Genomic DNA, 452297 nt, shown 5'->3' on the forward strand with positions numbered 1-452297 from the left:
CCCCTCCGGCGCCAAGGGCGAGTTCGCCCTGCCGGTGACGCTCACCCCGGCCCTCCCGGCCGCCGAGACCTTCGGTGAGCTGGAGATGCCCGCACCGCTGAAGGCGGCGCTGACCGCCGAGGGCATGACCGTGCCCTTCCCGATCCAGGCGGCCACCCTGCCGAACTCGCTGGCGGGCCGGGACGTCCTGGGCCGCGGCCGCACCGGCTCCGGCAAGACCCTCGCCTTCGGCCTCGCGCTGCTGGCCCGCACGGCCGGCCGCCGCGCCGACGCCAAGCGCCCGCTCGCCCTGGTCCTCGTGCCCACCCGGGAGCTGGCCCAGCAGGTCACCGACGCGCTCACCCCGTACGCCCGGCCGCTGAAGCTGCGCCTCGCCACCGTGGTCGGCGGCATGTCCATCGGCCGCCAGGCGAGCGCGCTGCGCGGCGGCGCCGAGGTCGTCGTCGCCACGCCCGGCCGCCTCAAGGACCTGATCGAGCGCGGCGACTGCAAGCTGGACCGGGTCACCATCACCGTCCTCGACGAGGCCGACCAGATGGCCGACATGGGCTTCATGCCGCAGGTCACCGAGCTGCTCGACCAGGTGAACCCGGACGGGCAGCGGATGCTCTTCTCGGCCACCCTGGACCGCAACGTCGACCTGCTGGTGCGGACGTACCTGAAGGACCCGGTCGTGCACTCCGTCGACCCGGCCGCCGGCGCGGTCACGACGATGGAGCACCACGTGCTGTACGTCCAGGGCGCCGACAAGTACGCCACCACGACGGAGATCGCCGCCCGCGACGGCCGCGTGATCATGTTCCTGGACACCAAGCACGCCGTGGACAGGCTCACCGACCACCTGCTGCAGAGCGGGGTCCGGGCGGCGGCGCTGCACGGCGGCAAGTCCCAGCCGCAGCGCACCCGCACCCTGGAGCGGTTCAAGACCGGGCACGTCACGGTGCTGGTCGCCACCAACGTCGCGGCGCGCGGCATCCACGTCGACAACCTCGACCTGGTCGTCAACGTGGATCCGCCGACCGACCACAAGGACTACCTGCACCGCGGTGGCCGTACCGCCCGCGCCGGGGAGTCCGGCAGCGTCGTCACGCTGGTGCTGCCGAACCAGCGCCGCGAGATGACGCGGCTGATGGCGGACGCCGGGATCACCCCGCAGATCGCCCAGGTCCGTTCCGGCGAGGCCGAGCTGAGCCGGATCACCGGTGCGCAGGCGCCCTCCGGTGTCCCGGTCGTCGTCACCGCCCCGCCCAAGGAGCGCTCCGGCCGCGGTGGCGGCGGCGCGTTCATGGGCCGCGGCACCAAGCGCGGTGGCGGGGCCCCGGCCCGGCGCGGCCGTCCCGGAGTGCCGACGCCCGAGGAGCGGGCGGCCGCCGCGCAGCGCCGGAAGAACCGCGCGGCGTGACTCGTACGGTCCCGGCGCCCGCGGTCAGGTGACTGTCTGTAACAAGGCGCCGGGGCCGGGCGTCGCTCCCCGCCCCGGGGCCCGGCCGGCCCCAGGATCGGCGCCATGAAGAGGAAGCTGACCGCGTTAGGCGTGACGGTGGTGGCGTCCGTGCTGCCCGCCACCGCCGCCGCCCACGCCGACGAGACGCACACCGACTCCCACAACGGCCCGCAGGTGGCCCTGATCGCGACGGGCCAGATCGACGATCCGCTGGAGGACGTCCTGGAGCATGTCGCGGTGCTCGGCCGGACCGTCGTCGCGGATCACTGAATGCCCGACCCCGGCCCGGCCGTTCGGTGGCGTCTCAGGACGCCCGGGCGGCCGGTGGCTTCTGCCGGGCCCACGCCATGCGCGGCTCCAGCAGCGGGCGCAGCAGCCGCCGGACCGGGGGCGTGCAGAGCAGGGTGATGACGGCGATCGCGCCCAGGGTGACGGCGACCGTGCCCAGTGTGGTGTCGAAGAACGGGTCCTCGTAGAAGCCGCCGTACTTCAGGCTCCGGACCACGAAGCCGTGGAGCAGATACCCGTACAGCGTGCCGGTGCCGAGCACGGTCATCCAGCTCCTGCCCTTGGGCACCCAGGCGAGGAAGCAGGCGCCCAGCACGAGCGCGGCCAGGAAGAGCAGGAGCGTGGTCACGGGACCCGTCCACTCGGCGATGCTCATCTCCTGGGCGCTGTTCTTGCGGAAGAACAGGGAGGTCGAGGTCCGGGGGACCATCCAGTACGCCAGCAGCATCCCGGCCACGAACACCGGCACCGAGACGACCCGCACCCAGGTGGACCGGACGAACGCGAAGTGCTCCGGGCGCATCCGCAGGCCGAGCACGTAGAACGGCAGGAACTGGAGCATGCGCTGGATCTGGAGGCTTCCGTCGGCGGCCGGTGACACCGTCGCGAGGGCGGCCACGGCGAGGGAGACCAGCACGGGGAAGCGCACGGCCTGCCAGACCGGAGTGGACAGCCGCCAGAAGAACAGGGCGGGCAGGAACCACAGCAGCCAGTAGGGCTCCAGCATCGACAGGGGGAAGTCCGGCTTGTCGACGGCCCGCTCGAAGAGCGTGTAGATCATCTCGAACAGGATGTACGGCACCAGCAGGCTGGTGACCAGCTTCCACACCCGGTCCGGCCGCAGTTCGAAGTTCCGCGAGAAGTAGCCGGCGATCAGGATGAACACCGGCATGTGGAACGTGTAGATGAAGGTGTAGGCGGCCTCCACGAGGCGCCCGGGCGGCAGGGGTTCCCAGGCGTGCCCGACGGCCACCAGCACGATCGCCAGATATTTCACGTTGTCGAAGAAGGGGTCCCGGCCGTCGGCCGGCGGCTTTCCGGTCTCCGGGGCGCCGGCAGCGGCGGTGGGGCGCGGCTGCTCGGAGGTGAGGGGGGAAGGCATCCTGACACCCTAGAACGCGGAGGCGCTCCCTCCGACCGCTGTGTCCTTCATCACTTCTGGCATCACTTCCGGGCGGTCCGTGCGGGCGGCTCCGCGCTTCCCTCGGCGTCCAGGTGCGGCAGGATCCGGTCCAGCGGGCCGGGGATCCACCAGGCGGCCCGGCCCAGCAGGGTCATCACCGCCGGGACCAGCAGCAGCCGTACGACGGTGGCGTCGATGAGCACACTGGCGGCGAGCCCCAGGCCCAGCATCTTCACCACGATGTTGTCGCTGATGACGAACGCGGCGAAGACGCTCACCATGATCAGGGCCGCGCACGTGATGACCCGGGCGGTGATCTCCAGCGCGTGTGCCACGCTCGCGCGCGGGTCCCCGGTGCGGACCCACGCCTCGTGGATGCGGGAGAGCAGGAAGATCTCGTAGTCCATGCTCAGCCCGAAGACGATCGCGAACATCATCATCGGGACATAGCTCTCGATCGGGACGTCTCCCGACACCCCCAGCGCCGGGCCGCCCCAGCCCCACTGGAAGACCGCCACCACGACCCCGTACGAGGCGGCGATCGACAGCACGTTGAGCACGGCGGCCTTCACCGCGACGAGCAGGCCGCGGAAGACGGCCAGGATCACCAGGAACGCCAGGCCCACGACGACCGCGATGATCAGCGGCAGCCTGCTGGAGACGATGTCCAGGAAGTCGACCTGGGCGGCGGTCGTGCCGGTGACGTACGTGCTCGCGTCGTAACCGGAGACGGCCTGGGGCAGGACGTCGTCGGTGAGCCGGTTCGTCAGGGAGGTCGTCCGCTCGTCCTGCGGGGCGGCCACCGAGTACGCGGTGGCGGTCAGCACGTCGCCGTCGGACGTGGCGGTCAGCTGGGTGATCACCTCGGCGTCGGGCACCCCGGTCAGCGCCTTCTGCGCCTGGTCGGCGAGGGCGGACCGGTCGCCGGAGGACACCTTGCTCTGGTCGATGACCACGGTCAGCGGGCCGTTGGAGCCGGGGCCGAAGGCGCTCGACATCAGGTCGTAGGCGCGCCGGTCCGTGAACGACTTCGGGTCGGCGCCGTCGCCGATGTGCCCGAGCTGGATGAAGAAGACCGGGAAGGACAGGACGGCCAGCAGCACCACCCCGCCGGCCAGGAACCACCAGGGCCGCCGCTCCACCCGCTGCGCGTACCGGTGCCAGCCGCCGGGCTCCGCGCCCTCGGCGGCCGGTACGGTCTCGGCCACCGGTTTCCGTACCCGTACGCGGTCGATGCGGCGGCCGATCAGACCGAGCACCGCCGGTACGAGGGTGAGGGCGCCCGCCACCGCGGTGACCACGGTGACCGCGGCGGCCAGGCCGAGCTTGCCGATGAACCCGATCCCGGAGACCCACAGGCCGGACAGCGCGATGATCACCGTGCAGCCGGAGAGCAGCACGGCGTGCCCGCTGGTGGCGGCGGCGTTCCCGGCGGCGGTCACCGGGTCCTGGCCGTCGACGAGGTTCTGGCGGTGCCGGGTGACCAGGAAGAGGGCGTAGTCGATGCCGACGCCGATGCCGATCATCGTGGCGAGCGTCGGGGAGACGGTCGCGAAGGTCGCGGCGGCGGCGAAGAGGCCGAGCAGTGCCAGCCCGCACAGGGCGCAGATCAGCGCGGTGACCAGCGGCAGCACGGCGGCCAGCAGACTGCCGAAGCCGATCAGCAGGACCACGATCGCCGCTGCGAAGCCGATCGCCTCGCTGGTGCGGTCGCTCGGCTCGGGCCGGGCCAGTTCGCCGAGCGATCCGCCGTACTCCACCGTCACCCCGGCCGACCGCAGCGGCTGCACCGCGTCGTCGACCCCGTCCAGATAGGACGCGTCGAGCGTGGAGGGCTGCACGCTGAACCGGACGGTGATGTAGGCGGTCTTCCGGTCCGTGGAGAGCGGCCCGGTGTTCGGGTCGGGCGGCGGGGGCGGGGTGGAGCCGGACGACGGCAGCGGGCTCTGCGCGGAGAGCACGTCCGGGAGCTTCTGGAGGTCGCCGACGGCGGTCGCGACCTGGTCGGAGACGGAGGTGAGCGGCTTGTCCGGGTCGTGCAGGACGACTTGGGCGCTGTAGCCGCCCGCCTGCGGGGCGTGCGCCTTCAGGACGTCGAGGCCGTCCTGGGACTGGGTGCCGGGGAGCGAGAAGTCGTCGGAGTAGTCGCCGCCGTAGACGTGCTGGAGGACCTGGAGACCGGCGAGCGCGGCCACCCACAGGACGAGGACGGTCGCGAAGTGCCGGGCGCACCACTCGCCGGTGCGGCGCAGCGCACCCCGGCGGCGCGGGGCGGCTTCCGGGCCCGTGCGGGTCTGTGACGACGGCATGCGGTCTCTCCTGCCTCCCGCCCCGTTCGCGACGGTGCTCCCGGCGGTTCCGGCAGGGACGGCCTTCGGCGGTTCGCTGACTTCGCATTCAACGGCCCCCGCCGCCGCCCGGCACGCCGGTGCGGGAGAACGGGTGACGGGGGTGCCCCCCCACCTTCGCGGCGGGGTGTCCCCACCCTCCGCGCACCAGGCTCCCGGATGGGCAGCCGGTCCTCGCCCGGCCAGGCTGGGTCCATGACGAACCGGACCCGCAAAGCCTTACTTCTCGCCGTCTCCGCCGCCACCGCGGCAGGGACCCTGACCGCCGTCGGCGTACCCGTCGCGCACAGCCGCCCGGCGGGACCCGCCGCGTCTCCGCTCGCCTGGGGGCCCTGCGCCCCGATCCCGGGGACGCCCGTCCCGGCCGGGCAGCAGTGCGCGACCCTCCGCGTTCCCCCTGGACTACCGCGCCCCCGGCGGGCGCACCGTCGAGGTGGCGGTGACCCGGCTGCGCACCGACCGGCCCGAGGCCCGGCGGGGCACCCTGCTGGCGCTCGCCGGCGGCCCCGGCGGCTCGGGGGTGCAGCGCCTCGCGCAGAAGGGCGAGGCGCTACGGGCGGCGACCGAGGGGGCGTACGACCTGGTCAGCCTCGACCCGCGCGGGGCCGGCGGCTCCACCCGGGCCGGCTGCGGGATCCCCGAGGCGGACCGGCACATGGTGACCCTGCGGTCCGGGCCCGCCGCGGACGGCTCGATCACGGAGAACACCGAACGTTCCCGCCGCACCGCCCTGGCGTGCGCGCGCGACGGCGGCCCGGTGGTGCGGTCCTTCAGCTCCCGGAACCAGGTCCGTGACATCGACCGGCTGCGCGCCGCGCTGGGCGAGCGGAAGCTGTCGGTCTGGGGCCACTCGTACGGCAGTTACGTCGCGGCCGGGTACGCGCAGGAGCACCCGGACCGCGTCGACCGGCTGGTCCTGGACAGCACGGGCGACCCGGACCCGGCGCGCGTGGGGTACGGCTGGATGGCGAACGTGGGCCCGGCCGTCGCCCTCCGCTTCCCCGACTTCGCTGCCTGGGCGGCGGACCCCGCCCGGGAGGCCGAGGGGCTGCGGCTGGCCCGGCGCGCCGAGGACGTCCAGCCGCTGTTCCTCGCGCTGGCCCGGGAGCTGGACCGCGAGCCGAAGGAGTCGGGTGTTCCCGGTGTGCCGCTGACCGGGAACCGGCTGCGGCAGGCGCTCCACGGCAGCCTCAACAGCGATACGGGGTTCGCTCCGCTGGCCCGGCTGATCCGGTCGGCGGGGGATCCGCAGGGCCGCCCGGTGCTGCCGCCGGAGCTTGCGGGCGCGCTGCCGGACGAGGACGCGTCGCTGACCATGGCGGTGATCTGCAACGACGTGCGCTGGCCCGGACCGGACTCCCGGTACGCCCGCCGGGTCGCGGCCGACCGGGCGCGGTATCCGCTGACGGCCGGGCTTCCCTCGAACATCACCCCGTGCGCCTTCTGGAAGCACGACGAGGAGCCGCGGCCCGCCCGGATCACCGACGAGGGCCCCTCGAACGTCCTGATGATCCAGAGCCTGCGCGACCCCGCCACCCCGCTCGCCGGGGCCCTGAAGATGCGGGCGGCGCTCGGCGAGCGGGCCAGGATGGTGACCGTCGGGCAGGGCGGGCACGGGATGTATCTGGGCAGCGGCAACGCCTGCGGCGACCGGGCCGTCAGCGACTTCCTCGTCACCGGGAAGCGCCCCGGACGGGACACCCACTGCCCGAACCGAGCGGCCTCCCCGGGGGTGTCATAACGGCTGATTCCGGGACGCTCCTTGCTATACACGAGCGATGGAGTACCCGGGCACCCTCGTTCTGATCATGGCCCTGGCGGTTCTCGCCCCGCTGCTCGGTTACGCCACCGGGCGGTGGCTGCCGGTCCCCGTCGTCATCTTCGAGATCGTGCTCGGGATCCTGGTCGGGCCCGATGTGCTCGGCTGGGCCCGTCACGACCAGGTCATCGACACCCTGTCCGACCTCGGGCTCTCGATGCTGATCTTCCTGGCGGGGTACGAGATCCGGTTCGCCGAGGTCCGCGGCGACACGCTGCGCCGGGCCGGCGGGGCCTGGGTGCTGTCGTTCGCCGCCGGGCTCGGCGTCGCCCTGCTGCTGAGCGGGGCGGACCTGGCGAAGAGCCTGGTCATCGGCACCGCGCTGACCAGCACGGCGCTGGGCGCCGTGCTGCCGATCCTGCGGGACTCGGGGCGTCTTGAGGGGCGGTTCGGGTCGGTGGTGATGGCGTTCGGGTCGGTGGGGGAGTTCGGGCCGATCATCGCGATGGCCCTGCTGTTCAGCGGGCGCAGCCCGGGGGCGGCGAGCGCGGTGCTGGCCGTGTTCGCGGTCGTCACGGCGGGCGCGGTGTTCTGGGCGATGCGGCCGAGGCCGCCGTGGTTCGCCCACATCGTCGCCACGACCCTGCACTCCAGCGGCCAGTTCGCCGTCCGCTTCGTGATGCTGCTGCTGGCCGGGATGCTGGGGCTCGCCCATGTCTTCGGGCTGGACACGCTGCTCGGCGCGTTCGCGGCGGGGATGCTGACCCGGCTCGTCCTCCAGGGGTCCGTGCCCGAGCGCAGCGACGCGATCCTGGAGCGGGTCGAGGCCATCGGCTTCGGCTTCCTCGTGCCGTTCTTCTACATCGTCACGGGCATCGACTTCGACCTCGCGGCACTCCTGGACGGCGGCCGCCCGCTGGTGCTCCTACCGGTCTTCCTGCTGCTGTTCCTGCTGGTGCGCGGGGTTCCGGCGTATCTGCTGGCCCCGCGCGACCTGACCGGGCGGGCCCCGCGGGCCGCGCTCGGGCTCTTCTCGTCCACGTGTCTGCCGCTGGTGGTCGCGATCACCGCGATCGGCCTGGACGACAAGGTGATCGGGGCGGGGGAGGCCGCGGCCCTGGTCGCCGCCGCGATGGTGTCGGTGCTGGTGTTCCCGCTGCTGGCGTTCCGGCTGCTGCGCCGGGAGGAGGACGGCGGGGGCAGGGCCGTTCCGGGGCGGGCGGCGGAGAGCGGGGAGGCGTGGTGACCTGCTCGCCTGTGCCTGTGCCTGCGGCTGCGGCTGCTCCGGCCCGTACCGCTCGGTGAAGCGTGGCGGACCGGGCCCGTACGGCCGTCTACGCCTGCGGCTGCTCCGGGCCCTCCTCCGTCGGTACGCACAGCACCGGGACCGTCGACATGTGCAGCAGCTTGTGCGGGGTCGAGCCCAGCAGGGCCCCGCGCATCGGGCTCTCGCCCCAGGTGCCGACCACGATGACCCGGGCCCCGTGCCGTTCGGCGGCGTCCAGCAGGGCCTGTGCGGGCTTCTCGTCCAGCACCTCGACCGAGGCGGGTACGCCCGCCTCCTCGGCGGAGGTGAGTGCGTGCTCCAGGCCGGTGCGCCCGGCCTGCCGGATCGCGTCGTAGTGGCTGCGGTACTCCGCGCCGTCGCGCAGCCCGGGGGCGGCGGCCCCGTAGACCATCACCAGTTCCTCCCCGTACGCGGCCGCCACCTCGATGGCGATGCGCAGGGCGCGGGCGGCGCCGGGGGACTCGTCGTAACCGAGGACGACCGACATCTCACGGCCCCTTCCGGGTCGGGGCGTGCACCAGGTCCGGGTCCGCGACCCCCGGCCGCTCCTGCCAGAACACCGCGTCGCGCAGCCGCCACACCACCATGAGGACCACGCCGACCAGGGCGATCACGATGCCGATGACGAGCGGCGGGCCGAGCCCGAACCAGGAGGTGCCGCTGTAGGAGTTGGCCGGGTCGGACATGTCGATGACCGAGCGCACCAGCAGCCAGGTCAGCAGTCCGGCGCCGACCACCGGGCCGAGCCCGATGAGCAGGAAGTTCCGCACGCTTTCGGTGAGATGGCGCCGGTAGTAGACGGCGCAGGCCACCCCGGTGAGCGCGTAGTAGAAGGCGATCAGCAGGGACAGCGCGGTCAGCGAGTCGAAGAGGGCGTTGGCGGAGATCTGGTTGACGATCAGATACCAGGCGATCGCGATCCCGGCGACCCACCACGTACTCACGTCCGGGGTACGGAACCGGGGGCTGATGTGCCCGAAGTGCTGCGGCAGCGCCTGCCGGCGGGCCATGGACAGGGCGGTCCGGGACGCCGGGATGATCGTCGTCTGGGTGGAGGCGATCGCGGAGGTGGCCACCGCCAGCAGCAGGATCCAGTCCCAGCCGCCCAGGACGTCCCCGGCGAGCTGGGCGAAGATGAACTCCTCCTCGCCCGCGTTCTCCGCCAGGAACGCCGTCCCCGCGAAGGCGACGACCGCGATGGCGACCGACAGGTAGGTCACCAGGAGCACGACGGTGGACCACAGGCCCGCCCTGCCGGGCGCGCTGGCCGAGTCCTCGGTCTCCTCGGTGAGGTTGACCGCGGACTCCCAGCCCCAGTAGATGAACACCCCGAGCAGCAGCCCGCCGGTCAGCGCGGCACCGCCCGCGCCGAAGGGGTTGAGCCAGCCGCCGGAGGGCTCGATCGAGTCGAAGCCGGTCGTGCCCGCGTACACCCGGTAGAGCGCCACCCCGACGAAGACCAGCAGGAACGCGATCTGGAGGAGGATCAGGACGTTCTGCACCTTGGCGGACAGCTCGGTGCCGATGACGCAGAGCCCGGTCATCACGATGATCAGCAGCACGGTGAGGAACTGGCGCGCGAAGTCGTTCTCGACCCAGCCGTCCAGACCCACCGCCAGCAGCGTGAAGCTCACCGCCACATCGGCCAGCGAACCCACCACCAGGACACCGGTCATGGTGATCGCCCAGCCGCCCAGCCAGCCCGCCCACGGGCCCATCGCCCGGGTCACCCAGGAGAACGTCGTACCGCAGTCCTGGTCGACCTTGTTCAGGTAGTAGAACGCGGAGGCGATCAGCAGCATCGGCACGAACGAGGCGAACATGACGCCCGGGGCGTAGATCCCCACCAGGGCGACGATCGGGCCGATGACGGCGGCCAGCGAGTACGCAGGAGAGGTCGCGTTCAGACCGATGACAAGGGCGTCGACGAACCCGATCGCGTTCGGCTTGAGGCCGACATCCGGTTCGTCCCGCACACGGTCGTGGGCCATGGTTCCTCGCTCCGCCGGGCACCCCCGCCGGGAGCGGGCGATGATCCGGATCTCATCGTAAGAAGACCCGGCGAAACGCGCATTCCGGACGGCGTGCCCGGGCTGCGGGGAGGGCTCGCGGAGGCCCGGCGCCCTGTCACCCGAACGGCCCGCTCCTCTGCGAACCCGGAGGTCAGGGCGCAGGGTGGAGTCCATGTGGTCCCGCCGACTCGTCCTGGGCGTTCTGGTCCTGCCCCTGGCCCTCCTGGTGTTCGGGGACGGTCCGGCGTTGCGCGCGCCGGGGGCGGAGCTGGCCACCGGACCCCGCCCGCCGCGCGGTCTCCCGCAGCCGGCCATGGTCAGCCGCCGGGACTGGCACGCGGACGAGAAGCTGGTCCGGGAGGGTCCGCACTACACGGGCGCGGCGCGGGCGGTCTTCGTCCACCACACCGGCAACCCCAACGACTACGACTGCGCGGACGCCCCCGAGCTGATCCGGGCCGTCCAGCGCGACCACATCCGGCAGGACGGCTGGGACGACATCGGCTACAACTTCCTCGTCGACCGCTGCGGCACCATCTACGAGGGCCGGGCCGGCGGTGTCGGCCGCTCGGTGCTCGGCGCGCACACCAAGGGGTTCAACGCCGACACGGTCGGCATCGCGGCGATCGGGAACTTCGGCCCGGGGGCCGAGGTGCCGAAGCCGATGATGGACGCGCTGGTGCGGCTCGCCGCCTGGAAGCTGCGGCCCGGGGCGGACCCGCTGGGCAGCGTCGAGCTGGTCTCGACGAACGACGAGAGCCGCTTCGACGAGGGGCAGGTGGCCCGGCTGCACGTCATCTCCGGCCACCGCGACAGCTTCGAGACCCGCTGCCCCGGCGACGCGCTCTACGCGCTGCTGCCCGCACTGCGGGAGCGCGCCGCGAAGCTGCGGGCCACCGTCCCCGGTCACTCGGCGGCGGCCCGGCTGCGCCCGTCCCTCTGAGCCGCGTCCCCGGAAGTGGCTAGCGGGCGACGAACTGCGTGAGTATCGCCTGCACCTCGTAGATGTCGACGCCCTTGGTGAACGTCTTCTGGAGCGGCGTCGGGGTGCCCGAGATCCAGATCTTCAGCTCGGCGTCGAGGTCGAACGTCCCGGCCGTCTCGACGGCGAAGTGCGTGATGCTGCGGTACGGAACGGAGTGGTACTCGGTCTTCTTGCCGGTGATGCCTTGCTTGTCGACGAGGATGAGCCGCCGGTCCGTGAACAGGATGGTGTCGCGGATCAGCAGGAACGCGGCGTGCACCTGCTCGCCCTGCCCGAGCAGCTTCGCGTAGTCCTGCTGGGCGGTGGCCGGGTTGATCGTGTGGGCGTTGCCGAACAGTGCCATGGGTCCCCGTTTCTCCGAAGGTGCGTCAAGAGTCCTAAGAAGTACGTCCGCGGTGGTGTCTCTGGTTCCCGGGGCCGGCCTGCCGACACCTCCCGCAGTCCTCTCCGCTACAGCGGTACGACCGTCGCCTCCGTCGCCTTTACGCTGGTCCAGACGGCGCTCCCGTCGGCGATGCCCAGCTCGGCCGCGGCCCCCGGGGTGATCTCCGCGACCAGGTCCGGGGCCTCGTCCGAGGTGATGAGCAGCCGCAGTCGGCTGCCCCCGGAGGTGATCTCGCGGACCGTGCCCGGCCAGACGTTGCGCGGGGATCCGGTGGGCCGCTCCCGGTGTACGGAGACGGCTTCCGGCGCGATGACCGCCAGCGCGTCCGTGCCCGCCGGGAGCGGCTCGGCGACCACGAGATGGCCGCCGCCCTCCAGGGCCAGGCCGTCGGCGGTGGCGGTGCCGGGCCAGGCGTTGCGGCCCAGCATCCGGGCCACCCAGGGCGAGCGCGGGTGCCGGGTGACCTCGGCGGGCGGCTCGTCCTGGAGGGCCCGGCCGTCCTCCAGCACCAGGACCCGGTCGGCCAGCGAGACCGCCTCGACCGGGTCGTGGGTGACGATCAGACAGACCCCGCCGAACTCCGCGAGGTGCCCGCGCAGGGTGTGCCGGACCCGGGCCCGGGTGGTCTGGTCGAGGGCGGCGAGCGGTTCGTCCAGCAGCAGGAGGCGCGGGCGGGCCGCCAGGGCGCGGGCCAGGGCGACCCGCTGGGCCTGGCCGCCGGAGAGCTGGGCGGGCTTCCGGTGGGCGAGGTGGCCCACCCCGAGCCGGTCCAGCCAGCCCTGGGCCTCGCGGCGGGCCTCGGCGCGCGGCACGCCGTGGGCGCGGAGCCCGTACGCCGTGTTGGTCAGGGCGCTCAGGTGCGGGAAGAGGGCGCCGTCCTGGGGGACCCAGGCCACGCCCCGGCGGTGCGGGGGGAGGCCGGTGACGTCGTCGTCGCCGAGGCGGAGTGCGGCGTGGGCGCGGGGGGTGAGGCCGAGGAGGGCCCGCAGGAGCGTCGTCTTGCCCGCGCCGTTGGGGCCGACCACCGCGATGGTGGTGCCGGGCCCGGCGTCCAGGGTGAGGCGGGTGAAGCCGGTGACGTCGGCGTGCAGCGGCCAGGGCTCGGGCGCGGACTTCCGCGGGAGGCCCGGGGCCGGTTCGGGGAGCGGGGCCGGGGCGGCCGGGTCCTCGGGGCGGGCCGCCGCCGCACGGCTCGCGGGGTCCCGGTGGTCGCCCGGGGTGCCGGTCCAGCGGCCCCGCAGCGCGATGAGCACGATCATCGCGATGGCCAGGAGCAGCAGCGACACGGAGGTGGCGGCCTCCGGCGAGTCCTGGAGCAGCAGATAGACCTGGAGCGGCAGGGTCTGCGTGGTGCCGGGGAGGTTCCCGGCGAAGGTGATGGTCGCGCCGAACTCGCCGAGCGCCCGCGCCCAGGTCAGGGCGGCCCCGGCGATGAGCCCGGGGGCGACCATCGGCAGTGTCACGGTGAGGAACACCCGGATCGGGGAGGCCCCGAGCGAGGCGGCGGTCTCCTCGTACCGGGGGCGGAGCCCGCCGAGCGCGCCCTCCAGCGAGATGACCAGGAACGGCATCGCGACGAACGTCGCCGCGAGCACGGCCCCCGAGGTGTGGAAGGGGAGCGTGACGCCGAACGTGTCCTCCAGCCAGGGGCCGAGCAGCCCGCGCCGCCCGAACGCCAGCAGCAGCGCGACACCGCCCACCGTGGGCGGCAGCACCATCGGCAGCAGCACCAGCGAACGGACGAACGCCTTGCCGGGGAACGGCACCCGGGCCAGCAGCCAGGCCAGCGGCACCCCGAGCAGCAGGGAGAGCCCGAGGGCCCACATGGAGACCAGCAGCGAGAGCCGCAGCGCCTCGGTGGTGGCCTCGGCGGTGAGGTGGTCGCCCAGCTCGTCCCAGGAGGTGCGGACCAGGATCCCGACGAGCGGCAGCATCAGGAACGCCACGGCCAGCAGGGCGGGCACCGTCAGCAGCAGGGGCGCGCGGGCCCCGGGCGTACGGCGGAGTGCCGGTCGTTTCATGGTGACCTCGTCGGGCGGCGGGGGACGGGCGGTGCCCGGCGGGCTCGTAGGACGGTACGGGCCCGCCGGGACGTACGGGGGTGTCGGCCGCGTACGGGGTGTCGGACCGCGTACGGGGTGTCGGCCGAGCGCGGGGTGTCGGACCGCGTACGGGGTGTCGGCCGAGCGCGGGGCGGTCGGCGCTGACGGGGCGGTCGCGCGTACGGGGGTGCCGGCCGGGGCGGGGTGGTCGGCGTGTACGGGGCGGTCGGCCGGGGTGCGGTTACGGCTGCTGGAAGCCCGCGCCCTGGAGGATCTTCTGCGCCTCGGGCGTGGAGAGCCAGGCGACGAACGCGGCGGCCGCCTCGCTGTGCTTCGACGCCTTCAGCGTGGCGGCCGGGTAGGAGGCGATGGCGTTCTCCGCGTCCGGGATCTCGATCGCGTCGACCTTGTCGGTGGCGGTCGCGGCGTCGGTCTTGTAGACGAGCCCGGCGTCCGCCTCGCCCAGCTCGACCTTGCTGAGGACCGCGCGGACGTTGGGCTCCTGGGAGACCGGCTTCACCTCGATCTTCTGCGCGTCGAGGATCTGCTGGCTGTAGCGGCCCACCGGCACCTCGGGGGCGGCCAGGACGACCTTCAGCTTCGGGTCGGCGAGGTCCTTCAGGTTCTCGACCTTCTCCGGGTTGCCCTCGCCGGTGGCGATGACCAGGCGGTTCTTGGCGATGACGGTGGGCTTGCCGGTGTCGCCGGAGAGGCCGTCCATCGTCTTCGTGTCGGCGGTGACGAGGGCGTCGGCGGGGGCGCCCTGCTTGACCTGGGCGGCCAGCTCCTGGGAGCCCGCGAAGGAGAACGTCACCTTCGTGCCGGGGTTCGCCTTCTCGTACGCGGCCCCCGCCTCCTTGAAGACGTCCGTCAGGGAGGACGCGGCCAGCACGGTCAGATCGGCCTTCGGGGCGCCGGACGCGGACGAAGTGGCCTCGGAGCCGCTGTCCGCGTCCTTCTTGTCGTCGTTGCCGCAGGCGGCGAGCGGGACGAGGAGCGCGGCGGTCAGGACGGCGGCGGCCGCGCGGCGGCGGGTGAGCAGGAGAGACATGAGGGTGAGGCTCCTTGGATGCGTGGGCGTGAGGCGCGGGACGTGGGCGTACGCGCGGGTGCGGTACGGCAGTACGGGGCGGGCTCAGGTGCGGTCGATGTGCACGCTGGTCGACTTCACGCGGGCGGTCGCCTGCATGCCGACCTCCAGGCCCAGCTCCTCCACCGCCTCCCGGGTCAGGAGCGAGACGAGCCGGTGCGGCCCGGCCTGGATCTCGACCTGGGCCGCGACGTCGCCGAGTTTGACCGCGGTGACGATGCCCGGGAACGCGTTGCGGGCCGAGGTGTAGGGGTCCTCGTCCTCGCCGCCCGCACTCTGGCCGACCTCGATCGAGAAGGCGGCCAGCGCGCGGCCGTCGATGAGACGGCGGCCGGCCTCGTCGCGATGGGTCGCGACCCGGCCGGCGTCCGCCCAGCGGCGGGCGGTGTCGGGGCTGACCCCGAGAAGTCGTGCTGCCTGGCCGATTGTGTAGGACTGCATGTGCGACACGCTAGGCCAATAGGGGTGGCATCTGCCATTCTCTGGACGATGTTCCATCGCAGATGCGAGGGGCGTCGGAGGAATCTACGGACGCCGTGGAGCCCTCGGAGGGGTGCGCGGCGGGCAGGGAGACGGGCCGCGCCGGTCTCCCGGTCGCGGCCCGTCGGCGGCTGACGGCCCGGGTCAGGCCATCGGGCTCATGTCCGGCATCCCGCCCTGGGTGGTGGTCACGTCGATCACGGCGAACGCCGCGCCCTGCGGGTCGCCGAGCACCGCGAACCGGCCGAACGGGCTGTCCGCCGGTCCGAAGTGCAGCGCCCCGCCGCGTTCGGTCGTCCTCGCCACCGCCGCGTCGCAGTCGGGGACGGCGAAGTACACGTTGACGTAGGAGGGCACCTCGGGGACACGGCGGCGGCCGCCTTGCCGTTCGCGTACGCCTGTGTGTGGTAGCCGAACTCCGCCTGGATCTCGCCGAACGTCCAGCCGAGCACGTCCGTGTAGAAGCTCTTCGCGCCCTCGACGTCGGCGAACATGGCGTCCGCCCAGCACGGGGTGCCCTCGGGTTGTACAGCCATGGCGTGCCGGTCCTTCCCTCACGTCCCCGAGTCCTGCCTTCGGCCCCACCGTCATCGCCCACGCCAGTCAGCCGGGGGCCGGTCCGCGCGTCGGGCGGACCGGCCCCCGGCCGGGGAGTCTCAGTGGCGTGAGCGGTGCCGGGAGTTCTGCTCCGGGGCGGCGGCGTATTCCGCGCAGTCGGGGTTCTCGCAGGGGCCCGCGCGCCATACCGGGACGAAGATCCCGAGGGACTTGTGGCGGTGGATCTCGGAGGGGACGGACTGTTTGCAGGTGGGGCACATGAAAGCGGCCCGCTGGTGGAGGTCACGCTTTTTGCTGTCCATTTACTCACGATAGGCGCGGCGGAGGATTTGGGGAAGTCTTTCCCTTTGCTTTGCCTCTGACTTACTTGTCCGTATCGGTGCCGGAGGCGTCCGCACCGTCCTGGTTCTGCGGCGGACGGCGCATGCTCAGGGTCACCGACACCGCCAGAATCACGACGATCACCGCGAGACTCACCGGCGACGGGATCTCCGGGATCGAGGTGCTGATCATCTTGTGGGACGCCTGGAGGATGAGCTTGACCGCGATGAAGGCGAGGATGATCGCCAGGCCGTGGCTGAGGTAGTGGAACCGGTCCAGCAGCCCCGCCAGCAGGAAGTACAGGGCCCGCAGCCCCAGGATCGCGAACGCGTTGCTGGTGTAGACGATGAACAGGTCGTCGCTGACCGCGAGCACCGCGGGCACGCTGTCGACCGCGAAGATGAGGTCGGCCGCCTCGATCGCGGCGACCACCGCGAGCAGCGGCGTGGCGATGCGCCGCCCCTCCTTGTGGACGACGAAATGCGTGCCGGAATACTCGTCCTGGACCGGCATGACCTTCCGCAGCGCCCGCACCGCGAAGCTCTTGCCGGGGTCGAAATTCTCCTCCTGGCCGCTGAGGATTTTGTAGCTGCTGTAGAAAAGGATCGCGGCGAAGAGGAACAGGACGAACGTGAAGCGGTTCACCACCGCGACACCGGCGGTCAGGAAGAGCGCCCGGAACACCAGGGCGCCGATGACACCGTAGAAAAGCACCCGGTGCTGGTACTCCCGGGGCACCTTGAAATACGCGAAGATCAGCGCGAAGACGAAGAGGTTGTCGACCGAGAGGCTCTTCTCCAGCAGCCACGCGGTCGTGTACTCCGTTCCGGCGGTCGTCCCGAGCGTCAGGAAGACGACCCCGCCGAAGACCAGCGCGAGACCCACCCACAGGGCGCTCCACAGTCCGGCCTCCTTGAAGCCGATGACATGCGCCTTGCGGTGCGCCAGGAGGTCGACCGTCAGCGAGACGACGACGGTCACGGCGAACACGATCCACAGCCACACCGGTACGTCCACGCCGGAGACCTCCCACTCGGGTTTTTACGAGTGTGACCCGCCCGTCCCGTTGCCGCCCGCCGGGGAGCGCCGGGTGACGGCCGCGACCGAGGCCATCAGCTCCGCGTCGAGGAACGAGGGGTCGGCCAGTCGGGTGGCGGCGGCGTAGGAGTTCAGCAGCGCCTTGGTGACCCGCAGCGCGGCCTCCGGGCGGCGGACCACCGGCTTCGCCCAGGCGGCGACCGCGTCGTCCAGCTCCGCCTCGGGCACCACCCGCTGGAGCACGGACAGCTCGCGGGCCTCGGCGGCGCCGAAGGCCCGGCCGGTCAGGATCAGCTCGCGGACCCGGGCCGCGCCCACCTCGTGGATCAGCCGGGGCAGCAGCCCGCCCCAGGCGGTCGGCAGCCCGAGCGCCAGCTCCGGCAGCCGGAAGGAGGCGTTCTCCGCGCCGACCCGCAGATCGCAGGCGAGGGCCAGCGCGAACCCCGCGCCGACCGCCTTGCCCTGCACCCGGGCGATGGTCACCGCCCGGCCGCCGGAGAGCGCCTCGCAGACCCGGCGGGCCTTCTCCCCGGCGACCCGGATGCCCCGGCCCGCCGGGTCCTCCTCCAGCCACTGGCCGAACTCGGTACGGTCCCCGCCCAGGCAGAAGTCGTCCCCCGCCGCGCCGAGCACCAGCACCCGCACCTCCGGGTCCGGGACGGCGACGATGTCCAGCAGCTCGTCGAGCATCGCCTCGGTCACCGCGTTCCCGCTCGCGGGCGCGTTCAGCTCCACGTGCAGGACGGCGCCCTCGCGCCGGGTGCGTACCGTCGTCGAGCGGTCGTTCGAGGTCAGGAAGTCGGGCAGCGAGAGCTTCACAGCGCCACGCCCAGCGAGGTGATCCGGCGGAAGACCATCCGGGTGGCGTACTCCGGCGGCCCGGCCGTCCGCAGGGTGGGGAAACGGTCCAGCATCCGTGCGAGCAGGGTCCGCGCCTCCAGCTTGGCCAGCGCCGCGCCCAGGCAGTAGTGCACCCCGCCGCCGAAGGTGAGGTGGCTGCCGCCGCGCAGGATGTCGAAGCCGTCCGGATCCGGGTTCCGCCGCGGATCGTGGTTGGCCGCTCCGTACAGGACGTGGATCATGCTGTCCTTCTTGACGGGGACCCCGGCCAGGACGGTGTCCTCGGCGGCGATCCGGGTGTTGATGTGGATGGGCGGGTCGTAGCGCAGCACCTCGTCCACGGCCGCGTCGATGTGTTCCGGGTACTGCCGCAGCCACGCCCACCGGGTGGGCTCGGTCAGCAGGTGGGTCATCGAGGTGAGCAGCGTCGCGGTGGTCTCCAGCGAGGCGATGGTGACGAACATGGTGAGCCGGTAGAGGATCTCGTCCGCCTTCTCCCGGTCCGGCTCCATCGCGTCCCAGGTGTGGATCCAGCCGGTCAGCACGTCGTGGCGGGGCTCGGCCCGGCGGCGTGCGACCAGCTCGGTGAAGTAGGCGCGCAGCGCCAGGGTCGCCTCGGCGGAGACGGCGAGCTGAGACTTGGTGGGCAGCAGCTCCTGGGCGAACACCTGGTTGTGGGTGATCTCCAGGATGTGCGGGTGGTCCTCGGGCGGTATCCCCAGCCAGGAGCCGACGGTGCTGATCGGCAGCTGCTCGCTGACCGTGGAGACGAAGTCGGCCTCGCCCCAGCGGAGCTTCTCCGCCAGCTCGTCCAGCAGCCGGTCGGCGTCGCGCTCGACGTCGGGGGCGAGGCGTTCGATGGTGGAACGGTCGAAGAGGTTGCCGAGTGAGCGGCGCTGGCAGGTGTGCTCGGGGGCGTTGAGCCGGGCGAGGGTGGTGGTCATCTCCCGGGTCGCGATCGCGTCCCACTGCTTGGAGTCGTCCTGCCTCTCCTGCCAGGCGAGATCCGGGGCGAGCCAGTCACGGCCCCGGAGCACCTGGCTGCAGGTGTCGAACCCGGTGACGAAATAGCCGTTCCACGGAGCCCGGACGACGTCACCCATCGTCCGCAGCTCCGCGAGTATTCCGTACGGTTCGGCCTGGCCTTCGGGTGAATTGAGTCTGCGGAGCAGACCGATGACCGCGCGCCGGCCGTCCGGGTTCCTGCCTGTACCACCAGTGATGCTCACGCAGAGTTCCTTGACCTAGGCCCGGGGTTACCGACCTGAACCTACCCTTCCGGATATCTGCGCCAAGCATCGATCTCTGTTGCCCCCGTCACATGCAATCGTCGCAAATGCCCGTTCTCGCACGCGAATTGTCGGGCTGTGAGTCATACGCGGAACACGTCCAGGAACGAACTCCACCAGCCCTTCTGCTTCTTGGCCGGCCCTGCTGCGTGACGGGGTGTCACCGGCGCCGCGGAGGTGGCGCTCCGGTACGGGTCGGAAAGCTGGGCCGAGGTCTGCGCCGGCGGCTGCACCCCGGCCGCCGTACGCCGCGCGGCGGTCGGGGTGAACCGTACGGGCAGCGCGACCAGGGCCCGGTGGAACGGGCCCGGACGCCAGGCCACCCCCGAGGCGGGCACGGCCAGCGCGAGGTCCGGGACGGTGTTGAGGATCTTCTCGATCGCGGTCAGCGCGATCAGCGTCGCGGGCGACTTGGCCGGGCACACGTGCGGGCCCGCGCCCCAGGCCAGATGGGCGCCCTTGCTGAGGGTCTGGCGGGCGTCGGTGAGCCCCGGGTCGCTGTTCGCGGCGGCGAAGCTGATCAGCACGGGCGTCTCCGCCTTCAGCACCACCCCGTCCAGCTCGATGTCCCGCACCGGGTAGTGCGTGGCGTAGTTGGCGATCGGCGGGTTGTTCCACAGGACGTCGTCCAGCGCGTCCTCGACGAGCATCCCCGAGCCGCGCCGCTCGGGCGCGCCAGGCTGCTCGCCGGCGAGCATCAGCAGCAGCGCGTTGCCGATCAGATTGCGCTCCGGCTCCACGCCCGCGCCCATCAGCATCACCAGCTGGTCCTTCAGCTCCTCGTCCCGCAGCCCCGCCGGGTGCTGGATGAGCCAGGAGGTGATGTCGTCGCCGGGCTGGCGGCGCTTGATCGAGACCAGCTCCATCAGGCACTCGGTGAGCTCGGCGTTGGCGCGCAGCACGTCCTCGCCGTCGAAGATCGCGGACATCGAGCGGGTCAGCCGGTCGCCGATGTCACCGGGGCAGCCGAAGAGCTGGTTGAACAGGAGCAGCGGCAGGAGCTTGGCGTACTCGTTGAGCAGGTCGGCGGTGCCGCGCTCGATGAACTGGTCGATCAGGTAGTCGGCGATCCGCTCGACGTCCCGGCTCAGCCGGCTGCTGTTGAGCCGGGCCAGCGACTCGGTGACCGCCTTGCGCAGCCGCAGGTGCTCCGCGCCGTCGGTGAACAGGCAGTTGGGCCGGTAGATCATCATCGGCAGCACCGGGCTGTCCATGGGAACGGCGCCCTCGCGCAGCGCGGCCCAGCGCCGCGAGTCCCGGGCGAACAGCGCCGGGTTCTGGAGGACCCGCAGCGCCGCCTCGTGCTGCACGATCAGCGTGGCGTCCACCCCGGGGGCCAGCTCGATGGGCGCGGCGGGGCCGTGGGTGCGGGCCGCGTCGTAGAAGCGGTGCGGATCGGCGGCGAACTCCGGTCCGTACAGCGACGTCTGCTGCTGGTGCATGGGGCACCCGGCGGGGGCGCTGTACGGGGTGGCTCCCGGCTGCGGATCCATGGCGGCTTCCTCGGTGTGATCGCGGGGCCGTCGTGGCCCCGGCTTCGTATACGTCTACGTCGTGGTGTGCGCGTCGGGCCGCGTACGCGTCAGGTCGCGTGCGTCAGGAGGTGGCGGACCAGGGTGATCAGGGCGTGCGCGGAGGACTTCTGGTCCCGGGCGTCGCAGAAGACGACCGGGGTGTCGGGCAGCAGGTCGAGCGCCTCGCGCAGTTCGTTCTCGGCGTGCTGCGAGTACGGGTCGAAGCTGTTGACGGCGACCGCGTACTCCAGCCCGTACGTCTCGACGAGGTCGATGACGGGGAACGTGTCGGCGAGCCGCGCCGGGTCGACCAGGAGCAGCGCGCCCAGCGAACCGCGCGCCATGTCCTCCCACAGCTCCACGAACCGCTGCTGCCCCGGCGTACCGAACAGGTAGAGCACCAGCTCGTCGCTGAGGGTGAGCCGGCCGAAGTCCAGGGCGACCGTCGTCGTCGTCTTGTCGGGCGCCCCGCGCAGATCGTCGACCTGGGCGGCGGCCTGGGTCATCCGCTCCTCGGTGCGCAGCGGCGTGATCTCGGACAGGGTGCCGATCAGCGTCGTCTTGCCCACCGCGAAGTGCCCGACGACGAGGATCTTCGCCGCGCGCTGGACCGCGTCCGGCACATAGATGCTCTCAGCCGAACCGGACTTGGAGTCCATGCAACACCTCTTCGAGGATCTTCCTGTCAACGAGCTGGGCCGGCGGCGGCGCCTTCCGGCGCAGCAGGTGTCCCTGCTGGTGTAAATCCTGGAGCAGGAGACGGGCCACCCCGACCGGCAGGCCGAGGTGGCCGGCGACCTCGGCCACCGAGAGGTAGCCGCCGGAGCACAGCTCCCAGATCGCCCTGACCTCGGGGCCCGGGTTCGGCGGCGGCTGGCTCTCGGGGGCGAGGGTGACCAGCGTGACGAGGGAGAGATCCTCCGCGTCGGGCAGCCCCCGCCCGCCGGTGATGACATAGGACCGGACGAACCCGCTGCTGACCTGCTGCTCCTCGCCCGGCGCCGTCATATCTCGCTGTCCGCGGTGCGGCGGGGCGGCGTGGTCATCGCCTTGCCCAGTGCGGTGACCTGCTGCTGCATGCGGAAGGACATCGCCTCCATGTCCACATCGGCGGCGGCGGTGGCGGCGAGGTAGGCGCCGGTGCCGGCGGCGATCAGGAAGATCCAGCCGTCCTCGTACTCCAGGAGCGTCTGCCGCCATCTGCCCGGGTCACGGGTGCCGATGAAGGGGGCGACGGCCCGGCTGAGGGACTGCATGGAGCTCATGGCCGCGGCGACGGTCTCCGCGTCGTCCCGGCCGATCTCGCTGGAGTTGGCGAGCAGCAGGCCGTCCGCGGACACCAGGATCGCGTGCCGGGCGCCGGGTACCTGGAGCAGGTCGTTGAGTACCCAGGACAGATCGGGGTTCACTGGAACTCGGGTCCTTCCGTCGTCGTCGTGTCGCGTCCGGACCGGGTGCCGCGCTGGAACGCGCCGAGCCGCGACGCGGTCTCCTCGTTGCTGCGCGCGGGTCCCGCTTCGGCCGAGGGCACCGCGGAGACCGGGCTCTTGCGACGACGCTTCGGCAGACCGCCGGCGGTGGTGGTGATCTGGGCGAGCGGCTGGGTGGCGGTGTCCGGCTGGGGAACGGGCGGGAAGAGCGGGGTCGGCGCGGGGGCCGGGCTCGGGGCCTGCGCCTGGTGCTGGGGGTGGGGCTGGGCCTGGGAGTGTGCCCGGGCCTGCCACTGGTCCGGCTGCCGGACCTGCGGCGCCGGGGAGAGCGCCGCTTCGGGGGCCTCGGCCGGCGCTGCCGCGGGCGGCGCCTCGGTGGTGAGCAGTTCGTCGGGGATGAGGACCACCGCGCGTACGCCTCCATAGGGGGAAACGGAGTCCACCGAGACCCGGAAGCCGTAGCGGGCGGCGAGCATCCCGGAGACGGCGAACCCGAACTGCGGCGGAATACCGAGGCTGGAGACGCTGATCGCGGCCTGGGGGGAGAGGAGGGCCGCCGCGCGGTCCTTCTCCTCCTGGCCCATGCCGAGACCGGCGTCGTCGACGATGAGGCAGACACCCGTCGGCACGGCCTGGATGTTGATCTCGACCGGGGTGCCGGGGGCGGAGTAGTTCGTGGCGTTGGCGAGCAGCTCGGCGAGGACCACGGCGACCGGTTCGACCGCGCGGCTGACGACGGAGAAGTTCACCTGGCCGTTGACCCGGACCCGGTCGAAGTGCCGGATGCGGCCCTGGGCGCTGCGGGCCACGTCGAAGACGGAGGCCACGGTCTCGCGCCGGCCGAGCCAGCCGCCGCAGAGCACGGCGATGCCCTGGGCACGCCGGCCGAACTGGCTGTTGGCGTGGTCCATGGCCATCAGGTCGGCGAGGATCCCGGGGTCGTCGCCGTACTTGCGCTGGGCCTTCTCGATCACGACCTGCTGCTCGTCGGCGAGGCCCTGGAGGGTGCGGACGGCCGCCTTGAGGACGGCCTTGGTCTCCTCCTCGGCGTCCTTGCGGACCTCCGCGAGTTCGGCGGACTGACGCTGGAGCAGAGTGTTGTGGACGACGTGGAGTTCGTCCCGCTGGTGGAGGAGGGCGTCGCGCTCCTGGCGCAGCTCGGCGTGGTTCCTGCGGAGCTTGACGTTGGTCGCGCGAGCGCGCAGAACGGCACCCACGGCGACCAGGGCTACGACCACCAGCGCCCAGACGAGAGGGCCCTGTGCAAATGTCATGAGACTCACTTCAAGTGCCATGGCGGAAACGGCTTGACACCCCGTCAGGCGGCACGCGACCAGGGCTCGTTCGCCGCGACCGTGCGCCGCTTCGGGAGGTGCCCCTCCGAAGGTGGGGCCGAGGAATCCATTCCTCCCGGAATGCCCCCATACGCCATCAGCCCACTGGAAGTAAGATGATCTTATCACCGGCTGCGCGACGAGAAGTCAAGGCCGCCACGCCCGTCGCCACTTGACGCAGAATGTTCACGTTGCGGAGATGTGGAGGAGGGGGTTCCGGCCGGACTCCCTTCATGCGGTGGCGAGTTGGGCACACGGGAGCGCGATATCCGATCCGGCCCCGGTGTGCGGTGGGTCAGCCCGGCGAACCGGTGGACGTCCACGCCTCCCTGTACGGGAAGGCCCCGGCACCCGGCGGCGAGGACGACGGCCTCGGCTGCAACACCGCGATCCTGGTCGCCCCCGACGGCACCCTCGCCCAGCGCACCCGGAAGACCCACATCCGAACCGCATCCGCGCCGAGAACGGCCTCACCTTCTACGGCGGCTCGTTCATCGTGGACCCGTACGGCCGCGTCCTGGCCCAGGCCCCCCGCGACGAGCCCGCCGTCCTCGTCGCGGACCTCGACCTGCACGTCCGCCGCGACTGGCTGGAGCTGTTCCCGTTCCCGACCACCCGCCGCCCCGACGCGTACGGCCCGCTCACCGGGACCCGCTGACCCGCCGGGCCGGAAAACCCGCGTCGCGGGCGTACAGCACCACCGCGATCACCGGCAGCAGGAGCAGCAGGACGGTCCACGGGAGCGACGTGCTGCCGAGGGTGTCGAGGAGGAGGCCGCCGAAGAGTCCACCGGCGGCCATGGCGGCGTTCCAGAGCGTGACCAGCATCGCCTGGGCGGCGTCGGCGGATTCTCCGCCCGCGTCGCCCACGGCGGTCTGGAGCAGGGTGGGGATGCCGCCCCAGCCCAGGCTCCACAGCACGGCGGCCGCGTGGACGAGCGCTGTGGTGTCGGAGAGTACGGCCAGGATCGCCGCGGCGAGCGCGACCAGCGGGGCGCCCGTGACGGTGAGAGCGCGCAGCCGGTGGTGGATGACACGGTGCGCGAGGCCCGGGCGCTGCTGGGCCTACCGGCCCCGCCGTCCACGAGGCGAGCCGCGCCCTGATCGCCGTGATCCGGGCGGAGCTTCCGGCGGAGGCGAACAGGGCGCAGAAGCAGCCCAGCTGAAGGTCAGTGCAGCGTCTTCAGCATCTCCGCACCGAACGGCGTGATGTCGGCGGTGCGCCCGCGCAGGGTCTTCGACGCCCACTCGGGATCGGCGATCAGCGCCCGCCCGACGGCGACCATGTCGAACTCGTCGCGCTCCATCCGGTCCAGCAGCTGCTCGATGCCGGTGACGCTGGAGTCGTTGCCCTGGAAGGCGCTGAAGAAGTCGCCGTCCAGGCCGACCGAGCCGACGGTGAGGGTCGGCCGGCCGCTGATCTTCTTCACCCACCCGGCCAGGTTCAGGTCGGAGTCCTCGAACTCCGGGAGCCAGTAGCGGCGGGTGGACGCGTGGAAGACGTCGACACCGGCCTCGGCCAGCGGCGTCAGCAGGGCGTCCAGCTCCTGCGGGGTCTCGGCGAGCTTCGCCTCGTAGTTGTCCGACTTCCACTGGGACATCCGGAAGAAGAGCGGGAAGGCGTCGGACACGGCGGCGCGGCAGGCGGCCACGATCTCCGCCGCGAACCGGGTGCGGGCGACCAGGTCCCCGCCGTAACCGTCGGTACGCCGGTTGCTGCCGGACCACAGGAACTGGTCGATCAAGTAGCCGTGGGCGCCGTGCAGTTCGGCGCCGTCGAAGCCGAGGCGCTCGGCGGCGGCCGCCGCGTCGGCGAAGGCGCCGATGACGTCGTCGAGGTCCTTCTGCGTCATGGCGCGGCCCTTGGGCTCGCCGCTGAGGGAGATCCCCGAGGGCCCGACCGGCTCGGCGTCCGGGACGGGCCCGGCGCCCTCGGTGCGGGTGACGCCGACGTGCCACAGCTGCGGGATGATCGCGCCGCCCGCCCGGTGCACCGAGTCCGCGACGTCGGCCCAGCCCGCGAGCGCGGCCTCGCCGTGGAAGCGCGGGACCCGGTCGCTGGTGCCGGCGGACTCGTGGTCGACGTAGGTGCCCTCGGTGATGATCAGCCCGACGTCGGCGGCGGCGCGGCGGGTGTAGTAGTCCGCCACGTCCTGTCCCGGAATGCCGTCCGGGGAGAACTGCCGGGTCATGGGCGCCATCGCGATCCGGTTCCGGGCGGTGAGCCCGCGCACCGAGAACGGCCGGGAGAGGGCGTTCGCGGCACGGTCGGCGGCGCTCACGACGTCCGCCGCGCCCGTCGTGTTCGCCGTCGTCGCGTCTGCTGTCGTCGTGTCTGTCACGTCGGTGTCCTGTCCGTAGCCGGGGGTGTCCACCCGGGGCCAACACGTCCGGGCCGCGTGGACATCCCGGCTTCGGCCGCGATGACGGTAAAGAGTGGGCAAAGAACGGAGTCACCCTCCGGTGACCTGGCCGGATCGGGTCACCCGGGTTCGCCGGCGAAGGTCGGGGCCAGTGCCGCCCGCAGCCGCCCGGCGAACTCCTCCCCCCGGCCCTCGAAGGCCGGGTACTCCCCGGCGAAGTGATGCCACTCGACGTAGCCCAGCGCCTCGTCCAGGTCCTTCCGTCCCACCCGCGTCCGCCCGGTCTCCGGCCACTCCCCGCTCAGCCGGAACACCTCCTGGAGCAGGTCGAAGGGGAGCGGGTGCCGCTCCGCGAGCAGGGTCGCGTCGTAGAGGTCCTTGCCCTGGGCGTACCTGTCGTTGATCAGCCACATCACCTTCCAGGCCAGGGAGAGCGCGGGCGTGGCCCCGTACAGGACCGCGCCGGACGGCAGGACGATCCTCTCGGGCGGCTCGGGCAGCTGCTCGCCGAAGACGAAGTCCAGCTGCACCCAGCCGCCCGGGGTGCCGGGGGCCTCCCAGGGCAGCATCATGCGGCGGCCCGGCACCCGCTCGTACGTCCAGATGTCCTCGCACACGGCCTCGGCGGCGTGGAGCAGCACCCCGTGGGCGCCTCGCGCGGCCTGTGCCTCGGCGGCGGCCGCGACCCCGGCCAGCAGGTCCGCGGTCCGCCCCTCCTCCATCCGCCACGACGCGGGGGCGACCACGAAGTCCAGGTCACCCGGCTCGCGGGCCTCCTCGCCGAACCACAGAGCCATGAGCACGCTCCCGCGCACCACCAGCGCCTCGGCCCACGGGGAGCCGGCCACGCCGTCCCGTACGGCGGCGAGCACCGCGGCCCGGGCCCGCTGCCAGGCCCGGGTGGCCGCGGGGGAGGGGAAGACGGGGTCGGCGGTGCGGAAGGCGTTCGGGAACTGCTTGAGCGCGGGGTCGAAGACGATGCGCTGCACGGCGTCGTCGTCCATCACCCGCACCATCGTCCCCGGCACGGCGTCCAGGAAGCGGCGCCGTGCGTCGAGACCCGCGGAGGGGCGGACGGGTTCGGCCGCCGGCACCACCGTGGGAAAGGGCGGGCGCTGCTCGCTGCTCATGTCGCCTCCAGCCATCCTTCGTCCAGCTCCGGACCGCTGTCCAGGAGCACGTACTCCCGCTCCACGTCGACCACTTCGTATCCGTGCGCGGCCAGCTCCGCGAGCAGTACGTCCAGCGCCAGTGCCGCGCGCCGGTCGCCCGTCCGGTGGCAGCGCTGGGTGACGAAGCGCTCCTCCCGCCCGTCCGCGCGTACGCGGCGCGCGTTCCACGAGACGTGCGCCCCGTGCCGTACGGCCACCGCGACGAGGGCGGCCCGGCGACCGTCCGCCGCGTCTCCGTCCGCTCCGTCCGCCTTGTCGAGCAGAAGCTTCACGTGGTGCTCGAAGTGCCGTCGGCCGTGCGGATGTTCACTCCCCACGACATCGGCGTCGTCGCGCGGGACCTCCGCCGCCCGCGGCGCGCACTCGACCTTCACGCGCGCCACGGCGAACCCGTCCCCGGCCAGCGCCGCCCCGGTCGCGCGGACGGCGGCGAGCTCGTCCTCGTAGGACGGCCGGCTCCCGCGCAGCGTCAGCATCGGCTGGGAGGCCGTGCGGCCCCGCGCCAGCGCGATGTGCGTGAACTTCACATCGGGCCGGAGGGCGGCCCAGCGCTCCAGCCTGCGCAGTTCGTCGCCCGCGCACAGCACGGTCATATGGCTCTCGTACACCGGGACAGCATGCCGCAGCCGATGCGAACGGGCACGCGCATACCCGGGCGCCGGGCTGCACGCTCAGGGCCCCGGGTGCCGGGTGCGGGCCTGGCGGTGCCCATGACATCCGTCATGTGGATCCATGACAGTCGGCATCCCGCCGGGCGTCCGTACCCGGGCAGGTTGGAGTGACGACGTTACGCACACGATCACGGAGACCGCCGGAGCGATGGGGACCACCGCATCGCCCGGCGACGACAGGGGAGTTGATCTCGCACCATGACGGCAGTACACCCCTCCCGTACCGGGCCCGACGCGCAGGAGCCGGGCAGCACGCAGGGAAGGCACGGGAAGCGGCAGACCACGCTGGAGCAGCTGGGCGGACCGGCCGGCCTGGTGTACACCATGGTGCCGGTCACCGCCTTCGTCGTCGCCAACGCGGCGTTCGGCCTGACGGGCGCCATCGTCACCGCCCTCGGCGCCGGCCTCGCGATCACCGTGCTGCGCCTGGTCCGCAAGGAGCCCCTCCAGCCGGCCCTGTCCGGCCTGTTCGGCGTCGCGGTCGCCGCGTTCGTCGCCTGGAAGACGGGGTCGGCCAAGGGCTACTTCCTGCTGGGCATCTGGTCCAACCTCGCGCTGGCCGCGGTCTTCCTGCTCTCGGTGGCGGTACGCAGGCCACTGGCCGGAATCGTCTGGGGCGCGCTCAACGGGACCGGTACGGCCTGGCTGCGCGACAAGCCCTCGCGGCGCGCCTACGACATCGCCACGCTCACCCTGACCGCCGTCTTCGCCGCCCGGTTCGTCGTCCAGCAGTGGCTGTACGACGAGGACCGGACCGGCTGGCTTGCCTTCGCGAAGCTCGCCATGGGCTATCCGCTGCTGGCCGTGGGCCTGCTCGTCGTCCTGTGGGCGGGCCGGAGTTCGGCGAAGCGGCTCAAGAAGGCGGAAGGACCGGCGGCCCGCTGAAGAGGGGTCCCGCCACGGCTCCGGCCCGCTCACCCCACCCCACTCCGATATCGCCCCCACCCCGATCCGGGAGGAACACGTGAAGCCTCGCCGAACGACGTCCCGACCCACGAACCGGGCGGCCCAGCTCGCCGCCGGACTCGTCACCGCCCTCGCGCTGACCGTCACCCTCGTCGCCCCGGCGGCCCCCGCCGCCGCGGCTCCCCAGGAGCCCGGGAGCGGGGCGGCCATCGCGACCGCGACGGACGGCGTCACGCACGAGGAGAACGACCGTGTCCCCGAGGGTGCGGTCTGGACCCAGCACTACTTCCCCTCGTCCGACGGTTCGGACACCGAGCTGCACGCCGACGTGCTGCTGCCGGAGGGCCTGGCCGAGGGCGAGAAGGTGCCGGTGATCCTCTCGGCGGGCGCGTACTTCGGGCACGCCGGGGAGATCGTCCCCGAGGGCCACGAACGCTCCGGCCCCTCGGCGCGCTTCCAGGACTTCATGAAGGGCACCGACCTGTTCGAGAAGGGCTACGCGTTCGTCATGGTGGACACGCGCGGCTTCGGCGGCTCCACCGGCTGCCTGGACTTCGGCGGGCCCGGCGACCGGGCCGACGTCGAGGCCGCGATCGACTGGAGCGCGGACCGCCCGTGGTCCACGGGCGCGGTGGGGATGTACGGCAAGTCCTTCGACGCGCTCACGGGCCTCATCGGCAACAACGCGGACCGGGACGCCCTCAAGGCGGTCGTGGCCCAGGAGCCCGTGTGGGACGCCTACCGCCTCATCCACTCCAACGGCGTGCCGCGCCCGAACACCGTCGCCACCGCCACCACGTACAACGCCATCGCGGCGATGCCCGGGATGAAGGACGACGACGCCCGCTACCGGGTCAACGCCGACTACGAGAAGAAGCACCCGGAGTGCTTCGTGGAGAACTCCGACGGCTACCGCATCGCCGATCCGGCCGACCCGTACTGGACCGAACGCGACCAGGCGGAGAAGGCCGAGGGCACCGACACCCCGCTGTTCTTCACCCAGGGCTTCACCGAGTCCAACACGAAGCCGGAGGGCATGCGGGAGTTCCTGGCCAACCACCAGGGCCCGAAGCGCGGTTGGCTCGGCCCGTGGGACCACGTGCGGGGCAACGAGAAGGACGAGAAGGGTCGCCTGGAGATGGGCCGTGCGGGCTGGTTCGAGGAGACGATGTCGTTCTACGACCAGCACCTCAAGGGCGAGAAGCCGGCGGCCGCGCACCCGCCGTACGCGATCCAGGACTCCACCGGCGCCTGGCGTGCCCAGAAGACCTGGCCGGAGGCGGACCGTTCGGTGACCGTGCCGCTGGGCGACGGCGTCTACGCGGACACCGGCAAGGCTCCTTCGGCGAGCGGGAAGTCCGGAGAGGCCTCTGGCGAGTCGTCCGCGAGGAAGCGCGGAAAGACGCCCGGAGCGAGTTACGTCGTCCGCTCCCGGCCGCTGGACCGGCCCACCCGGATCACCGGCACCCCGCGGATCTCGATGACGGCCGAGGGTGAGGGGAACGTGATGGTCAAGCTGTACGACGTGGCCGAGGACGGCAAGGCCGTGATGTTCGACGAGCAGGTCTCCCGCCTGGACGCGGACCGGTTGGCTCTCGATCTCAAGTCGGCCGACTGGACCCTGGACGCGGGCCACACGCTGGCCGTGGAGATCGGCACGATCGGTACCGGCGACTGGCTCGACACCCCGTCGCAGCAGACCGTACGGATCACGAACGCACGGCTCGGCCTGGCGCTGGACGACCCGTTGGACGACACGCCCACGGCCGGTGAGCGCGCACCGTACCTGGACACGTACATCAGCGCGTACACGACCCGACTCCCCTCGGGGAAGCCGACGTTCACGCTCCCCGCCCCGAAGGGCGGGACGAAAAACGCCCCCTGATCCACCGATGATTTCGCCGCCCCCCCCGCCGGTCATACCTGCGACACCGACCGGACGGGGGGCGGCGCCCGTCTGCCCGCTCCCACCCAACAGACGGGACACGCCATGACCGACAACGCCGTGAAGGGCCCTGCGAGCTACTTCCCCTCGATCGAGAAGAAGTACGGCCGCCCGGTCGCCGAGTGGAAGGGCCTCATCCGCAGCTCCCCGCTGACGAAGCACATGGAGCTGGTCGGCTGGCTCGAGTCCGAACACGGCCTGGGCCACGGGCACGCCAACGCCCTGGTGGCGCACACGCTGGCGGAGGACAGCGCCCGCTGACCCCTGAGCCCCCGCCAACTGCCCCCCACGTCGCGGAACACCGCCGTTTGTCGCCGCTTGCCCGCAGATATGTCCGCGCTCGGTAACCGAGGGACCCCACCCGGGCGTGCGCAGGTCTGGATGGGTGCACGGCATCGGGTGGACACGGCAAAGGGGCGGGCGGACATGGCGAAGCACAAGGGACGGGCCCGGAACAGCAGGCTCCTCGCGGCGGCGCTCGGCGTGACGGCGCTGGCCGCCGCCGCCTCGGTGTGGACCGCCCAGGCCGGCACCACCGGGCAGTCGAAGGGCGCCGGCTCCCCGGCTGCCGCCGACGCACGGCCGGCCAAGAAGGTGGCGGCGGACATCGCGCACGCCTCGGAGGCCGGCCCGCGGGGCGTCAACATCACCATCGACGACGGACCGGACCCGGTCTGGACGCCGCAGGTGCTGCGCCTGCTGAAGGACGAAGGCGTGAAGGCCACCTTCTGCATGGTGGGCACCCAGGCCAAGGCCTACCCGGACCTGGTCAAGAAGGTCGTGGCGGACGGCCACCGCCTGTGCAACCACACCGTCTCGCACGACACCACCATGGACACCCAGCCCGAGGCCTACCAGTCCCAGCAGATCCTGGACGCCGAACGCATGATCATCAAGGCGTCCGGGGGCGTCCGCTCGCAGTACTACCGGGCCCCGGGCGGTGCCTTCACCCCGTACAGCCGGCAGCTCGCCGCGTCCCACGGGATGCGGCCGCTCGGCTGGAACGTCGACACCAAGGACTTCGAACACCCCGGTGCGGACACGATGGTCGCCACCGTCAAGCGCGAGATCTCGGGCGGCCCGACCGTCCTCTTCCACGACGCGGGCGGCGAACGCTCCGAGACCGTGACGGCTCTGCGCGAGGTCCTGCCCTGGCTGCGGGAACAGGGCTACACCTTCGGCTTCCCCGTGCGCTGAGCGAGTCTCCGCGCTTCAGCTGCCCCCGGCCGAACACAGAATCTGCACACGCCAGTAGAGTGCGGTGCTTGTTCGATTCGCCGGGGGCGGAGGGGGAGGAATCGTGGGGGCACAACTGCGCGACACCGCTGCGGAATTGGCGGGCGTGCTGTGGCGCGAGCACACCGTGTACCGGGAGCGGTCCGGGGGGATGGTCATCCGGGGCGAACACGTACGGCGCTGGATCAGCCTCGCCCCGGCGGGCGGCCGGGACGAGATCCTCGTACGCGCCGGCCGCATCCTGGACGGCGGCACCACCGCCCCGGCGCGCTCGGAGGCCGTGGTGCCCCTCTCCGCCGGTACGGACGTACTCGCCGCCGCCTGCCGCCGCCTGCTGGCCGAGGCGGCGTCCGATGCGGAGCGGGTCACCCAGGGCGGGGCGGCGCCCGGGTCCGGCCGGGCCCGCCGACCGGGAAGGGCCGCGCGCCGCAAGGGCAGGGGACGGCACACCGGCTTCGGCTCGTGGGTGATCGTCATCTGCGTCGTCGGGGTGATCGGCCTGTACGTCTACAGCAACGCGACGCTGCACGGCTGAGGGGGACGGTCCGGGCCCGGGCCGGCGGAACGGCTGCGCGCTGCTGTCACCACCACGCCCGGCAGTCCTCCGCGGAGATCTCGGCGACAGCCGCATCCCTCACCTGCTCCAGGCCCGGGATGCAGGGGCGAACGTCGGCAAGCGGGGTGCAGAAGGTGACGTTCGAGGTGAGGAGGCCCTCGTGCGTATCGGCGCATGACAACGAGACGTACGCCCTCACCCGGGAGTCGCCGAACTCCTCCTGCGCCTCCCGGAGGCAGGCGCACACGTATGCCAGACACCGGCGGACGAGGAGCGGCGTGCGTTCGTGCGGCGCGGCGGGGAGGTCGTAGTCGGTCATGCCTCTCCCGTTGACCGTGGTCTCCTCCGCGAGCCGGTCGACGTAGCGGCCGGGTGTCTCCGGCCGGAGATCGGTCAGCACACGCCCACCGGAGGCGGTGACGGACCACCCGCGTTCCGCGACCTCGCGGAACAGGGGCGGGATGTCCTGATGGCTCAGACCGAAGACGCCCGTCGCCCGGAGCAGTTCCCGCATGCGAGCGTTGCTTCGCACTTACGTCGCCTTCTGCACGAAGGGTTCGGCCACTCCACCCCAGGAGAAGACGAACCCACCCCGTGAAGCGTCGTACGTGACGGCGGCACCCGAGCTCTCCAGGGAGAACCGCTCATGGAGCCATCCGTCCATGGCCAACGCCGCCGCCTCGGGCCGATAGTCGCTCAGCGGACAGTCGAGCGAGGCCGTGCGGATCAGGACACCGTCGGGAGCGAGCTCACTCAGGGCACGGGCGTTGAGGGACACCCCGAACGCCAGCCAGGCGGCGTCCTTCCAGTGCAGGCCGGCTGCCGGGAGACCGAGCCAGATCTTCCGGTGGATCTGCATGCTGTGCGGCGGGACCCCGCCTTCGAGCGAGGCGGCTTCGGCCCGCAGATTCACCGCGAGCCCGCCCGCCGGACCTCGAAAGCGGAACGCGAACGCGTGGATCACGTGTCCTTCAGCCGCCGGCCGTGTCCGTCTGCCCGGCGCCCTCCGCCCGGCCCGCCTTCTCCCGCATCTTGCGCACCAGCTCCGCCTTCTGCTCGGCCGCGTTCTTGCGGTCGAGGTTGCGGTGCGGCCCGTTGTTCTGCCGTTCGGCGCGGGACTGCCGCTTGCGCTGGCCTCCGCCCATGCCCACGGGATTATTGATGTTCTTGCTGTCGGTCATGTTTTCTCCCGGAATGAGGTGATCTGAACCGTCGGTCCGTCGACGCGGACCGCGCCCGCCGTGAAAACGGCCCAGAGCAGATCCTGGCATCCGAAGAAGGACTCCCCCCAACTGTCCACCCCGACATGGACGCGGGACGGTCCGGCCACGGTGGCGTCCCACCACTCCCAGCCCCGGGAGTCCTCGTCCGGGTCGAAGCGGTACAGCCAGTCCTGGAGATCCCACGGCCGGCCGCCCCCGGTGTGCCCCGCGTACGCCTCGCGGCCCGCCCGGGCAAAATGAGGCACCCGCTCCTCGCCCCGGGACCCGGCCCCGGAACCCACCGCGGCGAACCAGCCCGGGACCTCGTCGACCGGCAGGCTCTCCTGCTCGAAGTCCGCCGTGCAGCCCAGCCGTACGGCGGGCACGAGCACCGAGCGCAGACGTTCCACGTACGCCGCGGCGTCCCCGGAGACATCGATGACGAAGAGGGAGAGAGCAGGAGGCGCGGCATCCACATCCGGGCGCTCCCGGACAGGCCGGTGCTCCCTGACACGCTGGAGCTCCGCAGCCAGGCGGTCGCGGGTGTGCATCATCCGAGGTGGGTCACCCTTCCTGGACCAGGCGCCCCCGTGCCAGGGGCTATGGCATGCCTCCGGCCCCGGGCGATAACACGGGACCTCAGCCGTCATCGGAATCCCGTAGCCGCTGGATGCCTCCCCTCCATGGAAGTTCATCCTCGAAGTCACAGGCTGCGACGGCCTGCGCCCGGGCGCCCCACAGGGATTCGAGAATACGTGAAACGGTCTCCACCGCAGCCGTTTCGCCGTGTGGCGTCACGGTCTCCGTCGCGATCTGGACAGGCCACCGGACAGAGTCGTCGGCCTCGACTCCGCCGGATGAGGCGCCGGGATTTCGACGCACCTCGATCTCCATCCCGCCGACCGTAAGCGTATTCCGCTCGAAGGCCCCGTCGAAAAGGCTGCCGAGCAGACGCCGCGTTTCCTCGACGGTGATGTTCGTGACCAGGATCCTGCAGGAGGAGTATCGGCTCACGGGGATCACGGGACCCTGATGCAGGGAGATTGCCAAATGAGCCTCCCCTGCGAATGAATGGACAGATCGACCTGGCTGTGGCTCGTCCAACCAACCGGCCCTCCTGCCGGTCTTGGTGGAGGGCGACCTGATCACCTTCCGCTCCCCGGGGATGGTGTCGTGATCGACTTGGGTGCCCCGAGATCAAGGCGCATGACGGTGCGGAGTTCGGCCACGGCAGCATCAAGTTCTTCCTCCGCCTCCGCATCGGCCGCATCGTCGACCGAGGCACCTGCCACGAGCAGGTCTCGGGTATCCCTCAGGACCACGAATGCTGATCGTGCGGCTTCCACGACCTCCGGTGGTGCGACGATGGCCAACTGGTGGCGGATCTCGTACGCACCAGGCACCAGGAAGACCTCACGGATCCTCCGCGGTCGCTCGGAGGCCTGGATGTCCTCCTGCACGCACTCATGGAGCGCTGTGCGGATCCGGGAGAGCGCAGCGGTGTAGTCGGCATACATCTGCCGTCGCACGTCGAGGTCCTGGCCGGCGCGGTCCCGACGCCACCTGACCCGATCGGCGAGCAAGGTGGAACCGACCCCAATGATCGCGCCAAGTGCCGTACTGACCAGCGATATCCACTCCATGACAGGAGAGGCTAGAACTTGCGTCCGTCGGCCGCACGGCGGTTGCGACTGAGCCGGCCGCGCCTGTTGGCGGGTCCACACCGCGAAACCGCGCAGGCAGCGGGCCCGCTCCGAACTCCGGGCAGGAACGGAAAGCCCGTGGCGGTGTATCAGTGGGTCCGGCATCATCCGCATGTGATGGTGATGCACCCCGTTCTGGAGATTTTCGCTGCCGATGACTTCGCGCTCTGGCCGGTCGGCGAGCACGAGTCATTCGGCTACCTCGCGCTGAACGGGAAGCTGACTCCGGCGGAGGTCCGCACAGCCGTCATGCGGATCGCCGCCTGCAACGACTTCGAGCCGGAGGAGGAGCACGGCCCGTGCCCCACCGACCCACTCGGCATCTTCCTGCACGGGTTGCTCACCATGCCTGACCTGTTCGCCGCCGGTGGGTTCCGGGTGACCGACACCACCACCGGCACCGTCTTCGTCGAGCCGGGCTGTTGCAACGGCCTGGAGACCTGGCGGGACTGGCTGGACGTGCTCGGCGGCTCCGGCTGCGCCCACTTCGGCCACGATCCCTCCTCGACGGCCGAACGCGTCGGTGACACCGTCCGAGCCTCCCAGGGATTCTCACTCCGATCCACGGTCCATCCGGTGAGAACTGCCGCCGCCTGCCGCACGTCGGTCTCGGTGTAGTTGCCGACGCCGAGGACGAACAACTCCATCAGCTCCCGGGCGAGGTTCTCGTTGGGCGCCTTCGCCGTACTGCCACCGGCGTCGAGCCAGACCATCAGCGCGGGGTCCACGACCATGGCACGGGCCAGTCCCCGGAAGTCACCGCCCCCGAGACGCCGCAGTGTCTCGTTCTGCTGGAGCATCGCCGCGCCGGACTTCACCTTCTGGATCGAGGTGGCCCAGTGGTTGTGCCAGAGCAGGGTGCGCTTCTCCTCCCACGGATGCTCGACGGCCACCATCCGGTCCAGCCACCACACGGTCAGCTCCTCCCGCTGCTCGCGCAGAGCCTGGCGGTACGCCTTCCGTACGGGATCGGCCGCGCCTTCGGCCTCCCCGGCGGCGTCGGCCGTTCCACCGGCCCCTGGCACCGGCGGGGCGGGATCGGAAGCACGGCCGGCGGGCCGGTCCTCCCCGCGTCCCTTCTGCTTCTCCCGCGCCTCCGCGTTGCGAGGGGGCAGCGGCCCCAGCCGGGGGGCGGGTGTGGCGTCGACACCGCCGTCGACCGCCTCTCCCAGCACCCGGTCGAGGGTCGCGTCGAACCCGGCCCGCGCGGCGGCGTCCACCGCATCCGCACCGGCATCGAACCCCGCGCGCTGAAGCAGGCGCGTGACCCGCGCCCTGGTATCGAGTGTGCGTCCCATGCCGCTGAGCTTGCCGGGCCACTGTCCCGACCAGGTCAGGGGAGCGTGGGAAATCCGTGTGAACCCTCACGCTTCGACGAAGTGCCTCACCAGCGACCGGTGATGCCGACGGGCACGGGCCCGGGCCCGGGCACGGGCACGGGTACGGGTACGGCGAAGGCCCGGGTGCCGCAGCGGACGCTCAGAGGTGAGCGTCCAGGAACCGCCGCACCTCATCGCTGGTCATGGGCCCGGTGCCGTGCGCCACCGCCGCTCCCTCCTTCAACAGGAGGCAGGACGGGGCTCCGGTGATCCCGTATCGCTCGGTTGCCGCCGGGCAGCGCGTGATGTCGGTGCGGACGACCGTCAGGCGGCCCGTGTAGGCGGCGGCGATGTCGCCCACGACGACATCCATCACCCGGCAGGGCTCGATGGCCTTGGGCCATGCCCCGGCGAAGTAGGCGAGAACCGGAACCTGGCTTCTCCCGAGGATGAAATCGAACTCCGCGTCCTCACGAGGCCGGTGAACCAGTTTCGGCATGGGAACTCCTCCTGACCTCACGCTTCGTACTCCACCCCATCATTCCTCGCGCGGTGTGCCAGGTGGGCCCTGGCCGGTCGTCCGACCGGCTGCCGGGAGGGAGGTACGGGCCGCCGCAGGACGGCGGTGTCCCCCGGGGCGAGCGGCCCGGCCCCTCGCCACGACGGACGGGTGACGCGTCAGTCGGCCCGGAGGCCGACCGCCAGCGTCAGTTCGAGGACCTGGTGCGGTGATGCGAGATCGGGAAACAGCTCCCGGAGTTGCGACATCCGGTAGCGGACCGTCTGGGGATGGACGAACAACTCGGCCGCGACCTTGTCCCGTCTGCCCTGGTGCAGCAGCCACGCCCGCAAGGTCTCCTCCAGCCGTCGTGCGGTTGCGGCAGGCAGGGTCTGCAACGGTGCGAGGGCTCGGGCGCGCAGGTCTGCGAAGGCGTCCGCGTCGGCGCTGAGCACCAGGTCGGGCAGGTGGTCCTCGGTGTCGCGAATATCGGAGGAGAGGGCGCGTGCGCGTACGGCTCGTGCGTACGAGGCGGACGCTTGGGTCCACGGCCGGGGCGGGCCGACCACGGCGGCGCGGTCGGTCAGCTGCCGCAGGAGACGTGACCGGTCGGCATCGGGAACGAGGAGCACACCGGTGGCATCCGGCAGATCGTCGAGGACGAGGGTGCTCGGGTCGAGTGTCCGGTAGACAGGCCGGGCCTGGGCGGCGGGCAGCAGCACCGCGGTCAGCGAAACCGGAGGCTGCCACCCGGCCCGTTGGCCGGAGGCCAGCAGCACGTCCGGGCCGGCGCCGGCGAGGATCTCGCGGGCCAGGTGTTCCAGGTGGCGCTCGTGGGCCCTGCCCCGGGCGGCCAGTTCGTCGGCGTGGCCCGCGGCGCTCGCGGCGGAGAGCTCGTCGATGTAGGCGAAGGTCAGCTCGGCGAACTTGGCGACTTCGGCGGCGGGCAGCCCAGCGGGTACGGCACCCGCTGCCAGGCATCGCCAGGCCACGCGGGCGCCGACGCGGTAGGCGCTGAGCAGGGCGTCCATCGAACGCCCGTCGCGCACCTCGCCGCGGCCCAGCTCATAGGCTGCGTCATCGCCGTCGCCGCCCGTGGCGTTCCCGCTCGCAAGGTCCAGGTAGTGCCCCAGGGCGGTGCGGACGGCCCGGCGGATGGTGCCGCCCATGCGGCCCGAAAGGGCGTTGGCGTAGGACGGGACCTCGTCGATGATCGCCTGGACGACCTCGTCGGCGGTGGTCTTCAACGCGGCCCGCAACGCGGTGACCGTCGTCTCATCCAGAGCCAGCTCGCTGACCCTCCGGACTGCATGACTCACTTTTTGTTCCTTGCGAACAATTCCGCCGACCAGATTCACGTCTTACGGTCAGGACTTTACACCTGGCGGCACAGCAAGCTGGAGCCATGACGAGTACAGCCCTCCGCAGCAGGGCGTGGAAACTTCTGGAGATGGTCACGACGCCGCTGCTGCCGTCGGACTACCTCGACCTGGTCAGCCCGCTGCGTGCGGGTGCCGACCTGCGTGGGCGCATCGAGGCCGTACACCCCGAGACGGATGACGCCGCGACGGTCGTGATCAGGCCGGGGCGGGGCTGGCGCGGCCACAGAGCCGGCCAGTACGTGCGGATCGGGGTCGACGTCGACGGAGTGCGCCTGTGGCGTGCCTACTCCGTCACCTCGCCGACAAACCGCCGGGACGGCCGTGTCACGATCACCGTCAAGGCGATCCCGGACGGCAAGGTCAGCAACCACCTGGTCCGCAGGGCGAAACCGGGCACGCTGATCCAGCTCGACCAGCCGACCGGAGACTTCGTCCTGCCGCAGGCCAAGCCCGCCAAGGTGCTCTACCTGACGGCCGGCAGCGGCATCACGCCGGTGATGGGCATGCTGCGCGACACCGCGTTCGACGACGTCGTCATGGTCCACTGCGCGCCACAGCCGCAGGACGTGATCTTCCGCAACGAACTGCACGGCCTGGTCGCGGACAAGAAGCTGCGGCTCACCGAGGTGCACACCGACACGGACGGCATGCTCGACATCGCCCGTCTCGGCGAACTCGTTCCCGACTGGGCCGAGCGCGAGACCTGGGCGTGCGGGCCCGCGGGTCTGCTCGACGCCGCCGAAGAACACTGGACCGCGCACGGCGTCCAGGCACGCCTGCACACCGAACGCTTCCGCCCCGGCATCGTCGTCGCCGGCGAGGGCGGCGAGGTCACGTTCAGCACCACCGGCAAGACCGTCGACGCGGACGGCGCCACGCCGCTGCTGGACATCGGCGAGGAAGCCGGCGTGCTCATGCCCTCCGGGTGCCGCATGGGCATCTGCTTCGGCTGCGTCACACCGCTCAAGGCGGGCGCCGTCCGCGACCTGCGCACCGGCGAGATCACCGAGGCCGAGCCGGGCGTCCTCATCCAGACCTGTGTGTCCGCCGCGGCGGGCCCCTGCGACATCGAACGGTAGGAGCACCTTGACCGCCATCGACCCCACCGCCCACCTGTCCGCGGAGCAGATCGAGGAACTGGGCCGCGAGCTGGACGCGATCCGCGACGAGGTGATCGCCGACCGAGGCGAGAAGGACGCCGCCTACATCCGTAAGGTCATCTCGGCGCAGCGCAAGCTGGAGCTGGTCAGCAGGGGCGTACTGCTGTTCTCGATCTTCCCGCCCGCGTGGCTGATCGGCACCGCCGGGCTGTCCGTCGCGAAGATCATGGACAACATGGAGATCGGCCACAACATCCTGCACGGCCAGTGGGACTGGATGCGCGACCCGAAGATCCACTCCACCGCCTGGGAGTGGGACCACGTCTCGCCGGCCGACCAGTGGAAGCACTCGCACAACGAGCTGCACCACACGTACACCAACGTGATCGGCAAGGACAACGACCTCGGCTACGGCATCATGCGCGTCGACGAGGACCAGAGGTGGCACCCCTTCCACCTCGGCCAGCCGCTGTGGAACTTCCTCAACGCCTGCTTCTTCGAGTACGGCATCGCCGCGTACGACCTGGAGCTCGGCAAGAACCTCCACAAGCGCCGCCGCAGGAACCCGGAGTTCCGCGCACGGGCCAAGGCCGTGGGCCGCAAGATCCGCAAGCAGGTGCTCAAGGACTACGTGATCCACCCGCTGCTGTCGGGCCCCTCGTTCCTCACCACACTCGCCGCCACGTTCACCGCGAACCTGGTCCGCAACCTCTGGACCCACTCGGTGATCATGTGCGGGCACTTCCCCGAGGGCGTACAGGTCTTCGAACGCCGGTCGATCAAGGGCGAGACACGCGGCCAGTGGTACCTGCGCCAGATGATGGGCTCGGCGAACATCAGCGGCAGCAAGGCCATGCACTTCATGACCGGCAACCTGTCGCACCAGATCGAGCACCACCTGTTCCCGGACCTGCCGAGCAACCGGTACGCCGAGGTCGCGGTGAAGGTGCGCGCGCTGTTCGAGAAGTACGAGCTGGAGTACGTCACCGGCCCGCTGCCCAAGCAGGTGTTCTCCGCGTGGCACAAGGTCTTCCGGCTCTCACTGCCGAACAAGCGGCCCAAGACCGGAACGCCGGGCCGCGAGCAGAACCTCATCGCCGCCTGACGTCCCGCCGCACCTCAGCCCATGGCGACGTCACCGCTGCGACACGACGGCCTGGTCGGCCGGCGGAGGTCCCTGCTGCCCGGGTTCTACGGCACCGAGCTGGGGGGTCAGCGGTGCTTGGGCTGCCGGAGGAGGGCTGAACTGGGCTTTCCTGCGTGGAAGCTGGGGTCGCCATGGTCCCTGGAGGCTGTACCTGACCGCTGTTGTCCGCTCTGCTGGGGGCACTGACGGGGCACGAGGGTTGGCAGTGCAGCGGACCCTGCCAGGGAGTGCGTCCGGCGTGGACCCGCGGAGCGTCACCTGGTGACCGTGGTGCCGATGGCGCACGGGCACCCGTGCAGCCCGGCGCCTTAGAAAAGCTCAGCCGTCGCCTTCGCCTCCTGCTCGGTGACCGGTTCCCCCGTGACTCGGGAGAAAGCCCGGTTCGAGCGAGGCAGGTCGGTGAGGGAGTGGCTGAATTCCACGGAAACTCTGGCGAGCCCTCTTGAGAGGTCTCTTTTGGCCACATCTTGCCACCGAGAAGTGGCAAGTTCTACGGTTTGTGCGCGGGCTGTCTCGTGTTGTGCACGGGCTCGGCTCGTGGCTGTCGAAAAATTGGCTGGAATCATGCTTCTGGCATGCCTGGGTGGCATCCGGGCGTGCATGGCCTTCTCGCCGCATATCCATCTGAGCGGGATGTGGCCCAACGGGCCGGGTGCGATCAGGAACTGTCGGGAAGAACGGTTCCTGGTCTTTTGTCAACCCGTTGACAGAGGTCGCCGCCCCTTGCGATGTTTTGCCTGCCGCGCCGTTCGAACGAGCAGTCGGCATGGGGGACGGGGAGAGTAAGTGTGCGCAGTGGTGGCGGTGGAAACATCGCAGGGGGGCAGTCCGCGGGGTGTGGGCGATGTGCCGGTCCTCGTGATCGTCGGTGCCAATCCGACGGTGGCCCGGGAGGCGGCGACGCTGCCCGGTGAAGTGATTCACGTGCAGTTGCCCGGTGCGCCGGCCCTCGGCCCTGACGATCGGGTTCTCACCACCGACTACCGGGACCTGCCGGCCTTTCTCGACTTCACCGACGAGGTCCTGCGGCCGCTGGCGCCCACCGCCGTGGTCTCCCTGACCGAATTCGGCCTGGAGCCGGCCGCGCAGGCTGCTAGACGGCTCGGTGTTACCGGCGTCGCGCCTGCTGTGGTGCGGGCCACCCGCGACAAGCTGGAGATGCGGCGGATCCTTGAGCGCCGGGCCCCGCACCTGAATCCGGCCTTCGCGGCGGGGAACGACCCGGAAGGCGTGGCGCGCCTGCTTTCCGTGCACCGGCGGGGGGTGGTCAAACCGGTCGACGGGGTCGGCAGCACCTCCATCGCCCTGGTGGAGGGCGTCGATGGATTTCCCGCCGAGCGCCGTACGGCAGCCCACCTGCTCGAACAGTTCGTCGAAGGAGCCGAGTTCAGCATCGAGGCTCTCTCGGTGCGAGGCGACCACACGGTCGTCGGCATCGCGGAGAAGGGCACCACGGACGGGTTCGTCGAAGTCAGCCATATGATGCCGCCGCCCTCGCTGGACCCGCGCCGCCAAGAGCTGGTCGTCCGGGCGATCGGCGAACTGCTCGACGCCATCGGCCTGACCGACGGACCGAGCCACACCGAGGTGATGGTCGACGGTGACAAGGTCGTCGTGATCGAGACCCACACCCGGCTCGGCGGCGACGGCCTGGCGGACCTCGTCCGCCTCACCACCGGGGTCATTTGGCGTCGTGCTGCGCTCGGCTGGGCCATCGGCGCGGAGGCGCCCCGGGGGCCCGCATCGGCGTCCGCTGCTGCCACCGTCTTTCTCACCGCGTCGCCCGGACGTGTGGCGGCTGTCGCGCCGCCGCCCGACCTCACGTACGGACACGTCCACGTTTGGGATGTCTCCGTTCTCCCCGGGGACGAGGTCCGTCCGTTGCGCTCATCCTCGGACCGACTCGGCATGGCCGTCCTGACCGCGACCGACACCGACGCCTGCGCGGCGGCCGTGGCGGAGCTGATCTCCCATCGGGTGGTCACCACCATCCCCGGTCCTCCGGTCTGACCGGAACACGGGCCGTACTGCCTGGCCCGCGCGGTCTCATTCCTTCACTCACTGCTTCATCGGGCACACCAACACACGGGGGGACACATGTCTGTCAAGAATGACCCTATTTCCTATGACTTCCACGGGGACGCTCCGTTCTCGATGCCTTTCAAGGACATCAAGCCCCAGGACATCCACATCTACCTCGACCTCGATACGAAGATCGGGAAGAACACCTGCGGTCAGAAGTGCAGCCACTGTTGGTTCGTCAACTACGAGAAGGTCTACGACAAGTCCTTCGCGCTGGAGGAAGGACCCCTCATTCTTCAGGGTCTCCAGTCGCACGGCTACCACGTCTACCCGCGTTACGTGGACAGCTTCGCCTACGACGGTGCCTTCATGCGGATCTACGGGCCGGCGAACAACCGCGAGTTCCGGCAGGAATCCGACCACAAGCCCACCGAGACCATGGAGAAGGGAGACGCCTGGACCAGCGGCCGCCCCCTGCTCGCCGACAACTGGACCGAGCTCCTCGACCTGGCCGTGGAGAACGGCTACGGCACCATCTCCATCACCTATCACGGCGTGATCGACGAGAATCTCGAGATCGTCGACCACAAGACGTATCCCATCAAGGGCGTCTTCTCCGGCGCGGACACCGAGGAGGTGCTGCGCCGCATCGCCGAGTACAACAAGGGCATCGACCCCGAGGACGCCTTCCGCGTCAACATCGGCGTCACCGTCGGCCGCCACAACCACGGCCGCACCTCCCTGGAGCGCTACGCCCGCTACTTCAACAGGCTGGGTGTCGCCACCGTCCGGTTCAACAACTTCACCGACCACGGCGGCCGGCACCCCGAACTCCGTCTCTCCCGTGAGGAGACGGAACAGGCGTACCGGGATTTCAAGTGGATTCACGAGACTGTTCCGCTCGGCTTCCAACTCGGCGTCAGCGAGGATTTCGGCACTTTCGGCATCAAGGTCATGGGCTTCCCCGGTCACGTCGGCTGGTGCCGGGCAGGCCGCCAGCTGTTCGCCGCCATCCCCGCGCAGGAGGAGACGCTCTCGGACGGGCCCGAGGGCCGTCGCGAGAAGATCGGCGACATCGTCGGCTGCGTCAACACCTTCGAGCCGCACCTGGGGCACCTGGTCCGCACGGTCACCCAGGGTGATGCGGGTGAGGAGACCACGTACGACGTGGAGTTCGATCACGAGGAGATCGAGACGTTCACCGCCAAGCGGCTCTCCGGCACGTACAAGGACGGCTGTTTCGCCACCGAACTGTCCGAGGAGCTCGGCCTGATCTCCCGGGTCCCGGCGCGGCGCCGACTGCCGCTCCTCACCGATTCCCGGCCCTGACCCGAGAGGTTCCCAGCACGATGCCCCACATCCTCGTCTTCGCCAAGACGCCCTACGCCAGGACCCCGTACGACCAGTGGCTGACGGGTTCGGGAATCGTCCCCGTCATCGTGACCGCTTCCGAGTACGCCGCGGGCTACTCCCACCTCCCGCACGTCCATGCCTTCGACGCGTACGACACCAACCAGCTGGTCGAGAAGACCGCGCTGCACCTGGCCCGCGAGTTCGCGGTCGAGGCGGTCTTCGCCCGCGCCGAGGCCGACATCGTGCGGGCCGCCCACCTGCGGGAGCTGCTCGGGCTGCCGGGTCAGGACGTATCCAGCGCGCTCGCCTTCCGCGACAAGGTGGTCATGAAGGACCACCTCGCGGGCGGTCCCGTCGACGTGCCCGCCTACCGACGGCTCGACTCGGCTTACACAGCCCTCGAATTCGTCGCCGAGTACGGATACCCCGTCGTGATCAAGCCCGTGTCCGAATCGGGCTCGCTGGGAGCGGTGATCGTACGCGAGGAGGCGGAGCTGGACGCGTACCTCGCCGACCCGTGGCGGGGAGAGAGCGAGATCGAGGAGTTCGTACCGGGGCAGATGTACCACGTGGACGGGCTGGTCGCCGGGGGAGAAGTGGTTTTCGTGCATCCCTTCCGGTACCTCAACGACTGCCTGTCCTTCCGGGACGACGACTGGGTGGCCAACCTTCCGCTCACCCGGCAGGACCCGTCGTACGACCGGCTGGTCAAGGCGGCACGGGCGGTCCTCGCCGAGTTGCCGACCCCCTCGCAGACAGCCTTCCACGCCGAGTTCTGGATCACGCCCGATGACCGACTGGTCTTCTGCGAGATCGCCAGCCGCACCGGTGGCGGCATGATCAGCGGGATGGTCCGACACGCGTTCGGGATCGACCTGGACAAGGAGTGGCTGTACGCGGAGTGCGGCCTGCCCCCGACGCCGGGCGCCCTTACCTACCGGCCTGCCGGAGCGCTGTGCATCCCGCCCCGGAAGGGAGTACTCGAATACCTGCCGGCGACCGGCCCCGGGGCCGGCCCGCCCGAGTGCGTCCGCGAAACGACCCTCACCGGGGCGGCCGGCCAGCAGTTCAACGGCGGAGTCAAGTCCGGTCTGTTCCTGGCCGGTTACGTGGTCGACGGGACCACGGAGGAGGATGTGGCAGCCAATCTCGAACATGTGGCGGGCTGGTTCTCCGACAACACCCGGTGGCGGCCCGCCGATTCCCTCGGAGGTACCGCATGAGTGCGATGACACGCCCCGGCAGCCCTGCCACCGACCTCCCCGGCCCGCTCGTCGGGGCCGACCGGCTGGCTGCCCTGCGCGAGGAGGGCGTGATCCTCTTCGACGCCTCGGTCGGCGCCCACCGGGGCGCGGCTGTGCGCATCCCCGGGGCCCGCCCCTTCGACCTCGACGGGGACCTGTCCGATCACACCTCCACCGTGCCGCACACCATGCCCGGTGCCCGGCAGTTCACCGAAGCCCTGCGCGCGCTCGGCGTGCACGACTCCGACATGGTGGTCGTCTACGACGCCCAAGGCATCTACTCCAGCGCCCGCGCCTGGTGGATGCTGCGTGCCATGGGTGCTGACAGGGTCGTTGTCCTCGACGGCGGACTGCCCGCCTGGGTCGCGGCCGGCCATCCGGTAGAGCAGTCGCCCGCCGCCTACGACGGCCCGCGCGGCACCTTCACCGCCCGGCCCCGGCCGGGGTTGATCGTGGACGCCGATGCCGTCGCCTCGGCCCTCGCCGACCCGGCAGCCGTCGTGCTCGACGCACGCACCGCGAAACGCTACGCCGGTACCGCGCCGGAGCCGCGCCCGGGCCTGCGCGGGGGCCACATGCCGGGTGCCGTCAGCCTCCCCTTCGGGGAGATCCAACGGGACGGCGGCGTGATGCGTCCGACGCACGAGCTGCGCACGGTGTTCGAGAGGGCGGCCGGGGGGCGTGAGCAGCTGTACTTCAGCTGCGGCTCCGGGGTCACCGCCTGCGTCCTCGCCCTGGGGGCCACCTTGGCCGGCTACGACGACCTCGCCGTGTACGACGGTTCATGGAGCGAGTGGGGCCTGCCCTCCGACCGGCCGGTGGTGACGGGCGACGGCCTCGACGGGAGCAGCCCGCGGTGACCGAAGGAACTCGCGGTGGCCGGCTCACCGGGAAATGGCGGACCTTCACCAGCCTGCCGGCCGGTCTCAAGGCCCTGATCGGTCTGTCCTTCGTCGTCGCTCTCGGCAGCTACATGGTCACGCCGTTCATCGGGGTGCTCATGGTCAAGGCGATCGGCCTGGACATCCGGGTGGCCGGAACCCTGGTGGCCGTGGCCACCTTCATCCAGTTCGGCGGCAGCATCCTCGGGGGTGCGGTCGTGGACCGGATCGGTCTCAAGCGGACCATGGTGCTCGCGCTCACCGTGCGCACGGCCGGCCTGGCTCTGCTCGGAGTGGCCGTCACGGTGCCCTGGGTCGCCTACCCGGCCGTCGTCCTCGTGGCAGCCGGTCCGGCGTTGTACCTGCCGGCGAACAAGGCGTACATCGTCACCAGCGTCTCCGACGAACTGCGTCCGCTCTTCCTCGGAGTGAGCAGTGCCGCACTCAACGCGGGCATGGGGATCGGGCCGCTGCTCGCCGCGCTGCTGATCGACGCCGATCCGCTGCTGCTGCTCGTCGGTCTCGCCGGGCTCTTCGCGCTGATCACCGCGGCCCACCAAACTGCCCTGAAACCGGTCGAGCGTCGGCCGGACGCGCCTCCGGCGACGCGCGGGAGCGAGAAGGTCCGTGGGAAGCGGGCGGCGCTGCGCGGCGCACTGCGCCCGGTCCTCTTCACCGCGCTCGCCTTCTACCTCTACTTCTTCTTCCAGAGCTTCATCGGCCTGTATGCGGCCGGAGTGTCCGACATCCAGCTTCTCGGATGGGTGATGCTACTCAACTGCGCCATGGTGGTGTTGCTCCAGCCTCCGCTTGCCGACCGCATCGCCTCCGCCGACTACCGCCTGCTGATGGCCGGTTCGTTCGGCCTGATGGCACTCGGCATGGCGAGCATGGCGCTCGGCGGCCTTCCTGCCCTGTTGGCCGGCACCGCATTCTTCACCCTCGGCGAGATCTTCCTCTTCCTCCGCTGCGATCTGGAACTCGTCGACCGTGTGCCCGGCAACCCTGCGTTCGCCTTCGGTGTCCAGCGGCTGGCCGCCGGAATCGGCGGTCTCCTCGCCGGTGTCGTCGGCGGGTTCGTCTTCGCCCACTTCGAGGCCGCCGGGCACCTGGGTACGTTCTGGCTGGTGGTGGCGGCCCAGTGCGCGGGCGCGGCTCTGCTCGCCCTGCTGCTGGGTGGTCGCACACGCCCGGCCGTTCCCGAAACGATCGCGGTCGAAACGGGGGTGGCCCGGTGAACGAGTCAGCCTTCTCGCAGGAGACGCGTTTCGTGCACGCGGGCTCCGGCCACCGGCAGCAGGGCGGCTACGTCAATCCGCCCGTACACCGCGCCTCCACCGTCCTTTACCGGGACATGGCCGAGATGGACGTCTCGCAGGCGGATCCGCTCAAACGCGAAGGCCCGGTCTACGGGCGTTTCGGTACCCCCACCAGCCGCGCTTTCGAGGAGGCGCTGACCGAACTGGAGGGCGGGCACGCGGCGGTGGCGACCTGCTCCGGTCTCTCGGCGATCACCACGGCGATCCTCGCGTACGTCCGGGCCGGCGACCACCTCCTCGTCAGCGACTCCGTCTATCTGCCGACCCGGAGGTTCTGCGACTCGCTCGCGGCCCTGGGAGTGGAGACCGAGTACTACGCTCCGCTCTCGGACGGCGCCGCGATCGAGGAACTGATGCGCCCCCGGACGCGGTTGGTCTACCTGGAGTCCCCGGGCTCCACCACCTTCGACGTGCAGGACATCCCGGCGATCACCGCCGTCTGCCGGGCCCGGGGCGTAGCCACTATCGCGGACAACACCTGGGCCACGCCTGCCTTCTGCCGACCGCTGACGCTGGGCGTGGACGCGGTGGTCCACTCCGCAACCAAATACCTGACAGGACACGCGGACAGCATCCTCGGAACGGTCGTCTGCACGCAGGAGAGCTACCCGGTGATCCGCGGCGCGGCCATCCGGCTCGGCCAGTGCGCCGGCGCTGACGACGCCTACCTGGGGTTGCGCGGGCTGCGTACCTTGAGCGTACGGATGAGCCGGCATCAGCAGCAGGGGCTGGAGCTGGCACGCTGGACCGCCGGTCAGCAAGGCGTGGCGGCCGTCCTGCACCCAGGGCTCCCCGAGGATCCCGGCCACCAGCTGTGGCGCCGCGACTTCACCGGAGCGGCGGGGCTGTTCGGTGTCGAACTGGAGCCGGGTTTCGGCAAGCCGGCCATCGACGCGATGCTGAACCGGCTTCGGATCTTCGGCATCGGTCACAGCTACGGCGGCTACGAGAGCCTGATCGTGCCGACCGACCCCGAGACCCACCGCTTGCCCGGGACCTGGGCCGGACGCGGGCCGCTGGTCCGGGTACACGTCGGCTTCGAGAGCCTGGACGACCTGAAGGGTGACCTGAGGGCAGGTTTCGGCGCCCTGGCGAACAGGGGATAGCCCCACCGCTGAGGCGACACCGCGGGCCCGGGAGCGGTGGCGCGACCGTTTGCCTTCTGGTGCCGCGCCCGCCCGGGCCATCAGCCTTACGGGCCGCACGGTCATCGGTCAGGCGCCGACGGGATCGGTGAGGATCAGGCGTGCGGAGAGCGGGTCCGTTTCCAGAGCGCTGACCTGCCACCCGTGCTGTTCCAGGCCGGCGCGCACGGCAGCAGCAATGTCCTCCATGCGATCGGGGTTCTCGGTCGCTACGTCGAGGTCCTGGCTGAGCCGGTCGACCAGGCCGTGTGCCTGAACTGCGTACCCGCCGGCCAGCGCCAGAGGGTAGGCACCGCCCACGGCGAGCACATCAGCCAGCAGGCGACGGTGCAGGTCGGTGAGGTTCACGCAGCAGCCTGGGCGCTGTGAGCGAGCTCGTCGAAGGAGTGTTCCCAGACTTCACGGACATCACGGCTGATCAGTGTGCGCAGCGTGGGCCACAAGCTGATGAGGAGGTCGCGGTCGAGGTACCGGACCAGGTCGTCGTGCTGGCCCTCGGCCAGCACGATGCGGTAATAGCTCATCCGCAGCCGGGGCTGATCGAGGTCGAACGTGGTCAGCCCCGACCATGCCAGGTGGAGCGGCAGACGCACTGTGCCGTGCTCGGGGCCGACAAGTTCGGAGAGTGCTGCAGGCGTTCGCCGAGCGAACTTGGCACGGCGGAGATCAGAATGACTGCGCTGTGTTGCCATACGTCGATTATCCAGGGAGAGGCCACCGAAGCTGACCGGACGCATCCAAGGTGACCCAAACGAAGAAGCCCCGGGCCGTTGGCTTGGGGCTTTACATGGAGCGGGCGACGAGAATCGAACTCGCGCTCTGAGCTTGGGAATCAGCGGTGCTTGGGTCGTATGGAAGGCTCTGAACTGCGCTTTCCTGCGAGGAAGCCGGGGTCGCCATGGTCTCTGGAGGCTGTTCCTGACCGTTGTTGTCCGCTCGGCTGGGTACGGATGGGGCACGAGGGCGGGCGGCGCGACGATCCAGGCCGAGAGCCCTTCCGAGTCCAGGCCGACGGTTTCGACGCGACTCGCTCACGCGGCGTCCGCGCCGGTGGAGCCGAAGATCTTCGCGCGCGCCTCGGCGATCTCCTCGCCGCTGAGGAAGCCGTGCTCTTCCTCATGCCGACGGAGGTCGTCCCCCAGGAGCTGGTGCCGGATCTGGCGGGCTACGGCTTCTGCCACGTAGCCGGAGACGTTGTCCGTGAGCTTGCGGAGCTCCGCCACCTGATCGCTGGGGAGGGTGACGGTGATACGAGTCGTGGAGGACATGAGTCCAGCATGCTGGAGCATGCGCGGGGTGGCTGACTTGCCCCCGAGGGAGCTCAACCCTCCACTGTGTGAGCTAGGTCACGCACTGGAGGGCGATCATCTTGCCGCTCGTCGTCGGTCATACGGGTGACACCGTCGCAACGAGGAAGGCACGCCATGACCGGCACGTTCACCACACCTGGCCCCATCCACTCGGTAACCACCAGTCGGCGATCCACGGCGCGAAGGCTCACGGTCGGTGGTGTGCTGGCAGGTCCACTGTTCCTGGCGGCCGGACTCGCCCAGGGCCTCACGCGCGACGGCTTCGACTTCACTCGAAACGCGATCAGCCAACTCGCTCTGGGTGGGGCCGGCTGGGTTCAGACGCTGAGTTTCGTGTTCACCGGAGCGCTGCTGGTCGCCGGCGCGGCCGGGCTGCGGCGGACTCTGCACAGAGACCGCGCCGAGAGATGGGCACCGGCCTTGGTCGGCGTGTTCGGTCTCTCCTTCTGGGCAGCAGCCGCCTTTCCGGCCGACGCCGGTGCGGGCTTCCCCGCAGGCTCCCCGGACGCGACGGTGATGAGCGGGCACGGTGCGGTCCACATGGCTGCCGGAATGATCGGCTACCTCGCTCTGTGTGCGGCACTCGTCCTTCTGGCCCGCCCGCTTGCCGCCCGGGGTCTTCGCGGCTGGGCCGTGGCGTCGCGGGTCGTACCCGCGGCTGTCCTCGCCGGGTTCATGGGTTCTGCCGCGTCGGTTCTTGCGTTCACCGCCGGTGCCGGCCTCGGGCTGTTGTGGCTGAGCGCGGTGATGGCACGGCTGGCCGACGCTCCGGGCGACCACTAGCCAAACGCCGTTCTCACCGATTCCACCAAGACGATCACGATCCGAAACGGAGCATCCATGACCGACAACGCCGTGAAGGGCCCTGCCAGCTACTTCCCGTCCATCGAGAAGAAGTACGGCCGCCCGATCGCCGAGTGGAAGGGGCTCGTTCGTTCCTCGCCGCTCACCAAGCACATGGAACTGGTCGGCTGGCTCAAGTCCGAGCACGGACTCGGCCACGGCCATGCGAATGCCCTCGTCGCCCACACACTCGCCGAGGACAGCGCCAAGTGATCAGGCCGGGACGCCGGGACATGCTTCACCGCTCAGGTGTCCCGGCAGGCCGAACAGAGGGAAGAGGAGCGCGGTGTCACGGAATGCCGTGATGCTCGCGATGCGGTCGCCGGAGAACTCGAGGACTTGGAGCGCCCAGGGCTCGTATCCGGTCCCGTCCGTACGGGGCCGGTACTGGCCGAATGCAGGGGAGCCGTTCGCCACGGTCGGGACGAGCCGTGAACCGCGGCAGCCGACGGCCGGCCCGGTCAGCCACGACGTGATATCGGCCATCCCACGCATCCACTTCGCGTACGGCGGCAGGGACAGAGTGGCATCGACGTGGAGCAGCAATCCCAGCTCCTCCATGTCGTACCGGGAGAACGCCGTCGCGTACCGCTCGGCCAGAACCTGCTGGGTGCCACCGGGCGCCGGGAGACCGAGCTCGCCGGTCCTGTCCCGGCGATCGGCCAGAGTGGCACGGGCCCGCTGCAAAGCGCTGTTGGCGGAGGCGAGGGTGCAGCCGTGCAGGTCGGCGACCTCGCGGGCCGAGAAGCCGAGGACATCCCGCAGGAGCAGTGTGGCTCGCTGCTTGGGCGGCAGGTGCTGGAGCGCGGCGACGAAAGCCAACCGCACCGACTCGCCGGTCACCGCGGAAGCCGCCGGATCGCCACCGGGCAGAGGGTCGATCCACAGCGCGCTGTCCGCCGGCGCGCCTGGAGGCGCGGCGCCGTCCGACGGCCCGGACAGGTCCATCGGCAGCGCCCGCCGCCTCCCGGCAGCCAGGGCGTCTAGGCACACGTTGGTGGCGATGCGGTACACCCATGAGCGCAGGGACGACCTGCCCTCGAACTGCCCGGCGTTCTGCCAAGCTCGGACGAGGGTCTGCTGAGCGGCGTCCTCGGCTTCTGCGTACGACCCCAGCATGCGATAGCAGTGGCGAACCAACTCGCGCCGGTACAGCTCAAGTTCCAGCACCATCGCCTTTGCCTTGTCATCCATGTCGTTCCCTCCGTTCCCGATGACGTGCCCCCTCGCCATGTGGCCAGGCGCTCCCATCCGACGCGCATGACGATAGAGCTGCGGGCATGTGCGGCGATCGCGCGGACGGACAAAGAGCGACCGCGAGTGCCGCGAAAAGGGATCAGGTGGTGCGGAGGTGGTGCAAGGCGCTTAGGAAGGTTTAGACAACGACGAACCCCCAGGCCGTTGACCTGGGGGTTCGTGGAAGAGCGGGTGACGAGAATCGAACTCGCGCTCTGAGCTTGGGAAGCTCATGTTCTACCATTAAACTACACCCGCGAAGCATGCCGATCACCGGCTCTGCATCGTTCCATACTGTACCCCATGCCAGGCCCCCGGCGGATGCGCCGCGGGGCCTTCGTGTCGTGCGCCGGGGGCGGGAGGAAAGGTGGACGGGGGTGTGATGGGCGGGAGTTGGGGGCGTAGCGTGGGTGGTCGGAGTGCCGCGTGGAGTGGCGTCCTGTTCATCCCCTAATGTGGCGTTCTCGTCCAGATGCGGTTGGGGAAGGGACTTGATGGAGTCGATGGAGCGCACCGTCGTCCGCTGTGCCGAAGGGCACGTTTTCACTACCTCGTCGTTCCCGATGCAGCAGCTCGGGGCCGACAGGATCGGGCCGGGGCGGTTGATCCGGTGTCCCCGGTGCGCCCGGTTGCGGCAGGCCGTTCCCGTGGCGTTCGAGAAGCGGTAGCGGGAGCGGTAACGGCAGCGGCCGTCGTGGTTGAGCGGTGGCCGGCGGTAGCGGAGTGGTAGCGAAGCAGTAGTCGCGGATACGTGGAGCAGGGGCGCGCGGGTGGTCCGGTTGGGGCGGGCTCGCGCGTTCTGCGTATCCTCGGGGCGTGCTTCTCTCAGACAAGGACATCCGGGCCGAGATCGACGCCGGGCGAGTCCGTATCGATCCGTACGACCCTTCGATGGTGCAGCCGTCGAGCATCGACGTGCGGCTGGACCGCTTCTTCCGGGTGTTCGAGAACCACCGGTACCCGCACATCGATCCGGCGGTGGAACAGCCCGATCTGACGCGGACCGTCGAGCCCGAGGGGGATGAGGCGTTCATCCTCCACCCCGGCGAGTTCGTGCTGGCCTCCACGTACGAGGTGATCTCGCTCCCCGACGATCTGGCCTCGCGGCTGGAGGGAAAGAGCTCGCTCGGGCGGCTCGGTCTGGTGACGCACTCGACGGCCGGGTTCATCGACCCCGGGTTCTCCGGGCACGTGACCCTGGAGCTGTCGAACCTCGCCACGCTGCCGATAAAGCTGTGGCCGGGGATGAAGATCGGGCAGCTGTGTCTGTTCCGGTTGACCTCGTCCGCCGAGTTTCCTTACGGGTCCGAGCGGTACGGGTCGCGGTACCAGGGGCAGCGCGGGCCTACGGCCTCGCGGTCCTTCCAGAACTTCCATCGGACCCAGGTGTGATCGACCATGACCAGTGACGTGCGGGAAAACCTCACCTACGAAGGTTTCGGGCGCGCCGTGCGCGAGCTCGCGCAGGCCGTTGCCGATGACGGCTATGAGCCGGATGTGGTGCTGAGCATCGCTCGCGGGGGCGTGTTCGTCGCCGGCGGGCTCGCCTACGCCCTCGACTGCAAGAACATCCACCTCGTCAACGTGGAGTTCTACACCGGGGTCGGGACCACCCTGGAAATGCCCGTCATGCTGGCGCCCGTCCCCAACGCGATCGACTTCTCCGACAAGAAGGTCCTGATCGCCGACGACGTCGCCGATACCGGTAAGACCCTCAAGCTCGTCCACGACTTCTGCGTCGACCACGTCGCCGAAGTGCGCAGCGCCGTCATCTACGAGAAGTCCCACTCCCTCGTGAAGTGCGAGTACGTGTGGAAGAAGACCGACCAGTGGATCAACTTCCCCTGGTCGGTCGAGAAGCCCGTCGTTCGGCGGGACGGGCAGGTTCTCGACGCGTAGGGATGACGAAGACCTATGCGGAAGGCCCCGGGACGCGCACGCGTTCCGGGGCCTTCCGCGTCACTCGCTCAGATCGTGCCCAGCTTGATGATCGACAGCAGCGCGATCAGCTGGATCGCCGACGCTCCCAGCGCCTTCGGCCACGGCAGGTCGTGCGACTTGCTCACCATCGACGTGAACAGCGCGCCCGCCGCCAGCCAGGTCAGCCAGCCCACGATCTGGACCAGGGAGTTCTCGCCGCCCAGGAAGAGGGCGAAGAGCAGGCGCGGGGCGTCCGTCATCGACATGATCAGCATCGACAGGCCCACCGTCGGCTGCCACGAGCCCGTGCCGCCGAGCTGGCGGGCCAGGGTGTGGGTCACCGCGCCGAGGACCAGGCCGCCGATGACGAAGCCGACGCCGGTGAACAGGACGTACGGGATGGCCGTCGAGATCGTCGCGTTGATCGCTTCTTCGCGCGCCTGGTCGAAGCCGAAGAGCGCGAGCAGGCCGTAGAGGAACGTGACGACCAGCGCCGGGCCCCAGACCGGGTAGTCCCGCATCTGCCAGAACGTCGGGCCGGGGCGCATCACGATGCCGCTCAGCAGCTCCTTCCAGCGCAGCCGCGGGCCCGCCGGCTGGGCGGGGGCGGAACCGGCGCGGTAGGTGTTGCCGTCGCCGTACGGGTCCTCGTCGACGCGGAACGCCTGCGTGTGGCCCGGATTGTTGGCGTACGGGTCGTGGGGTGCGGGGTCCGTGTACGGGTCGCCGAAGTACTCCGGTTCGCCGTGGCCCCCGTGGCCGCCGCCGTGGCCGTGGTGGCCTTGATGGCCGCCTTGCCCGTGGCCGCCGTGTCCGCCCTGTTGTCCCTGGCCTTGGTAGCCGCCCGCGCCGTACTGGGCTCCGTACGGCGGTGGCGCCGCGCCGTTGCCCGGGCCTCCTGCCGTCGGCCACGGCTGAGCTCCGTACGGCGGCTGTGGTGCCTGCCCTCCGTACGGCTGCTGCCGCTGCTGCTGCGGTTGTTGCGGGGTGCGGTTGTCCCGGCCGCGTCCGATCCTGAATCCAGCCACCCGTCGAACGTACCTGGTCCCCGGGGGCGGGGAGCGGGGGCCGGGGGAACCGGGGCGCCATTGCTGCCGAGCTGTGACATCCCCTAGGGGCCGCACCCCGGGGCCCCGGAAGGGGAGTTCAGGGGAGGAACAGCGCGGTGGAGAAGGTGACGAGGGGCTCGTCCGTGCTGCCCGCCGGGTAGAGCGCGATCAGGTCCTGCCGCTCGCCCCGGTACGTCCGCACCACCGTGTCCGGCTTCTTGTCGCCGTCGTAGTCGCCGTGGTTCAGGAGAGTGGTGCGGGTGGTGCCCGTCGCCTTCAGCGGTGCGGTGGGGACGTCCTCCGCGGCGAACGCGTACGCGCTGCCGGGACCCGCCGGGCCCTTCGCCGAGCCGAGGAGCAGGGTGCCCTTGCCCGCCTGGCCGGGGGCGTGCGGGCGGGCGGCGGCGACGAGGTCGTCGTAACCGTCGCCGTCGGTGTCGGTCCGGGGCTCGGGGGCGTAGAGGTACGGGCCGCCGTCGGGGAGCAGTTCCGCGCTGCGCGGGGCCCCGGTGCGGGTGAAGGGGCCGTGCAGGAAGGTGACCTGGCCGGCGCTGGCGGTGACCGCGAGGTCGGCCTTCCCGTCGCCGTCGAAGTCGCCGCAGACCGGCTGCTCGGGCCACTCGTTGCCGAACCGGGCCTGCTGCGGGATGCGTACGGTGACGGCCTTGCCCGTCAGGCCCTGCGGGGAGCCGAAGAGGATCTGGAGCGGTACGGGCGGGGCGCCGATGCCGTTGTACGGGGGGTCGGTGGAGACGATCAGGTCGGTGAAGCCGTCCCGGTCCAGGTCGCAGGCCGACTCGGCGTCGAACGCGGCGGGCAGGGTGTCGCCGGACTTCGCCGCGTTCGCGCGGGCGCTCAGCAGCTGCCGGGTGGCCGGGTCCAGGGGGCGGTCGCGGTCCTCGGTGCCGTACACGATGCCGATGCCCGCGTCGTCGCCGTGGCTGTCCTCGGGGGCCTTCACCAGGTCGTTGACGACCAGGTCACGGTGGCCGTCGCCGTTGAAGTCGTACGGGACGCGGCTGCCGGTGCCGCGGGGGACGGGGGCGCTCGCGGTCTCCGCCTGCGTCCGTGCCTGCGCCGGGGGCGGGGTGTCGCCGTTCTTGCCGTCGGACGCGGAGGACGGGCCCGTACAGGCCGTGAGCGCCAGCAGGAGGGCCGTACAGCCCACGGCGAGGGAGGCCGTCACCCTGCTGGTGACCGCCGCCTGCGGGTGCTCGGTGCGGGTGCTGGTGCGTGGACGCACGGGTGCCTCGTTGTTTGTCGTTCGTGATCCGGTGGTCCCGTCGGCCGCCGGGGCCCGGGATGTGTTCCGGGAGCCTTGGTGGGCTTCTCCGGGGCACATGATGCTCCAGTTACGTCGTCGCGTACATGTCCGAGTTCACAGTTCCTCTGCGGCGGTCGTCACGTTGCCCCCAGTCACTGAGGCCCCGGACGCGAAGAAGCGGCCGGTCCTGCCCCCGAGGCAGGTCCGGCCGCTTCTTCGCGCTGATGCGTTACGTCACTTTGCCGGTTCCGGCTCCGGTGCGTCCACCTGCTCCGGCTCGCCGGTCGGGTCGGCGGGCGTCTTCACGGACTCCAGGAGGAGCTGCGAGACGTCCACGACCTGGATCGACTCCTTGGCCTGGCCGTCGTTCTTCTTGCCGTTGACCGAGTCGGTCAGCATGACGAGGCAGAACGGGCAGGCGGTGGAGACGATGTCCGGGTTGAGGGCGAGGGCCTCGTCGACGCGCTCGGTGTTGATGCGCTTGCCGATCCGCTCCTCCATCCACATCCGGGCGCCGCCGGCGCCGCAGCAGAAGCCGCGCTCCTTGTGGCGGTGCATCTCCTCGTTCCGCAGGCCCGGGACCTTCGCGATGATCTCGCGGGGCGGGGTGTAGATCTTGTTGTGCCGGCCCAGGTAGCACGGGTCGTGGTAGGTGATCAGGCCCTCGACCGGGGTCACCGGGATCAGCTTGCCCTCGTCGATGAGGTGCTGGAGCAGCTGGGTGTGGTGGATGACCTCGTACTCGCCGCCGAGCTGCGGGTACTCGTTCGCGATGGTGTTGAAGCAGTGCGGGCAGGTCGCGACGATCTTCTTCGACGACTTGGGCTTCTTCGTCGTCTCGTCTTCGTCGTCCTCGCCGTACGCCATGTTCAGCATGGCCACGTTTTCCTGGCCGAGCTGCTGGAACAGCGGCTCGTTGCCCAGGCGGCGGGCGGAGTCACCGGTGCACTTCTCGTCGCCGCCCATGATCGCGAACTTGACGCCCGCCATGTGCAGCAGTTCGGCGAAGGCCTTGGTGGTCTTCTTGGCCCGGTCCTCCAGGGCGCCGGCGCAGCCGACCCAGTAGAGGTAGTCGACCTCGGTGAGGTCCTCGACGTCCTTGCCGACGATCGGGACCTCGAAGTCGACCTCCTTGGTCCACTCCACACGGGCCTTCTTGGCGAGGCCCCAGGGGTTGCCCTTCTTCTCCAGGTTCTTGAGCATCGTGCCCGCCTCGGACGGGAACGCGGACTCGATCATGACCTGGTAGCGGCGCATGTCGACGATGTGGTCGATGTGCTCGATGTCGACCGGGCACTGCTCGACGCAGGCGCCGCAGGTGGTGCAGGACCACAGGACGTCGGGGTCGATGACGCCGTTCTCCTCGGCGGTGCCGATCAGCGGGCGCTCGGCCTCGGCGAGGGCGGCGGCGGGGACGTCCTTGAGCTGCTCCTCGGTGGCCTTCTCCTCGCCCTCCATGGTCTTGCCGCCGCCGGCCAGGAGGTAGGGGGCCTTGGCGTGCGCGTGGTCGCGCAGCGACATGATCAGGAGCTTCGGGGAGAGGGGCTTGCCGGTGTTCCAGGCGGGGCACTGCGACTGGCAGCGGCCGCACTCGGTGCAGGTGGAGAAGTCGAGGATGCCCTTCCAGGAGAACTGCTCGACCTGGGAGACACCGAAGACCGCGTCCTCGGCCGGGTCCTCCCAGTCGATCTCCTTGCCGGCCGTCGTCATGGGCTGGAGCGCGCCGAGCGCGACCTCGCCGTCGGCGTTCCGCTTGAACCAGATGTTCGGGAAGCCGAGGAAACGGTGCCAGGCCACACCCATGTTCGTGTTCAGCCCGACGGTGATCGCCCAGATCATCGTCGTACCGAGCTTGATCATCGCGAACAGGTAGACCAGGTTCTGCAGCGTCTCGGTGCTCAGTCCCTCGAAGGCCAGGACCAGGGGGTACGAGGCGAAGTACGCGGGGCCGTAGCCGTCCACGTGGTGGAGCGCGCCCTCCAGACCGCGGAGCACCATGATCGCGGCGCCGATGATCAGGATGATCGCCTCGACGAAGTACGCCTGGCCCATCTTGGAGCCGGTGAACCGCGACTTGCGGCCCGCCCGCGAGGGCAGGTTCAGCTGGCGGATCGCGATCAGGACGAGGATGCCGAGGGTCGTGCCGAGCGCGATGAACTCGATGTACACCTCGTACGGCAGGAAGGTGCCGATGTACGGCAGCACCCAGTCGGCCTTGAACAGCTGGCCGTACGCCGTGACGATCGTCAGGCCCAGGGTCAGGAAGCCGACCGCGACGAACCAGTGGGCGACGCCCACGATTCCCCAGCGGTTCATGCGGGTATGGCCGACGAACTCCTTGATCAAGGTGATCGTCCGCTGCTTGGGGTCGTCGGTGCGGCTGCCAGCCGGTACCGCCTGTCCGAGGCGGACGAAGCGGTAGATCTGCGCGACGGCTCGGGCGACGAGCGCAACGCCGACGACCGTCAGCACCAGCGACACGATGATCGCGGCGAGTTGCATGAGTGGGGCTCCTCGGGCCTGCGAGAGCGGGATCCAGTTGGTTACGTGATACTGCCCGCTACTACTAAGCAGTAACTTAATTAGTCTGTGCTGACACTATCCGCTTGGTCCACCCTCCTGCAGGCGGACGGGCGGTGATCTGCGTCGCTCAGGTGTGCCTTGGTTCGGCGGGCCTTCCGGAGCTGTTCCCGCAGGGGATTGCGGGCGGCTTCGGCGAGGATCGCCAGGTCGAGCACCACTCCATGGTGCTCTGCGTAGTGCTGGTCCAGCAGAGCGGGGTCGTCCCACGGCATGCCCGAGCGGGCGCGCACCTGGGCCAGACCGGTCAGGCCCGGCCGCAGTTCCTGCCGCCACTGCCGGGCGCCTGGCCCGGTGGCCCGGGGGTCGCCGGGGGCCAGAGGGGCGGGGCCGACCAGGGCGAGGTCGCCGCGGACGACGTGCGGCAGCCGCGAGAACAGGTCCAGGCGGAGCCTTCGGGTCCGCAGGGTGCGCAGCTCGAAGACCCGGCCGCCCAGGCACGTCCGGGGCCGGCGGTCCCAGGCGCCGCCCGGGGTGCGCCGCGCGGTCAGGACGAGCGCGGCCGCGGCGACGGCGGGGTAGGTCAGGGCGAGCAGTGCGGTGCCGAGCACCAGGTCCAGGGCGCGTTCGGCCGACGTACGGGGGAGGGTGCGGTCGGCGAGCCGTCGCACCCGGTCGGTGAGGCCTGCCAGGTGTACGGCGGGGCGGGAGGGGAAGTCGCCCCGCGCGGTGCCGGACACGGTCGGGTGCGCGGGTGAGGGCGGCCGCTTTGTGCTTCCTGCCCGCCGGTCCTCCCGTCTCATCTGCCGTACGTGCCGCTTCCTCGCGTTCTGCATCGCGCCCGCCCGGGGTTCGAGGTTCGATGGGACACCATGGGTGACGATCCACGCTGAAACCTGCCGGTCGGTAACGGTTGTGGCCGTCTCGCGGCAATTTGTGACAGAACGATCCCACGATGGGACGGTGGGTCGGGTGGTGCGCGAGGGGCGTGGCGTGCGCCGGTGCGGTGGTGTGGCGGGCGGATCGGCGCAGATAAGGTCCACGTAAGCGTGCAGTAGCACCTAAGTTGAGCGTGCTCGACTCAGGTCTGTTGACTCATGGGCGGGTGTCATGCATTCTTGAGTCAGATCCACTCAAGTAATCCGTTGGAGGAATTGAAATGGCACGTGCGGTCGGCATCGACCTGGGCACGACTAACTCCGTCGTCAGCGTTCTCGAAGGCGGCGAGCCCACCGTCATCACCAACGCCGAAGGCGCCAGGACCACGCCGTCCGTCGTCGCCTTCGCCAAGAACGGCGAGGTGCTCGTCGGCGAGGTCGCCAAGCGCCAGGCGGTCACCAACGTCGACAGGACCATCCGCTCCGTCAAGCGCCACATGGGCACGGACTGGAAGATCGAGATCGACGGCAAGGGCTTCAACCCGCAGCAGATGAGCGCCTTCATCCTGCAGAAGCTGAAGCGCGACGCCGAGTCCTACCTGGGCGAGAAGGTGGCCGACGCGGTCATCACCGTCCCGGCGTACTTCAACGACTCCGAGCGTCAGGCGACGAAGGAGGCCGGCGAGATCGCGGGCCTGAACGTCCTGCGCATCGTCAACGAGCCGACCGCCGCCGCCCTGGCGTACGGCCTCGACAAGGACGACCAGACGATCCTCGTCTTCGACCTCGGTGGCGGCACCTTCGACGTGTCCCTCCTGGAGATCGGCGACGGCGTCGTCGAGGTGAAGGCCACCAACGGTGACAACCACCTCGGTGGTGACGACTGGGACCAGCGTGTCGTCGACTACCTGGTGAAGCAGTTCGCCAACGGGCACGGCGTGGACCTGTCCAAGGACAAGATGGCTCTCCAGCGTCTCCGCGAGGCCGCGGAGAAGGCGAAGATCGAGCTCTCGTCCTCGACCGAGACCACGATCAACCTGCCCTACATCACGGCGTCCGCCGAGGGCCCGCTGCACCTGGACGAGAAGCTCACGCGCTCGCAGTTCCAGCAGCTGACCTCGGACCTCCTGGACCGCTGCAAGACCCCGTTCCACAACGTCATCAAGGACGCGGGCATCCAGCTCTCCGAGATCGACCACGTCGTTCTCGTCGGTGGCTCCACCCGTATGCCCGCCGTCGCCGAGCTCGTCAAGGAGCTGACCGGCGGCCAGGAGGCCAACAAGGGTGTGAACCCGGACGAGGTCGTCGCCATCGGCGCCTCGCTCCAGGCCGGTGTCCTGAAGGGTGAGGTCAAGGACGTCCTGCTCCTCGACGTCACCCCGCTGTCCCTCGGTATCGAGACCAAGGGAGGGATCATGACCAAGCTCATCGAGCGCAACACCACGATCCCGACCAAGCGCTCCGAGATCTTCACGACGGCCGAGGACAACCAGCCGTCCGTGCAGATCCAGGTCTACCAGGGCGAGCGCGAGATCGCGGCGTACAACAAGAAGCTCGGGATGTTCGAGCTGACCGGTCTGCCGCCGGCCCCGCGCGGTGTCCCGCAGATCGAGGTCGCCTTCGACATCGACGCCAACGGCATCATGCACGTCGCCGCCAAGGACCTCGGCACCGGCAAGGAGCAGAAGATGACCGTCACCGGCGGCTCCTCGCTGCCGAAGGACGAGGTCAACCGGATGCGCGAAGAGGCCGAGAAGTACGCGGAGGAGGACCACGCCCGCCGCGAGGCCGCCGAGTCGCGCAACCAGGGCGAGCAGCTCGTCTACCAGACGGAGAAGTTCCTCAAGGACAACGAGGACAAGGTCCCCGGCGACGTCAAGACGGAGGTGGAGACCGCGGTCGAGGAGCTGAAGGAGAAGCTCAAGGGCGAGGACACCGCCGAGATCCGTACGGCCACCGAGAAGGTCGCCGCCGTCTCCCAGAAGCTGGGCCAGGCGATGTACGCCAACGCCCAGGCCGAGGGTGCGGCCCCGGGCGCCGAGGCCCCGGGCGACGGCCAGGCCAAGGCCGATGACGATGTCGTCGACGCCGAGATCGTGGACGACGAGAAGGACACCAAGGGCGGTGCGGCGTGACCGAGGAGACTCCGGGCTTCGAGGAGAAGCCCGACGTCCCCTCCGGCGCCACCCCTGATGACGCCGAGCCGAAGGCTGCCGACTCCTCCGAGGAGGAGGCGGCGGCCCCGGCCGGGGACACCGATGCGACCGTCGGTCTGACGGCGCAGCTGGACCAGGTCCGTACGGCGCTCAACGAGCGCACGGCAGACCTCCAGCGGCTCCAGGCCGAGTACCAGAACTACCGCCGCCGCGTCGAGCGGGACCGGGTCACGGTCAAGGAGATCGCCGTCGCGAACCTCCTGTCCGAGCTCCTGCCCGTCCTCGACGACGTCGGCCGCGCGCGGGAACACGGCGAGCTGGTCGGCGGCTTCAAGTCGGTGGCCGAATCGATGGAGACCGTCGTCGCGAAGCTGGGCCTCCAGCAGTTCGGCAAGGAGGGCGAGCCCTTCGACCCGACGATCCACGAGGCCCTGATGCACAGCTACGCGCCGGACGTCACCGAGACGACCTGCGTGGCGATCCTTCAGCCGGGGTATCGCATCGGCGAGCGCACCATCCGCCCCGCGCGGGTGGCCGTCGCCGAGCCGCAGCCGGGCGCCACGCCCACCGCGGCGAAGGAAGAGAAGAAGGCAGACGACGAGGAGAGCGGTGGCACCGAGGAGGTCTGACGGCAACACGTCCGATCACCTCGGTGCACACCGACCGGCCAGGCGGCCGGCCCACGGGCCGGCCGCTCGGCCGATCGTCCGGAAGGAGGGACGTCGATGAGCACGAAGGACTTCGTCGAGAAGGACTACTACAAGGTCCTCGGCGTCCCCAAGGACGCCACCGACGCCGAGGTCAAGAAGGCGTACCGGAAGCTCGCCCGCGAGTTCCACCCGGACGCCAACAAGAACGACGCCAAGGCGGAGGAGCGCTTCAAGGAGATCTCCGAGGCGAACGACGTCCTCGGTGACCCCAAGAAGCGCAAGGAGTACGACGAGGCGCGCGCCCTCTTCGGCAACGGCGGCTTCCGGCCCGGCCCCGGTGGTGCGGGCGGCAACTTCAACTTCGACCTGGGCGACCTCTTCGGCGGGGGCGCCCCGGGCGGCGGACAGGGCGGCGCGGGCGGCGGCTTCGGCGGCGGAGGCGGTCTCGGCGACGTCTTCGGCGGGCTGTTCAACCGCGGCGGCACCGGCACCCGGGTCCAGCCCAGGCGCGGCCAGGACATCGAGTCCGAGGTGACGCTCAGCTTCACCGAGGCGGTCGACGGGGCCACGGTCCCGCTGCGGATGTCCAGCCAGGCGCCCTGCAAGGCGTGTTCCGGTACCGGCGACAAGAACGGCACCCCCCGGGTCTGCCCGACCTGCGTCGGCACCGGCCAGGTCTCGCGCGGCAGCGGCGGCGGCTTCTCGCTCACCGACCCCTGTGTGGACTGCAAGGGCCGGGGCCTCATCGCCCAGGACCCCTGCGACGTCTGCAAGGGCAGCGGCCGGGCGAAGTCGGCGCGCACCATGCAGGTGCGGATCCCGGCGGGCGTCTCCGACGGCCAGCGGATCCGGCTGCGCGGCAAGGGCGGTGCGGGCGAGCGCGGCGGTCCGGCCGGCGATCTGTATGTCGTCGTCCACGTCGACGCCCACCCGGTCTTCGGCCGCAAGGGCGACAACCTCACGGTCACCGTGCCCGTCACCTACCCGGAGGCGACGCTCGGCGGCGAGATCAAGGTCCCCACGCTCGGCGGACCCCCGGTCACGCTGAAGCTTCCCGCCGGCACCCCCAACGGGCGTACGATGCGCGCCCGGGGCAAGGGCGCGGTGCGCAAGGACGGCACCCGCGGCGACCTGCTGGTCACCGTGGAGGTCGCGGTCCCCAGGGACCTGGGCCAGGAGGCCAGGGACGCCCTGGAGGCCTACCGGAAGGCGACCGCGGACGAGGACCCGCGGGCGGAACTGTTCCAGGCCGCGAAGGGAGCTTGAGATGGACGGCCGTCGACGCAATCCGTACCAGCTGACCGATGAGACACCGGTGTACGTGATCTCGATCGCGGCCCAGCTCTCGGGGCTCCACCCGCAGACGCTGCGCCAGTACGACCGTCTCGGCCTGGTCTCCCCGGACCGTACGGCCGGGCGCGGCCGGCGCTACTCGGCCCGTGACATCGAGCTGCTGCGCACCGTGCAGCAGCTGTCGCAGGACGAGGGCATCAACCTCGCGGGCATCAAGCGGATCATCGAGCTGGAGAACCAGGTGACCGCGCTCCAGCAGCGCGTCGCCGAGCTCTCGGCGGCGGTGGACGGCGCGGCGGTCGCCATGCAGCAGCGCGAGGCCCAGGTCCACGCCTCGTACCGCCGCGACCTGGTGCCGTACCAGGACGTGCAGCAGACGGGCGCGCTGGTGGTGTGGCGGCCCAAGCCGAAGCCGAAGCCTTAGCAGTAGCTTCGGGGCGGGCCTTTTCGTACGGACGACGGCCGGGGCGGAAGAACACAGGGTGTTCTTCCGCCCCGGCCGTCTTCGTGTGTCCCCGTGGTGGCCGGTGGCTGGCACCAAGTGGCCGGAATCGTGCAGCAAGTTGACAGTGATCGCCTCCCGGAGCGGATCGCTCCGCTGACAAGGTGGTGCATGTCGGCGGGAACGAGCCGACGAGACACGTGACGTACGGGGAGGAAGACATGGGCGTCTACGCGTTCACCGGAAAGACGGTCGCCACGGGGGGACTGCTCCTGGGACTGGTTCTCGGAGCGGCCGCCGCACCGGCCCACGCGACCGCCGCTCCGGGGGTCGGCACGGTGGCCGAGGAGGCCGCACCGCGGACGGCCGGGACGGGGGCCGGGATCGGGGGCCGGGGCGAGGAGATCGCGTCGGAGGTGAAGGAGGCGGTCAACCGGCTCATCTGCGGGGCACCGCTGCCGAAGCCGCTGGCGCCGTTCATGGGCAAGGTGAAGTGCGTCAACGGCTGGCAGTAGAAGACCCGGTGGAGATCGCGGTGGCGCGTGTCTCCGCCGACGCCACGCCCGCCGGCATCGCGGTGCTCCGGCTCATCGGGATGCTGCCCGCGCAGTGGGAGTGCGGCCAGCGCATCGACGAGGACCGGATCACCGTCCTGGTGCGCGGCTCGGGGCGGGACGCGGGGGACGTGACCGCCGTACGGGAACGGTGCGCGGAGGCGCTGCGGGACCGGACGCTGCACGGGTGGGTGCTGGAAGGGGCCGGCTAGGGCGGCCGGATCCCGTCGCCTCCGGGGAGGGATCCGTACGGACCCATCCCCTCCCGGGGCTCAGATCCAGCCACGCTCGCGGGCCAGCAGGGCCGCGTGCGGGCGGCTGGTCGCGCCCAGGATGCGGAGCACGTCGGCGACATGGCGGCGGTACGTCCGCACCGAGATGTCCAGGTTCCGCGCGCCCGTCTCGTCCTTGGCGACCCGGCACATCTCCTCCATGACGCGCTGCTCCATCTCGGACAGCACGTCGGAGGGCGAGGCGTGGGTGTCGATCAGGGTCGAGAGGTCCGTGGACTCGGCCCAGATCTTCTCGAACAGGGCCAGGATGTTGGAGACCAGACCGGCCTGCTGGGTGACCAGCGCGCCGCGCGAGGTGTCCGAGGGGTCGACGGGCACCAGGGCCGTACGGCGGTCGTACACGAGGATCCGCTCGGACAGCTTGTCCGCGGCCCGGATCGACGCCCCCTGCGCGGTGAGTTCGCGGAGGTAGGCGACGGTCGGCGGGTGGTCGAGCGCTTCCCGCAGCACCACGCTGCGGATCTGCACGCCCCGGCGCAGACACCGGGTGTCCAGGGGTCGTGCGTGCGCGATGTTCTCGGCGGTGAGGGCGGTGTACGGCTCGACGGAGAGGATCTCCTGGCGGGCGAAGAAGGCCAGGTCGTCGATCCGGTCGCGGATCTGCCGGAGGACTTCGAGCCGCTCGACGCCCTGGGTGGCGAGGGGGCGGGTCTGCTGTTCGGCTGTCAGCTCGGCGATCAGGTGCCGGGACCTGGTGACCTGGTGGAGCTCTTCGTGCAGCTCGCGCAGCCGGATCTCCGTGAGCCGCTCGACCGCGGTCTCCGGGGCGGCCGCCGCGACGCCGCCGTGCTCGTCGGTCCGCAGCAGGCCCAGCTCGTCGAGGCGGGCGAGGGCCTTCTCCACCTCCTCGCGAGGGCTGTGGAGCAGCACCCCGATGTCCTCGGTGCCGGTGCCCGGATTGCGGAGGAAGTGCCGGTAGGCACGCTCCTCCGTGATGTCCAGGCCGAGTATGGACAGGCTTCCGCCGTTCACCGCTGCCGCCCCCCGCGTGCCGCACGACTACCGACGGCGCACCGCGGCATCGGTCAAATGCCGTGCAACCGTCGAACCGATGAGGGAGAGGGTAATCCATAGGTAAAGCAGCAGGTAGTCCCGGTCGTCCGGGTGACGGGCGCGGGACGGGGGACGGTGACGATCAATGGAGGAGACTGCTGTGACGATGATGGCCGACGAACGGATGAGGACCGGCGGACGGGCGGGGGACGCCGTCGGCGGCCGGCCGGAGATGGACTTCGCCACGCTCACCGAACGTGAGCTGGAAGTGCTCGTGCTGCTGGCGAGCGGGGAGCAGAACCGCTGGCTGGCCCGGAGACTGGGCATCACGGAACGGACCGTCCGGGCGCACACGTCGAGCATCGTGCGCAAGCTGAACCTGAAGTCCCGGTTCGAGGCGGCGATCGTGTCGTATCTGCACGCGGAGGACATCAGAGGACATCAGGGGGCCGCGTCCGCGATCTGACGCCGGATCGCGCGCTGGAGACCGTTACGCCCGAGGTCCCCTGCCGGAAGTCTTGCTTCCGGCAGGGGACCTCGGGCGTTCCGCCTCGCCGCCCTACCGCCTACGGCAGGGCGGCGCTGACCGCGTCCATCAGCATCATCCACATCGGCTGACCGCCCGTTCCGAACGCCGCCGACAGCGCGTAGCCGATGGCCGCGTCGAGGGGTTCGGGGGTGCCGGCCTCCTCCTGCCACTCCGCTATCACCCGGCGGTCGCCGTCCGAGGAGAAGTCCCCGAGGTGCTTGCCGTCGCGGGTCAGCTTGCTGAACGGGATCGAGTTCGGGACGAGCCGGTAGTGCGTGCCCCCGTGGTGGACGTCGACCCGGTAGGTCTGCCGCCGGAGCTTGCCCTTGCCCGGCTTGATCGTCGCGTCCTCGCCGTCCACCGTGATCGTCAGATGCCGGGGGTCGCGGGTGCCGATGACGATGTGGTCGTCGACCTCCGCTTCCAGGGCGCGGACGATGGTGACGGTCGGGATCCGCTCGCCGCTGACGACGAGCTTCTCCCGGTGCTCACCGAGGAGTTCGACGGAGATCTCCCCGTAGTGGTCGTCCTCGGTGGAGGCGGGCAGCGGGAGCGAGGTGGTGTCGGTCATCTGGATCCTTGAACCCTTCGGTCGTGCTGGGGGGTGTTCGCGGAGCTTCACTGCCGTGCGGAGTCACGGGCGAGGAATTGAGGGCGCGCGCGGCTCACCGGCGTACGGAATTCTCCCAGGAGCGTGCCGTGCTCCGGTGCGTGCCGGTCAGGGGGCCCCGGCGGTCGCGACCGCCGGGGCGGCGGTCAACTGCGTTGCGGTGAGGTCCTGGTAGAGGGTGCTGCGTTCCAGCAGCTCCTCGTGCCGTCCGTGATCGCTGACCCGGCCGTTCTCGAACAGCACCAGCCGGTCCGCCGTGGTGACCGTCGACAGCCGGTGTGCGATGAGGAGCACCGTGCAGTCCCGCGCGGCCTCCTCCACCGTCCGGCGCAGCGCGGTCTCGCTGAGCCCGTCGAGGTGCGCGGTGACCTCGTCCAGGAGCAGGACCTGCGGGCGGCGCAGCAAGGCCCGGGCGATGGCGAGGCGTTGGCGTTCGCCGCCGGAGAGGGCCAGACCGCGGGCGCCGACAGCCGTGTCGAGGCCGTCCGGGAGGGAGGCCACGAAGCCGTCGAGGAGGGTGCGGCGGAGCACGTCGGCGACGGCCTCGTCGCTCGCGTCCGGCGCGGAGTAGAGGAGGTTTTCGCGGAGTGTGCCCGCGAGCATCGGGGAGTCCTGCTCGACGTAGGCGATCCGGCGGCGCAGTTCGGCCCGGCCCAGGGAGCGGATGTCGGTGCCATCCAGCAGGATGCGGCCGTCCTCGGTGTCGTAGAACCGCTGGATCAGCGAGAACACCGTGGTCTTGCCGGAGCCCGACGGGCCGACGATCGCGGTGACCTTCCCGGCCGGAGCGACGAAGCTCGTGCCGTCCAGGACGGGCGTGCGCCCCTCGTAGCCGAAGGTCAGCCCGTCGACCGTGACGGCGGGCGGCGGACCGGAGGGCGCCGGCGGCGTACCGTCCACGTCGTCCTCGGCCGCCATGGACCGCACCTCCTCGATCCGGGCCAGGGCGCCGAGCCCCTGCTGCAGGGCGGTGGTGCCGCCGACGAGGGAGAGGACCGGGCCGCCCAGGTTGAACAGGTACAGCAGGAAGCCGATCAGCGCGGCCAGTTCGAGGGTGCCCATGGCGACCAGTGCACCGCCGAAGCCGATGACGGCGAGGAACGAGGCCTGGACGATCAGCCCGGCCAGCACGGCGATCAGCGCGTGGTACCGGGCGCCCTTGAGGCCCGCCCGGTAGGCGCGTGTCGCGGCCTCGGTCGCCCGCTCGGTCTCCTTCGCCTCACCGCCGTTGGCCTTGACGGTGCGGGCCGCGCCGAGCGAGCGGTCGAGCGCCGCGCCGATCTCGCCGACGGAGGTCTGCGCCTCCGTGGTGACCCGCTTGATCCGGGGCATGACGACGCCCATCGCGATGCCGACGACCACCAGCACGGCGGAGGTGATGCCGAGCAGCGGCAGGCTGACGATGCCCATCAGCACGATCGTGGCCAGCAGGTGGATCGACCCGTCGACGAGCTGGATGAGACCGCCCGTCGCCGCGTGCTGCACCAGCGTGCTGTCGGAGGTGACGCGCGTGGTCAGCCCGCCCGGCTCGGTGCGGTCCAACTCGGCCGTACGAAGCCGGATGAGACGGGCGATCAGGCCGCGCCGGACCTGGAGCACGACACGTTCGGCGGTCCGCTCGCTGAGCCAGGACTGCAGCCAGGTCAGCCCGATGGAGGCGAGCAGCAGGCCGGTCAGCAGCAGGATGTCCTCCCGCAGCCCTTCACCCGTCATGAGCTTGGCCAGCACCGACTGGATGACCAGCGGCTGCGCGAGGCCTGCGGCGCTGCCCGCCAGGGTCAGGGCCAGCACCGTGAGGAGGATGCCGCGGTGCGGACGCGCGTACGAGAGCAGCGCCCGCAGCGCGGGCCGCTCCGCCGGAGTCTGTTCTGCGTCAGGTGTGTTCACACCCGTAGTTCTATCCTCTTCCCTCCGCGCGGGGAACTGTCGTTTGCGGCAATGCCGTAAGAGCCAATGGTGCGGACCTGGCGGCGTGGGTCACCATTCTTTCTGTCCGCAACGGACGCCGGTAAACCAGGCATCGACGAGATGTGCGAAGTGGCCGGTCGTCAATTCCCTTTCATCACGCGAAGGAAATCTCATGCAGAACGTCACCGAGAAGGACCTGTTCGACGGCTACACCGCCTACACCTCCGCCGAGGAGCTCGGCCTGCACGACGGCCAGGAGGCCGCGCCGGCGTTCAGCCCCACCATCCCGTGGGCCATCCGCGCCACGATCATCACCGCGCGTTCCTCGCAGCAGTGCGCCGCCGCTCTCGGCTCGCTCGCCGCGAAGACCGTCGAGAACAAGTGCTGACCAGCGACTCTTCGCTGTGAGCCGCGGGGGTCGGCCGGAGATGCGGTGCGCATGCTCCGGCCGGCCCCCGGCCCCAACGCGCAACAGGAGGCGTCGTGGAGGAACAGCAACGGGACTTCGAGCGCATCCTCGTCGTGGGGACGGGAGCCCTCGGCGTCGCCTTCCTGCCGTTCTGGATCAACTGGCTCGGGAATTCCTTTCCCGATATCGAGAAGCGGTTCGCGCTGACCCGTTCCGCATGCCGGTTCGTGTCGCCGGACGCGGTGGCCGTGCTCTCCGGAAAAGAAGTCTTCATCGACGACTGGAACACGTTCTCCGGTGTCGATGTGCCCCATGTGGACATCGCGGAATGGGCGGATCTGATTCTGGTCCATCCCGCCACCCTGAATTTCGTCGGCCGCTTCGCCCTCGGGGTCGCCGACACCCCGCTGATGGTCGCCCTGCAGACCACCCGCGCCCTGGTCGGCGTCGCCCCGTCGCTGCCGCCCGGAGCGCTCGGGAGCCCGGTCGTCCAGGGACACCTGGCGGCGCTGCGCGAGCGGCCCGGAGTGGTGCTCGCGCCCACGATCCCCGCGCGGAGCGCGCGTACGGGTGAGGTGGAGGACGGCGGCTCGGCACCGCTGAACGAGCTGTACGACCTGTGCGTCGCGTACCGGAAGGGCGGCATCGGTGGGGGCGGCGTCGGCACGGACGTGGCCGGAGACCGTGTCGGCGCGGGCGTGACCGGGGGATCCTCGTGAACGTCGCAACTCCGGCCCTGGATCTGGGTGTTCCGATCGCCGAGTACGGAACCGGCCTTCAGGTCACCCGGGTTCACCGGGCGCCCGACGCCGGCCTCGGCGGTACCGGTGACTTCCTCTGGTGGCACGGTCCGGGGCCCCGGCGCGTCGGCTCCCTCCGCGTGCCCGCCCGGGCTGCCGCCCTCGTACCGGATCTCGGACCCGTCGCGACGGCCGCACTGCTGGCCACCGGCACGCCCTACGGGGACGGCCTGCTCCACCGGGCCTCCGGGTCCGCGTCGGCCGCCGCCTGGCTGCGGGACCCCCGCCCGCAGGCCGGGCGGCTCGTCGCCCACTCCCTCGCCGCCGCCGCGCGTGCGCTCCGGGCCCTGCACGGGGTGTCCCCGCCCCCGGGCCCGCGGCCTCTCCCGCCCCCGGGGGTGCGGCGGCTGCGGGAGTGGGCGGCCGGGACCGCACCGCTCGCCCCGGCGGCCGCGCGGCTGCGCCGGCGGGCGCGGGAGGTGTGGGGCGGCGACCGCACGGAGCGGCTGCTGGGCTGGGCGGACGACGCCGTACGCCCCTCGGGACCCGGAGCTCCGGTCGTGCCGCTGCACGGCTGGGCGTCGACCGGTTCGCTCGTGCCGCCCCGGAGCCGGGGCCGGGTCGCGCTCCTCACCGGTGAGGACCTGGGCGCGGGCCGCCGGGAGCTGGACCTGGGCTGGATGCTGGGCGACCTCGTCGAGCTGGCCTGGTCCTCGCCGCTCCACCGGGCGGCGGAGAGCGCGGGGCTGCCGTCCGTCACGGATCTCCAGCGGGTGTTCCTCGGTGCGTACGAAGCCGACGGGAGCGACACGGACGGGCGCGAGGGCGGCGGTCACGGTGGTGGCGGTCGCGAGCGTGGCGACCACGGGCCGGCGGGGCCGGTGTACGACCCGGTGGCCGTCGGGCGCTGCGCCGTGCTCCGCGTCGTCACGCACATGCGGGACTTCGCCACCTACTGCGAGTGGAGCGATGAATTGCTCGACTACCTCGCCTTCACTGCCGAGTTGATCGATGAGGACGGCCGCCGGGCGGTCCCCCGAGGAGTGTCATGACGACCACGACGAGTACGACGGCCGCCCCGACGGAGGCGGTGGCCACGGCGAGCACGGCGGACGCGCCCGCGCTGATCAGGTTCCGGCCGACCGGACTCGACACGGTGCCGGAGGTGAACGCGCTGCTGGAGCGGCTGGGCCTCGGGCCCTTCGCGCCGGACGGGCTGACCGCCTTCGGCGGCCGCAACGACAACTGGGCCGGTACGACCACCCTCGGCCGCCAGGTCTTCGTCAAGACCGTCGCCCGGGCCCCCGACGGCAGCCGGCCGGAGATCGACCGCGCCCTCGCCTTCGAGGCGTCGGCCGCCCGGCTGCCGGCCGGTTCGCCGCTCCGCACCCCCGAACACCTGGGCACCGACCGGGAATCGGCCGTCAGCGCCTTCCGGCTGCTGCCCGGGTCCCGTTCGGGCTCGGAGGTCGCGTTGGACGGCGACTTCGACGAGGCGCTGTGCCGGGAGGCCGGGCGGGCCGTCGCCACGCTGCACACCCTGGGGACGGCGGACGGCGAGGACCCGGACGCGGCTTCGGGCCCCGCCATCGACACCGCCGAGGCCCCGCTGCCGCCGATGCGCTGGCTCCGGGCGTTCCCGTGGAGCGAGGTCCAGGACCGCAGCATGGCGCAGATCGCCGCCTGGAAGCTCGTCCAGGACGACACGGAGGTCGTTGCCGCGCTGCACCGGCTGCGGGAGCGGGAGCGTACGGCACCGCACACCCCCGCCCACTGCGATCTGCGCTTCGACCAGTTCCTCGTCCACGACGGGCGGCTCTACCTGTGCGACTGGGAGGAGTTCCGGCTCGCCGACCCGGCCCGCGACGTCGGCGCGTTCGTCGGCGAATGGCTCTTCCAGGCCACGTACTCCGTCTTCGCGCCGACCGGGGAGCCCACCACGGCGAAGGACGCCGTCGCGCCCGGCTTCGACCTGTCCCACGAGGAGATCGTGGAGCGGGGCGCGGCCGGACTGCGCCACCACATCCCCCGTATCGCGGCCTTCTGGCAGGGCTACACCGAGTGCCGCACCCCGGACCCCGAACTCGCCGAACGGGCGGTCGGGTTCGCGGGCTGGCATCTGTACGACCGGCTCATCGCCACGGCGCAGGCGCATGCCGTCCTCAACCCGGTGGCGCGCGCCGCCGCCGGGATCGGACGGACGCTGCTGCTGAACCCGGCGGGCGCGGTGGCCACGCTGCGCCTGGCCGACCCCGCTGTGCCGCACCCCGCTGTGCCGCCTGCCGCTGTGCCGCGCCCTGCCGTGCCGCCTGCCGCTGTGCCGCCTGCCGCTGTACGGCGCCCCGCTGTGCCGCGCCCCGCCGACGCCCCTTCAGGGAGCACCCGATGACCCTCACCTCCGCCCCGGTCCGGCCGGCCGGGCTCGCCCCGCGGCTCGTCGCCGCGTTCGACCTCGTGGACGTACGCGCCGACGGTCTCGAAGCGCGGTTCGCCGGGCGGACGTTGACCGCGGACAGCCCGCGCGATCTGCGCGGCCGCCTCACCAACGCGCTGTACGAGGAGTTCCACGCCGGGAACGGGGCGCACCGCCGGGACGTGGACGCCGCTCCCCGCCGCACGTTGCGCGACTCCGCGCTGGAACGCCGCCTCGCCGCGGCCGTGCCGCACCCCACGACCCCGGTCACCGGACGGCTGCTGGAGGTCGGGGAGGGCGGCGAACTGGTCGTACGGCTGCCGGAGATCACGGCACGGCTCACCGCCGACCGGCTCATCGGCCCCGCCGCGCCCGTACCGGGCGAGCTGGTCCAGGTCGCCCTGGAGGCGGCGCGGCCCGCCCTGTCGCCCGGCTTCTTCTACGTGATGGGCTCGCGGCCCCTGCCGGTCCCCTCCGGCCCGGTCCGCCGCCTGTTCCTGCACGCCCGCGACGCGGACGCGGCCGTCGGGCTGTGGGCCGCCGCGCTGGCCGCCCTGGAGGACGCCGGGGCGCGGTACCACGCCAAGGTCCTGTCCGACGAGGACGACTACCCGCGCCGCGACAGCGTCGTCGTCTATCTGCACGGCGACCACGCACCGGCCGAACGGGCGGTGGCCGCCGCCGTACGGGACCTGCCGGGGCTCGGCGGCGACACCTCGCTGTTCACCGCGCGCCTCGCCCCCGGCGTCGCCGCCGCCTGGGATCCGCGCGACCCGCGCCCCGGTCGCGACGGCATGAGCTTCGGGCAGCACCGCAGCTTCGCGCTGGCCACCGCGCTGGTCGACCACGCCCAGGGGGCCGGCGCCGGGGACCTCGCCGATCACGTCGTACGGGCCTTCCGCGCGGCGGGGATCGACCCGGAGCACCCCGAGAACAACCTTGCCGGAACCGCCGGAACCGCCGGAACCGCCGGAACCGCCGGAACCGCCGGAACCGCCGGAACCGCCGGAACCGCCGGAACCGCCGGAACCGCCGGAACCGCCGGAACCGCCGGAACCGCCGGAACCGCCGGAACCGCCGGAACCCCCTCGCCCGCGACCGCTGGAGTGTGAGCCCGATGACCACGACGACCAAGACGACGGAGAACCCCGAGACCATGGAGACGGTGGTGCTTCCCGGGACCGAGACCGAGACCGAGACCGAGACCGAGACCGAGACCGGGACCGAGGCTGCGGTCGATGGCGAACAGGTTTCGGCCGCAGGGGGGTTCGGCGCGGCGATCACCGTCGCCTACAGCGACGCGCTGGCCGGTGTCTACGACGACATCTACCCGAGCACCCCGGACCTGGACGACATCGCGACATACCTGCTCACCCTGGCCGCACCGGGTGCGAGCGTCCTCGAACTCGGCGTCGGCACCGGCCGGGTGGCGCTTCCGCTCGCCGAACGCGGCTTCGACGTCACCGGTGTCGAGTCCTCCGCAGGCATGCTGGCCCGCCTCGCGGAGAAGGACCCCGAGGGCCGGATCACCCCGGTGCACGGCGACTTCGCCGGGCTCGACCTCGGCCGCTCCTTCGACGTCGTCCTCGCCCCGTTCAACGTGCTGTGCTGCGCGATGGCGGTCGACGAGCAGATCGCGCTGATGCACGCCATGGCCCGGCACGTCACGGCGGAGGGGCACGTGGTCATCGAGACGTTCGACCCGAGCGACTACCACGTACAGAAGAAGAACGAGGTCAACACCTATCCGATCGGGGCGCGCGGGGCGCTCATCGAGTCGGTGGGGGTGCTGCCCGCCTCGCAGAACATGATGCTGCAGAGCACCCTGTTCCTGGACGGCGACGCCCCGAAGTCCGCGACGACCGTGATGCGTTACGTGTGGCCGGGCGAGCTGGACCTGCTCGGCGCGATCGCCGGCCTGGAGCTCGTCGGCCGGTACGCGGGCTGGCGCGAGCAGCCCTTCGACGGGGGCGACAGCCGCAAGATGTGCGTCTCCGTGTTCCGCCCGCTGAACCAGGCCGGTTGAGGTGAGCCCGAGCGTGTCCGTGCTCCCCGGCGGGCTGCGGGTGTGCGTCGAGTCGGTCCCGCACTACGGGCGGGGCCTCGTCGCCGTCGCGCTCACGGTCGCGGCGGGCGGCGACGACGACCCGGCCGGACGCCACGGTACGGCGCATCTCGTCGAGCACCTGATGTTCCCGCGCTCCGGCGGGGGTTCCGCCGACCCCGCCGGAGAGGGGTACGCGGCGCTGGTCGCGGGCGCGGGCGGGGTCTGCAACGCCGAGACCCACCGGGACCACACGGTCTTCCACACCACGGTCCCCGCCGAGTCGCTGCCCGACGCCCTGGCCTGGGAGGCCCGCCGCCTGCTCGGCTTCGCGCCCACGGAGGACGTGATCCGTACGGAGACCGACGTCATCGGCGAGGAGATCCGCGGAGCGGGGGACGCCGGCCGGTACTGGGAATCGGCGCTGGGTGCGCTGTACCCGGGCAGCAGGGACAGCTTCGGTACGGCGGCGGAGCTGGCGGGCATCACGGCCGGTGAGGTGGAGGCGTTCTTCCGGGCGCACTACACGGCACCGCGGATGGTGCTGTCGGTCGTGGGGGACGTGGACCCGGCGGGGGTCATGGGGGTCGTGGGGGAGGTGTTCCGGGGGGTGGGGATGCCCGGCGCTGCGGGGGAGGCCCGGACGGCCAAGGCGGCCCGCGCGGTGAGGGAGACCCGCGCTGCGGGGGAGGCCCGTACCGCGAGGGAGACCCGCGCCGCGAGGGAGATCCGCGCCGCCGAGGAGCCCCGCGCTGCGAGGGAGCCCCGCGCTGCGGGGGAGGCCCGTACCGCGACGGACACCGGTGCCGCGACGGAGATCCGCGCCGCCGAGGAGACCCGCGCGGTGAGGGAGACCCGCGCCGCCGAGGCGCCCCGCACCGCGACGGAGACCCGCACCGCGCCCCTCCCCGCCGCCCGCCCCGGCGTCGCCGTCGGGCATCCGTTGCCCGGCCCGGTCGCCGACCGCCCCGCCTACCTTGCCCAGGCCGTGCTCGCCCAGGTGCTGGGCCGGTCCCGGCTACCCGAGCTGGCCCGGTCCGCGCGGGACGGGCACCGCCTCACCTCCGCCACCGTCACCTGCGGCTACCACGGCCAGTGGCTCGCCTCCGCCGCGCCCGACCTGACCCTCGCGGTGCTCGGCCGGGCGCCCGGCACCGACGTCCGGGCGGCTGTCGACATCTGGCGGTCGGTCCTGCGGGCCGTGGCCGACGGACCGCTGCCCGAGGCCGAGCACCGGCGTGCGGTGAACTCCCTGCTCGTCGCCTGGCACCGGCAGGCCGACTCGCTCCCCACCCGGGCCGTCGCTCTCGGCCGCGACGCCCTGCTCGTGCCGGGCTCGGCGGGCCCCGACGCCCTCCCCGCAGAGCTGCGCCGCACCACACCCGCCGAGGTGGCGGCGGCGGCCCGCGCGCTGCTCGAAGGGCCGGTCACCGTGACCGAACTCGCCCCGCAGGCCGACATCGAACTCGCCCCGCAGAAAGGCACCGTGGGATGACCCGGGCCCGTACCGCCGTACTCCCGACCGGAGTTCCCCCCACCCTGCCCCCGCCCGCCCCGCCCTCCACCGCGCCCCGCACCACCCTGTCCGCCGTTCTCCCCACCGGGCTGCGCGTGCTCGCCGCGCACGCCCCCGCCGCCCCCCTCGCCGAACTGCGCCTCGTCATCCCCTACGCGCGCACCGAACCGGGCCTCGCCGCCGCCCAGGAACTGCTCGCCGCCTGTCTCGGAACGGGCAGCCGGGACCGTACCCGGCAGGGCATCGCCGACCGGGCCGCCGACCTCGGGGCGGAGCTCAGCAGCGTCGTCACCGCCGAGTCCCTGATCCTCTCCGTCAGCGTGCTGGCCCCGGGCCTGCCCGGTGCGCTGGACCTGCTGGCCGAACTGCTGCTGCGCCCGCGTTACGAGGAGGGCGAGGTGGCTCTCGCCCAGCGCCGGGCGGCCGCCGCCCCGCGCGCGCCGGCGCCCCGGGTACGGCTGCGCCGCGCGGCGCTCACGCACGGGTTCGGCCCGCACCCGTTGACCTCGGAGTCCGGGGGAGCGGCACCGCTCCTGGACGTGGTCTCCCTGGTTCCCGGCGACCTCCTGGCCCTCCACGCCCGCGCTGTCGTCCCCGGCGGTTCGTCGCTGGTCGTCCTCGCGGGCGAGGAGCCCGACGCCGTGCTGCGCCTGGCCGCCGAACGGCTCGCGCCCTGGTCGGGGGGCCCCTCGGGGCTCACACTCCCGTCGTTCGCCCGCGCCGTCCCGCGTCCGGGCGCGGTGGAGCTCACGGAGCCGGGTATGTCGGAGGCCGGGTGGGGCGACGCCGTCGGGGGGCAGTCCCTCGTCCTGACGGTCGGGCCCGGCGTCCCCACCGCCGATCCGCTGCACGCCCCCTTCCACCTGGCCCAGTTGCTGCTGGGCGGGTACGCCTCCGCGCGGCTCGCCCGGCAGGTGCGCGACCGGCACGGGCTCGCCTACGACGTCTCCGCCGGCCTCCGTGAGAACGGGGCGGGCAGCTGGCTGGAGATCGCGTGCGCGGGAGCGCCGGGCGGCGCGGGCCGGATCGCCGCCGAGATCACCCGGTGTCTCCGGGACCTCGCCGAGGACGGTCCGTCCCGGGCGGAGGTGGACCGCGCCCGCGCCTACGCGGCCGGCTTCACCCGCTTCGCCCTCGCGACCCGCGCGGAGGAGGCGAGCGCGCTGGCCGGGTTCGCCGCGGCGGGCCTGGAGCCGGACTGGCTGGACGGCTACCGGGACCGGCTCGCCGCCGTCACGCCCGAGCAGGTGGCGGAGGCGGCCGCCCGCCATCTGGCCCCGGACCGGGCCGTGGTGGCGACGTACGAGCCGGGGTCCACGGCGGCTGTGGTGCCCAGGGGCCCGTACGCCTCCGCTCCCACGGCGGCCCCGGCGCACACGAGCCCTCGCCTGCCCGCCCACACCCCCGCCCCCGCCGCAAAGCGTGCTCCCACCCCCGCCGTTCCCCGCGACCAGAAGGGTGCTCACCCGTGAACCCGGCCGTCCTCTACCCCCTCCAGCCCGACCACCCCGAACTCGTCGCCCCCTTCGCGGCGCTGGTCCGGCGCACCGGGGCCCGCCGGCTGTGGATGTGCCAGTCCTTCCAGGCCGAGACGCACCAGGTGCTGGCGTATCTGGCGGGCGCGGGGCACACGGTGCCGGTCGGGACGAGTGTGACCCTGCTTCCGCTGCGGCACCCGTACGAGGCGGCGCTCCAGGCCCGTTCGCTGGCGCTGCTCACCGACGAACCGGTCGTCGCGGGCTTCGGCATCGGCAACCCGGACTTCGTGGCGGGCCTGACCGGGCGCCCGTACGACAGTCCGCGTACGGCGGTCCGCGACTACCTGCGTTCCGTACGCGCCCTGCTGGGCGGGGAGCGGGTCGAGGCCGGCGGCCCGTACCACCACCTGGACGGCGCGCTGCCGGTGCTTCCGCACGCGCCGCGCGTCGAGGTGGGGGCGGGCGTGCTGCGGCCCGGGATGGCGCGGACGGCGGGGGAGGCCGCGGACGTCGCGATCACCTGGATGACGCCGCCGGGGTACGTGGCGGGAACGCTGCGGCCCGCGCTGGAGGAGGGGGCGGCAGCGGCCGGCCGGTCGCGGGCGCCCCGGATCGCCACCGCCGTCCACGTCGTCCTCGACCGGCCGGGACGTGACGTACGCGCCCTGGCGCTCGCGGCGACCGCCGGGCACCGCGAGGCGCCGCACTACGCGGCGATGCTGCGGGCGGCCGGTCTCGGTCTCGACCCGCACGATCCGGCGGGCAGCGCGGACGCCCTGCTGCGGCACCGGGTGGTCGTGGCGGGCAGCGCGCAGGAGATCGCGGGCGCGCTGGACGCGTACCGCCGCAGCGGGGTGGACGAGGTGCTGCTCAATCCCACGGGGGTGCTGCTCGGTGAGGGGGTGCACGCGGCCGTGGAGGACCTGGAGGAGATCCTCGCCGCCTGCCGCAGCTTCCTGCCCGGCGATCGGCAGGAAGCTGCGTCCGTGGAGCCGGGGGAGCGGCCTGGCCGGCTGGTTGGCTGAGGAACACCCGCCGACGCGTGACCGGCGTCGGTGCGGACCGCATTGACCGAACGGCAGGACAGGAAGAACACGTGCGATCAGAGCATCCGCCCCGGGCAGGGGGAAGCGTCGTCTTCGACGGCGTGAGCAAGAGGTTCGGCGACCATCAGGCCCTCGACGACGTGAGCTTCGCGCTGCGGCCGGGCAAGGTCACCGGCCTGCTCGGGCCCAACGGGGCGGGCAAGAGCACCCTGCTGAGAATTCTGCTCGGGCTGGCCCGCCCCGACGCGGGGAGCGCCGAGGTCCTGGGCGGGGAGCCGCTGTCCGCCCCGGAGCGGGCGCAGCGGGTCGGCGTGGTCATGGACGCGATCGGCTTCCACCCGCGGGTGACGGTCCGCCGTCAGCTGGAGATATCCGCCCGTTCGCTGGGTCTGCCGTCCTCGCGTATCGCCGAGGTGATCGGGCAGGTCGGCCTGGACGGTGCGGAACGCAAGCGGGTCAAGGCGTGCTCGACGGGCATGCGGCAGCGCCTGGCGCTGGCCGTCGCCCTGCTCCCGGACCCCGAACTCCTGATCCTGGACGAGCCGTTGAACGGTCTCGACCCGGACGGGATCCGCTGGATGCGTCGCCTGGTCGAGCGCTCCGCCGACGAGGGGCGGACGGTGCTGATCGCCAGCCACATGCTCTCCGAGGTCGAGCAGAGCGTGGACGACGTGGTCGTCCTGCGCCGCTCGGTGCTGTTCACGGGCTCGCTCCAGGAGCTGGTGCGGCGCGGCGGCGGCCGCTTGGAAGACGCCTACTTCGCACTCGTCGAGGGCGCGGCCGCCGCGCCGCGCCCGGAGGTCACCCGTGCCTGAGGTCCTGCGCAACCAGCTCTCCGCCGAACTCCTCAAACTCCGTACGGGGCTGGCTCTCCCGGCGCTGCTCCTGGTGGCCCTCGCCTTCTGCGCGCTGGGCCAACTGGGCCTGGTGTACGCGGAGTCGGACCCCGCGTCCGCCGGTGCGGAGCTGACGGAGAACATCGTCGGGCTCGGCGCGTCCGCCGCGCTCTTCGCGACGCTGCTCGGGGCGCTGCAGGTGACAGGCGAGTTCAGCTCCGGCTCGATCGGCCGCACCGTGCTGTACGCCCCCGGCCGCTCGGCGGTCGTGGGCGCCAAGCTGCTGGCCACGACGGTGTCGGGCCTGGTCTTCGGCGGCGCGGCGGTGGTCTGCTCCCTCGCCGTCGGTCACGCGGCGCTCGCGGCGAAGGATTCCGGGCTGACCGTCGACGGCTCCACCTGGACGACCGCCGCCGCCGTCCTGACGATCTGCACCCTGGCCGGCCCGTGGGGCGCGGCGATCGGCTTCGTCGTCCGCAATCGGCTCGCCGCGGTCCTCGGCCTGGTCGTCTGGGGCACGCTGGGCCAGGTACTGGTGCTGGGCCAGCTCCCCGAGCTGGGCCGCTTCCTCCCCGAGGGCGCCCAGTTCGCCCTGCTCGGCGACGCCTCCGGCTTCCCGGACGCGCTGGCGGCACCGTACGGTCTGCTGCTGCTCGTGGCCTGGACGGCAGCGATGTCCCTGGCGGGCACCCGCCTCTTCACCCACCGCGACGTCTGAGAACGACTCCCGCCGGGGCGTGGCCGCGCACTGCCCTGTGTGCGGTCACGCCCCGGCGCCGTGGGGTCACCGGTTCCTGCGTGTCAGTGCTCGCGCCGGTCGGATTCCACGATGCCGGACCGGACGAGGAGCGCCCCGAGGTGGGTGCGACTGGTGGCGCCGAGGGTCTGCATGAGTTTGGCGATGTGGGCGCGGCAGGTGCGGACGCTGATGCCCATCTTGCGGGCGACGACGTCGTCGACGTGGCCCTCGGTGAGGAGGCGGGCGATGCTGAGCTGTACGGCGGTGACCGGGACGTCCGGTGTCGCCGTGTGATGGGTTTCGGCCAGCGGGACGGCTTGCGATCTCCTCGGTGGCCGTGGCGGTGGCCTCGTCGATGGACGCCTGGATGGTGGCGATTCCTTCGAGCACCGTGATGGCCATGTTGGGGTCGCCGTGCGCGACAGCGGTCAGAGGAAGCAGTGACCGGCTCAGCGTCGCGGAGAGTTGCAGCCGCTCCTCGATCTCACGGGAGACGGGTTGCAGCAGGTGGGCCAGCGCGGCGGACGGTGGTGTCGGACGCAACCATGCGTCGTTCCACGGGTCGGGGTAGAGGAGGGACAGGTCGATGAGACAGGGAGCGGCCGATACGTCGGCACGTGCCAGCTGCCCTGTCTTCAAGGCCTCCTCGTACAGGCGGATCGCCGGATCGCACAACTCGGCTTTCCCGTGGGGAGCGTGTGCTGATCTGTCGTCTTCGGTAACCATTTGGGATCCCCCCGCTTCGTGCAGTGCAACAAGTGGACGGTGTTGCCGGCCCGGCTGTGGGGGGATCGTGGAGGCGTCGGGGGAGCGGGGATCTTTCCCGTCCACCTGGCCGTGGCTGCGCTCTTCCCCGTGTTGCGGTCACGCCCCGGTGCCGGGGGACATCGCATGGTCGTGGTCTGAATCCAGGATTCCTGATCGCGCGATGAGGTAGCCGAGTTGGGCCCGGCTGGTGCTGCCGAGCGTGGCGTTCATCTTGGCGATGTGGGCACGGCAGGTCCGGACGTTCATGCCGAGCCGGCGAGCGATGGAGTCGTCGACGTGACCTTCGACGAGGAGTTGGGCTATCGAACGCTGGACGCCGCTGATTCCTGCCGGGGTGGGGTTGTACAAGACCTCTTCGAGAAGCGGAGTGGCACGTTGCCAGAGCTGCTCGAAAACCCTGATGAGGTAGGAGACGAGCCCCGGATGCCGAAGTTCCAGAGCAACCGACCGGTCGTCCTGTGCGGGTATGAACGCGACGGTGCGGTCGAAGATGAGCATGCGCTCGACCAATTCCTCCAGGGTGCGGATTTCGACGCCTTCCGCGAGACGTTCCGCGTAGACGAACGTGCCCTGGTGGTGTCGCACGGTGTGCTGGTACAGGGTGCGGATCTGGACACCCCGGTCGACCACGGCCTTGCCGCGCTCCAGTCCCTTGCTGAGGATGTCCTCGCTGCGACCGCCCCCGGGTTGGACGGTGAGTACCTCGTGGCGGGCTTCGGCGGTGGCGACGTCGATGGCCGCATTGATGCGTGTGCTGCCTTCCAGCACGGTGATCGCGTGGGTCGTGGGGGGATCCTGAGCGCTGATGTCCATGAAAGGTTCGAAAGACTCGGTCAGTTTCAGGGAATGCCGTCGGCGCTCCTGGATCTCACGTTCTATGGGGTGCAGCCGCTGCGCCAGGGCGGCGGAGGGCGGCACCGGGCGGAGCCAGTTGACGTCGTCGGGATCCGGGTGGAGCAGGGCGAAGTCCATCAGGCACGGGGCCGGCTCGGCGTCGGCGCGAGGTATGCGGCCGGATCGCAGCGCGTTGGCGTAGAGGCGCTGTCCCGCATCACACAGATCGGTGATGCCGTGAGGATGTTCCGCTTTTGACTCGCTTGTGGCCATATGTCCACCCCCCATGTTCCTGTACCTACAGGAACATGATGCATCGACCCGGTGGTGTTCGAGTGGTCAGGTGGGACATCGTCTTGGTGCGGGGGAGATGAATCCATCAAGTGAGGACGAAGCCGAAATGTATAAGCGAATGCTTCGCTCGGTGCTTGCCACTGCGTTCGTAGGAGCTCTGGCCCTCGGGGCCCTGTCCGCACAGGGTGCCGGGGACATTACGTGGGACAGCCAGGAGGCCGCATCGGCACCGGCGGCGCAAGCGGCCGTGCCCGGCGACATCACCTGGGGCGCTGCTCCGGCCCGTACGGTCGCATGAGCACCCCGCCGGACGACCGCACCTTCCGGCGCGAGATGGCAACCGCCTATCGCTCAGGGTGGCATTTCATCGATCTGCTCACGGCCCTCCCCCGCCGTGGCGACTCGTTGATGGTCACCCTGTTCGGAGAGCCGATCGTCGTGGTGATGGAAGAGGACGAGGACGTCCGCGCCTATCGCTGCCTCCGTCGGCCCCGCGGCGCCCCGCAGCCGGTTCGCTGTGCCGTCAGGTACGGCATGATCTTCGTCAACCTCGATCAGCGCGACCACGAGCTGTTCGACGCAGAACCCCTTTCCGCCACCCCCCGCAGTGCCTGAGCGATTCCCCCGTCGTCACCTGTCGCTCCAGGCGCTTCCCCCACACAGCGGCGCCACCGTGACCTGAACACGGTGGCGCCGTTGTGCTGTCTCCGCGGCTCTGCGCGGGGTCAGGCCTTGCCGAGCGCCCGGTCGAGGGTGATCTCGATGACGACCCGGGTCGGGTTGATCCGCGGCGGACGGCCGTAGCGCTCCTCGTGGCGGGCCTCCGCGTCCTTGACGGTCTCCGGCTCGGTGCGGATGACCGCGCGGCCCTCCAGGGTCGCCCAGCGGGCCCGGTCGATCTGGCAGACGGCCACCCGTGCCCCGTCGGGGCCGGCCGCCCGGATGTGGGCGACCTTGCGGCTGCCTCCGTCGGTGATCACACGCGCCACCCCGGCCTCCGGGTCGTACGTCACACAGACCGGCACCACGTGCGGCGTGCCGTCCGGGCGGGGGGTCGTCAGCGTGGACAGGTGGCTCTCGCGCCAGAACGCGACGTATTCGGGGGAGGGATTGCGTACGTCTGCCATGGGGGCAGCGTACGAGAGCCCGCGAACGAACCCGTCTCCGCGGCCCGGGACGCGTGCGATCACTGCCTTGAGTGGAATAGACTCAACTTTGTGCACGTTGATTAAGTCAATGTGAGACGTAGGCACGCACGCCCCCAGCTGCGAGGAGGAGTAACCACACGTGGACGCCGAGCTGACCAACAAGAGCCGTGACGCCATCAACGCGGCCACCGACCGGGCCGTGAAGGACGGGCACCCCGACCTGACCCCGGGGCACCTGCTGCTCGCGCTGCTGGGGGGCCAGGACAACGAGAACATCATCGACCTCCTCGCCGCCGTCGAGGCCGACCAGGCGCTCGTGCGCGGCGAGACCGAGCGGCTGCTCGGGACCCTGCCCAGCGTCACCGGGTCCACCGTCGCCCCGCCGCAGCCCAACCGCGAGATGCTCGCCGTCATCCAGGATGCGGCCCAGCGGGCCAAGGAGCTGGGCGACGACTACATCTCCACCGAGCACCTGCTCATCGGCGTCGCCGCGAAGGGCGGGCGGGCCGGTGAGATCCTCGACGGACAGGGGGCCGGCGCCAAGAAGCTGCTGGCCGCGTTCGAGACGAGCAGGGGAGGGCGCCGGGTGACCACACCCGACCCGGAGGGCCAGTACAAGGCCCTGGAGAAGTTCGGCACCGACTTCACGGCCGCCGCGCGCGAGGGCAAGCTGGACCCGGTCATCGGCCGCGACCAGGAGATCCGCCGCGTCGTGCAGGTGCTGTCCCGCCGGACGAAGAACAACCCCGTCCTCATCGGTGAGCCCGGCGTCGGCAAGACCGCCGTCGTCGAAGGACTCGCCCAGCGCATCGTCAAGGGCGACGTCCCGGAGAGCCTCAAGGACAAGCGGCTCGTCTCGCTGGACCTCGGCGCGATGGTCGCGGGTGCCAAGTACCGCGGCGAGTTCGAGGAGCGGCTGAAGACCGTCCTCTCCGAGATCAAGGAGAGCGACGGCCGGATCATCACGTTCATCGACGAGCTGCACACCGTCGTCGGCGCGGGCGCCGGCGGCGACTCCGCCATGGACGCGGGCAACATGCTCAAGCCGATGCTGGCCCGCGGCGAGCTCCGCATGGTCGGCGCGACCACGCTCGACGAGTACCGCGAGCGCATCGAGAAGGACCCCGCCCTGGAGCGACGCTTCCAGCAGGTGCTGGTCGCCGAGCCCTCCGTCGAGGACACCATCGCGATCCTGCGCGGTCTCAAGGGCCGTTACGAGGCCCACCACAAGGTGCAGATCGCGGACTCGGCGCTGGTGGCCGCCGCGACCCTCTCCGACCGCTACATCACCTCCCGCTTCCTCCCCGACAAGGCCATCGACCTGGTCGACGAGGCCGCTTCCCGGCTGCGGATGGAGATCGACTCCTCGCCGCTGGAGATCGACGAACTCCAGCGCTCCGTCGACCGGTTGCGCATGGAGGAGCTGGCCCTCAAGAACGAGTCCGACCCCGCATCCAAGCAGCGCCTGGAGAAGCTGCGCCGCGACCTCGCCGACAAGGAGGAGGAGCTGCGCGGCCTCAACGCCCGCTGGGAGAAGGAGAAGCAGGGCCTCAACCGGGTCGGTGAGCTCAAGGAGCGCCTCGACGAGCTGCGCGGCCAGGCCGAACGCGCCCAGCGTGACGGTGACTTCGACGCCGCCTCCAAGCTGCTGTACGGGGAGATCCCGGGGCTGGAGCGGGAGTTGGAGGAGGCCGCGGAAGCGGAGCAGGAGGCGTCCAAGGACAAGGACACCATGGTCAAGGAGGAGGTCGGGCCGGACGACATCGCGGACGTCGTCGGCGCCTGGACCGGCATCCCGGCCGGGCGGCTGCTGGAAGGTGAGACGCAGAAGCTGCTGCGGATGGAGAGCGAACTCGGCAAGCGGCTGATCGGGCAGACCGAGGCCGTGCAGGCCGTCTCCGACGCCGTACGCCGCACCAGGGCCGGGATCGCCGACCCCGACCGGCCCACCGGGTCGTTCCTCTTCCTCGGACCCACCGGCGTCGGCAAGACCGAGCTGGCCAAGGCGCTGGCGGACTTCCTCTTCGACGACGAGCGGGCCATGATCCGCATCGACATGAGCGAGTACGGCGAGAAGCACAGCGTCGCCCGCCTGGTCGGCGCCCCGCCCGGTTACGTCGGGTACGAGGAGGGCGGCCAGCTCACCGAGGCCGTCCGCCGCCGCCCGTACAGCGTCGTGCTGCTGGACGAGGTCGAGAAGGCCCACCCCGAGGTCTTCGACATCCTGCTCCAGGTCCTCGACGACGGCCGGCTCACCGACGGCCAGGGCCGCACGGTCGACTTCCGCAACACCATCCTGATCCTCACCTCCAACCTCGGCTCCCAGTTCCTGATGGACCCGCTGGTCAAGCCCGAGGTCAAGAAGGAGCAGGTCCTGGAGGTGGTGCGGGCCTCCTTCAAGCCGGAGTTCATCAACCGGCTCGACGACCTCGTGGTCTTCTCCGCCCTGTCCGGCGACGAGCTGGCCCACATCGCGGGCCTCCAGATCGACCGGCTGGCGAAGCGCCTCGCGGACCGGCGGCTCACCCTCGACGTCACCCCCGAGGCGCTGGCCTGGCTCGCCCAGGAGGGCAACGACCCGGCCTACGGGGCGCGGCCGCTGCGCCGGCTCATCCAGACGGCGATCGGCGACCGGCTCGCCAAGGAGATCCTGTCCGGCGAGGTCCGCGACGGTGACACCGTACGGGTGGACCGGGCCGAGGACGGACTGGTCGTCGGCCCCGCCTCGTAACCGCCGGTCACGGCGCGTCGCACGCTGTGAGCGAACGCCCGGCGAGCCCCGTCTCCACCCGCTGTCTGTCAGCTTGTGGCTGATCGGGGCCGCCGGGGCTTGCCATGCCCCGCCCGCCATGGGAGAGGATGGCCGCCAACCGCACGAAGGGAAATAACGGTGAGCATCGATCCGTCCTCGATTCCTAATTTCGGGGGCCAGCCCGAACCGCAGGCGGCAGGACCGGAGGGCCCCGTCGTCCCTGACCAGGACCTCGTCAAGCAGCTCCTCGACCAGATGGAGCTGAAGTACGTCGTCGACGACGAGGGCGACCTCGCGGCGCCGTGGGAGGAGTTCCGGACGTACTTCATGTTCCGCGGCGAGGCGGAGCAGCAGGTCTTCTCGGTCCGTACGTTCTACGACCGCCCGCACGACGTGGACCAGCGTCCCGTCCTGCTGGACGCCATCGACGACTGGAACCGCCGCACCCTGTGGCCCAAGGTCTACACCCACGCCCACGAGGGCGAGGAGGGCGAGACGGGTTCCGTCCGGCTGATCGGTGAGGCGCAGATGCTCATCGGCACCGGCGTCAGCCTGGAGCACTTCGTCTCCTCGACGGTGAGCTGGGTGCGCGCCTCGATCGAGTTCGACAAGTGGCTTATCGAGCGCCTCGGCATCCAGCCCACCGAGGGCAAGACGGACGGCGAGGAGCCCGCGGGCGCCTAGTCCCCGAAGTACCGGGTCACGGCCCGGGCAGCGGTCATCGCGACCGCCGCCCGGGCCGTTCCCGTATCCCGGGGCCCGTATCCCGGGGCTCAGCCCAGCCGGGCCAGCCGCTCCACCGCCTCCTCCAGCACGTCGTCCCTCTTGCAGAACGTGAACCGGACCTGGCTGCGGCCCGCCTCCGGGTCGTCGTAGAAGACCGAGACCGGCACCGCCGCCACCCCGCAGCGCTCCGGCAGCGCGCGGCAGAACGCGTACGCGTCCTCGTCGCCGAACGGGGAGATGTCGGTGGTGATGAAGTACGTCCCCTCCGGCTCGTACACCTGGAAGCCCGCGGCGCGCAGACCCTTCGCCAGCAGGTCCCGCTTGCGGTGCATGTCCGCGCGGAAGCCGCTGAAGAACGTGTCCGGCAGGGCGAGCGCCTCGGCGATCGCGTACTGGAACGGGCCCCCGCTGACGAAGGTCAGATACTGCTTCGCCGCGCGCACCGCCGCCACCAGCGGCGCGTCGCCGGTCACCCAGCCGATCTTCCACCCGGTGTACGAGAACGTCTTGCCCGACGACGAGATGGACACCGTGCGCTCGCGCATCCCGGGGAGCGCGGCGATCGGGTGGTGCGCCCCGGTGAAGACGAGGTGCTCGTAGACCTCGTCGGTCACCACCAGGAGGTCGTGCTCCACCGCGAGGGCGGCGATCCCGGACAGTTCGTCGGGGGTGAGGACCGTGCCGGTCGGGTTGTGCGGGGTGTTCAGCAGCAGGAGGCGGGTGCGGGGGGTGATCAGGGTGCGCAGTTCGTCGAGGTCGGGGCGGAAGTCCGGGGCGCGCAGGGTGAGCGGTACGCGCTGGGCGCCCGCCATGGCGATGCAGGCGGCGTACGAGTCGTAGTACGGCTCGAACGCGATGACCTCGTCGTCCGGTTCGAGGAGGGCGAGCAAGGAGGCGGCGATCGCCTCGGTGGCCCCGGTCGTGACCAGGACCTCCGTCTCCGGGGACCAGGTCAGGCCGTAGAAGCGCTCCTGGTGGGCGGCGACGGCGTTGCGGAGGTCCGGGACGCCGGGGCCGGGCGGGTACTGGTTGCCGTGGCCGGCGCGCAGCGCCCGGACCGCCGCCTCCCGGATCTCCTCGGGTCCGTCGGTGTCGGGGAAGCCCTGGCCGAGGTTGATGGAGCCGGTCCGCACGGCCAGCGCGGACATCTCGGCGAAGATCGTCGTGCCGAACGCGGCGAGGCGGCGGTTGAGCAGCGGTCGTCCCTGTGTCATGGGCGCCATCCTGGGCCGAAGCTCTGGAGTTGCTCAAGTCCGCTTTGGCGCGCGGGGGCCTGGGGAATCCCCCTGTCACACAACAACGGGGAAGCGACGGGGGACCTCGCTTCGGGGGAGAGAAAGGCGGGTGGGGGCCATGGGCGTCTTCATCGCGATAGTGATCGCCGCGGTCGTCGTCGGGGGACTGCTGGCCGTTCTGCGGGCCACCGGCGGCAGCCGTCCGTCGAACAAGCGCAAGGGGAGCCGGCGCTCGTCGAGCGTGGCGTCGGGGGGCGGCGACAGCTTCGGCGGCGGCGACTCCGGCGGCGGCTGGTGGTCGTCGTGGGGCGACTCCGGGGCCGGCGGCGACTCCGGGTCCGGCGGGCACTCCGGGGGCCACTCCTGCGGCGGCGGCTCGTCGTGCGGGGGTGGCGGGGGCGGCTGCGGTGGGGGCAGCAGCTGACGGGGCCTCCTCGCGCGGTCACCGACAGTGACCTGGCGCCGGGCGTCCGGAGGGTGAACTCCCTCCGGGCGCCTTTTTGTTGAGCGACGCGGACGTTTTCGGTTGAACAGTTGAACCGTGGGGCCCCCGAGGGGATGGAAACCACGGCAAGTTGGGCGAAAGCGCTGTGAGTGCGGCGTACTTCGTGATTCCCTCGTCGAAGAGAACATTCAGCCCTCGGACCCCAGTTGGGCCAGATCGGGCGCCCTCACCTCCCACGCGCAGTCACGCAGGGGGCGTTCCGCTGTCCCGGTGTCCATGTGTGTTTGCGGAGCCCACCCATGCTCACCACCCTCCAGACGGCCTATTCCGATACCCGCGCCGCCGACCTGGCCTGGAGCCTGGGGCGGGAGCCGCTGCCCGCCCTGGCGGTCCTCGACCTCCGGTTCGACGGCGCCGAACTCCAGTTGAGGCTGCTCGGCGCCTCCCACCAGGTGCTCCTCCAGGAGGAGCACGGGGGCTGTTCCGAGACCGTGGCCTGTATGCCCGGCAGCAGCACCCCTCTGCCCCTCGGCGTCTCCAAGCGCCTGGGGGACCGGGATTACGAATTCGCGGCGCGGGTGGAGACCCTGACCCAGGGGCAGTTCGCCGGGCGCGCGCAGGAGCTGCTCGCCCTGGTGAGCGACCACCCGCACGGTCTGGTGGGCACCTTCCCCGGCAGCCCGTACGCCTTCACCGCGATGCTCGCCCAGCGCACCGAGGGGCAGGTGCGGTGGCGCACCTGGCACGCGTACCCGCAGGAGGGGCAGTTGGTGGTCACCCGGACCCGGGTGGGCGTGCGGATTCCCGCACCCGCGGCCTAGTTGGTGGGGGCACTTACACCCGTGTGGGTGACAAGGTGCGACCGTGTCGTGACGTAGCGTTCGCGTCATGATCGACCAGCAGATGTCGCTGCGAGGGGGCGCGGCGCGGCTCCCCGTACGGCCGAGGACCGGCCGGTTCCTCGTGCTGGCCGCGGTCTTCGTCTGCGCCGCGTGCGGTCTCGTCTACGAGCTCGAACTGCTCGCGCTCGCCTCGTATCTCATCGGCGATTCAGTCACCCAGGCGTCCGTCGTGCTCTCCGTGATGGTGTTCGCGATGGGCATCGGGTCCCTTCTCGCGAAACGTTTGCGCTGCCGTGCCGCCGTCGGTTTCGGGATGATCGAGGCGGCCCTCGCCCTGATCGGCGGCTCATCCGCGCTGGTCCTCTACGCCTCGTTCGCCTGGCTCGGTGATTCGCAGTACGCCCTGGTCGGGTTCTCGCTGGCCATCGGGGTGCTGATCGGTGCGGAGATCCCGCTGCTGATGACGCTGATCCAGCGCGTCGACCGGCAGGACGCGGGCGGGGCCGTCGCCGATCTCTTCGCCGCCGATTACGTGGGCGCGCTGGTCGGCGGGCTCGCGTTCCCCTTTCTGCTGCTGCCGATGCTGGGGCAGTTGACCGGTGCGCTGTTCACCGGCACGGTCAACGCGGCGGCGGGCGGGGCGCTCGTCCTGTGGGTCTTCCGGCGCGACCTGAGCGCACGCTCCCGCTGGCTCCTCGTCCTGGCCAACGTCTCGGTGATCGCGGTGCTGGCCACCGCCACGGTGCTGGTCGACGACTTCGAGCGGGCGGCGCGGCGGGCGGTGTACGGGGACCAGGTGCGGGTCGCCGTGCAGACCGGGGTGCAGGAGGTCGTGGTGACCGGCACCGACCGGGACTCCCTGGGCCTCTATCTGGACGGCCGGCTGCGGGTCAGCGCCCGCGACGAGTACCGCTACCACGAGGCGCTGGTGCACCCCGCGATGAACGGGCCCCGCGCCCGCGTGCTCATCCTGGGCGGCGGCGACGGGCTCGCCGCCCGTGAGGTGCTGCGCTACGGGGACGTCCGCGCGGTCACCGTCGTCGAGCTGGACCCCGCCGTCACCCGACTGGCCCGTACCGACCCCGCCCTCTCCGAGCTGAACGGCCACGCCTTCCGCGACCCCCGCCTCACCGTGGTCGGGGCGGACGCGTTCCCCTGGCTCCGGGCCGACCACGGCCGCTACGACGTGGTGATCTCCGACCTCCCGGACCCGGGCATCACCGCCAGTACGAAGCTGTATTCGGCCGAGTTCTACGGGCTGGTCGCGGAGGCACTGGCCCCGGACGGGCGGCTCGTGGTGCACGCCGGACCGCTGGGGGCCCGGCCGCAGACCTTCTGGACGGTGGAGGCCTCGGTGCGCGCGGGCGGCCTCGCGACCCGCCCCTACCGCGTCACCGGCCGGTACGCGGGCTTCGCCGCCGGCCCGGACCGGGGCGGCGGGGAGGACGGGGAGCGGGAGGACTGGGGGTTCCTCCTCGCCGCGGCGGGCGAGGCGCCGCAGGCCGCGCTGGCCGCCGGAGGGCCCGAACCGCGCTCGCTGCGGGGCCGGGAGCTGCGCGAGGGGGCGCGGGCCGCGGCCGAGGCCCGGCTGCCGGGGCTGCTCCCGTCGACGCTGGTCCACCCGAGGTACTGGGAGGACGCGTGAGCACGTGGTGTGCGCCCCTCGGCCTGTCGGCGGCCCTTCGGCGGCCCTTCGGCGGTCCCTTGGGGTTCCCTCGGCGGTCTTTCGGCGGTCCCTTGGGGGTCCTTCGACGGCCCTTCGGCGGGACGAAGCGCTCACGTTCCGGCCCGTGGCCGATTAGGCTCGGCTCCCATGGAGCATGAGGTGTTCGTTCCGGTTCCCGTCCCGGCCCTGCTGCGCACCCTGGGCGATCCCACCCGGGTCGCCCGCTGCGTCCCAGGTCTCCAGCAGGACGCCGACGCGGCGTCGCCCCTGGCGGGCCGGCTGAAGCTGCGGGCCGGCGGCCACACCATCACCTACCGGGGCGAGCTGCTGCTCACCGGCCCGGAGGGAGACCGCTTCTCCGTGACCGGCAAGGGCGTGGAGGCCCGGGGCACCGGTGCGGTCGAGCTGGCCCTGACCATCGGCCTCACGGCGACGGACGGTGGGACGACGATCGCCTACAGCGGTACGGCCGACGGGGACGGGCGGCTGGTCGAGCTGGAGGAGGGCGCGGCACTCGCGGCCGCCCACCGGCTCCTGGACCGCTTCACCCAGCAGCTGGTGACGGAGTCGCTGGCGGGGCGGGAGGACGGGGACGCCGACGGAGACGCGGAAGCCGACGCCGATGCGGACGACGCCGTGGCCGCGGAGGGACTTGCGGGCGACGAGGAGGGCGCGGGCGGCTCGGGCGACGAGATCCGCGTGGACGACGAGATCCGCGCGGGCGACGTGGACGACGCGGACGGCTCGGGCGGTGACGACCACGGGTCCGTCTACGACTCACCCGTGCCGCCGCCCTCGCTCGACCCCGTCGCCGGGGTGGAGTTCACCGTTCCGGACGAGCCGCCCGCCGAGGCCGCGCACGCTCGCCGCACCATGATCGGGCGCAGCGCCGAGGAGGTCGACCACGCGCCGCCGCGCGGCCGGTACGCCCCCGTGCCCTCCCCGGAGGCGGGCGGTGCGAGCACCACCCTGCGGTGGGTCGCCCCCGCCGCCCTCGCGCTCGCCTCCGCCGTGGTGCTGGGCCGGGCGTTGCGGCGCCGCAGGCCCTGAGCCGCCAGTAGGGTCGTCGGGTGAGCAGCAGCGAAGAGAACGTCAGGCTGACCGTCGGCGCGGCCGAGTTGACCGTCGACCCCGTGCACGGCTGCCGGATCAGCAGCCTGCGGATCGGGATCACCGAACTGCTCCGCCAGGGCGATCGGTACGGCTGCTTCCCGATGGTCCCCTGGTGCGGGCGTACGGGGTACGGGCAGTTCCGCAACGGCGACGAGCTCCACGAGCTGCCGCTGAACTCCCCGCCGCACGCCATCCACGGCACCGGCCGGGACACCTCCTGGCACCCCGCGCACACGGCCGCCGATCTGGCCGAGGGGCGGGCGGCCTTCTACTACGACCTGGCGAAGCCCTGGCCGTACGAGGGCCGGGTGACGCAGACCTTCGAGCTGACCGAGGACACGCTCACGCTGGGCCTGGCCGTCGAGACGTACGGCGACTCCTTCCCGGCCCAGGCCGGCTGGCACCCCTGGTTCCACCGCACCCTCGACGGCCGGGACGCCGAGCTGTCCTTCGACGCCGCCTGGCAGGAGGAGCGGGGCGGGGACCATCTGCCGACCGGGCGGCGCACCGACCCGCAGCCCGGCCCGTGGGACGACTGCTTCGGCATGCCCGACGGCGTGGACGTGAAGATCACCTGGCCGGAGCGGCTGGAGCTGACGGTGAAGAGCCGCAGCGAGTGGGTGGTGGTCTACGACGAGCAGGACGAGGCCGTCTGCGTGGAACCGCAGTCCGGTCCGCCGAACGGGCTGAACACCGCACCCCGCCTGGTGACCCCGATCGACCCGCTGGAGATGACCACGACCTGGAGCTGGACGCGGCTCTGAGCCGGTGCCCGGCGCGTGCCCGGGCGTAGGCCTGGACGTGGGCCCGTGCGGCACCGCTTACCCTCGTGGACATGACTGACGTACGCGCTGACCTGCTCCAGCAGATCAAGGACAAGGCCGTGGTGCACGGCAAGGTGACCCTCTCCTCGGGTCTGGAAGCCGACTGGTACATCGACCTGCGCCGGATCACGCTGGACGGCAAGGCCGCGCCGCTGGTCGGGCAGGTCATGCTCGACGCCACTGCCGAGCTGGACTACGACTGCGTCGGCGGTCTGACGCTCGGCGCCGACCCGGTCGCCACCTCGATGCTGCACGCCTCCGCCGCCCGGGGTAAGAGCCTGGACGCGTTCGTCGTCCGCAAGGCGCAGAAGGCGCACGGGATGCAGCGCCGGATCGAGGGCACGGACGTCAAGGGCCGCCGCTGCCTGGTCGTCGAGGACACCTCCACCACGGGCGGCTCGCCGCTGACCGCCGTCGAGGCGGTCCGTGAGGCCGGTGGCGAGGTCGTCGCCGTCGCCGTGATCGTCGAGCGCGGTGCCGCTCCGGCCATCGCCGAGGCCGGTCTGCCGTACGTCCACGTGTACTCGGTGGCCGATCTCGACCTGGGCTGAACCCTCCCCGGACTCGGTTTCACGTGAAACCGGGTCCGCCGGGTGGAGCCGGATGGCAAGTCTGGGAAGATGGGGGCGACGATGACGTCGCCCCCAGGTCAGGGACTCACAGCCTGCACACCCGCACATCCCAAGGAGCGGTCAGATGCCCATCGCAACCCCCGAGGCTTACGCCGAGATGCTCGACCGGGCAAAGGCGGGCAAGTTCGCCTACCCGGCCATCAACGTGACCTCGTCCCAGACCCTGCACGCCGCGCTGCGCGGCTTCGCGGAGGCCGAGAGCGACGGCATCGTCCAGATCTCCACCGGTGGTGCGGAGTTCCTGGGCGGCCAGTACAACAAGGACATGGTCACGGGCGCGGTCGCCCTGGCCGAGTTCGCGCACATCGTCGCGGCGAAGTACGACGTCACCATCGCGCTGCACACCGACCACTGCCCCAAGGACAAGCTGGACGGCTACGTACGTCCGCTGCTCGACGTCTCCGCCGAGCGCGTCGCCAAGGGCCTCAACCCGCTGTTCCAGTCCCACATGTGGGACGGTTCGGCCGAGACCCTCGCCGACAACCTGGCCATCGGCCAGGAGCTGCTGGCCAAGGCCGCCGCCGCCAAGATCATCCTTGAGGTCGAGATCACCCCGACCGGCGGTGAGGAGGACGGCGTCACGCACGAGATCAACGACGAGCTGTACACGACCGTCGACGACGCGCTGCGTACCGCCGAGGCGCTCGGCCTGGGCGAGAAGGGCCGCTACCTGCTGGCCGCCTCCTTCGGCAACGTCCACGGTGTCTACAAGCCGGGCAACGTCGTGCTCCGCCCCGAGCTGCTGAAGGACCTCCAGGCGGGCGTCTCCGAGAAGTACGGCAAGCCGGCCGGCAGCCAGCCGTTCGACTTCGTCTTCCACGGCGGTTCGGGCTCCACCGCCGAGGAGATCGTCACCGCGCTGGAGAACGGCGTCGTGAAGATGAACCTCGACACCGACACCCAGTACGCCTTCACCCGCCCGGTCGCGGACCACATGTTCCGCAACTACGACGGTGTCCTGAAGGTCGACGGCGAGGTCGGCAACAAGAAGACCTACGACCCCCGCACCTGGGGCAAGCTCGCCGAGGGCGGCATGGCCGCGCGCGTCACCGAGGCCTGCGCGAACCTGCGCTCCACGGGCACGAAGCTGAAGTAGTCACCCGTCCGCACGGACGTGTGGACGTACGGTGCCGGGCCCGGTCCTCCCTCGGGGGGCCGGGCCCGTCGCTGTGCCGGGAGAGAGAAGAGGATCTGCTGTGGGCGCGCCCTACGACTTCGATACCGCCATCGACCGCCGGGGCACCTGGTGCGTCCAGTGGGACGGGGTCGCCGACCGGTTCGGCGTCGACGGCCTGCTGCCGTTCACCATCTCCGACATGGACTTCGCCACCGCCCCCGAGGTCCTGGCCGCGCTCCGGGCCCGTCTGGACCACGGGGTGTTCGGCTACACCACCTGGTGGCAGGACGACTTCCGCTCGGCGATCGCCCACTGGTACGCCACGCGGTACGGAACCGAGATCGACACCGGACAGCTCGTCTACGGGCCGTCCGTGCTCAGCCAGCTCTCCCAGTTGCTCCAGATGTGGACGGCGGAGGGGGACGGCGTCGTCGTCCACACCCCTGTGTACGACGGTTTCCGCAAGGCCATCACGGGGCTCGGGCGGGAGCTGCGCGGGGTGCCGGTGGGGGGCGAGGAGGCGCTGGAGCGGGAGCTTTCGCGGCGCGACGCGAAGGTGCTGGTGCTGTGCTCGCCGCACAACCCGACCGGCCGGGTGTGGACGGCCGACGAGCTGGCCCGGACGGCGGCGCTCGCCGAGCGGCACGGGGTCGCGGTGATCAGCGACGAGATCCACGCGGACTTCGTGCACGACGACGGTGCGGGGCGCGTCCATGTGCCGTGGACGCGGGTGGCGGGGGACGGCCGGTGGGCGCTGATCACCTCCGGGTCGAAGGCGTTCAACTTCCCGGCGCTGACCGGTTCGTACGGGTTCATCGGGGACCCCGGTGACCGGGCGGAGTTCCTGCGCCGGATGGAGACGGCGGAGGGGCTGGCGTCACCGGCCGTCCTGTCGCTGACCGCGCACATCGCGGCGTACCGGGAGGGGGCGGCGTGGCTGGACGCGGTGCGGGCGTATGTGGCGGGGAACCTGGGGTACGTCGCGGAGCGGCTGGGGGCGGCCTTCCCCGAGCTGGGGTGGGAGCCGCCGCAGGCCGGATACCTGGCGTGGATCGACCTGCGGCCGCTGGGGGTGGAGGAGTCCGCGTTGCAGCGGGTGCTGGTGGAGCGGGAGCGCGTGGCGGTGATGGGGGGTTCCGTCTACGGGGCGCCGGGGTGCGTGCGGCTGAACGTGGGGTGCCCTCGGGAGAAGGCGGTGCGGGGGGTGGAGGCGTTGGTGCGGGCGGTGGAGAGCCTTCGTTCAAGCCCCTCCGGCGCTTGAGGAGCGGGGGTGCGGGGGCAGCGCCCCCCGTGACGGTGCTCAGGGGTGCGGGCGGTGGAGCCGTGCGGTAGCCGCTGGTTTCGGGGGCGCTGCCCCCGGCCCCCGCTCCTCAAGCGCCGGAGGGGCTGGAAGTGCGGGCTCCTGCCCCGTGCGGGCACTCCGGGGGCTCCTCAATCGCCGGAGAGGCTTGAAGTGCGGGCCCAGCCATCGGCGCGGTTCTCCTCAAGCGCCGGAGGGCTGGAAGTGCGGGCACTTGCTCTGTCGGGGCACGCTGGCTCCATGGCTGCTGCTGGCTCCGCCCCCGGGGAGATCCGGGTCGCCTCGCCCGTCGGGCGCTGGGTCGTGCTGACCACCGTGCTCGGGTCCGGCATGGCGATGCTCGACTCCACCGTCATCAACGTCGCCCTGCCCCGTATCGGCGAGGACCTCGGCACCGACATGGCCGCCCTCCAGTGGACCGTCAACGCCTACATGCTCACGCTCGCCGGGCTGATCCTTCTCGGCGGGGCGCTCGGGGACCGTTACGGGCGGCGGCGGGTGTTCGTCGTCGGGGTGGTGTGGTTCGCGGTGGCCTCCCTGCTCTGCGGGATCGCGCCGAACGCGGGCGTGCTCATCGCCGCCCGGGCGCTCCAGGGCGTCGGCGGGGCGCTCCTCACGCCGGGGTCGCTCGCGCTCATTCAGGCCAGTTTCCATCCGGACGACCGGGCGCGGGCCGTGGGGCTCTGGTCCGGGTTCGGCGGGGTCGGGGCGGCCGTGGGGCCGTTCGTGGGCGGGTGGCTCGTCGACGGGCCCGGATGGCGGTGGGTGTTCCTGCTGAATCTGCCGCTCGCCGCGATCTGCGTACCCGTCGCGCTCCGGCACGTACCGGAGTCGCGGGATCCGGCAGCGCACGGGCGGTTCGACGTGCTGGGGGCCGGCCTCGGGGCCCTGGCGCTCGCCGGGGTGACGTACGCGCTGATCGAGGCCCCGGAGCAGGGCGCCTCGCCGCTCGTGATCGGGGCGGCCGTCGGCGGGCTGCTGCTGGGGGCCGCGTTCGTGGCGGTCGAGCGGCGGCGGGCCGATCCCATGCTGCCGCCGTCGATCTTCCGCTCCCGGCTGTTCACCTCGGTCAACCTGGTGACCTTCTGCGTCTACGCGGCCCTCGGCGGCTTCTTCTTCCTCTCCGCGATCCAGCTCCAGGTCGTCGCCGGGTACTCGGCGCTGGGGGCGGGCACCGCGCTGCTGCCCACCACCGTGCTGATGCTGCTCTTCTCCGCCCGGGCCGGTGAGCTGGGGCGGCGCATCGGGCCCCGGATCCCGCTCACCGTGGGGCCGCTGCTGGCCGCCGCCGGGATGCTCCTGATGCTGCGGGTGGGATCGGGCAGCGCCTCCTTCGGCGGGTACGTCACCGAGGTGCTGCCCGCCGTCCTGGTGCTCGGCGCCGGACTCGTCGTGGTCGTCGCACCGCTCACCGCGACCGTCCTGGCCGCCGTGGACGCCGGGCGGGCCGGGCTGGCCAGCGGCATCAACAACGCCGCCGCCCGGGCCGCCGGGCTCATCGCGGTGGCGGCCCTGCCGCTGCTCGCCGGGATGGGGCCCGAGGCGTACCGGGACGCGGGTGAGTTCGCCACGACGTTCCGGCGGGCGATGCCGATGTGTGCGGGGCTGCTGGTCGCCGGTGCCGTCCTCGCCTGGTGGACGGTGCGCACCCCGGCCGCGACCGCCGCCGTCCGGAGCGAGCGGCCCGAGTGCGCGGTGCACTGCGGGGTCACCGCCCCGCCGCTGGAGCCGCAGCGGCGGGAGGGGTGAGACCCGCCGGGGCCGTGGTGCCACCGGGGCGGGCAACGGGCCCACGGTCCGCCCGGGTCGCGGTGCCGCCGGGGCGTGCGGTCCGCTCGGGCCGCGGTGCCACTGGGACGGCGGCGGCCCTCACGGTCCGCCCGGGCCGTGGTGCCGCTGGGACGGCGTCGGCCCTCACGGTCCGCCCGGGCCGCGGTGCCGCCGGGGCGGCGACGGCCCTCACGGTCCGCCCGGGCCGTGGTCCCGCCGGGACGTGACGGCAGGCACACTTGAACCATGTCCATCCACGAGAACCTGCTCGGGGGCCCCGCCCCGACCCACCTCCCCGACGACCCCGAGCCGCGCGAGCTGCTCGCCGCCGGCACCCCGCCCGCCGAGGTCGCCGCGAAGTACCCCACCTCCTCCCTCGCCTGGGCGCAGCTCGCCGACGAGGCGTACGAGGGCGGCCGGGTCGTCGAGTCGTACGCGTACGCCCGTACCGGCTACCACCGCGGCCTCGACTCCCTGCGCCGGGCCGGCTGGAAGGGCCACGGGCCCGTCCCGTTCGAGCACGAGCCGAACCGCGGCTTCCTGCGCGCCCTGCACGCCCTGGCCAGGGCCGCGGGCGCGATCGGCGAGACCGAGGAGCACGAGCGCTGCTCGACGTTCCTGCGGGACTCCTCGCCGACCGCCGCCGACATCCTGGGCTGACCCGGGCGCGTACCACTGAGCGGCTCCCCGCCCGAGCACATCGGGCGGGGAGCCGCTTAGTATGCGAGCAGGGGACCGGAGCTCCACCACCTCACGGAAGGGGCGGACCGCTACCCGGAAGCTCGTGTCGAGGAGACAGAAATGTCGACCAACCACCCCGACCCCGAAGCCACCGGTGCGGACACCCCGTACCTGGACTTCGCGGGAACGACTCCGTACGAGGACTACGTCCAGGCGGATGTCCTGACCCACCTCCAGCACCTGCGCTCGGACGATCCCGGCGAGATGGTCTTCCTGGTCACCACCCAGGTCATGGAGCTGTGGTTCACGGTCATCGTCCATGAGTGGGAGACCGCCACCCGCGCCCTGCGCGAGGACCGCATACCCGTCGCGCGCGACGCCCTCAAGCGTTCGCTGCGCGAGCTGGAGGCGCTCAACGAGTCCTGGCGGCCGCTCGCCGGGCTCACCCCCGCCCAGTTCAACTCCTACCGGGGCTCCCTCGGCGAGGGGTCCGGATTCCAGTCCGCGATGTACCGGCGGATGGAGTTCCTGCTCGGCGACAAGTCCGCCTCCATGCTGGTGCCGCACCGGGGCGCGCCCCGGGTCTACGCCGAGCTGGAGAAGGCGCTCGGGGAGCCCAGCCTGTACGACGAGACCCTCGCCCTGCTGGCCCGGCGCGGGTACGCGATTCCCGAGGCCGTCACCACCCGGGACCTGACCCAGCGGTACGAGCCGTCGCCCGAGGTCGAGGCCGTGTGGGCGGAGATCTACGCCTCCGACGACCAGAACGACGAGCTGGTCCGCCTCGGTGAGCTGCTCACCGACGTCGGGGAGCTGGTGTGGCGCTGGCGGAACGACCACCTCGTCGCCACCCGCCGCGCGATGGGCTCCAAGACCGGCACCGGCGGTTCCGCCGGGGTCGCGTGGCTGGAGAAGCGCGCCACGAAGAACGTGTTCCCCGAGCTGTGGACGGCGCGTAGCCATGTCTGAGACCACGACCACCGCCACGACCACGGCGGAGGACCTCCGCGCGCGGGCGCTGAAGCTCGACGCCGCCGATCCGCTCGCCGGCCGCCGCGAGCTCTTCGCGCTCGACGACGGCGTCTACCTCGACGGCAACTCGCTGGGCGCGCTGCCCGTCCACGTCCCCGCCCGGGTGCAGGACGTCCTCACCCGCCAGTGGGGCGAGCTGCGCATCCGGTCCTGGGACGAGAGCGGCTGGTGGACCGCGCCCGAGCGGATCGGCGACCGGATCGCGCCGCTCGTCGGGGCCGCCGCCGGGCAGATCGTCGTCGGGGACTCGACCAGCGTGAACGTCTTCAAGGCCGTCGTCGCCGCGGCCCGGATCGCGGGCGAGGGACGCGACGAGATCCTGGTTGACGCGACGACCTTTCCCACGGACGGGTACATCGCGGCGTCCGCCGCCCGGCTCACCGGCCACCGGCTGGTGCCCGTGGACCCGGCCGACGTACCGGCCGCGCTCGGTCCCCGTACCGCCGTGGCCCTGCTCAACCACGTCGACTACCGCTTCGGCCGGCTGCACGACCTGCCCGGGCTGACCGCCGCCGTCCACGCGGCGGGCGCGGTCGCGGTGTGGGACCTCTGCCACACCGCGGGCGCGCTGCCCGTCGGGCTCGACGAGCACGGGGTGGACCTGGCGGTCGGCTGTACGTACAAGTACCTCAACGGCGGCCCCGGTTCGCCCGCGTACCTGTACGTCGCCGAGCGCCACCAGGCCGCCTTCGACTCGCCGCTGCCGGGCTGGAACTCGCACGCCGACCCGTTCGGCATGACCCCCGGCTACGTCCCGGCGGACGGTTCCGTACGGGGCCGGGTCGGCACCCCCGACATCGTCTCCATGCTGACGCTGGATGCGGCGCTCGACGTGTGGGACGGGGTGTCGGTGGACACCGTACGGGCCAAGTCCCTGGCGCTGACGGACTTCTTCCTGGAGTGCGTCGAGGCGTACGTTCCGGCGGGCCGGGTCACCTCCGTCACTCCGTCCGCGCACGCCGAACGCGGCAGTCAGGTCGCTCTGCGCTGCGAGGACGCCGAGCCCGTGATGCGCCGCCTCATTGAGCGGGGCGTCGTCGGCGACCTGCGCCGGCCGGGCGTGCTGCGGTTCGGCTTCACCCCGCTGTACGTCGGATTCGCCGACGCGGAACGGGCGGCGCGGGTACTGGCCGAGGTGCTGGCGGAGATCCCGCCGTCCGGCCCGGCGGCCTGACGAGCCGTCAACATGTGTGCGACCGGGCGGGGGCGGTACCGAGTGCTGGTACCGTCCCCGCAGGTCAACCCAGTTGGGCAGCACACACGCACAGGCCACGGGCAGAGGACGGTTGAGCAGCATGTCGGATTCCCCGGGTTCCCCGGACTCTGCGGCGCGTGATCGGGACGAGGCGGAGAGCGCGTCGGCGTTCGCCCATCCTCCCGTCGCCCCCGACGCCACCGCCGCCTACGGGGACCACCCCGACCAGGTCGTCGACTTCTACGCCCCGCGCGACGGCAGCACCGCCGCCCCGCTCGTCGTCCTCCTGCACGGCGGCGCCTGGCGGGCCCCGTACGACCGGGCCCATGTCTCCCCGCTCGCGGACTTCCTGGCCCGCCGGGGCTTCGCCGTGGCCAACGTGGAGTACCGGCGCGGCGGCGACGACATCCCGCAGCAGCGCGGCGGCGAGGGGCAGCACGCTCCGGGTGCCGACCCGGTCGCGGGGCGCTGGCCGGAGACCTTCGACGACGTGGCCGCGGCCCTGGACGCGATGCCCGTGCTGGCCGCCCGCGAGCTGCCGGGCGCCGATGTGCGCCGGATCGTGGTCACCGGGCACTCGGCGGGCGGGCACCTCGCCCTGTGGGCGGCGGCGCGGCACGTCCTGCCCGAGGGGTCGCCGTGGCGGCTGCCCGCCCCGCCGCCACTGCGTGGGGTCGTCGCCCTGGCCCCGATCGCGGACTTCGCGGCGGCGGTCCGGCTGGGGGTGTGCGGCGGCGCGGTCACCCAGCTCCTGGGCGGGGAGGCCGACTTCGCGGACCGGGCGGCGCACGCTGACCCCGGGGTGCTGCTGCCCACCGGGATCGCCACCGCGATCGTCCAGGGGGCCGACGACATCGTCGTCCCGCAGGCCGTCTCCGAGGCGTACGTCGACGCGGCGGCCCAGGCCGGCGAGACGGTCGGGCTGACGCTGCTCGGCGGCGTCGGGCACTTCCCGCTGATCGACCCGGCCGCCGACGCCTGCGCCGTCGTCGCCGAGGAGATCACCCAGCTCGCCTGGTGAACCCCTCCCGAAGGGAGGACCGGGAAGAGACCTGGAATAGAGGACCGAAGCTGTCCTCGGCGGTCCCTACCTTGGTCGTGTTGCCGCTCAGACGGAGTCGGAACCGACGAAGGAGACCTGATGACGATCCTGGTGACCGGAGCCACGGGAACGGTCGGCCGCCGCGTGGTCGAGCAGCTGCTGGAACGCGGTGAGCACGTCCGGGCCCTGACCCGCGACCCGGAGCGGGCGGAGTTCCCGGCCGGGGTCGAGGTGGTCGGCGGCGACCTGGAGGACCCGGCGTCGCTGGTTCCCGCGCTGCGCGGGGCGACCGGGCTGCATCTCATCACCTTCGGCGGGGCCCTCTTCGCCCCGCTGGAGACCGCCGACGAGATCCTCGCCCTGGCCGAGGAGGCGGGCGTGCGCCGGGTGACCGTGCTGCACGGCGGCGGGGAGACCCCGATGGAGACGGCGGTGCGCGCGAGCGACTTCGCGTGGACGGTCGTGATGCCGGTGGAGTTCATGGCGAACGCCCTGGAGTGGGCGCCCGGCATCCGGAGCGAGGGCGTGGTGCGCGAGCCGTTCGTGGACCGGCTGAGCGCGATGGTCCACGAGTCGGACATCGGCGCGGTGGCGGCCGTCGCCCTCACCGAGGACGGTCACGGCGGCCAGGAGTACCTGGTCACCGGACCGCAGGCGCTGACCGTCCGCGACAGGACGACGGACATCGCCGCGGCGCGGGGCGCGGACGTGGAGCTGGTCGAGCTCACGGAGGAGCAGGCGCTGGAGACCTGGCGGGGCCAGGGCATGCCGGAGGACGTGATCGCGTTCCTGATCGACGTCTACCGGGACACGCCGCCGGAGGGCCGGACCGTGCTCGACACGGTGGAGAAGGTCACCGGGCGGCCGGCGCGGACCTTCGCCCAGTGGGCCGAGGAGCACGCGTACGCCTTCCGCGCGGAGGCCTCACCGGAGGCCTCACCGGAGGCCTCACCGGACCTCCGGGGCGGCACGGCGGAGGCGGGTAGTCCTTGAGAGGGACGCTCCGGGATCCGTAGCGATGGTGACGACCCGCCGTCCGCCGCCGCCTACCGTGGAAGCGTGACCGAGACCCAGACGAAGACCAGTAGCCCGGAGTTCCGGGCAGCCGCAGGGGCGATAGACGGCCTGCGGGACGACCTCCTGCGCAACGTGTTCGCCTACCGGCCGCTGCCGCCGCTCAACCCCGACGGACGGATCCTGCGGCGGCTGCCCGAGGGGCTGCGCCGGTTCGTCGTCTGGACTCCGCACGCCATCGTGCTGTTCGCCGCGTTCCTCGTGATGATGGCCGGGTTCGCCGAGTGGGAGTTCCGCCTCCTGATGGGGCTGGTCCCCGCGATCGCGGTGGCGATGACCCTCATCAGGCCGGTCGCCGCCTTCTGGGCGTCGATGGTGGCCGCCGTTCTCTGCGCCGTCCTCGGCAGCGAGGGGCTGTGGGGGCCGAGCGCCTTCGGGGCGCAGCTGGTGGTGATGGTGGTCGTGGCGGCCCGGACCCGGCCCCGCACGGCTGCCTGGATGTGGCTGCTGACCCTCCTGTTCGGGGTGCTGCTGGAGGGCGGTGACCCGTCGATCACCGCGCCCCTGGCGACGCTCTCCGCCTTCGCGCTGCTCGTCGTCGCCGTGGTCCAGATCCGGCGCGACGCCGAACGCGAGGTCACCGTGCAGCGCACCGTCACCGCCGTCGAGCGCGACCGGCGCACGCTGCTGGAGGAGCGCACCACCATCGCCCGGGAGCTGCACGACGTGGTGGCCCACCACATGTCGGTCGTCGCGATCCAGGCCGAGGCCGCCCCCTACCGGGTGGAGAACCCGCCCCCGGAGCTGGAGCAGGCCTTCGTCACCATCCGGGAGAACGCCGTGGCCGCCCTGACCGAGCTGCGCCGCGTCCTCGGGGTCGTCCGGGCGGAGGACTACGAGGCCCCGGACGCCCCGCAGCCCACGCTCGCCGCGCTCGACGGGCTCCTGGACAACGTCCGCGAGACGGGCCTGGAGACGGAGAAGGTGATCACCGGGGCCGTCCGCGAACTGCCGCAGGGCGTCGAGCTGTCTGCGTACCGGATCGTCCAGGAGGCCCTGAGCAACAGCCTGCGGCACGCACCGGGCTCCTCGGCCCGGGTCGAGCTCGGCTATGTCCTCGGCGGGCTCGGGCTGCGCGTGGTCAACGGGCCCGCGCGGGGCCTGGTCAAGCCCTCGCCCGGCGCCGGGCACGGGATCACCGGGATGCGGGAGCGGGTCGCGATGCTGAACGGCGAGATGACGGCCGGGGCGACGGCCGACGGCGGGTACGAGGTCGCGGTGTTCCTCCCCGTACCGCTGTCCGAGCAGCCGGAGCAGTCGGAGCCCCGCGAGGCGGCGACGAAGACGGACCGGGCGGGCAACGCCGACACCGTCGTCATCGACCGGGACGGCCGGGCATGAGCGACACCGACATCCGGGTCCTGATCGTCGACGACCAGATGATGGTCCGCGAGGGCTTCTCGGTGCTGCTCAACGCGATGCCCGGGATCACCGTCGTGGGCGAGGCGCTGGACGGCCGGCAGGCGCTCGACCAGGTCGCCGCCCTGCGCCCGGACGTCGTCCTGATGGACATCCGCATGCCGGAGATGAACGGCATCGAGGCGACCCGCGAGATCGTCGCCCGGGACGCCGACGCCAAGGTCCTGGTGCTGACGACCTTCGACCTCGACGAGTACGTCTACCAGGCGCTGCGGGCCGGGGCCTCGGGCTTCCTCCTCAAGGACGCCTCGGCCCGGCAGCTCGCGGACGGGGTACGGGTGGTGGCCTCGGGCGAGGCGCTGCTCGCCCCGACGGTCACCCGGCGCCTCATCACCGAGTTCTCCAAGCTCGCGGAGACCCCGCGGCCGCCCGCGCTGGCCCGGATCGGGGATCTCACCGAGCGCGAGACGGAGGTGCTCGTCCTCATCGCGCAGGGGCTCTCCAACGCGGAGATCGCCTCGCACCTGATCGTCGCCGAGTCCACGATCAAGACGCATGTGAGCCGCATCCTGGTGAAGCTGGGGCTGCGCGACCGGACCCAGGCGGCGGTGTTCGCGTACGAGGCGCGGCTGGTCACTCCGGGGTAGCCGGACCGGTGCCCGACCTGGGCCGGACCCCTTGCGGCGGGCGCGGGCGCGGGCGCGGGTAGCGTCGGGCCATGCACGTGTCCTTCGACCCCTGGTCGCCCGCGTTCGTCGCCGATCCCTACCCCGCCTACACCGCGCTGCGCGCCGCCGGCCGCGCGCACTGGTTCGAGCCGACGGGGCAGTGGCTGATCCCGCACCACTCCGACGTATCGGCCCTGCTGCGCGACCGGCGCCTCGGGCGTACGTATCTGCACCGCTTCAGCCACGAGGAGTTCGGGCGCACCCCGCCGCCGCCCGAGCACGAGCCGTTCACCACGCTCAACGGGCAGGGCATCCTCGATCTGGAGGCCCCCGACCACCCCCGGATCCGGCGGCTGATCTCCAAGGCGTTCACCCCGCGTACGGTCGAGAACCTGGCCCCGACCGTACGGCGGCTGGCGGCCGAGCTGGTCGACGCGTTCGTCGCCAAGGGCGGCGGGGACCTGCTGGCGGAGGTCGCGGAGCCGCTGCCGGTCGCCGTCATCGCGGAGATGCTGGGCGTCCCGGAGGCGGACCGGGGGCTGCTGCGGCCCTGGTCGGCGGCGATCTGCGGGATGTTCGAGCTGAACCCGTCGGCGGAGACGGCGGCCGCCGCCGTCGCCGCCTCCGTGGACTTCTCCACGTATCTGCGCGGCCTGATCACCGAGCGGCGGGCGGACCCCGGCGACGACCTGATCTCGGCGCTCATCGCCGCCCACGACGAGGGCGAGCGGCTGACCGAGCAGGAGATGATCTCCACCTGTGTGCTGCTGCTGAACGCGGGCCACGAGGCGACGGTGAACACCACCGTCAACGGCTGGCGGACCCTCTTCCACCACCCGGAGCAGCTGGCCGCCCTGCGCGCCGACCCCGCGCTGCTGCCCACCGCGATCGAGGAGCTGCTGCGCTACGACACCCCGTTGCAGATGTTCGAGCGCTGGGTGCTGGACGACATCGAGATCGACGGCCAGGTGATCGGGCGGGGCGCGGAGGTGGCGCTGCTGTTCGGCTCGGCCAACCGGGATCCGGAGCGGTTCGCGCGCCCGGACGTCCTGGATCTGTCCCGTACGGACAACCCGCACATCACCTTCGGCGCGGGCATCCACTTCTGCCTGGGCGCCCCGCTGGCGCGCCTGGAGCTGGCGGCATCCTTCGGGGAGCTGCTGCGGAAGGCGCCCGCGCTGCGGATGACGACGGAGCCGGAGTGGCAGCCGGGGTATGTGATCCGGGGGCTGAAGGAGCTGCGGGCGGAGGTGTAGGCAAGCCTCCGGCCCGGGTCAGCAGGGTGAGCCGCAGTCCTCCAGCGTCCGCGTCCCGGCCAGGACGTCGAAGCCGTACCCGAAGGCGGTGATCCCGGCGACGGCTGCCACCAGCCCGAGCGCGGGGCGCCACCGGCCGCGGACGAGCGCGAAGACGGCGAGGGCGGCGACGGCCCCGCCCACGGCCATGACGGGCAGACCCAGCCAGAGGACGGCGGGGTTGGTCTCTCCCTCGAAGCCGCCGAAGAGGCCCCTGCGGCCGTACGGGAACCAGACCGCGATGCCCGCGAGGGCGCCGAGGACGGCGGTCAGGCAGCCGATGGTTCCGGTGAGGGCGTCGCGTCGCGGGTTCTCGGTTCGCATGCTGCGGGGGACGCGAGGGGGCGCGGGCCCGGTTCCGGGGCGCAGTCAAGCCCCTCCGGGGGTTCCTTCTGGGCCCCTCCGGCGATTGAGGAGCGGGGGTACGGGGGCAGCGCCCCCGAAACAGCGCCCCGGAACTACGTCAGCGGGTACGAGTGCCGCCCCGACGCCTCGTCGATCTCGTCGTGCGCCTTGGTCAGCAGTTTCATCGCCAGTTCGTTGAGCGCCCTCGCCCCCGCGATCTCCTCGCCGACCCGCTGCTGGTCGGCGTCCGAGGGATGGCGGCTGGCGTAGCCGTGGGCGCGTACCTCTGTTCCGTCGGAGAGGCGGACGAGCGCCGCCGCGCGCGTGCGGTGCGTGTCCTCCTCGAATTCGAGGTCGATGTGCCATCCGACAGCGATCCTGGTCATGACGGTCACCTCCGGGACCGGGGGCGGGCAGGGAGGACGGCTCCGGGGCCGTCTCCTACCAGCGTGCGCCCGCCGCCGCGTCCGCGCTCGCCGGGCCCGGCAGCATCAGCCCCCAGGCGCCCGCCCGGACCGTCCACGTCCGGGTCCGCACCGGCCCCCCGGTCTGTATGTCGGCCCGGTAGCGGAAGTCCGCGCCGGAGACCGTGACGGCCTTGGCCTCCGCCGTGACGTCCTCGCCGGAACCGGTGCGGACGACGACGTCGGCGAGGCCCCCGCCGCCCTGGGAGGTGACCGAGAGGTCCCGGACGGGCGTGTCCAGGTCGCTCAGCAGCACCCCGTCCGCCTCGATGCGCAGGCGGTGCGTGCCCGGGTTCGTCGTGGCGGCGACCGGGGCCGGGCGGACGAGGGAGGTCACCAGCGAGCGGCAGGTGTCCCAGACGGCCGTGACGCCCGCGTGCGGGGTCCCGGAGCCGGGCGGCGGGGGAGGAGGGGCCGGGATGCGCAGGCGGCCCAGGACCACGCCGTCGCTGTCGTCGACCAGCAGGTCCAGGCGGCGCACCGCACCGTCCAGCGCGGTCCGGGCGGCTGCCACCGCGCCCCGGGGGACGCCGAGGGCGTGGGCCACCTCCAGCGCGTGGGCGGCGCCGACGGGGATCAGGGAGAGGACGCCGGCGGCCAGCTCCCGTTCGCGGTGCAGCTGGGCGACGGCGCGCAGCAGCGCATGGTCGTCACCGACGACGACGGGCCGGCGCGCACCCCGCCGGGACAGGGCCCGGGCGAACTCCTCGGGGGTGTCCGGAAGGCAGATCTTGGCGTGCGCACCGGCGCTCAGCACGTCCTTGGCGATACGGACGGACTCGCCGTCACTCCGGCGGGCGACCGGGTCGATGACCACCAGGAGCTGGTCGTCGCCGTCGCCAGGGGGCTCTGCAGCCGACACCTCGGTCCTTCCTCGGGTAGCATCTTGGTGCAAGAGCCCCTTGCGCTATTGCGCCAGGGGCTTCGTCTATTCCGGGGCACCCGGTTCGACGGCTCAGGCTGTGCAGTACATCGTCGTACGGCAGGTACGACCTTGACGTACGCCCCCTGACCTTGGACATGCCCCGCCCGGAAGGGGTGTACGCCTGTGCCCGCACTTGTGCTGCTCGGTGCTCAGTGGGGTGACGAGGGCAAGGGGAAGGCCACCGATCTCCTCGGTGGATCCGTGGACTATGTCGTGCGATACCAGGGCGGTAACAACGCCGGTCACACGGTCGTCGTGGGCGACCAGAAGTACGCACTTCATCTCCTCCCCTCCGGAATCCTGTCGCCGGGTTGTACCCCGGTCATCGGGAACGGTGTCGTGGTCGACCCGGCGGTCCTGCTCTCCGAGCTGAGCGGTCTGAACGAGCGAGGCGTCGACACGTCCAAGCTTCTGATCAGCGGCAACGCTCATTTGATCACTCCGTACAACGTCACGCTCGACAAGGTGACCGAGCGCTTCCTCGGGAAGCGCAAGATCGGCACGACGGGCCGGGGCATCGGCCCGACGTACGCCGACAAGATCAACCGGGTGGGGATCCGCGTCCAGGACCTCTACGACGAGTCGATCCTGGAGCAGAAGGTGGAGGCGGCCCTGGAGCAGAAGAACCAGCTCCTGGCCAAGGTCTTCAACCGCCGGGCGATCGAGGCCGGCAAGGTCGTCGAGGACATGCTCCAGTACGCGGAGCAGATCAAGCCGTTCGTCGCCGACACGACCCTGATCCTGAACGAAGCCATCGACGACGGCAAGGTCGTGCTCTTCGAGGGCGGCCAGGGCACCCTGCTCGACGTCGACCACGGCACGTACCCCTTCGTCACCTCGTCGAACCCGACGGCGGGCGGCGCCTGCACCGGCGCCGGTGTCGGCCCGACGAAGATCAGCCGCGTCATCGGCATCCTCAAGGCCTATACGACGCGGGTCGGCGCCGGTCCGTTCCCGACCGAGCTGTTCGACGAGGACGGCGAGGCGCTGCGGCGCATCGGCGGCGAGCGCGGTGTCACCACCGGCCGTGACCGCCGCTGCGGCTGGTTCGACGCCCCGATCGCGCGGTACGCGACCCGGGTGAACGGCCTGACCGACTTCTTCCTCACCAAGCTGGACGTCCTCACCGGCTGGGAGCGGATCCCGGTCTGCGTGGCGTACGAGATCGACGGCAAGCGCGTCGAGGAGCTCCCGTACAACCAGACCGACTTCCACCACGCGAAGCCGATCTACGAGACCCTGCCGGGCTGGTCCGAGGACATCACCAAGGCCAAGACCTTCTCCGACCTGCCGAAGAACGCGCAGGGTTACGTGAAGGCCCTGGAGGAGATGTCGGGCGCCCCGATCTCCGCGATCGGCGTCGGCCCCGGCCGGACCGAGACGATCGAGATCAACTCGTTCCTGTAGGCGGTGCTGCGGCCGTGGGGCCCGGGATCGGATCGTGAGGATCCGCATCCCGGGCCCCACGGTTTCCTGGCCGGTCGCTGCCTTGACAGGTCCAGACCAATGCGGTTTGGCTGTGGCTCCCCCCGTGTCGGCCCGCCGGGGCGCTCCGGCGCTCGGCGTGCCCCGCCGAAGGAGTGAGCAGCCCTGTCCCGCATCGACCGCTTCACGAAGCTCCTGACCGTGCCGGCCGCTCTGGCCGCCGTCCTCGTGCCGACCGCCCCCGCCGCCTCGGCCGCCGCGCCCGCCACCCAGCCCTGCGCGCCGCTCCACAGCCCGACGGCCGACTACCGCGCCGGGGACACCGTCTCCCACCACGGCCGCAACTGGAGCGCCAAGTGGTGGACGCGCGGGGAGAATCCGGGCGCCGGGTCCGCCTGGGCCGACCGGGGCGCCTGTACGGGAGGGGTCTCCGACTTCGTCATCGGCGAGGAGGAGTTCGACGCGATCTTCCCGGACCGCGACCCCTTCTACACGTACCAGGGCCTGATCGACGCGCTGCACGCCTACCCGCGCTTCGCCAACGTGGGTACGCCGCAGACGCGGGCCCGGGAGGCGGCGGCGTTCCTGACGCACGCTGACTTCGAGTCGGTGGGGCTGAAGTACGTCAAGGAGATCAACGAGGCCAACTACTGGCGCAAGTGCGACGACACCCAGCCCTTCGGCTGCCCGGCCGGGCGTGAGGCCTACTACGGGCGCGGCCCGATCATGTTCAGCTGGAACTTCAACTACAAGGCCGCCGGGGACGCCCTCGGGCTCGATCTGCTGAACGATCCCTGGCTGGTCGAGCGCGATCCGTCCGTCGCCTGGGCCACCGCCCTCTGGTACTGGAACACCCAGAACGGCCCCGGCACCATGACCTCGCACGACGCGATGGTCGGCGGCGCGGGCTTCGGTGAGACGATCCGCTCGCTCAACGGGGCCCTGGAGTGCGACGGCGGCAACCCGGCGTCGGTGGCCGCGCGGGTGGAGCGGTACGAGCGCATCACCGGCATCGTCGGGGTGGCCCCGGGGGCCGGGCTCACCTGCTGAGCCGGGCCCGAGGCTGTCCGGAGGGGGAGCGGGGCTGTCCGCATGCTGGGCGGGGCGGAAGATTTTACTTTCGCTTCCGCCCCCGTTCGCGGGGGATCCGGATGGACTCCTTCCGGAATAGCGGCTGTTGAGAGTGCTCTTGGCGCCCTGGCCGCAGGTGGCCGAGGTCCGTCACCGGCGCGGCCTATGCTCATTTCGAGGATGGTCTAGACCTTGACAGGTCCAGACCATCCTCGCTTGAGTGTCGGGCACCCCCACAGCGGCGCACGGCCGGACGTCGCGCCGCGTCCAAGGAGTGTGATCACGTGATCCGACGTGTCATGAGCCTGCTGGTCGCGCTCGGCGCGGTCGTCGCGGGCCTCGTCGTGCTTCCCGCCGCCACCGCGCAGGCCGCCACCTGTGCCACGGCCTGGAGCTCCTCCGCCGTCTACACGAACGGTGGCTCGGTCTCGTACAACGGCCGTAACTACACGGCCAAGTGGTGGACCCAGAACGAGCGTCCGGGTTCGTCGGACGTGTGGGCCGACAAGGGCGCCTGCGGTACCGGCGGGGGCGGTGAGGACCCGGGCCAGAGCAACGGATTCGTCGTCAGCGAGGCCCAGTTCAACCAGATGTTCCCGAACCGGAACCCCTTCTACACCTACCAGGGCCTGACCGACGCCCTCAGCGCCTACCCGGCCTTCGCCAACACCGGCAGCGACGAGATCAAGAAGCGCGAGGCGGCCGCCTTCCTCGCCAACGTCAGCCACGAGACCGGCGGGCTGGTGTACATCAAGGAAGTCAACGAGGCGAACTACCCGCACTACTGCGACGCGAGCCAGCCCTACGGCTGCCCGGCCGGCCAGTCCGCGTACTACGGCAAGGGCCCGATCCAGCTGAGCTGGAACTTCAACTACAAGGCCGCCGGTGACGCCCTCGGCATCGACCTGCTGAACAACCCCTACCTGGTCGAGCAGAACGCCGCCGTCGCCTGGAAGACCGGCCTCTGGTACTGGAACACCCAGTCCGGCCCCGGCACCATGACCGGCCACAACGCCATCGTGAACAACGCCGGCTTCGGCGAGACGATCCGCTCCATCAACGGCGCGATCGAGTGCAACGGCGGCAACCCTGCCCAGGTCCAGAGCCGGATCGACAAGTTCACGCAGTTCACCCAGGTTCTCGGCACCACCACCGGCTCGAACCTGAGCTGCTGACCTGCTGACCCGAAGGCCCTCGTGAGGGCCTGAGAACCCCACCCGAGCGGGGGGTGCGTCCGGCGAAAACCGGAACGCACCCCCCGTTTCGGCGTCCGGCCCCCGTCACACCAACTGCGGCCGCACCGACATCAGCAGATGCCGGTGCGTGCCCGTGCCCGCCCCGTCCGTGATCAGCGCGCGCTGTCCCGCTCCCAGCAGCTGGAGCCGCAGGGCAGGACCCGTGAAGGAGGCCAGGGCGTCCGCCAGATACGCCGGGTTGAAGGCCACCGTCAGCTCCTCGGCCCCCTCCAGCGTGGCCGGCAGCCGCTGGGAGGCCACGTCGTCCTCGTAGCCCGCCCGGAGCGTCACGGAGGCGTCGGCGCGGGAGAATGTCATCTGCACCGGGCTGTCCCCGTCGGCGACGACGGAGACCCGCTTGGCCGCCTCCGTCAGCCGGGCTCGGTCCACCACCGCCACGGCCGGGTCCTCCAGCGCGAACAGCTTGTCGTGGCGCGGCAGTCGGCCTTCCAGGAGCCGGACGGTGGTCCGCATGCCCGCATGCTCGAAGCCCGCCGAACCGGGGTCCAGGGCGAGGCTCACCAGACCGGAGCGGCCCAGCGAGCGGGCGATCTCGGTGAGCCGGCGGGCGGAGACGATGACGTCGGCGCTCTCGCCGGGCGCGGCCGCCTTCCACGGGAGGGTCCGCACGGCGAAGCGGTAGCGGTCGGTCGCGGCGAGCGTCATCGTGTCGCCGTCGAGCCCCAGCCGGATCCCGGTGAGCACGGGCAGCGTGTCGTCGCGCCCCGCCGCCACCGCCACATCGGCCACCGCCGCCGCGAACAGCTCCGCGTCCACCGCGCCCCGCACCTGCGGAAGCGGGGGAAGGGCCGGGTAGTCGTCCAACGGCAGTACGGAGAGGCCGAACCGGGCCCCGTCGCCCGACACCGTGAATCGTGACCCTTCCACCGCGCACTCCACGGGGCCGTCGGGCAGCACCTTGCAGATGTCCAGCAGCCGCCGCCCCATGACGAGCACCTTCCCGGGCCACAGGACCTCGGCCTCCACGTCGATGCGCGCGGACGCCTCGTAGTCCAGCCCGGAGATCCGCAGCCGTCCGTCCCTGGCCTCGGATCCGGCCGCGGCTTCCGTGTCCAGCAGCAGTCCGCCCAGCACGGGGACGGGGGAGCGCACGGGCAGGACGCGGGCCGCCCAGGACACGGCCTCGGCCAGGGCACTGCGTTCGATGCGGAACTCCATGGGGCGCCTTCCTCGGACGTCGAAGTCGTCGGCCGACTCCTGCGTACGACGGTACGAGGCACCACTGACAATCAGGCGCGCCCACAGCGCAGCCCGTGCGCGCGGGAGCGCGGCAACCGGCGACAGCGACCACCCCCGTGAGCCGCTGCCGCCGCATTGCCGCGGTCCCGTGTTCCGGCCTCCCCCTTCGTCCCCCGGCGTGCCGGAACACGTTCGGACGATAGATCGGAGGGTAGGGGCACCGGGAGATTCAATACGCCCAATGGGACGGCCGCCGAGGTATCGATCCGCACAGTCAGAAGGGCCCGGTCACCGGCGACACGGCTGTGTCCTGGGCGGAACGGGGGACTGATGCGATCAGGGGAGCGCGCGGACGATCTTCTGCGGATGCACCGGCTGGCCCGCACCGGCGGGACGGCCGAGCTGCTGCGCTGGCTGGCCGGGCGGACCGAGGGCTGGGCCGGGCTCGTCGGGCCGGACGGGACGGTGCTGCACGCCGCGGCCCGTACGGCGGGGGCGATGGTGCCCGATGTCGCGGGGCTGGTCGCCGAGGGCGCGAGCGCCCTCACCGAGCGGGGTGTCCAGGCGTACTCCGTGGACACCGGTGCGTACACCGCTCTCCTCTTCCCGCTCGGCGTCTCCCCTCCGGGGGCCGGGGACCCCTCCGCTCCCGTGCTCGCCGTTGTCACGCCCCGGCCGGTGGCCGCCGGGCTCGCCACGCGGCTGGCCGACGTGGTCCTGCCGCTGTCCCTGTGCCTCCAGGCCGAGACACTGGAGCGCAAGCGCCGCCGGGTGGACCTCGCCGAGTCCCGGGGCCGTGAGGCGGTGCTGCACCTGCTGATGACGGGTCAGCTCTCCATCGCCCAGCAGGTCGCCGGTGCGCTGCGCCCCCGGCTTCCCGATCCGGTACGGGTGTGTGTCGTGGAGTGTTCCGGCGGCGGGCGCGACGAGGTGGCCCGGGTCTGCGCGGACGTGGACGGCGGCCGTTCCTGGATCGTGCGGTGCCCCGTCTACGCCCGCCACCTCATCCTGGTCATGCCCGCGGAGGCGGAGGCGCTGGAGCCGGGGTCCGTCCCGCCCGACGAGACCGTCGCCGCCCGGGTGGGCGACTGCGTGGTGGGCGTCAGCGAGCCCGTGCCGCTGGCCGACACCGCGACCGGCTACCGCCAGGCCTTCCACGCCCTGGCCGTCGCCCGCGAACTGCCCAACCGGCACGCCCGGTTCGGGGTCTCGCCGGATTCCGCGCTCGTCGTCGGACCGGCCGGCCACCGGTGGGCGGACGAGCTGCTGAGGCCGCTCCTGACCCATGTTCCGCGCCGCGCGCAGGACCCCGGGAGCCAGGAGCTGCTGGCCACGGCCGCGTCCTGGCTGGCGTTCTCGTCCCACGCGACGGTGCATCTCAAGGTCCACCGCAACACCCTCGCCGCCCGGCTGCGGCTCATCGGCGAGCTGCTCGGCCTCGACCTGCACCGGCTGGCCGACCAGGCCGCCCTCGATCTGGCCCTGCGTGTCCGCTCTACGCCCGCCCCGGCGTGCACCCCCGAGCCCGCGCAGTCCGGATCGCCGGCTTCGGGTACGTCGGCCTCCGGTACGTCGGAGCCGGCGGGCGGTCTCGACGCGATCCTGGTCCGCCCCGCCGTACGCGACTGGGCGGACCAGCAACTGGCCCCCGTCCTCGGCGCCGAGGAGACCCTGCGCACCTGGGTACGGTGCGAGGGCCGCATCGGCCCGGCCGCAGCCGAGCTGGGCATCTCCGTGCCCGGCGCGCGCAAGCGCCTCACCCGCCTCGAAACGCTGCTCCAGCGCTCGCTGCTGAGGCCCCCGAGCGCCCGTTACGACCTGTGGCTGGCGCTGAGGTCCCGGGACCTGACGGCAGCGGCCTGAAGGCGTCGTGCGCGGGGGGCGTGCCGGTCACTGCCGGTGGTCGCCGCCCAGCAGCAGCCAGTCGTTCTTGGACAGCCCGAGAGAGCCCGGGCCGAAGGAGACCGACGACGTGTAGAGCGGCCCGGACGCGCCGCCGGGCAGAACCCACACCGCGCCCTGGCCGTTCTCCTGCGCCGCGCCCACCACGAGGTCGGGCCGCCCGTTCTTGTTCAGGTCCCCGGCGCTCACCGTCGCGCCGAACCGGTCCCCGGCCTCCACCCCGCCCGGCACCCCGGCGGTGTCCTGCGTGAACGCGTACGAGCCGGAGCCGAGTTGCCCCGTACGCCGACCGGGTACGACCACGACGCCCCCGGCGTCCGCCTTCTTGCCGACCGCCTCGCCGGGCACCCCGACGATGATCTCGGCCGCACCGTCCTTGTTCAGGTCCGCGACCGCGACCGACGCCCCGAACGCGTCGTCGCGCTCCCCGCCGCCGGGCACTCCCGCCGTGTCCTGGTGGATGGTCATCGGCGGCTTGTCGTACGCCACACCGGACTTCGACCCGAACCACACGTGCACCGCCCCGCCGAGGTGGCCGATGGGCCCCTCCACCGGGTGCGGGTCGTCGGGGTCACCGAGCACGACGTCCCCGTAACCGTCCCCGTTGACGTCCCCCACGGCCGCGACGAGCCCGTCGCCGCCGTGCAGCTGGTTGATCTTCTCCCAGGTCGAGTTGACGTAGACGGCTCCGCCGCTCCGGCCGCCCATGCGCCCGTTGACGAGGACACGGTCGGCGGCCTTGTCGCCGTTCAGGTCCCCGAAGGCGGCGGCGTTCATGAAGCCGGTCTCGTTGTGCAGGTAGGACGAGGCGACGACCTTGCCGGACCGCTTGAACGGCCCGGTCAGGCGCGTGGAGTTGTTGCGGTTCACGACGAGGACCTGAGCCCCGTCAGGGCCGGACCAGGCGGCGACGTCCTGTCCTGCCATCCCTTGCTTCTCCTCAAGTACCGGCAGCGCGACGCCGGACACCGGGCCCTTCTTCCCGCCCCACAGGACGGTGACCGCGCCGGCCGACTGCTTGGAGCCGATCTTCTCCTGCGGCGATCCGACGACGATGTCCGCGAATCCGTCCTTGTCGAGGTCCGCGAGGGCGATCGACGCACCGAAGGCGTCGCCCTCCTCGGCCGTCCCCGGAACGCCCGCCGAGTTCTGCGTGATCACGGCCCGCTGGGCGGCGGAGACGCCCTTGGCCGACCCGTAGAGCACGACGACGGCCCCGGCGTACGCCTGGCCCGCGACGGTGGCTCCGGGCGCCGGGAGGACGATGTCCCCGTACCCGTCCCCGTTGATGTCGTGCGGGACCGGCAGCGCCGTGGCCCCCGCTGTCACCCCGGACAGCGTGGTCGCGGCGACGGTCATCGCGGCGGTCGCGGCCAGTGCCGCGAAACGTCTGGTCCGAGCGGTGTGTCCGGTCATGTGCGTGGTGCCCCCACCCCTGAGTTGCTGACGTATGGAGGTATTGAGCCACGCGCCCTCGCGCCGCCGTCACGCGGGGCACCCTGATCACCGTGCGTTACTAGTACGGTGTGTTAGTTTGGATCGGGAGGTTGAAGTAGCACACCGTATTGGTCGCGATCAGGGAGGGCGTCACCATGGGGCTGAGCTGGAACGACCGACGACTGGAGCGCCGGGTGAAGCCGGGCGACGGGAAGCCGCTCAAGCCCTTCCGCTGGTGGCAGATGACCCGGCGCTCGCTCCTCTCCATCGCGCTGCCGGTGGGCGGCGGGCTCTCCGCGACGTACACGGTGGAGGTCAAGCACGGCGGCGACGCCGAGACGGGCGTGGTCCGGGCGCGGCTGTACCGGGACGGGGCCTGCGAGGCCGAGTCGAAGCTCCCGGCGCGCTTCCCCGTCCCCGGCGGGACCATCGAGGTCCGCAGGAGCGAAGTGGGCATGCGACGCTGCCACTTCGTCGCGGACGACGGGAGCGAGACCCGCCTCGTCCCCGACCCCCGCTCGGCGGAGGGGCGACGCATGAACTTCGCCCGCGAGCATCCGGGCGCCAGCGCTCTCATCGGGGTCGTGTCCGTGGTGTTCCTGGTCATCGGGGTCGGCCTCAACCTGCTCCAGGCCGCGCAGCCGATCTCCGAAATCCCGGCCATCGCCGAGTCGCTGGGCACATTCGAGTCGCCGTTGCGGCTGCCGATATGGCTGAACGTCGCGCTCGGCGTCGGCGCGGCGCTCGGCGCGACCGAACGGGCCATGCGGATGCGCTACCACTGGCTCCTGGACGGCGGAGCCGGTACCTGACGCAGTCTGAGGGCCGACTCGGACCGGGTTCCTGACGCACGCAGAGGGTCGGCTCAGACGCGGTTGTCCAGCACGAGGTCGACGCCGGTGCGGAGGACGTCCAGCTCGGTGGCGAGCCGTGCGTCCTCGCTCGGCAGCACCTGCTCGATCGATACGCCGTTGGCCAGGGTCAACAGGAACCGCGCACGCCGCGTCGTGTCCCCGGCGGCCAGCGCCCCCTCCTCGACCAGCACGTTCAGGCACTCCTCGACGCGGCGGGTCACCTCGCGCTGCATCGCCTGGTACTCCGCCCGCATCGCCTGGGTGGGCTCCTGGGCGATGTACCGCTCGTGCACCGTCAGCCACGCCTCGCGCGCGCCCCGGGCGCTGTCCGGCGGTACGAGGAGGCCCTGTACGCAGCCGAGCAGGCGGTCGCGCGGAGAAATGGACGTGTCCCGGAAGGCGGCCTCCGGCAGGACCAGGTCGAAGACGACCTTCAACATGGCGTCCATGAGCGCGCGTTGCGTGGGGAAGTGGTGCCGCAGGGACCCCGTGCTCACCCCCGCCCGCTCGGCCACCGCGCGCACGCTCAGCGCCGCGCCCGCACCCTCACCGAGCATGGTCGAGGCGGCCCACAGGATCCGGTCCCGGCTCTTGAGCCCCTCGGGCGGTGTCGGGTGCGCCGATGCGGGTTCGGGTTCCGGTTCCGCGTCACCAGCACGCTGTACTGCCATGAAGCCGACGCTAACACGCCCGCCACCTGCGGATACGTCAGGACGGAGCCGCGCTCGGCTCACTCCGCCCAGGTGACGAACGCCGACCAGGCGTCGGGCGCGACGGCGAAGACGGGCCCGCCGGAGACCTTGGAGTCACGGACGTGGACGGAGTGGGGGCAGGCGGCGACCTCGACGCACTCGCCGCCGCTGGAACTGCTGTAGGAGGACGTACGCCAGTCGAAGGCGACCTCGATGCAGTCGCCGCCGCTCTCGCTGCTGTAGCTCGACTTGAACCATCGGAGGGTGCTGCTCATTCCGTCACTCCTGCCAACCGCTTGATGAGGTCCAGCGATTCACGAGGACCCAGGGCCTGAGATCGGATCTTCGCATAGCGCTGAGCGTAGACGCTCACCTTTGCCGGGTCACTGATCAGCAGGCTCTCGTCCTGCGGCTCCAGATAGACGAGGTGTTCGTGCTCCGGGGTCTCCAGTAGGTTCATCGAGCCGCGACCACCGTCGTACTCTCCGTACTTCCCGGCGTCCAGGGGTAGCACCAGCAGCGTGACATTACGCCGCCGGGCGCACTCCACGAGATGCAGCAACTGCTCCCGCATGATCTCCTCACTGCCGATGACGCGCCGCAGAACGGACTCGTCGATGATGATCTCGATCATCGGCAGCGGATCGCGGTCGAAGAGGGCTGTGCGCGCCATCCGGAGCTGGACCAGCTCTTCCACGCGCGCCTCGGAGAGCGGCGGGTGTCCGCCCCCGATCAGCGCCCGCGCGTACGCCTCCGTCTGGAACAGCCCGTGAACGACGTTCGCGGCGAACAACTGGAGGCTGAGCGCGGCCTCCTCCAACAGCGCGTAATCCTTGAACTGCTCGGGCAGCCGCTCCATCCGCATGTACTGCCGTGCCGTCTCGAAGATGCGCGTGCCCTTGCCGTGCACCCGCTGCAGCTCGACCAGCATCGCGTCGCTGGCAGGCTGGGCGCAGGTCTCCATCGCGCTGATCGCCGCCGCCGAGTAGCCGATCTCCTTGCCTTGCTGCTCCTGCGTCCACCCGCGCTGGACGCGGAGCGTCCGGGCCATCTCGGCCACCATCCGGGCCATCGGGCTCGCCGTTTCCTTGTTCTCAGCACTCGCCATTACGCGATCTCTTTTCGACTCAACCGAACTCAACCGGTCATTACTCGATGCCGTCGAACTCAACGCGGCTCCAGCGAAGTTCGTGCAGGTCAACGGCTTTGCGACGCACCTCGGCAGACGTGGATAACGCTAGGTGATCAGGGTCACAATCGTCCCGTGAACGCAACTAATGGCGGTGTGACGGCGGACTGGATTCCGGAGTACGGATTCCATCTCCGCAAGGCGGGCGTGCAATTCGACGCGATCCGTGTGGACGGTGACGCGGGGCGGCGACTGGCCGACCTGATGGAGGAGTTGGTCGGCGGCGAACCGGGGCCCGTCGTCAGCGAGTCGAACGGCCGGCGCGGGGTGTACTTCCTCGTACCGCCGGGGTCGACGGCGGGTCGGCCGTGGCCGCGCGAGGTGACGACGTTCAACTCGGCGACCGGCCGGATCAGCTACGTACCCGTACCGGCGCTCGGGGGTGACACGTGGCCGCTGATGTGGCGGTACCCGCCCACGCGTGCCGGGCGGTTCGTGCACACGCTGATCCTGTTCAACGCGGCGTACGCGTTACTGAGTTGAACCTCGCGCGGGCGTAGGGAGCGTTGACAGTCCTTACTTGCACATGCAAGAGTCTGCGACGTGAGGGCGGCGCACTGGTGCGGATCGGTGGCGGCACTCAATTGCATGTACGAGCAAGCACTGTCACGCGCACTCCATGGAAGGACCTCCCATGCACTGGCTCTACCTCGCCGTAGCCGTCGCCTTCGAAATCCTGGTCGCCATCGCCGCCGGAAAGGCCGAGGGCTTCAAGAACCGCAAGTGGACGTCCATCACCCTGGCCAGCGGGGCGGCCGCGACCTTCTTCCTCAGCAAGGCGCTGCTGACCTTCGACGTCGGCGTCGGCTACGCGCTGTGGACGTCGGTCGCGGGTGTCGGCATCACCGTGCTCGGCGCGCTGTTCTTCGGCCAGCGCCTGAACCTGCACAAGGCGATCGGCATCGTCCTCGTCATCGGCGGGGTGGTGGGCCTGCAGCTGAGCGGTTCCGCCTGATCCGCACACGTACCCCTCCCGCACAGCACCTGACGACTTCTCCGAGAGAGGCTCACCTCCCATGTCCAACGCTGCCCAGAACACCGCCACCGCCGCCGCCACCAAGAACTCCTCCACCAACGCCTGGCTCTCGCTCCTGCTCGCCGGAGTCTTCGAGATCGGGTACGCCCTCGCCGTCGGCGGCAGCGAGGGCTTCACCGTCCTGACCTGGTCCCTGGTCGCCGTGGTCTTCTTCCTGCTGACGCTGTACGCGCTGAGCCTGGCCCTCCGCACGATCGACGTGAGCATCGGCTATGCCGTCTGGGCGGGGATCGGTGCGGTCGGCGCCGCCGTTCTCGGCCCGCTCTTCTTCGACGAGACCCTCACCGTGGCCAAGGGCGTCTGGCTGGCGGTCATCATCGTCGGGGTCATCTGGCTGAAGCTCGCCGACCGCACGAAGCCGGCCGGGGCGGCGGCTCCGGCGCAGGCGGCCGAGCGCCTGGCGGGCCCGGCGGACGCGGTCCGGGCCTGACGCGCCACGACCGCTCCTCCTCCGCACGGCCGCCCCCGGGGCGCTCACCTGATCGGCTCATCCCCGGCAGGCGAGCGGCCCGGGGGCGGCCGACGATGGCGTTACCGGCCACGCGATCGCCCGTCGGCGTGCCCGCGTCCCGACCAGGAGGCCCCGCCGTGACCACGACCGATGCCGACACGTCTCCCGACCCCTCTCCCGACGCCGCGCTCGACTTCGCCGACCGGGCCGACTTCGAGGACGCCGACCGGGGTCTGGTGGCCGGTCCCGCGAACGCGAAGATCATGGCGGCGGACGGGCGGGTGGTGTGGGACTTCGACGCCACGGCGTTCCTGCGGGGCGACTGCCCCGACACCGCGCACCCGAGCCTGTGGCGGCAGTCGCAGCTCTGCGCCCGCGCCGGTCTGTACGAGGTCACCGAGGGCGTGTACCAGATCCGGGGCTTTGATCTCTCGAACATGACCCTGATCGAGGGCGAGCGCGGTGTCGTGGTCGTCGACCCGCTCGTCTCCCAGGAGTGCGCGGCCGAAGGGCTCGCTCTCTACCGGGCCCACCGGGGCGACCGGCCGGTCACCGCGGTGGTGTTCACCCACTCCCACATCGACCACTTCGGCGGCGCGCTCGGCGTGATCGGCCCCGACGACGACGTACCGATCGTCGCCCCCGCCGGTTTCATGGAGAACTCGGTCGCCGAGAACGTGTACGCCGGGACCGCGATGCTCCGCCGGGGCGCGTACCACACCGGCTGGGAACTCGACCCGGACCCGCGCGGCCTGATCGGCGTCGGCCTCGGCTTCGCCGCCTCCACCGGGCTGCCCAGCCTGCTGCCGCCGACCCTGGAGGTCACGCGTACGGGACAGGAGGAACGCCTCGACGGCGTCCTGTTCCGCTTCCAGCTCACGCCGGGCACCGAGGCCCCCTCCGAGCTCAACTTCCATCTGCCCGAACGCCGCGCCCTGTGCATGGCGGAGAACGCCTCCCACAACCTGCACAACATCCAGACCCTGCGCGGCGCCCTGGTCCGCGACGCCCGGATCTGGTCCCGCTACCTCACCGAGTCCATCACCTTGTACGCCGCCGGCTCCGACGTCCTCTTCGCCTCCCACCACTGGCCGACCTGGGGGACCGAGCGCCTCACCGCCTTTCTGGCCGAGCAGCGCGACCTCTACGGCTATCTGCACGACCAGACGCTGCGGCTGCTCAACCAGGGGTACACCGGCATCGAGATCGCGGAGATGATCGAACTCCCGCCGCGCCTCGAACGGGCCTGGCACGCCCGTGGCTACTACGGCTCGGTCAGCCACAACGTCAAAGCGATCTACCACCGTTACATGGGCTGGTACGACGGCCACCCGGCCTCCCTCTGGGAGCACCCGCCCGCGGAATCCGCCCACCGCTACGTCGAGTGCATGGGCGGCCTCGGCGCCGTCCTGACCAAGGCCCGTGCCTATCTGGACGCCGGTGATCTGCGGTTCGCCGCCCAGCTCCTCAAGCACGCCACCTTCGCGGCTCCCGGCGACTCCCGGGCCAAGGACCTGCTCGCCGAGACCTTCGAACGCCTCGGCCACGGAGCCGAATGCGGCACCTGGCGCAACAACTACCTCATGGGTGCCATGGAGTTGCGCAACGGCGTGCAGCCCGTGCCGATCGCCGCCGACAGCATGTCCGCCGCGCTCTCCGTGGAGCAGGTCTTCGACTCCCTCGCCATCCGGGTCAACGGCCCCCGGGCCTGGGACCACTTCCTGGCGGTCCTGTGGCGGTTCACCGACCTCGACGAGACGTACCGGACGAGCCTGCGCAACGGCGTCCTGGTGCACCACCCGGTCGCCGGGGATGCCGCCGACGCGGATCTCACGCTCACCCTCACCAAGCCCCGACTCATGGACCTGCTGGACGGCCTGGGAGTCGACGACATCGAGCACACCGGCGACCCGGGCGTCCTGACCGTCCTCATGTCCGTCCTCGACGACTCGGACCCCGGCTTCGCGATCGTCACGCCCTGACTGCGCCCTGCCCGCCTCCTCAGGGCGCTTTGAGGAGGTCGCGGATGTTGGCCATGTGGGCTTTCACGGCGGCGATTTCGGCGGGGTCGGGTGAGGGTGGGCCCCCTGCGGAGTGGGCGGTGTGGCAGGGGCGGCAGAGGCCGTCGGGGAGGGCTTCGGGTCGACCGGGGCGGCGGCAGTCGGTGCACTCCATCAGGAGGCGAGGGGCTGGGGTGCCGCCGCTGGGGGAGGGGCTCGGGGCGGTGGGCAGTTGCGGCGGGATCTTGTCGGTGAGGCGGCGGCGGACGAAGCGGGGCGGGCAGTCGACCTGGCCGGGGAGTCCTGCGGTGAGGGCGGCGGTCAGGTAGTCGGTGGTCACGCCCCGGGCGAGCCATTCCGCGGCTTGTGGTTCGAGGGCGGCGCAGTCGTCGGCGGACAGCGCCAGCCGGATGTCCTTGCGGCCGAGTTCGGCCAGGGCGAGGTAGGCGGAGGAGAAGGCTGCTGGCCGGGCTGCCGGGGCCGTCGGAGTCGTCGCCGGAGCCGGTTCTTCCGGTGCGGGTACGGGTGCCGGTTCCGGGGTGGGCTCGGGCGCGGTGCGCTGCTGCGGTACGGCGACGGGGGCCGGGGCGGGCGGGGGCGAACCGGCGCTTCGGGAGGCGGTCTCGGTGGCGAGGTAGGTGGTCCACCACTCGTTGTCGCGGGCGGTGCGGGACCAGAAGGTGCGGAAGACCCAGCGGGTTTCGTCGCCCGCGCCGACAGCGCACCGGACGCGCCGGAGGTGCCCGGCGACGGACAAGGCCTTCAGAGCGGTGGAGATGGCCTGCTGCCCGTACAGCGGGAGCTGCTTGGCCAGTTGCTTCACGCTCATCGCGGCACCGTCGGGGAGGTGGTCGACGAATCCGGCGACGTACCGCTCGCGAGTGGGCAGCAAGGCGAAGTCGTCGCGCGTACGGGCTTGTTGGCCGGGCGTGGAACGTTTGCCGTAGCCGGGCTTGGCCATCGGGTACGCGGCGGGGACTGCGGGGGCGGATAGGGCAGAGCTATGGTGCTGGGTAACCATGGGATCGGCTTTCTGGGTATCGATCTTGTGGTGAGACCCCGGCCTGGTGCTGTAACACCGCGTCGGGGTCGCTTAGTTCTCTGGTGCTCGCACCGTAAGCGGCCGTCACGCTGCGCCGCAAGCTGTCACGATTAGTCATACTGGCTGGCCGTGACGGGGTAGGGAGGTGGGGGAGGTTTTCCCAACCCCCCTCTTTTCCCCGCCGGTTAAAGAAGGCGCTCGTGTCCCGGGGCTCGTATCCCGACGCCCGCATCCCGGCACCCGAGCTTCGGGCCAGGGACCCACGCGCGTACCCCCGCACGAGTGAACGCGGAGCTCCGCCGCTCGCGTCCCGGGTGCCGGGCTTCGGGCGTCGGGGGCGGGGCGACCGCGTCAGGCGGCGCCGCGCAGCGCCCGCACCGCACGGGCGAGCTGGTCGTCGGTGCTCGCGGTGTCGAGGGCCGCGCCGAGGACGTCGGCGTAGGTGGACCGGGCGTCCTGGTAGTGCTTGCGGCCCTCGTCGGTGATGACGGCGTAGACGCCGCGCCTGTCGTCGTCGCAGGTGTCCTTGTAGGCGTACCCGGCGCTCTCCAGCCGCCCCACGAGCCGCGTCACCGAGCTCTGGCCCAGCCCGATGCGGTCCGCCAGCTCCTGCATTCGGTGCTCACCCTTCTCCGCCCGGGTGAGGACCTCCAGGGCCCGGTACTCGGACAGGCCGACGCCGAAGCGGCGCTGCAGGGCGTGCGCCAACTGCCGCTCCACGAAGGTGTGCAGACCGAGGACGGAGTCCCACATGGCCTGATCGGCGGAGGCGGCGCGCGGCTGCTGCTTGACCGTCATGGAGGGCTCCCCTTGTCGACGACGATACTCGACAAGATACATGTCCATGCAAGCATCTGGGCTGCGCGGCCTCAGCTGTCTCAGCTGTCTCAGCGGACGTGCGGGGCCGCGTGGCGCTGGGCGCTGACGCGGGTGCGCGTGTCCAGGCCGCGTGGGTGCAGGGCGTGCTCGACGGTCGTCGACACGGCGCCGAGGCCGTCGAGGACGTCGTTCGCGGTGTACCCGGGCCGGGTCCAGACCCGCAGGGTCAGGCGGGCGGATGTGCGGCGCAGAGCGATACGGCAGCGGGCCCGTGCGACGCCCTCGATACGGCGCGCGTCGGCGCACACCGTGTCCTCCAAGGCAGTGATCCTGAGGTCGGCACGGGTGGTGGACAGCGGCCCGGTCGGGCGAAGGCCGCGTACGGGTGTCCGGGTCACCGCCCAGGCCAGGCACAGGAGGGTGAGGACCGTCCCGGCGGCCATCACGGCAGGGGCCCACCAGCCCGTCTCGCGCAGCGAGGCCAGCCCTTCCCGGTCGAGGAGAACGCCGTCGGCCGGGGGAGCGGGCCACCAGGCGGGCAGGTGGTCCGCGACTTCACGGGTCGCGCCGAGGAGCCAGAGCCCTGCGCCCAGGAGCGCGATTCCGGCCAGGGCGGTGAGCGTCCTGTTCACTCCGCCTACTCCGCTCCGGGACTTCACGGGCTCTCCTTACGCTCTGGACCTCCGGCAGCCACAAGTGGGGAGTCGGAGTCGGATGCGTCGGTGGACGCGGCATCGGGGGCGGGCGGTGACGGGTCCCAGGTGCTGGTGGTACGCAGTCGCAGCCCCACCCGCAGGGGCCGGTTCAGCCGGCAGTCGGCGAGGGCTGCCCGCGCGGCGGCACCCGCCTGCTCGCGGGCGGCGGCCCGGTCGCCGAAGGCGAGGTCGGCCCGGACGCGGACCCGCCGTCGGCCGACCCTGACGCGTACGGAGTCGACGCCGTCCGTGTCGAGGACACGGTCGCGGACCACGGAGGCGACCGCCGCCCGGTCGAGCGCGATGGACCGCCCGGCGCCGAAGCCCGCGACCACGTAGCGCTTGCGCAGACCCGGTGTGCAGGCCAGCAGGAGCAGCCAGAGACCGGCCACGGTCATGGCGGCCGCCGCGACCGTCACCGACCCGGCGGCCGGGCTCGTCCCGGCGAGCCGGTCGACGAGGCCGGTCCGCCACGCGGCCGGAGCGTTGCCGAAGAGGTGGACCGAGGCCATGTCGGCGGTCAGGAGCCCCGCGGCCGCCGCGCCCAGGAGGGCCGCCGCCACGACGGGCGTGGGACGTGCGGACCACCAGCGCCGGGGAACACGACGCCCTTCGGCGGCCCGAGCGGTGGTCTTTTCGAACACGACCGTGCCCCCTGCGGGGCGTTGCAGCCGGACGACCCGGAGCCGGGCCACCCGCACGGACAGCCCGGTCAGCTCGCCGGTACGGGAAGCCACGTGCCGCTGCACTTCTCCCGCCCGGCGGCCCAGGTCGGCCGGCCAGGGCAGGCCGAGGCGTACGGAGACCTCGGCACGTTGCCCCCGTACGGTCGCCGTGCCGCGTACCGTGCCGACCGCGTTCGGGGTCTCGGTCGCGGCCTGCTGGGCGATCCTGGCGACGGCCCGCGCGGAAACGGTGGTGGTGCCCCGCGCGGCGGCGGGGATCACCGCCGTTCCCGGTCGAACAGGTCACGCAGGTGCGCGGCCCCTTCCCGGTCCAGCCAGGCCCCCACTCCCCAGCCCACCGCTCCCAGTGAGCCGACGAGCAGGAACGCGGCGAACCCGCCGAAGTAGGCGGCGAAGCCGAGCGCGACTCCTACCAACAGACCCATGGACCGGCCGTTCACAGGCCCCCTCCTCTACGTCTCGGGGCGTACGTGCGCCCGCTCTCCAGCGTTCGACCGGGTGGTCGAGCCGTCCCCGGCCCGGAACCGTGCCACGGGCCGGGGACGGCGGTCAGGGGTTACGCGACCCTGGTCTGTTCGCCGCCGGACGCGGAGGAGTCCTCGTCGTCGGGGAGGCGGACGTCGTCGATGGCGATGTTGACCTCGACGACCTCCAGGCCGGTGATCCGTTCCACGGCCAGGATCACGTTCTCCCGGACCTCGGAGGCCAGTTCCTTGATGGACACCCCGTACTCCACGACGAGCTCCAGGTCGATAGCGGTCTGCCGCTCACCGACCTCGACCTTTACTCCCCGACCCACGTTGGGACGGCCGCCGGGCACCCGGTCGCGGACGGCGCCGAGGGTGCGCGAGAGGCCGCCGCCCATGTCGTGGACGCCGGGGATCTCCCGCGCCGCCATGCCGGCGATCTTGACGACCACGACGTCCGCGATGGAGGTGCGGCCGCGGTCGCCGGCCGGAGCCTCCGCCCCGGTCGCCCCGGCGGACAGGCTCGTCCCGGCCGACCGGACCGTTCCGCCGGGCTGCTCGAAGCGGGCCGCCTTGCCGCTGTTCGTCACGCTGTCGGTGGAGGGGGTCGTCTTCGTGTCGGTAGCCACCATGTGCTCCTTCGATGTCGTCAGCGCTGGGCGTGCGTCGCTGTGTGCTGCGTTCTGTGTGGTCCTTCATCACGTTCGACTCCGCTCTCGGGGTTCTGTGACGCACGAAGACGCACGAATTTTTCGGAACCCGGCGAGCCGCCTGCACCTACCCCCGAAAATCGTGGCCTTACCCCCGAAAGTCGGGCGCTCCCGGTCCATCTCGCGGGTAAGCGTCACAGCGCACCGGCTCCCGTGTCAGAACGGGTGAGACCACCACGACCGGACGACCAGCGGGCGCGTACCGCATGAGGAGGAGCGAGACTGTGACGGGGAATCCCCCGCCGGGCGAGCCGCCCGACGTCGAGGGCGGACGGTCCGACGACACCCTGATGACGGAGCGCGCGGCCGAGGGCGACGAGGACGCCTTCGCCGTACTGGTGCGTCGGCACGCCCCCGCCTTGCTGCGTCTGGCCACCCGTCTGCTCGGCGACCGGGCCGAGGCCGAGGACGCCGTCCAGGAGGCCTTCGTCGGCGCCTGGCGCAGCCTGCCGGAATTCCAGGGCAGGTCGTCCTTCGGCACCTGGATGTACCGCATCGTCACCAACCGGTGCCTCAACATCCTGCGCGCCCGGCGCCCGCAGGCACCGCTCAACGAACTGCCCGACCTGCCCGCCCCGGCGCACGCCACCGCGCCGGACCGCATCACCGAGGGGCGCGCGGCGCTCCACGACGTACAGGAGGCGCTGTCCACGCTCTCACCCGAACAACGCATCTGCTGGACGCTGCGCACGCTCGACGGCCGGTCCTACGCCTTCATCGCGAAGACCGTCGGGATCAGTGAACAAGCCGTACGCGCCCGTGTTTTCAGAGCTCGCCGCCAACTGACTCACTCCCTGGGGGCCTGGCAATGAACAACCTGCCACCCGAGACCAGCACCGACCCCGACGACGAGACGCTTCCCTGCGGCCGCCTCCTCTCCCAGGTCTGGGCCGACTGGGAGGAGGGCGTTCACGACGACCACACCGCGCAGTGCGCCCACTGCCGGCTCGCGGTCGCCGACCTGGAACGCCTGGAGTCCCAGGTGCGCGCCCTGGACTCCGACCCCGCACAGCAGCCCGTCGACGCGGCCTCCTTCATCGACCGGGTGATGGACGTGGTCCGCCTCGAACTGCGCCCCGGCCGGCCCCTGCCGCTGGGCGAGGCGGACGAGGACCTGCGGATCATGGAGAACGTGGCCGCCCGCACCCTGCGTCAGGCCGCCGAAGAGGTCCCCGGGGTCCGGGCGGGGTCCTGCCGCCTCACCCTCGCGGATGCTCCCGGTGGCACGCCGGTGAACGTCGACCTGTCCGTGCACGTGCCGCTCACGACACCCGACGTACAGGCCCTGGCACAGGAGATCCGCGATCGGGTCGGCGTAACCGCCCACGAACGCCTGGGACTTCACCTAGGCGAGATCGACGTCCGTATCACCGACCTGGTCTCCGAAGACGAAGCCGCACCTCGATCAGCGCAGGAAGGGAGCGCCCCCTGATGAGTGCCTCCGCCGACACCATGCACAGCGAAGTGGCCCACGTGGTCCGGGAGGTCCCTGGAGTGGCGTTCCTCGCGCCCGGCCTTCGCAGCCGCCTGCGCGCCCTGCGTGCCACCTCGCCCCTGGCCCGCCCGGGCGACGACACCCCCGGCATCACCGTCTCCGCACCCGGCGGGGAAGGCCGTACCTCCGTTACCACCGTGGAGATCCGCCTGATCTGCCGCTCCGACAGACGGACCCTCGACACCACCCGCGCCGTCCGTGAGGCGGTGGACCACCACCTCACCACCCGGTACCCCGGCGACGAGTTTCGGATCATCGTGACTGTGACGGGCGTGACGTGACGGGCGGGCGGCCGGACTGCGAGAGAACAGCCTCTACGGGCGCGGCGCGGTGATGCGGGCGATCGCCTCGGCCGTGAGGGCGCGTTCGTGGGGCTCGGTCTCCAGGGCGCGGTGGATCGACAGGCCCTCGATGAGCGCGTCGAGCTGGCGGGCGGTGGCCGGGTCGAAGTGCCATTCCAGGGCCCGGCGGCTGCGCCCCATCCAGGTGCGGGTGAGCTCGCGGTAGGCGGGCCGGCGGGCGGCGAGGGTGTAGAGCTCGTGGGTGAGGATCAGCTCGCGCTGGTTGCCGCCGGAGAGGTGGTGGACGAGATCGGCGACGGCCTCGCGGGCCTCGTCGGGGGTGGTCGCCGCGCCGAGGCGCTCCTCGAAGACGGCGACGATCGTCCCGGAGAACCGGGTGAACGCCTCGTGCAGCAGTTCGTCCATGCCGGAGAAGTGGTACGTCATCGAGCCCAGCGGCACGCCCGCGCGGGCGGCGACCTTGCGGTGCGAGACGCCCGCGACGCCCTCGTCGACGATGAGGTCGAGCGCCGCGTCGATGATGCGGTCCCGCCGCTCGGGGTCGGTGCGCCCGGTCGCCACGCGTGCCTCCTCGTTCGGCCTGGTCCCTCCTCGCAGCATAGAGCGCGGGGTGTGGTGCGCCGTCCAGGGCCGAGGTCGCCGGGCGTGACGTCGGTGCCGGGTCAGGCGAAGGTACGGCGGTAGGTGCGGGGGCTGACGCCGGTCGTTCTGCGGAAGCGGTCGCGGAAGGCGGTGGGGGAGCCGAATCCGACCTGGGCGCCGATCCGTTCGACGGAGTGGTCCGTGGTCTCCAGCAGGTGCTGGGCCTGGCGGATGCGGGCGCGGTGGAGCCACTGGAGCGGGGTGGTGCCCGTCTGTTCGCGGAAGCGGCGCATCAGGGTCCGCGTGCTCATCCCGGCGCGGGACGCGATGTCGGCCAGGGTGAGCTCGGCGGCCAGGTTCTCCTGGAGCCAGGCCAGGAGCGGTTCCAGGGCGTGGCCCTGCGGGGCGGGTGCGTAGTCGTGGACGATGAACTGTGCCTGGCCGCCCTCGCGTTCCAGCGGCATCACCGACAGCCGGGCCGCGTCGGCGGCGACGGCCGAGCCGTAGTCGCGGCGGATCATGTGCAGGCACAGGTCCAGTCCGGCGGCTGCCCCCGCGGAGGTGAGGATCCGGCCGTTGTCGACGTACAGGACGTCGGGGTCCACCTCGACGGCCGGGTGGCTTGCTGCCAGCAGGTCGGCTGCCAGCCAGTGGGTGGTGGCGCGGAGCCCGTCCAGGAGGCCGGTGGCGGCCAGCGGGAAGGTGCCCGTGCAGATGGAGGCGACGCGCGTGCCGTCCCGGGCGGCGGCCAGCAGCGCGTCCCGGGCGGCGGGGGAGAGCGGGGCGGTGGGAGTGGCGGTGCCGGGCACGATGACCGTGTCGGCGCCGGTGAGCCCGTCGAGTCCCCAGGGCGCCCGCAGGGTGAAGGCCCCCGCGTCGACCTCCGGCCGCTCGGCGCAGACGCGGATCTGGTAGCCGGGCCGGCCGTCCGGGAGACGGGTGCGGGTGAAGACCTCGATCGGCGTGGACAGGTCGAAGGGGATCACCCGGTCCAGCGCTAGGACGGCGACGGTGTGCATGGCGAGAAGATACCTCTTCGACAGGTATCGGTGATGGGTGCGGATGCCTTCCGGAGCTCGAAGATATGCCGCTGAACAGCCATGATGAGGCGGGATAAGCCACTGGCGATATCCCGTTGAAAGGTGGCATTCCTGCCACTGGGAGGCGGCCCGGCAGCCGATTAGCGTCGGGGCCGTGCCCGGCCGCGACCGGGACCACCGCTCTCGGAGGACCCCGCCATGCATGCCCAGATCGTCCTGTTCGACGGCTTCGACCCCCTCGATGTCGTCGCCCCCTTCGAGGTGCTGCACGCCGGAGGCACCGCCTCCGGCGGCTCGGTGACCGTGGAGCTGGTCTCCGCCGAGGGGGCCCGTGAGGTGGTCAGTGGGACCGGCGGCCTGACGCTGCGGGCCACGGCGGCCCTCGACCCGGAGCGGGCGGACCTCGTGCTGGTGCCGGGCGCCTCGGGGCGGGTGAGCGAGCCGGAGGGCGGGCCCGAGGAGATCTTCGGAGAGGTGCCCGTCGGCATACCCGGCACGCAGCCCGCACAGGGTGGTGCGGCGCCCGCGGAGGTGGCCGACCAGCCCATCCCCGTTCTCATCGGCCGCACCCTGACCACCCGGCTGCCCGCCCTCCTCCGGGCCGCGATGGCCGACCCCTCCGTGACGGTCGCGACGGTGTGCGGCGGCTCACTGGTCCTGGCCCTGGCCGGGCTGCTGGAGGGCCGCCACGCCACCACCCACCACCTGGGGCTCGACCTGCTCGACGCCACCGGGGCCCACGCGGTCCGCGCCCGGGTCGTCGACGACGGCGACCTCGTCAGCGGGGCGGGGGTCACCTCCGGACTCGACCTGGCCCTCCACCTCCTGGAGCGCGAGGCCGGTCCGCGGATCGCCCACGCCGTCGAGGAGCTGTTCGCCCACGAGCGGCGCGGCACGGTCTGGCGCGACCGGGGACCGGCACCGGCCGCGCTCTGATTCGCCGTGCTCCGAAACTCCCCGCCCCACCCCCGTAACGAAGGAAGAAGAACCCGCATGACCACCGCAGCAACCGTCGCAGGAATCTGGGACCTCTCCATCGCCACCCCCATCGGCAAGATCACCGCCGTCATCGAACTCCGCTACGACGACTGCACGTTGACCGGTACGGCCCGGGGCGCGGGCGAGGAAGTGGACCTCGACGGCCTCGCCCTCACCGGCGACCGGCTCACCTGGAAGCAGGCGATCACCCGGCCGATGCGCCTCAACCTGGCCTTCGACGTCACGGTCACCGGCGACAGCCTCGCGGGTACCTCCCGGGCCGGACGGCTCCCGGCCTCCCGGGTCAGCGGTCTACGGCGTACCGACCGGGCGGCGGAGACGGTTCCGGGGACCCGGTCGTGACGAAGCTCTTCCTCTCCCTGCACGTCATCGCCGCCGTCCTGGCCATCGGCCCGGTCACCGTCGTCGCCAGCATGTTCCCCAAGGCTCTGCGCCGCGCCCACGCGGCACCGGGGGACCGGGAAGCGTACGCCGCCCTGCGTCTGCTGCACCGGATCTGCCGGGTCTACGCGGGCGTCGGCATCGCCGTACCGGTCTTCGGGTTCGCCACGGCGAGCAGCCTCGGTGTGCTCGGCAGCGCCTGGCTGATCGTCTCGATCCTCCTGACCGCCGCGGCCGCCGCCGTACTGGTCCTGCTGATCCTTCCGGCCCAGGGCCGCGCGCTGGCCACCGTGAGCCCCCAGGGAGCAGGAGTTGGGGGCGAGCCCTCCGTGCACCGGGTCGCCGGGCGGCTGGCCATGCTCACGGGTGTGTTCAACCTGCTCTGGGCCACGGTTACCGTCCTGATGATCATCCGCCCGGGCTCCACCACGGGAGCGTGAACGTGAACGTCGGCCTCGGCCCGCTGCGGCGGCTCGAACGCGGGGGAGCCGCCAGGCGGCGGGTTGAGGTCGGGTGAGGTGTGTACGATCGTACGCTCCGCCCCCTCGCTCCCTCCCCGTCTGCCGAGGCACCGCTCTCATGAAGGTCACGCCGGTCCTGGACGCCCGCACCCGCCGCTGGCGCGCCGCGCTCTTCCTCTTCATGCTCGCCACCGGGGTGAGCATGGCGTCCTGGGTGGCCAGGACCCCGGCCGTCCGGGACGCGCTGGAGGTGTCCACGGGCGCGATGGGTCTGGTGCTGTTCGGGCTCTCGATCGGCTCGATGGCGGGGGTGCTGGCCTCCGGCGGGTTGGTGCGCAGGCACGGCGGGCGGCTGGTGATCGTCCTCGGGGCGGTGCTGCTGGTGGCCGGGCTGCTGGTGATCGCCGGGGGAGCGGCGCTGGAGGTGTCCGGCGGGGTGTTCGGCGGACTCGCGCTGTTCGGGGCCGGGATGGGCCTGGCGGAGGTGGCGTTCAACATCGAGGGCGCGGCCGTCGAACGGACCGTGGGCCGCCCGGTCCTGCCGGTGCTGCACGGCTGCTTCAGCCTGGGGACCGTGGTCGGCGCGCTGGTCGGGATGGGGCTGACGGCGGTCCGCTTCCCGGTGGGCTGGCACCTGGCGCTGGTCGCGCTCGCCGTCGCGGCGGCCGGGGTGTGGACCGTACGGGCGGTGCCGGCGGGGACGGGGCGCGAGGATGCGTACGGCCGGGGCGGGGGTGCCAGGGGCTCGGGCGCCGGGGGAGTGCGGGGGCACCTGGACGTCTGGCGGGACCGGCGGCTGGTGCTGATCGGCCTGATCGTCCTGGCCATGGCTTTCGCGGAGGGCTCCGCCAACGACTGGCTGCCGCTGCTGATGGTGGACGGCCACGGGACGGGGGCGACGGCCGGTTCGCTGACGTTCATGCTGTTCGCGGTGGCGATGACGACGGGCCGGTTCACGGGCGGGCCGCTGCTGGTGCGGTACGGCCCGGCGGCCGTGGTCCGGGCCAGCGCGGTGGTGGCGGCGGTCGGCGTGGCGCTGGTGGTCTTCTCCGACAGTGCGCTGCTCGCCGGAGCGGCGGTGGTGCTGTGGGGGCTCGGAGCCTCGCTCGGCTTTCCCGTCACGATCTCGGCGGCGGGGGAGGACGCTAGGCCGGGGGACGCCTCGGCCCGGGTCGCGGCGGTGTCGACGGCGGGCTATGCGGCGTTCCTGGTCGGACCGCCGTCACTGGGCTTTCTGGCCGACCATGTGGGGCTGCGGAACGCGATGGTGGTGGTGCTCGTGCTGCTGGGCGGGGCGGCGCTGATCACGGGGGCGCTGCGGCGGATCCCGGGTGCTCCGGTGGGCGAAGCGCCCTCCTCTCAGCCCGACTTGGTGTAGATCAGGCTCTCGCCCGTGCCGGTCGTGGTGCGGCGCAGGGTGCCGTCCGGGAGCAGGGTCAGCTCGGTGGGCTTGCCGGGGGAGCAGGAAGCGGCCGGGCTCCCGGAGGACACCGTGGAGGGGCCGATGCGGACCGGGCCGTCCCCGGCGGGGCTGTCGGCGAGCGGGGCGTTGAACTCGCAGTGGTACGTGGACCCGGAGGCGAGGGGCCCTTCGGCGGTGAGGGCGAGGACCTGGTCGCCGACGTCGCCCTGCCGGATGGTCAACGTCCGGGTGGAGGAACCCTGTTCGCCGGGTATGGAGCCGGACCAGGTGCCGAGGAACCCTTCGGGTACGGCCCCTTGGCCGCCGCCCTGCTGCCCCTTGCCGCCGCTGCCCGTGTCGGCGGAGCCCGATGGCCCGGGGGAGGCGGTCGTGCCCGGCCCGTCGCCCTTCATGAAGGCGTACACCGATCCGCCCGCCCCTATCGCCACGACGACGGCGACGGCTATGAGGGCGACGGTGGCACCGGCGGAGCGGCGCTCCCGGGTGGGCGGGGGAGGCGTGGGCGCGAAGTGGGCCGGGGGTATGGGGGCGGAGGGGTAGGCGGGCTGGGTGGGGTGGGTGGGTTGTGCGGGCGTTGGGGGCCATGGGGGGCTTGCGAGGGTGCGCGGGCCCGAGAGCGGCGCGGCTGGTCCGGCCGGCCCTTGGGGGCGCACCGGCGTGCGGGGCGTCTCCGGCGCCTGCGGGCTTTCCGGCCCCCGTGGGTTCTCCGGCCCCCGTGGGCTCTCCGGCCCCCGTGGGCCCCCGGACCTGCCCGGCGTCTCCGGCTCCTCCGGGTCCTCCGCGTCGAGCAACCCCACCGCCTGGCGGCCGAGTTGGGCGAGGAGGGTGGCGGGGAGCCAGGGCTCGTCCGCGTCGGCCTCGCCCAGGCGGGCCAGGATCTCGCCGGTACCGGGTCGGGCCGCCGGGTCCTTCGCCAGGCAGGCCCGGACGACGCCGGCCAGCTCCTCCGGGACGCCGGTCAGGTCCGGGTCCTCCTGGGCGATCCGGAACATCAGGGCATGGACCCCGCCGCTCTCCGCCGTACCGAACGGCAGGCGCCCGGAAGCGGCGTACGCGAGGACGGACCCGAGGCAGAACACGTCGCACGCGGTGGTCACGCGCTCGCCCCGCACCTGCTCCGGGGCCATGAACCCGGGCGAGCCGACGAGGACCCCGGTGCGGGTCAGATCGCCGTCGGCCACGGACTCCAGGGCGCGGGCGATGCCGAAGTCGATGACCCGGGGCCCGTCGATGGTCATCAGGACGTTGGAGGGCTTCAGGTCCCGGTGGATGAGCCCGGCCCCGTGGATGTGCCGGAGGGCGTGGGCGAGCCCGGACCCCAGGAACCGTACGGAGCGGGCCGGCAGGGGGCCGTACGCCCCCGAGGCCGTGACGGGGGCGCCGGGGCGGCCCGAGACGATGCGCTGGAGGGAGGGCCCGGCGACGTAACCGGTGGCGACCCAGGGCACGGGGGCCTCGGTGTCGGAGTCCAGCACCGGGGCGGTCCACGCGCCGCCGACCCGGTGCGCGGCGTGCACCTCCTGGCGGAAGCGGGCGCGGAACTCGGGGCGTTCGGCGAGCTCGCGGCGGACGAGCTTGAGGGCGACGGTGCGGCCGCGGTCGGAGCGGGCGAGGAAGACCTGGCCCATGCCGCCTTCGCCGAGGCGGCCGAGGAGCCGGTACGCGCCGATGCGGTGCGGGTCGTCGGGCCCGAGCTTGTCCATGGTGCGCTTCCTCCCCGTGCGGCCCGCACGAGAATAACGCCGAGGCCCGCACCCTCCCCAGCCCGCCTGCCTTGCCAGCCCGTGCGGCGTTTGCCTTCCTGCCGCGGACGGCGTTCACCCCCGGCCCGTCCGGCGTTTGCCTTCCCGCCGGGCAGGGCGCCCGCCTTTCCAGCCCGTGCGGCGTTTGCCTTCCTGCCGCGGACGGCGTTCACCCCCGGCCCGTCCGGCGTTTGCCTTCCCGCCGGGCACGGCGCCCGCCTTTCCAGCCCGTCCGGCGTTTGAGGACGGAACCGTCGGGGTGTCGGGCCTCGGCCTGAACGTCCCGGGTACTCCGGGGCGCCGCCCCGGCATGCGCACCGCCCTCGTGTGATCAAGGGTTCCGTCCTCAATCGCCGGACGGGCTTGAAGTGCCCCGGTCCGTGGCCTGAGCGCCGGACGGGCTTGAAGTGCCCCGGCCCGTGGCCTGAGCGCCGGACGGGCTTGAAGTGCCCCGGCCCGTGGCCTGAGCGCCGGACGGGCTTGAAGTGCCCCGGCCCGTGGCCTGAGCGCCGGACGGGCTTGAAGTGCCCCGGCCCGTGGCCTGAGCGCCGGACGGGCTTGAAGTGCCCCGGTCCGTGGCCTGAGCGCCGGACGGGCTTGAAGTGCCCCGGCCCGTGGCCTGAGCGCCGGACGGGCTTGAAGTGCCCCGGCCCGTGGCCTGAGCGCCGGACGGGCTTGAAGTGCCCCGGCCCGTGGCCTGAGCGCCGGACGGGCTTGAAGTGCCCCGGTCCGCGGCCTCAGCGCCGACGGGCTTGAAGTACCCCGGCCCGCGGCCTAAGCGCCGGACGGGCCGGAAGTACCCCGGTCCGCAGCGGACAAGGTGTCCAGCGCCTCCGACAGGCGGGCCAGCGCGGCCAGCGTCTCCGCCAGGTTCTCCACCCCCAGCTCACCCGCCAGCCGTGCCGCGAACTCCGCGTGGGGCGGGCCGATCCGGGCCACCGCTTCGCGCCCCGCCTCCGTCGTCCGCAACAGCTTCGCTCGGCGGTGGGCCGGGTTCTCCGTGTACTCCGCGAGCCCCCGCTCGACCAGCAGGTCCGCGATCCGCTGCACGCTCTGCCGGGTGATCCCCATCGTCCGGGCGATCCCCGCCACCGGCAGCGGCTCCACCAGCACCGCCCCCAGCACCTGCCACCGCGCCGCCGTGAGCCCGCCCGGCCGCGCCAACTCGTCGGCCACCGACAGGAACTGCCCGTTCAGCCGGAACACCGTCAGCGCGGCCCGGCTCAGGAACTCCTGCTCGGACGGGACGCGCCCCGCACCCTCGCTACTCACCCTGCAACACCTCGTACGCGCTCGCGTCCGAGTCGTGGAACAGCCGGTACCACGCGTCCAGCTTCTTCGCGTCGTACACCCCGAGCAGCGCGAACACCTCCCGCGCGAACGCCACCGGCTCCGTCGGCCCGGCCGTGATCAGGCGCCCGGTCCCGTCCGCCCCGGGGTCCGTGACCGCGTCCACCTCCACGTACCGCTCGCCGCCCGCGTACCCCGTCGCCGCGAGGTAGAAGGAGACCGCGCTCGTGTGCGCCCGGTCGTCCAGCAGCCCTTCTCGGGCCAGCCCGGCCGTCGCCCCGCAGATCGCCGCGACCGGCGCCCCCGCGTCCAGGAAGGTCCGGGCCGCCCGCGCGAACGGGGTCAGCGTCTCGCCCGTCTCCCAGCCGGCCGCGCCGGTCAGGATCAGCAACGCGCTGTCCTGCGGCCGCAGTTCGTCCAGTGCCAGGTCGGGCTGGACGCGCAGGCCGCCCATGGTCGTCACCGGCTCCCGGGAGAGCCCCACGGTCCGCACGGTGTAGCCGTTCTGGGTGAGATGCGCGGTCGCGTACCCCGTCTCCCAGTCGGCGAAGGTGTCGTAAACGGCGAGATGCACGGTTCCGGCGCTGCTGCTGGTCATGATGACCTCCTCGGCTCGATGACAGAAGGCTGTCATGTCGACAGCATGCTGTCAATGAGGAGGTGGGGGAAGGGCAGGCGGAGAGGCGACACCTTGCCGACACCATCCGCCCCAGGCCGTACAAGGTGGCCATGGAGGCCACCCCCCACCAGCGCTTACGCTCGGCCGCATGACCCCTCATGCCCCTCATGCCCCGTACGCCGACCCCGCGGCCGGTGCGGCCGTGAAGGCCGCGGACCGCGCGCACGTGTTCCACTCCTGGTCCGCCCAGGGCCTCATCGACCCGCTCGCCGTCGCCGGCGCCGAGGGGTCCTACTTCTGGGACTACGACGGCCACCGCTACCTCGACTTCACCAGCGGGCTCGTCTACACCAACATCGGCTACCAGCACCCCACCGTGATCGCCGCGATCCAGGAGCAGGCGGGCAAGCTCGCCACCTTCGCGCCCGCGTTCGCGATCGAGTCGCGCTCCGAGGCCGCACGCCTCATCGCCGAGCGCACTCCGGGCGACCTGGACAAGATCTTCTTCACCAACGGCGGTGCCGAGGCCGTCGAGAACGCCATCCGCATGGCCCGGCTGCACACCGGCCGTCCGAAGGTGCTCTCCGCCTACCGCTCGTACCACGGCGCCACCTCCACCGCGATCAACCTCACCGGGGACCCGCGCCGCTGGCCCTCCGACAACGGCTCCGCGGGTGTCGTCCGGTTCTGGGCGCCGTTCCTCTACCGTTCGCCGTTCTACGCCAAGACCGAGGCCGAGGAGTGCGCCCGCGCGCTCCAGCACCTGGAAGACACGATCGCCTTCGAGGGGCCGTCGAGCATCGCCGCGATCATCCTGGAGACCGTCCCGGGCACGGCGGGCATCATGACCCCGCCGCCGGGCTATCTGGCGGGCGTCCGCGAGATCTGCGACCGGTACGGGATCGTCTTCGTGCTCGACGAGGTCATGGCCGGATTCGGCCGTACCGGCGCCTGGTTCGCCGCCGATCACTTCGACGTCGTGCCGGACCTGCTGACCTTCGCCAAGGGCGTCAACTCCGGTTACGTACCGCTCGGCGGCGTCGCCATCAGCGCCGAGATCGCCGCAACCTTCGAGACCCGTCCCTACCCCGGCGGCCTCACCTACTCCGGGCACCCGCTGGCCTGCGCCGCCGCCGTCGCCACCATCGGCGTGATGGAGGACGAGAAGGTCGTCGAGCACGCGGCCCGGATCGGCGAGACCGTCCTCGGCCCCGGCCTGCGCGAACTCGCCGAACGCCACCCCTCGGTGGGCGAGGTGCGCGGCCTCGGCGCGTTCTGGGCGCTGGAGCTCGTACGCGACCGGGAGACCCGCGAGCCGCTCGTCCCGTACAACGCGTCGGGTGAGGCCGCCGCGCCGATGGCGGCCTTCGGGGCTGCGGCCAAGAAGCAGGGGCTGTGGCCGTTCATCAACATGAACCGGACCCACGCCGTCCCCGCCTGCAACGTCTCCGAGGCCGAGGCCAAGGAAGGGCTCGCGGCCCTGGACGTGGCGCTCTCCGTGGCCGACACGTACACCGTGCAGGGCGGGTAGCCGACCCGCGTCCGCTTCCGGTCCGGGGTGCGTGGTGCGGCCCGTGTCCGCTCCCGTCCCGTACACGGAGTAACCGGACGAGCCGATTCCGTACGTAATCGACCCCGTACGTCTCCCCGCCGTGCCCGGAATCGGGCACGGCGGCGGCCCTGGCTTAAGGTGACCCGAACCACGACGGGTGCGCCGGGTACGCACGGGGACGGACGGAAGGGGCCGGCATGAGTCCGAGCGCAGGTGTGACGCGCAATACCCTGCGCCAGCAGATCGCCGACGCGCTGCGTGACGAGGTGCTCGCGGGACGTCTGCCGCCGGGCCGGGAGTTCACCGTCAAGCAGATCGCCGAGCAGTACGGGGTCTCCGCGACGCCCGTCCGAGAGGCGCTCTTCGACCTCTCCGCGCAGGGGCTCCTCGCCTCCGACCAGCACCGGGGCTTCCAGGTGCGGGAGTTCACCGTCGCCGACTACCGGGCGATGGCCGAGGCCCGGGCCCTCGTCGTCGAGGGCCTCTTCCGCAACCCCGCCGAGGTCGCTGTCCGGCCCGAGGGGCTCGCCTCGATCCGGCGGCGGGCCGCGGAGGCGGTCCGCGCGGCGAAGGGCGGCGACCTCGACGTCCTGATCGGGTACGACCTGCGGTTCTGGCGGGAGCTGGGGCAGTTCGTCCTCAACCCGTACATCGCCGATTTCCTCACCCGGCTCCGCGTCCAGGCCTGGGTGTTCGCCGTGCACCGGCTGCGCCGCGACGGCATGGACGAGAACGTGCTGTGGTTCGGCCACGAGGAGCTGGTCGAGGCCATCGCCCGCGGCGACCACGAGCAGGTCCATGCCGAGATGCGCTCCTACTACGGACACGCGCTCGCCTGGGCGGACCGCCTGGAGGCGCGGGAGACGGAAGGGAACGCGGAAGGGAACGGGGAGGGGGACGGGGAGGTGCGCGCCGACGGGCCGTCGTCGGGACCCGGTTCCGCGATGCCTCCGCAGTCCCCGGAGTCGCCGGGACACTGTGCGTGAGGTTCGCCCCGCATTACGCTGTCCCGACGATCGCCCGAACCCGTTGGAAAGCGAGACTTCGTGGCCTGTGACCTGTGGCTGGTCCCCCTCGTCGACGTGCTGTGCCACAGCGCCGACAACCCCTTCGCCGAAGAGATCGCCGTCTACGACAAGGCGCTGAACGACGCCGGGCTGCCGCCCGTGCCGGTCTACGCCTACATGCCGGGCCTCACCGGGGACGTCGCCCCCGTGGCCGGCTTCGACTACGACGCCCTGCACTTCCTGCGCCGCGCCTATCTGCTCCAGCTGAGCGGGCTGGCTGTCACCCCGGTCGCCGGTCTCGACGGCGACTACGAGCAGCTCCTGGAGATGTTCGAGCAGGGCGCGCAGCAGTCGCACCTGGTCTGGCACTACGACCACGCCGGGGCGTACGTCCCGGTGGACTTCCCGGCCCCGCTCTCCGACGACGACCTCCTGGCGGGCGGCGGCCCCCTCGGCTCCGCGCACGGGCTGCTGCGGGAGCTGGAGTTCGTGGCCCCGTCCATCGGCATCGACCCGGCCAACCCGCCGGCCGCCCCACAACCCCCCGCGGGCCCCACCGCCCTGGAGGAGCCGGCGCACCCGATCCCCTACGACGACAGCCCCTTCGCCCGCGAACGCCACGTCTGGCTGGGCCTGCACGCGGCGGCGACCCGGAGCCTGGCCCAGGGCTCAATGATCATCTTCAGCTAGCCCCCGCACTTCCACGGACCGGGGCGCCGCACCCACCCCGCTCCCGCGCCTCACGGACCGGGGCGCCAGAACCAGCCCGTCCGGCGATTGAGGACCGGGGGTCCGGGGCAGCGCCCCCGAAGCGTCACCCTGGGCGGCCCGAAAAATCTCACCGCGGCGGCGACTCCGGCGGCCGCTGCCGCGGCATGTTCGGCCGCGCCGCGACCGACGGCATCGAGAACCGCCCCGGCGCCACCCCCGGCTCCCCCCGCCCCGCACTCCCCGCCGCCAGCGCCTGCATCCCCATCGGCGCGGGCCCCGCCCGGAACTCCACCATCCAGTCCGCCGTCTCCGACCGCACCAGCTCCGTGACGTCCTCGGAGAACCTCCGCAGCACCCCCAGGCACCGCTCGGTCGCCTCGCTGGCCGTGCCCTCGGTCGGCCCGAGCATCTCCCGTACGCACTCCGAGGCCCAGTCGAACTGGAGCACCTGGAGCCGCCGCTGCACGGCCTGGGCCGTGGCCAGGTTCCTTATCCACCCGGAGGTGAGGCCGAAATACCGGTCGCAGGCCATGCACGCGGCCCCCAGCAGCAGCGACAGATAGCCCCAGCCCGCCGATCCGCTCAGCGCACCGGTCAGATCGAGCAGCGGGAGGGCCGCCCCGGCGACCACCCCGGCGGCCGTGCCCATCCGCAGGGCCCGGGCCGCCCGGCGCTTCCAGACCCGGTCGTGCAGATACCAGTCCGCGGTGTCCAGGGCGCCGGTCTCGACCCAGCGGTAGAGCTCGTCGAGCCGCTCGGCCGGCTCGCCCCAGTCGCCGAGGGGGAACGGGCGCCCGGTCAGATCGCGCCCGCCGGTCGGCCACCCGGCACGGCCGCCGGAGCGCCCACCGGCACGCCCCTCGACCGGGACTCCCGTAGCGGAATGCTCAGCTCCGTTCTCACCGGATCCCGCATCGGACTCCTTGCGGGGCGGCCCCTCGGGCTGCATCTCCGGCTGACTCACCGGGGCACTCCTCTGCACTCTGACGGACGGGACGGACGCGTGGGGAAAGCTAGGAGGTAACTCTTCGTCACCGCACATGCACGCTCGTGTGCCGATGCGCGTGCCCTTCCTACCGCCGAATGGTGGGCCGCGGGGTCGAAATCGCGGGATTCCCGCCTGGGCAGGGCCCCTGGTCAGGTATAGGAGCACTCACGCCGATTCCGAGATCTCACTCGAAAGAGTTAGTCCCCGGTGGGTGGAGCGCGGTGACCGGGGAGCACGTAGGCTCGGCTTACCGAAACATCTGTCGTCGAAATGCCAGGAGTGACCGTGATTCCCGGTGGTGGCCAGCCCAACATGCAGCAGTTGCTCCAGCAGGCCCAGAAGATGCAGCAGGATCTCGCCGCGGCCCAGGAGGAACTGGCCAGGACCGAGGTCGAGGGACAGGCGGGCGGCGGTCTCGTGAGGGCCACCGTGACCGGTTCCGGCGAGCTGCGCGCCCTGGTGATCGACCCGAAGGCGGTGGACCCGGAGGACACCGAGACGCTGGCGGATCTCGTCGTCGCGGCCGTCCAGGCGGCCAACGAGAACGCGCAGACGCTCCAGCAGGAGAAGCTCGGCCCGCTGGCGCAGGGCCTGGGCGGCGGGGGCGGCATCCCGGGTCTGCCGTTCTGACCCGGCGGGCCACAGGGCCTTGAGGTTCCGCAGGGCCGTGAAGTCCGCAGGGCCTTGAGGCACCGCAGGCCCGCGGGGCCTACTGGTACCGACCCGTACCCACTACGGTACGGAGCAGGAAGCGAAGAGAGGCGTTCCGTTGTACGAAGGCGTTGTTCAGGACCTCATCGACGAACTGGGCAGGCTGCCCGGCGTCGGTCCCAAGAGCGCGCAGCGGATCGCCTTCCACATCCTGCAGGCCGAGCCCACCGACGTACGCCGGCTCGCCCACGCCCTCCTGGAGGTCAAGGACAAGGTCCGGTTCTGCGAGGTGTGCGGCAATGTCGCGCAGCAGGAGCAGTGCGGGATCTGCCGGGACGCGCGCCGCGATCCGAGCGTCATCTGCGTGGTCGAGGAGCCCAAGGACGTCGTGGCGATCGAGCGGACGCGTGAGTTCCGGGGCCGGTACCACGTGCTGGGCGGGGCGATCAGCCCCATCGAGGGCGTCGGCCCGGACGACCTGCGGATCCGCGAGCTGCTCGCGCGGCTCGCGGACGGCTCCATCACGGAGCTGATCCTCGCGACCGACCCCAACCTGGAGGGCGAGGCCACCGCGACGTACCTGGCGCGGATGGTCAAGCCGATGGGCCTGAAGGTGACCCGGCTGGCCAGCGGTCTGCCGGTCGGCGGCGACCTGGAGTACGCCGACGAGGTCACCCTGGGCCGTGCCTTCGAGGGAAGGCGGTTGCTGGATGTCTGACACCGGCTCCGACACCCCCGCCGTACGCCCCCGGTCCGGGCCCGCGCTCCTGCACGTACCGCCGTCCGCTCCGCCGTCTGTGACCGCGCCCACGGGAGGTCCCCTCGATGTCTGACGCCACGCTGAACTCCGTCACGCAGGACCCGGGCGACTTCGCCGTCCAGATCGCGGACCAGATCAAGACGTTCATCGTCGCGGTCGCCGAGGTCTCCAAGGTCGAGGAGCCGGAGGAGGCGGTCCCGGTCCTGCTCCTCCAGGTCTCGCAGCTCCTGCTGGCGGGCGGCCGCCTCGGCGCGTACGAGGACGTCCTGCCCGACGAGCGGTACGAGCCGGACCTCGGCGCGGAGCCGGACGCGGACGGTCTGCGCGAGCGGTTCGCGGCGCTGCTGGAGCCGATCGACGTCTACTCCGAGGTCTTCGACCCCTACGAGCCCCGCAAGGCCCCGGTCCCGCACCGCATCTCCGACGACCTGGCCGACCTGGTGACCGACCTCGGCCACGGTCTCGCGCACTACGAGGCGGGCCGCACCGCCGAGGCGCTGTGGTGGTGGCAGTTCTCGTACTTCTCCAACTGGGGCTCCACCGCCTCCGCCACCCTCCGCGCCCTCCAGTCCCTGGTCGCCCACATCCGCCTCGGCCAGCCCCTGGCGGAGCTGGACGGCCTGGACACCGACCAGGACCCGGGCGAGGAGAACCTCGCCGAGGAGGCGGGCCGCGTGATGCTCCAGGAGATCGCGGGGCCGCTGGGGCTGCGGCCGGTGAAGTAGGACCCGCGGAAGGCTCCTTGACCTCAACCGCGGTTGAGGGAAGAGGCTCCGGGATGAACGGCCGAACCCGACGGCCGCATCCCGCAAGGAGACTCCCATGAGCGCCGCGACCCCCGCCGTACCCGCGCCCACCGTCATCGGCGTCCCGGCCCCGCAGGAGGACGTCGACGCCATCGTCGCGTTCGTCGCCGGTGTGCCAGCGCCCGGTGAGCCGCGCCGGAGGTGCGTACCTGGACGAGATCTTCCTCGGCCAGGAGGACCCCGCCGCGCTCATGGCCGCCCACCCCGAGGCGGTCCCGGGCACGCCGACCTACGTGCTCGCCAAGGACGACGGGGTCTGGCGCGTCGCGGCCGCGCAGAACACCCAGGTCCTCGACGCGGCGACGCTGACGGCGGGCTGAACACGGGTCCGCGCGGGCGAGCGGTCCGACGGCCGGCGGGGTACGCCGACTGACCCTCCCGGCTGGCCGGTCCGTGTCCGATCGTGTGGGCTGGGACACAAACGGGAGTGCTCGACGGCCGGGCTGGGCAGCAGCCTCGTACGAGCAGTTCGGAGCGACACGCCGTACCGGGTGCTGAGCGGGACATCTCACCATCTGGTAATGGACGGGTCGATTCCGGACTGCTCGTTAAACTGAGCCGACCGCAGTAATGACTGAGCGAGGAGCGCACGTGGGCCTTGTCGTGCAGAAGTACGGAGGCTCCTCCGTAGCCGATGCCGAGGGCATCAAGCGGGTCGCCAAGCGAGTCGTCGACGCCAAGAGGAACGGCAACCAGGTGGTTGTCGTGGTGTCCGCGATGGGCGACACGACGGACGAGTTGATAGATCTCGCCGAGCAGGTGTCTCCGATGCCTACCGGCCGGGAGTTCGACATGCTGCTGACCGCGGGTGAGCGGATCTCCATGGCCCTGCTGGCCATGGCGATCAAGAACCTGGGCCACGAGGCCCAGTCGTTCACGGGCAGCCAGGCCGGTGTCATCACCGACTCGGTCCACAACAAAGCGCGCATCATCGACGTCACCCCGGGCCGCATCCGGACCTCGATCGACGAGGGCAACATCGCCATCGTCGCCGGGTTCCAGGGTGTGAGCCAGGAGGGCAAGAACATCACCACCCTCGGCCGCGGCGGGTCGGACACGACCGCCGTCGCGCTGGCCGCCGCGCTGGACGCCGAGGTCTGTGAGATCTACACCGACGTCGACGGCGTCTTCACCGCGGACCCCCGGGTCGTGAAGAAGGCGAAGAAGATCGACTGGATCTCCTTCGAGGACATGCTGGAGCTGGCCGCGTCCGGCTCCAAGGTGCTGCTGCACCGCTGCGTCGAGTACGCACGCCGTTACAACATCCCGATCCACGTCCGCTCGTCCTTCTCCGGACTGCGCGGCACCTGGGTCAGCAACGAGCCGCAAGGGGACCAGAAGGTGGAGCACGCGATCATCTCCGGAGTCGCCCACGACGTCTCGGAGGCCAAGGTCACCGTCGTCGGCGTTCCGGACAAGCCGGGCGAGGCGGCCGCGATCTTCCGTGCCATCGCGGACGCCGAGGTCAACATCGACATGGTGGTGCAGAACGTCTCCGCCGCGACGACCGGCCTGACGGACATCTCCTTCACCCTGCCCAAGGCCGAGGGCCGCAAGGCCATCGACGCCCTGGAGCGGACCCGGAGCGCCATCGGTTTCGACTCGCTGCGCTACGACGACCAGATCGCCAAGATCTCCCTGGTCGGCGCGGGTATGAAGACCAACCCGGGTGTCACCGCCGGATTCTTCGAGGCGCTGTCCGACGCGGGCGTCAACATCGAGCTGATCTCGACATCCGAGATCCGTATCTCGGTGGTCACCCGCGCCGACGACGTCAACGAGGCCGTGCGCGCCGTGCACACCGCCTTCGGGCTCGACAGCGACTCCGACGAGGCCGTGGTCTACGGAGGCACCGGCCGATGACGGAACACCGCCCTTCGCTCGCGGTCGTCGGTGCGACCGGGGCGATCGGCGGTGTCATGCTCCGGATCCTCTCGCAGCACGCGGACGTCTGGGGCGAGGTCAGACTCGTCGCCTCACCGCGCTCGGCCGGCCGCAAGCTGGTCGTGCGCGGTGAGGAGACCGAGGTCCTCGCGCTCGCCGAGGACGTGTTCGACGGCATCGACGTGGCCCTCTTCCTGGTGCCGGACGAGGTGTCCGCCCACTGGGCCCCCATCGCCGCGGCCAAGGGCGTCGTCGTCATCGACGAGTCCTCCGCCTTCCGGCTCGACGACGACGTTCCGCTCGTCGTCCCCGAGATCAACTCCCATGCCGCACGGCTCCGGCCGCGCGGCATCGTCGCGTCCCCGAACTGCACCACGCTGTCGCTGATCGTCGCGGTCGGCGCCCTGCACGCCGAATTCGGGCTGCGCGAGCTGATCGTCTCCTCCTACCAGGCCGTCAGCGATGCGGGCCGCGACGGCGTCGCCGCCCTCCGCGAACAGCTCGCCCTGGTCGCCGGTACGGAGCTGGGCACCCAGCCCGGAGACGTACGCCGGGCCCTGGGCGACGAGGCATCCACGGCGGCCGGCCCGTTCGCCGCGCCCATCGCCCTGAACGTCGTGCCCTGGGCCGGTACGGACGCCGGGGACGGCTGGTCCTCCGAGGAGATCCTCCTGCGCGAGGAGTGCCGCAAGGTGCTCGGCATGCCGGACCTGAAGACCACCGCGACCTGCGTGTACGTCCCCGTCGTCGCCACCCACTCGATGTCCGTCCACGCCCGCTTCGAGAACGAGGTCGCGGTCGGCAAGGCGCACGAGATCCTGGCGACCGCCCCCGGCGTGGTCCTGTTCGACAACCCGGCCGCCGGGGACTTCCCCACCCCGTCCGACGTGGTCGGCACGGACCCCACCTGGGTGGGCCGCGTCCGGCGGTCGATGGACGATCCGCATGCCCTGGAAATGTTCCTTTGCGGGGATAATCTCCGAAAAGGTGCGGCTTTGAACGTGGCGCAGATCGCCGAATCGGTCGCCGCCGAATTCCCTCGATGATGATCGAATCTGTTTTGTAGGATCTGTGAACGCCCTATGAGGAATTCGCTGGTCTGAACCTCTTGAGCTGGGACGTTGTCATGTCCGACGATGATCTCCCGGCCATCTGCAACCGCGCCTCGGTCGGGTTGCGTCTATGCCGTCACTTTGTGCGTGGCCGGACGCCGTAACGGGGCATTTGGGGAAGAGCAGGTACGTATGAGGGTATGTCGCACAGCGTCGAACGTGGCGCGGTCCGCGTACAACCCTGACGGGGGGCAGCGTGTCCAACAGGCGTGGCAGAGGTTCTCGACATCACAGTGGTGGGCCCGTTGCGAGGCGCTTCGGTGCGCCCGCTCCGGCGGCCCCGCGCGCCCGGCGGCATGCCGGTGATCGCGCCCATGCCCGCTGCGCGCCCGGCCTCGCTGCCCTCGCAGCGCGGGGGTGCTGAAGAGACGGTGGCAGCAGGAACCACGGTCGACCATCTCACCGAGACCTATCGCGCCCACTACCGCTCCCTGCTCGGCCTCGCGGCCCTGCTGCTGGACGACACCGCGTCCTGCGAGGACGTGGTGCAGGAGGCGTTCATCCGGGTGCACTCCGCGCGCAACCGCGTCCGTGAGCCCGAGAAGACCCTCGCCTACCTCCGGCAGACGGTCGTCAACCTCTCGCGCTCCGCGCTGCGCCGCCGCATTCTCGGGCTGAAGCTGCTCTCCAAGCCGATGCCGGACATGGCGAGCGCGGAGGAGGGCGCGTACGACCAGCTGGAGCGGGACGCGCTGATCAAGGCCATGAAGGGGCTCCAGCGACGCCAGCGCGAGGTGCTGGTCCTGCGCTACTTCGCGGACATGACGGAGGCCCAGGTCGCCGAGACGCTGGGCGTCTCGCTGGGCTCGGTGAAGGCGTACGGTTCGCGGGGCATCGCGGCGCTGCGTGTGGTGATGGAGGCCCAGGCATGAGCGGGTCCGACCAGCACCCCGAGATCCCTGAGCACAGGCACGAGAACGACCCGACGGGAAACGGAATTGTGAACCACGGGCCGGAGAAGACTCCGCACACCGATCCGGACCGACCGCGGAGCGAGAGCGCGGGCCCCGGAGAGAGCGGACCCCCGGAACCGGCGCCGCCCGCGAGCGTGGACGGCGAATCCGTCGAGGACCCCGACGAGCGGGACCCGGGCGCCGAGACCCCGGTGGGCCCGGCCGCGGAGGCCCCGGCGGACGGGGACGCGGACGCCCGTACCGGGACCGGCGCCGACGCCCGTGCGGAGGCCGCTGACGACGCGGGTACGGAGAGCGGCACGGACGCCCGTGCGGAGGCCGCCGAGGATGCGGTCACGGATTCCGGCGAGGACACCCGTACGGACACCGCCGAGGACGCGGTCACGGATTCCGGCGACGACACCCGTACGGAGACCGCCGCCGCCACCGCCCCCGGTGACGGCCCCGCCGACATCCCCGCAGCGTCCGACGACGACTTCCTCGCCACCCTGACCGATCTCTTCGCCGAAGGCCGACGCGGCCCCGCCGCCGACCGGCCCGGCGAGCTGGACGAGGTGGCCCTGCGCCGCATGCTGCACGGCGCGGTCCGCGACATCACCCCCTCCGAGGGGACCCTCGACCACCTCCACCGCGCCGTCCCCGCCCGCCGGGCCCGGCGGCGGCAGGCCGTCGTCGGGGCGGCCGCGGCGGCCCTGCTCATCGGCACCGCCGTCCCCGCCTTCGTCCACGTCGCGACCTCGGACGGCTCGTCCACCGCCAACCCCGCCATCGCCGGACACGGTGAGCAGGCCCAGGGCGGCAACGGCGAGGAGCCCGGACCCGAGGAGCCGGGCCGGCGGTCCGAGGTGCCGGCCGAGCGCGAGAGCGAGGGCGGCGAGGGCGAGGCGGCCCCGGACCCCAGCCCCTCCCGGGGCGAGGGAAGCGACCCGGACGGGGCGGTGGCGGGGGAGAAGCCCGACACCCCGAGCGTGGACTACGCGTCCCTGCCCGTCTGCGACCCCGGCCAGCTCGGCGTCGCGTCCGCGAGCACCGACGCGCCGGGGGCCGACGGCACGGTCTACGGCAGCTTCAGGATCGCCAACGTGTCCGGCACCGACTGCACGGTCAGCAGCAACGGCACCGTGGGCTTCACCGCCCTCGGCGCCGCCGACTCGCAGAAGATCGTCGTGGTCCAGCACGCGGCGGGCGACGCGGCCCCCGGCCTGCCCGACCCGTCCCAGGAGCCGGGCACGGTGCTGCTGAAGCCGGCCATGGCGTACGAGGTGCGGTTCGCCTGGGTGCCGACCGACACCTGTCCGACCACGGGCCCCTCGCCGACCCCGATCCCGTCGGCGGACGGCGCCGGAGGACCGGTCGGCGGAGGCTCCGAGAACCAGTCAGGCGTGGACCCCCAGTCGCTGTACGAGGACGGCGGGACCACGGCCGAGGGCAGCGTCGCCGTGACGCACACCCCGGAGTCGGGAGCGCCCACCGCGCAGACGGAGATCCCCAACGCCTGCTCGGGCACGATCTACCGGACGGGCGTGCTCGCCACGTCGTAGTCCGGCGACGACGGATCCTCGGGGGCGTCCTTCGGGGCGCCCTCCGCGGTTTCCGGGGCCTCGGCGGTCTCCGCGGCCGGACCGGCGCCCTCCGAGGCGTCAGCAGCCGCCGGAGCAGCGGGTTCCTCCGGTACGAGACCGAGCGCGATGTCCCGCTCGGCCTCGGCCTCGCGCCGCACCAGCCGGAACCACATGAAGAGCACGAACGCGGCGAAGACGAACCACTCGCCCGTGTAGCCGAGGTTCTGGAAGGCCTTCAGATCGAGGCCGCTGCCCTCCGGGGCCGCGGCCGGTACCGGCTTCATCGCGCCGCCCGTACCGCCCGCCTCGGCCTCGGGAAGCGTCACCCAGGCGTCGTACACGTCGTAGGGGACGAGGTTCACCAGGGTCGCCGCGCTGATCATGCCGACCTGGCCCGAGGGGAGGCCGCCGCGGACGTTCACGCCGTCGCTGTGGGTGTTCTCGGAGGCCTGGAGGTCGCCGGTCACCGTGACCTCGCCCTTCGGCGCGGCGGGGACCCGGGCGTCGGTCGCGGACCCGGGCAGCCAGCCCCGTACCACCGGCAGGGCCTTGCCGCTGTCGGTCCGGAGCATGTTCAGGACGTAGAAGCCCTGACGGTCGTCCAGCTTCCGGCCGGGCACCAGGAACTGGTCGGCGTACGTCCCGGTGGCGGTGGCGGGGCGGCCGGACGTCACCTTGTCGACGGGCAGCAGCGCGTCCAGGGGTTTGGCGGCCCGGGTGCTCGGATCGGGGGCCTTCTCCGCCTGTTCGTGCGACTGGACGCGGTCCTCGAAGCGGCCGAGCTGCCAGGTGCCCATGAACACGCAGAACGGGATGGCCAGCACGACGAAGAGGTTGATCCCCCACCACCGTGGGGTCAGCAGGAACCGGTACACCCCTCAAAGGTACGGTTCCCCGCCCCGGGCACCCGGGGCGGGGTCCGCAATTTATCCGGCCCTTACGCCCCCTGGACGGCACCGCCGCCCAGGTGCTTCAGGGCGAACTCCAGCTCCAGCCGCACCTGCTTGATCCGCTCCTCCACCACGAGCGAGCCATGCCCGGCGTCGTAGCGGTAGACCTCGTGGACCGCGCCGCGCGCAGCCAGCCGGTCCACGTAGTTCTCCACCTGACGGATGGGGCAGCGCGGATCGTTGACGCCCGCCGAGATGTAGACGGGGGCGCGCACCGCGTCGACGTACGTCAGCGGGGACGAGGCCTCGAAGCGCTCGGGCACCTCCTCCGGCGTGCCGCCCAGCAGCGTGCGGTCCATCGCCTTCAGGGCCTCCATCTCGTCGTGGTACGCCGTGACGTAGTCCGCGACGGGCACGGCGGCCAGGCCGAGCGCCCAGGCGTCGGGCTGCGTGCCGAGGCCGAGCAGAGTCAGATAGCCGCCCCAGGAACCGCCGGCCAGGACCAGGCGCTCCGGGTCCGCGAGCCCGGACTTCACGGACCACTCCCGTACGGCCGCGATGTCCTCCAGCTCGATCAGGCCGACCCGGTGCTTCAGCGCGTCCGTCCACGCACGGCCGTATCCGGTGGAGCCCCGGTAGTTGACCCGGACGACCGCGAAGCCGTGGTCGACCCAGGCGGCGGGGCCGGAGGCGAAGGCGTCGCTGTCGTGCCAGGTGGGCCCGCCGTGGATCTCGAAGACGGTGGGGAAGGGGCCCTCACCGGTGGCGGGCTTCTGCACGAGGGCGTGGATCCGGCCGCCGGGCCCCTCGACCCACGCGTCCTCGACGGCCACCGACGGCGGGGCCTTCGCCCCGGGAGGATCCAGGACCACGGCACCGCTCGTCGACCGCACCACGGGCGGCTGCGCGGCCGAGGACCAGAGGTACTCCACCGTCCCGTCCGGGCGGGCCGTGGCGCCCGAGACCGTGCCGGCGGGGGTCTCCACGCGCACGGGCGCGTCCGCCCCCGGCTCGTACCGCCACAGCTCGCTGCGGGCCTCGAATTCGTGCTCGACGAGCAGCGCGGAGCCGTCCGGATACCACTCGGCCCCCACATCGCCCGGCAGGTCGATCGGCAGCGGGGTCTCGGTGCCCGCGACCGGGTCCCAGATCATCGGCTCCCAGCGGCCCCGCCGCTGATGCCCGACGAGGAGCCGGGTGTCCCCGGCGACGGGCGCGAAACCCAGCACGCTGAGCCCCAGCTCCTTCGTGCCGCCCTCGGTGTCGTCCAGCTCGGCCACGGTCGAGCCGTCCGGGCGGACCACGCGCAGCGCGGAGTGCATCGCGTCGCCGTGCTCGGTGTGCTCCAGCGCGATCAGCGTCCCGTCGTGGGAGAGGTCCCCGACGCCCGCGGACTCCCGGTGCCGGTAGATCTCCACGGGCTCGGCGCCCGGCGCCCGCACCAGGTGGACCGTCGTGCCGTCCTCGTCGGTCGACCGGCCGATCACCGCCGAACCGTCCCGCCCGATGGCCAGACCCGCCGGGTAGGAGGGCGCGAGGCCCGGCGCGGCCGGCTCGTCATCGCCGCCGCCGAACGGCTGGCGCATCCACACCCCGAACTCGTCGCCGTCGGTGTCGCTGAACCACCAGACGGCTTCCCCGTCCGGCGTGAGCACGCCGTCGGTGGTCCCGTTGGGCCGGTCGGTCACCTGGCGCTGCCGCCCGCTCGCCCGGTCCCACGCGTACAGCTCGTAGGTGCCGGTGGCGTTGGAAACGAACAGGGAACGGTCGGGGGCGTCCTCGGCCCAGTCGGGCAGGGAGACGCGGGGTGCACGGAACCGCTTCTCCCAGTCGGGTGCGGCTGCAGCATCAGTCGTCGTCATGTTCCCATCCAACCCGATCGCCCGGCCTGCCCGGAACGGGATGCGGAACAGGCTCGCCGGGGCGCGCGTGCGGGGGTGGGACGGAATTCCCGGGCCGCAATTCCGGAGGGCGAATTCCGGAGCTCTGATCTGCCCTGTACGTGCGGTCATCGTGGTGGTCAACCTTCAGCGGCATGATGTAAGTCGCACAGGAAGTCGTACGGAAAGTCGGCGGAATGCGAGGGTCCGGTTCTTCTTGTTCTGCTGACGGCGTGATGGATCTGAGCAAGGCCGGACGAACCGGGCATGCGTTGCCCCCTGGCGCCTCTGAACCACGCTGACCAAGGAAGGGCTGCCCAGGGACAGCTACTACTTCGAACTCGGGAACATCGGTTCCGGCTGCGTTTCCTGCGCCATCGTTGTCAACAAGGTCAACGTGGACACCACCAAGGCCGACTGATTCCCGCCGGGCTTCCGCGCATCCCGCGCGGAAGCCCGGCTTTGCGCTCCACGATGAGGCCCCATGCGACTCTTCACCTCCCTCCGCACCCACCCGGCCGTGCTGGCCACGCCCTTCATCGGGGCCTTCTTCTTTTACGTCTTCCTGACCAGCACCCGGCGCATCGAGCAGCTCATCGACCTGCCCTGGGCCGCACAGGCCGCGTCCTACGCGGCGCACGCCCCCGTCCCGATGGCGGCGGCCGCCGCGGCCGGACTCACCGCTGTGGAGGCCACCCGGCTCAAGGCGCTGGGCGCCTGGCAGCTCGGCTCGGTCCGGCCCACCTGGCGCATCGCGCTGCAGCCCGTCCTCACCACCGTGGCCTGCCTCTCGACGCTGACGGCCGGAGTCATGGCGGGCGGGCTGTGGGTGGTCGGTGTCCTTCCCGACCTGTACGCACTCCAGCTCCTGGCCATCGTGGTGGTGCTGATCACCGCCCACGCGGTCATCGGTTTCGTCGTCGGCCGCCACCTCCACGCGCTGTACTCCGCGCCGCTGGTGGCGGTGGTGGTCTTCGTCGGCATCACTTTCCCGCTCGGCACGGCCAACTACTGGGCGCACCACGTCACCGGGGCGATCGACTGGGTGGGATTCGGTGAGGCGTACTCGCCCGCCATGACCGTGGCGGCGATCCTGCCCACGGTCGGTCTGGCACTCGCCTGTGTCGCGCTGGCGGCCCTGCGCCGCGACCCGGTCCGCTACATCGCGCTGTCCCTCGTCCTTGCCGTCGGCGGTCTGCTCGGCGCCTACGGCATCACCGCGGACTGGCGCTCGATGCCGCCGACCGCCAAGGGGCTGGCCCCGGTCGTCTGCGAAGGGACCGCACCCGAGGTCTGCCTGCCGGAGGCCGGAGCCGACCACATCGGTGAGGTCCAGGTCGAGCTCCGGCGGATGACCGACCGGCTGGAGGCCCAGGGCATCGTCGCGCGGAAGCCCGAGCGGATCACCGACATCTCCGTGGCGGACGTCCGGCGGATCGACACCGACGGAGCGGGCTGGACCCTCGCCCTGGCCCCGGGCACGAAGGACCAGGTCCTCCGGGAGAACATCGCCATCTCCGTGGTCGGCATGCCCTGCGCGGAACCGGACTGGAACGTCCTGCACTTCAACACCCTCTGGGCGGCCCGGACGATAGGGGTGGACAGCCACTACATGACGTGGCTCTCACGGGAGACCCAGAAGTTCAGCCAGGGCCAGACCAGGGAACAGCTCCTGTCCGAGACGGCCTCGGTGGCCGAGCTGCCCCTGCCGGAACAGAAGAAGTGGTACGACCGGAAGCTCACATCCGCCTGCCCGGCCGGTGGCCGGTCATGACCTGGTGGCTCCGCCAGCGGGGCGCTTTCGGACTGCTGCCCGGTGCGCTGCTCGCCTTCGTCCTGGGCATCGGCTCGACGAGCGGGGTGTCGATCGTCTTCCCCTCGTTCCTGGGGAACTTCGCGATGATGACGGAGCTCAGCACCTTCGTCGCCGTCATCCCCGGCATCGCGCTGATCGCCTGCCTGGAGCGGCGGATGCCCCCGCTGGAACGCTCGGCCGTCCGGCGCGTCGACGCACGGGACATCGTTCTGGTATCCGGCTTCGCGCTCCTGGTGTCCGTGGTGGCCGCGGTGACGTCCTTCGTGGGGTCGGATGCCCTGCTGGTGGCCGCGCGCAACAACCTTCTCTTCTGCGGACTGGCCCTGGCCGCCTGGCCCCTGCTGGGGCACCGCGCCCCGCTGATCCCCGTCTTCTGGCTGATCCAGTCCATGTTCCTCGGCGGCCGGAGCCGTGACGACCCCTACCCCTGGGTGATCGTCACCGAGGCGGCCGACGTCGCCCACGCCGCCGTGGGTGCCTTCGCCGTCTTCCTGGCCGGGATTCTCGTCTTCATCTGCCTCGCACCAAGGACCGACCGATGAGCCTGCAACTGGACCGCGTCACCTTCCGCTACCGCCGCTGGGAACGCCCGGTGCTCTCCGGCTTCAGTTACGAAGTCCCCGACGAGGGCCTGACGATCCTGCTCGGCCCCAACGGGGCGGGCAAGTCGACCACGATGTCCCTCCTTGCCGGCACGGTGGCACCCGGGGGAGGCAAGGTACGGCTCAAGGGCTCCGGCCTCACCTCCGCCTCACGTGAGTACCGCCGCAACGTGGCGTGGCTGCCGCAGAAGGTACCGACGTCACGGCAGCTGACCGCCCGTGAGTACGTGGCGTACGTCGCCTGGCTGAAGGGCGAGGACCGTACCGAGGCGTGGGAACGCGCGGGCACGGCTCTCGGACAGGTGGGCCTCGCCGAAGAGAGCGGCCGGAAGACCGCCAAGCTCTCCGGCGGCCAGCTCCGCCGGGTCGGCATCGCCTGCGCCCTGGCGCACGACGCGCAGGTCATCCTCCTCGACGAGCCCACCGCCGGCCTCGACCCGCACCAGCGGACCGTGTTCCGCGATGTCCTGCGGAAGGTCACCGAACGGGTCCCGGTGCTGATGTCCACCCACGACATCGCCGACCTGGCGGACGAGGCCAGCACCGTCTCCCTCATGAACGGCGGCCGCATACTCCACCACGGAGCGACCGGGACCTTCCTGGACCACGCACGGCCCGACGCCGCCCCGGGCCGGCAGGCCGAGTCCGCCTACTCCGTCCTCATGGGTCTTGAGAGCGCCGAGTAGCCCGCGAATAACCCCTCGCGCCCCCGCCCGGCCCGTCGGTAGCTTCGCGGACATGTACTCCCCGACTCCGGACGACTGGCACGAGACCAACCGCGCGCGCTGGGACGAACGCGTGCCGATCCATGTGGCGAGCGACTTCTACGAGCTGGACGCGTTCCGGGCGGGCAAGGACGCGCTGCGCGCCTTCGAGCTGGCCGAGGTCGGGGACGTCACCGGCAAGACCTTGCTGCACCTCCAGTGCCATTTCGGCATGGACACCCTGTCCTGGGCGCGGCACGGCGCCGCACAGGTCGTGGGCCTCGACTTCTCCGAGCCCGCCGTCGAGACCGCCCGGGGCCTGGCCCTGTCGCTGGGTCTCGGCCCGGACCGGGCGGCGTTCGTCGCGGCCGACGTGTACGACGCCCCGGCCGCCGTCCCCGATTCCGCGTACGACATCGTCTACACGGGCATCGGCGCGCTGGGCTGGCTGCCCGACATCGACCGCTGGGCCGAGACCGCCGCGTCGCTCGTCGCACCCGGCGGGTTCCTCTACCTGGCGGAGTTCCACCCGCTGACCGACTCGATGGACGAGACCGGTTCGGTGGTCACCGACGACTACTTCAGCCGCGACGCCTGGGTGGACGAGACGCCGGGCACGTACGCCGACCTCGACGCGCCGACCGTGCACAACCGCAGCGTCGAGTGGCAGCACCCGGTGGGCCGGGTGGTGACGGCACTCGCCTCGGCGGGGCTGCGGATCGAGTTCCTCCACGAGCACGACGTCTCGCTCGTCCCGCGGTTCGACACGCTGGAGCGCCACGCGGACGGCCACTACCGCTTCGCGGCGGGCCGCCCGAGGATCCCGCTGATGTACTCGATCAAGGCGTCGCGCCCGGCGACGCGGTAGGGACAACCCCAGGTCGGAGCTGCCCCGCGGGGCAACTCCGGCCGATTGTCAGTGGTGGGGCCCACACTCTTCTTCATGACCGAGATGACAGGAAGCGCTTCGGGGACGACGACGGCTGCGCTGCGCGGGGCGGTGGAGACGTACTGGTCGGCGGCCGAGGCGCGCGACTGGAGTGCGTTCGGGGCGACCCTCGCCGACGACGTGGTGTACGACCTGCCGCAGACGCGTGAGCGGATCCTCGGCAAGGAGCGGTATCTCCGGTTCAACCAGGAGTATCCGGGCGACTGGCACGTCCGGGTCGAGCGGATCGTCGCCGACGCGGAGGGACGGCAGGCCGCGGCCCGGACCGGGTTCACGGTGACGGGGGAACAGGAGGGCGAGCCGGAGCAGGAGTTGGACGCCATCCACTTCTTCACGTTCGACGAGCAGGGTCTGATCACCGGGGTGACGGACTTCTGGCCCGAGTCGTACGAGCCTCCGGCCGGCCGGGAGCACCTGGTCGAGCGCTACTGAGAACGACGCGGGACGGCGGCCCACCGGTCGTCGCCCGGTGAACCGCCGTGCCGCTCCGCGGTCCTACACCGCCGAGCGGAAGGCGGGCAGATAGCCGCCCGACTGCCCCGCGGCCTTGGGGTGGTAGGAGTTCTCGATCGGGACGGTGACGCTGTGGATCCAGGCGTCGCCCGAGCACAGCTCATGTCCGGTGAACTCGTCCACCACGCTGGAGAAGGTGAACCCGGCGTCGGCGGACCGCTTGGCGATGACGTCGTTCAGCACGTCCGACGCGTTGTTGATCGCGGCCCGTTCGGCTTCGCTGAGCCCGGCGATGCAACTGCCGGACAGCTGGTAGAAGCGGGGGTAGCCGAGGACCACGACCTGGGCCTGCGGGGCGCCGGCCCGGATGCCGTCGTACAGCGCGTCCAGGCTGCCGGGCAGGGTGCTGTTCATCTGCCCGACGGCCGCGTCCACACTGGCGAGGCAGGTGGCCTCGCTGCCGAGCACGCAGTCCTGCATGACGTCGGCGAACCCGACGTCATTGCCTCCGGCGGTGACGCTGACCAGCGAGGTGGACGCGTTGAGCACGCCGAGCTGGCTGCTCGCCACGGACGAGGTCGTCGCCCCCGAGCAGGCGACGAAGTCGAACGAGGCGGGGGAGTTCGCCGCCTGCCACAGGTAGGGGTAGGCGGCGGTGCTGCGCCGGCAGTCGCCGCTGTCGGAGAGGTAGCTTCCGGCGCCGACGCCCGAGGAGTAGGAGTCGCCGAGCGCGGCATAGCCGCCCGCGGCGGCCGAGTCGGCGGCGGAAGCCGGCCCGGCGACACCGATGGCCGCCACGGCGGCGATCGCGAGAGTGGAGAGAGAGGCCCAAATTCTTCGTACTGACATGGCTGCCAGCCCTTCGAAGCGTGGGGGGATGTGGGGAATGCCGTTTCTAGCAGCTCTCGGTACCCGCCGGTAATAGCCGTGCGAGAAGTCGTCTGATATGCCCGAAGGATCGTTCGGTGGGTCATGCTCCGCGCGTAGATAAACCTCAACTTGGTGACGGAATAAGCAAGTTCGGGGGAATTCTGTGCGCCCCGGCAAACCCCCGCGAGCCCGGCGCGTTCATCCGGACGGCTCAACGCCGGGCGCGTACGGGGGTGCTGAGGTTCAGCCTCCGGTGTACGGGGGGAGCTGGGCGGCCCCGACCCAGACCCGGGTGATGGAGCTGACGTAGCGGGCCCCGCAGCGGTCCCGGGGCATCACCAGCTGGCTGCCGTCCGGCTCCAGCGGCCGGCCGTCCATGCGAGTGGCGAGGAGGACGGGCGCATCCTCAGCCTGCAGGGCTTCAATGAGAGCCTGATGCACTTCGGCATATGGTCGCCCGCTGTGCGAGACGCGTGCGATCAACCGCCCGCTCGATCTTGGCGAGGTACGCCGCAACGGCCGGCATGGACTTGTCGTACTCGCTCGGATCGATGGGCATGTGCCCAGCCGATCGGTGTGGAGCAGTTGGGTCAAGGCCGGGACGTCTATGCGCTGGGGAATCAACGCTTCTTCGCTTCGCCGTCCGCTGACCTGCAGAGACGGGAGTCGAGGCGATCTCTGGAGTACGTGAAACAGGTGAGGCACCTACGGAAATCCGTAGGTGCCTCACCTGGCGAGTCAGCTGTCGGGGTGGCGGGATTTGAACCCACGACCTCTTCGTCCCGAAGCAACTTGGTTGGTCGTCCGGCCCTAGGCTGGTGTGCTGCTCACCTGCGCCGATCGTCCGCTGACGTCCGCGCTCGTCCGCGGTTGTTCGCTGGCGTTGTCACGCAGTTAGACACGCACTGTGCGGCTTCCAGGGTGCAGGCTCGGGCAGGTCAGCTGAGTTCTACGGGGCTTGGGCATAGTGCGTCCAGTGTCGGAACTCCAATCGGGTGACCTGCGGCCGTCGCCCGCTACGACTGTCGCTAGCAGTAGTCACCGGTCGTCATTGAGTGGCCTCGGACGGCTTAGGGATAGCCCAGAGACAGCGTGAGATAGCGCGCTATGCAGAGAGGAGGCTGGGTGGCGATCCCAGCGGGCCTTAAAGCTAGCTGGATCGGCCACTCAACATTTCACGTAGTGCTGCCCTCATCTCTCGTTCGCTTTCTTTCAGTCCGATTCCACGAAATATTCGAATGGATTCCTCGTAGTAGATCTGTGCTTGGTCGGTGTCTCCTGACATCCACTCTGCAGCCCCTAGCAAGCCGAGTGAATTAGCCTCGAAATGATGATGTGAGGTGCGGCGAAAGAAGCGGCGTGCTCGATTTAGGGAGTCTCGCGCATCCTCGATTTTTCCAGATTTCAGTTGCGTATGCCCCAAGTTCATGTAGTTGAGATGAATTCCCGCTTCGTCCTGCACTTCTCTGTAAGCAGTAAATGCCTTCTGGAAACACTCTTCGGACTTCTCTTGCTGGCCTAGCTGGCTAAGTGCTACCCCCAGCCCGGCATGTGCAGATGCTTCCTGTCTCCGGTTCCCCGAGGCGCGATGGTATGGAATGGATGCGCTGAGGGCTGCCGCTGCTTGGCGCAAGAGGCCGGATTCGCGGTATGCGGAGCCAAGGTTGGTTAGCGATGCTCCGATGTCGTTTGGGTCTCGATTCTCTCTCGAGAGTTTAACGGCGTCAATCAAGATCGGAATAGCTGCTCTGGGGCTGATATGTTGGCGAACTGCCGCACCCAGGCTGACTGTTGCGTCGCATTGCCCATGCAAGAAGCGGATCCGTTCCGCAATTGCGGCTGCTTTTCTGAGAGTTCGAATGGCATCTTCCAGCTTGCCTTGGGAGGTGAGGTTGATTCCAACATTATTGAGAGCCCTAACCTGCCGTTCGGCGTCACGCTCTTTCCGTGCCGACTCGTAGGCGATCTGCGCCGATTGAAGACCTTCGGTGATACGCCCCCTTAGGTCGAGATAGACGATAAGGTGCATCGAAATGGAATACGCGTGTTCGGTTAGATCGGCATCGCGAGCGAACCGTGCTGAAGCCTGCAGATTTGCGCACTCTAGGTCCAGCCAACTCAGGGCTTCGATAATTGACTGGAACTGGGGCGGGTTCCCCTCGGGGGTGCCGCGCAGTGTGAGGTCTGCATTTAGTGAAGCCTGGCAGTACATCTCGGCTAGGCGGCTGAAGGCCTGTTGGCGATCGCTGGCAGGCACCGTTGCTTCGCATTGCTCGGCAGCGAATAGATACACAAGGTCGTGCATCCGCCATCGTGAGACAACGGAGCTGCGGGAGATGAGGCTGGCCTGACTGAGTCGGCGCAGGAGCGAGCGAGCCTGCGGGACAGATACTCCGAGGACTGCCGAGGCAGCCTGTTCCGACATCTCGCTGCCCGGGTGGATAGAGAGTCGGCAGAAGGGGTCCCTCATGGCGCAGTCGAGGCGAGCGAGTGAGACCTGAAGGGCTGCCCGTACAGCGGTGTCCCCAAAGTGCAGGACATCAAGTCGGCCCTTCTCTTCCCTCAGTTCTACCAGTAGCTCGTCGATCGTGAGATCGACGTCGTCTCTTAGAATTGCTGCAGAGATGCTGAGCGCCAACGGAAGATGGCCACACAGTGTGCACAGATCATGGATCGGGTCGGGGGCGTGGAGGCGCTGGTCCTCAGATCCCAAGATCTGAGTGAGCAGGACGTTTGACTCCTCCGGGCTGAGACAGTCGAGGTTGATCGTCTCGATCCCTTCGAGCACTCCCAACCTGCTGCGAGAGGTCAATACCACGCCATGGGTTTGTGCCCTGGGGAGCAACTCGGCGACCTGAGAGAGTTCGGCTACGTTGTCGAATACCATCAACACCGGGTCGTCAGAGGCGTCGAGGGTGTCGAGCGTTCGATGGTAGAGCGCAGCCTGGCCTTCTGCGGTACGTGGGATCTCGTCACCCGGTACGCCGAGAACTGACAGGAGAGGTCCGTACGCGATCCCGGGACTAGCCATGCGCGTGCGGTGCGCCGAGAACCCGTGCATGTCTGCGACGATCACGCCGCCAGAGAACACTGCAGACACATCGTGGTGCCTGATCACTTGGTCCACCAAGGACGTCTTGCCGACGCCGGCCATCCCTGAGACCAGGACTCGCCGTCCCATGGTGATCAGCATGTCCCTGATCGCCTGTTGCTCCCGCTTCCGGCCTACGAAGCGGGGCGAGGCACCGGAGGTTCCTGACAGTCGAGTGACCTGCAGTGACGCCTCGTCGATGCGTCGTTGTGACCGAGCTTCAACGAACTTATGGGTCAAGGCCAGGAACGACTGGGTGGTGTCCTCGTTCAGTTCCTGTTCCCGCGGCACAGCGATCCAGCTGGGCGCTTCCTCAGAGGACTCCAGACGCTCTGTGAGGTTCGCCCAGAACAGCTGCTTTGTTGCTACGTCGAACACGACGCCCAGGACGGTCAACAGGCCGTTCTTCCAGTCGTTCGCATGACCCTCGACAGGGATAGCATAATTATGCGCACGCTTGTACCTATTGCCGCTCTTCACCTGGATGGTGATCGCGACACCGGTTCGCTCGCCGTCCTTGGTGAGCATGACGAACAGGTCTTCCCCGTAGTCGTTGCCGCCGTCGATCTCTTGGACGATCTGATCGTGGTCTTCGAGGAGCGCGCGTAGAGCATTTACCCCCGCCCGTTCGATCCTTCTGCTCTGGGTGACCCTTCCCGACACCGTTCCCCCAAGTCACTGGTCAGCCGGTAGCTCGATCTTCGGCAAGGCTATCGGTGGTCTTGCGCCCGAGGAGGGGCTTTCGGACGTGATCGCGCTTCACGCACCACTCACACGCGACCAGTGACAGACAGCGACGAAGGGTCGGACTCGGAGAGGCTGAGTCCGACCCTTCGTCTTCGGCACTTCAGCAGGTCAGCGGCTTGGTCACGCTGTCCGAGCTGGAGTGCCCCCGGCAGGATTCGAACCTGCGCACACGGCTCCGGAGGCCGCTTGCTGCCCAGGCAGCACAGCAGGTCAGCGATCTGCACGTGGCACATGAGGAGAGGCGAGTCCACAGATAGTCCACGACCATGCAGCGCCCACCGGCGTCGGCGATCGTGTCGGCCAGAGACGCCACCGCGTCCATGCGCCGCCGACGGTATAAGATTTTCGATCTCTGAGCCATGTGTCAGTACTCGGCTCTAACATCCGGTCTAAGCCAAGTAGTGGTCATATGCCCAGCCGGAGGGAGCCAGCCACAGTGACGGAGGGAAGCTCGTCAGTCAGACTTGGTCTGGCGGACGCCCCCGAACGAGCGGTCGAATGGGCTCCGTGGATCGGATCGTTCATCGTGCTTGGCTCAAGACTCCGCCGCTTCATACCGAAGCTCGATGGGCGGCAGCTGGTGCTTGCCGTCTCGGTTCCGCAGCGCGACTATGCGGCCGCCCTCATCGCCAGTGGCTGGATGCTGTCCAGCCCGGCGCCCGAGCTAGCGGACCCGATTGAGGTCTTCCAGGCGGCAACTCGGACGACGTACCTCCGGGCGGTGACGAGTAACCGCATTTACACCGGCGCGTTCGCGGGGCTTCGAGTCGGTCCCGAGGAGCTGCGGGTGATCGTCGCCGACAAGTTGCTGCCTGTCGCGCGATACGAGGCGGTAGCCGAGCTCGATACAGCGGTGGAATCGTCGCACTCCGTGCTGCCCGCACCGGGTTTCCTGGCGCAGTTCGTTGGCGCGTCTGAGTCGTGGGCGGCGCGGATGGCTGATCCGCCATCGGATCTTGTCCTTGTCGGCACCGCCAAATGGCTCCTGCAGGACCTGGCAGCGTGCATCGGTAACGCAGAGGATCCGGAGGATGTGCCGTGCCCGCTCTCGAACTACGTGCTGCCCGAGGTGAAGGGAGCGGCGACGTGGTCAACTCAGGTGGTGTCGGCGCCCAAAGTGGCGGATGATCCGCACCTTGTCGAGCGGTGCCAAGCCGCCATTCTCGATGGTTACGGTGCGATCAAGTACCTCAACGACATCCTTGCGCCGATCGTGGTCTGTGTGATTGACCGGTCGGTTGCGGATGAGTCCGCTGCGGAGACGATCATGGAAGCCCGGAGTTCCAACAGCCGCCCAGTTGGCCTGAAAGGTGAGCTGCAATGGCAGCCGCCCGGGGGTGTAGAGGCGCTTGCGTTCACGGTGGCCCTATGAACCGGGTGCACGACGTCATCAGGCGATATAAGGCGTCCGTCGAAGTCGTACGTCATGGCGTTGAGGTCTTCGTTGTCGGTGATCCGGCGGGTGCCCGGCTCAATGCAGCGGTTCGCAGCCTCGGTTACACCGTCAGCGAGAACAGCAGTGACGTTAGGGGCGACCTGTTACGTGCGGCGAACGCCCTGCGCTGGCGCCGTATGATGCAGCCGCAGCCCGACGGGTTTCATCTGGCCGTTACCGAGGCCGCCAGCGCGGTCGTCCGCGAGGCACGTACGCTTCGCGGCGCAGTGGCGGACGAGGTGCTCCTAGACGAGATCGCCGAGGCCGCCCAGGGTGTGTGTCAGACCGATTCGCCGGTTGGCGGCGAGCTCTGGCGCTCAATCGAAGAGGCAAACCCGTCGATCTGTGCCGTGGTGGCCGGCAGTAATAGGGCCCGGGCAGGATTGCAAGATTGGCTTACCTCGCTTTCCGTTCCCGTGCTGCTACCCGGCGAGCTCAGCGACGTAAGCGAGCGCGTTGAGCAGCTGTATGTCGTTGGGCCGCCGTCTTTCTTCCCGCCGTCGCTGGTGACGGCGCCGGCGACGAACGAGGTGACCTTCCTCATGCCGGCGTGGTTTCGCCAGCGAGCGATTCCGGTCTCGCGGTTTGCTGACCAGGCTGACGGTGCGATAAAAGTCAGTATTAGGGAGTGGACTTTCGGCGATCTCAGCGAGCCAGAGTCGCCTATCTCCGACGATGAGCCGATGGGGGACGCCTACTATCCCCAGCCGATATGGCGCGGGCGTATTTCTGGTGATAGCGAGCCGGGACCGGACGAAGCCGAGGCGTGGAAGGTCCTGCTCGCAGGCAATCTCGCTATATGGCTGGATGATGGCGACCGGATCCGGGCGCTTGACCCGAGTCAGCCTGAGGGCGAACGGGTGACATACGCCGCGGTCAAGGACGTCGTGCCGGGAACATACCTGGTGCTGCGCGACGGGGAGACGGAACGTGGCGCTATGTATGAGGCCGCGCTGCATCTCATGGGGCCGCGCGCCGGGGCAATCGAGGCGACGCAGCGCGGATGGAAGACGGCATTGGAGGAACGGCTCGCAAGCAGGGGCGTGAGAGCAAGCATCGCGGAGCTGCGAGCACGGGGTGTCAGGTCGGCGGCGCGCGTTCGGGCGTGGACTGAGACAACGCTCATCAGCCCGAAGCATGAGCATGATCTGGTTCTCTTGCTCGGGTGGTTGGGCCTGGCTGCGGAGCCTTCGCATCAAAATGCGATGGCGCTGCGCCGCGCGGTATATCAGGTGAGCGCTGATCTGCGCGAAGAACTGGAGAATGCGGTGAGCCGGGCTGACCTGGCGGCCCTTGAGCGTGACAGCCACATGAGTCTGGATATCCAGCGCGAGGGCTTCCGAAGCATCGTGGCCGCAAAGGTGCTGGCGCGTTCCCCGTACACAGAGATCGTGCCGCGGCTGCGCACGAGGGTTCCCTTCTTCGATCGGAGCGGCGAATGGCTCGAATGATTCCTTCGTATTTCCCGACAAGTGCGCCGCCGGGGGAGCAGGAGCTGTATAAGGCACTTGCCGAGAGCGACGGCACCAACGACTGGATCGTGCTGCACTCGCTTGCGATTGCCGACCATGTGAAGAAGCCCGAGGGGGAGGCCGACTTCATCGTCATTGTGCCAGAACACGGGATTCTGGTCATCGAAGTGAAGTCGCATCTGACGTTCGATTACCGGAATGGGGTGTGGAAACTTGGCAATGACGCTCCAACTGCGCGAGGTCCGTTCAAGCAGGCGAGTGACGCCATGCACAGCCTGCGTAAGTACCTGTTGAAGAAGAAGGTCAACCTCAACTCGATCCCGGTGCTTAGCGCCGCGTGGTTCACCGCCGTGCGCGCGCGGACGATGCTTCCCGAGTCGCCCGAGTGGCACGACTGGCAGGTGTTTGATTCTGAAGACCTCAAGAACGGCGTCGCGGCTGCGGTCATGCGCACGATCAAGAGGGGCACTGTGCACCTCGATAAGACCACGTATGTCGCGTATGGCGGGGTCGGCCCCGATAGAACGATGGCCCAACGGATTGCGTCCTTGTTGCGACCCCAGTTCGAGGTGGGGGTGGTCGCCGCCGATCTCAGACACGCCCGTCAGGACCAGCTCATCCACTTCGTCGAAGAGCAATACGATGCACTCGACTCTATGGCCGACAACCATGCGGTGCTCTTCACTGGGCCGGCCGGGTCTGGCAAGACTCTCCTGGCCATGGAAGCGGCGCGGCGTGAGCTTGCCCAGGGGCATCAGGGCCGCTTGCTCTGCTTTAACCGTCTGCTCGGTAGGCGCCTAATGGCAGACATGCCCGAGGATCGAAACCTGAAGGTCGGTACCCTGCATCGCCAGCTGCTGGCGGTTGCCGGGGTGAAGCCGCCCGCTGATCCACCAGCCGAGTTCTGGACCGAGGAGCTGCCGGAACGAGCTATGGAGAGCATCGTTGCTATGGGCGACGGCGCGGCGGTGGACTTCCTTGTGATCGACGAGGTGCAGGACATCCTCAGCGAGCCGTATCTTGATGTCCTTGACCTGATGGTCAAAGGGGGACTCGGGTCAGGGCGTGTGCTGCTGTTCGGTGATTTTGAGCGGCAGGTGATCTACGACGACGGCGCGGGCCGGGAACTGCTTCGCACGAGGATGCCGCGTTTGCCCAGCTGTCGGCTGACCATGAACTGCCGCAACCTGCCGCGCATCGGTCACAGCGTCAACATCTTCAGTGGCCTTGAGCCTGGCTACAGGAAGTTCCGCCGCGGCGACGACGGAGTAAACCCTGGATGGCTGAAATACGAGGCCGGGAGCGACCAGACGCCACTGCTGCTGGAGGCGATCCGGAGGCTCCGGGACGACCACTACAAGCTGGACGAAATCGTCGTGCTCAGCCCACTGGCGGAGGGGTCAGTCGCGGCGTCCACGACCGATCAGTGGCTCCGGCAGATCCTGCAGCCGACGACTGGCCAGGCGCGGAGAAAGGGCGAACTGCAGTACGCCACGATTCAGGCGTTCAAGGGCCTTGAGGCGCCGGCGGTTGTGGTCACAGATCTCGATCGGAAGCTCGTGCCCAACTTCGATTCGGTCATGTATGTCGGGCTCACCAGGGCCACCGACCGGCTGTACGGCGTTATCGAGGCTGACACACTACGCGCAGGTATGGAGGGGGAGCGGTGACCGGTGAGGAAGCCCGCTGCATCGTCGAGGCCGCGGTGCGCCGCGAGTTGTTCGGACCGGAACCGGGTGAGAAGCCCCTCGGCGCCCCGATTGACTGCTCGGGGCCAAAGTTCAGGTTCACGACCAAGGAGGAGGGCAACGGGCAGTTCCATGATCGTGACACCCTTGAGGAGGTGCTGACGCGTTCCGACCCGCTGCGACGGTACGGCGTGGGTGTCCTCTCCAGCGGCGGAAGCGCCGGGGGCACGGCCGTCGACCAGCACCCAGTCGTGATCGACGGCGCTCCCCAGAGTGAGGAAAACCCCGATCAGCCGCCGGTCGAAGTGAAGGGGCACGTCGCCCGGGATGAGGTTGACACGGACGACTTCGACCTCTCCGACGCCAACCGGCGGAAACCCTCGGCGATGGCGATCTCGTTCAAGGTCAGGGTGCCGTCGGACGGTTCGCTCGGCGTGCGCGTGACCGGCGCGTACTACGACCGGGTCGTCGTAACAATTCCCGGTGTCTCGGATCTCGACTGGTGGGTGCGCCGACCGTTCGAGCTCCACGCGACGGTGTCCGGCGCCACGCTCCTAAACGAGGTGCAAAGGATCAAGGTCGTGCCGACGGCGCCGTCGGTGAGTGAGCCGAAGATTGCTCCTGCCAAGGTGCCGACGCTCAGTGTCTTTAGCCGGATGGTGCCGGGCGAGCCAAATGCGGACCTTCGACTCGTCACCCTTGCCGTGACCAACGAGGTGCCCGGTACGGGACCGAGCAGCGCCTTCTTCCAGATGGGGTTCAAGGCAACCGTACAGGGAGGTCTCCGGATCGAGCCCTACCCGGCCGTCCAACAGCCAGATAGTGACGAGGAAGAGGAGTCGATCGCGCTGCTCTACCGCGAGCGTCTCACTTACGCGATCGGTCACGGCTGCGCCGCAGTTTGGGAGGAATCCGAGCCCGTGACCTGGGTCGAGGCGGACACCATGCCTGCGTACGAAGTCGCGAGTTTGACGCCTGACGTCTACGAGGTACATCAGGACGGAAGCCGGACCTCAGTCAGCGTCAGCATGGCCGAGCTTGCGGAGCAGACCCCTGAGGGCGATGCCCAGGTCGAGAAGGTGCTAAGGCTGTACCGCGAGTGGATCGAACAGCGCGAGGCCTCGATCCACGATCTCGACGAGCGCTTCCACCCGGCTGCATTGCGGCACATGCGGCTTTGCCGCGAAGCGCTCAAGCGGATGGAGGAGGGTTGGCAGCTCGTGCTGCATTACCCTCTGGCGGCGCGCGCCTTCCAGCTCGCCAACTTCGCGATGCTCTATCAGCAGGTCCGCTCTCGACTCGACACTCGCGAGGTCGTCAAAGACGCGCAGGACGTCTACCGTCCTGTCGGCGCGCATCCTGACGCCGTGCCTGGACCCCGTGACGGTCGGTGGCGTGCTTTCCAGGTCGCGTTCGTCCTAGCGAGCCTGCCAGAGCTCGTCGACCCGACGCACGCGAAGCGGTCCGTCGTCGACCTGATCTTCTTCCCGACCGGTGGCGGAAAGACTGAGGCCTACTTGGGTGCTTCGGCCATCTCGCTCATCGCCCGCCGTCTGCGCAACCGGGACGACGCCGGCACCGACACCCTGATGCGCTACACCCTGCGGCTCCTGACCGCCCAGCAGTTCCTTCGGGCATCATCCCTGATCTGCGTGCTTGAGGACATGCGCTCCAAGAACGAGGAAGAGCTCGGCAAGTCTCCGTTCGGTATCGGCGTCTGGCTCGGTGGCGACTCAACCCCGAACACGTGGAAGAGCGCCGATTCCAGCCTCAAAAAGCTGCGTTCGGATTCCACTGCGCCGAACCGGTTCCTGCTCCTCAAGTGCCCTTGGTGTGGCACAAAGATGGGACCAGTACGACGTGCCAAAAAGGGGCAGGACACGCCGGGGTACGTATGGTCAGGCAATCGCTTCGTGCTCAAGTGCATCGACGATCTCTGCCGCTTCAGCGGGCGCAAAACGCTGCCGGTGCATGTCGTCGACGACGACATCTACGAGTCCAGGCCGTCGATCGTGATCGGCACCGTCGACAAGTTCGCGACCATGGCGTGGCGCCCCAAGGCGCGCTACTTGTTCGGGCTCGATGAGCATGGCAAGCGTCTGTACTCGCCACCGGGTCTCATCATCCAGGACGAGCTGCACCTAATCTCCGGCCCGCTTGGGTCGATGGTCGGCCTTTACGAGCCGGTGATCGACGATCTGACTACCGATCGCCGTGGAGGACAGCGGATTCCTGCGAAGATCATCGCGTCGACCGCGACCGTCCGGCGTTACGAGGACCAGATCAAGGGACTGTTCGGGCGCACTGAAGTGGCGCTGTTCCCGCCGCACGGGTTGACCGAGGGGCATTCGTTCTTCGCCGAGCCGGCAACGCTGGAGGATGGAACGCCCGCCCCCGGCCGGAAGTACTTGGGAGTCATGAGCTCCTCGCTCGGCTCGACGCAGACCGTGCAGGTCCGCGTCGCCGCCGCGACACTTCAGGCGGGACCGCAGATCCCGGACGAGGCCGACCGCGACAGCTATTGGACGAACCTCAACTTCCTGAACAGCCTGCGAGAGCTGGGCAACACGGTCTCGCTACTGCAGTCCGACGTGCCTGACTACCTCGTCGGATTGCAGCGCCGCGACGGCATCGCGCCGCGCTGGCCCCGCAACGCGATGGAACTAACGTCGCGTCGGCGTAGCGACGAGATCCCTAAGGCGATCGAGCAGTTGCAGGAGAAGCTCCCCTCGCCGGACTGCATCGACATCTGCCTCGCGTCCAACATCATCGAGGTCGGTATCGATGTGTCCCGCCTCGGCCTCATGACGATCGTGGGTCAGCCGAAGACGACTGCCCAGTACATCCAAGTCAGTGGCCGTGTCGGCCGTGATCCGAGAGCCCCCGGCCTCGTCATCACGATCTACGGCGCCGCGAAGCCGCGCGACCGCAGCCACTACGAGCGTTTTCGGACGTACCACCAGCAGTTGTACGCCCAAGTCGAACCGACCTCCGTTACGCCGTTTGCCGAGCCTGTGCTGAAGCGTGCACTCCACGCTGCGGCGATCTCTCGCATGCGGCAGCTGGATCCCGACCTCGAGCCGTATCCCTTCCCGAAGGCTGCATACGACGCGGCGGTTGCGCTCTTGCGCCAGCGTGCCGAGCTTGCCGACCCCGAGGAGGTCCCCATGTTTGAACACTGGGCTGCAGAGCGGGCCCGTCAGTGGGGCCTGGGTGAGCGGACAGTGTGGGCCGCGAGCACATACTTCGACGGCGACCCAAAGCAGGGCCTGATGCGCCCGGCCGGTGAACTCGCAGATCCCGACAATAAGACGATCACCTGGGACACGCCCATGAGCATGCGCAGCGTCGACGCTGAGTGCCGACTGGAGATCACGCGGGCGTACGTCATGGATGACCTGGCAGCGGAGGACAGCGAGGCATGAGTAGCGGAAGCATTCGGCGGGCGCAGCTTGTGGCGCCGTTCGGCGTGGGTGCGATGAGCGTGCTCGTCGACGGTACTTCGGTGATTACGGCCGGTCTAGACCACTGGTACCCGAAGGATGATCCTAACCTCGCGTTGGAGGAGTTTGTCGTACACGACTGGCGCCTTGAAGCTCGTCTCAAGGTGGCCGGGTTCCGACTACCTCCGGACTTCCGGTCCGCTGGGAGCGGCAAGGATCAGCGCAACGTCAAGCTGACGGTTCCCGTCCTGCGGTTCCCTCGCTGGTGCTTTTGCATGTACTGCAAGCGGCTCAAGCTGACGACGCTGAGCTTCCAGGATGTCGTCCGCTGCGAGGACCGTGCGCACGAGGGGCGTCGTGGCAGCGGTCCGCGCATGGCACAAGTGCCATTCGTGGCCATCTGCGAGAGCGGACACGTTGACGACTTCCCATTCGATAAGTGGGTGCATCGGTCCAAGGACCCGAATTGCGCGGGCGTGCTGCGGCTGTTCTCGACCGGTGGCGGAGGGCTTGAAGGCCAGGTCGTCCGCTGTGGTTACGACGACAAGGGCAAGCGCGACGAGCGTCGCGGGTGTGGAGCGTCCCGCACTTTGCAGGGCATCACGATGGGCGGCCGTCGCGGTGACGACGGCCTGGAAAGCACCGTCCTCACCGAGGACCTGGCCGGACGCAGCGATCCCTACCGCTGCTCGGGGGCTCGTCCGTGGCTCCACGAGGCGGACGGTCCGTGCGACAAGCCCATCCGTGGCGCCCTTCGAGCTGCCGGCAACGTCTACTTCCCGCGGGTCGAATCATCGATCTTCCTGCCACAACAGGAGGGAGTCGTAACCGATGCCATGCGAGAGCTTCTGAAGAGGGCTGACGTCGGCGTGGTCATGGAGATCGTCCACTCGTTCGCGGGTGCTGACGCAACCCCTGCGATGCTTCGGAAGCAGTTGGCGCCCGAGCTCTTTGACTCGTACAGCGACGAGCAACTTCTCGCCATGTACCACGACCGACACGGCATTGGCGCCGATGGCGAGGGAGGGGAAGACGGCGCGGACGACCTGACGAGCGACGACATCTGGCGCTACCCCGAGTTCAAGAGGCTCCGCGAGACCCCCGATGACGACGCCCTGCGCGCGACCGACCCGGGCATCCACGCTGATCTGAGTTCTCACATCGGCCGAGTGAGAAGCGTGAGGGTCCTCCAGGAGACGCGTGCCCTGCGAGGCTTCACGCGGGGACGCGACAGTGAGCTAAAGCTGCCGGTAGGCAAAGCCATGCTCCGGCGCCGCGCATTGCCGCCGGACAGGGACTGGCTCCCCGCGTATGTGGTGAAGGGCGAGGGCATCTACCTCGAGCTTGACCCCGAGCGGCTCGCGCGGTGGGAGGCTCGGGGCGAAGTCCAGGCGCGTGCAGCCATGATTGCGCAGCGCCATTCGCAAGTGATCACCGATCGGGGCGGACGACTTCGAGATCTTAGCCCAGGGTTCGTAATGCTGCACACGCTCGGACACCTGCTGATCAACGAGCTTGTATTCACCAGTGGCTATAGCTCAGCATCGTTGCGGGAGCGTCTCTACGTATCGCAACAGAGTGGGCGTGACATGGCTGGTCTGCTGATCTATACCGCAGCTGGTGATTCTGAGGGCACCATGGGAGGTCTTGTCCGGATGGCCCGGAAGGAGCACCTGCGGTCCGTCTTCGCGTCCGCCTTGAGTGATGCGTCCTGGTGCTCGACGGATCCGGTCTGTATGGACGCGGGGGAGAAGGGTCAAGGCCCAGACTCATGCAATTTGGCCGCCTGCCATGGCTGCGCACTGCTGCCTGAGACGAGCTGCGAGGAGTTCAACCGTTTCCTCGACCGTGGCTTGGTGATCGGTACGTTCGATCAACCTACCCTGGGCTATTTCTCGGATTTCGCGCTGTAGCTGCGTCTTCTAAGTTGCTGGAGATATGAGCGAACAACGACAACCAGAAACACCGGCCGCGGAGTGGACACCGCCGGAGGGGTCGTGGGCGTCATCGGCCGCGAACAGGCGGAGCATGCTCGGCAACCGGCATCGCGATACCGCACCCGAGCGGCTCCTCCGCTCGTTTGTCCATGCCGCTGGACTGCGCTACCGGGTGGCCGCAAAGCCTCTCCCGAAGATGCGTCGCACGGCTGACATGGTCTTCCGCCCGGTGAAGGTGGCCGTCTTCATCGATGGCTGCTTTTGGCACGGCTGCCCGGACCACTTCGTGATGCCCAGGACGAACCGGCCGTACTGGAAAGACAAGATCAGCCGGAACATCCAGAGGGACAGAGACACGGACAACCGCCTTGCGGAGGCAGGCTGGCTGGTGCTCCGCTTCTGGGAGCACCTCGAACCGCAAGCGTGTGCCACTACTGTCATTGAGACAGTGGCCGCCCGGCGGGCGGAGGCCTCGAATCGTCCGAGAAGGGCGTCGTGACCGCCGCGTCGATGGCGGCCGAGGTCAGCCGTGACGAGCCGCCTGGTCAGCTCCCGTCATAGGCCACCTGCAGCCGCACGGTGCCCTTAGCCGTGTGCAGGAAGGCGTCGCCCTGCCCGGCCAGAGCTTCGGCGCCGGTCTCATCCAGGATGATGCGGCTGTCAGTCGCGGTCTTGACCCTCAGCGCGAGTTGTGCGGGGAAGTTGGACCGGATGGTCGTCGAGATAACATCCGCGCTCGGACGCTGCGTGGCAGCGATGACATGGATGCCGGCGGCGCGTGCCTTCTGCGTCAGGCGCTTGAGTAGTGCTTCGATTTTCTTCTTCTCTTCGGGATCGCTGGTGAGGTCGGCGTATTCGTCCAGGACAATGACGATCCAAGGCTTTCGGTCCGCTTTGTCGACCTTGGCGTTGTACTCGACGAGTTTGCGGGTGCGGATCGCCTTCATGTCCCTATAGCGCACGGTCATCTCTTCGACAGTCTCCTCAAGAATCTCGATGGCGTCGGCGGCATCCATACCGATCTCGCCATCAAGGTGAGGGTCGTCCTCGAAGTCCACAAGCTCGGTGCCCTTGGGGTCGACGAGGCGGAGTCGCAAGGTGCTCTCGTCATACCGGACCAAGCCCTTGAGGATTGTGTCCAGCGCGACAGACTTTCCTGATCCGGTAGTGCCCGCCACCAACAAGTGCGGCGAGTCCGCGGAGGACAGATCGATGGTGACCGGATTGCCTTCGATATCTGCGCCCAGGGGGGTGATGAGGCTCTCGGGAGTGGCCGGGCACTGCTGCCACAGCGCGGTTGCATCGACCCCGTATTTCTCGTCGTCGATCTTGGGGATCTCGAAGAGCACGGAGCCGCGGTCGCTGCGGGTACGAATGCTGAACCCGGAGGGGAGTGCCAGGGCCAGAAATATCTCGTCGCGTCGGTTGGTTAGCTTGTCTACGGTGACCCCAGGATCGGGGATGAACCGAAAGATGTAAAAGCCGGGACCCTCCTGCCACTTGCCGTTCTCTGGAGCGGTGACTCCAACCTTGTGGCGATGGAAGACGTCGAGAACTTTGTTGTATCGAAGTCTCAACTCCTCCTCGCCGAGCCCACCGCGGTGACTATTCAGGTTGTCAAGATCGTCCGCTGCTCCGATGCCACCGGCAACTGTTCTGCTTGGTATGGGCGTTCGGGCAGTCGCTACGGCAGCCTCGGCAGGTGCTGCCTGCTCTTCCTGGGCGAAGAGTTCGGAGGAAGTGCCTGAGGTGGGGTTGGCGACCACGTGGGGGATCTTCGCGGGTTCACTTAGGTTCCAGGAGGCAACGAGGTGGTCGGCATCTGTCGGGTCCTGATTGGCGCGCAGAGCGCCGATGAGATTCAACAGCTCGCGTTTGTTCAGTCTCACCAGGGTGTGCCTGCCGAAGGCGTTGACCGCCGGAGCCGGCTGGTCGTCCTCGGCTGAGATGGCCACGGCAACGCCGGAGACTTGACCGAGTTGAACATCCGCAGAGCGCAGGGCGTCTAGGACCTTCGCTTCGACCTGGCGATGGTCGTCCTTGCCGATCGTGGTGCGCGCTGGAAGGTCTGCGGCCCGTAGGGCGTTTCCGCTGGTCTGAGCGATTGCGGCGGCCAGCTCGTCCAGCCAGAAGGGGCGGTCGTGGCGAGCTTCGCCGCCCGAGCGGAAGGCATCCTTGCACAGGTCGGTGGTGCGGTTGAGCTGTTCTTCCGCTGAGCCGACGTCGAAGGTCTGGCGGAACTTGGACTCGGCGACCAGGACATCCAGGCGAACGACGCCGTCGTCCTGGACCGTCAGTATGAATCGCCCCAGATCGGCACGGGTTTTGTGTCCGCGACCGAACCACCGGTGGTGCTCGTCGAAGCTGATCCAGGTGATCAGGCTCGTGCCCTGCTGAGGGATGGGAAACTGCTGGTCTATGACAAACCGCGTGGCCACTAGGCCGACAACTTCGTTGACCGTGGTGCCGATGCCGAGGGAGCGCAGCACGGCGCCAGGAGCCACGTTGCGGCCAACCTCGTAGATTCGCCGAGCGGTGCTTTCAGAGTCCTGCGGAGTGACGACGCCGATTTGCTCCAGGCGGCGTCGTAGTCGTTGGACGACGAACTGCTTGCCAGTCTGTGAGCTGACGATGAGGGTGTACGACTCGTTCTTGCCGACACTCGGCTTGACGAGGATGACGTCTGGGCGGTTACGCAGGGCATCGATCTGCTCACGGCCAATGAAACTGTCAAGGGTGACGACCCAGTGGGCCACGCTGTGCAGTTCGGCGAACAAATCCTGATGCTGGTGGAATTGCACCTGCATCTCGAAGTAGTCGATGCCGTCGACACTCTCCCGGGAGACCGGGGAACTGCGGTCGTAGCGCACGCACAAGGTGGACCAGGACTCAAGAGTCTCGTCGGCGGTTTCGGGCAACAGCGCTTTCACAACGTTCTCGCTGGTCTGCGCCAGGTTGTGTGATGCCGGGTGCTTCCAGGGGTTGAAGGAGCCCGACAAGGATTCCTTCTTAGTGCTTTCCTTGATGCTGGTCTGGGTGCCGAACAGCGCCGGAGCCAGGGCGAGGTCAATGGTGCCTCGCAGCCCGGACAGGTCCGTTGTCTGGTCGGGCTCCCATGCCTGCAGGATGAGTTGAACGTCGGGCAGGAAGCTGTCCTCGGACATCTCCGCGCCAGAGAACTGCAGGTCGAATCCCTGGATGATCTCGTGATGGGTGGCCTGGGGAGCCAGGACCACCAGATCAACTTTCAGACGGGGATTCTTGGTCCGTACCTGCTTGGCTACGCGCACGGGCAGTACAGGGTCGCCGTTGCGGTCCAAAAGCAGTACGCGTAGGCCGTCAAGCTTGTGGGGGTAAGTCGTCAGGTAGTCGGTGATGACGCGGACCATCTCGTCGATCGCGGCCTCGTCGACACTGGAGAGCCATTCCTTGGACTCGTTGCCGCCGCGACGGACCGGTGCGTATTCCTCATGGCCGGCCGATTCCCGCATCGGGATGGCGATCGTGCCGCGCGGCCCGACGAGGACCGCCGGTGTTCCGTGTGGAGAGATGCGGTCAATAGCGTCGAAGAAGAGATCCTCGTTCTCTTGGTTGAGACTCAAGCCACCCTCTTTGTTGAGGGCAATCTCAATGCTGTTGGAGGTCTCTGCGTAGTTCCTTGCCAGCCATCGCAGTTTCAATGGGTGGGTGGCCAACATCATCATGCGGTGATCGGCCAGCTCAACGACGTCGGCAAGCACGACTGCCTCGAGGTCTGCATCCGGAGCGTTGTCGGGAACCAGGGTGGTGCGGGCTTCGCGGAGGATGTCTTCCCACTCGCGCACGTATTCGCCGATGTTCGTGGCGTCGAGCCCTTGGGAGAATCGCTCGAAGTGCTTGCGCTTGAGGCGGTCCAGCCGACCGGCGAAATGGGTATCAGGGGCAGGAGCCGGTTCGTCGGTCTGCCACTGTCTGGGGTCGTTGAAATTCTCAAGGAAGGTGTCGAAGGTCAGATTGCTGGCGTGGGCAGGGGGGTTTTGACAGTTGCTGATGAGAGCTGCCAGCGCTATCTGACCGGGGATGCCCATGGGGTCCCAGCGAAAGCGTCGCTGGGCGGCTTCGTCCATTTCGACCAGGAAGCGCAACGGCGCCCACTCGATATTTAGCTCGAATGGCTCTTGGGTTTCTTGATTATCCGGTAGGGACGGCTTGGTCACATCCAGCAGGCAGTCTTGGACCTCTAGAGTGAGACGGAGGCTGGTCGAGTCCTGGATGTCCTGCAGGGTGCGTGCGTACAGGAAGGCGAACAACCAGCGGCTCCACCTCCCGGCTTCCTGGTTTCCTTCAAGTCGGACGACGACGGAGCCTTCTTCTTCGTCGGAGAAGTAGGTCAGTTCGCGCAGCAGGGCACGCAGTGGGTCCTGGACGAACTGAGAGTCTGGGAAAGCGAGTTTCTCAACTTTGCGGCGTGAACGCTTGGACAGCAGGTCGGCTAGCGGTTCAGCGCCACCGGCGGGTGTCTCGTCAAGAAAGCGCTGGGCGGACTCCTGGTCTCCGCGGTCAAGCGCTTCTTCGATCATCATCGCGTCGAAGTCGTCGACCCGGTCCGCGGCAGCCCTCAAGATCTCCTGCTTAACCTGCTGGCCAAGGCCAATCTTCTTGGACTTCTGCTCGAAGACCTCAAGCCAAAGGGTCAGGTCCAGCCCACTGCGCAGTTGACGACGATCCTGGAGGGCAGGCCCACGGTGATTGAGTACGAGGTCGCGCATGCGCGTTTTGACAGCCTCTGAATCCGCACCGATGTGTTCCAGAGATTCCTCGCTGAACTCAGCCGAGTCAATGCGGTCTATCAGGTCGTCCGCGGTGATTTCCTTGCCGGTGGGCTGCTTGAAAGCACTGACGCATACGTTTTTCTTGATCCGGGCGGGCAGTGCGGCAGGCTTGGCAAAAAGGCTCCGGTCCGGGAAGAGGCCGAGAGCGGGCAAGGCTGCAGAAATCTCGGTACAGACGACGTCCGGTGTGTGGACTTGAGTTGCGACGACCTTCTGCGCCGTCTCGACGAGGAAAGCAGCCCAGCGGTGCAACGACAGGGGATCTTCATCGGTGACGGCACGCCAGATCTCGGGTAGGGAGCCGGCCATCACGGCCGGAACGGTTCCGCTGCCACCTGCCTCCCGCCATACATCCGCCATAAACCTGTCGAATCCACGCTCGCTGGAGGTGTCGTGGTGGTCGCCGAGGATTGGGGCGTCGTCAAGAGCGCTCATGGCTGCCAGGCCCTCTGCGTCCGGAGACTGCCCCCACTCGAACAGCAGCACCGCGCTGCCCTGCCCGGAATTTCGCCACTTGGTCAGCTGGTCCCCCCGATCCAGCAGGAAATCATCCGGTACGCCATCGATCTGTTCCGACGTGCCTACCTTGACTACAACCTGAAGTTCCGGCGACTCGGACAGCCTCTGGGCAGTGTGACGGAGGGCCTCGGTTACGGTCGGCGGATCGAACCCGCTGATACGCAGACCGACACGGGCGCCGCTGGTCTCAATGACCTTGCGTAGTGCTTCATCGGCGATGAACCGGCCAAGCGCTCGGGTGCTGCTGTCGGTCAACGGGGCTCTCCTCGTACCATGCTGGTTGCGTCTGAATACTGAGTGAGCAGACCGATAGCGGCCAGCTTGTCGCGGAAGGCCTTGCCGTTGTGTTCAAAGACCGATGGGTCGACCTCATGGACCAACGGGCTCACAGCTGCGACCGTTTTCTCCGTCACCAGACCGTAGTTCGTGTACATCAGCGCACAGAACTGGTCGAACTCCATCTCTGTGCCCTGCGGGATGGTGGCAGACACCAGGGCCTCAAGCATCGGTGGCTTCATGGTGAAGTGCCGGCGCCCGGCCGTCGCGTTCAGGGCTCCCACAGCGGCGAGGGTTTCACTGAAGAACGCTCGAGGCGATGCGAAGGCGTTGCCGGTCTCCTTGGTGAATCGCTCGTAGCGGCCCTTCTTAGCCTCGTCGCCTTCGGCTTCGTTGATCATTTCCCGGGCCTGGACGTTGATCGCGTTGGCGATGTCGTTGCGGAAGCTGGTGAGGTTCTTCTGCGACACGCTGCGCAGCGGGGTTGCCTCGTTGCCGAAGTCCAAGAGGATCGACTCGCCATCGGTGAGGCCCAACTTCGCGCGTGCGAGGCGTAGCTGGTGGCGAGCCAAGCAATAGGGGACCCAGTGCATGAGGCTCTCGGTGCGCTTGGCCCGGGGTGTCGTAGTCCGGGCGACGATGTTACGAGCCCCAATCCTCAGCAGGCCAGGCCACGGGCTGAGGTCCTCGTACAGGTCAATGTCTCTCTCTGAATCGTCTTCGTAGGGCTCTTCGTCGTAGTCGAAGTCATGGGCGCTGAGTGCCTTTGCGAGGCTGCCAAGAGGGGTGCCGCTGTCCCGAACGAGGTCATCAAGGCCCTGCCGGGTCGCTTCCTTGCGGTCAGGATCAGGGTCAGTACGCAGGACCTTGTAGGCCCAGCCCCCAGGGCCGCGGAAAAGATAACGCTCAATGCTCGGAGCCTTCGCCTTGACCTTGGCCGGTAGCTTCCTGGCCTGCTCCTTCTTCTTAGGGGTGGCGCCGCGTTGGACGATTGGTCGCTCGACTGCGTCGTAGTGGATGAGTTCACCCACGAACGGATAGATGTGCGCCCCGAACCAGTTGGGCTGACTGCGGCGTCCCGGAATTTCGACCAACAGAGAAGAGAACAGGGCGTGGAGCGTCTCCAACGTCTCGGGCGAGTCCAGCTCGACCGCCTTGCTGAGTTCTTCGTCTCCCTCAACAATGGGGGCCCTGGTAGCGATCCGCCGAGCCAGGTCGTGCGAGGTCCTTTTGTAGGCGATCCGGTCTCCGGCATCCAGGAGCCCCGCGTGCTTCTCGGGGTCTTCCTCATGTGCCAGGTAGACGCCGCGGGCGATCGCGAGCATCTCCAGCGGGACGTAGAAGCCTCGGCCCTGCTGCTCAAGATTCACCCCGAAGAGGCGGCGGACGACCTCTGACTTAGAACGGTCAGCCATTACGCCCGCACCGACCTGATCTTGTCACCGACGTCGATCATGAGCTTTCTCATGACGTTGCCCACGAGGACCTGGATCTCGTCGTCCTTGTTCAAGGAGTCAGCCAGATCTGCGAGAGACCCGGTCAGCCCGCGGATCTCGGCCTCGTGTTGCGTCTCGCTACGCAGCCCTGCGGCCCACCGTGTCAGCAACTCGAAGCGCAGAAGATCTACTTCGACCGAAACTGCCCCCTGGCCAGGAGTGACGGCCGGGATCCGGATGAAGATGGAGCGGTTGAGCCACTCGACTGCATTCCGCATGCCCGGAATGTCGCCCGTTTGGCCTTCCTTCTGCCACTGGGTGACCTGGTCGACCACCTCGACGTTCTTGCTGGACACCCGTCGGGAGATGACGGCCGCGCGGGCGCGTTGAGCAAAGAAGGCCGGGTCGAGCACGAGGAAGTCAGGGTTGCTTCCGGGGCGGTGGATACCCTGGACGGCTTCCAAGCCCTTGAGGAAACGGTCGCGCACCGAGGTGTCAGCCAGGTACCCTCTGTCGTTCTGGACAGTGACGAAGTCGTCGCCGGCCTGCAAGCCCATGCGGGCAAACCGGTCCTTGCTGTCGATGCTGTTGAAGAAGTCGGCACGGCGCAGGAACGTGTACAAGCCCCTCAGCTGTTCGGCCTGCTTCTGCGAGTCCCGGGTCGTACGGGCCTTCTGCAGGTAACTTTTGGGGTCCCCCGGAGGAAAACGGCCGGCTGTATCCGGATCGAGACGGTCGTCAACCTGGCGACGAGAGACCTTGCCCGGGTCCAGCTTGCGTAGCGTGAGGAATGCAGGAACACGATGACGCTGTTGCGGGGTCAACTGATCGCCGAAGAGCGCCTGGTGGTACAGGTGAGGTGCTTGCCACAACCTGTTGGAGTGCGACCGCTGGTACTTGGCGTGGACGTTCTCACAGGACAGCCCACCAGTGATCATGTAACTGGTAACCGAGAGCGCCTGACGAGTCGTAACAACAGCTCCGGCGCGCTCGGCGGCAGCGAACAGTTCCCGGACCGCGGCCCGGCGCTGAGGCCCGTGAGTGGCATCGTTCAACTCGTTACGATTGGCTAGAATCGGGCAGACCTCACGTGCATCACACGTCTCACAGGCCTTCCACCGCGACCATTGTGGGGTCGTCCACTGCCTCAGAACCCAGGGGACAAAACCACCAGTGCGACCGTCAGCCGCTACGGACTGGTAGTTGAGGTTGATGACAGTGACTGCGCCTTCGGGGTCGCTGACCTGCCCACGAGCAATGCCATCTGTAAGGGTCTTCACCAAGATCTTGGCGCGCCCCGTGCCGCTGCGGTTGAGGTCGTCTTCGGCAACGCACTTACGCAGCTGGCCCTCGTTTGCGCAGATGATCGCAACCCCATTGCCCGGGGGGTCAAGCAGCTCCACGAGCTTCTGGGCGCCCGCCTGAAGGCTTAGCTCGCTGAGATCCCTGAGTATGTAAAGCGGGCGCCCGCTACGGGTCAGGGCAACAGGGCGACCGGCGTCACCGTCCTTGAGCAACTCGCTGAAGACTGTCCTTCGGACATCTGATGGGACCGTTTCGCCACCCATCCTCAGCTCGGCCAGTAGGTTGGCGCACAGGCTCGTCTTGCCGTGCCCGGCGTCCCCGGTGAGGACGATGGTCTTCACGGTTGGTTGCTCGATGGCGCTCACCAAGTACTCCAGCGTCACCACGGGGTACGGCGACTGTGTCCGGTCCGCCTGGTCCGCCTGCTCGTAGATCATCTCCGAGGCGTCGACATCGAACGGCTGGTAGCGACGTATCCGTTGGACGTGCTTGTTGACCTCGAGCGGCATGCTGCTGTCCTTCGTCGACCGGGCAGTGAGCGCTGAAGAATTTTAGCTGGCAACGTTGCTGACGGTCGATCAAATGCGGTGCCGGAGGCTGAAGTACGTCTGACTCGCCAGCGGGGGAGTGGGTGGGGCCCTTGAGGGTCCCGGATTGCTGAGGCCGGCGCTGAGGCACTCGACGCTGACCGCGATTCGTGCAAGACCGGCCGGGGTTGCGGGACCTACTGACGCCGAGCCAGCAATAGTGCCGCAGGTGAGGGCCGATGCCGAGATGGTTCAGGGCGCTCGTGATGCTGGCATACAGGGCCTAGACGCGTCGTGATCGGCACGTCGGGCGCCACCGACCTACCGGTCTACCGCACGCCTTCATCCTTGATCGAGTACCATGACCGCTCGTTCCGCCGGTTCTACAAGCAAGGGCAGATGGGGGGCACGCGTGGGTAAGCAGTACCCCCTGCAGGCTAAGCGGCGGCCGAAGTTTGAGGAGGGCGTCGGCTCCCTGCGAGTCGTGGACCTCTTCGCGGGCTGCGGTGGCCTAACCCTGGGTGTTGCCCAGGCAGCTCACAAGCGCGACGTCTCGCTTGACGTTCGTCTCGCGGTTGACTTCGAGGCGGCTCCCACCAAGGTCTTCAAGGCCAACTTTCCTAAGGCCAACGTCCAAGAGGGAAGCGTTGAGTCCTACTTCGACGGCGACCTCGGCGCATCGTTGACTACTCAGGAGATTGCGACGCGGTCAACGGTGGGTGAGGTCGGACTCTTGATCGGCGGACCGCCGTGTCAGGGGCACAGTAACCTCAATAATCACACTCGCCGAGATGATCCCAAGAACCGGCTGTACCTGCGTATGGCTCGTGCCGCAGAGGTTCTGCGCCCTCGGGCGGTAGTCATTGAGAACGTGCTGGCCGTTGTCAATGACAAGCAGCAGGTGGTTTCCCGCGCCATCGTTCACCTTAGAAAGCTTGGATATGACGTTGCCACCAGTCGTATTGACCTGCTGAAGCTCGGGGTTGCTCAGACACGCAAACGCCACATACTGCTGGCTATCCGCGAAGACGCGCTACCTTTTGGCTTCTCGGCTGCCGACCTGCTGCAGGTCGAAGATCACAAAGCCGCAGCCCATGACTTGCGTTGGGCGATCGGTGACCTGCTCGACGTCCGACCGAAGTCATTCTTTGATGAGGCTGCCGTCCCCAACGCGGATAACCAGCGGCGTATGAAGTATCTCTTCGAGAACGACGAGCACAACCTGCCGAACGAAGAACGCCCTGAGTGTCATCAGGGCGAGCACAATTACACCTCGATGTATGGTCGCTTGTGGTGGGACCGTCCGGCTCAGACTATTACCAGCGGTTTCGCTACGATGGGTCGCGGACGCTTTGTCCACCCTGAAGTTCCGCGGTGTCTGACCGCCCACGAGGCCGCGCGTATCCAGGGTTTTCCGGACTATTTCAAGTTCGTCGATGAAAGGATGAAGCCTCGCTACGAGCTGACTCGCACCGAGGTTCAGGTAATCATCGGCAACGCTGTACCTCCGCCCCTCACTGAGGCGCTGACCTCCAAGCTCTTCGACGCTGAGGTACTGCTGGTGAAAGATGACGCTTCCCTGCAGCTTGAGGACGACTTCGCTGCCGCTGCCGCTGCCGCAGTCGACCTCGCCTGCTGAGCCTGCAACGGGTTGACTCCACCCGAGGGCATTCGCGATTGGCGAATCGCCGGCTGGTGGTTCATCAGATCCCTTGCCGTGGTTGGCTTGCAGCTCTCGTTGCGAGCCCGATGAGCTCCTCGGCTGCTCCTGCGCGGTCAGCGCGTAGTGCACGACGAAGTTTTAGTGAGCTCTTTCACTAGTCCACCAGAGCTGGAGCGATCCATTCGAGTAGCGCCACCTACGCAGGCAGCCCTTGGCGCTAAATTCACAAGCGAGGGCGGCGGAGCGGCTTTGGGGTGGCGCTGCTTTGGCGCGAGTGATCATGGCCCCGTAAGCTTCCGGCGCGTCGGGCAGTCTGTGGACCTGCCCGCTAAAGCACGACGTTGGGGCCATGATCTTCGAGGCTCGCGCCAAAGTGGCTCCGTAAAGCCGTGGAGCCGACGGCCCCAGCCACGGCGTACCCCTTCTCTGGTATCAGGTGGCTGCATGCTGTGAGCGCGGCACGGGCGCCGGCCGGGCTGGAGCGGGGCGGAGACAGGAGCGCAGGCCCGGCCGGGGGCCGGGCCGCGCGCGGGGAGCGGAGCGATCCGCCTTGAACCAGTAGAGAAAGTTTGAATCATGGCGGGCCTTTGAGGCCGCTGCTCTCGCCGGCCTGGGCGTCGTTTCCGCCCTGTGGTGTAGAACCCTGGGTATGGGGAGTGAGCGGCAGGAGCGGATGAAGGTGCTAGGTGCGCGTCTTCGGGCATTGCGTGCTGAGGCCGGCCTGTCTGGTGCAGCGTTGGCCCAGGAGGCCGGGGTCGGGCAGCCCACCGTGTCCAAGGTGGAGAACGGGCGCATGGTCCCCAGCTCCGATGTGCTGGAGCGCCTGGCCCGCGCCCTCCTTCTCGATGAGGCCACCTCGCGTGAGGTGCGGGATCTCTTGACCGCCGTTGAGAGCGCCTCGGACCGGGCGGCAGTGGCCACCCCGCCTCTCGGCCTGACCGTTGATGACGCCGTGCGCTCGGCTCAGCTGGTGCGTTCGTTCCAGTGCGTGGTTCTGCCGGCCATGTTGCAGAGCGCCGAGTACGCCCGGCACGTGTTCAGCAGCGCGCCGAACGCCACTCCGGAAGCCGTGGGAAGTGCGGTCGCTGCTCGGGTGGAGCGGCAGAGCGTGCTGTACGAGCCGCAGCGGGAGTCGGTCTTCGTGATCACCGAAGCCGTACTGCGGACCTGGCCGGGAACGCCGGACCTGATGCTCGCCCAGTTCGATCGGCTGTTGGCCGTTGAGAGCCTCACCACGGTCCGCCTCGGCATCGTCCCCTGGCGTCGGCCAATGCCGCTGATGCCTCGGCATGGGTTCACCCTGTGCGACCAAGAAGCCGTGGTGATTGAGACCTTCGACCGCGAGCGGGTGACCGTCGATTCGGGCGAACTAGTCACGTACGAGGAGGAGTTCGAGCGCTTCAAGGGCGCGGCGGTCTTCGGTGGTGAAGCGAGGGAACTCCTGTTGCGTGTGATGAAGGAGTTCCAGGGTTTGGGTCCGGCCGCCCACTCATAGAGGAATAATTCCTCAAAATGCCTGGCTTGAGCTTGCGCATGGGAATACTCTGCCTTCGGGATGTCTAGTCCCCTAGACGATGGCGAGGAGTGTTCATGCGTACCGAGTGGTGCCGTGCTTTCCCTGGTCTGGCCGGGGAGGTGGCCGAGGCCCGTCACTTCGTGGCTTCCCTGGTGGAAGGCCATGCCCCTGTCGATGACGCCGTTCTGGTCGTGAGCGAACTGGCGACGAACGCGGTCCGGCACTCCCTGAGCGGAGCGGACGGCGGATGGTTCCTGGTGGTCGTCGGTTTCGGGGACGATCTCGTGCGGATCGAGGTGATCGACCAGGGCGCTGAGTGCGAACCGCGTCTGTGTGAGGCGACTGATCAGGAGGAAGGCGGTCGCGGTCTCTCGCTGGTCGCGGGGTGCGCCAAGGACTGGGGAGTCGTGAACTCGGCTGACCGGCGCTCCGTGTGGGCGGACCTGGCGCGGGGGAGCGCGTGATTGCGTACTTCCCCCTCGGCGCGCTGAGCGGTCGGCGGTGAGCCCTCGGGGTGTGCCTCGGAGGCGTAGCGGGTTCTACGTGGTCAGCGTTCGTACGGGACGGCGCCTCCCGCCCGTTTTGTCTAGAGGGCTAGACTCCTGGCACGGGCTAGGAGGTGAGGTCATGTCGGACGAGTTGCGGCGCATCGTGGCCATTGATGATCCGTATCTGCTCCTGCGTGAGGTCACGACGCGGTTGGCCGACGCGCAGCAGGAGGTGACCGAGCTGGCCCGTCTCCGCCGTCGCGTGGTGCAGGACCTACACGCTCAGGGGCTGTCCTACGCGCAGATCGCCGCGAAGGCGGGACTCAGCCGCGGGCGTATCCACCAGATCCGGCATACGGGCCCCGCCCCCGAAGGCGCGTTCCTCGGCCGGGGCAGTGTCACCGTCGCGACGCCGCTGCGGCGGGACGACGAGCGCGGTCGTACGGTCGTCGCGGTGGACGATGTCAGCTCCGGCAAGCGGCTGGAAGAGCTGGCCCGGTCGTACGGGCTTGACGTGACCTCGGAGCACGTCCCGGTTACGGGAGCGATCGACCTCGACCGCGACGGCCTGGTCGTCGTCTGTGGCCCTCGCATGTCCCAGGAGATGTGGGACACGTACGCGCAGGACCCCGTCCTCGCATGGGAGCGAGCGGAAGACGGGCCGTGGACCGTGGTCGACCGGAAGACCGGCCTCGTGCACCGCTCGGGGCAGGACAGTGCGCCGGCCCGGCCGTACGACGTCGGATACCTCGGGAGGCTGCCACGGCCGGACGGACAAGGGACGCTCCTCGCCATCGCGGGTATCCACACGCAAGGCTCTCTGGGCGTCGTGCAACTGCTCACCAATGACCTGAACACCTTGTGGGGGCAGGTGGGCGATCAGCGGTTCTCGACGCTCGTGGGTGTCGAGTACGACCCGGACACCAGTGAGCCTTTGTCCGCCGAACTGCTCTGCCCGCTGTACCGGCACGACGAGGTGACGTCGGTGTGAGAGCGGCCCTCGCCACGCTGGCGGCCGATGCCGACCACGAGAACGAAGACTTCGCCGCCGCTGCACCCGGCGTCGCAGTCTTGCTCGACGGCGCCGGGGTCGCGGGAGCCGAGACAGGTTGTTCGCACGGCGTCGCCTGGTTCTCCGCGAGTCTCGGCGGCCTGCTGTTGAGCAGTGTCACCTCGCGCCCTACCCGGCCGCTGACGGACTGCCTTGCCGATGCGATCGACCGCGTCAGGCGCCTGCATGAGGACACTTGCGACCTGGTGCACCGGGCCAGTCCGACCAGCACGGTCGTCGCCGTCCGCGTCGGTGCGGAAGCTGTCGAGTACCTGGTTCTCGGGGACTCGTCCCTCCTCCTGGCGGACAAGGACGGAGCCGTGACGGCAGTCAGTGACCGGCGTCTGGATGAGGTCGGCCGGCAGCTGCGCGGGCCGCTCGACTCCTTGCCGACGGGTACGCCTGAACACGCTCGCGCACTGGCTGAGTACCGTGACGCTCTCACCGGCCGTCGCAATCGGCCCGATGGCTTCTGGATCGCTGGGCCCGACTCCTCGGCTGCCGAGCACGCCTTCGCCGGCACTCTTCCGCGGAGTGCCCTGGCTTCGGTGACGCTGCTCAGCGACGGCGCGACACGGCTCGTGGATCGCTTCGAACTTGCCTCCTGGCGTGAGGCGTTGGACGTCATCAACTCACCCGGGCCCGAGGAGCTGATTCGAAGCGTCCGGGCGGCTGAGGCAGATGACCCTGACGGGCGGCGCTGGCCTCGCGGTAAAGCGCATGATGACGCCACCGTTCTGCACTGGGTGCTGGCCTAGCTCGGAGCACCGGCGCCACGCCACCCTGAATACCCCCCTAGACAGTTGATGGCGCGTCGGTTTACTGTGAGCGTCAACCCCCCTAGACAGTTCGGGTGGGTCGCCCCTCGCTGTCTAGGGGGGTATGCAGCCGTCGAGTCGCTTGCGGCTCCATCAACCAGTGAGGTTCAGAAGATGCGTGTCATCCCCGTAGACGTCTCCGCCGCCACCCTCCTCGTCACCAAGTTGCCCGAGGTGAAGGTGAAGGACCGCCAGACCGGCGAAGTCGCCGTCGACCCGACGACGAACCAGCGACTCATGGTGCTGGAGCTGGTGTTCATCGCGCAGGGTGGTTCGGACATGATCAAGGTGACCGTCCCGGAGCCGGGCATCGGTGAGGGCCTGGTGATGGGCGCGCCCGTCATCCTGTCCGGGCTCGTCGCGCGGCCGTGGGAGAGCGAGTTCGGCGGTCGGATGCGCCACGGCATCGCCTACCGGGCCGACGCTGTCATGGTCAACGCCGCTGCTTCGGCGCGGGGTTGAGTGCCATGTCCGACGTCGTATGGGCATTAACGCTCTGCCTGGCGGCCGTCGCCGCGCTGCTGGTGCTGCGTCGTCGTACGCCGGTCGCCTTCTGGTGGCTCGTCGGCTTTCCCATCGTCGCTCTGCGCGTCCTGGCGACCTACCGGGCCACCATGGACGCCTGCGGGCTGACGGTTCCGGCCTCCGCCGTCCGCAGGGCCACAGCCCGCCTCGTTGGGCGGGAAGCCGCGCCCGTGCCCCCGCACCGCTCATTGCCACGGCCGACCGGGGCCGGCCTCGTGATGAAGCTCCGCATGGCGACCGGACAGGCGCCGGAGGACTTCTTCGCCTCTGCCGACCGCCTGCGGCACGCCTGGGCCGCGCACGCCGTCCACATCCGCCCGACCCGTCCGGGCTGGCTCGAACTGCGCCTGATCGGCTGGGACGTGCTCGCGGACGTGAGGCGTCCTCGGCGTAAGCCGGATGGCGGCGGCCTGCTGTCCCTGCCGCTGGCGCTGCGGGACGACGGTCGTTGGCACGTACGGGACTTCCGCACCGTGCCTCATGAACTCATCCTCGGCGCCACGCAGTCCGGGAAGTCCGTCTACCTTCGCAACCTGCTCTGTGGCCTCGCCCGGCAGCCGGTCGTTCTCGTCGGGATCGACTGCAAGTGGGGTGTAGAGCTGGCTCCGTTCGCGCCCCGGTTGTCGGCGCTGGCCGATACGCCGGACCGGGCGAACGCTCTGCTGGATGCCCTGTTGGACGAGATGGAGGCACGGTTCCGGCTGATCGGAATGACCTCCGTCCTCGGCGCGGACGCCGTACTCACCTCGGATGTGTGGGGGCTGCCGTACAGCGATCGTCCGGTGCCGGTCGTGGTCGTGGTGGACGAGGTGGCCGAACTCTTCCTCGCGGCGAACCGTGATGACGAGAAGCGCCGGGACGCCATGGTCACCAAGCTCATTCGCATAGCGCAGCTCGGCCGTGCCGCCGGCATGTATCTGGAGGTGTGCGGTCAGCGCTTCGGCTCGGAGCTGGGCAAGGGCGCCACCATGCTCCGGGCGCAGCTCACCGGCCGGGTCTGCCACCGGGTCAACGACGAGTCCTCCGCGAACATGGCACTGGCCGACATCTCAGCCGAAGCGGCTCTGGCCGCAACCGCCATCCCCGCTGACCTTCCTGGCGTCGCGATCGTCGGTGATGCCTCCGGCGGTTGGTCGCGCGCCCGCTCCCCGCACCTCACGTTGGACGACGCGGCGGCCGTATGCCGTGCCACCTCCGGCCTGGTACCGGAACTGCCGCGCCTCGACGCGTTCCGCCCGGCGGCCTCGACCGTCGCTGTGGAGGCCGTCCCCTCCACGAGGCCCGTCGCCCGACCGGTGACCGACTAGCTCATTCGCTCCCCACGGTCGGCGTGACCGCCTCACGCCGTGTCCCTACCCCACCCATGCCTCGCACCGGAAGGGAACAGCACCGATGCGCGCCCACCTCGCCCGCTTCGATCCCGTGCTCGTGCAAGCCGTCATCGCGGGAGCCCTCTCCTTCTCCCACCTGCACGACCTTGCCGAAGCCGCAGGGCAGGGCGGATGGAAGGCGTGGGCCTACCCGGTCAGCGTCGACCTGCTGCTTGTCGCGGCCTGGCGCCGGATGCGCGAACAGCAGCGCGCCGGACAACCTGCCGGAGGACCGCGTCTCTGGTTCCTCATCGCCCTGGCTGCTTCCCTCGGAGCCAACGTCGCGACGGCAGGACTCCTCGACCTGGAGCACGTCTCCGCCCCGCTCCGCGTGGTGGTGGCCGGCTGGCCCGCCGTCGCCTTCTTCGGCGGCACGCTCCTCGCTCACGCTCCCCGTCCAGCGGCGGTCCGTACGAACCCGATCCCGGAGCCGCCTACCCCGGATCCGCCCGCTGCCGTGGCGGTGGACGACGAGTCGGGGCCGGTCAGTTCGGCTCCTCAACTCTCCGCCGCTGAGGCCTCCGAGAAGTCGACGCCCGCTCCCGTCCCCGTATCGCCTCTGCCGCCCGCCCTCGTGGAGCGCGTCCAGTCGCTGGCGGCGGAGTACCGCGCCTCCACCGGCAGGGCGGCCGATGCCGACACCGTACGGACCCGGCTCGGCCTCCCCGCATCCATGACGCCGTCCGTCGCCGCCCACCTCTGAGAAGGAACCCCGTTCCATGACCCCGCGCTTCCGCAACGTCCGTCGCATCGGCCCCGTCCAGGTCGCCACGTTCCTCGCCCGTGGCCGCAACCAGCACCTCGCCGCCTGTACCGCGCCCCGCTGCGACTTCTCCGCCGAGTACGACAGTCGCCCCGCCGCCGAACTGGCCGCCCGTACCCACCGCTGCAAGGCCTGACAGGAGGTCGCCCCCATGCACGTACCGCTCTGGTTCGTCGTGCTCGTCGTCGCCGTCCTCGGCATCCAGCTCGCCCGCCCGCCGTGGTGGCTGGTCGTGCTGCTCCTGCTCGGCGGCTACCTCGTCGCCAACAGCTTCCTCGCCCCCGCCGTCGCCGGTCTCCTCGGCTGACCCGAAGAAGGGACCACGTATGTTCTCGCCGAAGTACCCGACCCCGGACACCCCGCCCGCCCACGTCCCGGCTCCGTACGTCCCGACCCCGCTCCAGGCGGCCCCGGCTCGACCGGCCGTGCGGCTCACTCCCGGAAGCGTCCTCACCCTGGTCGCCGGCGGCGGCGCCCTGGTCCTGGTCGTCGGCACGGTCCTGGTCTCCCTGCTGCTGGCGGTCGCGGTCACCGCCGCATCCGTCGCCGTCTGCGCCGTCGTCGTCCGCTCGATCCTCCAGAGCGACCGCCGCTGATCCCCGCTCTCTCGACGCCTTGGCCCGCCCTTGCTGTCTAGCCCCCTGGACGGCTTGGGCGGGCCTCAGCCCCCATCAAGGAGGAACCTCACGTGAACCCCCAGGCTCCCGATGCCGGGGCGCTCCGCCAACTGGCCACCCTCGCCCGGTACGGCGACCTCGGCGCTCACGCCCGGCAGATCCAGCGCCTCGGCGGCTGCGAGCGGCCCGTCCGACTGGAAGGCCATCGCCTCGACGTCCACGCCATGACCGGTGAAGTCGTACGGGAGATCACCAGCGCCACACTTCCCGCCGGTCAGCTCCTCGTCCGTTGCAACAACCGCCGTACCACCCGGTGCGCGGCCTGCGCCGAGACGTACCGCAAGGACACCTTCCACCTCATCACGGCCGGTCTCACCGGAGGAAAGGGCATCGCCCCGGCTGTCGCCCATCACCCTCTCGTCTTCGCCACTTTCACTGCTCCCTCCTTCGGGCCTGTCCACAACCGCCCCGGAACCGGCCGCTGCCGCTGCGGGCGGCTGCACAGGGAAGGGGACCCCGTCCTCGGTACGCCGCTCAACCCTGACCGCTACGACTACCGCACCGCCGTGCTCTGGAACGCCCACGCAGGTGCCCTCTGGGCTCGCTTCACCACCTACCTGCGCCAACAGCTCGCAGCCCGCGCGGGGATCACGCGTACCGCCCTGGGCCAGTGCCTCAAGGTCTCGTACGCCAAGGTCGCGGAGTACCAGCGGCGCGGAGCCGTCCACTTCCATGCCGTGATCCGCCTCGACGGCCCGGAGGGCGCCGAGGACGCCCCGCCCGGATGGGCCACGACCGCGCTGCTCACCGACGCCATCCGGTCCGCCGTCCGCCTGGCCGAGGCTCCGGGGCCGGTGCTGGAGGGGCGCGCCCATACCTTCCGGTTCGGTGAGCAGCTCGACATCCGTCCGATCCGGTCGGCCGACTTCACCGGTACCACGAACCTCACCAGCAGTGCCGTCGCGGCCTACATCGCCAAGTACGCCACCAAGGGCGCAGAGGCCGCGACCGGCACCCTGGACCGGCCCCTTCGCAACCCCGTCACCGATCTCATCGGCGCCGACGTCAGTGACCACGCGCGGCGCATGATCCTCACCTGCTGGCGCCTCGGTGGCCTGCCGGAACTGGAAGACCTCCGCTTGCGCGCTCGGCTTCCGCGGCCACTTCTCCACCAAATCCCGCGCCTACTCCGTCACGTTGGGCGCCCTCCGCCAGGAACGCGCCGACCACAACGAAGCCCTCACCCGCGAACGCGCCATCGCTGCCGGCCACCCGCTTCCGGAGCCGGACACGGTCCTCGTCCTCTCCCACTGGCGCTTCGCCGGAATGGGGCTGACCGATGCCGAGGCCCTGTTCAGCGCCTTACGACCGCAGTCACCCGACAAGACAGGAGAGCCCCACCATGCGTGATGACGAACTGCTCACCGTGGCCGAGGTGACGAAGCGTCTCCGGCTCGGCCGGTCCACCGTCTACGACCTGATCCGCACGCGGCGCCTGCCTTCGGTCACCATCGGGCGCTGCCGCCGGATTCCTGCCGTCGCCCTGCGCCAGTTCATCGCGGACGAGATGGGGCGGGCGGCCTGATGACGAAACGACGTAGTCGCGGTGACGGCGGCCTGCACTGGGACGAGAAGCGGCAACGGTGGATCGCCACGGCGAACCTCGGCTTCGACCCGAGCGGCAAGCGGATCGTGAAGCGGGGGAGTGGCAGGACCAAGACCGAGGCGAAGAACAAGCTCAAGGAGGTGTTGCGCGATCACGAAGATGGTCTGGCCATCGCGCCGACCAACTACACCGTGAAGGACGCCGTCACGGACTGGCTCGCCTACGGTCTGGCCGGCCTTGACCCGAGCACCGTCGCGACGACCACGCTTCTCAGCGAGAAGCACGTCATTCCGTCGCTCGGCGCCCGCAAGCTCCGCGATCTCAGTGCGGAGGACGTTGACCGCTGGCTGGCCAAGAAGTCCAGGACGCTCAGCACCCGCACTCTCCAGGGCCTTCACTCCTGCCTGAACCGGGCGGTCAAGCGGGCCATGGCCCGGGACAAGGTCAAGCGGAACGTCGTGGAGCTGTGCTCGGTACCCCAGGGGCAGTCCGGGCGACCATCGAAAGCCCTCACCTTCGCCCAGGCCGAGGCCGTTCTCCGAGGAGCTGAGGGAACCTCGATGTACGCCTACATCGTCGTCGCCCTCCTGACCGGCGCTCGCACCGAGGAACTGCGGGCCCTCACCTGGGACCACGTCTTCCTCAAGGGACGGCCCGACCTGGTCCCGCCGCAGCCTCCGCACATCGCCGTGTGGCGGTCGGTCCGGCGGAGTGGCGACACCAAGACCCGCAAGTCCCGGCGCACGCTCGCCCTGCCAGCACGCTGTATCGATGCGCTCTGGCGGCAGTACGAGGATCAGGGCTGGGACCGGCTCGCCGCCGACGACGAGTGGGAGGAACACGGGCTCGTCTTCTCCTCGGCCGTCGGCAAGCCGCTCGACGCTGCCAACGTCCGCCGTGCCTTCCGCCAGGCGCTCAAGGACGTCGACGGGGTCGACGCGGCCGAGTGGACGCCCCGGGAGCTCCGGCACAGCTTCGTGTCACTGCTCTCCGATCGTGGTGTTCCGCTGGAGGAGATCTCGCGGCTCGTCGGTCACTCGGGGACGGCCGTGACCGAGGAGGTCTACCGGAAGCAGATCAGGCCGGTGATCCAGACGGGCGCCGTCGTCATGGACGGCATCTTCGGCGCGGACCCACGGAAGCCGTAGGCACGCAGAAAGCGATAGTCACGCAGATAGACACACAGCAACGCCAGAGGGCCCTTACCGATTCGGTAAGGGCCCTCTGACCTGGTGCTTAGCTGTCGGGGTGGCGGGATTTGAACCCACGACCTCTTCGTCCCGAACGCGATGGTGGCTCAAATAAACTCGTGTACCTGTCGTTTGGATGTGCTGGCACGCAAGGCCTTGTCCGCGGTCGTCCATGGGCGTATGAGGAAGGCTGCAGTCTTTGGCCCCCCGTTTGGCCCCCGGGCCCGGCCAGAGTCAGGTGGGCCGACACCCGCTCTAGAGTTCCAGCCGAGCGCCAGCGCACTCCGCCACTCTCGCGCCACGACGACCGAGAAGGGGGGTCGGTGTACGACACGAGAGAGCCGTCGGGAGTCACGGCGTGCACCGGGGTCGTCGTGACGCCACAGGTGGCCCTGCGTCAGCGAAGCGGCCAACGGAGCAACAGCGGTGGACCGGCTGCACGTCGGGCACTCCACACGTGGCCGGTTTCATCACCACGCCAGTGCGTTCGTGACTACCGTTAGACGTCACTCCACATCACCGCTCCCTGCGTAACCGCCATTCAGTCTGGCGATCACGCCGAAATCCTCGATGCTCGACCGCAACGCATCGTGACGACGCCTGGCCCATTGGGGGCGGTGGATCGGGTTGAACTCCCCGTTGTCGAACTGGTTGACTTCCTCCACGCTCTCAAGAAGCCTCGCGAGGTTGCTAGCCGAGTCCCGAACGCTCTTTGCTGCCTCGTGGACAATGGAGGGTCCTTCAAGGCCGACCACTCGGACAGCGGCCAACACTTCTCCGAGGCTGCGCACTTCGCTGACCACGTTCCGGTGCGCTTGCAACCGGGCTTCTGAGAGCTCTGACGGGATGCCCTGCGACCGATCGCAGAGAGCCTCAATCAGCTCTGCCGCCGCATCGATCTGACCTTCCGTTGCCTCCTCGTATCTGTTGGCAGCGTTCAGCAGCAGCGTGTACGCCTGCTGTTGAGCAGTCCGTCGTGCAACGTCCAGGGCGCCCTGATAGGTCTTGGTGGCTGCCTCCATGGTGCGCTTCCCCGTGATGCTCGCTGAGGCCATCGCAGCAACACCACCGATGATGGCCCCACCGAACGCTCCCCCGACCCCCACCAACGCGACCGTCAACTCAGCGCTCATGGGCAGGATCCTGCCCGGGCCTACAGGAAGCATCAACCAGTTCGGCGCAATCTGCGAGCGAGCCCCCGCGAGGGAACTAGACGAAGACGAGTAGCCGCGAGCCTTGGGCGGTAGGCCAGTGGGCGTCGGACGGCGACCGTGGCGCCGGGTGGACGGCACTACCGCACCCGAGGGCGATCCATACGGGCCCTCAATCCGTTTGCCGTGCAGGCCGTGGCCCTCGCAGTGCCAGGCGAGCTCAGCCTTGCCATAGGCACCACATCGACTGTCAGAGGGTGCGACTACTACCCTTTCAACACCCATCGCGGGTTCACTTGAGACCACGCTGTGCACCCAACGGTTCACTTTGATGCGCGAGTTACTGACTTCAGCTACAGTGCTCCTCATGACAGAGCAGGAGCAGGTCGTCGCAGACCTGTCTAAATCTGACGTGTTCGCTGGGATCTGTTGGGCAGTCGCTTCCGCCTACGCAGACACGATGCGCGGCTACGATCCTCGTCGGGGCTACCAGCCGGGAACCATCGGCTACATAGCCCACGGGCTTATACGCGACCGCATGGACCGAGTCTTCTCGTGCGGGGACTACCGGCTGCCTCCTGGCCTGCCGGCAGAAGCCGGGTTGGACGCGATTCGGGAAGGCTTGCACCCCGACGACGCTGCCACCATGCCGCGCCTCGATCCCCAGTTGGTTTCGTCTTCCCCGCTGAACAACTCGCCCGGTTGGCAGTTCGGATCGATGCGCTGGCTCCTGCAGTCCTTCGAGTTCGGCTCGATCCGAAGAATCCCCTGGGCGAGAAAGAGCGCGACTAAGCGGAGCGTTGCGTCTCATCCGGACCCTGAGCCTGCCCAGATGGACCTGTTCTCGGCGTTGGAAGAGCCCGCGCGAGGCTTGGTGTTGCTCCCCGACGAGGAAGATGATGGCGTAGATACCTTTGTGCTGGCGCACAGCATCCATGAGGACCTGAGGGAACGCGAACTGTTCTTCGGGCGCCCCAACCTCGTCCTGCGCCAGTCATGGCACTGGAGGTACGACCTCATCGCGAACCCGCCGGCTCCAGGTGGGGGCATCCCCATCGGCCTCGGGCCTCAGCCGTACACTCCGAATCCGAACGAAGTTGTCTCCGATGCTCCCGTGCGCCTCCGCAAGACGCCGAAGGAGCGAAACAGTAGCGAAACGAGTGGTTGAGCATGAGTTCTCGTCACCGGTCCTCGGTCCAGGTCGGTGATGTGTCACAACTCTTCGACGGGAAACGCTTGAGGTTGGCCCGCCAGTTGGCGGGCCTCCGAAAGAATGCACTCGCCGACAGAGTCGACAAAACACCCACAGCGATCGCCTCGTACGAAAAGAACACGAAACGGCCAGCCCCGGCAACCGTGGCTCAGCTAAGTTTGGCCCTAGGCGTCGACCCATCCTTTTTCCTTCCAGGGCCAGTGGAGTTGGACTTTTCGGATGTAGTAGCGCACTTCCGATCCCTGCGGTCCACAACACAGTTGGCTCGGGACCAGGCGATTGCTTACGGGCTGGCCACGGTGGAGGTGGCAGCGACCCTCGAAAGGCACGTCGAATTCCCCGTCGCACACATTCCGAACCTGGAAGTGAGCGACGATAGCGATTCGCCGGAGGAGGCTGCTAATACTCTTCGAGCATCCTGGGAAATTCCGGCCGGTCCGATTCCTCACCTGGTGCGCACAGCCGAGAATGAAGGCGTTCTCGTCGTGTTCAGCGCGCCAGCAAGCGCCAGCGTGGATGCATACTCGTTCGAGGGGATGTCTCGACCGGTAGTCGTACTGAACCCGGCGAAGCGAGACTACTATCGCCAGAGGTTCGACCTGGCTCACGAATTGGGGCATCTTGTCATGCATAGTGACGCAGAGCCAGGTTCGGCCAAAATTGAAGCACAAGCCGATCGCTTCGCCGCAGAATTCCTCATGCCCGCCGACCAGATCTCGGATTCATTGCCGGGTAAGGCAAATTGGGGAAGGTTGCAGCAACTAAAAGAGTCTTGGGGAGTCAGCCTGCAGGCCCTCCTGTACCGGTCGCGGGCGCTTGGCGAGATGAGCGATGTCACGTACCGAAATGCAATGATGTTCCTTAGTTCGAAGGGTTGGCGCAGGCAGGAGCCAGGGGTAATGCCAATTCTTGAGCAGCCATCTTTGCTCCCTGGTTCGGTTTCCCTTTTGAGTAATTCGGGGATTTCATGTCAGGCGCTAGCCGAGGAATCCCGAGTCCCCATAAATCTATTTAAGCAGATCTGCTCCAGATCTCCCCTTCCTTCTATTGACAGCCGGGAGGAAAAAGTGCAGGAGCTCCCGTCTGGGGTCGTGTCGATTTTCTCAGAACGCCGTTAAGCGCCTATGGCAAGTGGTTGGGTGGCAGTTGCACGGGCTCGGGTCCGGGGTTTCCGCGGTGCGAGTTGGCCAACCGGTTCTAACCCCGTGCGGCTAAGAGGGGCGGCGCGGTGATGGTGGTCACCTGAAAGGCCGACTCGGGTCTGCATGCCACACTTCACGGGCGTTATCCAGAGCGCGAACGGGAGTGGTCAACTGGCGCGGATCGGATCCTGATCATTGGACCACTCGGCGAGAGCAGAATATCAGGGTGCAAGGGAATCAATTTCCTCATTTTCCCTTCGCTGGTTAGGTAATGCTCATACCAAGACAGTTCCGCGCTCCTGTTCTGCGGCGTCGCAATCAGCGGCACCACCTCCGAGAACGGATGATGGCGTCCCCGGAGTGCAGTTTTAACTGCTCACCAGAGGATGCGGACCTTCCGTCAAGTCTGTGAATCCGTGAATCGCTGGGCGCGTACGGCGCTGCGCGAGCCAGCCCGAAACACGCGGCCCCCCGTTCACTGCCGCTCCCTCGAGAACGGTGCGGACGTGGTCAAATCCGTGGCGCAGGTAGTAACGCTGAAGGGCTTCGTTTGTCGTCCAGGCATCTAGGCGGAGCCAAGCGGCGCCCGCTCTACCCGCCCGCTCTCCGGCCCAATCGAGCAGTCGGCCCCCGAGGTCATGTCCGGCGTGCGTGCGGGCCACGGTGAGCTTGTTGACGAACATCGACGGCTCTTCGAGCTCTCGGGGTGTCCAGAGACCGTCTTCGGCGTCGGAAGTGAGGGTGATAGTTGCGGCGGTCGCGTCCTCATCCACCACCATGAACACCGTTCCTGCGTCGATGGTCTTGAGCAGCCGGTCAGCCGGATATGGGCGCTGCCACTGGTCGGAGCCTTGCTCACTTAGCCAAGCTGCCGCCTCCTGCCGAAAGGCCAACAGCTTCTCGACATCGCTCGGCTCTGCGTTCTTGATGATCACTGAACTGCATCCTCACTGCGGGCGGACACGTCACCGATCTCGTAGTTCATCCGGTTCAGATCGCCCCGGAACGTGGTCACGGTGCACCGAATCGGCGCAGTTGCTGAGTACCCAGTGCGAGTCCAGAGCATGACCGGAACCCCGGCCCCCATCTCCAACAAGCGTGCTTCATCAGGGGTCGGCATCCGCGTCGCGATTTCGTCGAAATAGCCCACCTGTTCGACACCGAGGCCAGCCAGATACCGCGTCGTGCCCTCTGCGATGTCTCCCGGCTCCGTGAGGCGCGTTCCCTTCTCGAGCAACCACTCGGGATAGTGGGTCGCCTGCGTGGACCACGGGACGTCGTCAACGAACCGGTGGCAGAACCGAAGGACGGTGGTGGCCCCAGCCGGCACCTTTAGCCGTTCGGCCACGTACTCCGGCGCGGGCTGCATCTCAACGCGGAAGGTCTGCGACGGCTGTCGGCCGGCGTTCGTGACGTCGGTGCTGTACGCATCCCCGATTTGGGGAAAGCTCAGGTTCTCGAAGCGTGAGGCATTGAGCTGGAACACCTCGTGCTTGATCACCTCGTACCCAAGCCCCTGGCTCGACGCGACGAGTCCCTGGGTAACCAGCTCGCTCAAGCCCGATCGAACAGTGTTGCGCGAAGCATCGAAGCGGGCAGCCAACTCGCTCTCCGAAGGGAGCCTCGCGCCCGGCGGATAGGTGCCGTTGTCGATCTCGCGGCGCAGGGCATCGGCTAGCTGCCGGTACTTCGGTTGCTTCGTCATGCCTGCATGATGACGCACTCGCGCAACTTGTTGGTACATCTGCTCCTCAATCACTTGACTCCTCACCATCTGTGGGTGCAACATCACTGCATCAGCTTGTACCAACAAGTTGAGCAAGAGGTGCAACACCTTCAAGTGTGCCCACCTGTGCGCTATTCCTCGGCTCGTGAGCCGGAGGAACGCATCAGTGCTTGGTGAGTCCCGCTTCGGCGGGAGCCCCGTGTCTGGGGTTACCGCGCTCATCAGGGAGCTGCTGGTCTTTCTGAACTGAACAGTGTGTGAGTGATTCGACGGGGTGGAAGTCCCTGTCCCCGCGGACGGCCGGGTGATGCCGTCGGCGGCCCCTTTGAGGCGTGCTGGCTCTGGAGAACAGCCCTGGCGATCATCCCTCCATTCCTGGAGGTCAACGCCCTGGCTGCCACCTGGTACGTGCCGCTCTGCTGGCGTCAGAGCAGTGACGATGACGCACCGATTCGCAGGCTCGGGACCGGTCAGCCGTGACAGCGGCTGACCGGCGAAGCCTGCCGGTTGCCTCCTCCGCCCGTCCGGCCCTCTGGGGCTGTACGGGCGGGGTTGAGGGGAGCCGGATTGGTTCCAACGGCGAGAACCCCCGGAGTTGGCCCTCCGGGGGTTCGTGGTGAGCCGTTCCTGTCGGAGAGGAACAACTCATGAAGTCCATCGTTGCTGGTCGCGAGCCTGTTACCGCGACCGAGTTCGTTGAGCTGGCTCTGGGAATCGACCTGGAGCTGTTCACCGGTTCGCCCACCGAGTCCGTCATGGACCGGGCGGCCCGTCTGGACGTCGCCCGCGAGGTCCTCGCGGAGCTCCGGGAGAGCGACCCGGAGACCGCGGCCTACGCGGAGAGCCTCCTGCGGGGCCTCATGCTGAAGCAGCCCCGCACCTCCTGCCGGCGTAACCGCCGCGCTCCTGTCCGGCGACCGGTGCACGAGCGTACGGCGGTGGCCGCATGAGCGAGCACACCGCGCAACTGTCCATCCGCACCGGCCGGTGGACCCTGTACGTCGCCCTCATGGGTGTTCCGGTCTCGCAGTGGCCGGAGCACAACTTCGGCACCGAGGTGGTGCCGACCCCGGCTGAGCGTTCACGGGCGCTCACCGATCTCGGGTTCGTGTTCATGGACGGGGCCGAGTGGGCGTGGGAGGACTACCCGGAGAGGCCGGACGACGACACGTCGCCGGTCCGGCTGCTGGCCTCGATCCGGGTGTGTTCACGGGACGGGGGCTTGTCGTGAACAGTGTTCAGATCCGTTCAGCGGAACGCGCCCTGTCGGTCGGAACGTGGCTGATCGTGGGCGGGGCGATGCTGTTCTCCATCCTCACGGTCACCCCGCTGATGGAGCGCCACAGCCCCAAGGGCTGGGAATGGACAGCCCCGATCCTCCCGCTCGTCGTGGACGCCGCAGTCGTGATCGTGGTCCGTCTGGACTCGGTCCTGGCCGCCCTGGGCGGGGACGGGGGCCGGTGGCCCATCGCTCTGCGGTGGATGACCGGCGGCATGACCCTGGCCCTGAACATCGCCGACAGCGCGCTGAAGAAGGACCTGGTCGGCGTGGCCGTCCACTCGGTCGCACCGCTGTTGCTGATCGTCACTGCTGAGACCGGTCTCGCGTACCGGCGGGCCATCACCGCCGCCCGCACCGCCCGGGAAGCACAGCAGCTTGCGGAGCGCAGGGAGCGGGAGCAGGCGGCCGAGGAGCGCCGGGAAGCTGCTGAGCGTCGGAGGCGTGAGGAGCGCGAGCACGCGGCCCTGTTGGCGCGTGAACAGCGTGACCACGAAGCGCTGCTGGCGCGTGAGCAGTCGGCTCGGGAAGAGGCTGCGCGGCGTGAGGAGCGCGAGCGAACGGAGGCGCGGGAGAGGGCGGAGCGGGAGGCCCGTGAACGCCGTGAGCAGATGCGTGAACAGCAGCAGGCCGAGCGTGAACGCCTTGAACGCGAGGCCGCTCAGCGCCGCGAGCTGGAGGCCCGAGAGCGAGAGGCCCGGGAGCGCCGGGAGCGCGAGCGTGAACAGCAGCGTGCCGAGCGTGAACGCCAGGCTCTGCTGTCCGCTGGGCCCGCCGTGGAGAAGCAGGGCGAGGAGCAGGCGCGGGCTACGGTCCGGGCCGCGTGCGATGCCGGGCTGTCCATCCGGCAGGCCGCCGAGCTGTGTGGCTGGTCCACCGGGTGGGTGACCGCCCGCTACCAGGAGCACCGCGACACCACCCCCGCCCTGGACCTTGAGGGAGCCACCGCATGATCACCCTGATCCGCACCCGCACCCTGAAGACCCTGCGGACCGGCCTCGCCGCGGCCGAGACGGAAGCCGAGAATGCCCGCGCCGAGGCGGAGAAGTGCCTGGAGCAGAACGGTGACCTGGTCGACTACCTGACCCATGCGGACGACGTGGTTGGGGAACTGCGGTCCGAGCTGGCCCAGTCCCGGCTGGATGCGGCCCGGCTCGAAGGTGAGCTGGAGGCTCTGCGGGCCCAGTCGCTGCTGGATACCGAGGACCGCCAGGCCCTGCGCACGCTGCTGCGTGTCACCCGCAAGCAGAACCAGCGGGCTGAGCGGGTCTACGCGCTCTTCCACCAGGGCCGCCTGCACAGTGTCCACCCCACGGTGGAAGCCGCCGAGATCGCCGCCGAGGCCGAAGGCGCACCGCGCTCCGGCTGGACCACACACACCCCGGGGGCCGCGCTGCCCCCGGCCTGCGAGGTCACCTGGAGGGTTCAGCCCCTTCCCTTCGGCGCCCCGACCCCATGAGCACCCTGCCCACCTACCGGTGGCACCTCGCCCCCGATGGTCTGGCGACCCGCCGTCAGCTCCGCGCCCTGGGGCTGCGCCCGGGTGGTCAGGACGTGGTCGCGGAACTCCACCGGCCCCGACGCCGGCGGCCCCCGCTGGTCGCGTACCTCTATCGCATCGATCGGGCCAAGCCCGTCCGTCCCATGACGCCGGGCCGCGCGGTGGCACTGGCTGCGGCGATGACCGCGCGCCGCACCTGCCCCGCCTGCCGGACCGATGCCGGGTATTGCATCCCGCGGTCGCTCGGCATGTGCGTCCCCTGCCACGACACCCCCGCTCCCTCCGAAGGGAACCGCCGTGTCCTTCCGTGAACGTCTCACCCGCGCCCTGCACGCCGTAGGGCTCCGCATGGCCGGAGAGCCCGGCGGGCGCGCCGCGAACGTTCTGACCAGCCTGCTCGGGCTCGGCCGGATCGAGCGGTGCACCAGCCCGACGTGCACCGACTGCGCCCCGACTGCCTGACCCCGGAAGAACAGTGCGTCGCCTGCAAGTTCGCAGGGCCCGGCCCTCTCCTCCACAGATCCGGCCGGGCCCCTACTCCGACAAAGGAGTGCGCCAAGCATGACTGACACCACCATCACCCCGGAAGTGGCACCCCAGGCCACACCGGACACCCCGCCCCCTGCACCCGACCCCAAGCCCGCGCCCACCGCTCCGGCGGTGAAGCACACGCCGGGTGGGTGGCCGGTGGTCCCGCTCGCGGTGACCGGCACCAACACCACCGCGTCCCTCCTCGCCACCGCTGCGCTGGTCGCTGGCCCGGCCGGGCTCGCGGTCGCCGCGACCGGCGCGGCTGCCCTCGGAGTAGTAGCAGCCACCCGCAAGCACCGCGCCAACCACAAGACCAAGAGCTCCCGAAAGGCCAGGGCCCGCGCACCGCACTCCGCGGCCGGTCTCGGGTCAGTCGGCCAGAGCGCCCGCCCCAACCGCCGTGGTGGATCGGGCCGAGTGCCCGGCCAGAGCCGCGGCGGAGTCACCCACAGCACCGGGAAGGGCGCTGGTCGGGGGATCGCCAAGCCCAAGCGCACCGCCTCCGGTTCGGGTCTCGGTACGGGGAAGGCGGGCAGCCCGAAGAACAGCGCGGGCCTGCGCCACAAGTCGGCCCCGGCCAAGCACGCGTCGCCCGGCACGGCCGCGGGCAGGTCCGGCAGCCGTGCCGGGCAGGTCAAGGCGCTGCGAGATTCGGCCCGGACGTCGTCGCCGTCGCGGGCGGCCCGCCGGTCGGAGACGACCGGTGCCCGCCGGGGCCTGGCCGACGCCCGACGCGACGCCAAGACCGCGGCCCGTACGGCTTCCGCTGGTGGGAAGGGCGGGTTGGGCCGGTCGGTGGGTAAGGCCGCGGGCCGGATCAGCGCCGCCAAGAGCGCCGCTGTCCAGCGGAGCCGTAAGGCCCGTGACCAGCGCACCGCCGACACCGTCACCGCAGCGCGGGACGCGGTCCGCAAAGCCCCGCTCCGTAAAGCCGCCCGCAAGGCCCTGCGCCGCTCCACGGCCCGGTTCCAGGGGCGTCGCCTCCTGGCGGCCCTGCTGGCGGGGGTGTTGGGGCTGGTCGGGATGGTGACCACCCCGCTGGGCCGGAAGCTCGGGTGGGCGTGGCTGATGTATCCCGGGCGTCGCTTGTACGCCCGGCTGACCCGGACCGCCGAGGAACAGCGCGACCAGCGCGACGAAGCGATCGTCGCCGCGCTGGGTGAGGCCGAAGCGGCTTCGGATGCCGAAGCGGCCCAGCAGAACGACCAGATCAGCGACACCGCCGAGCGCCCGGTTGGGCCGACGCCGGCAGCACCCACCACCACCCCGGATGAGGGAGAGAACGTGTCTGGTTTCCGGTTCGAGGAGCACGCCGCCGAGATGGAAACGGCAGCTCAGCAGTACGACCCCGAGAACGCCATGGAGATCCTGGCCATGGTCGAGGGGCTGCCCGCAGCTTTGACGAGCGTGGCGAACGTGATGCAGGTCTTGGCTGAGCGGGCCGATTCGGAGTTCCCGTTGGAGAAGCCGGTTGCGGACGGCTTCAACGACATCTTCGGCGCGCTCATGGCGGCCGTCGCGGTCGCGGAGGACATGGGGCCTCTGTTCCGCCAGGCCCACGAGCAAGACATTGCCCGCCACGAGGACCCCCGCAACGGGGCCGAGGCCGAGAAGGGCTGGAACGTCTGAGATGACCACCACCACACAGGCCAGCTCCGGGCCGATGTGGGACTGGGCGGCCGGTCACGGACCTGTGACCGGCGCCCTGTCCGCCACCTCCGGCGCCCTTGCCGTCGCCACCACCGGGGCCGCCACCGGTATGCCCCCCGCCTGGGCCCTCGCCGTTGGCGCGGCCGGGGCGATCGGCCACACCATCAGCAGCCTCCGCGAGCGGCTCTCCGCCCGCACCATCGCGATGCGCTCCGCGTCCTGGCTGGTCGGGGCGGGGTGGACGACATGGGCCATGACTAGCGGCCCTCTCACCTGGGCCGCCCTGGGTTCCCTGGCCACGATCGGCGTCGGCATCGGAGCCGCCGCCCGCTCCACCCTCCTTCACGAGGAAGCTCGGGAACTGGAGACCATCGCGGCCGATGAACGCCATGTCGCTCGCGAACTGTCCGCCGAACGCCGGGCGATCGCTGCGGAGTGGGTGGACCGGGTGCAGCGGGTCTGCCACCTCACCCTGCGCGTCGTTGCGGTGGAGATGTGGCCCACGGGGACGGGGTTCACGATCGACGCCGAACTCCCCGCGGGGGGAACGACCTACGACCGGATCGCGCAGCACTCCGCCGCACTCTCCGCCGACGCCCGCCTGCCCCACGGCTGCACGGCGGTCGCCTCCCAGGGCATCCACCAGGGGCGCGTCCTGATCGACGTGACCACGGTCAACGTCCTCGCGGAAGAGCGCACCTACCCGTCCGACTACACGCCGCTGTCGCTCTACACGGGCATCCCGTGGGGGTACCGGACGAATGCGGAAGAGATCTGTGTGTTCCTGCGGGAGCAGTGCGCGCTGGTCGTCGGCCCCACCGGGTCGGGCAAGACGAACATGGTTCACGTCATCCTCGCCGGATTCGCCCGCACCACCGACGTCCTCACGTGGGTGATCGACCTGAACGCCGGATCCGCTGGTCTTCCATGGGTCCGCCCCGCGCTCGACGTCAACGGAGCCCCGATTGGCGGGGTGCGGCCGGGCATTGACTGGCTCGCCTCCACCTACGAGGAAGCCGTGCTGATGCTGGACGCGGCCCTGGCTGTGGGGCTGCGGAGGAAGGTCGCGTATCAGGATCTGATGGCGCGAGCGAATACGGACCTGTTGCCGATCAGTGCGCAGATTCCGCAGATCATGCTGGTCGTTGATGAGGGTGCGGAGATCCTGACCAGCACCGACCGGCGCATGAAAGACCTCGCCAAGAAGATCCTCGAAGTGATCCGCATGCTCCGCGCCATGGGCGTCCGAACCGTCCTCACCGCACTCGGAGCCACCGGCAGCGTGCTGGGGAACCTGATGATCCGCCGGGAGGCCAAGGCACGGGTCTGCCTGACCGGCGGGGAGACCGAGGGCATGGACCTGTCCAAGGTCTTCCCCGGCGCCCGCGGCCTGCGCCCCGACCAGGCCCCCTACAAGGGAGCGGGGTTCATGGGGACTCCGGAGTCCGCGGCGGCGCTGTTCAAGGTGTGGCGGATCCTCCCCAACCAGATCCGCGACATCGTCCACGCCACCACCAACATCCACCCGACCCTGGACGAGATCAGCAGCAAGGCGGCCGGGCCTGCCTACGCGACCCGGTGGGATGCGGACCGCACCGCGTGGATGCGCGACACCAACCCGGAGACCCCGGCCACCGACGCCCCCGCGGGCGAGCGGCCCGCGGCAAGCGGTGGCGGGTTGAATCTCTCCGCGTTGCGGGGGGAGTCGGCGGAGGAGGCGTTGGCCCGGAAGTTCCGGCAGCAGATCGACGACCAGTTCGCCACCTTCAACCCGACCACAGCATCGGGTGAGCCGGACGCCGGGCGGCCCGCGCCGACCGGACTGAACCTGTCCGCCCTCCAGCCCGAGGACAACGCCGCCCGGCAAGCAGCCCTCGCCCTGCTACACGCCGCCGGGCCGGACGGGACGGGAGCGTCCGCGATCGCCCGGGGCCTGGCGGAGGAGGAGTTCGGGACGACGCGGCAGACGGTCGTCGGGTGGCTCAAGACGTGGTCGGAGGACGGCACCGCGGTCCGCGTCGGGACCGGCACCAAAGCCCGCTACGTCCACCGTGACCACACCCCCGACAACCCCGCCGAGGAGTAGGCGGTTGTCGCTTGTCGGCCCCGGCCCGGGAAGGTGCCTGGGCGGGTCTGTGAGGGCCGGAAACGGCTTGTGACCTGCAAGGCGACAAGCGACAAGACAAGACAAGCGACAAGGCACACGACAAGCCGGACGACAAGCGACACGACAAGCCAGCACGGCCCGCACCGCCCCTCAGCGGGAGGTGCGGGCCGTGCTGCTGAAGGAGCCCCGTCGTGCATGAAACCGCGTACGAGATCACCACCCTCACCCCCCAACAGCCCACCCCGACCCTCGGCATGCTGCCGACCGAGATCCCCCCGGGCGTGCAGATGGTCACCCTCCCCGGAGGCATCCGGACCCTGGCCTACACACCGACCCAGGCCCCGCCCGCACCGCCCGTTCCGGCCCCTCAGCCGATCCCGACGTGGGCCAAGACGACCGCGCTTCTCACGCCGACGATCGGCGGGGGCATCGCCGCCGCCGGGGTCGGCCTCTCCTACGCAGCCCCGGGACTGATCGCCATGAGTGAAGCCCTCTGGGCCGCCGTCGCCCTTCTCGCCGCCGCAGCCATCGGCGTCCCCATGCTCCTGCGCATCGGCCGCACCGCGGGGGCAGGGAGGGGCTCGACGCGCATCACACAGAACATCACCGCGACCGGGATGTTCGGCAAGGCCAACGGCACCATCAACCACCGCTGAACGCCGAGAGCGGCCCCCATCTCACGCCAATGATCCCGGGGCCGCTCTCATCTGCCAGCACTCATCAGAACTGGAGACCTCAAGCATGACCCATGCCACCCACATCCGGCGAGATGTCGACCCCCGGCCGCGGTTACTCGACCTGTTCTGCTGCCAGGGCGGCGCGGCCAAGGGCTATGCCGATGCCGGGTTCGACGTGACCGGCGTCGACATCCACCCCCAGCCCCGCTACCCGTACTCGTTTGTCCAGGCCGAAGCGGTTGCCTTCGTGCTGGAGCACGGGGCGGAGTTCGACGTGATCCATGCGTCGCCGCCGTGCCAGCACGACAGCGACTGCCAGCGCCTCCAGGGCAACACCCACCCTGACCTCATCGCCCCCACCCGCACTGCCCTCCAGGCGACCGGCCGGCCGTGGGTGATGGAGAACGTGCGCGGGGCGGTGCCGAAGCTGGTTGGGCCGGTGATGCTGTGCGGGCCGATGTTCCGGGTGGCCACCTACCGGCACCGGTACTTCGAGACCGGCGGCGGCCTCACCCTCAACCAGCCCCACCACCCCCCGCACCTGGTGCCGCAGGCCAAGATGGGCCGCCCCATCCCGCCCGGCCACTACGGGCAGTTCGTCGGGAACTTCTCCGGCGTCGACCTGGCCCGCCGGGTGATGGGGGTGCCGTGGATGAACCGCGACGGCATCCGCGAATGCATCCCCCCGGCCTACACCCACCACATCGGCACCGCCGCGCTTGCCCTGCTGACCGCGACCGGTCTGGGGGTGGCCGCGTGACCACGCCTGTGCTGCCGCTGCGCAAGCCGAACGGGCTGCGGGTGCTGGACCTTTGCTGCGGGGCCGGGGGCCTGTCCATGGGCTACTACCTCGCCGGATACGACGTCACCGGCGTCGACATCAACCCGCAGCCGAACTACCCCTTCACCTTCCACCAGGCCGACGCCCTCACCTTCCCCCTTGACGGCTACGACCTCATCCACGCCTCCTGGCCGTGCGAGCACTTCGCCCGCGTCACCGCCTGGCGCGGCAGCCGCGACAACCACCCCGACCTCCTCACCCCCGGACGCAAACGGCTCCAGGCATCCGGGCTGCCCTGGGTCATCGAGAACGTCCCCGAAACCGCGTGGGCGGGCCTGCTGCGCCCGGACTACCTGCTGTGCGGGACGCAGTTCGGCCTCAACGTCCGCCGCCACCGCGCCTTCGAAACGTCATGGGGCGGCGGCGGTGACCTGGTCGCACCGTGCTGGCACCACAAGAAGCTCCTGGCCTTCGAGCACAAGGGCGAACGGGCCTACGCGGACGCCATGGGCTGCACCTGGATGACCAACAAGGAAGCCCGCAAAGCCGTACCCCCCGCCTACACCCAGTTCATCGGCCACCAGTTCCTCACCCACGAAAGGACGGCCGCAGCATGAACACCCCACTCCTCACCGCCGCCCTGGCCGCCGCCGAACGCGACTGGCACGTCTTCCCGCTCCGCCCCGCCGACAAGCGCCCCGCCCTCCACGGCGAGGCCGTCTGCCCGCTGACCGGGGACTGCGCAGGCGGTCACCGCAAGTGGGAGGACCGGGCCACCACCGACCCCGACCGCATCCGCCGCGCCTGGGCCGACCGCCCCTTCAACATCGGCATCGCCACCGGCCCTAGCGGGCTGCTGGTCGTGGACCTGGACATGCCCAAGCGGAACAGCAGCACGGACACGCCTTCCGGCGTGAACACCTTTGGGGCGCTCTGCGAGCGCGCCGGGCAACCCGTCCCCAGCACCTACCGCACCCGGACCGCGTCCGGCGGACACCACCTGTACTTCACCACCCCGCCCGGCATCCGGCTGGGCAACACCGCGGGCACCCTGGCACCCCTGGTGGACACCCGGGCATGGGGCGGATACGTCGTCGCCCCCGGCAGCACCACCACCAGCGGGCGCTACGAGGTCACCCACCCGAACCCCGTCGTGCCCCTGCCTGGCTGGCTTCTCACCCTTCTCCGGCCCGCGCCTCGCGGGCCGGTCGGACCGCTTGCCATGCCGGTAGTCAGCGGCAGCCGCGCCGGGCGGGCCGCTCTGGAGCGGGAGTGCCGGCGGGTTGTCGTGGCGCCCGAGCGAGAGGGCAACGACACGCTCAACCGCAGCGCGTTCAAGGTGGGGCGCTTCGTCGCGTGGGGCGACCTGGCCCGGCACGAGGTTGAGGAGGCCTTCCAAGGGGCGGGAGAGGCTCGAGGGCTCACCGTTGCCGAGTGCCGCGCCACGATCCGCAGCGCCCTGGACGCCTCCATCCACACCGCCCGGCCCAGGGAGACGGCATGAGCTCCCCGCTCCGCTCCCCCTTGGAAGGCCATCCGCCCACGTCCCGGCTCAGGCTCGCCGAACCGGCCCCCGCCGCCTCCGACCGTGGTGCGCCGAAGGTCGTCGCCGAAGGCGTCCCCGCTGCTGTTCGCCCTGACCAGCAGACCGGAGACGGCCGCTACCCCATCGCCTGGCTCACCATCACCGCGCCCCGCGGCGCGACCCCCACCGCCACCAGCATCTGCCAGTGCGGGCGCAACCTCTTCGCCGCAGGCCACCACAAAGCCCTGGCCCTGATCGCCGACCACACCGACCACAAGACCCGCTGCCCGCTCCGTGCCGACCAGGAAGGCGCTGCCGCATGAACGCCACACCGACCGCACCGCCCATCGACGGTGCCGCCCTCCTCGACGAGGTGGAAGCCTTCCACCGCCGGTTCAACATCTTTCCGCGTGAAGGGGCCTACGTCGCCGTCGCCCTGTGGGACGCGCACGCGCACTTGCTGGACGCTTTCGACTCGACGCCGCGCATCGCGTTCCTGTCCCCGGAGCCGGGATCGGGCAAGTCCCGGGCGCTGGAAGTGCTGGAGACGCTGGTGCCGAACAAGATGGCCGCTGTGGATGCCTCCCCTTCGGCGCTCTTCCGGTCCGTGGCCGGCATCGAGGGAGAACGGCCCACGATCGTCTACGACGAGATCGACACCGTCTTCGGCCCCAAGGCCGGAGAGAACGAACAGCTCCGTGGATTCCTCAACGCCGGACACCGCCGCGGCCGGTTGATGTACCGGTGCGTGGGCGACGGCGCCAACCAGACCGTCCAGGGCTTCCCGTCCTACTGCGCCGTCGCCATGGCCGGACTCGGCTCCCTGCCCGACACGATCCTGACCCGCTCCGTCATCATCCGCATGCGCCGCCGCGCCCCCAACGAGAAGGTCGAGCCCTACCGCCTGGGCACCCACGAAGCACAGGGGAACGCCATCCGCGACCGCCTCGCCGCCTGGGCCGACCAGGTCCGCGACCAGGTCAAGGGAGCCTGGCCCCAGATGCCGGACGGCATCACCGACCGCCCCGCCGACGTATGGGAACCCCTCCTCGCCGTCGCGGACGCCGCAGGCGGCAACTGGCCCGCACGGGCCCGCGCCGCATGCGTCGAACTGGTCAAAGCCTCCCAGTCCGACGACAAGGCATCCCTCGGCATCCGCCTGCTCACCGACCTCCGCGACCACGTCCTGATCGGCGTCGACAAGCTCCCCACCATCGCCGTCCTGGACAGGCTCAACGCACTGGAAGACGCCCCCTGGGCCGACACCGACGGCAAACCGCTCGACTCCCGACGACTGTCCAAGATGCTCAAGGAATACCGGACCGCCAACGACGAACCGATCGTCTCCCGCAACATCCGCACCGCCGGCGGCATCCTCAAGGGCTACTACGCCGAAGACCTCCACGACGCCTGGAACCGCTACTGCGCGGCCCCGCCACAGAACAGCGCTACATCCGCTACGCCGCTACAGCCCAGCTCACAACCCGTGCTCGCGTAGCGGCAACCACCGATGTAGCGGCTACATCCCACACCCACCGCGACGCCTCACGCCCCGCACGAGGAGCTGCACGGCCCGCCGCTGAACGGGTCGAAGCCGGATGTAGCCGCTACATCACAACCATCCGCTACGCCTCCACACCCGCTGACCTGCGGTGTAGCGGCGTAGCGGATGTAGCGGACCACCAGGAAGGGGGAAAGCCCCCGCATCGCCATGAGGAGAGATGTTCTGTTGAGCGCAGTCCCGCGAGTCATCGAGCCCCTTCTCTACACCCCCGAGGAAGCCGCCGAAGCCCTCCGGCTCGGCCGCTCCACCGTCTTCGAGGAGATCCGTCTCGGACGGCTTCGCACCGTCCAAATCGGTCGCTGCCGACGCATCCCGACGGACTACGTCGCGGAGTACATCGACCTCCTCAAGAGCGAATCCGCAGCCTGAGTCTCCGATGTCCCCGAGGCCGCGCCCTTCCGGCGCGGCCTCACCCATGGAAGGAACCGCCGGAGTGACGACGAATCCGAAGCCCACACGCAGGGCCGGGCACGGTGAAGACACCATCTATTGGGATGGAGCTAAAAAGCGATTCGTGGGTGCCGTCTCGTTGGGGTACGCGCCGGACGGCAGGCGCTTGCGGCCCAAGGTCTATGGCAAGACCAAGACCGAGGTGCGCGGGAAGATCCGGGAGCTGAAAAAGGAGGTCGAGGCCGGGGCGCGCACGCCCGCGAATTACACGGTCTCCAATGCCGTCAACGACTGGCTTGAACGTGGGTTGAAGGGGCGCGACGAGCAGACCGTAGGCAAGAACCGCACTCTGGCGACCAAGCACCTGGTCCCGTATATCGGCCGGGCGAAGCTGAAGGATCTCAGTGCCGATGACGTGGATGACTGGCTGACGGGGCGAGCCGAAGAGCTGGCCACGAGGACGCTTCGAGATGTTCTTGCGGTCCTGCGTCGGTCTATTGAGCATGCGCAGCGGCGGGACAAGGCGGTGCGCAACGTGGCCGCGCTGGTCACTGTGCCGGAAGGCCAGCCGGGGCGTCCGAGCAAGGCTTTGAACCTGGAGCAGGCCAAAGCGGTTTTGGCCGCTGCCCGGGGCTCGCGCCTGTACGCGTACCTCGTCCTGTCCTTGTTGAGTGGCGTGCGTACGGAGGAGGCGCGTCCTCTCACCTGGGATCATGTTTACCTGTCGCCTGACAACGACGTTCCGCCGCATGTCGCGGTATGGCGGTCGGTGCGCCGGCATGGGGAGACCAAGACCCGTAAGAGCCGGCGCACGATTGCTCTGCCGCGGCAGGTTGTTGAGGTACTCGAAGAGCACCTGCGCTGGCAGAAGCAGGAGCGAGCGTCGCACGGAGCCCAGTGGAGCGCCTCGGGCCGCGTCTTCACCACCAGGAGTGGCGAGCCGCTCGACGCTGCCAATGTCCGCCGCGACTTTCGGGCCATCGTGAAGAAGGCGGGCCTGGAGCCCGAGTGGACCCCGCGGGAGCTTCGGCACAGCTTCGTGTCGCTGCTCTCGGACCACGGCATCCCGTTGGAACGGATCGCTGTGCTCGTCGGACACAGCAGTCAGGCAACCACAGAGGCCGTCTACCGCAAGCAGCTTCGTCCCGTGATCACTCAGGGGGCGGAGGCGATGGACGAGATCTTCGCCTTCGAGGCCGGGCGCGGCGACAGCAAGGCTTGATCGAAAGCCTCTGGCCCCCCGTTTGGCCCCCGGACACCACAGAGGCCCGATCCTAAATCTAGGACCGGGCCTCTGACCTGGTGTTTCAGCTGTCGGGGTGGCGGGATTTGAACCCACGACCTCTTCGTCCCGAACGAAGCGCGCTGCCAAGCTGCGCTACACCCCGATGTCCACCGGACTCCCGGCGACATCGATTACTTTAGCCCACCGGCGGCCGGAGGCGAAATCCGGTTTCCTCGGTGCTGGATCCACCCCGCCACGTTCGGCCGGATGTGGTCCACGGCGGTGATCAGGCTGGCCAGGGCGGTGAAGAGGAGGCCGAGGGCGAGGGCCTGGGTGAGGGTGCCGGTGTAGCCGTACGTGTCGACGTCGAGGAACGGGTACGGGTAGCGGGTCGGGGAGCCGTGGGAGAGCAGGGCTCCGCGGGTCAGAACCAAGCCCAGGTAGGCCGCCGGGGCCGTCAGCCACAGCGGGATGTGGGCCAGGCGCAGGGTCCGCGGCGCGGTCAGCAGGAGCCAGTCCGCGGCGACCGCCAAGGGGGTCACCGTGTGGAGCAGGAGCGTCGCTGCGAGGGACCAGCCCGTTCCGGGGGCCGGGGTCTCCGGGTAGTTCACCAGCACCAGGTGGTGCACCAGGGCGGTGATCGCCGCGAGCAGGAGCACCCCGCCCGTCAGGTACGGCGGGAGCGGCGGAGCGCCCCGCCAGGAACGTACCGCCGACCAGCCGAAGGCCACCGCGACCAGCAGGTTCGCCAGGACGGTGAAGTGGATCAGGGGTGGTGGGGTGTAGCCGGTTGCCATGGTGATCGCCGGGCCCGCCACCGCCGCCCCGCATGCCAGGGTGCGCAGAACCGTGGCCCAGGGGCGGCGGGGGCCGGTGGGGTCCCGGAGCACCTCTGCAGCCCGGGGGCGGGGGAGCAGGGCGGTCCGGGGCGCGGTCATGATTCGTACCGTAAGGGGGTGGGAAGACCCCCGCGATTCGTCACCCGCGTCGGCCGTTCGCCGTCATCCGGTCCGGGCCGCCGCGCCCCCGCTCGTCGCCTACGACGTAGCCTCGGATGCCTGTCGGCCAGTCGCGCCTGCCAGCCCGTCCCCCGGCGCCCGCAGCTGCCGCGTACGTCGAGCCACACGCCTCCGGCGTCCGCCTACGCGCGCCGTCCAGGCAGGCAGCCCCGCCCGCCGCCCCCTCAGCCCTTCGCCACCAGCGTCAGCAGCGTCGCCTCAGGCGGGCAGGCGAAGCGGACCGGGGTGTAGCGGTTGGTGCCGCAGCCCGCGGAGACGTGGAGGTAGGCGCGCTGGTCTCCGACCGTGTGGCTCGACAGGCCCTTGACCCGGTCCGTGTCCAGGTCGCAGTTGGTGACCAGTGCCCCGTAGAACGGGATGCACAGCTGGCCGCCGTGCGTGTGGCCCGCCAGGATCAGGGGGTAGCCGTCGGCCGTGAAGGCGTCCAGGGAGCGCAGGTACGGGGCGTGGACCACGCCGATGGAGAGGTCGGCGCCGGTTTCCGGGCCGCCCTGGACCTCGGCGTAACGGTCCCGCTTGATGTGCGGGTCGTCCAGGCCGGTGAACGCCAGCTCCATGCCCTCCAGCTTGAGCCGGCCCCGGGTGTTCGACAGGTCCAGCCAGCCGGCCTCGTCGAAGGCGTCGCGCATCGGCTCCCACGGGTTGTGGACGACGCCGACCGCGGGGGCGTTGCCGTTGAGGCCGTGCTTGCCCTGGACCTTCTCCAGGAGGTAGCGGGCCGGGTTGCGGAGCTTGGGGCCGTAGTAGTCGTTGGAGCCGAAGACGTACACGCCCGGGAACTCCATCAGCGGGCCCAGCGCGTCCAGCAGCTCGGGCACCGCGTCCGGGTCGGAGAGGTTGTCGCCGGTGTTCACCACGAAGTCGGGGCGCAGGCCCGCCAGCGACTGGAGCCACGCGCGCTTCTTGCGCTGACCGCACACCATGTGGATGTCGGAGACCTGGAGCACGCGCAACGGACGTGCCCCGTGCGGGAGTACGGGAATGGTGACCCGTCGCAGGCGGAACGAGCGGGCCTCGAACCCGGCGGCGTAGGCCAGTCCGGCGGCGCCGACCGCCGCGCCGACTGCCGTGACTTTCAGGGGTACTCCGTAGCGTGCGCGCATGTGCCCATCGTCGCAGAAGCGGAACGCCCGGAGAAAAGGCGAGACGTAGGCGAGAGGTGGGCGAGAGGAAAGGTGAGGGGAGGGAGAGGGAAATCGGTGGGCGGTTCCGGCCCCCCACCTGTCACAATCACGGCATGACCACGCTCAAGTCCAAGCTCAAGGAAGACCTCCACACGGCCATGAAGGCGCGTGACGAGCTGACCTCGTCCACCCTTCGGCTCACCCTCACCGCGATCACCAAGGAAGAGGTCAGCGGCACGTCGGCGCGCGAGCTCTCCGACGACGAGGTGCAGAAGGTGATCGCCAAGGAGGCGAAGAAGCGCCGTGAGGCGGCCGAGGCCTTCGCCCAGGGCGGCCGGACCGAGCAGGCCGAGCGCGAGAAGGCGGAGGGCGAGCTGCTCGACGGCTACCTGCCCAAGCAGCTCTCCGACGACGAGCTGAACGTCATCGTGGCGTCCGCCGTCGAGGAGGCGAAGGCCGCCGGGGCCGAGGGGCCGCGCGCGATGGGCGCCGTCATGAAGATCGTCAACCCGAAGGTCGCCGGGCTCGCCGAGGGCGGCCGGGTCGCCGCCGCGGTGAAGAAGCTCCTCGCCGGCTGAGGCATCGCCGAGCGGAGAAGCCGAGCGGGGAAGCAGGACAAGACAATAGGGGTGGGCGCCCGGTCCTCGACCGGGCGCCCACCCCTATTCCGTGCGGAGTCCCACCGTCAGGGGCCCTCGTTGCCGCCGCCCCGGCCGCCGCCGCCCGGTCCGCCGATCACGCCTTCCGGGAGCTCGATCCCGGGGAACCGGTTGCCGTCGTCGCCGGGCTTGTCGTCGTCACCGCGGTCACGGTCACGGCCCCGCTCGCGGTCGCCCTTCTCCTCGTCCTTGTCGCCCTTCTCCTTGCCGCGAGGCACGGGGACGGTGTTGAACCCGGGGGTCTCGGACGCGTCCAGCGCTCCGGTCATCGCGATGCGCCAGATCGGGCCGGGCAGACAGCCACCGCAGACCTTGTCGTAGTACTGGCCGCCGATGGTGACGTTGAACATCGAGCTCTTCTCGCCGACGTCGTCACCGACCCACACCGCGGTGGAGAGGTTCGGCGTGTACCCGACGAACCAGGCGTCCTTGCGGTCGTTGGTCGTACCGGTCTTGCCCGCGTTGTCCCGGTCGCTGAGTCCGGCCTGCGTACCGGTGCCGTCCTCGACGACGCCCTTGAGCATCTGGTTGATCGTGTCCGCGGTCCGCTCGCTCATCGCGCGCGAGCAGGACGTCTTCGGCACGTCGAGCTTCTTGCCCTGCGGGTCCTTGATGGACTCGATGGCGACCGGCGTGCAGTACGTGCCGCGGTTGGCGAAGGCGGCGTAGGCGCCGGCCATGGAGAGCGGCGTGCTCACCTCACTGCCGAGGGTGATCGACGGGTTCTCGACGATCTTCTTGCCGTCACCGCGCTCGTAGCCGACCTTCTTGGCCATCTCGACGGTCTCGCAGAGGCCGGCCTTCTGCTCCAGCATCGCGAAGTAGGTGTTGATGGACTTGCCGAGCGCGCTCGTCATGTCCCAGGAGCCCTTCTCGGACTCCAGCTCGTTCTGGAGCTGCCAGGGCGCGTACCCGGCGGGGGAGCCGGAGCAGTTGCGGAAGTCCCGCTCCTGGAGCGTCAACTTCCAGTCCGAGGAGAACGACGTCGCCGGGCTGATGCCCTTCTCCAGCGCCGCCGCCGCGGTGAACGGCTTGAACGTGGAGCCGACCTGGAAGCCGTAGGTGCTCCCGCCCATCTTGTTGCTGACGGAGAGGTTCAGGACGGTCTCGTTCTGCTTCTGGTCCAGGCCGTACGGGCGGGACTGGCCCATCGAGAGGATCTTGCCGCTGCCCGGCTGGACCTGCACCACCGACGCCGCGAACTTGTCGTCCTTGTTGACCTTCGCGGTGGCGGCCTCGTTGGCGGCCTTCTGCGCGCGCGGGTCGAGCGTGGTCCGGATGGTCAGACCGCCGAGGTTCCAGAGCTTGGCCCGCTCCTCGTCGGTCTTGCCGAAGGCGGGGTCGGTGAGGATCGTCTTGCGTACGTAGTCGCAGAAGAAGCCGGAGCCGCTGACGGCGGTGATGCAGCCGTTCTTCGGCCGGGACACCTTCAGCTTGATGGGCGTCTCCATGGCCTTGTCGGCCTCGGCCTGCGTGATGCTCTTGACCGCGGCCATCCGCGCCAGCACGGTGTTGCGGCGCTTGGTCGCTTCCTCCGTGTCGTTGACCGGGTCGTACCGGCTCGGCGACTGGACGATGCCGGCGAGCAGCGCGGCCTCCTCCACCTTGAGGTCCTTGGCGTGCTTGGAGAAGTAGCGCTGGGACGCGGCCTCGATGCCGTACGCCTGCTGCCCGAAGAACGTGATGTTGAGGTAGTTCTCCAGGATCTTCTTCTTGCCGAGCTCCTCCTCGACCTGGATCGCGTACTTCAGCTCGCGGACCTTGCGGCCGAGCGTCTGCTGCGTGGCCTCGGCGACCTTCTCCGGGTCGTCGCCCGCCTCCTCGACGAAGACGTTCTTCACGTACTGCTGGGTGAGGGTCGACGCGCCCTGCGCCGCCCCGCCCGCCTGTACGTTGCGGTTCATCGCGCGCAGGATGCCCTTGAGGTCGACCGCGCCGTGCTCGTAGAAGCGGGAGTCCTCGATCGCGATGATCGCGGCCTGCATGTGCGGCGAGATGTCCTTGAGCGGGACGACCGTGCGGTCGCGGGAGTACACCGTGGCGATGGTGCCGCCGTCGCGGTCCTGGATCGTGGTCCGCTGACTGAGCGGCGGTGTCTTGAGGTTGGAGGGGATCTCGTCGAATCCTTCGACCGTCCCCTTGGCGGCGAGCCCCAGCGCTCCGGCCGCGGGCAGCGCGATGCCTGCCAGGACAGCTCCGGAGAGGGCGGCGACACCGACGAACTTGGCGGCCTGCTGAGTCGTGGTGAGACCGCCGCCCGAGCGCTTCTTTGGCATAGGGGGCAGCCTAATCCGTAGTGATGAACGTGTCGCAGGAGCAGCGGGCTCTCGGAGCGTTCCCGTACCAGACCGTGACATCCGGGCGGAGAATCGGGCCGGGCGGAGACACGGCACGCCGTCACGGTGCGGGCACGCGGACGCGGACGGCCTACGTTCCCATTCGCCGGACAGACGGGCAGGCGTTGGCCTAAGCTGCTCTCAACTGTCACAGCAGTCCGGTTCCGTATCAAGCCCCCTGCCGCCCCATGCGCATCTTCTGGTCATTCTTCGGCCGGTCGATGTGCCACCGCATCGCCCTTCACGCACCCAGCGAGGCGCTCCCGAATTCGCCCCGTCTGTCGCGAGAAGTCCCTTGCAACTTGAGTGCACTGTCCCTTTTTCGCGGCGATAGTCGCGTATGTCCTCGGCTCACTCCCCTGGGTGATCTGCCGCATACGCATAGTCCGTTCGGACCATTCAAGATTGGGCCCGAAGGGGGTGTTGTGCTGTCCCCACCTTCCGTAACGTCCTCAACTGGCAGCGGTGAATATGCCGCTACCGCCGTGGGGGAGCCTCGATTCGGGAGAGGACGGCGCCGACATGGGCTGGGTAACCGACTGGAGTGCGCAGGCAGCCTGCCGCACTACCGATCCGGATGAACTGTTCGTACAAGGGGCAGCGCAGAACAGAGCCAAGGCGGTGTGCACCGGATGCCCGGTGCGGACCGAGTGCCTGGCCGATGCGCTGGACAATCGCGTCGAATTCGGCGTGTGGGGAGGAATGACGGAGCGGGAGCGCCGCGCACTGCTGCGCCGCCGGCCGACCGTCACGTCCTGGCGCCGACTGCTGGAGACCGCACGCAGCGAGTACGAGCGGTCCACCGGCATCATGCCCGGAGTCATCGGGCTGGAGGACGAGGAACTGCACGAGACGTACGCCGCCGTCGGGTAGCGCGCCGACCACGCCGCTCGGCGCGTCGGCTCTACGCCGCTCCGGCAGGGGCCGGGGCGGAGCCGTCCGCCAGCCGGTCGCCGATGGCCCGGAGGCCGTCCAGGTCGTGTACGTCGCCGGGCAGCGCCTCCACGGCCGTCACCGGGACCTCCGGGTGGAGCGTGGTGAAGCGGTCGCGGGTGCGGTTCTCGCGGGCGACGACCTGCATGCGCTCGGCGTGCAGGCGCAGCAGACCCGCCGTCAGTTCCTCGATGCTGATGACGTCGGTCGCGTCGGTGTCCGACGCTCCGGTCTCGTCGGCCGTGTCCACCGCAGGGGTGGCGTCGGCGGTCTCGCCCTCGGGGGCGGTCGCGGCGTGCGCGATGTTCTCGTGGGGCGGCTCGTTCTCCGTCGTGTCCTGGTGCTCGGCTGAGGTCTGCGGACCGGACGCCTGCCCGGCCTCGGGGGAGAGGGGCGGCTCGGTCGTTCCGGAAGCGGTGACCGCCGGGTCGGGGGCTACCCGGTCACCAAGGCCAGCTTTCCCGGCCCTCTGATCCACAATGCGGGCGTCGTCAAGATTTTCTGCGGCAGTCAGCGCCTGCTCCGCGGAGAGCCGCGAAGCCTCGCTGCCGTGCACGCGGTTGAGGACCAGACCGGCCAGCGGCATGTCCTCGGCGGCCAGCCGCTCCACGAAGTAGGCGGCCTCGCGCAGTGCGTCCTGCTCCGGCGTCGCGACCACGAGGAAGGCCGTGCCGGGCGCCTGGAGCAGCTTGTACGTGGCGTCCGCGCGGCTGCGGAAGCCGCCGAACATGGTGTCCATCGCGGCGACGAACGTCTGGACGTCCCGCAGGAACTGGCCTCCGAGCAGCTTGCCCAGCGTGCCGCTCATCATCGACATGCCGACGTTGAGGAACTTCATCCCGGCCCGGCCCCCGACCTTCGCGGGCGCCATCAGCAGGCGGATGAACTTCCCGTCGAGGAACGACCCGAGCCGCTTCGGCGCGTCCAGGAAGTCCAGCGCGGAGCGCGAGGGCGGGGTGTCGACGATGATCAGATCCCACTCGTCGCGCGCCCGCAGCTGCCCGAGCTTCTCCATCGCCATGTACTCCTGCGTACCGGCGAACCCGGCCGACAGGGACTGGTAGAAGGGGTTCTCCAGGATCGCCCTGGCCCGCTCGGCGTCCGCGTGCGCCTCGACGGTCTCGTCGAAGGTCCGCTTCATGTCGAGCATCATGGCGTGCAGTTCGCCGTCGCCGTCGATGCCGTCGACCCGGCGGGGCACGTTGTCCAGCTGGTCGATGCCCATGGACTGGGCGAGCCGGCGGGCCGGGTCGATGGTCAGGACGACGACCTTCCGGCCGCGCTCGGCGGCCCGTACGCCGAGGGCCGCGGAGGTCGTGGTCTTGCCGACACCGCCGGAGCCGCAGCAGACGACGATCCGGATGCCCGGGTCGTCCAGCAGCGCGTCCGTGTCCAGCCCCGCTTCGGCCACCGTGGCCGAAGCCGTACCAGCTGTGTCCGCGCTCATACGTCCCCCTCTTCCCCCGCGCCCTGCTTACGGAGCTCCGTGGCCAGGTCGTGCAGCGCGGCGAGGTCCACCCCGTCGCCGATCAGCGGCAGCTCCGCCGTCGGCAGGCCGAGACCGGCCAGCACCGCGCGCTGCTCCCGCTCCAGGCCGACCCGCTCCGCGTGCTCGGCCGCCTGCGCCACCAGCGGACGTACGAGGGCGGCGGAACCGGTCACCCCGGCCCGGGTCAGCGTCTTGGCGATCTCCTTGCGGCGGCCGCCCGCGGCGGTGCGCAGGGCGTCCTCGTCCAGCAGATGCGGGCGGACCATGTTCACGAAGACGCTGCCCACGGGCAGTTCGGCGGCGCGCAGTTCGGAGATGCCGTCCGCGGTCTCCTGGACCGGCATCTCCTCCAGGAGGGTCACCAGGTGGACCGCGGTCTGCGGGGACTTCAGGACCCGCATCACGGCCTGGGCCTGGTTGTGTATCGGGCCGATCTTCGCCAGCCCGGCCACCTCGTCGTTGACGTTCAGGAAGCGGGTGACCCGGCCGGTCGGCGGGGCGTCCATGATCACGTGGTCGTAGACGAACCGGCCCTGCTTGTCCTTGCGGCGTACGGCTTCGCACGCCTTCCCGGTCAGCAGGACGTCCCGGACGCCGGGCGCGATGGTGGTGGCGAAGTCGATCGCGCCGAGCTTCTTCAGAGCGCGGCCGGCGCTGCCGAGCTTGTAGAACATCTGGAGGTAGTCGAGGAGGGCGCGTTCGGCGTCGATCGCCAGCGCGTACACCTCGCCGCCGCCCGGCGCGACGGCGATCTTGCGCTCCTCGTAGGGGAGCGCGTCGGAACCGAAGAGCTGGGCGATGCCCTGCCTGCCCTCGACCTCGACGAGGAGGGTGCGCCTGCCCTCCGTCGCGAGGGCGAGCGCGAGGGCGGCGGCCACCGTGGTCTTACCGGTACCGCCCTTGCCGCTGACGACCTGGAACCTGCTCACGTATTCGAGCCTAACCAGTCCTGCCCCGGCCTACGCACGGGACCGTACGTGCCAGGCGTTACAGTCGGGCCCATGACCAAGTGGGAATACGCGACCGTGCCCCTTCTCGTGCACGCGACCAAGCAGATTCTGGACACCTGGGGCGAGGACGGCTGGGAGCTGGTCCAGGTCGTTCCCGGCCCGAACAACCCCGAGCAGCTCGTGGCCTACCTGAAGCGGGAGAAGGCGTAGTGGCGGGCGCCGTCGAATCGCGCCTCGCCGAGCTGGGCCTGACCCTGCCCGCCGTCGTGCCGCCGCTGGCCTCGTACCAGCCGGCCGTGCAGTCCGGGGTGTACGTGTACACCTCGGGCCAGCTGCCGATGGTGGACGGCAAACTCGCCGTCACCGGCAAGGTCGGCGCCGAGGTCACGCCGGACGAGGCGAAGGAGCTCGCGAAGACCTGCGCGCTCAACGCGCTCGCCGCCGTGAAGTCGGTCGCCGGTGACCTGGACCGGATCAAGCGCGTCGTGAAGGTCGTGGGGTTCGTCGCCTCGGCCTCCGACTTCACCGGCCAGCCCGCCGTGATCAACGGCGCCAGCGAGCTGCTGGGCGCGGTCCTCGGCGACAAGGGCGTGCACGCGCGCAGCGCCGTGGGCGTCGCCGTGCTGCCGCTGGACGCACCGGTCGAGGTCGAGGTCCAGGTGGAGCTCGTCGAGGCCTGAGGCCTCCTTCCCGTACGTTGCTCGCCCTTCTTGTACGTCTCCGATCCCGCCCGGTCCCCGCGACCGGGCGGGATCGCGTGTGTACGGGTGCCGCGACGAGCGGATCGCGTGTGTACGGGCGCCGCGACGGGCGGATCCCGTGTGTACGGGGCATGGCGGGCGTGTACGGGACATGTCGGGTCGCCGTGATGATCAGGGAGCCTCTCGAACATCGGCGCGGTTCCGGATAGCCTCCGGCCATGTCCCAAGGTCAGTGGTACCCCCCGGAATGGCCCGACCGGATCCGGGCCCTCGCCGCCGGTGAGCTGACGGCCGTGACGCCCCGGCGGGCGGCCACGGTGATGCTGCTCCGCGACCGTGGGCCCCAGGCGCCGACGCCCGGACCCGTCGTGCACATGCTGCGCCGCCGTACGTCGATGGCGTTCGCCGGAGGCGCGTACGCCTATCCGGGTGGCGGAGTCGATCCGCGTGACGACGACCGGCTGGTCGGGTGGGCAGGGCCCCCGTTGGAGCAGTGGGCCGACCGGCTCGGCGTGGCGACGGTCACCGAGGCGCAGGCCGTCGTCTGCGCGGCGGTGCGCGAGACGTTCGAGGAGGCGGGCGTCCTGCTCGCCGGGCCGACCGCGACGACCGTGGTCGGCGACACGACCGGGGACGACTGGGAGGCCGACCGGGAGGCGCTGGTCGCCCGGGATCTGTCCTTCGCGGAGTTCCTGGACCGGCGCGGCCTGGTGCTGCGCTCGGACCTGCTGGGCGCCTGGGCGCGCTGGATCACCCCGGAGTTCGAACCGCGCCGCTACGACACCTGGTTCTTCGTCGCCGCGCTCCCCGAGGGGCAGCGCACCCGGGACGTTTCCACCGAGGCCGACCGTACGGTGTGGATCGCCCCGGCGGAGGCCGCCCGCCGCTACGACGCGGGCGAGCTGCTGATGATGCCGCCCACCGTGACCACACTGCGGGCCCTCGCGCCGTACAGGACGGCCGCCGAGGCCCTGGAGGCCGCCGACGTGCAGGACATGACCCCGGTCCTCGCGCAGGCCCGGCTGGAGGGCGACGAGCTGGTGCTGACCTGGCCGGGACACGACGAGTTCACCAAGCACGTGCCCGCGGCGGGCGGGGGAGGGGGTCGGGCATGACCGACGCAGCCGCCCTTCCCGGACAGCCGCGCGGAGCTGTCGTCTCCGGGCCCGCGACCGCCCGTACGGTCAACGTCCTCGCGCCCAACCCGTCCGCGATGACGCTCGACGGGACGAACACCTGGATCGTGGCCGAGCCGGAATCGGACCTCGCCGTCGTCATCGACCCCGGGCCGCTCGACGACGTACACCTGCGGGCCGTGATCGAGGCGGTGGAGCGGTCCGGGCGGCGCGTGGGCCTCACGCTGCTCACCCATGGGCACCCGGACCACGCGGAGGGCGCGGGCCGGTTCGCCGAGCTGACGGGGACGAAGGTGCGGGCCCTGGACGCGGCGCTGCGGCTGGGCGACGAGGGGCTCGGGGCGGGCGACGTGATCACCACCGGCGGCCTGGAGCTGCGGGTGGTGCCGACGCCGGGGCACACCGCGGACTCGCTCTCGTTCCATCTGCCCGCCGACCGGGCGGTGCTGACGGGCGACACGATCCTGGGCCGCGGTACGACGGTGGTCGCGCACCCGGACGGGCGGCTCGGCGACTACCTGGACTCGCTGCGGCGGCTGCGGTCGCTGACGGTCGATGACGGCGTCCGCACGGTGCTGCCGGGCCACGGTCCGGTGCTGGAGGACGCGCAGGGGGCGGTGGAGTTCTACCTGGCCCATCGCGCTCACCGGCTCGCCCAGGTGGAGACGGCGGTGGAGGCCGGGCACCGTACGCCGTCGGACGTGGTGGCGGCGGTCTACGCCGACGTGGACCGCTCCCTGTGGCCGGCCGCCGAGCTGTCGGTACGCGCGCAGTGGGAATACCTGACCGAGCACGGGCTGGTCCAGGGCTGAGGAGCCCTGGATCAGCGCCGGGGAGCCGGGCGGGGCGCCGCGTGGGCTCGTCTAGCGCGAGCGCTTCGCCAGCCGCTCGACGTCCAGCAGGATGACCGCGCGGGCCTCCAGGCGCAGCCAGCCGCGGCCCGCGAAGTCCGCGAGGGCCTTGTTGACCGTCTCGCGGGAGGCGCCGACCAGCTGGGCCAGCTCCTCCTGGGTGAGGTCGTGCACCACGTGGATGCCTTCCTCGGACTGGACGCCGAAGCGGCGCGACAGGTCCAGGAGGGCGCGGGCGACCCGGCCCGGCACATCGGAGAAGACCAGGTCGGACATCTGGTCGTTGGTCTTGCGCAGCCGTCGGGCGACCGCGCGCAGCAGCGCGGTGGCCACCTCGGGCCGGGCGTTCAGCCAGGGCTGCAGGTCGCCGTGGCCGAGGCCGAGGAGCTTGACCTCGGTCAGCGCGGAGGCGGTCGCCGTACGCGGGCCCGGGTCGAAGAGCGACAGCTCCCCGATCAGCTCGCCGGGGCCGAGCACGGCCAGCATGTTCTCGCGCCCGTCGGGCGAGGTGCGGTGGAGCTTCACCTTGCCCTCGGTGACCACGTACAGGCGGTCACCCTGGTCGCCCTCGTGGAACAGCGCGTCTCCGCGCGCGAGGGTCACCTCACTCATCGAGGCGCGGAGCTCCGCGGCCTGCTCGTCATCGAGCGCCGCGAAAAGCGGGGCGCGCCGCAGAACGTCGTCCACGAGTTCTCTCCTTGTCGGCCTGTCCAGGGAACCGTGGTCCCCATCATGCCGGACGGTAAAACAGTGCGATCAATCACAAACCAGTTTGACGCACGGGCGTGCCGGACCCTACGGCAGGGGGCCGATCGGGGGCGGATACGCCGTGGCAAGGGTGGTTGTCAGTGCCTGGCCCTAGGCTGGCCGGGTGTCCGGATCGCCGGGGAGAGCGCAGGCCAAGGGGGCCGACGGGGTGGCGAAGGGCGACGATTCCGCTGTGGGCGAACAACCCCGGCCGCGCCCGAAGAATGCCGCGAATGGCTCCCTCGGAGACGCGCACGGTTCCCCCGGAGGACCGGGGAAGACGTTCGGGAAGTCGAAGTCGAAGTCGAAGTCGGAGTCGGAAGTCGGCCAGGAGGTCCGCAGTGTCATCGTCAACGCCCGGCGCGGCCGGAAAGAACGCGAAGGCCGCCGCCGAGGCCAAGGCGGCCCCGCGCAAGGCGGCCACCAGGGCCAAGTCGGCGGCCCCGAACAAGGCGGCCACCGGAGCCAAGTCGGCGGCCTCGCGCAAGGCGCCGAAGGCCGAGTCCCATCTCGCGATGGTCCGCCGGGCGCGCCGGATCAACCGCGAGCTCGCCGAGCTCTATCCGTACGCCCATCCCGAGCTGGACTTCCGTAATCCCTTCGAGCTCCTCGTGGCCACGGTCCTCTCCGCCCAGACCACCGACCTGAGGGTCAACCAGACGACGCCCGCGCTCTTCGCCGCGTACCCCACGCCCGAGGACATGGCGGCGGCGGTGCCGGAGGAGATGGAGGAGATCATCCGGCCGACCGGGTTCTTCCGGGCGAAGACGAAGTCGCTGATGGGCCTCTCGGCGGCCCTCCGGGACGAATTCGGCGGCGAGGTCCCGGGGCGTCTGGAGGACCTCGTCAAGCTGCCCGGCGTCGGCCGCAAGACCGCCAATGTCGTTCTGGGCAATGCTTTCGGCGTCCCGGGAATCACGGTCGACACACACTTCGGGCGCCTGGTGCGGCGCTGGAAGTGGACGGACGAGGAGGACCCGGTGAAGGTCGAGGCGGTCGTCGCCGGGATCTTCCCCAAGAGCGAGTGGACGATGCTCTCGCACCGCGTCGTGTTCCACGGCCGCCGGATCTGCCACGCCCGTAAACCCGCCTGCGGGGCCTGCCCCATCGCCCCGCTCTGCCCGTCGTACGGGGAGGGCGAGACCGATCCGGAGAAGGCCAGGAAGCTCCTCAAGTACGAGATGGGCGGCTATCCGGGTCAGCGGCTCAGCCCGCCCGCCGACTACCCGGGCAAGCCCGCGCCCGCGCTGGGGGCTGAATGAACCCCCGGGCTGTTTGATCGCCCAGGTTCACCCTCAGGGCGGATTCCTTCCCCAGGACGGAGTGGCTCGGAACGAAATGGCCGACGACAGGCGTTGTGAATCGACGGGGGTGCCTATGACGCACACGCATACACACAGCACGGCGCAGGCCGGGAACGGCCCCGCCGGAAGCCCGCCGGGCCACGGCCCCGTCAGCCGTGTCCCCGGCATGGCCGTCGACGTCACCACCGACGGCCTGCCCGCCTGGCTCGACCCCGTCGCCGGCGCCGCGCGCAGCGTCCGGCCGCAGCAGCTCAGCCGCTTCCTGCCGCCCGAGAGCGGGGCGGGCCGGCAGTCCGCCGTCCTGATCCTGTTCGGCGAGGGGGAGCGCGGACCCGAGCTGCTGCTCATGGAGCGGGCCGGGACCCTGCGCTCCCACGCCGGGCAGCCGTCCTTTCCCGGGGGCGCGCTGGATCCCGAGGACGGCGACCAGGCCACCACCGGGCCCTTGCGCGCCGCGCTGCGCGAGGCCGAGGAGGAGACCGGGCTCGACCCCCGCGGCGTACAGCTCTTCGGTGTGCTCCCCCGGCTCTACATCCCGGTCAGCAGCTTCGTCGTGACGCCCGTGCTCGGCTGGTGGCGGGCGCCCAGTCCGGTCGGGGTGGTCGATCCGGCCGAGACGGCCCGGGTCTTCACCGTCCCCGTGGCGGATCTCACGGATCCCGAGAACCGGGCGACGGCCGTCCACCCGAGCGGGCACAGCGGCCCGGCATTCCTGGTCGAATCGGCCCTGGTCTGGGGTTTCACGGCAGGAGTGATCGACCGGATCGTGCACTACGCGGGATGGGAACGCCCCTGGGACAGGACCAGACAGGTGCCGCTCGACTGGCGCGCATGACACGCTGGCTGTTCTGCTGCGCTGTTCCGGGCCCGGCCCGGACCCCGTCACGACCGACGGGCCAGGTGACGAAACTGCGAGGCTACCGACGGTGAACGTGCTGGACATCCTGCTGCTGCTGGCTGCCGTGTGGTTCGCGGTCATCGGCTATCGCCAGGGTTTCGTCGTCGGCATCCTGTCGGTGATCGGCTTCCTCGGGGGCGGTCTCGTCGCCGTCTATCTGCTGCCGGTCATCTGGGGCCGGGTCACCGAGGACGCCGAGGTCTCCACGGCGGTCGCCATCGGCGCGGTCGTCGTCGTGATCATCTGCGCCTCGATCGGCCAGGCCTTCACCACCCACCTGGGCAACAAACTCCGCCGGTACATCACCTGGTCGCCCGCGCGCGCCCTGGACGCCACCGGCGGCGCTCTGGTCAATGTGGTGGCCATGCTGCTGGTGGCGTGGATGATCGGCCTGCTGCTCGCGGGCACCTCGCTGCCGACCCTCGGCAAGGAGGTCCGCACCTCCTCGGTGCTGCTCGGCGTCGACCGGGTGATGCCGAACCAGGCGCCCAGCTGGTTCCAGGACTTCTCCTCCGTCCTCGCGCAGAACGGCTTCCCGCAGGTCTTCAGCCCGTTCGCCAACGAGCCGATCACCGAGGTGAAGGCCCCGGACCCGGCCCTCGTGGGCAGCCCGGTGGCCGCCCGCGCCAAGAAGTCGATCGTCAAGGTCGTGGGTACGGCCCCGAGCTGCGGCAAGGTCCTCGAAGGGACCGGCTTCGTCTTCTCCGAGCGCCGGGTGATGACCAACGCCCACGTGGTCGGCGGTGTGGACGAGCCCACTGTCCAGATCGGCGGCGAGGGCCGGCTGTACGACGCTAAGGTCGTCCTCTACGACTGGCAGCGCGACATCGCCGTCCTGGACGTCCCCGACCTCCAGGCCAGGCCGCTGCAGTTCACCGGCCCCGAGGACGACGCGGAGACCGGCGACAGCGCGATCGTCGCGGGCTTCCCCGAGAACGGCGCGTACGACGTGCGTTCGGCCCGCGTCCGCGCCCGGATCAACGCCGACGGCCCGGACATCTACCACCGGGGCACGGTGCGCCGCGATGTGTACTCGCTCTTCGCGACCGTACGCCAGGGCAACTCGGGCGGCCCGCTGCTCACTCCGGACGGAAAGGTGTACGGAGTGGTGTTCGCCAAGTCGCTCGACGACCCGGACACCGGCTACGCGCTGACGGCGGACGAGATCCGCGAGGACATCGAGATCGGCCGCGCCGCCAACCAGCAGGTCGACAGCCAGGGCTGCGCCCTCTGAACGCCTGAGGGGCCCCGGACACGCCTGAGGGGCCCCGGACACGCCTGAGGGGCCCCAGGGAGCTTCACGAGCGCCCGGGGGCCTTTGGCGAGGGTCAGTTACGGGGGTGGCGGAGGCGTGCCGAGACCCAGCGGGCCCGACGGCGGAGGATGCGGGAAATCCCGAGACGGGAACGGTGAAGGTCTCGCACTTGGTGCACCCGGCCGCGAGGGCCGCCCCCCTCATGAGTGCTCACACCGGCTGAGACGGTGGAGCGGCGGTTGCGTGCTTCGTCAGTGAAGTCGTGCGTCCAGCCCATACCCCGACGTCTGCCCGTGACCCAAGGTCGGTAATCGTGCGCGAGTCAGCCAATTGGCCTATGCGGCAGGCAATTGGCTGTTCGTCGGACACCTGTGCCCAAGCGGGTCCGACGGCTACCGGTCCGGCTCGGGGTCCTTGAGCCAGTTGATGAGTTCGGTGGAGAAGCCGATCGGGTCCTCCTCGTGCGGGAAGTGCCCGACACCGTCGAAAAGTCGCCACCGGTAGGGCGCCTCGACGTACTGGCCGGACCCGGCCGAACTGCGGGTGCGGACCGCCGGATCGAGCGACCCGTGCAGGTGCAGCGTGGGCACCCGGACCGGGCGCTTCATCCGCCGGTTGAACTGGATCCCGTCGGGGCGCGCCATCGACCGCACCATCCAGCGGTACGGCTCGATCGAGCAGTGGGCGGTCGAGGGGATGCTCATGGCCCGCCGGTAGACGTCCAGGGTCTCCTCGTCGGGGAACTCCGGGGTGCGGGGGCCCGCCCAGTCCTGGATGAGGTTCCCCACCAGGGCGGCGTCGTCCGCGAGGAGTTGACGCTCCGGCAGCCACGGACGCTGGAAGCCCCAGACGTACGAACCGGCCCGCGACTGGGAGAAGTCCGACAGCATCGAGGAGCGCCAGCGGCGCGGGTGCGGCATCGAGGAGACGACGAGCCGGCGGACCAGCTTGGGCCGCATCACGGCGGCCGTCCAGGCGAGGTACCCGCCGAGGTCGTGCCCGACCAGGGCCGCGTCGGGCTCACCGAGGGAGCGGATCACGCCGGTGACGTCGAGGGCCAGGTTGGCGGGGTCGTAACCGCGCGGCGTACGGTCACTGCCGCCCACCCCGCGCAGGTCCATCGCGACCGCCCGGAATCCGGCGTCGGCGAGCGCGGTCATCTGGTGGCGCCAGGTCCACCAGAACTGCGGGAAGCCGTGCAGCAGGAGCACGAGCGGCCCCTCGCCCAGCTCGGCGATGTGGAAGCGCGCACCGTTGGCCGCCACGTCGCGGTGGGTCCAGGGGCCGTCGAGCCGCACCGGCCCTCCGGCCGCACCCCGGCCCGAGGGGCCGGTCGCCGGGTCGGACGGGGCGGCCGGACCCTCCGGGCCCGCGGGACCCGTCGGGCCGAATGCGCTGGAATCGGGAACGGTCATGTGGACGAGCGTGCCACAGACCCGGCCTTGTCCTGACCGGAGCCGCCCTCGACGCTCTTCTTCGCCAGCGAACTGCCGGAGACGGCGGAGCGCTCGATGATCGCGGCGGCCTCGATCGAGGGGCGCGGATGCGGCTTGGCCTTCTGCAGGACGGCGGCGGTCTGCTTGGCGGAGGCGATGGACTTCTCCGGCGGCTTGATCTTCTTGAACTTCCGCAGACCGATGAAGGCGATCAGCGCGGCCAGCAGGATGAAGGCGCCGGCCACGATCAGGAAGGACCACGCCAGGCCCAGGCCCAGGTTGTGGATCCCGTACGCGGCCGCGAAGCTCAGCATCGGCATCGTGAACAGCAGCAGCACACCCGCGGCGATGAACGCGGCGCTGCCGATCGCCCCGCGCTTGACGTCCTGCCGCACCTCCGCCTTGGCCAGGGCGATCTCGTCGTGCACCAGCGCGGACATCTCGGCCGTCGCCGAGGCGACCAGCTGCCCGATGCTGCGGTCCGTGCTGCCCGCGTAGTTGCCGGGGTCGCTCATCCCTGACTCCCTCTCCGTCTTCGACACATCCGATGTCAGATCATGCCGGACTGTTCGGCTTGTCGCTCGCTGCCCCCGCCCGCTCTTCGGCGAGACGGCGGTGTTCGGCCGCCTTGCGCTCGTGGATGGCGGCCATCCGCAGGTGATATTCCGGATCATCCTGCTCGTAGACATCCGGTACCCCGGATTCGTCCTCGTCCAGCTCCTCGGCCTCGTACAGCTCCTTGTACTTGCGGACGCGGAGCTTGAGCAGGACACAGGCGAGCACGGCTGCGATCAGCGAGCCGAGCAGGACGGCGGCCTTGATCTCGTTGACCATTTCCGGGTCGCCCTCGAAGGCGAGTTCGCCGATGAGCAGCGAGACGGTGAAGCCGATGCCGGCGAGCGAGGCGAGCGCGAGGACGTCGGCCCAGGCCAGGTCCTTGTTCAGCTCCGCCTTGGTGAAGCGGGCGGCGAGGTAGGTGCCGCCGAAGATGCCGATGGTCTTGCCGACGACGAGACCGAGGACGACGCCGAGCGTCTCGGGCCGGGTGAAGACGCCGGCCAGCGCCTCGCCGTTCACCGAGACCCCGGCCGAGAACAGGGCGAACAGCGGGACGGCGATCCCGGCCGACAGCGGGCGGACGAGGTGCTCGATGTGCTCACCGGGGGAGTGCTGCTCGCCCTCGCGCCGGGTGCAGCGCAGCATCAGGCCCATGGCGACACCGGCGATGGTGGCGTGGACGCCGCTGTTGTACATCAGGCCCCAGATGACCAGGGCGAGCGGGACGTAGACGTACCAGCCGCGCACGTCGAAACGGAGGAGGAGGTAGAAGACGACCAGGCCGAGGACGGCTCCGCCCAGGGCCAGGAAGTTCAGGTCCGAGGTGAAGAACACCGCGATGATCAGAATCGCGAAGAGGTCGTCGACGACGGCCAGGGTGAGCAGGAAGGCGCGCAGTGCGGACGGCAGCGAGGTGCCGATGACCGCGAGGACGGCGAGGGCGAAGGCGATGTCGGTCGCCGTCGGGACCGCCCAGCCGTCCGTCGAGCCGCCGCCGATGACGGTGGTGAGGAAGTAGACGAGGGCGGGCACGGCCATGCCGCACAGGGCCGCCACCACGGGGAGGGCCGCGGCCTTCGGATCGCGGAGTTCGCCCGCGACCAGTTCGCGCTTCAGCTCCACACCGGCGACGAAGAAGAAGACGGCGAGCAGCCCGTCCGCCGCCCAGTGCGCCACGGAGAGGTCCAGGCCGAGGGCGCCGAGGCCGAAGTGGAAGTCGCTGACCTGCTCGTATGAGCCGCCGAACGTGTTGGCCCAGACGAGTGCGGCGACCGCCGCCACCAGCAGCAGCACGCCACCGACCGTCTCGGTACGGAGGGCCTCCGCCACGTAGTTCCGCTCGGGGAGCGAGAGCCTGCCGAGCAGCGGGCGGCGCGGCGGCGCGGGCGTGGGCGGGGTGTCCTGGGTGGGCGGTGCCACGGGAGAAACCTCCAGGCGGGGACGGCGTACGGGCATGGTGGGTCGACATGCCGACCAGACTTCCCGGCGCCCCTGTGGAGATGTTCTCTGAAGTTGTCCGAATGTGTCGGTGGAGCGCCCACCCTACCTGGGGCGTGCGGGGACGTGATCGTACGAGGTGATCATCGGCCCGAAAGCCCGATGGGCACCCGGCGTGTCGCCGGGTGCCCATCGGAGCCGTACGCGTGCAGCGGTCTCGTGTCGTCAGTCCTCGTCGGACGAGGAGGCCGGGAGCTGGGTGGTGATCAGGTCCATCACCGAGGAGTCGGTCAGCGTCGTGACGTCGCCCAGCTCGCGGTTCTCGGCGACATCGCGCAGCAGGCGGCGCATGATCTTGCCGGACCGGGTCTTCGGCAGCTCGGCGACGGGCAGTACCCGCTTGGGCTTGGCGATCGGGCCGAGCGTCGCGCCGACGTGGTTGCGCAGGTCCGCGACCAGCTCGTCGGACGCGGTCGCCGTACCGCGCAGGATCACGAACGCCACGATGGCCTGACCGGTCGTCTCGTCGGCCGCGCCGACCACGGCGGCCTCGGCGACCGACGGGTGGGAGACGAGGGCCGACTCGACCTCGGTGGTCGAGATGTTGTGCCCCGAGACGAGCATGACGTCGTCGACCCGGCCGAGCAGCCAGACGTCGCCGTCCTCGTCCTTCTTCGCACCGTCGCCCGCGAAGTACTTACCCGCGAAACGCGACCAGTAGGTGTCGACGAAGCGCTGGTCGTCGCCCCAGATGGTGCGGAGCATGGAGGGCCACGGCTCGGTGAGGACGAGGTAGCCGCCCCCGCCGTTCGGCACCTCGTTGGCCTCGTCGTCCACGACGGTGGCGGAGATGCCCGGCAGCGCGCGCTGGGCGCTTCCCGGCTTCGTCTCCGTCACACCGGGCAGCGGCGAGATCATCATCGCGCCGGTCTCGGTCTGCCACCAGGTGTCCACGATGGGGCACTTGTCGGCGCCGATGTTCTTCCGGTACCACATCCACGCCTCGGGGTTGATCGGCTCACCGACCGAACCGAGGACGCGGAGCGAGGACAGGTCGAACTTGGCGGGGATGTCGTCGCCCCACTTCATGAACGTACGGATCGCCGTCGGGGCGGTGTAGAGGATCGTGACGCCGTACTTCTGCACGATCTCCCAGAACCGGCCCTGGTGCGGGGTGTCCGGGGTGCCCTCGTACATGACCTGGGTCGCACCGTTGGCCAGCGGCCCGTAGACGATGTACGAGTGGCCGGTCACCCACCCGATGTCGGCGGTGCACCAGTAGACGTCGGACTCCGGCTTGAGGTCGAAGACCGCGCTGTGCGTGTACGAGGCCTGTGTGAGGTAGCCGCCGGAGGTGTGCAGGATGCCCTTCGGCTTACCCGTGGTGCCCGAGGTGTAGAGGATGAAGAGCGGCTGCTCCGCGTCGAACGCCTCGGGGGTGTGCTCGGCGGACTGCCTGGCGGTGATCTCGTGCCACCAGACGTCGCGGCCCTCGGTCCAGACGGTGTCCTGGCCGGTGCGGCGGACGACGAGGACGTGCTCGACGGTGTCGAACCGCGATACGGCGTCGTCGACGGCGGGCTTCAGCGCGGAGGGCTTGCCGCGGCGGTAGCCGCCGTCGGCCGTGATGACGACCTTGGCGTCCGCGTCCTTGATGCGGGCGGCGATGGCGTCGGCAGAGAAGCCGCCGAAGACCACGGAGTGCGCGGCGCCGATGCGGGCGCAGGCCAGCATCGCGACGGCGGCCTCGGGGATCATCGGCAGATAGACGGCGACGCGGTCGCCCTTGCCGACACCCAGCTCGGTGAGGGCGTTGGCGGCCCGGGAGACCTCGTCCTTCAGCTCCGCGTAGGTGATGGCCCGGCTGTCGCCCGGTTCGCCCTCGAAGTGGATGGCGACCCGGTCGCCGTTGCCGGCTTCGACGTGGCGGTCCACGCAGTTGTACGCGACGTTCAGCTTGCCGTCCGCGAACCACTTGGCGAAGGGCGGGTTGCTCCAGTCGAGGGTCTCGGTCGGCTCGGTGGCCCACGTCAGGCGGCGGGCCTGCTCGGCCCAGAAGCCCAGCCGGTCCGCCTCGGCCTGCTCGTACGCCTCTGCGGTGACGTTGGCGTTGGCGGCCAGCTCGGCAGGCGGAGCGAACTCCCGCTCTTCCCGAAGCAGGTTGGCCAGGCTCTCGTTGCTCACGACTTCTCCCAGTCCCAGGGTGTCCGTTGTGTCCCGGGGCATAGCTCATCAGGCGCGAGGCCGGGTGACAAGAGCCTGCCGGGAATTGGTTTAGACCTGTGTTCTCGTGTATGGGGCCATGATCCCGCTCCGCGTTCGAGGGCCGCCGAACGACGTGTGGCGTGCGACATTTCCGGCCATCCGAACGGGGTCATCTGGGGTCATCTGATGGCACGGGCTTCGGGCCCGTCCGGTTCAGACCGGAGGCGTTCGGGCTATTTGATAACTCCTATTGGTGAATAAAAAGCTTTTCATTCGGTATGTCGCCCTTGCCTGTGCGGGACTGCGTGCGAATTTGGCCGCGCCGCCGTCGGTACTTCGCCGCACTTCGGCGCACTTCTATGCACTCCGGCGCAATCGACCTGCAAGGAAGAGGGTGGGCGGATGATGGCCGCCACGAAGAGGATCGCCATGGGCGTCATGTCCACGGCCCTGGTCGCCGTTCTCGCGGGCTGTTCCGGCTCTGTGTCCGGCAACGGAGCCGGAGGATCGGCGTCCGGAGGCGCGGAGACCGACGCGGAGAAGGGCGCCCACGGCGCCAAGGAGAACCCGCCGGCCAACGCCCCGAAGAACGCGGTCAAGCTCATCGGGGACGGGTCCACCGCCTTCACCGGCGTCCAGCCGAACATGCCGGCCGTCGAACGCCTCGCCCCTGGCGAGAAACCGCCCCAGTTCGTGGTGTTCTCCTGGGACGGCGCCGGGGAGGACAGCCAGAAGCTCTTCTCGCACTTCCGCGGTGTGGCCAAGAAGTACAACGCCAAGATGACGTACTTCCTGAGCGGCGTGTACCTGCTGCCGGAGGAGAAGAAGGACCTCTACAACCCGCCCCAGCACGCGCCGGGCCGCTCCGACATCGGCTTCAACGACACCGAGGGCATCCGCGACACCCTCGCCGAGGTCCGAGCCGCCTGGAAGGACGGCAACGAGATCGGCACCCACTTCAACGGTCACTTCTGCGGCGCGGACGGCGGCGTCGGGACCTGGTCGGTCGATGAGTGGGAGAGCGAAATCAGCCAGGCGAAAGCTTTCGTCAAGGGCTGGAAGACCAACACCCCGGAGCTGAAGGGCGAGGCGCCGCTCCCCTTCGACTACGAGAAGGAACTGATCGGCGCCCGCACCCCCTGCCTCGAAGGCAAGGACAACATGGTCGCCGCCGCCCGGACCATGGGCTTCCGCTACGACTCCAGCGGCGTCGGCAACCAGGTCTGGCCCAAGAAGAAGGGCGGGGTCTGGGACATCCCGCTCCAGCTCGTCCCGATGCCCGGCCGCGCCTTCGAGACCCTCTCGATGGACTACAACTTCATGGTCAACCAGTCCGGGACGACCACCCAGGGCGACCCCTCCCAGCACGAGTTCTGGGGGAACCAGATGCGGGACGGGCTGCTCCAGGCCTTCGACCGCTCGTACAAGGGCAACCGGGCGCCTCTGATCATCGGCAACCACTTCGAGTCCTGGAACGGTGGCACCTACATGCGCGCCGTCGAGGAGACCATCGCGAACGTGTGCACCAAGGAAGGTGTGCGCTGCGTGTCCTTCCGGCAGCTCGTCGACTGGCTGGACGCGCAGGACCCGAAGACGCTGGCCAAGCTCACGACGCTCGGCGTCGGCGAGGCCCCCAAGACGGGCTGGTCGTCCTACCTCGGCAACCAGCCGGGCGCCGCGCGGCCCGGGGAGAAGACGGCGGGGAAGCCCGCCGAGAAGCCCGCGGAGGCCGACGCGGGTGCGCCTCCCGCCGGGGCTACCGGCTGAATCCCGACTGACCGCACCGCGGTCGCCGCACCACCGCGTCGCAGCACCACCGCTTCACCGCTCCACCGCGGTCACTGCACCACTACTTCGCCGCCGTCGCTGCATCACCGTGTCGTTCGCCGGTCACCCTGGGGTGGCCGGCGAACGACGTTCGGGGGCCGGTGCTCGGGGGCCGGCGTTCGTGGGTCGGTGCTCGGGGGCCGGCGCTCCGCGACGGCTCCCGGGCGTACTGCTTCAGGCGGGTGCTGCGACGCCCGCCCTGGCGTACTGCTTCAGGCGGGTGCCGCGACGCCCGCCCCGGCGTGCTGTTCGTCGAGTACGAAGGCCGGGTCGACCTGGGCCGCCAGGTCGGCGCCGGTCTTCTCGTTGCCCCAGCTCTCGGCGTTCTTCAGGTGGAAGTGGACCATCTGGCGTGTGTAGCGCTCCCAGTCGCGCAGCTCGTACGAGTCCTCGGCGGTGTCCTGCAGCCTCTGCAGGGCCATCCGGTTGTCGGCCTCCAGCAGCTCGAACCTGGACGGCCGCCCCTTCTCCATCGACCGCACCCAGTCGGAGTGGCCGATCCCGATCAGCAGGTCGTCGCCGACCTCCGCGCGCAGGAACTCCAGATCGTCCGGGCCCTGGACCTTGTTCCCGACGACCTTCAGGGCGACGCCGAAGTCGCGTGCGTACTCCTTGTACTGGCGGTACACCGACACCCCCTTCCGGGTCGGTTCCGCGACCAGGAACGTCATGTCGAAGCGGGTGAACATGCCCGAGGCGAACGAGTCCGAGCCCGCCGTCATGTCGACCACGACGTACTCGTCGGGGCCGTCGACCAGGTGGTTGAGGCAGAGCTCCACGGCCCCGACCTTGGAGTGGTAGCAGGCGACTCCGAGGTCGGACTCCGTGAAGGGGCCCGTCGCCATCAGCCGGATGTCTCCGTCGTCGAGCCGCACCGTACGCGCACAGGCATCGAAGATCGGGTTGTCCTCGCGGACCCTCAGCAGCCGGGAGCCCTCGCCGGGCGGAGTGGTCTTGATCATCGTCTCGGCGGAAGCGATACGGGGGTTGGTGCCCCGCAGGTAGTCCTTGATGAGGGGGAGATGGGCGCCCATGGCGGGCAGCGCGGCGGCTTCCGCGTCGTCCAGCCCGAGGGCTGCCCCCAGGTGCTGGTTGATATCGGCGTCCACGGCGACGACGTGGGCTTCGTTGGCGGCGAGGTGGCGGATGAAGAGCGAGGACAGCGTGGTCTTTCCGCTGCCGCCCTTCCCGACGAAAGCGATCTTCATGTTCACCTAGGGTAGCGGGTCGATTGCTTTGTGCAGTCACCGTTCGTGAAGATGGCCACTCGAGGGTGGTCCGGGTGGGGCGGGCGCGTAGCCTCGCTCCTTATGAGTACGACTGCCTCAGACCCGCTTGCCGCGCTCGGTTCCCTGCCCGGCGTGCCCGATGCCGTGGACTCCGTGCGCAAGGCCGTCGACCGGGTCTACGGCCACCGCGTCATGCGGCGCCGCAGCAATGAGGTCACGGCCGAAGCCGCACTGCGGGGTTCTCGTGGTTCGGCCGCACTGGCCGGTGCCGACTGGAACCTCGAGGAGGTCCGTCGGCGTACCGACTTCAGCGGGGAGGACGAGGCTCGCACCGTCGGTGCGGCGCTGCGACTCACCGCGGAGGCGGGGCAACTCCTTTCCGTCTGGCGGCAGTCGCCGCTGCGGGTGCTGGCCCGGCTGCATCTGGTGGCGGCCGGCGGGGCGACCCCCGACGACGCGGTGGGGCGCCCTCGGTTGGCGGGCGAGGCCGTGGACGAGCCGCTGATCGAGGCGCCGCTTCCCAGCGCCGGGGAAGTCGCCGGACGGCTCGAGGGGCTCTCGCGCCTGATCATCGCGGGCGGCAGCGCCCCCGCCCTGATCACGGCCGCCGTGGTGCACGGTGAGCTGCTGGCGCTGCGCCCCTTCGGCTCGCACAACGGTCTGGTGGCCCGGACGGCCGAGCGCATCGTGCTGATCGGCAGCGGGCTGGACCCGAAGTCGATCTGCCCGGCCGAGGTGGGGCACGCGGAACAGGGCCGGGCGGCCTATGTCGCGGCGTTCGAGGGTTACACGGCCGGAACCCCCGAGGGTATGGCCGCCTGGATCGCCCATTGCGGGCGCTCGATCGAACTGGGTGTACGCGAGTCGACCGCGGTGTGCGAGGCGCTCCAGCGAGGCGCCGCCTGAGGGTCCGGCGATGGCCCGCGCCCTGGGGTGATGGCTCGGCCCACGACCACGGCTCGGTCCGGGGCGATGGCTCGGCCTGGGGCGGTGGCCCGGTGCGAGGGGCGGCCTGGGGTGGTGGCCGGTTGCAAGGTGGGCGGTCAGGCCCGAGGGGAATGGCTCGGGTGCGAGGGAGTAGCGGCCCGGGCCCGAAGATGACGGCGCAGGTGGGACGCGTGGGCGATGGCCCGGTGCAAGGGTTGCGGCGGTACCGGAGTGCGGTACCGCCGCTGGCACGTCGGCCCAGTTACCAAGCGTCCTCGTAAATTGCCCATCAGGTCGGGTGCATTGCCCGTCACCTGGTGCGGCTGGCCCGTATTCGACGGGTCGACGTCGCGTGGGTGCTCGGCTCTCGTGCGCGGTCCGTGGGGCCGTTCTGCGTACAACAGGTCATCCTCGCGGATGTCCTTGGTCTCGCGGGCCGTTATGTCCTTTGTACTCCAGGACCAGGGGAACGGAAACCCCTGGCCCCGCTTCTTTACTTTTAGGTTCAATCACGGGCGAATGGGGCGGCGAATCGGGCGAGGCACGCTGCCTTGCTTCCGCTTCACCCGGGCATGGCCGCCCCGGCGGTACGGCGACGACTGGCGTACCAGACAAGCCCGGCGGTGACGGCCGCCGCGCCGACTGCGGCCGCCGCCACGAGGGCGGGGCGTGGCGGCATCGAGAAGGCGGGCAGGCGCTGCTTGAGCCGGACCGGGCGGTTGAAGACGAGAATCGGCCACTCGCGAAGGGTCGCTTCGCGGCGCAGCGCGCGGTCGGGGTTGACCGCGTGCGGATGGCCGACCGACTCCAGCATCGGCACGTCGGTCACCGAGTCGCTGTAGGCGTAGCAGCGCGAAAGGTCGTACCCCTCCGAGACGGCTAGCGCCCTCACGGCCTCGGCCTTGGTGGGTCCGTAGGCGTAGTACTCGATCTCTCCCGTAAAGCAGCCGTCGTCGCCGACCACCATGCGCGTGGCGACGACCCGGTCGGCGCCGAGCAGTTCGCCGATGGGTTCGACGACTTCGGCGCCCGAGGTCGAGACGATGACCACGTCGCGCCCTGCCGTGTGGTGTTCCTCGATGAGGGTGGCGGCTTCGTCGTAGATGATCGGGTCGATCAGGTCGTGCAGGGTCTCGGCGACGATCTCCTTGACCTGCTGGACGTTCCACCCCTTGCAGAGGGCGGAGAGGTATTCACGCATCCGCTCCATCTGGTCGTGATCGGCGCCCCCGGCGAGGAACACGAACTGTGTGTACGCGGTGCGCAGTACAGCGCGGCGGTTGATCAGTCCGCCTTGGTAGAAGGACTTGCTGAAGGTCAGCGTCGAAGACTTCGCAATGACCGTCTTGTCCAGGTCAAAGAAGGCTGCTGTGCGCGGCGAGAAGCAGTTTTCCACAACGCTGAGCATAGGGGCCCACCATTCGGCGTAAACTCCGGCGCGTGGGTTTGCCTGAGAAGGGCCTCGGGTACACCATGGAAGTCACGGATCGTTCGCGACCGTGCTAACCCGGTCCGACTCCTCCCCCCCCCGAGTCGGCCGTGGGGACGACCCCCGCTCTCCCCCCCGGCGGGGGTCGTCGCATGTCCGGACGCGTTTTAGGGGCGGAAACCACCTTATGTCTCCCATCTGGCCGTCATCGGCCTGATCGTGTGAGCCGGCCTTCGTGCGACTCGTCTCGTCACATTGTGTAGCCAAGGGGCTGCACTCCGGAAGTCGCTGGTATGGGTGACGAAGTTATTCACAACCTCGGGGTTGTCCACAGTTTTTCATCAAGATCCACATGTTTTTCCGTCGTGCTGCACGTTGATTCCACCCGCGAAGTCCGCGGGGGCCGGAATCGCGCATCTCGGAAACGCTCCGAGAACACCGCGAACCGCACTGAAGGGGCAGTGAGAAGGGGGCGGAGATCGTGGCTGGATCCCTCGCAGGAGAAGAGGCGACGGCCGTCGGCGGGCGGCGCGGCGGCCCGCTGATCGTGACCGAGGACGTGGAGCTGCTCGACGACCTGCTGCGGCTGTGCGCGGCGGCCGGTGCCGAGCCGGAGGTCCATCACGGGCCGCCCGGGCGTCGTGGCAGCTGGGAGCGGGCTCCGATGGTGCTGGTGGGCGATGATGCCGCCGCGCGATGCCGGGGTGCCGGCCGGAGGAAGGGGGTGATGCTGGTCGGCCGGGACCAGGACGACCCGGACGTATGGCGGCGGGCGGTGGAGATCGGGGCCGAGTATGTGCTGCGGCTGCCCGATTCCGAGGGCTGGCTCGTCGATCAGATCGCCAACGCTGCCGAGGGCGTGGGACGGCCCGCGCTCACCGTCGGCGTGATGGGCGGCCGGGGCGGCTCCGGCGCCTCGACGCTGGCCTGCGCCCTTGCCGTGAGTGCGGCGAGGTCCGGTCGGCGGACGATGCTGATCGACGCCGATCCGCTGGGAGGCGGCATCGACGTCCTGCTCGGCGGCGAACGGACCGAGGGCATGCGGTGGCCGGATTTCGCGCAGTCGAAGGGGCGGCTCGGGGGCGGAGCCCTTGAGGACTCGCTGCCCGCGCTCCACGGGCTGCGGGTGCTGAGCTGGGGACGCGACGACGAGGTGGTGATCCCGCCGCAGGCGATGCGGGCGGTCCTCGCCGCCGCGCGCCGACTCGGCGGAGTGGTGGTCGTCGACCTCCCGCGCCGGGTCGACGAGGGAGTCGCCGAAGCCCTGGTCCAACTCGATCTCGGGCTGCTCGTGGTGCCGGGCGAACTGCGCGCGGTGGCAGCGGCCAAGCGTGTCGCGTCCACGGCCGGAATGGTGCTGGACGACCTGCGGGTGGTGCCCCGGGGCCCGTATGCCTCGGGGCTGGACGGACGGTGGGTCGCCCGGGCCACCGGTCTTCCGCTCGTCGGCGAACTCCCCTGGGAATCCGGCCTTCTGGACTCCCAGGACGACGGCATTCCGCCCGGTGGGAACGCCCGGGGCTCGCTGGCCCGGTTCTGCGCCGCCTTCTGGGACCAGGCGGCGGTGGCCGGCGACACGAGCCCAGTGACCGGCCCACCCGGGGGAGGGACAGCATGACGGACGAACTGCTCGACGCCGTACGTCAGCGGCTGGCACGCAGCGGTGCCGCTCCCACACCGGCCGGAGTGGCCGCCGCCCTGCGGGCCCAGGGACGGTTGCTGGGGGATGCCGAGGTGCTCGGAGCAGCAGAGGAGCTGCGCGGCGAACTCGTCGGCACGGGTGTGCTGGAGCCGTTGCTCGCGGATCCCGAGGTGACCGATGTGCTGGTGTCCGCACCGGACCGGGTGTGGGTGGACCGGGGCGGCGGGCTCCAACTGACGGGCGTCACCTTCTCGGACGCGGCGGCGGTCCGGAGACTGGCTCAGCGCCTCGCGGCGGTGGCCGGCAGGAGGCTGGACGACGCCCGGCCCTGGGTGGACGCACGACTGCCCGACGGCACACGGATGCACGCGGTACTGCCCCCGGTGGCTGTCGGCTCGACCTGTCTCTCCCTGCGCGTGGTGCGGCCGCGGGCCTTCTCGCTCGCGGAGTTGGTGGACGCGGGCACGGTGCCGCCGGGCGGCGACAGGATCCTGCGGGCCCTCGTGGAAGCCCGGATCTCCTATGTGATCAGCGGGGGCACCGGGGCAGGCAAGACGACGCTCCTCTCCAGCCTGCTGGGCGCGGTCGGCGTGAACGAGCGGATCGTGCTCGCCGAAGACTCCGCCGAACTGCGACCGGACCATCCGCACGTGGTCCGCCTGGAGTCCCGTCCGGCCAATCAGGAGGGCGCGGGCCGGGTGACGTTGCGCGATCTGGTTCGGCAGGCGCTGCGCATGAGACCCGACCGGATGGTGGTCGGCGAGGTGCGCGGCGCCGAGGTCACCGAACTGTTGGCCGCTTTGAACACCGGGCACGAGGGAGGGTGCGGCACCGTTCACGCGAACGCCGCCGAGCACGTCCCCGCCCGACTGGAGGCGCTGGGCACCGCGGCCGGCCTCGACCGGGTCGCCCTGCACAGCCAGTTGTCGGCCGCGCTCTCGGTGGTCGTCCATCTCGTACGGGATCGCGCGGGGCAACGACGGGTCGCCGAGGTGCACGTCCTGGAGCGGGATGCCGCGGGTCTCGTCTTCACGGTCCCGGCCCTGAGCTGGGGCGTCGGGGGCTTCGTTCCGGAGCCGGGATGGGAACGGCTGCGGTCGCTGATCGGTGGTGCGCTGTGACGGCGATGACGATGACCACGACGGCGGCAGCGGTGACATCGGCGTACGGGGCCCACGCGGTGGCTCTCTGTGCGGGATCCGCGGTGTGGCTCGCGATGATGCGGGACCCGGGCGTGCGGCGGGCGCGGGGGTTGTTCGTGGACGCTCCGCCCGCGCCCCGGCGGACGTGGGGCCGGTCGTCACGTCTGATCGAGGCCTGGGGGCGTCTGACGGAAACGGCCCGAAAGCGTCGGGAGTGGTGGTGCGTTCCGGGGGCGGTCGTGCTCGCGGTGCTGGGGAGTTCGGTGCTGCCGCTGGTCGCGGGAGCCATGGTGCTCCCGTTGGTACGCCGATGGCTGCAGAGGCGGGCCGGAACACGGGAGGCGGAGAGAGGCACGATCGCGGTCGCGACGTTGTGCGGAGCCGTGGTCGGGGAGCTTCGGGCCGGGCGCGAGCCGGGGCAGGCGTTGCTCGTCGCCCTGCGAGAAGGCCTCGCGGACGACGGACCTGGGGCGACGACCGCTTCCGGCAGCAGGCTGGGGGAGGCGGAGGCGGCGGTGCTGGCGGCGGCACGGTTCGGCGGCGATGTGCCGGCCGCGCTCCGGAAGGCGGCGGAGAGCCCGGGGATGGGCGGCCTGTCCGGGATGGCCGCGTGCTGGCGGGTGGCCGTGGACGGCGGGGCGGGCCTGGCGACCGGGCTGGAGCGCCTGGAGGCCGCGCTGCGGGAGGACCGGCGCAGACGGGAGGAGTTGCGCGCCCAGCTGGCGGGGGCGTGGTCGACGGTCGTGGTCCTGGCGTTGCTTCCCGTCGCCGGTCTGGGGCTGGGTGCGGCCCTCGGCGCCGAGCCCCTGCGCGTACTGCTGCACACCCCGGGTGGGCTGGCCTGTCTGGCGGTGGGCTCGTTCCTGGAGGCGGCCGGGCTGTATTGGGCCCGCCGAATCGTGCGCGGAGGGGAGGCGGCGTGAACACGGTGGGCGGAGAAGTTCTCCACAGCCTGGGGATGTCGGCGGTGGTGCTGGGGACGGTGGCGCAGGCGGCAGCCATGATCGCTGCCAGATGTCGGGAGCGAGCGATGCGTGGGCGGGGTGCGCAGTTGTTGGGGGTGAACGCGACCCCCAAGCCCGGCGGGCGGAGCCGATGGGTCGCGCGGCTCAGGTCGAGCGGTGGTCCGCGCCTTTCCGAGGGCGCTCGGCGGTGGGCGGCTCCGGGCGGGGCCTGGCTGACCGGATGGATTCTGGTCGGTGGTGTGCTGGGCTGCGCGGTGGGGGCGGCCGCGGCGTACGGGACGTGGCGGTGGCAGAGAACTCGCCCCCGCGGCGGCCCCGGTCACAGCCCTCCGGAGCGCGCCGTGATCGCCGGCCAGCTCCCCCTGGCCGCGGATCTGCTGGCCGCCTGTGTCGCGGTCGGGGCCGGCCCCCGGGAGGCGGCCGAGGAGGTGGGCCGATCCATCGGCGGCCCGGTCGGAGACCGGCTCGCCCGAACCGCCGTCGAGATCCGGCTCGGCGGCGAACCGGCCGAGGCGTGGGGCCGGTTCGGGGAGATACCGGGCGCCGGCCCACTGGCCCGCTGTCTGCACCGGGCAGGCGCGACGGGGGCCCCGGCGGCGGAGCCCATTGCCAGGCTGGCCTCGTCGATACGCGCCGAGCGGGCCGCCGCGGCAGTGGCGCGGGCGCAACGGGCCGGTGTGCTGATCACCGCGCCGGTCGGCCTCTGCTTCCTTCCCGCCTTCCTGGCGGTCGGGGTGGCGCCGGTGATCATCGGCCTGGCCGGCGACCTGCTGGCGACCGGCGGTCCCGGCCGGTAGACCGCGCACGGTTCGCGGCGGGCGGTTGCCTGTTGCTCGATCTGGCGGTCATTCATTTTCGCTGTCACTCACGGGTGTTCCGTTCGGGCGCCCGCTCGTCATCGATGCTCGTCGGGGGATGAAATGGAAACGAAGTTCTGGGACCGGGCCGTCGGGGCTCTGCGCGGGGGACGACTGTTCACGGGGTGGCCGGACCGCCGGGCGAAGTGGTCAGCGCGGTGGGCGGGTCGGCTCGGCCGGTCCGATCGGGGGATGACCACCTCCGAGTACGCGGTGGGAACGATCGCGGCGTGTGCCTTCGCGGCGGTGCTCTACAAGGTGGTGAACAGCGGGCCGGTGATGTCGGCGTTGCAGTCGCTGGTCGAGGACGCACTCGATGCGAAGTTCTGAGATTCGGTCGGGTCCGGGCCTGGGGGCCCGGTTCAGGGAATCGTGCAGGTGCCTCTCCCGGAGCCACTTCCGGCGTCACTTCCGCTGTCTCGGCCGGGAGCTCTCGCGGGGTGCCACTCGGGGGCGTGACCGGGGCCGGGCCCCGAGCGGCGACGGGGGCGGTGGCCGGGCCGGCGACCGGGGCGCGGTGACCGCGGAGGCGGCGGTGGTGATCCCGGTGCTGGTGGCGTTCGCCCTGGCCCTGCTCTGGGCGTTGATGGCCGCCGCGGACCAGATCCGGTGCGTGGATGCGGCGCGGGCGGGGGCTCGGGCCGCGGCCCGTTCGGAGCCGGAGACGGAGGTGCTGGACGCCGCGCGTGACGCGGCGCCCCAAGGGGCCCGGGTCGAGATGGGGCGGGCGGGAGACCTGTGGCGCGTCCGCGTGGAGGCGCCGACCCGGGGGCCGGGTGTGCTGGCCCTGAACTTGAGCGCCGAGGCAGCTGCCCTGGCTGAGGACACGGTGGGGGGTGCCGCGCCATGAGGGAGAGGGGGCTTGGAGACCCGGGGCTGGGTGCCCTTGGCCTGGGCATGGGGCGGGGAGCGTTGCGGCGGTGGGACCGGGGTTGGGGCCGGAGCCAGAGCCAGAGCCAGGGCCAGGGCCCAGGCCGGGGTCCGAGCCCGAGCCCGAGCCCGAGCCGGGGCCTGAGCTGGAGCTGGGGCCAGGGCCCGGACCGGGGACGGGGTACGGGCATGGGCCAGGGTGCGGACCGGGGTGTGGCGACCGTGTGGGTGGCTGTGACCGCGGCCGGTCTGTGCACCGTGTTCGCCGTGGTGCTCGCGCTGGGACAGGCCGTGGCTGCCCGTCACCGGGCGGGCGGGGCCGCGGATCTGGCGGCCCTCGCGGCGGCGGACCGGGCGTTGGAGGGGGCGGAGGCCGCGTGTGAGGCGGCCCGGAGAGTGGCTCTGGCGCAGGACGCCGTGATCGTTCGCTGCGCGGTGCAGGGGGAGGTCGCCGATGTGACCGCTCGCGCGGGATTCGGGCCCTACCTACCCACCGTCAGGTCCCGGGCCGGGCCTCCGGGGATTCCCTCGGCCGGGGCTCCGGCCGATCCTCCCGTCCGGGCTCCGGCAGATTCCTCTGGCGGGACTCCGGAAGGGCCCCGGGTCCGGCCTCCGGCAGGTCCCCCGGCCGGGGAATCTGTCGGGTCCTGACGTCCCGTCGGTGCGGCGGTCGGGTTGTCCGTCGGTTCCTCCTCGTCGGGTCAGTCCTCCGTGGTGGTCGGTCCGTCCGGTTCCACGGGGGCGGCCCTGAGGAGTTCGGTGAGGAGGCGTACGGCTCCGCGTTTGTGCAGGGGCTCGTTGCCGTTGCCGCACTTGGGGGACTGGATGCAGGAGGGGCAGCCCGCCTCGCACTCGCAGGACGCGATGGCCTCCCGGGTCGCCGTCAGCCAGGCACGGGCGGTGTGGAAGGCCCGCTCGGCGAATCCGGCTCCTCCGGGATGACCGTCGTACACGAAGACCGTCGGCAGGAGGGTGTCCGGGTGCAGGGGTACGGAGACGCCGCCGATGTCCCAGCGGTCGCAGGTGGCGAAGAGGGGGAGGAGTCCGATCGAGGCGTGTTCGGCGGCGTGGAGCGCGCCGCCGAGGATCTCCGGGTTGATGCGGGCGGCGTCGAGTTGGTCCTCGGTGACCGTCCACCAGACGGCACGGGTGCGCAGGGTGCGGGGAGGCAGGTCGAGCTTGGTCTCGCCCAGGACCTCCCCGGTGATCAGTTTGCGGCGGAGGAAGGAGACGACCTGATTGGTGACCTCGACGGAGCCGTAGCAGAGCCGGCCCTGACCCCAGGGGATCTCGGTGTCGGTCTCCAGGACGGTGATGGCCGTGGTGTCGCGGGCGACCGTCGAATACGGGGGTTCGGCCTGCTCGACGAGGGCCACCGAGTCCTCCAGGTCCAGTTTCCGGACCAGGTGGGTGCGGCCCTGATGGAGGTGGACGGCCCCCTCGTGGACGGCCGTGTGGGCGGCGGCCGCGTCGACGGTGCCCAGCAGTCGGCCGGTGCCCTCCTCGACGATCTGGACGGGGCGGCCGCCCCCGCCCCGGATGTCGGCTAGGTCGGCGGCCCGTTCGCGGCGGGTCCAGTGCCAGCCCGACGCCCGTCTGCGCAGCAGTTTCGCCGCCTCCAGTTGTGGCAGCAGTTCGGGCACGGCGGGGCCGAAGAGCGTGATGTCGGTTTCGGTGAGGGGGAGTTCGGCGGCTGCGGCGCAGAGGTGGGGGGCCAGGACGTAGGGGTTGTCCGGGTCCAGCACCGTCGACTCGACGGGCTGCCGGAACAGCGCCTCCGGGTGGTGCACCAGATAGGTGTCCAGCGGGTCGTCCCGGGCCACGAGGACGGCCAGGGCGCCCTGCCCCGAGCGGCCGGCGCGCCCCGCCTGCTGCCAGAGGGAGGCCCGCGTGCCCGGGTAGCCGCAGATGACCACCGAGTCGAGGCCGGAGACGTCGATGCCGAGTTCCAGGGCGGTGGTGGCCGCCAGTCCGAGCAGCTCGCCGGAGTGCAACGCCCGCTCCAGGGCCCGACGCTCCTCGGGGAGGTAACCCCCGCGATAGGCGGCGACCCGCTTCGGCAGCGAGCGGTCGACCTCCGCGAGGCGCTCTTTGGCGATCACCGAGATCAGCTCCGCGCCGCGCCGGGAGCGTACGAAGGCGACCGAGCGGACGCCCTGGAGGGTCAGGTCGGTGAGCAGGTCGGCGGTCTCGGCTGTCGCGGTACGGCGTACGGGGGCGCCCTTCTCGCCGTGCAGGTCGGTCAGCGGGGGCTCCCACAGGGCGAAGACCAGCTCGCCGCGCGGGGAGGCGTCGTCGGACACCTCGACGACCGGCCGGCCCGTCAGACGCCCGGCTGCGACCGCGGGGTCCGCCGCCGTGGCCGAGGCGAGCAGGAAGACCGGGTCGGCCCCGTAACGGGCACACAGGCGGCGCAGACGGCGCAGGACCTGGGCGACGTGGGAGCCGAAGACGCCCCGGTAGGTGTGGCACTCGTCGATCACGACGAACCGCAGGGCGCGCAGGAACGAGGACCAGCGGGGATGGGAGGGCAGGATGCCGCGGTGCAGCATGTCGGGGTTGGTCAGGACGTAGTTGGCGTACTGCCGTACCCATTCGCGTTCCTCGACCGGGGTGTCGCCGTCGTAGACCGCGGGCCTGACGGCGTTGCCGAGCGGGGCCGCCAGCGCTTTCACCGAGCGCCGCTGGTCGGCTGCCAGGGCCTTGGTGGGGGCGAGGTACAGGGCGGTGGCCCCGCGGCCGTTCGGGGCCTCCGAGCCGTCCAGGAGGGTGCTGAGGACCGGCGCCAGGTACGCGAGGGACTTTCCGGAGGCCGTGCCGGTGGCGATCACGACCGACTCGCCGTCCAGAGCGTGCTCGGCCGCGGCCGCCTGATGCGCCCACGGATGGTCGATCCCGGCTTTTTCGATCGCCGAGATCACTTCTGGCCGCACGCGATCCGGCCAGATGGCATGGGTTCCCGATCTCGGGGGCAGGTGCTCCGTATGAGTGATGCGCGCGGCCCGGCCCGCCCCTGTGGCGAGCCGGTCGAGGATCATGGCGGGAGAGGGGCGCGAGCCCCTGCTCTCGGCTGGTCGTCCGGGACGGTGATTCTTGGCCATCGGCACCGAGTGTGTCACTGGCGTGACGGACAATGGTCCCAAGGCGTCGTGCATGGCTGCTGGTAAGTGATTGAATGCCATCGCGGCTGGCGATCCGTCCCCTGGCCTCCGTCGGGGAGACCGAGGGGCGACCGCTCGATAGCAAGGTGCTGGAGGATCCGTGGACCTGTCCCTGTCGACTCGCAATGTGTCCGGCCCTGGTGGCGACCGTACGGTCGTCGAGGTCGGTGGCGAGATTGATGTGTATACCGCGCCCAAGCTGCGCGAGCAGTTGGTCGAGTTGGTGAATGACGGCAGCTACCACCTGGTTGTCGACATGGAAGGCGTCGACTTCCTCGACTCCACCGGTCTCGGCGTGCTCGTGGGCGGCTTGAAGCGTGTCCGGGCCCATGAGGGCTCGCTGCGCCTGGTCTGCAACCAGGAACGCATTCTCAAGATCTTCCGGATCACGGGTCTGACCAAGGTGTTCCCGATTCACACCACGGTCGACGAGGCTGTCGCCGCCACCGACTGAGGTCGGAGCGGACCGGCCTCCGGGCCGGTCGGCAGGCAGTGAACAGGCCGGCAGCGGCAGCGCATGGGCCGCGACGGGCAGGCGGTCGACCTTCGGGTCGGCTGTCGGCTTTGTCGGCTTCCGGAGGAGGAGAGCAGGGGTGCCGGGCGACACGCCCGGGGCCCCTGAGGCGTACGCCCGAACGTTCGAGGGGGATGGCATGGCCACCGTTGAACTCCGCTTCAGCGCCCAGCCTGAACATGTCAGGACGGCCCGCCTGGTGGCGGCCGCCGTGGCGCGCCGGGCCGGCGTGGACGAGGCGGTGCTCGACGAGGTCAGGCTCGCCGTCGGCGAGGCGTGCAGCCGCGCGGTCGGGCTGCACCGCAGTCACGGCATCACCGCGCCGGTCAGCGTCGCGCTGACCGAGGAGGAGAAGGCGTTCTCCATCGAGGTCGGGGACAGCGTTCCCGATCCCGGCGCCGATCCGGCCGAGTCCGGGGCGCCTGACGCCTCCGGATCCGGCCCGGCGCGGCCCGGCTCCGAGGCCGACGGTGAGGGCGAGGACGAGATGGGCCTCGCGGTCATCAGCGGACTCGTCGACGACGTGGAGGTCCGTTCCGGTGCGGGTGGCGGAGTGATCCGCATGAGCTGGCCGACGGCCGACGCCGCGGTTCGATCCTGAAGCTGCGACCGGGCCGGCAGAGCTGCGGTGTGGGCTCGGAGCCGCTGTGCGGGCTCTGAGGCTGCCGCGCAGCCCAGAGGTCTCGGTTCAGCTGTGCGGCCGCAGCCCCGGCCTCGGAGTCTCCGCGCGGTCCTGAGCCCGCGCTCGTACCTGCGGCCGCGTCCGTGCCCGTACCCCCGTGCTCGCGCGCGAGACGGCTGCGGCTGAGGCCAGTGGGTCTCCAGGCGTACGGGTGACGTGATGTTTCGTTTTTCCAGGCCCTGCTGAGCAGGGCCTTTTTCATTGAGGGCTGAGCGAGGGCTTGGCGTGGGCCTATCGCGGGTTCGTCGACGGTTTCCGGGTAATGCGTCTGCCTCATTACTGCATTCGAGCAGAATCGCTCCGCTGATCTTTCGGCGTTGGGGGGAGAGCGATCAATTCTCTTCCCGCCCACTGTTTTGATCAGGTTCCGCTCCCTACAATCCGTCCACGACTTGAGCGCTGAGCGTCAAGGAGGACGTATGGCGGAGTTCTTCACCACCCCAATGGCAGTACTGACGCAAGAATCCGCACTTTCCGACCGGCCCGCTTCCCTCGCGGCGGCGGCACTCACCGACGGCAACCGGCTGATCGTCATCGTCGTGGCGGTCGTCGCCGTCGCCGCGCTGATCGTCGCCCAGCTGCTCGTACGCCAGGTTCTGGCGGCCGGCGAGGGCACCGAACGGATGAAGGAGATCGCCGCAGCGGTCCAGGAGGGTGCGAACGCCTATCTGGCCCGACAACTGCGCACGGTCGGTGTCTTCTCCGTCGTCGTGTTCTTCCTGTTGTTCCTGTTGCCGGCCGACAACTGGTCGCAGCGCGCGGGGCGTTCCCTCTTCTTCCTGGTGGGTGCGCTTTTCTCGGCGGCGACCGGATACATCGGCATGCGGCTCGCCGTACGGAGCAATGTGCGGGTGGCGGCAGCAGCGAGGGAGGCGACTCCGGCGGAAGGCGAACCGGAAAAGGATCTCACCTCCGTCTCGCACAAAGCGATGAAGATCGCTTTCCGTACCGGTGGTGTGGTCGGAATGATCACGGTGGGGCTCGGTCTGCTCGGGGCCTCCTGTGTGGTGCTCGTCTATGCCGCCGACGCGCCCAAGGTGCTGGAGGGGTTCGGCCTCGGTGCGGCGCTCATCGCCATGTTCATGAGGGTCGGGGGCGGGATCTTCACCAAGGCCGCGGACGTGGGGGCCGACCTGGTGGGCAAGGTGGAGCAAGGCATCCCGGAGGACGATCCGCGTAACGCCGCGACCATCGCCGACAACGTGGGCGACAACGTCGGTGACTGCGCGGGCATGGCCGCCGACCTCTTCGAGTCCTACGCCGTGACGCTCGTCGCCGCGCTCATCCTCGGCACGGCAGCGTTCGGCGACTCCGGTCTCGCCTTCCCCCTGATGGTCCCGGCGATCGGTGTCGTCACCGCGATGATCGGGATCTTCGCGGTCGCCCCGCGCCGGGCCGACCGCAGCGGGATGACCGCGATCAACCGCGGCTTCTTCATCTCCGCGGTGATCTCGCTCGGCCTCGTGGCCGTGGCGGCCTTCACCTACCTGCCGTCCTCGTACGCCGAACTGGACGGGGTCGGCGACGAGGCGATCGCCACGCACGGCGGCGACCCGCGGATCTTCGCCCTGGTCGCGGTCGCCATCGGCATCGTCCTGGCCGCGCTCATCCAGCAGCTCACCGGCTACTTCACCGAGACCAACCGCCGCCCCGTCCGGGACATCGGGAAGTCCTCGCTCACCGGCCCGGCCACCGTGGTGCTCGCGGGCATCTCCATCGGTCTGGAGTCGGCCGTCTACACCGCGCTGCTGATCGGCCTCGGCGTCTACGGGGCGTTCCTGCTGGGCGGTACATCGATCATGCTGGCGCTCTTCGCGGTCGCGCTCGCCGGGACGGGGCTCCTCACCACCGTCGGCGTCATCGTCGCCATGGACACCTTCGGTCCGGTGTCCGACAACGCCCAGGGCATCGCCGAGATGTCCGGGGACGTCACGGGGGCCGGCGCCCAGGTGCTCACCGACCTGGACGCGGTCGGCAACACGACCAAGGCCATCACCAAGGGCATCGCCATCGCCACCGCCGTCCTGGCGGCGGCCGCGCTCTTCGGCTCCTACCGCGACGCCATCGCCACGGCGGTCGACGACGTCGGGGCCGGGGTGGGCGAGCTCGGGCTGAGCCTGGACATCTCGCAGCCCAACAACCTCGTCGGCCTGATCCTGGGCGCGGCGGTCGTCTTCCTCTTCTCCGGGCTCGCCATCAACGCGGTGTCCCGGTCCGCCGGTTCCGTGGTCTACGAGGTCAGGCGGCAGTTCCGCGAGCGCCCCGGGATCATGGACTACACGGAGAAGCCGGAGTACGGGCGCGTCGTCGACATCTGCACCCGCGACGCCCTGCGGGAACTGGCCACGCCCGGGCTCCTCGCGGTGCTGGCGCCGATCGCGGTCGGCTTCACCCTCGGCGTCGGGGCGCTCGGCTCCTACCTCGCCGGCGCGATCGGCACCGGAACGCTGATGGCGGTGTTCCTCGCCAACTCCGGCGGGGCCTGGGACAACGCCAAGAAGCTCGTCGAGGACGGTCACCACGGCGGCAAGGGCAGCGAGGCCCATGCCGCGACCGTGATCGGCGACACGGTCGGCGACCCGTTCAAGGACACGGCGGGCCCGGCGATCAACCCGCTCCTCAAGGTGATGAACCTGGTCGCCCTGCTCATCGCCCCGGCGATCGTGCAGTTCAGTTACGGCGCGGACGCGAACCCCTGGGTGCGGGTGCTGGTGGCCGTCGTCGCCATCGGGATCATCGTCGCCGCGGTGTACGTCTCCAAGCGGCGGGGCATCGCCGTGGGCGACGACGACGCCTCGGGGGACGGCGGTCCCTCGGTTCCCGCGCCGGATCCGGCAGCGGCTCCGTGACCCTTATGCGAGGGGTCGGGGAGGGCCCGGGGCCGGCCTCGTGGTGAGGTGAGGTGACGTGTGATCAAGAGGTGGGTGGGTGGCCCGTGCTGACGGGCCGTCCGTCCGCCTCTTTCTTCCTGCCGCCCTGTGTTCCTCCGGGGCTGCTCCCGTCCGTCCCCTTTCGGCGTGGGGATTCCGGCACGCCGTGGACGCCGCCCAGGCGGAATCCGTCATTCGGATGAGTTACCGCTCATGCGTACGGTTCTCTCTATGAGTGGCATCTCCCTCATTTCCCTTGGTGCAAATGGCTTCAAAAGGGTGCATAAAGGATGAGCGGCACCCGGCTGTCGTCCCCTCGCCGTGTAAGTTCCGGGCCGAGAGCCTTGGAAGGGACCGATCCGGTGAACAAGAAGCTTGCAGCCGCACTGTCCGGCGGTGCGGTACTCGTACTGACGCTGTCGGGCTGCAGCGACGACAGCGACAACAAGGTCAACGACTGGGCCAAGAAGGTCTGCGACCAGGTTCAGCCGCAACTCCAGAAGATCAACAACGCCAACGCCTCGATCCTCGAGAAGACCGGCGACAACAACAAGCCCGCCGACGTCCAGAAGGCCGACTCGGTCGCCTTCCAGGAGATGTCCGAGGCGTACAAGGCGCTGGGCACGGCTGTGGACTCGGCCGGCCCGCCGCCCGTCGACGGCGGCGAGGCCACGCAGAAGGCTGCGGTGAAGGAGCTCAACGCCTCCTCCAAGGCGTACGCCGACCTCAAGACCCAGGTCGACGCACTCGACACCAAGGAGCAGAGCAAGTTCGCCGACGGGCTGAAGACCATCGCCGACGAGCTGAACAAGATCAGCACCGGTGGTGACCAGGCGCTGAAGAAGCTCCAGTCCGGCGAGGTCGGTGTCGCGATGTCGAAGCAGGAGGGCTGCCAGAAGCAGACCGCTTCGACCGGTCCCTCCGGTTCCGGGGCGGCCGACGCCGACGCGTCCTCGGAGAGCTCGGCCCCCGACAAGAAGGAGTCGGAGGACAAGGGCTCCGCCGAGAAGGAGTCCTCGGAGAAGAAGTCCTGAGCGCTGTTCTCCTCGTAGCGGCCCGGACACCCGGTGGGTGTCCGGGCCGCTGCCGTTGTCGGTGCGACCGGACACAATGGGAGGGTGAGTAAGAGCAGCCTTCCCGCACCCGACCACGCCGCCGCCCTCCGTGAGGCCCTGCTCGCCGCGGACTTCACCGCGGACGGGCTCCTCGAACGCCTCGGCGCGCCTGCCTACGCCGCCCTCGCGCGCAGCGAGACCGTCCCCGCCCTGCGGGCCACCCGGGGCGACACTCCGCTCGACACGCTGGTGCGGCTGTTCCTTCTGCAGCGCCCCGTCGCCGAGGAGCGGGCCCGTGCCGCCCTGCCGCTGGACGAGTGCGTCGCGGACGGCTGGGTGACCCGCGAGGGCGGTGCGGACGGGGAGGTCCGCGCGTGCGTCGACGTACGGCCGTACGGGGGGCCGGACGGCGAGGACTGGTTCATCGTGTCCGACCTCGGATGCGCGGTCGGCGGCGCGGGCGGGATCGGCTCGCGCGAGGAGGGCGTCGTCCTCGGCGTCGGCGGAGCTTCCACCACCCTCGCCGGGATCACCGTGCGGACGCCGGTCGCCTCGGCGCTCGACCTCGGTACGGGCTCCGGCATCCAGGCGCTGCACGCCGCCCAGCACGCGACCCGGGTCACCGCCACCGACCTCAACCCCCGTGCCCTGGAGTTCACCCGGCTCACCCTCGCCCTGTCCGGCGCCGCCCCCGCCGACCTGCGCGAGGGGTCCCTCTTCGAGCCGGTGGGCTCCGACACGTTCGACCTGATCGTCTCCAACCCGCCCTTCGTCATCTCGCCCGGCGCCCGCCTCACCTACCGGGACGGCGGCATGGGCGGCGACGACCTGTGCCGCACGCTGGTGCAGCAGGCGGGCGACCATCTGAACGAAGGGGGTTACGCCCAGTTCCTCGCCAACTGGCAGCACGTGGAGGGCGAGGAGTGGCAGGACCGGCTGCGCTCCTGGGTGCCGTACGGCTGTGACGCCTGGATCGTCCAGCGCGAGGTCCAGGACATCACGCAGTACGCCGAGCTGTGGCTGCGGGACAGCGGTGACCACCGCAGCGACCCCGCCGAGTACGACGAGCGGTACGAGGCGTGGCTCGACGAGTTCGAGGCCCGGGGCACCACGTCCGTCGGGTTCGGCTGGATCACCCTGCGCAAGTCCTCCGCCGCGGCGGCCGGGAACGCGTCGATCGTCGTCGAGGAGTGGCCGCACGCGGTGCAGCAGCCGCTGGGCCGGGCGGTGGAGGAGCACTTCGCCCGCCAGGACTACCTCCGCGACCAGGACGACGCGGCGCTGCTCGCCGGGCACTTCTCCCTCGCGGCCGAGGTCGTGCAGGAGCAGGTCGGCCTGCCGGGCGCGGAGGATCCCGAGCATGTGGTGCTGCGTCAGCACCGGGGCATGATGCGGGCGACCAAGGTCGATGCGGTGGCCGCCGGGTTCGCCGGTGTGTGCGACGGGTCGCTGCCCGCCGGGCGGATCCTGGACGCGATCGCGCAGTTGATGGCGGAGGACCCGGTGCTCCTGCGCGACCGGACACCGCAGGCGATCCGGCTGCTGGTCGAGGAGGGCTTCCTGGAGCCGGTGTCCGGGGGCGTGGCGCGGGGGGAGTAGGCCGGCCGCGGCGGAGGGGCGGGAGTGGGGCGCCCCGGACACCCAGGTGCTCGCTGCTCTGAACACCCGGGTGCCGGTCGTCCCCGTTCTCCCGGTCGCCCGGGTCGCCCGGGTCGCCTGGGGCCCTTCGCCCCGGGCACCGGGATGCCGGGTGCTCGCTGCCCGGGCACCTCAAGGTCGGGTGCCCGGCCCCGAGGTGTCTGCCGCCCCCCGGCTGCCGCGAGCGCCTTCCGGTATCCGCGGCTTTCCGGTCCCGGTGTCTCCCGGTCCCGGGCGCCTTCCGGTACCGGCCGGTGGTCATCGTCGTTCGGGGCGCGCTGTCCTTATTAACCAGCGCGTTCGCGTCCACGTCCTCCCGCGGCGCGCCCGGCCCGCACATTCCGGTCACGGATGCCCCGGCCCCCGGCGCGTACCGCCGAAGGAGTTCCGCCCGTCGGCGGGGGAGTGCTGTTCACCCGGGGTTCGTGTGGGCGATGCCCCGGGGTGACAGCCTCCCCGTGCCGGGCCGCCGAGGTCCGGCTCCGACGGGCCGGGCCGGCCCGCCCCGGGCGGCTCCCCGACGAGTCGTGCGACGGGTCACACGACGGTCTAGGGGTACGACATGGAGAGCGCCACCGCAGTCTTCGCCGGTACGGCCCTGGCACTGTTCGGCGCCGCCCTCCTGGTCTGGACAGGGGCGCGAGCCCTGCACCGCGCGCCGGTGGCGCACGGTGTGAGCCCTGTCGCCTCCACCGCACTCACGACGCTCTTCGGCGTAGTCTTCCTCGGCCTCGGTGTGTGGGTCTTCACGCACGTCTGATCCCCGCTCCGACCCGGGCGGCGCCCGGGTCGACAGGTCCCCCGCCGGGACACCGCGGCCGTCTCCGAAAAGCCGCAGGCCGAGGCCCCGCGTGACGCGGACCCGGCGGTCCGGGCGGCAGGAATGGCGGAAGTCGGGTTACCGTTCGAGTGGCCGTTGCGGGCTTTTGCCGTTTGACACGGGGGCGGGTTGTACCGTCACACTCCGCAGCGACAGCACCGCGGGAGGCGTCATGACGCCTCCCGGATGCCCACCGAGTGTCGACCGGAGAGAAGAGCGAAGTTGTCCCCGACCAGCGAGACCGCACAGGGCGGCCGCCGACTCGTCATCGTCGAGTCGCCTGCCAAGGCGAAGACGATCAAGGGCTATCTCGGCCCCGGATACGTCGTCGAGGCGAGCGTCGGGCACATCCGCGACCTCCCGAACGGCGCGGCCGAGGTCCCGGACGAGTACACCGGCGAGGTGCGCCGCCTCGGCGTGGACGTCGAGCACGACTTCCAGCCCATCTACGTCGTCAACGCGGACAAGAAGGCCCAGGTCAGGAAGCTCAAGCAGCTGCTGGCCGAGTCCGACGAACTCTTCCTCGCCACCGATGAGGACCGCGAGGGCGAAGCCATCGCGTGGCACCTCCAGGAAGTCCTGCGGCCCAAGGTCCCGGTCCACCGGATGGTCTTCCACGAGATCACCAAGGACGCGATCCAAGCCGCCGTCGCCAACCCGCGCGAGCTCAACCAGCGCATGGTCGACGCCCAGGAGACCCGCCGCATCCTCGACCGCCTCTACGGCTACGAGGTCTCGCCGGTCCTGTGGAAGAAGGTCATGCCGAAGCTCTCGGCGGGCCGCGTCCAGTCCGTCGCCACCCGCCTCGTCGTCGAGCGGGAGCGCGAGCGCATCGCCTTCCGCTCCGCCGAGTACTGGGACCTCACCGGAAAGTTCGCCACCGGCCGCACCGGTGACGCCTCCGACCCCTCGAACCTCACCGCCCGCCTCAGCGCGGTCGACGGCCGCCGCATCGCCCAGGGCCGCGACTTCGGCCCCGACGGGCAGCTCAAGGCCGGCTCCGCCCAGACCCTGCATCTGGACGAGACGAACGCCCGCGCGCTCGCCGCCGCGCTCGCCGACTCCTCCTTCACGGTCCGGTCCGTCGAGTCGAAGCCGTACCGCCGTTCCCCGTACGCCCCCTTCCGGACCACAACCCTCCAGCAGGAGGCGAGCCGCAAGCTGGGCTTCGGTGCGAAGGCGACCATGCAGGTGGCGCAGAAGCTGTACGAGAACGGCTTCATCACCTATATGCGTACGGACTCCACGACCCTCTCGGACACTGCGGTGTCCGCGGCCCGGGCCCAGGTCACGCAGTTGTACGGGGCGAACTACCTCCCCGAGAAGCCGCGTACGTACGCGGGCAAGGTCAAGAACGCGCAGGAGGCGCACGAGGCGATCCGCCCCTCCGGCGACCGCTTCCGCACCCCCGCCGAGACCGGGCTCACCGGCGACCAGTTCCGGCTCTACGAGCTGATCTGGAAGCGGACCGTCGCCTCCCAGATGAAGGACGCGACCGGTAACTCGGTCACCGTCAAGATCGGCGGCCGGGCGAGCGACGGCCGGGACGCCGAGTTCTCCGCGTCCGGCAAGACGATCACCTTCCACGGCTTCATGAAGGCGTACGTCGAGGGCGCCGACGACCCGAACGCCGAGCTGGACGACCGCGAGCGCCGACTGCCGCAGGTCGCCGAGGGCGACGCGCTGACCGCCGACGAGATCACGGTCGACGGGCACGCCACCAAGCCCCCGGCCCGCTACACCGAGGCCTCGCTGGTCAAGGAGCTGGAAGAGCGCGAGATCGGCCGCCCCTCCACGTACGCCTCGATCATCGGGACGATCCTGGATCGCGGTTACGTCTTCAAGAAGGGCACCGCGCTCGTCCCGTCCTTCCTGTCCTTCGCCGTGGTCAACCTGCTGGAGAAGCACTTCGGCCGGCTCGTCGACTACGACTTCACCGCCCGGATGGAGGACGACCTCGACCGCATCGCGCGGGGCGAGGCCAAGTCCGTGCCGTGGCTGAAGCGCTTCTACTTCGGAACGACCGGTTCCGGTGACGACCCGGCCGCCGCGGGTTCCGCCTCCGACGCGGGCAACGGCGACGGCGACCACCTCGGCGGTCTGAAGGAGCTGGTCACCGACCTCGGCGCGATCGACGCCCGGGAGATCTCCTCCTTCCCCGTCGGCAACGACATCAAGCTCCGTGTCGGCCGCTACGGCCCGTACATCGAGCGGGGCGAGAAGGACGCCGAGGGCCACCAGCGCGCCGACGTGCCCGACGACCTGGCCCCCGACGAGCTGACCGTCGAGCTGGCCGAGGAGCTGCTGGCCAAGCCCAGCGGCGACTTCGAGCTGGGCGCCGACCCGGTGACCGGCAACCAGATCATCGCCAAGGACGGGCGCTACGGCCCGTACGTCACCGAGGTGCTGCCTGAGGGGACGCCGAAGACCGGCAAGAACGCGGTGAAGCCGCGGACCGCCTCGCTCTTCAAGACCATGTCCCTGGACACGGTCACCCTCGCCGACGCCCTCAAGCTGATGTCGCTGCCGCGCGTCGTCGGCGAGGACGCCGAGGGCGTCGAGATCACCGCGCAGAACGGCCGGTACGGCCCGTATCTGAAGAAGGGCACCGACTCCCGGTCGCTGACCTCCGAGGACCAGCTCTTCGACATCACCCTCGAAGAGGCCCTGGCGATCTACGCCCAGCCCAAGCAGCGCGGCCGGGCCGCCGCCAAGCCCCCGCTGAAGGAGCTGGGCACCGACCCGGTCAGCGAGCGGCCCGTGGTGGTCAAGGACGGCCGCTTCGGCGCGTACGTCACCGACGGCGAGACCAACGCCACCCTGCGGACCGGCGACAGCGTCGAGGAGATCACGCCGGAGCGCGGCTACGAACTGCTCGCCGAGAAGCGCGCCAAGGGGCCCGCCAAGAAGAAGACGGCCAAGAAGGCCCCCGCGAAGAAGGCGACGGCCAAGAAGACGGCCGCGAAGAAGACGACGGCCACCAAGACCACGGCTGCCAAGAAGACCGCGGCGAAGAAGACGACGACGGCCAAGAAGGCGACGTCCACGAAGACCGCCGCCACGAAGACGGCGGCCAAGAAGACGGCCACGTCCTCCGCCCCGTCGGACGACTGACACCTCTTCGTATCTTCGTACGGGCTGGTCCGCCGTAGGTTTCGCCACCGCCGCCCGGCGCCCTGGATCTCCGTGATCCCGGCGCCGGGCGGCGGTGCGTCAGGGGCCAGTGAGAGCCTGGCCGGAAACTGTCTGCGTCCATATGTTCGGACGGGCCGACAGTCACCGCACCGCTGCCGATAGGCTGGGCGGATGACGCGAGCCGAGCAGCCAACGGTCGTGAGCCCCACCTCCGACACACTTGCCGCAGACTCACGCGAGCGCGCCGTACGGGCCCTGTTGCGTATTCCTCCGCTGAAGCGGTTGTGGAGCGCCCAGCTCGTCGGCGGAATCGGCGATGCACTCGCCCTTCTCGTGCTGGTGCTGCTGTCGCTGCAAGCGGCGGTCCTTGAGGGCTCATTCGGCACCGGATACCGCGGGGCGGCCTTCGCCGTCGCCGCCGTCTTCGGTGCCCGGATCCTTTCCACCCTGTTCTTCGGAGCCGTACTCCTGGGACCCCTGACGTCCCTCACGGGGCCCGGCGGAAAGCTGGACCGGCGATGGCTGATGATCGGGGTGGACGGGCTGCGCCTGGCGCTGCTGGTCGTCGCCCCGCTGTGGATCGACTGGATGCCCGACAAGGCGCTCATGATGATCCTGATCACCGTCTTCGTGGCCGGTGCCGGTGAGCGCCTGTGGGCCGTGGCCAAGGACAGCGCCGCCCCGGCGCTGCTGCCCGGCCCGCCCCTCGAAGGCGCGGCCGTACGCCCCCTGCCCGACCACCTCGACGCCCTGCGCCGGCTGTCGCTGCGGACGAACTTCCTCGCTGTGCCCGCCGCCGCGGTGGTCCTGCTGGCCGCCACGCTGGTCGGCAACCTCCTCGGCTCGGGCCTGGAGTGGTTCTCCTTCCACCAGGCGGCCCTGGGGTCCTATGTCGCGGCGGGGCTCTTCTCCGCCTCCATCTCCACCCTGTACTTCCTTCAGTTCCCCGCCGACCGGACGCCCCGGCCGCGCTCCCCGCTGGAGGGCCTGCGCCGCCCCGCCACCGGCACCGGCCCCGACAAGGGCCGCACCGGCGCCGTCCCCCTGCTGGTCGCGGTCTGCGCCTCCGTCGCCGGAGCCGTCGCCGCCGCGGCGGCCGTCACCGTCCTGCACGCCTACGACCTCGGCGGCGGTCCTGCCACCTTCGCGCTGCTGATCCTCGGACTGACCGGCGGCACCGCCCTCGGTATCCGCACCGCACGCCACGTACTGCCGACCCTGTCGCGCCGCCGTCTGCTGGCGCTGGCCGTCATGGTCACCGGCCTCGCGCTCCTCGCGCTCGGCCTGGTGCCGGACACCGCGACCGGGATCGCCATCGCCCTGCTCGCCGGTTACGCCGCCGGGGTCGCCGCGAACACCGGGCACACCCTGATCGACCAGGAGACCGAGGCGTTCCGGCAGGCCCGGACCACCGAGCACCTCCAGGCCGTTGTCCGGGTGCTCGTCGCGCTCGGCGCGGTCGCAGGCCCGTTGCTCGCCGCCGCGATCGACCGGCACCGGCTGGTCGCCGGTGACTTCGTCTTCGCCCACGGCGGGGCCGCCTTCACCCTGATGCTGCTCGGCGCGCTGCTGCTGCCCGTCGCCGCCTTCGTCCTCGCCAAGACGGACGACCGGGCGGGCGTGCCGCTGCGCCGGGACCTGCGCGAGGCGCTGCGCGGCGACGAACCGACCGTCGCGCCCGCGGCCACCGGCTTCTTCCTCGCTCTGGAGGGCGGCGACGGAGCGGGCAAGTCCACCCAGGTCGAGGCGCTCGCCGACTGGATCCGGTCCAAGGGCCACGAGGTCGTCGTCACCCGCGAGCCCGGGGCCACCCCCATCGGCAAGCGGCTGCGCTCGATCCTGCTCGACGTGTCCTCCGCCGGTCTCTCCAACCGCGCCGAGGCCCTGCTGTACGCCGCCGACCGCGCCGAGCACGTCGACTCCGTCGTCCGCCCGGCGCTGGAGCGCGGCGCGATCGTCATCTCCGACCGCTACATCGACTCGTCCGTCGCTTACCAGGGCGCGGGCCGGGACCTGGCCCCGACCGAGATCGCCCGGATCTCGCGGTGGGCGACGAGCGGCCTCGTACCGCATCTGACGGTGCTGCTGGACGTCGACCCGGCGACCGCCCGGGAGCGGTTCACGGAGGCGCCGGACCGGCTGGAGTCGGAACCGGCGGAGTTCCACGAGCGGGTACGGTCCGGGTTCCTGACCCTCGCCGCGGCCGACCCGGCCCGCTATCTGGTGGTGGACGCCGGCCAGGAGCCGGAGTCGATCACCACGGTCGTACGCCACCGGCTCGACCAGCTCCTCCCGCTCTCCGAGGCCGAGATCGAGGCCATCGAGGAGGCCCGGCGCAAGGCCGAGGAGGAGGCGCGGCGCAAGGCGGAGGAAGAGGCCGCCCGCAAGGCCGAGGAGGAGCGCCTGGAGAAGGAGCGCCAGGAGCAGCTCGCCCGGCTGCGCGCCGAGGAGGAGGAGCGCAAGCAGCGCGAGCTGGAGGAGGCCCGCCGCCGCGAGGCCGAACGTCAGGCGGAGGAGGCCCGGCAGCGCGCCGAGGAGGCCCGCCGCCGCGCCGAGGAGGACCGGCTCCGGCTGGAGGCCGAGGAGCGGGTCCGCGAGGCCGAGCAGGAGCGGCTGCGGCTGAAGGCCGAGGAGGAGGCCCGGCAGCGCCAGGAGGCCGAGGCGCAGCGGCTGGAGAAGCAGCGCAAGGCCGAAGAGGCCCTGCTGCGCGCCGAGGAGGCCCGCCGCCGGGCGGAGGCCGAGGCGGCCGCCCGTGCGGAAGCGGCGCGGGCCGAGGCCGAGCGCGCGGAGGCGGAGCGGGCGTCCCGTTCCCGCACGGATTCCCGCACGGATTCCCGTACGGATTCCCGCACGGATTCCCGTACGGAGACGTCCTCGCGCTCCGAGGGCGCGTCGGGGCCGACGGTGCCGGAGAACGAGATCACGGTCCCCACGCCGATCGTGAACCCGAACGAGATCACGCAGCCGGTTCCGACGGCGCGACCGGAGGATGACGGTCCTTCGGATTCTGGTTCCGCGGGTTCCGGTTCCGGTCGCTCAGGGGCCGGTCCGTCGGGTTCCGGTTCGGCTTCCGGGGACGACGAGACGACGATGCTGCCGCGCTACTCGGACCAGCGGTCGGCGGGGACGGCGGGGCCCTCGGGTCCTCGGCAGGCCCGGGACGCCGACGAGACCGCTGTGCTGCCGCCGGTACGGGACGATCAGCCGTCCGACCGGGTGCCCCAGGGCTTCTTCCGGGACGAGAGCCCTGCGCTCTCGCCCGCCGAGAGCGAGAACGAGCGCACCCGGGAACTGCCGCAGGTCGAGGACCCGAACGACCCGGCCCCGGACCGGCAGCAGCGGGCCCGCAAGCGCCCCCGCCCGGACTGGGCCGAGGAGACCCCGCTGGACGATCTGCCGACCCTGGCGGACGAGCTGCTCGGCGGCCAGGACGATGAGGGCCGCGGCGGCCGGGGACGCCGCCCGCGCGGCTGACGCGCCCGCGGCGCTGCAGTGACGTACCGGCCCGTCCGCCCCTCCGGGGGCGGGCGGGCCGGACTGTCAGTGGCGTCCCCCACAATGGAGAGCGACCAATGGAGAGCGACGACGCCCCGCGGTGTGCGGGCCGTGCACGACACCACCAAAAGGGCGGTGACCGATGACCGTATGGGACGACCTGGTCGGACAGGACCGAGTGCAGGAACAGCTCGCCGCTGCCGCCCGGGACGCCGATGCGCTGGTCACCGCCGTGTCCGACGGCAAGCCGCTGGACCAGGGCTCGAAGATGACGCACGCCTGGCTGTTCACCGGACCGCCCGGTTCCGGCCGGTCGACCGCGGCGCGGGCGTTCGCCGCCGCCCTCCAGTGCACGAGCCCGGACCGGGCGCTGGGCGGAGCCCCCGGCTGCGGTTTCTGCGACGGCTGCCACACGAGCCTGGTCGGTACGCACGCCGACGTCGAGGTCATCCGCACGGACCTGCTCTCCATCGGTGTGAAGGAGACCCGGGACCTGGTCAGGCGCGCCCAGCTCTCCCCGGCGGTCGGGCGGTGGCAGGTCATCGTCATGGAGGACGCCGACCGCCTCACCGAGGGCGCGGGCAACGTCCTGCTGAAGGCCGTCGAGGAGCCCGCGCCGCGCACGGTCTGGATGCTGTGCGCCCCCTCGCTCGAAGACGTGCTGCCCACGATCCGTTCCCGCTGCCGGCACCTCACCCTGAGCACCCCGCCGGTGGAGGCCGTGGCCGATGTCCTGATCCGCCGCGACGGTATCGACCCCGAGCGGGCGCACAACGCGGCGCGCGCCACCCAGGGGCACATCGGGCGGGCCCGCCGTCTCGCCACGGACGAGCGGGCGCGGGCGCGGCGGGCGGCGGTGCTGAAGGTTCCGCTGCGGGTCGCCGACGTGGGCGGTTGCCTCAAGGCGGCCCAGGAGCTGATCGACACGGCGACGGACGACGCCAAGCAGCAGGCGGAGGAGGTCGACGCGAAGGAGACCGAGGATCTCAAGGCGGCGCTCGGCGGGGTGGCCGGCGGCCGGATGCCGCGCGGCACGGCGGGGGCGATGAAGGAGCTGGAGGACAAGCAGAAGCGCCGCAAGACGCGTACGCAGCGCGACAGCCTGGACCTGGCGCTGACTGAGCTCACCGGGTACTACCGCGATGTGCTGGCGCTCCAGCTGGGTTCGAAGCTGGCCATCGCCAATGTCGACGTGCAGGACTCCCTCGACCGGATCGCGGAGTCCTCGACGCCCGCGCAGACCTTGCGCAGGATCGAGTCGGTGATCGCCTGCCGGGAGGCGATGGACCGGAATGTGGCGCCGCTGCTCGCGCTGGAGGCGATGACGATGGCGCTGCGGGCGGGCTGAGGTCTCCCGGCACCTGTTCGGCTGCGGGGTCCGGTTCAGCTACGGTTCCGGGTCCCTGTTCACCCGAATGAGCAGGGAATCGTACGACTCGTCACCCGGCGGATACGCTCGCTGAATGGATACCAGGCGCCTGCTCCGCACCTTCGCCATCGGGATCGGCACTGCCGGCCTGCTCATCTCCGGCTGCAGCGCCAGCGGCTCGTCGCCGACTGCCTCGGCCACCGGCACCGCGGCCCCCGAGGGGCTGTCGTCGTACTACACGCAGAAGCTGAGCTGGCGCGACTGCGGTGTGGAGGGGTTCGAGTGCGCGACGATGAAGGCGCCGAAGGACTACGACAAGCCGGACGACGGGGACATCGAGCTCGCCGTCTCCCGTAAGAAGGCCACCGGCCCCGGCAAGCGGATCGGTTCCCTCCTGGTCAACCCGGGCGGCCCCGGCGGCTCGGCGATCGGCTATCTCCAGGGGTACGCGGCACTCGGCTACCCCGCCCCGGTGCGGGCCCGCTACGACATGGTGGCCATCGATCCGCGCGGCGTGGCCCGCAGCGAGCCCGTCGAGTGCCTCACGGGCAAGGAGATGGACACCTACACCCAGGTCGACCAGACACCGGACGACGACGCGGAGGTCCGGAAGCTCACCGCCGCCTTCGAGAAGTTCGCGGCAGGCTGCGAGAAGCGGTCCGGCGAGATCCTCCCGTACGTCTCCACCGTCGACACGGCCCGCGACATGGACGTCCTGCGCGCGCTGCTCGGCGACGAGAAGCTGCACTACGTCGGGGCGTCGTACGGCACCTTCCTGGGCGCCACGTACGCGGACCTCTTCCCGCAGCGGGCCGGGCGCCTCGTCCTGGACGGTGCGATGGACCCGTCCCTGAAGGCGATCGACATGAACCGGGACCAGACGGCGGGCTTCGAGGGGGCCTTCCAGTCCTTCGCCGCCGACTGCGTGAAGCAACCGGACTGCCCGCTCGGCACCACGAGCACCGCCGACGCGGCAACCGCCCTCAAGCAGCTCTTCAAGGACCTGGACGCGAACCCGATCCCGACCGGCGACGACCGTGAGCTGACGGAGTCCCTGGCGACCACCGGGGTGATCGCCGCGATGTACGACGAGGCGGCCTGGCCGCAGCTCCGCGAAGCGCTGGAGGGCGCGCAGCGCAGCGACGGCTCCGGCCTCCTCTCGCTGGCCGACAGCTATTACGAGCGCGAGCCGAACGGGAAGTACGCGAACCTGATGTTCGCCAACGCCGCCGTGAACTGCCTGGACCTGCCGCCCGCCTTCGACGGACCCGACGCGGTCGAGAAGGCCGTCCCGGACTTCGAGAAGGCCTCCCCGGTCTTCGGCCGCGGCTTCGCCTGGGCCTCCCTGAACTGCGCGTACTGGCCGACGAAGGCCACCGGCACCCCGCACCGCACCGAGGCGAAGGGCGCCGCCCCGATCGTCGTCGTCGGCACCACCCGCGACCCGGCCACCCCGTACAAGTGGTCCGAGGCCCTCGCGGAGCAGCTCGCCTCCGGCACCCTGCTCACGTACGACGGCGACGGCCACACCGCGTACGGCCGGGGCAGCGACTGCATCGACACGGCGATCAACACGTACCTCCTGGAGGGCACCGCGCCCACCGACGGCAAGAAGTGCAGCTGACCCACTCTGACCAGCGAAAACGCCTTTGGGGGTGCCGTGTACGGAGCACCCCCGGAAACTGTGTAGACTTGGCTCCGCTGCTGATCGCACCATAGTGCGACAGGGCGCGCCGCCTTAGCTCAGTTGGCCAGAGCAACGCACTCGTAATGCGTAGGTCTCGGGTTCGAATCCCGAAGGCGGCTCCATGGTGAACCCCAGGTCAAGCCTTTGACCTGGGGTTTCTTGGCATTATTGGTCTTGGAAGCTGGGTAAATCGGGTGGGTAAATCGGGCCCTGTCTGTCTGTGCATCGTAATGCGTAGGTCGAAGGTTCGTTTCTGTGACGAGACCGACGAACCAAGGCTCTGAACTGGCCTTTTGCCTGCTCATAGGGGAGAGGTCAGGCTGGCGTAGCGGGTCCCGGTGGACAGCCGGTGGACAGCTGTGCGTGAAACCCCGTCAGTGGCTTTCGTCACTCCTTGGCCAACGGGTGAAATTCACCGGTCTCCGAGAGGGCCGCGGGCGGCGCCGGGACTGTTTGGCTCTGACATGAATCGATGGCGAGGAGGTCAGATCAGATCACGGGCGTGCGCGTGCGCGTGGGTCGTCAGGATGCGTACCGGCGATGCATAGCCGGTCCTGCCCGTCCTCGTCTGCTCGGTCGACCAGTTGCGCAGTGCCGCGGCCGCAGTACGGGGACCCGCCCGGAATACCGGCCCCTGTGAGGCGATACCGCTGCCGGTCAGCAACTCGTACGCGCTGTGAATCAGCAAGGAGCGGTCGGACGGATCCTGCCGGGTGACTCTCGTGCCCTCCGCCCATGCAACCAAGCGGCCTACGCGTTGTTCCCCGCGAAGCTGGCGGACAGCCCCCAGAAATCACCTGAGTAGGGTCAGGTCCTCCGCGGGCCCTGCTCCGTGCCCTGTGGGGCTGCCCCGCGCGGAAGGCCTTCTCGGATTCGTAACCCGTTACGGCGGCTGTTTCCCGGAGTAGTAGGGCGGTCGGGGTTCTCCTAGTTGAAAGCCCTTCTACCAGGGGCTTCTTGGCGCGGTCAGCCCAACGAGTAAGCCAGTGCGGCAGGTTGGAACAGACCCACTGGCAGGTGATCGACGGGATTCTTCACCGGGTGTGGACCGGCGTTCACTGGCGTGACCTGCCTGAAGGGTTCGGCCTGTGGAGACGGTTTACTACGAAAGACTGATGACGGCCGTCGGCATGTGGTCGGGAGTGACATGCAGGGCTCGCCTTCAAGGTTCCTCAGATCCGAAACCGTGGAAGAAGCTTCGCGCCAGCTTGTCGATGTCGAGCTGCGCCGGGTCGCGCCCGCTCATGATCCAGAAGAAGGTGGGTCCGATCAGCAGGTCGATTGCGTAATCATCGGCCGGCCGGTGCGGTTCGATGCGATGCAGGACAGCCCTCGCGCTTTCCTTGAGAACGTCTTTGGTCGCGATCAATCGCTTCACCGCCGGATCGTGCTGCGCGGCCGCCAGCAGGGCGCGGTAGCTGGCTCCAGCCGGTGAGTAGGCGAGGAAGCGCATCAGTGCGTCGAGGTAGGACGTGACCTCGGCGAGCCGGGTGCCCGCCGGCTCGACGAGGAGTTCCTCCTCGGCGTCGTCCACACATGCCTCGAAGAGGATCTCCGCCTTCGTCGACCACCAGCGGTAGACCGTCTGCCGCCCTACGCCCGCCCGTACAGCGATGCCCTTCATGGTCATCGCCGCATACCCGACCTCCAACAGCAGATCGTCGACGGCGTGCAGGACGGCCTCGCGCGCCTGCTCGCTGCGGGGTCGGCCACCGCGGCGTTTCGTCTCGATCATCCGGCCATGGTACCGAGACCGCCCGACGCGATCAGCGTCTCACCGAATAACTGGACACCGTGTACCGATACCTCTAGGGTTTCGGTACACGGTGAACCGAAACCGGTGGCGAGGATCACCGCCGCCCTCGTCACAGAGGTCACAACACCCGCAAGCTTCCCGGCTGGAATCCGACCCTCCCGGCCCGGTCGAGGCTCATCGTGACCACCATCCAGCATCCTGCGAGGAGATTCCCCATGTCCGACTTCGAGCCCGCCGTAACAGCGTTCATCCTCCTCAAGACCAATCGAGCCTGGCTGGAGCTGTCCGTGCCGGAGCGCGTCGCCGCCTTCCAGGAGAGCGTCCTGCCCGCCGTCAAGGACAAGGCCAAGGGCGTACGTTGGCGCTACTTCGACACAGAGTTCTACACAGCCCGCGTCACCGACATCTGGGTCTGGGAGGCGCGCGATCACCAGTCCTTCCAGTTGGTCGTCGAGGCGTTGCGCGAAACGCCGTTCTGGGACCACTACTTCGAGATCGTGGAAATTCTCGTGGGTGTCGAGAACGGGTATGCCAAGAACTACGACCCCGGCATTCTGGCGACCGTCAACGCCTGAGTGCCCGCCCGTTGGAGCTGCACGGTAGGCGGCCGTCCGGCGAACCGCGGTTCGGCCTTGGGCGAACCACGTACTGGAAGTGCGCCTGCCGACTCCCGGCCGCCTCGGTCGGCACCTGTCCGGTCGGGCCGGCACTCGCCCACGATGCGGCGGCCTTACTCTCGCCGCTCCAGGCAAGCCTGGACTCCGGTCTGGGTATCGCGGCCTTGGATGCTCGCTCCGCAGTGCGTGCTGCGGTCCGCCACCATCATCCTGTCCACCCGCGCAGGCCTGACTTCCGCCCTACGCCGCCGGCCGTGTTCGCCGGTTACTGGGATGCCACATCAACGCGTCCTGTCGCGAACCCTGGCAAACGCGTAATACCGCGTGTTCCTTCCGCTGAGTACGACACCCCGCCCCGTTGAGGAGCCTTGATGCCCGCTGTCCTGAACCCCGTCCTCGATCTTCTGACCGTACGTGGCACCGTCACCGAGGCCGAGCAGCTCACCGCCCGGATACGTCGGCTGCGCATCGAGAGCGGACAACTGGCCGACCTGGAGGTCCAGCCGGGCCAGCAGGTACGTGTCCTGGTCGGCAGACTCACTCTCCGTACGTACTCGATCTGGCACTACGACCCGTCCGGCGTCGTCGAGCTGTGCGTACTGGACCACGCCGCGGGTGGTCCGGGCGCCCGGTGGGGCCACGCCGCCGCACCGGGCGAACAGGTGCGGCTGCGGCGCCCCGAGGGCACCTTCACGCTGCGCCCCGACGCCGCCCACCACCTCTTCGTAGGCGACGAGACGGCCTCGGTCGCGTTCGGTGCCATGCTCGCGGCACTGCCCGGGGACGCCGCGGTCTCCGGGTGCATCGAGACAGCAACAGCCACGGACCGGCTGCCCCTGCCATGCGGCGACCGACTGGACTGGATACTCCGGGGTGAGACGTCACTGCCGGACGCGGTACGACGACTCGCCCCCGCACCCGGCGGGATCGCCTATGTGGCCGGAGAAGCACGGGACGTGCAAGCAGTGCGGCAGGTGCTCCGGGAAGCGGGCTGGGACCGGCGTGAGGTCCTGACCAAGCCCTTCTGGACACCGGGCAAGAAGGGCATGGAATGACTGCTTGGGCGCACTCCTCCGTCCGCCACTCGACTTGGCACTGTTTCTCGGATCATGTGTGGAGTCAGATGATGAGTGCTGCGAGCGTGACGGTGCCGAGGTAGTAGGCCCGTTTCCTGGTAGCAAGTGGCGACGGCGCGGAAGCCTTTCAGGCGGTTGATGGCACGCTCGGCTTGGCGCGCGTACTCGGGTTCGGACCGGGCCGCGGGTGCTGATCTATGGCGCGTCGTCCAGAGCCATCGCGCTCGCGGCCCGGCAAGTAGACCGGGTGAGAGGTGGTGGCGGGCCGGGCCTGCTGTGTCATGCAGACCCGGCCCCGCGGGCGTCGCTGCGGGAGAGGTGAAGGAGGGCCGTGTTGCCAGGATCAACATCACCGAGGCGCCCGCGCCGCTCCTCGGTGCACGCCCCCGTCACCGAGCCGACCGGTTATCCGGCCTCGCGCCCTGCGGCGTCCTGGTCGGCGAGGTTGGCCGCGTCGCGCACGTTCTTCGCCCACTGCCCCACCTGGTAGTCGTTCCACACGGCGGTAGCCGGCGGCAGGGCGGAACGACCACGGGTCCCACGGGCTCGCACTCCTCACTCTCCTGGCCCCGGTCGTTCGCCGTTGCCTGCTGTGCCCCCGAAGCCTGATGCCTTCGGGGGGCGATGATTTCGTGGTGGAGGGCCTTGGCCCGCGTGGCACGGGTAAGCGGCTCGACCGTGACATCGAGACGTACAAGAGCGTGTGGCTCGGCGAGACGCCGGCGGGCTGCGACAATCCGCTGGTGCCCAAGGGTAGCCGTGAGGTGCCCTTGCTCTTCGGTGGCATGGTTCAGGCGTCGTTCAACCGCGTGGCGCGCTCCGGCCGCGGTTACATCGGTGCATCGGTACCGGCACACATGATCGCCGGAGCCTTCGACGGCGTACGCACCGCCTGGAAGGAAGCTGGACGCGAGGGCTCTCCGTACCTGGTCGCCATCGCCTACTTCGCCGTCGCGGACACCGAGGGTGGCCGGGCGAACGTCTACGACTACTACTCCACAGCGGGAGCAGACACCGCCGGCTTCATCGCCTCAGCGGTGAGCGGAGGAACCGAAGAGATCGAAAAGACCGTCAGCGAGTTCGAGGCGATCGGAGCGGACGAGCTGATCCTCAATCCGACCAGCGACGACGTCGACGAGATCCTGCGCGTCGCCGATGTTGTTCTCTGACACGCCGCCTGTCGTTCCCTGTAATCCGTGACGTGGCGAGGGCAGGACCACCTTGATGCGAACAGCGGATCCGCAGTGCCGACAGGGGGCAGTGCTGAGGACATCCACCGTAAGCGAGCTGTCACGGGGAGAGTGGGGGAGACGCGAACGGCAGTCCAAAGCGGAGACTGTACGGGCCCGGACTGCCGGGGGCGCGTGTGTCGTGCTGGGGAGCTACGCCATGGGAGAGCGGAGCACCCGCCGTTCAGTGTGGCGACAGGGGGCTGCTAGGAATTCTCCGCTGATCATGTGTCTGCCTGTCTGCCCGTCTGCCTGTCTGCCTGTTGGCTCGTTGTGTCAGGCATGGGGCGGGGTGACTCGCATCTACCCGGTCCTTGACGCGGGCTCGGAGAGCCTTGTCCCGGAGATTCCGGGATCTCTCCCCCCTGCCCGAGACCATTTCGAGCAGGATCACCTCGCGCAGGAGAGTGGGATCGGCACAGGGGGGGGCTCTGTGGTGTGCCGCAGGATTGCGGTACGTCACTTACGACCCGGCTGAGCGAGCCCGAGCGAGCGGCTGTCGTCCGCCGCGGACGCGCCGTTGCCGAGCCCAACTCGGCTGCGCTGTCGCCCGCGGTCACGTTGATCATCAGCAGCGGGCCGGCCGTGTCGCAGATCAGATGACGGTGTCTGCCATTGATTTTCCTGCCTCCGCCGTAGCCCCGGCTGCCGCGTCGGCGACCGCGTCGGGCTTCACGGACTGCGAGTCGATGACCGCGACCGTCGACTACCTCCCGCCCGGCCCGCTTGCGTACCTTCCCACGCAGCCGGGCGTGGAGCTCTGCGATCAGTCCGGGCTCGCGGCGTCGGCCGGAAGTACGCGGAGACCCGGTCTCAGGCGGGGAAGTCCACCGGCTTCGCCCGCCACTTGATCCCGTTTCGAGGACGTAGAAGACAGCATCGAGCATCTGGCGGTGGCAGTAGCCCTTCGGACGCGTCCGCCCCGGCCACCGTCATGCACGGACACGAACAGATTCACCGCCACGGCGGACGCTCTCGATCACACCGCCCTGCAGATCGACAGGACGACGGCTTCCTGATGGTCCTGTTTCCCCCAACGGGTGGTTTTAGTAGTCAATGACCGTTGTTTGCGCATGATGCCCCCTCCGGTCAGTGATGATCTTCATCAGCTAGACCACTGCAGCTCAAATTGATGGGAAGAGGACTGTGGAACTCAGGGGAGAATCACGTCTGGTAGCCGGTGTCGCAGTTGCGGCGGTTGTCGGTGCCGCCACGGCCAGCGGGGTGACCCTTGCCCAGGCGAACCCGCCGGCCAAGGCTCCGGTGTCCTCGGTGCAGGTCGTCGTCGGCCCGGAGAGCGAGCCGGGACAACCGTCTTCGGCCCGCTGTCCGGAGGGCATGGGAGCAATCAACGGAGGCTTCCAGGCCACCTCCTTCAGCCGATCAGGCGGCGGAGATCCCTATGACGGCGTCACCGTCAATGCACCGTTCAAGGACGGGAAGGGCTGGAGCGCGATGCTGATGACCGGCAGGGTCATTGCCCGCGCGGTGTGCGTCCCCGAGGCCCAGGCTCCGCAGGCTGTGGTCGGCCCCGTCAGCCAGGAAGCGGACGTGTCCGTAGCGCGCTGCCCGGGAGACACCAAGGCCATCGCCGGCGGCTACGTCAGGGAAACCTGGTACAAGAACGGCTACGGCGAATCCCTCGACGACATCATCGTGAACGCACCCAACGACAGCGGCAGCGGCTGGGCCGCCAAGCAGTTCCACGGCAAGACCGTGGCCCGCGCTCTCTGCAGCTGAACAGACTCAGACCAACTGAGCCCTTCCACCATGCCGCTCGCCTCTTCAGCACTCCGGGATTCTGTGCACCCGGCGCGCTTCCGGTAAGCCCGGGCGGAACGGGCCAGCCGATGCGCAGGTCATCGACGAAGGCCGCGACGGTTCGGCGGAATCGCTAGCTCGGGTGTGAGGCGGTTCAAGTCGCTGGTGTGCCGGTCCGGAAGCCTGATCGTTCCCCACGGCCGGACGGTCTACTCGGCCCCGGCAGGCCGAACCGATCTCGGGGGCGCGGGGGTTCGTCTGGCGGCGTCGGTTCCGCGTCGGCGGCGATTTCTATCTCCCGGGGCTCTTGAGGCTTTCGCGGTGGCTCCTCTCGCATGAGCGCATGATTGCCAGTGACGCTCATGAGTCCGGTGAAGGTCGGGAAGCCGTGACCCGCGATGCAGCTGGAGCTGGAGGTATCCACGTCGGCGCGGGGCGTGGAGAGCGCGAGGCAAAGCCGCTCGGCCCCGCGAAGCCCAGGGTGACGATAGAGCGAAGGGTGGCCATCCTGTCGCCGCGCTGGTGGAGCAGGCTGTCGACCTGGTGGAGCCGGTCAAGCCGAGGCTACGTGGCTGGCTGCATGCGGGGATGGTCACCGCCTCGTTGATCGCGGGCATCGCGCTCATCTGGCTGGCTCGCACGCCGCAGGCGGCCTGGGACTGCACCGTTTACGCGGTCACGCCGGAGGAGCGGCCATACTCACCCTGATCGTGGTCGGCGGTCTCCTCTGCAGCGCGGGCGCTATCGTCTACGCACTGCAGCGCCCCGACCCGTCACCTCGGTGGTTTCGGGTTCCATCAGGTGTTCCACGCGCTCACCGTGGCAGCGTTCACCGTGCACTACATCGCCATCTTCTTGGCCGCTTGCTGACCAGTCACCGCTCATCGTGCACCAGGCCACCCTGGTTTCCGGCGGACGTGCTGGAGCCTTGTGTGAACGGGGCCTGTGTCCTGTCCGGCCGCGCCCCGACCGGACGTGCCCAGCTGCGGGTAACGGCCCTGGTCGGGTGCAAGGGTCTTGGCTGGGCTGACCTATCTGCGCTCCGCCGGTGGCTCAGGCAGAGAGCCTTTCTCGCTGGCACGTGAAAATCTGTGCTGGCCGAGGTAGACATTGGGGTGCGGGGTGGTTATGGTTTCTCTCGTAAGCGAGAAGGACGGCAGGGCCTGGTAGAGATGAACTACCGGGCAGCAGTGCTCAGTAGTTGCAGTGTGCAGGTCGGTGCGGTGGTGGAGTTCCGAAGCCGGTGTTCTTGCAGGATGGCGACGGGGCTGACGACCGGACCGGGTGGCCCGCCGTTTTCAGGGGCTGCCGTGAGCAGGAAGAGCAAGTGCAGTCAGCAGTACCAGTAGTCCCTCGGTAAATGGCGTCAGGCTGCGGCGCGCGTACCGGGAAGTCCGGCAGTGGGGTTCTAAGCCAGAGCAGACGCAGGACGGGCGACGGGGCTGGCTGCCGGAGTGGCGCTGTGAGAGGCCACCAGGAGTACGGAAGTGGTTTGTCCAGAGGGAAAGAACGGAGGAGTTGAGCGCCATCAGGATCGCCCGGGCGGCAGTGTTGGGCCCGGGTACCGCAGGACATCGTGAGTGAGGTGGTCTCCGGTCAAGCAACCGCGATCCCCGCAACCCCCGGATCTCTTCCCGGCAGGTATGCGGAAACACAGAGCCGGCGTAGCCGATCAAGGCCGGCTGATGGTGTAGCAGTTCCTTCGGGGCCCGGGTGCCACATGGCACCCGGGCCCCTCCGACGCGTGTTCCACAGGAAGGTACAGATGACAGCAGACGACTCGTTCGGCCGCCTTGACGACGACGACTACCCCGCCTACACCATGGGCCGGGCAGCCGAGATGCTCAACACCACACAAGGGTTCCTCCGCGCCATCGGCGAAGCCCGCCTCATCACCCCACTGCGCTCCGCGGGCGGCCATCGCCGCTACTCCCGTTACCAGCTCCGCATCGCCGCCCGCGCCCGCGAGCTCGTCGACGGCGGTACCCCGATCGAGGCCGCCTGCCGCATCGTCATCCTCGAGGACCAACTCGAGGAAGCCCGGCGCATCAACGCCGAACACCAACGAGACACCGAGCCGCCCGGCATGCCGACCTCGGCCTGAAGCGCCGCGCATCCGGTGGAAGGCCGGCAGGTGTCGGACTCACCTGCCGGAAGTGCGCTCAAGGGGCGTTTCCCTTGCGGTTGCCATGCTCAAAAGGGTGCTCTCGTCTTCGGCGTGGGTGCTCTGTCGCGCCGCTGTTTCTTCGCGCAATACGTCCATCGGCTGGTCGGGTCGGCGTCTGTAGGCGGCTTCAACCCAGTGAAGGGCGGGTCGCGGCGTCAGAGGCAGCTCCCCCGAGGCGTACCGCCCTGTTCGTGCCCTTCGGGCTACCGCGCCCTCCGGTCTGTCGCCCGGCGAGCGGCCGGCATCTCCGCACTGTGAAGGGTGAGGAACCTTCCGGCAACGCTGTGCTCAGGGCGGGCCGATATCTATGGCCATGGCATGAGAGTTCAATACGCCGCACTGGGAGTGTTTTTACCGCAGCAAAGACGCTGGAATTTTTCACCGTACGCGGACCGCTACGGCATGCTACTGTCGATCTCGGTTGCAGTTGTGGTTCCCAAAACTTCAAGCTTCTGCGTGGGTATTTTCGACCGCTGGAAGCTTCATTGTATTTCCGGTTCTTTCCGGGCGGGGCATCATCGCGGCGACGCGGTATCCGTGCATCACGGATCCCGACGACCTGCCCCGAAGGAGACATGACATGGCGTCAGGCACTGTGAAGTGGTTCAACGCAGCCAAGGGTTTCGGCTTCATCGAGCAGGACGGTGGCGGCGCTGACGTGTTCGCCCACTTCTCGAACATCGCCGCCCCGGGCTTCCGCGAGTTGCTCGAAGGCCAGAAGGTCACCTTCGACATCGCACCGGGCCAGAAGGGCCCGACGGCCGAGAACATCGCTCCCGCCTGACGCTGACGCGCACTTCGTAGCTGTGGCCCGCATCCTTCGGGGTGCAGGCCCCAGCTCCGGGCATTCTCCCTGAGCGGTGCCACATGCGGTGAAATGCTCACCCGCAGAGTTTTTCCGCTGCTCACTCCTTGCGAGTCCCGCCTACCGGTGGAACTGGATTCTTCGCCCTCGCGGCGTCGCCCGTTCCACGACCTGCCTCCCCATTCGGGATCAACCGCAGGCCCCATTTGATTCCCCATTCTTCTCGGCCCGTTCTCGTGATTCCCCGCGCTGTTCTTCCGCTGCGGGAATTCCTTGATACGTGCCGTATCAAGGAAGGTTCTGAATGAACCCCACACGTACGAACAACCGCTCTTCACGTGCCCGCAGCCGTACCACCGACTCCGGCCGGGGCGGTAGCCGCTTCAACTCGACCGCCCCGACCCGTTCCGCTGCCCCGGCCCGTTCCGGCGGTCCGGGCCGCTCGGATGGGCAGGGGCGGAGGCCCGCCGCGGTCCAGGGCGAGTTCGCCCTGCCGGTCACGGTCACTCCCGCGCTTGCGGCCGTCGATGCGTTCGCCGACCTCGACATGCCGGCACAGCTGCTGGCGGCGCTGACCGCGCAGGGGGTGAGCGTTCCGTTCCCGATCCAGGGGGCGACCCTGCCCAACACCCTCGCGGGCCGCGACGCCCTGGGGCGGGGGCGCACCGGCTCCGGGAAGACCCTCGCCTTCGGACTGGCCATGCTGGCCCGCACCGCCGGTCAGCGTGCCGAGCCCCGTCAGCCTCTGGCCCTGGTCCTCGTGCCGACGCGTGAGCTGGCCCAGCAGGTGACCGACGCCCTGGCTCCCTACGCCCGCTCGGTGAGGCTGCGGCTGGCCACGGTCGTCGGCGGGATGTCGATCGGGAGGCAGGCCAGCGCGCTGCGCGGTGGTGCCGAGGTCGTCGTGGCGACGCCGGGCCGGCTCAAGGACCTCATCGACCGCGGTGACTGCCGACTTGACCAGGTAGCAATCACCGTGCTGGACGAGGCCGACCAGATGGCCGACATGGGCTTCATGCCCCAGGTCACCGAACTCTTGGACCAGGTCCGCCCCGAGGGCCAGCGCATGCTGTTCTCCGCCACCCTGGACCGTAACGTCGACCGCTTGGTCCGCCGCTACCTCAGCGACCCGGTCGTCCACTCCGTCGATCCCTCCGCCGGTGCGGTCACCACGATGGAGCACCACGTGCTCCACGTGCACGGCACGGACAAGAACCGTACGACCACCGAGATCGCGGCGCGCGACGGGCGGGTCATCATGTTCCTGGACACCAAGCGGGCCGTGGACAAGCTCACCGACCACCTGCTGGCCAGCGGTGTGAGGGCCGCGGCGCTGCACGGCGGGAAGGCCCAGTCCCAGCGCACCCGGACCCTGACCCAGTTCAAGACCGGGCACGTCACCGTACTCGTGGCCACGAACGTCGCCGCGCGCGGCATCCACGTCGACAACCTCGACCTCGTCGTCAACGTCGACCCGCCGACCGACCACAAGGACTACCTCCACCGCGGCGGCCGAACCGCCCGGGCGGGGGAGTCCGGCAGCGTCGTCACCCTGGTCACTCCCAACCAGCGCCGCGACATGACCCGCCTCATGACCGCCGCCGGCATCGTGCCCCAGACCACCCAGGTCCGCTCCGGCGAAGAGGCACTCGGCCGCATCACCGGCGCCCAGACCCCCTCCGGCATTCCCGTGACGATCACCGCGCCGGTAGTCGCGCGGCGTGAGCGCAGCCGCAGCGCGTCCTCTCGCGGCCGGCGCAGCCCCGCCTCCGCAGCCCGGCGCGTGAGCGCACATCAGTCCTCCTTCGACGCCGCAGCCTGAGAACTCCGTGATCCGGAAACTCACCCACCACTGCAGGAGGCACCTTTTGACGCTCGTCCAGATGCAGCCCAGCGGGACGCATGCCACTGCCGGAGGCAGGACGGTGGCCGACACCATGGACAGCGCCGGGCCGCAGGTCTGCGATGACATGACCGTCGAGGTCGCCCTGTCCGTCATGGCCAGCGCCCGCACCGGGCATCTGCTTGTCTGCGACGGCAGCGGCCGGTGCACCGGACTGGTCACCCACGCCCAGCTCGCAGCAGTTCGTGATGGCGCCGCGTACTCGGACAGGGTCCGGCTGCGGGACATCCTCGGCGACCGCGGACCGTTCACCTCACCGGTGACCACCGTGGCCGAAGCCGGCCACATGATGCGCTACAGCCAAGTCGATGCCCTGCCCGTGGTCGACGAACACGGCAGCGCCCTGGGCGTCTTCGCCCTCGCCCGCTGAGCCGTCCCCTCCGCGGCAGAACCACTCCCTCTTCGTTCCTCTCTCTGTGAGGCATCATGCGCTGTGTCATCGCCCGCTTCCCGTTCGACCTCACCAGGAGCGGCGTCCTGGAATCGATGAAGGGCATCAAGCCAGAGCACGCTCCCGGTGAGTCCGTGATCATCGGCCGACGGACCTACCCCGTCAAACAGGTCGGACAGGTCATCACACGCCAGGACCGCCGCGACTTCAGCGCAGGAGAAGTGCTGCGGGCCATGACCCAGCTCGGCTTCACCTGCCGCGACCTGGCCCCGGCCCCCGCACCCACTCGCGTTCTCAATCCTGTGCAGCAGGCATCCGCAATGCTCGGCGCCCCTGCGGCCGCTTGAGCGACGGGCAGGCGTGAGCCGCCGGCAAGCAGTGGTGAGGGGCCGTCCGGAGCATCCGGGCGGCCCCTCACCGTGTGCTGGAGCAGTCCGGCCCGGCAGTGTCTCAGTGGTCGGAGTAGCTGAAGTCGCCCATCGTCCAGGCGCTGACGTCCTCGATCGCGACCCGGTACATCCCGCCCGTCTCCGGGATCCCCACCGTGCCCTGCAGAATCCGCGCCACGTGGAAGTGCAGATGCGTGGGCGGCCCTTCCTCGGGTGCAGCGGTGGCGAACATGGCGGAGAAGTCGCTCAGGCGGGCCGAGTCCGCTAGGACCTCCGACACCCGCTGCCTCCAGACGGCCTCGGGTGCCAGCCGGCCCGTGATGACAGCTCCACCGGCGACCACGGTCAGTGCCATCTGATTGCTGCGCCCGGATTCCACCAGGGCGGCAACGTCAACAAGCAGCGCGTCAGGCTTCGACATAGGCCCGATTATATTCGTCGAACATCGGCAGGCTCTCCCGCGCTGCCGCTGCGAGCAGGACAGCACTGAGGCCCTGTTGCCCAAGGCGCCGAACCGCCTGTCAGTGGCACCGGAGCCAACGCTCCTCCTGCCCCGCGGACGCCTGCTCCGAGAAGGAGACGAGTCGGCTCACCTCTGTATCGAGTCGATCCTCGCGCTCGGCGCACGGTCCGATGCGGGCATGCAGACCGGGCACCTTCAGCTTCGACGTCCTGCGGCCGTCGAGGGAGAGGTGTGCTGTCCTGCCGCCGGGGAAGCCTCGGAGACGTCGGCGCCCTGGTCCGCGTCGCGGCGGGTGGGCTCGGTGCCGTACCAGTCCAGACACATCACGGTGGCGTCGTCGTCCAGGCGCCCGTGATGGGCTTGGACGACGTGCTCGATCAGGAATCGGGCGGCCTCCCGCGGGTGCAGGTCCTGGGTGCTCTCGATGAGGGCCGGCAGATCGAGAGCCGCAGCGCTGCGCTCCAGCATTCCGTCGGTGAGCATGACCATCCGGTCGCCGACCTGCAAGTCCAGCTCCTGGACCGTGTAGGTGTGGGGTGCTGTGAAGCCGAAGGGCATGTCGACGGCCGGTGTGATCTCCTCGACCTTTCCGCCGCGCAGACGCAGGGGCCAGGGGTGGCCGGCGTTGATGAACTCGGTTCGACCGTCACGCAGGCCGATCCGCAGCAGTTGTCCGGTGACGTAGCGGCCGCCGCTGTGCTCGGCCACGGCCTGGTCGGCGGCCCGCGCCTGCTCGGCGAGGTCGGCTCACTGCCTGCGGGCACGGCGCAGCGCGCCGACGAGGAGGGTGGCCAGGAGGGCGGCGTCCACGTCGTGCCCCCATGGCATCGGTGACGGACAGCTGGACGTAGTCGCGGTCTATGACGTAGTCGAAGGTGTCGCCGCCGACATGCTCGGCCGGCTCCAAGGCCCCGGCGACCGCGAACTGGGCCGCCTCGCAGGCCAGTGACGTGGGCAGCAGCCGGTGCTGGATCTCTGCGGCCAGGCCCAGCGGGGAAGTACGCCGGCCCCACTGATACAGGTCGGTGAAGGGCCGGTTCGCGATGATGATGTAGGCCAGTGCGTGGGCGCTCCGCCTGATTCTCAGGAGTGCGTCCGCCCCTGGGTACTGGGGCAGATGGAGCTCAAGCAGCCCGATCGCGTCCCCGCGATTGGTGACCGGTGCGATCACCCGCGTCCACTTACCGCCCTCCACGGCTTCCACATGCGGCCTCTGGGTCCGGATCACCTTGTCGTAGACGGTGCCGGAGACGGCGATCGGATCTGCGGAACGATCCAGGTCGATGCCGTCCGCGGTGCCCAGGCGGACGACGGAGGCACCCGTGAAGTCGGTGATCAGGAACGACACCGACCGGGCTCCGAGCTGTCTTCTCAAAGAAGCGGCTATGACGTCGACAGACTCCACCGGCGGCGCAGCCTCCGCCGCGGCCAGCGCCTCACCCAGGCCGTCCTTCTCAATGTCCCGCATGGAAGCGACCTCCCGCCGGCGTGCCCGCGTGTACGTGCCTGGCGACACGACTTTCCGGCCGAGCACGACAGGCAAGCTACCCCGCCGCAGGGGCACGGCATACCTTCTCGGTCGTGCGACGCGCCCCCGGCACAGCGGATCTGCTCTCGCCGCGGATGTCGTGTTGCGGGGATCCGTCGCGAGCCGACCTCAAGGATGCGCAGCCGCTGCGGTGCGTCTGCCGACACCTTGGGCGGGGGCACCAGCGGGTATCGGCCTTGATCCAATGGAGAGGGCGGAGCCCGGTCGTGACCGACTTTCCGGCCCGGCGGGAGTGGAGCTCACGGGACCGGAAGCGGAGGTGGTGAGGTGCCTGGCCAGTCCTGAGGCACCGGTACGGCGCGGACCACCTCGGGAGCCCTCATTCGAACCGATCCCGCTGGGCCTCCTAAGGGGCTTCTGCTTCCAGGTGGAGTCGGCGCAATGTGCCTTCCGTCTCACGCCTGAAGTGTTCGAAGGACATCAGACGCTGCCACAACGGGTCAGGACGGCAAGGGACGGCGGCTCCTTCGGATGACCATTCTTCGGCGAGTCGGCTGTACAGAGGTGTACTCCCGTTCATCGCTTCGTTAGAAGCCTGCTCTCGGGCGTGAGCCGGACTGCAGGAATGTCTGCCGCGCGCTTGCTCCGGAAGACGAGGGCCCGCTCTGCGCTTGCCGGTGTCGGCCGGTGCGCTTCGGTTCGATTCGGCCCCATGGTCATTCGTCACACATGCCGGAACGATTCCTCCACCTCTCCGGATACTGCTGCCGTACTCCGTCGGCTGTGCGGCGCGGTGGGATCAGATGATCTGAGCCGCATCGAGGCTCGGGTAGATGTCCAGGACTGCGTCGATGCCCCGGATGCTGAGCAGGCGTGTGAGCCTGGGAGAAGGGCTGACAATGCGCAGGTCGGTCTGCCGATGGGTGGTGAGGATCAGTACGAGGAACATCGAATCGGCGAACGTGATGCCGCTGGCGTCCAGAATCACTCCCCCGCTGGCCGCGACGGCGGACTCGATCTGCGCTTGCAGAGACGGCAGGGACTCGAAGTCGAATTCTCCGCGAGGGGCGATCACCGGCAGCGGCCCGGAACCAGTGTGCCGAGGGGCGGAAGACGTCATGAGGTGAGTATCGCTTCCCGTTGCCCTTCGGATCATCCATCAGAGTGCCAAGTTGCGTCACCGCTTCACGGCAGTTCATGCCTGCCGGTGCTGCTCGATCTCTTGGCTACGGACAGGGCACTAGCCCCAGCGGCACTCGCATGTCTCGGTAAACGGCGTCAGGCTGCGGCGCGCGTACCGGGAGGTTCGGCAGTGGGGTTCTAAGCCAGGTCAAACGCAGGACGGGCGACGGGGCTGACTGCCGAAGTGGCGCTGTGAGAGGTCACTAGCGGTTCGCAGTATCAGCAGTACGCCCTACCGGCGCAGTATCAGGGCCGGTGGGTGGTGCAGCACTGCATTCGGGCCCCGCTGCCAACGGCGCCGGGGTCCGCATGCGTTGTGCGGAGTGGGCCTGCGGTGGCTCTGGGCGGCCGCGCGTTGTAGAGGAGTGACAGCCGTCCACGTGTCCCCGCCCGAAGGGCTTGCTCCCGTGGGAAGTCACGTGGCCCGAGGGGGATGCGCGGCCGGGCGGCCTCACCGGTGGACGGGCGGTGGGCAGACGCCTTTGGACGGTGCAGTACGGGGTGGCACAGGCCAAGTGGCTGCGCATGCTCTGACCAGTACGAACGTCATGAGACAGCACAACAAGGCACCACCCGACATTATCGCTCGCGGTCTCGTAATGCGTAGGTCTCGGGTTCGAATCCCGAAGGCGGCTCAACAGTGAACCCCAGGTCAGGCTCCTGACCTGGGGTTTCTTGTTTTAAATTACCTTGAAATCCTGTCAAATCGGGCAACGCTCGTCTGTGCAGGTAATGCGCAGGTCTCCGGTTTGTTTTCGCTGGCGCCTGTGAGCTTCGGCAAGGTTCTGACCTGCTGTTCTGGTGCAGTTCAGCCCTTCGGTCGCCGCGTAGTCACTTGCTCCGGTGGACCGCCGGTGGTCAAGCATGCTTGACGCTGCGTCCGGGAAACGCTTTCCGAGGGCGCCTTCGGGCGTCACGTTGAAGCGTGCGCCTCGGACCGCAATGCCCTGAGGAACGCGCAAGCAGCTGCGGACCAGTAGAAAGAACGAGGGCGGACCACTATGAGAGAGAGGTCCGCCCTCGCCGAGGTGCCCGCGTGTACGTGCCTGGCGACACGACTTTCCGGGTGGGCACGACAGGCACGCTGTCCCAGCGCAGGGCACGGCTTATCCGCTTGTCGAGCGACGCGCCCCTTCCGACGCAACTGTTCTGCTCGCGGTGGCTGTCGTGCTCCGGCCGTGCGTCGCGCACATCCCTGGAAGGGTGTGCGGCCGCTGTGCGCGTGCCGGGGCCCAGGGCGGGGAGCCGGCAGGCCCCAGCGTTGATCAGCAGGAGGCAGGGATGAGGGGTCGCTGCCGTTGACCAGGTTGGCGATGTCCCCTTCGCCTCACACGCGCGGGGATCAGGCTTCGGCGGTGGATGCAGGGAGCGGTGTGGCGGAGAAGACCGAGTCCGGGTCGACCGCGGACTTCACGGCTAGCAGGCGTTCGGTGTTCGGCCCGTAGGAGTTCGCTACCTGGTCGGGGGTCTCCAGCCCCAGGAAGTTCACGTAGCCACCCGGCAGCGAAAACGGTTCCAGAGCTGCGTGAGTCTCTTCCAGCCAGCGCAGGTGCGAGGACCTGCCTGCGCCACCGCCTGTGTGATCCTTGTTCTCGCCGTTCTCCCACATGGAGATCAGCTCGACCATGAGGTGTGGTTCGCGTCGGCCGAAAGCCGTGGAACCGAGAGGTGGGCGGGTGGCTGCACCGTGGAACTGGTGCCACACGATCGCGGAGAACGGCGAGGTGAACTCCCGGGCGGCTCGGTCCAGGACGGTTGCGATGGAGCCCGTGACGCTCTGGACGGTCCGTGTGCGGATCGCGCCCATGCGACCCGGTGGGAACATGGCGTCCGTCGCTGCCAGCGTTGCGGAACGGGCGACCGGCCCGATCTCGGCGAGCACGGTTGCACCGAGTCTGGCCAGGGTGCGTACCGGCCCGTTCTGGGCGTTCCCCACCTCCGGATCCCCCGACCAGGTCGGCGCGACGTACACCGTCGGCTTGCCGTCCGGGCCGGGGAGGAACCCCACGTCTACCGTCAGCTCGTCTGGACTGTCCTGAAGGAGCCCGCCGAGGTCGGCCAGAATGCCGGCGCTCTGGTCGATCGGGTACAGGATGGTTCCCGAGATGACGGTCGGTACGGGGTGCAGGCGGATCCGTGCCGAGGTCACGACGCCGAAGTTGCCGCCGCCGCCGCGCAACGCCCAGAAGAGGTCCGGGTGGTGTTCGGCGTCGGTGTTCACTCGTGAGCTGTCGGCCAGGACGACCTCGGCGCTGAGCAGGTTGTCGGCTGCGAGCCCGAATTGCCCCAGGAGGGGGCCGTATCCGCCGCCGAGCGTGAGACCGACCATGCCGACGGAGCCCGCCGTTCCGGTGACTGCGGTCAGGCCCGCCCGCTCGGCGGCCGAGACGACGTCGGACGAGAGCGCCCCGCCGCCCACCGTCGCGCAACGTTGGTTGACGTCGATCTGCACGTCCCTCATGTCGGTCAGATCGAGAACCAGCCCACCAGGACGGAACGCCCGGCCCCAGAAGTCGTGGCCCCCGCCACGCACGGAGAGCGGCACTCCGTGGGTGCGAGAAGCGCGTACTCCCGCCTGCACGTCAGCGGTGCTCGCGCACCGCACGACGACCGAAGGGCGGACATCGACCGCTGCGTTGAACAACGCAACGGCTCGCGTGTACTCCGGTCCGCCGGTGAGCACACGGTCTGCAGGGATGTGGGACTTCAGCTCGGCCAGGAAGGCGGAGCTGACTGTTTCGTGGGCCTCGGCGTCGGTAGGGGACTGCATGGTCACTCCTGTGTGTCACTCATCGGGTGCGGCTGTCGAGGGAGCGGTGTGGATGCGGTGACCGGGTCGGGTTCGGTAGCGCTCTGCCGGTTCGGCAAGGGTGTTCCGGGTGTTTTGAACCGGCGGTGTGCCGGGGGCGTTGCTCGGTGTCCTGAACACGTCAGGAGGAGGGCGCGCCGGGTTCGGTGCACTGCTGGGCGAGGACGGTGGCCATGTCGGGCAGCAGAGCGGGCATGGGGTCGTGGGTCAGCTCCGTCATGCGTAGGCGCCCCCCGCAGGTGGCGACACCCAGGACGTGTTCGCCGGCCAGTTGGGTGGTCTGCGCCGGCCCCCACAGAGCGGTGAGGCGTGCGCGGCCGTGTGCAGGCGCCTCAACCACTCCGAGGTTGGTGATCTGGATGTCGGCGGCGGTGACCGCGGTCATCATCGCTTCGGCCTCCTCGGGCGTGGTCGGCGGCTGCTGGGACAGCGCCAGCGAACCGGCCTTGAGCACCCCAGGTGTCCGCTGATCTTCCAGAGCTTGGTGATGGTGCTGGGCCAGCTTCCAGAAGTCTTCGGCCTGGGATGCCTCGCTGAGTGTCCGCGCTCCCGCGAACCGATTGGCGACGGCGTCGGGCAGACCCGCGGCACGGCGCAGGTCGACCGGGCTCAGCACCCTCACCCGGGCGCGGCCCGCACGATGGAAGACCGTGCTGGCGGCAGCACACAGCGCGGCGTGCACGGACATGCCCTCCGCGCGGCAGCGGGCCACGAGGCGTGTGGTCAGACCGTGTTGCAGGGCCAAGGCGGAGACGTGCGGTGTCCGTCCCGAGAACAGGGTCAGCTCGCCAGGCGGGTTCATCAGCTCGTCCTGAGGCGGCCCTGCGGGAGGCATCGCCGCGTCGACAGCTTGCAGGAGGGCCTCCTGGGAGGGCGGCGCATCCTGCCCCGGAGTCCGCCTGTCGCTCTCCTCGTCGCCGTCGAGGGCGGCGACGAGGTCCGACACCACCCGCATGCCGCCGGTGCCGTCGGTGATCTGGTGAGCGAAGGTCAGCACGATGACGCTGCCGGTCTCCGCGGGAATAAGGATGGTCCGCATGAGCGGGCCGGGCTCCGGCGCGATGGGGCGCGTCTGCTCACCAGCGACGACCGCCTGCCAGGGCGTTCCCTCGGTGGCTGTTTCGATGCTGATCGGGCCCTCTGCCCAGCGGTACTGGGCCTGAGCGGACCGGCGGTCGACCGAGACACGGAGCAGCGGGTGCTGTCCCTGCACCTGCTTGAGCGCCCGTGCCAGCGTCTGCTCACAGACCTTGCGGTCGATCTCGGCGACCAGGGAGAACTGGACGGGGTTTCGGTGCATGTAGAGATCGATGGTCCGCTCGAAGGCTCCGAGTTCCCGCACCGTCTCTATTTGCGTGTGGCTGATCGACATGAGGTTCCTTCCTCGCTGAGGTGATGTGACTGCTCGTTACCTGGACGCACCTTGACGAGGGGGCAGCTCGACCTCTTGCTGAGCGATGGACGGGGCCGGTCGGCTGTCCACCAGGCGTTTGGACGTTGCCCGAAAGGCCCAGGCGACGACCAGCGCGGCAACCACGGTGAGGGGGGTGCCCATGGCGATCTTCGCGAAGGCGAGCCAGCCCGTGGCGTCATGCACGTAGAGCCACTGCTTCACGACGAACCGGGCGCCGAGGACGCTTGCCGCTGCGAGCGTGGCTATGTCGTGTGCCCGCAGAACCTGACGGTCTGCGCGCCACGCGTGCGTGCCCCCGTGCAGGAGGTTCCATGCCACGCCGGTCAGGGGGCGACGGAGGAGGACCGAACCGAATGTGGCGAGGAATCCCGCGAAGGCCACCCAGATGCCCAGCAGGAAGAAGTCCTTGGCGGAGCCGGTGAGCGCGACGATGCCTGCCGCGACCAGAACGCCGGTCAGGCTGCCCGAGGCGGCGAGAAGACGTTCCCCGCGCAGCAGCCGGGCCACGGTGAGTACCGCACCGGTCGCTACCGCCGCGATCACGGCTGCCTTCGTCGACAGCAAGGCGAGTGCGATCACGAACACCACGACCGGGACGGTCGAGTAGACGAAGCCCGCGGTGCCGCCCATGGACTCGAGCATGGGCGAACCCGGGGCGGGGGGCCGAGCGCTTGTGTTGTCGTGAGTTGGGGAGGGGGACTGCTCGCTTTCGCGTTGGGTCATCGATCACTCCTGGTCGCGTGCTGCGTTCGCAGCGTTTCTCGGGGGTTTCCCGTTGCGGTCGCGGTGCGGTTCAGGCGCTCCAGCCGCCCCCCACGGCCCGGCTCGCTAGATAGGAGTCGCGCAGTGCCTTGCGCAGTCCGGGGATGAACGCGTCGAACCGCGCCGCTTGCGCCTTCAGGGCGGACTTGTGGGTGCGGCGGTCCTCTTTGCTCCACACCGAGGTGAGCTCCAGCTCGACCGCCAGGACGGCCATGGCCAGCTCGTCCGTCAGGCCATCGGCGGGAGGATCGTCGAGCACTATCGCGCGCACCCGGTCCTGCAGGGCGTGCACCAGGTCCGGGTGCACCACGGTGACCCTCTTGGTGGATACGACCCCCAGCTTCTTCTGCCGTTCGAAGGCGACGTCCCCGGACGTGAGCAGCTGGTCGCGGACCGGTGTTTCGGCTGTGTGTGCCTTGTTGTGCAGGAACTTCAGCCAGCCCTTGGGCTTGTCCTCGGGCAGGTCGAACCAGACCGATGCCGTGAACGGATCCTCAGGCGGATTGCCGGGGAGCCGCCGAACCTTCCCCCCGGTCGCGTCCAGTAGACCGTTACGGGCCAGCTCGGTCATCGCCCCGGCCCGCAGCATCTGGCCGCGCCCCTGGATGTTGTCGAGCTGGAACTTTTCCTTCTTGACGGTGTAGCAGAGCAGGTACAGCTTCTGAGCGAGAGTCGTGGGCATCAGAACTCCCCTTTGTGCTGGCCGAAGTGAGCAAGAGTTTCTATCGTCGACAAGAGATTGACATGCACTCAGGGAGAAGGCTCATCGGTCGCACCCTCCCTTCCTTGAATCCTGCCAAGGATTGGACGGAGCGAATGCGGTGTTCGTGCATCTCTCAGGTGGTAACCGCAAAGACCTCGCCCCTGATTTGCTTTTCAGCGGTTCTCCTACCTCCGGTTCGAGCCGTGAAACTGGTGACGTTACGGCATAGTTCTGCACGGTCTGAAGAATGGACATTTCGGGATCTATTGCATGGTGCGCGCCGAGTCCATCGTCGTGACAGAGGCGTGGAGTCGCCGATGACGGGGTGGCCTCCCCTCTGAGCTGGCCAGGTGGTGTGCTGTGAGCGGGGTGGCGACGAGGGCAAGGCGCGGGTTTTCCCTTTGCCTTGTTTGACCTGCGCCGTCAGCGACCGAGATAACATCGCCGAGACTGCCTCGGTTGAGAGCGCAGGACCTGTTCTCTGTCCGCTTTTTCGGCGCGTCAGTTCATCAAGCCGGCGCAGAACCAAGCGCGGGCAGAGCCCTGAAGTGGGTTGCGTGAGGGCTGTCCCGCAATTCTCGGTGGACCAGGCGAGTGGCGCCCAGACATGATGCATCGCAAGGTGAAGGAGCGTCCGCATACTGGATGTATGGGGACGCTCCGACCATGTGGCGAGGTGCCGTAGTTGTCGCCGGGAACCCGGCGGGAAATGCGGGCCGGCTCTTATTTTGTGGCCTTGAACATCAGTCAGCCCCGTGTAAGTCCTTCCGCTGTTCTGAGGTCGTGCCGTGCGTATGCGTGGTCGGGCGACGGCCGTCTGTGACTCAACGCTTCGCAGGCACAAGGGGGCGGGTGGTCGCGGGCGTGTCCGTCTTGCACCCGGTGCCGTCGGCAGGGTGGGTGCCGTGGAGGAGTGCTGCGTCAACTGCCTTGTTGACACAGGAGTTGATGCCGTAGGAGCCGTGTCCGACTCCTTCGCGTGTGAGCAGGACCGCGGCGTCCAGAGTCCGGGTCATGTTCTCGGCCCAGTGATGGGGGGTGACGGGGTCCAGCCGGCCTGCGACCACCAGTGCCGGTGGCGCTCCGGCGCCTGTGAGCGGCTCGGTGATGCGGTCCTTGTTCGGCGCGGGCCACCGTGCGCAGTTGAGGGCGGAGTAGGCGGCCCGGGTCCCGATCCGCTTCGCCTCAGTAGTGGCCTTTGCGGCAGCGGCCTTGTGCGCGGCGATGCCGGACGGGGTCTTCCAGTCGGCGCAGCGTACCGCGGTGTGGGTTTCGAACATCGCGGTGGGGACGGGGAAGGGGGATACCGTGACGCTGTTCCACAGGGTGTAGAGGGGTGCGCCGTTGCCCTTCTGCGCGGCCAGCAGCGCCGAGGTCAGCAGGGGCCAGGTGTTCTGGTCGCCGGCCAGGGCTCGGGTGGTCTCCAGGGCCATGGCGCCGTCGAGCTCGCCGCCCGGGGTGGCGCCCCCCTGGGCGGGTGCGATCTTCAGCGGCTTCGCTTCCAACGTGTCGATGAGTGTGTCGAACGCCTCCTCCGGGTCACCTGCCCCGAACGGGCATACTGCGGCCCCTTCGGCGCGACAGGTCTTGAACCAGGCGTTGAGGGTTCGTTCGCTTGCCACGGCGACGTCGTTTTGGAAGGGGAGGGAGTTGCCGAACCACTGGTTGGTGTCGACGGGCGCGTCGAGCACCATCTGGCGGACTCGGTGAGGGAAGAGGGTGGCGTACATCGGACCGACCACGGTGCCGTAGGACAAGCCGTAGTACGAGATCTTTTTCTCGCCGAGCGCGGCGCGGACTCGGTCGATGTCGCGAGCCACGTTGTCGGTGGAAAGGCTGGCCAGGAACTTCTTGCTCTGGTGCTTGGCGCAGCCGTCGGTGAACGCGGCAGCATCGGCCAGCAGTCGCGGCAGAGGCTTGCCTCCGGGGATCGCCGGGTCGAAGGAGGTGCCGGCGGCGTCGGCTCGCTGCTGGTCGGTCAGGCAGCGAACGGCCTGCGATTGGCCGACGCCGCGCGGGTCCATCGCGATGACGTCGAATCTGGCGAGCACAGCGGGAGAGAAAGCGCCCGGAGTGCCGGCTGTCTTGGGCAGATTACGCAGTGTCTCGGTGGCGGCGACCCCGGGTCCGCCCGGGTTGAAGATGAGACTGCCGATGCGCTGGTCGGGATCAGTGGCCCGATGCCGCATGACCGCGAGGGATATCTGTGCGGCCCCGGGGTCGGTGTATTCCTGCGGCACCTTGATCGTGGCGCATTCCAAATTCTTCCCGCACGTGCTCCAAGTGAGCGGGGCAGGGGAGGGGGCCGGGGCCGACGCGCCCGTTGCGGACGTGCTGCGCAGCCCCGAGACGCCGGACGAGCACCCCGTCAGGGCCAGGAGGGCTGTGGCGAACGCAGCCCCGTACTTGGCGGTGGCCCGTGGCCTCAACTGGATCATGATTGTCTTCCTTTCGTCTCGTCCTGCGTGAGCCGTTCCCTGTGGCCCGGCCGTGCCAGTCGCGCGAGCGGCCGGCCGAAGAGGGCTGACGTGGCCGCGCCTTCTCGCTTCGATGAATCAGTGACCGGCCGCGTCGAGCAGGGAGGAGTACCGCAGGCGGAGTGCGCGCTCCATGCTCGCCAGAACCGCCCCGCCCCCCAGTGCGAGGTTCAGCCAGATCGGCAGGTGTATCGGGGAATCGAACGCTCCGCCCCGCTGCGCGACGGGCGGAATCTCAGAGACGGGTTCAGTGAGCCGCAACAGGTTCAGGCCCACACCGATGACCAGCAGCAGCACCGATCCGACGGTGATCGCCACGCTCAGTCCCGGGTGACGAGCACCGAAGCGCGCCCTCCGTCCCTCCGCGGAGGCAGGGTCGGGCGTGAGCTGAACGGCTGTCCGTCCGAGGGGCGATAGTGGCAGCGCTTGATGCCGTAGCTTCGCCACCTCGATGACGCCCCCGTCGACAGGAGGAGAGTGCGGGCAGTTTCGACTCGGCCGCCTGCCTGCTTTCCAGGAACAGGTGTGCGCGAATCCTGCTGTCGTCCAACCGCGCCCAGTGCCGTACGTCGACGGCCTGCAGGCGTTCCTCCCCGCCGTCACCGGGAAGCCGCAACCAGAACAGGTAGCGCACGGGGAGCTGCCACCAGCGGAACCGCTGCCGTTCCCTGCCGTCGCCCGGCTTGAGGCGCCTTGATGCCGCCCACTGCTTCAACGCCATGCTCCGCCCTTGCTGTGTGCAGCGGCCGCACCGCCACTAGTACGGCGTGCTAGAAGGACACTAACACGCTGTACTAGTACGGCGTGTTAGTACAGTGAAGGGTGCTGGGAGAAGTGAAGGAGAGCGGGACATGGAAACACGCGAGAAGATCCTCAAGGCCGCTGCGGAGATGATCGCCGAGGATGTAGCGGCGAAGCTGAGCGTGCGAGCGGTCGCCGCGCGTGCGGGGGTGAGTGTCGGCTCGCTGAGGTTCCACTTCCCCACCCAGCGCGCGCTGCAGGACAGCTTGCTCGAGCGGATCTACGAACACCTGCTGCCCGGCGACCCGATCCGGGACCAGACCCTGGCGCCCCGCGAACGGCTGCTGAACTGCCTGCGGCAGGTTCTCGCCCTGACCGGCACCAACGAAGACGCGCGAACCGCATGGGGCGCCACGTACCGGAACTTCATCGAGCCCGAGCCGACCGAACCGGTACGCGCCGCATACCTCCGCCTCGAGCGGGAGGCGGAGCGCCGGGTCGAACACTGGCTGACCGTGCTCGCCGAGGAAGGCGCACTGCCCCCGGGAGACCACACCCGCAACGTCAGGTTCCTTCTCACCATGCTCAACGGACTCTCGTTCGAACGCGCCCTGCCCGTCCGCGTATCCGTCCTGCTTGCCGAGACCGAGACACTCAACGCAGCTGTCGACCACGTCCTCTCCACCGGCCCCGCATCACCGCTCAGGCCGACTCGGCCGTGAACCGAACCAGGCACTCCTCTGCACCGGTTGCTCCCGAAGAGCAGGGGCGCGAGAGCAGATTGATGTATGCCCTTTGTCCCTTGTGCGGACCGGGCCGGTCGGGGGCAACCTGCTGGTGCTGTGACCGCATGGGTTCGCCGGTTCGTATGCCTTACAGGTTGTTCGCATAGAAGCTGACGAGTCGTTCGACTGCAGCGTCGACGTATTCGGGTTCGTCGTACATCTCGTAGTGGCCGGCGCCGTCGATCACCATGAGGTCGGCGGGGCTGGGGGCCAGCTTCCATAGCTGCATGCCGGTGTCGTAGGAGCCGGTGTTTCCGATGCGTCCGGCGAGGATGACCTGCAAGGGCTGAGTCATGAGCTGATCGGCCAGGTGGAAGGCGTCGTAGCCCAGCAGGTGGGAGTCGCCGCGCAGGAGGCGCCGGTTCGTGGAGTATGCGTTGCCGCCGCGCTCGGTGCGGTAGTAGGTGATGGCCTGAGTGGTGTCGATGTCGGTCAGGCCCGCTGCCTCGGCGTCCTCGAGGGTGTCGGGCAGCCAGTTCACGCGGGTCATCTCGCTGGAGCGGGCCTCTTCGGTCCGTGCGTCCGCGAGGGCGTCGAGTGCTGCGGCCGGACCGTCGGGGGAGAAGCTGCGGAACGCATTGCCGATGTTGACGGGGACGACCGTACCGACCGCCTTGATGCGGTGGTCCGTGCGGGCGGTGTGAACGGCGTAGCCGCCACCGGCGCAGATGCCGAGGACGCCGATGCGCTGCGGGTCGGTGCTGGGGATCGTGGTGAGCACGTCGATGGCGTACGAGATGTCCTCGCCTCGGCGGTAGGGGTCTTCGAGGTCGCGGGGCTCGCCCTCGCTCTGGCCCTGGTGGGCGGGGTCGAGGGCGAGGGCGGCGATGCCGTGGGCGGCGAGACGGGAGGCGTAGTTGGCACCGATCTGCTCCTTGACGCTGCTGCCGGGGGTGGAGAGCACCACAGCGGGCAGCTGCGCACTGCTGTCGGCGTTGTCGGGCAGGTGGAGGTCCGCGGCGAGGTTGATGGGACCGCGCGGGATCGTGAGGTGCTGGATCACGCCTGGCTTCCTTCGTGAGATTGTTGTTCCATAGGAGTCCAGTACAAAAACTATCGTGTACGAACTGAAACTAATACGAAACCGTATCATCTGGGTGGAGGGTCGATGTCAGTCGACGGGGCGCAGCTGTGGACGCTGAACCAGCGGCTGCTGGGTGTTGTGATGGATGCCTGCACGGGGGAGCTGGCCGAGCTCGGGTTGGAGACGAAGGAGTTTTTCGTCCTGGCCGAGGTCGAGGCGTCGCTGTACCCGGCCGAGATTGCGACTGCGCTGCTGCTGCCCAAGGCGAGCGTGACGGTCTACGTTCGCAACCTCGTCGCCAAGGGCTTTGTCCGCCGCGAGATCGACGAGGCGGACTTGCGGCGTCATCGGCTCGTACTGACGGCTGAGGGCACGCAAGCACGCGACCGAGCACGTGCAGCTCTCGCGGCGGAGTACGACCGCAGGTTGGCGAGGGTCACCCCCCAGGACCGCGTTGAGCTGCAACGCATCCTCAAAGCGATGCTCGCCTCGCCCGCCTCAGGCCGTATGCGCGAGTGATTCGTCTGTCCGGTGCTCTGCTGCACGTTCGCCGCGACCGTATGGGTTCGTCAGATCGTTCAGGTCGCGACGGCAAGGGACGTCCGCCCCAGCGGATGCCCTTCTCGCTCCGGACGCGGGCACGTTCGCGACGCTGCGCCGCGATGATGTCGGGGTGGCGGGTGTTGTTGTTCCGCCAGCGCAGGTAAGCGTGCAGGGCCCGGGTTTGCACGCGCCGTCCGGGCGCGCGGTCCGGATCGACATCAGTGCGGCCAGGGTGTTCACTGCGCCCTTCTTGCGGCGGTTGACGCCCCACAGCCGGTCGTCGCCGACGGAATAGCAGCCGTGGAAGTACCGCACCCCGTAGGTGCGGTGGTAGGTCGCGGGATGGCGCCCGGGGCGACCGGCGGGAGCCCAGTCGGCCTTGGCGGTGGGGCGGATGCCGAGCGGCCCGAACTCGTCGAACGCGAACACGCGGTCCGCGAAGCGTTCCCGCACCTCCTCGACGCGGTCCAGCTTGCCGTCAGGCTCGGGGTCGGGCGACACCTTCCAGGTTTTGGTGCGCTGGAAGATGATGCCGCGGCGGGCGAGCAGGCACCGTAATGCCTCGCGGCCGATCCGGATCACACGGCCGTGCTCCTTCCGCAGGTAGGCGGTGGTTTACGGATCGACCAGCGGGTGAAGGGCCGGCTGCGCGCACACGGGCAGGCTCAGCCACCACACCCCCCAACCGGTTGGGTCGGACGTGTCTGGACATCCAACCGCTGGAACCGCCGGCCCGGCGAACCTTCGCGGTCAGAGCACGAGACGAGCACGTCGACAGCCGCCGAGTCCTCGACTGGGGCAAAGACGAGCGGCGCAGCCATGGGTATGTCCGAGGGCCTCGGCGATGATGTTGCGCCGGCGGACCATGAACTCCCTGTCGGCGGAGGGCGAAGAACTCTCCGTCCGCCGTACGGTTCGTGCAGCCGGCCGTTGGTCCGCGGCAGGCCCCGGTGGTTGTCGTATACCCCTGCGGCATTCGCGGCCACTCTGAACCGCGATGGTCTCAAGGACATCACCAAGAGGGGGTGGACGGCACCCTCGTACGCTCTGGCCTGTCCCAGCCTGCCGTGGCGTCATGGTTTTCAATGGGGCCCACGACGTGACCGCGTCGGCAGCACCGGACGATGGGGAGTTTTCGATCATGGCGTGGAGCACCCGGGAGATGGCGGAGCTGGCCGGCGTCAGCCTCAGGGCCGTACGGCACTACCACGACATCGGCCTGATGGAGGAGCCGGAGCGCCGTTCCAACGGCTATAAACAGTACGGCGTCGGCCACCTTGTCCGGCTCCTCAGGATCAAGCGCCTCACGGCCCTGGGCTTCTCCCTCTCCCAGATCGCGGACATGGACGACGACCCGGATTCGGGTCCCGATCCGCGTGACCTGCGGGCTCTTGACGCTGAGCTGGCCGCCACCATCGAACGCCTGCAACACGCCCGTGCGGAGGTGGGCGCCCTGCTGCGCGGACGAGCCGCGAGCGATCTTCCCCTCCGCTTCGCCTCCGTGGACAAGACAGCCGAGCTTCCTGACCCGGACCGCTCATTCGTCACCGTCCTCGGTACGGTCCTCGGCCCCGGTGGAATGGAGGCGTATGCCGACTTGCTCGATCAGGATCCGCAGCCGGTGGCACTAGAGCTCAACGAACTTCCCGCCGATGCAGACGAACTGATCCGCCAGAGTCTCGCCGAGCGTCTCGTGCCCTACGTCCAAGGTCTACGGGCCCGCCATCCCGGGCTCAGCGACCTTGCTTCGGACGCCCCGCGCGGCCGACAGCACACCGCCCGCACCATCGGCAAGGCCATCAGCGATCTTTACAATCCGGCCCAGGTGGATGTCATGAAGCGGCTCGACGGGCTCCTCCTGTCCGATGTGGATACCCCACGGTGACCGCTCTCGGAACGCCGCTTCGTGACCTGGCGGGTGGAGCTCAGTGTGCGCAGACGCAGGACGGGCGGCGGGGCTGACTGCGAAGTGGCACTGTGAGAGGTCACCAGCAGTTCGCGGTATGGGCAGCACGCCTTTCCGGAGCAGTAGCAGGCCCGGTGGGTGGTGTGGCAGTGAGTTCGGGCCCCGCTGCCCATGGCGCCGGAGCTCGAATGCGTGTCGCGGAGCGGGCCTTGCGGCGGTTTGGGCGGTCGCGCGTTGGAGAAGAGTGACAGTCGTCCTCGTGCCACCCCCAACGTGCCCCGCCATCGTGGAGAGCCACGCGGCCTGACGGGGATGCGCGGCCGGGCGGCCTCGCCGGTGGACGGGCGGTGCACGGACGCCTTTGGACGGTGCAGCACGGGGTGGCAGAGGCCAAGCTGCTGCACATGCTCTGATCAGGAAAAACGTCATAGGGCAGCACAACGAGGCACCACCCGACATGATCGCCCTCGGTCTCGTAATGCGTAGGTCTCGGGTTCGAATCCCGAAGGCGGCTCAGAAGAACCCCAGGTCACGTCATGCGTGAGCTGGGGTTTTCTGTTGCTCGGTGCCGACCGCAGCTTTTGCATCACTATCACTGGGGTCAAGGCATCCACGACGTCGGGCCCGCCCACGGCAGCGGCTGTCGCTACCACCGCGCCTGAGCGGGCCCGTCACTCCGGAACCGGCCGGTCCGGAACCGGTCGGCGTCCGATGCCCGTCAGTCAGCCGCCTCGCCCGGGTACGCGTTCTCGAACGCCGCGTGGAACAGCGCCGTGACGTCCTGGCCCGTGAGGCCCTCGGCGCGGGCCTGGGTCAGCCAGTCGGTGAGGGCGGTGCGGAGCGGGGAGTCGGGGCCGGACTGGGGCTGGGCGAGGGTGCGGGTGATGAACGTGCCCGCCCCCTGGCGTACTTCGGCGAGGCCCATGCGCTCCAGTTCGCGGTAGGCCTTGAGGGTCGTGTTGGGGTTGACCTTCGTGGTCGCGGCGACCTGGGCCGCGGTGGGCAGCCGGTCGCCCTCCTCCAGCGCGCCCATGCGCAGCGCCTGCTCGACCTGCCGGACGATCTGGAGATAGGTCGCCACTCCACTGCGCCGGTCGATGCGGAACACGACCACGGACTTCACCTTCCGCTCGATTGCCGACACTTTACGTAGGGGAGGGACGGTGGGTCACAGTGGGCGGCGCGAGGTCCACCAGAGGGTGAACGCCGTGAGCAGGACCGTTCCGGCGAGCAGGATGCCTGCCGCGAGCCACTGCATCCCCGCCATCTGGTTGTAGCCGATGTACTGGATCACGTCGTTGACGATGCCGTGCTCCTTGATGCACGCGTTCGTCGCCTTCTCGGTCGCCTCGGCGCAGGTGCCCCAGCCGTACAGGGTGCCGTCGGCGCTGCCGACCCAGCGGTCCACCTCGTACGCGTCGTTGAAGCGCGCGGGAAGTTCGGTGTCCATCGGGTACGTGAACATCTTCGGGGAGCCGAGCCGTACGCGGACCTCGTCCCAGACGAACAGGGTGGTGACCGCGGTGAAGAGGAACGCGCCCACCATGGCCGGGAGCACCCGGCGGACCAGGGCGCCGATCGTGATGCCGGCGGCGGTGAGGAAGAGCAGGAAGGCGGGGAGGACGGGGCCGGTGTTGTCGAAGATGACGCCGTCGGTCCACACGCTGAGGAAGAGCGAGCGGTGCGGCTTCCACCACCAGGTGAACAGGGCCGAGACCACCAGGCCGGAGACCAGCGCGAGGGTGTAGGCCAGGCCCAGCTTGGCGATCAGCCACTGGCGGCGGGTCACCGACTGGGTGGTGACGAGCTGTGCGGTGCCGTTCTCCTGGTCGCCCGCGATCAGCGGGGCGCCGATGAAGACGGCGAGGATCAGCGGCAGGCCGTTGATGATGCTGGTGATGTAGTCGTAGCCGCGGTTGTTGTCCATCGGGCGGCCGGGGTCCTTCTCCGGCCAGCCCTTCGCGTCGAGCAGCTGCACCAGCTCGTGGCGCTCGTACAGGATCCAGAGCGCGGTGAGCGCCGTGAGGCCGAGGACGCAGGCGAGCGCGATCCGGTGCTGGCGGACGACGAGCCAGGGCAGGCCGCGCAGCAGGCGGCGGCCGGGGGTGAGTTCGGAGGGCCTCCCGGACCTTCCGGGCTTCTCGGTGAGGGTGGTGCTGCTCATGCTGCCTGGGTCCCTTCGGCGTCGACGCGGGCGCCCTGGGTGTAGAGCGGGGGTGCGTCCGGGGAGCGGAGATGGGCGAGGAGGACTTCTTCCAGGGAGGGTTCGGCCCGCTCCCAGTCGGCCGGGAGCGGGCCTCCGGGGCGGATCATCGCCTGGAACTGCCGTCCCTGGAGGCGGGATTCGACGATCGTGTGAGCGGCCAGCTCGGGCGGCAGCGAGCCGTCCCGGGACACCCCGGTGACCAGGGTGTGGGCCGGTACGAGCGCGTCGGCGTCACCGGCCATGCGGATCCGGCCCTCGGAGACGACCAGCAGGTAGTCGCACATGTCCTCCAGCTCGGTCAGCATGTGCGAGGACATCACCACCGTGGTGCCGCGCTCGACGGCCTCCGCCATCAGCAGGGTGCTCATCTCGTCCCGGGCCAGCGGGTCGAGGTCCGACATCGGCTCGTCCAGGAGCAGCAGGTCGGGCCGCTTGCCGAAGGCGAGCGCGAAGGCCACCCGGGTGCGCTGGCCGCCGGAGAGCGTGCCGACCTTCGCGTCCGCCGGGACGTTGCCCGCGCGGACGATCCGCTCCGCGGCGGCCGCGTCCCAGCCGGGGTTCAGCTCGGCGCCCATCCGCAGCGTCTCCGCCACGGTGAACCGCTTGAACAGCGGCTTGTCCTGGCCGAGGAACGCGACCTGGGGCAGTACGGCGGGGTCGTCGACCGGTACGCCGAAGACGCGCAGGTCGCCGGTGGTCGGCTGCACCTGCCGGGTCGCCAGCCCGAGCAGGGTGCTCTTGCCTGCTCCGTTCGGGCCGACCAGACCGCAGATGCGGCCGGCCGGGATCCGGAAGGAGCAGTCGCGCAGCGCCCAGCCGCGCCGGTAGCGCTTGCCCAGGCCGCGGGCCTCCAGGGCCCAGTTGCCGGACGTCGCGTTCGGGATGCTCGTGTCTGCCACGCGCCTCACCTCGGTTCCGTGATCCGTGATCCGTGGATCTGTCATCGTGATTCCATGAATCAATTAATGGAATAATGGAGTCGTGAGGGAATGACTGTCAAGCCCGGGGCACGTGGGCGCGGGCGGGCGGGGGAGCGCGGGGGTCAGCCGCGCAGGAAGGCCAGGACCGCCAGCACCCGTCGGTTGGTGGCGTCCGAGATGTCCAGGTCGAGCTTGGTGAGGATCGAGCCGAAGTGCTTGCTGACCGTGCCCTCGCCGACGTGCAGGGCCTCGGCGACGGACGCGTTGGACCGGCCCTCCGCCATCAGGGCGAGCACCTCCAGCTCACGGGCGGTGAGCCGGGCCAGCGGATCGCGGCGGTGCCGGATCAACTGCCGTACGACCTCGGGGTCCACCACCGTGCCGCCCTCGGCCACCCGGCGCAGCGCGTCGGCGAACTCCTCGACGTGGCCGATGCGCTCCTTCAGCAGATAGCCCACCCCCGTACCGTCCGAGGTGGCCAGCAGGTCCTCGGCGTAGGCGCGCTGGACGTACTGGCTCAGCACCAGGACCGGCAGCCCCGGCAGCTTCCCGCGCAGCGCGACAGCGGCCCGCAGGCCCTCGTCCGTGAAACCGGGCGGCATCCGGACATCGGTCACCACGATGTCCGGGCGGTGCTCCAGCGTGGCGGCGTCGAGCTCCTCGGCCGTGCCCACTGCGGCCAGGACCTGGTGCCCGAAGCGCTCCAGCAGGCCGACCAGGCCCTCGCGCAGGAGCACACTGTCCTCGGCCAGTACGACGCGCAGCATCAGGTCCTCGAATCCGCGGGCGGGCAGGGGACCTCCAGCCGGAACACCGTCGGCCCTCCGGGCGGACTGGACATGAGCAGGGCCCCGCCCAGCACCGAGAGGCGATCGGCCACGCCCTGGAGCCCGGTCCCGCCGCCGACGTCCGTATCCGTGCCGGGGGCCGTGACCGCCCCGCCGCGCCCGTCATCCTCGACCGCCACCGCCAGCCGCCCGTGCGCGGCCTCGCCCGTCACCGCCACCCGGGTCGCCCCGCTGTGCTTCGCCACGTTCGTCAGCGCCTCGCTCACCGCGAAGTAGACGGCGGTCTCGACGGCTTCGAGCAGCCGGTCCGGCACGGACAGACGCACCTCGACCGGTATCGGGGAGCGGTCCGCCAGGTCCTCGACCGCCGCCACCAGACCCCGGTCGGTGAGGACGTGGGGATGGATGCCGTGGATCAGCTCCCGGATCTCCACCAGCGCGGCCGAGGCTTCGTCGTGGGCCCGCTCCAGCAGGCCGCCCAGGGGCTCGGCCGGCTTCTCCAGCCGGGCGAGGCCCAGCGTCATGGAGAGCGCCACCAGCCGCTGCTGCGCGCCGTCGTGCAGATCGCGCTCGATACGGCGGCGTTCCGCCTCGAACGCGTCCACCAGCCGCATCCGCGACCGGTCCAGCTCCGCGATCCGGGAGTCGAGCGCGGCCTCCGGCGGGGAGAGCAGGGCCCGCGTCAGCACGCCGCGGCCCCGGGCGACGAACCTCAGCGGCCAGGTCAGCAGCGGCAGCAGCACCACCCCCGCCACCAGCACCGCGGACGCCTCCGGCCAGGAGTCGGCGAGCCAGAGCTTCAGGACCCGCGCCTCCCCGTCACCGCCCACCGCCATCATCACCGGCGTCCCGATCAGCCCGCCGCACACCAGGAGGACCGTGCCGACCGCCAGCGCCTCCAAGGGCCACAGCACGAACGAGAAGAGCAGCGCGTACGCCAACTCCCGCCAGGTGCACCGCTCCTGGAGCCGGGTCCGCAGCCAGGACGCCAGACCCGGCGCGGGCGGTTCGCGGTGCGGATCGGCGAGCGGCACCGGGTCGATCAGCCGGAGCCTGCGCCGCTCCAGCGCGGCCAGCGGGATGCCGGACAGGACGAGCGTCAGCAGCAGCGGCACCCCGATGACGAGCACGGCCAGCGCGCTGCCCGCACCGGCCAGCAGGAGCAGCGCGACCAGCGTCACGGCCCCGAGGGGCACGCTGGTCAGCAGGTAGAGCGCGGCCCGGAGGGGGGTGGGCGTGGATCCCGTTGCTGATGACGGGGGCGGGCTGGGGGTGAGCATGCCCGGCACGTTACGAGACGGGTTTCCCGGTCGGCCACCCTGCTTCCTGCCCCCTCATGGTGGAGCTGGCTCCACCATGAGGACTCCGTCCCGCTGCGATGTGCCGCGCCGGCGCCGCCGGTTGAGTTGAGGGCATGAATCCAGCAGCGACTACCGGCCCCGACGCGGCCGTCCGGCTCCGGTCCGTGACCCGTTCCTACGATGGCGGCGGCCGGGACGGCAGCGTCGTGAAGGCGCTCGACGATGTCAGCCTGACCATCCGCCGCGGTACGTTCACCGCCGTCATGGGCCCCTCCGGCTCCGGCAAGTCGACGTTCCTGCACTGTGCCGCGGGCCTGGACCGGCCGACCGCCGGCCGGGTGCTGCTCGGCGACACCGATCTGACCGGGCTGAGCGAGGCCCGGCTGACCCGGCTGCGCCGGGAGCGGATCGGCTTCGTCTTCCAGGCGTTCAACCTGCTGCCCTCCCTGACCGCCGCGCAGAACGTGGCCCTGCCGCTGAGGCTCGCCGGGCGCCGGCCGCGCAGGGCGGAGGTGCTCGACGCGCTGGACCGGGTCGGGCTGCGCGACCGGGCCCGCCACCGGCCCGGCGAGCTCTCCGGCGGCCAGCAGCAGCGGGTGGCCGTCGCCCGCGCCCTGGTCACCCGGCCCGACGTGCTCTTCGGTGACGAGCCGACCGGCGCCCTGGACTCCATCGCCGGGCGTGCGGTGCTCGGCCTCCTGCGGGCGATGACCGACGACGGGCGGACCGTGATCATGGTGACCCACGACCCGGTCGCCGCCTCCTTCGCCGACCGTGTCCTCTTTCTCGCCGACGGCCGGGTCAGGGACGAGCTGGACGCGCCCTCGGCGGAGCGGGTCGCCGCGCGGATGGCGACGCTCTCCGCTCCGGAGCTCCAGGCGGTGGTCCCGTGCTGATGCTCGCGCTGCGCGGGATCCGGCTGCGCTGGGTCACCTTCGTCGGGTCGTTCCTGGCCCTGGTCCTGGGCGTGGGGCTCATCGCCGCCACCGGGCTCGCCCTCGCCGCGACGTTCGACGCGCCGGAGCGGGGGCCGGAACGGTTCGCCGCCGCTCCCGTCGTCGTCCGGGCCGACGGGGTCCTGCGGGTCGGCACCCCGACCGGGACCCGGACCGCGCCCCTCGACCGGCCCGGCCCGGTACCGCCCGGCCTCGCCGCTCAACTGGCCCACCTCGGACGGACGGTGGAGGACCGCTCGTTCCCGGCGGACATCATGGATCCGCACCCAGGTCAGGACGCCGACGCCCGGGTCGGGCACCCGTGGTCCGTCGCCGCTGCCGCCCCGTACCGCCTGGCCACCGGCCGCGCCCCCGCCGCCCCCGGCGACGTCGTCGTCACCACCGGGTCCGGCGGCCCCCGGCTCCGTACCGGGGACCGCGTCCGGGTCCGTACCCCGGCCGGGAGCGAGGCCCGGACCGTCGTCGGCACCGTGGCCGGCCGGGGCTTCGAGGACGCCGTCTTCCTCACCGATGACGAGGCCGCCCGGATCTCCCCGGACATCGACGCCCTGGTCGTGCACGCCGACGCCACCGCCGTACGCGACGCGCTCGGACCGGACAGCGGCATGGACGTCCTCACCGGCCACGACCGCCGCCGCGCCGATCCCGACCCCGACCGCGACGCCCGGGCCCTGGTCTCCGTCAACGCGCTGCTCGGCACCGCCGCGGGCATCACCCTGTTCGTCTCCGCGGCCGTCGTGGCCTCGACGTTCTCGTACGCCGTGGCCGGGCGGCGGCGGGAGTTCGGGCTGTTGCGCACCGCCGGTGCGACGCCCGGTCAGATCCGCCGTACGGTGCTCGCCGAATCGGTCCTCGTCGGGGTGGCGGCCTCGGCGGCGGGCACCCTGCTCGGCGCCGGGGGAGCGCCCCTGCTGGTCCGCCGGATGACGGAGGCGGGCCTCGCCCCGTCCTGGTTCGCCCTCGGGGATCCGTCCTGGCCGCTGCACACCGCCTTCTGGACCGGGGTGTTTGTCGCCACGGCGGCGGCCTTCGTCTCCTGCCACCGGGCCGGGCGGACCGCCCCGACCGAGGCGCTGCGCGAGGCGGCCGTCGACAGCCGCGTGATGCCGGTGAGCCGCTGGGCGGCCGCCGTCCTCGTCCTGCTCCTCGGACTGGGCCTGCCCGCCCTGGCGTTGGCGACCGACCCCGGTGATCTGCTGGGCCGCAAGTCCTACGTCACCCGGCCCATGATCCTCATCGTCGGCTGCGCCCTCCTCGCGCCGGTCCTGGTGCGCCCGGTCGGCCGGCTGCTGACCTGGCTGCCCGCGCGGCTGCCCGGCGCCACCGGCGTACTCGTCCGGGAGAACACCGCCGCCGGGGTGCGCAGGACCGCCGCCGTCGCCGCGCCCGTCCTCATCACCGTCGCCCTCGCCGCGTCCCTGACGGGCACGGTCGGCACGCTGGAGGAGGCCAGGGCCACCGAGGCGCGCACCGCCACGACCGCCGACTTCGTGGTGACGTCGGGACAGGAGGGCAGGCCGCTCGCCCCCGCCTTCCTGGAGCGGGTGCGGGACATCGACGGGGCCGTGGTCAGCGCCTCGCGGTCCACGGCCGTCACGGTCCTCGAAGAGGAGACGGCCCTCGTCTCCTCCGAGGCCCGCGCGGTCGACCCCGCCCGGCTGGCAGCGGTGGCGAAGCTGCCCGTGACTGCCGGGCGGCTCGCCGATCTCGACGACGACGCGATCGTCGTCAACGAGGAGTGGCTGACCACCCGGGTCGGCGACCGGGTCACCGTCTGGCTCGGCGACGGCAGCGAGCGGTCGTTGCGGATCGCCGCCGTCCTGGCCACCGGCACCGGCGACAACGGCGTCTACGTCACCCCGCGCAACGCCGGGGGCGCGGACGTCGACCGGATCGACGTCGAGGTCGCCCCGGGCGGCGACCGGCACGCCGTCGCCGCCGCGCTGGACACCGCCGCTGCCGACACCGGTACGCGGGTGGCGACCCGCGCGGCGTGGCTCGCCCCGACCGCCCCCGGCCCCGACGACCACACCCGCACCGGGCTGCGCATGATCCTCGGCATCGCCCTGCTCTCAACCGCGACCGCCCTGGCCAACACCCTGGTCATGGCCACCTCCGGCCGGGGCCGCGATCTCGCCGTGCTCCGTCTCTCCGGGGCCACCGTCCCGCAGGTCCTGCGGCTCGTCGTCGCCGAGGCGGTGGCGGCCGTCGGGGTGGGCGCGGTGCTCGGAGGTGTGGTCGCCGCGGTGAACCTGCTGGTGGTGCGGGGCGCGCTGGCGCTGCTGGGCGTCACGTCCGCCGTCGTGGTGCCGTGGGCGATGCTCGGCCTCGTCGTCGCGGCGGCCGCCCTCCTGGCAGCGGGCTCCGCCGTCCTGCCGGCCCTGTCCGCCCTGCGGACCCGGCCGGTCGAACTCGCCGGATCCCGTGAGTAGCCGCCCCGGGGGAGGTCCGGCGCCGGGGCGAGCACGCTCGTGCTCGCCCCGCCCAGGGCTTAGGCTCGCCCCATGGGCAGTCACCCGGAACGTCTTCCGAACCCGACCACTCCGGCCGGCCGCGAGGGGCTCGACGCCGTGCTCGCCCGGCCCGACCGCGCGGTCGTCGCCCTCGACTTCGACGGCACGCTCGCCGACATCGTCCCGGACCCCGAACAGGCCCGCGCGCACCCCGGCACCGTCGAGGCGCTCGCCGCGCTCGCGCCGAAGGTCGCCGCGATCGCCGTGATCACCGGTCGCCCGGCGGGCGTCGCCGTGCGCTACGGCGGCTTCGCGGGCGTCCCCGGTCTGGAGCACCTCGTCGTGCTCGGACATTACGGGGCCGAGCGCTGGGACGCCGTGACCAGCACCGTCCACGCCCCCGCCCCGCATCCGGGCGTCACGGCGGTACGCGCCGAACTCCCCGGCGTGCTGCACGAGTTCGGGGCCCGGAACGGCACCTGGATCGAGGAGAAGGGGCAGGCCGTCGCCGTCCACACCCGGCGTGCCCAGGACCCGCAGGCGGCCTTCGAGTCGCTGCGCGGACCCCTCGGCGAGCTGGCGGCGAAGCACGGGCTGATCGTCGAACCGGGGCGCCTGGTGCTGGAGTTGCGCCCGCCCGGCATGGACAAGGGCGTCGCGCTCGCCGGGTTCGTCGCGGAGCTGGACGCGGAGTCCGTGATCTACGCGGGCGACGACCTCGGGGACCTCGCCGCGTTCGCCGCGGTGGAGAAGCTGCGCAGCGAGGGCCCGGACGGCATCCCCGGTCTGCTGGTGTGCAGCGGCAGCGCCGAGGTGCCCGAACTGGCCGAGCGCGCCGACCTGTCGGTGCCGGGCCCGGCCGCGGTGGTGGACTTCCTGGCGGCCCTGGCGGTCCGCCTCTAGGTCACCACCGGAGCGGCGGCCCCGGCGGACCGCCTCCAACGGCTGCTCACCCCTGCCGCAGCGCCTCCAGCTGGTCCAGGAACCACTGCTGCGGCGGCAGGGCGGTCGCCGCCTCCGCCAGTCGCTTCGTGCGCCCCGAGCGCTCGTCCCCACTCATCGTCAGTGCCTCGTGCAGGGCCTCCGCCGTGCCCGTCACGTCGTACGGGTTCACCACGATCGCGTCCTCGCCCAGCTCCTCGTACGCCCCCGCCTCCCGTGACAGCACCAGCGCGCAGCCGTGGTCCGAGACGACGGGCACCTCCTTGGCGACCAGGTTCATGCCGTCGCGGATCGGGTTGACCAGGGCCACGTCCGCCAGCCGGTAGGCGGCCAGCGAGCGGGCGAAGTCGTCCTTGACGTGGAGGACGACCGGGGTCCAACTCTCCGTTCCGTACTCCCCGTTGATCTCCGTGGCCAGCGACTGGACCGCCGCCGTGTAGTCCCGGTAGACGGCGAGGTCCTGGCGGGAGGGGTAGGCGAAGGCGATGTGGACGACGCGCTCGCGCCACTCGGGGCGGGTCTCCAGCAGTGTCCGGTACGCGTGCAGTCCGCGCACGATGTTCTTGGACAACTCGGTGCGGTCCACCCGCACGATCGTCTTCCGGTTCTCGCCCACCTGCTCGCGCAGCGTCGCCATCCGCTCGTCCACGTCCGCCTCGTGCGATCGGCGGCGCAGGAAGTCCGCGTCGGCCCCCAGGCCGTGCACCCCGATCCTGGTCCGGCCCGTGCCGCCGAGGATCTCCGTACAGCAGCCGATGAACGCGTCCGCCCAGCGCCGGGTCAGGAACGCGGCCCGGTCCGCGCCGAGGATGCCGCGCAGCAACTGCTCGGCGATGTCGTCGGGCAGCAGCCGGAAGTAGTCCACGGGCGCCCACGGGGTGTGCGAGAAGTGGCCGATCCTCAGGTCCGGGCGCAGTTCGCGGAGCATGCCGGGGACCAGGGCCAGGTGGTAGTCCTGGACGAGGACCGCCGCCTCCGGCCCCGCCTCCTGGGCCAGCGCCTCGGCGAAGGCCCGGTTGTACGTCTCGTACGCGGCCCACTGCCGCCGGAACTCCGTGTCGAAGACCGGCTCGACGGGGGTCTGGTAGAGCAGGTGGTGGACGAACCACAGCACGGAGTTCGCGATGCCGTTGTACGCGTCGGCGTGCACCTCGGCGTCGATGTCGAGCATCCGGACGCCCGGCTCACCGACTCCGCGCCGCACCGCCTCCCGGTCGCCGTCGCCGAGGGCCGCGCAGACCCACAGCTTGTCGTCGACGGCGCTCAGCCCGGAGACGAGACCGCCGCCGCCGCGCTTGGCGTCGAGCGTCCCGTCCTCGCCGAGCGTGTACGTGACCGGGCCGCGGTTGGACGCGACGAGGACCTGGGCGGTGGACGGGCCGGTGGCTTCGGCATGCTCGGTGACCATGTAGCGGAACCTAGCCCGTGGAGGAAGCCTCCAAACGCGCGTCCGGAGACCCCTCACGCCGCGTGGCGCTCCGCGTACTCCGCGATCTCCCGCATCGGCGGCCGCTCCTCCGTGTCCACCGCATGGGTGCGCGGCACGAAGCCGTCCTCGCCACGCTCGAACTGGGTCAGCGCCGGCCGCACCAGATGGCCCCGGGAGAGCCGCAGCTGTGCCGTGCGGTAGATCGCCGCCGCCATCCGGCCCAGCGCCTGGCCGTCCTGGTGGCGGTGTCGGCGGACGCCGACGTCGACCTGGCCCAGCGCGTCCAGGCCCACGGTGTGCAGGGCGTCCACGAGCAGCCCCAGCTCCACTCCGTAACCGACCGGGAACGGCAGCCGCTCCAGCAGGGACCGGCGCACCGCGTACTCACCGCCCAGCGGCTGTACGAAACCGGCCAGCTGCGGCCAGTGCAGATTGAGCAGCGGGCGTGCCACCAGTTCAGTGACCCGGCCCCCCTGACCTGCGCTGTCGCCGAGCGGGCGGTCGTACATCGCCTTGACGAACTGGACGGCGGGATCGGTGAGCAGCGGACCGACCGTCCCCGAGACGAAGTCCGCCGAGAAGTCCTTCAGGTCGGCGTCCACGAAGCACACGATCTCGCCGCTGGTCACCAGGAGTGAGCGCCACAGCACCTCGCCCTTGCCGGGCAGGGCCGGGATCCTGGGCAGGATCGCGTCCCGGTGGACCACGCGCGCGCCCGCCGCCCGGGCCACGGCCGCGGTGGCGTCGGTGGAGCCGGAGTCGATCACCACGAGTTCGTCGACGAGCCGGACCTTCTCCATCAGCTCGCGGCGGATCACCGCCACGATCGCGCCGACCGTGGCCTCCTCGTTCAGCGCGGGCAGCACCACGCTCACGGACGTACGGCGCGGGTCGGCGGCCCGGGCGTCGGTGAGCTGGTGCAGCGGGCGGTCGCCGGACGACCAGGAACGCCTGGTCAGCCAGCGTTCCACCTCTTCGAGCACGGTCGGCACTCCCTGTGTGTGATCCATCTCGCGGTTCGGACGACTATCTCAACGGTCCGGTGCTTCGGTTACAGTCTTGAACAACGCGGATGACCGTCGCATGTCGGGGTCGGACCGCACATAAACGCCTGGATCGAAGATCCAGCGCCATAGAGCTCATCCAGAGGGACTGAGGGAACGGCCCGTTGAAGTCCCGGCAACCCTCCTGCCGACCGCGAGGTCACGGTGGGGAAGGTGCCAATTCCGTCTTGCGGCGAAATGCGTCGCGAGGAAGATGAGGAGAAAGGGCCTCCGCCATCATGGCTGTTCAGACCGTCGCAGGTAATGCCACCACCGCTTCCCCGGACCTGGGTCCCGCCGCGGCGCTTTCCTGCCGCGAGTGCGGCGAGCGTTTCGAGCTCGGCCCCCTTTTCGCCTGTGCGTCCTGTTTCGGGCCGCTCGAAGTGGCCTACGACCTGCCCACCGGCTCGCCCGAGGAGCTGCGCAAGCGCATCGAGGCCGGTCCGGACAACATCTGGCGCTACGCCCCGCTGCTGCCCGTCCCCGCCGACGTCGCGGACAAGCCCAACCTGAACCCCGGCTTCACCAAGCTGGTCAAGGCCGACAACCTCGCCCGTGAGCTGGGCGTCACCGGCGGCCTGTACGTGAAGGATGACTCCGGCAACCCGACGCACTCCTTCAAGGACCGCGTCGTCGCAATCGCCGTCGAGGCCGCCCGCGCCTTCGGTTTCACCACCCTCTCCTGCTCCTCCACGGGCAACCTGGCCGGAGCCGTCGGCGCCGCCGCCGCCCGCGCCGGACTGCGCTCCTGCGTGTTCATCCCGCACGACCTGGAGCAGGGCAAGGTCGTCATGGCCGCGGTGTACGGCGGTGAACTGGTCGGCATCGAGGGCAATTACGACGACGTCAACCGCTTCTGCTCCGAGCTCATCGGCGACCCGCTCGGCGAGGGCTGGGGCTTCGTCAACGTCAACCTCCGGCCGTACTACGGCGAGGGCTCCAAGACGCTGGCGTACGAGATCTGCGAGCAGCTCGGCTGGCGGCTGCCCGACCAGATCGTCATCCCGATCGCGTCCGGCTCCCAGCTCACGAAGATCGACAAGGGGCTCCAGGAGCTGATCAAGCTCGGCCTGGTCGAGGACAAGCCGTACAAGATCTTCGGCGCCCAGGCCGAGGGCTGCTCCCCGGTCTCCGCCGCCTTCAAGGCCGGTCAGGACGTCGTCCGGCCGCAGAAGCCGAACACCATCGCCAAGTCGCTGGCCATCGGCAACCCGGCCGACGGCCCCTACGTCCTCGACATCGCCCGGCGCACCGGCGGCGCGGTGGAGGACGTCACCGACGAGCAGGTCGTCGACGCGATCAAGCTGCTGGCCCGCACCGAGGGGATCTTCGGCGAGACGGCGGGCGGGGTGACGCTCGGCGTGACGAAGAAGCTCATCGAGGCCGGTGTCATCGACCCGACGCTCACCACCGTCGTCGTCAACACCGGCGACGGCCTCAAGACGCTCGACGCGGTCTCCGCCACCTCGCAGGCCACGGCCACCATCAAGCCGAGCCTGGACGCGTTCCGCGCCGCGGGCCTCGGCACCGCCTGACGACCACCCCGTACCGAAGGAAGAAGGGCACCACCATGAGCGTCAAGGTCCGCATCCCCACCATCCTCCGTACGTACACGGGCGGCCAGGCCGAGGTACCGGCGGAGGGCACGAAGCTCTCCGAGGTCATCGAGTCCCTGGAGAAGGACCACCCGGGCATCGCCGCCCGCGTCCTGGACGACCAGGGCAAGCTGCGCCGCTTCGTGAACGTGTACGTCAACGACGACGACGTGCGCTTCGAGGGCGGCCTGGACGCGGCCACCCCGGACGGCGCCGGCGTCTCGATCATCCCCGCGGTGGCCGGCGGCTGCTGAACCGCCCAGGGCCGCTCGCCGGCGGCCCCACCGCACCTCTGTGTGACCACGGTTGCCCCCTCCGCGAGAGAAGCGGAGGGGGCAATTCTGCATGGTTGAGCGCGGTACAGTTGGGGAAGCCCCATCCGCTGCTCGTGCCGCCCGCATATGAGAATGCGCCCGGCCCCGATAAGAAGCAGCCAAAGTGCGTGAACCTCTTGCGGCATAAGTGCCCTTTGCCTGGCCCGACTTGCCCGTAAATCTCAGCAAACCCGCATTTTCGCCTGTTCCTCTGCGCCCAGAATTCTCGTCCGATTGACCTGTTGCAGAGGGCAGTTGGGCGGATACATTCGGCCGCGGTCGACGCGCTGCGGCGCCGCGCACCCTCTCCTGTCGGAGGGTGAGTCACGACCCGGGGCCGCGAAGTGCGGTCCTGCGCAAGGGCCAGTAATAGGGGAGTTGGGCATGGCTCAGGGCACCGTCAAGTGGTTCAACGCGGAGAAGGGGTACGGCTTCATCGCGGTCGACGGTGGTGCGGATGTTTTCGTCCACTACAGCGCGATCCAGATGGACGGGTACCGCACCCTCGAAGAGGGTCAGCGAGTTGAATTCGAGATCTCGCAGGGCCAGAAGGGGCCCCAGGCCGACATGGTCAAGCTCGCCGTCGGCTGAGCTCGGAGCGGTCGTCCGACGACACCACTCACGCACGTAGGGCCCGACCCCGGATCAGGGGATCGGGCCCTACGCGCGTGCAGGGGGCGGGCGGCGGTCACGGCCCGGTGCCGGCGGGGGCTTCGCGCGCCTCGGCCGCATGGCGGGCACTCGCCGAAGGCGCTTGCACTCTCGGGGGTCGAGTGCTAATCATTGGCGTTAGCACTCTCCAGGTGAGAGTGACAGAACTTGGACCGGGCCGGTGAGGCCCGCAGGTGTGCTGGGGCAAGGAACCAGCACACGCGCAGGCCGTCCGTCGCGGGCGCCTCCCGGTCCGGAGAAATCCACCCCTGTCCGGGAGGACCACTTCACATGGCCAAGATCATCGCGTTCGACGAGGAGGCACGGCGCGGTCTCGAGCGCGGGATGAACCAGCTCGCCGACGCCGTCAAGGTCACCCTCGGCCCCAAGGGCCGTAACGTCGTCCTCGAGAAGAAGTGGGGCGCGCCCACGATCACCAACGATGGTGTTTCCATCGCCAAGGAGATCGAGCTCGAGGACCCGTACGAGAAGATCGGTGCGGAGCTGGTCAAGGAGGTCGCCAAGAAGACGGACGACGTCGCCGGCGACGGTACGACCACCGCCACCGTTCTCGCCCAGGCTCTCGTCCGCGAGGGTCTGCGCAACGTTGCCGCCGGTGCCAACCCGATGGCGCTCAAGCGCGGTATCGAGAAGGCCGTCGAGGCCGTCTCCGCCGCTCTGCTGGAGCAGGCCAAGGACGTGGAGACCAAGGAGCAGATCGCTTCGACCGCCTCCATCTCCGCCGCCGACACCGAGATCGGCGCCAAGATCGCCGAGGCGATGGACAAGGTCGGCAAGGAAGGCGTCATCACCGTCGAGGAGTCCCAGACCTTCGGTCTGGAGCTGGAGCTCACCGAGGGTATGCGCTTCGACAAGGGCTACATCTCGGCGTACTTCGCCACCGACATGGAGCGTATGGAGGCGTCGCTCGACGACCCGTACATCCTGATCGTCAACTCGAAGATCGGCAGCGTCAAGGACCTGATCCCGCTGCTGGAGAAGGTCATGCAGTCGGGCAAGCCCCTGCTGATCATCGCCGAGGACGTCGAGGGCGAGGCGCTCTCCACCCTGGTCGTCAACAAGATCAAGGGCACGTTCAAGTCCGTCGCCGTCAAGGCCCCGGGCTTCGGCGACCGCCGCAAGGCCATGCTCGCGGACATCGCCATCCTCACCGGTGGCACCGTGATCTCCGAGGAGGTCGGTCTCAAGCTGGAGAACGCCGGCCTGGACCTGCTCGGCCGCGCCCGCAAGGTCGTCATCACCAAGGACGAGACGACGATCGTCGACGGCGCCGGTGACAGCGACCAGGTTCAGGGCCGCGTCAACCAGATCCGTGCCGAGATCGAGAACTCCGACTCGGACTACGACCGCGAGAAGCTCCAGGAGCGCCTCGCGAAGCTGGCCGGCGGCGTGGCCGTCATCAAGGCCGGCGCCGCCACCGAGGTGGAGCTCAAGGAGCGCAAGCACCGCATCGAGGACGCGGTGCGCAACGCCAAGGCCGCCGTCGAGGAGGGCATCGTCGCCGGTGGTGGCGTGGCTCTGCTCCAGGCCTCGGCCGTCTTCGAGAAGCTCGACCTCACGGGCGACGAGGCGACCGGCGCCAACGCCGTGAAGCTCGCGCTGGAGGCCCCGCTCAAGCAGATCGCCGTCAACGGTGGTCTCGAGGGTGGCGTCGTCGTGGAGAAGGTCCGCAACCTGCCGATCGGTCACGGCCTCAACGCCGCGACCGGCGAGTACGTCGACATGATCGCCGAGGGCATCCTCGACCCGGCGAAGGTCACGCGCTCCGCCCTGCAGAACGCCGCGTCCATCGCCGCGCTGTTCCTCACCACCGAGGCCGTCATCGCCGACAAGCCCGAGAAGGCCGGCGCGGCCGCTCCGGGCGGCATGCCGGGCGGTGACATGGACTTCTGATCAGCCACGGAGGCCCCGGCCTCCCCACCTGATCGAAGTTCGGCGTACGTCCCACAGGGGCGGTATCTCCTTCACGGAGGTGCCGCCCCTGTGGCGTGTCCGGGTTCCTTGGGACACTGGCGTGAGGGGACGGTCGTACGTACACGGGGGGCGGTACGGGCATGAGCGTGAGCGCTACGGGGAGAACGGGCGGGCGAGGGCGGCTCAAGGGGGTCTCGCTCGTCGTGGGCGGCGCCCTGCTGTTCGCGCTGGGGCTGGGCGTCGTGGTGACCGGGACGGGCCTCTCCGGCGCCCTCGGCATGCGGGTGGAGACCTTCGGCAGGATCGACTGCCACGACACCCGCACCGAGAAGGGGCAGACCGTCTGGCACTGCTTCGGCGAGAGCGCGGCCCAGCAGCGCGCCAACGAGGCCGAGCGCGACCTGGTGGCCCGCGAGATGCTGCGCGCCCATGTGGACGGCGTGCCCCGGTCCGAGGAGATCAGCCGCAGCAGGATCCTCTTCGTCGACCACGACGGCCAAACCGACCCCGCAACGGTCACCGCGACCCAGGTGTTCGACGGCGGACGCTGGTACGCCCACTCCTCGATGCTCGTCGGCTACGGCATGATCCCGCTGCTGCTGGGCGCGGGGACGGCGGCCTGGGGCGGCTACCGGCTGCGCACGAGGTAGGGGTGGGGCGGCTGCGGGCTGCGCACGAGGCGGGGCGGTGCGGCTACGGGCCGGGTGAGCGCCGGTGGCCGGGAGGTTGTGCGGGTCCGCGTGGCTGTCCGCGTGGCCGAATGACTACTTGCCGTGGCCACTCCCGTAGGGCAGCACGTTTCGGCGCGACTGTGCCGGGGGCGGTGGCGCGCCCGCGATCCCTGGGGTAGAGCGGCCGCAGAGGCCGGTCCGGAGCCCGCTCCGGCTGGTTCGCCGGATCCGCCGACGGTCGCTCAGCGTCGTGCCAGCTCACTGCCCGGTCCGGTGGCCGCATCCCGTCATTGGTCCAGTCCACCGACTGTCCCTGTCTGGGTCGTGTGCGACTGCACAGGGTGGGGGGAAGGCCGTCCCGACCCGAGGTGGAGGTGCCCGGTCATGGGCCCGCCCGGACCTCGACTCTCGCGCTATCCAGCCAACTTCGCACGGTAAGTCGGAATCATGCGTACCGGTTCAACGGCCGGACATGATGGCTCTGGTGTTCGCATGACGAACACCAGTCGCACGAATAACTCCAGTTATGCAGACGCCAGTTGCGCATAACGGTCGTCAACCGCACAGAAGGGAAGGTGTCATGAAGCAGCAGAAGCAGCAGAAGAAGGCTTACGTGAAGCCGTCGATGTTCCAGCAGGGCGACTTCTCGAAGAAGACCGCCGGCTACTTCGTCGGCTCGTACAAGGAGTACTGGACCCGGCGCATCATCTGATCCGCCGATCCGATTCCTGTGCACCGCGTGAGAACTTCCGAAAGGTGAAGATGCCCGGCCAGTTGCGTGACTACTTCGTCGTCCTGCCGGACAGCGCGGCGGGAGCGGCGGCGGCCGGGCAGCTTCCCGTACCGGAAGCGGCTGCCGGGCGGCCCTCCGCCCCGGACGCCACCGGGCCCGCCCGGGAGGTCGGCGACACCCTGACCGTCGCCCACCCCTCGGGCCGGCCCTGGGTCGTCGCCCGCCCACTGGTCCGCAAGGTCAGCCACCTCGCGCGCGGCGAGGATGCCCTCGTCCTCATCGGCCCGGACCGCGTCCCCGACGCCGTACTCGCCGACATCCTGCAAGGCGCCCGCGACCGGACCGGCCTGGAGCGCCGCCTCGCCCGGCTGCCCGGTCTCTACCACGTGGTCGCCCGGCTGTCGGGGAAGAGCTGGATCCGGGGCACCGCCACCGGGCTCCGCCGCATCTACCACGCCCGGCACCCGGCGGCCGGAACCATCGCCTCCGACCGCCCCGCCGTCCTGGCCCGCCTGATCGACGCGCCCCTGGACGAGAGCGCGCTGGCGCTCCGGCTGCTGGACTTCCTGCCGCACCCCCTGAGCCGCCGCGCCGTGTGGCGGGGCGTCCACGAGACCGGTGCCGGGTACGGCCTGGCCCTGCCCGTCGCAGCGCCGGGCACGACCGCCGTCCCCGGTCCCACGGAGCACCGCTGGTGGGAGCCGCCGCCCGGGGAACTGCCCCTGGCGGAGGGGGCCCGCAGGGTCAAAGAGGCCATCGAGGCCTCCGTACGGGCCCATGTCGGCGGCCTGGACCGGATCAGCTGCGAACTCTCCGGCGGCCTGGACTCCACCGTCCTCGCCTTCGCCGCCCGGGAGACCGGCCCCGCGTCGCTGTCCCTGCTGACGGTGGCCGCCCGGGACCGCTACAGCGAGGACGAGAGCTGGGCGCGCAGAGCGGTCGAGGCGGCACGGAACACGGCCGCGAGCAACGCCCCCGCCCTGGACCACCACGTCATCCCCGCCGACGACGCCCCCTACTTCTACGCCGATCTCGCCTCCACCGCCGCCGAGTTGAACGACGAGCCGCTCCCCGTCTCCCCCGGCCGGGCCCGTGCGGAACTGCTCCTCGGCCGCGCCCGGGCCACCGGCTCCCGCTACCACCTCACCGGCTACGGCGGCGACGAGATCTTCCTCGGCCTGCCCCACGCCTACCAGGACCTCTTCCACGGCAACCCGTTCACTGCCTGGAGCCGCCTCGGCGGACTGCGCCACCAGCTCGGCTGGCCGCTCCTGCCGACGCTGAAGGCCCTGCTCGACCGTTCGGCGTTCCCCCGCTGGCTCGCCGGGGCGGTCACCGCCGCACCCCAGCCCGTCGCCCGGACCCCGCTGTTCTCCTGGGGCGTACGGCAGTCCCCGCACCCCTGGCTCACCGAGCACGCCAAGACCCTGATCGCCGAGGAGTTCCGGGCCGCCGCCGAGCACGCCGAACCGATCGACCCGTGGCGCGGACGGCACGTCGACATCGACGGCGTACGGATGGGAGCCCGGCACTTCCAGGCGATGGAGGACATCGGCATGACGCTCGGGCTGCCGGTCGCCGCGCCCCTCTACGACGACCGGGTCCTGGAGGCGACCCTCGCCGTACGCCTCCCGGAGCGCATCAGCCCCTGGCGCTACAAGCCGCTGCTCGCCGAGGCGATGCGCGGGGTGGTGCCCGACGCGCTGCTGGCCCGGACGACGAAGGACCACATGTCCTCCGACGAACACCAGGGCCTGCGCGAACACGCCCCGCAGATCGCCGAGTTGTGGACCGGCTCCCGCCTCGCCGAACACGGCCTGGTGGATTCGCGCCACCTGCTCCGACTGGCGGCCGAACCCTTCTCGCCGGTCCTGGTCGAACACTCCATCAGCTCCACCGTGGCCGGGGAGACCTGGCTCCGCACGGCCGAGAACGCCTGGCCCACATCCGAGTTGCCCCCCACGACCACCCCCAGCGAGGCATCCCTGTGAAGCTCAGAAAAGGCATCGCCGTCACGACCACCGAGTACGGCGGCGTCCTCCTCGACGAGAAGAGCGGCAGCTACTGGCAGTTGAACGACACCAGCGTCATCGTCGTCGAGACCCTCGCGGCCGGCCGCGCCCCCGAGGCCGCCGTCGACCGGATCGTCGCCGAGTTCGACGTCGAGCGGGCCGAGGCCGAGTCGGACGTCGCGGAGCTGACCCGCCGGCTCGTCGAGGCGAAGATCCTGCGCCCATGACCACGGAGATGACGATGCCGCGCCGAGGCGCGGGAGCGGGCGGGGTGCGCCTGCGGGCCGCCATCGCCGCCGCGTTCGTCCTGGCCCGGCTCAAGCCCGGCCGGCTGCGCCGGGTGCTGGCCCGGTGCTCCCGGGGCGCGCGCCCGGCCTCGTACGCCGAGACGCTGGAGGTGCGGGAGGCGGTCGTCGCCACCAGCCGCCGCTGCGCGAGCCGTTACGGCTGCCTGCCCCGCTCCGTGGCCGTCGCCCTGGCCTGCCGGATGTCCGGTGTCTGGCCCGACTGGTGCGCGGGGGTGTGGGCGACCCCGCCGTTCTCCCCGCACGCCTGGGTGCTGGCGGAGGGACGTACGGTCGGGGAGCAGGCAGAGGCCGCCGATCTGCGTCCTTTGATGGTGGTGACGGTACGCGAGGGGGTTCAGGGTGAGCGCGGTGGCGGGGACGGCGGCGGAGCCGGGTCAGACGGGTCAGGGCCCGGGCAGACCGCCTGAGAACACGGAACCGCCCGGCCCGGCGACACCTTTGGACCCGCCCCTCTCCACCTCTCCGTCCCCTCTCCGCCTGCTCCTCGCCCGGGTCCGTCCGCACCGGGGCGTCCTGATCCGGGCGGGCCTGCTCTCGCTCGCCGGGTCCGGGGCGGGGCTGGCGATGCCGCTGATGGCGAAGCACGCGGTGGACACGTTCGCCGACGGCCGTTCGCCCGTGGCCCCGCTCGTCGCACTGACCGCGCTGGTGCTGGCGGGAGCCTGCCTCTCCGCGTACGGGAGCTTTCTCATGTCCCGGACGGGAGAGGGAGTGGTCCTGCGCGCCCGCGACCAACTGGTGGGCCGCATCATGCGGTTGAAGGTCCCGGCGGTGGACCGGCTGACGCCCGGCGACCTCCAGTCACGGGTCACGAGCGACACGACCCTGCTCCGTACGGTGCTGTCGAGCGGGCTCGTCGAGTCGTTCAACAGCGTGCTGATGCTGCTGGGCACGATCGCCCTCATGGCGTACATGGACCTGACGCTGCTCGGTGTGACGCTGGTGGTGGTCGTCGGTATCGGGGCCGTGACCTCGCTGCTGATGCCGCGCATCCAGCGGGCGCAGCTCAAGGCGCAGGAGTCCGTGGGCGCGATGGGCGCGGCGCTGGACCGGGTGCTCCAGGCGTTCCGCACGGTCAAGGCGAGCGGGGCGGAGGAGCGGGAGACGGCGGCGGTCGCGGCGGCGGCGCGGCATGCGCACGACCGGGGCGTGACGGTGGCGATGTGGTCCTCGGTCACCGAGGTCACGATGACGATGTCGATCCAGCTGGCGTTCCTGGCGGTGCTGGGCGTCGGCGGCGCGCGGGCCGCCTCCGGCTCGCTGGAGATCTCCTCCCTGATCGCGTTCCTGCTCTACCTCTTCTACCTGATGGGACCGATCGCCGGTCTGGTCGAAGGCTGGACGGGCCTGCAGAGCGGGCTGGCGGCGGTGCGCCGGATCGACGAGGTGGAGTCGATGCCGGGCGAACCGGCGGAGGAATCCGGCGGGTTGACGAAGGGGGACGGCGGCCCGCTCGGGGTGACCTTCCAGGACGTGACCTTCGGGTACGGGGACGAGCGCGCCCCCGCCCACCAGGGCGTGACGTTCGACGTGCCGACGGGCGGGATGGTGGCGCTGGTGGGCCCGTCGGGAGCGGGCAAGTCGACGGTGTTCAGCCTGCTGGAACGCTTCTACGACCACGAGGCCGGCACGATCACCGTGGGCGGCCGGGACATCCGGGACTGGCCGCTGGCCGAGCTGCGGGGCTCGCTGGCGTACGTCGAACAGGACGCGCCGGTGCTCGCCGGGACGCTGCGGGAGAACCTCCTCTTCGCGGCCCCGGACGCGGACGAGGAGGAGCTGGCGGCGGCGGTGACCCGTACCCGGCTGGACGCCCTGGTCGAGCGGCTGCCCGAGGGCCTGGACACGGCGGTCGGGCACCGGGGCGTCACCCTCTCCGGCGGCGAACGCCAGCGCATTGCCATCGCCCGTGCCCTGCTGCGCCACCCCCGGCTGCTCCTCCTCGACGAGGTGACCTCGCAACTGGACGCGGTCAACGAGCAGGCGCTGCGCGATGTGATCCTCGAACTGGCCGAGCGGACCACGGTGCTGGTGATCGCGCACCGCCTGTCCACCGTCCGGCACGCGGACCGCATCGTGGTCCTGGAGGAGGGCCGGGTCCGCACGGCGGGCACGCACGAGGAGCTGATCGACGGGGACGAGCTGTACCGCGAGCTGGCGACGACGCAGCTGGCTGCGGACGGCGAAGGGGCGTAGGCGTACGGCCGGGGCGGCGGTCCGAACCTGATGCGGGCCCCGGCAGGCCCAGCGCCGGGGCCTGGGAGCTGTGGTCGACTGAGTGCCGAGGGTCTGTGACGACCGTCACCCTCGAATCTTCGTGGGTGGTGTCGACCGGATGGTCCGCGGCGGGCGTATACCCGGTGAAGCGAAAGATCCGGGAGCAGCTTTTGACCGTCGAGGAGTTCGAAGAGTTCTACGCCCAGGCGGTCGCACGTCTCACCGGCCAGTTGTACGTGATGACCGGCGACCTCCAGGAGGCGCAGGACGTCGTGCAGGAAGCGTTCGTCAAGGCGTGGGTCCGGCGGGGGCGGCTGGAGCGGGACGGGCAGCCCGAGTCGTGGATCCGTACGGTCGCCTGGCGGCTCGCGGTGAGCCGCTGGCGCTTCCGGCGGCGTTCGGCGGACGCGTGGGACCGGGGGAGCGGTGGGGCGGAGCACGTCGCGCCGCCTGATCCGGACCATGTGGTGCTGGTCGACGCGCTGCGGGAACTGCCCGCGCAGCAGCGGCGGACGCTGACCCTGCACTACCTGTGCGATCTCACGGTCGAGCAGATCGCCGGGGAGACCGGGCTTTCCACCAGCACGATCAAGACGCATCTGGTCCGTGGACGGGCGGCGCTCGCCCACCGTCTGCGGGACCCCCGCATCGAGGAGGCTCCTGATGTCTGAACCGCAGGACCCGAGGGAGCCGCAGGATCCGTTGCGGTCACTGTTCCGGGAGGCCGGGGAGTTCGGGCAGGCTCTGACCGCCCCGGACACCGCTTCGGGCATCACCCGGCGCGGCATGCGCGCGCAGCGGCGCCGGATGGCCGTGGTCGCGGTGGGGGTGTGCCTGGTCGTCGGCGGGGGCGGCGCGGTCGCGGTGGGTCTGCTGCCGGTGCGGCCGGAGCCAGTGGCCCCGGCCACGAGCCCGTCGCCCAGCTACCCGTCGCCCGCACCGTCGGAGGGCCTGCCCACGGAGCCGCCCTCCCCGCCGCCGTCGCCGAGCACCACGGTGCCGGGGAGCGCGGGGTCGGAGGGGCCGTCGGGCCGGACCACCGAGCCGGGCGGACCGCCCGCACCCACCCGGACGAGTACGAGCACGACGCCACCGACGGCATCGGTGACGACTGACGGGGGCGCGCCGGCGCCCTGACGCGGCCGCCACCCATCTCCTCCTCCCCTTCCCCCTCCCCTTCCGTGACCCGGCGGCTTCCCGGGCGATCCGGCGCGCCCCGACGTACCCGCGAGGCGTGCCCGAAAGGTGCCTGCGTTGTCCACGCTCTCCCCCGGACTGCGGCCTCCGCCTGTCCGTCCTGCGACGACCGCCGCCGCGCCCGAGCCCCGGGCGGCGCGGTTCCGCCTGAGCCCCGCCGATCGCGATGTCCTGTGGCTCTACCTCCTGACCCGCATATCCCTGGGGATCACGGCCCACTTGGCCCGCTGGCTGTTTCCCGCCCGGTCCGGCGTACGGGAGGCGGCCCCGGTCCTGGCGCCCTTCCAGCACTGGGACGCGAACCACTACCTCCACATAGCGCGCGACGGCTACTTCCCGGCGGGCGCGGGGCCGTGGACGAGCGGCTGGGACAACCGTGAGGCGTTCTTCCCCGGCTACCCCTTCCTGCTCCGTGCCGTGCACACGGTCGTACCGGACTGGACGGCGGCCGGGCTGCTCATCTCGTTGGTCGCGGGGGCCGTTGCCGTACTGGCCCTCGCCCGTATCGCCCGGGCGTATCTGCCGGAGGAGGGGGCGGGTCACCGTACGGTCGTCCTCTTCCTGCTCTCGCCCTGCGCGGTGTTCCTGGCGGCGGGTTACACGGAGGCGCTGTTCCTCGCGTTGGCCCTGCCCGCCTGGCTCGCGGCGATGAAGCACCGGTGGGCGCTCGCCGCTGTCCTGACGACGCTGGGCACGGCGGTGCGCGTCAGCGGCCTGTTCCTCGCGGCGGCGATCGGGCTGCTGTTCCTGCTGTCCGTCCGCGCGGGCGGGGGCTCACGGACCTGGCGGTCGGCGGGCTGGACGCTGCTGCCCGCGCTGCCCCCGGCCGCGTACAGCTGGTATCTGCACGCGCACACCGGCGACTGGATGGCCTGGAAGCACGCGCAGGAACGCGGTTGGTACCGCACGTTCCACACCCCGTGGGAGGCGTGGGCGAACACCTGGACCGGGGCGTTCGGCGGCACGCAGTCGACCGGCTACGCGTTCATGTTCCAGGCGGAGTTGGCGGCGATGCTGGTGGGTCTCGCCCTGGTGGCGCTGCTGGTACGCCGACGCCGCTGGCCGGAAGCGGTGTACGTGGCCCTGAGCCTGTGGGCGTTGGGAACCTCGTACTGGTACACGTCCGTCCCGCGCGCGACGCTGCTGTGGTGGCCGCTGTGGATCGGCCTGGCGGCGCTGAGCCTGCGTCGGCCGTGGTTCCGGACGGTGTACCTGTGCGTGGCGGCCCCGGTGACGACGCTCGTCGCGCTGACGTTTCTGACGGGGAGATGGGCGGGGTGAGGAGGCGGGCCGGCCGCGCCGGTGGCTGCTGCCGGACTACGGGTCAGAGCACGGCGAGCCGTTCCACCAGGAGATCCAGTCGCTGCTCGGCGCCCTCCGGCAGGAGCCGCCCCGCCCGGGTGAGGGTGGCCAGCCCGTGCAGGGCGGACCAGAAGAGCTCGGTGAACAGGGCCGGGTGGACGCCTTCCCCGGCGACCTCGCCGAGCGTCTCCAGCAGCGCGGCGAACGCGTCCTTCAGCGGCTCCGGGGTGTCCTCCTGCGCGAAGGCCAGGCCGCCGTCGAGCTGGAACAGGGCGTCGTAGACCGCCGGATTCCGCTCGGCGAACTCCAGGTAGGCGTGGGCGAGGGCGGCGACCCGGGCGCGTCGGCCGTCCGCGTCGGAGGCGGCGGCCCGCAGCGCCGCGGCCATCTCGGCGGCGCCTTCCAGGGCGACGGCGCCGATGATCTCGCGCTTGCCGCGGAAGTGGCTGTAGAGGACGGGCTGGCTGTATTCGATGCGCTCCGCGAGCCGGCGCGTGGTGACCGCGTCCCAGCCCTGCTGCTCGGCGAGTTCGCGAGCCGTCGCCACGATGAGGCGCTCGCGGCTCGCCCGTTCCCGTTCCTTGCGTTCCTGTACCGACATGTATCGATCCTAGCACCGCTAGACAATCGAGCGGCAGTAGTACTAGCGTTGCCCCATCATCTAGCGCCGCTAGATTTCAGAAGGGGTCATCATGCTCGACGCACTGGAGATCGTCACGACCGTGATCGTCGGACTGCTGGTGGGGGTGGAGTTCTCCGTCGCCTTCGTCATCAACCGGATCCTCGACGGGCTCCCCGACGACAGCGCACAGCTCGGCCGTAGCCACGGGGGCCGGATGCTGGGGGCGCTGATGCCGTTCTGGTACATCGGCTCGCTCGTCCTGAGCGCGATCTGGGCCGTGGCCGGATGGGGGGAGGGGGGTGTCGGTCTGGTCGTCGCCGCGGGTGGGCTGCTGCTCCTCAGTGTGGTCATGTCGCTCCTGCTGCTCGTCCCGATCAACAACCGGGGCAAGACGTGGACCCCGGAGAACCGGCCCGAGGACTGGAAGGAGCAGATGAACCGCTGGGACCGCTACCACTACGCCCGTGTGGCCGTCCTCATCGCCGCCTTCGCCTCGCTGGTGACGGCTCTCGCCTGACTCAGGGGGTGAGTGGGGAGGTCCGCGGGCGGGATGCCCCTCGCCTGTGCGGGCCCGCACACTCCCACTCCTCTGCCTCCCCTCGCCCCGTGCCGCCCAGCCGGTCCAACTCCAGCCCCGCAGGCGGCGGGAGCGGGCCGGTGGCGGGGCCGGCCCGGAACGACTCCAGCAGGTAGTCCACCAGTCGCCGGGACGCCGCGGCGGCTTCCGGGCCCGCTCCGTTCGCCACGCCGTTGTTGGCCAGGAGGGCCAGCACCACGTCCGAGACGTCGAAGTCCGGGCGCAGCGCGCCCGCCTCCTTCGCCCGCCGGACCAGCAGGGCCAGTCCCTCCTCCGCCCGGTCGCGCTCCCCGGCGTACGCCGTGTCGCCCGGGAACCGGGCCAGGAACGCGTGCGTGAATCCCCGGTCGGCGGCCTGCATCGCGCACACCTTCCGCAACACCGTGCAGAAGCCGCGCCACGGGTCCGGGTCCTTGAGAGCCTCGTCCAGCGCACCCGCGCATTCGGTGAGCTGCTCGGTGAACGCCTCGGTGATCAGTGAGGTACGGGTGGGGAAGCGGCGGTAGAGGGTGGCGACGCCGACGCCGGCCCGCCGCGCGATGGTGCTGATGGGTACGTCGATGCCGTGCAGCGCGTACGCCTCGCGGGCGGCCCGCAGGATTCGCTCCCGGTTCTCCCGGGCGTCCGCCCGCAGCGCCTCGGGGCCGGGGTCCGGGGTGACCGGGGGCGGGTTGTGAGAGGTCTGAGCAGGCATGTCTCTCACTTTAGGCTAAATGGAGGGGGTCGTCCGTTTACCCGCCTACCGTGGATCCGGGAGCAGCACTCACCCCGTATCGACAGGCAGACAGGACTCGCCACCGTGAACACCGTGAACGACATGCGCGCCGCGCTCTACGACAGCTACGGGCCGCCCGAGGTCCTCTACGAGGGCCGCGTCCCGGTGCCGGTCCGCAAGCCGGGCGAGGTGCTCGTCCGGGTTCATGCGGCGAGCGTCAACGGCGGGGAGCTGTACGGCCGCGCCGGGAAGGTCCGCCTGGTCACCGGCCGGCGCTTCCCGCAGCGGACCGGGCTCGACTTCGCCGGTGAGGTCGCCGAGGTGGACCCCTCGGTCACCGGGCTGCGGGCCGGCGACCGGGTGTGGGGCATCCTGGGGCGCTCCTTCGGCAGCGCGGCGGAGTACGTCTCGGTCCGGCCCCGCCAGATCGCGTACGCTCCCGAGAACGTCACCCTGACCGAGGCCGCCTCGCTGCCCGCCGGGGGCACCACTTCCCTCACCGCCCTGCGGGACAAGGCCGGACTCCGGGCGGGCGAGCGCCTGCTCGTCCGCGGGGCGTCCGGCGGCGTCGGCAGCGTCGCCGTCCAGCTCGGCAAGGCTCTCGGGGCCCACGTCACCGGCCTCGCGAGCGCGAAGAACTCCGACTTCGTCCGTGAGTTGGGCGCGGACGAGGTGCTGGATCACCGGACCACGCCCCTGGCCGAACTGGACCGCTACGACGTCATCATGGACACCGTCGGGACCGGACACCGCGTGCTGCGAACGCGGTTGGCCCCCGGCGGACGGCTGGTCTCCATCGCCTTCGACATCGACCATCCGGTCCGGAGCATCGGCTATCTGCTGGGTTCGGCCGTGCATGGTCGTCAGCGGGTCCGGTTCTTCAGCGGCAACCCGAAGCACGACCTGTTCGCCGAACTGACCGCCTACGTGGCCCGCGGTGACCTGCGGCCCGTCGTCGACACGGTCCATCCGCTGGCGGGTATCGCGGCCGCCCACCGCGCGTTGGAGGGCGGCGGGGTGCGGGGCAAGCATGTGATCCGGTTGGTGTGACCGCCGTGAGGGTGCGATGGACGAGCCGGCAGCCCCGGCCGACGGAGCCGGCCGTCCTGACGACGACCGGCGCGAGAGAGTTCCGTTCAGCTTCGGCGGATCCGGTGGGCCTCGGCGACCAGTCCCGGAGGAAGCCGCGGCCCCGCGCACGCGTAGTCGATCAGCAGATTCCGGTAGGCGGTGTCGGCGAGCTCGGGTGCCAGGGTGGTCAGGTCCTTCAGGTCGTCGGCCGAGCCGGCCAGGCGGGTCCGGTAGGCGGCGCTCGCCGCGCGCAGGGTCACTTCGTGAGGTGCGTGGTCCAGGCCCTGCCGGACGAGGCTCGCGGCTGCGGCGAAGTCGCCCTGCTCGGCACGCACATCCGCCAGGTCCAGATAGAGGGACCAGTTGGCAGGCTCCAGCAGCAGGGCGCCTTCGAAGGCCGCGGCAGCCTGGTCCAGGTCGCCCATCACGCGCCAGGTGGCCGCTCGCGCGAGGGCCGTCCACATGACCCGGTCGACGGCGTCGGCGCGGTCGCACAGAGCGAAGGCCAGTTCGTACCGGCCGCAGGCCCGGGGCAGCCGGGCCATGGCGGCCAGCGATTCCGGCACCGGGTCCCGTTCGGACACCACGTCGAGGGCGTGGAACCAGGGCGCGAACCGCTCCCGCATCGCGTCGGTGTCCCGGTCGTGGCCGTAGTCCAACGTCCGCAGACACGCCTCGGCCAGCGCCGCAGCACTCACCGCGCCGAGAAACCGCGCATCGCCGAACCAGGGTGCGGCACCCCACGCGACGTCGGGCCGCACACCCGTGACCGAACCGAGGGCCATCACCGCGTCGTCCATGTCCCCTTCGAGGAACAGGAAGTACGCCTGCGCCAGCACAGCACTCAAGGAGCCGTCCTCTGCGAGGCTCTCCTTCAGACCGTCCGAACGTCGGTCCTGCCACAGCTCCGCGAGGGCCGCATAGGGCTCCGGAGCCGCCGGTGCGGAGGCTATCGCCCCCACCAGAAGCTCCACGGCGCCCACCGGGTTTCCGCCGCAGTGCGCCATCACACCGGCGAGACCGACTCCCGCCGCAACTGACTGATTCGACATCCTCGGACCCTACCTATGGCCAAAGTCCTGGAGACCTCCGCGTGGGTGGCGATGTCCCTACCAGGGTGAGCGGGAGTCGCGGAGTTTCTCCGGGGTCTGCTCCGGCAGAGCATCCCCTTGGTCGGTGCGCAGGAGCATGCCCGGGTCGGGGAGGAAGTCCTCATTGGGCGGGGCCGGCTGGTGGAAGCGCTCGGTGTGCGGAATGGCGAATTCCACCAGCCGGCCCTCCTGGAACATCCAGAGCCCGAAGCAGTCGTCGTCCTGGTCGCGCAGCAGAACCTGCACCGTGTGCGGATGCGGCCACGGCAGCGACTCCAGGTGCTTGAGCAGCCCCGTACGAGCATGCACTTTGTCGAGCTCCAGGGCCCACCCGAACTCCCAGCCCCAGTGCCCCGCGATCGGGACGAAGCGGCCTCGCCAGGTGCGTTCCGGGTCGTCCTCGGTCAGCGGTTTCATCACGTCGTCCGCCCAGCGGGCGAGCACGATGACCTCGGCGTCTCTACTCATACGGAAGTATCACCGCGTCCGCCTGATTCACCGCAATCACATTTCTCGGCCCGTCACTCGTCGGACCGCCCCTCAGACGGGTTTGAGGAGGTCGCGGAGGTTGGCCATGTGGGCTTTGACGGCGGTGATCTGGGTGGGGTCGGGTGAGGGCGGGCCGTCTGCGGAGTGGGCGGTGTGGCAGGGGCGGCAGAGGCCGTCGGGGAGGGCTTCGGGTGGGCCGGGGCGGCCGCAGTCGGTGCATTCGACGAGGAGGCGTCGGGTGGGGGGCTGGGGTGTTGGCTGGGGTGCTTGCGGCGGCCGGCAGGCGTGGGGGCAGTTTGTCGATGAGGCGGCGACGGATCAGGCCGGCGAGCTTTCGCGCTAGATGCGCGAGTTGCGCAGCGACTGCCACACCGCGCCGGTGAGCGCCCGGGTCGCCTGCGGGATCGACAGGTCCTCGTGATCGCGGTACAGGGACCAGTTGTACTTGACCAGGGACATTTTGTTGGAGGACAACGATCCCGCCTGACCGCTCCGGTACACCGCGAGCGGCTCAGCCAGGCCGCGGGCGTCCTTACCGTCCCGCATGATCGAGAGCCACAGCGCGTAGTCCTGACGCTTGCGCATTTCCGGCATGAGCCTGGTGCCCAGCACGTTTCGGTCGTACATGGCCGTCAAGGCGCCGATGTAGTCCCGGCGCAGCATCGCGCGGTAGTCCAGGTGCTCTCGCGCACGGATGACCCGCCCGTTGGGGACCCAGTCGGTGCTTTCGCCGTCGTGGTTGGCGTCCATCTTGAAGTAGCTGGTGAACGTCAGTGGCGCATCGCCCTCGGCGGCGAAGGCGAGCTGTTTCTCCATCTTCTCCGGCAGCCACATGTCATCGGAGTCGAGAAACGCCACGTAGTCACCGCGTGCTCGCGCGATCGCGAGATTGCGGGCCCGGCCGGCACCACCACGCTCAGGCGCCGACTCCGGCAGGACGCGCTCATCCTGGGCGGCGAACTCGCGGAGCAGGTCCATCGAGCCGTCGGTGGACTGATCGTCGGTGACCAATAACTCCACGTCGCCGTGCGTCTGCGTGAGCACCGATCGGACGGCCGTGCCGAGGGTGACGACCGAGTTGTAGACAGGCATCACGACGGACACCAAGGGCACAGCGCATCTCCTCGCCGGATCAGGAATGACGGTCCATTCAAGCACCGCAACCGAGTGGGCTGACATACAGGAAGTCGTCGCCGGTCAGGTATAGGCAGACCCCCGCCTCCTTCGCCGGTGGCGCATCGGGCGGCATCGGGCAGAATCAGGGCGATATGCCTGGCTCGGCAGGTGATGGCTCAGGCGCCGGGGCCTCAGACGATCCGCGGGATGACCTCGTCGCGCTTCGTCGACCAGTTCGTGACGATCGGCTTGTCCACCGTGGGGGCGTCGGGCAGCTCGACCTCGGCGGGGTTCGGGTCATCCTCGGAGGTGGCGATGATGACGTTCTCGAACTGCTTACCGCCGTCGCCCTCGGTGGTCTTGACGTTGATCCCGGCGTACGCGACCGAGGAACCCGAGAGCTTGATCGGGTCCTCGCCGCCCTGCCCGACGGGCGAGGCCACGCCGTCGGAGCCCGAACCGAAGGAGACGCTGGGGGTGTTGACGTCCAGGTAGCAGGTGATGCCGGACTTCGCCTTGGCGGTGACGAGGTAATGGCTGATCGGCTGGGCCTCCCACGTGACCGTGAAGTCCAGGTCGTTGGCGCCGCAGGACTGGCCGTACCCGCTCTTGTCGCCGCTCGCGGAGTCGCCCTTGTCGCCGGCCGGGGCCTCGGTTTTGCCCTTGCCGTCGCTGCTCTCCCTGCTCTCCGTTCCCTCGGTGGAGGCGGAGGCGGACGAGGAGGTCGAGGCCGAAGGGGCCGCAGCCCCCGTCTCCGACGGGTCCTCGGGGCCGCAGGCCGTGGTGGCGGCGATGGCTGTCACGACGGCGGCGGCCAGGACGAGACGAGCGGAACGGGTGGCGAGACGCGAGCGCATCATGAACTCCAACGGCGGTCGACTGCGTTGCTCTGTGCTGACATCGACGACGTTGGGGGCGGCTCCATCCTGAAATGATCCTGCGTATGTCCAGGTTCTGTTTCAGCGAATCCGTTCCATGAAAGAGGTGTTGAATTGCGGCGGATTCTCCGTGGGATGCGTGACCGGATCCCGCTGCGACCTGCGCGTCTCTGTTCCTCCTTCTCTTGGATGTGGAGCAGTTGAAGGGGAGTTGAGGCCTTCGGTGCGCCACCTGCGGCGGACGAGCTGAACCGCGGAACCCCGCACCAGGAAACGGGATGGCTTCGCTTCTGGGCCGGGTGCGAGGATCGCATGATGAGCAATCCTCGCTGCGAGCTGCTGCGCTGGCAGTTCGACATGACCTGGTCTCTGTTCGACTACCACCTGGAGCGGCTCGCGCCCGATGACTTCCTGTGGGAGCCCGCTGATCCGTCGTGGACCGTGCGTCCGGACTCCGCCGGGAACTGGCTGCCGGACTGGGGCGACACCGAGCCCGACCCCGTTCCCGTTCCCACCATCGGCTGGGTGAGCTGGCACATCGGCTGGTGGTGGGGTACTGCCATCGACCACGTACGAGGGCGGACGCCCGGGAGCGTACCGACGTCACGTGGCCGGGCAGCGGGCCGGCGGCTGTCACCTGGCTTCAGGAGCTACGGACCCAGTGGCTGGCTGTCCTCGACGAACTCACCGACGCCGATCTTGACGCCGTCTCCACGCTGCCGTGGCAGACCCCGCCGGACAACACCGTCGGGCACACGGTCGCCTGGCTGAACGCCGAGCTGATGAAGAACGCCGCCGAGATCGGGCAACTGCGCCTGATCCGGGCGGCATCGAAGCACTAGGGCATCCGTTCCGCCGGCTGTCCCGGTCACCGTCCTCGTGATCGGTGGCCGCTCCCGCGACTCCACTCGTGCGCCGCCACCACCAGGCACACCGCCACCAGGACCACGTTCTTGACGACGTACTGCCCCTCCATGGTCGGCGCGGGCGAGTGGGGCTGCCACATCGCGTCCGGGAGGAGGAAGAGCGTCGAGAACACGCCGCCCATGTGGAGGAAGAACGCGACGAGGGCGGGGCGCAGCAGGCGGCGGCCGGCGATCAGGCCGATGCCGATGGCTGTTTCGAGCGCCGCGAGGGAGAGCAGAAGGACGGTCTCCGGGACGAGGCCCAGCGTCATCTTCGTGGCCGCGTCCACGGCCAGCTGCTCGGCCGGGCTGGCCGACGGGAACAGCTTCAGGACGCCGAAACCGACGAAGACGATGCCGACCGTCGCCCTCAGCAGGGTGAGGGCGTGGACGTCCACCAGCTCGGCGAGGCGTCGAAGGAATCGGAAGCCGGGAGGGCGGTGGGTCCGGTCCAGCTCTCGTTTCCCCACGAGGGATTCAGGGTTTCCGCTGGTCGGGGGCAGGCTCGGCTCTACGGTGTGGCTGCTCATGTGCGATCTCCCGTGATGTCTGTGGGGGTGGGAAAACGTGCATGGGTGGACCCGCGCGGCTCGTCGGGCACCTGGGGCGAAGGGGGATTCGTGGATGGTGCGGGGCGGTGCGCGCCTGGAGGTGGGGGCGGGGAGCGAGAGCGGGGCCGTACGTGATCGACGTGGCCGGATTGCCTTCGCTGCTTGGTCTAGACCATACGGACGAGGGTCGGGAGGTCGTCAAGGGGCGCGTCCCGCAGCCCCCGCCGCAACGGGTGCATTCGCGCCATGTTGCATCCTTGGATGCAAGCGGTTGCTCGCACGGTCGCCGTGCGGGGGCGGGGTGCGACCTCCGCCAGGTCCGGCGTGGTCCACCCTCGGCTCACCGGGGCCGATGGGCTTCTCGGCCGCCCCGGCGCCCCACCGCTCACCGCGGCAGCCCCTCGTCCCACCCCCGCGCACCCCCGATCTTCCATCCGGCCGAAAGCCACCCGCCCGAATCCTGGAGGAATCAGGCGTCGGGCGCCCGGCTGAGTCCTCGTGAATCAGCCGCCGGGAACGCCGAAGGGCCCCGGAGCGAGCGCGCACGCCCCGGGGCCCTTCCGTGAGTTGGGGCTCAGGCCCGCTCCAGGCCTCCCCGCCCGATCACCTCCGCGTACCACCGCGCGCTGTCCTTCACCGTCCGCCGCTGCGACGCGAAGTCCACGTGCACGATGCCGAACCGCTTGCTGTACCCGTACGCCCACTCGAAGTTGTCCAGCAGCGACCAGAGGAAGTAGCCGCGTACGTCGACCCCGTCCTCGATCGCCCGGTGGACGGCCTCCAAGTGCCCGTCCAGGTACGCCACCCGCTCCGGGTCGTGGACCTCGCCCTCCGGGTCCGCGTAGTCGTCGTACGCCGCCCCGTTCTCCGTCACCAGCACCGGCACGGACGGTAGTTCGTCGCGCAGGCGGGTCAGCAGTTCGTACAGGCCGTCCGCGTCCACCGGCCAGTCCATCGCCGTGCGCGGGCCCGCCGCCGGGGTGAAGGCCACATGCTGCTCCGCGCCCGCCCAGGGGGACGGGGACTCCGAGGTGCCCGCCGAAACCACGCTCGGGGAGTAGTAGTTGATGCCCAGCGAGTCGATCGGTGCCGAGGTGACCTCCAGGTCGCCGTCCTTCACGAACGACCAGTCCGTCACCGCCGCCGTGTCCGCCACCAGGTCCTCCGGCAGCCTCCCGTGGAACACCGGGTCCAGGAAGATCCGGTTCGCCACCGCGTCGATCCGGCGCACCGCGTCCCGGTCGGCCTCGGTATCGCTCAGGGGGCGCAGGGCGTGGAGGTTCAGGGTGAGGGAGATCTCCGCCGTCTCCGGCAGGCGGTCACGCAGAACCCTCGCGCCCGCGCCGTGCGCCAGGTTCAGGTGGTGCGCCGCCCGCAGGGCCGCCAGGTCGCTGGTACGGCCCGGGGCGTGGACCCCGCTCCCGTACCCGAGAAACGCCGCGCACCAAGGCTCGTTGAGCGTCGTCCACGTCGACACCCGGTCGCCCAGCGCCCCCGCCACCAGGCCCGCGTACTCCGCGAACCGGTGCGCCGTGTCCCGCTCCGGCCAGCCGCCCGCGTCCTCCAGCTCCTGCGGCAGGTCCCAGTGGTAGAGCGTCGCCACCGGTCTGATCCCGGCCCCCAGCAGCTCGTCCACCAGGCGGCGGTAGAAGTCCAGGCCGCGCTCCACCGCCGGGCCCCGGCCCGTCGGCTGGACCCTGGGCCAGGAGACCGAGAACCGGTAGTCCGTGACGCCCAGGTCCTTCATCAGGCGTACGTCGTCCGGCATCCGGTGCAGATGGTCGGCGGCGATGTCACCGGTGTCGCCGTTGCGCACCTTGCCGGGCGTCCGGCTGAAGGTGTCCCAGATGGACGGCGTACGGCCGTCCTCGGCGGCCCCGCCCTCGATCTGGTACGCGGCGGTCGCCGTGCCCCACCGGAAACCGGTCGGGAAGCGGAGCACCGTACCGGTCTCGGGTCGGGCGGCCGGGGCGGTCGCCGGGCGGGCTTCATCGACAGCGGTCATGAGACGGACACTCCAGGGTGAGGGGGGACAAGAAAGAGAAGAGGGGCGGGCGGTCCGGTCAGCCCTTCACCGCGCCCTGCATGATGCCGCCGACGATCTGCCGGCCCAGCAGGCCGAACACCAGCAGCACCGGCAGCGTGCCGAGCAGCGTGCCGGCCATGATCACCGACTGGTCGTTGACGTAACCGCCGCCGAGCTGGCGCAGCGCGACCTGCACGGTCGGCTCCTGCGAGGACAGCGCGATGATCGGCCAGAAGAAGTCGTTCCACGCCGTCATGAACGTGAGCATCCCGAGCACCGCCATCCCCGGCCGCGCGATCGGGATCACGATCGACCAGAAGATGCGCGCGGTGGACGCGCCGTCGACCCGGGCCGCCTCGATCAGCTCGTCCGGCAGCGACTGCACCAGGTACTGGCGCATGAAGAAGACACCGAAGGCCGAGACCAGGCCCGGCAGGATGACCGCCTGGAGCTGGTTCACCCACTGGAGCTCGGCGATCAGCATGAAGAGCGGGATCACACCGAGCTGCGGCGGGATCATCATCGTGCCGATCGTCAGCGTCAGCAGGGCGCCCCGGCCCTTGAACTTCAGCTTGGCGAAGGCGAACCCGGCCAGCGTGCAGCACAGGACCGTGCCGATCGTGATCGAACCCGACACGATCAGCGAGTTCAGCAGCGCCTTGCCGATGTCCGCCTCTTCGAGGACCTGCTCGAAGTTCTTGATCAGGTTCGGGCCCGGCAGCAGGCTCGGCGGCACCTTCGCCATGTCCGCGTTGGACCGGCTGGCCGCGACGATCGTCCAGTAGAACGGGAACGCCGAGATGAGGAGGGCGAAGCCGAGGATCAGGTAGGAGAGCCAGCCGCCCTTCATCGTGCGGCCCGCGCCTCCCTTGCCGATGCGCCTGCCCGATGGCGGGGTCTGCGGCGGGTCGCCCTTCTCGGGCGCGGTCGGCGGTGCGGCGAGCGCGGTCATCGGCCGGCCTCCTTGCGTGCGCGGCGGCGCGCGATCAGGGCGTTGACCCCGACGAGCACCACGATGAGGACGAACATCACCCAGGCGATGGCCGCGGCCCGGCCCAGGTGGAAGAAGCCCCAGCCCTGCTCGTACATGTACAGGCCGAGCGTCTGGTACTGGTGCGAGATACCGCCCGAGATCGACCCCTCGAACAGCAGCGGCTCACCGAAGAGTTGGGTCGCACCGATGGTCGAGATGATGACGGTGAAGACGATCGTGGGGCGCAGACCGGGGAGCGTGACGTGGATGAACTGCCGCCAGCGCGACGCCCCGTCCATCTCCGCCGCCTCGTACAGCTCGTGCGGGATCGACTGCATGCCCGCCAGATAGATCAGGGCGTTGTAGCCGGTCCACCGCCAGACGACGATCGACGACACCGCGATCTGGGACGCCACCGTGCCGGTCTGCCAGTCCACCGGGTCGAAGCCGACCAGACCGATCACGTAGTTGATCAGCCCGAAGTCCTTGCCGAAGAGCTGCGCGAAGACGAGCGTCGCCGCGGCCACGGACGTCGCGTACGGGAGCAGGATCGCCGTCCGGATGAAGGTCCGTCCGCGCAGCTTGTAGTTGAGCAGGTGCGCGAGGCCCAGCGCCATAGCGAGCTGCGGGACCGTGGACAGCACGCCGATGGTGAACGTGTTGCGCAGCGACGTCCAGAAGTACTCGTCGGTGAACAGCGCCGTGTAGTTGGCGATGCCCCGCCACTCCATCTCGCCGCTCGTCTGGAGCTCGACCCGGTAGAGCGAGACGAACGCGGTGTAGAGGAGCGGGAAGAGGCCGAAGGCCAGGAAGAGCGTGAAGAACGGGGCGATGTAGGCGTACGGGGAGGCCTTGCGCCAGGTGCGCCGGAGCGCGGCGGCCCGGCCGTCGTCGGGGCCGGGCCCGGTTCCGGCGGGGCTGCGGGGCCCGGCCTTCGCGGTGGCGGTGAGGGACACGGTGCGGCCCTTCGGGATCGGGGGCGGAGATACGAGGTACGGGGAGGGGTACGGGGGCGGGGCCGGGCCACCGTGGTGCGTACCGGTGGACCGGCCCCAGGCAGGAAGGGGGGGAGGAGCGGGACCGTGCGGACCGGCGGGTCAGCCGGTTACGTGGTCCACGCCGGATCGTGCGGACCGGCGGGTCAGCCGATCACGTTGTCCACGCCCTTCTTCGCCGTCCCCCACGCCTTGTCCGACGACGTCCCCTTGCGCTCGACCTCGCTCAGCGCGTTCGTGATCTGCTGCATCACGTTCTGGTCGTGCACACCCAGCACCTGGACCGGGGACTCCTTCGCCGCGTCACCGAAGATCTGGCCGATCGGGGCTCCCGAGAAGTACTCGTCCTTCGCGCCCGCGATCGTCTCGATGGCGCCCGTCGAGGACGGGAAGTTGCCCTGCTTCTGGAAGACCTTCGCCTGCTGCTCGGGGGCGGTCAGCCACTCGATCAGCTTGTACGCCTCCTCCTTGTGCTTGGCCGCACGCGGGATGGAGAGGTACGAGCCGCCCCAGTTGCCCGCGCCGCCGGGCAGCTTGGCGATGTCCCACTTGCCCTGGCCGCCGTCACCGGCCTGGCCCTTGATGTAGCCGAGCATCCAGGCCGGGCAGGGGATGGTGGCGAAGGAACCGGCCGCGAACGCCTGGTTCCACTGCGGGGACCACTGGTCGAGCTTGGCGCTCAGGCCCGCCTCGGCCGCCTCCACGGAGGTGTCCCAGGCTTCCTTGACCGCCGGGTTCTTGTCGTAGATCAGCTCGCCGGAGGCGTCGTAGTAACGCTCCTTCTCCTGGCCGATCATGATCCCGTAGAGCGAGCCGACGCTGTCCAGCCAGGCGCTCTTGGCGGGGGCCTTCTTCTTGTACTCCTTGCCCAGCTCCAGGTAGCCGTCCCACGTGGCCCACTTCTTCGCGAGCTCCTCGCGGTCCGTGGGCAGCCCGGCCTCCTTGAAGAGGTCCGTGCGGTAGCACATCGCCTCGGGGCCGACGTCCGTGCCGAGGCCGAGGATCTTGCCGTCCTTGGTGGTCGCCGCCGACCACTTGGCCTCGGCGAACTCGCCCTTGAGCTTGTCGGCCCCGAACTCCTTCAGGTCCTGGAACTTGTCGGACTGCTGCTGGGTGACCGAAGCGATCCGGCCCACCTCCACGCCCTGCACGTCCGCCAGGCCGCCGCCGCCCGCGAGCCGGGTCTGGAGCGACTTCCAGTAGTCCGCCTCGTCCTGGGTGTCGCTCTGCTTGATCGTGATGTTCGGGTTGAGCTTCTGGTACTCCTCGTAGAGCCCGGCCTCCTTGAAGCCGAAGGACCCGAAGAGGTCCACGTTGAGCGTGACCTTCCCGCCCGCGCTGTCGGAGGAGTCCGACGAGTCGCTGGATCCACAGGCGGCGAGGAGGGCCCCGGCGAGGACGACCGCGCCGAGGCGGGCGGTGGCTCTCTTGGCGGCTCGGGCGATGGGCATGGGAAGCCTCCCTTGGCTTCGGGATGAACCGAGCGCCTTGAGAGCGCTCTCAAAACCTGCGTCTGGAGCGTCTCCCACCGTCCCCGCCCCGTCAAGACTCGAACGCATAACAGCTTGGGGTTACACCGGACCGCCTTCCAACTGCCGCCCGTGTGCATTCTCTTGACACTCACGTTTCAGGAGTTTTACGTTCCTTGGCACTTGAGAGCGCTCTCGAACGCGCTCTTCGCCCCCCATGATCGAGGTGCTGCTCGTGCTGACCTCCCTCTCCGGACTCGTTTCCCGAGTCACCCCCAGACCCGCGGCCGCGACGCTCCTCGCGATCGCCGTGGCCGCTGTGGGCCTGGGCCCCGCCGCTTCCCCCGCTGCCGCCGCCACCATCCCCGCCGGCGCCGGCAGCTACACCGACGCGCGCCCGGCCGGCACCCAGGGGCCGACCACCAACACCGGGGCGCCCGTCACCCCGAAGCTCACCACCGCCGCCCGGTCCAAGCCGGTCCCGACCAACGACTGGTGGTCCTCGCTGGCCTTCCAGCGCTACGGCGACAACCCGTACAGCACCCCCATGTACGGTCACCCGCTCACGTACCAGGCCAAGGCGTCCGGCCTGGAGGTCGGCTATCCGACCACGCCCGCCATCGTCGGCGACGGCCGCCAGTACGAGTACGCCCACAAGGCCGACCTCACCGTCGGGCTCTCCGGGCTGAACTCGCCCGACACCAAGGCCGACGCCTGGTCCGACTGGACGGTCACGCCCTACTGGGCCGACGGGTCCCGTACCTTCCGGGCCACCATCGGCCACGGCATGCCCTTCGTGTACGCCAAGGGCTCCGGCGGCGACGCCCGCATCACGACGGCCTCCGCGCCCACCGTCTTCTCCGACCAGGGCAACGTCCTCGGCATCACCGTCGCCGGGCACCACTACGCGCTCTTCGCGCCGACCGGCAGCGACTGGAACATCTCCGGTTCCACGATCACCGCGGGCCTCGGCTCCAAGGACTACTTCTCGCTCGCCGTGCTGCCGTCCACGGACGCGCTCGCCACCTACCGGAAGTACGCCTTCAGCTTCGTCACCGGCTCCCAGGTGGCCTGGCAGACCACCGGCGGCAACGTCCGGGCGACCTACAGCCTGACCACCGAGGCCAAGGAGGGCACCGAGCGCGGCACGCTCCAGGCCCTCTACCGCCACCAGTGGCTGCACACCTCCGACGCGCTGACCCCGTACACGTACGTATCGCCGCGCGGAACGATGAAGGTGCGCGAGTCCGCCACCTTCACCACCAGCCAGAAGAACAACGGCGTCGTGCCCGCGCTGCCCGCCTCCAGCGGCGTCGACAAGGCACGGCTGACCGGCTACCTCAACGAGGTCGCGAACGCCTCCGACCCGTTCTCCGGGGCCACCGACACCTACTGGACCGGCAAGGCACTCGGCCGCCTCGCCCAGCTGGTGCCCGTCGCCGACCAGATCGGCCAGACCGCCACCCGCGACAAGCTCCTCGGCCTGATGAAGGGCCGGCTCCAGGAGTGGTTCACGGCGGGCGGGGCCAGTGAGTTCAGCTACGACAAGGACTGGAAGACCCTCACCGGCTACCCGGCCTCGTACGGCAGCGACACCGAGCTCAACGACCACCACTTCCACTACAGCTACTACGTCTACGCGGCGGCGATCATCGCCCAGTACGACCAGGCCTGGGTCGCCGACTCGGCCTGGGGCACGATGATCAAGCACCTGATCCGGGACACCGCCAACGCCAGCCGCACCGACTCCGCCTACCCCTTCCTGCGCGGCTTCGACGTGTACGCGGGCCACAGCTGGGCCTCCGGCCACCAGGGCTTCGCGGCGGGCAACAACCAGGAGTCCTCCTCGGAGTCGATCAACCTGAGCGCCGCCCTGGTGCTCTTCGGCTCGGCCACCGGCGACAACGCGCTGCGCGACCTCGGCAGCTACCTGCTGACCACCGAGTCCGAGGCCATCACCCAGTACTGGTTCGACGCCTCGCAGCAGGTCTTCCCCGCCTCCTTCGGCCACGACACGGTCGGCATGGTCTGGGGCAGCGGCGGCGCGTACTCCACCTGGTGGACCGCCAACCCGGAGGAGATCCACGGCATCAACGTCCTCCCGGTGACCGGCGGTTCGCTCCACCTCGCCCGCGAGAAGGCCGCCATCAAGCGGAACATCGCCGAGATGGAGCGCGAGAACGGCGGGCCCGCCCAGGAGTGGCGCGACCTGCTCTGGGAGTTCGAGTCGCTCTCCGACCCGGCGTCCGCCAAGGCCAAGTGGGACGGGGTGAACGGCAACTACACCCCCGAGCAGGGTGAGTCCAAGGCGCACACCTACCACTGGATCAACACCCTCGCGTCGGTGGGCGCCCCCGACATGACGGTCAGCGGCGACATCCCGACCTCCGCCGTCTTCTCCAAGAACGGGACGCGCACCTACACCGCCCACAACCACGGCTCCACCGCCCGTACGGTGACCTTCTCCGACGGCAAGACCCTGTCCGTGCCCGCCCGTTCGACGGCCACGAGCACGGGCCCCGGCGGCAGCGACCCGGATCCCGACCCGGACCCGGGCAACCCGTCCACCGGGAACACCTTCCGCCTCAAGACCGGCGGCGTCCTCACCACCGCCACCACCGACCCGGCGGGTGCGGACACCATCGCCTCGGCCGACGGCGTCAACCGGGACGGCACCCCGTACCGCCCGACCGTCTACGAGGTGAAGAAGGTCAACGGCAAGGTCGCCGCCGGGGCCGCCACCGGCTTCCGCCTCCGGGTGGACGCGGGCACGAAGGTCGGGCTCGCCCCGCAGGTCCGGGTCAGCTACGACCTGACCGGCGACGGCACGTTCGACCGCACCGAGACCTTCCGCTACTTCGCGACCGACCCGGTCAACGGGTGGGAGGAATACACGCAGGCGGTCGGCGCGCAGGCGACCACCGGCAGCCTCGGCGAGCTGAAGAACGGCACGGTCCGGCTGGAGATCTGGAACGCGCTCGGCAACGGCACGTCCCAGGTGCAGACCGGCACGGACGCGGCGGTGCTGCGGATTCCGTACCAGTGACCGCTGCCGGTCGACGACCGGCAAGGGTGACGTAGAGCGCGGCGGGTCTCCGGTTCCTCAGGCGGAGGCCCGCCGTACGTTCGCGCGGGGCCGGGGCGGCTTCGGGCGGAGGCCTGCCGTACGCGTGCGCGGGGCCGGGGCGGCTTCAGGCGGAGGCCCACCGTACGCTCGTACGGGGCCGGACCTGCTTCAGGCGGAGGCCCGCCGTACCAGCGTGACCGGGGTGATCACCGACTCCGGGACGTCGCCGCTGCCCGTACGCTCCCGGTCCAGGGTGCGCAGCAGCAGCCGGGCCATCAGCCGCCCCTGCCCCTCGATCTCCTGGCCGACGGTCGTCAGCGGCGGATCGGTCTCCGAGGCCACCGAGTCCATGTCGTCGAACCCCACCAGCGCCACCTGCTCCGGCACCGGGATGCCCCGCTCGCGCAGGACCCGCAGCGCGCCCGAGGCCATCAGGTCGTTGGCGACGAACACCGCGTCCAGGTCGGGCCGCCTCTCCAGCAGCTCCGCCATCGCCCGGGCCCCGCTCTCCACGGTGAACGCCCCGTCGGCGACGAGCGTCGGGTCCACGTCCAGCAGCACGTCCCGGTAGCCGTCCAGCCGGTCCATCGCGGAGGTCTGGTCGGCGGGCCCGGCGATGTGCGCGATGCGCTCCCGCCCCAGGTCCCGCAGATACTGCACGGCCAGCCTGGCCCCGCCCCGGTTGTCCGCGTCGACGTACGGGACGGCCTGGTCACCGGGGTCGGCGGTCCAGCTGGGCCGCCCGCCGTACACCGCGGGAATGCCCGCCCGCCGCGTGATCGCGGGCACCGGGTCGTCGGTGTGCAGCGAGAAGGCGAGCGCCCCGTCGACATGCCCGCCGGCCAGATACCGGGCGATCCGGTCGAAGTCCCCGGGCCCCTCCACCAGCAGCAGGACGAGCTGGGTGTCGTGGGCGGTGAGCTCCTTGCTTATGCCCCGGATCTGCTGGGAGAAGAAGGGGTCGGAGAAGAACCGGGTCTCCGGCTCAGCGATGACCACGGCCACCGCTCCGGTGCGCCGCGTGACGAGGGTCCGCGCCGCGTGGTTCGGGATGTAGCCCAGCTCCTCGACGGCCTTGAGCACCTTGTCCACGAGCGGCTTGCGGACGCCGTCGCCCCCGTTGACGACCCGTGAGGCGGTGGCCCGCGACACCCCCGCGCGTGCCGCGACGGCTTCCAGGGTGGGCCGGGACCCGGGGGACTGCTCGGGCAAGGCGGTCGCTCCTTGTCGACGGGGCGGCGATACGCGGGCCGGTGCGTGCGTGCGCGTCTGCGCGTACGGGTGCGTGGTGCGTGCTCGGTGTCGTCGCCGGATCGTCTACAGCCTAGCGCCGGGCGCCGACATCGCTGAGAGCGCTCCCAGAAGCGGTGGTCGTTAGGCTGCTGCGATGACCGGTGACGAGGCGGTACGTGAGGGAGTGCGGGCGGGGGCACGGGCGGCACGCCGTCTGGCGCAGCTGGGCGTGTGCACGCTGGAACCCGGTCTGAGCGATGCGGAGTTCGACCGGATCGAGGCGGAGTACGGCATCGTGTTCGCCGCTGACCACCGGGGTTTCCTGGCGGCCGGGCTGCCGGTGGACCGGGCGGCGCCCCGGGAGCAGGGCGAGTCCCCGCGTAACCCGTGGCCGAACTGGCGGGACGGCGACCCGGAGCGGATCCGGGAGCGGCTGGGGCGGCCGGTGGACGAGCTGCTGTTCTCGGTGGAGCACGGCTGGTGGCTGCCCGGCGGCCGATGGGGGCCGCGCCCGGCGGACCCGGCGGAGGCCGTGGCGGCGGCACGGGCCGCGCTCTCCTCCGTACCGGCACTGATCCCGCTCTACTCGCACCGGTATCTGGCGGCGGGGACGGGCCTGGCTGCGGGGGCGGGCTCCGGTACGGAGGCGGGGGCGGCTCATGGGCGGCCGGTGCTCTCCGTCGTCGGTGCGGACACCATCCACTACGGGCGGGACCTGGCGGAGTGGGTGGAGCGGGAGTTCGGGGACCCGGACCTGGGGGAGAGGCGGCCGGAGCCCGCCGCCGGAGCCCGGGTGCCGTTCTGGTCGGAGCTGGCGGGCTGAGGGCCGCAAGATCCCGTTATCAAAGTCGCGTAGTTAAAGGACACCACACGTGAGACGGCGGGGCCGGCCCCTCCTCGGGGTCGGGCCCGCCGCCGTTCAGGGCCGTACGCGCGTCTCCGTCAGAGGATGCGATACGCGGTGTAGTACGCGGACAGCTGCTCGTGGTAGGCCGAGTCCTCGGTGTGCTGGTGGCGGTCGAACTCCGGGGAGTCCTTGACCTGTTCCTTGGTGAGGTCGACGTAGACCTTCCGGTCCTCCGTGTCGATGCGCTTCACCGTGCCCGCCGGCAGCAGGACGTCCTTGCCGAAGATCCAGACTCCGATGTCGACGAGCAGATAGGCCGAGCCCACCTCGTCGGAGTACTTGTCGACCTTTCCGATACTGCCGTCGGTCGCCTCGACCGCATAGCCGGTCAGGTCGGCGCCCGCGGTGTGACCGCTCGACGGCTGGTAGCCCCACAGGGAGTCGCTCATTGTGGCTCCTTTCGCGAAGGTCGCCTCGCCTATTCTTGCGGTGCTTCCTCGGTGTTTCCGCTGGCTTTCGAGTGCCCGGGGAGAGGGGGCCTACACCTGGTGCGACCACCAGGGGGTAGGAAGGAGGGGGCGCAGCCGAGGGACGGAGCAGAGACGGTGCCGGACGACGTACAAGGGTGGCTCACCCCCAGGGCGGTCGCGGCCGAGGCCGGGGTCAGCCAGGAATTCGACCTGTCGCAGTGTGTGCGCGAGCCGATCCATCTGCTCGGCGGTGTCCAGTCGTACGGGGCCCTGATCGCGGCACGGTGGGACGACGCCGTCGTGGACACCGTCAGCCGGAACGCGGCCGAGGTGCTGGGCCGGGCGGCCGGGGAGTTGCTGGGCCGGCCGGTCACGGAGCTGATCGGTGACGAGCAGTGGGCGCTGGCCCGGGAGAGCGCGGAGGCCGTGACGGACTCCGGCGCGGCCGCACCGCAGGAGGGGCCGGCGTCCTCCGGAGTCCTGCCGCTGACCCTGGACGGCGAGGACGGCGAGGGTGAGCGCGGGCCCCGGCTGTTCGACGTGACCGTGCACCGGAACGGGGATCTGCTGGTCCTGGAGTTCGAGCCCCGGGCCGAGGGCGGACCGTTCGTGTTCCAGAACTTCTACCCCCGGGTGCGGCGCGCCCTGCAGAAGCTCCAGGGCGCGACCGATGTCACCGAGTGCTGTGCGGCCGCCGTCCGGGAGATCCGGACGCTCACCGGCTACGACCGGGTGGTGGCGTACCGCTTCGACGGCCGGGACGGGCCAGGCCAGGTGATCGCGGAGGACCGCAGCGAGGGGCGCGAACCCTGGCTGGACCTGTGGTTCCCGGCCAGCGACATCCCGCCGCAGGCCCGCCGCCTCTACGCCCGTAACTGGATCCGGGTCATCGGCGATGTGGACGACCGCACGGCGGGGCTCGTGCCCGAGCTGCGGGCGGACACGGGTGAGCCGCTGGACCTCTCCGCGTCCGTGCTGCGGACGGTCTCCGGCTACCACCTGGAGTACCTGCGCAATATCGGGGTGGCCTCGTCGATGTCCGTATCGCTGCTGCACGACGGGGAGTTGTGGGGGCTGATCGCCTGCCACGGCGACGAGCCGAGGCGGCTGTCGCCCGAGGTGCGGGCGGCGTGCGAGTTCTTCGGGATCGCGCTGTCCCTGCAACTGGCGGCCGTCGCCGGGCGCGAGGAGGCGGACGAGCTGGCCCGGAACCGGCGGTCGCTCGCCGCCGTGCTGGCCCGGCTGACCTCCGGGGCACCGGACGACTTGGTGAGGCCCGGCTCCGGCCTGGTCGAACTGCTCGACGCGGACGGGGCGGTGCTGCTGCGGGGTACGGAGACGCTGACGGCGGGGGCGCCGCTGCCGGACGCGCTGTCCGGTCTGCTGGCCCGGCTCGCGCAGGACGGCTCCGTCGGCGAGGTCTGGAGCAGCGACCGGCTGCCCGAAGTGCTGGGCCTGGAGCCGGAGGAGGCCGAGGCCGAAGGGATCCCCGCAGGTCTGCTGCTCCTCCCGTTCAACCGGGACGGCGACCTGCTGGCCTGGTGGCGTCGTGAGCAGCCCGCGCCCCGGGAGTGGGCGGCCGATCCGTCCCGGCCGGTGCGTACGGGCCCCGGGGGTGAGCGGCTGACCCCGCGCGGTTCGGCGGCGGTCTACCGGGCGACCGTACGGGGGCGGAGCGCGCCGTGGAGTCCGGCCCAGCGGGTGGTCGCCGGTGAGCTGTGGCGGGAGGTGTCGGGGCTGCTGACCCGCCAGGTCGTGGCGCTGGAGGCGCGGAACACGGAGCTGGCCCGGACGAACGAGGACCTGGACTCGTTCGCGCACGCGGCGGCGCACGACCTCAAGGAGCCGTTGCGGGGGATCTCGAACGCCGCCGCGTTCATCGTCGAGGACGCCGGGACCGTCCTGGACACGACGTCCCTGCGCCGGCTGACCACCGTACGGCGGCTCGCGGAGCGCATGGACGGGCTGCTGGACTCGCTGCTGCACTTCTCGCGCCTGGGGCAGGTGGGCCTGGAGCGGGAGGCGTTGTCGGTGGACGAGGTGCTGGACGACGCGCTGGTGGTGGCCGGGGGCCGGCTGGCCGAGCAGGGGGTGACGCTGGTGCGCCCGGCGGCCCTGCCCCGGCTGCGGGCGGACCGGGAGCGGCTGCGGGAGGTGCTGGAGAACCTGCTCGTGAACGCGGCCAAGTACGCGGCGGACGAGGGTGCGGGGGAGCGGCGGGTGTGGGTGGAAGCGGTACGGGTCGCCGCGCCGGGCGAGGCTCGCGCCGAGGGCGGGGCGGACGGGGGCACGGTGACGGCTCTCGTCGTCCGGGACAACGGCATCGGGATCCCGGCCGGGCAGCAGGCGGACGTCCTTCAGCTGTTCCGCCGGCTGCACCGCCGCGACGAGCGGGGCGGCGGTTCGGGCGTCGGCCTCGCCGTGGTCAAGCGGATCGTGGAACGGCACGGGGGGCGGCTGTGGCTGGAGAGCCCGGCCGCCGCACCGGACGCCGACTGCGGCGGCGGTCCCGGCACGGCCGTCTGGTTCACGCTGGAGGAGCCGCCGGAGGCGCTGCCGTGACCGCGCCGTCGGCCGCGCGCGGCAGCCAGAAGTCGACCGCGCCCTGCAGCACGGTCTGGAACAGCTCGAAGTTGACGGGCTTGTAGATGTAGCTGTCCGCGCCCGCCGCGTAACAGGCGTCCTCCTCCGCGGAGGCCGTGGAGGAGGTGAAGACCACCACGGTCAGCGACGCGCACGTGGTGTGGGCGCGCAGGCTCGACAGCAGCGTCAGGCCGTCCATGCCCGGCATGTTGAGGTCGAGGAGCAGCAGGTCCGGGGTGCGCGCGGCCGGGTCCAGGAGCCGGGGGAGGACGTCCTCGCTGCGCGGGGCGAACTCCAGGTCCAGGAAGGGGTGCGAGCGGGACAGGGCGCGCTGGATGGCCTCGGTGTCCTCCTCCGAGTCCTCGACCACGAGGATCAGTCCGCCACCGGTCATCGCAACGCCGCCTGTCCGAGCAGGGTTTCCAGGGGGAGCAGGCCGTCGGAGGGCGTGATGCCGTTCCAGCGGGCCACGAGCAGGGCGATGTCGTCCTGCCCGGAGGCGCGGAAGGTCCTGGCCTGCCGGGCCAGGCTCTCCGCGACGTGGGCGGCGCCGCTGCCGCGCAGGGCGGAGAGACGCCCGGGCAGGACGCTCTCGAAGTACGTGCCGTCCGCCTCCCGGGACTCGGTGAGCCCGTCGGTGAACAGGACGAGGGTGTCGCCCGGGGCGAGGGAGTCCTCGTGGCTCTCGTACGAGACGTCGTCCAGGATGCCGAGGAGCAGCCCGCCGGAGACGACCTCGCCGATGGAGCCGTCCGCGCGGAGCACCAGGGGCCGCGGGTGGCCCGCGCTGCACGTGGTGAGCAGGACCGTGCCGTCGGCCCGGGGGGCCATCGTCACGACGACCGCGGTGAGGAAGCGGGTCGCCCCCTCCTGGCGCAGGGCCCGGTTGAGGCGGCTCAGCGCGGTGCCCGGGTCGGTGCCCTCCTCCAGGAGGGTGCGCAGGGTGTGCCGGGCCAGGCCGGTGAGGGCGGCGGCCTCCGCGCCGCGTCCGCAGACGTCGCCGATCAGCAGGGCGATGGAGCCGTCGGGGCGGGGCACGGCGTCGTAGAAGTCGCCGCCGACGTCGAGCATCGGGTCGCCGACCTCGTAACTCGCCGACAGTTCCCAGCCCTTGACGGCCGGGAGCCGCGAGGGGAGCAGGTGTTCCTGGAGGGAGAGGACGGCGTGCCGGCGCAGCTCGTACAGCAGGGCGTTGTCGATGGCGAGGGCGGCGCGGGTGGCGAGGCTGTCGAGGAAGGCGCTGTCGGGCAGCCGGTCCTCGGGGCGCTGGTAGACGAAGGTGATGCTGCCGACGACGCGGCCGCGGGCGTGCAGGGTGCTGACGCTGACCACCGTGGGGTGCCGGCCGCCCCCGGCGGGACCGGGACCGACGAACGGGGACCCGTCGAGGGCGGCGCCGCTCAGGAACAGCGCCTGGTCGCCGTCGTCCCGCTGGGCGAGCAGCGCGGCCAGCCACGGGTCGTCGCGGCCCGCCTCCTCCAGCGCGCGCTGCTGCTGGACGGCGACGTGGGTGGCGGCGACGAACTCGGGCCCGTCCTTGCGCAGCAGATGGACGAGGCAGCCGTCCGCGACGGCCGGGACGGCGATCCGGGCCACCCGTCTGAGGGTGTCCTCGACGTCGAGCGACGAGTCCATCTGGAGCGACGCCTCGGCGAGCAGGGCGTCGTCGGCGCCCCGGCGGGCCTCGCGGCCGCGCTGGAGTATGCCGGTGTGGCAGGCGACGATGACGTCGACGGCCTGCGCCACACGGCGGGCGACGACCTCCGTGTCGGCCGAGGCGTCCACGGCGACGCTGAGCCCCGCCCAGCCGCGCCGGTCGAGCCGGAAGGTGCAGGCCACGACGGACGCCCCCGGCGACTGCCGCAGGAACTCCGCCTCCGGCCACGTCGCGTCGTCGAGCTCGCCGACCGGGGACCGGGTCAGGACCGGTTCACCGTCCGGCTCACGCACGACGGCCCCCGGCATGGACCGGGCCGTCGCGACGATCACCGGGGCGCCGCCGTCCGCCCCGAGGGCCCGCATGTACCGCAGGGTCGCGTCCTCGTCCCACCGGGTACCCACGACGAGGTGGACGCCCGGGGTGGCGAGGAGCGGCGCGTAGACGTCGTCCGCCAGCGCGGCGACCTCCTCCGCCCGCGAAGCGGCCTGCCAGAGCCGGTGCAACGCGCCGGACCACGTGTCGTCGTCGACCATGCTCCCGCCCTCCGGTGCCGTTCGTGAGTTGCCCGATGCCTGTCGTCTGTCCTGGGCCAGTATGACCGGAGGGCCGGAATTCATTCCTGGGGCGGGGGTGGCGGTACCGGGCGGTAGGGGCGTGCTGCCTGTGCCCGACCACTCGATTGCGGGACGCCGTGAGGGAACGGCGGGCGGCCGTGAAACCCCGACCTGGCCTGCTCGGCAAGGGCACCTGCAAGCACACGGACGCGGTGCCGTTCGGCAAGCCGCTGACCGTGCCGTCCCCGTTCGACGTACAGCTGCCGACACAGGAGTTCCCGGGCCCCGCCTGTGGGCGGGCGCCCCGGACCGCGGCGGGCCGGGGCGCGAACCGCGCCAGGGCCTGAGGTCAGACCCCCGCCGGGGCCTTCGCCGGGTCGGGGCCGGGGTCCGGGGTGTCCCGGCCGCCCGCCGCAGGGGGCGTCGTGGAAGGGGCCGCGCCGCCCGTCGCGGCGATCGTGGACGCGGCCGGTTCCTGGGTGACGTTGAACTCGGTCAGCAGGTCCTTGCTGAAGCCGAAGAAGTACGTGGCCAGGAAGCCGGCGACGTAGCCCACCAGCAGGCCGCCCGCGTAGATCGCGATCGTCGAGCCCAGGCCGTGGTTGCCGTCCAGGAGCGGGAACAGGGCCCAGCCGGACGGGCCGATCGCCGTCGAGCCGACCGTGTCGCCGAGCTGGTTGAACAGGCCCACGAAGCCGCCGCCGAACGCCCCGCCCACGCACGCCGTGACGAACGGGCGACCCAGCGGGAGCGAGACGCCGTAGATCAGGGGCTCGCCGACGCCCAGCAGACCCGCCGGGAGCGCCGACTTGATCGTGCGGCGGATCGACTCGTTGCGGGGGAGGCGGAAGTAGACCGCCATCGCCGCGCCGACCTGGCCCGCCCCGGCCATCGCCAGGATCGGCAGCAGGACCGTGTAGCCCTGCTGCTCGATGAGGGTCGTGTGGATTGGGATCAGCGCCTGGTGCAGGCCCAGCATCACGAGGGGGAGGAACAGGCCGCCGAGGACGAAGCCCGCGCCCGCGCCGCCGTTGGAGAGCAGCCAGTCGGCGAACGTACCGATCGCGGAGGAGATCTCCCCGGCCACGAACATCAGGCCGAAGATCGTCACCAGGCCGGAGATCAGCACCGTCAGGGTCGGGGTGACCAGGACGTCCAGCGCCTCAGGCACCCAGCGGCGGCACCACTTCTCCACGTACACGGCGAGGACCGCCGCGCCCAGCGCGCCCAGCACACCGCCCTGGCCGGGCGAGAGCGTCTGGCCGAAGGCGTCGATGTTCGCGACGCCCGGGAAGACGATGATCGCCGCCACCGCACCGCCCAGAATCGGCGTACCGCCGAACTCCTTCGCCGTGTTGTAGCCCACGAACACCGCGATCAGCGCCATGAAGCCCGACGCCATCGCCGCCAGCGCGGGCGTCACGGCGGGCAGCCACTGAAGGTTCACCAGCAGGCCGTTGAGGCCCGCGATGATTCCGCAGCCGATCAGCGCCGGGATCAGCGGCACGAAGATGTTGGCGATCTTCCGCAGGAACAGCTTGAAGGGGGTGGCGTTCTTCGCCTTCTGCTGTGCCTTGATCGCCGCGCCCTGTGCCGCCAGATCGTCGGACGAGACGGCGGCCGGACCAGCGGGTCCGGGGGCCGGCGCTGCCTCGCGGCCCTCCTCGACCAGCTGCTCGAACTCCGGGGTGACCCGGGCGACCGTGCCCGGACCCAGCACGATCTGGTACGTGTCGTCCTCGACGACGCCCATCACGGCGGGCAGGGCCTTCAGCGCCTCGTCGTCGACGAGGGACCGGTCGTGCAGCCCGAGGCGGAGCCGGGTCATGCAGTGGGCGATGGAGGCGACGTTCGCGGCACCGCCGACGAGCGGCAGGATCGCGGCGGCGGTGGCGCGGTTCTTGTCTTCTGTGGCCATGGTGCTCGGTGCCTTGCTGTGCGGGGGGTGGGGTACCCGGGTGGGTCAGGTGGTGCGTACGGCCGCGAGCGCGGCGCGCAGGTGGCCGTCGGACTCGGTGAGGAGCCGGGCGGCGGTGGGGCCGTCGACCTGGCCGAGGATGACCAGGATCGCGTTCTTGACCTCGCCGTCGGTGGCGGCGAGGGCGGCCTCGATCGCGGTGTCGGGCGCGCCGGTGGCCAGGGAGACGATGTGCCGGGAGCGGGCCCGCAGCTTCTCGTTGGAAGCGCGGACGTCGACCATGAGATTCCCGTACGTCTTGCCGAGCCGGATCATCGTGACCGTCGAGATCATGTTGAGGACCAGCTTCTGCGCCGTGCCCGCCTTCAGCCGGGTCGAGCCGGTGAGCAGCTCGGGTCCCGTGACGACCTCCAGGCCGTGTTCGGCCGCCGCGGCGAGTGCCGAGTCCGCGTTGCAGGAGAGGCCGATCGTCAGGGCCCCCTGCGCGCGGGCGTGCTCGACCGCGCCGATCGCGTACGGGGTGCGGCCGGAGGCGGAGATGCCGACCACGGTGTCGTCGGCGGTCAGCTTCAGCGCGTCCAGGTCGGCGGCGGCCAGCTCCTTGCTGTCCTCCGCGCCCTCGACGGCCGTGACCATGGCGGAGGGCCCGCCCGCGATCAGGCCGACGACCTCGGCCGGGTCGGTGTTGAAGGTGGGCGGGCACTCGCTGGCGTCCAGCACCCCGAGCCGGCCCGCCGTGCCCGCGCCCGCGTAGATCAGCCGGCCGCCGCGCGCCATGCGCTCGGCGGTGGCGTCGATGGCGGCGGCGATCTGCGGCAGTCGCGCGGCGACGGCGGCCGGGACCGTGGCGTCCTCGCCGTTCATGATCCGCGCGATCTCCTCGGTGGACAGCCGGTCGATCTCGGCCAGCTCGGGGCGGAACGCCTCGGTGGTGAGGGTGGCCAGCTGGGCACGGAGCTCGCCGTACGTCCCGGGGGCGCCGGTGGCGCCGGCGGTGTCGGTGTTCGCGTCGGTGGTGGAGGTCATGAGGTGCGGCTCAGCTTTCTCGGGGGTGCTCGGTCTCGTACGCGTACGGGTCTGGCGGCGGACGGTCAGCGGGTGCGCGGGGTGTGGCGGTGGGCCAGCGCCTCGTAGGAGGCGGCCAGGGCGGGCGCGGCGGTCTCGTACGTCCGCTGCGCGACGCCTATGAACAGGCAGTCCACGACGAGCAGCTGGCTCGTCCGGCTCGACATGGCGGCGGGGCGCAGCTCGCTCTCGCGCGCGGTGGACGTGGTCAGCACATGGTCCGCGTACTGCGACACGGGACCGTCGGGCCGCCCGGTGATCGCGATCGTCGTCGCCCCGCGGTCGAAGGCGACCCGCAGCGGCTCGATCACGTCGCCGGTGGAGCCGGAGTGCGTGATCGCGATGGCCACGTCGCCGGAGCGCAGCTGCACGGCGTTGGTCACCGCGAGGTGCGGGTCCATGTGGGCGTGGGCGATCAGCCCGATCCGGAGCAGCTTCTGCGCAAGGTCCTGGCCGACCAGGGAGGACGCCCCGACACCGTAGATGTCGATGCGGCGGGCGGTCGAGGCGGCGGCGACGGCCGCCCCCAGCTGTACGGTGTCGAGCCCGGCGGCGGTGTCGGCGAGGGTCTGCTGCTCGTCGTAGGCGAGCTTGGCGACCACGTCGGCGATCGGGTCGTCCACCGCGATGTCGGCGGTGACGGCCGGGGCCCGGCCCGACTCCTGGTGTGCGGCGAGACCGGCCAGCGCGAGGCGCAGGTCCCGGTAGCCGGGGTAGCCGAGGAGGCGGGCGGTGCGGACGACGGTGGCTTCACTGGTGCCGGTGCGCTCGGCGAGACCGGTGACGGTGAGGGCGGCGCAGCCGGCCGGGTCGCCCGCCACGGCTTCGGCGACCAGTTGCATCGAGCGGGTCATGGAGGGGGCGAGGGTCCGGACCTTGGCGGCGAGGGCCGCCGGAGCCGGCGGCGAGTCGCTGCTGAAAATTTCCTTCACTTCACTGGTCACATCTGAAAGATATTTTCAACCTCCGGGTCCGTCAACCCCCTTTGGTCCCTACCTCTGGCGGGATCTTCCGCGGGGGTTGCGGCGCGATCTTCGGATGAGCCTTCTGCGCGCGGGCGCACAATGGGGGCATGGAGTTGAACGCCCTGGAGCAGTCCCTGCACACCGCCCGCGCCCTCGTCATGGCCGACCTGGCGGCGGCCGACGTCGCCGAGGCGGACATCGTCTCGCTGGTCGAGGACGCGGTGACGCACCGCCGGTGGTGGGTGGAGCAGTGGCCCGAGGGCGCGGAGTTCGTCGCGGGGCTGGTCGCCCAGGACGTCCAGGACGCGCTGCTGGAGCGGTACGGGCGGTGGCCGCTGTGCCCCGCGTGCTCGCCGGAGGAGGAGCCGCACGCCCTGGACGTCGAGCCGGAGCTCGGGCCCGACCCGCACTGGGTCTGCACCAAGGCGGCCGTGGCGGTGGCGCCCGTCGGGGCGCTCGGCGAGGTGCTGCGGCGGTGACGCTCTACATCGACCCGCCCACCTGGCCCGGACACGGCCGCCTCTGGTCGCACCTGGTGAGCGATGTCTCGTTCGAGGAGCTGCACGCTTTCGCCGCCGCGATCGGCTGCCCGCCGCGCGCCTTCGAGCGCGACCACTACGACGTACCGGAGGCGCACTACGCGGACGCGGTGCGGGCCGGGGCCCGGGAGGTCGGCTCGAAGGAGCTGGTCCGGCGGCTCACGGCCGCCGGACTGCGGAGGCCGAAGGGGCGGCCCGCGCCCGCGGGGCGCCCCTCCGGTCCCTGACGAGAGGCCCTAGGAGAGCGCGCCGTCGTAGTCCGGGAGCTTGAAGCCGCGTTCGGCGTGGCCGCCGACGAGGTCGGTGGTGTTGTTCCCGATATTGGCGATGATCTTGTAGCCCTTCGCCTCGATCTCCGCCCGCTGCTCGGTCTTGTAGGCGCTGACCTCCTCGAAGAGGTCGGGCAGGCTGCGCACGCGGAGGCCGTCGACCGGGTAGCCGGCCTGCTTCAGGTTCCAGTCCGTGAGGGAGTGGATGATGCCCGGCCGGGCGGTGACGAAGAAGACGGCCGCACCGCGCGCATCCGCGTAGCGGGCCAGTTCGCGGACGTCGCCCACGGCGGGGGTGGGCAGCTTCCAGAACGGGTGGAAGTGCGTCTCCAGCGCGGTGTTGTCGATGTCCAGGACGATCGCCTGCTTCTCGCTCCCGGCGCTCTCCGTCCGGGCCTCGATCCAGGGGCGCGCCTCGGCGACGACCGCCGCGACGTCCCGCCGCCAGGCGGCGTAGTCGACGTCCGCGGCGAGGGCGGCGGCGGGGACCGCGGAGGGGGTCACGGGTGCGGGGCGGGCCGGGGCCGTCATCTCCGTCGCTCCGGCCGAGGTGACGGGGATCGCGACGAGGGCGAGCGTCGCGGTCAGCGTCGCGGCGGTGCGCTGGACGGTGGCGCCTGCATGCATGAGGACTCCTGGGTGGGAAACCTGCGATGGCCCGTGCGTCGATCGGACGACGGTTTGTCATGCTCGCGCTCAATAATGAAGGGCAGGTGACCGTCTCACTACTGGTCGGTAGTGACTTTTTCGGCTGCTGTTCGGCGACCCGACGGCTATCGGCCGGGCGGCGGCCGAAAGCGGTCGGATGGGCCCGGGGTTACGGAGTCACGCGCCCGTCGACGGGAAGGAATCGGCTCGCGCCGGGCGCCCGGCGCGAGCCGCCGCGCTCTTCGCGATGAGCCGCGAACGCGACCGGCCGGTCCCGCCCGCGCCGCCACCGCGCTGGAGGCGCAGCGCCACGCCCACCGCCGCCAGGGCCAGGGCCGTCATCGCCGCGCCCGCCCAGGCCGTGGAGGCGAAACCGAAGTCCAGGTCGATCACCGTGCCGCCGAGCCACGGGCCGCTCGTGTTGCCCAGGTTGAAAGCCGCCGTCGTGGTGGCCCCGGCCAGCGTCGGGGCGGCCCCGGCCACGTTGAACATCCGGGCGTTCAGCGCGGGGGCGGTGAAGAAGGCGGACAGGCCCAGCAGGAACGCCAGCGCGATCACCGCCGCCTGGCTGGAGGCGAACAGGGCCAGCGCCACCAGGAACACCGTGGACGCCGTGATCCCGCTCAGCAGCACGCCGAAGAGGTGCGCGTCCGCGACCCGGCCGCCGATCATCGTGCCGATCAGCGCGCCCGCCCCGAACAGGCCGAGGACCCACGGCACCCAGCCCGAGTCCAGGCCCGCCACGTCCGTCAGCAGCGGCGCCAGATAGCTGAACGCGCAGAACACCCCGCCCGCCGCGAGCGCGGTGATCACGATGGCCAGCCAGACCTGCCGGTCCCGGTAGATCGTCAGCTCCCGCTTCAGCTCGGGCTTCTTCTCCGGCAGCGGGATGTCCGGGATGCGGGTGACCACGCCGACCAGGGCCACCGCCGAGGCCGCGCCCACCGCCCAGAACGCCGAGCGCCAGCCGAGGTGCTCACCGAGGAAGGCCCCCAGCGGCACACCCAGCACGTTGGCGACGGACAGGCCGCCGATCATCACGGCCATCGCCCGCGCCCGCTGGTTCACCGGGACCATCGCGATGGCCACGGCCGCGCCGACCGCCCAGAAACCCGCACAGGCCAGCGCGCTCACGACACGGGAGGCGAAGAGGACCTCGTACGTCGGAGCCAGCGCACCGGCGATCTGGCCCAGGCCGAACACCGAGATCAGCGCGATGAGCGTGGTGCGGCGCGGCAGCCGCAGCGTGGCGACGGCCAGCAGCGGGGCGCCGACCACCATGCCGATGGCGAACGCGGATATGAGGAGACCGGCCTGCGGGATCGACACGTTCATGTCGTCGGCGATCGGCGGGAGCAGGCCCGACAGCATGAACTCGCTGGTGCCGAGTGCGAAGACCGAGAGGCCGAGAATGTATACGGCCAGGGGCATGGGCGCGCGGCGGGAGGGAGAGTCGGGCATGACTCGTCCCAACGCCGGAGAACGCATCCGCATTCCCCGGCGCCGGGAGGAGGGACCGCCTGTTCACACCCCTGTCATGCAGGGCGCCTGCCGCGCGGGCCGGGCGCGCCCTCCGTCACGTGCTGCACGGGCCGGGCGCGCCCCGTCGCGTGCTCCTACACAGGCAGAGCGTGGAGCTTCTTGCCGTGCAGGGCGTAGACGCGCGTCCCGTCGGTGGCGACCAGCCAGGCGTGGTGGTCGCCGGACCTGTCGTTGAACGTCCAGCGCAGGGCGCCTGTCTTCGCGTCGAAGGCGTGGACGCCGCCCTGCGGGTCCAGGTCGGTGGCCGCGTAGAGGGTGCCGCCCGCCGTGACGAACTGCCGGGGCACCTGCGCGCTCGCGTCCTTCAGGGCGGTGGACTGCCAGACCTTCTTCCCCGTCCCCGGCTGGAGAGCCCACAGCGTGCGACCGCTGTCCGCGATGTACAGCACGCCCTCCACGAGGCTCGGCTCCCGGAACAGGGCGAACTCCTCGGCCTCCACGGACCACTTCTCGGCCCCGTCGGACAACGCGAAGGCCTGGAGCCGCTGCCCCTGCGGGACGATCACCAGATCCTGGTGGACGACGAACGGCCCGTAACTCGTCTTCGTCGTCTTCTGCGTCCACACCTGCCGGCCGGTGGCGGTGTCGCGGACCGTGAGGTTGTTCTTGAAGTCGGTGTAGACGAGATGGCGGCCCTGCACGGCGGCGTGGATGCCGTTCTGCTGGGTGCCGAGGTCGCGCTGCTCCTTCCAGGCGACCTTGCCCGTGGTGCTGTTCAGCGCGGCGATCACGTTGGTGCGGGACGAGCCGTCGGCCTCCAGGGTCTCGGCGATGACGTACACCTGATCGCCGTCCACCGCGATCGGCCTGGGCTGCCGGTACTCCTTGCCGAGGTGGCTGCGCCAGGTCTCCTTGCCGGACCCCGGTACGTAACCGATGACGTTGCCGTCGTACTGACCGCTGGCCAGGTACAGCGTGCCGTTGCCGAGCAGCAGCGGCGCACCGGGCACCGCGCCGCCGGGCAGCGACCACCGCTCCTTGCCACTCGCGCCGTCGAGCGCGGCCAGCGGATCGCCGCTCGCGATGACCACACCGTCCACGGTCACCAGCTCGTCGTTGTCCCCGTACGTCTGCGCCGGGACCGACTTCGTCCACAGCGGCGCGGGGGCCCCGCCGTCCTTGCCTCCCTGGTCGCCCTTGCCGTCTCCGGGGGACTTGCCGCGCGGCGGCGGGGTGCTGCCCTCGCCGCCGGTCGCGAGCTCGTCCTCGCAGCCGGTCAGGCCGGCTCCGAGGACCGCCATCGTGAGACCGCCCCCGGCCAGTCGCAGCATTCGCCGCCGGGAAGTTCTGCCGACCGTCGTGCCGAGTCCCTTGGACATTTCGCCGTACCCCCGTGGAGTTGTCTGAGCGGAAAGTTGAACGGGCTGACTTTGCAGAGTGTGTGCATCTGCGATGCGAGACGTTAGCGGTCGGCGCGCCTCACCGGTCGGGCGAGGGCGTGACCGGGACGACACCGTGAACGAACCGGAACATTTACGGGGCGGGACGCGTCGTCAGCCGGTACCGGTACCGGTACCGGACGAGGTCAGCAGCTCCAGCTCCGTCGCCAGGTTGTGCCGGGCCCGCGCCTCCCACTCCGCCGCGCCGTACGGCGTACGGAACAGCCGCGGCAGATCGAGGAGTTGCCGCAGGACCGCCGCCCGGCCTGCCCGGAACGCCTCGTCCGGCACGAAGCCGTACTCCTCCCGGACCCGGGCCGCGTACGTCCCGTACTCCTGCGGGCCGCCCGCCAGGACCGCCAGGTCGGCGTCGCACAGCACCTCGCCGTTGCGGTCGCCGTCGGCCGGGTCGTGCGTGACGGTGAGCCGGACCAGCCGGGCGACCTCCTCCGTCACCGCGTCCGGCACCCCCGCCTCGGACAGCGCGCGCTCGGCGAGGGCGGCGCTGCGCTCCTCGTTCTCGCTCCGGTCGGGCCGGTACACCGCGTCGTGGAACCAGGCGGCGAGCCGCACCGCGTGGACGTCGTCGGCGTGGTCGGCCAGCGTGTCGACCCGGTCCAGGACCGTGCTCAGGTGGGCGGTCGTGTGGTACCGGCGCTGCGGTTCGGCCCAGCGGGCGAGGAGGTTCTCGGCGTACGGCAGCGGATCGGGTCCTTCCGCCCCGGCGCGCGCGGCCACCAGCGTGTCGTGCCAGCGGTCCCGGAGACCGGCCTCGGCGTCGGAGCTGTCGGAGCCGTGGGGCGGGTGGGGGCTGTGGTGGTCCGTCATGGGGGCGACTCTAGGACGTACGGGCCCGGGCGGAGGGGCGTGAGGGGGCACGAGGGGTTCCGCCCACCGGACCGGCCCTTGTCGCCCGGCCGGGACCCGCCCTACGGTGCGCCCGTGATGATGGATCTCAACGCCGACCTCGGCGAGGGCTTCGGCACCTGGACCCTGACCGACGACGACGCGCTCCTCGCCTGTGTCACGAGCGCCAACGTGGCCTGCGGCTTCCACGCGGGCGACGCCTCCGTGATGCGGCGGGTCTGCGACGCCGCGGCGGCCGGCGGCGTACGGATCGGGGCGCAGGTCTCCTACCGGGACCTGGCCGGGTTCGGGCGGCGGTCGATGGACGTGCCGCCGGCCGAGCTGACCGCCGAGATCGCCTACCAGATAGGCGCGTTGCGGGTCTTCGCCGAGGCCGCCGGATCCACCGTCAGTTACGTCAAACCGCACGGCGCCCTCTACAACCGGGCCGTCTGGGACGACGACCAGGCCGCCGCCGTCGTCGCGGGCGTCCGGCTCGCGGGCGGCGGCCTGGCCGTGCTCGGGCTGCCCGGGTCCCGGCTGCTCGCCCACGCGGCCGAGGCCGGACTGCCCGCCGTGGAGGAGGCCTTCGCCGACCGCGCGTACACCCCGCAGGGCACCCTTGTACCGCGCGGCGAGCCGGGCGCGGTGGTGCACGACCCGGACGACGTCGTACGCCGGAGCGTCGGGATGGCCGTCGAGCGGGCGGTGACCGGGGCGGACGGCAGCCGGATACCGGTCCCGGCGCGCTCGCTCTGCGTCCACGGAGACACCCCGGGCGCGGCGGCCCTCGCCCGCCGGGTGCGGACGGCGCTGGAGGAAGCGGGCGTCACGGTACGGGCGTTCGCGTGAGCGGGGCGAGCGGGGCGAACTACTCGGGCAGCCCCGGCGATGCGGGCGGTGGCCCCAGCGGTGCGGGCAGTGCATGCGGTACGGGCGGCGGCCCCAACGACTCGGGCAGCCCCAACGACTCGGGCAGCCCCGGCGGTCCGGGCGGTGGCCCCAGCGGTGCGGGCAGTGCATGCGGTACGGGCGACCCGAGCGGTCTCAGCAGCCCCGGTGCCCCCGGCACACCGCGCGTCCTGCCCGCCGGGCCGTACGCACTGCTCGTCGAGCTGGCCGACGGCGAGCACGCCGAGGCCTTCCACGCCGAACTGCTCAGGCGTCGCGAGCGTGGCGAACTCCCCGCCGTACGCGACATCGTCCCGGCCGCCCGTACCGTCCTGCTCGACGGGATCGCGGAGCGCGTGCCCGGGGCCCGGGACCGGCTGGCCCGCGAACTCGCCTTGTGGCGGGTGGAGCCGCTGCGCCGGGAGGACCGGGAGCCGGTGGAGGTCCCGGTGATCTACGACGGCCCCGATCTCGGCGAGGTCGCCGCGCTCTGGGGCGTCGGGGCCGACGAGGTGGCCGCCCTGCACTCCCGTACCGCGTTCCGGGTGGCGTTCTGCGGGTTCGCCCCCGGGTTCGGCTATCTCACCGGGCTGCCCGAGCGGCTGCACGTGCCCCGGCGCACGACCCCGCGCACCCGGGTCCCGGCCGGGGCGGTGGCCCTCGCCGGGCCCTACACGGGGGTGTACCCGCGCCCCTCGCCCGGCGGCTGGCAGATCGTCGGGCGGATGCCGGACCCGGGGGCCCTGTGGGATCCGGGCCGGGAACCGGCGGCGCTGCTGGTGCCGGGGACACCGGTGAGATTCGTAGCGGTGGATGCGGGGAAGGCGGCCGCGCTGCCTGCTGCCCGTGCGGGCGACTGCCAGGCCGACAGCCGGGCGGACGCATGACTCCGGTCGCGGGACGCCCCCTCCTGTACGTCGTACGCCCCGGAGCCCTCACCACCGTGCAGGACGCGGGCCGCCCCGGCCATGCGCACCTCGGGGTCGGGCGGGCCGGGGCGCTGGACGCGCGCGCCGCCCGGCTGGCCAACCGGCTGGTGGGCAACCCTCCGGACGCCGCCGTCCTGGAGACCACCCTCACCGGGTGCGCGGTCCGCCCGGACCGGCCCGTCGTGGCCGTCGTCGGCGGGGCGGGCTGCCGGGTGACGGTCGACGGGCGGCCGGTGGCGTGGGGCGCGCCGGTCCGGGTGCCCGCGGGCGCGGTGCTGGACGCGGGCCCCGCCGGGACCGGACTCCGCAGCTACCTGGCGTTCGCGGGCGGGCTGGTTCCGGACCCGGTGCTGGGCAGCCGTTCGGCCGACCTGCTCTCGGGGCTCGGGCCCGCCCCGCTGAGCGCGGACGACGAACTCCCGCTGGGCGAACCGGCGTCGGGCGGCCCGCCGCCGCACACCGGCCCCGTCCCCTGGCCGGGAGCCCCCGCCGAACTGGTGCTCCCGGTCCATCCCGGGCCCCGCCACGACTGGTTCACCGGGGCGGCGCTCCGTACGCTCCTCACCGCCGCCTACCGGGTCTCGCCGCGCAGCAACCGCATCGGCCTGCGTACGGAGGGCCCGCCGCTGGAGCGGTCCCGTACGGAGGAACTCCCCAGCGAGGGCATGGTGCTGGGCGCGATCCAGGTCCCGCCGGACGGCCTGCCCGTCGTCTTCCTCAACGACCATCCGACGACCGGCGGTTACCCGGTCGTCGGCGTCGTCCCCGAACGGGCCCTCGCCGCGGCGGCGCAGGCGGTGCCGGGGACCCGGCTGCGTTTCGTCCGCGCCTGAGCCGGGCGCGTACCCGTACCGCACCCGTACCCGCACAGCAGCGCGGCGGGACCGGGAGGGTCCCGCCGCGCTCAGGCTCCGTGTCTCACGCCCCCGTGTCTCACGCCCCCTTGAAGGTGCGCAGCCGCAGGGAGTTGCCGACCACGAAGACCGACGAGAAGGCCATCGCGGCCCCGGCGATCATCGGGTTGAGCAGCCCGGCGGCGGCCAGCGGGAGGGCGGCGACGTTGTAGGCGAAGGCCCAGAACAGGTTGGTGCGGATGGTGGACAGCGTGCGGCGGGAGAGGCGGATCGCGTCGGCGGCGGCGTTGAGGTCACCCCGGACCAGGGTCAGGTCCCCGGCCTCGATGGCGGCGTCGGTGCCGGTGCCCATCGCGAGGCCCAGGTCGGCCTGGGCCAGGGCGGCGGCGTCGTTGACCCCGTCCCCGACCATCGCGACCGAACGGCCCTCGTCCTGAAGGCGCTTGACCACGTCGACCTTGTCCTGCGGCATGACCTCCGCGTACACCTCGTCGATGCCGACCTCGGCCGCGACCGACTCCGCCACGGCCCGGTTGTCACCGGTGAGGAGGATCGGGGTCAGACCGAGGGCGCGGAGCCGGCGGACGGCCTCGGCGCTCGTGTCCTTCACCGCGTCGGCGACCTCCAGCACCGCCCGCGCCTCGCCGTCCCAGGCGACGGCGATCGCCGTGCGCCCGGCGGCCTCCGCGGCCCGCTTCGCCTCGGCGAGGTGAGCGGGAAGACGGATCTCCCACTCGGCCAGGAGCTGCTCGCGCCCGACGAGGACGGCGTGGCCCTCGACGATGCCCTGGACGCCGAGGCCGGGGACGTTGGCGAAGTCCTCAGGGGTGGGCAGCGGCCCGGTGGTGTCGGTCGCGGCGGACGCGACCGCCTGGGCGATGGGGTGCTCGGAGGCGTTCTCCAGGGCGCCGGCCAGCCGGAGGACTTCGGTCTCGTTGGTGCCGTTGGCGGTGTGGGTGGTCTGGAGGGTCATGCGGCCGGTGGTGACGGTGCCGGTCTTGTCGAGGACGATGGTGTCGACGCGGCGGGTGGTCTCCAGGACTTCGGGGCCTTTGATGAGGATGCCGAGTTGGGCGCCGCGTCCGGTGCCGACCATGAGGGCGGTGGGGGTGGCGAGGCCGAGGGCGCAGGGGCAGGCGATGATGAGGACGGCGACGGCTGCGGTGAAGGCGGCGGTGAGTCCGGCGCCGTTGCCGAGCCAGTAGCCGAGGGTGGCGAGGGCGAGGGCGATGACGATGGGGACGAAGACGGCGGAGATGCGGTCGGCGAGGCGTTGTGCGGAGGCTTTGCCGTTCTGGGCGTCCTCGACGAGTTTGGCCATGCGGGCGAGTTGGGTGTCGTTGCCGACGCGGGTGGCTTCGACGACGAGGCGTCCGCCGGCGTTGAGGGTGGCGCCGGTGACGGTGTCGCCGACGGTGACCTCGACGGGCACGGACTCGCCGGTGAGCATCGAGGCGTCCACGGCGGAGGAGCCCTCGACCACCGTCCCGTCCGTCGCGATCTTCTCCCCGGGACGGACCAGGAAACGGTCCCCGACCTGCAACGCCGAGGTCGGGATCGTCGTCTCCACGCCGTCGCGCAGGACCGTGACCTCCTTCGCCCCCAGCTCCATCAGCGCCTTCAGCGCCGCCCCGGCCTTCCGCTTCGAGCGCGCCTCGAAGTAGCGCCCGGCGAGGATGAACGCCGTCACCCCGGCCGCGGCCTCCAGATAGATGTTCCCGGCGCCGTCGCTGCGCGCGATGGTGAACGCGAACGGGTGCGTCATGCCGACCATGCCCGCCGTCCCGAAGAACAGCGCCCACACCGACCACAGGAACGCGGCCGACGTACCGACGGAGATCAGCGTGTCCATCGTCGCCGCGCCGTGCTTCGCGTTCGTCCAGGCGGCCTGGTGGAACGGCCAGGCCGCGTAGGTCACGACCGGTGCGGCCAGCGTCAGGGAGAGCCACTGCCAGTAGTCGAACTGGAGCGCCGGGATCATCGCCATCGCGATCACCGGTACGGCGAGGAGGACGGCGGTGATCAGCCGCTGGCGCAGGGTGGTGAGCCCGTCGTCCTCGGCCGCGCGCTGTTCCGCATCGTCGCTCCCCGGTGGCGGGGCGGCGGTTTCGGCGGCGGGCGGTGCGGGCGGCCGGGCGGTGTAGCCGGTGGCCTCGACGGTGGCGATCAGATCCTCGACGGACACGTCGGCGCCCGCGTAGGTGACCTTGGCCTTCTCGGTGGCGTAGTTGACGGTGGCTTCGACGCCGTCCATCCGGTTGAGCTTCTTCTCGATACGGGCCGCGCACGAGGCGCAGGTCATCCCGCCGATCGCGAGCTCGACCGCGGTGGTACCGGCGCCGGAGCCGGCGGCGGTGGTTGCGGTGGTGGCGGAGTGCGCGGACACGGGGGTCCTCCCTGAAGCCGTCCCGGATACCCCTAGGGGGTATATCTGTCTCTCTTCATATATACCCCCCTCCCCTATGAAGTGCAAGGTGTGACGGGAGGGGTCCGTCACTCGTCTGCGGGGCCGGGTCGCGTCCCGTCGTGCCCGTGCGTTCAGATAGAGGGCTGCGCGGCCCGTCGGCCACCCGTAGGCTGGCCATTGGACTAGACCTATAGCCGTGTAGGTCAGCAGCCGTGTATCGGACCTGTCGCTGTGTATCGGAGGAATGGGGACCCATGAGCAACCGTGCAGTCCTGGAGGTGATCGCTCTCGACGCGGAGGACGCGGTCGCTGCCCAGGCCGGTGGTGCAGACCGCCTCGAACTGGTCACCGACATGGCCGCCGACGGTCTCACCCCGTCCCGGGAGACCTTCGCGGCGATCAGATCCGCCGTGGACATCCCGCTGCGCGTGATGCTCAGGACGGCGGACGGCTTCGCCGCCGGTGACATCGATGTGCTGGTCGCCCGGGCCCGCGAGCTGCGGGAGGCGGGGGCCGACGCGTTCGTGTTCGGCTTCCTCGACGCGGAGGGCCATGCCGACCTGATCGCCGTCGAGCGGCTCGTCGCCGAGCTGGAGGGCTGCCGGTGGACGTACCACCGGGCGATCGACCGGTGCGCCGACCGCGACGCCCTGCGCAAGCAGCTCGCGGACCTGCCGGGCCTCGACACGTTCCTCACGGCGGGCTCCCCGGACGGGGTGGACGCCGGTATCCCGACCCTCCTGGCCGAGGCGGCCCGGAGCGGCGAGCCGGGATACCAGGCGCAGGTCCTGGTCGGCGGCGGCCTCCACCTGCACCACCTGCCCCAGCTGCTGGCGGCGGGGATCGACGCGTTCCACATCGGCGGTGCGGCGCGGCCGGCGGGCTGGTCGGCCCCGGTGGACGCGGCGGCGGTACGGGAGTGGCGCAAGGCGCTGGACGCCTGAGGCATGACGGGTGCGGGACCCAGGGACCGGAGAGTCCCGCACCCGAGGGCCCTACGCCTGAACCAACACCTCCGGCAACGGCGCCGTGTGCAGCACGATCAGCCCCGACACCGCACGGGTCAGCGCCACGTACAGCCGCCGCAGCCCGGTCCGCTCGTCCGGCTCGCCGTCCACCACGGCCCCCGGCTCGTCCAGCACCACGTAGTCGTACTCCAGGCCTTTCGCCAGCGACGCGGGCACCAGCGTCAGCCGGGATTCGGCGGTGGTCTCCTCACCGGGAGACAGGTACGCGTGCCCCGCCGCCTCCAGGGCCGCACCCAGCACCGGGATGCGGGCGTCGGCGGCGATCAGCCCGATCGACCCCTCGTGACGCAGCGACTCCTCGCAGGCGGCGACCACGGCCGCGTCCAGCTCCGCCGCCCCGCCAGGCACCTCCCGTACGGCCAAGGACCCCGGCGACTCCCGCACCGACTCCACCGCGGCCAGCCCCGGTGAGATCGCGGGCAGCAGCCGGGAGGCGTAGGCGATGACCTCGCGCGGCACGCGGAAACCGGCCGTCAGCTCCTCCACCACCGCGTCCGCCTTGCCCAGGTGGAACAGCGCCTCGCCCCAGCTCTCCGTGGACCACGGGGTCGTCCCCTGCGCGAGGTCGCCGAGGACGGTGGCCGAACCGGTCGAGCAGCGCCGCCCCACCGCCCGGTACTGCATCGGCGACAGGTCCTGCGCCTCGTCGAGCACGACATGGCCGAGGGAGTGCGTACGGGCGACGAGGTCACCGGCCTCGTCGATCAGCACGGCGTCGGCCGCCGACCACTTCGCGGACTTCACACTGCGGGCGGGCTTCGCCCACAGCAGCCGCTTCTGCTCCTCCTCGCTCAGCACCCCTCCCGCGTGTGCGGCCAGGAACTCCGCGTCGGACAGCAGCCGCAGCACGACCTTCGCCGGGTCCACGGCGGGCCAGACAGCCTTGACCGCCGCCTTCACGGCGGGGTTCCGGGCCACGGCGTTCTGCACCCGGTCGTCGGGGGCCTCCCCGGCCTCCTCCATCCGTACGAGGACGGCGTGGGCGATCCGCTGCGGCAGCGCCTCGTGCGCGGCCCCGTACCGCATGTCGCGGGCCAGCAGCTCGTCGACCATCTCCTGGATCTCGTACGCGGGCACCCGCCAGCGCCGGGAGCCGCGCACCACGACGACGGGCTCGACGGGTGCGGTCACATGCGAGCGGACGGCCCGCCGCAGCACCTCGGCCATGCGGGCGTCGCCCTTGACGACGGCGGTGGCCGCCTCGTCCTCGCCCCGGACCTCGACGCCGGTGCGCACCAGGTCGTCGACGGTGGCCTGCTTCACCTCCAGCTCACCGAGCGCGGGCAGGACCTGCTCGATGTAGTGGAGGAAGGAGCGGTTGGGCCCGATGACGAGGGTGCCGGTACGGGCGAGCCGCTCGCGGTGCGCGTACAGCAGGTACGCCACCCGGTGCAGGCCGACGGCGGTCTTCCCGGTACCGGGCCCGCCCTGCACGCAGACGGTGCCGCCGAGGCCGCTGCGGACGATCTCGTCCTGCTCGGGCTGGATGGTGGCGACGATGTCGCGCATCGGGCCGACGCGGGGCCGCTCGATCTCCGCCTGGAGGAGCCGGCTGGTGTGTTCGGCCTCCGCCGGGTCGGTGAGGTGCTCGTCCTCGTACGCGGTCAGCTCGCCGCCGGTGTAGCCGAAGCGGCGGCGCAGCCCCACGTCCTGGGGGTTCGTGCGGGACGCCTGGTAGTACGGCTGGGAGACCGGCGCACGCCAGTCGATGACCATCGGGTCCCCGGCGGCGTCGTGGACGTGGCGGCGGCCGATGTAGAACCGCTCGCCGTCCGCGCCCTCGGCCAGCTCGCCGCCGACGGCGTGCAGATAGTCGAGGCGGCCGAAGAACAGCGGGGTGTGCGAGAGATCGGCGAGCGCCTTGATGCGGTCGTCGATCTGGGACTGGAGCACGGCGGCGTTGACCCAGTTCGCGGTGACATCGCGGATGTCGAGGGCCTGGACGTCCTCGCGCATCCCGCGCAGGGCGGCGCGGGACGCGGCGAGGTGGGCACGTTCGTGCGCCAGGGGATCGGTGGTGCCCGTGGTGCCGGTGGGGTCGGGGGTGGAATCGCTCTCTGCTACGTGCGCGGGCACGGTGTTGCCTCCGGCTCTTCAACGCAGGACGGCGGGCCGCGCGCTGCGACCGGCAGGGGCCGGAGCAGGGCGGTCCGCTCGGAAGGTTGGTTCGCGTGGGTGCCGTCCGGTTTCCGTCCGGCCGGCGGCGCTCCCCCGGCTGCCGGCAGCGAAGGCCGGTACCACGGTGCGGGAGGCGGGCAGACCGGCGATTGTAGCCACAGGGCGGCGTACGGTCGAAACGAATTACGGGGCTCCGCCGGCGCAGGGCGTCCGTCGGCACGCGCGCGGGCTCCACCGCAGGGAGCAGGTCCAGGGGATACCCGTAGGGGATGCGGGGCCCCGGCATGGCACCGCAGGCCTACGCGCCCGCTCACCCGCTTCCGTCTGCGGGCCGACGCGCCCGAACGGGTGACGGGAGCACCATGGATACATGAGCACAGCCACCCTGAACCCCCGCACGACCGGCCCCGCGCACGGCGCGACCGCGGCGACCGGTGACCACCGACCCCACCGCGTCGGCGACGCGCTGCGCGCCGTGAAGGTGTTCGTGACGACGGCGTTCGGCGTCGTCCTCCTGGGGGAGTACGCGGAAGAGGCGGTCGTACGGCGGGCCCGCTGAGGGCCCGCCGTACCCGTCCCGTTCCTCAGCTCTCCGCGAGCAGCTCGTCCGCGTCGACGATGCGGTACGCGTACCCCTGCTCGGCCAGGAAGCGCTGGCGGTGCGCCGCGAAGTCCTGGTCGATGGTGTCGCGGGCGACGACCGAGTAGAACCGGGCCTCGTGCCCGTCGGCCTTCGGCCGCAGGACGCGGCCGAGACGCTGGGCCTCCTCCTGGCGCGACCCGAAGGTGCCGGAGACCTGGATGGCGACGGTGGCCTCGGGCAGGTCGATGGAGAAGTTGGCGACCTTGGACACGACGAGCACGCTGATCTCGCCCTGCCGGAACGCGTCGAAGAGCTTCTCGCGCTGGGCGTTGCTGGTCTCGCCCTTGATGACGGGCGCGTCCAGGTGTTCGCCCAGCTCATCGAGCTGGTCGATGTACTGCCCGATGACCAGGGTCTGCTCGCCGCGGTGCTTGCGTACCAGCGCCTCGGTCACCTTCCGCTTGGTGGCGGTGGTGGCGCAGAACCGGTACTTCTCCTCCGTCTCGGCGGTCGCGTAGGCGAGCCGCTCGGAGTCGGTGAGGTTGACGCGGACCTCGACACAGTCGGCGGGCGCGATGTAGCCCTGCGCCTCGATCTCCTTCCACGGGGCGTCGAACCGCTTGGGCCCGATGAGCGAGAAGACATCGGACTCCCGCCCGTCCTCCCGCACGAGGGTCGCGGTGAGCCCGAGCCGCCGCCGGGCCTGGAGGTCGGCGGTGAACTTGAAGACGGGGGCGGGCAGCAGGTGCACCTCGTCGTAGACGACGAGCCCCCAGTCACGGGAGTCGAAGAGCTCCAGGTGCGGGTAGACGCCCTTCCGCCGGGTGGTCAGCACCTGATAGGTGGCGATGGTGACCGGCCGGATCTCCTTGCGGGTCCCGCTGTACTCCCCGATCTCGTCCTCGGTGAGCGAGGTCCGCTTCACCAGCTCGTGCTTCCACTGCCGGGCGGAGACGGTGTTGGTGACGAGGATCAGCGTGGTGGCCTTGGCCTCGGCCATGGCCCCGGCCCCGACGAGGGTCTTCCCGGCACCGCAGGGCAGCACCACGACCCCCGACCCACCGTGCCAGAACCCCTCCACGGCCTGCTTCTGGTACGGCCGCAGCGCCCAGCCGTCCTCGGCCAGCTCGATCGGGTGGGCCTCGCCGTCGACGTAACCGGCGAGGTCCTCGGCGGGCCAGCCGAGCTTGAGCAGCGTCTGCTTGACCTGTCCGCGCTCGGAGGGATGCACGGCCACGGTGTCCGGGTCGATCCGGGCCCCGACCAGCGGCTGGACCTTCTTCGACCGGAGGATCTCCTCCAGCACGGGCCGGTCGGTGGTGGTGAGCACGAGCCCGTGCACGGGGTGCTTGGACAGGGTGAGCCGCCCGTACCGCGCCATCGTCTCGGCGATGTCGACCAGGAGCGCGTGCGGCACGGGATACCGGGAGTACTCGACGAGCGCGTCGACGACCTGCTCGGCGTCGTGCCCGGCGGCGCGGGCGTTCCACAGCCCGAGCGGGGTGACCCGGTAGGTGTGGATGTGCTCGGGCGCACGCTCCAGCTCCGCGAACGGCGCGATGGCACGACGGCAGGCCTCGGCCAGCTCGTGGTCGACTTCGAGGAGCAGCGTCTTGTCGCTCTGGACGATGAGGGGTCCGGTCACGCGCTTCGGCCCTTTCTGCGGGGTACGGCCACGGCTGCGGCCAAACGTCCAGTGTGCATCATGCGCGGGGGATCACGCCCGGCTCCCGCCGGGACGGATTCGCCGCTGCGGCCCGAACCGCACCGGCACCCCCGGGGAGTACAGCACGCTCACCGGCTCCCCGGCCGGCGCGGGCAGCCCGCCCGCCGCCACCAGGTCCTCGTCGCACTCCAGCAGCTCCGCCCGGTGGAGCGGCCACCGGGGGTGGACGTTGGGCAGATAGGCGGTCCGCCCGAAGAGCGAGGTGTGCAGGGCCCAACGGGCGGTCAGGAAGTGCTCCAGCGGGGTGGGTTCGGCGATCGTGTCACCGGGCCGGAGCACGATCCTGCTCCTCGCCCCACGAGGACCGGGCCACCGGCGCCTGCTCGTGTACGTGACGGTGTCGCCGGACCGCTCGACCCCCATCCGGGACCACACGTACGGCAACCGGACCGCGGCCCGCGCCACGAGGACCGGGATGAGCCGGGAGGCGTCCAGGGACCGGAAGACGACCGCGCGCCGACCGTGCTCGTCAACGGAGTACAGCCGGACGTTGGTCTCGGGAAAGGTCCCCAGATACGGAATCCCCGGCAGCCCGAGCACCCCCACCCGGTACATCCGGAACGCCACGAGCCCCACGTACGTCGTCGCCCCGTCGAAGGTGTCGGGCACCGTCCCCGGCGGCAGCAGCGGCGCCACGTCCGCCGGGTCGGCCGCCCAGTGCAGGAACGCCAGATCCAGCCAGGACTGCGTGAGCAGCGGAGGCATCGGCGCGGCGGGCGGATAGGGCGACACGGGCTCGGGGGTCCGGTCAGGGAGGGACATGCCCGCAGCATCGCAGACGGGCACGCCCGCCGACGAGATGCGGCCGCCCCTACCCCTCCCCCTCCTCCGCCAGCTCCGCCACCCCCGTGATCCGGTGCAGCGGGTACGTGCGGACCTCGTCGGCCGTGTGGTCGTAGGCCGTGACGAAGCCGCCCTCCACGCGGACCGGGGCGATCACGCGCTGGCTGGCCGCGCCGTCCGCGTTGACGTAGCCGATCCAGACCGTGGAGCCCGTCATCGCGGCCGCCTGGACCGTGGCCAGGGTCTCGGCGGGGGTGGTGCGGGGCAGGGCGCCGGAGGGGGTGGTCGACGCCGGGCCTTCCGTCGGCTCCTTGCGGGCTACCGTGGCGGCCGTGTCGCCCGCGCGGATGGCCCGGACCGCCGCGCCGAGCAGGGTGTCGTCCGGGACCGGCGGGCCCTCGGGGACCGGGACCGGAGGGGTGCGGGGCGGGGTGCGGCGGGCGCCGGCGCGGGTGATCAGGACGTCGCCCTCGGCGGATTCGGCGGCCGGTGCGTAGCCCATGTCGCGCAGGGCTTCGAGGAGGGAGCCGGGGTCGGTCTGGGAGGCCAGGACCGTGGGGGCCAGGCGGCGCAGACGCAGGCCCGTGGAGCGGCGGTCGGCCAGGATCTCGTTGAGGACCGCCTCGTCGTCGCAGCGTACGTACGCGGACGCCGCCCCGATCCGCAGGTGCCCGTGGCGGCGGGCCACATCGTCGATGAGGTAGCTCAGCGGCTGCGGTACCGGTGTACGGCTGTGCGCGGCCAGGAACGCGTGCAGGTCCGATGCCGCCTGCCCGGCGTCCAAGGCGCGGCGCACCGAACCGGGCGTGAAGCGGTAGACCGTCGCGCCGCCCTTCGACTCCACATCGGCCAGGACGGAGAGCATGTCCGCCAGCGGGCGTTCCAGCGGGCCCGGCGCCACCGCCGTCAGGTCCGCCTGGAGCAGGACGTGGTCCAGCGGTTCGGGGAGGAGGGGTGACAGAAGGGCCGCCGCCGTCTCCTCGCCCTCGTCCAGGAGGGCCCGGGCCTGTGCGGACAGCGCGCCCCGGCCCGTGATGCCCAGCAGCTCCGCCTCGTTGAGGGTCCACAGGGCCAGCCGGGAGCGGAGGTCCGAGCCCTCCGCCGTCGGTGCCGAACCGCGCAACGGGCGTTCCCAGCGCAGCCGTCGCAGCAGCGTCTCGGCCTCCGGCGCGGTGCCCGGCGGGAGTTCGGCGAACAGGGCCAGCACCCGGCGGCGTACGTCGGGGGCGGCCGACCGGTCCAGCTCCGGGCCGAGCGCGGACAGGGCCCGCCCCTTGGCGTCCTGGCCGCCGACCAGGCCCGGGGTCCGGGTGGCGGCGAGCCAGGCGGTGGCCAGGTGCGTCCAGCGGTCCTCGGCGGCCAGGTCGAGCCACTCGTCGGACGCGGGCGTCGGGGCGTACCGCTCGTCGGTCTCCCCGTCGGAGGCCAGCAGCCCCGCCCCGTAGGCCAGTTCGATCCAGAACGCGGCGATCGGCTCGGACACGTCCAGCGCCGTCGCGGCGCGCTTCAGCTCCCGTACGCTCAGGCCGCCCGCGCGCAGGATCGTCGGGCCGCCCCCGTCCCAGAGCTTCAGCAGCTCCTCGACCGTGGACAGTGCCGTGAACGCCTGGCCGGCCGCCGCCCTGTCCACAGCCTGTGGATCGCGTTCGGCCGCCGCCGCGACGGCCGGGGGGACCGGTTCCGGCACGCGGTGCGCGCGCCCGGCCCGCAGGTGGAGCGCCGCCTCACGCGGCAGGACCACCGTCCGCGTCGACACCGGCAGCAACAGGCCCCGGTCGCGCAGCCACTTCACCGGCGGAGTGGGGTTGGGCGTGACCTCCCCGTACGGCGGGCCCCACACCAGCCGGTCCAGCACCGACAGCGCCTCCACCGGCGCCGTGTCCAGCAGCCCCGCCATCCGCGTCCGGTCCGTGAACAGGGCGGACAGCGCGGCCACCGCCGAGACCGGGTCGTGCGTGGCGGGCAGGCCCGTCGCCACCAGGATCTCCTGGAGGCGGCCCGGCGACATGCCCGCCGTCGCCTCCGCGACCGTGGGGCCCAGGCCCGTGGGAGAGGGGTGCTGCGGGGACGGGGCGAGCAGTTCGCGGGCGGTGCGCACCAGCCGCAGCCGGTCGTCCTCGCCCCAGACCAGGGCCTGTTCACGCAGCGTCGCCAGCGCGCCCGGCAGCGCGGCGGTGATCGCCGCGCCCACGTCGTCGCGCTGCTCGCCGTCGTCGAGACCGTCGCCGGTGAGCAGGGAGAGCAGCGTGTCGTACGGGGCCGGGTCCGGCGCCACCGCCAGTGCCTCGGCGGTCTGCAGCGCGAACCGGTCCAGGTGTTCCAGCGCGCGGACGACCGACGCCCGGGTACCGGCCCGCGTGGCGAGCTGCGTGATGTCGTTCGGCACCGGATTGAGGAGGTCGGGGCGGGCACGCAGCAGCCCGGCCAGCGATTCGTCGCCCCGGGCGCGCAGGGCTTCGGCGAGCGTGCGCGGTGGTGTGGTCGTCCCCATCCGTCCCACGGTAGCCGTTGGAACGCTACCGTCGGGGCAGGGCCGGATAGAGGGGATGCGCCGCGTGGGGATCGAGAGCGACCAGCTCGTGTACGACTACCTGAGCCGGGTCGGCGACCTGGCTCAGCAGCAACAGCTCTCGTCGGGCGCCCGGATGCGGCTCGTCTCGACGCTGCGGGGCGAGATCGACCGCCGCCGCACCACGGAGGGCGCGGACTCCCCGGCGGCCGTCCGGCGCATCATCGGCAGGCTCGGCAGCCCGGACGAACTGGTCGCCGCCGCGGCGCGGTCCGCCGACGGCACGGTCCCGCTGCCGTCCGCCGGGACCGGTGCGGGCAGCGGCGAGCCGCAGCGGCGGGGGCTGCCCCGGCCCCGGAGCGGGCTGCTGCGCAAGGAGCCCGGGGAGGCCGGTCCCGGCGCGGACGAGGGGCGGGAGGCCCCGGTTCCCCGGAAGCCGAAAGCCGGATTCGGGTGGGGCGCGTCGCGCCGTGACCGTGATGCCGGGGACGCGCCGGAGGAGCGAACCGGTGCCGCCGCCGTGCCGCGTCCCGGGCCCGCCCCCGACGACGCTCCCGCCCCCGACGATGCCCCCGTCCCCTCCTGGCCCGACCCCTCCGCCCCGCACATGCTCGGCCAGGACCAGCAGGGCGGCGCGGACGACGCGACCGACTGGTGGCGCCTGGAGCCGGGGCCCTTCGACGAGGGAACCGCCGTCCCCGGCTTCTTCGGCGGCATCGAGGCCCCGGAGCTCCTCGGCAGGCGGCCGAGGCCTGTTGACATGGAGAAGAAGGGCGCGAAGGGCGAGGAGGAGGGGAAGGACGGCCCGGAGGGTGCGGGCGACGCCAAGGCGGCGGCCACCGACGGCACCGCCGCCCGCCGCCGCGCCCTGCGCCTCGTGAAGCGCCGCCGCCGCAAGCCCGCCCCGGTCGTCGTCGAGCCTGCGGTCGTCGCCCCCGGTCCCCGCGGCGGCTTCGCCCACCCGCTGCTGCTCCTGGCCGCCGTCCTGCTCGTCGCCGGCGTGGTCACCGGTTCCTGGCTGCCGCTGGCGGGCGGCTGGCTGCTCGCGTACAGCTCGCGCACCCTCTCCCGTACGGAGGCGAAGTGGGCGGCGCTCGGCCTCCCGGGCGTGGTGGCGGCCGGGGCCCTGGTGTGGGTGTGGGGGCGGATGGAGGGGCGCTGGGGCGAGCCGATCCGCGAGGGCGCGATGCGGGACGTCCTGCTGGAGACCTGGCCGGTGGTCGTCCGGGTCGCCGCCGTCGCCTCCGCGCTCTACCTGGTGTGGCGGGCGCGGAGGCGTAAGGGGTGAGGGCCGGGCCCCACCGGCCGGATCCCGGGGCGGGGCCGGGCTCCACCGGCCTCAGGGCCGGGGAGGACGCCTACTTCGCCAGGCTCTTGTGGAGTTCGCCGAGGATCTTGTCGGCCGCCGTGTAGCCGATGCCCTGGATCCACAGCTGGTCGTCGACCGCGAAGACCTTGTCGTTCTTCACCGCGTCCATGTTCTTCCACAGGCCGCTGCCCGTGGTCTCCGTCTCCTTGGACTTCTTCGGGTCGCCGTACGTCGAGTGGAAGACCACGTCCGCGTCCGCGAGGTCGATCTTCTCGGGGCTGACGTCGTAGGAGAAGCCGTCCTTGGCCTGGTCGGTGATCGCGGGGCGGCCCCGCACGGGCGCTGACGCTGACATGGGAACCCATCGGCAGATCGGGACGGACGCGGAAGGCGGGCGAGCGGTACGGGCCGTGCCGGGCCGGGCCGGGCCGGTAAGGCTTGGCTAAGCGCGCGCTTCAGTCTAGGCGGCCCGATTTCGCCGCCGAAGGGGGCCGGTCGGCAGAATGGCGGGCATGGCTTCCACGGTTCAGCACCCCGTCCACCACCCCGTCCCCAAGCCTCTGACGGTCGGTTTCGACCTCGACATGACGCTCATCGACTCCCGCCCCGGCATCGCCGCCGCCTACCGGGTCCTGGTCGCGGAGACGGGGGTGCTCATCGACATCGACCTGGTGGTGAGCCGCCTCGGGCCGCCGCTGGAGGCGGAGCTGGCCCACTGGTTCCCGGCGGCCGAGGTACCCGCCGCCGCCGGCCTCTACCGGGCGGCCTACCCCGACCACGCGATAGCCCCGAGCGCGGCGCTCGCCGGGGCGCGGGAGTCGGTGGCCGCGGTGCGCGCGCTCGGCGGCCGGGCGATCGTCGTCACGGCGAAGAACGAGCAGCACGCGAAGCTGCACCTGTCGTACCTCGGGATCGAGCCGGACACGGTGATCGGCTCGCTGTGGGCGGAGGCGAAGGGCGAGGCCCTGCGCGAGCAGGGCGCGCAGGTGTACGTCGGCGACCACACCGGCGACGTGCGCGGGGCGCGGGTGGCCGGAGCGCTGTCGCTCGGGGTGACGACGGGCCCGTGCGACGAGCGGGAGCTGCGGGCGGCGGGCGCGGACGTGGTGCTGGCGGACCTGACGGAGTTCCCGGCCTGGCTGGCGGCCTTCGAGGCGGACCGGGCGGCCTAGGAGCCGGACCGGGCGGCCTGGGAGGAGGCCCGGGAACCTACGAGTTGGCGGCCCGTTTCGGCGAGTTCACCCACGCCGAGCGGACCACGCCCACCCCGGCGATCAGGAACCCGACGCCCATCAGCATGCAGACGCCGTACGCGATCGGCGGGAACGGGTCCGTACCGAGGAACAGGGGGGCGACGGTGACCAGTGTGGCCAGTGCGCCGACGAAAAAGACGATCGCGCCGACCTGAACGAGCCGGTCGCCTGCGCCTGAAGGAGTAGTACTCACGCGACCAGGGTAGTTCCCAGCCCGGAGGAACTCTCCGGCGACGTCTTGTCACCGGCCGTAGGGCCATTAGCCTGGGACCGGGCGGGTCACGGTGACCCGCTGTATTGCTATCCGGTGCTTTTCGGAGCCGTGTTTCCGGCTCTCCCGCACACCGACGAGTACGAGGACGAGGACAGACGTGCCCACCGGCAAGGTCAAGTGGTTCAACAGCGAGAAGGGCTTCGGCTTTCTCTCCCGCGACGACGGCGGCGACGTCTTCGTCCACTCGTCGGTACTCCCTGCCGGAGTCGACGCACTCAAGCCCGGCCAGCGCGTGGAATTCGGCGTGGTCGCGGGCCAGCGCGGCGACCAGGCCCTTTCCGTGGTGGTCCTCGACCCCACTCCGTCCGTCGCGGCCGCACAGCGCCGCAAGCCGGACGAGCTGGCGTCGATCGTGCAGGACCTGACGACGGTCCTGGAGAACATCACGCCGCAGCTGGAGCGGGGCCGCTACCCCGACAAGGCCGCCGGCGCGAAGATCGCGGGCCTGCTGAGGGCGGTCGCCGACCAGCTCGACGTGTAGGCACGCGAAGCACGGTCACGGGTCAGGCCTGGCTCTCCGCGAGGAGCCGGGCCGACCGGCCCAGGGCCGCGCGCACCGCGCCGCCCCGGGTCAGCGGCGCGCGGTCGACCCCGGCGAAGAGCGCGACGAGCGCGATGTCGGCGGCCACGGCCCGGCCCGTCGTCCGCACCACCAGCTTCCTGCCGCCGCCGAGCCCCGACTGCTTCGCCGTGAGCGCGACCCCGGGGTCCTCGTCGTCGGCCCGGCGGGTCAGGACGAACCGCTTCCGGCTCACCGCCCGCAGCCGGTAGTGGTCGCCGCCGTAGCGGAAGTGCAGCGCACGGGCCCGGAGCGTCAGGCCGAAGCGGTTGCGCCGCAGGTGGACCAGGGCGTCGCCGACGCGGAGCGTCGAACCGTTGAGCGTCGGCAGATCGGTGGCATCGGTGTGGATGCCGCGGGTCTCGAACACCGCTGTGGGTATCGAGGGGCCGCGCACCTCGGAGACCACGCTGCCCGGGGTGTGCTTGAGGGGCAGCGGGGCGGTCAGGACGACCTCGCCGAACTCCGGCACCGTGCCCCGGAGGCCGGAGCGCCGCTCGCGGGTGCGGCCTTCCTTCCAGAACTCCAGGGTGAACGGGCCGATCGCCGTGTGCACAGGGAAAGCCCTCCGGTTGTCCGCCGCTCGCCGCTCGCCGCTCGCCGCCCGGTCGCTCAGGGAAACGCCAGCGCGTCCGGCCCCAGCGGCGGGACCAGCCCCTCCGCCGCCGCGCGGGTGAGCAGGCCGCGGACCGCCGCGTAGCCGTCCTCGCCGAGGTCGGCGGTGAACTCGTTCACGTACAGCCCGATGTGCTGGTCCGCGACGGCCGGGTCCATCTCCTGGGCGTGCTCCAGGACGTACGGCCGGGAGACCTCCGGGTGGTCCCAGGCGAGGCGGACCGAGCTGCGGGCGGCGTCGGCCAGACGGCGCAGGGTCTCCTCGCCCAGGGAGCGCTTGGCGATGATCGCGCCGAGCGGGATCGGGAGGCCGGTGGTGTCCTCCCAGTGGCGCCCCATGTCGGCCAGGTTGTGGAGCCCGAAGTTCCGGTACGTGAAGCGGGCCTCGTGGATGACCAGCCCCGCGTCCACCTTGCCGTCCCGTACGGCGGGCATGATCTCGTCGAACGGCATCACGACGACCTCGCCGACACCGCCCGGGACCATCTCGGCCGCCCAGAGCCGGAACAGCAGGTACGCCGTCGAGCGCTCGCTCGGCACGGCGACGGTCCGGCCGGTCAGGTCGAGGCCCAGCTCCTTGCTGAGGACCAGCGGACCGCAACCCCGGCCCAGCGCCCCGCCGCACGGCAGCAGCGCGTACTCGTCCAGCACCCAGGGCAGGACCGCGTACGACACCTTCAGGACGTCCAGCTCACCGCGTTCGGCCATGCCGTTGGTGATGTCGATGTCGGCGAAGGTCACGTCCAGCGCGGGCGCGCCGGGGACCCGGCCGTGCGCCCAGGCGTCGAAGACGAAGGTGTCGTTGGGACAGGGCGAGTAGGCGATCCGGATCGCGTCCCCGGCCGGGCTGCCGCTGGCTGCGGTGTCGGTGTCGGTCGTCATGCCGGTTTCAACCTTCCAGGTCCTCGTGGCTGTTCCAGCCCTGTAGTACGGGTGCCGCCTTCCCGAACGCGTCCGTGAGCGCGGCCAGCGCGTCGCCGATGCGCCAGGCGTCCCGGTCACGGGGGCCGACGGCGTTCGAGACGGCCCGCACCTCCAGTACGGGCACGTCGGCCCGGGCGGCGGCCTCCGCGACCCCGAAGCCCTCCATCGCCTCGGCCAGCGCCCCCGGGTGCGCGGCGAGCAGGGCGCCGGCGCGTTCGGCGCTGCCGGTCACGGTGGAGACGGTGAGCACGGGGCCGGCGGCCGCGCCGGTGGCGGCCGCGACCTCCCGTACCAGCGCGGGCGGCGGGGTGAAGCGGTCCCGGCCGAAGCCGAGCGCGGTGACCGGCAGGAAGCCGTCGGCGGTCTCCGCGCCCAGGTCGGCGGCGACGATGCCGTCCGCCACGACCAGCGAGCCGAGCGGGGTCACGGGGGTGAACGCCCCGCCGATCCCGGCCGAGACGACGAGGCCGTACGGAGCGGACGCCGGTGCTCCGGACGCCGATGCTCCGGACGCCAGGGCGAACGCGGTGGCCGCCGCGGCTGCGGCCGGGCCCGCACCGCCCGCCAGCACGTCGAACGCACCGCGGCGGTGCAGCTCGCCCCCCGGCAGCGCCACGTGCTCCTCAGCGCCCCCGAACGCACGCGTGACCGCGTCCCGTTCCACCGGGACAGCGGTCACGACGAGCACACGCACGAATGTCACCCTCAAAGCCGAGGACGGGGAGCAGCGGGGGGAGCAGCAGGGCGGAACCGGGCGAAGGGGCGGCCCCGGTCCGGCAGGGTCAGTCCTTCTTCTCGAACTTGAACTGCCAGACGCCCGTGAGCTTCTTGCCCTTGGTCTCCACGATGGAGACGGTCGTCTCCTTGGAGGTCTCGCCCGTCTGGCTGGCCAGGAACGCGTTGCCGGGGATCGTCCGGTACGTGTTCTTGTACGGCTCCTGCTCGGCCTGCTGGCCGTTGATGAAGAGCGTCCAGCCGTTCTCGGCGATCTCCGGGTCGACGCCGAAGCGGACCTTGTCGTCCATGGAGATCTTGACGGTCTTGTCGGCCTTCTTGTTCAGACAGCCCTGGATCAGCGACTCCTTGATCGCCTTGCCGTCGTCGTAGCAGGCGGCCTCGGTGTTCACCGAGTCGCTGCCGACCGTCACGGTCGCGAGCGGCGTCGGCTTGTCGCAGGCGGACAGGACAAGGAGTCCCGCGGACACGGCACCAAGAGCGACGCCGATTCGACGGCCCTTACCGGAGAAGAACGCAACGGTCATGGGCCGAAGGCTATCGGTCGCCTCCGCTCACGCCACGCGGGGGTGCGGCGTGCCGCGCCGCGCGGCCCCCAGGAGGCCCCGTACGGAGGCGGCCGCTCCGAGCGCCAGGATGCCCGCGGCGACCGACATGCCGAGCACCGCGTTGAGCGGCAGGGCGATGCCGATACCGCCGCCGACCACCCAGGCCATCTGGAGCAACGTCTCGGACCGGGCGAACGCGGAGGTGCGGACCTCCTCGGGCACGTCCCGCTGGATCATCGCGTCGAGCGACAGCTTGGACAGGGCCTGGGTGAAGCCCGCGACCGCGCCGAGGGCCGCCACCAGCGCGGTCGAGAAGAACACCGCGGCGAGGATCGCCACGCTCAGCGCGAGCCCCAGCACCGTCGCGACGATCACCTCGGGTCCGCGTGCCCGGAGCCAGGAGCCCACCGCCGTACCGCAGGCGTTGCCGACCCCGGCCGCCACGCCGACGATGCCGAGCGAGACCGCCGCGCTCTGCCCCGCCAGCGGGTGCTCGCGCAGCAGGAACGCCAGGAAGAAGATGAGGAAGCCGGAGAGGGCCCGGTGCGCGGCGTTGGCCTGGAGCCCGTGCAGCACGGACCCGCCGACGGACCGCAGGCCCGGTGGCCGCTCCTTGGCCGGTTTCTCCGCGCTGCCCGCCTTGCCGCCGCCCCGGCGCAGCCCGGCCCGGGTGCTGCCGGTCCGCCCCGGCGCCTTGTCCGGGGCGGGCCGGGAGGGAGTGCCGTCCTCGTGCGGGACGATCAGCCGCGCCCGGCGCTCGCCCTTCGCGGAGTCGACCTTGTGCGGCAGGGTGAAGGCGAGGAAGGTCCCCGCGACGAAGATCGCGCACGCGCCGTAGAGCGGCCAGGCGGAGCCGATCATCTGGAGGCCGGCCCCGATCGGGGCCGCGATCCCGGTGGCCAGCAGCCCGGCCAGGGTGACCCGGGAATTGGCCTTCACCAGGGAGAAATTCGGTGGCAGGAGGCGTGGCACGACCGCGCTGCGCACCACGCCGTACGCCTTCGAGGAGACCAGGACGCCCAGTGCGGCCGGATACAGCTCAAGACCCCCGGTGGCGACCGCGCCCGACATGGTGATCGCCAGCAGCGCACGGGCCAGCATCGCGCTCGCCATCGCGGCGCGGCGGCCGTGCGGCAGGCGGTCCAGCAGCGGGCCGATCACCGGGGCGAGCAGGGTGAAGGGGGCCATGGTGATGGCGAGGTAGAGGGCGACGCGCCCGCGCGCCTCGTCGGTCGGCACGGAGAAGAAGACGGTGGAGGCGAGGGCGACGGTGATCATGACGTCACCCGCGCCGTTCACGGCGTGCAGCTCGATCAGTTTCCCGAGGCCGGATTCCCCCGCGCCGTGGGCGTGCGTCGCCTTGCGGATGGAGCGTGCCGTGCCGGTGAACGGGGCGCGCAGGGCACGGCCCGTCGCCCGTCCCGCCCTGCGGAGCGGGCCGGGGCCGTCGTGCGACCTGGCGGCTGTCACCTCGTCATAGTGCCCCACCACGGCCCGTATGAACGGTGATCGGCCACGGACTCGCGCGTGATGCGGGGGGTGACGCCCTGTCGGGCGAGCGGCGGCGGCGCCCTGCGCGGACGGGTGCCGGTCGCCGGGTGCCGGTGGAACGGATACGGCACGTTTGGGACGGGCAGGTGGGCGCAGCGCGGCGGAGAGGGTAGCGTGCGTAACGCGCCACCGGCGGTTGTTCTTGGCCGCGCGCCTCTCGGCGATCCCGCAGAATGGGTGGCAGAAGGCGCGCCCGAGGCAGGCACAACGGGTGTGGACGTCGACGCGGCCCCCAGGTCCGCTCCGCCCGCACTTGTCTGGCCGAAAACGGCAATCGTGCAGCAGCTGGCGCGCTCGTGAGACTGGCGTATGGAGAGAAGCGAAGACCTGTGAGTGCTGCGACGACCACGCGAAGCCGTACGACCCGTGCGACCCGTACCCCTGTTCCCGACCGCCTGTGCGCCGAAGCGGTCGACCTCGCTCGCTCGGCCGCCGAGGAGGCCGCCGCGCCCGGTGTGGTCGGCGAGCACGTCGGTGTGGTCTCCGAGGGGGACCGGGTCGTCACGCACTACTTCGAGGCCAAGGAGCCCGGCTACCGGGGCTGGCGCTGGGCGGTGACGGTGGCGCGGGCCTCCCGCGCGAAGAACGTCACTCTGGACGAAACGGTGCTGCTGCCCGGGGCGGACGCGCTCCTGGCACCGGAGTGGGTGCCGTGGAGCGAGCGGCTGCGCCCCGGTGACATGGGCCCCGGGGACCTGCTGCCCACCGAGGCGGAGGATCTGCGCCTGGAGCCCGGCTGGACCGGCGAGGACGAGCCGCCGCCGAACTCCGTGGTCTCCGAGGAGCTGGCGGAGCTGGCCGACTCGGAGGACGCCGAGCTGACGGACCGGCCGGTGGCCGCGACCAGCCGGGGGTCCATCGCCGCGGTGGCCGAGGAGCTGGGCACGCGCCGGGCGAGGGTGCTGTCGCGGTACGGGCTGTACGAGGCGGCCGACCGCTGGGACGAGGCGTTCGGCCCGAAGACGCCGATGGCCCAGGCGGCCCCGGCGACGTGTGTCAGCTGTGCGTTCCTCATCCCGATGGCGGGCTCGCTGAAGCAGGCCTTCGGGGTGTGCGCGAACGAGTTCGGTCCTGCGGACGGGCATGTGGTGTCGCTGGCGTACGGGTGCGGCGGGCACTCGGAGGCCGCCGTGATGCCGAAGCCGGTGCGGCCGGCGGACCATGCGCTGGACACGATGCGGGTCGACGCGTACGCGCTGCGGCCGGAGCGGGGCGAGGGCTCGGTCCCCGCCGAGCCGGACGGCGCGTCGGAGGACCTGGGTCACTCCTGAGAAGCCGCACCCCAGCCTGCCCGGCTACCCCCAGCCCGTCCGGCGTTTGAGGACGGAACCGCCGACGTGGTGCCGGGTGCCACCGCCGGGCCCTGCGCACCAGGTACCTGTTCGGTGGCCGCGACCCAGGCCAAGGGTTCCGTCCTCAATCGCCGGACGGGCTGGAATGCGGCACCCCGGACCGCAGCAGGGTTCCGTCCTCAATCGCCGGACGGGCTGGAGTGTGGTGGCACGCCGGACGGGCTTGAAGGCCAGCCGGACGGGCTTGAAAGCCCCGGGACGCCGGACGGGCTGGCAATGGCCCGGAACGCCGGTACGGCAGGGGCGGCGGGCGCGGTACCTTCGGGCGCACACTGGGCCGCACAGGCATACGCGGGCCACCCACAACGCGGACGGAGTCGAGAGCGTGAGCATGAGGGCGACCGAGGGGGCCGATCCGTTCGGGACGGCACGGCTGCGGCGCGGCGTGCTCGACGCGTGGGGCGCCGGGCCCGCCCGGTTCCGGGAGGACGCCAACGCCGAGGAGGACCTCGCGCTCGGCGGCTACCGCGACCGCCTCGTCGTCGAGCTGGCCCAGAACGCCGCCGACGCCGCCGCCCGCGCCAAGGTCCCCGGCCGGCTCCGCCTCACCCTGCACCCCGCCGCCCCCGGCGACCCGGACGCCCGCTGCGTGCTGGCCGCCGCCAACACCGGCGCACCGCTCGACGCGACCGGCGTCGAGTCCCTGAGCACCCTGCGGGCCTCCGCCAAGCGCGAGGGCCACGAGTCCTCGGTGGGCCGCTTCGGCGTCGGGTTCGCCGCCGTCCTCGCGGTCAGCGACGAACCGGCGGTGCTCGGCCGCCACGGCGGTGTCCGCTGGTCGCTGGCCGAGGCACGCGAGCTGGCCCGCCAGGCGGCCGTCGGCTCCCCCGGCCTCGGGGACGAGCTGCGCCGCCGCGACGGACACGTACCGCTGCTGCGCCTCCCGCTGCCCGCCGAGGGCTCCGCGCCCGAGGGGTACGACACCGTCGTCGTGCTGCCGCTGCGCGACGGCACCGCCGAGGACCTGGTGGCCCGGCTGCTGGCCGCCGTGGACGACGCGCTGCTGCTCACGCTGCCCGGCCTGGACGAGATCGTCATCGAGACCCCGGACGGCACACGCACCCTGAGCCGGTCCCAGCACGGCCCGTACACCCACATCGACGACTCCGCGCGCGGCCTGAACCGCTGGCGCACCGTCCTCCACCACGGGCCCATCGAGCCCGCCCTGCTCGCCGACCGCCCGGTCGAGGAGCGGCTGCGTCCGCACTGGTCGGTGACCTGGGCGGTCCCGGTCGACGAGTCGGGCGCCCCGCTCCACCCCCGTACGGCACCGGTCGTGCATGCCCCGACCCCCACCGACGAACCCCTCGGCATCCCCGCCCTGCTCATCGCCTCGCTGCCGCTGGACACCGCCCGCAGGCACCCCGCACCGGGGCCGCTGACGGACTTCCTGGTGGAGCGGGCGGCCGACGCGTACGCGGAGCTGCTGGGCGCCTGGCGGCCCGTGTCGACCGGGACGATCGACCTGGTGCCGGGCCAGCTCGGCAAGGGCGCGCTGGACGGGGCCCTGCGCGGGGCGATCCTGGCCCGGCTGCCGAGGGTCGCGTTCCTGGAGCCCGCCGCGCCCCGGGAGCCGGAGGCGGAGAACGGCTGGGCGGACGACTGGGACCGGGAGAGGGACCTGGACCGTACGGAGGACACCGCCTCCGGCACCTCCGCCCTGCGGCCCGTCGAGGCCGAGGTCGTCGAGGGCGTCGGGGCCGAGACCGTACGGGTCCTCGCCGAGGTGCTGCCCTGTCTGCTGCCCGCAGGGCTTGAGCGCCGCACCGAACTGCGCACCCTCGGCGTCGCCCGCGTACCCCTGACCGAGGCGATCGACCGCCTCGCCGGTCTGGAGCGCGACCCCGCCTGGTGGCACCGGCTCTACGACAGCCTCGCGGGCACCGACCCCGACCGGCTCACCGGCCTCCCCGTCCCGCTCGCGGGTGACCCGGAGGACGAGCGGGCCGGCCGCCCGCCGCGCACCACGATCGGCCCGCGCCAGATCCTGCTGCCCCTCCCGGACGCGCTGACCGGCCCGGTCCTCGGCCGCCTCTCCCGGCTCGGCCTGAAGGTCGCCCACCCGGACGCCGCCCACCCGCTGCTGGAGAAGCTGGGCGCGCTGCCCGCCACCCCCCGCGCTGTCCTGACGACCCCGCAAGTCCGCGCGGCCGTCGCCGGATCGCTGGACGCGGGAGAGATCTGGGACGAGGACGCGCTCGACGCCGACGAGCTGGCCGAGACCGTGCTCACGCTCGTACGCGACGCCGAACTCGCCCCCGGCGACGAGCCGTGGCTCGGTGCGCTCGCGCTCCCCGACGAGGAGGGTGAGCCGGCCCCCGCCGGTGAACTGGTCGTCCCCGGAAGCCCGTTCGCGCAGATCATGCGGGAGGGGGAACTCGCGCTCGTCGACCAGGAGCTGGCCGACCGCTGGGGCGAGGGCCCGCTGACCGCCTGCGGGGTCCTGGCGACCTTCGCCCTCGTCCGGGCCACCGATGTCGTCCTCGACCCGGACGAACTGGAGCCCCGCGACAGCGACTTCGCCGAACCCGACGACGCCGGGCTGCTGGACGCCGTCGACGTCTGGTGCGAGGACCTGCTCGACCAGCTGCCCGAGACGCCCGTACCGCCGGTCGCCACCGAGATCGTCGCCGTACGGGATCTGGACCTGGTCGACGACGACGCCTGGCCGCAGGCGCTCGCGATGCTGGCCCAGCCGCCGTTGCGCGACGCGCTGACGCAGCCGGTGCGGGTGCTGCTCCCGGACGGCACGACGCAGTCCGTGCGCGCGTACACCGCGTGGTGGCTGCGCGACCACCCCGTGCTGGACGGCCGCCGCCCGGCCGGACTGCGCTCGGCGGGCGGTGACCCGCTGCTGGCCGGGCTGTACGACGCGGTGGACGCGACCGGCTTCGACGACGCCCAGGTGCTGCGGGCCCTCGGGGTACGCACCTCGGTCGCCGCCCTCCTGGACGAGCCGGGCGGCGCGGCCGAACTGCTGGGCCGCCTCGCCGACGAGGACCGCCCCGTCACCCCCGTACAGCTGCACGCGCTCTACACGGCCCTCGCCGAACTGGACCCGGACCAGGTGACGTTGCCGGACGAGCTGCGCGCGGTGGTGGACGGGGAGGTCACGGTGGTCGACGCGGCGGACGCCGTGATCGCGGACGCCCCGGACGTGCTGCCCCTGACGGCGGGCCTGCCCCTGCTCCCGGTCACCCCGTCCCGGGCCGCCGAGCTGGCCGACCTGCTCCAGGTACGCCGCCTCGGTGAGACGGTCGAGGCGGACGTCACCAGCGACGGCGAGGAGCACCGCGTACCGGAGCCGGTCCGCGTCCTGCTCGGCCCCGCCACCCCCGAGACGTACGTCGAACACCCCGAACTCCGCGCGGGCGGCGTCGAACTGGACTGGCGCCGCACCCCGGACGGCGTCGTCCACGCCGCCACCCTGGAGGGTGTGGCGGCGGGTCTCGCCTGGGCGGCGGGCCAGTGGCCCCGCCGCTTCGAGGTCGCGGCCCTGCTGGAGGACCCGTCGCGTACGGAGGAGCTGGCGCGGGACCGCTGGTTCGACTGATCCGCCGTAAGGCGCGAGCTGCGGCTTCACAGAAAAGTCACAGATCTGCACAACCGTTCACCTGGTTCGCCTGTCTGTTCCTGTGAGCCAAGAGGCTCATGGACCAGATGGGTCCCGCCGGGCTGACGACACGCGCGCCCCGGGACCCCTTCTCCACTTGGGGACACATGCGTATTCGTGCCACTGTGGCCGCCGTTACCGGCGCCCTGGCCCTTTCCGCTCTTGCCGTTCCGGCCGTCCAGGCCGACGAGAAGCCGGACGCCGGCCTGAGCCTGCCCTCCGGTGCCGAGGTCTTCGCCGCCGAGTCCGGCGCGTCCACCGCCAAGGCCCGCGCCGCCCGCGCCGCGGAAGTGCCTGTCATCAAGAAGGTCGTCGTCAACGGCGGCAAGGACATCGTGGTGGGCACGCAGTCCAAGAAGAAGTTCACCATCGCCATCACGGCCTCGTCGCCGTCCGGCATCGACGACGCGTTCGCCTTCCTGTGGCACGGCCAGTTGGACGAGGTCGACGGTCTCCTCGCTCCCGCCCAGGATGTCGGCAACTGCAAGGTTTCGGCCGACCCGACCACATCCACGTGCACCGTCTCGATCACGGTCGACCCGCGGTCCGACGACCTCTACACAAGCGGCCTCGCCGGCACCTGGAACGTCGCCGCCGGAGCGCTCGCGGGTAGCCGCGGCGGGAACGACTTCGTCTGGAACGACCACCATGCCAAGTCCCGTGTCCAGCGGTTCTCCAAGCTGACCGTGAACGCGTCCCCCGAGCCGGTGAAGAAGGGCAAGACCCTCACCGTCACCGGCAAGCTCACGCGGGCCAACTGGGACACCAACACGTACAAGGGCTACACCAACCAGCCCGTGAAGCTCCAGTTTAAGAAGAAGGGGGCCAAGAGCTACACGACGGTGAAGACCATCAAGACCAGCTCCACCGGCACCCTGAAGACGACCGTCAAGGCCTCGGCCGACGGCTACTGGCGCTACAGCTTCGCCGGTACGTCCACCACCCCGGCCGTCTCGGCCGCCGGTGACTTCGTCGACGTGAAGTAGCCGCAGCCGCACGGCAGGACATACGGAAGCCCCCGGGAGGACCACCGTCCTCCCGGGGGCTTCCCCTGTCCGCGGCCTACGCCCCGAAGCGCCGCCCCACCCAGCGCCAGACGAACTCCAGCAGGGCGGCCGCCGCCACCGCGATGGCGACCGCCGTCCACGGCATCGTCGTGCCGACCAGCTTCAGCGCGAAGAAGTCCTGGAGCCACGGCACGACGAGCACGATCAGGAAGCCGAGCCCCATCGCCGCCACCAGGCCGATCCGCCACCAGGTGTACGGACGGGCGATGATCGCCAGGACCCACATCGAGACCAGGAACAGCGTCAGCGTCGCCGCGCTCGTCTCGGCGTCCAGCGCGCCCGGGCCGCTGTAGTGGTGCCGTGCCACCAGGTACGTGACGAAGGTCGCCGTCGCCGCGATGACGCCTGAGGGGATCGCGTACCGCATGACCCGGCGTACGAAGTGGGGCTGGGCCCGTTCCTTGTTGGGCGCGAGCGCCAGGAAGAACGCGGGGACGCCGATGGTCAGGGTGGACAGCAGGGTCAGGTGCCGCGGCAGGAACGGGTACTCCACCTGGGTGCAGACCACCAGGATCGCCAGCAGCACCGAGTAGACCGTCTTGGTCAGGAAGAGCGTCGCGACCCGGGTGATGTTGCCGATCACCCGGCGGCCCTCGGCCACCACCGACGGCAGCGTCGCGAAGCTGTTGTTCAGCAGCACGATCTGCGCCACCGCCCGCGTCGCCTCCGAGCCCGAGCCCATGGAGACGCCGATGTCCGCGTCCTTGAGGGCGAGGACGTCGTTGACCCCGTCGCCGGTCATCGCGACCGTGTGGCCGCGCGACTGGAGGGCGGCCACCATGTCCCGCTTCTGCTGCGGGGTGACCCGGCCGAACACCGCGTGTCGCTCCATGGCCGTGGCCATCTCGTCCGGGTCGGTCGGCAGCCGGCGGGCGTCCAGCGTGTTCTCCGCGCCCGCGAGGCCCAGCTTTCCGGCGACCGCGCCGACCGAGACCGCGTTGTCGCCGGAGATGACCTTGGTGGCCACGTTCTGGTCGGCGAAGTAGGCGAGTGTGTCGCCCGCGTCCGGCCGCAGCCGCTGCTCCAGCACGACCAGGGCGGTGGGGGCGGCTCCGGCGGCCGCGCCGGGCGCGTCCAGGTCGTCGCCCCGCACCCGGGCCAGCAGCAGCACCCGCAGCCCCTGCTGGTTGAGCTGCTCGATCTCGGCCAGGGTCGTGTCGCCCTCGGACAGCAGGACGTCGGGCGCGCCGAGCAGCCAGGCCGAGGCCGTCCCGTCGGCCTCGGCGAACGCCGCGCCGCTGTACTTGCGCGCCGAGGAGAACGGCATCGCGTCGGTGACCGTCCAGGCGGCCTCTTCCCTCTGCGGGTACGCGTCGATGATGGCCTGGAGGCTGGCGTTGGGCCGGGGGTCGGAGGCGCCGAACGTCCGCAGCACCTCCGTGACGTACGCCTCGTCGCTCCCGTTCAGCGGCCGGACCTCCGTGACGTCCATGCCGCCCTCGGTCAGCGTGCCCGTCTTGTCCAGGCAGACCACGTCGACCCGGGCCAGGCCCTCGATGGCGGGCAGCTCCTGCACCAGGCACTGCTTGCGGCCCAGCCGTACGACACCGATGGCGAAGGCGACGGAGGTGAGGAGCACCAGGCCCTCGGGGATCATCGGGACGATGCCGCCGACGGTCCGCGCGACGGAGTCCTTGAAGTTGTTGTCCTTCACGACCAGCTGGCTGATGATCAGCCCGATCGCCGTCGGCACCATCATCCACGTGACGTACTTCAGGATCGTGCTGATGCCGCTGCGCAGCTCCGAGTGGACGAGCGTGAAGCGCGACGCCTCCTCGGCGAGCTGAGCGGCGTACGCCTCGCGCCCGACCTTGGTCGCGGTGAACGCCCCGCCGCCCGCGACGACGAAGCTGCCCGACATCACCGGGTCGCCGGGCCGCTTCAGCACCGGGTCGGCCTCACCGGTCAGCAGCGACTCGTCGACCTCCAGGCTGTCGGCCTCCGCGACCACGCCGTCCACGACGACCTTGTCGCCGGAGCCCAGCTCGATCACGTCCCCGAGGACGATCTCGTGGGTGGAGATCTCGGCGGCGACCCCGTCGCGCCGCACGGTCGGCTTCGCCTCGCCGATCACCGCGAGGCTGTCCAGGGTCTTCTTGGCCCGCCACTCCTGGATGATGCCGATGCCGGTGTTGGCGACGATCACGAAGCCGAAGAGGCTGTCCTGGATCGGCGCGACGAACAGCATGATCACCCAGAGCACGCCGATGATCAGGTTGAACCGGGTGAGGACGTTGGCCCGGACGATCTCGGTGAGCGAGCGCGAGGACCGTACGGGTACGTCGTTGACCTCGCCGCGCGCGACCCGTTCGGCGACCTCGGTGGTGGTCAGACCGTCCGGCCGGTGGGGTGGCGGCGGTGGCTCCATGGGGTGCACGGGGTCGAGTTCCGCCCCCGCGTCGATCATGGCCGGCCGGGAGGGTCCGGGGGTCTGCTCCCCGGAGGAATCGAGTGCCCGCTGCGTCATGCGTCCGACGTTACGGGCGCGCGCGGTGAATCTCCCGCCGGGGGGTCGAAGATCCGACCAGGGGAGGACGAAGTCGGTCCCGTGGTCGTACGGAGACGCGAGCGGGTCAGGTGGTCAGGCGGGTCAGGTCGTCAGGCAGTCGGGTCGGCCAGGCCGGGCCAGGCCGTCAGGCGGTCCGGTCGGCGCGGTCCGGGCGGTCGCCGCTCAGCGCCCTGTCCGCCGCCTCGGCCCCTGCCGCGTCCTTCACCTCGGCCCGGGCCGCGTGGCGCTTGAGGGCGGCGTCGCGGCCGCGCACGTACCAGATCCCGATCAGGCCGAGTCCGGCACCGGCCAGCGGGGTCCACACCCACCAGGTGTGGCCGCGGTCGGCGAACCAGCCGTAGAAGGGGAGCTGGGCGAGGAAGAGGACGAACCAGAGGATCGTGCCGCCGACGACGGTGGCGACGACGGGGCCCTCCAGGGGTTCGGGCGCCTCGTGCTTCGGTGTCCACTTCTCCATGCGTTCAGTGTATGGGGACGCGTCCGGACCACCCGGTCGGCGGGTGACGGGGCGGTCGGCTCAAGGGTCTACGCGCGGAGATAGCGATCTTCGCTTGATGTATTCATACTGAATCTGCTTTGGGCTGGCTCGAATTGTTCGTCGGAACATCCAAATTCGATCACCTCTCGTCCTTTGCTCCGCCTCCCCTACGTACGACTGAGGTCACCCATGCCCCCCTCGGCCACCGCTCCGGTCGACTCCCCGCCGCCCGCGGCTCCGCAGCCCCAGGGCAGCGTGGACCGGTTCTTCAAGATCTCCGAGCGGGGGTCGACCGTCGCCCGCGAGTTCCGCGGCGGGTTCGCCACGTTCTTCGCGATGGCGTACATCATCGTGCTCAACCCGATCATCCTGGGCAGCGCGAAGGACATGTACGGCCACCAGCTCGACAACGGTCAGCTGGTCACCGCCACGGTGCTCTCCGCCGCCTTCTCCACGCTGCTCATGGGCGTCATCGGCAACGTGCCGATCGCGCTCGCGGCCGGCCTCGGCGTCAACACCGTCGTCGCGCTCCAGCTCGCCCCCCGGATGAGCTGGCCGGACGCGATGGGCATGGTCGTCCTCGCGGGCATCGTGGTGATGCTGCTGGTCGCCACCGGGCTGCGGGAACGCGTGATGAACGCCGTGCCGAGGTCGCTCCGCAAGGGCATCGCCATCGGTATCGGCCTGTTCATCCTGCTGATCGGCCTCGTCGACTCCGGCTTCGTCTCGCGCATCCCGGACGCCGCCATGACCACCGTGCCGCTCCAGCTCGGCGGCGACGGCCACCTCAACGGCTGGCCGGTTCTCGTCTTCGTCCTCGGCGCACTGCTCACGCTCGCGCTGATCGTGCGCAAGGTGCCCGGCGCGATCCTGATCTCGATCGTCGCCATGACGGTCGTCGCCGTGGTCATCGACGCGGTGGCGGGCCTGCCCGACGGGGCGTGGGGTCTGACGACGCCCGCGTGGCCGGGCAATCCGGTCTCCGCGCCGGACTTCGGGCTGCTCGGCGAGGTCAGCCTGTTCGGCGGCTTCGAGAAGGTCGGCTATCTGACGGGCGTGCTGTTCGTCTTCACCGTGCTGCTGTCCTGCTTCTTCGACGCGATGGGCACCATCCTCGGCGTCGGCGACGAGGCGAAGCTGATGGACGAGAACGGCAACTTCCCCGGCATCAACAAGGTGCTGCTGGTGGACGGCATCGCGGTCGCCTCGGGCGGGGCGACCTCCGCCTCCGCCACCACGTGCTTCGTGGAGTCCACCGCGGGCGTCGGCGAGGGCGCCCGCACCGGACTGGCGAGCGTGGTGACCGGTCTGCTCTTCTCGGTGGCGCTGTTCCTCACACCGCTGGCGACCATGGTCCCGTCGCAGGCGGCCACTCCCGCCCTGCTGGCGGTCGGCTTCCTGATCATCGCGGGCTCGGTCCGGGACATCGACTGGAGCGACTACACGCTCGCGATCCCGGCGTTCCTCGCGATGGTGATGATGCCGTTCACGTACTCGATCACCAACGGCATCGGGATCGGCTTCGTCGCCTTCTCCGTGCTGCGCCTGGCGGCGGGCCGGGGCCGTGAGGTGCCGGTCGCGATGTACGTGGTGTCGGCGGTCTTCGTCTTCTACTACGCGATGCCGGCGCTCGGCCTCACGTGATCGGGTCCCTGGTCACCGCGGGGCCCGTCGGCCCGCAGAGCTTCTCGGTCTCTCCGTAGAACTTCTCCGTCTCCTCGACGGCCACCTTGAAGCGTTCGTCGAAGTCGTCGCGGATGAGCGTCCGGACCACGTAGTCCTGGACGCTCATTCCGCGTTTGGCGGCGTGCTGCCGGAGCCGGTCGAGCAGCTCACCGTCTATCCGCAGGCTGAGCACTGTCGATCCCATGCCCAGCAGGGTCCACGCCCCGGAGCGCTCTTGGCGTCACTTTCCGCTTCCAACTCACTCGTTCGGGTGATCGGAATTTACGGAAGGTGTAACCGGGTGGTATTTAGGTTGGGTAATGAGTTACGCTAACAAACATGCCTGACCTGATCCACGACGGCGACAGTGCCGCCGCCGTGAGCTCCCTCCGCTCCGCCGTGATGCTGCTGGGCCGTCGCCTGAAGCACCAGCGTGTCGACGAGTCGCTGAGCCCCACCGAGATGTCGGTGCTCGGCACCCTGGCCCGCTGCGGCTCGGCCACCCCCGGTGAGCTGGCCCGCAAGGAGCACGTACAGCCGCCGTCGATGACCCGCATCGTCGCGCTGCTGGAGGCGAAGGGGCTGGTCAGGCTGGAACCGCACCCCGATGACCGTCGGCAGAAGAGGGTCAGCCAGACCGAGCAGGCCGAAGCCATGCTCGCGGAGAGCCGCACCAAGCGGAACGCCTGGCTGGCCCACCTCGCCGAGGGCCTGGACGAGGACGAGTGGGAGACGCTTCGGGCCGCCGCGCCCGTGTTGGAGAAGCTCGCCCACCTGTGACCCCACGGGCGCACCGACGGTGATCCACCCGCCGGGCCGTATCGCTGTATACGGCCGGACCGGACCGGATCACCGCCGGAGCGCCCGTCGTCACGTCCTCGTCGGACCGCACGCCGCAGACGTACGAGGAGATGAACCCTTTTGAGTACGGGACCCGGAGCAGACTCCGCCCCCGCACCGACTTCCACCCACGAGAGCACGACCGGCGGGACCTTCTCGTCGCTGAAGATCCGTAACTACCGCCTGTTCGCCACGGGCGCCGTGATCTCCAACACCGGTACCTGGATGTCCCGCATCACGCAGGACTGGCTCGTGCTGAGCCTGACGGGTTCCGCCACCGCCGTAGGCATCACCACCGCTCTGCAGTTCCTTCCGATGCTGCTCTTCGGCCTGTACGGCGGCGTCATCGCCGACCGCCTCCCGAAGCGGCAGATCCTGCTCGTCAGCCAGGCCATGCTCGGCCTGGGCGGTATCGCGCTGGCCGCCCTGACCCTGTCGGGGGTCGTCGAGGTCTGGCACGTCTACCTGGTGGCGTTCCTGCTCGGCATGGTGACCGTCGTCGACAACCCGGCGCGTCAGTCGTTCGTCTCCGAGATGGTCGGCCCCGCGCAGCTGCGCAACGCGGTCAGCCTGAACTCGGCGAACTTCCAGTCCGCCCGGCTCATCGGCCCCGCCGTCGCGGGTGTCCTGATCACCACGGTCGGCAGCGGCTGGGCGTTCCTGCTCAACGGCCTGTCCTTCCTGGCCCCGCTCATCGGCCTGCTGATGATGCGCACCAACGAACTGCACGCCTCGGTGACCGTGCCCCGCGCCAAGGGCCAGCTCCGCGAGGGCCTCGCTTACGTCCGGGGCCGCCCCGAGCTGATCTGGCCGATCGTCCTGGTCGGCTTCGTCGGCACGTTCGGCTTCAACTTCCCGATCTGGCTGACCGCCTTCGCCGACGAGATCTTCGACGGCGGCGCGGGCATGTACTCCTTCTTCAACATCCTGATGGCGGCCGGTTCGCTGGCCGGCGCACTGCTCTCGGCCCGCCGTCGCTCCTCGCGGCTGCGGATGCTGGTGGCGGCGGGGACGGCGTTCGGCCTGCTGGAGATCGCGGCTTCGCTCTCCCCGACCGTGTGGCTGTTCTCGATCCTGCTGGTCCCGATCGGCATGCTGGGCCTGACGACGAACATCACCGCGAACACGAGCGTCCAGATGGCCGCCGACCCGGAGATGCGGGGCCGGGTGATGAGCCTGTACATGATGGTCTTCGCCGGAGGTACGCCGGTGGGGGCCCCGATCGTCGGCTGGATCAGCGACACGTACGGCGCGCGCACCGGCTTCGCGGCCGGCGGCGCGATCTCGGTGATCGCCGCCCTGGCCGTCGGCTTCGCCCTCGCCCGCGTCGGCGGCCTCCGCCTGAAGGTGGACCTCCGCCCGGGCCGCCCGCACGTCCGCTTCGTCCCGCGCGAGCAGCTGGCGACGGCGGCGTGAGCCCTGCGAAAGGCGCCCTTCCCCGGAGCGGGGGGAGGGCGCCTTTCGTATGCCGGGGCGCGGGGTCAGTCGCGGGGGAAGGCGTCGGTCTTCAGGACCAGGTCCACCGAGGTGTCGGTGAGATCGACGTCGATGCCGAAGTCGACGACGAGCTTCTTGTGGTAGCCGGCGTCCTTCGGCTCCGAGTGGAGGAGGCAGCGACCCGTGTACGGGTCGACGATGAGGAAGACAGGGATCCCGGCGGCCGCGTAGGCGTCCTTCTTGGGCCCGTAGTCGGCCGCCGCCGTGCCCTTGGAGATGACCTCGGCCACGAACTCGACGTGCTCTGGGAGCCAGCGGCCACGGCTGTCCTTGGCCGACTTGTCGAAGATCTTCATCACGTCCGGGGCGAAACCGTTGCCCTCGCCGAAGTCGATGCGTACGTCCGAAAGGGCCTTCACGTCCATCCCGAACCGGTCCTCCAGAGCACGCACGATCCGACGGATGATCTCCCAGTGCGTGTCCCGCTGCGGCGACACGTGAACGGTCCCCTCGACGATCTCGACCTTGAATCCCTCGGGGGTGGGCTCAAGCCACTCGAACATCTCGTCCAAAGTGCGCTCGTCGCTGGTGTCGGCCATGTCGATCCTGTCGGTGTCCACGACGGTCATCGTGCCGCTCCTCCCCGCTGCCGCACGGGCGTGCGGGCAGCCGCGTAGGACAACGATAGGCCCGGCGTCCCGGACGCGCCCGGACCTGCCAGACTCGCGCGCATGAGCAGCAGCGATCCCGATCGTCCGGCCACCGAGCGCCTCTTCGCCGCCGTCCTGCCGCCCGAGGCGGCCGTGGCGGAGCTCCGTGCGGCTCTCGCGCCGCTGCACGCCCTGCCCGGGGCGCGGGACCTGCGCTGGACGGGCCCCGAGGGCTGGCACTTCACGCTGGCGTTCTACGGGGACGTGCCCGAGGACATGCGGCCGGAGCTGGAGGCACGTCTGGAGCGGGCCGCGCGCCGCACCGGGCCCTTCGCGCTCCGCGTGCACGGGGCCGGGCACTTCGGCGGGCGGGCGCTGTGGGCCGGGGCGGCGGGCGGGCTCGACACGCTGCGGCTGCTCGCCGAGCGCACGGAGGCCGCCGCCCGGCGGGCCGGGCTGCCGATGGAGGAACACCGCCGCTACTCCCCGCACCTCACACTGGCCCGCAGCCGGGGCGCGGCGGACCTGCGGCCCTTCGCCGCGGCGCTGGCCGGGTTCGAGGGGCAGCGCTGGGAGGCCGCCGAGCTCACGCTCGTACGCAGTCACCTGCCGGTGTCCGGGGTGCCCGGGGAGCGGCCGCGCTACACGGCGGTGCGGGCCTGGCCACTGGGCGGGTGAAGGGTCGCCATGACGTCCGGGGCGGCCCGGCGGCCGGGGCCGGTGAGCGGTGCCGTTACGCTCGAAGGGTGGACCCGAAGACCAGAAACCGCATCATGGCGGCCGTGCTCGTGCTGATATTCGTCGTCGTAGCCGTGGGGGCCGCCCTCGGCGGCTGAGACCGGCGGGCCGCCGGGTGGCATCGCGCCTCCCGGAAGCCCGGCGCGTCCGGGGTGCGTGCTTGCCTGGAGTGGACTCGAAGGAGTTGGCTTGGGCGCCATGAAGTACACACAGCTCGGACGTACGGGACTCAAGGTCAGCCGGCTCGTCCTCGGGACGATGAACTTCGGCCCGCAGACCAACGAGTCGGACAGTCACGCGATCATGGACTCCGCGCTCGGCGCGGGCCTGAACTTCTTCGACACGGCCAACGTCTACGGCTGGGGCGAGAACAAGGGGCGCACCGAGGAGATCCTCGGCACCTGGTTCGCCCAGGGCGGCGGCCGGCGCGACAAGGTGGTCCTGGCCACCAAGATGTACGGGAACATGGGCGCCGACGGCGAGGCCTGGCCCAACCACGACAAGCTCTCCGCCGTGAACATCCGGCGCGCGGTCGACGCCTCGCTCAAGCGTCTCCAGACCGACCACATCGATCTGTACCAGTTCCACCACGTCGACCGGGACACGCCCTTCGACGAGATCTGGCAGGCGATCGACGTCCTGGTCCAGCAGGGCAAGATCCTCTACGCCGGTTCGTCCAACTTCTCCGGCTACAAGATCGCCCAGGCCAACGAGCAGGCCACCCGGCGCGGTTCGCTCGGCCTGGTCAGCGAGCAGTGCATCTACAACCTCGTCGAGCGCCGCGCCGAGATGGAGGTCATCCCGGCCGCGCAGGAGTACGGCCTCGGGGTCATCCCCTGGTCCCCGCTGCACGGCGGCCTGCTGGGCGGCGTGATCAAGAAGACGACGGAGGGCGGCCGCCGCGCCTCGGGCCGCGCGGCCGACGCCCTGGCCGACCCCGCCACCCGCGCCCAGCTCCAGGCGTACGAGGACCTGCTCGACAAGCACGGCCTGGAGCCCGGCGAAGCGGCCCTGGCCTGGCTGCTGACCCGCCCCGGCATCACGGGCCCGATCGTCGGCCCGCGCACCGCCGAGCAGCTGGACAGCGCGCTGCGGGCACTGGAGCTGGACCTCCCGGAGGCGGTGCTCACGGGTCTGGACGAGATCTTCCCGGGCCCGGGTCCGTCGCCGGAGGCGTTCGCCTGGTAGGGCTGAAAGGACACGAAGAAGGGGCCTCCCGTCGCTGTGACGGGAGGCCCCTTCGACCGGTTCGCGGGCCGGGGCGCCACGGTCAGAACGGCATGTGGCCGCGGGCACGCCGACCGGCCGAGCCGCTCTTGCCGACCGCCTTGGAGCTGCTGCGGAACGGCTTGCTGAAGATGCGTCCCAGGACGCCGGGGGCCTTGCCGCCGGCGCGCGAGCCCAGGCCCAGCGTGCGCTGGGTGCCGCGCTCCGGGTGGCGCGAGAGGCGCGGGACGAGGAAGGCGAGTACGAGGAGAACGGCGCAGACGGCGACTATTCCGACGACCATCATGGTGAGTCCTTGTCCTGGTGCTGTGGTGAGCGGGTGGTGTCTGCCACGCGTGCCCGATCGTCGGCAGCTAAACCCTCCGGGTGGTGCTGTCGTCCGCGCGCGGCGGACGGATCCTGTCTGACCGGGAGATACCCGGGCAGGAGATGCTTCGCCGGGCCCGGGGGGTGACCGCCCGGCGAACGACGAGGAACGAAGAAGGGGAGGGACGCAACGATGTCTCCGGTGAGCGAGAAGTGGGGCGAGGTCCTGCGCACGCATCTGGCCCTCGGCGAGGAAGGATCGCCCGTGCGGGCCGCCGCCGCGTTCTCCGCCGATGCGGGGTTCTTCGCCGTCGCGGGGCGGGGTGACGAGGACGGGTGGCCGTACTTCCGCTCGATGACGCCCGCCGCGGAAGGTGCGGACGCGGACGACGTCGAGGCTCTGTGCACCGTGTGCGAGGAAGCCGTCCACCCTCGGGGTCTGCGGATCGCGGGCACGTTCTGGCAGCGGGAGAGCCGCGAGGTGATCTCCGACGTCGTCACCGGGAGCGAGTTGGAGCTCGCTCTGCTGCGGGACGGCGACCGCGCGATGTGGGTCGTCCGGGCGGCGCAGGGCGTCTGCACGTTCGTGCTGGTGGACGGGGACAGCGAGGCGAAGGTCTCCGAGGCCCGGTCCCTGGCGCTGGACTTCGATTCCTTCCTGGTCGGGCAGGGGTACTGAGCGGGGTCCGCTGTCCCGTGCCCGGCCGTGGCCGGGTGCCACCGGTCCGGGTTCCGCCCGGTCGGGTCCCCACCCTTCCCGCTCCCGGGCGGCCGGGCCGCCGCTCCCGGCCGCCCGGTCACCGGTCCCGCGAGCCGCTTTCCGTGCCGTACGCCCGAGGCTCCGGCTCCTCGTCCGTCAGCTCGGGCTCCAGCCCCTCCGACACGTCCGCACGCGGGCGGCCCGCATCGCTGCGCCAGGCCTCGAAGGCCCAGCCGGTCAGCACGACGACCGCCCCGCCCAGCAGCCATCCGCCGATGACGTCACTGAACCAGTGGACGCCGAGCGCGATCCGGGTGAACCCGACGCCCAGGACGGAGATCCCCGCCGCCGCCCAGCACAGCCCGCGCCACCGGCGTGGCACCAGCGGCAGCAGGACCAGGAGCAGGACCGCGCACGACGTGGTGGCCGTCATCGCGTGGCCCGAGGGGAACGAGTAGCCCGGCGCCCGGGCCACCGGGTCCTGGAGCGAGGGCCTGGCCCGCTCCACCACGACCTTCACCAGCACCCCGATCAGCGCGCCCCCGATCGCGGTGGTCGCCGCCCAGGCGGCCAGCCGCCACGCCCGCCGGTACAGCAGCCAGCCGGTGAGCAGGGCGACCGCGATCCGCAGCGTCGCCGGGTCCCACAGCCAGTCCGACAGGAAGCGCAGCGTCGCCGCCCACCCAGGGTGCTCCAGGGCCACCTCGTGCAGTCGGCGGGCGGCCCCCGCGTCCAGGCGCAGCAGGGGCGGCCACGCCCCCTCGACGAGGAGCAGGAGCAGACCGAACGGCACCGCCGCGGCCGCGCCGGCCCCGACGGCCAGCAGCAGCCGGACGCCCAGGCGGCGGTCGGCACGGCGGGCCCGGTCCTGAACGGCATTCCGGGTTGCGGGGTCCGGTTGCGGGGCGGGGGGTTCGGCGGGGGATCGTGGCACGTCATGCTCCGGGGTCGGCGGTGATCGGTCCGGGCCTGCGGGCGCGGGCCGCCTCCAGCTGGGCGGCGAAGGCCAGCCCGAGGAAGAGGGCGATGGAGGTGAGGTAGGCCCACAGGAGCAGCGACATGAACGCGCTCAGCGGGCCGTAGACGGTGTCGAAGGAGCCGCTGATCCGGAGGTAGAGGCTCAGGAGCCAGGTCAGCGCCGTCCACACGACGAGGTAGAGGGCCGCTCCGAAGGCCAGCCAGGTGTAACCGGGCTGCTTGCGGCGCGGGGACCGGCGGAAGATCGCGCTCGCCGAGACGAGGGCGAGCAGGAAGCCCAGCGGCCAGCGCAGCAGGTCCCAGGTGTTCCGGGCGGTGTCGCCGAGACCGTACACGGAGGCCGCCGCCGAGACGAGTTCCCCGCCGGCCACCATCATCACGGAGCCGATGCCGAGCGGGATGCCCGCGCTCAGGGCCATCACCAGCCCGCGCAGGTACTTGAGGTGGAAGACGCGGTCCCGCTCCACCCCGTAGATCCGGTTGGCGCCGCGCTCTATCTGGCACATCGCGGTGGTGACATTGGCCACGGAGAAGGCAAGCCCCAGCCAGAGGGCGACCTCGGGACCGTCGCCGTCGCTCTGCTGGTTGCGGTTCAGGGCATCGTCCACCACCTCGGCGCTGGGGCCCTCGCTGATGCCGCGGATCGTGAGTTCGGCGAGCCGTCCCACGTCCTCCGTGTGCAGCTCGGCCGAGAGACCGACGAAGGCGATCACCAGCGGGATGATCGCCAGGATCGTCTGCAGGGCCAGCGCGCGGGCGTGGCTGAAGCCGTCGGCGTAGCGGAAGCGCACGAAGGCGTCCCGCATCAGCGGCCACCGGCCGTACCGGCGCAGGGCCGCGAGCGCCTCGTCGCCGGACAGCTCGTCCCCGCTCATGTCACGGGTCACCGGGACCCGGGTCGCCGTCCCCATCAGTGTTCCCGTGCCGGGAGCATGACGGTCAGGGCGCCGGACCGCACCTCAGCCGTGAGGCGCAGGCCGGGGCCCACCGGGTCCCCGTCGATCTCGCGCGACTGCGGCCGGGCGAAGGCCAGCTCGGCGCGGCGGAAGGTGTGGAACTCGACGGGGCCGCCGTCGCCCGCGCCCGTGCCGGTCACGTCGGCGCCGCCCGCGCCCCGGCGCTTCGCGCGCAGCAGCACCCCCGCCGCGCGGAGCCAGCCGCCCGCGCCCCGGGGGTCGAACACCGCGAGGTCCAGCAGGCCGTCGTCGGGCTTCGCGGCGGGGACCGGGGCCGCGCCCGCCTGGACCGTTCCTATGTTGGCGAGGAGGACCATCCGGGCGGTGCGGCGCAGTTCCGGGCCGCCGTCGAGACGGACGGTCAGCCGCATCCGGGGCGTGCGCAGCCCCTTGGCCCCGGCGAGGACGTACGCGGGCCAGCCCAGGACCGACTTGGCGCGGTCGGAGGTCTCCTCCAGCATCGTCGCGTCCAGCCCCGCCCCGGCCATCGCGGTGAAGTGGACGGCGGGGAACCCGTCGCCCTCGATCCGGCCGAGGTCCAGGGCACGGGGTTCGCCGGTCAGGCCCGCCGCGAGGGCCTCGGCGGGGCGGAGCGGCAGGTGCAGGTGGCGGGCCAGCAGATTGCCGGTGCCGGAGGGTACGAGAACCAGCGGGACGCCCGTGCCGGCCAGGGCGTCCGCGACCGCCCGGACCGTGCCGTCGCCGCCGCAGACCACGATCAGTTCGGTCCCGGCGCGCAGGGCATCGGCTGTCTTGCCGCCGCCGGTGTCCTCGGCGGTGGTGGCCACGAACGGGGTGTCGCGGTAGCCGTGCTGGGCGAGGACCAGACGCAGCTGCTCCTGGGTGGCCTCGTCGGTCACCGTCGGGTTGACGATGACCGTGACCTGCTTCTGTGCCGGGGCGGGCTGCTCCTCGGCGGCGGCCACGGCGATGTCCATGGCGTCGGCCGGGGGGCGGCCCACCCAGGAGTGCCCGGGGAGCAGGGCCCGGCCCACGACGAGCAGGGACAGCGCGCCGTTCGCCAGCCCGCCGGCCACGTCGGTGGGGTGGTGCATGCCCCGGTAGAGGCGCGCGAGACCCACGAGCAGCGGGAGGAGCAGCAGGAGCGCGGCGAGCGGCTTGCGCCACGGGGCCCTGACCCGGGACAGGACCAGGACGGCGAGCCCGGCGTACAGCGCGGTGGCCGCCCCGGTGTGCCCTGAGGTGTAGCTCGATGTGGGCGGGGAGTCGTCCATGCGCTCCACGTCCGGGCGGGTCCGGTCGACGGAGGCGGTGATCAGGACGAAGACCATCGACTGGAGCGACACCCCGACGGCGAGGAAGAGCGCCTCGCGCCACCGGGGCAGCCGGGGAACCAGGACCAGCGCGAGGCAGGCCAGCAGGGTGAGGCCCACCACCGTCGCGGTGTCCCCCAGGGCGGAGGCGATCGTGGAGGCGGTGTCGAGGGTGGTGGTACGGGCGTCCTCGAGCGCCTCGACGGCCGTGTTCTCCGCGGTCATCGGCCAGAACTCCCGGGCGGGCCCGGTGATCAGCAGACCGAATCCGGCGATGACGGCCGCCTGGCAGACCGCGAAGGCGCCGATCCTGGCTGCGGCCCGGGGGACGCCGGTGGAGAGAGCGGGGGAGTGGCCGGGGCGCGGGGGAACGGGTGCTCCCCGACGACCGCTCCGGCCGCTCCGGCCGCTCCGACCGCTCGGGCCGCTCCGGCCGGTCCCGTCGTTCCCGATGGCGTCCGGGGACCGGTCACTGCTGCCGGTCACCGTGGTGATGGTGGTGCTGCTGTCGGCTGCCACGGACCGGTCGTTCCCGCCGGCGCCCGCAGCCCCGCCGCTTCCGTCGGCTTCCGCGGGTCGGCCGCTGCTGCCGGCCTCCCCGGTCCCGCTCGTGTCTCTCGCCGGAACGCTTGTGCCCATCGGGTCCCCCCCCGGGTTCGGGGGAGACCACTTCTCCCTCGGCGATACGCCGTATGCCCTGTCGTGAGCGGGTCAGACTTCCGGCCGGTGAACTCCGCCTCCGCCCTTCGCGGGCCAGGGCCCGGAGAGCGGCACGGCCAGCCCGCCCCGGTGGGCGTCCGGGGTCCCGGGACAGGTCCGCTCGTGCCGGTCAGGCCGTCCGGGGCTTCGGCACGGAGACGCCGGGGGGCACCAAGCGCTGGATCGGGATGCCCGACGCAGCCTCCTCCTCGGCCGCCGCCCTGCGCAGGATCGCGTCGGCCGCCAGCAGGGCGTCATGGACGGTCCGGGTGCCGGTGCTCACACACAGCGTGTACGTCACATCCTCCAGGCTCCGCTGCAGTTCGTAGTCGGAGTCCTGGGAATGGCGCAGTTGCAGGTCGTTGTAGCGGGCCAGCAGGGTGCGCATGGCATCCGGGCTCGGGGTCAGCATTCTGTCCTCACCAGCCGTCGCAGAGGCAATGTGGCCCACCTAGTGCCCCGGGGGTCCCGCCGCCATGTCTCTTTTCACCACCACTTTCGGGCGAATGGTCTGACGGCGTGGTCCGGGGTTTGAAGTGGACGACGGGGGTCAGGCGGGTGGTGACCGCAACGCCGACCACACCACGAGGTGAGCGACATGGCTGCTGACGAGAAGACCCAGGCCAAGACCGAGCAGGCCAAGGGCAAGATGAAGGAAATGGCCGGCCGGACCGTCGGCAACGAGCGTCTCGTCGCCGAGGGCCGGGGCGAGCAGGCCAAGGGCGACGCCCGCCAGGCCAAGGAGAAGATCAAGGACACCCTGACCGACTGAGGTCGGCACCCTGCGGCACCGGGCCCCGCGGAGTTCGTCTCCGGCGGGGCCGTGCTGTGTCCGGGGACGGGGACAGGGACGGGGGTGCCGGGAGTGCCGCCGTACCTCGTCAGCGGTTGCCCGCGAACCCGTCCAGCGCCGCCAGCACCGCCCGCCGGGTCTCCGTGCCGCCCATGTGGCCCGCGTTGTCGATGACCGTCAGCGTGGCGTCGGGCCAGGCCCGGTCCAGTTCCCAGGCGGTGATCAGGGGGCCCGCGAGGTCGAAGCGGCCGTGGATCAGGGCGGCCGGGATGCCGGTCAGGCGGTGGGCGTGGGCCAGGAGCCGGCCCTCCTCCAGCCAGGCTCCGTGGGCGAAGTAGTGGGAGCAGATCCGGACGAGCGCCAGCTGGTCGCGGCCCGGGCGGCTGCCGTACGGGGGCGGGCCCGCGATCGCCTCCATCGACAGGACCGCGTCCTCCCAGGCGCACCAGTCCGCCGTCGCCTTCTCCCGTACGGCCGCGTCCTCGCTCTCCATCCGGCGGGCGTACGCCGCGACCAGGCCGGCCGGGTCGCTCGTCTCGGGGACGCCCGCGCGGAAGGCGGCCCAGGCCTCGGGGAAGAGCTGGCCCGCGCCCCGGTAGAGCCAGTCGATCTCGCTGCGGCGGGTCGTCGTCACCGCCGGGATCACCGCCTCCGTGACCCGCTCCGGGTGCTCCTCGGCGTACGCCAGGATCAGCGTCGAGCCCCACGAGCCCCCGTACAGCAGCCACCTGTCGATGTTCAGGTGGTCCCGCAGGCGTTCCATGTCGGCGATCAGGTGGGCCGTCGTGTTGTGCCGCATGTCCGTCGCCGGATCGCTCGCGTGCGGCGTCGAGCGGCCGCAGCCCCGCTGGTCGAAGAGGACCACCCGGTAGCGGTCCGGGTCGAAGTACCGGCGGGAGCGGGGTGTGCTGCCTGACCCGGGGCCGCCGTGGACGACGAGGGCCGGCTTGCCGTCCGGGTTGCCGCAGACCTCCCAGTACACGAGGTTGCCGTCCCCGACGTCCAGCATGCCGCTCCCGTACGGTTCGATCGGCGGATACAGCGTGTCGTCCCGTGTCCGTTCCATCCCCGGGCCCTCCCTCGTGAGTCGGCCGGACAGCCTACGGCAGCGGCGTAGCCTGGACGCCGTGAACGCCGCTCCCCACATCCTCGCCCGCATCGCCGGTCTGCTGGCCGCCGCCGCTCCCGACGAGCGCGGCGCGCTGTGGCATCTGGCCGAGCCGGGGCGGGAGTTGGACGCCAATCTGGTGCGGCTGCCGCCCGGCGCCGAGGTCGGTGAGCACCAGGAGGACGTGCTCGATGTGCTCCTCGTCGTGCTGGCGGGGGCGGGCAGCGTCAGGGCGGGCGACGGCCAGGTCCTGGACCTCGCGGCCGGCGCCGTTCTCTGGCTGCCCCGCACGTCCCGGCGGGCGCTCGCCGCCGGACCGGACGGGCTCACCTACCTCACCGCCCACCGCCGCCGCCCCGGCCTCGCGATCAAGCCGCCGAGCGGGGCGTACGAAGGCGGCGAGGAGCCCTGCATGCTGGACCGGGTCTGCCCGGAGTGCGGGCGGCTGTCGCAGGACCCCGCGCCGGTGTTCTGCAGCCGGTGCGGGGAGCGGTTCCCGGAGCGGTGAGGCGGGGGCGGGGGCGGGACGCGAGCGTGCTGCTGCGGTGAGCCGGGCGGGGCCGGGAGGGGCCAGGGGCGGCCACGAGGGGCCAGGAGGCGAAGCCCCATCGCCGCCGCGCCCCTCAGAACCCCTCGCACTCCGTCAACTCCGGTCGTCCCGGCGGGTTCTTGTCGCCCACCAGGCCCGACAGGTTCTCCTTGTACATGTCCTCCCAGACCCGGCCGGCCAGGATCGTCCGGAGCGCCGAGCACACCTCGCGCTTCAGCGTCGGGCTGCCCGGCCGCATCGCCACTCCGTAGCCCTCCGCGCCCTGGATGTTCTCCAGCCGCCGCACCTTGCCCGGGTTGGCCTCGACGTATCCGGCGAGAATGATGTCGTCCGAGGCCACCGCGTACACGTCGGACTCCGGGTCCAGCAGCTTGTCCAGGCAGTCCTGGTAGGTGTTGGGCTGGGACTTGGCCATGGTGAAGCCCTGCTTCGGCAGCGCCTTCTCGTACGTCGACTCCCGCGCGGTGCACACCTCGACGCCCAGGTCCCTCAGATCGCTGGAGTCGTTGATCGTGTACTTCGCCGACTTCTCGCGGACCAGGAAGCCGCGGCTCGCCTCGTAGTACGGGCCCGCGAAGTCGACGCTGTAGCCGTCGGGGCCGGCCGTCTTGCGGTCGTCGGTGATGCTGTACGAGGCGATGACCAGGTCCACCTGTTTGGTCTTCAGCGCGGTGGACCGGTAGTCCGTGGCGACGGTGGTGAAGGCGACCTCGCCCTTGCCGTACCCCATGGACTCGGCGATCGCGTAGGCCAGGTCGATGTCGTAACCCCGGTACGTGCGCGTCTTCCGGTCGAACTTGCTCAGCCCGGGCTGGTCGTCCTTCACGCCGATCTCCAGGGTGGGGTGCGTGTCCTTCCACCGCTCCTGGCTGCCGCTGCCCGCCTGCCCCTGCCCCTCCGCCGCACCGGACCTCTCGCCCTGCTTGCCGTCCTCGCCGTCGCCCTGCGCGACCAGCCAGCCCGCCCCGGCCAGCAGCGCCACGCACACGACGGCCGCCGCGACCTGCCAACTCCGGTACCGGGAGCGCCGCCCGTTCGCCGCAGGAGAGGGAGAGACGGGCTCCGGTGGCCGAACGGCCGTGCGCAGTACGGGTGTCGGGGGTGCCGAGGGGTCCGGCGTCGAGACCTCCGTGGGCGGATGCGTCGCCGCTGCCGCCGCGCCCGCGCCCGGCAAGGCGGGGTCGTCGAGCACCTCGCGGAGCATCGCCTCCGCCGTGGCCGCGTCCAGGCGCTCCCGGGGGTCGGTGATCAACAGCCCCTGGATGACCGGGGCGAGGGGACCGGCGTAGCGGAGTACGGGGTCGGGGGACTGCCGGACGTTCTCCTGGACCTCCCACACCTCGTGCCCGGCGAAGGGCACGCGGCCCTCGACCGCTTCGTACAGCGTGACGCCGAGCGCCCACAGGTCGGAGGCGGGCGTGGGGCCGGGGGAGGCGGGGGCGAAGAGTTCGGGGGCCAGATAGGAGGGGGTGCCGATGACGCTGCCGGTCCGGGTCACCCGGTCCGCGCCCTCGAAGGTGGCGATGCCGAAGTCGACCAGGATCGCGAGGCCGTCGTCCCGGACGAGGACGTTGCCGGGCTTCACGTCACGGTGGACGACCGATGCCGCATGGACCGCCCGCAGGCCCTGGAGGACCTGGAGGCCGATGGCCGCGGCGCGCGGTACGGCGAGGATCCCGTCGCGGCTCAACAGGTCCGCGAGGGACCGTGCTTCGAGCAGCTTCATCACGATCCAGACCTGGTGGTCGGTCTCGACCTGGTCGTGGACCGTCACCACGTTCAGGTGCTCGATCTTGGCGATGGCCTCCGCCTCGCGGCGGGCGCGCTGCATCGCCGTCGCCTGCGTGCCCGGCGTCATGGCGTTCCGGTCGAGCAGGCCCTTGACCGCGACGTAACGGTTCAGCCGCCGGTCGTGGGCCTTCCAGACCTCGCCCATCCCGCCGCTGCCGATCCGCTCCAGCAGCTCGTAGCGCCCGTCGATCACGGTCCGGGGGGCCTCGCCGTCCGCCCGGCGGCCGGCGAGGCGCCCGTCCTGGCCGTCGCCCGCTCTGCCGACCCTGTCTTCGTTGTGCATACGACCCCCTGTGCACTACATGGACCAGGCCAGATTAGACACCTTCTAGGCGGCCGCGCCGCCGTTGCTCTTCAGCAACTGGCCGTTGATCCACTGTCCTTCGGAGGAGCACAGGAAGTCCACCAGATGGGCGGTGTCGCGCGGGGTGCCGAGCCGGCCGAGCGGGGTCCCGCGGACCAGGGCCTCGCGCAGGTCGTCGGACATCCATCCGGTGTCCACCGGGCCGGGGTTGACGACGTTCGCCGTCACCCCGAGGTGAGCCAGCTCGTGCGCGGCGGCGAGCGTGATGCGGTCCAGCGCTCCCTTGCTGGCACCGTAGGGGAGGTTGCCCACGGTGTGGTCGCTGGTGAGCGCGACGATCCGGCCGGTGGCGGTGCCCGGCTCGCCGCGGAAGCGGAGCCCGTACTCCCGGATCAGCAGCCAACTGGCCCGGGAGTTCACCGCGAAGTGCCGGTCGAACGCCTCCACGGTGGTGTCCAGCAGCCCCGAGTCCACCGACTCCGCGTGCGAGAGGACGAGCGCGGTCACCGGTCCGCCGAGGCGCTGCTCGGCCTCGTCGAAGACGCGGGCCGGCGCGTCGGGGGCGGTGAGGTCCGCCTCGATCGCCGCCGTACGGGCTCCGGCCTCCGCCAGCTCGTTCGCGATGGACGCGGCGGCCCCGGGTTCGGCGCCCCACTCCATACGGCGGTCGTACGGCGTCCAGTAGGTGAAGGCGACGTCCCAGCCGGAGGCCGCCAGCCGCCGCGCGATGCCCGCGCCGATGCCGATGCTGCGGCCGACGCCGGTGATCAGGGCGGTGGGGCGGGACGGGGCGGGAGCGGGCGAGGGCTGCGCGGTGGTCGTCACGCGGTGATCCTTCGTGACCCGTAGGCGTACGTCAATGACGTTTCCGGTCACCGCGGCACCCTGCGCGGACCCGTGCTGACCTGCGGTGACCCATCTTCCTGGTGGGCCGACACGATCTTTCTGTTTCCCCTCGGCGGCGCACGCTCCTAGGGCGTGTCCGCAATGTCGTTTGGTCGTTGGGCCGTTCGTGGTGCGTCGTCATGAAGTGACTGATCAAGCGTGGGAAGTGGTCGGGCCGTTGCTGGCTCCGCCTCGGATGGGTCGTCCGGTGCGGGACCGGCGGCAGGTCCTCAACGGGATCCTGTGGAAGCTGTCCACGGGGGCGGCCTGGCGGGATCTGCCGGATCGGTACGGGCCGTGGAAGACAGTCTACGAACGGTTCCGTCGCTGGTCGGCGGACGGGACGTGGGACCGGCTCCTGGCTCATGTCCAGCAGCACTCGGATGCGGTCGGGAAGGTCGACTGGTCGATCGTCTGCGTCGACTCGACGATCGTGCGGGCCCACCAGCACGCGGCCGGGGCCCGAAAAGGGGGCCCTGCACCGGCGAGGCACTGGGCCGGTCCCGCGGCGGGCTGAGCACGAAGATCCACCTCGCCTGCGACGGGCAGGGCCGACCGCTCGCCTTCACGATCACAGGCGGAAACGTCAACGACTGCACGCAGTTCGAGCCGGTCATGGCCCGCATCGCCATCAAGCGGGACGGGCCCGGCCGGCCCCGCACCCGGCCCGACCGGGTAGCCGGCGACAAGGGCTACTCCTCCCGAAAGATCCGGGCCTACCTGCGCAGACGCGGCATCGCCTGCACCATCCCCGAACGCACCGACCAGATCAGCGGCCGCCGACGACGCGGCGAGACCCCCTGCCGCCTCGACCGCACCGCCTACCGACGCCGCAACGTCGTCGAACGCTGCTTCAACAAGCTCAAGCAGAACAAAGCCCTCGCCACCCGCTACGACAAACGCGCCCGCCACTACCAAGCTCTCGTCACCATCGCCTGCCTACGACTCTGGCTCCCCGCGGACATTGCGGACACCCCCTAGCGTGGACCACGGAAACCGCAACGAACGGTACATATCGGAGAGAGGGATCCACATGAGTGCGCAGCAGCAGTCGCTGAAGGGGAAGACCGCCGTCGTCGCCGGGGGTGCGAAGAACCTCGGGGGCCTGATCAGCCGCTCGCTCGGCGAGGCCGGAGCGAACGTCGTCGTCCACTACCACGGCGAGAACACCGCTGCCGATGCCGAGAAGACGGCGGAGGCCGTACGGGGCAGGGGCGCCCAGGCCGTCGTCGTGCGCGAGGACCTGACCCGTGTCGAGGGGGTGCGGAGCCTCTTCGACCAGGCGCTGGACGCCTTCGGCGGGGTGGACGTCGCCGTGAACACCACGGGAATGGTGCTGCGGAAGCCGATCGCGGAGACGACCGAGGAGGAGTACGACCGCATGTTCGCGATCAACTCCAAGGCGGCGTACTTCTTCCTCCAGGAGGCGGGAGCCCGCCTCAACGACGGCGGCCGCATCGTCAGCCTGGTGACCTCCCTGCTCGCCGCGTTCACCGATGGGTACTCCACCTACGCCGGCGCCAAGGCCCCGCTGGAGCACTTCACCCGGGCGGCGGCCAAGGAGTTCGCGCCGCGCGGGATCGCGGTGAACAATGTGGCCCCGGGGCCGATGGACACGCCGTTCTTCTATCCGCAGGAGACGCCGGAGCGCGTGGAGTTCCACAAGTCCCAGGCGATGGGCGGCCGGCTGACGGAGATCGAGGACATCGCGCCGCTGGTCACGTTCCTCGTCACCGAGGGCGGCTGGATCACCGGCCAGACGATCTTCGCCAACGGCGGCTACACGGTCCGCTGATCTCTGTCGGCCGATGGCGTCCGGGAGGACCGCGTGAGTCTGGACCTGCGCAAGCTGGAGCATCTCGTCGCCGTCGCCGAGGAAGGCGGGTTCACCCGGGCGGCCGAACGGCTGCACCTGAGCCAGCAGGCGCTGAGCGCCTCCATCCGCACCCTGGAGCGGCACGTCGGCGTCCGGCTCCTGGACCGGGGCCACCAGCACGTCACCCCGACCCCGGCCGGGCAGGCCCTCATCGACGACGCCCGGGCGCTCAGCGCCCAGGCGCTCGCCGCCCTGGACCGGGCCCGCCGCATCGGGCGCGGCCAGGCCGGGCATCTGCGGATCGGCCACACCCCGGCGGTCACGGCGGAGGAGGTCGTGGAGCTGCTGACCCGGGCGGGCACGGAGGAGCAGGGCATACAGGCCCACGTCCGCCAGCTCTTCCCCGACGAACTGCGCGAGCAACTCCTCACCGGCGCCTGCGATCTGGGCCTGACCCGTGCCATGCCCGCCGGCACGGGGCTGACCCGGGCCCGGATCGCCGAACACCGCCTGCGGGTCGCCGTTCCCGCCGGGCACCCGCTCGCCGGCCGGCCCACGGTGGCCCTGGCCGACCTGCGCGGCCAGCCGCTCACGGTGTGGGGCGAGGCGGGCTCGTCCGCGTACACGGATCTCCTGATCGGCCTGTGCCGTCAGGCGGGCGTCGAACCGGACGTCCGGCGCAACCCCGTCCAGGGCACCCCGCCCGTCACCGCCGTCACCGCGACCGGCCGCATCGCCTTCGTCACGGTGGCCCCGGGCCCGGCGGCGGGCGGCGCGGCCCAGGTCGTCGATCTGGACCCGCCCGTCCATGTCCCGGTCCACGCGCTGTGGCCCGCGCACACGACGTGCCCGGGACGGGACCTGTTCCTCGAACGGACGGAGGGGGAGAGGGGGAGCGGCTCCCTCGCGGAGTGAGTGACGGGGACGGGATTTCGGGCGTCTTGGTGCCATAAGTTCGCTTTATGGGTTGAGAGGAGGAAAGGGACTATCTGGATCTCCAGGTGGTCGGGAAGCTGGTGATCTCCCGTCCCCACGAGGAAATCGGTAGTTCCGTGAAACGTAGACGCATTGCTTTGTTGGCGACGGCCTCGGTGGCCACCCCGGTGCTCCTGGGAGGCGCGTCGGCCGTCGCCGATACGGTCGGCGCGCGGCCCCAACCCCTCCGTGTGGCGGGGGCGGTGACGAGCGACGACGGCCGGAACGAGGAGGGCGGCGGTCTGGTGACGCGGTTCAGGGGGGTGCCCGCCGAGTTCGAGGCGGGCGGCGACTGGCAGGAGTTCGACCTCGTCCTGAAGAACATCACGGAGGAGGAACTGTCCGACTTCTCGATGGACATCCAGCTGATCACCTTCCACCCCGGTGAGTCCCTTCAGCCGTCGCACGTGTCCGTCCAGGCGAAGTTCGACGACCCGTGGGAGGACTTGGAGTTGTGGGACATGGGAGGTCAGGACGTGGATGTGATCCTCCCGGTCGACGGCATGAAGCTGGCTCCGGGTGAGACGGTCATTCCGCTCCGGATGAAGTTCGCCGGTGATGCTCCGTCCGTGCGGTTCCACATCGGGCCCCAGGCCGACGAGGAACACGCGGAGGAGAGCAATGAGGACTACTGGGAGAGCGCGTGGATCATCCGGCCCGCTGATCCCGGGCCTGAGCCGTCCACGGGCCCCGAGCCGGAGCCGTCGGAGGACCCCGGGCCTGAGCCGTCCACGGACCCCGAGCCGGAGCCGTCGGAGGACCCCGGGCCTGAGCCGTCCACGGACCCCGAGCCCGAGCCGTCGGAGGACCCTGGGCCTGAGCCGTCCACGGGCCCCGAGCCCGAGCCGTCGGAGGACCCCGGGCCCGAGCCGTCCACGGGCCCCGAGCCCGAGCCGTCGGAGGACCCCGGGCCCGAGCCTTCGACGGATCCCGATCCTGAGCCCTCGACGGGCCCCGAGCCCGAGCCGTCCGCGGATCCCAGCTCCTCCCCCGACACCGGTCCCTCCGAAGAGCCGGCCCCGGGCCCCGCGGTCGGCGGTGGCGCGGCCACGGGAGGCAGCGCAGGTGGCGGCGGAACCGGTCCTGCCTCGGGCGGAACCGGTGGCTTCCCCGGCGGGGAAGGTGCCTCTTCCGGCGGAGCCGGTCAGGGCGGCTGGACCGCGCCGGCCACTGGTGGTGCCGCCGCTTCCGGCGGCGGACTCGCCCACACCGGAAGTGATGCCGTGACGAGCTGGGCGCTCGGCGCGGGCGGGACGCTGGTCCTCCTCGGCACCGCGCTCGCCGTCGCCGGACGCCGGGCCCGCAGGCGCAGCTCCGGCGTGTGAAGGCCCGGGTTTCGGCCCGGCTCCGCCCGGGCGGACCTGCCGCCCGGCCCCTACCCCGTCCGGGCCCGGCGCGGGCGGTGCTTCCTCTGCGACTGCACCCGCGGAGGACGCACCGCCCCTGGGCCGGGGCGGTCCCCGGTGGCGACGGTCACCGGGCAGGCCCGGCCGGCCCGCAGATCAACGCGTGGCCGAGCCGGGCCGTCGCCAGCAGGTCCTCGCGGTCCGCGCCGAGATTGGCCCGCGCCGACAGCCCGTGCCAGATCGACTGGATGAGCCCGGTCAGGGCCGAAGGATCCGTGTCCGTGGACAACTCACCTTCCTCCACAGCGCGTTCGGCGCGGGCGCGGAGGATTCGCTCGTTGTGGCCCTGGAGTTCGGCGAAGTAGGCGCTGGTGTCGAGGGTGCTGGTGCTGTCGGCCATGGCGGCGCTGCCGAGCAGGCAGCCGGGGTGTTCGTCGTCGGGCCGGGTGAACTCGTGGACGGAGTCGATCAGGACGCGTTCGACGACGGTCCGGAAGTCCGGTGCGGCGACGGCCTGTTCGTAGATCTCGCGGTAGCGCTCGGCGTAGGTCCGTACCGCCTCCTCGAACAGCTCGGCCTTGCTGCCGAAGGCTCCGTAGAGGCTGGAGGTGGAGAGGCCGAGCCGCGCGGTCAGATCGCGGGTCGAGGTGCCCGAGTAGCCGCGTCGCCAGAAGAGGCGGGCGGCGTCGAGGAGGGCTCGGTCGCGGTCGAAGGCTCGGGGGCGTCCACGTTTCGGCTGGGGCACGTTTGCATTGTAGAGCGATCGCACCATAATGAGTTTATGGAGCGAACGATTCAGAAAGAGTTTCCGGTCGGCGACGGCAGCTGGGTCACGGTCGACGTGTACGGGTAGCCGGACGCCCCGGGCCTCGTCGTGGTCCCGGGCGCGATGAGTGACGCCCTCGGGTGGCGTGCCGTCGCGACCGCCGTGGACGCGTGGCCGTCGGTGGCGGTCGTCAACCGCCGGGGCCGTGCGCCCTCGGGGCCGCTGACCGCCGCCTACTCCCTGCGCACCGAGGTGGCGGACCTGGGCGCGGTCCTCGACGGGCTCGGGGGCGTGCGGACCCTCTTCGGCTGGAGTTACGGCGGCCTCATCGCCCTGCTGACCGCGGACGAACGGCCGCTGGGCCAGGTGATCGCGTACGAGCCGGTGATACGTCCGTTCGGCCTCGACGTGCTCCCGGACCTCAAGGCGGCGGACGAGGCGGCGGACCGGGACGCGGCCGTGGAGATCGTGCACCGGCGGATCGCCGGTCTCGACGGGGAGGTCGTCGACGCGCTGCGCGCCGACTCCGAGGCCTGGGAGGCCCTGCGCGGGCTGGCCGCGCCGGTCTACGCCGAGATGGCCGCGCTGTACGGGGAGCCCGCGCCGGACTCCCTCGCCCGGCGGGCGGACCGCGTCGACCTGATCGTCGGCGGGGCCAACCGGGGCACGGCTCCCTACGGAACGTCGTTCGACGACGTCGCGCGGCGCGTCCCCGCCGCCGAGGTGCACGAGCTGCCCGGCCAGGGGCACATGGCGCACCTCCAGGCCCCAGCGGAGCTGGCCCGGCTGATGGAGGGGCTGGCCGCCGCCGGGTGAGCGTGGCGGGGGACGCGTCCGACGTGCGGCGGCGGGCGGGCCGACAGAGACTCGGTGGGGATCTCCGGTGCGTCCGCCCCCGGACGCATGACGAGAAGGAGGAGGAACACGATGACCACATCGATCAGCGATCCGGTGGTGGAGAAGTTCATCGCCGCGGTGAACGCGGGCGACAAGGACGCCTTCTTCGCCGACGTCCTCACCGAGGACGCCACCATGTCCGACGACGGCAGCGAACGGGACCTGGCGGCCTGGACGGAGAAGGAGATCTTCTCCCCGAAGGCCAACGGCCGGATGAAGGTCGTGGACGCCTCGGACGACGGCCGCGTCCTCGTCGTCGACTACACGAACGACACCTGGGGCACCATGCGGACCCGCTGGGTCTTCACGGTCACCGGCGACCGCGTCAGCCGCTTCGAGACGGGCCAGGCGCCGTCCTAGCCGGGCTCTTCGCCGCCGGTCACAGGCGGCGGTAGGTGCGGCCGCCGCGCCGGGGGAGGGCCGCCGGGTCGTCGGGGCCGGTCCGGGTGGCCCGTAGCGCGAGGTGGATCTCGGCGCGCACGGTGGCGTCGCCGAGGTTCTGGGCGAGGTGTTCGGCGCACTGGGTGAGCCAGTTGGCCAGGGTGGTGCGGTGGAGATGCAGTTCGGCCGCGGCGGGGGCGGTCCGGGCGTGGTGGTCCAGCCAGCAGGTCAGCGCGATCCGCAGGTGCGGCTCCAGACCGCCGACCAGGCCGCGCGCCCAGGACCGGGCCGCGTCGGTGTCCAGGAGGCCGCCCGGCAACGTCTCCAGCCGCGCGGGGCCGTTCCCGCCCTCGCTCCCGCTGTCGTCGGCAGGGGCGGGCGCGCGGAGGGCGAGCAGCAGATGCGCCTGCACGGTGGCGTCCTCCAGATCCGCGCGGAGCAGCCGGGACAGCTCGCGTATCCGGGCCCGTACCGTACCGGCGGACAGGCCGAGCGCGGCGGCGGCGCGGGGCTTGGAGCCGGTGCGGAGCCACACGAGGAGCAGGTGCTGGTGGGCCGCCGTCAGCGGGCGCAGCACGGCTTCCGCCCAGCGGGCGTACGGGGTGGCGGGCAGCAGGGGCGTGAGCCGGGAGGTGCCGACGGCGTCGGCGGGGACGATGCGGCGGTCGGCGGTGGCGCTGTGCCGGGCGGCGGCCGCGTCGCTGTGGGCGGTGGGCATCTCGGCCAGGGGCAGCGGCCCGGCCATGCCCGCCAGTAGGTGGTGGCGCTCGCTCACCCGGGAGACCAGGCGCAGGACCCGGCCGTCGTCGCCGCCGCGGTGCAGCTCCGCGACGACGAGTTCGCCGTCCAGCCGGCCCAGCAGGGTGCAGGCGTCGGCGTGCGGGGCGAGGGATGGGCGTACGGCCCGCCACAGGACCTGGTGGGCGGTGGGGACGTCGGCGCCGGTGAGCCGGTAGACCGTGGCATGGGTGAGCCGGTTCCCGCCCAGGGTGTCGGCGACGGCCGTGGTGTGACCGGCCAGCAGCAGCCGGACGAGGGTGGTGTGCAGCCGCATCTGCTCGCCCCGCAGTTCCGCCGCCCGTTGCCCGCGCACGTCCAGGAGGGCCGCAGTGGTCGTGGCGACGCGGGCGGCCCGCTCCGGGGGGACGGTGGGTCCGGGGGCCAGGACGAGGACGGCTCCGGCGGCCGGACGCTGGAGGCAGTAGGGGTGTTCGTGCGGGTCGGCGGCCGCGTGCACGCCGTCGGCGGCCGCGGCGGCGGGGGTGCTGTAGACGGCTCCGGCGATCGGGTCGGCCAGCACCGCCCACCCCTGGACCAGCAGCGCGGCCTCGGCGATCAGATGCGCACCGGACCGGGTCGCGGCCCGCAGCAGCCGGTCCGTCGTCTCCCGTGCCTGCCGGGCGCCGCCCGGGCAGGCGCCCTCGTGGCCGGTCTTACCTGTGGTGCTCATGGGCGAGAGCCTCTGCGGGCCGTGCGTACCGCGTACGGCGGAAACCCGTACGCGGCACGGCAGTCGGGGAGGTGGGATCGAGACGCGGATCAGGGAATGCGGGCGACCGCGCCCCATCCGGCCCGGGCCGTGGTGGTGCCGGTGTTCGCGTCGGGCCGCCAGTTCGGCCAGGACACCATCCCCGGCTCGACCATCTCCAGCCCGTCGAAGAACGCGACCGTGGTCTCCGGCTCCCGGAAGATGTACGGGATCGCCCCGCTCGCGTTGTACTCGTCCTGGACGGCCCGGTGGGCCTCGTCGGACGCGGTGGAGTGGCTGAGCGAGAGGTAGCTGCCCGAGGGCAGGCGCTCCACCAGCCGCCGTACCAGGGACAGCGCGTCGTCCCAGTCCACGATGTGCCCCAGGACGTCACTGATGACGAGGGCGACGGGCTGTGTCAGGTCCAGGGTCTTGGCGGCCCCGGTGAGGACGGTCTCGGTGTCGCGCATGTCCGCCTCGACGTACGCGGTCGCACCCTCGGGGGCGCTGGTCAGCAGCGCGTGGACGTGCAGGAGCACCAGGGGGTCGTGGTCGACGTAGACGATCCGGGACTCCGGGGCTATCCGCTGGGCGACCTCGTGCGTGTTGTTCGCGGTCGGCAGCCCCGCCCCGACGTCGAGGAACTGCCGGATCCCGGCGTCCCGGGCGAGATAGGTGACGGTCCGGCGCAGGAAGTCCCGCGACTCCTTCGCGAACGTCTCGATCAGCGGGTACTTGCCCCGGTAGGCGTCGCCCGCGGCCCGGTCCGCCGGGAAGTTGTCCTTGCCGCCGAGCCAGTAGTTCCAGACACGTGCGGAGTGCGCGACGCTCGTGTCGATCTGCGCGGGCAGTTCAGGCCCATTTCCGGTCGTACTCATCCTGTAACACCTCTCTGGTTCGGGCCGGCCGTATCGCCATCACGCACGACACGTCCAGCATTCCCTGATACGTCTGCACGGGGTGGGGGCTGTCCCACACCTCCGCCGTGCCGGGCAACCCGCCCTCCCGCACCACATGGTCGGCGATCTCCCGGATCTCCACCCGGTACAGGGAGAGCGCCGGGACACCGGTGAGCGGGTGCGGCGGTGCGTACTCGGGGTGCAGCTGCATCGTCACATCCCCGCGTTCCGCCGTCTGTTGAAGCACGCGGACCTGTTCGCGCATCACCTCGTCGTCGCCCACCCGGCAGCGCAGCGCCGTGACGGGCAGGACGGCCCAGAGGCGGGTCTGCTGTTCCTGGAGCCGCTTCTGACGCTCCACCAGGAAGTCCGCGCGCCTTTGCCGCTCGGCCGCGTCCCGCTCGGGGAACATGACCTCGTCCACGGCCATCGCGTACGCCGGGGTGCGCAGCAGCAGCGGGACCAGCGCCGGATGCCAGGTGCGGACGACGCTCGCGGCGGACTCCACGCTCATCAGATCCATCAGCCAGGGGGCCATGGCATCCCGCCAGGGATGCCACCAGCCGGGCATGTTCGCGGCGTTGAGCCGCCCCATGATGTCGTCGGTCTCCGCCGCGCCGGCCCCGTAGAGGGCGAGCAGGGCGGACACCTGCCCCACGTCGAGGGAGGTCTGCGCCTGCTCCAGCCGCCGGAGCGTCGAGGGGTGCCAGCCCAACTGCGTCGCCGCCTGCGGTACGGACAGGCCGGCGCCCTCCCGCAGGTGCCGCAGGCGGGCCACCAGGACCAGGTGCCGTGCCGTACGGCCGGACCGTTCGCGCGCCACGGTTCCCCCCTTCCCGCTCCGGCTCGATATGACCGACATTCCGCGCAGCCTGCGCACAGTGCACACAGCGCACCTTGCGACGGTCGCACGGCGCTCCCAAGGTAAGCATGTCCGACTCCATCGCACACCAACTCGGTCAGACCGGGCCGATCTTGCCCCATGCCCCTCCGTCCACCCGCCACGGGTACTCCGTACTTCGCATTCCGTACTCCGTGGCCGTACTCCCGTTCTGCCGTTCCGTGCACCGTCGTTCCGGCGGCCCGTTCTCTGGAGCCCACCGCATGAACCACCCGACCGGCCTGACCGGCCCGACTCCGCAGAACCGCCTGGCCGATGTGACCCCCTTGGTCCACCCGAGACTGCGGTCCGTCGTCACGGCTCCGAGGCCCGCCCAGTCCCGCCCGCTCGACCTGCGCGTCCGCGCCCAGCGGATCCAGATCGACGAACTCGTCGTCGACGACCCCCACCAGGTCCTCGCCCACGCCCGGCAGGCCGCCCTCGACGACCCGGAAACGGCCGAGCAGTTGGGGTACAGCACCACGGAACCGCTGCCGCTCCCGGACGCGGCCGCGCTGCTGTGCGCGCTCTACGACACGGACGTCCTCACGGCGATGGGCCTGCGCCTCACCCGCCACACGACCCGTGTCTCCGCCTCAAACCAGCAGACGGAGCCGGTCTCGTTGGTGCGGTCGGCGACGCCGGAGGACTGATCCTGTCGGTCGCTCACGTCGGGCGCGTGCGGGACGCGCGGCAGACTGGGGGGATGGATTCAGGACTCGCCGCACTGCTGGGTGCCGCCGTCGGTTCCGCCGCGACGCTCGGGGCCGCGATCGTCAACGGCCGTGCTCAGGCGCGGTCCCAGCACGCGCAGCAGAGCCGCCAGCACCGCCGTGACGCGTACGCCCGGTACCTGAGCGCCCTCCACGACCGCGACCTCGCCATGGACGCCGTGCTCGACGCGCTGCGCCCGGACCGGCCCGACCTGACCGCGGTCGAGGAACTGACGGCCCGTTTCGTCACGTTGGCCCGTGAGGTCCACCGGACCTGCGAGGTGGTCATCCTCGAAGGCCCGGCATCGGTCGCGGCCGTCGCGGAACGCGTCACCAACGCATCCGCCGACCTCTCGTACGTTATGCGGACCATGGCCGAGGACGCCCGCGCGGGCGACACCGCCCGCAAGGCGGAGCACGCGACCCTGGCCACCGAACGGGAGCGGGCCCTCTACGAGGCGGTCAAGGAGTTCCGCCTGGCGGCCCGTGCGGCCATCGGGCAGGCGGCCTGACGGCTGCGCCCCGAGCATGCGGCGAGGGTATGGCGTGCCGGGCTCCTGCCGCGTCGGGCGGCAGGCCTACGCCTCCTCCTGGCGGGCCGGCGAATTCGGTTGACGGTGTCGGGAGAATTCCTGGCATGGGTACGGATATCAGCGGCTTCATCGAGTACCGGGCGCCGGGGAACGACCGGGAGCCGATCTGGTTCGGCGCACACGACCTCAGCCCCCTCAACGACGACGTTCGCAACTACGACGCGTTCGGGTGCCTCTTCGGGGTGCGCAACTACGCGAACTTCCGCCCCTTGGCGGCAGACAGGGGGATTCCCTCCGACGCCTCGGGCGAGCTGAGCGCGCGGTTCGCGCAGCTGGCCGAGTGGTACGGCGAGGACGGCTTTCACAGCGCCACATGGATCACCTGGGCCGAGGTGAAGGCCGTCGACTGGGACGAGCCTGCGGAGAAGCCCGACAGCCGCCTTCACGAGTACCGGCAGACGCCGGGCGGACTGAGGATGACGGGCAAGTCCTCCTGGAGCGCGGAGTTCGCCGAGGGGGTCGGACTGGAGCGGGGCGATGTCCGGGAGTGGCCCGAGGGCGCTGAGTGGCTGATCGGGGACACGCTCTACAGGTCGGTCACCCTCCGCCGCAGTGATGCCGTCACCGAGACCGGCGAGTGGCGACCTGTCTGGGAAGCCATGAAGGGACTCGCGGAGCAGCACGGTGACGAGAACGTACGCCTTGTGGTGTGGTTCGACGACTGATTCCGTCCGGCAGGATCGGCTAGACCCTCGCCCGCAGGACGTCTGCGGCGAACTCCACGAAGGACGTCCAGGTGTCGGGGGCGACGGCGAGCGAGGGGACGGTGAGGTCCTTGGAGTCGCGGATGTGGACGGTGTGGGGGCAGGTGGCCACCTCGACGCAGTCGCCGCCCTGGCTGCCGCTGTAGGTGGACTTGGACCAGGTGAGCGCCACCTCTACACAGTTGCCGCCTTCGCTGCCGCTGTAGCTGGACTTGAACCAGTGGAGGTCGGTGCTCATAGTTCCTCTGCCATCTTCTCGATCTTCTCCAGCGTCCTCTCCGGAGTGTATGCCTGGGCTCGGGTGACGCCATACTGACCGAACAGGTCCCCCAGCTCCGGTTGTTCGGTGACGAAGAAGCTGCCGCCCTGCCCCTCGATATAGGCGAGCTGCTGGCGCTTGTCCGTCTCCAGAAGGACGAACGGGCCGTCCAGCGCCGCGTGGTCCTCGCGGTCCGGGTCCATCAGCTGGATGCGCACGTGCCGCAGCCGCGCCACCTCGGCGAGGTGATGGAGCTGGGCCTTCATCACGCGACGGCCGCCGATCGGCCGGGTCAGCACGATCATCTCCAGGACGAAGCTGATGTCGGCGAGCGGCCTGCGGGACAGCAGCTTCTGCCGTTCGAGGCGAGCGGCGACCTTCGCCTCGATCTCGTCGTCGTCATAGGTCGGGTACCGGCTCGTGAAGACGGCCCGTGCGTAAGCCTCCGTCTGGAGCAGACCGGGCATGACCTGGTTCTCGTACGAGTACCTCGCCCAGGCCTTCTCCTCCTCGTCCGCGAACGGCGTGAACCACCCCGGCAGCGGGTTACGCCGCTCCGTCTGCTTCGGCGGCTTCGGCGCGGCGACGATCAACGCACCCTGTGCGAGCAACACCTCGTCCGCCCGTTGCACGAAGACGTCCGTCGGCGGCCGGGCGCCCCGTTCCACCATCGCGACCTGGGACTTGGAGTAGCCGATCCGCTTACCCAGTTGATCCTGTGACAGCCCGGCCAGCACGCGGAAGTGCCGCAGCAGCAGGCCGAACATCTCGGCAGTGCTTTCCGGCTGATCACTGGAGTGCACGGGCTCACCTCACATGTACACCACTGTTCACAACGTGCTTGTGACCCTGGTCACCGTACGTGTCTGCCGCAACGCTGAGCGCATGGAACTGAAGAATTCACCGGATCCGGTCCCCTTCCACCCCTCCTGGATTCCCGCCTCCGGCCACGCCCTCCGCCACGTCGGCATCCACTTCGACGCCGTACGGGCCATCGGCCTGCTCGGCGAGGAAATCGCGTACGAGGTCATGCAGTTCACCGACTTCCAGGCCGGCCCCATCGTCCGCTCCGGCATCGGCGAGCGCAGCATGTACTTCCTGCTCGCACCCGGGACCGTCGCCGGCCACCGGTGGCCTCCCGGGGTGGAGGCGATGAGCCGGAGCGCGCGAGGGGACGCCTTCGTCGGGGTTCCCGCGCTGGGCGGCGGGACCTGGCCCCTGGACTGGCGGTCGCGGCCCACGGCCCAGGACCCCTTCGTGGATGCCGCGTTGCTGCACGAGATGGCCTGGCTGCGGGCGGGGTGCGCCGTAAAGGAGTGAGCGAGGCATCAGCTCGCCTTCCGTGCCCGACACGTCAGTGCCGGGAGCACCGACGGGGCTCCTCTCCTCGCCCTTCTTTCAGGCGCCCGGCCCGGTGCGGAGCCGCCGTACGTCCACCACGAGCGCGTACACAGCGCCGAGGAAGGCCGCGGCTCCGAACAGGAGCCACAGAACCGTGGCCCCGGAGCGGTACTCACGAACGGCGAGGGCGAGCAGCAGCACGCCGGCGAAGACGCCGAAGACGGAGATCAGAGCGCTGATGCGATGGGCCACACGCACATCATCGACGACAACCTCGGCTGGCGGAAGTGATCCAGGGCGGAAGTGATCCAGGAACGGCATGGTTCCGAAGGTGCAGCCGGCACTCACGCCGGCTCACCCTCGGAGTGCGTGAGGCTTCCGGTTACGGGACCCGGGCCACCGCGACGTACATGCCGCTGTGCTCCTGCTCGGGCGCCGACGTTCCGTTGAACCACTCCGGGGCCTTCACCAGGCCGGGCGTGACGATCTCCAGGCCCTCGAAGAACCGCGCGAACTCCTCCCTGGTCCGCAGGGCCAGTTGGATGCCGCCCTTCTTGTACTCGTCCCCGGCTTGCTCCCCCTTCTCCTCGTTCACGTCGGCCGCGCCGTGGGACAGCACGACGTAACTGCCGGGCGCCATCGCGTCGGTGAACGTACGGAGGATGTCGATCGGCTTCTCGGCGTCGGGGAGGAAGTGGAGGAGGCCGAGCACGGACAGGGCGATCGGGCGGTCGAAGTCCAGGGTCTCGCGGGCCGCGTCGAGGATGATCGCGGGCTCGCGGACATCCGCGTGGACGTAGTCCGTCACGCCGTCCGGGCGGCTGACCAGCAGCGCTTCCGCGTGGCGCAGGACGATGGGGTCGTTGTCGCAGTAGACGATCCGGGCGGAGGGGCGGATCTCCTGGGCTACCTGGTGCAGGTTCGGCTCGGTGGGGATGCCCGTCCCGATGTCGAGGAACTGCGTCACGCCCTGGCCCGCCAGCCACGCCGTCGCGCGGTGCATGAAGGCCCGCTGCTGGTGGGCCCCGATCTTCGCCTCGACGGGCAGGAGCTCGGCCACCTGCTGGTCCACCGGGTAGTTGTCCTTGCCGCCCAGCAGGGCGTCGTAGACCCGGGCCGAGTGCGGCTTGCTGGTGTCGATCGGGGGGTGAGGAGCCTGTGCCGTCATACCGAACTCCAGATACACGTGGTGTGGACCAGTCAGTCGACGCAGTCTGCCACAACGCCTACGGAGTTCCGGCGGCCACCCAGTGGCCCACCAGGTCCGCGTAGAGCGGGCTCCCGTCCAGGAGTTGGGCATGTGTGCCGATGGCGGTGCGCTCACCGTCGAGCACCAGGATGCGCGGCGCGCGCAGCGCGGAGCTTATGCGGTGGGCCACCACGACGAGCGTGGTGCCCCGTGCCGCGAAGGCCCGCTCGGCCCGCTCCTCCGCCGCCGGGTCCAGGTGGCAGCAGGCCTCGTCCAGCAGCACGACCGACGCGGGGGACACATGGGCGCGGGCCAGCGCCACGAGCTGCCGTTCCCCGGAGGAGAGCGGGGGGCCGTCAAGACCGACGGGCGCGTCCAGGCCGCCGAGCCGGTCCACGAGGGCTCGCGCACCCACGGCCGTCGCGGACGCGAGCAGGTCGGCGTCCCGGGCTCCGGGGCGCAGGTAGCTCAGGTTGTCGCGCACGGTGCCGGTGAACACGTACGCCTCCTGAGGGATCAACGTCACCGCCCGGTGGAGCCAGGTCCGGTCGAGCTCCGTCACCGGCACGCCGCCCAGGGTCAGTCGGCCGTCGTCCGGTGCGGCAAGCCCGGCCAGCAGGGTCGTCAGAGTCGACTTCCCCGCACCGCTCGGCCCGACGACCGTCAGATGGGAGCCGGCGGGGATGTCGAGGGAGAGCCTGTCGATGACAGGTGCCGCGCCGGGGCCGTAGGCGTAGCCGACGTTCACCAGGGACAGGTCCGGGGAGCGTGGGGATCGCGGGGAGGTGGCCCGGCCCTGGCCCTCCGCCGGACCGCGCGACCCTTGCGGCGTCGACCGGCTCAACTGGCCAAGTACGGTGGCCAGCTGCACGCCCCACGAGCCGAGGACGGCGACGAGTGAGCGCAGCGCTGGAGCGACTCCGCTGATCAGATAGCTGGTCGCGCCCAGCAGTTCGCCCACCGACAGCGCCCCCCGGTCCAGGAGCCGCGGGGCCGCCAGGAGCAGCACCAGCAGGGGGAGATGGCTGCCCAGTGACACCAGCAGGGTGTTGGCCGACGCGGCCCTCGCGACCGCCCGGACCGCGTCCCGGTGGTCCGTGATCCGGGCGGACAGGTCGTCGGCCACCCGGTCCTGGGCGCCGCACGCGACGACGTCCCGGATGCCGTCGAAGGTCTCTCCCGCCGCCGCCGTGAGCCCCTCCTCGGCGCGCAGTTGGCGGCGCTGGCGGCGGGCGAGGACGCGGAGCCGGGGGGCGCAGAGGAGCAGGGTGAGCAGGACCGGGGGCAGGGTGAGTGCCGCCACCGGCGCGGACAGGGCGGCCAGGCCCGCGAACGCCATCAGCAGGGAGACGCCGAGCTGCCGCGCCGAACGCAGCAGGGCGGACACCAGCGCCCGTACGGTCTCGACCTGGACCGTCAGCCGGGCCACGCCCTCGCCCGCCGCGTCCCGCGCTCCCGCCGCCGCGCGGTGTACGGCCCCCGCGGCCACGGCCGTCACCAGTTCGTCCCGCAGCGGCTCCACGAGCCGTCCCAGCCACGGTGTCAGGGTCCGGGTCATCAGGGCGCGGAAGACCATCGCGGCCCCGAGCAGACCGATCCAGAAGAGGCCCTCGGCCGGGCGGCCCGCGAGGAAGCCCCGGTCCAGAGCGGCGGCCACGAGGAGCCCGGAGGCGAGTGCGGGAACGGCCTCCAGCAGCGACCATCCCGCCACCGCGACCGCCGCTCCCCGGTGCTGCCGCAGGAACCCGGCGAACAGGTGCCGGTCGATGGGGCGCGGGGCTGCCTCGCTCATACCGGCTCCTGGGTGTGCGGATGCGGGTCGTGCTCCGGAACGGCTTCCGGTGCGGGTTCCGATTCCGGTGTGGTGCCCGCCGCGAAGAGGGCCCGGTAGCCGTCGAGTCGCCACAGCTCCTGGTGCGGGCCCAGAGCGCGGACCCTGCCGTCCTCCAGCCAGGCCACCAGGTCGGCCCGGGCCGCGGTCGACACCCGGTGGGCGATCAGCACCCGGGTGCGGCCCGACCAGGCCGAGGCCAGCGCGGAGCCGACCCGCGCTTCCGTCGCGGTGTCCAGGCTCGACAGCGCGTCGTCCAGGACGACCACCGTCGGATTGTGAACCAACGCACGGGCGATTCCCAGGCGTTGGACCTCTCCGCCGGAGAGGGGCGCGTCCTTGAGGAGGGTGTCGTAACCGTGCGGCAGGCGGGCGATGAAGTCGTCCGCCCGCGCGGCCCCGGCGGCCGCCGCCACCTCCTCCCGTGCGGCGTCCGGGCGGGCGAAGGCGATCGTCCCGGCCACCGTCGTCCCCAGCAGCGCGGGACGCTCGAAGGCGTAGCCGACGGCGGCGCGCAGGGTCCGGGGGGTCAGCTCCGGCAGGGGCACGCCGTCGATGGCGACCAGGCCCGCGTCCGGCTCCCGCAACCGCCCGATCAGCGCGGCCAGGGTGCTCTTGCCCGCCCCGGACCGTCCGACCACCGCGAGCGCCGTGCCCGCCGGGACGACCAGGTCCACGGAGTCCAGGACGAGCCGGGTACCGGAACGCACCGTCACCCCCGACAGGGTCACCGTGCCGGGGCCGCTCGCCGGACGGGCCCGGGTGCCGGGGGCCGGGACCGGCTGGTCGACGACCTCGGCGACCCGGCGCGCACCGGCGGCGGACATGCCGAGCGCGAAGAGGGCGTCGAGCTGGTCCAGCGCGGCCATCGCGAGCGCCGTGTACCCGACGACCGCGGCGAGTTCGCCCGCGCTGATGTCACCGTGGAGGAGGGCGAGACCTCCGGCGCAGAGGACCAGCACCTCGACGGCCGGGATCAGCAGGCCCACCTGCCACCCGGTGTCCCGCTGGAGCGCCCAGACCCGGTGTCCGGTGCGGGACAGCTCCGGCAGGGGTTCCAGGACCCGGCGCGTCTCGGCCGCGGCGGTGCCGCTCGCGCCGATGGTCCGGGCCCCGCCGAGCGCTTCCAGCAGCAGGGCGGAGATCCTGCCCTGGGTCTCCTGGTACCGGAGGAAGAGCCCCGATCCGCGGTTCATGAACACCCGGGCGATCAGCACCAGCGGGGGGACGCCCAGCGAGAAGCAGAGCCCGATCCGCCAGTCGAGCAGCCACAGCGCGACCACCCCGCCGAGCGAGGTCAGCACCGCGGCCGAGGCCGTGACCAGCGTGACCCCGGCCGATCCGGCCTGCGCGCATCCGGCGGAGAGGCGCCCCGCGAGGTCCCCGGCGGGGAAGTCGGCCGTCCCCGGCACCCCCGCGTCGAGGGCGCGCCGGGACATGGACCGGCGCAGCGCCGCCACTGTGCCGGAGCCGTACCCCCCGTTGGCGAGAGTCTGGAGGGCGCCGGTGGTGACGACGAGGGCGAGGAGCGCGGCGCACACGAGGACGGGACCGGTGGCGGGCCGCCGGGCGACGACCGCGTCCAGGGCCCGCGCCATCGCCCAGGGGAAGGCCAGCGTGCCGGCCGCGCCCAGGACGGCGGTGGCGGAGGCGAGGACGAACCAGCCACGGGTCCGGGCGGTCGCGTCCCACACCAGTCGCCGGGGAGACGTCATCGAAATCCTTCCGGCCGTCCGTGGCTCCCGCTGGGGCGGACGGGCACGGGACACGGGCACGGATCGCGGTGAGCCGTGCGTACGGGAGACACGGCGTGCGCCGGACAGGTCCGCGAGGGGCCCGTCCGGCGCACGGCTGCTACTGCTGCTCGATGCTGGTGATGGAGCAGGTCCAGGTACACGTACGGGTGCAGCCGGCCAGTGCGACGGACTCCTCGCCCTCCAGGGTCTGCAGCTCGTCGACGTCGACGGTCATGGTGTTGTCGATCATGATGGTGTCCTTTCGTCGTGCGTGATGTGCCCGAACACCGCCGAGGATGGGCGGTGCCGCACGGCCGCGTCGGCGACCGTGAGTCCAGGGGGAGCGGGGGAGCGGCGGCGGTCCGGGAACCCGGCCGTCAGGAAGCCCACCAGCCGGTCGGTGAGTTCGGCGCCGCCCCGCTCCTGGAGTGGATGGTGTCCCGCTCCCGCGACGTCGAGACAGTCGTGGGGTACGTGTTCCGGGCCGTCCGCCCGCGTCAGTGCCCGGCGCAGCCGGCGCGTCTCGTCCACCGGCACGACGGGGTCGTCACAGCCGTGCAGGGCGAGCAGCGGTACGCGGATGCGGTGGGCGAGGCGTTCGACGTCCCTGGGGCCGAGGTCGTCGTCGGGCGGCTCGCCCAGGCCGTGCCGGTCGATCAGCGCACGCACGGCGGGCGACGACCGCTCGCGCAGTCCGCGCGCGGACAGGAACGGGGCGATCACCGCGCAGCGTGCCCAGGCGTACGGGTCGGCGCACACGGCCAGCAGGGCGAGGAAGCCCCCGTAGCTCGTGCCCAGCAGCACGGGTGGTTCGGCGTCCGGCGGGCGCTGCTCCGTGAGCGTACGGACCAGGACACGGATGTCCGCGAGGTCGGGTACGCCCCAGGCGCCGTGGATCGCCTCGGCGTGGGCCCGGCCGTAGCCGGTGCTGCCGCGCTGGTTGGGGGCCACCACCGCCGCCCCGGCTTCCGACAGGCGCGCGAGCACCGGGTCGTGGCCGAGCGTCCAGTGGTCCTCCGGGCCGCCGTGCAGTGCCACCACGACCGTGGGCGCGGTGCGCCAGTCGCCCAGCCGGACGGCCTCGAACCGGCCGGACGGGGTGGCGAACCACTCGGTGGGGGCGTGGGGAGTCGCGGAGGCGTCGAGGGATGGGGACGCGGCCCCGGAGGGGGTGGCCGGTGCGCCGTGCGCGGCGGTGTCCGGGACGCCGACCAGGTCCGCGGGGCGGTCCGGGGCCGCGTACACGACGCGCAGCCCGCCCTCGCTCCAGCCCGCCACGGGGTGGAACGCGCCCGGCGGCAGCTCGGCGGGCCGGGGCCGGTCCGCCGCCACGTCGTACAGGAAGAGACGGGCCTGCGCGCCTCGGGAGACCCGCAGCGCGACCCGCTCACCCGCCGGGTCGGCGGCCAGCGGAAGAACCGCTCCGTCCAGGGAGTTGAGCCGGTCCGGGAAGTCGAGCCGAGGCCGGTGGCCGAGCGTGGCGCGGGCGATCCGCAGCCGCCCGTCGCCGGGGTCGCTCGCCGTCAGCAGCAGTCCCGAGGCCGGTGCCGAGAGCAGCAGCCGGTGGATGCGGCCGTCCGGCGACGAGGGGAGAGCGCGCCGGCTCCCGTCGCGCAGGTCCAGGGAGGCGGGGCGGTACCCGTCCGGCCCTTCGAGGTCCGTGGCGTAGTGGCAGCCTGTTCCGTCGAGTGGCAGGAGGGCGGTGACCCGGCCCGGCAGGGTCACGGGATCGCTCAGCCGCAGCGGCGCGGACCGGATACGCCAGACGCGGGTGCTGCCGTCGTGAGCGGTCTCCACCGCCAGCGCGAGCGTGCCGCGCGGGCCGCCGGGCACCAGGCGCAGGCCCCGTGCCTCCACGGACAGCCGCTCGGCCGCGTCCTCGGCCGGGGTCTCGGGACCGGTCCCGGCCGAGGACGGGCCCCGGGGCCCGGCGAGCGGAGTACCGGCGGTCGTGGTCTGCGCGGTCACCGGTCCCGCGGTCATCGTTCCCGCGGTCCCCGTTCCTGCGGTCCCCGTTCCCGCGGACGCGGGGTGGGACAGCAGGAGCAGGTGACGGCCGGAGCCCGCCGCACCGCGCAGCCGCAGCAGCCCGCCGCATTCGGTCGGCAGCACCTGGGTGGCGGTGGTCTCCGTCGGGGCGCCCTCCCGGAAGCGGTGCGTGTCATCGGCGTACGGGGGACGTGTGCCGTCGAGGTCCCACCAGCCCGGGGCCAGTGCGCCGTCGGGCGTGGTCACCAGGCAGGCGGCGAACCGGGACCGTGCCGAGAAGCGGAAGCTGATGCGCTCCGGCCGCCGGTTCATCGCGCTCCCACCGTGGTACGCGGGTTCCGGCCGACGGGTGCGAAGAGGTCCGGGGTGTCCGGCATCCAGAGCCGCGGACCCCCGTCCCGCAGGCGCAGCAGCATGCCGACCGTGCCGGCGACACCGGTCTGGTAGCCGCCGGTGACCGCCTCCAGCGATTCGTCGGGCACCACCAGCAGCCCGTCGCGCCGAACGGCACGGGTGCGGATGCACGCGGCCAACTGCCCCGCTTGGTCGTGGTAGCGGGGATCACCCAGCGCGGCGTACAGGTCGAGCAGGAACTCGGCGTTCCCCGCGAGCCCGTGACATGCGGCGGGGGAGGAGAGCCACATGGCCTCCCGTACTCCGGCCGCCGCCCGTACGGCCGCCTCCCGGTGGCGTTCGTCGCCGGTCTCGGCCCAGAGCCGGACCAGGAACGTCCCGATGCCCGAGGAGCCGCTGCACCAGTGCGTCTGCCCCACCGGCCCGTCGGCGTCCCGGTCCCCGGCCGGCCAGACCGCCCGGCCGTTCCCGGTCCGGGCCAGCCTCACCAGGGTGTCGCCCGCCGTCCGGGCCGCCCGGACGAGGTCCGCGCGCTCCGCCGCCACGCCTGCGGCCAGCAGGAACGCGCCGATCCCGGCGATGCCGTGGGCGAATCCGTAGTGACGGGCTCCGGCCAGATTCGAGTCGAAGGTGGCCGGGACGGGCCAGATCACCCCGGCGGGGTGATCCTCCGCCGCCGCCACGATCGCCTCGGCGCACGCCACCGCCCGGTCGCGGAAGACCGGGTCGCCGGTCGTGCGCCAGAAGTGCAGTTGGGTCATTCCGGCTCCGGCCGCCCCGTGGCAGATGTCCCGGTTGGGCCAGTCGACGGGGACCGCGCGCGCCAGTGCGGACGCCTCGGCGGCGACGGAGCCGTCGCCCAGCAGCATGGCCGCGTCGAGCAGCGCCCAGGCCGTGCCGGAGCGGCCGAAGTGCAGCCCGGGCAGAAGCGTTCCGTCGGCGGTCCGGCCGGTGGGGAGGCCGGTGAGACCCCGCCGGGTCCACTCGGTCAGCTCCGCCACCGCGTCGCGGACGTCGGCTCCCGCGCCCGCCGCCGCGGCCCGGGTGAGCACGGCGAGTACGCCGGCCGAGCCGTACTGGACGTTCAGCGGGTCGGTGGTCGCGCCGAACGCGCTGACGTCCCACAGGTGCCCGCCGCTGCCGGGACGGGTGCGCAACAGGTAGGCGAGGCCATCGGCGAGCAGCCGCTCGCGCTCCTCGTCGCTCAGGGCCGGGAGGCCGCCCTCACCGGTGGAGCCCGCGACCGGAGTCATGACCCCGCCGGTCCGTCCGCTGTCTCCGCTGTCTCCACCGCCTCCGCTCTCTCCGTCTGCGTCGGCGGCGCGTTGGGCTGCGCCGGGCAGCTCTGCCAGGGCCTTCCGTACCCGGGGCAGTTCCCAACGTCCCCCGGGGAGCGGGGAACTGAGGGCGAGGAGCAGGGGCAGGAGCGGTGCCGTCCAGGAGTGATCGGCGATCGCCGACCTGATCAGCGCCTCGGTACGGTCGCCCACCGGGCGGTCGTCGGGGACCAGGAGCATGTCGACGCCTGTCGCCAGGTGCAGCAGCACCGCGCCGAGCCCGTAGAGATCACTCGCGTACGTGGGAGGCGTGAAGTCGTAGTCCCGCAGCGAGGACACCTCGGGGCCGACATAGCCGGGGGTGTACCCGCGGCGGACCGGAACGCCCTCGGGCGCCAGGTACTCGACGTCGATGAGCCGGACCCGGCCTTCGGGCGTGACCATGAGGTTGTTCGGTGAGAGGTCGCGCAACACCCGACCGGTGCCGTGGACCGCCGCCACGATCTCCACGATCTGCCGGCCCAGGTCCAGGAACTCCGCAAGATCCCGTACCGGTTGCTCCACCAGCCGGTCGCGCAGCGTCCGCCCCGGCACGAACTCCTGGGCCAGGAACAGGTTCCCGCCCTGGGCGAACAGCTCGATCGCGGCAGGGGTGAGGCCCAGCGGGGCCAGCGCCTCCAGCATCTCGGCCTCGTGGCGCAGGGTGTCCTGGAGACCGGTGCCGTCCATACGGACGCCGACGTGAGCCCGTGCCTCCTTCACCACGACCTGCCGGCCGGTGGTCTCGTCGGTCGCGAGGTACACCCCGCCCTTGAAGGCGTGCCGGATCGCCTTGGCGACCACGTAACGGCCGTTGAGGCGGACGGACTTCCTCGTGGTTCCACTCTCCGGCTTCCGTGGCCCGGCCGCCTGCCGCGGCCGGCTCGGCACGGCCCCGGAGCGGGCCACCGCCTCCGGGGAGGGCGTCGGCTCCGGGAAAGGTGGCGGTGCCCACGCGGGGGTGGTGACCCAGGCCTGACGCCGGTCCTTCTCCAGTCCGCCGTCGGGACGGCGCAGCCGTACGTCCGTGTCCCCGTCGTTGGTCGTCGTCCGCACCCCGCTGAACACGCCGTAGCGGTAATGGACGAGGCTGCCCGGCGCGTACGGCCGGTCCGACAGGATGCGTGGTCCGCGCAGCCCCAGCGTCGCCTCGTGCAGCCGCCGGGCCAGCCGGCGGAACAGCTCCGGCTCGTCGGGGTAGACCGTGATGAACTTTCCGCCGCCCCCGCGGTCGGCGCGCCCGCCCGTCAGCAGGGCGACCCGGTCCAGGGCTCCCGCGAACTTGAACGAGGCCCGTTCTTCGACCAGGACGTCGGCCGCCACCGCCAGGACCAGGGCCGCGGACAGCGGAGTGGCCGAGAGGTGCAGCTTCCATCCCTGCTCGCCGCTCCGATGGCCGTTCGGCCGGACCGAGCACCAGAACTCCCCCTGCTCGACCGACCATTGAGTCGCCCCGCGACGGTGCAGCACCCCTTCGACGATGCCGGGCAGCAGGCCGGTGTCCAGCGCGAAGAAGCTTCCGCTGTCGTGTTCGTCGCGGTGCGTACTCACGGGCGATCCTTCCTGGCCGGTGCGGTGCGGTGCGGTGCGGTGCGATGCGGTGCGATGCAGGGCGGTACGGGTCGGCGGGGTGGCGCTGCGTACGGGACATGGGTGGCGTCACAGAAGGTGATGGCGCGTCACATGCTTTTCAGCCACGGCGGATCGAAAGATCTGCCGAGTTGTCCGGGAATCGCAGACCGGCCTCGGCCGCGGTCCGCCTATCGTGGCCGCGAGCGATCCCCTGATCGCCACGGGTGACGTTAGCGGTGTGCCGAGGGGCCGGTGCACCACCCGTTCTGGGGGGTTGTGATCAAGGGGGGCCGTCGCATCGACAGAGCCGAAACCGGGCTGCACCGGGCCCGGAAGACGATGGTCATCGCCACAGCGCTGTACCGCGGCAGTCATCTGGTCGCGGGAGGGGCCGTGGTGGCGCAGCATCAGCGCGACCGCCTGTTCCCGTGGCTGGCGCTGGGGGCCGCGGTCGCGGCCACCGCTCTCATCTGGTTCATGGCGGCGCGGCACCGGCGGCTCGTTTCCTGGGCCGTGGGCCTCGACGTCCTGGCGATCGGCTGCCTGCTGCCCTTCGGCGCGTATGCCTGGGGCGGTGCCCACGCCCAGGAGTCGATCGCCTGGGTCATGCTCCTGGGCGGATCGTCTTCGGCCATGGCCGCCGTCGCCTTCCGGGCGCGCCTCCTCGCCGTCGCCGTTGTGCTCCTGGTGGTCACGCATCTCGCCGGGTACCTCCTGGTGGAGGCGGACGCCTCCGTGACCGGCGCTCATCTGAACGCCCTGGTCTTCTCCGCCGTCGTCTCCTGGGTGCTCACCTGGTATCTCTGTCGGCAGGGCGAGCAGGTCGACTCGGCCAACCGGCGTGCGCTGGCCGCGGAGGCGCAGCGGGCCAGGTTCGCGGAGCGCGTGGCCCACCACAACGCGTTGCACGACACCGTCCTCGCCACCCTGACGGCCATCGCCCGCGGTGGAGTCGACGCCAACACCTCGATGATGCGCGAGCGTTGCGCGCGGGAGGCCGCGTACCTCAGGCGGCTGGTCGAGCAGGCGGACGACCGTGAGCAGGCCTCCGAGGTGCGGGCCGCGCTGGAGGAGTCCGTACGCGCCGCCGAAGCGCTCGGGCTGCGGGTGACCGCCCGCTACCACGAACCGCCCGCCGTGCCCGGTGAGATAGCGCTGGCCATGGCACGGGCCGCGACCGAGGCGCTCAACAACGTGCGGTGCCACGCCGGTACGGGGCACGCCTTCCTGACCGCCGCCGGTGACTCCGGCCGGCTGATCGTCACCGTGGTCGACCGGGGCCGGGGTTTCGCTGTCGGAGCCGCCGGAGGGGACGGAGCGGGCGCCTCGGCCGGGACGGAGGCGTCGGGCGGATCGGCGAGGCCGCCCGGTCCCGCCCGGCCGGGCGCCGGCGGGATCGGGCTCGACCGTTCCGTGCACGCCCGGATGCGCGGCGTGGGCGGGCGGGCCTTCGTGGACAGCGCCCCCGGCGAGGGCGTGCGCGTGGAGCTGAGATGGCCGGGGTGATCACCGTCGCCGTGGTGGACGACGACCGGATGCTGCGGGACGGCATCCGGTCGTGGTTCGCGGGAGTCGAGGAGGTGGACCTCGTCGCCTGTGCCGCCACCGTCGACGAGTTGCTCGCCGGCCCCGGGGAGCCGCCGGACGTCGTGCTGCTCGACCTCATGCTCCGCGACGACCGGCCGCCCGCCGACAACATCCGCCGCCTGCGGGCGGCCGGCAGCCGGGTGCTGATGATCAGCGTGGTGGCGGACCGCGACCGGATCGTCGCGGCCGTCACCGACGGCGCCGACGGCTTTCTCACGAAGGACCAGGAGCTGTCCGTACTCGTCGAAGCCATCGGCGAGATCGCGGCCGGGCGCACCGCCCACTCCCCGGAGCTGGCCTTCGCTCTGGCCTACGACCGGGGTTCCGCGCGCCCCCGGCTGTCCCCCCAGGAGCGCGAGGTGCTGGTGGGGTACGCCTCCGGGCTCACACTGAAGGCCACCGCCCGCAGGGCCGGGATCACGGTGAACACGGCGAAGTACTACCTGGACCGGGTGAAGGCCAAGTACCAGGAGGCGGGCCGGCCGACCTACACCAAGATCGACCTGGCGACCCGGGTCCGCGAGGACGGCTGGCGTTGACCCGTACACGCGCGGCATCCGAAGATCGCTGATGTGAGCCACCCTTCTGATCCGCCGCCTCCGCCCTCGTCCTCGCCCTCGGACGGGCCGCCGCCCTCCTCCTCAACGCCCCCTCCGTCGCCCTGGGCCCCGCCGTCGTCGGCCCAGCCGCCGCACCCGCCCGCACCGGCCTGGCCGGGCGGGCAGAGCGGTCAGGGCTGGGACCGGCCCCCGGAGTGGAGCCGCCCGCCGACCGGGCCGGTGCGGGCGCCCTCCGGGTCCCGCTACGACGAGCAGGGGCGCAACGGGCAGGGCGGACGGTTCGGCTGGATCGGCGAGCTGTCCGCCGTCGTGGGGCTGGTCGTGGCGGGCGTCCTGGTGGTCAGCATCGCCGGGTTCGTCCTCGCGGAGCTGCTGGACGCCGGGCCCGCCGACGCGGACAGCGACCTCTTCTTCGAGGACCCCGTCGCCGACCTGGTCGTCCAGCTCCTGGGCATCGCGATCGCCATACCCATCGTCCTGTGGGGCGCCCGCGTGATCGGCCGGCGGCCCGCCGGGACCGTGTCGTCCGTCGTCGGGCGGCTGCGCTGGGGCTGGCTCGGGCGGTGCGCCGCCGTGGGCTTCCCGCTGATGGCCGTGCAGATCGGCGTACTGATCGCGTGGACCTGGAACGACGAGCCGGTCGGGGAGTCGGGGACCGGCTTCCCGGGGTGGCCCGTCTTCCTGCTGAGCCTGGCCGTGATCCTGGCGCTCGTCCCGTTCCAGGCCGCCGCCGAGGAGTACGTCTTCCGGGGCTGGCTGGTCCAGGTGATCGGCCGGGTCGTGCGCACACCCTGGCCCGCGGTCGCCGTCGCGTCCCTGCTGTTCGCCCTGGCCCACGGGTTCGGTGAGCTTTCCGGGTTCCTCCTGCTGCTGTACTCGGCGCTGTGGTGGGGCTGGCTGGTGATCCGGACCGGCGGGCTCGAAGCCGTGATCGTCATGCACGTCGCCAACAACCTGCTCGCCTTCGGCTTGGCGGCCGGCTTCGGCGAACTGGCCAGCACCGAGACCGCCGCCGACGCCCCCTGGCAGGCCATGGTGGCCGAACTCGTCTTCGCCCCGCTGTACTGCCTCACCGTGGCCCGGATCGCCGCCCGCCGCGGGATCGAGCGGGTCAGCCCTTGAATCCTGACGGAGACTCCGTGAAGGGCGCGCGGCTGTGGAAGTCCTGCGTCCCGGTGGCGGCGAACCTGCTGCTCGGAATTCCGGCCATCGTGCCGGCCTTCCTCATCTGGTACGTGCTGTCCAACGGGCCCCTGGCGGAGCTGGGGTGGGCCCAGCGGGAACCGACCGAGAACGACGGGATGTGGCTGTGGCTGGTCATCGTCGTCCCGGTGGTGGCCTGCTTCGGCGGCCTGTGGACCCTGCTCAACCTGTGGATGCGGCGCAGGCTGCTGGCCGGGGCGCCCTCAGGCCCGTACTGGTCGCTCGCGCTGACGCTGACCCTCACGCCGTATCTGCTGGGGGCCGCCTTCGGCTGAGGGGCACGCCCGGGCCGGTTCAGAAATCCACTTCAGAACTCCACGGTCAGCTGCGCGCGGACGTGCGCCCGCAGCACCCCCGCCATGTCCGTCGTACAGTCGCTGATCAGCCACTGGATCTGGAGGCCGTCCATCAGCGCGATGAGCTGCTGCGCGGCGGCCGACGGGTCGACGTCGTCCCGGAGTTCACCCGCCTCCCGGGCCTGGAGGTAGGCGCGTTCGGTGTTGGCGACGGACGTACGGTAGCGGGCCTCGAAGTACGCGTGGGCCGGGTGGTCGGGGGCCGTGGCCTCCGCCGCGACCACCGAGAACAGCTCGACGATCCCGCGCCGTTTGGCGTTCAGCTCGGCGAGGTCCGCCAGGCGGCGCAGATGGTCCACGCCCCGGGTGACGCCGAGCGCCAGCCACTCGTCGTCCACGTCGTCGCGGCGCTGGAGGACGGCGAGGAGCAGCGCCTCCTTCGTCGGGAAGTGGTGCAGGAGCCCCGGGTGGGAGATGCCGCAGCGGGTGGCGATGACGCGCAGGGAAGCGCCCCGGTAGCCGGCCTCGCCGAACAGAGTCATCGCCTGGTCGAGGATCTCGGTCCGCTTGGCCCGGCCCTTGGCGTAGCCGCGTCCGGTTCCCGGGGTCACGCGTATCCACCCGCTGTCATCGCCACGCCTCTCTCGTTCCGCCCCAGATTCTCACAGGGGTGAATACTTACCAAGCGGTCGGGATTGAGCGTACGGTACTGCGAGTGCCGCTCTCGCCGGCGTGGCCGGTGTGGCCGTCGTGCGTCCTGAAAGGAAGTCCTGTGGGTCCCAAGCCGCCGTATCTCGACCCCGCGCTGCCCGTCGCGGAGCGGGTCGCCGACCTCCTGGGGCGCATGACGCTGCCCGAGAAGGTGGGCCAGATGCTCCAGCTCAACGCCAAGGAGGGCGTGCGGCACCTCGTCGAGGACCTGCACGCGGGCTCGATCCTGCACGCATCGCCGGAGCGGGTGCGCGAGGCCGCGGCGCTCACCGCGCGGACCCGGCTGCGTATCCCGCTGCTCGTCGCGGAGGACTGCATCCACGGGCACTCGTTCTGGGAGGGGGCCACGATCTACCCGACCCAGCTCGGGATGGCCGCCACCTGGGACCCGGAGCTGGTGGAGCGGATCGCGCGGGCGACGGCGGTGGAGGTCGCGGCGACCGGGGTGCACTGGACGTTCTCGCCGGTGCTCTGCATCACCCGGGACCTGCGGTGGGGCCGGGTGAGCGAGACGTTCGGCGAGGACCCGTTCCTGATCGGCGAACTGGCCTCCGCGATGGTGCGCGGCTACCAGGGCGACGGGCTGGCGGACCCGACCGCGATCCTGGCCTGCGCCAAGCACTTCGCCGGGTACTCCGAGACCCAGGGCGGCCGGGACGCCAGCGAGGCGGACATCTCGCGCCGCAAGCTGCGCTCCTGGTTCCTGCCGCCGTTCGAGCGGGTCGCGAAGGAGGGCTGCCGGACCTTCATGCTCGGCTACCAGTCGATGGACGGCGTCCCGATCACCGTCAACGACTGGCTGCTCAACGAGGTGTTGCGCGGTGAGTGGGGCTACACCGGGACCCTGGTCACCGACTGGGACAACGTCGGCCGCATGGTGTGGGAGCAGAAGGTCTACGCCGACTACGCGCAGGCGTCGGCGGCGGCGGTCCGCGCGGGCAACGACATGGTGATGACCACGTCGAACTTCTTCGAGGGCGCCCAGGAGGCCGTGGCCCAGGGCGCGTTGACGGAGACGGAGATCGACGCCGCCGTACGCCGCATCCTGACGCTCAAGTTCGAGCTCGGCCTCTTCGAGAACCCGCGCCACCCCGACGCCGGCCGGCAGGCCGAGGTCATCGGCAGCGGGGCGCACGCGGTGCTGAACCTGGAGGCGGCCCGCCGCTCGCTGGTGCTGCTGGCCAACGACGGCACGCTGCCGTTCGCGGGCGGCCTGGCGGCCGGAGGGGAGGGGCGGGCCACGGGCCCCGGCCCCCGTACGGTCGCGGTCATCGGCCCCAACGCGGATGACGCGCAGACCCAGTTGGGCGACTGGGCGGGCTCCTCCGGACAGGCCGACTGGCTGCCGGACGGCCAGCCGCGCGCCATGATCCGTACGGTTCTCGACGGCTTCCGCGACCAGGTGCCCGCCGACTGGACCGTCTCGTACGCGCCCGGCGCCCGCATCCTGGACGTCGGCCCCGACCCGGAGGGGGAGTTCTTCCCCGACGGGCAGCCCCGCCCCGAGGTCGTCCACCCGGCCGCCCCCGACGCGGAGCTGATCGCCGGGGCCGTCGCCGCCGCCGAGGCCGCCGACCATGTGGTGGCCGTCGTCGGCGACCGGATCGAGCTGATCGGCGAGGGCAAGTCGACGGCCACCCTCGAACTCGTCGGTGACCAGGTCGCGTTGCTGGACGCACTGGCGGCGACGGGGAAGCCGCTGGTCGTCGTCGTCATCAGCTCCAAGCCGCTGGTGCTGCCGCCCTCCGCGCTCGGTGCTGCGGCGATCGTGTACGCGGCCAACCCGGGCATGCTCGGCGGCCGGGCGATCGCCGAACTGCTTCTCGGGCTGATCGAGCCGACCGGGCGGCTGCCGCTGTCCTTCGCCCGGCACGCGGGCCAGCAGCCGACGTACTACAACCAGGTGCGCGGCCAGCACGGCACCCGCTACGCGGACCTCACCCAGCGCCCGGCGTTCGCGTTCGGCGAGGGGCTGAGCTATTCGACGGTCGCCTACACGGACCTGGAGGTGCTGACGGCGGTGGTCGACGAGTCGGAGACCGTACGGGCCCGGGTCACCGTGACCAACACGGGTGCGCGGCCCGCGCTGGAGACGGTCCAGGTGTACCTGAGCGACACGGTGACATCGGTGACCTGGGCGGAGAAGGAGCTGAAGGCCTACCGGCAGGTGGAGTTGGTCCCGGGCGAGTCGCGCAAGCTTCTCTTCGAACTCCCGGTGGCCGACTGCACGCTCGTGGACGCGGAGGGCGTCCGCAGGGTGGAGCCGGGCCGCTTCGAGCTGCTGGTGGGCCCGTCGTCCCGCGACGAGGTGCTGCTGCGGGGGGAGTTCACGGTCAAGGGGTGAGCCCGGGACGGTGGGCGGCGGCGCCCGCCGATGGGACCGCCCCGCGCGCGGTCGCGGGAGCGGTCCCATCGGTGAGGTCCGGGGCCGTCACGAGCCGCCGCCCGTCCGCCTCAGCTCGTACAGGTCCCAGGAGTCCGGATCGCCGATGTACTGGTAGAGGGTGGGCCGGCCCTCCGTGCCGCCGACGTTCCAGGTGCCGTACGTGCACGAGTCGACCCTGACGTCCACCACCTGTGACCATCGGCCCCCGCCGGGTTCGTACGTCCAGGTGCCCTGCCCCGTACAGATGGCACCGTCGTCCTCCCCGTCCCCGTGTCCCCAGCCGCCGAGGTCGTCGTCGATGGCGTCGGCGGTGACGCGCCCGTCCGCCGTGAAGGTGACCGTGCCGCCCTGCCCGTCGGACCAGCGTCCGACGAGGTCCGCCGAGGTGAGCCCCGGGGGCCGGTACTCCTTGAGCACCCCCGTCGCCAGACCGACGCCGCCGAGGACGGCGGTGAGCACGACGGCGGCCACGCCCCACAGGATCACCGGCTTGAAGATCCGCTCCCGGCGCGAGCGCCAGAGCAGCGCCGGGACGGTGAGCGCGGCCGTGGTCAGGAACCAGCCCAGGGCGACGGCGCCGGCCCCCGCGCCGCCGGCCAGGGCGACGACGGCGGCGACGATCACGAGCGAGACGGCCCCCGCCACCACGGGAACCCACCACCACACCTCACGCCCGCCGAACCTGCGCCCCAGGACGCCGCTGAGCCAGGCGGTCGGGAAGACGAGGCCGACGGACAGGGCGCCGGCGATCGCGGTGGCGAACACGGCGAGCACGGGCAGAAAGAAGATGAACATCGCCGAACCGCCGCCCGCGCTCGGTGACTCCTGCGTGACGTCGTAGACGATGGAAACGACGAGCGCGACCGTCGCTTCCAGGAGCAGAACCAGTATCGAGAGCAGCAGCGACAACCCGAAGAGCCGCTTCTTCTCCGGTCTTCCTGACTTCTCCATTGTCAGTCCCCCTTGCGCACGCCGATGTCGGTGCGGCACGCCCGCCCGGGGCGGCAGCCACGGCCATCGTGTCAGAGCAGTTTGAACGCGTTCAACGCAGGGTGGGTGTTCACCGGAGTGCGCCCGGCGCCCGCTCGGGCGCGCAAAGAAGAAGCGTTTCCCCGTGCGGGTATTACCCCGTACGGGTGTGGCGCGGCCGTCCGGACGGCGGTGGGGCGAGCACAATGGGGCGGCGGTTCGTGCAGAGGCGCGCAGGCCCCTCTCCCGCACCTTGCGCTCAAGGAGGACCGGTGGCGGACAGCTGGACGGTTCAGCGGACCGGGCCCGGGGACGCCGCGCGCGCGCAGGCGCGGGAACAACTCCTGGAAGCGGCCAGGGAGCTGTACGGCGTCAACGGATACCGGGCGACGGCCGAGCACGACGTGTGCGAGGCGGCCGGTGTGCCCATCGAGGTGCTGCGCCAGGAGTACGGGTCTCGCGAGGGGCTGCTCATCGCCCTCCACAACCGGGTCACGACGACCGGGCTGCGGGCGGCGGAGCGTGCCCTGCTGACCGAGGGCATCGACGCGTGCTCGATCGAGGAACGGGTCCGGCTGCTCTTCGACGCGTACGTGGAGGCCGTCACCAGCGATCCGCGCGAGGCCCGCGTGACGTTCGTCGAAGTGCTGGGCGTGAGCGCCGTGGTGGACGAGCACTGCAAGCTCTGGCGGGCGCTGTGGACGGAGTTCCTCACCGGCGAGGCCGAGCGGGCGGTGGACCGGGGCGAGGCGGAGGACCGGGACCACCGGGTCGACGTGATGGTGATGGTCGGCACGGTCCACGAACTGATGGCCCACCACGCCCGCCGCTGCCGCCGGGCCCGCCCCGGCGAGGTCTCGGGCGAACTGACCCAGCTGGCCCTGACGATGCTGGGGTCGCAGCGGAGCGGATGAGGCTCCGGCCGTGGGGGCGGAGGCGGGACGCTTCGCGACCCGCCGCGGGTGTTCTTCGCGCACCAATCCTCGGTGTGGGAGCCGTGACGGCCGGGGGTCAGACCGAGGCCGACACCTGCGCCTGCGCCGGTACCCGTGCCGTGGGCCCGCCCGCGTACGGGCCGCCCAGCCCCCACGCCTGGTGCATCGCGTCGGCGAACGCCGCCGCCAGGAGGTGTTCGCCGCTCGGGCCGGGATGCGTGCCGTCGTACGTGTCCGCGTGGATGTCGTAGCCCGGCGGGCGCGAGGCCGGCAGGAGCGGGGAGGACGCGGTGTCCAGGTCCGCCACCGCCTTGGCCAGGAGTTCGTTGAAGTGGGCACAGGAGGCGGCGAAGGGGGCGTCCGTCTCGGCCCGGATGTTCGGTATCACCGGGAGCAGGACCATGCGCAGACGCGGGTTCGCCGTGCGGGCCGCCGTGATGAACGCGCGGGCGTTCGCCGCCGTCTGCTCGGCGTCCGTGTAGAAGCCGAGGTCTATCAGGCCCAGCGAGACCAGCAGGACGTCCGACTCCGTCTCGCGCACCGCGTCCGCGATCACCGGCGCCATGTGCAGCCAGCCCTCGCCCCAGCCGGACAGATGGCGACGGGCGGCGGGCGGGAAGGACGGGTCGGCGTACGCGTGGGAGACCGGGGCGCCCGCCTCGGCGTCGTACAGCGTCGAGCGCGGGCCGACGATCTCGTACGGGAGGCCGGGGAACGCCTCCAGGTGCTGCCACATCCGGTAACGCCAGGTGAAGTCGCCGGCGTGCCCGATGGTCATGGAATCGCCGACGAAGAGGAAACGCATGGCGTCATCATGGCCGATCACGGCTCCGGCCTGCGACGTGACGATGGACACTTGGGCCATGCGCCTGTATCCGACCGGGCCGGCGGGCACCCGTGCTGCCGCCCTCGCCGCCGCTGTTCTGCTGTTCGCCGGGGCCGGGCCGGCCGTGGCCGACGACGGGCGGCCCGACCGCGACTTCACGATCGAGGACCCCCGGATCACCGAGTCCAGCGGCCTCGCCGCCAGCCGCGCCCACCCCGGCGTCTACTGGACGCACAACGACAGCGACGACGGCCCCTACGTCTTCGCCGTCGACTCCCGCACCGGGAAGACCCTCGCGACCATCACCATGCGGGGTGTGGGGGAGCCGAGGGACGTCGAGGGCATCTCCATCGGGCCCGACGGAGACATCTACGTCGGCGACATCGGGGACAACCTCGACGGCACCTGGAGCCATGTCTGGATCTACCGCTTCCCCGAGCCGAAGCAGCTGCGCGACGCCACCGTCGACGCCGTCCAGTACGACGTGAAGTACGCCGACGGGGCCCGCAACGCCGAGGCGCTGATGGTCCACCCGAAGACCGGCCGCGTCTACATCGCCTCCAAGAACGAGGACGGCGGCGGGCTCTACGAAGGGCCCGCGAAGCTGACCGCCGGGGCCGTGAACACCTTCCGGCGGGTGGACGAGGTGCCGTGGGTCACGGACGGGGCCTTCTCGCCCGACGGGAAGCGCCTGGTGCTGCGTTCGTACTTCAGCGCCCGCGAGTACGCCTTCGAGAACGGCCGCCTGGGCGAGGACCGGTCCGTCGGCGCCCCGTTCCAGCGCCAGGCCGAGTCCGTGACGTACACGGCGGACGGCTCGGCCCTGATGTTCGGCTCGGAGGGGGCGCAGAGTGACGTCGTCCGGGTGGAGGTGGCGGGCGGCGGTCCCGGGGGCGGTCAGGAGCAGGGGAAACCCTCGGGAAGCGGTGGCGCCGGGGGCGAAGCCGGTGACCAGGGCGGCGGCGAGGAGGGCGACGGCAAGGGCGGTGCGGGGCTCGGTGCGGCGATCCTCGTCGGGGTGGGCGTCCTGTGGTTCGCGCTCCGGCGGAAGCGGGGGGAGGGACAGGGCTGAGCCCCGGCCGGTGCCCGGTCCGGCAGTTCGTCGTCCTCGACCACCGGACCGTGTGTCTCGGCGGGAGCCGTGGTATTCATCGCTCGCCCACCAGGATCGCGAAACCGTCGAGATGCCGGGCGAGACTGTACTCGAACAGTTCGTCGAGGTCAGGGGCTGATTCCTCGTGCACTTGCGCGAGCAGCGGGAACCGGCCGCTCGCGAACAGCTCCTCGGTCCGTGTCCGCTGTGCCTGCAGCCACCGGGCGAGCGTCACCCCGGTCTCCTGTGCCGCCTCCGCCTCGTTCGCCGTCGACAGCGCGACGTGCAGAACACGGCAACTCCCGCACGCCCCTCAGTCCTCGTCCGTCACCGGCCACACCTCGTAGTGCAGCGTCCGGTCCCGCTTCAGCCGGTGCGCGAGCGGGACCAGCACGCCCTGCACCACCGGGTACTTGCGCGACAGCATCCGCGCCGCGTGCGTGTTCTCCTTCGTGCCCGGCCGCAGCAGCCGCGCGTGCGCCCTGATCTGCGGTCCGGTCGGGACACCCCGCACCGTGCAGGGGGCGAGCTCCACCCGGGGGTGGTTGCGCATCCGCTCGACCTTCCAGGCGGAGGAGAACGTGCGGATGAACGCGTGATCGCCCTCGACGGCGATGTTGACCGGTGTGCCGACGGAGGTCCCGTCCTGCCGGCGGCTGCTCAGCAGGACGGCGTACTGCTTGACGAAAGGAGCGAGCTCCCGGCTGGCGTCCATACCTCCATTGGGGCACGGTCCTGCCGCCCTGTCATGTGGGGGACGCGGCCCGTTCCGCCGCCCGCTCCCGGACCAGCGCGTCGAAACCGGCGATCAGCCGTCGCAGCCCGAACTCGAAGTGGTCGAACTCGGAGCTGAAGGTGTCCTCCGCCATGGTCGCCATCATCGGGTACGCGCCGCTGAGCATGGCCCGCTCCAGGTAGGGCCGCTGGTTGTCCCAGAACGCCTCGTCGCTCAGCCCGGTCTGCGCCACCGCCTCCGCCTCGTCGGCCCGGGTGCGGGCGAGGCCCTCCACGAAGCTGTTCACCGCGATGATCACGCCGATCAGCTCCGGGTCCCGCAGGCCCATCCCGCGCAGGCCCGTGAGCGCGAGCTCCAGTCCGCGCAGGGCGCTGGGGCCGAGCACCGTCCGGGCCTGGTTGATCTTCAGTAGCCAGGGGTGGCGGCGCAGGGTGTCCAGGTGGCCCCGGGCCATCCGGTCGACCGCCTCGCGCCAGTCCGCGGGGGGCTCGCCGGGGTGGTCGGCGAACGGTTCGCCCAGCACGCGGTCGAACATCAGGTCCAGCAGCTCGGATTTGCCGGGGAGGTACCGGTAGAGCGACATCGTGCCCGTGCCCAGCTCGGTGGAGAGGCGGCGCATCGAGACGGCGGCCAGCCCCTCCGCGTCCGCGACGGCGACCGCGGCGGTGACGATCCGGTCCAGGGTCAGCCCCGGTTTCGGGCCGCGGCTGGGGCGCTCGCCGGTGCCCCACAGCAGCTCCAGGCTGCGCGCGATGTCGCCGCTCCCGGTGGCCGACCCGTCCGCCTTCGACGCTGCCCCGGCTGTCGTTCCGTCGTTCGTCATGGCCTCAGCGTAATGGGCCGGAAAGAAAACTGGGTACACCGTACTCGTCATCGGGTACGGTGTACCCAGTTCATATGGCCGAACGGTCCGGAATCCGGCGGAATCAGGGGGTTGTGCCATGTCCGCATCCGCAGCCGCATACGCGGTGCTCGCCGAGGGCGTCGTGAAGCGCTACAGAGGCAGAAAGGAGAAGGGCGGCGGCAAGCGGGCGCTCGACGGGTTCGACCTCGCCGTCCGCCCCGGCACCGTCCACGGCCTGCTCGGCCCGAACGGGGCCGGCAAGACCACCGCCGTGCGGGTCCTCGCCACCCTCCTGCGGTACGACGCGGGCCGGGCCGAGGTCGCCGGGCTCGACGTGGCGCGCGAACCCCGCCGCGTACGGAGCCGGATCGGGCTCACCGGCCAGTACGCGGCCGTCGACGACGGTCTCACCGGGCGGCAGAACCTGGAGATGTTCGGGCGCCTCTTCCACCTGGGCAACCGCCGGGCCCGGCAGCGCGCCGGGGAACTGCTGGACCGGTTCGACCTGGCCGAGGCGGCCGACAAGGCCGCCACGGAGTACAGCGGCGGCATGCGGCGCCGGCTCGACCTCGCCTCCTCGATGATCCTCCAGCCCGACGTGCTCTTCCTGGACGAGCCGACGACCGGGCTCGACCCGCGCGGCCGGGGCGAGGTCTGGGAGGCGGTCCGGGCGCTGGTGGCGGGCGGTACGACGGTGCTGCTGACCACGCAGTACCTCGAAGAGGCGGACCGGCTCGCCTCGCAGATCACCGTCATCGACCGGGGCCGGGCCATCGCCGACGACACCCCGGACGCGCTGAAGAACCGGGTCGGCGGCGACCGGATCGAGGTCGTCGCCGCCGACGCGGGGGACCTGGACGCGGTGGTGAAGGCCGTCGACCGGGTGGCCGGGGGCGGGCTCGTCGTCACCGACACCCCCGCCCGCCGGGTCCATGCCCAGGTCGCCGACCGGGTGGCCGCGCTCACCGAGGTGGCCCGGAGCCTTCAGGACGACGGCATCGCGGTGGAGGACATCGGGCTGCGCCGCCCGAGCCTGGACGACGTGTTCCTGCGGCTGACGGGCCACGGCACCGAGAACCACGACGCCCCGGAGGTGGCGGCATGAGCACACTCGAACGGAATCCCGCGACGACGGACGTACGCGGCCCCGGGGTCGGCTCCGGGCCCGGCTCCGGCACCGACCGCGGTCACGGCCTGGCCTACTGGGCCGTCTCCGACTGCTGGAACATCACCCGCCGCACCCTCACCCACTACCAGCGCCAGCCCGTCGCGATCGTCTGGCAGCTCGGCTTCCCGATCCTCTCGCTCCTGCTGTACGGCTATGTCTTCGGCAGCGCGATGATGGTGCCCGGGGGCGGGGACTACCGGGAGTTCCTGATGCCCGGCATGTTCGCCATGACCATGGCCATGGGCTTCATGAACACCGCCGTGGCCGTCGTCACCGACGCGTCGAAGGGGGTCGTCGACCGTTTCCGGTCCATGCCGATGGCGCCGTCCGCGGTCGCCTCGGGACGCGGGGCGGCCGACCTGGTGGTGGCCGCCGCCGAACTCACCATCCTGGCCGTCACCGCCCTGCTGATCGGCTGGCGCGCGGACGGCGGCGTGCTCGGCGCGCTCGGGGCGTTCGGACTGCTCCTGCTGCTGCGGTTCAGTCTGATCTGGGTCGGCGTCTGGCTCGGCCTGCTGGTCCCCACCCCGGAGGCGGCGGGCGGGCTGTACGCGGTCGCCTTCCCCCTCACCATGATCTCCAGCACCTTCGTCTCACCGTCCCTGATGCCCGACTGGCTCGGCTTCGTCGCGGCCTGGAACCCGATCTCCTCGACCGCGGCGGCGACGCGCGAACTGTTCGGCAATCCGGTGGCGGGCGGCGGGACCTGGGTCGAGGAGCACGCGTTGCTGATGGCGGTGGTGTGGCCGCTGGTGATCACGCTGGTGTTCCTGCCGCTGGCGGTCCGCCGCTTCCAGGGCCTGAGCCGGTGACGGGGTGAAGGGGAGGGGGCGGGGTGGTGGCGTCGGTGAGGTGCGGAAAAGGGCGGTCGGGGCGGGCGTGGGCCGCGTAGGGTCACACAGCGTGCCGACGACCACCGCCCCGCTGCCCAGCACCCCGCCGCGCTTCACCACCGCCCGCCTCGATGCGCTCCCCCTCGAACCGGCGTACGCCGAGGAGATGGCGGTCGTCCTCGCGGACCCGGCGCTGTACGGGTTCACGGGGGGCGAGCCGCCGGCCCCGGACGCGCTGCGGGCCCGGTACGAGCGCCAGTGCGCCGGGTCGCCGGACCCGGGGGAGCGGTGGTGGAACTGGGTGCTCCGGGTGCGCGAGGGCGGGAGCCTCGCCGGATATGTCCAGGCGACGGTGCGAGGGCCTCGCGCGGAGATCGCCTGGGTCGTCGGAACGCCGTGGCAGGGCCGGGGTTACGCGAGCGAGGCCGCGCAGGGCCTGGCGGCCCATCTGGTCTCGGCCGGGGCCGTCCGCGAGCTCGTCGCCCACATCCACCCCGACCACGCCGCGTCCGCAGCGGTGGCGGTGGCGGCGGGTCTCGGTCCGACCGGGGAGTGGGAGGACGGCGAGCGGCGGTGGGCGGCGAACGTGACGCCGCCGCTGGTGCCGTGAGCCGGATTCCGTTCAGTCGGGCTGCTTCTCCAGGTGGGCGAGGACGCGGCTCGAGATCCGGGCGAGGCTGTCCAGCTCCTCCTGGGTGAGCGCGTCGATGAACAGCCGCCGGACATGCTCGACGTGCACGGGCGCGGCCTCCTCGATCGCCTCGCGGCCGGCCGGGGTGGCGACGATGAACGCGCCGCGCCCGTCGTCGGGGCACTCCTCCTTGGAGACGAGACCGCGCTTGGCCATCCGCGCCACCTGGTGGGACATGCGGCTCTTCTCCCACTCCACCAGCTTGGTGAGGTCCATGAAGCGCATGCGCCCGCCGGCCTCGGTGAGTTTGGCCAGCACGATGTAGTCGGCGGGGGACATGCGGGAGTCTGCCTGGACCCGGCGTGAGAGCCGTCCGATGAGCTTCTCCTGCATGCGGATGAAGCCGTCCCAGGCGGCCTGCTGCTCCGGGTTCAGCCAGCGAGGCGTCGCGTTCATGCGAGGAGCGTAGCGAGGCCGTCCCGGGCGTCTCCACCGGAGGCCCGGCGTTCGCGGCAAGTCTCCCGCGCATGGCTCTGGTTGACGCATCAACCACCCGTGCCTAGGGTGGATGACACATCAACCAACTGGTGGAGGGGAACCCCATGAGCGCCCAGAACAAGGCCGGACTCGACGCGCTGCTGACGCCCGAGGAGAGCGTCGTGGTGCTGATCGACCATCAGCCGTTCCAGTTCGCCAACCTGAACAGCCACGAGCCGACGATGGTCGTGAACAACGTCGTCGGGCTCGCCAAGGCCGCCAAGGCGTACGGCGTCCCGACCATCCTGACGACGGTGCTGGAGGAGCGCGGCGGCCTGCTGATCCAGGGCGTCCAGGACGTGTTCCCGGAGCAGAAGCCGATCGACCGGACGCTCATCAACACCTGGCAGGACGAGCGCGTCGTCGACGCCGTCAAGGCGACCGGCCGCAAGAAGCTGATCCTCGCCGGGCTCTGGACGGAGATATGCCTCGCGATGCCGGCCATCCAGGCGGTGGGTGAGGGGTTCGAGGTCTACGCCGTCACCGACGCGTCCGGAGGCGTGTCGGCCGAGGCCCACGACATGGCGGTGCGGCGCATGGTCCAGGCGGGCGTCGTGCCGATCACGTGGCTGGCCGTGATGGCCGAGTGGCAGCGCGACTGGGCCCGCGAGGAGACGATCACGGGAGCCATCGGGGTGCAGGCCCAGCACGGCGGCGCCTCGGGCGTGGCCTTCGCCTGGGAGACGCAGCTCCTGTCCCGGCCGTGACCGGGGGCGCCGCCTGGCGCCGGAACAGGAGGCCTGACGAGCCCCTGGGGCCTGTCGTCGAACTGGCCCCAGGGTGATGCGTCATGACCACCCCTGACCTGTCGCCCGGCTTCCTGCACGCCACCCGGACCTCGTACGACGCCATGGCCCCCGGCTGTGTCGATTTCACCCGGGGCGAGCTGGCTGCCAAGCCGTTGGAGGGCGCTCTGCTGAGTACGTTCGCCGAACTGGTGGCGGCGGGCGGCGGAGGCCTCCCGGTGGCCGACGTCGGCTGCGGAACGGGCCGGGTGACCCGCAGATGGTCGCGGTGGCGCGGCGGGAGCATCCCGGGCTGCGGTTCGAGGAGGGCTCCATGCTCGCCCTCGACCTGCCGGACGCGTCGCTGGGCGTCCGCGCCCTGGACCGCCTCACCGCGAAGAACGCGGAGCCGCTGGACCTGTGGGCGGACGCCGGGGCGGACCAGGAGTGGCTGGCGGGGATAGCCGCGCTGCGGGCGGTGCCGGCGGCGGCGTGACCCCGCCCGCGCCTCAGCGTTTCGGGCTGCCCGCCCGCACGATCTCGTCGACGTCCAGGGAGAGTTCGGCGCCGATGGAGGCGGGGAGCGGGGCCTGCTGGCCGGGGGCGTAGACCTCGTGGCGGTCGTAGCCGGCGGGGAGCGGTTCGGTCAGGACGTGGACCCTGCTGTGCCTGCGGTCGACGATGACGTACACCGGGATCTTGGCCTGGGCGTAGGCGGTGACCTTGTTGCGGAGATCGTTCTGGTAGTTCCCGGAGGTGACTTCCAGGACGAGGCGGAAGCAAGCGGGGTCGTAGCTGTTGTTCTCCCGCAGGTGCTCGTCGAAGTCGGCGTCGACGATCGCCAGATCGGGGATCGCGAAGTCCTGGGGGCCGCCGGGGAGCCAGAGGCCGACGCCCTGGAGGACTTCGCTCTCGCCATCGTCGAGACCTGCGGAGATGAACGGGCGCATGAGCTTGGTGAGCGCACGTGCGTGCGGGCCGTCCGCGGGTGGGGCCACGGTGATGACGCCTCCGATGATCTCGACGCGATGCCCCGGAAGCTGCTCTGTGAGACGGTTGGCCGTTTCCAGAAGCGTTTCCGGCTCATCGTCACAGGGGTGCTCGACTGCTGCTGCAGACATTGCGGGCCTCCTGGAACGGGCTGGTGTCGAGAGCATCATCGTAGGACGGGGCTGCCCGAGATCGCGCTTCTGGCATATGCCATCCGGTCGAGTGAAGCGGGGACGGCCCGGCACCCACGTGGGTGCCGGGCCGTCCCCGTACAGCGGAGAACCGAAGGGCTACAGCTTCTCGATCACGTAGTCGATGCACGCCGTCAGCGCCTGCACGTCCGCCGGGTCGATCGCCGGGAACATCGCCACGCGCAGCTGGTTGCGGCCCAGCTTGCGGTACGGCTCGGTGTCCACGATGCCGTTGGCGCGCAGCACCTTGGCGACGGCCGCCGCGTCGATCTCGTCCGCGAAGTCGATCGTGCCGATGACCTGCGAGCGCTTCGCCGGGTCCGTGACGAACGGGGTGGCGTACTTCGACTCGTCGGCCCAGCCGTAGAGGTGGCCCGACGACGCGGCCGTGCGGCCCGTCGTGAAGTCCAGGCCGCCCTGGGTGTTCATCCACTTCAGCTGCTCGTTCAGCAGGAAGAGGGTGGACAGCGCCGGGGTGTTGTACGTCTGGTTCTTGAGCGAGTTGTCGATCGCCGTCGGGAGCGAGAAGAACTCCGGGACGTGTCGGCCCGAGGCGTGGATCCGGGCCGCGCGCTCCAGCGCCGCCGGGGAGAACACGCCGATCCACAGGCCGCCGTCGGAGGCGAAGGACTTCTGCGGGGCGAAGTAGTAGACGTCGGACTCGGTGATGTCGACCGGCAGGCCGCCCGCGCCCGAGGTGGCGTCCACCAGGACGAGCGCGCCCTCGTCGGCGCCCGCGACGCGCTTGACCGGCGCCGCGACACCCGTCGAGGTCTCGTTGTGGGTGAAGGCGTAGACGTCCACGCCCGCCTCCGCCCGCGGGTCCGGGTGGGTGCCCGGGTCGGAGGCGATGACGGTGGGGTCGGACAGCCAGGGCGCGAGCTTCGCGGCCTTGGCGAACTTCGACGAGAACTCGCCGAAGTTCAGGTGCTGGGACTTCGCGTCGATCAGACCGTGCGTCGCCACGTCCCAGAAGGCGGTGGAGCCGCCGTTGCCGAGGATGACCTCGTAACCCTCGGGCAGGGAGAAGAGCGCGCGCACACCGTCCCGTACCTCGCCGACCAGGTTCTTGACCGGGGCCTGGCGGTGGGACGTACCGAGGAGGGAGGTGCCGGTGGCGGCCAGCGCGTCGAGCGCCTCCGTCCGCACCTTGGAAGGACCGGCGCCGAAGCGTCCGTCGGCGGGCTTGATGTCAGCGGGAATCTGGATGTCGGCCACGGGACGGAGCGTAGTCCCTCGGTGGCACGGCTCCGTAACCGTGTCCGTCCGATGAGACGTGCGCTCCGGCCCGTGGACGTGCGTCCACCCGAGCGGTCAGGCGTCGCCGCCGAACGGGCAGCCCAGCTCCACCGGCAGCTCGTGCAGGTCGTTCTGCGTCACGATCGGCTTGTTGCGCAGGTCGGACGCCGGGACCGCCAGGTCCAGTTCCGGGAAGCGCTCGTAGAGCGCCGGCAGCGCGATGCCCGCCTCCAGGCGGGACAGCGCCGCGCCGGGGCAGACGTGCGGGCCGTGGCCGAAGGCGATGTGGCGGTTCGGGGTGCGCGTGGCGTCGAACTCGCCCGCCGTCGGGCCGTAACTCTCCTCGTCCCGGCCCAGCGCGCCGAACGAGATGATCAGGCCCTCGCCCTTCGGGAGGACCTTGTCGCCGACCTCGATGTCCTCCGTCGCGAAACGGATCAGGACGTGCGAGGTCGGGGTGTTCCAGCGCAGCGTCTCCTCGATCACGCCGTCCCAGCCGATCTCGCCGTTCAGCACCTTCTTGCGCTGCTCCGGGTGGGTCTGGAGCGCCTCCACCACGTTGACGATCAGGCTGATCGTGGTCTCGTGTCCGGCGGCGATGATCAGTTGCAGCGTGTTGACGATCTCCTCGTCGGTGAGGTGGTCACCGTTCTCGGAGGCCGCGATCAGCGCGCTGGTGAGGTCGTCGCCCGGGTTCGCCCGCTTGCCGTCGACGATCTTCGTGAAGAGGGTCCCGAGGTCCGCCATCATCTGCGGGACCTCCTCCGGCGGGGTCTGCGTCGAGAAGAACTTCTCGAACAGCTCCTTCAGCCGCGGGTGGTCCGCCGCGTCCACGCCCATCAGCTCGCTGATGACGTTCATGGGGAGCGGGTAGGCGAACTCCGCCTTCAGGTCCACCGGCTCCCCGGCCGGCAGCGCGGCCAGCTTCTCCAGGCTCGCGTTCGTGAGGGCTTCGATGCCCGCCCGCAGCCGCTCCACCCGTTTCACCGTGAGCGCCTGCGCCACCAGCGTACGGAGCCGGCGGTGCTCGGCCCCGTCGACCGTCAGCATCGAGCGGCCCGGGTTGGCCAAACCGATCAGCGGCCAGTCCATCGGTATCTCGCCGCGCTGCCAGGCGCCCCAGACGTTGATGTCCTTGACCACCCGGCTGTCGGTGAGCAGCGCGCGGGCCTCCGCGTGGCGGGTGACCGCGTACACGTGTACACCGCCCGGCAGCTCCACCTCGGCCAGCGGACCGGCGGCCCGCAGCGCGGCGCTCTCGCCGTCGAGGTCTCTGACGAAGGGGTCGAGCGCGATACGGGTCATGCGGGGCCTCCGTGGCTTCCGGGTCTGCCGAGGGCGGGCGTGGGAGTGAAGAGCACCGGCAGGTCCGTCAGTCCGCGCAGCCACGGCGACGGGCGGCGGGTGAGCTGCTCGGCGGGGACGGCGAGGTCCACGTCCGGCAGCCGGTCGAGCAGGACCTCGATACCGGTACGGGCGATGACCTCGGCGGTCTCCTGGGCCGGGAACGGGCAGCGGTGCTCGCCGTGGCCGAAGGAGAGGAAGGCGTTGTTGCCGCCGGTCAGCGCCGAGCCGTCGGTGCGTACCTGGGGGTCGCCGTTGGCGGCGGCGAGGCCCAGGAGCAGCAGGTCGCCGGCTCGGATGTGGCGCCCGCCGATGTGGGTGTCGCGGGCGGCCCAGCGGCCGGCCACGTTCTGCGTCGGGGTGTCCTCCCAGAGGACCTCGTTCATGGCCTCGGCGACGCTGTGCCGGCCGCCGGAGAGCGAGGCGGCGAACCGGTCGTCGGTGAGCATCAGGCGCAGCGAGTTGCCCATCCAGTCGGCGGTCGGCTGGTGACCGGCCGCCATCATCACCATGAGGTCCTGGGCGACCTCCTCGTCGGTGAAGCCGCCGGGGTCGGCGAGCATCCGGGTGGCCACGTCGTCGCCGGGCTCGGCGTGCTTGTCCGCCAGCAGCTGGAACATGGACGCGCCCAGGTGCTGCTGTCCGGCCAGCGCCCGCTCCCGGCCGTCGATCATGTCGTTGATCGCGCCGACCAGCGGGTGCGCCTCCTCGTCGGAGAAGCCGTAGATCCTGGCCAGGACCAGCGCGGGGAGCAGCTTGGCGTACTCCGCGATGATGTCGACCGAGCCCTTGGTGCAGAACCGGTCGATCAGCTCGTCGGCGAACTCCTCCGCGTACCGCTTCAGCGAGAACGGGTCGACGCCCTCCAGCGCGTTGCTGATCATCATCGCGCGGACGCTGTGGCGCTCGCCGACCGTGTAGAGGATCGAGGGCTGCCTGCGCCCGATCATCGGCAGCAGCGGCCAGTCGTCGGGGATGCGGTCCCACTGGTTCCACAGCTCGGAGTCCCGGCTGAAGAGGACCGGGTCGCCGGTGACCTGGTGCAGTTCGCGGTAGCCGAGGACGAGCCAGGCGGGGACGTCGCCGTCGAGGACGACCGGGGCGATCGCCCCGTGGTCGCGCCGCAGGTCCCGGTAGAGCTGGACGGGGTCGCTCTGGAAGCGGGGCCCGGACAGCGGGACGGACGTGTGGGTGACGGGGCAGCCGGAGACAGTGGTCACGGGGCGGACTCCGGGGTCGGGCCGGCCGCCGCCAGGGCCGCTTCGGGCGCGGCTGCCGCCGGGGCGGCAGGTCCCGTGGCCTGGAGGCGGGCGGCGGAGAGCGCGGCGAGGTGCTCGACGAGCGTGATCAGCACGTACTTGCTGGAGGACCGGTCGCGGGCGTCGCACTCCACCAGCGGTACGTCCTCCGAGAGGTCCAGGGCCTCCCGGATCTGCTGCTCGCTGTGGAGCGGGCCGCCGAAGTCGTTGCACGCCACGATGAACGGCGTGCCGTGGTGCTCCAGGCGGTCGATGGCGTACCAGGAGTCGGCGAGCCGGCGGGTGTCGACGAGGACGACCGCGCCGAGCGTGCCGGCGAACAGCCGGTCCCACAGGAACCAGAAGCGCTCCTGTCCGGGCGCGCCGAAGAGGTAGAGCACGGAGCGCTCGTCGAGCGTGATCCGGCCGAAGTCGAACGCCACCGTGGTGGACGTCTTGGCGTGGACGCCGGCGAGGTCGTCGACGGCCTCGCCCGCGCGGGTCATCGTCTCCTCCGTGTTGAGCGGACGGATCTCGCTCACGGATCGGACCATGGTGGTCTTGCCGACGCCGAAGCCGCCCACGACAACGATCTTGAGTCCGTTGTCGGCGGTGGAGCTCAGAGTGGCGCGGTCAGAGGTTGCGGAGTCCAACGAGCACCTGTTCCAGGATGTCGGGGTCGGGGAGCCGGTCCGCGACACGGGCTGTACGGGGGTGGCGGGCGCTGATCCGGCCGGTGTCGAGCAGGTCGCAGAGCAGGATGCGGACGATGCTGACCGGCAGTTTCAGGCTCGCGGCGATCTCGACGACGGCGGTGGGGCCTTGGCACATCCGCAGGATCGCGACGTGCTCGGACTGCATCCCCGGGGACGGGTCGCACTCGGCGACGACGAGCGTCACCAGGTCGAAGGCGGCGGAGTCGGACCGGCTGCGTCCCCCGGTGAGGGTGTACAGCCGGTCCGGATCGTCGTCGCGGCCCGGTCGGGGGCGGGGCGCCGTCGTCATACGGACGGGGCCTCGGCGGGTTCGCGCGGCGGCGCGACGAGGTGCTCGCCGAGCTGCTCGACGAGCTCGCTCATGTTGTGGCCGACGAGGCCCACGTCGGAGTCCTCGTCGGCGACGACGGCCAGGTGGGCCCCGGCCCCCGCCTCGACGATGAACAGCACGCCGCCGTAGAACTCGGCCATCGCGGACCGTACGCCGCCGGTGCCGTCGCCGAACTCGATGGACGCGCCGTGCGACAGGCTCTGGATCCCGGCGGAGATCGCGGCCAGCTGGTCGGCCTGGTCGACGGAGAGCTCGGGGGTGCGGCACAGCTTGAGGCCGTCGCGGGACAGGACGAGGGCGTGGCGGGTACCGGGGGTGCGGTCGAGCAGCCCCTCCAGCAGCCAGTTGAGCTTCTCGTCGGTGGTCGCGGTCATCGGGTGTTGCCTTCCGGGTGCGGGGAGTTGGCTCGTACCGCCTTGCTGAAGGTGCTGAAGCGCGCTGCCTGGACCTTCGGGTCGGTGGTACGGGCCCGGGGGGTGTCGGCTTCGCCGGGGGCGGCGTTGCCGGTACGGGCTTCGGCGGCGGCCAGCGTCCGGCCGCGGCGGCGCTTGGGCAGGCCGCTCTCGCCGAACTCGGGCACGCTGCCGGTGGACTCGGAGACCGAGTCCGCGGAGGGTACCGGTGAGCCCGGGGAGTCCGCTTCCGCCGCCGGGGTCAGGGGCGTGGAGGCGTCGTCCTCGGTGCGGGGCCGTGGGAGCCGGCCCGCGTCGTCGGCGTCCGTTCCGGCGGCCGAGGCGTGCGCGGGCTCGGGCTCGGCGGGGAGCTCGACGGCGGCGGCGCTGTCCGCGGGGGCCGGTGCGGCTGCCGGGGGCGTCGGTGCGGACGCTGCCACAGGTGCCGCCGGTGCGGCCGTCGCCGGTGCCGCCGGGGCCGGTGCGACCGCGCGGGAGATCAGCTCCTGAGGGAGCATCATCAGCGCGCCGGTGCCGCCCCGGGCGGACGGCCGGAAGGAGACGGTCAGGCCGTGCTTACGGGCCAGCCGGCCGACGACCGCGAGCCCGAGGCGGGTGCCGGAGAGGTTCGTGAGGTCCTGGTGGTCGGCGGAGACCGCCCGCTCCGCGCGGCGCAGCTGCACCTCGCTCATGACGAGCCCGCTGTCCTCGACGGTGATGACGATGCCCGCCGGGACCTCCTCGACGTACACATGGACCTCGGCGGTGGGCGGCGAGAAGTTGGCCGCGTTGTCGAGGAGTTCGGCGAGCGCGTGCATGACGCCCTCGGCCGCGTGTCCGGCGATGGCGACATCGCTGGTGGAGTGGAGGCGGACCCGCTGGTAGCTGCCGATCCGGCCCATCGCGCCGCGCAGGATCGACTCCATGACGATCGGCTTCGCCCAGCGCCGGCCGGAACGGGCCCCGGTCAGCACGGCGATGGAGTCGGCGAGGCGGCCCGCCTGGGCGGTGCGGTGGTCCAGGTGGAGCAGGTCCCCGAGCACGGACTCGTCGGTGTGCCGGTGCTCCATCTCGCGGAGGTCGGCCAGCATGCTGGTGGACAGGGCCTGCATCCGGCCCGCCGCGTTGGCGCAGGCGGCGACGGCCGCGGAGCGCTCGGTCTCGGCGCGCGTGGCACGGGCCGCCAGCCGGTCGACGCTGACCTGGAGGCGGGACTGTTCGGCGGCGGCCGCCGCGACGATCCGCTCGTTCTCGGCGCGGGCCTCGGCGACGAGCCGGGCGGTCTCGGCGGAGGCGGCGCCCTTGATCCGGGCGGTCTCCGCCGTGAAGCGCTGGGCCTCGACGGCGGAGGCGGAGACCAGGCGCGAGGTCTCGGAGGTGAACCGCTGGGCGTCGGCGGCCCGCAGGGCGCGCAGCGTCCGCGCGGTCCCCAGGGTGTGGACGGTGACGGCCGCACAGACGCTCAGCAGCACGGCGGCTGCGCCCGCGCCCCAGGCCAGCGGGGTCCGTACCGTGTCGGGGGCCGCGGCGACGGCCCACAGGGTCAGCGTGCCGGTTGCGGCTGCCGATATCAGCAGGGCGAGTGCGGTGGGCCGGTGTGAGGGGCGCAATCGGAGTCCTCGGTGGCGGACGGTGCGGGGCGGTGGGACGGTAGGGCGTTCGGGCGGAGCTGGTGCGGCGAATTCTGGACACTTCGTCACGGGTGCGGGCGATTCTGCACAACTGGAGCTGATAGTTCCTGCGCAAGTCTTGGTCACTATAGGAGACTTGACGGTCTGTTTGGGAAGATCTTGTGGGCTTTTTTGTGCGGCTTATGCACTTTCATCCGTGCGCATCCCAAGAGTTCATCTGTACCGGCGGCATGCTGAAGGAATGGCCGAACAACATCGACCGCATACCGGACCGCCCGTCCCGGCTTCCGCACCTTCCGCGGCTTTCGTCGCCGCGCTCCGCTCCGCCGTGCGCGGCACGAGCGACTTCGGGCCCACCGCCCGGGCGTTGACGACGATGGACGCGTCCAACTACCGCCGCGTCCCCCTCGGCGTGCTCGCCCCGCGCGACGCCGACGACATCGCGGCCGCGCTGAGGGTCTGCCGGGAGCACGGGGTGCCGGTCGTCCCGCGCGGCGGCGGAACGTCCATCGCCGGACAGGCCACCGGCACCGGCCTCGTCCTCGACCTCACCCGCCATCTGCGGGCGATCCTCGACCTGGACCCCGCCGCCCGCACCGCCGTCGTCCAGCCCGGTGTGATCCTGGACGACCTGCGGGCCGCCGCCGCACCCCACGGACTGACCTTCGGCCCCGACCCGTCCACCCACAGCCGCTGCACCCTCGGCGGGATGATCGGCAACAACTCCTGCGGCGCGCACTCGGTCGCCTGGGGCACGACGGCGGACAACGTGCGGGGGCTCTCGGTCGTCCGGTACGGGGGCGAGGCGCTGCGGCTGGAGCAGGGGAGCGGTACGGGCCGGGCGGGCGTCGACGCCCGCGGGGCGGGGGAGTCCCACGGCCCCCGAGGCGTGAGCGAACTCGTCGCCTCCCATCTCGCCCTCCTGCGCACCGGCTACCCCGACCTCCCGCGCCGCATCTCCGGGTACGCGCTCGACGCCCTGCTCCCCGAACACCCCGGCGGCCCCGACCCGGTCCGGGCGTTCTGCGGCAGCGAAGGCACCCTCGCCGTCGTCACCGAGGCCACCGTGCGCCTGGTCGAAGCGCCGCCCGCCCGCGCCCTGGCCGTCCTCGGGTACGCCGACGAGTCCGCCGCCGCCGAGGCCGCCCCGGGCCTCCTCCCGTACGGCCCGCTCACCCTCGAGGGCATGGCCGCCGACCTCGTACGCGAACCGGCCGGGCTGCTGCCGCGCGGGGCCGCCTGGCTCTTCGTCGAGACCGGCGGCGCGACCCCGGCCGAGGCCCGCGCCCACGCGGAACGCGTCCTGCGGGCGGCCGACGCGGTGGACGGGACCGTCGTCACCGACCCGGCCGGGCAGCGGGCCCTGTGGCGGATCCGCGAGGACGCCGCCGGGACCGCGACCCGGATGCCCGACGGCAGTGAGGCCTGGCCGGGCTGGGAGGACTGCGCGGTCCCGCCCGCCCGGCTCGGCGCGTACCTCCGCGACTTCCGGGCCCTCCTCGCCGAACACGGCCTGCGCGGCACCCCGTACGGCCACTTCGGCGACGGCTGCATCCACGTCCGCATCGACTTCGACCTGATCACCGAGGCCGGGGTGGCCCGCTTCCGCCGGTTCTCCGAGGAGACCGCCGACCTCGTCGTCGCGCACGGCGGCTCCCTCAGCGGCGAGCACGGCGACGGGCAGGCGCGCGCCGAGCTGCTGCCCCGGATGTACGGGGACGAACTCGTCGCCCCCTTCGGCCGGTTCAAGGACCTGTGGGACCCGGACGGCGGCCTGAACCCGGGGATGCTCGCCCGCCCGGACCGCCTCGACACGAACCTCCGCTTCGCCGTCCTCCCGAAGCGCCCGGTGGACGTGGAGTTCGGCTATCCGCAGGACGGCGGGGACTTCACGGGCGCGGTCCGCCGCTGCGTCGGCGTCGCCAAGTGCCGTACGGAGGAGACGAGCGGCGCGGGCGTCATGTGCCCGTCCTTCCGCGCGACCGGTGAGGAGGCCCACTCGACCCGCGGCCGGGCCCGGCTCCTCCACGAGATGCTGGCGGGCGAGGTCATCACGGACGGCTGGCGCAGCACGGAGGTCCGGGACGCGCTCGACCTCTGCCTCTCCTGCAAGGGCTGCCGCAGCGACTGCCCGGTGGGCGTCGACATGGCCACGTACAAGGCGGAGTTCCTGCACCACCACTACAAGTCCAGGCTCAGGCCCGCCGCCCACTACGCGATGGGCCGCCTGCCGCAGTGGCTGCGCCTGGCGCGTCCCTTCGCCCGCCCGCTCAACGCCCTCGCCCGGCTGCGCCCGCTCGCCGCGCTCGCGAAGCGGCTGGCGGGGATCGCGCCCGAGCGGACGATCCCGGTGCTGGCGACCGAGACGTACAGCCGGTGGCTGCGCCGGAGGCAGGGGAGCGGGACCCGGATCCTGTCGTCCAGCCGGGTGGTGCACCTCTGGCCGGACACCTTCACCGAGCACCTGTCCCCGCAGGTGGGCCGGGCGGCGGTGCGGGTGCTGGAGGAGGCGACGGGGCGTACGGTGCTGCCGCCGCCGGCCGGGGTGTGCTGCGGGCTCACGTACGTATCGACCGGGCAGCTCGACGCGGCGCGCCGGGTGATGCGCCGCACCCTGGACCGGCTGGACCTCTTCCCCGGTCACCCCCTCGTCGTCCTGGAGCCGAGCTGCGCCGCGACCCTCCGCACGGATCTTCCCGAGCTCCTTCCCGACGACCCGCGCGCCGCCGAACTGGCCTCCTCCGTGAGGACGTTCGCCCAGTATCTGGAGGAGTGCGCCCCCGACTGGGCACCGCCCCGCCTGGACCGCCCGGCCGCCGGCCAGACGCACTGCCACCAGCACGCGGTCCTCGGCGACGCGGCGGAACGGCGGCTGCGTGAACGGCTGGGCCTGACCGGCGAACTCAGCGGTGGCTGCTGCGGGCTCGCGGGCAACTTCGGATTCGAGAAGGGCCATTACGAGGTGTCGGTCGCCTGCGCGGAGGAGCGGCTGCTCCCCGCCGTACGGGAGGCGGAACCCGGGACGGAACTCCTCGCGGACGGCTTCTCCTGCCGTACGCAACTGGACCAGCTGGCCGACCGCCGGGCCCGGCACCTCGCGGAGGTCATCGCGGAGGCTCTCCCGGAGCCCGTTCCGGGGGCCGGCGCGCCGGGTCCCGGGCGATGATCTCCCGCGCCAGCGAGGCGAGTCGGGGAAGTGCCGGGTGACCGGGGGCGTCGCGGCGGGCGAGGAGGACCGGGACGGCCGGGGCGTCGTCGAGCGGGACGTAGGCGACCCCCGCGTACGGGTGCAGGTCCGCGGTCGACGCGGTGGACACCCCGCTGCCGCGCCCGGCGGCGATGGCGGTGAGCCAGTCGTCGGTGTTGCCGACGGTGAGGGTGGCGGCCGGGCGGGCGTGCGGCGGCCACAGGTCCACGGTGGTCGTGCCGGAGACGGTGTTCAGGACGACCGGGCCGCCCGCGAGATCGGCGAGCCGGAGCGAGGTGCGCGCCGCGAGCGGCCCGTCCGCGGTCACCGCCGCCAGCCGGACCTCGGTGAACAGCACCTCGGTGACCAGCCCCGGTGCGTCCACCGGCCCGCGCAGCAGCGCCGCGTCGACCTCGCCCCGGGTCAGCCCGGCGGTGCGGTCGTCGATCCGGAGCAGCTCCAGCGGGGTGCCCGGGAAGCGTTCCTGCCAGGTCCGCAGCAGCGGTGTGGTGTACGGCCCGAACGCGGACCAGGCGTGCCCGAGCCGCAGCGGCCAGGTGTGCAGCCGGCCGGGGTCGAGCGCCTCGTCGAAGGCGGCGACCGCGGCGGCGGCCTTGTCGCGGAAGGCGACGCCGTCGGGGGTGAGGGCGAGGTGGTGGGTGGAACGGTCGACGAGCCGGACCCCGAGGTGCCGCTCCAGTGCGGCGAGGGTGCGGGACACGGCGGGCTGGGTCAGCCGGAGGCGGGCGGCGGCGCGCGTGATGTTGAGCTCGTCGGCGACCGCGAGGAAGGCCCGCAGATGCCGGAGTTCCACGGGGCGTCCTGTGGTCGGTTCCTCGCTCATGCGCCGGAAGCATAACGAGAGCGTGATCGGCATTTCACGGAACGCGCGGGCGTCCTTACGGTGAAGGGAAACCCATGGCGGACCCGGTTCTCCATCCTGTACCGTCCAGTGCATTGTAGTGCACTTACCCGCTCGCCCCCGGAAGGCTCCCCGTGAACGACCAGCGCAGCGCCGCCGAACCGGCCGCCGCAGCCGTCGCCGTACCCGAAGCGGTGACGGCACTCGAAGGCGCCGGATCGTCCTGGGCCGACCGCCGGGCGGCGCTGGCGCCGATCGCGCTGGTGGTCGCCGGTGGCCTGTCCGTCCAGTTCGGCTCGGCGGTCGCCGCGCTGCTGATGCCGAAGGCGGGCGCCCTGGGCGTCGTCACCCTGAGGCTGGCGGCCGCCGCGCTGATCCTGCTGGTGATCTGCCGCCCGAAGCTGCGCGGCCACTCGCGCGCCGACTGGGGCACGGTGCTGGCCTTCGGTGTCGCGATGGGCGGCATGAACACGCTCTTCTACCTGGCGCTGGACCGGATCCCGCTCGGTATCGCCGTCACCCTGGAGGTGCTCGGCCCGCTCGCCCTCTCGGTGTTCGCCTCCCGCCGCCTGATCAACGTCCTGTGGGCCGGGCTCGCCCTCGTCGGCGTCGTCCTGCTCGGCGGCGGCGGCTTCGACCGCCTCGACCCGGTCGGCGCGGCCTTCGCCCTGGGGGCCGGGGCGATGTGGGCGGCGTACATCGTGTTCAGTGCCCGCACCGGCCGCCGCTTCCCGCAGGCGGACGGGCTGGCGCTGGCCATGGTGGTCGCCGCGGTCCTCTCGCTGCCGCTCGGCATCATCGAGTCCGGGGCGAAGCTCACGGTCCCGTCCACGGTGGCGCTCGGCGCGGCGGTGGCGGTCCTCAGCTCGGTGCTCCCGTACACCCTGGAGCTGATGGCCCTGCGCCGGCTGCCCGCGCCCACGTTCGCCGTGATGATGAGCCTGGAACCGGCCATCGCCGCCGGTGCGGGCTTCCTGATCCTGGACCAGGCCCTCTCCACGACGGACGCCCTCGCCATCGCCCTGGTCATCGGGGCGAGCATCGGCGCGGTGCGCAGCCGGTCGGGGCCGGCTCCGCGACGCGAGGCGTGAGCCGGGGCTCGCCCCGGGCCCCGGAGGGGCCTCAGCAGTCGGCGGGCAGGATCCGGAAGGAGTCCAGCCCCGGGGTCAGCGGTGACATCGCGCGGAAGTCGCGCTGGTCCAGGGTGAAGATGCGATCGGTCCGGTAGCGGTCGGCCAGGACCACTCCGACCGCGTCGGCCAGGTCGAGCCGCAGCCCTTCGTACTTCTGGCGGACCTCATGGGCGGTGTGCAGGTCCGCGAGCTTGAGCTCGGCGAGGCGGTACTGCCCGTCGTCCATGCGGGAATTCAGCGCCTCCATCACTTGCAGGGCAGCCGGGAACCCCAGGTCCCGGTGGACCAGGTGATCCAGCTCGGTGACGACGAGCGGGGAGACCGCCAGTCGCTCGTGCTCCAGGATTTTCGCCGCTGCGACGTGCTCGGTCTGGGCGGCGTCGAAAGCGGCGTAGAGGGCCGAGGTGTCGGCGACGATGATCAACGGCGTGCGGCCCGTTCCTTGATGTGCTCGTAGACGGCGTCGTCCATCTCGTCGGGTGTGCGGGGGCGTCCGCTGTCGAAGACGGGCAGCTCACGGCTCCGCTTCGGTCGCTCCGCGCTGTCCAGCAGCATGGCGATGCCACGCCGGATGAGCTCGGCCTTGCTGACGCCGGTCGCGGACGACTCGGCGTCCAGTCGCACTTCCAATTCGTCCGGAAGATAGACGGTCGTCTTTATCATGCTGTCCAATTTACCACCCTGCCCTACGTAGGGCAGGGTGGTAAACGGTGAGGCCGGGCGTGCGTCTCTCACCACCTGCACGGCGGGTCGAGGTCGGTGATCGAGTCGGCCAGTTCCGCAGGGCGCCCGGGCCACCCCGTCCGGTGCCAGTGCTCGATGCGCCAGGACAGCCGTCGCGGCCACAGCGGGGTGACGGGCAGTTGCTCCACCGGCACCCAGGCCGGGGTGCCGCCGTAGGTGTCCAGCGTCTCGGGCGGGCCGACCTCGCCGGTCGCGGACACGAGGAAGTAGTGCTCGTGCCGGCCGTCCTTCCAGACCCGGGCGAGCTGGGGCCCGACCGTCCCGGCCAGGCCGGTCTCCTCGCCCAGTTCGCGCAGGACGGCCTCTTCCAGCGTCTCGCCCGCCTCGACCCCGCCGCCCGGAATCTCGTAGTGCGACCCGCCGCCCCCCTTGGTGAAGCGGATCAGCAGCACGGCCCCGTCGCGGATGACGACCGCCCCGGCCCGCACCCGTACCGGCTCCGCTGCCGCCGGGTCGACCAGGGCCACCGGACCCTGCGGCGCCGCGCCCTGCGCCCAGGCGCGCAGCACCGTCTCCGCCGTCCCGGCCGGCCGGATGCGGGCGTGCAGGGCCTCCGCCAGGGACAGGGCGACCCGCGGTACGCCGAGGGAGCCCCCAGAGCCTGCGCCCGGGACGCCGCCGGGAAAGACGTGGTACGCGCCCTCGGCGTCGTGGTGGAGCTCCAGGATCACCTTGTCGGCCTCGAACAGGACGGTCACCGGGCGGATTTCGGCAGTCATCGACGGAGGCTAACGCGCACCCCGGCCGGACCGCCCCCGGAATGCCTCCGTCCGTACGGTGCCCGGCTCTAGAGTCGCCGGATCGAGCCATCGCCCCCCGCCCCGCGCCCCCGGAGGTCAGCCGTGGAACCCACCGAACCGACCGGCACCGCCCCGAAGTCCCGTGAACGCGACGACCTGCTGGCCATGGTCGCCGACCAGCGCACCAACTTCCTCTACACCGTCACCGGGCTCACCGACGAGCAGGCCCGCACCCGTTCGACGGTCAGCGAGCTGACCCTCGGCGGCCTCGTCAAGCACCTCGCGGAGGTGCAGCGCGCCTGGCTGTCCGTGATCGACGGCACCGCCGCCCCCGAGGTCGGCTGGGCCGACGTCGATCCGGACGGCAACCGCATGACCGACGAGGAGACCCTCGCCGGCCACCTCGACGCGTTCAGGGCCGGGGCGGAGGCCTTCGACCGGGCCGTCCGCGAGGAACCCGACCTCGACCGGGCGATCACGCTGCCCCGGTACCCCTGGTCGCCCCCGGAGCCCCTCGTCTGGACCGTCCGGCACGTCCTGCTGCACGCGTTCCGCGAGATCGCCCACCACAGCGGCCACGCGGACATCGTGCGCGAGGCCCTCGACGGGGCCAGCACGACGGAACGGATGGCGAAGGCGGCCATGGGAGGCGAGTGACCGGAGGCGGGTGACCGCAGGCGAGTGACCGGCGGCGGGTGATCGGCGGGGCGGGGCGGTGAGCGTCGACCCGTACGCGCCCGCACACCCCGGGCAGAAAATCATGCAAGCGTGCTTGATTGTTTCCCGACGCGCTGCCATGCTCCTGGGCACCACACCCGGTCCCGAGGGGGGCGCACGTGTCCGCTGTCGTAGCCGTGATCGACGATCTGCGCGAGGAGAGCGACGAACTCGATCAACTCGTGGGGGAGTTGGACGACCCGGGCTGGCGCGGCCCGACGCCCGCCGACCGGTGGACCGTGGCCCACCAGATCGCCCATCTCAGCTGGACCGACGAGGTCGCCCTCCTGGCCGCCACCGAGCCCGACCGGTTCGGCGACGAGGTCGCCAAGGCCCTGGCCGCCCCCGAGGCCTTCGTCGACGAGGCGGCCGACGCCCTCGTCGCCGCCCACGCCCCGGACGCCCTGCTCGCCCGCTGGCGCGAGGGCCGGGAGCGGCTCGACAAGGTCCTTCGCGACGCCCCGGCCGGCACCCGGATCCCCTGGTACGGGCCGCCGATGAGTGTCGCGTCCATGGCGACCGCCCGGCTCATGGAGACCTGGGCCCACGGCCAGGACATCGCCGACGCCCTGGGCGTGACCCGGCCCCCGACCGCCCGGCTCCGCCATGTGGCCCGGATCGGCGTACGGGCCCGGAACTACGCCTACGCGGTACGCGGGATCACCGCACCCGAGGAGGAGTTCCGCGTCGAACTCCACTCCCCGGACGGCGAGATGACCGCCTACGGGCCTGAGGGCGCCGCCCAGCGGATCACCGGCCCGCTCCTCGACTTCTGCCTCCTGGTCACCCAGCGCGCCCACCGCTCCGACCTCGCGGTCACCGCCGAGGGCCGGGACGCCGACCAGTGGCTCTCCATCGCCCAGGCCTTCGCCGGACCGCCGGGACCGGGCCGGCTGCCGCGCGCTGAGCGGGAGACCCGATGAGCGGCACCCCCGCCCCCGTCCTCCGTATAGGCAACGCCTCCGGCTTCTACGGCGACCGCTTCGACGCCCTGCGCGAGATGCTCACCGGCGGCCCCCTCGACGTCCTCACCGGCGACTACCTCGCCGAGCTGACCATGCTCATCCTCGGCCGCAGCCGCCTCAAGGACCCGCAGAAGGGCTACGCCACCACCTTCCTGCGCCAGTTGGAGGAGGGGCTCGGCCTCGCCCATGAGCGCGGGGTGAGGATCGTCGCCAACGCGGGCGGCCTCAACCCGGCCGGACTCGCCGACGCGGTGCGGCAGTTGGCGGAGAAGTTCGGTGTGCCCGTCACCGTCGCGCATGTCGAGGGCGACAGCCTGCCCGTCCCGGACGGGTTCCTCACCGCCAACGCCTACCTGGGCGGCTCCGGGATCGCCGCCTGTCTGCGGGCCGGGGCCGATGTCGTCGTCACCGGCCGGGTCACCGACGCGGCCCTGGTCACCGGGCCCGCCGCCGCCCA

General features: G+C 71.0%; 420 protein-coding genes, 4 tRNA genes, 16 pseudogenes and 1 riboswitch (2 of these 441 only partly in view). Of the genes and pseudogenes, 247 read left to right on the top strand and 193 right to left on the bottom strand.

The features are described from left to right. Window positions 1-1402, top strand: partial view of a DEAD/DEAH box helicase gene (locus WQO_RS18145; protein WP_010063088.1) — the 3' portion only. Its footprint begins 167 nt before the window's first position; only the last 1402 of its 1569 coding nucleotides appear in the window; the start codon falls outside the window, past its left edge; the stop codon is at window positions 1400-1402. A gap of 105 nt (window positions 1403-1507) precedes the next feature. Beyond that, window positions 1508-1714, top strand: a complete 207-nt coding sequence (locus WQO_RS18150; protein ID WP_029182554.1) for a hypothetical protein — start codon at window positions 1508-1510, stop codon at window positions 1712-1714. A gap of 34 nt (window positions 1715-1748) precedes the next feature. On the opposite strand, the gene WQO_RS18155 is transcribed toward WQO_RS18150, so the two are convergent. Both WQO_RS18155 and WQO_RS18160 read right to left on the bottom strand, forming a co-directional pair. After that, on the bottom strand, window positions 1749-2834 hold the full coding sequence (locus WQO_RS18155; protein ID WP_010063091.1) for an acyltransferase family protein: 1086 nt from the start codon (window positions 2832-2834) through the stop codon (window positions 1749-1751). 62 nt (window positions 2835-2896) lie between these two features. Further along, window positions 2897-5164, bottom strand: coding sequence for an MMPL family transporter (locus WQO_RS18160; protein ID WP_010063092.1), 2268 nt, complete (start codon window positions 5162-5164; stop codon window positions 2897-2899). Between the two features lie 234 nt (window positions 5165-5398). Here WQO_RS18160 and WQO_RS18165 point away from each other — a divergent pair. Together WQO_RS18165 and WQO_RS18170 are read left to right on the top strand one after the other, a co-directional pair. Beyond that, window positions 5399-6944, top strand: a pseudogene (locus WQO_RS18165) (alpha/beta hydrolase). Window positions 6945-6981: 37 nt separating this feature from the next. Next, a complete protein-coding gene (locus WQO_RS18170; RefSeq protein WP_010063094.1) occupies window positions 6982-8208 on the top strand; it encodes a cation:proton antiporter in 1227 nt (408 codons plus the stop codon). A gap of 88 nt (window positions 8209-8296) precedes the next feature. Here the strand turns inward: WQO_RS18170 and WQO_RS18175 are convergent, their stop codons facing one another. Both WQO_RS18175 and WQO_RS18180 read right to left on the bottom strand, forming a co-directional pair. Beyond that, window positions 8297-8737 (bottom strand): universal stress protein, encoded by a 441-nt coding sequence (locus WQO_RS18175; RefSeq protein WP_010063095.1) that lies wholly within the window; start codon window positions 8735-8737, stop codon window positions 8297-8299. A 1-nt stretch (window position 8738) separates the two neighbouring features. Beyond that, window positions 8739-10241, bottom strand: coding sequence for an APC family permease (locus WQO_RS18180; protein ID WP_010063096.1), 1503 nt, complete (start codon window positions 10239-10241; stop codon window positions 8739-8741). A 193-nt stretch (window positions 10242-10434) separates the two neighbouring features. Here WQO_RS18180 and WQO_RS18185 point away from each other — a divergent pair, with 193 nt between their 5' ends. After that, window positions 10435-11205 (top strand): peptidoglycan recognition protein family protein, encoded by a 771-nt coding sequence (locus WQO_RS18185; protein WP_010063098.1) that lies wholly within the window; start codon window positions 10435-10437, stop codon window positions 11203-11205. 19 nt (window positions 11206-11224) lie between these two features. Here WQO_RS18185 and WQO_RS18190 read toward each other — a convergent pair whose 3' ends face one another. From WQO_RS18190 to WQO_RS18255, 14 genes and pseudogenes are all read right to left on the bottom strand, one after another. Then, entirely contained in the window at window positions 11225-11590 is a 366-nt protein-coding gene (locus WQO_RS18190) for a PH domain-containing protein (RefSeq protein WP_010063099.1), read from the bottom strand. 107 nt (window positions 11591-11697) lie between these two features. Next, window positions 11698-13653 (bottom strand): ABC transporter permease, encoded by a 1956-nt coding sequence (locus WQO_RS18195; RefSeq protein ID WP_010063100.1) that lies wholly within the window; start codon window positions 13651-13653, stop codon window positions 11698-11700. Between the two features lie 262 nt (window positions 13654-13915). Next, window positions 13916-14725 (bottom strand): molybdate ABC transporter substrate-binding protein, encoded by an 810-nt coding sequence (gene modA / locus WQO_RS18200; protein ID WP_010063101.1) that lies wholly within the window; start codon window positions 14723-14725, stop codon window positions 13916-13918. A gap of 84 nt (window positions 14726-14809) precedes the next feature. After that, entirely contained in the window at window positions 14810-15205 is a 396-nt protein-coding gene (locus WQO_RS18205; RefSeq protein ID WP_010063102.1) for a TOBE domain-containing protein, read from the bottom strand. A gap of 183 nt (window positions 15206-15388) precedes the next feature. Continuing rightward, window positions 15389-15780, bottom strand: a pseudogene (locus WQO_RS34465) (VOC family protein). Window positions 15781-15900: 120 nt separating this feature from the next. Then, window positions 15901-16104 (bottom strand): hypothetical protein, encoded by a 204-nt coding sequence (locus tag WQO_RS18215; protein WP_029182555.1) that lies wholly within the window; start codon window positions 16102-16104, stop codon window positions 15901-15903. A 61-nt stretch (window positions 16105-16165) separates the two neighbouring features. After that, the gene (locus WQO_RS18220) at window positions 16166-17140 is read right to left on the bottom strand and encodes a TerC family protein (RefSeq protein ID WP_010063105.1); all 975 of its coding nucleotides are present in this window, start codon (window positions 17138-17140) and stop codon (window positions 16166-16168) included. Between the two features lie 24 nt (window positions 17141-17164). Beyond that, complete coding sequence (locus tag WQO_RS18225) at window positions 17165-17980, bottom strand: enoyl-CoA hydratase/isomerase family protein (protein ID WP_058954026.1); 816 nt, start codon at window positions 17978-17980, stop codon at window positions 17165-17167. After that, window positions 17977-19104: a cytochrome P450 gene (locus WQO_RS18230; RefSeq protein ID WP_010063109.1), complete on the bottom strand. Its 1128-nt coding sequence runs from the start codon at window positions 19102-19104 to the stop codon at window positions 17977-17979. Before WQO_RS18230 ends, WQO_RS18225 begins: the two co-directional genes overlap by 4 nt. A 269-nt stretch (window positions 19105-19373) precedes the next feature. Beyond that, the gene (locus tag WQO_RS18235; protein WP_079055569.1) at window positions 19374-20783 is read right to left on the bottom strand and encodes a cytochrome P450 family protein; all 1410 of its coding nucleotides are present in this window, start codon (window positions 20781-20783) and stop codon (window positions 19374-19376) included. Between the two features lie 89 nt (window positions 20784-20872). After that, on the bottom strand, window positions 20873-21463 hold the full coding sequence (locus WQO_RS18240) for a GTP-binding protein (protein WP_010063111.1): 591 nt from the start codon (window positions 21461-21463) through the stop codon (window positions 20873-20875). Then, window positions 21438-21812 carry a DUF742 domain-containing protein gene (locus WQO_RS18245; RefSeq protein WP_010063112.1) on the bottom strand — a complete coding sequence of 125 codons (375 nt, stop codon included), beginning with the start codon at window positions 21810-21812 and terminating at the stop codon, window positions 21438-21440. Before WQO_RS18245 ends, WQO_RS18240 begins: the two co-directional genes overlap by 26 nt. Then, on the bottom strand, window positions 21809-22213 hold the full coding sequence (locus WQO_RS18250; RefSeq protein WP_010063113.1) for a roadblock/LC7 domain-containing protein: 405 nt from the start codon (window positions 22211-22213) through the stop codon (window positions 21809-21811). The genes WQO_RS18245 and WQO_RS18250 overlap by 4 nt, the downstream gene beginning before the upstream one ends. After that, window positions 22210-23508 (bottom strand): ATP-binding protein, encoded by a 1299-nt coding sequence (locus WQO_RS18255; RefSeq protein ID WP_010063114.1) that lies wholly within the window; start codon window positions 23506-23508, stop codon window positions 22210-22212. Before WQO_RS18255 ends, WQO_RS18250 begins: the two co-directional genes overlap by 4 nt. Before the next feature lie 371 nt (window positions 23509-23879). Here WQO_RS18255 and WQO_RS35165 point away from each other — a divergent pair. After that, window positions 23880-24226: pseudogene (locus tag WQO_RS35165) on the top strand (nitrilase-related carbon-nitrogen hydrolase); the annotation flags it as partial. Here the strand turns inward: WQO_RS35165 and WQO_RS35170 are convergent. From WQO_RS35170 to WQO_RS18275, 4 genes and pseudogenes are all read right to left on the bottom strand, one after another. After that, window positions 24210-24599: pseudogene (locus tag WQO_RS35170) on the bottom strand (MFS transporter); the annotation flags it as partial. The pseudogenes WQO_RS35165 and WQO_RS35170 overlap by 17 nt on opposite strands. Before the next feature lie 137 nt (window positions 24600-24736). Further along, on the bottom strand, window positions 24737-25849 hold the full coding sequence (locus WQO_RS18265) for an NADH:flavin oxidoreductase (RefSeq protein WP_058954210.1): 1113 nt from the start codon (window positions 25847-25849) through the stop codon (window positions 24737-24739). Between the two features lie 200 nt (window positions 25850-26049). Next, entirely contained in the window at window positions 26050-27060 is a 1011-nt protein-coding gene (locus WQO_RS18270) for a nucleotidyl transferase AbiEii/AbiGii toxin family protein (protein ID WP_010063121.1), read from the bottom strand. Further along, on the bottom strand, window positions 27057-27695 hold the full coding sequence (locus WQO_RS18275; RefSeq protein ID WP_010063122.1) for a hypothetical protein: 639 nt from the start codon (window positions 27693-27695) through the stop codon (window positions 27057-27059). The genes WQO_RS18270 and WQO_RS18275 overlap by 4 nt, the downstream gene beginning before the upstream one ends. A 276-nt stretch (window positions 27696-27971) precedes the next feature. Here WQO_RS18275 and WQO_RS18280 point away from each other — a divergent pair, with 276 nt between their 5' ends. From WQO_RS18280 to WQO_RS18300, 5 genes are all read left to right on the top strand, one after another. Further along, complete coding sequence (locus WQO_RS18280) at window positions 27972-28658, top strand: DUF3159 domain-containing protein (RefSeq protein ID WP_010063123.1); 687 nt, start codon at window positions 27972-27974, stop codon at window positions 28656-28658. 79 nt (window positions 28659-28737) lie between these two features. Continuing rightward, window positions 28738-30564: a CocE/NonD family hydrolase gene (locus tag WQO_RS18285; protein WP_010063124.1), complete on the top strand. Its 1827-nt coding sequence runs from the start codon at window positions 28738-28740 to the stop codon at window positions 30562-30564. Window positions 30565-30669: 105 nt separating this feature from the next. Continuing rightward, entirely contained in the window at window positions 30670-30885 is a 216-nt protein-coding gene (locus WQO_RS18290) for a DUF4287 domain-containing protein (RefSeq protein WP_010063125.1), read from the top strand. Between the two features lie 165 nt (window positions 30886-31050). Further along, window positions 31051-31821: a polysaccharide deacetylase family protein gene (locus tag WQO_RS18295; RefSeq protein WP_010063127.1), complete on the top strand. Its 771-nt coding sequence runs from the start codon at window positions 31051-31053 to the stop codon at window positions 31819-31821. A 145-nt stretch (window positions 31822-31966) separates the two neighbouring features. After that, the gene (locus WQO_RS18300; RefSeq protein ID WP_010063128.1) at window positions 31967-32395 is read left to right on the top strand and encodes a hypothetical protein; all 429 of its coding nucleotides are present in this window, start codon (window positions 31967-31969) and stop codon (window positions 32393-32395) included. A gap of 46 nt (window positions 32396-32441) precedes the next feature. Here WQO_RS18300 and WQO_RS18305 read toward each other — a convergent pair whose 3' ends face one another. The 9 genes from WQO_RS18305 to WQO_RS18345 form a co-directional block, all read right to left on the bottom strand. Beyond that, window positions 32442-32948 carry a hypothetical protein gene (locus tag WQO_RS18305; protein WP_148660125.1) on the bottom strand — a complete coding sequence of 169 codons (507 nt, stop codon included), beginning with the start codon at window positions 32946-32948 and terminating at the stop codon, window positions 32442-32444. Beyond that, the gene (locus tag WQO_RS18310; RefSeq protein ID WP_010063130.1) at window positions 32949-33380 is read right to left on the bottom strand and encodes a hypothetical protein; all 432 of its coding nucleotides are present in this window, start codon (window positions 33378-33380) and stop codon (window positions 32949-32951) included. It abuts the gene before it with no gap. A gap of 7 nt (window positions 33381-33387) precedes the next feature. Continuing rightward, window positions 33388-33597, bottom strand: coding sequence for a DUF6243 family protein (locus tag WQO_RS18315; protein WP_010063131.1), 210 nt, complete (start codon window positions 33595-33597; stop codon window positions 33388-33390). Further along, on the bottom strand, window positions 33594-34172 hold the full coding sequence (locus WQO_RS18320; protein ID WP_010063132.1) for a hypothetical protein: 579 nt from the start codon (window positions 34170-34172) through the stop codon (window positions 33594-33596). Before WQO_RS18320 ends, WQO_RS18315 begins: the two co-directional genes overlap by 4 nt. 85 nt (window positions 34173-34257) lie before the next feature. Beyond that, window positions 34258-34632: a hypothetical protein gene (locus WQO_RS18325; RefSeq protein ID WP_143203364.1), complete on the bottom strand. Its 375-nt coding sequence runs from the start codon at window positions 34630-34632 to the stop codon at window positions 34258-34260. 131 nt (window positions 34633-34763) lie between these two features. After that, the gene (locus WQO_RS18330) at window positions 34764-35261 is read right to left on the bottom strand and encodes a hypothetical protein (RefSeq protein WP_010063135.1); all 498 of its coding nucleotides are present in this window, start codon (window positions 35259-35261) and stop codon (window positions 34764-34766) included. A 257-nt stretch (window positions 35262-35518) separates the two neighbouring features. After that, window positions 35519-36619: a DUF1800 family protein gene (locus WQO_RS18335; RefSeq protein WP_107115830.1), complete on the bottom strand. Its 1101-nt coding sequence runs from the start codon at window positions 36617-36619 to the stop codon at window positions 35519-35521. A gap of 181 nt (window positions 36620-36800) precedes the next feature. Next, entirely contained in the window at window positions 36801-37139 is a 339-nt protein-coding gene (locus tag WQO_RS18340) for a thioredoxin family protein (RefSeq protein WP_010063137.1), read from the bottom strand. Between the two features lie 179 nt (window positions 37140-37318). Further along, window positions 37319-38458, bottom strand: coding sequence for a PucR family transcriptional regulator (locus WQO_RS18345; RefSeq protein WP_029182557.1), 1140 nt, complete (start codon window positions 38456-38458; stop codon window positions 37319-37321). 86 nt (window positions 38459-38544) lie between these two features. Here WQO_RS18345 and WQO_RS18350 point away from each other — a divergent pair, with 86 nt between their 5' ends. The 8 genes from WQO_RS18350 to metC all read left to right on the top strand — a co-directional run bounded on the left by WQO_RS18350 (window position 38545) and on the right by metC (window position 48693). Next, the gene (locus tag WQO_RS18350) at window positions 38545-39600 is read left to right on the top strand and encodes a ferredoxin reductase (RefSeq protein ID WP_029182558.1); all 1056 of its coding nucleotides are present in this window, start codon (window positions 38545-38547) and stop codon (window positions 39598-39600) included. Window positions 39601-39607: 7 nt separating this feature from the next. Then, on the top strand, window positions 39608-40726 hold the full coding sequence (locus tag WQO_RS18355; RefSeq protein ID WP_010063140.1) for a fatty acid desaturase family protein: 1119 nt from the start codon (window positions 39608-39610) through the stop codon (window positions 40724-40726). Between the two features lie 879 nt (window positions 40727-41605). Continuing rightward, complete coding sequence (locus tag WQO_RS18360; RefSeq protein ID WP_010063141.1) at window positions 41606-42778, top strand: ATP-grasp domain-containing protein; 1173 nt, start codon at window positions 41606-41608, stop codon at window positions 42776-42778. Between the two features lie 87 nt (window positions 42779-42865). After that, window positions 42866-44119, top strand: a complete 1254-nt coding sequence (locus WQO_RS18365) for a radical SAM protein (RefSeq protein ID WP_193407212.1) — start codon at window positions 42866-42868, stop codon at window positions 44117-44119. 20 nt (window positions 44120-44139) lie between these two features. Further along, complete coding sequence (locus WQO_RS18370) at window positions 44140-45366, top strand: ATP-grasp domain-containing protein (RefSeq protein WP_010063144.1); 1227 nt, start codon at window positions 44140-44142, stop codon at window positions 45364-45366. A 5-nt stretch (window positions 45367-45371) separates the two neighbouring features. After that, window positions 45372-46247, top strand: a complete 876-nt coding sequence (locus WQO_RS18375; RefSeq protein WP_010063145.1) for a sulfurtransferase — start codon at window positions 45372-45374, stop codon at window positions 46245-46247. Further along, complete coding sequence (locus WQO_RS18380) at window positions 46244-47506, top strand: MFS transporter (RefSeq protein ID WP_010063146.1); 1263 nt, start codon at window positions 46244-46246, stop codon at window positions 47504-47506. Before WQO_RS18375 ends, WQO_RS18380 begins: the two co-directional genes overlap by 4 nt. Beyond that, window positions 47503-48693, top strand: coding sequence for a cystathionine beta-lyase (gene metC / locus WQO_RS18385; RefSeq protein ID WP_010063147.1), 1191 nt, complete (start codon window positions 47503-47505; stop codon window positions 48691-48693). Before WQO_RS18380 ends, metC begins: the two co-directional genes overlap by 4 nt. A gap of 120 nt (window positions 48694-48813) precedes the next feature. Here metC and WQO_RS18390 read toward each other — a convergent pair. The 3 genes and pseudogenes from WQO_RS18390 to WQO_RS18400 all read right to left on the bottom strand — a co-directional run. Further along, window positions 48814-49080 (bottom strand): annotated as a pseudogene (locus WQO_RS18390) (nucleotidyl transferase AbiEii/AbiGii toxin family protein); the annotation flags it as partial. Then, a complete protein-coding gene (locus tag WQO_RS18395) occupies window positions 49077-49424 on the bottom strand; it encodes a hypothetical protein (RefSeq protein ID WP_029182559.1) in 348 nt (115 codons plus the stop codon). The pseudogene WQO_RS18390 and the gene WQO_RS18395, both read right to left, overlap by 4 nt. Before the next feature lie 339 nt (window positions 49425-49763). After that, the gene (locus WQO_RS18400; RefSeq protein WP_010063150.1) at window positions 49764-50000 is read right to left on the bottom strand and encodes a type II toxin-antitoxin system CcdA family antitoxin; all 237 of its coding nucleotides are present in this window, start codon (window positions 49998-50000) and stop codon (window positions 49764-49766) included. 156 nt (window positions 50001-50156) lie between these two features. On the opposite strand from WQO_RS18400, the gene WQO_RS18405 reads away from it, so the two are divergent. Together WQO_RS18405 and WQO_RS18410 are read left to right on the top strand one after the other, a co-directional pair. Continuing rightward, the gene (locus WQO_RS18405) at window positions 50157-50825 is read left to right on the top strand and encodes a DUF998 domain-containing protein (protein ID WP_029182560.1); all 669 of its coding nucleotides are present in this window, start codon (window positions 50157-50159) and stop codon (window positions 50823-50825) included. A 57-nt stretch (window positions 50826-50882) separates the two neighbouring features. Then, the gene (locus WQO_RS18410; RefSeq protein WP_010063153.1) at window positions 50883-51098 is read left to right on the top strand and encodes a DUF4287 domain-containing protein; all 216 of its coding nucleotides are present in this window, start codon (window positions 50883-50885) and stop codon (window positions 51096-51098) included. Here WQO_RS18410 and WQO_RS18415 read toward each other — a convergent pair whose 3' ends face one another. Together WQO_RS18415 and WQO_RS18420 are read right to left on the bottom strand one after the other, a co-directional pair. After that, entirely contained in the window at window positions 51099-52079 is a 981-nt protein-coding gene (locus WQO_RS18415) for a sigma-70 family RNA polymerase sigma factor (protein WP_029182561.1), read from the bottom strand. It lies immediately after the preceding gene. Between the two features lie 229 nt (window positions 52080-52308). Continuing rightward, window positions 52309-52379 (bottom strand) — tRNA-Gly (locus WQO_RS18420). A 558-nt stretch (window positions 52380-52937) separates the two neighbouring features. Here WQO_RS18420 and dcd point away from each other — a divergent pair. Continuing rightward, on the top strand, window positions 52938-53513 hold the full coding sequence (dcd, locus tag WQO_RS18425) for a dCTP deaminase (RefSeq protein ID WP_010063157.1): 576 nt from the start codon (window positions 52938-52940) through the stop codon (window positions 53511-53513). Between the two features lie 6 nt (window positions 53514-53519). Next, window positions 53520-54020 (top strand): phosphoribosyltransferase, encoded by a 501-nt coding sequence (locus WQO_RS18430; RefSeq protein ID WP_010063158.1) that lies wholly within the window; start codon window positions 53520-53522, stop codon window positions 54018-54020. Window positions 54021-54088: 68 nt separating this feature from the next. Here the strand turns inward: WQO_RS18430 and WQO_RS18435 are convergent, their stop codons facing one another. The 4 genes from WQO_RS18435 to WQO_RS18450 all read right to left on the bottom strand — a co-directional run bounded on the left by WQO_RS18435 (window position 54089) and on the right by WQO_RS18450 (window position 59614). Beyond that, window positions 54089-55069 carry a Yip1 family protein gene (locus WQO_RS18435; protein ID WP_010063159.1) on the bottom strand — a complete coding sequence of 327 codons (981 nt, stop codon included), beginning with the start codon at window positions 55067-55069 and terminating at the stop codon, window positions 54089-54091. 118 nt (window positions 55070-55187) lie between these two features. Continuing rightward, a complete protein-coding gene (locus WQO_RS18440) occupies window positions 55188-56333 on the bottom strand; it encodes an FG-GAP repeat domain-containing protein (protein ID WP_010063160.1) in 1146 nt (381 codons plus the stop codon). Window positions 56334-56588: 255 nt separating this feature from the next. After that, window positions 56589-58856, bottom strand: coding sequence for a (Fe-S)-binding protein (locus WQO_RS18445; protein WP_010063161.1), 2268 nt, complete (start codon window positions 58854-58856; stop codon window positions 56589-56591). Window positions 58857-58936: 80 nt separating this feature from the next. Beyond that, window positions 58937-59614: a sugar transferase gene (locus WQO_RS18450; RefSeq protein ID WP_010063163.1), complete on the bottom strand. Its 678-nt coding sequence runs from the start codon at window positions 59612-59614 to the stop codon at window positions 58937-58939. A gap of 419 nt (window positions 59615-60033) precedes the next feature. Between WQO_RS18450 and dnaK the strand changes: the two genes are divergently transcribed. The 6 genes from dnaK (at window position 60034) to WQO_RS18480 (ending at window position 65059) form a co-directional block, all read left to right on the top strand. After that, a complete protein-coding gene (gene dnaK / locus WQO_RS18455; RefSeq protein WP_010063164.1) occupies window positions 60034-61887 on the top strand; it encodes a molecular chaperone DnaK in 1854 nt (617 codons plus the stop codon). Then, window positions 61884-62537, top strand: a complete 654-nt coding sequence (grpE, locus tag WQO_RS18460; protein ID WP_010063165.1) for a nucleotide exchange factor GrpE — start codon at window positions 61884-61886, stop codon at window positions 62535-62537. The genes dnaK and grpE overlap by 4 nt, the downstream gene beginning before the upstream one ends. Before the next feature lie 96 nt (window positions 62538-62633). Then, window positions 62634-63824 (top strand): molecular chaperone DnaJ, encoded by a 1191-nt coding sequence (dnaJ, locus tag WQO_RS18465; protein ID WP_010063166.1) that lies wholly within the window; start codon window positions 62634-62636, stop codon window positions 63822-63824. Window position 63825: 1 nt separating this feature from the next. After that, complete coding sequence (locus WQO_RS18470; protein ID WP_010063167.1) at window positions 63826-64275, top strand: heat shock protein transcriptional repressor HspR; 450 nt, start codon at window positions 63826-63828, stop codon at window positions 64273-64275. Window positions 64276-64514: 239 nt separating this feature from the next. Next, complete coding sequence (locus WQO_RS36140) at window positions 64515-64808, top strand: hypothetical protein (RefSeq protein ID WP_010063168.1); 294 nt, start codon at window positions 64515-64517, stop codon at window positions 64806-64808. 20 nt (window positions 64809-64828) lie between these two features. Continuing rightward, window positions 64829-65059: a hypothetical protein gene (locus tag WQO_RS18480; RefSeq protein ID WP_237274143.1), complete on the top strand. Its 231-nt coding sequence runs from the start codon at window positions 64829-64831 to the stop codon at window positions 65057-65059. A 60-nt stretch (window positions 65060-65119) separates the two neighbouring features. Here WQO_RS18480 and WQO_RS18485 read toward each other — a convergent pair whose 3' ends face one another. After that, on the bottom strand, window positions 65120-66112 hold the full coding sequence (locus WQO_RS18485; protein ID WP_010063170.1) for a helix-turn-helix domain-containing protein: 993 nt from the start codon (window positions 66110-66112) through the stop codon (window positions 65120-65122). A gap of 187 nt (window positions 66113-66299) precedes the next feature. Between WQO_RS18485 and WQO_RS18490 the strand changes: the two genes are divergently transcribed. Continuing rightward, entirely contained in the window at window positions 66300-66599 is a 300-nt protein-coding gene (locus tag WQO_RS18490) for a helix-turn-helix domain-containing protein (protein WP_032749103.1), read from the top strand. Between the two features lie 100 nt (window positions 66600-66699). Here WQO_RS18490 and WQO_RS18495 read toward each other — a convergent pair whose 3' ends face one another. Then, window positions 66700-67233: a hypothetical protein gene (locus WQO_RS18495; protein ID WP_010063173.1), complete on the bottom strand. Its 534-nt coding sequence runs from the start codon at window positions 67231-67233 to the stop codon at window positions 66700-66702. Between the two features lie 147 nt (window positions 67234-67380). Further along, window positions 67381-69159 (bottom strand): ABC transporter ATP-binding protein, encoded by a 1779-nt coding sequence (locus tag WQO_RS18500; RefSeq protein ID WP_010063175.1) that lies wholly within the window; start codon window positions 69157-69159, stop codon window positions 67381-67383. 193 nt (window positions 69160-69352) lie between these two features. Here WQO_RS18500 and lxmA point away from each other — a divergent pair, with 193 nt between their 5' ends. The 11 genes from lxmA to WQO_RS18555 all read left to right on the top strand — a co-directional run bounded on the left by lxmA (window position 69353) and on the right by WQO_RS18555 (window position 80380). Continuing rightward, on the top strand, window positions 69353-69568 hold the full coding sequence (lxmA, locus tag WQO_RS18505; protein ID WP_010063176.1) for a lexapeptide family class V lantibiotic: 216 nt from the start codon (window positions 69353-69355) through the stop codon (window positions 69566-69568). A 95-nt stretch (window positions 69569-69663) separates the two neighbouring features. Continuing rightward, complete coding sequence (gene lxmD, locus WQO_RS18510; protein WP_010063177.1) at window positions 69664-70308, top strand: peptide terminal cysteine decarboxylase LxmD; 645 nt, start codon at window positions 69664-69666, stop codon at window positions 70306-70308. Continuing rightward, window positions 70305-71381, top strand: a complete 1077-nt coding sequence (locus tag WQO_RS18515; protein ID WP_058954027.1) for a hypothetical protein — start codon at window positions 70305-70307, stop codon at window positions 71379-71381. Before lxmD ends, WQO_RS18515 begins: the two co-directional genes overlap by 4 nt. Next, entirely contained in the window at window positions 71378-72718 is a 1341-nt protein-coding gene (gene lxmK, locus WQO_RS18520; protein ID WP_010063179.1) for a class V lanthionine synthetase subunit LxmK, read from the top strand. The genes WQO_RS18515 and lxmK overlap by 4 nt, the downstream gene beginning before the upstream one ends. After that, complete coding sequence (locus WQO_RS37200; protein WP_107115831.1) at window positions 72715-73854, top strand: T3SS effector HopA1 family protein; 1140 nt, start codon at window positions 72715-72717, stop codon at window positions 73852-73854. Before lxmK ends, WQO_RS37200 begins: the two co-directional genes overlap by 4 nt. 5 nt (window positions 73855-73859) lie before the next feature. Next, on the top strand, window positions 73860-74768 hold the full coding sequence (locus WQO_RS18530; RefSeq protein ID WP_237274144.1) for a class I SAM-dependent methyltransferase: 909 nt from the start codon (window positions 73860-73862) through the stop codon (window positions 74766-74768). Window positions 74769-74781: 13 nt separating this feature from the next. Continuing rightward, window positions 74782-76281 carry a M16 family metallopeptidase gene (locus WQO_RS18535; protein ID WP_058954028.1) on the top strand — a complete coding sequence of 500 codons (1500 nt, stop codon included), beginning with the start codon at window positions 74782-74784 and terminating at the stop codon, window positions 76279-76281. Continuing rightward, window positions 76278-77774, top strand: coding sequence for a M16 family metallopeptidase (locus tag WQO_RS18540; RefSeq protein WP_010063185.1), 1497 nt, complete (start codon window positions 76278-76280; stop codon window positions 77772-77774). Before WQO_RS18535 ends, WQO_RS18540 begins: the two co-directional genes overlap by 4 nt. After that, window positions 77771-78805, top strand: a complete 1035-nt coding sequence (gene lxmJ, locus WQO_RS18545) for a F420-dependent peptide dehydroalanine reductase LxmJ (protein ID WP_010063186.1) — start codon at window positions 77771-77773, stop codon at window positions 78803-78805. The genes WQO_RS18540 and lxmJ overlap by 4 nt, the downstream gene beginning before the upstream one ends. A gap of 71 nt (window positions 78806-78876) precedes the next feature. Beyond that, window positions 78877-79641, top strand: a complete 765-nt coding sequence (locus WQO_RS18550; RefSeq protein ID WP_167552043.1) for an ABC transporter ATP-binding protein — start codon at window positions 78877-78879, stop codon at window positions 79639-79641. Next, on the top strand, window positions 79634-80380 hold the full coding sequence (locus tag WQO_RS18555) for an ABC transporter permease (RefSeq protein WP_010063189.1): 747 nt from the start codon (window positions 79634-79636) through the stop codon (window positions 80378-80380). Before WQO_RS18550 ends, WQO_RS18555 begins: the two co-directional genes overlap by 8 nt. A gap of 83 nt (window positions 80381-80463) precedes the next feature. On the opposite strand, the pseudogene WQO_RS34470 reads toward WQO_RS18555, so the two are convergent. Then, a pseudogene (locus tag WQO_RS34470) lies at window positions 80464-81127 on the bottom strand (helix-turn-helix transcriptional regulator). Between the two features lie 138 nt (window positions 81128-81265). Beyond that, on the bottom strand, window positions 81266-82276 hold the full coding sequence (locus WQO_RS18560) for a helix-turn-helix transcriptional regulator (RefSeq protein ID WP_193407214.1): 1011 nt from the start codon (window positions 82274-82276) through the stop codon (window positions 81266-81268). Window positions 82277-82591: 315 nt separating this feature from the next. Here WQO_RS18560 and WQO_RS18565 point away from each other — a divergent pair, with 315 nt between their 5' ends. After that, a complete protein-coding gene (locus WQO_RS18565) occupies window positions 82592-82912 on the top strand; it encodes a Rieske (2Fe-2S) protein (RefSeq protein ID WP_003967571.1) in 321 nt (106 codons plus the stop codon). Between the two features lie 110 nt (window positions 82913-83022). Here the strand turns inward: WQO_RS18565 and WQO_RS18570 are convergent, their stop codons facing one another. Further along, window positions 83023-83424, bottom strand: coding sequence for a pyridoxamine 5'-phosphate oxidase family protein (locus WQO_RS18570; RefSeq protein ID WP_010063192.1), 402 nt, complete (start codon window positions 83422-83424; stop codon window positions 83023-83025). 160 nt (window positions 83425-83584) lie between these two features. Between WQO_RS18570 and clpB the strand changes: the two genes are divergently transcribed. Both clpB and WQO_RS18580 read left to right on the top strand, forming a co-directional pair. After that, window positions 83585-86176: an ATP-dependent chaperone ClpB gene (clpB, locus tag WQO_RS18575; RefSeq protein WP_010063194.1), complete on the top strand. Its 2592-nt coding sequence runs from the start codon at window positions 83585-83587 to the stop codon at window positions 86174-86176. Between the two features lie 159 nt (window positions 86177-86335). Further along, complete coding sequence (locus WQO_RS18580; protein WP_010063196.1) at window positions 86336-86881, top strand: type III secretion system chaperone family protein; 546 nt, start codon at window positions 86336-86338, stop codon at window positions 86879-86881. Window positions 86882-86970: 89 nt separating this feature from the next. On the opposite strand, the gene WQO_RS18585 is transcribed toward WQO_RS18580, so the two are convergent. Beyond that, window positions 86971-88137 (bottom strand): pyridoxal phosphate-dependent aminotransferase, encoded by a 1167-nt coding sequence (locus WQO_RS18585; protein WP_010063197.1) that lies wholly within the window; start codon window positions 88135-88137, stop codon window positions 86971-86973. A gap of 139 nt (window positions 88138-88276) precedes the next feature. Between WQO_RS18585 and WQO_RS37150 the strand changes: the two genes are divergently transcribed. From WQO_RS37150 to WQO_RS18670, 17 genes are all read left to right on the top strand, one after another. Further along, window positions 88277-88582, top strand: coding sequence for a hypothetical protein (locus WQO_RS37150; RefSeq protein ID WP_010063198.1), 306 nt, complete (start codon window positions 88277-88279; stop codon window positions 88580-88582). A 320-nt stretch (window positions 88583-88902) separates the two neighbouring features. Then, window positions 88903-89424 carry a DUF2617 family protein gene (locus WQO_RS18595; protein WP_010063199.1) on the top strand — a complete coding sequence of 174 codons (522 nt, stop codon included), beginning with the start codon at window positions 88903-88905 and terminating at the stop codon, window positions 89422-89424. Window positions 89425-89491: 67 nt separating this feature from the next. Then, a complete protein-coding gene (locus WQO_RS18600; protein ID WP_010063200.1) occupies window positions 89492-91090 on the top strand; it encodes a polyamine aminopropyltransferase in 1599 nt (532 codons plus the stop codon). Window positions 91091-91258: 168 nt separating this feature from the next. Then, window positions 91259-92161 (top strand): SRPBCC domain-containing protein, encoded by a 903-nt coding sequence (locus tag WQO_RS18605; RefSeq protein WP_010063201.1) that lies wholly within the window; start codon window positions 91259-91261, stop codon window positions 92159-92161. 20 nt (window positions 92162-92181) lie between these two features. Then, a complete protein-coding gene (locus WQO_RS18610) occupies window positions 92182-92988 on the top strand; it encodes an aldose epimerase family protein (protein ID WP_058954030.1) in 807 nt (268 codons plus the stop codon). Between the two features lie 71 nt (window positions 92989-93059). Further along, window positions 93060-93599, top strand: coding sequence for an orotate phosphoribosyltransferase (pyrE, locus tag WQO_RS18615; protein ID WP_010063206.1), 540 nt, complete (start codon window positions 93060-93062; stop codon window positions 93597-93599). Between the two features lie 145 nt (window positions 93600-93744). Further along, entirely contained in the window at window positions 93745-94776 is a 1032-nt protein-coding gene (gene fbaA, locus WQO_RS18620) for a class II fructose-bisphosphate aldolase (protein WP_010063207.1), read from the top strand. A gap of 100 nt (window positions 94777-94876) precedes the next feature. Beyond that, a complete protein-coding gene (locus tag WQO_RS18625) occupies window positions 94877-96058 on the top strand; it encodes a MalY/PatB family protein (protein WP_010063208.1) in 1182 nt (393 codons plus the stop codon). 279 nt (window positions 96059-96337) lie between these two features. After that, window positions 96338-97846: a DHA2 family efflux MFS transporter permease subunit gene (locus tag WQO_RS18630; protein ID WP_058954031.1), complete on the top strand. Its 1509-nt coding sequence runs from the start codon at window positions 96338-96340 to the stop codon at window positions 97844-97846. Between the two features lie 267 nt (window positions 97847-98113). After that, window positions 98114-98527: a DUF3151 domain-containing protein gene (locus tag WQO_RS18635; protein ID WP_029182568.1), complete on the top strand. Its 414-nt coding sequence runs from the start codon at window positions 98114-98116 to the stop codon at window positions 98525-98527. Window positions 98528-98668: 141 nt separating this feature from the next. Beyond that, entirely contained in the window at window positions 98669-99517 is an 849-nt protein-coding gene (locus WQO_RS18640) for a tryptophan 2,3-dioxygenase family protein (RefSeq protein ID WP_010063210.1), read from the top strand. Next, window positions 99510-100754 (top strand): kynureninase, encoded by a 1245-nt coding sequence (kynU, locus tag WQO_RS18645; RefSeq protein ID WP_010063211.1) that lies wholly within the window; start codon window positions 99510-99512, stop codon window positions 100752-100754. Before WQO_RS18640 ends, kynU begins: the two co-directional genes overlap by 8 nt. 121 nt (window positions 100755-100875) lie before the next feature. Next, on the top strand, window positions 100876-101796 hold the full coding sequence (locus tag WQO_RS18650) for an alpha/beta hydrolase (protein WP_058954032.1): 921 nt from the start codon (window positions 100876-100878) through the stop codon (window positions 101794-101796). Between the two features lie 120 nt (window positions 101797-101916). Further along, window positions 101917-102810, top strand: a complete 894-nt coding sequence (locus WQO_RS18655; RefSeq protein ID WP_010063213.1) for an NAD(P)H-binding protein — start codon at window positions 101917-101919, stop codon at window positions 102808-102810. A gap of 66 nt (window positions 102811-102876) precedes the next feature. Continuing rightward, window positions 102877-104232, top strand: coding sequence for a sensor histidine kinase (locus WQO_RS18660; protein WP_010063215.1), 1356 nt, complete (start codon window positions 102877-102879; stop codon window positions 104230-104232). Next, a complete protein-coding gene (locus WQO_RS18665; RefSeq protein WP_006126329.1) occupies window positions 104229-104897 on the top strand; it encodes a response regulator in 669 nt (222 codons plus the stop codon). Before WQO_RS18660 ends, WQO_RS18665 begins: the two co-directional genes overlap by 4 nt. Before the next feature lie 71 nt (window positions 104898-104968). After that, window positions 104969-106174 (top strand): cytochrome P450, encoded by a 1206-nt coding sequence (locus WQO_RS18670; RefSeq protein ID WP_058954033.1) that lies wholly within the window; start codon window positions 104969-104971, stop codon window positions 106172-106174. An 18-nt stretch (window positions 106175-106192) separates the two neighbouring features. Here the strand turns inward: WQO_RS18670 and WQO_RS18675 are convergent, their stop codons facing one another. From WQO_RS18675 to WQO_RS18685, 3 genes are all read right to left on the bottom strand, one after another. Then, window positions 106193-106537 (bottom strand): hypothetical protein, encoded by a 345-nt coding sequence (locus WQO_RS18675; protein WP_010063218.1) that lies wholly within the window; start codon window positions 106535-106537, stop codon window positions 106193-106195. Between the two features lie 134 nt (window positions 106538-106671). Beyond that, window positions 106672-106944, bottom strand: coding sequence for a DUF1876 domain-containing protein (locus WQO_RS18680; protein ID WP_010063219.1), 273 nt, complete (start codon window positions 106942-106944; stop codon window positions 106672-106674). A gap of 55 nt (window positions 106945-106999) precedes the next feature. Continuing rightward, complete coding sequence (locus WQO_RS18685; RefSeq protein ID WP_010063221.1) at window positions 107000-107884, bottom strand: diacylglycerol kinase family protein; 885 nt, start codon at window positions 107882-107884, stop codon at window positions 107000-107002. A gap of 186 nt (window positions 107885-108070) precedes the next feature. Here WQO_RS18685 and WQO_RS18690 point away from each other — a divergent pair, with 186 nt between their 5' ends. The 3 genes from WQO_RS18690 (at window position 108071) to WQO_RS18700 (ending at window position 111618) form a co-directional block, all read left to right on the top strand. Beyond that, entirely contained in the window at window positions 108071-109354 is a 1284-nt protein-coding gene (locus tag WQO_RS18690) for an adenylosuccinate synthase (protein WP_026237801.1), read from the top strand. Window positions 109355-109573: 219 nt separating this feature from the next. After that, window positions 109574-110422 (top strand): glycoside hydrolase family 19 protein, encoded by an 849-nt coding sequence (locus tag WQO_RS18695; protein WP_010063226.1) that lies wholly within the window; start codon window positions 109574-109576, stop codon window positions 110420-110422. Between the two features lie 305 nt (window positions 110423-110727). After that, window positions 110728-111618, top strand: coding sequence for a glycoside hydrolase family 19 protein (locus tag WQO_RS18700; protein ID WP_010063227.1), 891 nt, complete (start codon window positions 110728-110730; stop codon window positions 111616-111618). A 105-nt stretch (window positions 111619-111723) separates the two neighbouring features. Here WQO_RS18700 and dnaN read toward each other — a convergent pair whose 3' ends face one another. After that, a complete protein-coding gene (dnaN, locus tag WQO_RS18705) occupies window positions 111724-112857 on the bottom strand; it encodes a DNA polymerase III subunit beta (RefSeq protein WP_010063228.1) in 1134 nt (377 codons plus the stop codon). Between the two features lie 387 nt (window positions 112858-113244). Here dnaN and WQO_RS18710 point away from each other — a divergent pair, with 387 nt between their 5' ends. Further along, entirely contained in the window at window positions 113245-114741 is a 1497-nt protein-coding gene (locus tag WQO_RS18710; RefSeq protein WP_010063229.1) for a PucR family transcriptional regulator, read from the top strand. Between the two features lie 27 nt (window positions 114742-114768). Here the strand turns inward: WQO_RS18710 and WQO_RS18715 are convergent, their stop codons facing one another. Then, the gene (locus WQO_RS18715; RefSeq protein WP_010063230.1) at window positions 114769-116196 is read right to left on the bottom strand and encodes an FG-GAP repeat protein; all 1428 of its coding nucleotides are present in this window, start codon (window positions 116194-116196) and stop codon (window positions 114769-114771) included. Between the two features lie 149 nt (window positions 116197-116345). On the opposite strand from WQO_RS18715, the gene WQO_RS18720 reads away from it, so the two are divergent. Beyond that, complete coding sequence (locus tag WQO_RS18720; protein ID WP_010063231.1) at window positions 116346-117029, top strand: hypothetical protein; 684 nt, start codon at window positions 116346-116348, stop codon at window positions 117027-117029. Between the two features lie 53 nt (window positions 117030-117082). Here the strand turns inward: WQO_RS18720 and WQO_RS18725 are convergent, their stop codons facing one another. The 3 genes from WQO_RS18725 to WQO_RS18735 are packed head-to-tail and all read right to left on the bottom strand — an operon-like array spanning window position 117083 to window position 118871. Then, window positions 117083-117742 (bottom strand): TetR/AcrR family transcriptional regulator, encoded by a 660-nt coding sequence (locus WQO_RS18725; protein WP_010063232.1) that lies wholly within the window; start codon window positions 117740-117742, stop codon window positions 117083-117085. Window positions 117743-117801: 59 nt separating this feature from the next. Next, on the bottom strand, window positions 117802-118038 hold the full coding sequence (locus WQO_RS18730) for a DUF397 domain-containing protein (protein WP_010063233.1): 237 nt from the start codon (window positions 118036-118038) through the stop codon (window positions 117802-117804). Next, window positions 118035-118871 carry a helix-turn-helix domain-containing protein gene (locus WQO_RS18735; RefSeq protein WP_029182570.1) on the bottom strand — a complete coding sequence of 279 codons (837 nt, stop codon included), beginning with the start codon at window positions 118869-118871 and terminating at the stop codon, window positions 118035-118037. Before WQO_RS18735 ends, WQO_RS18730 begins: the two co-directional genes overlap by 4 nt. A gap of 156 nt (window positions 118872-119027) precedes the next feature. Here WQO_RS18735 and WQO_RS18740 point away from each other — a divergent pair, with 156 nt between their 5' ends. The 4 genes from WQO_RS18740 (at window position 119028) to WQO_RS18755 (ending at window position 122421) form a co-directional block, all read left to right on the top strand. Next, a complete protein-coding gene (locus WQO_RS18740; protein WP_029182571.1) occupies window positions 119028-119435 on the top strand; it encodes a hypothetical protein in 408 nt (135 codons plus the stop codon). A gap of 151 nt (window positions 119436-119586) precedes the next feature. Then, window positions 119587-119907, top strand: coding sequence for a DMT family transporter (locus tag WQO_RS18745; protein ID WP_006126349.1), 321 nt, complete (start codon window positions 119587-119589; stop codon window positions 119905-119907). Between the two features lie 61 nt (window positions 119908-119968). After that, on the top strand, window positions 119969-120418 hold the full coding sequence (locus WQO_RS18750) for a DMT family transporter (RefSeq protein ID WP_010063237.1): 450 nt from the start codon (window positions 119969-119971) through the stop codon (window positions 120416-120418). A 95-nt stretch (window positions 120419-120513) separates the two neighbouring features. After that, window positions 120514-122421 carry an alkyl/aryl-sulfatase gene (locus WQO_RS18755; protein WP_237274145.1) on the top strand — a complete coding sequence of 636 codons (1908 nt, stop codon included), beginning with the start codon at window positions 120514-120516 and terminating at the stop codon, window positions 122419-122421. A 19-nt stretch (window positions 122422-122440) separates the two neighbouring features. Here WQO_RS18755 and WQO_RS18760 read toward each other — a convergent pair whose 3' ends face one another. The 6 genes from WQO_RS18760 to WQO_RS18785 all read right to left on the bottom strand — a co-directional run bounded on the left by WQO_RS18760 (window position 122441) and on the right by WQO_RS18785 (window position 126780). Next, window positions 122441-123460: a hypothetical protein gene (locus WQO_RS18760; protein WP_058954034.1), complete on the bottom strand. Its 1020-nt coding sequence runs from the start codon at window positions 123458-123460 to the stop codon at window positions 122441-122443. A gap of 372 nt (window positions 123461-123832) precedes the next feature. Further along, entirely contained in the window at window positions 123833-124279 is a 447-nt protein-coding gene (locus tag WQO_RS18765) for a MarR family winged helix-turn-helix transcriptional regulator (RefSeq protein WP_010064918.1), read from the bottom strand. An 89-nt stretch (window positions 124280-124368) separates the two neighbouring features. Continuing rightward, on the bottom strand, window positions 124369-124932 hold the full coding sequence (locus tag WQO_RS18770; protein ID WP_010064919.1) for a hypothetical protein: 564 nt from the start codon (window positions 124930-124932) through the stop codon (window positions 124369-124371). A gap of 23 nt (window positions 124933-124955) precedes the next feature. Then, window positions 124956-125942 (bottom strand): DUF6286 domain-containing protein, encoded by a 987-nt coding sequence (locus WQO_RS18775; protein WP_058954035.1) that lies wholly within the window; start codon window positions 125940-125942, stop codon window positions 124956-124958. Beyond that, window positions 125939-126121, bottom strand: coding sequence for a hypothetical protein (locus WQO_RS18780; protein WP_010064921.1), 183 nt, complete (start codon window positions 126119-126121; stop codon window positions 125939-125941). The genes WQO_RS18775 and WQO_RS18780 overlap by 4 nt, the downstream gene beginning before the upstream one ends. Before the next feature lie 116 nt (window positions 126122-126237). After that, entirely contained in the window at window positions 126238-126780 is a 543-nt protein-coding gene (locus WQO_RS18785) for an Asp23/Gls24 family envelope stress response protein (protein WP_010064922.1), read from the bottom strand. Between the two features lie 302 nt (window positions 126781-127082). On the opposite strand from WQO_RS18785, the gene WQO_RS18790 reads away from it, so the two are divergent. The 3 genes from WQO_RS18790 to WQO_RS18800 are packed head-to-tail and all read left to right on the top strand — an operon-like array spanning window position 127083 to window position 128634. Next, window positions 127083-127670 carry an RNA polymerase sigma factor gene (locus WQO_RS18790; protein WP_010064923.1) on the top strand — a complete coding sequence of 196 codons (588 nt, stop codon included), beginning with the start codon at window positions 127083-127085 and terminating at the stop codon, window positions 127668-127670. Continuing rightward, entirely contained in the window at window positions 127667-128290 is a 624-nt protein-coding gene (locus WQO_RS18795) for an Asp23/Gls24 family envelope stress response protein (protein WP_010064924.1), read from the top strand. The genes WQO_RS18790 and WQO_RS18795 overlap by 4 nt, the downstream gene beginning before the upstream one ends. Continuing rightward, window positions 128290-128634 carry a hypothetical protein gene (locus WQO_RS18800; protein WP_010064926.1) on the top strand — a complete coding sequence of 115 codons (345 nt, stop codon included), beginning with the start codon at window positions 128290-128292 and terminating at the stop codon, window positions 128632-128634. Before WQO_RS18795 ends, WQO_RS18800 begins: the two co-directional genes overlap by 1 nt. A 33-nt stretch (window positions 128635-128667) precedes the next feature. On the opposite strand, the gene WQO_RS18805 is transcribed toward WQO_RS18800, so the two are convergent. Both WQO_RS18805 and WQO_RS18810 read right to left on the bottom strand, forming a co-directional pair. Further along, complete coding sequence (locus WQO_RS18805) at window positions 128668-129216, bottom strand: TetR/AcrR family transcriptional regulator (protein WP_010064927.1); 549 nt, start codon at window positions 129214-129216, stop codon at window positions 128668-128670. A gap of 101 nt (window positions 129217-129317) precedes the next feature. Beyond that, window positions 129318-130256 carry a GlxA family transcriptional regulator gene (locus tag WQO_RS18810; protein ID WP_058954036.1) on the bottom strand — a complete coding sequence of 313 codons (939 nt, stop codon included), beginning with the start codon at window positions 130254-130256 and terminating at the stop codon, window positions 129318-129320. A 219-nt stretch (window positions 130257-130475) separates the two neighbouring features. On the opposite strand from WQO_RS18810, the gene WQO_RS18815 reads away from it, so the two are divergent. The 4 genes from WQO_RS18815 to WQO_RS18830 all read left to right on the top strand — a co-directional run bounded on the left by WQO_RS18815 (window position 130476) and on the right by WQO_RS18830 (window position 133496). Continuing rightward, window positions 130476-131213, top strand: coding sequence for a DJ-1/PfpI family protein (locus WQO_RS18815; protein ID WP_010064928.1), 738 nt, complete (start codon window positions 130476-130478; stop codon window positions 131211-131213). A 57-nt stretch (window positions 131214-131270) separates the two neighbouring features. Further along, window positions 131271-131618, top strand: coding sequence for a hypothetical protein (locus tag WQO_RS18820; protein WP_010064929.1), 348 nt, complete (start codon window positions 131271-131273; stop codon window positions 131616-131618). After that, window positions 131615-132097, top strand: coding sequence for a DUF2269 family protein (locus WQO_RS18825; protein WP_010064930.1), 483 nt, complete (start codon window positions 131615-131617; stop codon window positions 132095-132097). The genes WQO_RS18820 and WQO_RS18825 overlap by 4 nt, the downstream gene beginning before the upstream one ends. Window positions 132098-132236: 139 nt before the next feature. Next, complete coding sequence (locus WQO_RS18830) at window positions 132237-133496, top strand: MFS transporter (RefSeq protein ID WP_010064931.1); 1260 nt, start codon at window positions 132237-132239, stop codon at window positions 133494-133496. Here WQO_RS18830 and WQO_RS18835 read toward each other — a convergent pair. From WQO_RS18835 to WQO_RS18845, 3 genes are all read right to left on the bottom strand, one after another. Then, window positions 133478-135244 carry a serine/threonine-protein kinase gene (locus WQO_RS18835; protein ID WP_010064932.1) on the bottom strand — a complete coding sequence of 589 codons (1767 nt, stop codon included), beginning with the start codon at window positions 135242-135244 and terminating at the stop codon, window positions 133478-133480. The genes WQO_RS18830 and WQO_RS18835 overlap by 19 nt on opposite strands. 813 nt (window positions 135245-136057) lie before the next feature. Next, window positions 136058-136555 (bottom strand): MarR family winged helix-turn-helix transcriptional regulator, encoded by a 498-nt coding sequence (locus tag WQO_RS18840; RefSeq protein WP_010056617.1) that lies wholly within the window; start codon window positions 136553-136555, stop codon window positions 136058-136060. After that, window positions 136548-137171: a DJ-1/PfpI family protein gene (locus WQO_RS18845; RefSeq protein ID WP_010056616.1), complete on the bottom strand. Its 624-nt coding sequence runs from the start codon at window positions 137169-137171 to the stop codon at window positions 136548-136550. Before WQO_RS18845 ends, WQO_RS18840 begins: the two co-directional genes overlap by 8 nt. Window positions 137172-137340: 169 nt before the next feature. Between WQO_RS18845 and WQO_RS18850 the strand changes: the two genes are divergently transcribed. The 3 genes from WQO_RS18850 to WQO_RS18860 all read left to right on the top strand — a co-directional run bounded on the left by WQO_RS18850 (window position 137341) and on the right by WQO_RS18860 (window position 140441). After that, entirely contained in the window at window positions 137341-138723 is a 1383-nt protein-coding gene (locus WQO_RS18850; protein WP_029181924.1) for an aspartate aminotransferase family protein, read from the top strand. 218 nt (window positions 138724-138941) lie between these two features. Beyond that, window positions 138942-139730 (top strand): GntR family transcriptional regulator, encoded by a 789-nt coding sequence (locus WQO_RS18855; protein WP_029181923.1) that lies wholly within the window; start codon window positions 138942-138944, stop codon window positions 139728-139730. 60 nt (window positions 139731-139790) lie between these two features. Continuing rightward, on the top strand, window positions 139791-140441 hold the full coding sequence (locus WQO_RS18860; RefSeq protein ID WP_010056613.1) for a hypothetical protein: 651 nt from the start codon (window positions 139791-139793) through the stop codon (window positions 140439-140441). Between the two features lie 148 nt (window positions 140442-140589). Here WQO_RS18860 and WQO_RS18865 read toward each other — a convergent pair whose 3' ends face one another. Next, the gene (locus WQO_RS18865) at window positions 140590-141426 is read right to left on the bottom strand and encodes an SLATT domain-containing protein (RefSeq protein ID WP_029181922.1); all 837 of its coding nucleotides are present in this window, start codon (window positions 141424-141426) and stop codon (window positions 140590-140592) included. Window positions 141427-141735: 309 nt separating this feature from the next. Between WQO_RS18865 and WQO_RS18870 the strand changes: the two genes are divergently transcribed. The 8 genes from WQO_RS18870 (at window position 141736) to WQO_RS18905 (ending at window position 149118) form a co-directional block, all read left to right on the top strand. Further along, the gene (locus tag WQO_RS18870; protein ID WP_029181921.1) at window positions 141736-142080 is read left to right on the top strand and encodes a YbaB/EbfC family nucleoid-associated protein; all 345 of its coding nucleotides are present in this window, start codon (window positions 141736-141738) and stop codon (window positions 142078-142080) included. A 139-nt stretch (window positions 142081-142219) separates the two neighbouring features. Next, on the top strand, window positions 142220-142819 hold the full coding sequence (gene recR / locus WQO_RS18875) for a recombination mediator RecR (protein ID WP_010056607.1): 600 nt from the start codon (window positions 142220-142222) through the stop codon (window positions 142817-142819). A 107-nt stretch (window positions 142820-142926) separates the two neighbouring features. Beyond that, on the top strand, window positions 142927-143586 hold the full coding sequence (locus tag WQO_RS18880) for a DUF5063 domain-containing protein (protein WP_010056605.1): 660 nt from the start codon (window positions 142927-142929) through the stop codon (window positions 143584-143586). A gap of 206 nt (window positions 143587-143792) precedes the next feature. Next, window positions 143793-143987: a hypothetical protein gene (locus tag WQO_RS36855; RefSeq protein ID WP_010056604.1), complete on the top strand. Its 195-nt coding sequence runs from the start codon at window positions 143793-143795 to the stop codon at window positions 143985-143987. 271 nt (window positions 143988-144258) lie between these two features. Further along, on the top strand, window positions 144259-145530 hold the full coding sequence (locus WQO_RS18890; protein ID WP_010056603.1) for an aspartate kinase: 1272 nt from the start codon (window positions 144259-144261) through the stop codon (window positions 145528-145530). After that, window positions 145527-146597 carry an aspartate-semialdehyde dehydrogenase gene (locus WQO_RS18895; RefSeq protein ID WP_010056602.1) on the top strand — a complete coding sequence of 357 codons (1071 nt, stop codon included), beginning with the start codon at window positions 145527-145529 and terminating at the stop codon, window positions 146595-146597. The genes WQO_RS18890 and WQO_RS18895 overlap by 4 nt, the downstream gene beginning before the upstream one ends. Window positions 146598-146959: 362 nt before the next feature. After that, complete coding sequence (locus WQO_RS18900; protein ID WP_029181920.1) at window positions 146960-147535, top strand: SigE family RNA polymerase sigma factor; 576 nt, start codon at window positions 146960-146962, stop codon at window positions 147533-147535. Next, window positions 147532-149118, top strand: a complete 1587-nt coding sequence (locus WQO_RS18905; RefSeq protein ID WP_010056600.1) for a hypothetical protein — start codon at window positions 147532-147534, stop codon at window positions 149116-149118. The genes WQO_RS18900 and WQO_RS18905 overlap by 4 nt, the downstream gene beginning before the upstream one ends. On the opposite strand, the gene WQO_RS18910 is transcribed toward WQO_RS18905, so the two are convergent. After that, the gene (locus tag WQO_RS18910) at window positions 149088-150014 is read right to left on the bottom strand and encodes an SURF1 family protein (protein WP_010056598.1); all 927 of its coding nucleotides are present in this window, start codon (window positions 150012-150014) and stop codon (window positions 149088-149090) included. The genes WQO_RS18905 and WQO_RS18910 overlap by 31 nt on opposite strands. 62 nt (window positions 150015-150076) lie before the next feature. Further along, the gene (locus WQO_RS18915) at window positions 150077-151891 is read right to left on the bottom strand and encodes a S9 family peptidase (RefSeq protein WP_010056596.1); all 1815 of its coding nucleotides are present in this window, start codon (window positions 151889-151891) and stop codon (window positions 150077-150079) included. A gap of 502 nt (window positions 151892-152393) precedes the next feature. Between WQO_RS18915 and WQO_RS18920 the strand changes: the two genes are divergently transcribed. The 5 genes from WQO_RS18920 to WQO_RS18940 all read left to right on the top strand — a co-directional run bounded on the left by WQO_RS18920 (window position 152394) and on the right by WQO_RS18940 (window position 156412). Next, window positions 152394-153683 (top strand): DUF7224 domain-containing protein, encoded by a 1290-nt coding sequence (locus tag WQO_RS18920; protein ID WP_010056595.1) that lies wholly within the window; start codon window positions 152394-152396, stop codon window positions 153681-153683. Continuing rightward, complete coding sequence (locus WQO_RS18925) at window positions 153680-154267, top strand: hypothetical protein (RefSeq protein ID WP_010056594.1); 588 nt, start codon at window positions 153680-153682, stop codon at window positions 154265-154267. The genes WQO_RS18920 and WQO_RS18925 overlap by 4 nt, the downstream gene beginning before the upstream one ends. Continuing rightward, window positions 154264-155013, top strand: coding sequence for an ATP-binding cassette domain-containing protein (locus tag WQO_RS18930; RefSeq protein WP_010056593.1), 750 nt, complete (start codon window positions 154264-154266; stop codon window positions 155011-155013). Before WQO_RS18925 ends, WQO_RS18930 begins: the two co-directional genes overlap by 4 nt. Window positions 155014-155065: 52 nt before the next feature. Next, window positions 155066-155899: a class I SAM-dependent methyltransferase gene (locus WQO_RS18935; protein WP_010056592.1), complete on the top strand. Its 834-nt coding sequence runs from the start codon at window positions 155066-155068 to the stop codon at window positions 155897-155899. An 84-nt stretch (window positions 155900-155983) separates the two neighbouring features. Beyond that, window positions 155984-156412, top strand: coding sequence for a nuclear transport factor 2 family protein (locus WQO_RS18940; protein ID WP_193407283.1), 429 nt, complete (start codon window positions 155984-155986; stop codon window positions 156410-156412). Window positions 156413-156475: 63 nt separating this feature from the next. Here WQO_RS18940 and WQO_RS18945 read toward each other — a convergent pair whose 3' ends face one another. From WQO_RS18945 to WQO_RS18955, 4 genes are all read right to left on the bottom strand, one after another. Then, window positions 156476-157282 (bottom strand): SGNH/GDSL hydrolase family protein, encoded by an 807-nt coding sequence (locus WQO_RS18945; protein WP_029181918.1) that lies wholly within the window; start codon window positions 157280-157282, stop codon window positions 156476-156478. 264 nt (window positions 157283-157546) lie between these two features. Next, window positions 157547-157681 carry a hypothetical protein gene (locus WQO_RS35180; RefSeq protein ID WP_418082113.1) on the bottom strand — a complete coding sequence of 45 codons (135 nt, stop codon included), beginning with the start codon at window positions 157679-157681 and terminating at the stop codon, window positions 157547-157549. Window positions 157682-158453: 772 nt separating this feature from the next. Next, the gene (locus WQO_RS35185) at window positions 158454-161057 is read right to left on the bottom strand and encodes a tetratricopeptide repeat protein (protein WP_079055573.1); all 2604 of its coding nucleotides are present in this window, start codon (window positions 161055-161057) and stop codon (window positions 158454-158456) included. A 224-nt stretch (window positions 161058-161281) separates the two neighbouring features. After that, window positions 161282-161340: transfer RNA gene (locus WQO_RS18955), tRNA-Ser, on the bottom strand. A 237-nt stretch (window positions 161341-161577) separates the two neighbouring features. Here WQO_RS18955 and WQO_RS18960 point away from each other — a divergent pair. From WQO_RS18960 to WQO_RS35190, 6 genes are read left to right on the top strand one after another with little or no spacing between them, the layout of a single operon-like run. Further along, window positions 161578-162513: a hypothetical protein gene (locus tag WQO_RS18960; protein ID WP_202970404.1), complete on the top strand. Its 936-nt coding sequence runs from the start codon at window positions 161578-161580 to the stop codon at window positions 162511-162513. Beyond that, window positions 162510-164027 (top strand): hypothetical protein, encoded by a 1518-nt coding sequence (locus WQO_RS18965; protein WP_010064805.1) that lies wholly within the window; start codon window positions 162510-162512, stop codon window positions 164025-164027. Before WQO_RS18960 ends, WQO_RS18965 begins: the two co-directional genes overlap by 4 nt. Continuing rightward, entirely contained in the window at window positions 164015-165718 is a 1704-nt protein-coding gene (locus WQO_RS18970; protein WP_029182786.1) for a nuclease-related domain-containing DEAD/DEAH box helicase, read from the top strand. Before WQO_RS18965 ends, WQO_RS18970 begins: the two co-directional genes overlap by 13 nt. Beyond that, window positions 165715-169161, top strand: a complete 3447-nt coding sequence (locus WQO_RS18975; RefSeq protein WP_058954037.1) for a helicase-related protein — start codon at window positions 165715-165717, stop codon at window positions 169159-169161. Before WQO_RS18970 ends, WQO_RS18975 begins: the two co-directional genes overlap by 4 nt. Next, entirely contained in the window at window positions 169158-171092 is a 1935-nt protein-coding gene (drmB, locus tag WQO_RS18980; protein ID WP_010064800.1) for a DUF1998 domain-containing protein, read from the top strand. The genes WQO_RS18975 and drmB overlap by 4 nt, the downstream gene beginning before the upstream one ends. Window positions 171093-171117: 25 nt before the next feature. Continuing rightward, the gene (locus tag WQO_RS35190) at window positions 171118-171615 is read left to right on the top strand and encodes a very short patch repair endonuclease (protein ID WP_010064799.1); all 498 of its coding nucleotides are present in this window, start codon (window positions 171118-171120) and stop codon (window positions 171613-171615) included. A 46-nt stretch (window positions 171616-171661) separates the two neighbouring features. Here the strand turns inward: WQO_RS35190 and WQO_RS18990 are convergent, their stop codons facing one another. Genes WQO_RS18990 through WQO_RS19000 form a run of 3 tightly spaced genes read right to left on the bottom strand, consistent with a single transcriptional unit; the run spans window position 171662 to window position 179972 of the window. Continuing rightward, the gene (locus tag WQO_RS18990) at window positions 171662-176701 is read right to left on the bottom strand and encodes an FtsK/SpoIIIE domain-containing protein (RefSeq protein ID WP_010064798.1); all 5040 of its coding nucleotides are present in this window, start codon (window positions 176699-176701) and stop codon (window positions 171662-171664) included. After that, entirely contained in the window at window positions 176698-178092 is a 1395-nt protein-coding gene (locus WQO_RS18995; RefSeq protein WP_148660126.1) for a hypothetical protein, read from the bottom strand. Before WQO_RS18995 ends, WQO_RS18990 begins: the two co-directional genes overlap by 4 nt. 44 nt (window positions 178093-178136) lie before the next feature. Then, the gene (locus WQO_RS19000) at window positions 178137-179972 is read right to left on the bottom strand and encodes a protein kinase (protein WP_010064796.1); all 1836 of its coding nucleotides are present in this window, start codon (window positions 179970-179972) and stop codon (window positions 178137-178139) included. A 502-nt stretch (window positions 179973-180474) separates the two neighbouring features. Here WQO_RS19000 and WQO_RS19005 point away from each other — a divergent pair. From WQO_RS19005 to WQO_RS19065, 14 genes and pseudogenes are all read left to right on the top strand, one after another. Further along, window positions 180475-181629 carry a DNA cytosine methyltransferase gene (locus WQO_RS19005; protein WP_158514068.1) on the top strand — a complete coding sequence of 385 codons (1155 nt, stop codon included), beginning with the start codon at window positions 180475-180477 and terminating at the stop codon, window positions 181627-181629. A gap of 673 nt (window positions 181630-182302) precedes the next feature. Beyond that, on the top strand, window positions 182303-183148 hold the full coding sequence (locus tag WQO_RS19010) for a helix-turn-helix domain-containing protein (RefSeq protein WP_079055575.1): 846 nt from the start codon (window positions 182303-182305) through the stop codon (window positions 183146-183148). A gap of 95 nt (window positions 183149-183243) precedes the next feature. Further along, entirely contained in the window at window positions 183244-183633 is a 390-nt protein-coding gene (locus WQO_RS19015) for an ATP-binding protein (protein ID WP_010064791.1), read from the top strand. Between the two features lie 163 nt (window positions 183634-183796). After that, complete coding sequence (locus WQO_RS19020; protein ID WP_010064790.1) at window positions 183797-184648, top strand: sigma factor-like helix-turn-helix DNA-binding protein; 852 nt, start codon at window positions 183797-183799, stop codon at window positions 184646-184648. After that, on the top strand, window positions 184645-185466 hold the full coding sequence (locus tag WQO_RS19025; RefSeq protein ID WP_010064789.1) for a protein phosphatase 2C domain-containing protein: 822 nt from the start codon (window positions 184645-184647) through the stop codon (window positions 185464-185466). The genes WQO_RS19020 and WQO_RS19025 overlap by 4 nt, the downstream gene beginning before the upstream one ends. A 174-nt stretch (window positions 185467-185640) precedes the next feature. Next, on the top strand, window positions 185641-185988 hold the full coding sequence (locus tag WQO_RS19030; protein ID WP_010064788.1) for an SCO3933 family regulatory protein: 348 nt from the start codon (window positions 185641-185643) through the stop codon (window positions 185986-185988). Between the two features lie 5 nt (window positions 185989-185993). Next, entirely contained in the window at window positions 185994-187358 is a 1365-nt protein-coding gene (locus tag WQO_RS19035; RefSeq protein WP_010064787.1) for an FtsK/SpoIIIE domain-containing protein, read from the top strand. Between the two features lie 85 nt (window positions 187359-187443). Beyond that, entirely contained in the window at window positions 187444-188124 is a 681-nt protein-coding gene (locus WQO_RS19040; RefSeq protein WP_010064786.1) for a DUF2637 domain-containing protein, read from the top strand. Window positions 188125-188140: 16 nt separating this feature from the next. Then, window positions 188141-188320, top strand: coding sequence for a mobile element transfer protein (locus WQO_RS19045; RefSeq protein WP_010064785.1), 180 nt, complete (start codon window positions 188141-188143; stop codon window positions 188318-188320). Between the two features lie 15 nt (window positions 188321-188335). Next, the gene (locus WQO_RS36425) at window positions 188336-188491 is read left to right on the top strand and encodes a hypothetical protein (protein ID WP_010064784.1); all 156 of its coding nucleotides are present in this window, start codon (window positions 188336-188338) and stop codon (window positions 188489-188491) included. 19 nt (window positions 188492-188510) lie between these two features. After that, window positions 188511-188780 (top strand): hypothetical protein, encoded by a 270-nt coding sequence (locus tag WQO_RS19050; RefSeq protein ID WP_010064782.1) that lies wholly within the window; start codon window positions 188511-188513, stop codon window positions 188778-188780. A 92-nt stretch (window positions 188781-188872) separates the two neighbouring features. Further along, window positions 188873-190211: pseudogene (locus WQO_RS19055) on the top strand (replication initiator). Continuing rightward, a complete protein-coding gene (locus WQO_RS19060) occupies window positions 190204-190386 on the top strand; it encodes a helix-turn-helix domain-containing protein (RefSeq protein ID WP_010064779.1) in 183 nt (60 codons plus the stop codon). The pseudogene WQO_RS19055 and the gene WQO_RS19060 overlap by 8 nt, the downstream one beginning before the upstream one ends. Beyond that, complete coding sequence (locus WQO_RS19065; protein WP_010064778.1) at window positions 190386-191555, top strand: site-specific integrase; 1170 nt, start codon at window positions 190386-190388, stop codon at window positions 191553-191555. Before WQO_RS19060 ends, WQO_RS19065 begins: the two co-directional genes overlap by 1 nt. A 548-nt stretch (window positions 191556-192103) precedes the next feature. Here WQO_RS19065 and WQO_RS19070 read toward each other — a convergent pair. Then, window positions 192104-192730, bottom strand: a complete 627-nt coding sequence (locus tag WQO_RS19070) for a hypothetical protein (protein WP_010064777.1) — start codon at window positions 192728-192730, stop codon at window positions 192104-192106. A 385-nt stretch (window positions 192731-193115) separates the two neighbouring features. Here WQO_RS19070 and WQO_RS19075 point away from each other — a divergent pair, with 385 nt between their 5' ends. The 3 genes and pseudogenes from WQO_RS19075 to WQO_RS35195 all read left to right on the top strand — a co-directional run bounded on the left by WQO_RS19075 (window position 193116) and on the right by WQO_RS35195 (window position 195079). Next, window positions 193116-193916: a hypothetical protein gene (locus WQO_RS19075; protein ID WP_029182783.1), complete on the top strand. Its 801-nt coding sequence runs from the start codon at window positions 193116-193118 to the stop codon at window positions 193914-193916. Window positions 193917-193918: 2 nt separating this feature from the next. Next, a pseudogene (locus WQO_RS36860) lies at window positions 193919-194137 on the top strand (helix-turn-helix domain-containing protein); the annotation flags it as partial. A gap of 129 nt (window positions 194138-194266) precedes the next feature. Further along, entirely contained in the window at window positions 194267-195079 is an 813-nt protein-coding gene (locus tag WQO_RS35195; protein WP_237274221.1) for an ImmA/IrrE family metallo-endopeptidase, read from the top strand. A 392-nt stretch (window positions 195080-195471) separates the two neighbouring features. On the opposite strand, the gene WQO_RS19080 is transcribed toward WQO_RS35195, so the two are convergent. Both WQO_RS19080 and WQO_RS19085 read right to left on the bottom strand, forming a co-directional pair. After that, window positions 195472-196038, bottom strand: a complete 567-nt coding sequence (locus WQO_RS19080) for a GNAT family N-acetyltransferase (RefSeq protein ID WP_010064773.1) — start codon at window positions 196036-196038, stop codon at window positions 195472-195474. After that, window positions 196035-196808 (bottom strand): GntR family transcriptional regulator, encoded by a 774-nt coding sequence (locus WQO_RS19085; protein WP_029182782.1) that lies wholly within the window; start codon window positions 196806-196808, stop codon window positions 196035-196037. The genes WQO_RS19080 and WQO_RS19085 overlap by 4 nt, the downstream gene beginning before the upstream one ends. Before the next feature lie 668 nt (window positions 196809-197476). Here WQO_RS19085 and WQO_RS19090 point away from each other — a divergent pair. The 16 genes from WQO_RS19090 (at window position 197477) to WQO_RS19155 (ending at window position 210056) form a co-directional block, all read left to right on the top strand. Continuing rightward, window positions 197477-197779 carry a hypothetical protein gene (locus WQO_RS19090; RefSeq protein WP_010064771.1) on the top strand — a complete coding sequence of 101 codons (303 nt, stop codon included), beginning with the start codon at window positions 197477-197479 and terminating at the stop codon, window positions 197777-197779. Next, on the top strand, window positions 197776-198060 hold the full coding sequence (locus tag WQO_RS19095) for a DUF6303 family protein (RefSeq protein ID WP_010064770.1): 285 nt from the start codon (window positions 197776-197778) through the stop codon (window positions 198058-198060). Before WQO_RS19090 ends, WQO_RS19095 begins: the two co-directional genes overlap by 4 nt. Continuing rightward, entirely contained in the window at window positions 198057-199061 is a 1005-nt protein-coding gene (locus tag WQO_RS19100) for a hypothetical protein (protein ID WP_010064769.1), read from the top strand. Before WQO_RS19095 ends, WQO_RS19100 begins: the two co-directional genes overlap by 4 nt. Beyond that, window positions 199058-199567 carry a hypothetical protein gene (locus WQO_RS19105; protein WP_010064768.1) on the top strand — a complete coding sequence of 170 codons (510 nt, stop codon included), beginning with the start codon at window positions 199058-199060 and terminating at the stop codon, window positions 199565-199567. Before WQO_RS19100 ends, WQO_RS19105 begins: the two co-directional genes overlap by 4 nt. Continuing rightward, a complete protein-coding gene (locus WQO_RS35200) occupies window positions 199564-199920 on the top strand; it encodes an RRQRL motif-containing zinc-binding protein (protein ID WP_029182781.1) in 357 nt (118 codons plus the stop codon). Before WQO_RS19105 ends, WQO_RS35200 begins: the two co-directional genes overlap by 4 nt. Continuing rightward, window positions 199907-200071: a hypothetical protein gene (locus WQO_RS36145; protein WP_158514069.1), complete on the top strand. Its 165-nt coding sequence runs from the start codon at window positions 199907-199909 to the stop codon at window positions 200069-200071. Before WQO_RS35200 ends, WQO_RS36145 begins: the two co-directional genes overlap by 14 nt. A 99-nt stretch (window positions 200072-200170) precedes the next feature. Beyond that, complete coding sequence (locus WQO_RS36430; protein WP_010064767.1) at window positions 200171-201769, top strand: hypothetical protein; 1599 nt, start codon at window positions 200171-200173, stop codon at window positions 201767-201769. Window position 201770: 1 nt separating this feature from the next. Beyond that, window positions 201771-203876, top strand: a complete 2106-nt coding sequence (locus tag WQO_RS19115) for a hypothetical protein (protein ID WP_010064765.1) — start codon at window positions 201771-201773, stop codon at window positions 203874-203876. 212 nt (window positions 203877-204088) lie between these two features. After that, complete coding sequence (locus tag WQO_RS19120; protein ID WP_010064764.1) at window positions 204089-204553, top strand: hypothetical protein; 465 nt, start codon at window positions 204089-204091, stop codon at window positions 204551-204553. Window positions 204554-204638: 85 nt separating this feature from the next. Then, complete coding sequence (locus tag WQO_RS19125; RefSeq protein ID WP_010064763.1) at window positions 204639-205334, top strand: methyltransferase domain-containing protein; 696 nt, start codon at window positions 204639-204641, stop codon at window positions 205332-205334. Further along, window positions 205331-205972, top strand: a complete 642-nt coding sequence (locus WQO_RS19130) for a class I SAM-dependent methyltransferase (protein WP_010064762.1) — start codon at window positions 205331-205333, stop codon at window positions 205970-205972. The genes WQO_RS19125 and WQO_RS19130 overlap by 4 nt, the downstream gene beginning before the upstream one ends. Next, window positions 205969-206859, top strand: a complete 891-nt coding sequence (locus WQO_RS19135) for a bifunctional DNA primase/polymerase (protein WP_010064761.1) — start codon at window positions 205969-205971, stop codon at window positions 206857-206859. Before WQO_RS19130 ends, WQO_RS19135 begins: the two co-directional genes overlap by 4 nt. Continuing rightward, complete coding sequence (locus WQO_RS36865; RefSeq protein ID WP_010064760.1) at window positions 206856-207203, top strand: hypothetical protein; 348 nt, start codon at window positions 206856-206858, stop codon at window positions 207201-207203. The genes WQO_RS19135 and WQO_RS36865 overlap by 4 nt, the downstream gene beginning before the upstream one ends. Beyond that, a complete protein-coding gene (locus tag WQO_RS19145; protein ID WP_010064759.1) occupies window positions 207200-208378 on the top strand; it encodes a DUF3631 domain-containing protein in 1179 nt (392 codons plus the stop codon). The genes WQO_RS36865 and WQO_RS19145 overlap by 4 nt, the downstream gene beginning before the upstream one ends. A gap of 231 nt (window positions 208379-208609) precedes the next feature. Beyond that, window positions 208610-208813: a helix-turn-helix domain-containing protein gene (locus tag WQO_RS19150; protein ID WP_010064758.1), complete on the top strand. Its 204-nt coding sequence runs from the start codon at window positions 208610-208612 to the stop codon at window positions 208811-208813. Between the two features lie 64 nt (window positions 208814-208877). After that, a complete protein-coding gene (locus tag WQO_RS19155; RefSeq protein WP_079055578.1) occupies window positions 208878-210056 on the top strand; it encodes a site-specific integrase in 1179 nt (392 codons plus the stop codon). A 92-nt stretch (window positions 210057-210148) separates the two neighbouring features. Here the strand turns inward: WQO_RS19155 and WQO_RS19160 are convergent. The 3 genes from WQO_RS19160 to WQO_RS19170 all read right to left on the bottom strand — a co-directional run bounded on the left by WQO_RS19160 (window position 210149) and on the right by WQO_RS19170 (window position 212181). Continuing rightward, a tRNA-Pro gene (locus WQO_RS19160) sits at window positions 210149-210222 on the bottom strand. A gap of 28 nt (window positions 210223-210250) precedes the next feature. Next, on the bottom strand, window positions 210251-210997 hold the full coding sequence (locus WQO_RS19165; protein ID WP_029181855.1) for a Pr6Pr family membrane protein: 747 nt from the start codon (window positions 210995-210997) through the stop codon (window positions 210251-210253). Between the two features lie 245 nt (window positions 210998-211242). Then, window positions 211243-212181, bottom strand: coding sequence for a metallophosphoesterase (locus WQO_RS19170; RefSeq protein ID WP_010056107.1), 939 nt, complete (start codon window positions 212179-212181; stop codon window positions 211243-211245). A 134-nt stretch (window positions 212182-212315) separates the two neighbouring features. Here WQO_RS19170 and WQO_RS19175 point away from each other — a divergent pair, with 134 nt between their 5' ends. After that, window positions 212316-212780 carry a GatB/YqeY domain-containing protein gene (locus WQO_RS19175; protein ID WP_010056105.1) on the top strand — a complete coding sequence of 155 codons (465 nt, stop codon included), beginning with the start codon at window positions 212316-212318 and terminating at the stop codon, window positions 212778-212780. A gap of 107 nt (window positions 212781-212887) precedes the next feature. Here the strand turns inward: WQO_RS19175 and WQO_RS19180 are convergent, their stop codons facing one another. After that, the gene (locus tag WQO_RS19180) at window positions 212888-215137 is read right to left on the bottom strand and encodes a transglycosylase domain-containing protein (RefSeq protein WP_010056103.1); all 2250 of its coding nucleotides are present in this window, start codon (window positions 215135-215137) and stop codon (window positions 212888-212890) included. A 582-nt stretch (window positions 215138-215719) separates the two neighbouring features. Between WQO_RS19180 and WQO_RS19185 the strand changes: the two genes are divergently transcribed. Further along, the gene (locus WQO_RS19185) at window positions 215720-216070 is read left to right on the top strand and encodes a WhiB family transcriptional regulator (protein ID WP_029181854.1); all 351 of its coding nucleotides are present in this window, start codon (window positions 215720-215722) and stop codon (window positions 216068-216070) included. A 31-nt stretch (window positions 216071-216101) separates the two neighbouring features. Here the strand turns inward: WQO_RS19185 and bagB are convergent, their stop codons facing one another. Beyond that, window positions 216102-217577 (bottom strand): ATPase BagB, encoded by a 1476-nt coding sequence (gene bagB / locus WQO_RS19190; RefSeq protein ID WP_010056101.1) that lies wholly within the window; start codon window positions 217575-217577, stop codon window positions 216102-216104. After that, window positions 217574-218548 (bottom strand): ATPase BagA, encoded by a 975-nt coding sequence (locus WQO_RS19195; protein ID WP_010056100.1) that lies wholly within the window; start codon window positions 218546-218548, stop codon window positions 217574-217576. The genes bagB and WQO_RS19195 overlap by 4 nt, the downstream gene beginning before the upstream one ends. A 72-nt stretch (window positions 218549-218620) precedes the next feature. Between WQO_RS19195 and WQO_RS35790 the strand changes: the two genes are divergently transcribed. The 4 genes from WQO_RS35790 (at window position 218621) to WQO_RS19210 (ending at window position 221218) form a co-directional block, all read left to right on the top strand. Next, window positions 218621-218779: a DUF4177 domain-containing protein gene (locus WQO_RS35790; protein WP_003967454.1), complete on the top strand. Its 159-nt coding sequence runs from the start codon at window positions 218621-218623 to the stop codon at window positions 218777-218779. Further along, window positions 218779-219249 carry a RidA family protein gene (locus WQO_RS19200; RefSeq protein ID WP_006126400.1) on the top strand — a complete coding sequence of 157 codons (471 nt, stop codon included), beginning with the start codon at window positions 218779-218781 and terminating at the stop codon, window positions 219247-219249. The genes WQO_RS35790 and WQO_RS19200 overlap by 1 nt, the downstream gene beginning before the upstream one ends. Before the next feature lie 239 nt (window positions 219250-219488). Further along, the gene (locus WQO_RS19205; protein ID WP_010056097.1) at window positions 219489-220385 is read left to right on the top strand and encodes an NUDIX hydrolase; all 897 of its coding nucleotides are present in this window, start codon (window positions 219489-219491) and stop codon (window positions 220383-220385) included. Then, window positions 220382-221218: an MBL fold metallo-hydrolase gene (locus WQO_RS19210; RefSeq protein ID WP_010056096.1), complete on the top strand. Its 837-nt coding sequence runs from the start codon at window positions 220382-220384 to the stop codon at window positions 221216-221218. Before WQO_RS19205 ends, WQO_RS19210 begins: the two co-directional genes overlap by 4 nt. A 51-nt stretch (window positions 221219-221269) precedes the next feature. Here WQO_RS19210 and WQO_RS19215 read toward each other — a convergent pair whose 3' ends face one another. Beyond that, window positions 221270-221944: a Crp/Fnr family transcriptional regulator gene (locus WQO_RS19215; protein ID WP_003967450.1), complete on the bottom strand. Its 675-nt coding sequence runs from the start codon at window positions 221942-221944 to the stop codon at window positions 221270-221272. A 401-nt stretch (window positions 221945-222345) separates the two neighbouring features. Here WQO_RS19215 and nth point away from each other — a divergent pair, with 401 nt between their 5' ends. The 3 genes from nth to WQO_RS19230 all read left to right on the top strand — a co-directional run bounded on the left by nth (window position 222346) and on the right by WQO_RS19230 (window position 225440). Then, entirely contained in the window at window positions 222346-223266 is a 921-nt protein-coding gene (gene nth / locus WQO_RS19220; protein ID WP_010056093.1) for an endonuclease III, read from the top strand. 115 nt (window positions 223267-223381) lie between these two features. Continuing rightward, window positions 223382-224143, top strand: coding sequence for an NUDIX hydrolase (locus tag WQO_RS19225; RefSeq protein WP_010056091.1), 762 nt, complete (start codon window positions 223382-223384; stop codon window positions 224141-224143). A gap of 91 nt (window positions 224144-224234) precedes the next feature. Next, window positions 224235-225440, top strand: a complete 1206-nt coding sequence (locus WQO_RS19230) for a MarP family serine protease (RefSeq protein ID WP_010056089.1) — start codon at window positions 224235-224237, stop codon at window positions 225438-225440. Between the two features lie 94 nt (window positions 225441-225534). Here WQO_RS19230 and WQO_RS36870 read toward each other — a convergent pair whose 3' ends face one another. The 5 genes from WQO_RS36870 to acs all read right to left on the bottom strand — a co-directional run bounded on the left by WQO_RS36870 (window position 225535) and on the right by acs (window position 231118). Further along, on the bottom strand, window positions 225535-225738 hold the full coding sequence (locus WQO_RS36870; RefSeq protein ID WP_073826598.1) for a hypothetical protein: 204 nt from the start codon (window positions 225736-225738) through the stop codon (window positions 225535-225537). Between the two features lie 115 nt (window positions 225739-225853). After that, window positions 225854-226876 carry an alpha/beta fold hydrolase gene (locus WQO_RS19235; RefSeq protein WP_029181852.1) on the bottom strand — a complete coding sequence of 341 codons (1023 nt, stop codon included), beginning with the start codon at window positions 226874-226876 and terminating at the stop codon, window positions 225854-225856. Next, window positions 226873-227412 (bottom strand): phage holin family protein, encoded by a 540-nt coding sequence (locus WQO_RS19240; protein ID WP_010056087.1) that lies wholly within the window; start codon window positions 227410-227412, stop codon window positions 226873-226875. The genes WQO_RS19235 and WQO_RS19240 overlap by 4 nt, the downstream gene beginning before the upstream one ends. A gap of 40 nt (window positions 227413-227452) precedes the next feature. Next, entirely contained in the window at window positions 227453-228874 is a 1422-nt protein-coding gene (gene nhaA / locus WQO_RS19245) for a Na+/H+ antiporter NhaA (protein WP_010056086.1), read from the bottom strand. Window positions 228875-229117: 243 nt separating this feature from the next. Next, a complete protein-coding gene (gene acs / locus WQO_RS19250) occupies window positions 229118-231118 on the bottom strand; it encodes an acetate--CoA ligase (protein ID WP_058954039.1) in 2001 nt (666 codons plus the stop codon). Window positions 231119-231499: 381 nt separating this feature from the next. Between acs and WQO_RS19255 the strand changes: the two genes are divergently transcribed. Beyond that, window positions 231500-232864, top strand: coding sequence for a polysaccharide deacetylase family protein (locus tag WQO_RS19255; protein ID WP_010056084.1), 1365 nt, complete (start codon window positions 231500-231502; stop codon window positions 232862-232864). A 272-nt stretch (window positions 232865-233136) separates the two neighbouring features. Here WQO_RS19255 and WQO_RS19260 read toward each other — a convergent pair whose 3' ends face one another. Next, window positions 233137-234132 (bottom strand): ATP-binding protein, encoded by a 996-nt coding sequence (locus tag WQO_RS19260; RefSeq protein WP_010056083.1) that lies wholly within the window; start codon window positions 234130-234132, stop codon window positions 233137-233139. A gap of 102 nt (window positions 234133-234234) precedes the next feature. Here WQO_RS19260 and WQO_RS19265 point away from each other — a divergent pair, with 102 nt between their 5' ends. Further along, entirely contained in the window at window positions 234235-235059 is an 825-nt protein-coding gene (locus WQO_RS19265; RefSeq protein WP_029181849.1) for a Fic family protein, read from the top strand. Window positions 235060-235642: 583 nt separating this feature from the next. On the opposite strand, the gene WQO_RS19270 is transcribed toward WQO_RS19265, so the two are convergent. Beyond that, window positions 235643-236488, bottom strand: a complete 846-nt coding sequence (locus tag WQO_RS19270; protein WP_010056081.1) for an HAD family hydrolase — start codon at window positions 236486-236488, stop codon at window positions 235643-235645. Between the two features lie 502 nt (window positions 236489-236990). On the opposite strand from WQO_RS19270, the gene ssd reads away from it, so the two are divergent. From ssd to WQO_RS19305, 7 genes are all read left to right on the top strand, one after another. After that, entirely contained in the window at window positions 236991-238127 is a 1137-nt protein-coding gene (ssd, locus tag WQO_RS19275) for a septum site-determining protein Ssd (protein ID WP_010056079.1), read from the top strand. Next, complete coding sequence (locus WQO_RS19280; protein ID WP_010056077.1) at window positions 238124-239272, top strand: TadA family conjugal transfer-associated ATPase; 1149 nt, start codon at window positions 238124-238126, stop codon at window positions 239270-239272. Before ssd ends, WQO_RS19280 begins: the two co-directional genes overlap by 4 nt. 11 nt (window positions 239273-239283) lie before the next feature. After that, on the top strand, window positions 239284-240216 hold the full coding sequence (locus tag WQO_RS19285; RefSeq protein ID WP_050992189.1) for a type II secretion system F family protein: 933 nt from the start codon (window positions 239284-239286) through the stop codon (window positions 240214-240216). After that, window positions 240213-241055, top strand: a complete 843-nt coding sequence (locus tag WQO_RS35215) for a type II secretion system F family protein (protein WP_029181847.1) — start codon at window positions 240213-240215, stop codon at window positions 241053-241055. Before WQO_RS19285 ends, WQO_RS35215 begins: the two co-directional genes overlap by 4 nt. Before the next feature lie 123 nt (window positions 241056-241178). Further along, the gene (locus WQO_RS19295) at window positions 241179-241445 is read left to right on the top strand and encodes a DUF4244 domain-containing protein (RefSeq protein ID WP_010056072.1); all 267 of its coding nucleotides are present in this window, start codon (window positions 241179-241181) and stop codon (window positions 241443-241445) included. Between the two features lie 187 nt (window positions 241446-241632). After that, a complete protein-coding gene (locus WQO_RS36565) occupies window positions 241633-241965 on the top strand; it encodes a TadE family type IV pilus minor pilin (RefSeq protein ID WP_010056070.1) in 333 nt (110 codons plus the stop codon). A gap of 209 nt (window positions 241966-242174) precedes the next feature. Beyond that, the gene (locus tag WQO_RS19305) at window positions 242175-242636 is read left to right on the top strand and encodes an Rv3654c family TadE-like protein (protein WP_010056069.1); all 462 of its coding nucleotides are present in this window, start codon (window positions 242175-242177) and stop codon (window positions 242634-242636) included. A gap of 50 nt (window positions 242637-242686) precedes the next feature. Here WQO_RS19305 and WQO_RS19310 read toward each other — a convergent pair whose 3' ends face one another. After that, window positions 242687-245167: a DEAD/DEAH box helicase gene (locus WQO_RS19310; RefSeq protein WP_029181846.1), complete on the bottom strand. Its 2481-nt coding sequence runs from the start codon at window positions 245165-245167 to the stop codon at window positions 242687-242689. A 79-nt stretch (window positions 245168-245246) separates the two neighbouring features. On the opposite strand from WQO_RS19310, the gene WQO_RS19315 reads away from it, so the two are divergent. The 12 genes from WQO_RS19315 to WQO_RS37415 all read left to right on the top strand — a co-directional run bounded on the left by WQO_RS19315 (window position 245247) and on the right by WQO_RS37415 (window position 263527). Continuing rightward, window positions 245247-245600, top strand: a complete 354-nt coding sequence (locus WQO_RS19315) for an STAS domain-containing protein (RefSeq protein WP_003967428.1) — start codon at window positions 245247-245249, stop codon at window positions 245598-245600. Window positions 245601-245799: 199 nt separating this feature from the next. Continuing rightward, window positions 245800-246261: an ATP-binding protein gene (locus WQO_RS19320; protein ID WP_010056066.1), complete on the top strand. Its 462-nt coding sequence runs from the start codon at window positions 245800-245802 to the stop codon at window positions 246259-246261. Between the two features lie 500 nt (window positions 246262-246761). Then, the gene (locus WQO_RS19325) at window positions 246762-249191 is read left to right on the top strand and encodes a sodium-translocating pyrophosphatase (protein WP_010056064.1); all 2430 of its coding nucleotides are present in this window, start codon (window positions 246762-246764) and stop codon (window positions 249189-249191) included. Between the two features lie 383 nt (window positions 249192-249574). Continuing rightward, window positions 249575-250246 carry a hypothetical protein gene (locus tag WQO_RS19330; RefSeq protein ID WP_010056062.1) on the top strand — a complete coding sequence of 224 codons (672 nt, stop codon included), beginning with the start codon at window positions 249575-249577 and terminating at the stop codon, window positions 250244-250246. Window positions 250247-250330: 84 nt separating this feature from the next. Beyond that, window positions 250331-251866 (top strand): DUF7059 domain-containing protein, encoded by a 1536-nt coding sequence (locus tag WQO_RS19335; protein ID WP_010056060.1) that lies wholly within the window; start codon window positions 250331-250333, stop codon window positions 251864-251866. Window positions 251867-252467: 601 nt separating this feature from the next. Further along, entirely contained in the window at window positions 252468-252665 is a 198-nt protein-coding gene (locus tag WQO_RS19340; protein WP_010056059.1) for a hypothetical protein, read from the top strand. 282 nt (window positions 252666-252947) lie between these two features. Further along, complete coding sequence (topA, locus tag WQO_RS19345; RefSeq protein ID WP_010056058.1) at window positions 252948-255839, top strand: type I DNA topoisomerase; 2892 nt, start codon at window positions 252948-252950, stop codon at window positions 255837-255839. Between the two features lie 192 nt (window positions 255840-256031). After that, on the top strand, window positions 256032-259334 hold the full coding sequence (gene tmk, locus WQO_RS19350) for a dTMP kinase (RefSeq protein ID WP_029181845.1): 3303 nt from the start codon (window positions 256032-256034) through the stop codon (window positions 259332-259334). Window positions 259335-259497: 163 nt separating this feature from the next. Next, window positions 259498-260703 (top strand): DNA polymerase III subunit delta', encoded by a 1206-nt coding sequence (locus WQO_RS19355; RefSeq protein WP_010056056.1) that lies wholly within the window; start codon window positions 259498-259500, stop codon window positions 260701-260703. 115 nt (window positions 260704-260818) lie between these two features. Next, a complete protein-coding gene (locus WQO_RS19360; RefSeq protein WP_010056055.1) occupies window positions 260819-262348 on the top strand; it encodes an alpha/beta hydrolase in 1530 nt (509 codons plus the stop codon). Window positions 262349-262456: 108 nt separating this feature from the next. After that, a tRNA-Thr gene (locus tag WQO_RS19365) sits at window positions 262457-262533 on the top strand. A gap of 835 nt (window positions 262534-263368) precedes the next feature. Further along, window positions 263369-263527, top strand: a complete 159-nt coding sequence (locus WQO_RS37415) for a transposase (RefSeq protein WP_079055580.1) — start codon at window positions 263369-263371, stop codon at window positions 263525-263527. A 46-nt stretch (window positions 263528-263573) separates the two neighbouring features. Here the strand turns inward: WQO_RS37415 and WQO_RS19370 are convergent, their stop codons facing one another. After that, complete coding sequence (locus WQO_RS19370; protein ID WP_010056053.1) at window positions 263574-264146, bottom strand: TetR/AcrR family transcriptional regulator; 573 nt, start codon at window positions 264144-264146, stop codon at window positions 263574-263576. A 236-nt stretch (window positions 264147-264382) separates the two neighbouring features. On the opposite strand from WQO_RS19370, the gene WQO_RS19375 reads away from it, so the two are divergent. Then, entirely contained in the window at window positions 264383-264742 is a 360-nt protein-coding gene (locus WQO_RS19375; protein WP_010056052.1) for a darcynin family protein, read from the top strand. Between the two features lie 413 nt (window positions 264743-265155). Then, window positions 265156-265839, top strand: coding sequence for a siderophore-interacting protein (locus WQO_RS19380; RefSeq protein WP_058954040.1), 684 nt, complete (start codon window positions 265156-265158; stop codon window positions 265837-265839). Window positions 265840-266265: 426 nt separating this feature from the next. On the opposite strand, the gene WQO_RS36150 is transcribed toward WQO_RS19380, so the two are convergent. Then, window positions 266266-266412, bottom strand: a complete 147-nt coding sequence (locus tag WQO_RS36150; RefSeq protein WP_158073256.1) for a hypothetical protein — start codon at window positions 266410-266412, stop codon at window positions 266266-266268. Window positions 266413-266495: 83 nt separating this feature from the next. Here WQO_RS36150 and WQO_RS19385 point away from each other — a divergent pair, with 83 nt between their 5' ends. The 8 genes from WQO_RS19385 (at window position 266496) to WQO_RS19420 (ending at window position 274463) form a co-directional block, all read left to right on the top strand. Further along, entirely contained in the window at window positions 266496-267029 is a 534-nt protein-coding gene (locus WQO_RS19385; protein WP_237274148.1) for an LLM class flavin-dependent oxidoreductase, read from the top strand. Between the two features lie 1284 nt (window positions 267030-268313). Further along, window positions 268314-268829, top strand: a complete 516-nt coding sequence (locus WQO_RS19390) for a hypothetical protein (RefSeq protein WP_143203394.1) — start codon at window positions 268314-268316, stop codon at window positions 268827-268829. 543 nt (window positions 268830-269372) lie between these two features. Further along, window positions 269373-269558, top strand: a complete 186-nt coding sequence (locus WQO_RS37420) for a hypothetical protein (protein WP_010056048.1) — start codon at window positions 269373-269375, stop codon at window positions 269556-269558. A gap of 1057 nt (window positions 269559-270615) precedes the next feature. Next, window positions 270616-270954, top strand: coding sequence for a helix-turn-helix domain-containing protein (locus tag WQO_RS19400; RefSeq protein WP_010056047.1), 339 nt, complete (start codon window positions 270616-270618; stop codon window positions 270952-270954). 643 nt (window positions 270955-271597) lie between these two features. After that, on the top strand, window positions 271598-271801 hold the full coding sequence (locus WQO_RS19405; protein WP_010056046.1) for a cold-shock protein: 204 nt from the start codon (window positions 271598-271600) through the stop codon (window positions 271799-271801). Between the two features lie 325 nt (window positions 271802-272126). Next, on the top strand, window positions 272127-273644 hold the full coding sequence (locus WQO_RS19410; protein ID WP_010056045.1) for a DEAD/DEAH box helicase: 1518 nt from the start codon (window positions 272127-272129) through the stop codon (window positions 273642-273644). A 46-nt stretch (window positions 273645-273690) separates the two neighbouring features. Beyond that, window positions 273691-274095: a CBS domain-containing protein gene (locus WQO_RS19415; RefSeq protein ID WP_029181844.1), complete on the top strand. Its 405-nt coding sequence runs from the start codon at window positions 273691-273693 to the stop codon at window positions 274093-274095. 56 nt (window positions 274096-274151) lie between these two features. Next, on the top strand, window positions 274152-274463 hold the full coding sequence (locus tag WQO_RS19420; protein ID WP_010056041.1) for an SCO5918 family protein: 312 nt from the start codon (window positions 274152-274154) through the stop codon (window positions 274461-274463). A 103-nt stretch (window positions 274464-274566) separates the two neighbouring features. Here the strand turns inward: WQO_RS19420 and WQO_RS19425 are convergent, their stop codons facing one another. From WQO_RS19425 to WQO_RS36875, 9 genes and pseudogenes are all read right to left on the bottom strand, one after another. Further along, a complete protein-coding gene (locus WQO_RS19425) occupies window positions 274567-274926 on the bottom strand; it encodes a hypothetical protein (protein ID WP_010056039.1) in 360 nt (119 codons plus the stop codon). Window positions 274927-275163: 237 nt separating this feature from the next. Then, a pseudogene (locus WQO_RS19430) lies at window positions 275164-276436 on the bottom strand (PP2C family protein-serine/threonine phosphatase). Window positions 276437-277256: 820 nt separating this feature from the next. Beyond that, on the bottom strand, window positions 277257-277577 hold the full coding sequence (locus WQO_RS19435) for an STAS domain-containing protein (protein ID WP_010056038.1): 321 nt from the start codon (window positions 277575-277577) through the stop codon (window positions 277257-277259). Between the two features lie 1404 nt (window positions 277578-278981). Then, complete coding sequence (locus tag WQO_RS19440; RefSeq protein WP_010056037.1) at window positions 278982-280409, bottom strand: FAD-binding oxidoreductase; 1428 nt, start codon at window positions 280407-280409, stop codon at window positions 278982-278984. Window positions 280410-280569: 160 nt separating this feature from the next. Further along, on the bottom strand, window positions 280570-281820 hold the full coding sequence (locus WQO_RS19445) for a phthiocerol/phthiodiolone dimycocerosyl transferase family protein (RefSeq protein ID WP_010056036.1): 1251 nt from the start codon (window positions 281818-281820) through the stop codon (window positions 280570-280572). Between the two features lie 36 nt (window positions 281821-281856). Further along, complete coding sequence (locus tag WQO_RS19450) at window positions 281857-282492, bottom strand: DUF3159 domain-containing protein (RefSeq protein WP_234316427.1); 636 nt, start codon at window positions 282490-282492, stop codon at window positions 281857-281859. Between the two features lie 163 nt (window positions 282493-282655). Then, window positions 282656-283306 (bottom strand): GOLPH3/VPS74 family protein, encoded by a 651-nt coding sequence (locus WQO_RS19455; protein ID WP_010056034.1) that lies wholly within the window; start codon window positions 283304-283306, stop codon window positions 282656-282658. Between the two features lie 845 nt (window positions 283307-284151). Next, window positions 284152-285588, bottom strand: a complete 1437-nt coding sequence (locus WQO_RS19460) for an alpha/beta hydrolase (RefSeq protein WP_237274149.1) — start codon at window positions 285586-285588, stop codon at window positions 284152-284154. Window positions 285589-285882: 294 nt separating this feature from the next. Then, window positions 285883-286122: a hypothetical protein gene (locus tag WQO_RS36875; protein WP_010056030.1), complete on the bottom strand. Its 240-nt coding sequence runs from the start codon at window positions 286120-286122 to the stop codon at window positions 285883-285885. Between the two features lie 533 nt (window positions 286123-286655). Between WQO_RS36875 and WQO_RS19470 the strand changes: the two genes are divergently transcribed. Continuing rightward, window positions 286656-287267: a TetR/AcrR family transcriptional regulator gene (locus WQO_RS19470; RefSeq protein ID WP_010056028.1), complete on the top strand. Its 612-nt coding sequence runs from the start codon at window positions 286656-286658 to the stop codon at window positions 287265-287267. Between the two features lie 151 nt (window positions 287268-287418). Here WQO_RS19470 and WQO_RS19475 read toward each other — a convergent pair whose 3' ends face one another. Then, window positions 287419-288333: an alpha/beta hydrolase gene (locus WQO_RS19475; protein ID WP_010056027.1), complete on the bottom strand. Its 915-nt coding sequence runs from the start codon at window positions 288331-288333 to the stop codon at window positions 287419-287421. A gap of 105 nt (window positions 288334-288438) precedes the next feature. Here WQO_RS19475 and WQO_RS19480 point away from each other — a divergent pair, with 105 nt between their 5' ends. Next, window positions 288439-288873, top strand: a complete 435-nt coding sequence (locus WQO_RS19480; RefSeq protein ID WP_010056026.1) for a MarR family winged helix-turn-helix transcriptional regulator — start codon at window positions 288439-288441, stop codon at window positions 288871-288873. 73 nt (window positions 288874-288946) lie between these two features. On the opposite strand, the pseudogene WQO_RS19485 reads toward WQO_RS19480, so the two are convergent. After that, a pseudogene (locus WQO_RS19485) lies at window positions 288947-289556 on the bottom strand (COG3415 family protein); the annotation flags it as partial. Window positions 289557-290038: 482 nt separating this feature from the next. Here WQO_RS19485 and WQO_RS19490 point away from each other — a divergent pair. Then, entirely contained in the window at window positions 290039-290782 is a 744-nt protein-coding gene (locus WQO_RS19490) for a MerR family transcriptional regulator (protein WP_010056024.1), read from the top strand. Between the two features lie 739 nt (window positions 290783-291521). Here WQO_RS19490 and WQO_RS19495 read toward each other — a convergent pair. The 5 genes from WQO_RS19495 to WQO_RS19515 all read right to left on the bottom strand — a co-directional run bounded on the left by WQO_RS19495 (window position 291522) and on the right by WQO_RS19515 (window position 295997). Then, window positions 291522-291926, bottom strand: coding sequence for a GntR family transcriptional regulator (locus WQO_RS19495; protein ID WP_029181840.1), 405 nt, complete (start codon window positions 291924-291926; stop codon window positions 291522-291524). Between the two features lie 45 nt (window positions 291927-291971). Then, entirely contained in the window at window positions 291972-292967 is a 996-nt protein-coding gene (locus WQO_RS19500) for an ABC transporter permease (RefSeq protein ID WP_010056022.1), read from the bottom strand. Further along, window positions 292964-293908: an ABC transporter ATP-binding protein gene (locus WQO_RS19505; protein WP_010056020.1), complete on the bottom strand. Its 945-nt coding sequence runs from the start codon at window positions 293906-293908 to the stop codon at window positions 292964-292966. The genes WQO_RS19500 and WQO_RS19505 overlap by 4 nt, the downstream gene beginning before the upstream one ends. A 143-nt stretch (window positions 293909-294051) precedes the next feature. Beyond that, complete coding sequence (locus tag WQO_RS19510; protein WP_010056019.1) at window positions 294052-294696, bottom strand: response regulator transcription factor; 645 nt, start codon at window positions 294694-294696, stop codon at window positions 294052-294054. Beyond that, a complete protein-coding gene (locus WQO_RS19515; protein WP_050992186.1) occupies window positions 294696-295997 on the bottom strand; it encodes a sensor histidine kinase in 1302 nt (433 codons plus the stop codon). Before WQO_RS19515 ends, WQO_RS19510 begins: the two co-directional genes overlap by 1 nt. A 134-nt stretch (window positions 295998-296131) precedes the next feature. On the opposite strand from WQO_RS19515, the gene WQO_RS19520 reads away from it, so the two are divergent. From WQO_RS19520 to otsB, 3 genes are all read left to right on the top strand, one after another. Beyond that, on the top strand, window positions 296132-296914 hold the full coding sequence (locus WQO_RS19520) for an ABC transporter ATP-binding protein (RefSeq protein ID WP_032747311.1): 783 nt from the start codon (window positions 296132-296134) through the stop codon (window positions 296912-296914). Further along, window positions 296908-299406 carry an FtsX-like permease family protein gene (locus WQO_RS19525; protein WP_010056016.1) on the top strand — a complete coding sequence of 833 codons (2499 nt, stop codon included), beginning with the start codon at window positions 296908-296910 and terminating at the stop codon, window positions 299404-299406. The genes WQO_RS19520 and WQO_RS19525 overlap by 7 nt, the downstream gene beginning before the upstream one ends. Window positions 299407-299478: 72 nt before the next feature. Beyond that, the gene (gene otsB, locus WQO_RS19530) at window positions 299479-300330 is read left to right on the top strand and encodes a trehalose-phosphatase (protein WP_010056015.1); all 852 of its coding nucleotides are present in this window, start codon (window positions 299479-299481) and stop codon (window positions 300328-300330) included. Window positions 300331-300376: 46 nt separating this feature from the next. On the opposite strand, the gene WQO_RS19535 is transcribed toward otsB, so the two are convergent. Both WQO_RS19535 and WQO_RS19540 read right to left on the bottom strand, forming a co-directional pair. After that, window positions 300377-301777 carry an alpha,alpha-trehalose-phosphate synthase (UDP-forming) gene (locus WQO_RS19535; protein ID WP_010056014.1) on the bottom strand — a complete coding sequence of 467 codons (1401 nt, stop codon included), beginning with the start codon at window positions 301775-301777 and terminating at the stop codon, window positions 300377-300379. Between the two features lie 53 nt (window positions 301778-301830). Continuing rightward, entirely contained in the window at window positions 301831-302781 is a 951-nt protein-coding gene (locus WQO_RS19540) for a glucosyl-3-phosphoglycerate synthase (protein WP_010056012.1), read from the bottom strand. 153 nt (window positions 302782-302934) lie between these two features. Beyond that, window positions 302935-303062, top strand: a riboswitch (SAM riboswitch). Window positions 303063-303080: 18 nt separating this feature from the next. On the opposite strand from WQO_RS19540, the gene thrC reads away from it, so the two are divergent. The 13 genes from thrC (at window position 303081) to WQO_RS19600 (ending at window position 315755) form a co-directional block, all read left to right on the top strand. Further along, a complete protein-coding gene (gene thrC / locus WQO_RS19545; protein ID WP_010056010.1) occupies window positions 303081-304376 on the top strand; it encodes a threonine synthase in 1296 nt (431 codons plus the stop codon). A gap of 35 nt (window positions 304377-304411) precedes the next feature. Next, entirely contained in the window at window positions 304412-304690 is a 279-nt protein-coding gene (locus WQO_RS19550) for a MoaD/ThiS family protein (protein WP_006126483.1), read from the top strand. Between the two features lie 444 nt (window positions 304691-305134). Then, a complete protein-coding gene (locus tag WQO_RS19555; RefSeq protein ID WP_003967346.1) occupies window positions 305135-305341 on the top strand; it encodes a cold-shock protein in 207 nt (68 codons plus the stop codon). Window positions 305342-305692: 351 nt separating this feature from the next. Next, complete coding sequence (gene groL, locus WQO_RS19560; protein ID WP_003967345.1) at window positions 305693-307315, top strand: chaperonin GroEL; 1623 nt, start codon at window positions 305693-305695, stop codon at window positions 307313-307315. A gap of 161 nt (window positions 307316-307476) precedes the next feature. Continuing rightward, complete coding sequence (locus WQO_RS19565) at window positions 307477-307986, top strand: hypothetical protein (RefSeq protein ID WP_050992177.1); 510 nt, start codon at window positions 307477-307479, stop codon at window positions 307984-307986. 601 nt (window positions 307987-308587) lie between these two features. Beyond that, window positions 308588-308719: a keywimysin-related RiPP gene (locus WQO_RS35795; protein ID WP_104011572.1), complete on the top strand. Its 132-nt coding sequence runs from the start codon at window positions 308588-308590 to the stop codon at window positions 308717-308719. A 50-nt stretch (window positions 308720-308769) separates the two neighbouring features. Further along, on the top strand, window positions 308770-310731 hold the full coding sequence (locus WQO_RS19570; protein ID WP_032747307.1) for an asparagine synthase-related protein: 1962 nt from the start codon (window positions 308770-308772) through the stop codon (window positions 310729-310731). Beyond that, the gene (locus tag WQO_RS19575) at window positions 310728-310979 is read left to right on the top strand and encodes a lasso peptide biosynthesis PqqD family chaperone (RefSeq protein ID WP_010056003.1); all 252 of its coding nucleotides are present in this window, start codon (window positions 310728-310730) and stop codon (window positions 310977-310979) included. The genes WQO_RS19570 and WQO_RS19575 overlap by 4 nt, the downstream gene beginning before the upstream one ends. Then, on the top strand, window positions 310976-311467 hold the full coding sequence (locus tag WQO_RS19580) for a lasso peptide biosynthesis B2 protein (RefSeq protein WP_010056001.1): 492 nt from the start codon (window positions 310976-310978) through the stop codon (window positions 311465-311467). The genes WQO_RS19575 and WQO_RS19580 overlap by 4 nt, the downstream gene beginning before the upstream one ends. Window positions 311468-311498: 31 nt before the next feature. Beyond that, window positions 311499-313256, top strand: coding sequence for an ABC transporter ATP-binding protein (locus WQO_RS19585; protein WP_010056000.1), 1758 nt, complete (start codon window positions 311499-311501; stop codon window positions 313254-313256). Window positions 313257-313447: 191 nt separating this feature from the next. Beyond that, on the top strand, window positions 313448-313948 hold the full coding sequence (locus WQO_RS19590) for a SigE family RNA polymerase sigma factor (protein ID WP_010055998.1): 501 nt from the start codon (window positions 313448-313450) through the stop codon (window positions 313946-313948). Then, the gene (locus tag WQO_RS19595; RefSeq protein ID WP_010055997.1) at window positions 313941-314414 is read left to right on the top strand and encodes a hypothetical protein; all 474 of its coding nucleotides are present in this window, start codon (window positions 313941-313943) and stop codon (window positions 314412-314414) included. The genes WQO_RS19590 and WQO_RS19595 overlap by 8 nt, the downstream gene beginning before the upstream one ends. Window positions 314415-314531: 117 nt before the next feature. Continuing rightward, complete coding sequence (locus tag WQO_RS19600; RefSeq protein WP_010055996.1) at window positions 314532-315755, top strand: mannosyltransferase family protein; 1224 nt, start codon at window positions 314532-314534, stop codon at window positions 315753-315755. A 43-nt stretch (window positions 315756-315798) separates the two neighbouring features. On the opposite strand, the gene WQO_RS19605 is transcribed toward WQO_RS19600, so the two are convergent. After that, on the bottom strand, window positions 315799-316377 hold the full coding sequence (locus tag WQO_RS19605) for a TetR/AcrR family transcriptional regulator (RefSeq protein ID WP_010055995.1): 579 nt from the start codon (window positions 316375-316377) through the stop codon (window positions 315799-315801). 91 nt (window positions 316378-316468) lie between these two features. Here WQO_RS19605 and WQO_RS19610 point away from each other — a divergent pair, with 91 nt between their 5' ends. Then, entirely contained in the window at window positions 316469-316915 is a 447-nt protein-coding gene (locus tag WQO_RS19610) for an anthrone oxygenase family protein (protein ID WP_010055994.1), read from the top strand. A 1-nt stretch (window position 316916) separates the two neighbouring features. Here WQO_RS19610 and WQO_RS19615 read toward each other — a convergent pair whose 3' ends face one another. Continuing rightward, on the bottom strand, window positions 316917-317669 hold the full coding sequence (locus WQO_RS19615) for a TetR/AcrR family transcriptional regulator (RefSeq protein WP_010055993.1): 753 nt from the start codon (window positions 317667-317669) through the stop codon (window positions 316917-316919). Window positions 317670-317783: 114 nt separating this feature from the next. On the opposite strand from WQO_RS19615, the gene WQO_RS19620 reads away from it, so the two are divergent. Further along, window positions 317784-318740, top strand: coding sequence for an NAD(P)-dependent alcohol dehydrogenase (locus WQO_RS19620; RefSeq protein ID WP_029181839.1), 957 nt, complete (start codon window positions 317784-317786; stop codon window positions 318738-318740). An 86-nt stretch (window positions 318741-318826) separates the two neighbouring features. Here WQO_RS19620 and WQO_RS19625 read toward each other — a convergent pair whose 3' ends face one another. From WQO_RS19625 to WQO_RS19645, 5 genes and pseudogenes are all read right to left on the bottom strand, one after another. After that, window positions 318827-319813 (bottom strand): tetratricopeptide repeat protein, encoded by a 987-nt coding sequence (locus WQO_RS19625; protein ID WP_029181838.1) that lies wholly within the window; start codon window positions 319811-319813, stop codon window positions 318827-318829. Between the two features lie 57 nt (window positions 319814-319870). After that, entirely contained in the window at window positions 319871-320320 is a 450-nt protein-coding gene (locus WQO_RS19630) for a hypothetical protein (RefSeq protein ID WP_010055988.1), read from the bottom strand. 72 nt (window positions 320321-320392) lie between these two features. Beyond that, window positions 320393-320669: pseudogene (locus WQO_RS36880) on the bottom strand (MarR family transcriptional regulator); the annotation flags it as partial. 11 nt (window positions 320670-320680) lie between these two features. Continuing rightward, complete coding sequence (locus WQO_RS19640; RefSeq protein WP_010055986.1) at window positions 320681-321454, bottom strand: glycosyltransferase family 2 protein; 774 nt, start codon at window positions 321452-321454, stop codon at window positions 320681-320683. Window positions 321455-321648: 194 nt separating this feature from the next. Further along, window positions 321649-322314 (bottom strand): DUF4232 domain-containing protein, encoded by a 666-nt coding sequence (locus WQO_RS19645; protein ID WP_029181837.1) that lies wholly within the window; start codon window positions 322312-322314, stop codon window positions 321649-321651. Between the two features lie 336 nt (window positions 322315-322650). On the opposite strand from WQO_RS19645, the pseudogene WQO_RS19650 reads away from it, so the two are divergent. Next, window positions 322651-323177: pseudogene (locus tag WQO_RS19650) on the top strand (DinB family protein). Window positions 323178-323203: 26 nt separating this feature from the next. Here the strand turns inward: WQO_RS19650 and WQO_RS19655 are convergent. From WQO_RS19655 to WQO_RS19675, 5 genes are all read right to left on the bottom strand, one after another. Then, the gene (locus tag WQO_RS19655) at window positions 323204-323770 is read right to left on the bottom strand and encodes a DUF417 family protein (protein ID WP_029181836.1); all 567 of its coding nucleotides are present in this window, start codon (window positions 323768-323770) and stop codon (window positions 323204-323206) included. A 595-nt stretch (window positions 323771-324365) separates the two neighbouring features. After that, a complete protein-coding gene (locus WQO_RS19660; RefSeq protein WP_010055982.1) occupies window positions 324366-325796 on the bottom strand; it encodes a GH1 family beta-glucosidase in 1431 nt (476 codons plus the stop codon). Window positions 325797-325854: 58 nt separating this feature from the next. Continuing rightward, entirely contained in the window at window positions 325855-326769 is a 915-nt protein-coding gene (locus tag WQO_RS19665) for a carbohydrate ABC transporter permease (RefSeq protein WP_010055981.1), read from the bottom strand. Next, a complete protein-coding gene (locus tag WQO_RS19670) occupies window positions 326766-327746 on the bottom strand; it encodes a carbohydrate ABC transporter permease (protein ID WP_010055980.1) in 981 nt (326 codons plus the stop codon). Before WQO_RS19670 ends, WQO_RS19665 begins: the two co-directional genes overlap by 4 nt. A gap of 185 nt (window positions 327747-327931) precedes the next feature. Next, window positions 327932-329236 carry an ABC transporter substrate-binding protein gene (locus tag WQO_RS19675; RefSeq protein ID WP_010055979.1) on the bottom strand — a complete coding sequence of 435 codons (1305 nt, stop codon included), beginning with the start codon at window positions 329234-329236 and terminating at the stop codon, window positions 327932-327934. 235 nt (window positions 329237-329471) lie between these two features. Between WQO_RS19675 and WQO_RS19680 the strand changes: the two genes are divergently transcribed. Further along, on the top strand, window positions 329472-332300 hold the full coding sequence (locus WQO_RS19680; RefSeq protein WP_010055977.1) for a glycosyl hydrolase: 2829 nt from the start codon (window positions 329472-329474) through the stop codon (window positions 332298-332300). Window positions 332301-332489: 189 nt separating this feature from the next. Here WQO_RS19680 and WQO_RS19685 read toward each other — a convergent pair whose 3' ends face one another. Beyond that, complete coding sequence (locus WQO_RS19685) at window positions 332490-333533, bottom strand: LacI family DNA-binding transcriptional regulator (protein WP_010055975.1); 1044 nt, start codon at window positions 333531-333533, stop codon at window positions 332490-332492. Between the two features lie 175 nt (window positions 333534-333708). Here WQO_RS19685 and WQO_RS19690 point away from each other — a divergent pair, with 175 nt between their 5' ends. Continuing rightward, window positions 333709-334377 (top strand): hypothetical protein, encoded by a 669-nt coding sequence (locus WQO_RS19690; RefSeq protein ID WP_010055973.1) that lies wholly within the window; start codon window positions 333709-333711, stop codon window positions 334375-334377. A 119-nt stretch (window positions 334378-334496) separates the two neighbouring features. On the opposite strand, the gene WQO_RS19695 is transcribed toward WQO_RS19690, so the two are convergent. After that, window positions 334497-334850 carry a PRC-barrel domain-containing protein gene (locus tag WQO_RS19695; RefSeq protein ID WP_010055971.1) on the bottom strand — a complete coding sequence of 118 codons (354 nt, stop codon included), beginning with the start codon at window positions 334848-334850 and terminating at the stop codon, window positions 334497-334499. A 156-nt stretch (window positions 334851-335006) separates the two neighbouring features. On the opposite strand from WQO_RS19695, the gene WQO_RS19700 reads away from it, so the two are divergent. Beyond that, a complete protein-coding gene (locus WQO_RS19700; protein ID WP_079055582.1) occupies window positions 335007-337433 on the top strand; it encodes an ATP-binding protein in 2427 nt (808 codons plus the stop codon). Here the strand turns inward: WQO_RS19700 and WQO_RS19705 are convergent. Together WQO_RS19705 and WQO_RS19710 are read right to left on the bottom strand one after the other, a co-directional pair. Continuing rightward, window positions 337399-337848: a response regulator gene (locus WQO_RS19705; RefSeq protein ID WP_010055969.1), complete on the bottom strand. Its 450-nt coding sequence runs from the start codon at window positions 337846-337848 to the stop codon at window positions 337399-337401. The two genes, WQO_RS19700 and WQO_RS19705, sit on opposite strands and share 35 nt — an antisense overlap. Next, window positions 337845-339647 (bottom strand): PP2C family protein-serine/threonine phosphatase, encoded by a 1803-nt coding sequence (locus WQO_RS19710; RefSeq protein WP_010055968.1) that lies wholly within the window; start codon window positions 339645-339647, stop codon window positions 337845-337847. Before WQO_RS19710 ends, WQO_RS19705 begins: the two co-directional genes overlap by 4 nt. Before the next feature lie 179 nt (window positions 339648-339826). On the opposite strand from WQO_RS19710, the gene WQO_RS19715 reads away from it, so the two are divergent. Next, window positions 339827-340015 (top strand): hypothetical protein, encoded by a 189-nt coding sequence (locus tag WQO_RS19715; RefSeq protein WP_010055967.1) that lies wholly within the window; start codon window positions 339827-339829, stop codon window positions 340013-340015. A gap of 2 nt (window positions 340016-340017) precedes the next feature. Here WQO_RS19715 and WQO_RS19720 read toward each other — a convergent pair whose 3' ends face one another. The 3 genes from WQO_RS19720 to WQO_RS19730 all read right to left on the bottom strand — a co-directional run bounded on the left by WQO_RS19720 (window position 340018) and on the right by WQO_RS19730 (window position 343595). After that, window positions 340018-341586, bottom strand: coding sequence for a PTS transporter subunit EIIC (locus tag WQO_RS19720; RefSeq protein WP_010055966.1), 1569 nt, complete (start codon window positions 341584-341586; stop codon window positions 340018-340020). A gap of 45 nt (window positions 341587-341631) precedes the next feature. Beyond that, the gene (gene murQ / locus WQO_RS19725) at window positions 341632-342612 is read right to left on the bottom strand and encodes an N-acetylmuramic acid 6-phosphate etherase (RefSeq protein WP_010055965.1); all 981 of its coding nucleotides are present in this window, start codon (window positions 342610-342612) and stop codon (window positions 341632-341634) included. A 65-nt stretch (window positions 342613-342677) separates the two neighbouring features. Next, window positions 342678-343595: a MurR/RpiR family transcriptional regulator gene (locus WQO_RS19730; protein ID WP_029181834.1), complete on the bottom strand. Its 918-nt coding sequence runs from the start codon at window positions 343593-343595 to the stop codon at window positions 342678-342680. Window positions 343596-343723: 128 nt separating this feature from the next. On the opposite strand from WQO_RS19730, the gene WQO_RS19735 reads away from it, so the two are divergent. After that, window positions 343724-344095, top strand: coding sequence for a hypothetical protein (locus tag WQO_RS19735; protein WP_010055961.1), 372 nt, complete (start codon window positions 343724-343726; stop codon window positions 344093-344095). After that, window positions 344092-344382, top strand: coding sequence for a DUF4031 domain-containing protein (locus tag WQO_RS19740; RefSeq protein ID WP_010055960.1), 291 nt, complete (start codon window positions 344092-344094; stop codon window positions 344380-344382). Before WQO_RS19735 ends, WQO_RS19740 begins: the two co-directional genes overlap by 4 nt. Before the next feature lie 9 nt (window positions 344383-344391). Here WQO_RS19740 and WQO_RS19745 read toward each other — a convergent pair whose 3' ends face one another. The 4 genes from WQO_RS19745 to WQO_RS19760 all read right to left on the bottom strand — a co-directional run bounded on the left by WQO_RS19745 (window position 344392) and on the right by WQO_RS19760 (window position 348821). Then, window positions 344392-345051, bottom strand: a complete 660-nt coding sequence (locus WQO_RS19745; RefSeq protein ID WP_010055959.1) for an HAD family acid phosphatase — start codon at window positions 345049-345051, stop codon at window positions 344392-344394. 198 nt (window positions 345052-345249) lie between these two features. Continuing rightward, the gene (locus tag WQO_RS19750) at window positions 345250-346503 is read right to left on the bottom strand and encodes a Cmx/CmrA family chloramphenicol efflux MFS transporter (RefSeq protein ID WP_167552068.1); all 1254 of its coding nucleotides are present in this window, start codon (window positions 346501-346503) and stop codon (window positions 345250-345252) included. Window positions 346504-346688: 185 nt separating this feature from the next. After that, window positions 346689-347933, bottom strand: coding sequence for a PQQ-binding-like beta-propeller repeat protein (locus WQO_RS19755; protein WP_029181833.1), 1245 nt, complete (start codon window positions 347931-347933; stop codon window positions 346689-346691). A 174-nt stretch (window positions 347934-348107) separates the two neighbouring features. Beyond that, window positions 348108-348821 (bottom strand): HD domain-containing protein, encoded by a 714-nt coding sequence (locus tag WQO_RS19760; protein ID WP_010055956.1) that lies wholly within the window; start codon window positions 348819-348821, stop codon window positions 348108-348110. Window positions 348822-348941: 120 nt separating this feature from the next. Here WQO_RS19760 and WQO_RS19765 point away from each other — a divergent pair, with 120 nt between their 5' ends. From WQO_RS19765 to WQO_RS19775, 3 genes are all read left to right on the top strand, one after another. Continuing rightward, entirely contained in the window at window positions 348942-349691 is a 750-nt protein-coding gene (locus WQO_RS19765) for a LamB/YcsF family protein (RefSeq protein ID WP_029181832.1), read from the top strand. Window positions 349692-349921: 230 nt separating this feature from the next. Continuing rightward, complete coding sequence (locus tag WQO_RS19770; RefSeq protein ID WP_050992183.1) at window positions 349922-350617, top strand: 5-oxoprolinase subunit B family protein; 696 nt, start codon at window positions 349922-349924, stop codon at window positions 350615-350617. Next, window positions 350614-351492: a 5-oxoprolinase subunit C family protein gene (locus tag WQO_RS19775; protein WP_010055952.1), complete on the top strand. Its 879-nt coding sequence runs from the start codon at window positions 350614-350616 to the stop codon at window positions 351490-351492. The genes WQO_RS19770 and WQO_RS19775 overlap by 4 nt, the downstream gene beginning before the upstream one ends. 100 nt (window positions 351493-351592) lie before the next feature. On the opposite strand, the gene WQO_RS19780 is transcribed toward WQO_RS19775, so the two are convergent. Continuing rightward, a complete protein-coding gene (locus WQO_RS19780) occupies window positions 351593-353899 on the bottom strand; it encodes a heavy metal translocating P-type ATPase (protein ID WP_058954041.1) in 2307 nt (768 codons plus the stop codon). Window positions 353900-354174: 275 nt separating this feature from the next. Between WQO_RS19780 and WQO_RS19785 the strand changes: the two genes are divergently transcribed. Then, window positions 354175-354864: a copper homeostasis protein CutC gene (locus tag WQO_RS19785; RefSeq protein ID WP_010064856.1), complete on the top strand. Its 690-nt coding sequence runs from the start codon at window positions 354175-354177 to the stop codon at window positions 354862-354864. A 51-nt stretch (window positions 354865-354915) separates the two neighbouring features. On the opposite strand, the gene WQO_RS19790 is transcribed toward WQO_RS19785, so the two are convergent. Beyond that, window positions 354916-357024 carry a HelD family protein gene (locus WQO_RS19790; RefSeq protein WP_058954042.1) on the bottom strand — a complete coding sequence of 703 codons (2109 nt, stop codon included), beginning with the start codon at window positions 357022-357024 and terminating at the stop codon, window positions 354916-354918. A gap of 412 nt (window positions 357025-357436) precedes the next feature. On the opposite strand from WQO_RS19790, the gene WQO_RS19795 reads away from it, so the two are divergent. After that, window positions 357437-357625: a hypothetical protein gene (locus WQO_RS19795; protein WP_010064853.1), complete on the top strand. Its 189-nt coding sequence runs from the start codon at window positions 357437-357439 to the stop codon at window positions 357623-357625. A gap of 25 nt (window positions 357626-357650) precedes the next feature. Here the strand turns inward: WQO_RS19795 and WQO_RS19800 are convergent, their stop codons facing one another. The 3 genes from WQO_RS19800 to WQO_RS19810 form a co-directional block, all read right to left on the bottom strand. Further along, window positions 357651-359294 (bottom strand): DNA repair helicase XPB, encoded by a 1644-nt coding sequence (locus WQO_RS19800; protein WP_010064851.1) that lies wholly within the window; start codon window positions 359292-359294, stop codon window positions 357651-357653. A 72-nt stretch (window positions 359295-359366) separates the two neighbouring features. Beyond that, a complete protein-coding gene (locus WQO_RS19805) occupies window positions 359367-360137 on the bottom strand; it encodes a YqjF family protein (protein ID WP_010064850.1) in 771 nt (256 codons plus the stop codon). A 49-nt stretch (window positions 360138-360186) separates the two neighbouring features. Further along, on the bottom strand, window positions 360187-362649 hold the full coding sequence (locus tag WQO_RS19810; protein ID WP_010064849.1) for a helicase C-terminal domain-containing protein: 2463 nt from the start codon (window positions 362647-362649) through the stop codon (window positions 360187-360189). 55 nt (window positions 362650-362704) lie between these two features. Here WQO_RS19810 and WQO_RS19815 point away from each other — a divergent pair, with 55 nt between their 5' ends. Continuing rightward, complete coding sequence (locus tag WQO_RS19815; RefSeq protein WP_079055583.1) at window positions 362705-363955, top strand: hypothetical protein; 1251 nt, start codon at window positions 362705-362707, stop codon at window positions 363953-363955. Window positions 363956-364025: 70 nt separating this feature from the next. Here WQO_RS19815 and WQO_RS19820 read toward each other — a convergent pair. Continuing rightward, window positions 364026-364307 (bottom strand): annotated as a pseudogene (locus tag WQO_RS19820) (iron-siderophore ABC transporter substrate-binding protein); the annotation flags it as partial. A gap of 181 nt (window positions 364308-364488) precedes the next feature. On the opposite strand from WQO_RS19820, the gene WQO_RS19825 reads away from it, so the two are divergent. Then, on the top strand, window positions 364489-365148 hold the full coding sequence (locus tag WQO_RS19825; RefSeq protein WP_010064845.1) for an HAD family hydrolase: 660 nt from the start codon (window positions 364489-364491) through the stop codon (window positions 365146-365148). A 37-nt stretch (window positions 365149-365185) separates the two neighbouring features. On the opposite strand, the gene WQO_RS19830 is transcribed toward WQO_RS19825, so the two are convergent. Continuing rightward, the gene (locus WQO_RS19830) at window positions 365186-365422 is read right to left on the bottom strand and encodes a hypothetical protein (RefSeq protein ID WP_010064844.1); all 237 of its coding nucleotides are present in this window, start codon (window positions 365420-365422) and stop codon (window positions 365186-365188) included. 178 nt (window positions 365423-365600) lie between these two features. Between WQO_RS19830 and WQO_RS37220 the strand changes: the two genes are divergently transcribed. Then, complete coding sequence (locus WQO_RS37220) at window positions 365601-365984, top strand: cold-shock protein (RefSeq protein WP_006126557.1); 384 nt, start codon at window positions 365601-365603, stop codon at window positions 365982-365984. A gap of 22 nt (window positions 365985-366006) precedes the next feature. Here WQO_RS37220 and WQO_RS19840 read toward each other — a convergent pair whose 3' ends face one another. The 5 genes from WQO_RS19840 to WQO_RS19860 form a co-directional block, all read right to left on the bottom strand. Beyond that, on the bottom strand, window positions 366007-366618 hold the full coding sequence (locus WQO_RS19840) for a hypothetical protein (RefSeq protein ID WP_010064842.1): 612 nt from the start codon (window positions 366616-366618) through the stop codon (window positions 366007-366009). A 56-nt stretch (window positions 366619-366674) separates the two neighbouring features. After that, window positions 366675-367559 (bottom strand): 1,4-dihydroxy-6-naphthoate synthase, encoded by an 885-nt coding sequence (locus WQO_RS19845; RefSeq protein ID WP_010064841.1) that lies wholly within the window; start codon window positions 367557-367559, stop codon window positions 366675-366677. Between the two features lie 7 nt (window positions 367560-367566). Next, window positions 367567-368295 (bottom strand): futalosine hydrolase, encoded by a 729-nt coding sequence (locus WQO_RS19850; RefSeq protein WP_029182791.1) that lies wholly within the window; start codon window positions 368293-368295, stop codon window positions 367567-367569. A gap of 88 nt (window positions 368296-368383) precedes the next feature. Next, window positions 368384-368863: a hypothetical protein gene (locus WQO_RS19855; protein ID WP_010064839.1), complete on the bottom strand. Its 480-nt coding sequence runs from the start codon at window positions 368861-368863 to the stop codon at window positions 368384-368386. 27 nt (window positions 368864-368890) lie between these two features. Further along, window positions 368891-370354: an MFS transporter gene (locus WQO_RS19860; protein ID WP_029182790.1), complete on the bottom strand. Its 1464-nt coding sequence runs from the start codon at window positions 370352-370354 to the stop codon at window positions 368891-368893. A 410-nt stretch (window positions 370355-370764) separates the two neighbouring features. Between WQO_RS19860 and WQO_RS19865 the strand changes: the two genes are divergently transcribed. The 3 genes from WQO_RS19865 to WQO_RS19875 all read left to right on the top strand — a co-directional run bounded on the left by WQO_RS19865 (window position 370765) and on the right by WQO_RS19875 (window position 376386). Then, a complete protein-coding gene (locus WQO_RS19865) occupies window positions 370765-371706 on the top strand; it encodes a DUF3027 domain-containing protein (RefSeq protein ID WP_237274150.1) in 942 nt (313 codons plus the stop codon). 412 nt (window positions 371707-372118) lie between these two features. Further along, a complete protein-coding gene (locus WQO_RS19870) occupies window positions 372119-375340 on the top strand; it encodes a sacsin N-terminal ATP-binding-like domain-containing protein (RefSeq protein WP_010064836.1) in 3222 nt (1073 codons plus the stop codon). A 167-nt stretch (window positions 375341-375507) separates the two neighbouring features. After that, window positions 375508-376386, top strand: a complete 879-nt coding sequence (locus tag WQO_RS19875; RefSeq protein ID WP_029182788.1) for a hypothetical protein — start codon at window positions 375508-375510, stop codon at window positions 376384-376386. A 76-nt stretch (window positions 376387-376462) separates the two neighbouring features. On the opposite strand, the gene WQO_RS19880 is transcribed toward WQO_RS19875, so the two are convergent. Together WQO_RS19880 and WQO_RS19885 are read right to left on the bottom strand one after the other, a co-directional pair. Further along, on the bottom strand, window positions 376463-378934 hold the full coding sequence (locus WQO_RS19880; protein ID WP_010064833.1) for an HAD-IC family P-type ATPase: 2472 nt from the start codon (window positions 378932-378934) through the stop codon (window positions 376463-376465). 166 nt (window positions 378935-379100) lie between these two features. Continuing rightward, window positions 379101-379433 carry a DUF2530 domain-containing protein gene (locus WQO_RS19885; RefSeq protein WP_010064831.1) on the bottom strand — a complete coding sequence of 111 codons (333 nt, stop codon included), beginning with the start codon at window positions 379431-379433 and terminating at the stop codon, window positions 379101-379103. Window positions 379434-379643: 210 nt separating this feature from the next. Between WQO_RS19885 and WQO_RS19890 the strand changes: the two genes are divergently transcribed. Beyond that, entirely contained in the window at window positions 379644-381098 is a 1455-nt protein-coding gene (locus WQO_RS19890) for an NCS2 family permease (protein WP_010064830.1), read from the top strand. Here the strand turns inward: WQO_RS19890 and WQO_RS19895 are convergent. Then, on the bottom strand, window positions 381091-381324 hold the full coding sequence (locus tag WQO_RS19895; protein WP_032749464.1) for a hypothetical protein: 234 nt from the start codon (window positions 381322-381324) through the stop codon (window positions 381091-381093). The genes WQO_RS19890 and WQO_RS19895 overlap by 8 nt on opposite strands. 134 nt (window positions 381325-381458) lie before the next feature. Here WQO_RS19895 and WQO_RS19900 point away from each other — a divergent pair, with 134 nt between their 5' ends. Both WQO_RS19900 and WQO_RS19905 read left to right on the top strand, forming a co-directional pair. Further along, the gene (locus WQO_RS19900) at window positions 381459-381899 is read left to right on the top strand and encodes a MarR family winged helix-turn-helix transcriptional regulator (protein WP_006126571.1); all 441 of its coding nucleotides are present in this window, start codon (window positions 381459-381461) and stop codon (window positions 381897-381899) included. Window positions 381900-382040: 141 nt separating this feature from the next. Continuing rightward, entirely contained in the window at window positions 382041-383375 is a 1335-nt protein-coding gene (locus WQO_RS19905) for an MFS transporter (RefSeq protein WP_010064828.1), read from the top strand. Window positions 383376-383440: 65 nt separating this feature from the next. Here WQO_RS19905 and WQO_RS19910 read toward each other — a convergent pair whose 3' ends face one another. Continuing rightward, window positions 383441-384025 (bottom strand): Uma2 family endonuclease, encoded by a 585-nt coding sequence (locus WQO_RS19910; RefSeq protein WP_010064827.1) that lies wholly within the window; start codon window positions 384023-384025, stop codon window positions 383441-383443. Window positions 384026-384127: 102 nt separating this feature from the next. Between WQO_RS19910 and thpR the strand changes: the two genes are divergently transcribed. Beyond that, a complete protein-coding gene (gene thpR / locus WQO_RS19915) occupies window positions 384128-384724 on the top strand; it encodes an RNA 2',3'-cyclic phosphodiesterase (RefSeq protein ID WP_010064824.1) in 597 nt (198 codons plus the stop codon). 258 nt (window positions 384725-384982) lie between these two features. Then, window positions 384983-385972, top strand: a complete 990-nt coding sequence (locus WQO_RS19920) for an aldo/keto reductase (RefSeq protein WP_010064823.1) — start codon at window positions 384983-384985, stop codon at window positions 385970-385972. A gap of 82 nt (window positions 385973-386054) precedes the next feature. On the opposite strand, the gene WQO_RS19925 is transcribed toward WQO_RS19920, so the two are convergent. Next, complete coding sequence (locus WQO_RS19925; protein WP_010064822.1) at window positions 386055-386297, bottom strand: DUF6411 family protein; 243 nt, start codon at window positions 386295-386297, stop codon at window positions 386055-386057. Window positions 386298-386510: 213 nt separating this feature from the next. Between WQO_RS19925 and WQO_RS19930 the strand changes: the two genes are divergently transcribed. Beyond that, on the top strand, window positions 386511-386996 hold the full coding sequence (locus WQO_RS19930; RefSeq protein WP_010064820.1) for a hypothetical protein: 486 nt from the start codon (window positions 386511-386513) through the stop codon (window positions 386994-386996). A gap of 118 nt (window positions 386997-387114) precedes the next feature. Here the strand turns inward: WQO_RS19930 and WQO_RS19935 are convergent, their stop codons facing one another. From WQO_RS19935 to WQO_RS19950, 4 genes are all read right to left on the bottom strand, one after another. Next, window positions 387115-387951, bottom strand: a complete 837-nt coding sequence (locus tag WQO_RS19935) for a phosphatase PAP2 family protein (protein ID WP_010064818.1) — start codon at window positions 387949-387951, stop codon at window positions 387115-387117. Between the two features lies 1 nt (window position 387952). Then, a complete protein-coding gene (locus WQO_RS19940; RefSeq protein ID WP_010064817.1) occupies window positions 387953-388906 on the bottom strand; it encodes a YihY/virulence factor BrkB family protein in 954 nt (317 codons plus the stop codon). Next, the gene (locus WQO_RS19945) at window positions 388906-390678 is read right to left on the bottom strand and encodes a bifunctional phosphatase PAP2/diacylglycerol kinase family protein (RefSeq protein ID WP_079055655.1); all 1773 of its coding nucleotides are present in this window, start codon (window positions 390676-390678) and stop codon (window positions 388906-388908) included. The genes WQO_RS19940 and WQO_RS19945 overlap by 1 nt, the downstream gene beginning before the upstream one ends. A gap of 376 nt (window positions 390679-391054) precedes the next feature. After that, window positions 391055-391336, bottom strand: coding sequence for a DUF5133 domain-containing protein (locus tag WQO_RS19950; RefSeq protein ID WP_029182787.1), 282 nt, complete (start codon window positions 391334-391336; stop codon window positions 391055-391057). Between the two features lie 186 nt (window positions 391337-391522). On the opposite strand from WQO_RS19950, the gene WQO_RS35230 reads away from it, so the two are divergent. After that, on the top strand, window positions 391523-391696 hold the full coding sequence (locus WQO_RS35230; protein WP_010064815.1) for a CsbD family protein: 174 nt from the start codon (window positions 391523-391525) through the stop codon (window positions 391694-391696). Window positions 391697-391805: 109 nt separating this feature from the next. Here WQO_RS35230 and pip read toward each other — a convergent pair whose 3' ends face one another. Next, on the bottom strand, window positions 391806-392783 hold the full coding sequence (gene pip, locus WQO_RS19955) for a prolyl aminopeptidase (protein WP_010064814.1): 978 nt from the start codon (window positions 392781-392783) through the stop codon (window positions 391806-391808). A 61-nt stretch (window positions 392784-392844) separates the two neighbouring features. Here pip and WQO_RS19960 point away from each other — a divergent pair, with 61 nt between their 5' ends. Beyond that, window positions 392845-393333 carry a hypothetical protein gene (locus WQO_RS19960; RefSeq protein ID WP_010064813.1) on the top strand — a complete coding sequence of 163 codons (489 nt, stop codon included), beginning with the start codon at window positions 392845-392847 and terminating at the stop codon, window positions 393331-393333. 115 nt (window positions 393334-393448) lie between these two features. Here WQO_RS19960 and WQO_RS19965 read toward each other — a convergent pair whose 3' ends face one another. Further along, entirely contained in the window at window positions 393449-395449 is a 2001-nt protein-coding gene (locus WQO_RS19965; RefSeq protein WP_010064812.1) for a serine/threonine-protein kinase, read from the bottom strand. A gap of 45 nt (window positions 395450-395494) precedes the next feature. Then, the gene (locus WQO_RS19970; RefSeq protein ID WP_010064811.1) at window positions 395495-396295 is read right to left on the bottom strand and encodes an SDR family oxidoreductase; all 801 of its coding nucleotides are present in this window, start codon (window positions 396293-396295) and stop codon (window positions 395495-395497) included. Window positions 396296-396485: 190 nt separating this feature from the next. On the opposite strand from WQO_RS19970, the pseudogene WQO_RS35235 reads away from it, so the two are divergent. The 4 genes and pseudogenes from WQO_RS35235 (at window position 396486) to WQO_RS36890 (ending at window position 400471) form a co-directional block, all read left to right on the top strand. Beyond that, window positions 396486-397336 (top strand): annotated as a pseudogene (locus tag WQO_RS35235) (IS5 family transposase). A gap of 52 nt (window positions 397337-397388) precedes the next feature. Continuing rightward, entirely contained in the window at window positions 397389-398150 is a 762-nt protein-coding gene (locus WQO_RS19985; RefSeq protein WP_058954043.1) for an SDR family oxidoreductase, read from the top strand. 33 nt (window positions 398151-398183) lie between these two features. Next, entirely contained in the window at window positions 398184-399086 is a 903-nt protein-coding gene (locus tag WQO_RS19990) for a LysR family transcriptional regulator (protein ID WP_010056834.1), read from the top strand. A 263-nt stretch (window positions 399087-399349) separates the two neighbouring features. Continuing rightward, window positions 399350-400471 carry a hypothetical protein gene (locus WQO_RS36890; protein WP_237274151.1) on the top strand — a complete coding sequence of 374 codons (1122 nt, stop codon included), beginning with the start codon at window positions 399350-399352 and terminating at the stop codon, window positions 400469-400471. Window positions 400472-400619: 148 nt separating this feature from the next. On the opposite strand, the gene WQO_RS20000 is transcribed toward WQO_RS36890, so the two are convergent. Further along, a complete protein-coding gene (locus tag WQO_RS20000) occupies window positions 400620-401237 on the bottom strand; it encodes a TetR/AcrR family transcriptional regulator (protein ID WP_010061178.1) in 618 nt (205 codons plus the stop codon). 129 nt (window positions 401238-401366) lie between these two features. Here WQO_RS20000 and WQO_RS20005 point away from each other — a divergent pair, with 129 nt between their 5' ends. Further along, window positions 401367-402074 carry an alpha/beta fold hydrolase gene (locus tag WQO_RS20005; RefSeq protein WP_010061176.1) on the top strand — a complete coding sequence of 236 codons (708 nt, stop codon included), beginning with the start codon at window positions 401367-401369 and terminating at the stop codon, window positions 402072-402074. A gap of 111 nt (window positions 402075-402185) precedes the next feature. After that, window positions 402186-402515: a nuclear transport factor 2-like protein gene (locus tag WQO_RS20010; protein ID WP_010061174.1), complete on the top strand. Its 330-nt coding sequence runs from the start codon at window positions 402186-402188 to the stop codon at window positions 402513-402515. A 19-nt stretch (window positions 402516-402534) separates the two neighbouring features. Here the strand turns inward: WQO_RS20010 and WQO_RS20015 are convergent, their stop codons facing one another. The 3 genes from WQO_RS20015 to WQO_RS20025 form a co-directional block, all read right to left on the bottom strand. Further along, entirely contained in the window at window positions 402535-403986 is a 1452-nt protein-coding gene (locus WQO_RS20015) for a helix-turn-helix domain-containing protein (protein WP_010061172.1), read from the bottom strand. Between the two features lie 89 nt (window positions 403987-404075). Continuing rightward, window positions 404076-404882 carry an SAM-dependent methyltransferase gene (locus tag WQO_RS20020; RefSeq protein WP_006126586.1) on the bottom strand — a complete coding sequence of 269 codons (807 nt, stop codon included), beginning with the start codon at window positions 404880-404882 and terminating at the stop codon, window positions 404076-404078. Beyond that, entirely contained in the window at window positions 404857-405726 is an 870-nt protein-coding gene (locus WQO_RS20025; RefSeq protein ID WP_010061170.1) for a helix-turn-helix domain-containing protein, read from the bottom strand. The genes WQO_RS20020 and WQO_RS20025 overlap by 26 nt, the downstream gene beginning before the upstream one ends. A 281-nt stretch (window positions 405727-406007) precedes the next feature. On the opposite strand from WQO_RS20025, the gene WQO_RS20030 reads away from it, so the two are divergent. The 3 genes from WQO_RS20030 (at window position 406008) to WQO_RS20040 (ending at window position 407754) form a co-directional block, all read left to right on the top strand. Next, window positions 406008-406436 (top strand): hypothetical protein, encoded by a 429-nt coding sequence (locus WQO_RS20030; RefSeq protein WP_010061169.1) that lies wholly within the window; start codon window positions 406008-406010, stop codon window positions 406434-406436. 53 nt (window positions 406437-406489) lie between these two features. Beyond that, window positions 406490-407008, top strand: a complete 519-nt coding sequence (locus WQO_RS20035; protein ID WP_010061168.1) for a hypothetical protein — start codon at window positions 406490-406492, stop codon at window positions 407006-407008. A gap of 125 nt (window positions 407009-407133) precedes the next feature. Further along, the gene (locus WQO_RS20040; protein ID WP_010061167.1) at window positions 407134-407754 is read left to right on the top strand and encodes a hypothetical protein; all 621 of its coding nucleotides are present in this window, start codon (window positions 407134-407136) and stop codon (window positions 407752-407754) included. Window positions 407755-407773: 19 nt separating this feature from the next. On the opposite strand, the gene WQO_RS20045 is transcribed toward WQO_RS20040, so the two are convergent. Then, window positions 407774-408031, bottom strand: coding sequence for a DUF397 domain-containing protein (locus WQO_RS20045; RefSeq protein WP_010061166.1), 258 nt, complete (start codon window positions 408029-408031; stop codon window positions 407774-407776). Next, window positions 408028-408855: a helix-turn-helix domain-containing protein gene (locus WQO_RS20050; RefSeq protein WP_079055584.1), complete on the bottom strand. Its 828-nt coding sequence runs from the start codon at window positions 408853-408855 to the stop codon at window positions 408028-408030. Before WQO_RS20050 ends, WQO_RS20045 begins: the two co-directional genes overlap by 4 nt. Before the next feature lie 82 nt (window positions 408856-408937). Here WQO_RS20050 and WQO_RS20055 point away from each other — a divergent pair, with 82 nt between their 5' ends. After that, window positions 408938-409372: a hypothetical protein gene (locus WQO_RS20055; protein WP_029182338.1), complete on the top strand. Its 435-nt coding sequence runs from the start codon at window positions 408938-408940 to the stop codon at window positions 409370-409372. Window positions 409373-409450: 78 nt separating this feature from the next. On the opposite strand, the gene WQO_RS20060 is transcribed toward WQO_RS20055, so the two are convergent. The 7 genes from WQO_RS20060 to lanL form a co-directional block, all read right to left on the bottom strand. After that, window positions 409451-409645, bottom strand: a complete 195-nt coding sequence (locus WQO_RS20060; protein WP_010061159.1) for a hypothetical protein — start codon at window positions 409643-409645, stop codon at window positions 409451-409453. A gap of 130 nt (window positions 409646-409775) precedes the next feature. Beyond that, a complete protein-coding gene (locus WQO_RS20065; RefSeq protein WP_010061158.1) occupies window positions 409776-410561 on the bottom strand; it encodes an SAM-dependent methyltransferase in 786 nt (261 codons plus the stop codon). Window positions 410562-410619: 58 nt separating this feature from the next. Further along, window positions 410620-412374, bottom strand: coding sequence for an ATP-binding cassette domain-containing protein (locus tag WQO_RS20070; RefSeq protein ID WP_010061157.1), 1755 nt, complete (start codon window positions 412372-412374; stop codon window positions 410620-410622). After that, a complete protein-coding gene (locus WQO_RS20075) occupies window positions 412371-414128 on the bottom strand; it encodes an ABC transporter ATP-binding protein (RefSeq protein ID WP_079055585.1) in 1758 nt (585 codons plus the stop codon). The genes WQO_RS20070 and WQO_RS20075 overlap by 4 nt, the downstream gene beginning before the upstream one ends. Before the next feature lie 139 nt (window positions 414129-414267). Further along, window positions 414268-414399: an ALQxL family class IV lanthipeptide gene (locus WQO_RS36570; RefSeq protein ID WP_189460106.1), complete on the bottom strand. Its 132-nt coding sequence runs from the start codon at window positions 414397-414399 to the stop codon at window positions 414268-414270. Continuing rightward, on the bottom strand, window positions 414396-416450 hold the full coding sequence (locus tag WQO_RS20080) for an alpha/beta hydrolase family protein (protein ID WP_010061155.1): 2055 nt from the start codon (window positions 416448-416450) through the stop codon (window positions 414396-414398). The genes WQO_RS36570 and WQO_RS20080 overlap by 4 nt, the downstream gene beginning before the upstream one ends. Continuing rightward, window positions 416447-419359, bottom strand: a complete 2913-nt coding sequence (lanL, locus tag WQO_RS20085) for a class IV lanthionine synthetase LanL (protein ID WP_010061154.1) — start codon at window positions 419357-419359, stop codon at window positions 416447-416449. The genes WQO_RS20080 and lanL overlap by 4 nt, the downstream gene beginning before the upstream one ends. Window positions 419360-419719: 360 nt before the next feature. On the opposite strand from lanL, the gene WQO_RS20090 reads away from it, so the two are divergent. From WQO_RS20090 to WQO_RS20105, 4 genes are all read left to right on the top strand, one after another. After that, window positions 419720-420886, top strand: coding sequence for a sensor histidine kinase (locus tag WQO_RS20090; protein ID WP_148660127.1), 1167 nt, complete (start codon window positions 419720-419722; stop codon window positions 420884-420886). Beyond that, on the top strand, window positions 420874-421506 hold the full coding sequence (locus tag WQO_RS20095; RefSeq protein WP_010061151.1) for a response regulator: 633 nt from the start codon (window positions 420874-420876) through the stop codon (window positions 421504-421506). The genes WQO_RS20090 and WQO_RS20095 overlap by 13 nt, the downstream gene beginning before the upstream one ends. A 240-nt stretch (window positions 421507-421746) precedes the next feature. After that, window positions 421747-422649, top strand: coding sequence for a CPBP family intramembrane glutamic endopeptidase (locus tag WQO_RS20100; RefSeq protein WP_010061150.1), 903 nt, complete (start codon window positions 421747-421749; stop codon window positions 422647-422649). Window positions 422650-422666: 17 nt separating this feature from the next. After that, complete coding sequence (locus WQO_RS20105) at window positions 422667-423005, top strand: hypothetical protein (RefSeq protein WP_010061149.1); 339 nt, start codon at window positions 422667-422669, stop codon at window positions 423003-423005. Between the two features lie 32 nt (window positions 423006-423037). On the opposite strand, the gene WQO_RS20110 is transcribed toward WQO_RS20105, so the two are convergent. Then, a complete protein-coding gene (locus tag WQO_RS20110; protein ID WP_010061148.1) occupies window positions 423038-423637 on the bottom strand; it encodes a TetR/AcrR family transcriptional regulator in 600 nt (199 codons plus the stop codon). A 161-nt stretch (window positions 423638-423798) separates the two neighbouring features. On the opposite strand from WQO_RS20110, the gene WQO_RS20115 reads away from it, so the two are divergent. Further along, complete coding sequence (locus WQO_RS20115) at window positions 423799-426081, top strand: exo-beta-d-1,3/1,6-glucosidase (protein ID WP_010061147.1); 2283 nt, start codon at window positions 423799-423801, stop codon at window positions 426079-426081. Window positions 426082-426168: 87 nt separating this feature from the next. Here the strand turns inward: WQO_RS20115 and WQO_RS20120 are convergent, their stop codons facing one another. Continuing rightward, window positions 426169-427074: a hypothetical protein gene (locus tag WQO_RS20120; protein ID WP_010061146.1), complete on the bottom strand. Its 906-nt coding sequence runs from the start codon at window positions 427072-427074 to the stop codon at window positions 426169-426171. A gap of 290 nt (window positions 427075-427364) precedes the next feature. On the opposite strand from WQO_RS20120, the gene WQO_RS20125 reads away from it, so the two are divergent. Continuing rightward, the gene (locus tag WQO_RS20125) at window positions 427365-428006 is read left to right on the top strand and encodes a TetR/AcrR family transcriptional regulator (RefSeq protein WP_010061145.1); all 642 of its coding nucleotides are present in this window, start codon (window positions 427365-427367) and stop codon (window positions 428004-428006) included. Window positions 428007-428103: 97 nt separating this feature from the next. Here the strand turns inward: WQO_RS20125 and WQO_RS20130 are convergent, their stop codons facing one another. Further along, on the bottom strand, window positions 428104-428892 hold the full coding sequence (locus WQO_RS20130; RefSeq protein WP_010061144.1) for a GDSL-type esterase/lipase family protein: 789 nt from the start codon (window positions 428890-428892) through the stop codon (window positions 428104-428106). Here WQO_RS20130 and WQO_RS20135 point away from each other — a divergent pair. Then, window positions 428891-429925 carry an SdiA-regulated/phytase-like domain-containing protein gene (locus WQO_RS20135; protein ID WP_010061143.1) on the top strand — a complete coding sequence of 345 codons (1035 nt, stop codon included), beginning with the start codon at window positions 428891-428893 and terminating at the stop codon, window positions 429923-429925. The genes WQO_RS20130 and WQO_RS20135 overlap by 2 nt on opposite strands. Before the next feature lie 76 nt (window positions 429926-430001). Here WQO_RS20135 and WQO_RS20140 read toward each other — a convergent pair whose 3' ends face one another. The 3 genes from WQO_RS20140 to WQO_RS20150 are packed head-to-tail and all read right to left on the bottom strand — an operon-like array spanning window position 430002 to window position 431505. After that, on the bottom strand, window positions 430002-430235 hold the full coding sequence (locus WQO_RS20140) for a TetR/AcrR family transcriptional regulator C-terminal domain-containing protein (protein ID WP_335339691.1): 234 nt from the start codon (window positions 430233-430235) through the stop codon (window positions 430002-430004). Between the two features lie 24 nt (window positions 430236-430259). Next, on the bottom strand, window positions 430260-430661 hold the full coding sequence (locus tag WQO_RS20145) for a PPOX class F420-dependent oxidoreductase (protein WP_010061141.1): 402 nt from the start codon (window positions 430659-430661) through the stop codon (window positions 430260-430262). Between the two features lie 31 nt (window positions 430662-430692). Next, a complete protein-coding gene (locus tag WQO_RS20150; RefSeq protein WP_010061140.1) occupies window positions 430693-431505 on the bottom strand; it encodes a TetR/AcrR family transcriptional regulator C-terminal domain-containing protein in 813 nt (270 codons plus the stop codon). Window positions 431506-431623: 118 nt separating this feature from the next. Between WQO_RS20150 and WQO_RS20155 the strand changes: the two genes are divergently transcribed. The 3 genes from WQO_RS20155 to WQO_RS20165 all read left to right on the top strand — a co-directional run bounded on the left by WQO_RS20155 (window position 431624) and on the right by WQO_RS20165 (window position 434137). Next, window positions 431624-432631 carry a daunorubicin resistance protein DrrA family ABC transporter ATP-binding protein gene (locus tag WQO_RS20155; RefSeq protein WP_010061139.1) on the top strand — a complete coding sequence of 336 codons (1008 nt, stop codon included), beginning with the start codon at window positions 431624-431626 and terminating at the stop codon, window positions 432629-432631. Then, a complete protein-coding gene (locus WQO_RS20160) occupies window positions 432628-433506 on the top strand; it encodes an ABC transporter permease (protein WP_010061138.1) in 879 nt (292 codons plus the stop codon). The genes WQO_RS20155 and WQO_RS20160 overlap by 4 nt, the downstream gene beginning before the upstream one ends. 91 nt (window positions 433507-433597) lie before the next feature. Further along, window positions 433598-434137, top strand: coding sequence for a GNAT family N-acetyltransferase (locus tag WQO_RS20165; protein ID WP_010061136.1), 540 nt, complete (start codon window positions 433598-433600; stop codon window positions 434135-434137). A 12-nt stretch (window positions 434138-434149) separates the two neighbouring features. On the opposite strand, the gene WQO_RS20170 is transcribed toward WQO_RS20165, so the two are convergent. Beyond that, window positions 434150-434614, bottom strand: coding sequence for a MarR family winged helix-turn-helix transcriptional regulator (locus tag WQO_RS20170; RefSeq protein WP_010061134.1), 465 nt, complete (start codon window positions 434612-434614; stop codon window positions 434150-434152). Between the two features lie 146 nt (window positions 434615-434760). On the opposite strand from WQO_RS20170, the gene WQO_RS20175 reads away from it, so the two are divergent. The 3 genes and pseudogenes from WQO_RS20175 to WQO_RS37475 form a co-directional block, all read left to right on the top strand. Beyond that, complete coding sequence (locus WQO_RS20175; RefSeq protein WP_010061132.1) at window positions 434761-435402, top strand: hydrolase; 642 nt, start codon at window positions 434761-434763, stop codon at window positions 435400-435402. A gap of 83 nt (window positions 435403-435485) precedes the next feature. Beyond that, window positions 435486-435790 (top strand): annotated as a pseudogene (locus WQO_RS20180) (class I SAM-dependent methyltransferase); the annotation flags it as partial. Then, window positions 435785-435916 (top strand): annotated as a pseudogene (locus tag WQO_RS37475) (DUF4259 domain-containing protein); the annotation flags it as partial. The pseudogenes WQO_RS20180 and WQO_RS37475, both read left to right, overlap by 6 nt. Window positions 435917-435929: 13 nt before the next feature. On the opposite strand, the gene WQO_RS20185 reads toward WQO_RS37475, so the two are convergent. From WQO_RS20185 to WQO_RS20220, 8 genes are all read right to left on the bottom strand, one after another. Further along, window positions 435930-436541 carry a Uma2 family endonuclease gene (locus WQO_RS20185; protein WP_010061129.1) on the bottom strand — a complete coding sequence of 204 codons (612 nt, stop codon included), beginning with the start codon at window positions 436539-436541 and terminating at the stop codon, window positions 435930-435932. A gap of 159 nt (window positions 436542-436700) precedes the next feature. Further along, on the bottom strand, window positions 436701-437819 hold the full coding sequence (serC, locus tag WQO_RS20190) for a phosphoserine transaminase (protein WP_010061128.1): 1119 nt from the start codon (window positions 437817-437819) through the stop codon (window positions 436701-436703). 96 nt (window positions 437820-437915) lie between these two features. Beyond that, window positions 437916-439145, bottom strand: coding sequence for a cytochrome P450 family protein (locus WQO_RS20195; protein ID WP_010061127.1), 1230 nt, complete (start codon window positions 439143-439145; stop codon window positions 437916-437918). After that, the gene (locus WQO_RS20200; RefSeq protein WP_010061126.1) at window positions 439142-440404 is read right to left on the bottom strand and encodes a cytochrome P450; all 1263 of its coding nucleotides are present in this window, start codon (window positions 440402-440404) and stop codon (window positions 439142-439144) included. The genes WQO_RS20195 and WQO_RS20200 overlap by 4 nt, the downstream gene beginning before the upstream one ends. Then, window positions 440401-441075 carry a GTP-binding protein gene (locus WQO_RS20205; RefSeq protein WP_010061125.1) on the bottom strand — a complete coding sequence of 225 codons (675 nt, stop codon included), beginning with the start codon at window positions 441073-441075 and terminating at the stop codon, window positions 440401-440403. The genes WQO_RS20200 and WQO_RS20205 overlap by 4 nt, the downstream gene beginning before the upstream one ends. Next, a complete protein-coding gene (locus tag WQO_RS20210) occupies window positions 441056-441427 on the bottom strand; it encodes a DUF742 domain-containing protein (protein WP_010061124.1) in 372 nt (123 codons plus the stop codon). Before WQO_RS20210 ends, WQO_RS20205 begins: the two co-directional genes overlap by 20 nt. Further along, on the bottom strand, window positions 441424-441843 hold the full coding sequence (locus tag WQO_RS20215; RefSeq protein WP_010061123.1) for a roadblock/LC7 domain-containing protein: 420 nt from the start codon (window positions 441841-441843) through the stop codon (window positions 441424-441426). Before WQO_RS20215 ends, WQO_RS20210 begins: the two co-directional genes overlap by 4 nt. Further along, window positions 441840-443471 (bottom strand): sensor histidine kinase, encoded by a 1632-nt coding sequence (locus WQO_RS20220; RefSeq protein WP_010061121.1) that lies wholly within the window; start codon window positions 443469-443471, stop codon window positions 441840-441842. Before WQO_RS20220 ends, WQO_RS20215 begins: the two co-directional genes overlap by 4 nt. A gap of 262 nt (window positions 443472-443733) precedes the next feature. On the opposite strand from WQO_RS20220, the gene WQO_RS20225 reads away from it, so the two are divergent. Further along, entirely contained in the window at window positions 443734-446658 is a 2925-nt protein-coding gene (locus tag WQO_RS20225; RefSeq protein WP_193407218.1) for an FAD-binding and (Fe-S)-binding domain-containing protein, read from the top strand. On the opposite strand, the gene WQO_RS20230 is transcribed toward WQO_RS20225, so the two are convergent. Continuing rightward, window positions 446597-447523 carry a LysR family transcriptional regulator gene (locus WQO_RS20230; protein ID WP_029182334.1) on the bottom strand — a complete coding sequence of 309 codons (927 nt, stop codon included), beginning with the start codon at window positions 447521-447523 and terminating at the stop codon, window positions 446597-446599. The two genes, WQO_RS20225 and WQO_RS20230, sit on opposite strands and share 62 nt — an antisense overlap. A 152-nt stretch (window positions 447524-447675) precedes the next feature. On the opposite strand from WQO_RS20230, the gene WQO_RS20235 reads away from it, so the two are divergent. Then, window positions 447676-448632, top strand: coding sequence for an EamA family transporter (locus tag WQO_RS20235; RefSeq protein WP_010061115.1), 957 nt, complete (start codon window positions 447676-447678; stop codon window positions 448630-448632). A 31-nt stretch (window positions 448633-448663) separates the two neighbouring features. Here the strand turns inward: WQO_RS20235 and WQO_RS20240 are convergent, their stop codons facing one another. From WQO_RS20240 to WQO_RS20250, 3 genes are all read right to left on the bottom strand, one after another. Continuing rightward, window positions 448664-449098, bottom strand: a complete 435-nt coding sequence (locus tag WQO_RS20240) for a type II toxin-antitoxin system VapC family toxin (protein ID WP_010061112.1) — start codon at window positions 449096-449098, stop codon at window positions 448664-448666. Next, window positions 449095-449337 carry a ribbon-helix-helix domain-containing protein gene (locus WQO_RS20245; RefSeq protein WP_073820260.1) on the bottom strand — a complete coding sequence of 81 codons (243 nt, stop codon included), beginning with the start codon at window positions 449335-449337 and terminating at the stop codon, window positions 449095-449097. The genes WQO_RS20240 and WQO_RS20245 overlap by 4 nt, the downstream gene beginning before the upstream one ends. Before the next feature lie 68 nt (window positions 449338-449405). Beyond that, a complete protein-coding gene (locus WQO_RS20250) occupies window positions 449406-450137 on the bottom strand; it encodes an NUDIX domain-containing protein (protein ID WP_029182333.1) in 732 nt (243 codons plus the stop codon). Between the two features lie 123 nt (window positions 450138-450260). Between WQO_RS20250 and WQO_RS20255 the strand changes: the two genes are divergently transcribed. The 3 genes from WQO_RS20255 to WQO_RS20265 all read left to right on the top strand — a co-directional run. Then, window positions 450261-450815 (top strand): DinB family protein, encoded by a 555-nt coding sequence (locus WQO_RS20255; protein ID WP_010061108.1) that lies wholly within the window; start codon window positions 450261-450263, stop codon window positions 450813-450815. A 179-nt stretch (window positions 450816-450994) separates the two neighbouring features. Further along, window positions 450995-451798 carry a TIGR03084 family metal-binding protein gene (locus tag WQO_RS20260; protein ID WP_010061107.1) on the top strand — a complete coding sequence of 268 codons (804 nt, stop codon included), beginning with the start codon at window positions 450995-450997 and terminating at the stop codon, window positions 451796-451798. Then, window positions 451795-452297 carry the 5' end (the start) of an acyclic terpene utilization AtuA family protein gene (locus WQO_RS20265; RefSeq protein WP_010061106.1) on the top strand. The gene runs 1234 nt beyond the window's last position, so only the first 503 of its 1737 coding nucleotides appear in the window; its start codon is at window positions 451795-451797; its stop codon lies off the right edge, out of view. The genes WQO_RS20260 and WQO_RS20265 overlap by 4 nt, the downstream gene beginning before the upstream one ends.

The organism is Streptomyces globisporus C-1027 (assembly GCF_000261345.2).
GTDB classification, from domain to species: domain Bacteria; phylum Actinomycetota; class Actinomycetes; order Streptomycetales; family Streptomycetaceae; genus Streptomyces; species Streptomyces pakalii.

What these genes read in the sequence shown, in the direction of transcription:
- WQO_RS18170 (WP_010063094.1), top strand. Translation starts at nt 6,982, where the DNA reads ATGGAGTACCCGGGCACCCTCGTTCTGATCATGGCCCTGGCGGTTCTC.
- WQO_RS18540 (WP_010063185.1), top strand. Translation starts at nt 76,278, where the DNA reads ATGACCCGGGCCCGTACCGCCGTACTCCCGACCGGAGTTCCCCCCACC.
- WQO_RS20075 (WP_079055585.1), bottom strand. Translation starts at nt 414,128, where the DNA reads ATGACGTCTCCCCGGCGACTGGTGTGGGACGCGACCGCCCGGACCCGT.
- WQO_RS37150 (WP_010063198.1), top strand. Translation starts at nt 88,277, where the DNA reads ATGGGCGTCTTCATCGCGATAGTGATCGCCGCGGTCGTCGTCGGGGGA.
- WQO_RS19890 (WP_010064830.1), top strand. Translation starts at nt 379,644, where the DNA reads ATGCCCCCCTCGGCCACCGCTCCGGTCGACTCCCCGCCGCCCGCGGCT.
- WQO_RS19090 (WP_010064771.1), top strand. Translation starts at nt 197,477, where the DNA reads ATGAAGTCCATCGTTGCTGGTCGCGAGCCTGTTACCGCGACCGAGTTC.
- WQO_RS19340 (WP_010056059.1), top strand. Translation starts at nt 252,468, where the DNA reads ATGGAGAGCGCCACCGCAGTCTTCGCCGGTACGGCCCTGGCACTGTTC.
- WQO_RS19280 (WP_010056077.1), top strand. Translation starts at nt 238,124, where the DNA reads ATGACGGACGAACTGCTCGACGCCGTACGTCAGCGGCTGGCACGCAGC.
- WQO_RS18820 (WP_010064929.1), top strand. Translation starts at nt 131,271, where the DNA reads ATGACCACCGCAGCAACCGTCGCAGGAATCTGGGACCTCTCCATCGCC.
- WQO_RS18670 (WP_058954033.1), top strand. Translation starts at nt 104,969, where the DNA reads ATGCACGTGTCCTTCGACCCCTGGTCGCCCGCGTTCGTCGCCGATCCC.
- WQO_RS18315 (WP_010063131.1), bottom strand. Translation starts at nt 33,597, where the DNA reads ATGACCGACAGCAAGAACATCAATAATCCCGTGGGCATGGGCGGAGGC.
- WQO_RS18710 (WP_010063229.1), top strand. Translation starts at nt 113,245, where the DNA reads ATGCACCGGCTGGCCCGCACCGGCGGGACGGCCGAGCTGCTGCGCTGG.
- WQO_RS19165 (WP_029181855.1), bottom strand. Translation starts at nt 210,997, where the DNA reads ATGACCGCGCCCCGGACCGCCCTGCTCCCCCGCCCCCGGGCTGCAGAG.
- WQO_RS19720 (WP_010055966.1), bottom strand. Translation starts at nt 341,586, where the DNA reads ATGGCCACAGAAGACAAGAACCGCGCCACCGCCGCCGCGATCCTGCCG.
- WQO_RS18785 (WP_010064922.1), bottom strand. Translation starts at nt 126,780, where the DNA reads ATGGTGGCTACCGACACGAAGACGACCCCCTCCACCGACAGCGTGACG.
- WQO_RS18800 (WP_010064926.1), top strand. Translation starts at nt 128,290, where the DNA reads ATGAGTGCCTCCGCCGACACCATGCACAGCGAAGTGGCCCACGTGGTC.
- WQO_RS18930 (WP_010056593.1), top strand. Translation starts at nt 154,264, where the DNA reads ATGAGCCTGCAACTGGACCGCGTCACCTTCCGCTACCGCCGCTGGGAA.
- WQO_RS19270 (WP_010056081.1), bottom strand. Translation starts at nt 236,488, where the DNA reads ATGCTCAGCGTTGTGGAAAACTGCTTCTCGCCGCGCACAGCAGCCTTC.
- WQO_RS35230 (WP_010064815.1), top strand. Translation starts at nt 391,523, where the DNA reads ATGGCTGCTGACGAGAAGACCCAGGCCAAGACCGAGCAGGCCAAGGGC.
- WQO_RS19135 (WP_010064761.1), top strand. Translation starts at nt 205,969, where the DNA reads ATGAACACCCCACTCCTCACCGCCGCCCTGGCCGCCGCCGAACGCGAC.
- WQO_RS19940 (WP_010064817.1), bottom strand. Translation starts at nt 388,906, where the DNA reads ATGGGGACGGCGACCCGGGTCCCGGTGACCCGTGACATGAGCGGGGAC.
- WQO_RS18585 (WP_010063197.1), bottom strand. Translation starts at nt 88,137, where the DNA reads ATGACACAGGGACGACCGCTGCTCAACCGCCGCCTCGCCGCGTTCGGC.
- WQO_RS19435 (WP_010056038.1), bottom strand. Translation starts at nt 277,577, where the DNA reads ATGACGTCTTCCGCCCCTCGGCACACTGGTTCCGGGCCGCTGCCGGTG.
- WQO_RS18565 (WP_003967571.1), top strand. Translation starts at nt 82,592, where the DNA reads ATGAGCACCCCGCCGGACGACCGCACCTTCCGGCGCGAGATGGCAACC.
- WQO_RS19875 (WP_029182788.1), top strand. Translation starts at nt 375,508, where the DNA reads ATGCGTATTCGTGCCACTGTGGCCGCCGTTACCGGCGCCCTGGCCCTT.
- WQO_RS18760 (WP_058954034.1), bottom strand. Translation starts at nt 123,460, where the DNA reads ATGGTTACCCAGCACCATAGCTCTGCCCTATCCGCCCCCGCAGTCCCC.
- WQO_RS18735 (WP_029182570.1), bottom strand. Translation starts at nt 118,871, where the DNA reads ATGGCGAGTGCTGAGAACAAGGAAACGGCGAGCCCGATGGCCCGGATG.
- WQO_RS19795 (WP_010064853.1), top strand. Translation starts at nt 357,437, where the DNA reads ATGAGCACAGCCACCCTGAACCCCCGCACGACCGGCCCCGCGCACGGC.
- WQO_RS35200 (WP_029182781.1), top strand. Translation starts at nt 199,564, where the DNA reads ATGAGCACCCTGCCCACCTACCGGTGGCACCTCGCCCCCGATGGTCTG.
- WQO_RS18275 (WP_010063122.1), bottom strand. Translation starts at nt 27,695, where the DNA reads ATGACCGTGCTGTGCGCGGGCGACGAACTGCGCAGGCTGGAGCGCTGG.
- WQO_RS18490 (WP_032749103.1), top strand. Translation starts at nt 66,300, where the DNA reads ATGATGGCCGACGAACGGATGAGGACCGGCGGACGGGCGGGGGACGCC.
- pyrE (WP_010063206.1), top strand. Translation starts at nt 93,060, where the DNA reads ATGACTGACGTACGCGCTGACCTGCTCCAGCAGATCAAGGACAAGGCC.
- WQO_RS19950 (WP_029182787.1), bottom strand. Translation starts at nt 391,336, where the DNA reads ATGCTGACCCCGAGCCCGGATGCCATGCGCACCCTGCTGGCCCGCTAC.
- WQO_RS19015 (WP_010064791.1), top strand. Translation starts at nt 183,244, where the DNA reads ATGCGTACCGAGTGGTGCCGTGCTTTCCCTGGTCTGGCCGGGGAGGTG.
- WQO_RS20035 (WP_010061168.1), top strand. Translation starts at nt 406,490, where the DNA reads ATGGATTCAGGACTCGCCGCACTGCTGGGTGCCGCCGTCGGTTCCGCC.
- WQO_RS19050 (WP_010064782.1), top strand. Translation starts at nt 188,511, where the DNA reads ATGTTCTCGCCGAAGTACCCGACCCCGGACACCCCGCCCGCCCACGTC.
- WQO_RS18230 (WP_010063109.1), bottom strand. Translation starts at nt 19,104, where the DNA reads ATGGGTGACGTCGTCCGGGCTCCGTGGAACGGCTATTTCGTCACCGGG.
- WQO_RS18370 (WP_010063144.1), top strand. Translation starts at nt 44,140, where the DNA reads ATGCCCCACATCCTCGTCTTCGCCAAGACGCCCTACGCCAGGACCCCG.
- WQO_RS18855 (WP_029181923.1), top strand. Translation starts at nt 138,942, where the DNA reads ATGAGTCCGAGCGCAGGTGTGACGCGCAATACCCTGCGCCAGCAGATC.
- WQO_RS19655 (WP_029181836.1), bottom strand. Translation starts at nt 323,770, where the DNA reads ATGAGCAGCCACACCGTAGAGCCGAGCCTGCCCCCGACCAGCGGAAAC.
- WQO_RS18630 (WP_058954031.1), top strand. Translation starts at nt 96,338, where the DNA reads ATGGCTGCTGCTGGCTCCGCCCCCGGGGAGATCCGGGTCGCCTCGCCC.
- WQO_RS20130 (WP_010061144.1), bottom strand. Translation starts at nt 428,892, where the DNA reads ATGGCCCAAGTGTCCATCGTCACGTCGCAGGCCGGAGCCGTGATCGGC.
- lxmA (WP_010063176.1), top strand. Translation starts at nt 69,353, where the DNA reads ATGCAGAACGTCACCGAGAAGGACCTGTTCGACGGCTACACCGCCTAC.
- WQO_RS19375 (WP_010056052.1), top strand. Translation starts at nt 264,383, where the DNA reads ATGTCCGACTTCGAGCCCGCCGTAACAGCGTTCATCCTCCTCAAGACC.
- WQO_RS18715 (WP_010063230.1), bottom strand. Translation starts at nt 116,196, where the DNA reads ATGACCGGACACACCGCTCGGACCAGACGTTTCGCGGCACTGGCCGCG.
- WQO_RS19500 (WP_010056022.1), bottom strand. Translation starts at nt 292,967, where the DNA reads ATGAGCAGCACCACCCTCACCGAGAAGCCCGGAAGGTCCGGGAGGCCC.
- murQ (WP_010055965.1), bottom strand. Translation starts at nt 342,612, where the DNA reads ATGACCTCCACCACCGACGCGAACACCGACACCGCCGGCGCCACCGGC.
- WQO_RS20155 (WP_010061139.1), top strand. Translation starts at nt 431,624, where the DNA reads ATGTCCGCATCCGCAGCCGCATACGCGGTGCTCGCCGAGGGCGTCGTG.
- WQO_RS18350 (WP_029182558.1), top strand. Translation starts at nt 38,545, where the DNA reads ATGACGAGTACAGCCCTCCGCAGCAGGGCGTGGAAACTTCTGGAGATG.
- WQO_RS19630 (WP_010055988.1), bottom strand. Translation starts at nt 320,320, where the DNA reads ATGAGTAGAGACGCCGAGGTCATCGTGCTCGCCCGCTGGGCGGACGAC.
- WQO_RS18180 (WP_010063096.1), bottom strand. Translation starts at nt 10,241, where the DNA reads ATGGCCCACGACCGTGTGCGGGACGAACCGGATGTCGGCCTCAAGCCG.
- WQO_RS19885 (WP_010064831.1), bottom strand. Translation starts at nt 379,433, where the DNA reads ATGGAGAAGTGGACACCGAAGCACGAGGCGCCCGAACCCCTGGAGGGC.
- WQO_RS19920 (WP_010064823.1), top strand. Translation starts at nt 384,983, where the DNA reads ATGAAGTACACACAGCTCGGACGTACGGGACTCAAGGTCAGCCGGCTC.
- WQO_RS18935 (WP_010056592.1), top strand. Translation starts at nt 155,066, where the DNA reads ATGTACTCCCCGACTCCGGACGACTGGCACGAGACCAACCGCGCGCGC.
- WQO_RS18175 (WP_010063095.1), bottom strand. Translation starts at nt 8,737, where the DNA reads ATGTCGGTCGTCCTCGGTTACGACGAGTCCCCCGGCGCCGCCCGCGCC.
- WQO_RS19645 (WP_029181837.1), bottom strand. Translation starts at nt 322,314, where the DNA reads ATGCGCTCGCGTCTCGCCACCCGTTCCGCTCGTCTCGTCCTGGCCGCC.
- WQO_RS20030 (WP_010061169.1), top strand. Translation starts at nt 406,008, where the DNA reads ATGAACCACCCGACCGGCCTGACCGGCCCGACTCCGCAGAACCGCCTG.
- WQO_RS18635 (WP_029182568.1), top strand. Translation starts at nt 98,114, where the DNA reads ATGTCCATCCACGAGAACCTGCTCGGGGGCCCCGCCCCGACCCACCTC.
- WQO_RS19510 (WP_010056019.1), bottom strand. Translation starts at nt 294,696, where the DNA reads ATGCTGCGCGTCGTACTGGCCGAGGACAGTGTGCTCCTGCGCGAGGGC.
- WQO_RS36430 (WP_010064767.1), top strand. Translation starts at nt 200,171, where the DNA reads ATGACTGACACCACCATCACCCCGGAAGTGGCACCCCAGGCCACACCG.
- WQO_RS19900 (WP_006126571.1), top strand. Translation starts at nt 381,459, where the DNA reads ATGCCTGACCTGATCCACGACGGCGACAGTGCCGCCGCCGTGAGCTCC.
- lxmK (WP_010063179.1), top strand. Translation starts at nt 71,378, where the DNA reads ATGACGACCACGACGAGTACGACGGCCGCCCCGACGGAGGCGGTGGCC.
- WQO_RS20215 (WP_010061123.1), bottom strand. Translation starts at nt 441,843, where the DNA reads ATGACCGCGACCACCGACGAGAAGCTCAACTGGCTGCTGGAGGGGCTG.
- WQO_RS18160 (WP_010063092.1), bottom strand. Translation starts at nt 5,164, where the DNA reads ATGCCGTCGTCACAGACCCGCACGGGCCCGGAAGCCGCCCCGCGCCGC.
- WQO_RS19520 (WP_032747311.1), top strand. Translation starts at nt 296,132, where the DNA reads ATGAATCCAGCAGCGACTACCGGCCCCGACGCGGCCGTCCGGCTCCGG.
- WQO_RS19240 (WP_010056087.1), bottom strand. Translation starts at nt 227,412, where the DNA reads ATGAGCGACCCCGGCAACTACGCGGGCAGCACGGACCGCAGCATCGGG.
- WQO_RS18570 (WP_010063192.1), bottom strand. Translation starts at nt 83,424, where the DNA reads ATGGCAGACGTACGCAATCCCTCCCCCGAATACGTCGCGTTCTGGCGC.
- dnaK (WP_010063164.1), top strand. Translation starts at nt 60,034, where the DNA reads ATGGCACGTGCGGTCGGCATCGACCTGGGCACGACTAACTCCGTCGTC.
- WQO_RS18925 (WP_010056594.1), top strand. Translation starts at nt 153,680, where the DNA reads ATGACCTGGTGGCTCCGCCAGCGGGGCGCTTTCGGACTGCTGCCCGGT.
- WQO_RS19775 (WP_010055952.1), top strand. Translation starts at nt 350,614, where the DNA reads ATGACTCCGGTCGCGGGACGCCCCCTCCTGTACGTCGTACGCCCCGGA.
- thrC (WP_010056010.1), top strand. Translation starts at nt 303,081, where the DNA reads ATGGCTGTTCAGACCGTCGCAGGTAATGCCACCACCGCTTCCCCGGAC.
- WQO_RS19680 (WP_010055977.1), top strand. Translation starts at nt 329,472, where the DNA reads ATGATCGAGGTGCTGCTCGTGCTGACCTCCCTCTCCGGACTCGTTTCC.
- WQO_RS18255 (WP_010063114.1), bottom strand. Translation starts at nt 23,508, where the DNA reads ATGACATTTGCACAGGGCCCTCTCGTCTGGGCGCTGGTGGTCGTAGCC.
- WQO_RS19925 (WP_010064822.1), bottom strand. Translation starts at nt 386,297, where the DNA reads ATGATGGTCGTCGGAATAGTCGCCGTCTGCGCCGTTCTCCTCGTACTC.
- WQO_RS19105 (WP_010064768.1), top strand. Translation starts at nt 199,058, where the DNA reads ATGATCACCCTGATCCGCACCCGCACCCTGAAGACCCTGCGGACCGGC.
- WQO_RS18150 (WP_029182554.1), top strand. Translation starts at nt 1,508, where the DNA reads ATGAAGAGGAAGCTGACCGCGTTAGGCGTGACGGTGGTGGCGTCCGTG.
- WQO_RS19235 (WP_029181852.1), bottom strand. Translation starts at nt 226,876, where the DNA reads ATGACCGTTCCCGATTCCAGCGCATTCGGCCCGACGGGTCCCGCGGGC.
- WQO_RS19735 (WP_010055961.1), top strand. Translation starts at nt 343,724, where the DNA reads ATGGAGTTGAACGCCCTGGAGCAGTCCCTGCACACCGCCCGCGCCCTC.
- WQO_RS19705 (WP_010055969.1), bottom strand. Translation starts at nt 337,848, where the DNA reads ATGACCGGTGGCGGACTGATCCTCGTGGTCGAGGACTCGGAGGAGGAC.
- WQO_RS19030 (WP_010064788.1), top strand. Translation starts at nt 185,641, where the DNA reads ATGCGTGTCATCCCCGTAGACGTCTCCGCCGCCACCCTCCTCGTCACC.
- WQO_RS19420 (WP_010056041.1), top strand. Translation starts at nt 274,152, where the DNA reads ATGCGCTGTGTCATCGCCCGCTTCCCGTTCGACCTCACCAGGAGCGGC.
- WQO_RS18745 (WP_006126349.1), top strand. Translation starts at nt 119,587, where the DNA reads ATGCACTGGCTCTACCTCGCCGTAGCCGTCGCCTTCGAAATCCTGGTC.
- WQO_RS19810 (WP_010064849.1), bottom strand. Translation starts at nt 362,649, where the DNA reads ATGGGGACGACCACACCACCGCGCACGCTCGCCGAAGCCCTGCGCGCC.
- WQO_RS20010 (WP_010061174.1), top strand. Translation starts at nt 402,186, where the DNA reads ATGACCACATCGATCAGCGATCCGGTGGTGGAGAAGTTCATCGCCGCG.
- WQO_RS19255 (WP_010056084.1), top strand. Translation starts at nt 231,500, where the DNA reads ATGATGGCCGCCACGAAGAGGATCGCCATGGGCGTCATGTCCACGGCC.
- thpR (WP_010064824.1), top strand. Translation starts at nt 384,128, where the DNA reads ATGAGCAGCAGCGATCCCGATCGTCCGGCCACCGAGCGCCTCTTCGCC.
- WQO_RS19440 (WP_010056037.1), bottom strand. Translation starts at nt 280,409, where the DNA reads ATGCAGTCCCCTACCGACGCCGAGGCCCACGAAACAGTCAGCTCCGCC.
- WQO_RS20040 (WP_010061167.1), top strand. Translation starts at nt 407,134, where the DNA reads ATGGGTACGGATATCAGCGGCTTCATCGAGTACCGGGCGCCGGGGAAC.
- WQO_RS20045 (WP_010061166.1), bottom strand. Translation starts at nt 408,031, where the DNA reads ATGAGCACCGACCTCCACTGGTTCAAGTCCAGCTACAGCGGCAGCGAA.
- WQO_RS19665 (WP_010055981.1), bottom strand. Translation starts at nt 326,769, where the DNA reads ATGACCGCGCTCGCCGCACCGCCGACCGCGCCCGAGAAGGGCGACCCG.
- dnaJ (WP_010063166.1), top strand. Translation starts at nt 62,634, where the DNA reads ATGAGCACGAAGGACTTCGTCGAGAAGGACTACTACAAGGTCCTCGGC.
- WQO_RS19065 (WP_010064778.1), top strand. Translation starts at nt 190,386, where the DNA reads ATGACGAAACGACGTAGTCGCGGTGACGGCGGCCTGCACTGGGACGAG.
- WQO_RS19115 (WP_010064765.1), top strand. Translation starts at nt 201,771, where the DNA reads ATGACCACCACCACACAGGCCAGCTCCGGGCCGATGTGGGACTGGGCG.
- WQO_RS19455 (WP_010056034.1), bottom strand. Translation starts at nt 283,306, where the DNA reads ATGCCCACGACTCTCGCTCAGAAGCTGTACCTGCTCTGCTACACCGTC.
- WQO_RS19750 (WP_167552068.1), bottom strand. Translation starts at nt 346,503, where the DNA reads ATGCCCCTGGCCGTATACATTCTCGGCCTCTCGGTCTTCGCACTCGGC.
- WQO_RS19210 (WP_010056096.1), top strand. Translation starts at nt 220,382, where the DNA reads ATGACCGACGCAGCCGCCCTTCCCGGACAGCCGCGCGGAGCTGTCGTC.
- WQO_RS18725 (WP_010063232.1), bottom strand. Translation starts at nt 117,742, where the DNA reads ATGGCAGTACAGCGTGCTGGTGACGCGGAACCGGAACCCGAACCCGCA.
- WQO_RS18410 (WP_010063153.1), top strand. Translation starts at nt 50,883, where the DNA reads ATGACCGACAACGCCGTGAAGGGCCCTGCCAGCTACTTCCCGTCCATC.
- WQO_RS20245 (WP_073820260.1), bottom strand. Translation starts at nt 449,337, where the DNA reads ATGATAAAGACGACCGTCTATCTTCCGGACGAATTGGAAGTGCGACTG.
- tmk (WP_029181845.1), top strand. Translation starts at nt 256,032, where the DNA reads ATGACGCGAGCCGAGCAGCCAACGGTCGTGAGCCCCACCTCCGACACA.
- WQO_RS19765 (WP_029181832.1), top strand. Translation starts at nt 348,942, where the DNA reads ATGGATCTCAACGCCGACCTCGGCGAGGGCTTCGGCACCTGGACCCTG.
- WQO_RS20210 (WP_010061124.1), bottom strand. Translation starts at nt 441,427, where the DNA reads ATGACGACGGCGCCCCGCCCCCGACCGGGCCGCGACGACGATCCGGAC.
- WQO_RS19145 (WP_010064759.1), top strand. Translation starts at nt 207,200, where the DNA reads ATGAACGCCACACCGACCGCACCGCCCATCGACGGTGCCGCCCTCCTC.
- WQO_RS18750 (WP_010063237.1), top strand. Translation starts at nt 119,969, where the DNA reads ATGTCCAACGCTGCCCAGAACACCGCCACCGCCGCCGCCACCAAGAAC.
- WQO_RS18430 (WP_010063158.1), top strand. Translation starts at nt 53,520, where the DNA reads ATGACCAGTGACGTGCGGGAAAACCTCACCTACGAAGGTTTCGGGCGC.
- WQO_RS19605 (WP_010055995.1), bottom strand. Translation starts at nt 316,377, where the DNA reads ATGTCGGTACAGGAACGCAAGGAACGGGAACGGGCGAGCCGCGAGCGC.
- WQO_RS19535 (WP_010056014.1), bottom strand. Translation starts at nt 301,777, where the DNA reads ATGGTCACCGAGCATGCCGAAGCCACCGGCCCGTCCACCGCCCAGGTC.
- WQO_RS19490 (WP_010056024.1), top strand. Translation starts at nt 290,039, where the DNA reads ATGGCGTGGAGCACCCGGGAGATGGCGGAGCTGGCCGGCGTCAGCCTC.
- WQO_RS18845 (WP_010056616.1), bottom strand. Translation starts at nt 137,171, where the DNA reads ATGACCAGCAGCAGCGCCGGAACCGTGCATCTCGCCGTTTACGACACC.
- WQO_RS19295 (WP_010056072.1), top strand. Translation starts at nt 241,179, where the DNA reads ATGGAAACGAAGTTCTGGGACCGGGCCGTCGGGGCTCTGCGCGGGGGA.
- WQO_RS18940 (WP_193407283.1), top strand. Translation starts at nt 155,984, where the DNA reads ATGACAGGAAGCGCTTCGGGGACGACGACGGCTGCGCTGCGCGGGGCG.
- WQO_RS19880 (WP_010064833.1), bottom strand. Translation starts at nt 378,934, where the DNA reads ATGACGCAGCGGGCACTCGATTCCTCCGGGGAGCAGACCCCCGGACCC.
- WQO_RS18530 (WP_237274144.1), top strand. Translation starts at nt 73,860, where the DNA reads ATGACCACGACGACCAAGACGACGGAGAACCCCGAGACCATGGAGACG.
- WQO_RS19000 (WP_010064796.1), bottom strand. Translation starts at nt 179,972, where the DNA reads ATGCCGCTCGAGGTCAACAAGCACGTCCAACGGATACGTCGCTACCAG.
- WQO_RS18680 (WP_010063219.1), bottom strand. Translation starts at nt 106,944, where the DNA reads ATGACCAGGATCGCTGTCGGATGGCACATCGACCTCGAATTCGAGGAG.
- WQO_RS18215 (WP_029182555.1), bottom strand. Translation starts at nt 16,104, where the DNA reads ATGGACAGCAAAAAGCGTGACCTCCACCAGCGGGCCGCTTTCATGTGC.
- WQO_RS19930 (WP_010064820.1), top strand. Translation starts at nt 386,511, where the DNA reads ATGTCTCCGGTGAGCGAGAAGTGGGGCGAGGTCCTGCGCACGCATCTG.
- WQO_RS19855 (WP_010064839.1), bottom strand. Translation starts at nt 368,863, where the DNA reads ATGACCGTTGCGTTCTTCTCCGGTAAGGGCCGTCGAATCGGCGTCGCT.
- WQO_RS19075 (WP_029182783.1), top strand. Translation starts at nt 193,116, where the DNA reads ATGACAGAGCAGGAGCAGGTCGTCGCAGACCTGTCTAAATCTGACGTG.
- WQO_RS18495 (WP_010063173.1), bottom strand. Translation starts at nt 67,233, where the DNA reads ATGACCGACACCACCTCGCTCCCGCTGCCCGCCTCCACCGAGGACGAC.
- acs (WP_058954039.1), bottom strand. Translation starts at nt 231,118, where the DNA reads ATGCCCCGGGACACAACGGACACCCTGGGACTGGGAGAAGTCGTGAGC.
- WQO_RS18650 (WP_058954032.1), top strand. Translation starts at nt 100,876, where the DNA reads ATGTCGGATTCCCCGGGTTCCCCGGACTCTGCGGCGCGTGATCGGGAC.
- WQO_RS35180 (WP_418082113.1), bottom strand. Translation starts at nt 157,681, where the DNA reads ATGGACGGCCGGCCGCTGGAGCCGGACGGCAGCCAGCTGGTGATGCCC.
- WQO_RS36140 (WP_010063168.1), top strand. Translation starts at nt 64,515, where the DNA reads ATGGGCGTCTACGCGTTCACCGGAAAGACGGTCGCCACGGGGGGACTG.
- WQO_RS19785 (WP_010064856.1), top strand. Translation starts at nt 354,175, where the DNA reads ATGAGCAACCGTGCAGTCCTGGAGGTGATCGCTCTCGACGCGGAGGAC.
- WQO_RS20080 (WP_010061155.1), bottom strand. Translation starts at nt 416,450, where the DNA reads ATGAACCGGCGGCCGGAGCGCATCAGCTTCCGCTTCTCGGCACGGTCC.
- WQO_RS19260 (WP_010056083.1), bottom strand. Translation starts at nt 234,132, where the DNA reads ATGAAGATCGCTTTCGTCGGGAAGGGCGGCAGCGGAAAGACCACGCTG.
- WQO_RS19180 (WP_010056103.1), bottom strand. Translation starts at nt 215,137, where the DNA reads ATGCCAAAGAAGCGCTCGGGCGGCGGTCTCACCACGACTCAGCAGGCC.
- WQO_RS19040 (WP_010064786.1), top strand. Translation starts at nt 187,444, where the DNA reads ATGCGCGCCCACCTCGCCCGCTTCGATCCCGTGCTCGTGCAAGCCGTC.
- WQO_RS20065 (WP_010061158.1), bottom strand. Translation starts at nt 410,561, where the DNA reads ATGACGGCACAGGCTCCTCACCCCCCGATCGACACCAGCAAGCCGCAC.
- WQO_RS19020 (WP_010064790.1), top strand. Translation starts at nt 183,797, where the DNA reads ATGTCGGACGAGTTGCGGCGCATCGTGGCCATTGATGATCCGTATCTG.
- WQO_RS18605 (WP_010063201.1), top strand. Translation starts at nt 91,259, where the DNA reads ATGGAGCATGAGGTGTTCGTTCCGGTTCCCGTCCCGGCCCTGCTGCGC.
- WQO_RS18340 (WP_010063137.1), bottom strand. Translation starts at nt 37,139, where the DNA reads ATGCCGAAACTGGTTCACCGGCCTCGTGAGGACGCGGAGTTCGATTTC.
- WQO_RS19675 (WP_010055979.1), bottom strand. Translation starts at nt 329,236, where the DNA reads ATGCCCATCGCCCGAGCCGCCAAGAGAGCCACCGCCCGCCTCGGCGCG.
- WQO_RS18295 (WP_010063127.1), top strand. Translation starts at nt 31,051, where the DNA reads ATGGCGAAGCACAAGGGACGGGCCCGGAACAGCAGGCTCCTCGCGGCG.
- WQO_RS18320 (WP_010063132.1), bottom strand. Translation starts at nt 34,172, where the DNA reads ATGATGCACACCCGCGACCGCCTGGCTGCGGAGCTCCAGCGTGTCAGG.
- WQO_RS19045 (WP_010064785.1), top strand. Translation starts at nt 188,141, where the DNA reads ATGACCCCGCGCTTCCGCAACGTCCGTCGCATCGGCCCCGTCCAGGTC.
- WQO_RS35190 (WP_010064799.1), top strand. Translation starts at nt 171,118, where the DNA reads ATGAGCGAACAACGACAACCAGAAACACCGGCCGCGGAGTGGACACCG.
- WQO_RS18640 (WP_010063210.1), top strand. Translation starts at nt 98,669, where the DNA reads ATGTCGACCAACCACCCCGACCCCGAAGCCACCGGTGCGGACACCCCG.
- WQO_RS18185 (WP_010063098.1), top strand. Translation starts at nt 10,435, where the DNA reads ATGTGGTCCCGCCGACTCGTCCTGGGCGTTCTGGTCCTGCCCCTGGCC.
- WQO_RS18235 (WP_079055569.1), bottom strand. Translation starts at nt 20,783, where the DNA reads ATGGATCCGCAGCCGGGAGCCACCCCGTACAGCGCCCCCGCCGGGTGC.
- WQO_RS19170 (WP_010056107.1), bottom strand. Translation starts at nt 212,181, where the DNA reads ATGCGCGCACGCTACGGAGTACCCCTGAAAGTCACGGCAGTCGGCGCG.
- WQO_RS18675 (WP_010063218.1), bottom strand. Translation starts at nt 106,537, where the DNA reads ATGCGAACCGAGAACCCGCGACGCGACGCCCTCACCGGAACCATCGGC.
- WQO_RS19480 (WP_010056026.1), top strand. Translation starts at nt 288,439, where the DNA reads ATGTCAGTCGACGGGGCGCAGCTGTGGACGCTGAACCAGCGGCTGCTG.
- WQO_RS18245 (WP_010063112.1), bottom strand. Translation starts at nt 21,812, where the DNA reads ATGACGGCGCCGGGCGAGGAGCAGCAGGTCAGCAGCGGGTTCGTCCGG.
- WQO_RS18945 (WP_029181918.1), bottom strand. Translation starts at nt 157,282, where the DNA reads ATGTCAGTACGAAGAATTTGGGCCTCTCTCTCCACTCTCGCGATCGCC.
- WQO_RS18880 (WP_010056605.1), top strand. Translation starts at nt 142,927, where the DNA reads ATGTCTGACGCCACGCTGAACTCCGTCACGCAGGACCCGGGCGACTTC.
- WQO_RS20145 (WP_010061141.1), bottom strand. Translation starts at nt 430,661, where the DNA reads ATGGACGCCAGCCGGGAGCTCGCTCCTTTCGTCAAGCAGTACGCCGTC.
- WQO_RS19185 (WP_029181854.1), top strand. Translation starts at nt 215,720, where the DNA reads ATGGGCTGGGTAACCGACTGGAGTGCGCAGGCAGCCTGCCGCACTACC.
- WQO_RS19895 (WP_032749464.1), bottom strand. Translation starts at nt 381,324, where the DNA reads ATGGGATCGACAGTGCTCAGCCTGCGGATAGACGGTGAGCTGCTCGAC.
- modA (WP_010063101.1), bottom strand. Translation starts at nt 14,725, where the DNA reads ATGTCTCTCCTGCTCACCCGCCGCCGCGCGGCCGCCGCCGTCCTGACC.
- WQO_RS18335 (WP_107115830.1), bottom strand. Translation starts at nt 36,619, where the DNA reads ATGGGACGCACACTCGATACCAGGGCGCGGGTCACGCGCCTGCTTCAG.
- WQO_RS19405 (WP_010056046.1), top strand. Translation starts at nt 271,598, where the DNA reads ATGGCGTCAGGCACTGTGAAGTGGTTCAACGCAGCCAAGGGTTTCGGC.
- WQO_RS19690 (WP_010055973.1), top strand. Translation starts at nt 333,709, where the DNA reads ATGACCGGTGACGAGGCGGTACGTGAGGGAGTGCGGGCGGGGGCACGG.
- WQO_RS19370 (WP_010056053.1), bottom strand. Translation starts at nt 264,146, where the DNA reads ATGATCGAGACGAAACGCCGCGGTGGCCGACCCCGCAGCGAGCAGGCG.
- WQO_RS18905 (WP_010056600.1), top strand. Translation starts at nt 147,532, where the DNA reads ATGAGCGGGTCCGACCAGCACCCCGAGATCCCTGAGCACAGGCACGAG.
- WQO_RS18330 (WP_010063135.1), bottom strand. Translation starts at nt 35,261, where the DNA reads ATGGAGTGGATATCGCTGGTCAGTACGGCACTTGGCGCGATCATTGGG.
- WQO_RS18810 (WP_058954036.1), bottom strand. Translation starts at nt 130,256, where the DNA reads ATGCACACCGTCGCCGTCCTAGCGCTGGACCGGGTGATCCCCTTCGAC.
- WQO_RS18155 (WP_010063091.1), bottom strand. Translation starts at nt 2,834, where the DNA reads ATGCCTTCCCCCCTCACCTCCGAGCAGCCGCGCCCCACCGCCGCTGCC.
- WQO_RS18915 (WP_010056596.1), bottom strand. Translation starts at nt 151,891, where the DNA reads ATGACGACGACTGATGCTGCAGCCGCACCCGACTGGGAGAAGCGGTTC.
- WQO_RS20225 (WP_193407218.1), top strand. Translation starts at nt 443,734, where the DNA reads ATGGCCGAACAACATCGACCGCATACCGGACCGCCCGTCCCGGCTTCC.
- WQO_RS19085 (WP_029182782.1), bottom strand. Translation starts at nt 196,808, where the DNA reads ATGACGAAGCAACCGAAGTACCGGCAGCTAGCCGATGCCCTGCGCCGC.
- WQO_RS18920 (WP_010056595.1), top strand. Translation starts at nt 152,394, where the DNA reads ATGCGACTCTTCACCTCCCTCCGCACCCACCCGGCCGTGCTGGCCACG.
- WQO_RS18205 (WP_010063102.1), bottom strand. Translation starts at nt 15,205, where the DNA reads ATGCAGTCCTACACAATCGGCCAGGCAGCACGACTTCTCGGGGTCAGC.
- WQO_RS18190 (WP_010063099.1), bottom strand. Translation starts at nt 11,590, where the DNA reads ATGGCACTGTTCGGCAACGCCCACACGATCAACCCGGCCACCGCCCAG.
- WQO_RS19225 (WP_010056091.1), top strand. Translation starts at nt 223,382, where the DNA reads ATGACGCACACGCATACACACAGCACGGCGCAGGCCGGGAACGGCCCC.
- WQO_RS18415 (WP_029182561.1), bottom strand. Translation starts at nt 52,079, where the DNA reads ATGGATGACAAGGCAAAGGCGATGGTGCTGGAACTTGAGCTGTACCGG.
- WQO_RS19070 (WP_010064777.1), bottom strand. Translation starts at nt 192,730, where the DNA reads ATGAGCGCTGAGTTGACGGTCGCGTTGGTGGGGGTCGGGGGAGCGTTC.
- WQO_RS19710 (WP_010055968.1), bottom strand. Translation starts at nt 339,647, where the DNA reads ATGGTCGACGACGACACGTGGTCCGGCGCGTTGCACCGGCTCTGGCAG.
- WQO_RS19805 (WP_010064850.1), bottom strand. Translation starts at nt 360,137, where the DNA reads ATGTCCCTCCCTGACCGGACCCCCGAGCCCGTGTCGCCCTATCCGCCC.
- WQO_RS18730 (WP_010063233.1), bottom strand. Translation starts at nt 118,038, where the DNA reads ATGAGCAGCACCCTCCGATGGTTCAAGTCGAGCTACAGCAGCGAGAGC.
- WQO_RS18600 (WP_010063200.1), top strand. Translation starts at nt 89,492, where the DNA reads ATGATCGACCAGCAGATGTCGCTGCGAGGGGGCGCGGCGCGGCTCCCC.
- WQO_RS18665 (WP_006126329.1), top strand. Translation starts at nt 104,229, where the DNA reads ATGAGCGACACCGACATCCGGGTCCTGATCGTCGACGACCAGATGATG.
- WQO_RS18965 (WP_010064805.1), top strand. Translation starts at nt 162,510, where the DNA reads ATGAACCGGGTGCACGACGTCATCAGGCGATATAAGGCGTCCGTCGAA.
- kynU (WP_010063211.1), top strand. Translation starts at nt 99,510, where the DNA reads ATGTCTGAGACCACGACCACCGCCACGACCACGGCGGAGGACCTCCGC.
- WQO_RS20195 (WP_010061127.1), bottom strand. Translation starts at nt 439,145, where the DNA reads ATGACCCGTATCGCGCTCGACCCCTTCGTCAGAGACCTCGACGGCGAG.
- WQO_RS20120 (WP_010061146.1), bottom strand. Translation starts at nt 427,074, where the DNA reads ATGGAGAAGTCAGGAAGACCGGAGAAGAAGCGGCTCTTCGGGTTGTCG.
- WQO_RS18365 (WP_193407212.1), top strand. Translation starts at nt 42,866, where the DNA reads ATGTCTGTCAAGAATGACCCTATTTCCTATGACTTCCACGGGGACGCT.
- WQO_RS18280 (WP_010063123.1), top strand. Translation starts at nt 27,972, where the DNA reads ATGACGGCAGTACACCCCTCCCGTACCGGGCCCGACGCGCAGGAGCCG.
- pip (WP_010064814.1), bottom strand. Translation starts at nt 392,783, where the DNA reads ATGGAACGGACACGGGACGACACGCTGTATCCGCCGATCGAACCGTAC.
- WQO_RS36570 (WP_189460106.1), bottom strand. Translation starts at nt 414,399, where the DNA reads ATGATCGACAACACCATGACCGTCGACGTCGACGAGCTGCAGACCCTG.
- WQO_RS19910 (WP_010064827.1), bottom strand. Translation starts at nt 384,025, where the DNA reads ATGACCGTCGTGGACACCGACAGGATCGACATGGCCGACACCAGCGAC.
- WQO_RS19660 (WP_010055982.1), bottom strand. Translation starts at nt 325,796, where the DNA reads ATGACCGCTGTCGATGAAGCCCGCCCGGCGACCGCCCCGGCCGCCCGA.
- WQO_RS20230 (WP_029182334.1), bottom strand. Translation starts at nt 447,523, where the DNA reads ATGAGCGAGGAACCGACCACAGGACGCCCCGTGGAACTCCGGCATCTG.
- WQO_RS18405 (WP_029182560.1), top strand. Translation starts at nt 50,157, where the DNA reads ATGACCGGCACGTTCACCACACCTGGCCCCATCCACTCGGTAACCACC.
- WQO_RS19450 (WP_234316427.1), bottom strand. Translation starts at nt 282,492, where the DNA reads ATGGGCGGCACCGCGGGCTTCGTCTACTCGACCGTCCCGGTCGTGGTG.
- WQO_RS36425 (WP_010064784.1), top strand. Translation starts at nt 188,336, where the DNA reads ATGCACGTACCGCTCTGGTTCGTCGTGCTCGTCGTCGCCGTCCTCGGC.
- WQO_RS19205 (WP_010056097.1), top strand. Translation starts at nt 219,489, where the DNA reads ATGTCCCAAGGTCAGTGGTACCCCCCGGAATGGCCCGACCGGATCCGG.
- WQO_RS19360 (WP_010056055.1), top strand. Translation starts at nt 260,819, where the DNA reads ATGGATACCAGGCGCCTGCTCCGCACCTTCGCCATCGGGATCGGCACT.
- WQO_RS18595 (WP_010063199.1), top strand. Translation starts at nt 88,903, where the DNA reads ATGCTCACCACCCTCCAGACGGCCTATTCCGATACCCGCGCCGCCGAC.
- WQO_RS18900 (WP_029181920.1), top strand. Translation starts at nt 146,960, where the DNA reads ATGCCGGTGATCGCGCCCATGCCCGCTGCGCGCCCGGCCTCGCTGCCC.
- WQO_RS19515 (WP_050992186.1), bottom strand. Translation starts at nt 295,997, where the DNA reads ATGCTCACCCCCAGCCCGCCCCCGTCATCAGCAACGGGATCCACGCCC.
- otsB (WP_010056015.1), top strand. Translation starts at nt 299,479, where the DNA reads ATGGGCAGTCACCCGGAACGTCTTCCGAACCCGACCACTCCGGCCGGC.
- WQO_RS18850 (WP_029181924.1), top strand. Translation starts at nt 137,341, where the DNA reads ATGACCCCTCATGCCCCTCATGCCCCGTACGCCGACCCCGCGGCCGGT.
- WQO_RS20055 (WP_029182338.1), top strand. Translation starts at nt 408,938, where the DNA reads ATGGAACTGAAGAATTCACCGGATCCGGTCCCCTTCCACCCCTCCTGG.
- WQO_RS19010 (WP_079055575.1), top strand. Translation starts at nt 182,303, where the DNA reads ATGGGGAGTGAGCGGCAGGAGCGGATGAAGGTGCTAGGTGCGCGTCTT.
- WQO_RS18240 (WP_010063111.1), bottom strand. Translation starts at nt 21,463, where the DNA reads ATGGACTCCAAGTCCGGTTCGGCTGAGAGCATCTATGTGCCGGACGCG.
- WQO_RS19815 (WP_079055583.1), top strand. Translation starts at nt 362,705, where the DNA reads ATGCGCCGCGTGGGGATCGAGAGCGACCAGCTCGTGTACGACTACCTG.
- WQO_RS19760 (WP_010055956.1), bottom strand. Translation starts at nt 348,821, where the DNA reads ATGACGGACCACCACAGCCCCCACCCGCCCCACGGCTCCGACAGCTCC.
- WQO_RS18765 (WP_010064918.1), bottom strand. Translation starts at nt 124,279, where the DNA reads ATGACGGTCAAGCAGCAGCCGCGCGCCGCCTCCGCCGATCAGGCCATG.
- WQO_RS19125 (WP_010064763.1), top strand. Translation starts at nt 204,639, where the DNA reads ATGACCCATGCCACCCACATCCGGCGAGATGTCGACCCCCGGCCGCGG.
- WQO_RS19965 (WP_010064812.1), bottom strand. Translation starts at nt 395,449, where the DNA reads ATGCACAACGAAGACAGGGTCGGCAGAGCGGGCGACGGCCAGGACGGG.
- WQO_RS19305 (WP_010056069.1), top strand. Translation starts at nt 242,175, where the DNA reads ATGGGCCAGGGTGCGGACCGGGGTGTGGCGACCGTGTGGGTGGCTGTG.
- dnaN (WP_010063228.1), bottom strand. Translation starts at nt 112,857, where the DNA reads ATGGAGTTCCGCATCGAACGCAGTGCCCTGGCCGAGGCCGTGTCCTGG.
- WQO_RS19400 (WP_010056047.1), top strand. Translation starts at nt 270,616, where the DNA reads ATGACAGCAGACGACTCGTTCGGCCGCCTTGACGACGACGACTACCCC.
- WQO_RS35795 (WP_104011572.1), top strand. Translation starts at nt 308,588, where the DNA reads ATGAAGCAGCAGAAGCAGCAGAAGAAGGCTTACGTGAAGCCGTCGATG.
- WQO_RS18655 (WP_010063213.1), top strand. Translation starts at nt 101,917, where the DNA reads ATGACGATCCTGGTGACCGGAGCCACGGGAACGGTCGGCCGCCGCGTG.
- WQO_RS20175 (WP_010061132.1), top strand. Translation starts at nt 434,761, where the DNA reads ATGAGCGCCCAGAACAAGGCCGGACTCGACGCGCTGCTGACGCCCGAG.
- WQO_RS18400 (WP_010063150.1), bottom strand. Translation starts at nt 50,000, where the DNA reads ATGTCCTCCACGACTCGTATCACCGTCACCCTCCCCAGCGATCAGGTG.
- WQO_RS19610 (WP_010055994.1), top strand. Translation starts at nt 316,469, where the DNA reads ATGCTCGACGCACTGGAGATCGTCACGACCGTGATCGTCGGACTGCTG.
- WQO_RS18895 (WP_010056602.1), top strand. Translation starts at nt 145,527, where the DNA reads ATGACGGAACACCGCCCTTCGCTCGCGGTCGTCGGTGCGACCGGGGCG.
- WQO_RS36865 (WP_010064760.1), top strand. Translation starts at nt 206,856, where the DNA reads ATGAGCTCCCCGCTCCGCTCCCCCTTGGAAGGCCATCCGCCCACGTCC.
- WQO_RS18755 (WP_237274145.1), top strand. Translation starts at nt 120,514, where the DNA reads ATGGCGTTACCGGCCACGCGATCGCCCGTCGGCGTGCCCGCGTCCCGA.
- WQO_RS20160 (WP_010061138.1), top strand. Translation starts at nt 432,628, where the DNA reads ATGAGCACACTCGAACGGAATCCCGCGACGACGGACGTACGCGGCCCC.
- WQO_RS18375 (WP_010063145.1), top strand. Translation starts at nt 45,372, where the DNA reads ATGACACGCCCCGGCAGCCCTGCCACCGACCTCCCCGGCCCGCTCGTC.
- WQO_RS19265 (WP_029181849.1), top strand. Translation starts at nt 234,235, where the DNA reads ATGAGTACGACTGCCTCAGACCCGCTTGCCGCGCTCGGTTCCCTGCCC.
- WQO_RS19355 (WP_010056056.1), top strand. Translation starts at nt 259,498, where the DNA reads ATGACCGTATGGGACGACCTGGTCGGACAGGACCGAGTGCAGGAACAG.
- WQO_RS35790 (WP_003967454.1), top strand. Translation starts at nt 218,621, where the DNA reads ATGACCAAGTGGGAATACGCGACCGTGCCCCTTCTCGTGCACGCGACC.
- WQO_RS19445 (WP_010056036.1), bottom strand. Translation starts at nt 281,820, where the DNA reads ATGTCGATCAGCCACACGCAAATAGAGACGGTGCGGGAACTCGGAGCC.
- WQO_RS19985 (WP_058954043.1), top strand. Translation starts at nt 397,389, where the DNA reads ATGAGTGCGCAGCAGCAGTCGCTGAAGGGGAAGACCGCCGTCGTCGCC.
- WQO_RS19310 (WP_029181846.1), bottom strand. Translation starts at nt 245,167, where the DNA reads ATGGCATTCAATCACTTACCAGCAGCCATGCACGACGCCTTGGGACCA.
- WQO_RS20250 (WP_029182333.1), bottom strand. Translation starts at nt 450,137, where the DNA reads ATGACTGCCGAAATCCGCCCGGTGACCGTCCTGTTCGAGGCCGACAAG.
- WQO_RS19870 (WP_010064836.1), top strand. Translation starts at nt 372,119, where the DNA reads ATGAGGGCGACCGAGGGGGCCGATCCGTTCGGGACGGCACGGCTGCGG.
- WQO_RS19695 (WP_010055971.1), bottom strand. Translation starts at nt 334,850, where the DNA reads ATGAGCGACTCCCTGTGGGGCTACCAGCCGTCGAGCGGTCACACCGCG.
- WQO_RS20090 (WP_148660127.1), top strand. Translation starts at nt 419,720, where the DNA reads ATGGTCATCGCCACAGCGCTGTACCGCGGCAGTCATCTGGTCGCGGGA.
- WQO_RS18560 (WP_193407214.1), bottom strand. Translation starts at nt 82,276, where the DNA reads ATGGCCACAAGCGAGTCAAAAGCGGAACATCCTCACGGCATCACCGAT.
- WQO_RS20015 (WP_010061172.1), bottom strand. Translation starts at nt 403,986, where the DNA reads ATGAGCACCACAGGTAAGACCGGCCACGAGGGCGCCTGCCCGGGCGGC.
- WQO_RS18195 (WP_010063100.1), bottom strand. Translation starts at nt 13,653, where the DNA reads ATGAAACGACCGGCACTCCGCCGTACGCCCGGGGCCCGCGCGCCCCTG.
- WQO_RS18270 (WP_010063121.1), bottom strand. Translation starts at nt 27,060, where the DNA reads ATGAGCAGCGAGCAGCGCCCGCCCTTTCCCACGGTGGTGCCGGCGGCC.
- WQO_RS20020 (WP_006126586.1), bottom strand. Translation starts at nt 404,882, where the DNA reads ATGAGTACGACCGGAAATGGGCCTGAACTGCCCGCGCAGATCGACACG.
- WQO_RS19565 (WP_050992177.1), top strand. Translation starts at nt 307,477, where the DNA reads ATGAGCGTGAGCGCTACGGGGAGAACGGGCGGGCGAGGGCGGCTCAAG.
- WQO_RS20150 (WP_010061140.1), bottom strand. Translation starts at nt 431,505, where the DNA reads ATGACGAACGACGGAACGACAGCCGGGGCAGCGTCGAAGGCGGACGGG.
- WQO_RS18470 (WP_010063167.1), top strand. Translation starts at nt 63,826, where the DNA reads ATGGACGGCCGTCGACGCAATCCGTACCAGCTGACCGATGAGACACCG.
- WQO_RS18795 (WP_010064924.1), top strand. Translation starts at nt 127,667, where the DNA reads ATGAACAACCTGCCACCCGAGACCAGCACCGACCCCGACGACGAGACG.
- WQO_RS19320 (WP_010056066.1), top strand. Translation starts at nt 245,800, where the DNA reads ATGGCCACCGTTGAACTCCGCTTCAGCGCCCAGCCTGAACATGTCAGG.
- WQO_RS18830 (WP_010064931.1), top strand. Translation starts at nt 132,237, where the DNA reads ATGAAGGTCACGCCGGTCCTGGACGCCCGCACCCGCCGCTGGCGCGCC.
- WQO_RS19595 (WP_010055997.1), top strand. Translation starts at nt 313,941, where the DNA reads ATGTCTGAACCGCAGGACCCGAGGGAGCCGCAGGATCCGTTGCGGTCA.
- WQO_RS19580 (WP_010056001.1), top strand. Translation starts at nt 310,976, where the DNA reads ATGACCACGGAGATGACGATGCCGCGCCGAGGCGCGGGAGCGGGCGGG.
- WQO_RS18445 (WP_010063161.1), bottom strand. Translation starts at nt 58,856, where the DNA reads ATGCAACTCGCCGCGATCATCGTGTCGCTGGTGCTGACGGTCGTCGGC.
- WQO_RS18970 (WP_029182786.1), top strand. Translation starts at nt 164,015, where the DNA reads ATGGCTCGAATGATTCCTTCGTATTTCCCGACAAGTGCGCCGCCGGGG.
- WQO_RS36870 (WP_073826598.1), bottom strand. Translation starts at nt 225,738, where the DNA reads ATGGGCTGGACGCACGACTTCACTGACGAAGCACGCAACCGCCGCTCC.
- WQO_RS19035 (WP_010064787.1), top strand. Translation starts at nt 185,994, where the DNA reads ATGTCCGACGTCGTATGGGCATTAACGCTCTGCCTGGCGGCCGTCGCC.
- WQO_RS19755 (WP_029181833.1), bottom strand. Translation starts at nt 347,933, where the DNA reads ATGTCCAAGGGACTCGGCACGACGGTCGGCAGAACTTCCCGGCGGCGA.
- WQO_RS20170 (WP_010061134.1), bottom strand. Translation starts at nt 434,614, where the DNA reads ATGAACGCGACGCCTCGCTGGCTGAACCCGGAGCAGCAGGCCGCCTGG.
- WQO_RS19285 (WP_050992189.1), top strand. Translation starts at nt 239,284, where the DNA reads ATGACCACGACGGCGGCAGCGGTGACATCGGCGTACGGGGCCCACGCG.
- WQO_RS18835 (WP_010064932.1), bottom strand. Translation starts at nt 135,244, where the DNA reads ATGGACAAGCTCGGGCCCGACGACCCGCACCGCATCGGCGCGTACCGG.
- WQO_RS19060 (WP_010064779.1), top strand. Translation starts at nt 190,204, where the DNA reads ATGCGTGATGACGAACTGCTCACCGTGGCCGAGGTGACGAAGCGTCTC.
- WQO_RS19845 (WP_010064841.1), bottom strand. Translation starts at nt 367,559, where the DNA reads ATGACGACCGACACCGACACCGCAGCCAGCGGCAGCCCGGCCGGGGAC.
- WQO_RS19410 (WP_010056045.1), top strand. Translation starts at nt 272,127, where the DNA reads ATGAACCCCACACGTACGAACAACCGCTCTTCACGTGCCCGCAGCCGT.
- WQO_RS37200 (WP_107115831.1), top strand. Translation starts at nt 72,715, where the DNA reads ATGACCCTCACCTCCGCCCCGGTCCGGCCGGCCGGGCTCGCCCCGCGG.
- groL (WP_003967345.1), top strand. Translation starts at nt 305,693, where the DNA reads ATGGCCAAGATCATCGCGTTCGACGAGGAGGCACGGCGCGGTCTCGAG.
- WQO_RS19555 (WP_003967346.1), top strand. Translation starts at nt 305,135, where the DNA reads ATGGCTCAGGGCACCGTCAAGTGGTTCAACGCGGAGAAGGGGTACGGC.
- WQO_RS20070 (WP_010061157.1), bottom strand. Translation starts at nt 412,374, where the DNA reads ATGAGCGAGGCAGCCCCGCGCCCCATCGACCGGCACCTGTTCGCCGGG.
- WQO_RS19325 (WP_010056064.1), top strand. Translation starts at nt 246,762, where the DNA reads ATGGCGGAGTTCTTCACCACCCCAATGGCAGTACTGACGCAAGAATCC.
- WQO_RS19175 (WP_010056105.1), top strand. Translation starts at nt 212,316, where the DNA reads ATGACCACGCTCAAGTCCAAGCTCAAGGAAGACCTCCACACGGCCATG.
- WQO_RS19425 (WP_010056039.1), bottom strand. Translation starts at nt 274,926, where the DNA reads ATGTCGAAGCCTGACGCGCTGCTTGTTGACGTTGCCGCCCTGGTGGAA.
- WQO_RS19380 (WP_058954040.1), top strand. Translation starts at nt 265,156, where the DNA reads ATGCCCGCTGTCCTGAACCCCGTCCTCGATCTTCTGACCGTACGTGGC.
- WQO_RS19570 (WP_032747307.1), top strand. Translation starts at nt 308,770, where the DNA reads ATGCCCGGCCAGTTGCGTGACTACTTCGTCGTCCTGCCGGACAGCGCG.
- WQO_RS18395 (WP_029182559.1), bottom strand. Translation starts at nt 49,424, where the DNA reads ATGGCAACACAGCGCAGTCATTCTGATCTCCGCCGTGCCAAGTTCGCT.
- WQO_RS19745 (WP_010055959.1), bottom strand. Translation starts at nt 345,051, where the DNA reads ATGCATGCAGGCGCCACCGTCCAGCGCACCGCCGCGACGCTGACCGCG.
- WQO_RS20185 (WP_010061129.1), bottom strand. Translation starts at nt 436,541, where the DNA reads ATGTCTGCAGCAGCAGTCGAGCACCCCTGTGACGATGAGCCGGAAACG.
- WQO_RS19095 (WP_010064770.1), top strand. Translation starts at nt 197,776, where the DNA reads ATGAGCGAGCACACCGCGCAACTGTCCATCCGCACCGGCCGGTGGACC.
- WQO_RS19550 (WP_006126483.1), top strand. Translation starts at nt 304,412, where the DNA reads ATGAGCGTCAAGGTCCGCATCCCCACCATCCTCCGTACGTACACGGGC.
- WQO_RS18815 (WP_010064928.1), top strand. Translation starts at nt 130,476, where the DNA reads ATGCATGCCCAGATCGTCCTGTTCGACGGCTTCGACCCCCTCGATGTC.
- WQO_RS19625 (WP_029181838.1), bottom strand. Translation starts at nt 319,813, where the DNA reads ATGTCGAATCAGTCAGTTGCGGCGGGAGTCGGTCTCGCCGGTGTGATG.
- fbaA (WP_010063207.1), top strand. Translation starts at nt 93,745, where the DNA reads ATGCCCATCGCAACCCCCGAGGCTTACGCCGAGATGCTCGACCGGGCA.
- WQO_RS18290 (WP_010063125.1), top strand. Translation starts at nt 30,670, where the DNA reads ATGACCGACAACGCCGTGAAGGGCCCTGCGAGCTACTTCCCCTCGATC.
- drmB (WP_010064800.1), top strand. Translation starts at nt 169,158, where the DNA reads ATGAGTAGCGGAAGCATTCGGCGGGCGCAGCTTGTGGCGCCGTTCGGC.
- WQO_RS20135 (WP_010061143.1), top strand. Translation starts at nt 428,891, where the DNA reads ATGCGCCTGTATCCGACCGGGCCGGCGGGCACCCGTGCTGCCGCCCTC.
- WQO_RS19470 (WP_010056028.1), top strand. Translation starts at nt 286,656, where the DNA reads ATGGAAACACGCGAGAAGATCCTCAAGGCCGCTGCGGAGATGATCGCC.
- WQO_RS20095 (WP_010061151.1), top strand. Translation starts at nt 420,874, where the DNA reads ATGGCCGGGGTGATCACCGTCGCCGTGGTGGACGACGACCGGATGCTG.
- WQO_RS19825 (WP_010064845.1), top strand. Translation starts at nt 364,489, where the DNA reads ATGGCTTCCACGGTTCAGCACCCCGTCCACCACCCCGTCCCCAAGCCT.
- WQO_RS19615 (WP_010055993.1), bottom strand. Translation starts at nt 317,669, where the DNA reads ATGCCTGCTCAGACCTCTCACAACCCGCCCCCGGTCACCCCGGACCCC.
- bagB (WP_010056101.1), bottom strand. Translation starts at nt 217,577, where the DNA reads ATGAGCGCGGACACAGCTGGTACGGCTTCGGCCACGGTGGCCGAAGCG.